Genomic DNA, 443,568 nt, shown 5'->3' on the forward strand with positions numbered 1-443,568 from the left:
ACCTTCTGGTCGGTCGGCTGGCCGTCGTCGTCGACGTCGTACACCGCGGTGCGGATCGCCCGGGCGATGACGCGTGAGGCGCGGACGAGCCGCAGCTCGGCGTCATCGGGGACCGGGTCGAGGTAGTCGATCAGGTCATCGGCGGTGGCGTACGCCATGGCGACCTCCCCTCGGGTGCGCGGGCGGGCGGACCTCCGACGCCCACCCGCGCACGCTCACTGGCCCGGGCTGGGCTTGCGGGCGGCGGCCGGCTTGTCGGTCTTCGCCTCCTGCTGGCCGCCGGACTCCTCGATCTTGTAGTCGTGCCGCTCGAAGTACGCCCGCGACGTCTCCGGCAGGTCGTCGACGCTGGCCCGGCCCTTCACGAAGGAGACGCCGGCGACCTCGCCGGTGTAGTCCTCGTTCGGCGCGGTGATGTTGACGCTCACGTGATGACTCCTCTTGTCCGTAGGGCCGCGAGCAGGGTGTTGAAGTCGGCCACCAGCTCGTCCACGTCGGTGGCGGTGGAGTCGGCGACCGTTTCCGCGGCGCCGGCCATCAGGCGGTCGCCGCTGCTGAGGTCGGCGAGGACGTCGTCGAGCGGCTGCGGCCCGTCGTCGGTGGCGACGGTGATGGCGGGGGCGGCCGCGACGTTGCGCACCTCACCGTCGGGTGTGTCGTTCACTGGACCTTGATGTTGCGGAGGACGGCCGCCGCCTTCGTCGACTTGAGCGCGACGGCGACGGGGCCGAGCTCGACCTCGCCGGTCTTGACCGCGCCCGCGCTGTTGAAGTCCGGCAGCCACTGGCGCACCAGCTGGCCGCCGACGGTGGACACGCCGTGGAACCCGTCGAGGCCGACCCTGAAGGCGTACAGGTCGGTCAGGCCCGTGGTGGACGAGCCGCCGACGGTCCTCGTGCTGATCGGGATGATCGGGTTGTTGGACCCGGCCTTGTTGCCGGGGTCGGCGAAGATGATTCCGCCGTAGGTCTCCCGCTCGATCGGGCGGCCGCCGGCGCCGATCAGCCCGTCGATCGGGTCGCGGGTGTACATCCCGGAGCGGCGGGCGATCGCACGGACCTTGGCCAGGGCCTTGGTGTTGCCGAGGATGACGGTCGGGGTGCCGTCCATGATCGACAGGAACTCGTCGAGGACGTCGAGCGCCGCGAAGGCGGTGTCGTTGCCGCTGGCGATGGACGTCCAGTCGGTCGTCTTGGCGGCGTTGAACTCGGTGGAGCTGCCCGTGAGGGCCTTGTCCAGGCCGTCGAAGGCGTTCGCGTCGCTCGCGGTGTCACCGTTGATCACGGTGTCCTGGAACAGCGTCTGCGCCGCCTTGATCTTCTGCGTCATGTTCAGCGACACGGTGCCGGACGCGGCCGGGCCGATCTGCGCGATCACGCGGTCCACCTGGAACGACCCACCGAGGACGGCCAGGTCCACGGTGTAGCGCTGGGTGGTGACGTTCTGCGGCGTGTACTCGGTGTTGAGCTGGCGGAACGCGGCGGTCGGCTGGGTGACCAGGCGCCGGTACCCGTAGGTGAGGGTGGCGCCGCCCCCGGCCGGGTTGACGGCGTCATCGAAGATCAGCGCGTCGAGGACGGCGCTGCCCTTGCGGAACTCGTCGATGACGGCCACGTCGATGTCGTCGACGGCGTTGTTCTTGGCCTCGGCCAGGGACACAGCCATGGCGGTTTCCTACCTTCCGAGTCGGGCCGCGATGGCGGCCTCCAGAGAGTTGGGTCTGGGCGGTGGAGGTGTGGTGCCCATGGGCGCCCCGGAGGCCGGCGGAGGTGCCGGGGTCGGGGCTGCGGACTGCTGGGCGGCCATCCACGGGTTCGCCTGCAAGATCTCGTTGATCTTCGCGGCGAGCTGCGTGTTGAAGTCCGGCGCGGCCGGGTCGAGCTCGGCGGCCGCGGCCTGGAACGGCAGCGACTGCAGCAGCGCGTGCCCGTTCACGCCGAGCGTGGGCGCGGCCGCGAACGCGTGCTGTGCGACCACCGCGGTGCGCGCGGCGACCCGCCGGTTGGCGTTCTCCTGTCGGAGGTCGGCGATCTCCTTCTGCGCCCACTGGGGGAGGCGGGAGACGTCCCGGGTGCCGTCGTCGGCCGGTGGTGCGGCCTGCGCGGGCGGCTGGGGGATCGGGGGGACCGGGGGCGGCGGTGTCCAGGACGGAGGTGCGGGCGCCTGGCTCGCGGGATCGGTGGACTGCGGCGCGGCCGTGGGAGCGGGCGTGGTCGCGGGCGCCTGGCCCTGCGGTGCCTGCTGCTGGCTCGGGTCGGACGCCGGCGCGGCGGGCGCCGGTGCGCCTTCGCCGGATCCGCCTGCCATGAGGCGGATGGGGCCTCGGCTGGTGTAGCCGATGATCGCCCCGGGCGTCGTCGACGGGATGAACAGGGACATGCGGACCCTCCAGGGGACTCGCGGGGGTGGTCGCTCGGCGCCTGGCCGAGCTGGGGTGGTGCTGGGGCTCGCACCAGGCGAGCCCATTTCGGTGATGCAGGACGCCACATTTCGGGCGTCCCTCCGGACGGAACCGGACGATTTGGAACGGTGCGCGGCGTAGTGTCCGGCGCATGCCTCCGACTCAGCAGCCGCAGCAGTGGCCACCGCAGCAGCCGTACGCCGCCCCGCCGCCTCAGCAGTGGGGGCCGCCACCCGTGCCGCCGCGGCCGCCGGCGAAGAAGACCAGCCCGCTGACGGTGGTGATCGTCGTCGCGGCCGTGCTCGTCCTGGCCGTCATCGCCACCGTGGCGAAGGTGGCCACCGAGGACGCGCCGGCGCCGAAGGCGAGCGCGACGGCGGCCGCGGTGCCCTCACCGGACGCTGAGCAGCGCGCCGCCTACCTGGCCGCGCTCGAGCGGATCGATCCGGGCCTGGTGGCCAACGAGGACCGCGCGATCCGCCGAGCGTCACGGGTGTGCGAGCGGATCCACAACCCGGCCGGCGGCATGAGCTTGGAGCGGTACACGGTCGAGGAGTTGTCCGGCGGGAACGCGTCGATCACCACGGCGCAGGCCCGTCAGGTCATCAAGGCCGTCAAGGCGTGGTGCCCAGCTCCATGACCTGCTCGGCGAGGCGGTGGAACTCGTCCTCGGCCTCGACGGGCGGGTTCACGTCGAGGTAGTGCTGCTGATAGTCCGAGCCTTCCTTGCGACCCTCCGGGCGGAATGCCGCCTGGTCGAGGTGCCTGCGTTCCCAGTCGGTGTGCAGGTCGGCGAGCTCGGCCAGGCGGGCGATCCGCTCGGCCGAGGGCCTCGTCGGTTTCACCGGAGCCATTTCACTCCCTGCCAGTCCGAGCCCAGCATGTACGCCTTGCCGAGCCAGCTGGTCGCGCCGTCGGTGCGGCCGACTTGGCTCATCTCGTACGGCGTGGGGTACCGCTCGCTGCCGAACGGTTCCTCCCTCGCCCTGCGCAGGATATCCCGGGCGGCCGCCGCGGCAGGGTCGTTACGGTGCTCGTCGAGGAACTCCTCGAAGCCCTCGAACATCGCCTCGGCCGTCTCCTCGTCCGCCCAGTCGAAGCCGTGCCGGGCCCAGGTGTAGCCGCCGACGTCGATGTCGGCGTGCACCTGGATCCGCTCGACGCCGGACTGGCGATACCAGCGTTCGAGGTAGGCGTTGAACTCGCTGGCGAAGCCCTGGCCCCTGACGCTCTTGTGGAGGGTCAGGAGCGAGTGCTCGACCCACAGGGTGCCGGTCTCGCCGTCGCGGAAGAACACCCGCTCGACGGCGCCCACCTCGCGGCCGGCGGCGTCCTTGATGGCGGAGGAGATGATGACCGAGTCGTCGCCGAGCCGCCGCAGCATCCCCATGCCTTCGGGCTCGACGCGTAGACCGGCGTGCTCAGTGCGGAAGACCTTGTAGAACGCCTCTTGTACCCGGGCCCGCTCCTCGGCCGACACGTTGCGGGTGTCGGTGGGGATGAGGTCGCCGATGCGCGGCCGGTTGGCCTCGCGCCGGGCCCGCTCCTCTGCCGCCTTGCGGGCGCGGGCGACTGCGGCCTCGGCGTCGCGTCGCGCCTTGGCTGCCGCCTCCTCGGCTTCGCGTCGGGCTCGCGCTGCGTCCTCGGCCGCGCGCTGCTGCGCGGCCAGGTCGTCAAGCGAGGCCTGCCCAGACGCGGCGCGCGGCCGCGCCGGGGGCTGCTCCGGCACGGACGCGGCCGCGGACCGGGGGGCTGGCCCGCCGTCGAGGGTGGGCTGCACCGGGGGCTGCAGGTCGCCGACGGGTCCGCCGGGCGGGCCGCCGGCCTTCGGCAGGTTGCCGGCGCCGATCTGCTCGCGATACCTGAGCCGCTTGAGCTTGGGGTTCTCGGCCAGGTGGGCGCGTAGCTTGGCCTGCGCCGCCCTGACCTTCCGGTTGGCTTCCTTCTTCGCCTCGGGGGTGAGCGCGCCCTCGGCTTGTTCTTTCGCGGCGCGGATCTCCCGCTCGAGGGCGCGTTGCTTCTGCCTCGCCTTGTCGCCCTCCGGGTCCTCCGTGTTCGTCGGAATCTTCGTGATCCCGGCCTGGTAGGCGGACACGCTGTGCCTGCAGTTGGGGTGCTGGAACCCGGCGGCCCGGGCCTCGTCGAGCGTGGCCACGACGTCGACTTCGACCATGACGCCGTCGCGGGTGGCGTGCTCCACCTGCACCTTGCCGACCTGGCCGCCGAGGGACAGGATCTTGCCCTCGTACGGCCGGCACTTCGAGCACTCCTGCGGAGCGTTGGACACGATGACCAGGTCCATGCCGATGCTCTGCAGCCGGTCGGTCTGCCCCTGGACGGCGGCGCGCTGGATGTTGGTGCGGCCGAGCATCTCCACATAGGAGGAGAGCCGCCAGACGCGGCCGGCCCGGTCCGTGAAGTTGACGATCCCGCGGTCGATCAGCCGCTGCCACGCGGCTTGTGACGCCTCACGCCTGGTGTACGCACCGGACGCGATGCGGGCGGCCGTGCCCGCCTGCACCGCGCGGTACGCGTCCACAGGAGCCCGCAAGATGTTGCCGTCCACCCGGCCGAGGTCGCGGTGCAGCGCCGCGGCGATGTTCTCGATCACCGCGGCGTTGGGCAGCTGCTCGGCGATCGCCTGCCGGGACGCCTGGCCGATGCCGGAGCGGGGGAACCACCTCTCGGGGAGGTCGGCCAGCGCGGCGCCCTGGCCGTGGCGGTAGGCGTCGGCGACGGCCTGTCGGATCACCTTCGCCCGGGTCGCCTGCAGGGCGGCGAGGATCGTCTGCGCCGAGCGGCGCAGCGCCTGGACGGCGTCGAGCTTCGCCTCCTGGAACGGCGACGGCAGCGGCGGATCCTGCCGGAGGCGCTGGGCGACGGATTTGACGAGCGCGGTCTCGACCTCGCGGTAGAGGTCGGCGATGGTGCTGGTGATCTGGTCGACGAGGTCCTGGTCGACGGCCACGACGACCCCCTCGAACTATAAAGCGAGAGTTTATAGTTGGCCCCTGACCAGGCATTACTCCCCGGGCGGGCCGTCCTGCCCGTCGGCCGGCGGCGCGTTCGGATCCTCAGCCGGATCCGGGCGCAGCGCGAACGGGTCGGGGACCGGCTGCGGCCGCTGATCGGCGATCCGCGCCACCTCGGCCATGATTTCCGTCTCGTCCCAGTCCTGGTGCAGCAGGCGGACGAGCGTCTCGTCCGAGGCGGCCTCGGCCTGCCGCATGAGGTTCGCGGTCTGGGCGAGCTGCATGAGGTCCGGCGAGACACTGTCGCCGAACACGATGGTCGGCCGCTCCGGCACGATCTTCGACCCGAACAGCTTGTTGTCGAGCTGCAGCAGCGTCTCGACGGAGCTGGCCAGCTCGGGCGCCGTGTACAAGGCTTTCTTTCCGCGGGTGACGAGGCTGCGGCGTTCTTTCGCGGCGACCTCGGTCGCGGTGATCGCCACGTCGCCGCTCAGCCCGAAGGACTGCGCCGAGTAGCCGGTCGCGCGGAGGATGGCGGAGAGGAGCTCGGCTTGGGTGTCGCGGTGCTCTTGCACGCGGATCGCGAACTGCGTGGCCGTGATGTTGATGCCCTCGCCCGGCAGCGCGCTGTCGATCGCCTCGTACACCTCGCGGTCGAGGCTGAACGCCCCGCCCTGGCCCGGGCCGAGGTTCTGCACGTACTCCTTCGGGACGACCAGCCGGCCCTTGCCGATACGAATGTCGCGCATCCATGACGACCAGGTCTCGTCGACGGCGTCCATGAGGCCGAGCACGGCGCCGGTGAAGTCGGACCGGCCGAGCGGCGCGCCGGCGGGCACCCTGCGCCAGTCCCGGTTGGGCCTCATGTTCGGGATGTAGTTCGCCGTCGCCTGCTTGAGGCCGGTCTCGATCGCGGGCTGCAGTCGCTCGGTCTCCGGGTGCGCGGTGAGTGGCAGTTGGTCGCCGAGCTCGCCCGGGTTGCCCCGGTACAAGCCGTTGTAGATCCACCCGGGTTCGTGGCGTTCGAGGTGCAGCAGGCACTTGCCCTTGTCGTCCTGCTCGATGATCCGCCAGAACGTGACGGCCCACAGTCGGCCCCACCGCCACTCGGGCACGGCGGCGTCGGCGTGCACCGTGCCGAGCCAGGGCCGTTCGGCGATGTCGCGGTCCCACACGGTCCGCAGGTAGTAGCCGCCGAGTGCCGCGCCGACCTCCGCGCCCTCCAACAGGGTGGCTTGGAGGCCTTCCTCGACGAGCTCCTCGATCCGCTTCTGCGTCTCGGGGTTCTCGACGGTCATGGTCGGAGGCTCGGAGAAGAGCAGGTCCGACGACATGGTGGCGAGGTCGCTCGCGATCGGCACGTGCAGCTTCGTGCGGCGCTCACCCTCGGGGGTGGGCTGCCCCCACCAGAACCGGGCGGCCGCGCCGAGCAGGCCGCCGCGGTACTGCGAGGGCCGGTTCGCGGGGCGGGTCTTGTCGGCCTGGCTGCGGTAGATCGTGGTGAGCTGGTCGGCGTCGCCGCGATACCAGGCGTCGAGGACCTCGTATTGGGCGTAGATGTCGGCGAGCGGTTTGGGCGGCCAGTTGCCGCCGCTGGGCAGCGGCATCAGTCCTCCTACCTGCGACGATGCGGACTACTAACATTTCGGCGAGCCATTCCCGGACAATTGAAGGGTCCAGTAATTCGAGCCGAGAAAGGCTTCCGGAAATGCTCAAGTTCGAAATTCTGTGGAGGTCGCCCCGCCGACGGGAGACGGTCGAGGCGGAGCGTGTGGTGCCTGAGCGCGGGTTCCACGTCTTCTACGTCGGCAACGACGTCGTGAAGAGCGTCCGCAGCGCCCTGGTCGAGGGCGTCACGCGTCTGCCGTAGCGCTCCCGCTGTTCTCCGGCTCGCTGTCGCCGGCGGTGTCCTCGACGGCGGCGGCGAGCTGGTGGAACAGCTCGGCGACGAGGGGGCGGGCGTTCGCGCGCAGGCTCTCGATGTCGACGGCGGCGAGGCTGTGCATCGGGCCGTCACCGACCTGGCCGTAGATCGTGAGGATCGCCTTAGCCATCAGAGCGGGTTGCCGTCCTCGTCGATCTCGTCGGCGTGCGCGATCAGCCACAACGGCGAGTAAGACCCCGTCTCGTACAGGTGCGGCGATTCCCCGAGCGCGTAGAACGCGCCGGACTGGCCGTGCCAGCCGACCTGACGGAGATCGAGCCGCCACCTACGTCCATCGGGCGAGGTGTTGATAACGGTCTTGGTCTCCCCAGGCTCAGACTGGCGCCGGTACGGGCGACGGTCCTCGGGCTTGGGCATGAAGGTCTCCCGGAAGGGGTCGAGGGTTGGGCACGAGAAGCCGACTTCCCGCAAGCTACTGACGAGTCAGGCGGCGGTGAGCTCGGGTTCGGCGAGCTGTCCGTGCCAGATCGCCCGGGTGGTGCGGATGCCGTACCTGAGGGCGTCGGCGCCGTGGTCGTTGACCTTGATCGGCTTGTCCTCGCCTTTCTCGGCCGAGGCGGGATCCCACGCGTACGAGGGGATCTCGGCGATCAGCTCGGGGCACTGGTCGGACACGAGGAGCCGGCCGGTGGCGAACAGTGAGGCGACGTCGCGGATGCCGTCGACGACCTCGTTGTCGGCGAGCACGGACGACCAGCCGTCGCGGTGCAGCTGCACGCGGAAGCTCGCGGCCGAGGGGTCGATGACGGTGTACGCGGGCCGGATGCCGAGGCCTTCGGCCCACGCGCGGACCTGCGCGGAGTACTCGGCGTCTGTGAGCGATCGGCGCTGTTTCTTGGAGTCCCAGCGCCACTCGTGCGCCACGTACAGCCGCCTGTCCACGCCGAGGCCGATCAGCAGGGCGTGGAACGGGTTCGTGGTGCCGTAGTCCATGCTCATGACGATCCACCGGGTGATGCCGGGCAGCTCGTCGACGACGTGCCGCGCGGGATCCCACGATTCGTAGATCACGCCTTCGGCGAGGACCCACTCGCCGAGGATCAGCCGGCGGTGCCAGAGTCCGGTGAACTCGGCGGACACCGCGGCGACGTACTCGGCGGTGAGGTTGGGGTTGTCGGCCAGCTGGAACGAGAAGCGGTGGAGGTTGAGCCGGTCGTCGCCGTGGTGGCGGTGGAGCTGGCCGTCGCGGTCGAGGTGGAGCGCGGCCCGGTCGAGGTAGTTCTTCTTGAGCCAGTGCTGTGGGCCGTCGGGGTTCGTGGTGGCAAACAGCTGCGCGCCCGGGATGGAGAGCCGGGTGAGCAGCATGACCCAGAACGACTCGGGCATCGTCGAGGCCTCGTCGACGTACGCCCCGACCAGGCTGAGACCTCGGATCTTGTCTGAGCTGCCCTCGTTGTAGGCGCCGGCGATGTACACCTTGCGGCCGAGGAGGTGGAGCTCTCCGGCGCCGGCGGCCAGGCGGCACCGCTGCTTGCCGAGCATCTCGATCAGGGGGTCGATGATGTTCCGCTTGAGGGTGCGCTCGGTCTTGCCGACCATGAGCAGCGGCCCGGGCGGCGCGGTGCGGACGAACTTGAGCCACCGCATGAGGCTGCTGATCGTCTTCGACGAGCGGACCGAGCCGTCCCAGATGTTCAGGCGCGCGGTGGACAGCTCGAACGAGGCGCGCTGCTTGCCGACGAGCGGGTTGATGATCACTGCCCTGTGATCCCTCTCAACCAGGCGTCGACGGCGGCCAGGCCTTCGGGGTCGCGGTCCATGTCGACGAGGGCGCGGTGCTTGTCGACGAGGATGCCGTAGGAGACGGCGGCGTCGCGGGCGGAGGCCTCGGGGAGCGCGGCGAGCGCGCGGCGGAGCGCGGCCCGGGCGGCGGCGAGTGACTCGGCGGCCAGGGTGGCGCGTTCGCTGGCGGCGTCGGCTTGGGCGGCCTCGGTCGCGCGTTTCGTGGCTGACCGGTCAAAGGCGTGGGTCAGCCCGGCGGCTCTGGCGATGTTGGTGACGGTGCCGGCGCTGACGCCGTGCTCGCGGGCGATGACGTTGCGGGCGTGGCCGGCCTTGATGTCGTCGAGGATGGCGGCGCGCTTGTCGGGGTCGAGGGGGCGCGGCACATGCTCACCCCCTGGACATGACGAAGCCCCGCGCGGTGGCGGGGCTCTGACCTGCGGGCATAGGTGTCTCCGCAGGGTTTCAGCGTGACAGGTTCGGATGATCTTCGCAAATGTGCTGGTCAGGGGCGGTTTCGGGGACTGCGGGCGGCCCGCGCGGGGGCGGGCCGGTGGTCAGCGGCGGGGGTCGGTGACGCCGTTGTTCTCGATGGCGAACTCGACGGCGTCGGTGGTGAGCTCCTTGGCGTCCCAGAGGTCGATGACGAGGTCGTTCATGCCGTCCTGGCGGGCCATCTCCCAGAGGTGCTCGATGAGGTCGTAGGCGCGGGCGGGGTTGTCGATGGCGTTGACGATCTGGGCGGTGAGCTGCTCGCGGGTCATGGTGTCCTCCCTGGTCTCGGTGGCTAGCCACCACGCTAGCACGCCCATCGACAGGTGGCAAGCCACCGTGGGAGGATGGGCCCATGCCCAACGTGCACCGCCTCCCCGCGAAGGCCTTCCGCCCCCAGCCCGACGAGCACGCGCAGGCGATGGCCCTGCTCAGGGAGCGCGGCCTGACCATGGACGCGCTGCTGCAGGCCTGCCAGCGCGCCCTCATCGCCGACCCTGACGGCGCGCTCGCCGCCCTCGCCCCGCACTGGCCGGGCAAGGGCGACGAGGACGCGGCCGAGTAGGTCACCGCCGCGCCCGGATGGTCCGGCAGGACCCGTGCGCGCACTCGGCGCACGCGGGCCCGGCCGGGATGGGCAGCACGCCGGCCGCCAGGTCGAGCACGTCGCCGACGCGGTACAGCGGCCGCCCGCGCGCGTCGCGGCCGCGGGCGAGCAGGCACCCGCGGTGTGCCCACTGCCGGATCCGCTCGGGCGTGACGGGCCTGCCGAGGTTGGTCACGGCCCGGGCGATCTCCGTCGCGGTCCCCAGGACGGCCTCAGCCTCGCCGAGGAGCCACTGGCGGCGCTGGTGCACCCGGTAGGTCGCCCCGCACGCCCTGCAGGTCACCTGAGCCGCGCCGGGGGGCGCGTACAGGTCGGCGCCGCAGGGCGCGCCGTGGTGTTCGCCGGCGCACGGGCCGACGTACACGTGGTCGCCGGGCGGCCAGACGACGGCCTCGGCGTTGACGATCGCCGCGGTGAGCTCATCGACGGCGTCGGGGCCTTCGGGCATGTGCCGGAGGGTCTCGGCGCGGCTGGCGAGCCAGCCGGCCATGGCGGGCAGCGTGTCGGCCGGTGGGTTGCGCGCCGTGATGAGCCTGCAGGAGCCGTGCAGACACCCGGTGCGGCAGGTCGGGCCGATCGGGCGCAGGTCGCCCTCCAGGACGCGCACCCACCCGACGAGCGTGCTGCGCAGCACGTACAGCGCCTCAGAGGCGGCGTAGCCGTACGGCAAGGGCTGCTCGGCGCCGCCGCGGCCGCCGCCCCCGCCGAGCTTGGCCTGTCGGGCGAGCGCGGTGTCGAGCTCGTCAGCGAGGCCTCCGCCGGTGAGGCGGACGAGGTGCTCGTGCAGGCCGGAGGCGCAGCCGGGGCAGACGTAGGCGTTGTCGGGGACGGGGCGGCCGCAGCAGCCGCAGCGGACGAGGACGGCCATGGTCAAGCCTCACCGTCCGCGGCGGGGGCGCGGCGGCCGAGGGCCTGCTCGACGAGTGCGCGGCCGCGCCGGTTGGTGTCGCCGTTGTCGCGCTCACCGAGCGGGGGCACCGGCGGCACGGGCTTGGCCGCGGGCGTCGACGGCGGCAGGTAGTCGCGGGGCCGTTCCCGGAGGGCCCGGGTGATGTAGGCGATGGGCTTGTCGACGTCGCGGCCGTCGAGGAGCTGCCGGCGGACGCGGGCCGCCCATTCGGGCGGCACGGTCCGGCCGGTCAGGTCCTGCAGGAGGTCGGTGATCTTCTGGTCGATCCGCTGGGTCTGGTCGTCGTCGTCGTCTTCGTGCGCGGTGCGGCGCGTAGACGACGACTTAGACACAGACTCAGACATAGACACAGACATAGACACCGACGGACTTTGGTCGGATTCCGCCTGGATTCCGTCCGGAGTCGGGTCGGATTCCGCCCGGACAATTCCGGGCCTGGCCTGCGGCTTCGCGCTTCTCTCAGCGGTTTTTGCGTTCTTGGCGCGGTCTCTGCGCTTGCGTTCCCGCTCGCGTTCTTGGTCGGCCTCAACGCGTGCTCTGGTCAGGTTGCGAGGGCTCCACTGGTGGAATTTGTAGCCTCCCCGGCAGCGCTTCCACAGCCCGCGGCGCACCAGCTCGTCGGCTGCCTCCTCCGGCGTCCTGGACAGCAACGCGAGCACGTGATCGGCGATGAAGCCGTCAGACAGCTTCGCCGCGGAGTACGAGCCAGCGCGCACCCAGAGCGCCGTGGCGGCATCGGACATCCCGATGGCCTTGGGGTGGTCGTAGAAGTCGGGGTCAACCTGGAACCTGACGGGCATCTATGTGTTCCGTTTCCCAGTTGGTCAGGCGGTGTGTGAGCAAGGTGGAGGCCCCGCCCGGCGCGGGTCTGGTCGGCCGGGCGGGGCTCGGGGTCGTCTACGTGTGGTCGTGGCTCCTACTCGTGCCGGGGGAGGGCCTGCCGGGCGGCGAGGTATTCGTCTGTGGGCGGGCGGCCGGAGCTGTAGTTGGGGTGGCGCCAGGCGCCGATCACGTCGCCGGGCCGGGAGTTGGCCTCGGCCGCGACCTTGGGGAAGAGGGTGAGGATCCGCGGCCAGGGCCAGCCCTGGTGTTCGAGGTGGCGGAGGACCTGGAGGATGTCGCCTTGCCGCCAGTCGGGGCGGGTGTGGGACAGCAGGCTCAGCAGCTCGTTGGTCGCGCGGCGCGGCTCACTCGGCATCGGACGGTTCCCCCTTCCACTGGTGGTCGGTGCAGGCGCTCCAGAACGCGCGCACGTCCGTGGCGGTGCCGTGGCTGGCCCGGGCGCCGTTGCCGAAGGTGCACTTCGGGTAGCCCCAGGCGTTGTTCTGCCGTAAGGCGCAGTTGCCGCAGCGGCGGCCGGGCGCCTGCCGGTCGTTGTACGGCGCGGCCTCCGGGTGTAGACGCAGCGGCCGGGTGAGCACGACGGTCAGCGGGTGACGGCCGGCGGCGAGGAGTGCCGCCTGCCGTTTCGTCCGGCGCACGCCCTCCGACTCCTTCGGGGCGGGCGGCGCGGCCGGCTGCTCGACGTCGAACAGGGCGGGCAGCTCACCCATCGGTGTTCCCGAGCGCGGCGGTGAGCGCGGCCGCGAGCTCCTCGGCGATCGCCGCGTCCTCCCGCCGGCGCTTCTCGTCCAGCTCCCGCAGCCCGACCGCGCCGAGCAGCGCGTAAGCGTGCGCCTCCTCCTCGAGGGCCAGGCGCACCATCACGGGCATGCCCGGGTTCGCGGCCAGCACGAGAGCGAGCTCCCGCGGGAGATCCTCGCTGTCGATCACGCGCTGCTCGTCGACGCCGTTGACGAGCAGCCGCCAGTAGCGGTCGTCGTTCACGGTCGGGATGATCTGCAGGTCCGCGTAGTAGAGCGCGTCGCTGACGACGCCCGCGTTGACGCCGGCCCCGTCCAGGGCGTTGCGGGTGGCGTCGTGCAGCTGCTGCAGGGTGGTGATCGGCATCAGTCGTCCCCCTCCGCCACCATCTGCGGCAGCAGGTTGAGCTGCCGCTTGGCGTCCTCGGCCGAGTGGATCTCGTCGAGGGTGCCGCGCGCCGTCCTCAGCTGATACATCGCCCGCTGGGCGCGGCGCAGGTGGTCCTCCTGGTCGCGCGTGGCGATCTCCAGCCCCGTGATCCGCAGGTACGCGGCCGGGGCCGCCTCGACGTCGGGGGTGACGTCGACGCGCTTCACGCTGGTGAGCTCGACGATCGCGACGACGTTGTTGCCGAGCTTGCCGAGGCGGGCCTCGTACGGCTCCAGCAGGCGCCTGATGGCCTTCGTCAGCTTGCTGTCGAGCTTGATGTCCGGCATCAGTCGCCGTCCTTTCCGGTTGTCTGCGGCCAGGTGTGGCCAAGCTGGTCGTCGTGGTCGCCGTCGTGGCCGCGCTCGCGCTCGCACCAGCTGGCGCCCTTCGGGCCGGCCTCGTCCGCGCAGGGCTGGACGATGCCGTGCTCACGGAAGGCCGCGACGATGGAGGGGTCGTGGTCGAACTCGCCGAGGCTCTCGCCTTCGGTGTCCCAGCCGCGCCCCTGCAGGGCCTTGATGAGGGCGCTGCAGACGCGGCGCTTGATCTCCGGGGCGGCGCCCGCGTTGATCAGCGCTCGCGCGACGGGGTCGAAGACGTCTCCGGCGGATGCCCAGCCCATCAGAGGGTCACCGCCCCTTCCGTGATGTCGTTGATGCGCTGCATGAGGCGGGTGTTGGTCTCCTGCGTGCGGAGCATCTCCTCCCGCTCGCCGAACGGCGTGCCGTCGCGCAGCTGTCGGGTCAGAGACGCGATGCGGGCCTCGTACCGCTCGGCCTGCTCCTTCAACGCCCGGTCAGCCTGCGCCAGGTCCTCACGCAAGAGGCCGGCGTGCTGGTGGAGCTGGTCGATCAGCACCTGGCAGCCGCAGGGGTCTTCGTCCTCGTCCGCCGTCGCGTCCACCAGCGGGGCGGCCTCCGCCCACTGCCACGGCCATTTCATGAGACTCTCCAGATCTGGATTACGGCGCCCGGCCGGTCGAGGGCGAGCGGGTGCCCGGGGTAGAACTTGCGGACTCGGCCGTCGACGACCTGCGAGTCGTCGGCCCATACGGAGGCCTGCGTCAGCGCGTCGCCGATCGCGCGGCCGTGGTGGTCCCAGTCGCCGGAACTCCTGGTGACTGGGAGGGCCCGGGGCGAGGCGAGCGGCGGCAGGGTGACGGTCATCAGGACCACGTACGCGCCCTTGAGGTGCCCGTGGTCCTTACGAGGCACCCCACAGGTCACGCACGGCCCGGAGCGGCCCTTGCGCTCCCTGGTGGGCGGCTGGTGCTCGTGCGTGCCGAGGACCTCCATCGCGGCGTCCCGGATCGCGTTGCGCCACGGCCGCAGCTGCTTGTCGTTGGCGTAGTAGCCGCGGCCGGCAGGGTTGTAGGAGATCCGCCCCTGCCCGGCTGGTGTGCCGTACGCGGTGATCGTGACGAGCGGGGCCCCGGAGGGCGCGGGGTAGGCCGCGCCCTCCGAGGTCACGAGGTCGAGCTGCCTCACGTGCCGCTCCCGCCCGGGATGACCGTGAGGGGCGGCCGGTCGGCCGGCTCGGTCACGCCGAGCTGCTCCATGAAGCCGTGGAGCTCGGCCGCAGCCATGCGGTAGTTGCCCGCGTGGCCGATCCGGTTCCAGGAGGTGGCCAGGCCGAGCGCCCCGATCCGGAGGCGGGTGGCGTAGTCGAGCGCAGCGCTGCGCTCGTTCACCGCCTCGGCGACCTGGGTAAGCAGGTCGGCGATGGTGCGGGACCTCGCGCCGATCTCGGCCGCCTGGTCGGCGATGATCCGGCGGAGGTCCTCAACCTCGGCGTGGTGGTCGAGGAGCAGCTGCGCGCGGGACTTACCGAAGAAGCCCATCAGAACGGCACCTCGCTTCCGATGGGGAAGAGCGGCAGCGGTCGACGCGGGCCCGTCTGCTGGGTGATGATGACGACGCTGTTGCCGTAGCCGAAGTGCAGGCGGCGGGCGATCTGGCAGCCGGTGCACTTGCACTGCAAGCGCTCGTCCCAGCGGCCGTCGGCGCTTTCGACCCACGTGGCGTGGCCGGTCAGCATCTCCTCGAACGCCCGGCGCACCTCGTCCAGCTCGGCCCGGTACTCGGCGCGCTCCTCGGCGAAGCCTGCTTCGCGGCAGTCGCAGGCGGTGCGGTGGTCGACGCACGCGGCGTACCGGGGGTCGAGGCTGTTCTTCGGCAGCGGTACCGCGAGCGGGATCTCCACCAGGTTGCGGTACGGCCCGAACCTGACGACGTGCCGGAGTGCGATCTCGGTGGACGTCATTGGCCCTCGCCGCCCTTCACCCCAGCGACCTCGCGCCACGCCTTCCAGTCCTCGATCGGTAGGCCGCCGACGCTCACGTCGTCGCCAACGTGTTCGTGGTCGTTGAGTGCGGTCGCGGCGGCCAGGGCGAGCGTCGCGCGCACCTGAGCGGCAGCAAGCAGGTAACGTTCCTGAGTGCTGCCGATCCTCTCGCGAGCCGCGCTTTCCAGCAGCGCCTCAGCCTGGGCGTAGTTCTCCGGGCCGGTCACCGGTCCTCGCTCTCCGGGTCGTCGACGACCTCCGCGTCCACCGGCTCGTCGCCGTCGGGCGCGTCCTCGTCGGCCTCCGGATCCACCGCGGCGTCGCGGATATCCGCCAGCAACTCGCCGAGCCGCACATCCGGATCCGGGCCCGCGTTGATCACCCGCTCCAACGTGTCGATCAGCACGGCCGCCTCGTCCTTCGTCAGGTCGCCGGACGAGTTGAGCTCGCGGTTGACGATCGTCGACGACGCGCGCAACCGGTCGGCGCGGTCGCTCCAGCCGATCTGGTTGAACAGGGCGTGGATCTTCCGCGACTGCGGCCGCGTCAACGGCTCCGGCGCGGCCGCCGGCGGCCGCTGCGGCTCCTCGGCCTCCGGCGCCGACGGCATGCCGGGCAGCGTGTCCTCGAACCCGGGCTCGCCCGGCAGCGGCGGCTCCGGCACCTGCGCGCGCGGCGCCTCCCTCGCCTCGGCCGGGGACACCGCGGTGACGCCCTCCGCCGCGGGCTCCGGCTCGGGAGCGGGCGGCGGGGTGGCGGCCGCCGTTCGGCGCCGCGCCGTACGCCGCTTCGTCGGCTGCTGCTCGGCCGCCTCGTCGACCACGCCCGCGTAGTCGCCGGCGTCGTCCTCCGCCTCTTCCGTGACGGCCATACCAGCGACCACGTCGGGAAAGACGATGTCGCACAGTTCGCCAGTCGCACGGGCCTGGAGCATCCGGCGCGGGTACTTCTGCCAGGTGTTCTTGCCTGCCAGCCCGGCCCGCTTGGCGTCGTCCATGGTCCACTCGACGGTCGTCCACGCCTGCTCGCCGCGGCGGCGCCCCCTGACCCGGCAGCGGGTGATGGTGTTCTCCTCGTAGACCAGGTCATGACCGGCGGCGAGGACGCGGGCGCGCATCAGCTTCGCCGACATGGTCGGCCTGCCCTCGACGACGTACATGTGCTGCAGCGACGTCATGGGCCCGATGCCGACCTCACGACCGGCCAGAATGGCGGCCGCGGTCGCGGCGTAGTTGCCGCGCAGCCCCTTGGGGACGAAGTCGGTGTCGTGGATAGTTTCGGCCAGTCGGACGATGTCGGTGATGACGTCCTTCCAGCCGTCGACGACGTCGCGCTGGGGAGCGACGGTGCCGGCCTCGCGCACGGCGATCTCGCTGCTGGTCACGCTGCAACCTCCGAAGGGGGCAGAAGGGCGTCGCCCTTGTAGTCGCGGCACTCCTTCGAGGCCTGGGCGACCTGGGCGATGTACAGGAACTGGCGGAACACCTCAGGTCCCGCCTCGAAGGGGTAGAGGTCGTATCCGTCGGCGCGGAGCCACACCACGCCAACCTCGTCGACCTCCGGCATGGGGATCTGGCGGCCCTCGTCGTCGAGATAGAAGTCGGCGAACCGGTAGGCGCTGAGCTGGAACGCCATGTCCCCGTACGGGCCCTTGGCGTTGGTCTTCCAGTCCAGGAGCCAGCGCTTCCCATCGGCCAGGTCAGCGACCAGGTCCGGCGACCCGCCGTACCGGTAGCGCCGGGAGAAGATGGGCCGCTCGACGAGCACCTGCTCCGCCTGCCACTCGTCCAGGAAGCGGACGCAGGACTCGACGTGACCGGCGAGCTCGTCGGGCACGTCGACCTCTTCGCCGCGGGTGAGAGCCTCGGCGAGCTTGTGCACGCGGGTGCCGCGCACGCCCGCCGCGTCGCGGACGGCGGTGTGCGCCTTCGCGAGGCGCTTGAGCCGCTCGGACGGGGTGAGGCCGGCGATCTCGTCCCAGTTGTCGACGGCGTGCGCCGCGACGGTGTCGGCCGCCCAGTTGATCAGCCCGGACTTGGGGAAGCCGTCGCCGATCAGCGTGGTGACGCCGGGGATCTTCTCGCCGTCGAGGAGGTAGGAGTGTCCGCGGCCGTGGTTGCGCCGCTTGGTCTCGCCGCTCACAGGGCCCTCAGTCCCTCGACGACCCGCAGGAGGACGCCGGTGTCGACGCCGGACGGCTGCCGGTAGCCGGTGGGGGCGGCGTGCCGCGGGGCCGGGATCGGCTCGACGCGCAGGTTGGCGATCCGGGCGTTGGCGGCCGCCCGGGCGGCGCGCTGCGCAGCGGTCGGCGGCTCGTACGCGTGGCCCGGGCGGGCGGGCACCCAGAACAGCGAGTGGGTGCTCTCGACGTGGCCGCACCAGCGGCAGCCGTCCAGCAGCCGCCGCACTCCGTCGGGCCAGCGGATCAGCGAACGCCTCAGGCCGGTGCGAGGGTCGATCGTCAGGTAGCTCACCGCCACCTCCTCGGCTGGTCGCGCCACACCGCGCTGGTGTCGGTGGCCTTGCGGAGGACGGTGGTGCGGTACCAGCACGGCGCGCCGTCGCCGAAGTCGACGTGCACGATGGGCGCGCCGCTGCGGAGGACGGCGTGCGCGGCCTGGGCACCGTTGAGCAACTCGGCGGCGATCGGGTCGCGCGGCGGGCAGGCCACGATGGTTCCGGTGCGCCGCGTGCTGCTGTGCTGCACCTTGAGGTTTAGCGGCCAGAGGTTGGCCAGGTGGAGGATCAACGGTCTCCTTCTTCGAGAATCAGAGCGATCTGGCGGCGGGCGACCGTGATCCGGTCGGCGTCGGTGTCGCCGGTGCGCAGGTCACCGAGCCAGGAGGTGTGCTCGGCGATGGTGGGGTCGGCGGCCGCGGCCTGCTCGGCGCGGGCGGCCCGGGCGGTGCGGGAGAACGCGAGGGTGAGCAGGTGCGGGAGCTGGCGGCCGGCCATCAGTCCTCCAGGGGGTGGCGGGACTCGCCGGTCTCGACCGGGTCCTCGACGCCGAGCGCGTCGGGCGTCAGGACGCGGGCGGTGCGCCGGGCCCGCTCGGCGTCGATGCGGGCGGCCCGCTGGAGCGCGTCGTCGCGCAGCTCGCTCACGAGCGCGGCGCGGGCGCGGCGCAGCTCGGCGATCGTCGCGTCGATGTGCGCCACGGTGTCGTGCCCGATGGCGACGTACGGGCGGGCGCCAACGCTGGACCGGGAGATCCACAGGCAGTTGTCGCGGAGGGCGAGGTTCAGCTTCACCACGGCGGCGGTGAGGGTGTCGTGGACGCTCACGCGTTCTCACCGCAGGTCTGTGCGGTGCGGTGGTCGGCTAGCCACTCGCAGCGCGCCATGTCGAGGTACGCGGCGAGCTCGGAGCGCGGGGGAGGCACCAGGAGCTCCTCGTAGGAGAGAATGGGCATGCGAGTTGTCCCTTCGGGGATTTGGCCCCCGCAGCCGCCGGAATCGGCTGCCGGGGGCTTCTTTCTTCTTCAGGAGAGGCCGAGCATTTTCCGCAGGTCGGCGGTGGGGATCATGATCAGCTTGCCGACGCGGATGTTCGGGATGTCGCCGGTGTGCACGGCCTTGTAGGCGGCAGCCCGGGACAGGCCGAAGATGCGACCCATCTCGGGGACCGTGAGCATGGGCTGGACCTCGGGGTCAGGCACCGGCATGCGGGGCTGGCGAGTCTTCTGGCGAGTGCGCGTGGCGGTGGCCATTTCGGGGGTCACTTTCTGTTCGTGGGGGCGGGCTCGCGGAGGAGCGCGCCGAGTTCGACGTGCAGCTCGCCGGCGAGGCGCTCGGCGAGGGTCAGAGACGGGCTCTTGACCTCGCGCTCGACCTTGGACAGGTAGGGCGCGGTGACGCCGACCCTCTTGGAGAGCGCGGCGATGGTCAGCCGTTGGGCGCGCCGGATCGCACGGATCGCGCGGCCGTTCTGGGTGACCGTAATCACGGGTGGCACGGAGACAAACTAGGACTGGAGTCATATCTAGTCAACTTGAGTCCCTCGTGTTAGGACTCATTTAGAGCGGTTCTGACTGGCATCGCCAAAGGGGTAAGGCGCGTGTAACCTGCGGAGATATCGAGTCACAATGAGTCTTGACGGAGTCCTAATGAGTCCGCGACGATCGCGGCATCGTCAAGCTGTACGTACGGGCCTACCTGTACACACAGGCGCGACGGGCGAGGGAGAGAACCATGTCTGGGTCCGCAGACGACTGGAAGCGCCTGGGAGAGCAGCTAGTCGCCAGGCGGGTTGAGCTCAACTCTGACTGGAGCAACCGCAGCAAGTTCACGCACGACACCGGCGTGGATTACCGGGTTGTCTACGACCTGGAGAGGGCCAAGCGGACGAATTTCTCCGGAGCGATGATCCGGCGCCTGGAGAAGGCGTATCAGCTACGCGCCGGCGCGATCCCAGCGATCCTCGGCGGGGACGACATCGCGCTGTGGGGGAACGAAGTAAACGAGCGCAGGGCGCGCGAGGCCCGCGAGCAGCTGCACACGCGCTCAGTCATGGAGGGCGAGTTCGAGGTGTTCCTGGCGGAGGCGAAGGACGCGATCCGACACCTCCCCCCGGAGCAACGCGAGGAGGCGGAGCGTACGACGATCCGGTTGCTGCGGGGAATGCTGCGCGACATGGGGGCCAACATCTAGCGACCGCGTAGCGACGTTCGAAGATCGTAATGTCTTCGTTGCCTCGGTCTTTTGTTCGAGATGTTGACCCTGTGATGTTGTCGGGGCCAGTATGCGATTTCCAGGATGCCCGGTTTGGGGTAGGTGCGCATTGGCTGTCGAGAACATGCACGATCGACTCAGGGTGGCAGTGGCCGAGAGCAGCGAGTTGCCTGAACCGGAACGCTTCGCCTGGGGGCGGGCCGGGGACTTCCTGGCCATCGTGCATGCGCCGGGCTATGACCGGCGGATCATCGCAGCCGTGGCGGCCGCCGAGTTCGATCCGGCTGACTTCGCGTGCATCCGCGAGGCGCTCGGCCTGGGGCCGGCGCCCGCTCCTGTTGACCTCGTTCGCGCGTCCCTCGACGGTCTCAACTGACCCTGGATCGCTCCAAGAGTGGGGACGCGCCGACACTCAAGATCGACGGTGCCCCCACGTGGGGGCACGGCGCGTAACTTCTAGTTCCATCTGGTCTCGTTGCGTCTTGTTGCGTCTACGCATGCCCAGCTACGATGCCCATCCACCCAGATCAGCATGGGGATAGAGGTCGGGTTCAAATCCCACCTCCACCGCTCGACGAAAGAGTCGCCGACCTGGTTTCCGCAGGTCGGCGGCTCTTCTCGTATACGGGGGGCTCAGCCCTGCAGCTCCAGCACCCGGGCGTGCAGCACGGAACGCTGGTGCAGCGCGGCACGCAGGGCGCGGTGCAGGCCGTCCTCCAGGTACAGCTCGCCCTTCCACTGCACCACGTGCGGGAACAGGTCGCCGTAGAAGGTCGAGTCCTTGGCGAGCAACGAGTGCAGGTCCAGCACCGCCTTCGTGGTGACCAGCGTGTCGAGCCGGACCTGCCGGGGCGGGATCTGCGCCCACTCCCGTGACGACAATCCGTGTTCGGGGTAGGGCCGTCCGTCACCGACCAACTTAAAGATCACGGTACGTAGTTTAGGAGACGACGCAAAGGTTCGCGCCCGAGCCTCTGCCGGGGGTCTCAGACGCTCCCGGAGAAGGTGTCGCAGCGTGCCGGGTCGCCCGACGAGTAGCCGTTCGTGAACCACTTCATCCGCTGGGCGGAGGTGCCGTGGGTGAACGCGTCCGGGTTGACCCTGCCCTGGGCCTGCTCCTGGATGTGGTCGTCCCCGACCGCCGAGGCGGCGTCGAGCGCCTCCTGGATGTCGGCGTCGGTGAACGGCTTGGCGTAGAAGCCGGTGTCCACCGCGTTCTTGGCCCACACGCCCGCGTAGCAGTCGGCCTGGAGTTCGAGCCGCACCGAGCCGCTCTGCGCGCCCTGGTCCTGGCCGACGCGGTTCATCGTGCCGAGCAGGTCCTGCGCGTGGTGGCCGTACTCGTGGGCGATCACGTACGCCTGGGCGAACGGGCCGCCCTTGGCCCCGAACCGCGACTGCAGCTCGTCGAAGAACGACAGGTCCAGGTAGACGTGCTTGTCATTGGGGCAGTAGAAGGGGCCGACGGAGGAGTCCGCGGCCCCGCAGCCGGTCTGCACCCCGCCGGAGAACAGGGTGGTCTTCGCGCCGGTGTACCCCTGGATCTGCTCGCTCCAGTACTTCTGGATGCTGTTGACGACGCCCACGACCCGGCACTTCTCCGACTGGTCGGCGTCGGCGCCGGTCTTGCACTGCGCGCTCAGGTCGCTGGTCGGCTGCAGGCCGGCGGGTTCGTCGCCGCCGCCCGTGATGTTGCCGGGGTTGACACCGAAGATCAGGGCCACGATGAGGGCGATGATGCCGGCGGCTCCGCCGCCGATGGCCAGACCTCCGCCGCGGAACCCGCCTCCACCGCCGACGTCCTCTACCTGTGAGGGGTCGAGTTGCGCTCGGTCATCGAAATCCATCTGCGACGCTCCCGATGGCGTTGCCGTCACTGCGTTGCGTTGTTCGCCGGCCCTACTGCCCCGGAGGGCGGTGATCATGCCTGAAGGTCCGCCATGCCGGATCTGTCTTGCCCTGATCTTCGCGTTTTGCCGGGTTAGGATCATCGCGTGCCTCGGAACGCCTTACCCCGGCTGGTGCCGCCGATGCCGGGCGGGCGGGGGTGGCTCGGACCGCTGGCCGTGGCCGCTTTCGGGGGGTTCCTCCGGTTCGATCGTCTCGATGTGCCGCACGCGCTCGTCTTCGACGAGCTCTACTACGCCAAGGACGCCTACTCCCTGATCAGGTTCGGCGTCGAACGGCAGTTCGCCGACGGCGCCGACCAGGTGTTCGCGCGGGGCGGCACGGACGTGTTCAAGACGTGCGGGACGGTCGAGGAGTGTGCCGCCTACGTCGCCCACCCCCCGCTCGGCAAGTGGCTGATCGGGGCGGGAGAGTGGCTTTTCGGCCTCACGCCCTTCGGGTGGCGGTGCGTCGCCGCGCTCGCGGGCACGCTCAGCGTGCTGGTCCTGGCGCGGACCGCCCGCCGGATGACCCGCTCGACCCTCCTGGGCTGCCTCGCCGGTCTGCTGCTGGCCCTGGACGGCCTGCACCTCGTGCTGTCGCGCTCCGCGCTGCTCGACGTCTTCCTCACGTTCTGGGTGCTCGCGGGCTTCGCCTGCCTGGTCGCCGACCGCGACGCGGCCCGCACGCGCCTCACGGAGTGGTATCGCACCTCCGCTCTGAACGGGCCCGCTCCCCGGCTCGGCCCGCGGCCCTGGCGGCTGGCGGCCGGGCTGTGCCTGGGCGCGGCGACGGCGAGCAAGTGGACCGGCCTGCTGTTCGTCGTGGTGTTCGGGATCATGACGCTCGTCTGGGACTGCGGGGCCAGGCGCGCCGTCGGCCTGCGGCGGCCGTACCGGCAGGCGGTTCGCCTCGACTGGCCGCTGGGCCTCGCCTGGCTCGGCGCCGTACCGCCCGTCGTGTACGCCGCGTCGTTCGCCGGATGGTTCGCTTCGGCCGGCGGGTGGGGCCGCAACTGGGACCGCGCGACCTCGAACGGCTGGGCCTACTTCGTCTTCGACTCGCTTCGCTCGCTGGTGGACTACCAGAGCCAGGTGTTCGGCTTCCACCAGGGGCTGAGCACGCCCCACGACTACCAGTCGGACCCGTGGGGGTGGCCGCTGCTGCTGCGGCCCGTCGCGTTCTTCTACCAGTCGCCCCGCGGCACGTGCGGCGCGTCCTCCTGCTCGCAGGCGATCCTCGGGACCGGCACCCCCGTGATCTGGTACGGCGGGCTGCTCGCGCTGCTCGCGACGCTGGCGTGGTATCTGAGGACCCGCGACTGGCGGGCCGGCGCCGTCCTGCTCGCCTACGCGGCGGGATGGCTGCCATGGTTCTACTTCGCGCTGGCCGACGACCGCACGATGTACCTGTTCTACGCGCTCCCTGCGGTGCCGTTCATGATCCTCGCGATCGTGCTGGCGTGCGGGCTCGTCCTCGGGCCGCCGGGCGCGCCTGCCGCGCGGCGGTCCACGGGGGCGGCGGTGGTGGGCGCGTTCACGCTGCTCGCGCTGGTGAACTTCTGGTGGCTGTCGCCCGTGCTCACCGCCGTGCCCGTGCCGTACGACGTCTGGCTGAGCCGGATGCTGCTGCGCAGCTGGATCTGATCGTTAGTTGTAGACGACGAAGTCGGGATAGACGTGGACGCCGGGCCTGCCCCCGATCTCCGCCACCGCGTCGCGGATCCGCCGCAGGTGCTCGACCGTCATCTGGAGCGGCGGCTCGTCCGGCTGGTAGGTGGTGCGGATCGGGTAGTCCTCGCCCGGCACGCCGGTCATCTCGATGTGGCAGCCGAGAACGTGGGTGACGGGCCGGGCCTCGGCGAACCTCACCAGGCGGTCGATGGTCCGTCCGAACGCCGGCCAGTCCTCGACGTACAGCCGGCCGGGGTAGACGGTGTCACCGGTCAGGAGCAGGCCGGTGGGCCGGTCGTAGAAGGTCACCGCCGACCTGTGGTGCCCGGGGCTCGCCAGCACGTCCAGAACGCGGCCGCCCAGGTCGACGGTCCCGGGAACGTCGAGATCGTCGCCGAGCCCGAAGAACTCGCGCACGTGCTCCGCGGCGGGATCGACGATCACCGTGTCCGGGCGGTCGCGGAACTGGCCGTCGCCCGCGATGTGGTCGCCGTGGCCGTGCGTGTGGGCGACGAGGAGCCCGTAGCCCTCGCGGGGATGATCGGCCAGCCAGCGGTCCACGATCTCGTCCACCGTCCGGCGCAGCGGGAAGTACGCGGGTGACGCCGTCGCGCCGGTGTCGAGCAGCAGGGCCCGGGAGTTCCCGAACATCAGGAACATGAAGGGCGCCTCGTAGTTGATCGCCTTGTTCTGGCGCATGACGTACGTGTGCTCGTCGTATCGGTGCACCTGGATGTCGGGGTCGGCGTTGTGCTTGGCCGACTCCGAGCCGTGGATCCACTTGACGTCGAGGTCGCCCGCGCTCGGGATCTCCGGGAAGTCGATCTGTTCCATCCGGCCCACCCTGCTGTCCCCGGCCGCCGGCTGTCCAGCCGATACGGCTAGAGGCGGGTCGCGGCCCGGACCAGCCCGGCGATGGCTTGCGACCGGCTGCGCGGCGGCCATGCGATCACCGTCGTCACCGCCGGAGCGTCCAGCACGGGCACGGCGGCGAGGTCGCGGCGCAGATGAGCCCGGCACGACTCCGGCAGGACCGCCGAGGCCCGGCCGAGCGCGATCAACTGCAGAAGCTGCGCGTGGTCGCGAACCTCCGGACCGGGGCCGTCCGGGTAGGTGCCGTCGGTGCGGGGCCAGCGCGGCGTGGGCAGGCCGGACAGCGCGGTGACGTCGGCCATCCGCAGGTGGGCCCGGCTGGCGAGGGGGTGCGCCGCGGGCAGCACCACGACCTGCCCCTCCGCGCACAGCTCCTCGACGTCGAACCCGGCCGTCGAGTCGAACGGCCGGTGCAGCAGACCCACGTCGGCCCGCCCGTCGCGCAGCAGCCGCTCCTGCTCGCCGGGCCCGCACAGGAGCACGTCGACGGCGACCGCGCCGGGCTCGGCGGCGTACGCGTCGAGCAGGTTCGGCAGCAGATCGCCGGAGGCCCCGGCCTTCGTGACGAGGACCAGGCCGGGCCGGCCGTTCGCGGTGAGGGCGGCGCGGCGGGTGCGGCGCTCGGCGGCCTCCACCGCGTCGAGGGCCGCACGGCCCTCGCGCAGCAGCACCGACCCGGCCTCGGTCAGCGTGACGGTGCGGCTCGTGCGTTCCAGCAACGTCACCCCGAGCCGCCGTTCGAGCTGCCCGATCGCCCGCGACAGCGGCGGCTGCGCGATCCCGAGCCGCTGCGCGGCCCGCCCGAAGTGCAGTTCCTCGGCGACGGCGACGAAGTACCGCAGCTCACGCGTCTCCATGCCGTCACGGTACTCGCCGGGAGCGGGGGATTGATACCTGGGAGGTATCGATGCTCACCCAAACGGTGTTGGAAGTCCGGCAGTGGACGCGGACAGGATGAGACGCATGAGCGAAGGGACGATCGCGCTGGTGACCGGCGCGAACAAGGGGATCGGATACGAGATCGCGGCCGGCCTGGGCGCCCTCGGCTGGAGCGTCGGCGTCGGCGCCCGGGACGAGGAGCGCAGGGAAGCCGCGGTGGAGAAGCTGCGCGCGGCCGGTGCCGACGCGTTCGGCGTGCCGCTCGACGTGACGGACGACGCGAGCGTGGCCGCCGCCGCCGGGCTGATCGAGGAGCGCGCGGGGCGCCTGGACGTGCTCGTCAACAACGCCGGGATAACCGGCGGCGTGGCACAGATGCCCACCACGGCCGATCTCGAGACGGTGCGGGCGGCCGTGGAGACCAACGTGATCGGCGTCATCCGCGTCACCAACGCGATGCTGCCGTTGCTGCGCCGCTCGGCGTCGCCCCGGATCGTGAACATGTCCAGCACCGTCGGCTCACTCACACGGCAGACCACTCCCGGCGATGGGACGGGCCCGATCGCCGTCGCTTACGCGCCGTCGAAGACATTTCTCAACGCCGTCACCGTGCAGTACGCCAAGGAGTTGCGCGACACGAACATCCTGATCAACGCCGGCTGCCCCGGTTTCTGCGCGACCGACCTCAACGGCTTCCGCGGCGTCCGTACGCCCGAGCAAGGCGCGGCGGTCGCGATCCGGCTTGCGACCCTGCCGGACGACGGCCCGACCGGTGGGTTCTTCGACGACGCCGGGGTGGTGCCCTGGTGATGACACACGCGCCGGCCACGACCGGTACCGGCCGATGAGATCCAGACGCACGAAGGGCCCGGCTGGATGGACCGGGCCCTTCGTGTTCTTGCTGCTCAACCAAGCGCGGAGGATAGGAGATTCGAACTCCTGAGGGGTTGCCCCCAACACGCTTTCCAAGCGTGCGCCCTAGGCCAACTAGGCGAATCCTCCGTCGGACAGCTTAGCCCACTTTCCGTCGTGGTTTCGACTGTTGTCTCGACGGCCCGCGCACACCCGTCGATTGGCTAGACTGTCCAGCGGACCCCTCGCGCGGCGTCATCCTGTGAACCTCCCCAGGGCCGGAAGGCAGCAAGGATAAACGGGCTCTGGCGGGTGTGCGAGGGGTCTCTCAGTTAGCGGGTACGCCGGCCGGGTCGACCCTCCGAGGAGGCGGCATGAGTCTTGCGCTGTACCGCAAGTACAGACCCGGGACATTCGCCGAGGTCAAGGGGCAGGAGCACGTCACCGACCCGTTGCGCCAGGCGTTGCGCAGCGGCCGGATCCACCACGCCTACCTCTTCAGCGGCCCGCGCGGCTGCGGCAAGACCTCCAGCGCCCGCATCCTCGCCCGGTCCCTCAACTGTGAGAAGGGCCCGACGCCCGACCCCTGCGGGGAGTGCGAATCCTGCGTCGCGCTGGCCCCCACCGGGCCGGGCCACCTCGACGTCATCGAGATCGACGCGGCGTCGCACGGCGGCGTGGACGACGCGCGCGACCTGCGTGAGCGGGCCTTCTTCGCCCCCGTCTCGGCGCGCTACAAGATCTACATCATCGACGAGGCCCACATGGTCACCCGTGAGGGCTTCAACGCGCTGCTGAAGCTGGTGGAGGAGCCGCCGCCGCACCTCAAGTTCGTCTTCGCCACCACCGAGCCGGAGAAGGTCATCGGGACGATCAAGTCCCGTACCCACCACTACCCCTTCCGGCTGATGCCGCCCGCGACCCTGCGCCGGCTCATGGAGGAGATCCTCGACTCCGAGTCCGTGCCCTACGAGCCGGCCGCGTTACCGCTGGTCGTACGGGCGGGCGCGGGATCGGCCCGGGACACGCTGTCGATCCTCGACCAGCTCCTCGCGGGCGCCGACGAGTCCGGCATCACCTACCAGCGGGCGGTGTCCCTGCTCGGCTACACCGACGGCGACCTGCTGGACGAGGTGGTCGACGCGTTCGCCAAGCGGGACGGCGCGGCCGTGTTCCAGGCCGTGCACCGGGTGATCGAGGGTGGCCACGACCCGCGCCGCTTCGCCACGGACCTGCTCGAACGCTTCCGTGACCTGGTGATCCTCTCCAACGTCCCCGAGGCCGCGGGCAGCGGCCTGCTCGACCGGCCGGCCGACGAACTGGAGCGTCTGCAGGCGCAGGCGGCGTCGATGGGCCCCGCCGAGCTGACCCGGGCGGCCGAGGTGTTCAACGCCGGTCTGACCGAGATGCGCGGCGCGACCTCCCCTCGCCTGCTGCTGGAATTGATGTGCGCCCGCGTGCTGCTGCCCGGGGCCGACCAGGGCGAGGCCGCGCTGCTGACCCGGCTCGAACGGCTGGAGCGCGGCGTCGCGGCCGGGACGTACGCCGCCGCGCCGCAGGCTCCCGCCGTTCCCCAGCCCGCACCGCCGCCCGCGCCCGTCGCCGCGGCCCCGGCTCCGCAGGTTCAGGCGTCCCCCGCCGCCCCCGCCGCTCAGGCCGCCCCTGCGGCCGAACGGAGCGCCGACGACTGGCCCACCCCCGTACGGCCCGGCTCCGGGGCGGCGCCGCCGCCTCCGCAGGCGCAGCAGGCCCAGGCGCCCGCCGCGGGCGGAGGGCCGGTGCAGCAGGCCTGGCCGCAGGTGCTCGAAGCGATCAAGAACCGCCAGCGGGTGGCCTGGATGATCCTCAACGCCCAGGGCAGGCTGCTCGGTGTCGAGGGCAACGTCGTGACCGTCGGCTTCGAGAAGCCGGGCGACGTGCAGGGCTTCCTCAAGGGCAAGCGCGACGATGTGGTGGCCGCCGCGCTCGGCGACGTGCTCGGCGGCACCTGGCGCGTCGAGGTCGTCGTCGGCGGCTCGGGTCCCGGCCCGGCCGGCCCCGTCACCCGCGGGCCGTCCGGCCCGCAGACGCCCACGCCGCCTCCCACGCCCACGGCTCCGCCTGCCGCGCCTGCCACGCCCGCCGCGTCGGCTCCTACGGCGATGCCGCCCACAGGGGCCACGCCCGCCCCTGCCCCGGCCGCTCCCCAGGCCGCCCCGGCTCCGGAGCGGAAGGCGCCCGCGCCCGCGGTGTCGTCCGGCGGGACGACCGACGAGACCTGGCCAGACGCGCCGTCCGACGACGACGACGCGCCGTCCCCGGCCCCGCGATCAGCGCCGAGCCCCGGCCTGGCCGCCGCGCGCTCGGCGGCCCGGGCCGCCGCTCAAACGGGCCCCCGGCAGGCCTGGCCGGAGACGGTGCCCGGCCGTAAGGGCGGGGCCTCCCGCCCGGACGACGACGTGGACCCGCTCAGCGACGACGCGGACGTCGGCGAACTGTCCGGCATGGCCCTCATCCAGCGTGAGCTGGGCGGCCGCATCATCGAGGAAATCGATCATTCCTGAGCGCCTTCCCCGCCCGAGGGACGGCCGCCGCATGGACGGAGACTGGTGGGGTAACCGGTGTCCGTCCGCCCGCGACCCGGCGCGGAACACACACACCGCGCCGGTGCGGAAACCGGGGCGGACGCCGTAGGCTCGGTCGCGACGAACATGTCGCTGGACGCTGAGGAGCGCAACCATCGTGAATCCAGGGGATGTCAACCTCCAGCAGTTGCTGGAGCAGGCTCAGCTGATGCAGCAGCAGCTCGTCACCGCGCAGCAGGAGCTCAGCGACGCCGAGGTCGAGGGCAGTGCCGGGGGCGGCCTGGTCGTCGCCACCGTGAACGGCAGCGGCGAGCTTCTCGAGCTCGAGATCAGCCCGCTGGCCATCGACGCGAGCGACCCGGAGGAGACCGCGCAGACGATCGCGGACCTCGTGCTCGCCGCCGTGCGGGACGCCGTACGCGCCGCCGGGGAGCTGCAGCAGGAGAAGCTGGGCCCGCTCGCGCAGGGACTCGGGGGCGGCCTCGGCGGCCAGCTGCCGGGGTTCTAGAGCATGTACGAAGGGGTCGTCCAGAACCTGATCGACGAGCTCGGGCTGCTGCCCGGCGTCGGTCCCAAGAGCGCGCAGCGGATCGCGTTCCACCTCCTCGCGGCCGACCCGGCCGACGTCAAGCGGCTCGCGCACGCCCTTCTCGAAGTGAAGGAGAAGGTGCGCTTCTGCCGAGTCTGCGGGAACGTGGCCGAGGAGGAGGAGTGCCGGATCTGCCGGGACCAGCGGCGTGATCCGCACGTCATCTGCGTGGTCGAGGAGTCGAAGGACGTGGTGGCGATCGAGCGGACCCGTGAGTTCCGCGGTCGCTACCACGTGCTCGGCGGGGCGATCAGCCCGATCGACGGCATCGGCCCGGACGACCTGAAGATCCGCGAGCTGATGACCCGGCTGGCCGACGGCCAGGTGACCGAGCTGATCCTCGCGACCGACCCGAACCTCGAGGGCGAGGCGACGGCCACCTACCTGGCCAGGCTCGTCAAGCCCCTGGGATTGAAAGTGACCCGACTGGCCAGCGGTCTGCCTGTGGGCGGTGATCTCGAGTACGCCGACGAGGTCACCTTGGGCCGCGCTTTTGAAGGACGGAGGCTGCTGGATGTCTGACGAGTGGAACGACCTGGCCGCACGCGTCGCCGGACACGCGCAGAACTTCATCGACGGCCTCACCCGCCTGGCCGGCGGTGAGGGCGGCGACGCCACGCTGCCGCTGCTCCTGGTGGAGGTGGCCCAGGTCAGCCTCGCGGGCACCCAGCTCGGGGCCGCCCAGGACGTGATCCTGCAGGGCAACGTCGAGCCCGCGCTGAGCGACGACCCCGACATCGACCCCCTCCGTACGGCTCTCGCCGCCCGGCTCGGCCCGGTGGACGACTACGCCGAGGTGTTCGACCCCTACAAGGACACCGTGGTCACCCCCTACCGGCTGTCGGACGACCTCACGGCGGTGGCGGCCGACCTCATCCACGGGCTGCGGCACTACCGGGCGGGCCGCCCGCTCGAGGCGCTGTGGTGGTGGCAGTACTCCTACTTCAACACCTGGGGCAACCACGCGGGCGCGGCGCTGCGGGCCCTGCAGGCGCTGGTCGCGCACACCCGGCTCGACGTGGTCGAAGAGGGCACGGCGGTCTGATCAGGAAGGCGCCGCGTCCACATGCTGGTCGTGTCCGGTCTCGCTTTGGGGCGCCCAAGTACACTGTGAGCTCCACGTCCTGATTCGTTGGAGATTCCAGTGGCGCTCGTTGTGCAAAAGTACGGTGGTTCCTCCGTAGCCGACGCGTCCTGCATCAAGCGGGTCGCCCAGCGGATCGTGGCGACGAAAAAAGCGGGCAACGACGTCGTGGTGGTGGTCTCCGCGATGGGCGACACCACCGACGAGCTGCTCGACCTTGCCCAGCAGGTGTCGCCGCTGCCGCCCGGCCGCGAGCTCGACATGCTGCTGACCTCGGGTGAGCGGATCTCGATGGCGCTGCTCGCGATGGCGATCGCCAACCTCGGTCACGAGGCGCGCAGCTTCACCGGCTCGCAGGCCGGTGTCATCACCGACTCGACGCACGGCAAGGCGCGCATCATCGACGTGACGCCCAGCCGCATCCAGGAGGCCGTCGACTCGGGTCAGATCGCGATCGTGGCCGGCTTCCAGGGCGTCTCCCAGGACAGCAAGGACATCACGACGCTGGGCCGGGGTGGTTCCGACACCACGGCAGTCGCTCTCGCGGCGGCGCTCGGCGCGGACGTCTGCGAGATCTACACCGACGTGGACGGCATCTACACCGCCGATCCCCGCATCGTCCGCAACGCGCGGCAGATCCCGCGGATCTCCTACGAGGAGGCGATGGAGATGGCGGCGTGCGGGGCGAAGATCCTGCACCTGCGCTGCGTGGAGTACGCCCGCAGGTTCGACCTGCCCATCCACGTCAGAAGCTCGTTCAGCACGAGGGAAGGCACCTGGGTCGTCTCCGACCCCTACAGCGAAGGAACCGAAGTGGAGCAGCCCATCATCTCCGGGGTCGCGCACGACCGGAGCGAGGCCAAGATCACTGTGGTCGGGGTGCCCGACAAGGTCGGAGAGGCCGCCGCCATCTTCCGCACGCTGGCCGACGCCGAGATCAACATCGACATGATCGTGCAGAACGTGTCGGCGGCGGCGACCGGGCGTACCGACATCTCGTTCACGCTCCCGGCCAACGACAGCCAGACGGCCCTCACGGCGCTGAAGAAGATCCAGAACCAGGTCGCCTTCGAGTCGCTGCTGTACGACGACCAGATCGGCAAGGTCTCCCTGGTCGGCGCGGGCATGCGCTCCCACCCGGGCGTCACCGCCAAGTTCTTCGGCGCGCTGGCCGACGCCGGGGTGAACATCGAGATGATCTCGACCTCGGAGATCCGCATCTCCGTCGTCGTGGGACAGAACGAGGTGGACACCGCGGTCGCCGCCGCCCACCGCGCGTTCGACCTCGACGCCGACCAGGTCGAGGCCGTTGTGTACGGAGGTACCGGACGATGAGCCGCAAGCCCACCCTCGCCGTCGTCGGCGCGACCGGTGCCGTCGGCACCGTCATGCTCGAGATCCTGACCAACCGCCGCGACCTGTCCGACGTGTACGGCGAGATCCGGCTGATCGCCTCGCCGCGCTCGGCGGGCAAGGTGCTGAGCGTGCGCGGCGAGGATGTCGTCGTCCAGGCGCTGTCGCCGGAGGCGTTCGACGGCGTCGACATCGCGATGTTCGACGTGCCGGACGAGATCTCCGCCGAGTGGGCGCCGATCGCCGCCGAGCGCGGCGCGGTGGCCGTGGACAACTCCGGCGCCTTCCGGATGGACCCGGACGTGCCGCTCGTGGTGCCCGAGTGCAACCCCGAGCAGGCCCGCAACCGGCCGAAGGGGATCATCTCGAACCCCAACTGCACCACCCTGTCGATGATGGCCGCCATGGGCGCCCTGCACCGCGAGTGGGGCCTGCGCGAGCTGATCGTCGCCTCCTACCAGGCGGTGTCCGGCGCCGGGGTGGCCGGGCCCGAGCGGCTGTACGCCGAGATCGAGGCCGTCGCCGGCGACCGGGCGATGGGCACCGTGGCGGGCGACGTGCGCAAGGCCGTGCCCGACCTGGCCGACTCGCCGTTCCCGGCCCCGCTGGTGCTCAACGTGGTGCCGCTGGCCGGCTCGCTCAAGGACGGCGGCTGGACCTCGGAGGAGCTGAAGGTCCGCAACGAGTCGCGCAAGATCCTCGGTATCCCCGACCTGAAGGTCTCGGCGACCTGCGTCCGCGTCCCGGTGGTGACCACCCACTCGCTGGCCGTCCACGCGACGTTCGAGCGGGAGGTCACGGTCGAGGGCGCCCGGGCGATCCTGGACGCCGCGCCGACCGTCGTGGTGCTCGACGACCCCGCGAACGGTGTGTTCCCCACGCCGGCGGACGTCGTGGGGACCGACCCGACCTACGTCGGCCGGATCCGCCAGGCGCTCGACTTCCCGAACACGCTCGACCTGTTCCTGTGCGGCGACAACCTGCGCAAGGGCGCCGCGCTCAACACCGCCGAGATCGCCGCGCTGGTCGCCACCGAGTTCGCGTAGGCCCGTCAGGCGGTAAGGCTTCACCTGAACAGCACGTCCCAGTGGGTGGGCTCGTCCGCCCACACGTCGTCACCCCGCGCATCGGACCCGGACGGCAGGTCCGGGTCCGACGGCGGCGGGCGATACAACGCGGCTCCGTCCCCGCGCGTGCGCCAGTAGCGGTAGGTCCGGGTGATGTACGCGTCGAGGCACCGGTTGTGCGCGAGGTCCACCTTGTAGCCGTTGCCGTGGCTGTAACGGCCGCCGGCGTGCCCGGTCTCGGTGCCGCCGGTGATCGTCACCGGGCAGCCGCTGTCCCGCCGCAGGTCGATGGTGCGCATCAGCGTGCCATACCGGATGGCCTCCAGCGACGTGCAGTACCGGTGGCGGCGGTCGGCGCAGTCGCCGGTCGACTGCTGGCGCACCCCGGCGTCCAGCAGCAGGCCGGCCGCCTGCGCGTGGCCGATCCGCTCGTCCGCCGCCGTGGTGTCCCAGGTCTTCACCGTGGCGATGAACGTGCCGGCCAGCAGCGGCGGGAGGGAGACCTCCCCGCTCGCCTCGACGCGCGGGGTGTCCGGTGTGCCCTGGGCGGCCGTGGGCGGCGGTGACGGCGGTGGGACGGGGTCCCTGTGGTTCTGCGTGGGCAGGGAGATCAGGACGGCGGTGCCGATGCCGGCCAGCCCCCGCCATGACGGGCGGACGTCCAAGTGCCTCGTTTCCTCAGTCGACGACGGGGGCTGAGGTCTTCAATGCCACACGCGGAGGCCGCTCGGCGCGCTGCCACGAGGCGGTTTGCCGCGACCCGTGGATCATCTTGTCGGTTCATGACCAGATGAGGGCCTGAGCCGTACAGTGACGAGCGTGGCCGAGAAGACACGGGAGCTGATCGTCGAGACGGCCCTCCGGCTGTTCAGGGAGCGGGGGTACGAATCGACCACGATGCGCGCCATCGCCGCCGAGGCGGGCGTGTCGGTGGGCAACGCCTACTACTACTTCAGGTCCAAAGAGCAGCTGGTCCAGGCGTACTACGACCGGGCGCAGGCGACGCACGAGGCGGCCTGCCGTGAGGTGTTCGCCGCCGAGCGGTCGTTCGCCGGGCGGCTCGGGGGAGTGCTGCGGGAGTGGGTGCGGATCTCCGAGCCCTACCACGAGTTCGCGGTGAAGTTCTTCAAGCACGCGGCGGAGCCCAGCAACCCCCTGAGCCCGTTCAGCGCCGAGTCGGCGCCCGCCCGCGAGTCGGCCGTCGCGCTCTACCGGGAGGTGGTCGAGGGATCGGCCGGACGCATGGACGACGAACTGCGCGAGGAGCTTCCCGAACTGCTGTGGCTGCTGTGGATGGGGGTCGTGTTGTTCTGGGTCCACGACAACTCGCCCGGCTGCGCGCGCACCTACCGGCTGATCGACCGGGTCGTCCCGCTCGTCGACCGGCTGGTCGGCCTGTCGCATCTGCCCGGTATCAAGGGCGTGGCCAGGGAGGTCATCGAGGTGGTCCACGAACTTCGGGCGTGACCGCGAATCCATACCGTCCGGTTGGTATGGTCAGGTCGAGACCTTGGAAGGGGTGGCCGTGGACCGCTGGGGCATGACGATTCCGTTCTTCGGGCAGACGCCGGTCGAGTCGAAGGAGCTCATCACCGAGTTGCCCGCACTGGGCTACACCGACGCGTGGTCGGCCGAGGTGGGCGGCACGGACGGGTTCGTCCCGCTGGCCCTGGCGGCCGAGTGGGCGCCGTCCCTGCGCCTGGGCACCGCGATCGTCCCCGTCTACACCCGCGGCCCGGCCCTGCTGGCCATGTCGGCGGCCACGCTGGCGGACCTCGCCCCGGGCAGGTTCGTGCTGGGCATCGGCGCGTCGTCCCCGGTCATCGTGGGCAACTGGAACGCCGGCGAGTTCGACAAGCCGTACGCGCGGGTCCGCGACACCCTGCGCTTCCTGCGGGCGGCGCTGGCCGGGGAGAAGGTCACCGAGAGCTACGAGACCTTCGCCGTCAAGGGCTTCCGGCTGGAGAAGGCCCCCGGGACGCCACCGAGGATCGTGCTCGCCGCGCTGCGGCCCGGGATGCTCCGCCTGGCCGCCCGTGAGGCCGACGGAGCGATCACCAATTGGCTGTCCCCCGAGGACGTATGGAAGGTCCGGGGCGAGCTGGGGCCGGAGACCGAGCTGACCGCGCGGCTGTTCGTCGTGGTGACCGAGGACGCCGTCAAGGCGCGCGAGATCGGCCGCAGGCTGCTGGCCGCCTACCTCACCGTGCCGGTGTACGCGGCGTTCCACGAGTGGCTGGGCCGGGGGGAGCTGCTGCGGCCCATGCAGGAGGCGTGGGCGGCCGGGGACCGGAAGGCCGCGCTGAAGGCGATCCCCGACGAGGTCGTGGACGATCTCGTCGTGCACGGCGACGCCGCGGCCTGCCGGGCCCGGGTGCGGGAGTACGTGGCCGCCGGGCTGGACACGCCCGTGCTGGCCCCGCTGCCGGGCGGCGACCTGCCGCTCGCCGACACCGTAAGGGCGCTCGCGCCCGGCGCCTGACGCCCCACCGTGAGAGCCTGACGGAACGGGGCGGCGCCGCCGAACGTTAACCAGAAGGCAAAGCGGGCAGAGGTGTCCACCTGGAGGTGTCCTCATGGTGAAGGCAGGACGTGCGGCGGCCACCTGGCGCGCCTACCGCGATGTCTCCAAGCCCGGCTCGCCGGGATTCGGGGCTCGGCTGCGGGCCGTGCCCCGGATGCTCCGCGCCGCGGTTAAGGGCGACTACCCCGGCCTGACCAAGGGCAAGCTCGCCATGCTCGGCATGGCCGTGGCCTACATCGTGTCGCCCATCGACGTGGTCCCCGACTTCCTCCTCGGCGTGGGCGTGGTCGACGACTTCGGCGTGTTCCTGTGGCTGGCGACCGCGCTGCTCGGCGAGAGCGGCCAGTTCGTCGAATGGGAGAGGGACCCGCGGGCGACCGCGAAGTGATCAATTAGCGCAAATCCTACCTAATCTGTAGGGTAATGCTCAAACATCGCCAACGGTGCTGATCTTAGCGAAACGAGCGTTACCGCCATGTCTCCCGCCCTGTCTCCACGTGCCTCCGCAGCCACGATCGAAGCCGCCCGTGCCGGATGGGACGTGTGGCGGGCGGAGCGGCTGGCCTCCGTGCGGGCTCCGCGGGGCAACCTGGCTCTCGTGGAGACCCGGTGGCCGGCCCCGGGCGAGGAGACGTCTCCGGAGGAGGCCCTCGCCGGCCGGCCGCCGAGCGTCACGGCGACGCGGATCGAGCGGGCCCACATCGCGACCGGCGAGCCCGAGCACGGCATCCGGTTGTGGGACGCGGACGCGCCCGCCATCCGCCACTTCGAGACCATCGACGTCTTCCCGTTCGCTCCCGAGTGGGTGATCGAGGCCGTCTTCACGCCGGTGTCCGACGCGCGCCTGCTGCCCTTCGAGCACGTCCGGGACGCCGGCGGCACCCGTGACCACGTCGTTCCCGGCGACATCACCTTCACGCTCGACGGCACGCCGTACAACCTGGCCGCCTTCGACGACGGGGGAACGCTGCTCCTGGTCGTGGGCGACCGCACCAACGGCTCGGCGACGTACGGCGGCGGGCGGTTCCTGACGGTGGAGCCCGAGCCCGGCGGCCGCGTCGTCCTGGACTTCAACCGCGCCTTCGCGCCGCCGTGCGCCTTCTCGCCCTCCTTCAACTGTCCGCTGCCCCCGCCGCGGAACCGGCTGGACGCGCCCGTCGAGGCGGGGGAGAAGCTTCCCGTCTTCCGCGACGGCTTCCGGCCGTACTGACTTCCTTCTGATCCCCCCTCCCTCCCCCCGCCTCACCTATTGCACCAACCAGGTGGCCGCATGGCCGCCGACCAGGAGAAACAGTGAACAGCAAGACGACGTCGCTGATCGGCGCCGCCCTCGTCCTCGCGCTCGCCCTCGCCGGGTGCGGGTCGGGCTCCTCCGGCTCCGCGGGGTCCTCCGGCTCCACGGGCGGCGCCGGGGCGACGGCGGCGTACGACCCGGAGGCGACGATCGAGATCGGGTCGCTCTACGAGCCGCAGAACCTCGACAACACGGCCGGGGGCGGACAGGGCACGACGGAGGCGTTCAACGGCAACGTCTACGAGGGACTGTTCAGGCTCACCGACGACGGCAAGGTCGAGAGCCTGCTGGCGAAGGACCACACGGTCAGCAAGGACGGCCTCACGTACACGTTCACGCTGAGGAGCGGCGTGAAGTTCCACTCGGGCAAGCCGCTCACCTCGGCCGACGTCAAGTACAGCATCGAGAAGGTCACCGGCCCCGACTCCCAGTCGGCCCGCAAGAGCAGCCTCAGTGTGATCAAGAGCATCGACACGCCGGACGACTCCACGGTCACGGTGAAGCTCTCCAGCAAGTCGATCTCGCTTGTCTACAACCTCAGCTACGTGTGGATCGTCAACTCCCAGGCCAAGAGCCTGACGACCACGGAGGACGGCACCGGTCCCTACACGCTGGGGACGTGGAAGCGCGGCTCCTCGCTCACCCTTGAGCGCTTCCCCGGCTACTGGGGCACCCCGGCGACCAACAAGCAGGTCGTGTTCCACTACTTCACCGACGCGAGCGCGCTGAACAACGCCCTGCTGACCAAGGCGGTCGACGTCGTGACCAGCGAGCAGAGCCCCGACGCGCTGGCGAACTTCGAGAGCAACGGGGACTACAAGGTCAACGACGGCCAGTCGACGACCAAGCTGCTGCTGGCGTTCAACGACCGCAAGGCGCCGTTCGACAAGGTGCTCGTCCGCAAGGCGATCACCTCCGCGATCGACAACAAGAAGCTGCTCAGCTCGATCTGGGGCAAGTACGGCACGCTGATCGGCTCGATGGTGCCGCCCACCGACCCCTGGTATGAGGACCTCACCACGGTCAACCCGTACGACCCCGACCTGGCGAAGAAGGAGCTCGCCGAGGCGGGCTACGGGAACGGTTTCTCCTTCACGCTCGACACGCCGAACTACGACCCCCACCCGACCGTCGCGACGTTCGTGAAGTCGGAACTGGCGAAGGTCGGGATCACCGTGAACATCAACGTGATCACGGCGGACGAGTGGTACACCAAGGTCTACAAGAACCGCGACTTCGCGGCGACGCTGCAGGAGCACGTCAACGACCGCGACGTGGTCTGGTACGGCAACCCCGACTTCTACTGGGGATACGACAACCCGCAGGTCGCCAAGTGGGTCGAGCAGGCCGAGCAGTCCGACACGGCCGACGGGCAGACGGCCCTGCTCAAGAAGGTCAACCAGCAGATCGCCGCCGACGCGGCCAGCGACTGGCTCTACCTCTACCCGCAGATCGTCGTGGCGTCCTCGTCGCTGTCGGGCTATCCGTTGAACGGCCTGAACTCCCAGTTCTACGCGTACGGCATCAAGAAGAGCGGCGGGCGGGGCTGACGCCCGCGTCCGTGACGTCCTCATGACCGTCTATCTGCTGCGCCGGACGGCGTTCCTCGTCGTCTCGCTGTTCCTGGCCGCCGTGGTGCTGTTCCTGCTGCTGCGCCTGCTTCCGGGCGATCCCGCCAACGCGCTGCTGTCGGTCGGGGCGAGCCCGGAGCAGGTCGAGGCCGCCCGTCACCAGATCGGGACGGATCAGCCGCTGCCCGTGCAGTTCGTCTCGTGGCTCGGCGAGATGTCGAGGCTGGACCTCGGCAGCTCGTTCGTCAGCACGCTTCCCGTGGGCCCCGAGATCGCCGCCCGCCTCGTCGTGACGGTTCCGCTGACCCTGCTCGCCTTCCTCCTGGCCGTCGTGATCGCCGTACCGGTCGGTTTCGTCGCGGCCTACAAAGCGGGCACCTGGTATGGCTCGGTGCTCAGCGCGCTGTCGCAACTCGGCATCGCGGTGCCCGTCTTCTGGGTCGGCATGCTGCTGATCACGGTGTTCTCGCTCCACCTCGGCGTGCTGCCGGCCGGGGGGTTCCCCCAGGACGACTGGGCGAGCCCGGGCGACGCGCTCACCTCGCTGACGCTGCCGGTCGTCACGATCGCCCTCGTCATGTCGGCCTCCCTGATCCGCTACGTCCGGTCGGCCACCCTCGACGTGCTGGGCAGCGACTACCTGCGTACGGCGCGGGCACTGGGCTCGTCGTTCATCGGGGCGATGTGGCGGCACGGCCTGCGCAACGCGGTGGTCCCGGTCGTCTCGATCCTGGGCATCGAGCTCGCCACCACCTTTCTCGGCGCGGTCGTGGTGGAGAGCGTGTTCGCGCTGCCCGGGCTCGGCGGCATGCTCGTCAAGGGCTTCGCGCAGCACGACTACCCGGTCATCCAGGGGATCCTGGTGGTGAGCACGTTCGCCGTGCTGCTCATCGGTTTCGCGGCCGACCTCGTCCAGCGGCTCATCGATCCGCGGCTGCGCCGCTCGCTCGCCGGGAACCTCTCCGGGGACAGGGCATGAGCGCGCCCGGTCGCCGCGTTCCGCGGTCGGCGACGCTGGTCGCCGGCTGCGTCCTCGCCGGTCTCGTCCTCGCCGTGGCCGTCCTGTCGTTCTTCTGGCTGCCCTATCCGCCGGACGACACCTCGGGCGACCGGCTGATGCCCCCGGGCCTGCCTCACCTGCTCGGGACCGACAAGCTCGGCAGGGACCTGCTCACCCAGCTCATGATCGGCGCGAGGGTCGCCCTGGAGGCGGGAGCGGGGTCGGTGCTGATCGGCGGACTCCTGGGCCTCGCGGGCGGCCTCGCCGCCGGCTTCGCCACCCGCTGGCTCGACGACACGGTCTCGGCCCTCCTGGACATCCTCATCGCCTTCCCGACCGTGCTCCTGGCCATGCTCGTGACCGCCGCGCGAGAGGCGTCGCTCGGTTCGGCGGTCATCGCGATCGGGTTGGCGATGTCGGCGATCGTGGCCCGGCTCACCCGGGTGCTGGTCAAGCGCGTCCTGGCCCAGGACTTCATCACGGCCTCGCGCACCTCGGGGACGTCCTGGCCCAGGATCGTCGTCGAACACGTGCTGCCGAACATCTGGCCGACGCTGTCGGTCAACCTCGCGCTGCAGTTCGGGCTGGCCGTCCTGGCGGAGGCGAGCCTGTCCTATCTCGGCCTGGGCGCACCGCCCCCGAACGCCTCCTGGGGGCGGATGCTCCAGGAGGCCCAGGCGAGCGTGTTCATCGCCCCGGCAGGGGTGATCGCCCCTGGCGTCCTGCTCGTCGTCCTCGTCGTCGGCGTCAACCTCATCGCCGACGGCGTGCGCGACGTGGCCGACCCGACCCGGAGGAGGACCAGGTGACCGGGGATCGGGCGACCCTTCTCGCCGTGGCAGGGCTTCACGTGCGCAGCCCCGAGGGCCGCGACCTCGTCTCGGACGTGTCGTTCATGCTCGACGCGGGCGAGCGGCTGGGCCTGATCGGAGAATCGGGGTCGGGCAAGTCCATGACCGCCCTGGCGATCATGGGTCTCACGCCTCCCGGGATGACCGTCTCGGGCAGCGTCGTGTTCGACGCGCCCAGTCTTGGCCGCACCGAGGTCGTGGGGGCAGGGGAGCGGCGGCTCACCTCGCTGCGCGGCCGGGCGACGAGCACGGTCTTCCAGGAGCCGCTCACCGCCCTCGACCCGCTCATGCGAGTGGGCCGTCAGGTGGCCGAGCCGCTCCGGCGCAGGAAGGGGCTGCGCGGGCGGGCCCTGGACGCGGCGGTGACGGCCGCGCTCGAGGAGGTGCGGCTGACCGATCCCGAGCGGATCGCCCGGGCCTACCCCCACGAGATCTCCGGCGGCCAGCGTCAGCGGGTGGCGATCGCCATGGCCCTCGCCTGCGGCCCCGCTCTGCTCATCGCGGACGAGCCCACGACGGCCCTCGACGTCACCGTGCAGGCCGACGTCCTCGCGCTGCTCGACGGCCTGGTGAAGGAACGGGGGATGGCACTGCTGTTCATCAGCCACGACCTGGCGGTCGTCTCGCGGATCGCCGAGCGCGTCATCGTCCTGAAGAACGGAGTGGCGGTGGAGTCCGGGAGCGTCGACGAGGTCGTCAACGCGCCGCGCCACCCGTACACGAGGGATCTGGTGGGCAGCGCGCGGCGGCTCGACGGCGCACTCGACTGGAGGACGCCATGACCCGGCCCATTCTGGAGGTGCGGGACGCCGGCTTCGCCTACGGCCGCTCGGCCCCCGTGCTCACGGACGTCTCCGTCGCCGTCACTCCCGGACGCAGCCTCGCGCTGGTGGGAGAGTCGGGCGCGGGCAAGACCACGCTGCTGCGCCTGCTGCTCGGGCTGGCCAGGCCGACGAGCGGACAGGTCCTCTACGAGGGGAGGGATCTCACGCCGCGTGACCGGGCCCTGATGCGGGAATTCCGGCGCAGCGTGCAGACGGTGTTCCAGGACCCGTACTCCTCGCTCGACCCCCGGCAGCGGGTCGGCAGGATCGTCTCCGAACCCCTCCGGTCGCTGGGTCTCCGACAGGAGATGACCGCCCGGGTCACCGCGGCCCTGGACGCGGTCGGACTGCCCGAGGACGCCGCGAGCCGCTATCCGCAGGAGTTCTCGGGAGGGCAGCGGCAGCGCATCGCCATCGCACGGGCGATCGTGTGCGAGCCCCGCGTGCTGCTCGCGGACGAGCCGGTCAGCGCGCTCGACGTCTCCACCCGCGTACGCGTCGTCGACCTGCTGCACGAGCTCCGGGAGACCCGCGCGCTGACGGTCGTGATGGTGTCGCACGACCTGGCCGTGGTGGCCGCCCTCTGCCAGGAGGTGGCCGTGCTTGAACGCGGCCGGATCGTCGAGCGGGGGGACACCGCCCAGGTGCTCGGCGCTCCCCGCCACGCCTACACGCGACGGCTGATCGACAGCGTCCCCCGGCTGCCCCCGCCCGCCGCCAACGGCCACCCGAGCATCGAGGCACCCGGTCACTGAGGACGAGCAGCATCCTTGTGCAGCATGGCGGCGAACCCGTCGAGATGGCGGGCCAGGCTGTACTCGAACAGTCCGTCCACGTCCGTCACCGTCTCCTCCGCGATGGCGGTCAGCAGCGGGAACCGCCCGGTGCCGAGGAGCGCGTCGGCTCGCTCCTGCTGGGCCAGCCACCACCGGTCGAGCGTCACACCGGTCTCCTGTTCGGCTTCGGCTTCCTGCGCCATGGACAGCGCGGCGGAGACGACCAGCGCGTGCAGGGTGAGTGCCTCGCGGATCCGGGTCGTCATGGGCAGCCCGAGTCCGTCGAGGGCGCGCAGTGTCCACTCCGTGTGCTCCATCATGTTGGGCGCCAGCAGCGGGCGGGTGAACGAGACCGCCCTGGGCAGCCAGAGGTGCCTGCGGCACAGCTCCCACTGTAGGCGGGAGACCAGTTCGAGCTTGGCCCGCCAGCCGTCCGGCCCTGGGGCGGGCAGTTCCGCCTCACCGAACACCTCGTCGGTCATCTGCATGACCAGCTCGTCCTTGCCCGCCACATGCCGGTACAGCGACATCGGGCCGACGCCCATCTCGGCCGCGATCCGGCGCATGGAGACGGCGTCGAGCCCCTCTCTGTCGGCGATCGCGATGGCGGTGCGGAGAGTGTGCTTGCGGTTCAGCGCCTGCTTGGGGATGCCCGCGCCCGCCTGCCGCTGCCGCGCGCCCGGCTGCTGTGGCGCGGCCGGTTGCCCGCGGCCGGCGGTGACCACCGCGCCGGCGCCGACCTTCGTCTCTACCAGCCCTTCGTCGCGAAGGGCCGCCATCACCTTCGTCGCGGTCGCGACCGCCACGCCCCAACGCCCGGCGATCTGGCGGATGGAGGGCATGCGTTCGCCGGGACGCAGCTCGCCGGTCAGGATCCGGGTCCGGATCTCGGTGGCGATCTGCTGATAGGGCGGGATCGTGGGCGGCACGAGAGCAGAGTGTACTAGTTCACTTTCGATGCCGTCCAGTACACTTCCTTCGGCCATGGCGCCATTTCGTAAGTCACTCTCGATACGCTGTACGCATGACAGCTGATACGGCGTACGCAACCGTGCGGCGGGCCGGTGACGAGGGCGCCCGGGCAGTGCTGGACGTCCTGACCGAGGCGTTCATGAACGATCCCCTCGTCCGCTGGCTCTTCCCCGCGGCAGGCGACCGCGGCCGCCTCCAAAGGCACTACTACCGCCCCTTGCTCGCCCACCCCGCCGCCGAGGCGTACCTGGCCGGCGACCACGAGGGCGCCTCGGTGTGGCTGACGCTGACCGCCGGGGAGCGGGCGCTCACCGAGAACTCGTTCGAGCCGAGAGTCTTCGGCGACAGCGGCCTGCGGCTGCGGGCCCTGGGGGAGGCGCTGGACCCCCGGCACCCCCGCGAGCCGCACCTCTACCTGCCCTGCATCGGCGTGCTCGGCGGGCGGCAGGGCGCCGGGTTCGGTTCGGCGATGCTGCGGCACCGCCTGGAGCGGGCGGACGCTGACGGAGTCCCCGCGTACCTGGAGGCGAGCTCGGCCCGCAGTCGCGCCCTCTACCTGCGGCACGGTTTCGCAGATCTCGGCGAGCCGGTACGCGTGGCCGACGGCCCGCTCCTGTGGCCGATGTGGCGTCAACCAGCACAAGAAGGAGACAACCGATGACCCGTGAAGCACAGCCGACCCTGGTCTTCATCCACGGCACCCACTCCTCGTCGTACCTGGCCTCCGGCCTGATCACCGAGCTCACCCTGCGCGGACACCGCGCCGTGGCCGTCGACCTCCCCGGACACGGCGACGAGGCGTTCTACCCCCGCGCCTACCAGGCCCCGCAGGATCTGCAGGCCCTGGCCACCGAGCCGTCCCCGCTCGCCAAGCTCACCATCGACGACTACGTCGAACGCGTTGTGGACGTGGTGCGCAGCGCCCGCCGCCACGGCCCCGTGATCCTGGCCGGCGCCAGCCAGGGCGGTGTGGTGGTGAGCAGGGTCGGCAACGCGATCCCCGACCTGCTCGACCGCGTGATCTACACCGCCGCGTACTGCTGCGTGGACCTGCCCAACCTGAGCGCCTACCTCTCCACCGAGGAGAACGCCGACAGCCTGCTCCCGAAGGTGACCGCCGCGATGGCCGGCGACCCTGCGGTCCTGGGGGTGGCCCGGCTCAACTGGCGCACGGCCGATCCGGCGATCATCGACGGCATCAGGGAGTGCCTGGCCGGCGACTTCACCGACGAGGCCATGACCCGGCTGCTCAACACGTTCCAGCCGGACGAACCCGTCAGCATCCCTATGGCCGACGCCCGGGGCGAAGCACACACCTGGGGCCGGATCCCCCGCACCTACATCCGCTTCACACAGGACCGGCTGATCCCGCCGGCCCTGCAGGACCGCTTCATCGCCGAGGCCGACCGCCTCACCCCCGACAACCCGACCGACGTACGCAGCGTCGCCGCCCCTCACGTCGGCCCGTTCGACCGGCCCGAACTGGTGGACATCCTCGTCGAACTCCTGACGCCCTGACCCTGTCGTAACTCCGGGCAGACCCTAGAGCTGCTCCTGCCGCAGCCAGGCCCGCGAGGGCAGGGGGTGGCCGAACAGGCGGGCGGCGTTGCCGTACGAGACCCTGGCGATGTCGGCGGGCGGCAGGCTGCCGAGGTTGCGGGCCACCGCGCGCTGGGTGTCGGGCCAGGTGGACTCCGCGCGCGGGTAGCCGGACTCCAGCAGCACGCGCTCCATGCCCACGGCGAGCCGCACCGAGCTCAGCGCGCTGTCGTCGAGCGTGCCGAAGAAGAAGTTGCGCCGCAGCACCTCGCTGGGCTTGAGGCCGCCCTCCCAGGAGGACTCGCCGGCGACCGGGTGATCGAGCGCGTAGTCGGCCCGCTCGGCCAGCATCGGCAGCCACCCCACGCCACCCTCCACGATGAGGATGCGCAGCTTGGGGAATCGCAGTGCCACGCCCGACCACAGCCAGTCGGCGCAGGCGAACATCGCGCTCGCCGGGATCAGCGTGGTGATCGCCTCGACCGGGGTGTCGGGCGAGGGCACCGGTGCCCAGGAGGACGCCCCGGTGTGCAGGCAGACGACCGTCCCGGTCTCCTCGCAGGCGGCGAAGAACGGATCCCAGTGACGGCTGTGGATGGACGGCAGTCGCAGCCGGGTGGGGAACTCGGGGAACACGACGGCCTTGAAACCGCGTGACGCGTTGGCCCTGATCTCCTTCGCCGCGATCTCGGGGTCGGGGAGCCAGGGAAGCTGGAGTGCGATCATGCGCTCGGGGTAGGTGCCGGCCCACACGTCGACGTGCCAGTCGTTCCAGGCCTGTACGAGCGCGAGCCCGAGGTCCTGGTCGCGGGTGCGGCCGAACGCCACCCCCGCCTGGCTCGCCAGCATGCCGGGGAAGCACAGGGCCGCCCAGATCCCGGCGCGGTCCATGTCGCCGATCCGGTCCTCGATGTCGTAGCAGCCCGGCCGCATGTTCTCGAAACGGACGGGGTCGAGCGTCCACTGCTCCTTGGGCAGGCCCGCGCCCACGTCCAGCCCGGCGCAGGGATAGGTGGCGCCGCCGTACCGCCACACCTGGTGGCCCGAGTCGGTCTCCACGACCTTGGGCGCGAGGTCCTTGTACTTCTCAGGAAGGCGGTCCTCGAAGAGGTCGGCCGGCTCGATCAGGTGATCATCGACCGAGATGATCACGTAGTCCCGCCGCCTCGGCTCTGGGTCGGGATGCAGCGGCGTAGTCACGGTAGTAAACGGTAGAGCCAAGGGATAACACCGTACAAGCTGCGAGGTCTCCGGTTGGTATCCGTGCGCTCACCTTGCGGCGCGTACGGTCACGCCATGTGACGCCTGTTCCGCCCGGAGGTCGCGGGCCTCCCGGCGCACCAGCAGCACCCAGCCGCCCACCGCGATCCCGATGAACAGCCACCACTGCACGGCGTACGCCAGGTTGAGTCCGCCCCCGGCGCCCACGTCGGGCGGGGGAAGGAGTTCGGGTGCGGCCCCGCCCTGCGGCTGCTGCGCGGTGAGCTCCACGAAACCGCCGAAGACCGCGTACGGCAGGCCCTTCGCGATCTCGGGTGTGTTGATCAGCAGAATCTGACCGGACGGCAGCCCGGCTCGGTTCCTGATGCCGGTGTTGTCCTGCGTCTCGGCCGGGCGGAGCCGTCCGGTGACCGCCACCTCCCCCGTGGGCGGTGCGGGCACCTGCGGCGGCGTGTCCGCGGTCGCCCCGGCCGGGACCCAGCCCCGGTTCACCAGCACGGCGCCCTGCGGCGTGACGAGCGGGGTGACCACGTAGAACCCGAAGCGGCTGTTGAGGGTGCGCCTGCGCACCACGAGCTCGTGGGAGGGGTCGTACCGTCCGGCGGCGGTGACGAGGCGATACCTGTCCCTCTCCGGCACGGAACCGCCGGTTCTGTCCAGCCGGTCGAGCGGCACGGGCGCGGCGGCGAGGTTGGCGGTGATCCTCGCGCTGTCGGCCGACCGCTCCTCGAACCGCCCCCACTGCCACTTCCCCAGGAAGAAGAAGGCGGGGATCAGCACGAGCACGAGCAGGTGCAGCCCGAGCCAGCGGCGCGAGAGGAGGAACCGGTACACGTGACCAGCCTAGGCAGCGTGGTGAGTGCCCTCACCTCCGGGCGGAGCACGGAAAATGAACACAGGTCAGGCCGGGGTGCTGAGGCGGGCGCCGGGGCCGGGGCGGGGGGTCACCTCGCGCGGGCCGCCGACCTCGTGGCCCTCCTCGCACACCAGGTGCAGCGCGACGGGCGCGCCGCAGTCGCGGTGGGTCACCACGACCGGCGGCCCCTCGGGATCGGCCAGATAGCGGTCCCCCCAGTGCATGAGCGAGATCATGATCGGGTAGAGGTCGAGGCCCTTCTGGGTGAGCCGGTACTCGTCGCGCTGACGCTGGCCGGGCTCCTGGTAGGGCACCTTGCGCAGCAGGCCCTCGTCGACGAGCCGGGACAGCCGCGCGCTCAGCACCTGCCGGGGCGCGCCGGTGCGCGTCTGAAGGTCGGCGAACCGCCGGACGCCGTTGAACGCCTCCCGGAGGACCAGGAACGTCCACTTCTCGCCGAGCACGGCGAGGGTTCGCTCGATGGAGCAGTTGTCCACCCGGTAACGCCGCATGTCGCGCATCGTAACCACAACCTCCTCCCCGCATCTAAGTCTACTTGACAGACTCAGCGCGCTCGGGAGAGGCTGAGTCCATGTTGGGAACTCAGGTGAGGCCCATTGTGGACGTCCGTGCGGCACGTCCGGGCGACGACGAGGAGCGGGTGCGGCTCTTCCTGGAGGGCCTGTCGCAGGCGACGCTGACGAACCGCTTCTTCGTCGGCCAGGGCCGGCCGAGCGCGAGCCTGATCCGCGCGATGGTCGCGCGCGACGACCGGCGGGACGCGCTGCTCGCGCTGCACGGCGACGCCGTGATCGGGCACGCCATGAGCCACCTGGTGGAGGGCGAGGTGGAGATCGCGGTCGTGGTGGACGACCGGTGGCAGAACCTCGGCGTGGGGTCGCGGCTCGTGCGCACCCTCCTGCGGCGGGCGTCCGTACGCGGCGCGGTCGTCGTCGGCATGGACGTCATGACGGAGAACCGGCGGGTTCTGTCCATGGTGCGCAGGGCCTGGCCCTCTGCCACAATCGACACGCAGGGCACATCCGTCGAGATCAAAGCCGACCTCCCATTTGCAGAACAAGGTTCTGTTGGTTCACCATTGACTATGTGAAGAACGCGAAGAGCGGGCGAGACGGCAGGGCCAGGATCATCGAGGGCGCCCTGCGCAGGTTCAGCCAGAGCGGGGTGTCGGCCACCACCCTGGCCAGCCTTCGGCAGGAGAGCGGCGTCAGCGTCGGCAGCTTCTATCACCACTTCACGAGCAAGGAACACGTCTTCGGCGTGCTCTACGCCGAGATCCTGGACCTGTACCAGGACGCCTTCGTCAGTGAGCTCGTCCGCCACGAGGACGCCCGCGCCGGCATCGAGGCCATCGTCGCGATACACATGGCCTGGTGCGGCGAGCACCCCGAGCGCGCCCGCCTGCTGATCAGCGAGCGCCCGCCCCGGCGCAACGAGCCCGGCGGGCCGGAGGTCGCCGAGTCGAGGCGCGAGTTCTTCCGGCAGGTCTCCGACTGGTGGCGGCCGCACATGAAGGACGGCGTGCTCCGCCCCGTCCCCGCCACCATGTGCTACGTGTTGTGGCTCGGCCCGGCGCAGGAGATGTGCCGCCTGTGGTTCAGCGGCGCCCACCAGCCCACCCAGGAGGAGATCCGCGAGCTGGGCGAGGCCGCCTGGAACAGCCTGAAGATGCCGTAGATTCGATCTGTGGACGCCCCTTCTGACCTGGTCCGGCGGCTTCGCGGGAGATTCGTGGAGACCGGATACACGATCGACGGCGTGCGTGAGCGGCTGGGCGATATGGCCGCCTCCGCCCTGGCGCGTGAGGAGATCGTGCCCGCGCTGCGCGCCACCAGGGACGCCGACCCCCTCGCCGCGCTGATCCGCCTGTGGTGGCTGGGCGCCCCGGTCAGCATGGCCGCCGCCGACCTCCCGCTGCAGGAGCTCATCGAGGCCGGGCTGCTGGTGCGCCTGGGCGACTCCGTGCAGGCCACCGTGCACCTCCAGCCCTGGGACACCGGAACGGGCGACCCGGCGTACGTGGTGTCCGACCGCAAGGTGCGGCCCGGCGACCCCTCCCTGCGGCCCGACCACGTGGTGGGAGCGGGCGGCGCCTCGGCCAACCTCGCCCAGCTCGGCTGGACCGCGCCGGTCGGCCGGGCGCTCGACCTCGGCACGGGCTGCGGCGTGCAGGTGCTGCACCTGGCGCCCAGGGCGGAGCACGTCGTCGCGACCGACGTGAACCGCAGGGCGCTGCGGCTGGCCCGCCTCAGCTGGGGCCTTTCCGGCGTGACCGGCGTCGAGGCGCGCGAGGGCTCGACGTACGACCCGGTGGACGGCGAGCGGTTCGACCTCGTGGTGTCCAACCCGCCGTTCGTCATCGCGCCCGAGGCCAGGTACACCTACCGGGAGGCCGGGCGGCGCGGCGACGAGTTCTGCCGCGACCTCGTACGGCGCACGCCTCGGCACCTCGCCCAGGGCGGCCAGGCGCGCTTCCTCGCCAACTGGCTGCACGTCAAGGGCGAGGACTGGCAGGACAGGGTGGGCGGCTGGCTCGCGGAGACCGGCTGCGACGGCTGGGCCGTGCAGCGCGACGTGCAGGACCCGGCCGAGTACGTCGAGCTGTGGCTGCGGGACTCCGCGGAACACGGCACGTCGGCCTACCGGGAGCGTTACGACGAGTGGCTCGGCTGGTTCGAGTCGATGGACGTGACCGGCGTCGGCTTCGGCTGGATCGCCCTGCACGACTCCGGCTCGCTGAGCCCGCTCGTGCGGGTGGAGGAGATGACGCAGCCGGTCGAGCCGCCGTCCGGCGCGCTGGTCGGGGAGGTCCTGCGCGCGGCGCGCACCGCCCACGAACTGTCCGACGAGGACCTGCTCGACGCGCGCCTGAAGGTGGCCGAGGGCGTCGTGGAGGAGCGCGTCGGCCCTCCCGGCGCCGACGATCCCTCCCGCATCGTCCTGCGGCAGACCCGGGGCGCGCGCCGTACGGTCGCCGTGGGGACGGTGGAGGCGGCCCTGGCCGGGGTGTGCGACGGCGACCTGCCCACGCGCCCGCTGCTCGCCGCGATCGCCGAGCTGACCGGCGAGGACCCGGCCGCGGTGCTCCGTGAGGCCCCCGCGGCGCTGCGCCCGCTGATCGCCGAGGGCTTTCTCGACGTCACAACCACGGTTGCCACGGTTGCAAGTCTCCGTTGATCGGAGTTTGAACGTCGCGGGCGACAGTGGTCCTGCGCGGGCTTCGGGGGGGTTCGAAGCCCGAGCGGAAGCCCGGCCGGTCGTCAACGTGAGGCGGCGTGTCGTCACGAGGCGCACCGGAAGGATCCGGGCCCCTGCGCGCCCCAGTGGCGACGGGCGGCCGGCCGGGCGGTCGACGCCCTGCATGAGATGGGACCACGAGTCAGAATCGGTGATCGATGTGATCAACCACGTCCGGATGAGCCGGCTCGACGACGACCTACGTCTCGACCTGTTCGCGCAGGAGCGCACGGATGTCGTCGGCCTCGGGAGAGCCGAGCCGGGTGAAGATGTCGAGGGCCTTGACCAGGGCCTCCCTGCCCCGGCCGGTCTGCCCGAGGCCCGCGAGGGCCTTGCCGAGGGCGGCGAGTGACTGCGCCTCGCCGTACGGGTGGGTGATCTCCCGGCTCACGGTCAGCGCCTGCTCGGCGTGCCGGGCGGCCTCGGCGAACCGCCCGGCGGCGATGAAGGTGGCGGCGAGCCGGTAGCAGACCCGCTGCTCCCAGACCCGCTGGTTGCTCGCACGGAAGAAGGCCAGGCACTCGGCGTGGTGGACGACGGCCTCGTTGAGCCGCCCGACGTGCGACAGCACGTTGCCGAGGTGGTAGCGGGCGCGGGCCATCCCGGCGCCGCTGCCGATCTCGGAGAAGACCGCCAGCCCGCGCTCGGCCGCGGCGATGGCGTCGTCCGGCCGCCCGAGGCCCAGGTGGTCGCGGGCGGAGTAGCACGACGCCAGTGCCTCGCCCGCGGGGTTGCCCGTCTCCCGGTGGACCGCCGTGGCCCGGTCGAACCATTCGAGCGCCTCGGTGTGGCGGCGTCGGCGGCCGGCGACGACCGCCAGCGCGTTGCACGTCTCGCCCAGCACGATGTGGTCGCCGGTCTCCTCGCCCAGCGTCCGCGCGGCGAGGAAGTGGGCCTCGGCCTCGGCCAGCCGGTTCGCGCCGAACAACACCCGGCCCAGGACGTAGCGGCAGCGCAACTCGCCGCGCCGCTCGCCGGCCCGGTGTGTCGCCGTCAGCAGGGTCGAGGTGCGGTGCTCGAACTCGCGCTGGTTGGTGCCCGACTCCAGCAGCGGCTCCAAAGCCAGCAGCAGGTCGGCCGCCGCGAGCAGGTCCCCGCCCGACTCGCACGCCTGGGCCACGGCCCCGAACATGTCCTCGGCCTCCGCCGACAGCCACGCCACGGCCTCGTCGGCGGAGGAGAAGGAATGGCCGCGCACGCCCAGGTCGGTGAGGTTGTCGGCGATGGCGCTGCCCTCGTACGCCAGCCGGTGGGCCGCGCCCGCCGACGCCAGGTAGAAGCCCAGCAGCCGCCGCAGGGCGAGCGCGCGGGCCGCGGGCTCCTCGGCGTCCTCCGCCTGCCGCCGGGCGAACAGCTTGAGCAGGTCGTGGAAGCGGTAGCGGCCCGGCGCGGGCGCCTCCAGCAGGCTGGCGTCGACCAGCGACTCGATCACGTCCTCGGCCTCGGCCGGGGTGAGGTCGAGCACGGCCGCCGCCGCGAAGACCGAGATGCCCGAGCCCGCCGGCAGTGACAGCAGCCGGAACGCCCGCGCCTGCCGGGCGTCGAGCTGGCCGTACCCGAGGGCGAACGTCGCCGAGACCGCCAGGTTGCCGATCTTCATCTCGTCGAGGCGGCGGCGCTCGTCGGCGAGCCGGGGGACGAGCGAGGCCACCGTCCAGGACGGGCGGGAGGCGAGCCTGGCCGCGACGATCCGCACGGCCAGCGGCAGGAAGCCGCAGGCGGCGACCACGTCCATGGCTGCGGCCCGTTCGGCCGCCACCCTCTCGGGGCCCGCGACCGCCGCGAGCAGCGACAGCGCCTCCTCGGGCTCCATCACGTCGAGGTCGACGAGCCGGGCCGCGGGCAGGTCGGCCAGCTTGCCCCGGCTGGTGATGATCGCGGCGCAGCCGGCCGAGCCGGGCAGCAGGTGCTCGACCTGCTCGGCGTCGCGGGCGTTGTCGAGCAGCACCAGCATCCTGCGCTCGGCCAGCAGCGAACGGAACAGCGCGGAGCGCTCGGCCAGGCCGTCGGGGATCACGTCCATCGGGATGCCGAGGGCGCGCAGGAACGCGACCAGCGCCGTCTCAGGCGCGGTGGGCTCGGCGCCGTATCCCCGCAGGTCGGCGTAGAGCTGGCCGTCGGGGAACAGGTCCTCGGCGAGGTGGGCCACGTGGACGGCCAGGGTCGTCTTGCCCACGCCGCCGATGCCCGACATCGCCGCGACCGGCACGCCCTCTCCCGCCCCTTCTCCCCGCAGCAGCGCGAGCAGCCTCTGCACCAGGCCGGTACGTCCGGTGAAGTCGGATACGGCCGCCGGGAGCTGCGCCGGTCTCGGCATCTCGATCGCGGGGCCGGTCTCGGCCGTCGCGGCGTCATCGTGGACGTCCGGAGGCGAGAGCCGTACGGGAGGGGGTGCGGGGGCGAGAGAGAGGTCGGCGGCGAGGATGCGCCGGTGGAGGTCGGCCAGCTCGGCCCCGGGCTCGATGCCGAGCTCCTCCACGAGCGCCTGCCGGGTCTCGGTGAAGACCGACAGGGCCTCGGCCTGCCTGCCGCAGCGGTAGTAGGCCAGCATGAGCTGGGCGCGCAACCGCTCGCGCAGCGGGTGTTCGGCGGCGAGCGCGACCAGCTCGGAGACGATCTCCGCGTGCCGGCCCAGCTCCAGGTCGAGCTCTATGAGTGTCTCGACCGCGCTCATCCGGCGCTCGGCCAGCCGGTCGCGCTGGTGCTCGGCGTACGGGCCGACGGCGCCGGCCAGCGGCTCGCCCGACCACAGGCGCAGAGCCCCGCGCAGCCGCCGGGCGGCCTCCCCGGCCCGGCCCGTACGGCGGTCGGACTCGGCGGCGGCGCACTCGCGCTCGAAGACGGCGAGGTCGAAGCGGGCGGGGTCGAGCCGCAGCGCGTACCCCCTGCCCACGGAAGTCAGCAGCCGCGGCGGGGTCCTCGGGGAACGGTCCGGCTCCAGGACGGTGCGCAGGCGGGAGACATAGGTGCGCAGCGCGCCGAGCGCGCGCGGGGGCGCGTCCTCGCCCCACACGCCGTCGATCATCTCGTCCGGCGTGACCGCGTGCCCCTCCCGCAGCAGGAGCATCGCGAGAATGGAGCGTTGCAAGGGCGTGCCGAGGTCGAGCTCGGCGCCGTCACGCCATGCCAGGACGGGTCCCAGCACGGCGAAGCGCAGGCCGTCGGCGGCGGCGTGATCAGGCATGTGACCTGTCTCCCAATGGCAAGATTTCCGACCAAATGATAGATCGTGTCGCGCGGCGGCAGTAGGACCGAGCACGCTGGTTCAGCGTGCGTTCAGGTGCTTGAAAGCAGCCTGCAAACCACGGTGAGAGCGCTGAAAGCAGGTTGCAGGCGGGTGGGCCTATCACTGAGGTGCAACCCCGAGAGCACCCCGCATCGGGGGATCGTCCTCGAACAGGAGAACCGAAATGCGACGCTCCATCACCCTCGGTCTCGCCGCAGCCACCGCCGTCGCCGCCCTCGGGCTGCCGGCCCTCGCGACCGCCGCCAACGCCGCCCCCACCTCCACCGCCTCCACCGCCTCCGCCCCCCACCACCACGACTGGGACTACGACGGCTGGTGGGGCACCTACTGGTCGTCCAACCACCTCGCCAAGGCCAAGGGCTACGTCGACGTGAACTACGACGACGAGGAGTCGAACCGGGTCCACATCACCGGCAAGCTCTGGGACAACGACCACCGCACCTACGGCCAGGGCGGCAAGTGCGCGTACATCCAGTTCCGCGTGTCGTCCTGGGACGACAGCGAGGACGACTGGTCCTCCAGCGTCAAGTGGTACAAGTACTGCGGCGCCGGCGGCTACAAGCAGATCAACTTCTGGCGCTACGACGTCGCCCAGGTGCAGGCGAAGGTCTGCCAGATCGGTCAGTACAGCAGCTTCCCCGTCAAGTGCGGCTCCTGGCACGACATCTACAACGCCTACGAGGACGACTTCGGCTACGACGTCTGATGACCGTCCCCCCTTCAGCACCCCATCGCATGACGCGGCCCGTCCCTTCCGGGACGGGCCGCTCTTCTCTGTGGGTCTCTACGGGCTGATCACGCTGCTTCCGATGCCGCTTCCAGGAGACCCAGCCTCACGCGGAGACGATCGCGTACGGCGGGCCATTCGGGACTCAGAATCGAGTAGTACGCGGTATCTCGGACCGTGTCGTCGGCGCCTCGGCTGTCCGCTCGTCGCACACCGTCGAGGTGCGCGCCGAGGGCCTCGATGGCGACCCGGGATCGGGTGTTGCGTACGTCTGCCTTGAGGGTGATCCGGTGAACCTGCCAGGTCTCGAAGGCCAGGGAGAGCATCAGATACTTGCTCTCCCGGTTGACACCGGTGCCCTGGGCCGACGCGGCGAGCCAGGTGTACCCGATGTCCGCGACGGACGGGACCTCGCCCACCGCGCCCTTCGTACCCGGTGGCCAGGGCATCGGGCCCTGCCAGTACTCCAGGTTCATCAGACGGGTGGCACCGACCACGCGGTCGGTGTGCAGCCACCGGATGGCGAAGGGCAGCGTGCGGCCCTCCGCCTGCTCAGCCAAGGCGGCCTCCACATAGGAGGCCATCTCATCCCGGCCAGCGGGAACGCGAGTGAAGGCGTACGTCGAACGGTCTTCACTCGCCGCGGCGACGAGGTCGTCGAGCACCGCGAGGCTGAGCGGTTCCAGGCGCACGGAGCGCCCGGACAGGGTGACAAAAGCGGGCATGAGCACATGATGAGGGCTGCTGACCACGGCTGATACCAAATGACACGAGACATCTTGGCGGGGGATGGGTTAAGGGGTGTACCTGGAGGAGAAATCGCAGGTCAGAGCCTTGATCTGGGTCTCGTGTGACGGGCGGCCAGGGTAAAGATTTGGCCAAAGACCCACGATGCCCGGCGAACCGTTCGGCGGAGGGCGGCGGGGACGTCCGCGGGCGCGCCGAACCAGGTCTCCAGGGCGTCCGCGACCCCTTCGGCATCGGGGTCGTGCGGGTCCCCCGCCCAGGCGACGATGCCGTCCGGGCGTACGAGAAGCGCGCCGGGAGCGTGCGGGTCGCGTATCGCCGTCGTGACGGTGGTGACCCGGTCTCCGTAGCCGTCCACGGCCGTGCCGCCGAGTCTGGATCCGCTCTGGCGGACGAGCAGGCCCCGTCCATGGTGGAGGTGATCGGCGAGCCGTGAGCCGTCCTCGAACTCGTAGTCGGGCGCACTGCGTCCCACCAGGGGGTGCCCGCTGTCACCGGGCATGTCGTACCGCTGCCAGACGCCCGAGATCTTCTTCACGAAGTAGGTGGTGCCGGTGACCGTCTCGATCAGGTCGGCGACCACCGACCGCGCCGCCCGCGCGTGGGCGTCGGGACGCATCAGGGCGATCTGGGCGCGCGTCCAGTCGAGCACCCACGCGCCGATCGGGTGCCGCTCCCGCGTGTAGGTGTCGAGAAGCCCTTCCGGAGCCTGCCCTCGGACGACGGCCGCGAGCTTCCAGCCGAGGTTCACGGCGTCGCCCAGCCCCAGGTTCAGGCCCTGGCCGCCGAAGGGCGAGTGGACGTGCGCGGCGTCGCCGGCCAGCAGCACCCGGCCGAGCCGGTAGGTCGCCGCCTGCCGGGCGTTGTCCGTGAACCGGGTGGCCGTCCTGATCTCCTTGACGACCACGTCGGCGCCCGTGACATACCTGACCGAGTCCTGCAGTTCCTCCGGGGTCACCGGCGCGGTCCTGTCGGCCCCGCTGCGTGCGACGCCGTCGAAGCGCGCGACGAGGACGCGGCCCGGCACCGGCCCGTGGGAGTAGACCCCCGTGGGCGTGGCCTGCCAGCCCACGCCCAGGTGTTCGGTGCCCTCCATCTCCGCGACGGCCTGGTAGGCGGTGATCTCCGGGTCCGTCCCGGGGAAATCGAAGCCGGCCAGTTTGCGTACCGTGCTCCTGCCTCCGTCGCAGCCCACCAGCCAGCGGCCCTGCACCGGGCCGTCGGTCGTGGTAACCGTGACCCGCTCGCCGTCGTCGGCGAAGCCGGTCACCTCCACACCGCGCCGCACCTCGACTCCCAGCTCGGCCGCGCGTACGGCGAGGATCTCTTCGAGCTGCTGCTGCGACACCAGGCCGATCTCGGCGGCCGGTCCACGGCCGGACAGGTCCGGGTCGTCGGCGTCCAGCCGTTCGGCGCTCAGCATCATCCCGGCGAAGTGGCCGGCGAACCTGGGCGGGATTCGGCGTGGCCCTTCGGCCGGGGTCCGCCCACGCATGAAGGCGGCCATCAGTTCCAGCGTCCGGTCGTGGGCCTCCTTGAGCGCGGGCAGCAGGCCGCGCCGGTAGAGCGCCTCCACGCTGGGCGTGTTCAGCGCTCCCGCCTTGATCGTCTGGTCGATCTCGGTCAGCCGTTCGAGCACCACGACCGACGCCCCGCCCAGTCGCAGTTCGCAGGCCAGCATCAGGCCGACCGGCCCTCCGCCGGCCACGACGACGTCGTACGACATTCGCCCTCCCCGTAGTTACTGTTGCTATAAACTTACTGTCGCTAAAAGTTTTTAGCAACTAGAGTGAGGTAGGTGACGGAGACCTTGGGGCTGCGGGAGCGGAAGAAGCGGCAGACGCGCTCGCTCATCTCGGACGTGGCCTCGGGCCTGTTCATCCAGCGCGGGTTCGACAACGTCACGGTCGCCGAGGTCGCCGAGGCGGCCGGAGTCTCGACCAAGACCGTCTTCAACTACTTTCCCCGCAAGGAGGACCTGTTCCTCGATCGCTTCCCCGAGGCGGTCGAACTGGTCACCCGGGCCGTACGGGGACGCGCCGAGGGGGAGAGCCCTCTCGCCGCGCTGCGCCGGCTGTTCCTCGGCCTGCTGGAAGAAGGTCATCCGCTCGGCGGCATCAGCCCGAGATATCAGGTGTTCTGGCAGGTGGTCCTGGACTCGCCCGCGCTCAGGGCCCGGGTGAGGGAACTGGTCGAGGAGTTCGAGGGCGTGCTCGCCGCCCTGTTCGCCGAGGCGGCCGGAGCCGGCCCCGCCGAGCCGGCCCCGAAGCTCGCCGCCGCCCTGGTGGTCGCCGCCTATCGCGCCGTTTACCTCACCAGCGTCGGCAGGATCCGCGCCGGTGATCCCGGGCAGGACGTGCTCGCCGACCACATCGCCCTGCTCGACCGCGCTTTGGAAGCCGTCGAACGCGCCGTCGCCGCCTTCTGAGTGGCCGCCGACGCTATTGCCCCCTTTTCCGGGTTGACCTGCTGCTCCAACTATTCGCTTCCGGCGGCTTGCTGGGGGTGGTGAGGGCTGAAAGAATTCATACAGGTTTTCGAATTCGTCGAGGGGGTGTCATGGATCTGTTCGACTCGGATTCTGACCACCCTCGTCGTTCGAATAGCTCTGACGACTGGTGGGACCGGTTGACCTCCGGTTCGCCGTTGTGGTCGGCTGAGGGTTCGCTCGCCCGGGAGCATTTTCCGATCAGCGACCCTGAGCCGCCGCAGCGGGCGGACCAGGACACGAGTGACGCCCCGACCGGTGCCGACAGCGCAGACAGCCCGGGTGTGGATGCCGCCGGTGTGGGTGATCGCCGAGCGCGGTCGTCGTGGGTGCTGGTGGGTTCTGTTCGTGAGTCGGCGCAGGCGTTGGCGCTGGCGCCGCTTCCTGATGATGCGGACGTCTGTCTTGCCGAGGCCGAGGATTTGATGTTCGCGCGGGATCGGATCACCTCCGCGTTGGCGGATCGGGTGGGGCGGGTGCATCGGGCGGGGCAGGCCAGGCAGCATGGGCATGCCTCCACCCGCAGCTGGTTGCGTACCGCCGGGGGGATGAGCGTGCCCGGTGCGGGTCGCCTGCTGACCTTGGCCGTGGAGTTGGCGCGTCTGCCCCGGGTGCGGGAGCGGTTCGCCGCCGGGCAGTTGGCGGCGGGGGTGGTGGAGGCGATCTGCGCCGCCACCGCGCAGTTGACCGACGAGCAGGCCGACGTGGCCGAGCCGATTTTGCTGGAACTGGCGGACAAGGCGGGCCCGGCGGAGGTGGCCAAGGCCGGCCGCTACCTGCGCGCCGTGCTGGACCCTGATGGTGAGGACCGTGATGAGCAGGCCGACTACGGGCGGCGTTTCCTGAGGGTCCGCCCGACCGGGGGCGGCGGGCTGGAAGGGGAGTTCTACCTGCCCCGCGAGGCGGCAGCCCGGCTGCGCAGCCTGTTGGACGCCTACGCCAAGCCGAAGGCTGAGGGGGATGACCGGCCGCCGCGGGTGCGCAACGCGGATGCGTTCATCGCGTTCCTGGAGCAGAAGATCGCCACCGAGCTCCTGGTCCTGGTCAACGCCGAATCCCTCCCCACCGACCCTGTCACCGGCCACCCCGACCACCCGGAAGACACCGGCCCCAGCGACACCGGCCCCAGCGACACAGAGCCCAGCGACGCCGAAGACACGGGCGACTGCGCCCCCAGCGACACCGGAAGCGCCGACGCCGCCTGCGATGTGAGCACCGGCTCTGCTGAGGGCGACGACGCCGCGCCCGCAGAGGGCGAGGACTGCGACCGTGGTGCGGGCCAAACGGAAGCGACGGACGCCAGCCGCGCGTCAGCATGGCTCGCGCGCGGCGGCAGCGGGCAGTCGCACACAGCGCATCCGCGCTCAGAGCATCCGGATCCCCCTCCCGAGGATCCACCTGGACATCACGCCCGCGCCGGGCATCAGCCTGCGGGGGACTGCCGGCATGCGCAGGGCACACCTGAGGACCACGGCGACGTGCACGGTGGCCAGTGCCGCCATGAGCCGGACTGCGATGAGCAGGGCCGGGCTCAGCAGGACGCGGCGGATGGCCGGGGCACCTGCGGGTGCGGCGGTAGAGCGCGGTGCTCGGCCGGAGCGCCGGGGACATCGGGAACGGTGCCGGGCGAGCGGGGACCGGAGCCGGGGAGGCCACCGGGAACAGCGCCAGGGACGACGCCAGGGACGAGGCCAGGGACGAGGCCAGGGACGACGCCAGGAGCGCTGCCCGGGACAGCACCAGGGCCGTTGCTGGGGACGGCGCCGGGGCTGTTGCTGGCGACCGGGCAGATGCTGCCCGTCTCCGGCGTGCACCGGATGGCCCGCACCTCCACCCTGGTGCGTCTGGTGATGGACGCCGACGGGCAGGTGCTGGACATGGGCCGCAAGGTCCGCCTGGCCACCCCCGCCCAACGACGGGCCGTCTTCGCCCGCTACGCCACCTGCTGGATCGACGGCTGCCCCCTGCCCGCCACCATGTGCCAGATCGACCACGCCGACAACTGGAGCACCGGCGGGCTGACCGACCTGAAGCTGCTCGGCCCGGCCTGCCAGTTCCACAACCGCGACCGCTACCGCCACCCCGACCGCTACACCCGCCACAAGGTGGGCACCGACCGCTGGGCCTTTACCTACCACTCGGCTCACACCAGGCGATTGCGGATCTAAGGGAGTATGCGCCGACACGCCGCACGACCGGGATGGCGGCGGCCTGTGACATGGCTGATCTGTGGCATGGCTGCTCTGTGCTGTGGCAGTGAGGATGACTCGGAGTAAGTTGCTGTGATCGAATCCGGGTGAGGAGGCTGGCGATGTCACGGTTCATCGGGAAGTTCGCGGTGGTCACCGGTGCGGCGCGGGGGATCGGTGCGGCGATCGCACGTCGGCTGGCCGCGGAGGGCGCGGCGGTGGCCTGCGTGGACCTCACCTCGGAGCGGTGTGCCTCGATCGTGGACGAGATCACCGTCACCGGGGGCAGGGCGGTCGCGTTCGGCTGCGACGTCTCCGACAGCGCTCAGGTCGAGGCGCTGGTGTCGGGGGTGATAGCCGAGTTCGGACGGATCGACGTGCTGGTGAACAACGCCGGGCTGACCCGCGACAACCTGCTGTTCCGTATGTCTGAGGAAGACTGGGACAAGGTCGTCGACGTGAACCTCAAGAGCGTCTTCCTCATGAGCCAGGCCGTCCAGAAGCACATGGTGGAGCAGCGGTCGGGAGCGATCGTCAACCTGTCGAGCCGGTCGGCGCTGGGAAACCGGGGGCAGGCCAACTACTCGGCGGCCAAGGCGGGCATCCAGGGGCTCACCGCGACCATGGCGATCGAACTGGGCCCCTTCGGAGTCCGGGTGAACGCGGTCGCGCCCGGGTACGTCGCGACGCCGATGACGGAGGCGACGGCGGTGCGACTGGGAGTGACCCCGGAGGAGCACCAGGCCACGATGGCGCAGGCCGTGCCGTTGCGGCGGGTCGGCCAGCCGACCGAGATCGCGTCAGTGGTGGCGTTCTTCGCCTCCGACGACGCGTCGTACGTCACCGGCCAGACGCTCTACGTCAACGGCGGCTCTCGATAGGGACGCGGCCGCAAGCATGAGGATCGGGGTCTTCCTCGTCGCGGCGGGCTTCCCGGGCATGGCGCCCGGGGACGTGCTGCGCGGCACGGTGGAGGCGATCGAGGCCGCCGAACGGGCCGGGTTCGACGACGCCTGGATCGCCGAGCACCACTTCATGTCGTACGGCGTCTGCCCGTCGGCGCTGACGCTGGCGGCCGTGGCACTGGGCCGGACCTCGCGGATCACGGTGGGGACGGCGGTCAGCGTGCTGTCCGCCCAGCATCCGGTCGCGCTGGCGGAGCAGGCGGCGATCCTCCATCACGTGTCGGACGGCAGGTTCCGGCTCGGTGTGGGCCGTGGGGGTCCGTGGCTGGAACTGGAGGTCTTCGGCACCGGGACGGCGAGATATGAGCGGGGCTTCCCCGAATCGCTCGACCTGCTGTGCGCGGCACTGGCCGGTGAGTCGGCCGGTGAGTCGGTGGCGGCGGACGGCGAGTTCTTCCGCTTCCGGGAGGTCACGATGGTTCCGCAGGCCCGGATGTCGCCGGTCGTCGCCTGCACGTCGGACGGCACGGTCAGGCTCGCCGCCGAACGGGGGCTGCCCATGCTCCTCGGCATGCACGTCGGCGACGAGGAGAAGGCGGAGACGATCGCCGCCTACGAGGCGTACGCGGCGGGCCCGGCGGTGCACATCGGCGCCGCGCTCGCTCACGTGGCGGACACCACCGAGCAGGCCGTGCGGGAGATGCGGGATTCGCTGCCGCGCTGGCTCGGGCCGGGACTGGCCGGGTATGTCCCCGTGGACGGCCGGCCACCACCGCGGCGGAACATACCGGAGTACGTGGACCTGCTGTGCCGGATCCATCCGGTGGGCTCGGCGGAGCACTGCGTGGAGAAGATCACCACCACGGCGGCGCAAACCGGGCTGCGACACCTCATCCTGATGGTCGAGGGAGCCGGAGACCGTGTTCGGACGCTGGAGAACATCGCCCGCCTCGGCGCGGAGGTGCTGCCAGCCGTGCGGCGAGGGCTGGGGGCGGCGTGAACCGGAGCGCCGCCCCCAGCCGAAGAAACCGGCCCGATCAAGCCGACATGGTCAGCAGTCGACCAGTTCCGGGCTCTGGTTCAGGATCTGCGCGCGAGGCGTGACGAACTCCCGGTAGGCCTCGGTGGCCTCCGGGCGGAACACGGCGACGCGGTGGCAGTTCTGGAAGGCCAGCCGTACGCCGAAGTGCCTTTCGAGGGCGCCGCGCATCGCGTCGCTGGCCAGGCAGCGCAGCAACTGACCGCGAGCGGCTTCGTCGGGCGGCGGCACCTGGTTGTCGGCGAAGTCGGCGCCGGACCGGTCCCGCCGCTCGACCAGCGCGGTGATCGTCGTCCAGGCATACGGCAGCGAGTCGCGGACGCAGGCGACGAAGGCCGCGTCGTCCACCTCACCGGCGCGGGCCTGGTCGAGCAGGTCGTTGGACACTGACAGCGACATGGGCTTGTTCTCCTCTCGGCGTCTGCTCAGAGAGCGGGGACGCAGTTGACAGTAGATCGAACGCGCCGGGCCTCCATCTGGCGCGGAGGCGACACGTTCATGGGGCGGCGACGGCCGGGCCGTACACGAAGCCGGGGTCGATCTGCGCGACCAGGTCCCGTCCCGTCGCCCGGTTGGCCCACGCACGGGCGTTCCTGATGTGGAACTCGGCCGCCTGCCTGCCGAACTTCGGCCAGTCCTTGGGCTGCGTGTCGAGCCGGTCGAGCATGGTGGCGAGGGCCAGGTGGCCGGCGGGCTCCAGGTCGTCGAGCGTGAACGGCCGGCCCTGCTCCATGCCGCGGATGGCGGGGGAGTGGCCGAACCAGGTCAGCAGGTCGTCTCCGACGTGCTCGCGGAGGAAGTCGACGTCCTCCGGCGAGTGGACCTTGTTGCCCACGACCGCGATCTCGACGTCGAACCCGGCGGCGTGGTCGCGGTACTGCCGGTAGACGCTCACGCCCTGGCGGGTCGGCTCCGCGACCAGGAAGGTGAGGTCGAAGCGGGTGAACAACCCGGAGGCGAAGGAATCCGCCCCGGCGGTCATGTCCACCACGACGTACTCGCCGGGGCCGTCGACCAGATGGTTGAGATAGAGCTCCACCGCGCCGAGCTTGGAGTGGTAGCAGGCGACGCCGAGGTCGTCCTCCTCGAACGGGCCGGTGACCATGAGCGAGACGCCCTCGACATGCCGGGAAGGGAAGAACGGGTCGTCCAGCCGGATCAGCCGCGAGCCGCGCCCGGGCGGGGTCGTCTTGACCATGGACGCCGCGTCGCGGATCAGTGGATTGTCGCCGCGCAGGTAGTCCTTGATCTCGGTCAGCATCCCGCCAAGCGGTGGCGGGTGCTCGGCCGCGTCTGCATCCGCATCCGCATCCGCAGCCAGGCCCAGGGCCAGGCCGAGGTGCTGGTTGATGTCGGCGTCGATGGCGACGACCGGCCCCCGCCGCGTCGCGTACCTCGCGAACAGCGAAGACAGCGTGGTCTTGCCGCTTCCGCCCTTGCCGACGAACGCCACTCGCATGAAGGCCCCCCGATCCAAATGAACAGGTCAAAATGAAAACCGTTGTCACTTTCACTTGTGCGTCATCATGACACACTCGAGGAGAGCGCGGGCGGATTTCAGGCCGCGGCGGGCGTCGGGACGATCGACGGCGGCTGGAAGAGCGAGAGCACCTTGACGAGCGTGGGCCGCAATGTGTCCCAGTCGGCGGCGGGGGCGGTCCAGGTGAGCACGCTCGTCGTCGTGCCGGTGGAGATCACCCGGCGATACTGGTGATACTCCACTCCCTTGGCCAGGTGGTCCCGCGCCGACGCCTTGCGCGGGGTCCAGGTGAACTCCCAGTCGGCGGACGGGCCGTGCTCGCCGGTCACGGCCCTGAGGCGAAGCTTGCGATAGGTCTTGGCGACCGGACGGAGGATCTCCTCCGCCTCGCCAAGCGCCGCCAGGGGATCGGTGCCGCGCTGCGCGGTCACCTCGACCGTGAACGCCGCCCCACCGTCTCGCGAGCGCCACGAGGTCGAGTAAGGCCTCTCCTCGCGGGTCCAGTCGCGGGGCACCCCGGCCCGCCATCCGGCGTCGGACGTGTGCCACTTCAGCTTCAGCCGCCGGGCGGACGCCGACGGGGAGACCGGGACCGGCGTCGCCGGAGAGGTGACCGCCTCGGCCGAGGTCCCGGCCGAGGTCCCGGCCGAGGCCCGGCTTTCCCCTCCGGACCGCAGCACCGCCCAACCCCCCAGAACACAGGCGACCAACACGGCCGCCGCGATCCCAGTAATGAGACGAGCACGGCCGGGGCCCCGGCGTACGGGCCGAGGCGGGGCGGGCGGCTCGATCTCGGCGAGCAGGCGATCGGCGGTCTCCGCGTCGATCCGCCGCCTGGGCTCCCGGGCCAGCAGCCCGGTGAGCACCGCGCGCAGTTCCCCGGGCACATCCTCCAGCGGCCCCGCGCTCGTGGGCGGTTCGCCGGTGACGGCCAGGTGGAGGGTGGCGCCCAGCGACCACAGGTCGGCGGCGACCGTGCGCGGCCCGCCGGCGGCCCGTTCCGGGGCGAGGTACGTCTCGGTGCCACGGCCGGCGGAAGGGCTGCCGGTCCCGGGCGTGCGGGCGAACGCCGGATCGGTGGCCGGCACCGACACGCCGAAGTCGGCGAGCAGCACCCGCCCGTCGTGCGCGAGGAGCACGTTGGCGGGCCGGACGTCGCCGTGCCGTACGCCGGCGGCGTGGGCGTGCGTGAGCGCGGACAGCACCGTGCGGGCGATCCGCGCGGCCTCGGCCGGAGGCAGCGGTCCGTCGCCGGAGACCACCCCGTCGAGCGAGCGCGAGGGGACCAGCTCCGTCACGATGTACGGGGTGTCGCCATCCTCGGCGACGTCGTAGACGGCGGCGATGTGCGGGTGGCGCAGCCGCTCGGCCTGGCGGGCCTCACGGGAGATCTGCTGGACGAGCCGCAGCCGCGCGGTCTCGCCCAGGTCCGGGGGCAGCAGGACCTCGCGGATCGCGACGGGCCGGTCGAGCAGCGTGTCGCGGCCCTCCCACACCAGCCCGGTGCGACCGTGGCCGAGGGCGCGGACCAGCCGGTATCGCCTGACGATGAGCTGCCCAGCAGTACCCATCCCGCCTGCCTCTACGCCACGGCACGTTCCACCTGAATGTGGAGTCTTCCACAAGTACCGGGATCAGAGGGGCGGAAGTGAACCGGTCGCGATGTGGGCGAGCGTGACCTCGGTGAGCGTCGCCTGCTCGTGGTCGCGCAGCGCCGTCCAGACGTCGCCGAGCGGCTCGGCGACCCCGTGGAACCCCTCGCTGTCCTGGGGCGCCCCCTCCATGATGAGGACGACGTCGGCGAGCGTGATCTGCTCGGCGGGCCGCGCGAGCCAGTAGCCGCCGTCAGGCCCGCGCTGGCTGTGGATGAGGCCGGCCCGCCGCATCTGCAGCAGGATGTTGTCGAGGAACCGCCGGGGAATGCGCTGGGCGGCCGCGATCCGCTCGGCCGGGACCGGCCCCGGCGCCGCCGCGGCCAGTTCGGCGGCGGCGCGCAGGGCGTACTGGGTCCGTACGGAAAGCCGCATGTTCTCACACTGCGTCTGTCACAGCGCGAGGGCCAGGGATCGGGCGCCGGGCGCGGGCCTGACATGCACGACGTCGCCCGGCCCGAACCCGAGCCGGTCGGCCTGTTCCCGCGTCACCTGGACCCACGCCTCGTGCCCGCCGATCTCCACTTCCACGCGCACCTCGAAGCCGAGCCGTACGACGCGGGAGACCACGGCGGGCGAGCCGCCCTCGACGGGATCCGGGCTGATCTCGATGTCGTGCGGGCGGACCAGACTGCCGCCGATCTCGGTGACCGGGCCCAGGAAGCGCATCACGAACGGGTTGGCCGGGTTGTCGTACACCTCGCCGGGGCTGCCGGCCTGCACGACCTCGCCCCCGGCCAGCACCACGATCGTGTCGGCGACCTCGATGGCCTCCTCCTGGTCGTGGGTGACGAACACGGTGGTGACGTGGACCTCGTCGTGCAGCCTGCGCAGCCACGTCCGCAGCTCCTTGCGCACCTGCGCGTCGAGGGCGCCGAACGGCTCGTCCAGCAGCAGCACCTGGGGCTCCACCGCGAGGGCCCGGGCCAGGGCCATGCGCTGGCGCTGGCCGCCCGACAGCTGGGACGGGTAGCGGTCGGCCAGTTTCTCCAGGTGGACCAGCTCCAGCAGCTCCATGACGCGTTTGCGGATCTCGTCCTTGGGCCGCTTGCGGATCTCCAGCCCGAAGGCCACGTTGCGGAAGACCGTGAGGTGCTTGAAGGCGGCGTAGTGCTGGAACACGAAGCCGACGTTGCGCCGCTGCGGGGACAGCCGGGTGGCGTCGACGCCGGAGATACGGACCGTGCCGGTGTCGGGCTGCTCCAGGCCGGCGATCACCCGCAGCAGCGTCGACTTCCCCCCGCCGCTCGGGCCGAGCAGGGCGGTGAGCGACCCTGCGGCGACGTCCAGCGACACGTCGTGCAGGACGGGCGTCGTCCCGAACGACTTGTTCACGTCGCGTACCTCAATTGCCATCAGACCGATCCTTCGGGCGCAGGAGCTTGGTGAGCAGCAGGGTGACCACGGCGATCAGGGCGAGGGCCGTCGCGGCGGCGAACGCGGCCGGCTGGTCGAAGTTCTGGAACCGCTCCTCGACGAACAGCGTCAGCGTCTGGGTCTGGTCCACGAGGCGGCCGGAGACCACCGCGACCGCGCCGTACTCGCCGAGCGAACGGGCCAGGCAGAGGACGACGCCGTAGCCGAGGGCCCAGCGGATGCCGGGGAGCGTGATGCGGACGAACGTCTGGAGGCGGCTCGCGCCCAGCGTGTGCGCGGCCTGCTCCTGCTCGTCGCCGAGCTCCTCCAGGACCGGCACGACGGCCCGCACGACGAGCGGCAGCGACACGAACACCGTGGCCAGCACCATGCCGGGGGTGGAGAAGATCACCTGGACTCCCCAGCTCTCCAGCAGGCCGCCGAAGGGGGAGAACCGACCGTACACGAGGATGAGCGCGAGCCCGACGACGACCGGCGAGACGGCCATCGGCAGGTCGATGAACGCGCCCAGCAGCCGCTTGCCCGGGAACTGGTGCCGGACGAGCAGGAGCGCGGCGCCGACCCCGAAGACCGTGTTGGCCAGGACCGCCCAGCCGGCGACCGTCAGCGTGACCTTGAAGGCGTGCAGCGCCGACGGGGAGGTCAGGGCCTCGGCGAACGGCCCGAGCCCGTCTCCGAAGGTCCGCCAGACGATCAGCCCCACCGGCAGCACCAGCAGGAACAGGACGTAGACGACGGCGACCACGCGTAGGACGTGCCTAGCCACGGCGGCTCCCCCAGCGCTGCAGGACGTCGAGCGTGATCAGCGCGACCAGGGCCACCACGAGCAGGACCGTCGAGATCGCTGCCGCGCCGGTGGTGTTGTCGCCCTCGATCTGGCTGAAGATGTTCACCGCCGCGACCTGCGTCTTGAACGGAAGGTTGCCCGAGATGAGCACGGTCGAGCCGAACTCGGCGATCGCCCGGGTGAAGGCGAGGGCGGTGCCGGACAGCATCGCGGGGATCAGGTTCGGCAGGATGACCCGGCGGAAGGTCTGCAACGGCCCCGCGCCGAGGGAGGCCGCCGCCTGCTCCATCTCCGTGTCGAGCTCCAGCAGGACCGGCTGCACCGTACGGACGACGAACGGCAGCGTGACGAACAGCAGTGCCAGCACGACTCCGGCCCTGCTGTAGGCCAGGTTGACCCCGAGCGGGGACTGTGGGCCGTACAACGCGAGCAGGACGAGACCGGCGACGATGGTCGGCAGCGCGAACGGCAGGTCGATGATCGTGTCGAGGACCGCCCGGCCGGGGAAGCGGTCGCGGACCAGCACCCAGGCGATGACCGTCCCGATGACCAGGTTGACCAGGGCGACGAGCACCGAGGCGCCGACGGTCAGGGTGAGCGCCGACCAGGCGTCGGGGGTGGTGACCGAGCGCCAGAAATACCCGGGCCCCTCGTCGGCCGAGCGCCAGACGACGGCGGCCAGGGGGATCAGCACGATCAGGCTCAGGTACAGCACCGCGGTGCCGAGGCCGGCGGCGGTGCCGCCGGCCGGGCGTCGGACAGGGCGTACGGTGATCGTGGTCACTTTTCGGTCGCCACACCGAGCTTGCGTTCGATCTCCGCGACCTTGCCGGTCTTCGAGTCGAAGAAGTCAGTCGTGATCTTGTCCCAGCCGCCGAGGTCCTGGATCGTGAACAGCTGCGGCGGGGTGGGCCAGTTGAAGCCGGTCACGCCGTCGGCGACCGGGCGGTAGCCGTTCTTGGCGAAGATGGTCTGGGCCTCGACCGAGTAGAGGTACTTCAGGAAGGCCGCGGCCTCCTCGGGGTGGGCGCTGTTCTTCGTCACGGCCACCGGGTTCTCGATGAGGAGCGTCGAGTCCGGAACCGTGTAGTCGATCTCCTGGTTGTTCTGCTGAGCGAAGATCGCCTCGTTCTCGTACGTGAGGATCGCGTCGCCCTTGCCGCCGGTGAAGGTCTGCAGCGACTTGCGGCCGCTGTCGTCCTGGACCGGCACGTTCTTGAGCAGCGCGTCCAGATAGGCGAGCCCGGCGGTCTGGTCGGCGCCCTTGTTCGACTTGGCGCCGTAGCCCGCGAGCAGGTTCCAGCGGGCGCCGCCGGAGGTGAACGGGTTGGGCGTGATGACCTCGACTCCGGGCTTGACGAGGTCGTCCCAGGTCTTGATGCCCTTCGGGTTGCCCTTGCGGGTGCCGATGACGACGACGGACTTGGTGAGGATCCCCTTGGTGGGACCGGTGTTCCAGTCCGGCGCGACGAGGCCGGCCTTCACGAGCCGGGTGATGTCGGTCTCCAGGGAGAACTCGACGATGTCCGCCTTAAGCCCGTTCGCCACGGCGCGGCTCTGGTCGCCGGACGCGCCGAACGACTGGGTGAAGGTGATGTTCTTGCCCTCGGGCGTCTTCTGGAACGCCTTGATGACGTCCTCGAACGCCGCCTGGGGGGTGGAGTAGGCGACCAGCGCCAACTGAACCTTGCCTCCGCCGCCGTTGCCCCCGCTGGCGTTGTCGTCTCCCCCGCAGGCGGTGACCAGGGTGGTCGTCGCCATGACGGCGGCTGCGATGGCCCCGAGCCTGCGCACTCTCATGCCTGTCCTCTATTCCTACCAAGTCAGTCGGTTTAGTCGATATTAAAGACCGTTCCACGATTCCCGTCAACCCCGATGGGTTTGCTGGGTTTGTTGCCGGAGTGACAAACCCGCTTCCAGTGATTGTTGTGAAATTTCCAGACAGGACGTGTCGACAAGTGCTAGGAACGTTCGCTATTGGGATACGGACCCAAGGCTCACCGAGGAAGGAACTTCATGCGCGACCCGGTCACCGAGGACGCCTACGAGCAGGACGACTCGTTCATCCGGCCGTACATCAGCGGCGAAGGCCAGTACGGCGGGGAGGGAGACCGGTTCTGGTCGGAGGAGCACGACGAGCAGGTTCTCGGCGCCACGCCGGGCGACCAGGGCGACGTGCTGTCGGAGGACTGGCGGCCGGACCAGCCCGCGCAGACCCCCGCCGACCACGCCGAGCAGGCTGACTACGCCGCTGGACGCACCGCTCGGCTCCGCTCCGAAGACCTGACGAGCGACGGGGACCTGACGAGCGACGGGGACCTGATGAGCGACGGCGACACCGATCCGCGCGGCTTCCTCGGCTCGGGCTGGCGCAGCGCCCCCGACCCGGACGAGGACGAGAACGAGGGTTCGCGGCGCGGCGGGATGCTGCTGCGGACCGGGCTGATCGCCGTCGGGGTTCTGGGGGCGATCTGGGCGCTGGCACTGTGGGTCGGGCAGCCCTCCGGAGCGGAGTGCGAGGGCGGGGCGGGCTGCGCCGCCGCGACGGCACCGGTCTCGCCGGCCTCCGACGGCGACGCCGCGGCCGGGGAGCCCACCGACGCGCCCACAGACGCAGTGCCCACAGACGCAGTGCCCACAGACGCAGTGCCCACCGACGCCGTGCCGAGCGACGCCCCCACCGACGCCCCCAGGGCCGAACCCACACGCACCCAGCCCGGCGCGTCCGGGACCTCGGCGCCGGTCGCGTCGTCCGCGCCCACACACACGGCCCGGTCCCGCGCGCAGGACCCCGCCCCCCGGACCACCGCCTCCCCGCGCCCGTCGCGGTCCCGGGTGCCGATCGACACGCAGGAGCAGGCTTCCGCCGGCGAGCACGCCGACGAGCGGGCCGGTGGAACGGCCTCGGGGACGGACACGGCGTCCGAGGAGCAGGCGGCCACGGCCCCCCAGACGGCCGCGCCCGCCCCCACCCAGGAGACGCCGCGCCGTGGCGGCGGCCTGTTCGGCTGGCTGTTCTAGAAGCCGGCTGTTCTGGAACTCGCGACTCAGGAAGCCGTGCAGCTGTCCTGAGTGGCGTCGAAGCCCTCCACGTCGTCGAGCGTCCTGGGGGGCTTCATTCCGTTCCAGTCGGCCCCGATCCCCAGCACGAGGGTCTGGGTGGTGGCCGTGCGCACCAGGCGGGAGCGCGCCTTCTTGAGCTCGCGATACAGCCGGGACGCCCGGCTCTCGCCGTTCTCCGAGTACGCGATGACGGTCTTGGCGTACGGCTTGGGCGCCTGCTCGACCTTGACGATGTGGTAGCCGCGCTGCTCCAGTTCGGCGGCCACCTGGGTGCCGAGCCCCTGCTGCCCGCTGCCGTTGCGCACCAGGATGTGGATCTGCGACTTGGGGATCTTCTGCTCGCCGCTCTTGACGTTCTTGGCGATCTGGTCGGCGGCGACCATCCTGAACAACCGCTGGGCCTGCGGCTGCACCCACTCGACCCGGCCGGGGTTCGTGACCGAGTAACGCCAGGGGGTGGTGACGAAGCGGATCTGCCCGGCCGTCAGGCCTTGCGCGCTCATCGCGAGGTCCTTCATCACGCCGATCGTGAGGTCGGGGTCGGTGGTGATCGACTTGGTCACCGCGTCGAGGAACCCGAACAGCGTCGCGGGGTTGGTCAGTGTCTCGCCGCTCATGGCCTTCTTGGCCATCGAGGCCAGGAACATCTGCTGGCGCTGGATCCGGCCGATGTCGGAGCCGTCGCCGAGCGAGTAGCGGGCACGGACGTATCCGAGCGCCTGCTCGCCCTTGAGGATCTGCCTGCCCGCTGGCAGGTCGAGCAGCGCCTTCTTGTCGTGGACGGCCTGCGGCAGACAGACCTGCACGCCGTCCAGCGCGTTCACCATCGCCTTGAAGCCGGTGAAGTCGACCTTCATGAAGTGGTCGATGCGGATGTCGGTGAGTCCCTCGATCGTCTTCCAGGTGCAGGCGATGCCGCCGGAGTTGAACGACTCGTTGATCATTCCCACGTGCGGACGCTGGCCCGGCAGGTTGCCCTTGGCCGGGCAGGAGGGGAGGCGGACGAGTGAGTCGCGCGGGAAGCTGATCAGCACCGCGCCGTCCCGGTTCGGGGAGATGTGCGCCACGATGATCGTGTCGGTGCGCTCGCCGGGGAACTTGCCGTATTTGGCGTTGGCGCCGTTGCGCTGGTCCGAGCCCACGATCAACACGTTGAGCGCCTTGCTGATCTTCTGTGGGCGTGCCTCGCCCCCGAGATCCTTCTGGGTCACCGCCTCGTGCTTGACGTTGCCGCTCAGCTTGACGTACCCGCCGACGGCGAACGTGGCGGCACCCGTGAGCACGCCCAGCGCTCCCGACAGCGTGACCCACAGCCATGCCCGCCACTTGGGCGGCGTCCGGGGCGGCGGCGCCTGGAGGTCCTCCGCCGGGGGCGCGGGGCGGACGTCGACGTGACCCACTGTCGTGCTCCTGAGGGTCGGACCAGGCGTTTCTCACCTGGTCGAAAGCCAGTAGCGGCAAACGGGGCCAAGTGTAGCGATCTCTCCTGAACGTCACCTTTCAAACGCCAAAGGCACTGCTTGGTAAGGACTCTGCAAGCGCCGATCAAGCCCGTCCGCCTATCCCTGTGACGTGCGAGAAATGCGGAGGGTTCAGAGCAATGTCGCGTAACGTCTTCGTCGTCGGCGCCAGCGCCGGCATCGTCCTGTTGTTCGCCGGGATCTACGGGATGGGCTCGATCTCCACCATGTCGTGGGGGTTGCCCGCCTTCATCGTCGGGATGTTCCTGCTGATCGGCGACGTCGTCATCCTGGCCACCAGGCTGGTCGGCGGCGGCGGCCCGTCCGGCGGCGTCTTCGGCCAGATGAAGAGCTTCCTGGGGACCGGCAACCAGGACCTCGTCGGCACCGGCCTGCCGGCCACCGCCCTGGTCGCGGGCATGCGGGACACGGGCACCATGGTGAACGACCAGGTCGTCGTCGCCTTCGACCTGCGGGTGCAGCCCGCCTCCGGCGCGCCGTACGTGGTCGCGCACCGGCAGATCCTCCCGCGGCTGTTGATGGGCGCCGTCCTGCCCGGCCGGACGGTCCAGGTGTGGACCGACCCCGCGGACCCGCAGCGTCTGGTGATCGACTGGTCCGCGCTCCCCTCCCAGGCCTGAGGTCTAGACGGGCGGCGCCGTGCTGCCGCGGGTGGTCAGGCGAGGGGCCTCGTCCTCCAGCGGACTGGCCTCCACGCCGTCGATCAGCGCGAGCAGCCGCTGCGCCGCGTGCCCGCCGTACGCGGGGATGTCGCGGGTGAGCACGGTCAGCGGCGGGCGGACGACCTGGCAGAGCGGGGAGTCGTCCCAGGCGACGACGGACAGGTCGGCCGGCACGTCGAGCCGCATCTCCTGGGCGACGGACAGGCCGGCCACGGCCATGATGTCGTTGTCGAAGACGATCGCCGTGGGCCGCTCGGGTGAGCTGAGCAGCCGCCGCGTGGCCCGCGCCCCCTCCTCGCCGGTGTAGTCGGTGTGCACGATCGGGCAGGCGTCCAGTCCGAGACCGGCGCAGACGTCGCCGAACGCCCGGTCGCGGATCGCGGTGTGCGACAGCCGGGGCAGTCCGGCGACGCGGGCGATCCGCCGATGCCCGAGCGCGACGAGATACTCCACCGTCTCGCGCACGGCCGCGCTGTCGTCGGCCCAGACCGGCACGAGCGATCCGGCGGCCGAGGGGTGCCCGAGCACGACGACGGGCATGCCCATCTCCTCCACCTGCGGCACGCGGGGGTCGTCGAGGTGGAGGTCGACGAGGATCGCGCCGTCCACCCGGCCCTCCCCCCACCAGCGGCGGTAGACGCCCATCTCGGCCTCGTGGTCGCCGACCACCTGGAGCAGCAGCGCGTACGAGCGGGCGGACAGCTCCGCCTCGATGCCGCTGATCAGCTCCATGAAGAACGGCTCGACGCCGAGGAACCGGGCGGGCCGGCACAGGGCGAGGCCCACGGCGTGCGCGCGGGCGCCGTTGAGCGCCCTGGCGGCGATGTTCGGCCGCCACCCGATCTCGTTCGCGATGGCCAGGATGCGGGCCCTGGTGGCTTCGGACACCCCCGGCTGGCCGTTCAGGGCGTACGAGACCGCGCCCTTGGAGACCCCCGCCTGGCGTGCGATGTCCGCGATGGTCGGTCTTCTCACGTGTCCCCTCGGCTGAACCGGTCCAGTGAACCTCACCTTACTACCGTTACTTTGCCTACATCTTCCCCTATTGACACCAGCGACATCCGGATTTTACGGTCTCGGTACTTATCCGGTTCAGCACCCAAGGCGCAGCGAGGCGATCGGTGCGGACCGCTGTTCATCGGGGCCTGGCAGGAGTGCGGACCCCGCGCGGTGTCGCGTGGGGGAAGGAGAGTCACCATGCGAAACCGAAAGCGGTTTCTTATACCGGTGCTGGCAGCCGGCCTGTTAAGCGCGGCCTGCTCGGGAGGCGGGGGTTCGTCCACGCCGACCGGCCCGGCCGGAGACGGCGCGGCGGGAGGCGGCGCGGCCGCCCCGGCGGGCGGCAGCGGCGGGGCATTCCCCCGCAACGAGACCCTCTACACCAGCGGCACCCAGTGGGGGCCGCCCGCGAACTGGAACCCGCTGCGCGAGTGGGACTTCGCCACCGGCACCAAGGGCCTGGTCTACGAGACGCTGTTCATGTACGACCCGAACACCGACAAGTTCACGCCCTGGCTGGCCGAGAGCGGCGACTGGACCGGTGACCTGGAGTACACGCTCAAGCTCCGCAAGGACGTCACCTGGTCGGACGGCAAACCGTTCACGGCGGACGACGTGATCTTCACGTTCGAGCTCGGCAAGATGGAGACCGTCCCCTACCACCCGCTGTGGGACTGGATGAAGAACGCCGAGAAGGTCGACGACTACACGATCAAGTTCACCTTCGCCACGGCGAACTACCAGGAGTGGGCCAACCACCTCTACAGCCGGGCCATCGTCCCCAAGCACCTGTGGGAGGGGCGGTCCGAGGACGAGGTGATGAACGGGGTCAACGAGAAGCCCGTCGGCACCGGCCCGTACGCCTACCAGTCCCACGACCAGGACCGCATGGTCTGGGTCAAGCGCGACGGCTGGTGGGCGACCAAGGCCCTCGGCAAGGACGTCAAGCCCAAGTACATCGTCGACATCGTCAACTCCAGCAACGAGGTCGCGATGGGCCTGCTGCTGCAGAAGGGCCTCGACCTCAGCACCAACTTCCTGCCGGGCATCGCCAACCTGGTCAAGGGCAACTTCGGCATCGAGACCTACTACGACCAGGCGCCGTACATGCTGTCGGCGAACACCACCTGGATGTGGTTCAACACCGCCAAGAAGCCGATGGACGACAAGGAGTTCCGCAAGGCGGTCGCCTACTCCATCGACACCAAGAAGATCGTCGAGGGCGTCTACGGCAACCTGGTCAAGGCGTCCGACCCGACCGGCATGCTGCCGCAGTGGGACAAGTACGTCGACAAGAACGTCACCTCCACGCTCGGCTTCTCCTACAACCCGGACAAGGCCAAGCAGCTGCTCGCCGACGCCGGCTACAAGGACCGCAACGGCGACGGGCTGGTGGAGTCGCCGAGCGGTGCCAAGATCTCGCTGAAGCTGATCGTGCCCGCCGGGTGGACCGACTGGATGGAGGCGGCCCGGGTCATCAGCTCCAGCGCCAAGGCCGCCGGAATCGACATCGAGGCCGACTTCCCCGACTACAACGCGCTCGTCGACGTGCGTAACCAGGGCAAGTACGACCTTGTCCTCAACAACGACAAGCAGCTGGCGAACACCCCCTGGCTGTACTACGACTACCTGTTCCGCCTGCCGGTGCAGAAGCTGCAGACCACGACGAACTTCGGCCGGTACGAGAACAAGCGGGCGTGGGAGCTCACGCAGCAGCTCGACCAGGTCAAGCCCGAGGACGTCGAGGGCATGAAGAAGATCACCTCGGAGCTGCAGAAGATCCAGCTCGAGGACGTGCCGTTCATCCCGCTCTGGTACAACGGCCTGTGGTCCCAGACCACCAACTCGGTCTGGAAGAACTGGCCCAGCAGTGCGCCGAACGCGCCGAAGTACCCGCCGACGGTGTGGCGTAACTGGCTGGAGATGGGCGGCACGCTCATGCTCACCGAACTCCAGCCGGCCTCCGGAGGCTGATCTTCTCGCGCCCCCCTGTCACTGCCACTGTCACCCGAGCGGGGCAGGGGGGCGCCGTTCCGCGACCGGGAGGTCGAATTGCGCCGCTATTTCGGCAGAAAGCTTCTCATCTACGGCCTGACGTTCTTCGTGGCCGTGACCATCAACTGGATGATCCCGCGGTTCATGCCGGGCGACCCCGTGCAGAGCATGCTCTCACGCGCCAACGTCGCACAGCCGGCGGCCGTCGAGGCCATGCGGGCGCACTACACCGCGATGTTCGGCTTCGACCTGCCGCTGTGGCAGCAGTACCTCAACTTCTGGGGCTCGCTGCTGAAGGGCGACCTCGGCATCAGCATCTGGCTGTTCCCGACGCCGGTGTCCGACGTGATCATCCGGGCGGTCCCGTACACGCTGGGCCTGCTGATCCCGTCCATCCTGCTGAGCTGGTTCGCGGGCAACCGGTTCGGCGCCTTCGCCGCGCGGCGCAAGTGGCTCGACAACAGCGTGCTCCCCATCGGCTACGTGCTGACCGCCACGCCGTACATGTGGCTGGCGATCCTGCTGGCCTGGGCGCTCGGCATCGTCGCGGGCGTGTTCCCGGTCGCCGGGGCCTACGGCTTCGACATGCAGCCGTCCATGTCGTGGGAGTTCCTCGGCAGCCTCGCCCAGCACTGGTTCCTCCCGTTCGCCTCGCTGTTCCTGGTCGCGTTCGGCGGCTGGGCAATCGGCATGCGCAACATGATCATCTATGAGCTTGAGGCGGACTACGTCAACTACCTGCGGGCGCTCGGCGCGCCGATGCGGCTGGTGCGGCGCTACGCCTTCAGGAACGCGATCCTGCCCCAGGTGACCGGCCTGGCCCTGCAACTCGGCGTGCTCGTGGCGGGCGCACTGGTCACCGAAATCGTCTTCAGTTATCCCGGGCTGGGGCACCTGATCCTCCAGGCCATCCAGAACCAGGACTTCTTCCTGCTGCAGGGCACCTTCCTGTTCATCGTCATCGGCGTGCTGATCGCCAACTTCGTCATCGACATCGCGTACGTCCTGGTGGACCCGCGCACCAGGACCGGGATGGGAGGAGCGGCGTGAGCGAGGTCCTGCCCCAGCCGCCGACGGCGCGCCGCGAGGCCCTGCACTTCGCGCTGCGCAACCGCAAGCTGGTCGTCGGCACGGTCATCGTCGGCGTGTTCCTCGTGGCCGGCCTGGCCGGGCCGCTGCTGTTCGACCACGGGCCGAACGACTACGTCGGGCCGCCCATGGCGCCGCCGTCCGGGGAGTTCTGGTTCGGCACCACGACGTTCGGCCAGGACGTCTTCGCCCAGTTCGTGTACGGACTGCGCTCGACGTTCCTCGTGGGCGTGCTCGGCGGCGTGCTGGCGGCGGTCGTCGGCATGGTCGTGGGGTTCGTCGCGGGCTACCGCGGCGGGTGGGTCGACGAACTGCTCAACATGCTCACCAACATCGTGCTCGTGCTGCCCGCGCTGGTGGTGCTGCTGATCGTCAACGCCTACCTGGGTGTGCGCAGCATCGGCGTGCAGGCGCTGTTCATCGGGCTGACCTCGTGGCCGTGGGCCGCGCGGGCGATCAGGGCGCAGACATTCTCGCTGCGCTCGCGCGACTTCGTCGACCTCGCCCGGCTGAGCGGCGTGCGCACCCCGAAGATCATCTCTCGGGAGATCGCGCCGAACATGAGCTCGTACCTATTCCTGACGTTCATCCTGCTGTTCGGCAGCGCGATCCTGATCGCCGCCTCGCTCGACTTCATCGGCCTCGGACCCACCGAGGGGGTCTCCCTCGGCCTGATGCTCAACAACGCCGCACGGTGGAGCGCGCTCCAGCTCGGCCTGTGGTGGTGGTTCATCCCTCCGGGCGCCGGCATCACGGCGATCGTCGGCGCGCTCTACGTCATGAACGTCGGGCTGGACGAGGTGTTCAACCCGAAGCTGAGGGAGATGTGACGTGGCGCTGAATGTCACCGACCTCCGGGTCTACTACCGGACGCTGCGCGGCGAGGTGAAGGCGCTCGACGGCGTCACGTTCACCGTCGCGGACGGCGAGATCATGGGCCTGGCGGGGGAGTCGGGCTCGGGCAAGTCCACGCTCGCCAAGAGCCTGATCCGGCTGGACGGCCGCATGCGGCACGTCGGCGGCACGGTGGAGCTGGACGGCAGGACCATGCCGCTGTCGGACGACGGCGCGATGGACGAGTTCCGCTTCCGCGAGGTGTCGCTCATCCCGCAGTACTCGATGAGCGCGCTCAACCCGACCAGGAAGATCGGCAAGATGGTCGGCGAGTTGCTGGAGTCGCGCGGCGAGCGGCCGGAGAGGGCCGAGCTGGAGCGGCGGCTGGAGCTGGTCGGCCTGTCGAAGGATGTGCTCGACCGCTACCCGATCGAGCTGTCCGGCGGCATGAAGCAGCGGGTGGTCATGGTCGTCTCCACGCTGCTGAACCCCTCGCTGCTGATCGCCGACGAGGTCACCTCCGCGCTCGACGTGTCCAGCCAGAAGGCCGTGGCCACGACGCTGCTCGGGTTCCGCGACCACGGCCTGGTCACGAGCATGATGGTGGTCACCCACGACATCTCGCTCGTCTATCAGATCGCCGACACGATCATGGTGATGTACGCCGGGCGGCTGGCCGAGAAGGCCCCGGCCGAGGTGCTCGTCACCGCCCCGAGGCATCCGTACACCAAGCAGCTCATCTCCGCGCTGCCCGAGGTGGGGGTGCGCTACGAGGACCGCCGGCTGACGGGCATTCCCGGCAATCCGCCGTCCCTGCTCAAGCCGCCCGGGGGATGCCGGTTCCGGGACCGCTGCCCGCTCGCGTTCGACCAGTGCGCCGAGCAGCCGCCGTTCGCCGAGGTGGCCCCCGGCCACTTCGTCGCCTGCTGGAAGGCCGAATGATGCTCAAGCTGGACGGTGTGTCCAAGGTCTACCGCGTCGGCGCCTTCGGCGGGCGCGAGCTGAAGGCCGTCTCCGACGTCAGCTTCGAGGTCGGCGAGGGAGAGGTGGTCTCGCTCATCGGCGAGAGCGGCAGCGGCAAGAGCACGCTCGGCCGGATGATCCTGCGCCTCGCCTCGATCAGCGGCGGCACGATCACCCTGGACGGCAGGGACATCACCTCGATCAAGGACCGCAAGGAGTACTACCGGCAGGTGCAGGGCGTCTTCCAGGACCCCTTCAGCTGCTACAACCCCGTCTTCCGGGCCGACCGCGTCTTCACGATGATCAAGGAGCAGTACTTCTCCCAGGTCGGCGCGGACGAGTGGCGCAAGCGTGTGGATGGCGCGCTGGAGAGCGTGCGGCTCGACCCCGGCAACGTCCTCGGCAAGTATCCCCACCAGCTCAGCGGCGGCCAGCTCCAGCGCATGCTGATCGCCAGGGCCGTGCTCCTCGACATCCGGCTGCTGGTCGCCGACGAGATCATCAGCATGCTCGACGCGTCCACCCGCATCGACGTGCTCAACCTGCTCGCCGACCTGCGGGCGCGCGGCCTCGGCATCCTGTTCGTCACGCACGACCTGTCGCTCGGCAACTACGTCAGCGACCGGACGGTGGTGCTACGGCACGGGAAGATCGTGGAGATGGGCCGGACGGACCTCGTGTTCGGCAACCCGGCGCATCCCTACACGCGCTCGCTGCTGGCCTCGGTCCCCCGGCTGCACGCCAAGTGGACGGACGACGTGGTTGAGGACGTGCCCTGCGCTTACCACGAGGCGCCGCAGGAGAGCCGGACCCGCCCGGGGCTGGCCGAGGTCGAAGACGACCACCACGTGGCGTGCGCCGGTTGCGGGGCATCGGGGATCGAGGAGAAGAAGATTAAGGAGAAAGCGTGAGCTCGTACCGTCCCCTCCACGACGGGTGGACCGTCACCGCCGTGTCGTCGACCGGGCAGCTCCGGCCGGTGGTCGCGGGCCTGCCCGCGGCCGTTCCCGGTTGCGTCCACACCGACCTCCTCGCCGCCGGGCTGATCGAGGACCCCTACCAGGACGACAACGAGGACCAGCTGACCTGGATCGGGCGTACGGCGTGGTCGTACGAGACCGCTTTCACATGGGAGTTCGCGCAGGACGGCACCGACGACGACCGGGCGGACCTCGTCTGCGAGGGGCTCGACACTGCCGCCACACTCGTGCTCAACGGCATCGAGATCGGCACGACGGCCGACATGCACCGGTCATACCGCTTCCCCGTGCGGCACCTGCTGCGCGTGGGCGAGAACACGCTCAGGATCCTGTTCGACCCGCCGTACGGGTACGCGGAGGCGCAGAAGGCGGCCCTCGGCGACCGCCCCGGCGCGTACGCCGAGCCGTACCAGTTCATCAGGAAGATGGCCTGCAACTTCGGCTGGGACTGGGGGCCGACGCTGGTCACGGCCGGGATCTGGCGGCCCATCGGCATCGAGACCTGGAGCACCGCCCGGCTCGCCGAGGTGCGTCCGCTCGTCCACGGAGACGGCACGGTGGAAGTGCACGTCGCGGTGGAGAGGGCCACCGAGCGGCCGCTCACGCTCACCGCCTCGGCCGGGGGCGTGACCGAGACCGTCACCGTCGGCGCCGGGCAGCGCCGGGCCGTCGTCACGCTGACCGTGCCGGACCCCGACCTGTGGTGGCCGCGCGGGTACGGCGAGCAGCCGCTGTACGACCTGACCGTGAGCCTTGAGGGTCAGGAGTGGACCGGGCGGATCGGGTTCAGGTCGGTCGAGCTCGACCGCACGGGCGACGCGTTCACCTTCGTGATCAACGGGAAGCCGGTCTTCGTCAAGGGCTTCAACTGGATCCCCGACGACTGCTTCCCGAGCCGGATCACGCGGGAGCGGCTGGCCGAGCGGTTCGCCCAGGCGGCCGCCGCGGGCGCCAACTGCCTGCGGGTGTGGGGCGGCGGCATGTACGAGAGCGAGGACTTCTACGACCTCGCCGACGAGATGGGCCTGCTCGTCTGGCAGGACTTCCCGTTCGCCTGCGCGGCCTACCCGGAGGAGGGCCGCTTCGCGGCGGAGGTCGAGGCCGAGGCCCGCGAGCACGTCGCCCGTCTGGCCCACCGCGCGAGCCTCGTGCTGTGGTGCGGCAACAACGAGAACATCGAGGGCCACGCCGACTGGGGCTGGCAGGACACGCTGGAGGGCCGCAGCTGGGGCGGCGGCTTCTACTACGACCTGCTGCCCCGGGTCGTCGCCGAACTCGACCCGACCCGGCCGTACTGGCCGGGCAGCCCCTACTCCGGGGCCCCCGACCTGCCGCCGAACGACCCGTCCAAGGGCACGGTCCACATCTGGACGGTCTGGAACCACCAGGACTACACCCACTACGCGACCTACACGCCGAGGTTCGTGGCCGAGTTCGGCTTCCAGGGCCCGCCGACGTACGCGACGCTGCGCGCCGCGGTCTCCGACGACCCGCTGACGCCGGTCTCCCCCGGGGTGACCCACCACCAGAAGGCGATCGACGGCAACCTCAAGCTGCTGCGCGGGCTCGGCGAGCACCTGCCCCAGCCGGACGGGTTCGACGACTGGCACTACTACACCCAGGTTAACCAGGCCAGGGCGATGGCGTTCGGCATCGAGCGGTTCCGGGCGCTCGCGCCCCACTGCATGGGCACGATCGTGTGGCAGCTCAACGACTGCTGGCCGGTCACCTCCTGGGCCGCGGTGGACGGCGGCGGGCGGCGCAAGCCGCTGTGGTACGCGCTGCGCCGGGCGTACGCCGACCGGTTGCTGACCTTCCAGGGCGACGCGCTGGCGGTCGTCAACGACACCGGCGAGCCGTGGTCGGGGGAGCTCGCCGTCGACCGGCTCAGCCTGGCGGGGGAGATCCTGGCCAAGGAGCGCTTCGACGTGTCGGTCCCGGCGCGTGGCACGGCGTCCGTGGAGCTGCCCGAGGGGGTGGCGCGGGCCGGGAACCCGGCGGGCGAGGTGCTGGTGGCCACCCTCGGCGACGTACGCGCGCTGCGGTTCCCGGGCGAGGACCCGGCCATGGACTACCCGCCGACGGAGATGGACACGGTGGTCGAGGAGATCGAGGGCGGGCTGCGGGTGCGGGTGACCGCGCGGACGGTCGTGCGCGAGCTCGCGATCTTCCCCGACCGCCTCGACCCTCGCGCGACCGTGGACGACCAGCTCGTCACGCTGCTGCCGGGGGAGACCGCGGTCTTCCACGTCACGGGCGGTGATGTGGATCCCGGCGCGCTCGTCCGTCACCCGGTGCTCCGGTGCGTCAACGAACCCCGTTAGTCTCGGATCGCCCCCGCCTGACGCCCGAAGGACGCCTGTGGATCTGCTCGCCAATGTCATCAAGGACTACCCCTGGGGCTCCCGGACGGCCATCGCGGAGCTGACCGGGCGGCCCGCCTCGGGGCCGGAGGCCGAGATGTGGCTGGGCGCCCACCCGGCCGCGTCCTCCCGGCTGACCAGGGACGGGGCCGAGACCACGCTCGCCGACGCGGTCGCGGCCGACCCTGTGGGGACCCTCGGGGAGGCGGTCGCCGGCCGGTTCGGGGAGCGGCTGCCCTACCTGATGAAGCTGATCGCGGTGGACGCGCCCCTGTCGCTGCAGGTCCACCCCGACGCCGAGCAGGCCGCCGACGGCCACGCCCGGGGGGACGCGAACTACACCGACCCCTGGCACAAGCCGGAGCTGGTCTGCGCGCTCACGCCGTTCACCGGGCTGGCCGGGTTCCGGCCGCCCGAGCAGTCGGAGATGCTGGTCGAGCGGCTGCACGTGGACGCGCTGCGGCCGGTGGTCGCGGCGCTGCGCGACGGCGACGTGCTCGGCGCGCTGCGGGTGCTGCTGGAGTGGCCGGGCTCCCGGAGGGAGCTGGTCGGGTCCATGGTGTGGGCGGCCTCCGCCTGCCACACGCCCGACTACGCGCTGGTCGTACGGCTGGCCCGGCGTTATCCCGAGGACCCGGCCGTGCTGGCGCCGCTGCTGATGCGCCGTCACACGCTGGCCCCCGGCGAGGCGCTGTTCCTCGGGGCGGGGGTGCTGCACTGCTACCTCGACGGCTTCGCCGTGGAGATCATGGCCTGCTCCGACAACGTGCTGCGGGCGGGCCTGACCGGCAAGCACATCGACGTGGAGGAACTGCTGCGCATCACCGACGCCGCGGCGCAGCCCCTGCCGGTGGAGCCGGTCGGCGGCGCGTACGTGCCGCCGATCCCGGAGTTCCTGCTCCGCAGGATCGCGCCCGGCACGAACGAGGTGCTCCACGGAGCGGCGCCCAGGATCGTGCTGTGCACCGAAGGCGTCGTCGACGTGGTCACGGCCGGAGGCTCCGAGGTCAAGCTCCGCCCGGGTGAGTCGGTGTTCGCCGCCGCGTCCGAGGGACCCGTCGAGATCGGCGGGGACGGCGTCGCCTTCTGCGCCGAGCCCCACCTGTGACTCACTTAGCGTGATGTTTGTCCTACAGGGCGTGAAGTGAACGCGTCCCGCGGGTAGGAGCCCCTCATTGTCAAGCGCGGCCCGATGAGGGGGATCCATGGGGCGCTTCAGGGTTGCCGGCATCGCCGCGGCTTCGTTGGGGGTGGTCGCACTCTCCGCCTGCTCGGCGGGCGGGGGCAAGCACGTCACGCACGCGAGCCCGGCCGGTCACCAGCAGAACAACGCGGTCGCCGGGGCGGCGCTGCGCAAGTCCGAGACGGCCGCCGCCGCCCAGGCGAAGGCCAACGAGCTGGGGCAGGTCCCGGTGATCATGTATCACCGGATCGTCAAGAACCCGCCGCCGGGCGACGACCGCAGCCCGAAGGACTTCCGCGACGAGCTCGAGCGGCTCGCGGCGGAGGACTACGTGCCGGTCACCGCGGCCGAGTACGTCACCGGCAAGATCGACATTCCGGCGGGTAAGCACCCGGTGGTGCTGACCTTCGACGACTCCTCGCCCTCCCAGCTCACGCTCGACGGCATGGGCAATCCGGCGCCGGACTGCGCGATCGGCATCCTGATGGATGTCGCGAAGAAGCACCCGGGCTTCCGGCCGGTGGCGACCATGTACGTGATCAAGGACCTGTTCGGCAAGGCCCGCCAGGAGGAGCAGATCCAGGTCCTGCAGTGGCTCAAGGACCACAACTTCGACATCGGCAACCACACCCGCGACCACCTCAACCTGCTCGGCAAGCCGAAGGACCAGGTGGAGAACCAGATCGCGGCCGGGCAGACGCTGATCACCTCGCTGATCAAGACGCCGCCGGTCACGCTCGCCCTGCCGTACGGCAACCAGCCGCACGAGAAGAAGTGGGCGCTGCAGGGGGCGTCCGGCGGCACCCGCTACGACTACAAGGGCGTGTTCCTCGCGGGCTACACCCCGGCGCCGTCGCCGTACGCCAAGGACTTCGACCCCGTCGGCATCCCGCGGATCAGGTCGAAGGAGAAGGTCGGCGACTGCAAGAAGTTCTGCTCGATGGCGTGGCTCGACTGGCTCAAGGCCAACCCCACCGACCGCTACACCTCGGACGGCAACCCCAACACGGTCGCCTTCCCGAAGTTCAAGGCGGCCTTCGTCGCACCGTCGTTCACGTCCCGTGCGCTGCCGTACTGACGGGATGGATGACCGTGCGGGGGCGGCTACCCTGCCAGCATGGACGACGTCACCGCCCCCGGACGGCCGGGCGCCGCCGTGTCCGCTGAGCCGGACGCGGCCGCCCTGCGGGGTCTCACGCCGCGGCTGATCGGCCCGGAGATCATCGCGGTCTTCGCGGTCTCGCTCGGCGCCAGCGCCCTGCTGTCGCTCATCCGCCTCCTTGGCGCACTGACCGCGCCGAAGGACCTGGGCGACCAGCACGCGGTGCTCGTCGGCTCGCTGGCCCCCGGCCGCCCGTGGCTGGATCTCTCGCTGCACCTCGCGGGGATCGCGGTGAACGTGGCGCCGGTGGGGCTCGTCGCCTACCTGCTGGCCCGATCGGGCGAGTCCATGCGCACGATCGGGGCCGACTGGCGCGAGCCGGGCCGCGACACGCTGCGCGGAGCCCTGCTGGCGGCGGTGATCGGCGGCAGCGGGCTGGTGTTCTACCTGTTCGCCTTCCGGTCCGGGTTCAACCTGAACGTCGTGCCGGACAGCCTGCCGGACACCTGGTGGCGGATCCCGGTCCTGGTCGCCGAGGCCGCCCAGAACGGCGTGCTGGAGGAGGTGCTGGTCGCCGGTTATCTGCTGCACCGGCTGCGGCAGCGCGACTGGTCTCCGTGGCGCGCGGTGGGGGCGTCGGCCGTCCTGCGCGGCTCCTACCACCTCTACCAGGGCTTCGGCGGCTTCATCGGCAACATCGCGATGGGCGTGGTCTTCGGCCGGCTCTACCAGCGCTGGGGGCGGACCATGCCGCTGATCATCGCGCACACGCTGATCGACGTGGTCGCCTTCGTCGGGTACGGCGTGCTGCGCGGCCGTGTCTCCTGGCTGCCCTGATCTCCTGTCTAATCGGGCGGAATGCGTTCTCTCTGGCGCGCCTGATTGATTTGGGCGCGATCCCGGTGCATCGTTGACGGGCCGCCGCACGTCTGGATCCCCCCGGGCAAAACCGGCCTGTCCTGGCCGCATTTTTCATTCGGGGAATTCGCATGAGGCGTTTATCGACACGCATTCCATATCCGGCGCGCCGGCGCGCCGCTGTTGACCGCCGGCCCGGGGGGCGCACCCGCCCGCCCGGCCGTGGACGTCCGGTCAGCCTGCCGCATCGGTGCCGAGTGGGAGGCGGGGCCGCGAGCCGGAACTCCGCCGTGCCCGTCACCGCGAGTGCCGTGACCGCGCGTGCGGCCCTGCCCGTACGGCCCGCTCCCGGGCGCACAGGGTCGTGGGCGGCGGTCCCGCCGAGGCGGGAGACGGGCGTCTTATTACGACCGGTGCCGAGGGCGAGGTCCGACCCGTTATGTCCCGCACGCCGGGTGCCCGCAGGGGCGCCCGGCGTGTCTTTTTTCTGGAGCTCAGGCGAGGCAGCGCAGGGCGCCCCGGACGCGGGCGTCGAGAGGATGCTCGGCGGGCAGACGGCCGACCGTCGCGTCGACGAACTCCTCGGGGGTGAGGTCGGCGGTCAGGCCGTCGTCCACCTGCGCCTGCAACCGGCCGCAGGCGCGTTCGACCCGCGCCTTGGACCCCTGCTCCTCCAGCACGAACACGCCGACCCGGACCCGCCAGTCGAGGCGGTCGCCTGCCTCGTCCGCCGTCACGGGCGCCCCGACGTCGTCGGCGTGCGTGGCGTACTCCGAGTCGTAGTGGAAGGTCTGGAGACCGGCCGGGTAGGGGCCGGCCGACGTGTGGAGCGTGCCGTCGCGGCCCAGGGCGCGCATCCGCCTTCGGGTCTCCCTGTTCTTGGCCCGCCACTCGTCGAGCACCTGCTCCACCGGCAGGCCGTGCCGCTTGCGCACGCACCAGTCGTTGAAGCCGTCGAAGCCCCCGCGCACGCCCTCGTGTTCGAGCAGCTCGTAGAACCCGTCGATGTCGTCGTCCAGGCACGCGTGGTTGTACAACTCCTCGCCGGCCAGGTGTGCGAGCACGTCGCGCACCGTCCAGCCGTCGCACCGGGAGGGGCGGTTCCAGCCGTCCTCGTCGAGGGAGGAGAAGAAGCGGTCGAGCCGTGCCGCCTCGGTGTCGAAGATGTCGAAGGGGTCGAGCCCCGCCAGTTCGTCCCGTGCAGAGGTCATGCCTGAGCCGTACCCGGCGTCGCTCCGCCCTCACTTCGCGACGGTACGGCGGGCGGCATTGGGCGGTGTCAGGACATTTCTCTCATAAGGCGGACATTTAAACCTGTGGTGGTCTCAACAAAGCGCAGGGGAAGGGAAAGACCGGGTCTTAGGTCGTTTGTCCGGTGATCTGCGCGGAAACCCCGAGATCGGTAAGCACGGTGGTTGTTCGGTGGATGTTCCAGGGGGAAAACGAAATGGCAAAAAGCACGAGCGTCGCCGGGATCCTCGCGATCGGCGCCGTCCTCGCCGGTGGCGCCGTGATCGCGGGTGCTCCTCTCCTCGCGGCTCCGGCGGGGGCCGCCACGATGTCCGCGCAGCAGAGCCTCGTCGGGTTCGGCCATCCGCACTCCCGGGGCCAGCGCAACCGCCAGAAGAACGGGCACCGGCACAATCAGCGACTGCGGGAGCAGCAGCGCCAGCACCAGTTCCTGCTGCGTGACTTCACGCTGGTCCTCACGCCGTTCCAGAAGGGGATGACGGACGCGCGGGCGCTGCCGTACAACTGGCAGAACGACAGCACGTCTGCGCTGCAGTACGCCAACCAGGACCAGCTGGCCGCGCTGCAGGACGTGCCCGAGTCGGTCGAGATCAACCGCGACGGCCAGGAGGAGAACAGCAAGACGGCGGTCTCCCCGCGGGTGGAAGATGAAAAGCACGACGTGGACGTCAACGTGGACCGTAAGCAGGACATCAAGAAGGACGTCAAGAAGGACGAACCGGCGCCCCGGCCGCACGTCGATCCCGTCAAGCCGCCCGCCGACGTCACGCCCACGACCCCCACGTCGAAGCCCGAGCCGGCGCCGGTCGTGAAGCCGGTCGTGCAGCCGGTCGTGCAGCCGGTCGTCAAGCCGGTGGAGAAGCCGGTGGAGAAGCCGGTGGAGAAGCCGGTGGAGAAGCCGGTCGCGCAGCCGCCCGTCGAGAAGCCGGCGCCCGAGCCCGCGGCGTGCGCGCCCGCCTGTTCGCCCGGTCTCACCTTGCCCCTGACCCTCTCGCTCACGGCCAAGGTGTCCCTCGCGGCGGACGCGGGTGTGGGCGCGGCCGCGAAGCCGGACGCCGCGACCACCGGGATCTGCCTGCCGCTGGCCACGAGCTGAGCCGTCAGGCGTCCCTGCGGGCCAGCAGGACGGCGGCCACCCCGTACGGCACGGCCACGTAGGCGGCCATGACCGCGAGCGCGGCGAGCGGCGACAGCAGCGCGCCGCCGACCGACTGGGGGTTGCCCGTGCCGGCCAGCTGGCCCGCCAGGGCGCCCGGCAGGATCGAGCCGATGCGCTCGTCCCAGGGCGCCGGAAGGTTGTAGCCGACGATAGGGAGCACGTACCAGACCGCCACGAGGACGGCGATGGCGGCGACGGCGGAGCGCGTGATCGCGGTCAGGCACAGGCCGAGGAGTGCGAACATCGCGATGGATAGGCTCATCGCCAGGAAGAGCGGCATCTGCCCGCTCAGCGCCTCGGCCGACTGGCCGCGGATGGGCCGGTCGCCGATGACGAGCCGCCCGGCGGCATATGTCGCGAGCACGGCCGCGAGCCCCGTGCAGAAGGCGACGACCGCGACGACGCCGGTCTTGGCGGCCAGCACCCGCCCACGTGACGGCAGCACGGTGAACGTGGCGCGGATCATGCCGGTGCCGTACTCGCCGGAGAAGGCGAGGACGCCCAGCACGGCCAGGCACAGCGAGGCGAGCATGTGCGTCACCTCGGGCAGCGACGACACCTCGAGGTGATCGCGCTGATCGGGCGGCAGGTCCTCCCACAGGTGGACGGCGTACCAGGCCAGCAGGGCCATGAGACCGACGACGACGCCGATGACGCCGAGGACGACGGAGGTGGACCGGAGGGTGCGGAGCTTGAGCCACTCGGCGGCGAGAGCGTCGATCACCGGTCCGCCCCCTCTGCCGTGAGCCGCATGTAGGTCTCCTCAAGGGAGGCACCGCGCGGGGTGACCTCGTGGAGGGGGATCGCGTGCCGGGCCGCGAGGTCGCCGATCTCCGTCGGATCGAGGCCGCGCACCGACAGGCCCCCGCCGTCCTCGGCCGTGACCGTCCCGCCCGCGGCCGACAGTGCGGTGGCGAGATCGCCGGCGCGGCTGCTGCGGACGAACACGTCCCGTACGGCGGTCAGCTCCCGCATCGGGGTGTCCGCGATGAGCCGCCCACGGCCGATGACGACCAGGTGGTCCGCGGTGAGCTCCATCTCGCTCATCAGGTGGCTCGACAGCAGCACCGTGCGCCCCTCGGCGGCGAGGCCGCGGAGCAGTTCGCGGATCCAGCGCACGCCGTCAGGATCGAGGCCGTTGACCGGCTCGTCGAGCAGCAGCACCCCCGGGTCGCCGAGAAGCGCGGCGGCGATCCCGAGGCGCTGGCGCATACCGAGCGAGAAGCCCCCGATCCGCTTGCGGGCCACTCCGGCCAGGCCCACCTGCTCGATGACGGACACGACCCGGTCCCGGCCGATGCGGTTGGCGCGGGCCATCCAGCTCAGGTGGCCAAGGGGCGTACGCCCGCCCTGGACCGCCCCGGCGTCCAGGAGCGCGCCCACCTCCCGCATCGGGTGGCGGAGGCGGTCGTACCGGCCGCCGCTCACCAGCGCCTCGCCGCTCGCCGGGCGGTCCAGGCCGAGGATCATCCGCATGGTCGTGGACTTGCCCGCGCCGTTCGGCCCGAGGAACCCGGTCACGCGGCCTGGTTTCACGTGGAACGTCAGCCCGTCCACGGCGACCGTGCGCCCGAAGCGCTTGGTCAGCTCTCTGACTTCGATCATGTCCCGACGGTCTCGCGGGCCGCCCGGTCCCCGCGTCGGAGCGAAGTGCGATCTGCCGGACGCGCCTCAGACCATGGCATGACAGACCAGGGCAGGAGGCGAACGCGCACACGTATGGCTAGCGTGGGCGCGTGGACGATCCGGACGTGCGGCCGTTGTTCCCCCGGCCGCTGCGCCCCCGTGAGCTGGTCGCGCTCGACGTGCTGGCCGGAGTGGGTTACGCGTTCGTGCTGGTCGTCAACTCCCCAGGCGCGCACCATCCGGCGGCCTGGGCCCTGATCGCCACGATGACGCTGCCGCTCGCGGTCAGGCGGCGGTGGCCGCTGCCGGTCTTCTGCGTCGTCGCGGTCGCGTCCGTGGCGGCCATGACGCTCGGCGTCGCGCGGGAGCCGCTGGCCGCCGCGGCGTACGCGCTCTATCCGGTCGCGCTCACGACGCGGCGGCACCGGTGGGAGCCGACGGCGGCGATCGGCGCGCTGACCGTCGGGGCGCTGCTGCTGGCGGCGGTCGGCGGCGTGGCGGCCGAGCCGGAGGTCAGGCGCATCGTGGAGACCGTCGTGCTCGGCTCGCTCGCGCTGGGCGGGGCCTGGACGATCGGCCGGGCGGTGCGGGAGCGCCGGGCGTACGTCGCGCGCCGGGCCGAGCAGGCCGCCGAGCACGCCGTCACCGAGGAACGGCTGCGCATCGCCAGGGAGATGCACGACGTGGTCTCCCACACGCTCAGCCTCATCGGGGTCAAGGCCGGGGTCGCCGCGCACGTGGCCGACCGGCGGCCCGAGGAGGCGCTGGAGGCGCTGCGGGTCATCGAGACCACGAGCAGGCAGGCGCTGACCGAGATGCGGCACATGCTCGGCGTGCTGCGTACGGCCCCCGGAGCTGTCACCGGCGCGCTGTCCCCGGCGCCGGGCCTCACGGCGCTGCCGGACATCGCCGAGCGTGCGGCGGCCGCGGGCGTACGCGTGGACCTGGACGTGCGGGTGACGGACGGCCTGTCCCCGGCGCTGGAGCTGGCGGTCCACCGGATCGTCCAGGAGGCCGTCACCAACGTGGTCAGGCACGCGGCCCCGGCGGCCTGCCGGGTCCTGGTGGCCGACGAGGGGGGAGACGAGGGGGGAGACGAGGGAGCACAGGTGCGGATCGAGGTGACCGACGACGGGCCGGGCCGCCGGGTCCTGCCCGCCGGCCCGCCGGGGCACGGCCTGATCGGCATGCGCGAGCGCGTGACGGCGTACGGCGGGGTCTTCACGGCCGGTCCGCTGCCCGGCGGCGGGTTCCGCGTGCTCGCCCGCCTGCCGCTGGAAGGGAAGAGGACATGAACGGGCCAGAGCCGATCCGAGTGCTGCTCGCCGACGACCAGGAACTGCTGCGCGGCAGCCTGCGCCTGCTGGTCGACAGCACGCCGGGGCTGGTCGCGGTCGGCGAGGCGGGCACCGGGGCGCGTGCCGTCGAACTGGCCCGCGCCGAGCGTCCCGACGTCGTGCTGATGGACGTGCGGATGCCCGGCATGGACGGCATCGAGGCGACCCGACGCATCTGCGCCGAGCCATGCGGTACGAAGGTGCTGATCCTCACCACGTTCGACCTCGACGAGTACGTCTACGCGGGGCTGCGGGCCGGGGCGAGCGGGTTCCTGCTGAAGAACACGCCGCCCGCCGACCTGCTGGCGGCGATCCGTGTCATCGCCGCGGGCGAGGGGCTGCTGGCGCCGAGCGTGACACGGCGGCTGATCGTCGAGTTCGCCCGGACCGCCGCGGACCGGCCTCGATCCGGCCCCTTGCTCGACGGGCTGACCGGCCGCGAGCGGGAGGTGCTCACGCTCGTCGCGCGCGGCCTGTCCAACCTGGAGATCGCCGCGAACCTGCATGTGAGCACGGCCACTGTGAAGACCCACATCGGCCACCTGCTCGCCAAGCTCGGCGCGCGCGACCGGGCCCAGCTGGTCATCGCCGCCTACGAAGGGGGGCTCGTCTCCGTGGCACGGCCGCACCCGTGACAGGGTGGAGCCCGTGGAAGTCTTCGATGTGATCGTGATTGGCGCGGGTTCGACGGGCGAGGTCGCGGCGGGACGGTTGGCGGCGGCCGGCCTGAGCACCGTCATCGTGGAGGGCGAGCGGGCCGGAGGGGAGTGCTCCTACTGGGCTTGCATGCCGAGCAAGGCGCTCCTGCGGCCGGTGGACCTCGCGGGAGAGGTGGGCCGGGTCACGGGGCTGCGGCTGGAACGCACAGTCGAGGGCGGGCCGATCGACGCCGCCGCGGTGCTGGCCCGGCGTGACGCCGTGGTCTCGCACTACGACGACACGGGGCAGGTCCGGTGGCTCGACTCGGCGGGCGTGACGCTCGTACGCGGCACCGGACGGCTCGCCGGCCCCCGGCGGGTCGAGGTCACGACGGCCGACGGCGGCACCCGAACGCTCGTCGCGAACCACGCCGTCATGCTGGCCACCGGAAGCCGCCCGGTGATCCCGCCCGTGGCCGGTCTCGCCGCGGCCGAGCCGTGGACGAACCGCGAGGCGACCGGCGTGCGTGCCGTACCGGACCGGCTCGTGGTGATCGGCGGCGGCGTGGTGGCGTGCGAGATGGCCCAGGCCATGCGCGGGCTCGGCGCCCGGGAGGTCACGATGCTCGTCCGGGGCGGCGAGCTGCTGACGAGGCTGGAGCCCTTCGCCGGGGAGATGGTCGCGCGGTCCCTGGCGGACCAGGGGATCGACATCCGCACGCACGAGAGCGCGGAGAAGGTCGAGCGGCCGGAGCCGGGCGGCGAGGTCACGGTGCGGCTCGCGAGCGGGGGGACGGTCACGGCCGACGAGATCCTGGTCGCCGCCGGTCGCCGGTCCGCCACCGACGACCTCGGCCTGGCCTCGGCCGGGCTGCCGGAGTCGGGTCCGATAAAGGTGGACGAGAGCATGCGGGCCACCGGCGTGGCGGACGGCTGGCTCTACGCGGTGGGGGACGTCAACGGCCTCGCGCTCCTCACGCACATGGGCAAATACCAGGCGCGGGTGGCCGCGGACGTGATCGCCGCCCGTGCCCGGGGCGAGGCGGACGACCGGCCCGGGATGCGCGATCGCGCGGACCGCGCCGGGGCGCCGCAGGTGGTCTTCACCGATCCGCAGGTGTGCGCGGTGGGCCGCACCGAGGCGCAGGCCCGCGCCGAGGGCTTCGACGTGCGGGTCGTGGAGTACGAGATGCACCAGGTGGCCGGTGGCTACCTCCTCGGCGACGGCTATCGGGGCAAGGCCAAGGCGGTGGTCGACGAGCGCCGCCGGGTGCTGCTCGGCGTGACCTTCGTGGCCCCCGGGGCGGCCGAGCTGCTGCACGCCGCGACGATCGCGGTCACCTCCGGGGTGACTCTGGACGACCTGTGGCACGCCGTCCCGGCGTACCCGACCGTCAGCGAGGTGTGGCTGCGCCTGCTGGAGGCGTACGGGCTCTAGAAACCAATCACGGCGGGGTGGCGCGGGTCCTCGACGCGGACGGCCACGTCTGCGGCCCGCACCGGGCCGGTCTCGCGCTCGTACCGCTCGTAGGCGGGCAGCGTCCACCGCTCCTCGGGCGGCGTACGGCGGGCCAGCGCGGCGGCCGACATGGACAGATGGACGGTCAGGTCGAACGGCAGGCCGCGCCCGAGCAGCAGCGCGCCGTCGAGCAGCACCACCCCGCCCGGCTTCAGCGTCACGTAGTCCGCGCGGGTGGCCCGGTCGCGCACGCTGTCCCACAGCGAGGGCAGCACCCGGCCCGTACGGCCAGGTTCGAGCGGCCCGAGCACCTCGCGGGTGAGGCCCCCCACGTCCAGCCACTCGTCGTAGAACACGTCGGGGTCGGTGCGGCCGAACTCCAGCCGGAGCGAGGCCGGGCGCAGGAACCCGGCCGCGGGCACCCGCAGGACCTCCCGGCCGCGCAGGCGCAGCGGCTCCACCAGGTCGTCGGCCAGCCGTCCCGGTTCTGCGGCGGGGGCGCCGTCCACGGCGACACGCACCCACGCGTCGCGCGGCCGGTCGGCGATCAGGTCGGCGAGTTCCTCCACGAGCAGGGACGGGGAGACAGGACGGGCACGCACTCGTCCATCTTCGCCAACGGTCCCGAGTGAGCGGTGACCAAGGTCCTCTCCGGGTGGGGTCCGCCAGCCCTGGGTCCGTGATCCGGGCTGGGCCAGGCTTCAGACGTCCCTCATCAGCGTGTGGAGCCCCCATGGACGTCCTGGATCTGTCCCGGTGGCAGTTCGGCATCACGACCGTCTACCACTTCCTGTTCGTGCCGCTCACGATCGGCCTGTCGGTCCTCGTGGCCGGATTCCAAACGGCGTGGCACCGTACGGGCGATGCGGCCTATCTGCGGATGACGAGGTTCTGGGGCCGCCTCTTCCTGATCAACTTCGCGATGGGCGTGGTCACCGGCATCGTCCAGGAGTTCCAGTTCGGGATGAACTGGAGCGCCTACTCGCGGTTCGTCGGCGACGTGTTCGGTGCGCCGCTCGCCATGGAAGGGCTGATGGCCTTCTTCCTGGAGTCCACCTTCCTGGGCCTGTGGATATTCGGCTGGGACAAGCTGCCGCCGAAGGTCCACCTCGCGACCATCTGGCTGGCCGCGATCGGCACGAACATCTCCGCGTACTTCATCCTCGCCGCCAACTCCTGGATGCAGCACCCGGTCGGATATCGGCTCAACCCGCTCACCGGGCGCGCCGAGCTCACCGACATCTGGGCGGTGCTGACCAACTCGACCACCCTCGCGGCGTTTCCCCACGTCATCTTCGGCGCGTTCGTGACGGCCGGCGCGTTCGTCATCGGCGTGAGCGCCTGGCAGCTCGCGCGCAGGCGTGAGGTGGACCTGTTCCGCGCCTCGGCCCGCCCCGCCCTGGTCGTCACGCTCGTCGCGTCGGCCGGGGTGATGCTGAGCGGCCACTGGCAGGCGCAGATCATGACGGAGCAGCAGCCGATGAAGATGGCCGCCGCCGAGGCCCTGTGGGAGGACGAGACCTCCGCCGGCTTTTCGATCTTCGCGGTCGGCGACGTGGAGAACGGCCGCAACCACCTCAACATCCAGATCCCGTACGGCCTGAGCCTGCTGTCCACCAACACGCTGGACGGGAAGGTCGAGGGCATCAACGACATCCAGGCGAGGTACGAGAAGACGTACGGCCCCGGCGACTACCGGCCCGTCGTCGGCCTCGCGTACTGGTCGTTCCGCCTGATGATCGGCTTCGGCGCGCTGGCCGGGCTGCTGGCGCTGGCCGGGCTGTGGCTGACCCGCCGCCGCAGGCTGCCCGGCAACCCCTGGTTCTACCGGATCGGCGTGCTCGGCATCGGGCTGCCGTTCCTGGCCAACACGCTCGGGTGGGTCTTCACCGAGATGGGCCGCCAGCCGTGGACCGTGTTCGGCATCATGCGGACCGCCGCGGCCGTCTCGCCCGGCTCCGACGTGGGCGAGGTCGCCACCACCCTCGTCGGGTTCACGCTGGTCTACGCCGTGCTCGCGGTCATCGAGGTCCGCCTGCTGCTGAAGTTCATCCGCAAGGGGCCCGAGCCCGAGGACGCGGTCCGTCAGGACGAGCCCGCTCTCCCGGCCCTGTCGTACTGAAGGACGCATCCATGGAGCTCACCACCGTCTGGTTCCTGCTCATCGCCGTCCTGTGGACGGGCTACTTCGTGCTGGAGGGGTTCGACTTCGGCGTCGGCGTCCTGCTGCCGTTCCTCGGCCGCGACGAGGCGGAGCGCGGCACGCTCGTGCGCGCCATCGGCCCGGTCTGGGACGGCAACGAGGTCTGGCTGCTGGTCGCGGGCGGCGCCACGTTCGCCGCCTTCCCCGAGTGGTACGCCACCCTGTTCAGCGGCTTCTACCTGCCCTTGTTCCTGGTCCTGCTGGCCCTCATCGTGCGCGGGGTGGCGCTGGAGTATCGCTCGAAGAGCGACAGCACCCGGGGCTGGGACCGCGCGTTCTTCTGGGGCTCGCTCGGCCCGGCCTTCCTGTGGGGCGTGGCCTTCGCCAACATCGTGCGCGGGGTCCCGCTGGACGCCCGGCACGAGTACACCGGCGGCCTGCTCGACCTGCTCAACCCCTACGCGCTGCTCGGCGGCCTGGCCACGCTGGCGCTGTTCACCCTGCACGGCGCCGTGTTCACCGCGCTCAAGACCACCGGCGAGCTGCGGGAACGGGCCAGGACGGCGGCCCAATGGACCGGTCTGGCCGCCCTCGTGCTGGGCGGGTCGTTCCTGCTGGCCACGCAGCTCATGACCGGCACCGCGGGCACCTGGGCGAGCGTGGCGGTCGCCGCCGCCGGGATCGCCGGCGCGCTCGTCGCGACGCTGCGCGGCCGGGACGGCTGGGCCTTCGCGGCCAACGCGGCCGCCGTCGTCGCGGTCACCGTCACGCTCTTCGGCGGGCTGTGGCCTGACGTCATGCCCGCGCTCGACCCCGCCAACAGCCTGACCGTCCACAACGCGGCGTCCACGCCGTACACGCTGGGCGTCATGACCTGGGTCGCGGCGATCTTCACCCCGGTGGTCCTCGCCTACCAGGCATGGACCTACTGGGTGTTCCGCCGCCGCCTGACGGTCACCCGCTGACGCACGAACGCCCGCCTCGGGAAACGAGGCGGGCGTTCTTCGCGGGTGCTATCGGTTGAGGCGGTGTCATCGGTTGAGGCGACGGCCGGAGATCTGCTCGGGGGCCATCACGATGAAGTGGTCGCGGGTTCCGGGCACCCACGGCGTGAGCGGCAGCGCCGACAGGCGGGCGATCTCCTCCGGCTCCGAGACCGCGCGGGCGCGGCCCACCGCCGTCACCGACCAGCCCGTACGGAACGCCGCGTCGAAGTCGTCGGCCTCGAAGGCCACGATGGCGTTGCGCGCCGCGGCGGCGAGCTTGGAACCGGGGGCGGTGCGGATGACGATGTTCCCGTCGAGCAGGCAGAAGTTGACCGGCTGGACGGCGGGGAGGGCACGATCGGTGAAGACGATCCTGCCGATGGGGGCGGAGGCCAGCAGGTCCAGGCATTCCCCTCCGCTGAGGATCTCCAGGCCGGCCGAGTCGAGCTTCATGTCTGCAAGCCTGAGGGATCGAGCGCCACACGGGTTAGGGACGAAGGTCCCGTTGTCGACGTCGATCGGCCCCGGCTCAGTTGTCCTGTCCGGCCTTGAGACGGGCGGCGAGCGCGGCGGCCTGGGTGCGGCGCTGCATGTCGAGCTTGCTCAGCAGGTTGGACACGTAGTTCTTGACCGTCTTCTCGGCCAGGAACATCCGCTCGCCGATCTGCCGGTTGGTCAGGCCCTCGCCGATCAGCTCCAGGATCTGCCGCTCCTGGTCCGACAGCGCGGCCAGCGGGTCCTTCTTCGTGGCCTGGTCGCGCAGCCGGTGCAGCATGGCGGCGGTGGTCTGCGGGTCCAGCAGCGACTGGCCGCCGGCCACCGTGCGCACCGCGCCGACCAGGTCCGAGCCGTGGATCTGCTTGAGCACATAACCGGCCGCCCCGGCCATGACCGCGTTGAACAACGCCTCGTCGTCGGCGTAGGAGGTCAGCATCAGGCAGGCCAGACCGGGCACCTTCGAGCGGACCTCACGGCAGACGTCCACCCCGCTGCCGTCGGGCAGGCGCACGTCGAGCACCGCCACGTCGGGCCGCAGCGCGGGGATGCGGGCCACGGCCGACTCCGCCGTCCCCGCCTCGCCGACGACCTCGATGTCGTCCTCGGCGTCCAGCAACGCCGCCACCCCACGCCGTACGACCTCGTGATCGTCCACCAGGAACACCCGAATCATGACCTGGACGTTAGCCTCCCTTGGGCCCGCCGGAAAAGTGGCGAAGGTCCTCTGACCGCTCTCAATGGCGGGACAGGCGACGCAGGGCGCTCCTGATCCTGCCGCCGAACGGCGCGCGCCGCCGGGGCTGGGCGTCACGGGCGACCCGCAACTCCATGAGGGCCGTGGCCGCGTCCGGGCGCTTGGCGGGTGTGGGGTCGCGCATCCGCCGTACGAGGTCCATGACCTCGGGGGCGACGCCGCCGGCGTCCGGCTCGGCGTCCACTCCGGGCACGGGCAACTCGCCGGTCAGGAGCTGGAAGGCGATCACCCCGGCCGAGTACACGTCGGCGGCGGGGGTCATCCGGTCGGGGCGCGCCCGGCATTCGGGGGCCACGTAGTGGACGTCGAGGATGTTGGGCAGCTCGTTGGCCACGGTGTGCTTGCGCGTGCCGGGCTTGGCGTAGTCGAAGCCGGTCAGCATCGCGTTCCCGTCGTCGGTGACGAGCACGCAGGCGGGGGTGAGCGCCCGGTGGATGACGTTGTTGGCGTGGACGTGGGCGAGCCCGTCCAGCATGTCCTCCATGACGCCGAGCTTGGCGTCGATGCCTAGCTTCCGCCCGGTCAGGTGCAGGTGCAGGGCCTGCCCGTGGACGTCGTCGAGCACGAGCACGAACCGGCTCTCGTCGTCGATGGCGAAGAAGTCCCGCGAGCGTACGACGCAGGGATGCGGCGGGATCTTGGCGAGCGACTGGTAGGCGTTGGCGATCCGGCGCTGCTCTGCCACCCGCCGCCGCTGCTCGGCCATCGGGTCGGCGCGGTAGACCCGCAGCAGCACCGTGCCGCTGGTCGGGGCGGTCGCGTTGACGGCGCGATACTCGGTGACCCGGCTGTCGCCGCCGAGTTGCTCCTCCACCTCCCAGTTGCCGAAGCGCGGCGGCGCGGTCGAGCGGCGCACCGTGCCGTTCAGCGCCTCGAGGATCGCCGTCCGGTACGGCTCGGCGTCGCGGCTGCACCCGTGCCGCACCCGGGACGCGTCGCTGAGCATGGGAACGAGCCCGGCGATCGTGGTGACGTGCCGGGCGTCGCGGCCGCTGGGGTCGACGAGGACGGCTCCCGGGGCGGTCAGCACCACCACGTTGTCGACGTACAACCGCTCCAGCTCGCGGTGCTCCTCGATCAGCAGGCCCTTCAGCGCCCGCGCGGTGCCGCGCAGCTTGGCCACCGGCGAGCCGAACGCCTCCCGGTGCTGGGGGAACCACCGGGTGCCCGACACCTCGAACCGGCCCCGGGCTCCCTTCACGTCGATCACCACGAGGGAGTGGCCGGTGAGCACGACCACGTCCACCTCGAACAGGTCGGCCCCGCGCGGGATCTCGATGTTGTGCAGCAGCAGCCAGTCGTCAGGGGCGTCGTCCCGTAGGTGCGCGATGACCCTTCGCTCGGCGTCATTGACGGGGCGTCCGCCACCGACGATATGAGCCATCTCTGCTGCTCCGCCTCTCTGACCAGATTGAGAACTTAATCCTCCTAGGTAGCGGTATTCCCGCGCCACCACCGATTCCCCCGCATTGTCCCAGGGGAAATCTGGAACCCCATCTTCGGGCCCGCTCCAGCCGGGCCACCACGGAACGCGCGATCACCCGATTGCCAGGGATGGGGGGTATCGCGGTTTGTAGTGGCCGATGCCAGGAAACGGAGTGTTTCATGCGAGTTGTCGTGTTTGGCGCGAGCGGGAACGTCGGAACGAGCCTGCTCGCCGCCCTCGAGTCCGAGACGAGCGTGACCTCGATCGTCGGGGTGGCCAGGCGGATGCCGGGCTGGCGACCGGCGAAGACCGAATGGCGTAGGGCCGACGTCTTCAGGGACGACCTCGATCCGATCCTCGCCGGCGCCGACGCGGTCGTGCACCTGGCCTGGCTGTTCCAGCCCACGCACGACCCGGTCACCACCTGGAACTCCAACGTTCTCGGCAGCATGCGCGTGTTCGACGCCGTCGTCCGGGCCGGGGTCTCCGCCCTCGTCGTCTCGTCGTCCGTGGGGGCGTACTCGCCGGGGCCCAAGGACCCGCCCGTCGACGAGTCCTGGCCGACCCACGGCTGGCCGAACGCCGCGTACGGGCGGGAGAAGGCCTACGTCGAGCGCATGCTCGACATCTTCGAGCGCGACCACCCGGACGTCCGCGTGGTGCGGATGCGCCCGGGGTTCATCTTCAAGGAGGAGGCCGCGACCGAGCAGCGACGGCTGTTCGCCGGGCCGTTCCTGCCGCAGCGGCTGGTGCGGCCTGAGCTGATCCCGTTCGTGCCGGACATGCCGCGCCTGCGGTTCCAGGCGCTCCACTCGCGGGACGCCGGCGAGGCGTTCCGGCTGGCGCTCACCCACGACGTGCGGGGCGCGTTCAACATCGCCGCCGACCCCGTGATCGACCCCGCCGTGCTGGCGGACCTGCTCGGCGCGCGGCGGGTGCCGGTCCCGGCCGTGGTGGTCCGCACCGCGGTGTCCGCCGGCTGGCACCTGCGGCTGATCCCGGCCTCGCCCGGCCTGGTGGAGATGGTCCTGCAGGTTCCGATCATGGACACCACCCGCGCCCGCGAGGAGCTGGGCTGGCAGCCCCGGCACAGCGCGGTGGACGCCCTGCGCGCCGTGATCGAGGGCATGCGCCGCGGTGCGGGCATGGAGACCCCGCCGCTCGCGCCCGATTCGGGCCGGGAGCGGATCAAGGAGGTCACGACGGGCGTGGGCATGCGGCCGTAGGAGGCACCGGCGAGGGAGGCACGATGGCGCTGCTCGATCCCGACTGCGTACGGCGGCTGCTGGAGTCGGCCGACCCGGACGTCGCGCTGGTCTTCGTCCGGGGCGAGTGCCTCGTGCTGCCGCTGGACGAGATCGACGAGAGGCACCGCAAGCTCGTGGTGGTGCGCCGGGCGGACCTGCCCGAGGCCCACAGCGACGAGCCGGTGACGGAGGAGCGGGTGGAGGCGCTCACGCGGTGCCTCGAGAACGCCGTACGCGACCTCGGCGCCTGAATCCGCCACGGACTGTTGATGCGTGACGAGGGCGTCACGTTCGGTAACATCGTCTCGACATCCCCCACTCGGAAGCGGTCCCGGGCATCGTGCGGACCGCGGGCGGCCCGGATATGCCGCCCGATGCCGTCCTCAGAGACAAATGACGGCGTGTCGCGCGCTGACCCAAAATTCCGGAAAGCGCTGCGGACAAATCGGACAGTCAACTTCGCATCGCCGGACAAATCAGGATCAAAAGCTATCGCAAGCTGTGATCTGATCGTCACTCTTCGTACGGAACCCCGAATGTCGCTCGTATTCGTTGCGTGCACGGTGGGTCACCTGTGAACATCAGGGAAAGGTCCGGAATCCCTCCTACCGGGTCGGCGGCGCGACGGCGGCGGGGATTCCGCCCATGGCGCGCTTCTGACCGGCCGGGAACGGATTCCTGATCGGGCCGATCGACAGGTCCGAGACATCGATCTCGGCCAGCGCATATGGGGAGGGGGCCCCGATGACTGCTATCAGGCCCCGCGGGAGCGGGGGACGCCGTCAGGAAGGGCGGATTCACGACCCGGAATTCGGCTCGTGGATCGGCGAGGTGGCCAGAGCGGTCCGGGACGTGGTCGACAGCACACCCCGGACCATCCGCCTCTGCGCCCTGATCGCGGTTGCCGCCGCGTCATGGGCATTCCTCAGGTAGCCGTCCAGCAGCCATGAGGAGGTGGTCGCGGACCCAGGTTAAGGCGGCCGGAGAGCCGTGACGGCCCGGTTTACGGGATCGGGACGATAACCAGGGCCAACCCGGGGTCAACCCGGGCCGACCCGGGCGCTGCCTGGGTCCGCGACGGGCCACCGCTTGGTGACAGGGGGGCAGGCGATAGAGGCAGGTGTCCGCTCAGACCGAGTGGGCGCTGCGCCCGAGGGAGGCGGCGTCGTCCACAACGCCGTCGTCAACCTGCATGAACAGCCGGATCGTCGACTGACCGGGGATCCGGTCGATGGTCACCGAGTCGCACAGCTCGCCCATGAGCCACAGGCCGAAGCCGCGGTCGCCGCGGCCGCTGGGCCGCTCGCTCGGCACTGCGCCGGGCCGCAGGACGCCGACGTGGTCGGCGACGTCGACGGCGAGCACGCCGCCGTCGCAGGAGATCGCCAGCGTCCCGGCTCCCCCTCCGTGTTCGAGCACGTTGATGGCGGCCTCGTTGGCGGCGATGACGAGGTCGTCCAGTCGGGGGCCGGTGAGGCCCGCCTGCACGGCGTACCGCTGGATGTTCTCGCGGAGTTCCGCGAGATCATCCGTTATCGGCCACTGCCGGCGGTGATCCACCACCTGTCCTCCTCGCCGCCGTCTTTCCCGGCTGGGTCTGCCGCCCGATGTCTCCGAGGCTACCGTCTCGTTACCCGTTCCCTGCCTTCACCTGGGGGTCGACCGCGCACTGACCGTGTCGACGGCCTCCGCCAGGTCCGGCGCGACGGTGAAGGCGCTGATCAGTCCGGTGACTCTGAAGATCCTCGCCAGCCGGGCGTTCAGGCCCGCCAGCGTCACCGCGCCGTTCCGCTCCTGCATCAGCTTCCGTACGGACAGCAGGATCCGGATGCCCGTGGAGTCGCAGAAGTCCAGGCCGCCCAGGTCGAGGATGAGCTCGCGGTGCTCCTCACCGAGGGCCGTCTCGACGTCCTGGCACAGCCGCTCGGCGTTCGTGTAATCCAGGGCGCCGTCGAGCGCGACGACCAGCACATGGTCGGCGACGGGGGCGGACACGGGGGTCAGTACGACGGCGGCGGTCACGGAGCACACCTCGGCGGACGCTGCGGGGACGGTCGGGCGGTGGGGGGACAGGGCCTGGCCGGGGCCCCGGCCAGGTTCGCCAGTCTAGACCAGCGACGCCGCCCGGCAGGGGCGTACGGCCTGCGGAGAGGTTCTCCGCCACCGGTCGAGTTGGACGGTCAAGAAACGCCATATGTGGTTTTTCGCCCAATGGTCGGGGGGAATGGGGGACTGACCGACTGGACCCCTCCTGAAAAGACCGCTTATGCCAGACGTGACAAGGGAGGTCCAGTTCGACACCGTGCACGGACCCTCCCTCGTCGCGCAGGCAACCGTGAGTCCGGCGACGCTCACGCTCGGAGTCGAGGAGGAGTTCCTGCTCGCCGACCCGCGAACCGGGCGGGTCGTCCCGGCGGCGCGGGAGATCCGCGAGCGGGCGGCCGGGCCGGGGGCGGACCGGCTGGTGTTCGAACTGACGCAGTTCCAACTGGAGAGCAACACCGCCGTGCACACCACCCTGCGGGACCTGCACGGCGACCTGCTGGAGATGCGCCGCGCCGCCGTGGGCGCCGCCGCGAGCGCGGGGCTCGCGCTCGTCGCGTGCGGCACCGCGCTGGACGGCAACACGGGGGTGCCGCCCCTGTCGTCGTGCCCTCGCTACCAGGCCATGCTCCGCGAGTTCGGGGCGGTCATGGACGGCCAGGGGGTCTGCGGCTGCCACATCCACGTGGGCATCGAAGACCGCGACGAGGCGTTGCGGGTCAGCAACCACCTCCGGCCCTGGCTCCCGATCCTGCAGGCGCTCGCGGCCAACTCGCCGATCGCGGACGGCCGGGACACCGGCTACGCGAGCTGGCGCGCGCTGATGATGGGCAGGTGGCCGAGTGCGGAGCCGCCGCCGTTCTTCCGCTCGCCCGAGCACTACGAGAGCCTCGTCGCCGGCATGCTGGCCGGGGGGACGATTCTCGACCGGAAAATGATCTACTGGCTGGTCCGCCCGTCCGACCACGTGCCCACACTGGAGATCCGCGCGGCCGACGTGTGCCCGACGGCCGGGGAGACCGTGCTGCTCGCCGGACTGGTGCGGGGGCTGGCCGAGACGGCGCTGCGCGACGTGCGGGCCGGCGTGCCCGCCCCCGACGTCGAGGGCACCCTGCTTCGGGCGGCCTACTGGCGGGCCGCCCGTGACGGCGTGGACGGCGAGGCGCTCGACCTGCTGAGTGGGGGCGGCGCGCGGGTGCCCGCCTGGCGCCTGGTGGACCGCATGCTCGACCACGTGCGGCCGGTGCTGGAGGAGAACGGCGACTGGGAGTCGCTGACCCTCCAGCTCGACCGCGTACGGCACAGCGGATCGGGGGCGGCGCGTCAGCGGGCGGCGTACGCGCGGCGCGGCCGGCTGCGTGACGTGACGGAGCTGCTCACGGCGCAGACCGCGGTCTCCTGCTGGGCCTGACCGGGCGCTCCCGTCACGCTCCCGTCACTCGGCGACGACGCGCAGCGTCTTCAGGCTGGGATCGCTGACGTCGGGGATGTTCATGCCGCCTTCGAGCCCGGTTGTCAGATAGCTCAGCACCGGCTCGGTGATGCGCTCGCCCGGGCACAGGGCGGGCGCGCCAGGCGGGTAGGGCGTGACCATCTCGGCCACGATCCGGCCCACCGCCTGACCGGTGGGCACGATCTCGACCCGCCCGAAGAACGCGTCCCTGGGCAGCATCGCGATGTCCAGCTCCAGCTCCCCCGGCTCGGGCACGTCGATGGCGGCCGCGGGCGGCAGGCCGCGGGCCGACGACAGGGCGCGCAGCGCGTCGAGCAGCACGCCGGCCGTCTCCTCGCTGTCGGCGACGGTGAGCTCGGCGCTGACGCGGCGGTGGTCGCTCAGCGAGAGGTTGACGTGGCAGCGCTCGCGCACCCAGTCGGCGGCGTGGTAGCCGTCGACGCCGAGCCCCGACACGTCGACCACGATCTTCAGCGGGTCCGTGTCGAAGGCGCCGGTGTTCTCCTTGCTCAGCACCCACAGGCCGTGCATCTTGTCGATCTCCCTGCGGACCGACTCCGCGAGCTCCAGCGTGCGGTCGAGCAGGTCCTTGCCGTGCTCCACCATCTGCCTGCGCCAGCCGTCGAGCGCCGCGTAGATCAGAGTCGAGGGGCTGGTCGTGCCGAGCAGGTCCTCTCGGGCCTTGAGCACGGCCGGGTCCACCCGGTTGCCCTGGAGGTGGAACACCGAGCTCTGCTCCAGCCCGTTGCCCATCTTGTGGACGCTCGTCACGCACAGGTCGGCCCCGGCGTTCATGCCCCACGTGGGCAGGTCCTCGTGAAACGGCAGGTGGGCGCCCCAGGCCTCGTCCACGATGAACGTGCGGTCATGCCTGCGGCACACCTCGGTGATCGCCTCCAGGTCACCGCAGGTGCCGTAGTCCACCGGGCTGGCGACGATGACGCCCTTGGCATCGGGGGCCGCCCTGAACGCCTCCTCCACCGCCTCTGGAGTGGGCGGATACGACATGTGCAGATCGCCGTCCCAGTCCCCGTGCACCCAGACGGGCTGGACGCCGCTCAGGATCAGCGCCGAGATGACCGACTTGTGGGCGTTGCGGGCGACCAGCAGTTTCTCCCCGGGCCCGGCCACGGAGAGCATGGCGCTCTTGACCGACAGGGAGCTGCCACAGGTGGAGAAGAACGCCTGCTCGGCGTTGACCGCCTCCGCCATGAGCTGCTGCGCCTCTTCGAGCACGCCGTTGCGCTGCAACCGGTCGTCCAGCCCGTTCAGGACCATCACGTCGTCCCTGAAGACGTCCGTGCCCATGACTTCGAGGACCCGCGGGTCGACGCCTCGCCCCTGCTTGTGGCCCGGAGGTGTGAAGCTCAGGTCTCCCCGCCGGCGGTAGGCGGTGAGTGCCTCCAGCACGGGCGCGCGGGACTGGTCCATGTCCGTGTTCTCCCCTGAACGACGTGGGGCGGTTTCCCCTCGTCCGCGCGTACCCGGACCTGACCGGCACAAACGACGGCGGCGGGCGGTCAGAGGCCCCCGCCCTCGGAGAGAGGGCGGGGGCCGGTGGTCAAACGGTCAGACCGTGAACCTTCAGACCATGGACACGTCGTGCGAGGCCGTCAGCACCATCGCGGCGACGGCCTCGACGGGCGTGCCGTCGATGATGAACGTGTCGCGCAGCCGGGTCGCCTCAAGGACGATCTTCAAGATGCCGTGAACTCCGGTGAGCCGCATCAAACCGGCGGCCTTCTCGATGTCGTCCCGGGCGTCCAGCAGCGCTTCCAGGCCGCAGGAGTCGCAGAACCGCAGACCGGACGCATCCACCACGATCTTGATGCGACCCTGGCGGACAAGATTCCTGATCGCCCTCCGGAGCGTGTCCCCGCTGGCGATGTCGAGTTCACCTCGCAGCACGACCACGACGGCCGGCTGGTGATCGCTCACAGTAATCTCGAGCTGCTGCGTTGTCATATACGCGCCTTCATCCATATTTTTCGGGCGTACTGTCTTGAACGACGCTACCCGGCAGAGTGTCAGGTCCCGGTAATGCGCGACGGTCGATGGTATGCGAGTCAGTCCAGCAACCCCACCTGTACGCCAGAATGTGGCAAATAAGTAAAGAAGTCGGGCTTTGCGGCGATCTTTGGGGGTGTGTCCCGAACTTCCCGGGATCACGGGAAACCCCTGTCCCGTAGGGGCTTCCGGCCCGCTGGTGATCGCCGGAGGCGGGTGCCCGGACGCGGTGGCCGGTGCCGGCCGCCCGGTCTCGCGGGGGTGGAGACTGGACCTCTTCAAACATACCAGCTAGCTGGACAAAGCAGGTATGTCCCGCCTTTCTCGAAACATGCTTACTCTTCCCATTCCTTCTTGATGAACGCATTACCGACCATGCCGGGTCCGTGGCTCAACCCTGACCGCCCCATACGGAAGGTCATGTGAACACCAGGCGTCGGCGCTTGGCCCGTCCGCGCGCGGGTAGGGGGCCGGTTCCCGGAAGTACGGCGAACGGGAGGATCGGCATGGCGGACGAGATCAACGCGGGCAGGAACGCGGCGCGGGCACTGGCGGCCAGGACGCCCGGCTGGATGGTCTGGTACGGCGAGCACACCGGGAGCTTCTGGGCCGTCCCCCGGACCACGACGGCGATCGTGCCGCGCATGCTGGAGGCGCCGACGGCGGACGACCTGGAGAACGAGATCCGGCAGGCGGAGGGGCACCCCGCGCGGGAGCAGGCGCAGGAGAAGCCGGAGCCCGAAAAGTCGGAGAGGGCGCCGCAGCCGGCACCGGAGATCCCCCGTCACCGCCGCCCGGTCGCCGAGACCGAGGCGCCCCGGATCCCCGTACGACGCTGACCGTGCGCGTCGTCCGGGACGGTCCCCTCTTTTATAGTGACCGCTCATGACAACGGACCGATGGGCGCTGGGCGGCGATCTGAACGTCGCGAGGATCGGCTACGGCGCGATGAAGCTGACCGGCTGGCCGAAGGGCGAGCGGCCCGGCCGGGAGACGGCCCTGGCCGTCCTGCGGCGGGCCGTCGAGTGCGGCGTGAACCACATCGACACCGCGTACTACTACGCGCGGGACGGGGTGATGGCCAACGAGCTGATCCGGGAGGCGCTGCACCCCTATCCGGACGATCTGGTGATCGTGACGAAGGTGGGGGCGCTGGTCGAGGGCTCCGACGTGCGGCTGCCCGCGGCGGAGAAGACCGGCCTGACCTCCGACGGGCTGCGCCGCGGCATCGAGGCGAACCTGCGCTCGCTCGGCGTGGACCGGCTCGATGTGGTGAACCTGCGCATGGGCGACCTCGATCGCGTTCAGACGTCCCTGGCCGCGCCCCTGGAGACGCTGCTCGCGCTGCGGGAGGAGGGCCTGATTCGCCACCTGGGTGTCTCCAACGTCACCGCCGCCGAGTTCGCCGAGGCTCGCGCGATCGCCCCGATCGCCTGCGTGCAGAATCTCTACAACCTGTCCCGGCGCGACGACGACCCCCTGGTCGAGGCCTGCGCGCAGGCGGGCATCGCCTACGTCCCCTACTTCCCGGTCGGCGGCTTCCAGCCGATCACGGCCGCGCGCCTGGAGGCCGTGGCCGCCCGGCACGGCACGACCACGCCGCAGGTGGCCCTCGCCTGGCTGCTCGCCAGGTCGCCCAACATCCTGCCGATCCCCGGCACCGGCTCACTGGACCATCTGCAGGAGAACGTCGCCGCCGGCGCGCTGAAGCTGAGCGCTCAGGACATCGAGGAGCTCGGATAGGGCACGCGTCACACGGGCACGACGACGTATCCGCCGGGGTCGAGCCTGCCGCCGACCGGCTTGCCGGTGATCAGGTCGGTGCCGTGGACCGGCACGTGCTGCTCGTCCCCGGTGTGATTGAGGGCGAAGACCCGGTCCCGCTGCCGTACGACCTCGACGCCCGGGACGCCGCCGCCGGCCAGCCCGGCGTGAGCGAGGACGCGGGCGTAGCCGCGGTCGTCGAGCCGGGTCGAGACGTACCACGCCGTGCCGCCGCCGAGGCGGTGGCGCGTGACGGCGGGCCCGCCGCCGGGGTAGCGGGCGATCGCCTCGGCCCCGTCCAGGTGCACGATCTCGCTCCACACCGTCGCGCGGCCGTATTCCGGCAGTTCGACCGTCTCGGCGAGCGGGTGGAACTCCTCCACGCGGATGCCGAGGGTCTCACGCAACGCCCCCGGATAGCCGCCCAGCCTGATCCGGGTGTGCTCGTCGGCGATCCCGCTGAAGAACGACACGACGAGCGTGCCGCCGCCCTCCACGTACGCCCGGAGGCCGCGGGCGGCCTCGTCGGAGATCAGATAGAGGCTGGGCACGAGGACGGCCCGGTACGCCGACAGATCGTGCGACGGGTGGGCGAAGCAGGCGGCGACGCCCTGCCGCCAGAGCACCCGGTGGGCCTGCTCGGCGGCCGCGAGGTAGTCGATCTCGGCGGACGGCAGGCCGGGCCCCTGGACGGCCCACCACGCCTCCTCGTCCCACAGGATCGCGACCTCCGCCTCGACGACCGGTTCGTCGGGTGGCGTGGGAATCCGCTCCAGCGCCTCGCCCAGGTCGCACACCTCACGGAAGACGCGGGAGTCCGGACCGGTGTGCGGGAGCATGCCGGGATGCCACTGCTCGGCGCCGCCGCGGGAGGCACGCCACTGGAAGAACATGACCCCCTTCGAGCCCCGGGCGACGTGTTGCAGGCTGTGCCTGGCGATCTCGCCGGGCTCCTTGGGCGACATGCGCGGGCCCAGGACGTATCCCGTGGCCTGCTCCATGAGCAGCCAGGGCCGCCCGCCCGCCCACGAACGGACCAGGTCGGCGGCGAAGGCGGTCTGCTCGGCCGCCGCCATGCCCTGCCCAGAGGGATAGTGGTCGACGGCGACCAGGTCCACCTCGCGCGACCACTTCCAATGGTCGATCGACGCCCAGCCGGCCAGCACGTAGTTGGTGGTGACGGGCACCTCGGGGGTCAGTTCGCGTAACAGGTCGCGCTGCTCCCGGAAGTGGGCGAGCATCTCCTCGGAGACGAACCGGCGGAAGTCGAGCGCCTGCGCCGGGTTGGGGAGATACTGCGTCGCCCGGGGCGGAGTGATCTGCGCCCAGTCCGAGTAGTGCTGGCCCCAGAACGCGGTCGTCCAGGCGTCGTTGAGCGCGTCGAGGCCGCCGTGCCGCTCCCGCAGCCACGTCCGGAACGCCGCGCCGGCCTGGTCGCAGTGGCAGGGCGTGCCGTACTCGTTGTGCACGTGCCACATGGCCAGCGCGGGGTGGTCGCGGTAGCGCTCGCCGAGAGCGCGGGTGACCCGCAGCGACGCCTCCCGATACGCCGGGGCGCTCACGCAGTAGGTGTCGCGGCTGCCGTGCGTGAGCCGTACGCCGTCCCGGGTGACGGTCAGGGCGTCGGGGTGCGCCAGGGAGAACCACGGCGGGGGAGAGGCGGTCGGGACGGCCAGGTCCACCCGGATCCCGCCGTCGGCGAGCAGGTCGAGCACCCGGTCGAGCCAGCCGAAGGTGTAGCGGCCCTCGGACGGCTCCAGCCGCGACCAGGAGAAGACGCCGACGGTGACGAGGTTGACTCCGGCCCGGCGCATGAGCGCGACGTCCTCGGCCCAGACCTCCTCGGGCCACTGCTCCGGGTTGTGGTCCCCGCCGTACCAGAGCGGCATGCACGTGCCCTTCTTTTGGCTGGAAGCCAAACTAATTGGGCGAGATCAAGGAGTCAACGGCCCCGCCCCGCCAGGGTGGTCAGGAGGGTGTACGGCGACGCCCCGCCGGTGGGAGGCGCGGCGGGGCGTCGGTCTGGGGGAGGGGCGTCAGGGGCGAAGCGTCAGCCCTTGATGGCGCCGATGATGACGCCCTTGGTGAAGTGGCGCTGCACGAACGGGTAGATGATCAGGGCGGGCAGCACGGCGATGGCGACGATGGCCATCTTGATGGCCAGGGTCGGCGGCGCGACGTGGCCGAAGCCGCTGACGCCGGCGGTGGCCGTCGGCAGGGGGTTGGAGTCCACGACGTACTGCCGCAGGATCAGCGCGAGCGGCCACTTGCGGGTGTCGTCGATGAACAGCATGGCGTTGAACCACGCGTTCCAGTAGCCGACCGCGTAGAACAGGCCGATGACCGCCGTGACCGCCTTCGACAGCGGCAGCACGATCCGCCACAGGATGCGGAACTCCCCGGCGCCGTCGATGCGGGCGCTGTCGAGCAGCTCGTGCGGGATGTTCATGAAGAACGCCCGCAGCACGACGACGTTGAACGCCGACACGGCCGACGGCAGGATCAGCGACCAGTACGAGTCCTTCAGCCCGAGCGAGCTCACCATCAGGTAGGTCGGGATCAGGCCGGGGAAGAACACGAACATCAGCAGCACGCAGAACAGCAGCGGCCGGTGGAACAGCGTCCCCGGCCGCGACAGCGCGTACGCGCCGAGGACGCTCACGCCGAGGCTGACCACCGTGCCGGCGGCGGTGACGCCGGTGCTGACCAGCACCGCGCGGCTGACCACGCTGTCGGAGAAGATCTGGCGGTACGCGTCGAACGTGATGCCGTCCGGCATCAGCACCAGGCCGCCGACCCGGTTCACCGTCTCCGCCGACGACAGGCTCGTCAGCACGATCGTGTAGAGCGGCAGCAGTACGGCGAGCACGATGAGCACCAGCGCGCCGCCCTTGCCGGCGCGCCCGGCGAGCGATCCGGGCTCCTCCCAGGGTGCGAGTCCTGACACCTTCTTCTTGGTCATGATCGCGAATACACCCCCCGCTCGCCCAGGGCGTGTGCCACCCGGTTGGCCACCAGGATGAGCACCAGCCCGACCAGGCCCTTGAACAGGCCGGCCGCCGCGCCGTACCCGAGGTCGCCGGTGCGCAGGCCGGACCAGTAGACGAAGGTGTCGAAGACCTCCGACGCCTGGCTGCCGACCGCGCTGCGTTGCAGCATGAACTGCTCGAAGCCGACGTTGAGCGCGTCGCCGAGCCGCAGGATCAGCAGCAGCACGATGACCGGCCGCAGGCCCGGCAGCGTGATGTGCCACATCCGCCGCCACCGGCGGGCCCCGTCGACCGCGGCGGCCTCGTACAGGTTCTGGTCGATGGTGCTGAGCGCGGCGAGGAACACGATCGTGCCCCAGCCGGCGTCCTTCCAGACCGTCTCCGCGGTGACCAGCAGAATGAACGTGTCGGAGTTGGTCATCCAGTCGATGCCGGAGTGCCCGTGGTCGCGCAGGATCTGCGCGATGAGGCCGGCGCCGCCGAACATCTGCTGGAAGATCGCGACCACCAGCACCCACGAGAAGAAGTGGGGCAGGTAGATGACACCCTGGACGAAGGCCCGCAGGCGCCCGGAGATCACGCTGTTGAGCAGCAGTGCGAGCGCGATCGGCACCGGGAAGTAGAAGACGAGCTGGAACGCGGTGATGCCCAGCGTGTTCACCACCGCCCGGATGAACTGCGGGTCGCCGAACAGCTGGGCGAAGTTGGTGAAACCGATGATCGGGCTGCCCAGGATGCCGCCGCTGAACGGGTTGTAGTCCTGGAAGGCGATGACGTTGCCCAGCGCCGGGACCCACCAGAAGGCGGTGACCAGCACCAGCATCGGCGCGGCCATGACCAGCAGCGGCCAGTCCCGGCGCAGCCGGTCCCTGAAGGCGCGCTGTCGTGCGACGGCCGGTCCGGCCTGGGTCGCCCCGGGCCGGACCTCCGTCACGCTCCTCGTGTCCGTGTCGGCACTCACAGCCGCCCGTTCTCCCTGGCGACCTTCATGTAGAACTCGCGGGCCTCGTTGCCGCCCTGCTCCTGCCAGTCCTTGACGATCTTGGCCCACTCCGAGACCGGCCGCTTGCCGCGGAAGATCTCGTTCATCTTGTCCTCGGTCGGCTGGGTCAGACCGGCCATCTTGGACGGCTTCTCGACCCGGAGGCCGACGAACGGGTCGGCCTCCAGGTACTGCGAGGCCGTGGCCTGCCAGCCGTGGTACGCCTCGACGTAGCCGGGGTACTGGTTCTCGCTGATCGCGCCGGGCCGTCCGGACAGGAACATGTACGTCGGGGCGAACTCCTTGCGGCCGAGCGCGGTCTGCTGGACCTGCCCGTCCTTCAGCGTGAAGTGCTTGCCCTCGACGCCGTTGTTGACCAGGTCGTACTCCTGGGTGCCGTACGGCGCGGAGCACCAGTCGGCGATGCCGATCAGCTCGCGGGTGCGGGCGTCGCCGAGGCCCTTCTTGATGAAGCAGAACATGCCGGCGGGCTCGTTGCGCCACACGATGACCTTGCCGCCCTGGTGGGCCGGGTACGGGTCCACCGCCCGTACGTTGATCTTGGGGTTGGTGGGCAGGAAGCGGCCGAGCAACTCGTGGATCGCGCCGAGGCCGTCCTTGTACATGACGATCTGCCCGCTGCCGAAGGGCTCCTTGTGGTCGGCGAACTGGTTGGCCACGACGTCCGGGTGGACGTATCCGGCGTCGAACAGCTTCGTCATCAGCTCGATGGACTGCTGCCACTCCGGCGTCTCGTACTTGTAGATCAGCGTGCCGTCGGGCTGCTTGCGCCACTCGCGCGGAGCGCCGAACGCCCGCTGGAGCTCCTGGTCCATGCCGCCGAACGCCCAGCGCTTCTTCTTCGGGTTGGTCAGCTCCTTGCCCAGCGCGAGCAGGTCGTCGGCGCTCTTGGGCGCGGACAGGCCGAGCTCGTCGAGGATGTCCTGGCGGGCGATCGTGGCGAACGGATAGGGCGCGTTCTGCCACGGGATGCCCTGGAGCACGCCGCCGAACACGCCGTACGTCCACGCGGCGGTGTCGTAGTTGGCCAGCAGCGGGAACTCCTTGGCCTTGTCGCCCGCCAGGTAGGGCGACAGGTCGGCGAAGAGCTTGTTGGCCGCCTCGGTGAAGTGGGCGAGGGAGTCGATGTTCCAGCCCGGGATCTGGATCATGTCGGGGACGTCGCCGCTGGCGAGCAGGGTGTTCAGCTTGTCGACGTAGGTGTTGCCGTCGGAGATGTTGAACCGGACGACCCCGCCGAGCCGTTCGTTGACGGCGTCGTAGTAGGAGTTCTCGCCGAGCCCGGGAGGGACGGTGCCCCACAGCGGGGTCATCACCTTCACCTCCGTGCCGCTGGTGATCGGCTTGGTGGTGACGGCCTGGACCATCGTGCCCGGCCTGGTCAGGAAGCCGGGTTCGACGAATTCGGAGCCCGGCAGGTCGGGCGACAGGCCGGACACCTGGAACGGCACGCGGGTGGGCACGAGGCCCTTGAGCTTGTCGGCGGAGACGGCGGTGCCCTTGGACACTTCCTTCTTGGCCGCGCAACCGGCGAGGCCTGCGGCGGCGAACGCGCCGACGCCGACCATCCCGAGGAATCCGCGGCGGCTGGTCAGGGGGCCGCCGGGGGGTTGACTCATTGGTGCGATCCTTCCGGGAACGGATGGTGATTTAGTTCGTCCAGTAGCCAAACAAATTAACCGGTTAACGGGTCGGCGACAAGATTCCATGAAACGTTCATCGCGATTGCGGGATCGGGGCTCGACCGCCAAGGGCGATTCGGCGATGCTGCAGACAATCGGGCCGGCCGCCTTCGCCTCCTGAGGGCTCCTGAGGGCTTCTGGGGGCTTCTGAGGGCGCCGTCTCCCCGGACGTGAGGAGTGGCCGTGACCGGCGCGATGGCCGTGGACGAGGCGGGCAACGAGCTGACCGCGTTCCACCGGGTGGCGGAGCAGGCGATGTTCTCCAACGCCCCGACGCCGCTCGCGCTGGTCGCGGCCTGGCACCGGCACGCGCGCCTGGACCGGCTGCTCCTCGTCTTCAACCGCTTCCGCGACTGCTGGGAGCTGCCGGGCGGCCTGATCGATCCCGGGGAGACGCCCCGCCAGGCGGCCGTACGGGAACTGCGCGAGGAGTCCGGGCTGCGGGCCGGGGACCTCACCTTCGCCGGATACGCCCGGTTCGTGCTGGGGACCGAGCGGCGCACGGAGTACGCGGCCGTGTACGCCCTCCGGGTGCCCGGACCGCATGGCGGGTTCATGCCCAATGACGAGATCGGCGCGATCGGCTGGTGGGACGGCACGACACCGCTGCCGGGCCGGGTGCAGAACCTGGACGTCCTCCTGGGCCGGCTGGCCAGGGAAACGATTTCTGATTGCTATCGACTGGAATAGGACCGGTCCAAAATTGACACAGGTCCGCAAACGCGATTGACATTGTCCGTAATGCAACGAATCGGCGGCGATAGCGCGGGATTCAACTACCCGCCAGTACAATTTTCTCGCCCCACATCGCCACTGACCAGGGCTTATGCCGTAAATGGCGGTATCTGATGCCCAATATTTGATATTGCGGACGAATTTCCGAATGGGAGTGACATAATGCGTGGGAGCGCTCCCGCGCTTCCGGCTGCATTCTCCGCAGCGCCATCCGGCACGCCTGCCCGAAGGGCACGTTGGAAGGAAGGTGCCGCGTCTTCATGACGGCATTCGGCAAAAGTCCTCCGTCCCGGCCGCATCTCGACGGAAATGTTCCGGCGGACGTCGTCCGCGCCGGCTCCCGCCCCTGGGCGCCCCATCTGTGGTGGATGGCCCTGGCCGTCGGGGCGCTCGGCTTCGTCTTCGTGTGGCTGGCCACGCCGCACACCAGGGAGATCGGCTCCCCCTGGGAGCTGGTGGCCAAGCTGGTCGCGTTCGCCTGCCTGTGCGTGGCGATCGCGGTCTTCCCCTGGGTGTCGCCGAGGCTGAACTGGCTGCTCTACGTCCCGTTCGTCTTCTTCACCGGCTATCTCATCCCGCGGATCAGCTGGTTCTACTACGGCGACGGCGCGCGGGCCCAGGGCGACAGCTTCTACACGCACCTCTACCTGCTGCTCTATCCGGGGATCGTGCTCACGGTCGCCGCCGCCTACCGCATCGGCGGGGGCACCCCGGGCCGCTGCCTGAAGATCATGGTGAGCGGGATCCTCATCGTGTTCTCCGGCTTCCTCGACCTCATGTGGTTCGTCGTCAACCCGGTCGAGATCCCCGAGGTCATCGACGCGCCGCACATCAACCTGTTCACCGGGGGGCCGATCTCGTTCGGCGCGACGATCGTGTTCGCGCTCGTACACGTCCCGATCATCGTCGGGGTCAACCTGCTTCCCCTCGACCGCTGGATCGGCCGCCTGCTGGGCGCCGGTGCCGGTGACCGCTGATGAGCGTCGCCGTGAACATCTCCGTGAACATCTCCGTGGCCGCGCCCGCGTACAACGAGGCGGACACCATCGCGGCGGTGGTGCGCGAATGGCAGGACTACCTGGAGAACACCCCGGCCGTGGGCGACTGGGAGATCGTCGTCTGCGACGACGGGAGCGGTGACGCGACCGGCGAGATCCTGGCCGGCCTGCGGGCCCGGTGCCCGCGGCTCGTCGTCGTCACGTTCGAGCGCAACCGCGGCGCGGGTGCGGCCATCGCCGCCGCGATCGCCCACACCCGGCTCGACTGGGTGGTGTTGCTCGACTCCGACGGCCAGTTCCCGATCGCCAACCTCGACCGCGTCCTGCCGCGCGTCCAGGCCGGGGAGGCGCTGGCGTTCTCGGGTGCCCGGATCAGGAAGGCCGACGGCGTGGCCTACCGGTGGGGGTCGGCGGCCAGCGGCGCGGTCAGCAACCTGCTTCACCACACGCGTTATCGCGACTTCAACTCGATCTTCAAGGTGGTGCACGGCCCGCTCTTCCGGTCGCTGCCGCTGGAGTCGGCCGGGATGAACTGCTCGACCGAGATCACCGCGCGGGTCGCCGAGATGGGCCACGAGTGGGTGGAGGTCCCGATCGAGCACCGGGAGCGCGGCGGCGGCACGCGCGGCTGGCGCTACTTGCGCGGCGCCCGCGACCGGGCCCTGTTCGTCGCCTACCTCGGCTACCGCCACTGGCTGCTGCGCCGGGGCGTCCTGCGCCGGCCCGCTGCTCGTGAGGAGATCTCTCGTGAGGGGATCCGATGAACGTCGCGGTGACGATGTTCAGCGGCGGACGCGGGGCGGCCGGCATCGCGAGGGGCATGCTGGGCACCCCGGGCGTCGGCCTGTCGCTGGTCGTCAACGGCTACGACAACGGCCTGTCCACCGGCGCGCTGCGACGCTACCTGCCCGGGATGCTCGGGCCGTCGGACTTCCGCAAGAACCTCCTGCTCCACCTCGACCCCGCCGATCCGGCGCAGGCCGCGCTGGCGACCGTGCTCGAACACCGCCTGCCGGGCGGGACGTCGCCCGCGGGGCTCACCGCCGTCATCGAGGCGATCGCCGCGCGGCGCGGCCCGTTCGCCGCGCTGCCGGAGGCGGCCCGTGAGGCCGTCACGGCGGACCTGCGCGTGTTCGCCCGGCGGCTCGCCGCGTACCCGCACGGGCTCGACCTCGCCGACTGCGCGCTCGGCAATCTCGTGTTCGCGGGGGCCTACCTGCGGCTCGGCCGGGACTTCAACGCCGCCGTCGACGCCTGCGCCCGCACGTTCGGCTCGCCCGTACGGCTGCTCAACGTGACCAACGGGGAGAACGCCTACCTGGCCGCGCTCAGGCGGGACGGCAGCCTGCTGGCAGACGAGGCCGACATCGTCGCGCCGCAGGGCCCCGGAGTGATCACCGACCTGTTCCTGCTGCGCGAGCCGCTCGGCGCGCGGCGGCGGGCCGAACTGGAGGCGCTGCCGCCCGAGTGGACCAGGGAGGTCCTGGGCCGCGAGCGCGCCGAGGTGACGCCGAGCCGGCGGGCGCTGGAGGCGATCCGCGACGCCGACCTCATCGTCTACGGCCCGGGCACCCCCCACTCCTCGCTCCTGCCCAGCTATCTCACGCCCGGAGTGGCGGACGCCGTCGCGCGGAGCCGGGCGGCGGCCAAGGTGTTCGTCGTCAACACCCGCGACGACCACGACACCCGGGGGTTGAGCGCGCCCGACTTGGTGGACCGCACGCTGGCCCACCTCGGCGACCCCCGCAACGGCCGGCGGCTGGTGACCCATGTGCTGAGCCACCGTGCCGGTTCGGTACCCGACGCCCCGGCGGTGCCGTACGCCGTGCTCGACCGGGGCGAGTGGGCGGGTGCCCGCTGGGTCACCGCCGACCTGGAGCATCCTGTCGACTTGGGACACCCTGGCCGCCCGGGCGTGCACCACCCCGAGCGTACGGCAGAGGCCCTGCTCGCCATCAGGGACGAGGCGGCCTTGGTGCGGGCCCAATGACGGCGCTCCTGGCGGACGCGTGCGCCCGCCGCGTCTGGCTCTTCGACCTCGACGGCACGCTCGTGGACTCCTGTCCGGCCCACGAGGCGGCCTTCCGGCAGGCCATCGCCGAGGTCGCGCCCGATCGGCTCGCGTCCTTCCGGTACGCCGACCACGCGGGCGCGAGCACCCGCGAGGTGGCGGTGCGCCTGCTGGGCGACACAGGGGAGGCCGACCGGCTGACCCGGCTGAAGCAGCGGCTGTACCGCGAGCGGGCCGGCGCGGTGGCCGTGTTCCCCGGTGCGCGGCGGCTGCTCGGCCGCCTGGTCGCCGGGGGCCGCGACGCCTACCTCGTCACCAGCGGCAGCCGGGCGTCGGTCGCGCGGGTGCTCGCGGCCTGCTCCCTGGGCGCGTACTTCCGTGGCGTGCTCACCAGCGACGACGTCCCGGCGAGCAAGCCCGACCCGGCCTTCTACACGTACGCGTGCGAGCACTGGGGGCTCGATCCCGGCGCGGCCGTGGTGCTGGAGGACTCCGCGCACGGGGTGGCGTCGGCGGTCGGCGCGGGCCTGGCGACCCTGCACGTCCACGTCGCCGAGCCCGCTCCCGGGGCGGTGGCCGTACGCGACCTGGAACAGATCGTGTCTCTCCTGTTCGCGGAGGTGGGCGGTGCCGGCTGAACGGTTGTGCGCGGTGATCCCGGCGGCCGGGCGGGGGACCCGCCTGGGCCTCGGCATACCCAAGATCATGGTGGAGATCGCCGACGGCGTCACCGTGTGGCACGTGCTCCACCGGCGGCTGCGGCCGTACGTCGAGCACGTCCACGTCGTGATGTCCCCCGAGGGGGAGGGGCCGTTCCGCGCGCTGGCGGCGGAAGAGATCGCGACCGGCGCGGTCTCGGTGAGCGTGCAAGACAAGCCCACCGGCATGGGCGGTGCGATCTTCGGCGCCGCGCCGCACTGGGAGGCCTACGGTGCGATCCTCGTGGTCTGGGGCGACCAGGCGGGCCTGTCCCCGGTGACGGTCGATCGCGTCGTCCGGGCGCACGAGAAGGGGCTCACGCTCCCGCTGGTGTCGATGCCCGACCCGTACGTGGAGTACGAACTCGACGACGACGGGACGCTCGTGCGGGTGCGCCAGTCGCGCGAGGGCGACGAGTGCCGCCCCGGCGGGCTCAGCGACGTGGGCGTGTTCTGCCTGAGCACCTCCAGCCTGCGTGAGGAGTGGAGGCGCTACCTGGGCGAGGCGGCTCTCGGCGTACGCACCGGAGAGGTGAACTTCCTGCCGTTCCTGCCCTGTCTGTCGGCGGAGCGGAACTGGCCGCTGACGGTGGTGCCGGTGACCGACCCCGACGAGGCGCGCGGCGTCAACACGGCAGAAGACCTCGAGTTCGCCCGGCGGGCACACCTGCGGTGGGCGCGCTGACGGACCGGGCGGCCGGGCTCCTGGCCGCCCACCGCTGGGCCGCGGGGCCCACGCTGGTGAGCACCGTGGCCAGCGGCACGGCCGCCGCGACCACGCTCGTCATCGCACGAGGGGTGGGCGCCGCCGCGTTCGGCCACTTCACCGTGGTCCTGTCGATCGCGCTGATCGTCACCGTCGGCATGCTGACGAGCCTCAACTACGTCATGTTCCAGGAACTGCCGCGGGCCGAGCCGGGTGCGCGGCCCGCCCTGGTCACGACGGCGCTGCTGGCCACGCTCGTGATGGGCGCGGCGGTGTTCGCCGCCGGCCTGGCGGCCGCACCGCTGCTGACCGCCGCGCTCGGCGTGGACACCCGCACGCTCGCCTTCGCGCTGGCGCTGGCGCTGTCGATGACGCTCAACCAGCTCACCGAGAGCTTCCTGCGCGGGCTGAAGAGGTTCCGCCTCGTCGCCGGGCTCAAGCTCGCCGTGGCCGTCGTCTATATGGGCGCCGCCGCGTGCTGCCTGCTGGTCTTCGGCGTGCGGGACGCCGAGCCCTACCTGGTCGCGCTGATCGGCACCAACCTGGCCTTCGCCCTGGTCTCCGTCGCCGGGTTCGAGGTCGCGCCCCGGTCCTGGTCGTGGGCGCTGGCCCGCTCGCTCTACCGGCACGGCGCGTACGTCACCGTCATCGCCGCGCTCACGGCGGTGGTGTTCGGGGTGGACGTCATCTTCCTCAACCACTGGGCGCCCCGGGCCGACGTCGGCGTCTACTCCGTCTACAACGGCTTCCCCAAACGGTTGCTCGGCGTGGTGTTCACCGACGGCGTCGGCCTGGTGCTGCTGCCCACGCTGGCGACGTCGGACAAGCCCGCCGTGATGCGGCGGATCGCCCGGCTCGCCCCGGTGGTGTTCGGGGCGACCGTCGTGTTCTCGTTCGCGGCGAGCACGGTGTTCTTCCTGCTCATGGGGGGCGAGTATCCGTACTCGCTCGGCCTGATGGCGCTGTCGGCGCTCGGGATCGGCGCGCACACGGTCTTCAACCTCCAGCAGGTCGCCCTGACCATGGACGGGGTGCGGGGGGCGAAGGTGCTCATCGGCTGCCTGCTCGCCGGGACGCCGTTCGCGCTCGCCTGCCAGGCGGCGCTCATCGCCTGGCAGGGGCTGGCCGGCGGGCTGGTGGCCTTCGCCCTGAGCAACCTCATCCTCGTGGCCGTCGTGACGGCCGTCTCCGCCCGGCTCTACCGGCCGGCTGGCGCTTTGGAGGTGCGCGGGTGAGGATCGCCCACGTCATCAACCAGTTCCCGCCCAACATCACGGCGGGGCTCGGCCGGTATGCCGAGCTGATCGCGCCGCATCTGGCACGCGACCACGAGATGGCGGTCTTCACGCTGAACGACGGCCGTCTGCCGGTGCGGGAGCGGATCGGCGGTGTCACGGTGTGGCGGCCGCGCGGGCGCATCCTCGGCGCGATCGCGCGCCGCAGGCGGCTCAACCGCACGCGCGGCGTGGAGTTCCTCCTGCTCGCGCTGACCGTCGTGGTGAGCAACTGGCGTTACTTCCTGCTCCTGCGGCGGCTGCGTCCCGACCGGCGGCCCGACCTCGTCGCCGTCCACGACTCGACGAACTTCCTGTGCGGCCTGCTGTGCCACTACGTGCTGCGGCTCCCGGTCGTTTTTCACGTCCACACGACCGAGTACGGCGTCGCCCCGCAGCGGAGCATCGCCGACCCGCTCAACCTGTTCGCCGCGCTGGAGCGGTGGCTGGCACGGGTCTCCCGGCGGGTCGTGGTCGCGACGCCGGAGGTGCGCGAGCAACTGCTGGAGGCGGGCTGGGACCGCTCGCCGATCGACGTCGTCCGCCTCGGCGGCACGTACGAGCGGGTGGTCGCCGACCCCGCGTTCGACCGCGACAAGCTGCGCCTCGGCGCGGCGGACCTGCGCGCCCGGCTCGGCATCGCCGAGGAGGACCCGGTGCTGCTGTTCGTCGGCCGCCTCGAACGGCAGAAGGGGATCTACCCGCTGCTTGAGGCCATGCGCGCCATCGCGCCCGCCGTGCCGGGGCTGCGTCTGGTGCTCGTGGGGGAGGGCGACGAGGCGGGCGTCGCGCGGATCGTCGCCGAGACGGGGCTCGACGGCCGGGTGCTGACCTCGGGCGGTTTCGTGGACGGGCAGGCGCTGCTGGAGTACTACGCGATGGCCGACGCCTGCGTCTTCCCCTCGCTCTTCGAGCCGTTCGGGCTGGTGGCGACCGAGGCGATGGCCCTCGCCCGGCCGGTGATCCTGGGTGACGGCTTCTCCCGGATCTTCCTCGGCGACCCCGCGCGGCCCGCCGTACGGTTCGTGCGGGCGGGCGATCCCCGCGACATCGCCGACGGGGTGATCGAGGTCATGACCGATCCCGGGCTGCGCCGCACCCTGGCCGAGCGGGGCGAGCGGCTGGTGCGGGAGACGCTGAGCTGGAGCCGCGCCGCCGAGGAGACGCTCGCCGTGTACGCCGAGGTGCTCTCGGGGACGACGCGATGATCTCGCTGGTCGTGCCGTGCTACAACGCGGCCAGGACGCTGCGGCTGTGCCTGGAGTCGGCGCTGGCGCAGACGCGCGCGCCCGGCGAGATCGTCGTGGTCGACGACGCGAGCACCGACGGCTCGGCGGAGATCGCCGAGGAGCTGGGCTGCCGGGTCGTGCGCCTGCCGGAGAACCGGGGCGTGTCCGCCGCCAGGAACGCCGGGATCGACGCCACCACGGGCGATGTGATCTTCTTCCTCGACTCCGACGTGGCGCTGCGGCCCGACGCGGTCGCGAACGCGATGGAGATCCTGGACCACGATCCCGAGGTCGGCTGCGTCCACGGCGTCTACGACACCGTGCCGCTCATCGACGACGGGCCGGCCGAGTGGTATCGCATCCTGCACGCGGTGCACTGGCGCCGCCGCCACCTCGGGGAGGTCAACAGCGTCGTGTTCGCCCTCGCCGCCGTCCGCCGCGACGTGCTGCTCGCCGTGGGCAGGCTCGACGAGCGGCTGCGCGACTGCGAGGACGTCGAATACAGCAGCAGGCTCGCCGTACGCAGCCGGATCGTGCTGACCGACACGGTCGTGGGCCGTCACGACGACGGCAGCCGCCTGCTGCCGATCCTGACCGAGCAGTGGCGGCGGGCCCTGCCGCTGATCCCGCTCGCGCTGACCACCACCCGGCGCGGTGCGGCCAAGCCGGAGCACGCCAACAGCCCGGCGGGCATCCTCTCCTGCGGGCTCGCCCTCGCCGGCCTGGGGCTGGTGCTGCTGAGCCTGCCGTTCGGGCTGTTCCATCCCCTTCTGCTCGGGGCCCCCGCCGTGTTCGTCGCCGGATTCGTCCTCGCCGATCCGGAGCTGGTCGGGTTCGTCCGCCGGCAGCGGGGGCCGGTCTTCGCCGTCTATTTCATGGCCGTCCACCTGGTCGTCCACGTGGTGCTCGTCACCGGTTTGCTGGTCGGGTCGCTGCGCCTGCTCACCGGTGCGCGGGAGAGCCGCGCCGAGGCCGCGTGAGACGTCAGGCGCAGCCGACGCGCGCGGTGCTCAGGGCGATGTCGTCCACCCAGAGGTCGTACGCCGCGGGAGAGGGGTTCGGCTGGTAGAGCTGCCAGCCGATCTTGACGGTGTCGAAGCGGGGGAACACGAAGTCCACGTTGTCGCCGCCGTGGTCGCGGGTGGACACGGTGAGGTCGGGCTTGGCCACGCCGTCGAACCAGAGCGAGATCTTGTTGTCGGCGGGGTCCATCCGCCACTCGACGCACTGCCACACGTCCGCCCGCGACGGGGCCGACTCGCGCCAGTTGGTCCAGTCGCCGGTCGGGCCGCCGTCCGCGCCGACCCCCCACAGGTCTTTGCCCAGCGTGGGGACGTACTGGCCGCCGAGCGGCCGGACGATCTCCGGACCCGCACCGGTGGCCTCGACCAGCGTGTAGTGGGCCCAGTCGGGGGCGGTGGGGAACGCCTTGACGCGCAGCCGCAGGCGGCCGTAGAAGCCGTTGCCGGGCGGGGCGAAGTCGTCCACCTTGAGGAACGCCCGGCCGTTGCCCTCGGTGTGGACGTGCAGCATCTTCTGGCCGCGGGCGCCGCGCTCCACCGTGAGCGTCCCGTGCTTGGTGTCGACGCCCCATTTGAGGCTCGCGGCGCCGCCGACCGGCAGCGACTGGAAGTCCTCGCAGAACAGCGTGCCGCCCTTCGCGCAGGTTCCCGGCCCGTGTGACGCGGAGGCGGCCGACGTCGCCGTCAGCGGCAGCAGCAGGGCCAGGCAGGCCACGGGTAACAGTCGTCGCACGACACGCTCCTTTTCCCGATGACAACGGCAGAAGTAAGGTACGTCATTTGGGAGCGCTCCCATAGACGTGCGTGGAAGATCGATGAAAGGGATGGATCGCGCGGATAATCTACGTGTGAAAGGACCTTCCCGGCGATTATTTCTCCAGCTCGGCGGGCTCGCCGTGCTGGCCACGGCCTGTGCGCCCCGGGAGAAAGCCGATGCCGGGACCTTCACCCTGCTGCGCCGCCGATGGCGGGAGGTCACGCTCGGATACCCGGGGACGTTCGACCCGGAGCGGGAGCCGTACCGGACCCGGCTGGCGCGGCTGGGCGCGGAGGCGGCCCGGCACCGCGACGCGATGACGCCCACGCGCCGGTCGCTCTGGCCCGGCCTGCCCTTCCCCTCCCTCGACGCCACGCCGGCCCGGCTGCGGGCGATGGCCCGCGCGTACGCGCTGCCGGGCACCGGGCTGACCGCCGAGCCGGGCCTCGGCACGGCGGTCGCGGCGGGCATCGAGCACTACGTGGGGCAGGTGTACGCCGCGGACGCCGAGCAGACCGGCAACTGGTGGGACTGGCAGATCGGGACGCCCAGGGCGCTGCTCGACGCGGCCGTGCTGGCGGCTCCGCATCTGACCGACACCCAGGTCTCGGCGCTGTGCGAGGCGGTGGACCACTTCGTCCCGGAAAGCCGGCTGGACGACTACGTGGGCAACAGCACCGGGGCCAACCGGGTCGATCTGTGCACGGTGACGCTGCTGCGGGCGATCGCCGGCGCCGACCCCGGCCGTGCCGCGCTCGCGGCCTCCGCGCTCTCCCCGATGTTCCCGTACGTCACCGAAGGAGACGGCTTCTACCGCGACGGCTCGTTCATCCAGCACGGGTCCGTCCCCTACCAGGGCGGGTACGGCGCGGTGCTGCTGACCGGCCTCGCGACGCTGTTCGCGGTCCTGCGCGGCACGCCATGGGAGGTCACCGACCCGGCGGCGCGCACCGTCCTCGACGCCGTGGACCGGTCGTTCGCCCCCTTCGTCCACGACGGCGCGTGCATGGACCTCGTACGTGGACGGGGCATCGACAGGCGGCCGTACGGCGACCACAGGAGGGGCAGGGAGATCGCCGCGGCGGTCCTGCTGCTGGCCGAGACCGCTCCCGACGCCGAGCGGGCCCGCTGGCGGGCCATGGTCAAGGGCTGGGCCGTGCGCGACACCGCGAAGCCGATGCTCCGCACGGCCGAGGGGGTGGCCGGGGGTGCGGCCGAGGGAGGCGACCTGGCGTTCCACGCGCGCCTGTCGGCCGTGCTGGGCGACGCGACCGTCCCGGCCGCCGCCGAGCCCACCGGACACCGCCTGTTCCCGATGAGCGCCCGCGCCGTGCACCGAGGGCCCGGCTGGTGCGCGGCGGTCAGCATGGCCTCCTCCCGCGTCGCGCGCTACGAGTACGGCAACGGCGAGAACCTGCGCGGCTGGCACACCGGCTCCGGAATGCTCTACTGGTGGGCGACCGGGCAGGGTGACCAGTACTCCGACGCCTTCTGGCCCACCGTGGACCCTTACCGGCTGCCGGGCACGACGGTGTCCACCAAGCGGCTCACCGACGGCGCGGGCGGCGAGTGGGGCGACACCCGCCCGCCTGCCGAGTGGGTGGGCGGCGCGACCGACGGAACGTACGCCGCCGTGGGCCAGCACCTCTACGGCCTGGAGAGCACGCTGGAGGCGTACAAGTCGTGGTTCTTCCTCGACGACGCCGTGGTCTGCCTCGGCGCCGGCATCACCTGCGGGGACGGCGTGCCGGTCGAGACCGTCGTGGACAACCGCAGGACCGGCGCCCGGCTCACCGTGGACACCGGTTGGGCTCATCTGGACGGCCACGGCGGATACGTCGTGCCCGCCGGTCAGCCGCTGCGCACGCTGCGCGCGAACCGCACGGCCGCGGGGGTCACCCGGGCCTACGTGACACTGTGGCTCGACCACGGCGTGGACCCGGACGCGGCCGGTTACGTCTACCACCTCATGCCGGGGGCGGGCCCGGCCGAGACCGCCGCCCGCGCCGCCGATCCCGGCTGGGCCCGGGTGCTCGTCAACACCTCCGCCCAGCAGGGGATCGAGGTCCCGTCGCTGGGCGTCACCGCGGTCAACTTCTGGACGGGTGGACGGGCGGGCGGCCTGACGGCCTCCGATCCGTGCGCGGTCCTCGTGCGCGACCTCGGCGACGGCACGGCCACGGTGACGGTGGCCGACCCCCGGCGCGACCTCGACGGGCTGGCGGTGACGTGGGACCGCCCGGTGGCCGGGGTCACGCGCGGCCACCCGCTCCTGGACCGCGCGGAGACCGGCGCCCGGCTCACGCTCACGTTCGGCGAGTTGGCCGCGCGCGAGGGCGCCTCCTGCACGGTGACCGTGCGGCTCGGCGCTTCGACAGCCTGAGCGGGGCCGGGCATCATGAACGCCGTGTCCACCCTGCCCGATCACCCAGAAGACGCGCTGGACTGTGCCGATTTGGAAGACGCGCTGGAAGACGCGCTGGAGAAGTCGCTCGGACGCTTCCCGGTGGCCGAGCTGACGCGGAGCGTGCAGACGCTCATCCGGCAGTACCGGGAGGGCTTCGACCGGAGCGTGCCCGCGCTGAGCTCGGAGGTCGCGGTCGCCGCGTACGCCGGATATCGCATGCCGGCGACCTACAGCGCCGTGCGCGCGGCGCTGCGCCAGGTCGCCCTGCTGGCCCCCGGTTTCGCGCCGGAGACCCAGGTGGACGTGGGCGGCGGCACGGGCAGCGCGCTGTGGGCCGCGAGCGCGGTCTGGCCGACGCTGCGGACGGTCACCGTCCTGGAGCAGTCGCCCTCCGCCATCGCCTTCGGGCGGCGGCTGGCCGGTCGCGCCCCCGCCGCGGCCGTACGCGAGGCGCGCTGGCAGCAGGCGTTCGTCGACCGGAGCGCGCCCGCGCCGGAGGCCGATCTGGTCACGATGTCCTACGTGCTCGGCGAGCTGTCGCCCGCCGTCCAGGAGGAGGTCGTCGGGTCCGCGGCCCGGGACGCGGCCATGCTGGTGATCGTCGAGCCCGGCACGCCCGCCGGGTATGCCCGGATCGCGGCGGCCCGGCGGCTGCTGGCGGAGTCAGGCCTGCATGTGGTCGCCCCGTGCCCGCACGACGGCGAGTGCCCGATCCGCCCGGAGCGGGACTGGTGTCACTTCGCGGTCCGCCTCAACCGCACGGCGCTGCACCGGCGGGTCAAGGACGGCACGCTGAGCTTCGAGGACGAGAAGTTCTCCTACGTCGCGGCGTCGGCCCGGCCGTGGCCGCGCGCGCAGAGCCGGATCCTGCGCCATCCCCTCAAGCGCAAGGGGCTGGTGACGCTGCGCCTGTGCACGGCCGAGGACGGGCTGGCCGACCGCGCGGTCTCCAAGCGGCAGGGCGAGACCTACCGCGTGGCGCGTGATGTCGTCTGGGGCGACGCCTGGCCGCCGCCCGCCGACTAGTTCCCGAGGCCGGCGGGGCCTCCACACGAGTCCGGGAAAGGTACAGTTCAACGGTTTCGTAGGATAGGGCAAATCATCAACCGGCCAGGCGGGCCTCCAGGCCCCCGTCCGGTGAGACGGGAAGGAGCCCCGAGGTCAGCACCGTCGACGAAGCGCCCGGCAGGCCGCTGTGGCTCGCCTCCACCACGGAGGTGCGCCGTCTCACGGCCGTGCGCCGCTACGCCGCACTGGAGACTGCCTCCGGCACCGCGTTCGACCGGGTGGCCGCCCTGGCCGCGCGGATCTTCCACGCCCCCTTCGCCACCGTGACGATCGTCGGCGACGACACGGTCCGCGTCATCGCCGCGCACGGGCCGTCACCGCGTGGCGGGCTCGTCGAGAGCCTGTGCGCCGAGGCCGTACGGCACGGCGGCCCGTACGTCGTCGACGACACGCTGCTGCACCCGCAGGCGGCCGGCGACCCGGCGGTGCGCGGTGAGCCGGGAATCCGTTTCTACGCCGCAGCCCTGATCACGACGCCCGACGGCGAGGCCCTGGGCAGCGTCAACGTCATGGACGTGCGCCCCCGTGAGGCCGGCGAGGAGGAACTGGCCTGCCTGCGGGACCTGGCCGGCCTCGTCATGGACGAACTGGAGGTGCGGCTGGCCACGCACCGCACGGTCGAGGTCGAAAGGGAGCTGCGCGCGGGCGCCGAGCGGCTGGCCCGCACCCTGCAGCGCACCCTGCTTCCGCCGGCGCTGCCCCGGGTGCCCGGACTGTGCGCGGCCGCCGCCTACCACCCCGTCTCGGCCGACGAGGTGGGCGGCGACTTCTACGACCTGTTCCCCCTCGACGGCGACCGGTGGGGGTTCTTCCTCGGCGACGTCTGCGGCAAGGGCGCCGACGCCGCCGCGCTGACGTCACTGGTCCGCTACACCCTGCGCGCCGCGGCCGTCTACGACGCCGACCCGCACGCGGTGCTGGCCAACCTCGACGCGGTCCTGCAACAGGAGCACGGGGGCGGCGAGGCCCCCACGCCGTACTGCACGGCGGTCTTCGGCGTCCTGCAGCCCGACGGCGACGGGTTCGGCGTCACGCTCGCCACCGGGGGCCATCCCCCGGCGCTGGCGGTGCGGGCGAACGGCGCCGTCGAGCCCATCCACCCGGCCGGCGGGCAGCTGATCGGCATCCTGCGCAATCCCCAATTCGCCCAGGTGAGCGCGCGTCTGAACGCCGGTGACGCGCTGCTGCTCTACACCGACGGCCTCACCGAGGCGCGCACGCCGTCCGGCTCGATGCTCGACGAGGACGGGCTGACCGCGTATCTCGCCGCCGCCGGACCCACCAGCGCCGACGCCCTCCTGACAACCATGCACGACCTGATCACGGCCTTGGGCAAGGGAGTGTCAGACGACACCGCGATCCTCGCCCTGTCCGTCCCGCCCGCTACTCGAACGCCCGGGAGTCTCGGTGCAGCATGACAACGGTCTGACCGTCAGCCTCCAGCCGCACGCCTCCGGGCCGCGCCTGCTGGTCGTGGCCGGTGACCTGGACCACCACACCACTCCGCGCCTGCGGGCGGCTCTGGAGGAGGTCGAGTTCGGCCCGGGCGCCGACCTCGTGATCGACCTGTCCGGCCTGACCTTCTGCGACTCCACCGGCATCGCCACACTGGTCGCGGCCCACCAGCGCGCCGCCGACGCGGGCGCCGCCCTGCTCCTGGCCGGTCTGAACCCCGACATCGCCCGCGTTTTCCAGATCATGGGCCTGGACCGGTTGCTCTCCTTCTACGACAGCCCGGAAGAGGCCGTACGCGCGCTGAGTAAATGAGCAGGGGGCCGGTGAGGGGGGCTACAGGGGCGCGACGGCGACGGCGACCGCGATGTTCTGCCTGATGTCGCAGTTCCTGACCCGGCGGCAGAAACCGTCCGCCACGCTGGTCGCGCCGCCCGCGGTGCTGGCCGCGGTGTGCTGGTGACCCCGATTCCGCGTGGGGCTGTCCAGGTAGACGATGTTCCGGTTGCGGGTGCCGTTGCCGACGGAGGCCGGGCCGTCACCGTGCCCCCGCCCGGCCCGCGCGTTCGCGGGAGCGGTGAGGAGGACCTGCGCGGCCGCGGCCGCGACGAGGACGACGGCGAACAGCGGGAGACGCCGAGACGCGCCGCATGAATGAAGCATCCGCCACCGCCCGTCGCCCATGCGCCGCCCGCCCGTCACGGGGCGCGTTGGTCACACGGTAGCTTCCGCAGCGGTCCTGCCGATGTTCCCCGGCGCGCGTGTCCCGCCATGTTCCCGGCCGTTTTACGGCGCGTCAGCGTCCGTTGATCACGGTGCCGCTCGTCCTGGGGGAGCTCTGGTTCCGGCCCCAGAGGTTCTGGGAGCCTCTGCAGCCGGGGCGGCGCCGGCAGTTGGCGGCCTGGGTGTTCACCGACGCGTCCACTCCCGTGATGACCTGCTGAGCGCCCGTCATGTTCCGCTGGCTGCCGACGAGCAGGGAGTTCAGGTTGTTCTGGCCGTTGTTGATCACGTATCTGGAGTTGGCGCCGTTTCCGTCGCCGCCGCCCCATCCCCGGCTCGTCGCCGCGTCCGCGCTCACGGGGGAGATCGCGACGCCCGCGCTCGTGAACGTCAGCGCGGTCAGCGCCAGCAGTCGCGCCGCCGGGCCGATGAGCGCGTGTCGCCCCCTGTGACGAGCCATGTTCTCCTGCGCCTTCTCCGTCGTCCGTCAAGGAGATCCGCTCGCACGGACCTGCCGGGCATCTACCCTCGGGTGACGCGCTCGTCACGGCCGCTGAACGAGGATTAACTCCTCTCTGGTGATATGCCGGTCCTTTTCGCGTCCCGCCGGATTCGCGCATCAGAAAGGCGGACCATCTCGTTCTGCCGGTCTGAGGCCCGCACTCGCTGCGTCAGATCGCAGAAGCGGGACCAGCGGCGGCAGGCGATGCTCTGCGCGTTCGCCAGGCCGCTGACGCCGACCGTCCTCTGCTGGATGCCGGTCCCGCTTCTCGCACTGCCCACCGTTAGCTGGCTGACGTTGCGTATTCCGTTGCCCAGGCGGACGGTGGTGTTGTTGCCGTTACGGTCGCCGTTTCCGGCCGTACGGGCGACCGCCGCGCGCCCGGCGGCGGGCGGCGGAAACGCGGCGAGCGCCGCCGTCGCGATCGTGACCGCGGCCATGGCGAGACCGCCGCGCATCAGCGGTTCACCGCCGGGTGGTCCTGGCTCCGGTGTCCCTGGCTACGGTGTCCTGGGCGCGGATGTTCTGCGACAGCGCGCAGAGCCGGCCGTGCGGCCTGCACAGGCCGCCCTGCACGCTGCTGACCCCGCCCACTCCCGCCGAGTACTGGTGGAGGGCGCCGCGCAGGTGCGTGCTGCCCATCGCCACCAGATTCCGGTTGGCCGAGCCGTTGCCCACGCGTACGGCGGAGCGGTTTCCGTTGCCGTCTCCGGCCGCCGCGCCCGCGTTCACCGGCGCCGCCAGGGCCAGGGCCAGCGCGACAGCGAGCGTGACCGCCGTCGCGGCGGGGCGTCGCGGAAGGGAGCCAGGGAATCCCGTGCGGGTGTGGATGATCGGCATCGAAGTGCCTCTACCCCGCGCGCGGGCCCGCGCCCCGGCACCGGCGGAAACCGGGCCGGATCATTCCCCGCTCATAGAGCGGCCGCCCCTTGGATGAAGGGGCGGCCGGTCGCCGGTTATCGGCTGGTCACCTCGTACGTCCGCAGGTAGTCGAACGTCGCCGTGGCGCCCGCCGTGTTCATCGAGATCAGGCCGATCTTCACCGGCCCGGTGCGCGGGAGCGACCAGGTGCCGCCCCAGATCCAGTGGGTGCCGTCGGTGCTCGACGCCATCCGGACGTCGTGCTCGCCGTTCTCCTCGTCGTAGTGGTAGAGCAGCCGCAGCCAGGTGGTCTCCGCGGCCGGGCCGCCGAACATCGGCGCGTTGGCGACCGCGGTGGGCGGGGTGGTGCCCGGACGCGGGCCCTCCTTGCCGAACTCGGTCTGGTGCAGCACCGCGCCGTTGCCCTGGTTCAGAGGCAGGATCGAGTGGGTCAGCTTCAGCCACCGGTCGTCGTTCTCGTACAGCAGCAGACCGGCCTGCTGGTTGCCCTTCGTGCCGTCGAAGGTGAGCTTCGTCTCCACGGCGAAGTCGCCCTGCGGCGCGTCGCGGAGCAGGATCGACGCGGTGTTGTTGCCCAGGTACAGCTCGGCGTTCTGCGTCGGCCAGACCAGGGAGCCGTTCGACAGGGTGGCCGACGGGTTGCGGACCTTGGTCCAGCCGGTGGGCGAGCCGGTGCCGTCGAACTCGTCGGAGTACGCCGGGAGCTGCTTGCCCAGGACGGGGTCGGGCACCCGCTCGGTCACCGGCTGGTACAGCGGAGCGGCCCCCACGTTGTCGGCGTCGGCGGCGCCGCGCGTGGTCACGCCGATGGCGCCCGAGGTGGGCGCGCCGTCGGGCAGGGTCGTGGAGACCGTCGCCACCGGGTCCCCGAGCCGGTCGGCCGACACTGACACGACCAGGGCGTTCCCGCGCCGCTCGGCGGCCACGTTGTGCCAGGAGCCGTAGTCGAACGAGGCCGGCAGCGGGCTGGAGACTGTCGTCGTCTTCCCGTTCACCTTGGCCGTCACCACGAGCGCGCCCTGCTCCCTGTCGAGCCACGCGGTGATGTTCCTCGCGCCGTTCTCGCGGGTCACGAAGAGCCCGGCGGCGGTGCCGCCCTCGCCCAGCCGCAGGTCGGCCTCCACGCGGACGTCGCCCTCGACCGTGCGGTCGCTGAGCTCGCTGGTCACGCCCTTGCCGGTGAGGTAGCCGAGCGAGTCGGGGTCGGAAGCGAGCTTCCACGGCCCGGTCCACCCGTCCTTGCCCTCGTTGAACGTGCCGCCCACGGTCCACGTGGTGACCGGCGCCGGCTGCTCGCCGCTGGACGGCCCGGCCCCGGCCCGTACGACCGGCCAGCCGTCGATCCAGTCGAGCCGGTCGATCATCAGCGGCCGGCGGGCCAGGTTGCTGATCGTCGTGCCCCAGGTCGTCGTGACCGGCCCGAACTCGGGGGCCGACGACGGGATCGCGTGGTAGACCAGCCAGTCCTGCCCGCTGAGGTCGGTCTGGATGGCGTTGTGGCCCGGGCCGACCCAGCCGTTGCCGTTGGCCGCGAGGACGATGCCGTCCTTGCTGGTCAGATCCATCAGGTCGACGCCGGTCGGGGTGGTGAACGGCCCGAGCGGGTTGTCGGCGCGGCCGACCTTGACCGTGTAGCCGCTGAACGCGCCGTCGCAGCACCCGGCGTCGGAGTAGAAGAGGTAGTACTTGTCGTCGCGCCGGACGACGAAGCCGCCCTCCATGCGGCGCCCGCGGGCGATCTGCTTGACCTCGCCGGTGACCTCGGTCGCGTCGGCGTTCATCTTCGCGACGCAGATCGTGTCGTAACTGCCCCAGTAGAGGTAGTTGTCGCCGTTGACGTCGGTGTAGATGGCCTGGTCGATGTTGCCGGTCGGGCAGCCGCTGCCGCCCGCCGGGACGATCCGCCCGTGATCGGTCCAGGGGCCAGTCGGGCGGCTGCTCGTGGCCAGGCCCACGCCGCCCGTGGAGAGCGAGTACGTAAGGTGGTAGGCCCCGTTGATGTACCGGATGTCCGGCGCCCAGGGGCGGGCGCCGTTCGGCCACCACGAGGGGTGGTTGTCTCCGGTGTAGACGTCCCCGGCGTGCGTCCAGTGCACCATGTCGGGGGACGTGAGCATCGGCAGGATGTGCTCGTTCTTCCCGTCGATCGGGTTCGTGGTGCCGTAGGCGTACCAGAGGCCGTCTTTGCCGCGGATCATCGTGGGGTCGGGGAAGGTCTGCACCGCCCCGGCGCTCACGGGGTTGGTGTAGGTGGGTCCGGACGCCGCCTGCACTGTTGATGCCTGGGCAGGCAGCGCCGCCGGGACCACGGAGGACGCGAAGAGTAAGGCTCCGATCACCAGTTGTCTCACGGCGAGCACCGTAGACAGGTGAAATTTTTCCGTCGAGACGCCGTCAGAATCCGGTGTCTCACGGGCCTCAGAAGCCCCCGGCGGGTGCGGCAGGATGCCATGGAGCTTGTCGGGGAGGTGTCCGCGCTGGTCAGAGGTTTTCGTCAAGATCCTGAACAGATTTCCGGATTCTTTCTGTCGGATGGTTGACGTAAAAAACAGACGAACCTTAGGTTTCCAGCGTGTCAACGACCCCCAACGGCGTGCATGCCCTCGTGCGCCGCTCCCATGAGGAGCGGGTGCTGCGCGTGCTCCGCCAGAACGGCGCGCAGAGCCGCAACGAGATCGCGGCCCGGGTCGGCCTGTCACGCACCACGGTCTCCGAGATCACCAGCGATCTCCTCGGCCGCGGTGCCATCCGCGTCGTCGACACCGACGCCGTGGAGCGCGTGGGCAGCGGCCGGCCGGCCGAGCGGCTCGCGCTGGACCCCGCCTCCGGGCAGTACATGGGCGTCGACTTCGGCCACCGCCGCGTGAACGTCCTGGTGGCCGATGCCGCGCACGACATCATCGCGTCCGGGACCGCCCGTTACGAGGAGTCTGCGCAGTGGCCCGAGCGTCTCGACGCCGGGCTCGCGCTGATCGACCGGCTGAGCGCCGAGACCGGCGTCCACTACGGCGCGCTCCAGGCGATCGGGATCGGCGTGCCGGGGTGGGGCGACCGCTCACGGGCCGACGGCGTCGCGGACGTGTTCGCCCAGCGCTTCCACGCCGCGGTGACCGTGGACAACAACGTGCGCTTCGCCGGGCTGGCCGAGGCGCTGCACGCCCAGTCGGACACCGTACGCGACCTCATCTACCTGCGCCTGTCCGACGGGGTCGGCGGCGGGCTGGTGGTGGGCGGCCAGCTCGCGCGGGGCTCGAAGGGGTACGCCGGCGAGCTGGGGCACGTGACCGCCGTTCCCGGCGGCGCGCAGTGCCGCTGCGGCAAGCGCGGCTGCGTCGAGACCGTCGCGTCGGTCCCGGCGATCCTCGGGCGGTGCCGGCAGCTCGGCGTGCCCGTGGACACGCTGGACGACCTGAAGGCAGCGGTGGAGATCGCCCACCCGACCGTGGACCAGGTGCTCCGCGAGGCCGGCATGGAGGTCGGCCGGGTGCTCGGCACGGCGGCCATGACACTCAACCCGGACGAGATCGTGCTCGGCGGCGAGATCATCCAGATCGCTCCGGCCCTGCTGCGGCAGGTCGCGGACACGGTCACCTACGAGCTGTCGTGGTGGACCGACGCGGCGCCTGTGATCCGCCCCGCCCTGCTCTCGGACGACGGCGGCGCGCGCGGGGCCATCGCGGCCCTGTTCCACGAGTCCCCCCTGCTCGCCGGATACGAAGCGAACGTCACGACGGACGGAGGCCGATAGTGGCCGTGACCAGTGCGGGCGCCACGAGGGCCGACAACGCCCCCGCCCGGCCGCGCAAGAACCGGACCTTCCTGGTCCTCAACATCATCTCGATCGTGGCCGGAATCGCGATCTGGTGGGGGCTGTCCCTGGCCGGGCTCCAGTTCCCCACTCCGGTCGAGGTCGTCTCGGCCGCCTGGAAGATGATCCAGGACGGCACGCTGGTCACCGACGTCGGGGCCTCACTCGGGCGCGTGCTGGCCGGGTTCGCCCTCGGTTCGGTCGCGGCGGTGATCGTCGGCTTCGTCATGGGGTGGTACACCGTGGCCCGCGGCCTGTTCGAGCCGTGGATCCAGTTCTTCCGCACCATCCCGCCGCTGGCGATGCTGCCCCTGGTGCTCGTCCTGATGGGTATCGGGGAGAGCCCGAAGATCTTCGTCATCTTCCTGGCGGCGTTCCTGTCCTGCGTCATCTCCACCTACCAGGGCGTGGTGAACGTGGACAAGACGCTCATCAACGCCGCGCGGGTGCTCGGCGCGAGTGACGGGACCATCTTCGGCCGTGTCGTGGTGCCGGCCTCGACGCCGTTCATCCTCGTGGGCATGCGGGTCGGGCTCGGCTCGGCCTGGGGCACGCTGGTGGCCGCAGAACTCCTGGCCGCGCAGGCCGGGCTCGGCCACCGGATGCAGAGCGCGCAGCTCTACTACGACCTTCCGACGATCTTCGTCGGCATCATCGCGATCGGGATCCTCGGCCTGATCATGGACCGGCTGCTCATGATCGCCGGCAACAAGCTGACGGCCTGGCAGGAGAACCGATGAGCACTCCCAAGATCTCCGTTCGCGACGTCCAGAAGATCTTCCCGGTGGGGAAGGAGCCGTTCGTCGCGCTCGGCGGCGTCTCGCTGGACATCGCCGACAACGAGTTCGTGACGGTCGTCGGCCCCTCCGGCTGCGGCAAGAGCACGCTGCTCAACATCCTCGCCGGGCTGGAGCAGCCAACCGGCGGCACCGCGCTGGTGGACGGCAAGCCGGTCACCGGCCCCGGCCCCGAGCGCGGCGTCATCTTCCAGCAGTACGCGTTGTTCCCGTGGCTGACCGTCCGCGAGAACGTCGAGTTCGGCATGCGCACCGCGAAGGTCCCCAAGGCCGAACGGCGGGAGCGGGCCGAGCACTTCATCCGCCTGGTCGGCCTTGAGCAGTTCGCCGACGCGCTGCCCAAGACGCTGTCGGGCGGCATGAAGCAGCGCTGCGCGATCGCCCGCGCGTACGCGGTGAACCCGTCGATCCTGCTCATGGACGAGCCCTTCGGCGCCCTGGACGCGCTGACCCGGGTGCGGCTCCAGGAGCAGCTCCTGGACACCTGGAGCAAGGAGCGCCGGACGGTCATGTTCATCACCCACGACGTCGACGAGGCGGTGTTCCTCGCCAACCGGGTGGTCGTCATGGCCGCCAGGCCCGGCCGGATCGCCGAGATCATCGACGTCGACCTCCCCTACCCGCGCGACGAGGACATGAGGCTGAGCCCCGAGTTCGGGGCCCTGCGCAACCGCGTCTGGCACGCGGTGTACCACCAGCGGCAGATCAAGGAGCCCGCGAAATGAAGAAGACACTCCTGACCGCCGCGGCGGTCGTCGTGGCACTGTCGGCGGCGGCCTGCGGGTCGGACGACTCCGCCGGGTCGGGCGGCTCTGGCGGCGGCACGACCCACGTGAACTTCGGCTACATCGCCGACTTCAACGGCGCGAGCCTGCTCGCCGTGGCCGACAAGCAGGGCCTGTGGCAGAAGCACGGCCTCGACGCCAAGGTCAGCGTGTTCACCAACGGCCCGCTGCAGATCCAGGCGCTGGGCACCGGCGACCTCGACTTCGGCTACATCGGCCCCGGCGCCATGTGGCTGCCCGCCTCGGGCAAGGCCAAGGTCGTCGCGCTGAACACGCTCGGCAACGCCGACCGCGTCATCGCCCAGGCCGGCACCACCTCGCTTGAGGGCCTGAAGGGCAAGACGATCGGCGTGCCCGAGGGCACCTCCGGCGACATGATCCTCACCCTCGCGCTGAAGAAGGCCGGGCTGACCAAGGACGACGTGAAGATCGTCCCGATGGACGCGTCCACCATCGTGTCGGCGTTCACCTCCAAGCAGATCGACGCGGCGGGCTTCTGGTACCCGGCCATCTCCACGATCAAGAAGAGCGTCCCCGACCTGGTCGAGCTGGCCAAGAACGAGGACTTCTCCGACACCGTGTCGTTCCCGACCGCGTTCGTCGCCGGCAACGACGTCGTCGCCAAGGAGAAGGACAAGACCGAGAAGGTCATCGGAGTGCTGCGCGACGCCATCCAGTACCGCAGCGAGCACCTCGACGAGACCGTGGCCGCGACCGCCGAGATGCTCAAGCTGCCGGCCGACCAGGTCAAGGCCGACGCGGCCAACTCCAAGGTGCTGTCGCTCTCCGACCTGGACGGCTACACCAAGGACGGGACGATCGAGAAGTGGCTGAGCGGGATGGGTGACTACTTCGTCGGCGCGGGCAAGCTGCCCTCGGCCGTCGACCCGAAGACGTACTACACCGGCGATCTGTTCACGGGCGCGGCCAAGTGACGAGCCCAGTGAACGTCCTGTTCCTGATGACCGACCAGCACCGGGCCGACACCCTGGGGGCGTACGGGAACCGTCTCGCCGCCACCCCGGTGCTGGACGAGCTGGCCCGGACAGGGACGCGGTTCGATCGCTGGTACACCCCCACCGCGATCTGCACGCCGGCGCGGGCGAGCCTGCTCACCGGGCAGGCGCCGTTCCGGCACAAGCTGCTCGCCAACCACGAGAGGAACGTCGGCTACATCGAGGACCTGCCCGACGACCAGTGGGCCTTCTCCACGGCCCTGCGGGACGCCGGGTACAACTGCGGGCTCATCGGCAAGTGGCACGTCGGGCACCACCGGCGGGCGGCCGACTTCGGGTTCGACGGGCCGGACCTGCCGGGGTGGCACAACCCGGTGGACCACCCCGACTACCTGGACTATCTCAAGGCCAACGACCTGCCGCCCTACGAGATCCACGACCGCATCCGCGGGACGCTGCCGAACGGCGGGCCGGGCAACCTGCTCGCCGCGCGGCTGCGGCAGCCGGTCGAGGCGACGTTCGAGCACTACCTCGCCACCCGGGCGATCGAGATGCTGGAGCGGTACGCCGCCGAGCCGAAGCCGTTCTTCCTGCAGCTCAACTTCTTCGGCCCGCACCTGCCGTACATCGTGCCGGACGAGTACTTCGACATGTTCGACCCGGAGCTGGTCGAGCTGCCCAAGTCGATCGCGGAGACCTTCGCCGGAAAGCCGCCGGTGCAGGCCAACTACAGCGCGCACTGGACGTTCGACAGCATGCCGCTGGAGGTGACGCGCAAGCTCATCGCGGTCTACTGGGGCTACGTCGCGCTCATCGACATGGAGATCGGCCGGGTCATGGACGCCATGCGGCGCCTCGGCCTGAACGACGACACGGCCGTGTTCTTCACCTGTGACCACGGCGAGTTCACCGGCGCCCACCGGCTGCACGACAAGGGCCCGGCGATGTACGAGGACATCTACCGCACCCCCGGCCTGCTGCGGATCCCGGGCCAGGAGCCCGGGGTCGTCCGTACGGAGTTCGTCAGCCTGCTGGACTGCACGGCGACCATCCTGGAGCTGGCCGGGATCGACCCCGCCCCCGCGGTCGACTCGCGCAGCCTCGTCCCGCTCGCCTCCACCCACGAGGTGCCGTGGGAGCAGGACATCATCTGCGAGTTCCACGGGCACCACTTCCCGTACCCGCAGCGGATGATCAGGACAGACCGCTACAAGCTGGTCGTCAACCCCGACTCGACCAACGAGCTGTACGACCTGTTCACCGACCCGGACGAACTGCTCAACGTGTACGCCCACCCCGAGATGGCGGAGGTGCGCACCCGGCTGATGCGGCGGCTCTACCAGGTGTTGCGCGACCGTGGCGACAACTTCTACCACTGGATGACCTCGATGTACGACGTCGGCGACGTCTCCTACGACCCGACCCTGAGCGGACTGGACGAGGCGACCTACCGGTGAGCAGGCGTCCCAACATCGTCATGATCCTGACCGACGACCACGCGTCGCACGCGGTCAGCGCGTACGGCTCTGTCGTCAACCGGACACCGCGGATCGACGAGATCGCGGACCTCGGTGTCCGGTTCGACAACTGCTTCGCCACCAACGCGCTGTGCTCGCCGAGCCGGGCCAGCATCCTGACCGGGACGTACTCGCACGTGAACGGCGTCTCGACGCTGGTCACGCCGATCGACGCGGCGCAGCCGACGTTCGTGAGCCAGTTGAAGGCCGCCGGATACCGCACCGCGATCGTCGGCAAGTGGCACATGGGGGACGGCCCGGGGCATAACCCCCAGGGGTTCGACTACTGGGACGTGCTGATCGAGCAGGGGGAGTACTTCGACCCCTCGTTCCTGTCGGAGGAGGGCTTGAGGACCGTCCCCGGCTACGCCACCGACCTCATCACGGACATGGCGCTGAACTGGGCGGACTCGCTCGACGGCGACGATCCGTACTGTCTGCTGATCTACCACAAGGCGCCGCACCGCCCGTGGGAGCCGGACGACAAGCACGCGGGGATGTACACCGATCCCATCCCGGTGCCCGCGACGTTCGACGACGACTACGCGACGCGCTCGTCGTCGGCCCGGCGGGCCGCCATGCGGATCGCCGAGCACCTCAACGCCGAGGACCTCAAGCAGGACCCGCCCGAGGGGCTGTCGTACGAGGAACTGGCGCTGTGGAAGTACCAGCGCTACATGGAGGACTACCTGGCCGTCGTCGCGTCGGTGGACGACAACGTCGGCCGGGTGGTCGACTGGCTGCGCGACCGCGGGGACCTCGACGACACGCTGCTGATGTACTGCTCCGACCAGGGCTTCTTCCTGGGCGACCACGGCTGGTTCGACAAGCGGTTCATGTACGAGGAGTCGCTGCGGATGCCGCTCGTGCTGAGCTATCCGCGGCGCATCCCGGCGGGCCAGGCGCACACCGGGATCGTCACGAACGTCGACTTCGCACAGACCGTGCTGGACGCGGCCGGGGTGGCGCACCACCCCCGGATGCAGGGCCGCAGCTTCCTGGCCGACCTGACCGGCGAGCCGGGCCCGGCTCCCGCGGAGGGCATGTACTACCGCTACTGGGAGCACGACGACGTCTTCCACAAGGCGCCGGCCCACTACGGCTACCGGACGTCCCGCTATAAGATCATCTACTTCTACAACGACGGCATGGGCATCCCCGGCACGGGCGCGTTCACCTACCCCGGCGAGTGGGAGCTGTACGACCTGGAGGCCGACCCGGAGGAGCTGCGCAACGTCTACGACGACCCGGCCTACCGCGAGGTCCGCGAGGAGATGAAGGTCCGCATGTGGCACGCGCAGGCGGCCCTCGGCGACGAGCCGCACCCGAGCCAGCCGGTGCCCCAGGCGCTGGAAAACACGGGGGTCTGATGTCCTGCTGCACGCCCGCCACGCCGGGACAGCCCCTGGAGCCGGTGCGCTTCACGGCACACGGTGGCCATGGGATCGGTGGCCATGGGATCGGTGGCCACGGGATCGAGCAGGTGCGCCTGCCCGGCGGGGAGTTCCGGATGGGCGACGCCACCGGCGACGGCAACCCTGGCGACGGCGAGACGCCCGTCCACGCCGTCACGGTGGCGCCGTTCTCGATCGACGCCACGACCGTGACGGTCGCGGACTTCGCCGCCTTCGCCGACGCGACCGGCTACCGCACCGAGGCGGAGGAGTACGGCTTCTCCGCCGTCTTCCACCTGGCGATGCGCGCCCACCCCGACGACCTGATGGGGCCGGTGCCCGGCACCCCCTGGTGGGCGGGCGTGCGCGGCGCCGACTGGCGCCACCCCGCCGGGCGGCTGTCCGAGGCCGAGCCCGACCACCCGGTGGTCCACGTGAGCTGGAACGACGCGATGGCGTACTGCTCCTGGGCGGGCCGGCGGCTGCCCACGGAGGCCGAGTGGGAGTACGCCTCCCGGGGCGGCCTCGACGGCGCCCGCTACCCCTGGGGAGACGACCTGCCTCAGGACGAGTGGCGGGTGAACATCTGGCAGGGCGTGTTCCCCACGGAGAACACCCTGGACGACGGTTATCTCACGACCGCCCCGGCGCGTACGTTCGCGCCCAACGCGTACGGGCTGTGGCAGACGGTGGGGAACGTCTGGGAGTGGTGCGCGGACTGGTACGCGCCCGACTACTACGTCTACTCGCCCTCGGACAACCCGCGCGGTCCGCTGCGCGGCGGGGCCCGGGTGCTGCGCGGCGGCTCGTTCCTGTGCCACGACTCCTACTGCAACCGCTACCGCAACTCGGCGCGGTCGTCGAACACCCCCGACTCCTCCATGGCCAACGCCGGGTTCCGCACCGTCGCGCTCTGATTCCGCGGCTGGGATTCCGCGGCTGGGATTCCGCGGCTGGGATCCCACGGCTGGGATCCCGCGACCGGGGGTTCGTGAATCTTTCAGCGCCGCCCCGGCGGCCGGGCAGGTCGGGACCGGTGCTCTCCGGCGCTCCCTGGCCGCCGGTGATCTCCGATGCGATAGTGCGGGTGCCGCTCACCCTGTGGGCGTCTATCCCGGGAGGATCGCATGCGTACGGTTCGGGCTCTACTCGTCTCCGCGGCCCTGGCCGCCGGCCTGGTGTCGGTCGGCACGGCGCCGGCACACGCCGACAGCATCCGGTACGCCTACTACTACCAGTCGGACTGTTACAACGGCGGCAACCTCGGCATCCAGTGGGGTTGGTGGACATCCTTCCGCTGCGAATGGGGAACCGGCGGGGGCAACTTCTGGTTCCTCTACGCCTGACGCCCGGTGGACGCCCCGTACCCCCGAGTGCGGGGCGTCCACACGTTCCTGGAGGCGTCAGGGCAGGGTGGCGAGGAACGGCTTGACGGTCCTGGAGAAGCTCCAGTTGTTCGAGGCGTCCCAGTTGATCGACCAGGTCATCGCGCCCCGGATGTCCGGGTAGGTCCGTGACGGGACGAACGAGCCGCAGTTGGTGCGCCGCGCCAGGCAGTTGAGCGCGTTGGTGACCGCGCTCGGGGAGACGACGCCGCCGCCCGCCGCGCCGGGGCCCGCAGGCAGGCCGAGGGCGACCTGGTCGGGGCGCAGGCCGTTCTCCAGCTGGATGCAGGCCAGCGCGGTCATGAAGTCCACCGTCCCCTGGCTGTAGACCTTCTGGTCACAGCCGAGCATCGCGCCGGAGTTGTAGTACTGCATGTTGACGACGGTGAGGATGTCCTTGATGTTCAGCGCGAGCTTGAAATACTCCATGCCGGTCGACTGCATGTCGATGGTCTGCGGGGCCATCATGATGATCAGCCCGGAGCCCGCCTTCGCCCGCAGGTCGCGCAGCGCCTGGGCCATGTAGGTCGCGTTGAGGCCGTTCTCCAGGTCGATGTCGACGCCGTCGAACCCGTAGGTCTGCATGATCGAGTAGACCGAGTTCGCGAACGCCGTGGCCGCGCCCGAGCTGGCCACCTGCACGCGGCCCGCCTCGCCGCCGACGCTGAGGATGACCTTCTGACCGCGCTGCCTGAGCGCCTGCACGTCGGCCTTGAACTGGGCCTCGGTGTATCCGCCGAGAGCGGCGGACAGGCCGGAGTCGAGGGCGAACGTCACCTGGCCCGGCGTGGTGGTCGACTCGCCGAACGCGATCGCGACCACGTCGTAGTCCTGCGGCACCTGCGACAGCTTGAGCTCGACGGCGGGGTTGACGAAGTTGTGCCAGTAGCCGGTGAGGATGTGCTTGGGCAACCCCCCGCCTGAGGTGCACCCGGTGGTCGTGCCGGTGACGGCGGCGCTCGCCGCGGACTCGCCCGCGGAGTTGTACGCCCTGACCGTGTAGGTGTGGGTGGTGCAGGCGCCGAGCGAGCCGATCGTCGCGGTGGTGCCGGTGACCTGGGCCTGCTGGGTCGTGCCCTCGTAGACGCGGTAGCCGGTCACGGTGCCGCTGGAGGCGGTCCACGACAGCGAGATCGACGTGTCGGTGCCGCCGGTCACCGTGGGAGCGCCGGGCTGCCCGGGCGTACCCGTGCCGGTGGCGGTCGTGGCCGAGACGGCGGCGCTCGCCGCCGACACATTGCCCGCCGCGTCCCGCGCTTTGACCGTGTAGCCGTACGTCGTGCCCGAGGCCAGGCCGCCGTCGGTGTACGTCGTCCCCGTCACGGTGGTGACGAGCTGCGAGCCGCGGTAGACCTCGTAGCCGGTCACGCCGACGTTGTCGGTCGAGGCGTTCCACGCGAGCGACACGCTGCTCGACGTGGTGCCGGTCACCCGCAGGCCGGCCGGGACGCTGGGGGCCGTCGTGTCGCCGCTACTGGTCCCGACCGCCTTCCACAGCGCCGGGACGTTGGGCGGCTCCCATCCCGGCAGCGACGTGTGCCCCTGGACGCACTCGTAGTCGGTGCCGTTGTAGGTCACCCGTGCGCCTGTGGCGTAAGAGGTGTAGGGCGCCCAGGCCGCGTACGCGAGCGCCACAGTGGGCGCCGCCGACGCGGGGGCGGGGCCGGCCCCGACCCCTGCCAGGCAGAGGCCCAACGCGAGCAACAGCGCGCTGAGCAGCCGTTTCTTCATCAATGCCGTCCTTCCGGGGTGCCGATCGGCGTCCGCGAGGAGGCGTCGGGTGACACGACGGCCGGTCGCGTGGCCTTCCCTTCCTTAGGAAAGTTTCCTATTAGTTTTGCGCGAGCGTAGCCCCGGAAAGACGCGCGTACAAGACCCAAAAGCGGCGAGGTGGGGAAGGGAATGATGACTGCGGGATCAGCGACAAGGTCGGCGCGCTGCCCAAGCTGCTCCTGTTCGCGCGCTCGGGGTTCTCGGCCGCGCTGGTACGCCTCGCCGACAGACGGCCCGACGTGGAACTCGTCGATCTTGGCCGTCTGTACGGCGGAGCGTGAGGATCCTTCGCCGCTTCGCGGCCTACTTCCCGAAACCGGCGGTCAGGCCGCTGAGCAGCTGACGGCGGCCGACCGTGTAGAGGATCAGCATCGGCAGGATGGTCAGCACGACGGAGGCCAGCACGGCGGGCACGTTCACGCCGTACGGCCCTCCCTGGAACGCCGCCAGCGCCAGCGGGAGCGTGCGCTTGTCGGGGCTCTGGGTGAGGATCAGCGGCAGCAGGAACCCGTTCCAGACCTGCAGCGCGTTGTAGATCGACACCGTCACCACGGCCGGCCGGGTGAGCGGGAAGGCCAGGCCCCACAGCGTCTTCCACTCGGTCGCGCCGTCCATCCGCATCGACTCGAACAGTTCCTTGGGCACGTCCCTGATGAAGTTGGCCAGCACCAGCACCGACAGCGGAATCGCGAAGGCGACCGACGGCAGGATCAGCGCCGTCAGCGAGTCGTAGAGGTGCAGCTTGATGATCAGCAGGTAGACCGGAATGACGGTCGCCTGCAGCGGGATGGCCAGGCCCATGAGGAACAGCGAGTTCACGCCGCGGAGGAAGCGGCTGACGCCGCCGCTCCGGACGATCGCGTACGCCGCCATGAACGAGAACAGGACCGACGGGATGACCGTGCCGATGGCGACGAGGAGGCTGTTCAGGAAGTACAGCGGGAAGTCCATGTCGAGCACGAGCCGGTAGTTGTCCAGGGTCGGCTCGGTGGGCGGCAGCAGCGGGTTGGTGATGTAGTAGTTGGACTGCGTCTTGAAGCTGGTGATCACGATCCAGTAGATCGGAATGATCACCACGGCCAGCCACAGCCAGCCCACCAGCCCGCCCAGCCAGTTGGGGCGCTGGGAGGTCGATTTCGGCCGGCGGCGTCCGTGCGCCCCTGGCGCCGTGGCGCGCTGGGCTGCCCTCGAGGTGTGGGTCGCGGTCACAGTCAGGCCCCTTCCAGCTGGCTGGCGTTGGGGTTGCGGCCGCCCAGCCGGCGCAGCAGCAGCGCCAGGGCGAGGCCCACGATGACGAGGATGACACCGATCACACAGGCCGCTCCCATGAGGTTCGCCTGGAAACCGCGCTTGTACATGTCCAGGGCGAGCGCGCGGGTGGCGTCGCCGGGACCGCCCTCGGTGAGCACGAAGATCAGGTCGAAGAAGGTCAGGGAGCCGACGACCATCAGCGTGGAGGACGTGATGGCGGTGTACTTGAGCTGGGGCAGCGTGATGTTGAAGAACATGCGGACGCGCCCCGCGCCGTCCAGCTCGGCGGCCTCGTAGAGCGAACGCGGGATCTGCCGTACGCCACCCTGGTAGAGCAGCGCGTGGAACGGGATGAACTGCCAGGACACGATGAAGATCACAACGCCCATGGCGAGGCCGGGCTCGCCGAGCCAGTCCTGGTTGAGCAGGTCGATGTGCAGCCCGGCGCCGAGCCCGAAGTTCGGGTCGAGGAGCGCCTTGAAGGTGATCGCGATGGCGGCCGAGCTGAGCAGCAGCGGGATGAAGTACAGCACCGCGAGCAGTTCGCGGTAGCGCTGACGGCCCGCCAGGAACACCCCGATCAGGATGCTGGCCGGTGTCTGGACAGCCCAGGAGAGCGCCGTGATCAGGAACGTCACCCACAGCGCGTGCGGCAGGCCGGGGTCGGAGAGCACCTCCCGCCAGCTCTCGAGCCCGGTCAGCTTGATCTCGCCAAGCGTGTCCCAGGACGTGAAGCTGAGCAGCAGGACCCCGATCAGCGGAATCAGCGCGAAGGCCGCGAAGGCCACCAGCGCCGGCAGGGCAAGCCACGGCAGGACGCCGCCGCCGCGCGCCTTGGGCGCGGCGGCGGACGACGTCCTTCGTGCGGTAGTAGCGGACATGCTCACTTGCCGATGACCGCGTTCATGTTGGTCGCGAACTGCTGCGGCGAGATCGACAGCTGGAACAGCTTGGCGATGTTGTCCAGAAGCACCTCGGCCGCGGTCGGGCTGAGCGCCTGGTCCCACGACTGGGCGAAGACCTTGGCGTTGCTGGCGACGCCGTAGATGAAGTTCAGGAACTCGGCGTCCTTGGAGCCGGCGAACAGCTTGTCGGAGCCCTTGACGATCGGCACACCGCCGGTGCCGACCCAGTCCTTCTGCTCCTGGTCGTCGAGCAGGCCGGTGGCGAAGAACTTCTTGGCGATCTCCTTCTGCTCGTCCGTCGCCTTGGAGGAGATCGACAGGTACTGGCCGGGGTTGCCGACGGTGTCGCTCGGGTCGCCCTTGCCACCGTCGATCGGCGGGAAGTTCATCCAGCCGAGGCCGCCGCTGGAGACGATGTCGCCGCCCTGCGCCTGCTGGATGCCGTACGACCAGCTGCCGTGCAGCATCATCGCGGCCTTGCCGGTGTAGAGCAGCGCCTGGTCGGCGTTGGAGTCGGCGGTGATGGAGGAGAAGCCCTTGATGAACGCGTTGGCCTTGATGAGCTCCTGCATCTTGGTCAGGCCCTCGATGGACGCCGGGTTGCTCCAGGCGTCCTTCTCGCCGTCGAAGACGGCCTGGAACACCTCGGGGCCGGCGATGCGGTCGAAGAGGAACTCCAGCCACATCATGTTCGTCCAGCGCGACTGGCCGGCCAGGGAGAACGGCGCGATCCCCGCCGCGTTGAACTTCTTCACCAGGTCGAGGATGTCGCCGTACGACTGCGGCGGCTGCGCCCCGACCTTCTCGAAGACCTTCTTGTTGTAGAACAGGACGATCGGCTGCACGGTCTCGCACGGCATCGCGTAGATCTTGCCGTCGATCGTCGCGGCGCCGAAGGAGGAGGGGAACAGCCGGTCCTTCACGGCGGCGTTCTGGTCGAACCACGAGGTGAGGTCCTCGACCTGGCCGGCCTGCACGTAGCTGCGCAGGCCGCCGCCGCCCCAGCCCCAGATGATGGTGGGCGCCTGGTTCGCCCCGATCGCGGTCTTGATCTTCGTCTTGTACGCGTCGTTCTGGATGGTCGTCAGCTGGATCTGGCCGTTGGGGTTGGCCTTGTTGAACCGCTGGACGGCCGCGGTGCGGGGGGCCTCTCCGGGGGGGCCCTGAAGGAACCAGTAAGTGGCCTTGGCCCCTCCGCCGCCACCGCCGGTCGCGCCACCGCCGGCGCCCCCGCCTGAGGGGGCCGGGCCGGATGTGCCGCAGGCCGCTAACGCGGCACCGAGGGGGAGGCCCATGGAGAGGCTGAGGAAAGTGCGGCGGGATGATGTGCTGGACTCCACGCTGATCTCCGTACGTCGAACGCCGAGGCTGGCCGCGGCTCGTTGAAATCATCGGACGCGGTGGGGGCGACGTGGATCGGCACCCCGGTGCCATTCGTCCACTCCTTCTTGAGTCGGCTCGTTTCGAAACATTTCGACACAAGCCGCGTGGCACGCCAATTTAGATTTGCAGTACCTGACTGTCAAGAGCGCTCTCACGGCCCCTCCAGCTCAGCGTGAGGCGTGTGTAAAGTACCGACGAGCAGGCGTCTACCTGGTGATCTTGTCGGACCGAAAGATTGACGACAAAAGCGCCATAGAGGCCGAAATGTTTCGAAACTTTTTTGAGGAGAGCAGATGACGGCCCCAGATCGGACGCACGCCGCGGACGGGACGCTCCGGGCGTGGCAGGACCCGGCACTTCCCGTGGCCGACCGGGTCGAGGCCCTCCTCGCGGAGATGACCCTTGAGGAGAAGGTCGGCCAGCTCGGCAGCCGGTGGATCGGCAACGACATGCAGGCGCCGGAGGAGGTGGAGCCCGACGCGGCGCACAACGTGGCCCCCATGCAGGACGTCTTCGCCGCCTCGGGGACGGTGCCCATCGAGGAGGCCGTACGCCACGGGCTCGGCCACCTGACGCGGGTGTTCGGCAGCGCTCCCGTGACGGCGGTGGAGGGCGCGGCGGAGGTGGTGCGGCTGCAGCGCGAGGTGGTGAAGCACTCCCGGCTCGGCATCCCGGCGCTGGTCCACGAGGAGTGCCTGACCGGTTTCACCACCTACGGCGCGACCGTCTATCCGGCGGCCATCGCCTGGGGCGCGACCTTCGACCCCGAGCTGGTGGAGCGGATGGCCGCCGCCATCGGCAGGGACATGCGGGCCGTGGGCGCCCATCAGGGCCTGTCGCCGGTGCTCGACGTGGTGCGCGACTACCGCTGGGGCCGGGTCGAGGAGACCATGGGCGAGGATCCGTACCTCGTCGCGACGCTCGGCGCGGCCTATGTGCGCGGCCTGGAGAACGCCGGGGTCATCGCCACCCTCAAGCACTTCGCCGGTTACTCCGCGTCGCGGGCGGCCCGCAACCACGGCCCGGTGCCGATGGGCCGGCGCGAGCTGATGGACATGATCCTGCCGACGTTCGAGACCGCCATCGCCGAGGGCGGCGCGCGCTCGGTCATGAACTCCTACTCGGACGTGGACGGCGTGCCCGCCGCCGCCGACCCGTGGCTGCTGACCGAGGTGCTGCGCGGCGAGTGGGGGTTCACCGGGACGGTCGTGTCGGACTACTGGGCGATCGCGTTCCTCGCGAAGATGCACCAGGTCGCCGCGGACCACGAAGAGGCCGGGGTGCTCGCGCTGACCGCGGGCCTCGACGTGGAGCTGCCCGACACGCTCGGCTTCGGCCGGCACCTGGCGGAGCGGGTGCGGCGGGGCGAGCTGCCCGAGGAACTGGTGGACCGGGCCGCGCGCCGCCTGCTCACCCAGAAGGTGCAGCTCGGGCTGCTCGACCCGGACTGGACGCCGGAGCGGTCGGTGGCCGGCGCGGACGCCGTGGACCTCGACTCGCCGGCCAACCGGGCGCTGGCCCGGGAGCTGGCCGAGCGGTCGATCGTGCTGCTCGACGCGGGCGACGCGCTGCCGCTGCTCGGGGAGGAGCGCAGGGGACCGCGCCGGGTGGCCGTGGTCGGGCCCTGCGCCGACGACCCGCGCACGTTCATGGGCTGCTACGCCTTCCCCAACCACGTGCTGCCCCGCCACCCGGGTCTCGGGCTCGGCGTGGAGGCGCCCAGCCTGCTCGACGCGCTGCGGGCCGAGCTGCCGGACGCCGAGATCGTCCACGAGCGGGGCTGCGACTGGCGGGACGAGGACCGGTCCGGCTTCGCCGCCGCGCTCGCGGCCGCCCGCGACTCCGACCTGTGCGTGGCCGTCGTCGGCGACCTCGCCGGGCTGTTCGGGCAGGGCACCTCGGGTGAGGGCTGCGACGCCGAGGACCTGCGGCTGCCGGGGACGCAGGAGGACCTGCTGGTCGAGCTGGCCGCCACGGGCACGCCGGTCGTGGTGGTCGTGGTGTCCGGCCGGCCGTACGCGCTGGGGCGGGTGCGCGACCGGGCCGCCGCGCTCGTCCAGGCGTTCATGCCGGGCGAGGAGGGCGGGGCGGCCATCGCCGGCGTCCTGTCCGGCCGGGTGCAGCCCAGCGGGAAGCTGCCGGTGCAGATCCCGCGGACCCCGGGCGGGCAGCCGGGCACCTACCTGCAGCCGCCGCTGGGCTCCGACAGCCACGGCATCAGCAACCTCGACCCGACCCCGCTGTTCCCGTTCGGCTACGGCTCCTCCTACACCGCCTTCGAGGTCGGCGACCTGGAGATCGGCGAGGCCGAGGTGCCGACTGACGGGGAGTTCACCGTGTCGGTGCGCGTGCGCAACACCGGGGGCCGGGCGGGCGAGGAGGTCGTCCAGCTCTACCTGCACGACGTGCTGGCGCAGGTGACCAGGCCGGTTCGGCAGCTCGCCGGGTTCGCCCGGGTGCGGCTCGAGCCGGGCGAGAGCGCGCGGGCGACCTTCACCGTGCACGCGGACAGGACCGCCTTCACCGGCCGCGACCTGCGGCGGATCGTCGAGCCCGGAGACATCGAGGTGTTCGTCGGCACCTCCGCGTCGGACCTGCCGTGCCGGGGCCGCGTACGGCTGACCGGCCCGCTGCGCCACGTCGGCCGCGGCCGGCGGCTGGTCACCCCCGTGGAGGTGCGACCGGCGGCGGGCCCCGAGCAGGGAGGAACAGATGCCGCCAAGTCGTAGGCGGGCCACTCTCGCCACGGTCGCGGCGTCGGCGGGGGTGTCGGTCGCGACCGTGTCGAAGGTGCTCAACGGCCGCAGCGACGTCGCGCCTGAGACCCGTTCCCTGGTGCTGTCGCTGCTGGAGCAGCACGACTACGTCGCGCCGCCGCAGCGCCGCGGCGAGGTCGCGCCCGACACGATCGAGGTGGAGTTCGACGCGGACCTCAACGCGTACTCCACCGAGATCGTCCAGGGCGCGGTGCAGGCCGGCGCCGACCTCGACGTGGCCGTGGTGGTGAGCATCCGGCGCAACGCCGACCGCACGGGAGGGTGGGCGCGCGAACTGGTCGCGGCCGGGCGGCGGGCGTTGGTCGCCGTCACCGGCGAACTGACCTCCGGGCAGCTCACCGCCCTGGCCCGGGCGCGGCTGCCCCTGGTCGTGATCGACCCGCTGAACCTGCCGCGGGCCCGGGTGACCAGCGTCGGCTCGACGAACTTCGCCGGTGGCATGGCCGCGACGCAGCACCTGCTCGCGCTCGGGCACCGGAACGTCGCCTACCTCGGCGGCCCGGCCACCGCGGCCTGCAACCAGGCCCGGCTGCACGGCTACCGGGCCGCCATGGAGGCCGGGGAGGCTCCCGTCCTGCCCGGGTACGTGCGGACCGGACACTTCCACTACCACGACGGCGTGACGGGCGGGGCGGCCCTGCTCGACCTGCCCGAGGCGCCCACGGGGATCTTCGCGGGCTGCGACGACATCGCGCTCGGCGTGCTGGAGGCGGCCAGGGCGCGGGGGCTGCGCGTGCCCGAGGATCTCAGCATCGTGGGCTTCGACGACACGCAGATCGCCCGGATGGCCTCGCCGCCCCTGACCACCGTGCGGCAGCCGCTGCGGGAGATGGGCGCCGTCGCGGTGCGTACGGCGCTGCGCCTGGCGGCAGGGGAACAGGTCGAGTCGCACCACGTCGAACTCGCGACGGAGCTCGTGGTGCGCGGCTCGACCGCCCCCGCGGCGCACACCTGCGGGTGAGGCCCAAACCGCGTGATAGATGTGGTGTTGTGCGGGCTCGTACGGCCCCCGACGGCGGAGCGGGAAGCAATCGGCCGGGACGAACGTTGCACAGTGCAATAGACGCAGTGCAATAGACGCAGTGCAATAACCGCGGCGCAGTAGTCGCGTGAAAGTTGGTGGTCTCGATGACCGTCCAGGCAAAGGCACTGATCACGCTCCTGCCCTCCGACCAGGGTGGCCTGCCGCACGAACTGCCCTTCCGTACGCAATCGCTGGTGATCTGCGCCTGCGCCTACGCCGGAGAGGAGGGCAGGTGGCTCAGCCGGCCGTTCCAGGTGGCGATCACGGCGGACGACGAGGAGCCGCTGACCCCCGGAGACTGGCTGCACGTGGTGACCATCGCGACCACCGACGACGACGCGGTCGAGTATCTGCGCCCCGGGGAGCGCTTCCGCCTCTGGTGCGGTCACGACGTCGGCAGCGGGATCGTCTCCCGCCGCCTGATCTGACCGTCCGGCCGGTCCTGACCGCGGCCGTGTCCCGCCGGGGCGGGCCGCGCGCATAGGCTTGTGTCACGCCCGCTAGCTGCGGGAACGGGGGGCCTGCCCGCTTGGGGAGGCGAAAATGGCCGAACAACCACTACCACTCGCCGCGTACCAGCGGCTGCACACACACGACGTCGACGAGGCCCGTACGAGGGTGGGGGACGCCCTCGGCGACCACGGGCTGCGCCCGGTCGGCTCGGAGACCCGGCTCGACGTCCGCATGAACGGGATGGCGTTCGACGGAATCGGGCTGTACTCGCTCGGCTACGGCACGGAGGTGCTGATCACGCCACAGCCGTTGGACAGCTACCTGCTCGTCGAGATCCCGCTGACCGGCGCCGCCGAGGTGTCCCACGGCCGCGAACGGATCGTGTCGACGCCCGAGTTCGCCTCCGTACTGTCGCTGACGCGGCCCATGTCCATGCGGTGGGCCCCCGGGCACGCGTCGCTGATCGCCCGCTTCGACCGCGCCGCGCTCGAAGCCCACCTCGGCAAGCTCACGGGGCGCACGCCGCGCAGGCCGCTCGCCTTCTCCCTCGGCATGGACCTGACCCTGCCCCCCGCCCGGTCCTGGCTCTCGGTCGTCGACCTGCTCCGGCGGGAGGCGGAGACCGGCGGCGCCATGCTGGAGCAGCCCATCGCGCTCAGGCAACTGGAGGGGCTGCTGATGACGCAGTTGCTGCTGGCCCAGCCCAGCAACTACAGCGAGGCGCTGTGCGGCGGACAGCCCCGCGTCGCGCCCACGGCGGTGGAACGGGCCGTGGACCTGATCGAGGCGCGGGCGGCGGAACCGCTCACCGTGGAGCAGATCGCCGAGGCGGTGGGCGTCGGCGCGCGGGCGCTTCAGGACGGGTTCCGGCGCCAGCTGGAGACGACGCCCATGAGCTACCTGAGGGAGGTGCGTCTCGATCGGGTGCGTGCCGAACTCACGGTCGGGAATCCGGCCGCCACCACGGTCACCGACGTCGCCTACCGCTGGGGGTTCGTCCATCTGGGGCGGTTCGCCCTCGCCTACCGCCGGCGTTTCGGGCAGTCCCCGTCGGAGACCCTTCGCCGCTGAGCGCGGGCGTGCGGCTGCGGCGTACGGCTCTTAATGGGCCGGCAGGTCCGCCCACCACGTGGTGGTGCCGCAGGGACGGCTCAGGGAGCCGTGCCGGATGGCGAGGGCGTCGACGACGGTGGCGCCGCGCCCGCTTTCGTCCGGGGACGTCCCGGTTCCCGGCCACACCGGTGCGGCTCCGGCGTCGGTGACCTCGACCCGGATGATGTGATGATCTTCCTCCGGGCAGAGGAGGAGCCGGAGCTCGGCCGGCGGCAGGGCGTGGAGTACGGCGTTGGTCACCATCTCGGAGATCACCAGCACGGCCTCCTGCGCGGCGGTCCCGGTCGTTCCCCAGGCCGCCAGCACGCCGAGCGCACGGTGCCGTACGCCGCTGACCGCCTGCGGAGAGTGCGGCACCGGACACGTGTATACGGAAACGATCGCCTCGGCCGTGCAGACGTCGGCGCGGTCCATGGTCTGCGAGTTCATCGTCTCGTGCTCCTTGGTCACCAGCGGGCGGGACTCCCGTGGAGAAGCGCCCCCGACGTTCCGTACGCGGCGCGTCATGCGGTCGGTAAGAGCGTCACTTATCGCAGACTAGGCACGCCGCGCGACCGCCCGCTATCCCCAAGGCGAGGGCGGGTATCCGCATAACGAACCATTACCCGGACGCCCGTGCGGGTCGGCGAATCCATGGGCGGAACGAGCGAGCCCTCACCCCGGCGAGCCGTCACCATTCAAGGAAACAGACCTATGCTTTACCCGCTATGGCGCGAGTTCTGGTACTTGGCCACATCGGCGCGGAGGCTCGTCCCTCATGGGCGCCGTGGGGCGCTTCGCGGTCCGTCTGGCGGCAGGACGCTTCGACGAGTGCGTGGCAGGCGCTCGCCCCGGTGTGGGAGCGGATCCCGCAGGAGGTCCAAGAGCTGTACGCCCGGGCTCTCGTGGCGGCCGGCCGTCTGGAGGAGGCCAGGGCCGTGTGGCCGGCGGCCCTCCCGCGCCGTGACCTCACCTGGGCGGGCATGATGGCGGCACGGTCGGCGACCGCGATCGGGTTGGCGGACCGCGAGGCGGCCGAGGAGTGCTACCGCCTGCTCCTCCCCGCGGAGGGGGAGATGGCCGGGCTGAGCACCGCGTCGGTCACCTTCGGTCCGGTGGCCACCGCGCTCGGCGACCTCGCCGTCTTCCTGGGCAGGCCCGAGGCCGCGGCGGGACACTACGGCCTGGCGGCGGAGGTCGCCCGGCAGGTCGGCTCTCCCCACTGGGGAGAAGGCGGCGCGTGACGCGCTCGCGAGCCTGTGATCAGCGAGGACGCCGGGGCGTGGGAACGGGCTGCCCGCGTCGCGCGGCCTCCCGTTCTAGTCGCGGTGCCAGGGCGCGAGCGGTCCGCATCATCTTCCGCACCTGCCCGAGACGGCCGCCGCTGAGGCTGAAGTCCGCGAGGGCGCGCTCGACCCGCACGTGGACCCCGTCGGGCACGGGCGTGGCCTCGCCGACCAGCACGACGTTCTCCTGGCCGCCCATCTCGGCGTCGTGGGTGTGGAAGGTCATGCAGGCGCGTCCACGTGCCAGGACGCCGGGCGGCCCGGTCCGTACGAGGAAGCCGTCGTCCACGCGGGTCGCGCCCAGCGAACGCAGCGGCAGGGGCCAGCCGTCCTCGCCGATCACGGTCAGCACGGGATCACCGAGGCGGACGGCATGGTCGGCACGCGGGCGCCAGTCGGCGGGCGGCTCCAGCCATGCCGGAGCGCCGGCTCCCGTAGGGGCGGGGTCCGACGGCGGCGCGGTCACGTCCCGCGCCGCCTCCCACCGCAGGGGAGGCGCGTCGAGCCGCCCGTCCGGCCACCACAGCACGCGCAGCGGGGTGACCTCGATCCATATCCTCGCCCAGTACCAGGCCTGGCGTCGCACGAGGAACCACGGCTGCCGGGCGACCGCCTGCGGATACTTCGCCAGCGTCCGCCGCAGATAGAGATCGGTGTTGGCCTGCAGATCCGCGTCCCTCACGGTGGCCAGGCCCTGGACGAGCACGACCGGAGGGCCGGAGACGGGCGACCCCGTGGGGTCGGAGAACAGCAGGGCGACCCGGGGGTCGCGTCTGGCCCGTTCGGCCTTGGACGGATAGGTCAGGCCCGTCGAGACGTCGACCGTACGGCCGTCCTCGGCGACGTAGGGCCCCACCGGCCAGGTGATCGGCGTCCCGGTGCGGGTGAGCGAGGCGTATTCGCACGTCAGTGCGTGTTCGAGAACCGGCAGGACCTCGGCGGGCCAGGTGGTGCGCCCGGCCGTGCCGGACGCGGGCGACAAGGACATCCCATGCTCCCTCGCTGCGGAAAGCCGGAGAATTCCGAGGTCTGTCCGCGGAATTCCTTACGCCGGTGAATCTAGGCGGCCCGGCTTAGGCGGCACTTGGGACGGACTTATGCACGGGAAAGACACGCCGACGGCGGGGATCAGCGGGCGGACGGGGCGTTCATCCGCTGACGCCGGAGCTGCTCGGCGAACTCCCTGGCCATCGCGAGCTGCTCGCGCAGTCTGTCGGCGCGTTCCGCGACCGCCTTCTCGAACAGTTGCAGCCGGGCGAGCAGGCCGGGGTCGTCGTCACCGCGGGCCAGCCGGTCGGTGATCTCCAGCAGGTCGCGCATCTCCTCCAGGGTGAACCCCAGCGGCTTCATCCGCCTGATCAGCGCCAGGCGCTGCACGTCCTCTTCGCTGTAGAGCCGGAAACCCCCCTGCGTGCGGGCGGGCACGACCAGGCCGACCTCCTCGTAGTGGCGGATCGTGCGCAGGGACAGCCCGAGCCGCTCGGCGACCTCGCCGATCTGCACCAGACCTTCAGGCATCGCTCCGCTCACCTTTCCTACCCCCGCGGTCACCGCTCCCGTGCGGGTACCGTTGCCACTCATGGCCCACCCTCACGTAAAGGTAGGGTTTCGCAGAACAGCTCCCTGGAACTCTTCGGTGACGATACCTCTCGTCCGGGAGTCCGGCTGGAAGGGAGGACAAGCATAAGGCCCTGGGCTCGCCCTGGTGGAGTCCGGCGGCGACGCCGCTTCCCACCGCGACGGCGCGCCCGGCGAAAGGGAAGGGCCAGGCGGGCCGTGCGGTGGCTTGACGCCTGCGATGGGCGAGCACGCGGCGAAGCGGAGTCCCACCACAAGCGGGGCAACTCTACTCTCACGGAAGGTTAGAGAGCAACAACCGGTGGCGGCCAGGGTGCGAGTGCTCCCGATCAGTAGGTGCTGGGCCCCGGTTCCTCGACGTTCCACGTCACCGTGCCGTCCGGCTGGACGCATCGCCGGCGGACCCGGGTGACCAGCTGGGTCGGCAGCTGGAGCGCCGCCACCCAGGATCCGTTCCTGCTCCGCTCGAAACAGACGTTGTCGCCGTTGACGACGACGCGGTCGGCGGTGAGGGTGCGCTGAAACCCGCTGTACATCCTGACGCGGTAGATGGACATCGTCCTCCCTCTCCACGTGCGGTCTCTCGTGTGGCCGGGCCCACCGCGGCGGAATCTCCCCTGCGGGCGGGCCCTGAGCGGCTGGGCCCCTGGCCTCCCGGCGGTCACGACGCGGGGCGCGGGGGTGTCGCGGGACGGCTGCGCGTCGGCCGGGAGAACCACGTGACCAGGATCACCCTACTCTGACGTCAGAGTAGACGGATCCCCGGCCCGGTGACCGGGGTCGGCGCACGCATCCGGGCTGGTCACCGTCTACGACAGGTGAACGAGGCCCGTGCGGGACGTGACGGTCTGTCCGCCGCCACGTCCCGCGCGGGCCCCATCGCGCACTCTCCCGCTTGCGCGTACCCCCGGAATCCGGTCTCATGCACGGACGCGTATGCGGGTGTGGCCGGTCAGCTCGTCAGCAGACCGATGCCGAGGGTCAGCACGCCCGCCGCCAGGCAGAGCGCGCCGATCCAGAGCAGGATGATCAGCCGGTTCGGCCGGGTCACGCCCCGGCCGAGGGACGACAGGAAGAACCCGGCGGACATCAGCGCGGCGGCGGCCGGCACGCCGAGCCGGGCGGCCCACAGGGCGGCGCCGTCGAGACCGGTGGCGTCGACGAAGAGGAGGCACACCAGCCCGAGGGTGACCAGCACCCCCGCGTGTGCGTGCCCGGCACGGGCGAACGTCTGCTGGAAGGGCGTCATCGGCACCTCGCCACGGACGATCCTGGTGAGGAACCACCCGCCGAACTCGATGGTCACGATGGTCAGCAGAACGGCGCCGGCGATCACCTGGGTCGGCTGGCTGAGCTGCAGGGGGGTCATTGGGCACTCCTGTGAGGACGTTGGTATGGCGGGGGCGGTGGTGGGTGGACGTCAGCGACGGGTGTCCAGGGCGGCCTCGGGAAGGCCGAGTGTCCGTGCGAGATCCGCCAACTCGGCCTCGAACAGCTCGCCCGCCTCGTCACCGATCACGCGCGGGAGGCCGAGCGACTCCAGGCAGACCATTCCGTACAGCCTCGTCCAGCAGCGGGTGAAGGCGACCGCGGCGGTGGTGGAGGGCATCGTGATCTCCAGCATTCGGACGAGCCGCTCGGCCAGCGGCTCGATCCGCGGCCCGCGGGGCCAGGGAGTCGGGGAGGCGCCGCCGTAGTCCCGCCAGACTTCGGCGAAGATCTCTCCGAACAGCTTCCCCACCTGGCCTCGTGCACGGCCGACCGCCTGGTTCTCCTCCTCCGGCGGGGACACGACCAGGGAGAGGTGGAACTCCCGGGGGTGCTCGACCCCCCAGCGCCGCAACGCCCTGCTGGCGACGACGAGCCTGCCCGCCGTCTCCGCCTCGTCCACCTCGCCGACCCTGGCGGCGATGAACTCGGTGAGCTCGTCCAGGATCGCCACGATCACCGCGTCGAGGAGGGTGCGGTGGCTGTCGAAGTAGCGGTAGACCCCGGGCGGGGTCATCCCCATCTCCCGGGCGACCGCTCGGATCGTCAGCGCTTCTACGCCCTGGGTCGTCAGGATCTCGCGGCTCACCAAGATGAGCTCGCGCAACGTCGCGTCACGCACCCTCTGGCGTCGTGAAGGACCGGCCGTCGTGGACCCCTCCATAGGTCTGCCTCCCATCTTGTATGTTGTCACATGTTAACTGTAGCGTCTTGCGTTAGCTATAGCGTTCGTGCGACGCTGAAGTTACCTGCATTCGCGCGGTCATCGCCCGTCCGACCTTGGAGGCTCCCTTGAACATCGACTCCGGCACCGCGCTGCGCTCCAGGCCCGCCGGAGCCCCGGTCGCCGCGCCTCGGGTCGGCACCGCCGAACGCGACCGTGCCGTCGAACTGCTCGGTGACGCGTTCAGCGCCGGCTACCTGTCGAAAGAGGAGTTCGACGAGCGCCTCGACGTGGCCGCGCGAGCGCGTCACCGCACCGAGCTCGACGCCCTCCTCGCCGACCTGCCGGCCAAGCTGCGCACGTCGAAGGACCGGGCGCTGCGCCGGGCCCGCAAGGCGAGGGCGGCCAGGCTCGGCGTGCGCATCCACGCCGGCGTCTACGCCGGCACGTCACTTCTCCTGGTGGGCGTCTGGCTCGCCGTCGGGCGGGCGACGGACTTCTGGTATCCGTGGCCGATCTGGCCCATCCTGGGCTGGGGTGCCGGAGTGCTGGGCCACGCCGTACCCGTGACCCTGGCGGTCCGCGCCCGCGAGCGCCGGGAGACACTTAAATCAATTGCTTGACTTACCGCATCGATTCCGGTGCGGTGGTGAGGGTGACCGGTAAGTTACGAGCCGAACGGGTCAGCGTGACCCGCGAGCGGATTCTGTCGGCGGCGGAGCGGCTGTTCGCCGAACACGGCGTGTTCGCCGTGTCCAACCGCCAGGTCAGCGAGGCCGCGGGGCAGGGCAACAACGCCGCGGTCGGCTACCACTTCGGCACCAAGGCGGATCTCGTACGCGCGATCGCCCGCAGGCACGCCGAGTCGGTCGACCGGATACGCGAGCGGATGCTGGCCGACATCGGCGACTCCGCCGACGTACGCGACTGGGTGGCCTGCCTGGTCCGCCCGGTCACCGAGCATCTGGCCGCTCAGGGCAACCCGACCTGGTACGCCCGCTTCATCGCCCAGGTGGTGACCGACCCCTCGCTGCGTGCGATCATCGCCGAGGAGACGCACGCCTCGCTGCGACAGGCGCTGGACGGGTTCATCCGCTGCCTGCCCGAACTGCCCGCCGAAGTCCGGGCGGAGCGCAGCGACATGGCGCGGCAGCTGATCACGCACGTGTGCGCCGAACGTGAACGCGCCCTCGCCGAAGGCGCCCCTACGCCCAGGTCCAGTTGGCACGGCACGGCGACCGGGCTGATCGACGCGCTCGTCGGGCTGTGGCTGGCGCCTGTCTCCCAGGACCCGTGAGGTTCACCCCGCCGGACGCATGTCCGCCTCGTCCTCACCGCGGCCGAGGACGCCGAGCAGCCACCGCCCGGCCGCGGCCAGCCGGGCCCGGACCCCGTCGCGGAGCAGCAGCCAGGCGACCCAGCCGGCGGCGAGCACGGCCCAGTACGAGATCAGCCGGTAGAGCGCGACGACGGCCGCCGCCATGCTGCCGGTGACACCCGCTCCGACGAACGTGGCGGCCATGCCGAGCTCGGCGACGCCGAGCCCGCCGGGGACGACCGCGAGCGTCGCCGCGATCTTGCCCGCCACGTAGCCGAGCAGCACGGTGTGCGGCCCCAGCCCGACCCCCGCCGCCGCGCACACGGCGGCCAGGCAGGCCAGGTCGAGAAGCCAGTTGGCCAGCGCGAGGACGGCGAGGACCAGCCGGTCCCTGCCGGTCGGCCTGATCGCCTCCCTGGCCGCGAGGATCCGGCGGGAGGCGCCGGAACGACGGCCGCCGGCCCGCCGGCGCAGCCGTGCCAGCGCGAAGACGGCCGCTGCGACGGCGGCCAGCGCGATCAGCGCAGGGCCCCGGGTCGCGTCGCCGCCCAGCAGCGCGACCAGCCCCAGCACGGTGAAGGTGGCGGTCGAGTAGACGGCGCTGAGCACGAGCGTCGCGACCGACAGCGGCTTGGACGCGCCGAGCCGGCCGAACTCACGGATGGTGAAGGCGACCGAGAGCACCGGTCCGGCGGGCAGGGAGCTGGACACGGCGTTGCGCGCGTACGCGACGGCCACCGAGCGCGGACGGGTGAGCGTGATGCCGCCGCTCCTGAGCAGGCGGCGCAGCAGCCCCGCGAAGAGTCTCATCGAGAGGCCCTCGGCGATCACGGCGACGGCCAGCCAGCCCAGGTTCACCCTCTGGACCGAAGCCCAGACCGCGTCCGGGTCGGGGATCCTGTCCCTGAGGGCGAACAGCGCCACTCCGGCCACGCCGACGGCGGCGGCGCTTCGGAGCCGGCGCGCCGTTCTCGCGCGAGCGACGGAGGCAGGGGACATGCGCGGGTTCTCCGGTGCGCGTCGGGGCGTGCTGCGCCTTTAAATCAAGCGACTGACTTAGGTTAGCATCGTGGTTTTTCCCGGCGCGGAGAGGATCCCCGGCAGTCGGGCGGCCTCGCCGCGTACGGGTCTGCGGTCATCGGATCGGTGGCCATCGGATCTGTGGTCATCGGATCTGTGGTCATCGTGGCCCTCTTCCGCATGGCCTCAGCGGTATCGGCCGGCGCCCCCGGTGAACGGCTGCGCCGGTGGAGATGCCGGGCCGGAACGGGAGGGTGCCGGTAACGCGTCGGATGCCGAGGGCGAAGGCGACCCAGCGCGCCCACCGCACCGCCGAGTAGTCCTACAGCGAGAAGGATTGCCAGCCTGGCCATGTCGGCGGGGGAGAACGTCAGAGTTCCGGCGTCGTTCACCAGGAATCCGGTGAGGAACAGCCACGCCATGGCGGCCGTGGCCGTCGCGCTGATCACGCTCCGGCCTCGTATCGCGTAAACGGCTACGGTGATGGCCGTCGCCGCCATCCGATCCGCGATATCGGAAAAGGCCAACGCGGCGACGGCGCAGGAAAGGGTTGCCGTCACGAATCCGCCCACCAAGAGGAATTCAAGCGGGGTGGGGTGTGCGATATAAAACCTCATTCGTTATCGACGTCCCCTCGCCTCGTGAGAAGGTGCCGAAGACGAATTCCCACTTACCTCATCCCTTCAGCCTGTCCAGATCCAGGTTGAGCTCCAGCACGTTCACGCCGGGCTCGCCCATGAAGCCGAGCGCCCTGCCGGTGGTGTGCCGCGCGATGAGGGCCCGTATCGTGTCCAGGCCGAGGCCGCGCTCCCTGGCGACCCGGGGCGCCTGCAACTCGGCGTACGCGACCGAGATGTGCGGGTCGAGGCCGGATCCGCTGGCCGTGACGGCGTCGGCGGGCACCGGCACGTCCGTCACGTTCCCCCGGTCCGGGACGGTGCGGCCGGCCGAGTAGTCGTCTCCGGGCTTGCCGCACTCGACCTGCACTCCTTGATAGACCGGGATGAACGGCGTGGCGGGGCAGGCCTGGTTGACGCTGACCACCCGGGTGGGCGTGCCGACCACGGGAAAGACTTTCAGCACCGCGCCGACCCCGTCGCCGGTGCAGTACGGCCGGGCGCCGCTGACGCCCTCCAGCTCGCCGACCGCCTTGGAACGGGCGCACACCTGGGTGAGCAGGCTCTGCTTGCCGGTGTCGGGGTTCCCCTCGTCGTCCTTGGCGCCCGGCACCGGGAGAGTGTCGAGGACGTCTTCCGGGCCGAGGTTGCTCGCGCCCGAGGCCAGCGGGTCGTAGCCGCCCGCGGAGGGGCGGCTCTGGAAGTACTTCCTGATCGGGTTGCCGTCCTTGTCGGTGAAGCTCTGGCCGATGAGGGCGCTGCCCACATCCGTGCCGCCCTTCCGCACCGGTTCCTTCTGCACCGGTTCCTTCTGCACTAGGGAGCCGTTGGCGTTGCCGTTGAAAATGGCCTGGGCGACACCGGTGACCAACAGCGGATAGATCGCGCCGGTCACCAGGGTGAGCACGAGAAGTGCGCGCAGCGCCGCGAGGTGCCGGCGGATCCAGCTTGGCAGGCGTTCCATTTACGACATCCCCGGGAGGAACTGGACCAGCAGGTCGATGAGCTTGATGCCGAGGAACGGGACGACGATCCCGCCCAGGCCGTAGATGTAGAGGTTGCGGGACAGCAGCGTGGACGCGCTGGAGGGGCGATACCGGACGCCGCGCAGGGCGAGCGGGATGAGTGCGACGATGACCAGGGCGTTGAAGATCACCGCGGACAGGATGGCCGACTGCGGGCTGTGCAGCCGCATCACGTTCAGCGCGTCCAGACCCGGATAGACCACCGCGAACATGGCGGGGATGATCGCGAAATACTTCGCGATGTCGTTGGCGATGGAGAACGTGGTCAGCGCCCCACGCGTGATCAGCAACTGCTTGCCGATCTCGACGATCTCGATGAGCTTGGTCGGGTTGGAGTCGAGGTCGACCATGTTCCCGGCCTCCTTGGCCGCCGAGGTGCCGGTGTTCATCGCCACCCCCACGTCGGCCTGCGCCAGCGCCGGAGCGTCGTTGGTGCCGTCCCCGGTCATCGCGACCAGCCGCCCGCCCTCCTGCTCCTTCCTGATGAGCGCCAGCTTGTCCTCCGGGGTGGCCTCCGCGAGGAAGTCGTCCACGCCCGCCTCGCCGGCGATGGCCTTGGCGGTCATCGGGTTGTCCCCGGTGATCATCACGGTGCGGATGCCCATCCGGCGCATCTCGTCGAACCGCTCCCGCATGCCCGCTTTGACGACGTCCTTGAGGTGGATGACACCGAGGACACGGGCAGTGCCGCCGTCGGCGACCTCACCCACCACCAGCGGGGTGCCGCCGGAGGCGGAGATGCCGTCGACCAGCTGCCCGACGTGCGCGGTGGGATGGCCGCCGTTGTCGCGCACCCACTTCATCACGGCGGTCGCGGCGCCCTTGCGGACCCGGCGCCCGTCGACGTCGACGCCGGACATGCGGGTCTGCGCGGTGAACGGAACCCAGTCGGCGTGCGTCAGCTCGCCCGGCTGGCGTTCGCGCAGGCCGTAGGCGTTCTTGGCGTAGACGACGATCGAACGGCCCTCGGGGGTCTCGTCCGCCAGGCTGGCCAGCTGCGCCGCCCGCGCCAGTTCCATCGCGGGCACCCCGGGCACCGGGAGGAACTCGGCCGCCTGCCGGTTGCCCAACGTGATCGTGCCGGTCTTGTCGAGCAGCAGCGTGCTGACGTCACCGGCGGCCTCCACCGCCCGCCCGCTCATCGCCAGCACGTTGCGCTGGACCAGGCGGTCCATGCCGGCGATGCCGATGGCCGACAGCAACGCCCCGATCGTCGTCGGAATCAGGCAGACCAGCAGCGAGATCAGCACGATGCCGGTGACGCCGTGCCCGTTCAGGGCCAGGGAGTCGGGGATGCCGGGGTTGCTGGCCTTGGAGTAGATCGCGAGCGGCTGCATGGTCACCGTGGCGATCAGGAAGATGATCGTCAGTGCGGCCAGCAGGATGTTGAGGGCGATCTCGTTGGGCGTCTTCTGCCGGTCCGCCCCCTCCACCAGGGCGATCATCCGGTCGATGAAGCTCTCACCGGGCTTCTGCGTGATCCGCACCACGATCCGGTCCGACAGCACCTTCGTGCCGCCCGTGACCGCCGACCGGTCCCCGCCGGACTCGCGGATCACGGGGGCGGACTCGCCGGTGATCGCCGACTCGTCCACGCTGGCGATGCCCTCGACCACGTCGCCGTCGCCCGGGATGACCTCCCCGGCCTCGACCACCACGACGTCGCCCTGCCGGAGTTCGGGGGCACCCACCGTCTCCCACCGGCCGGGATCGCCTGGGTCCGGCAGCCGCCGCGCCGTGGTGTCGCGCTTGGCCGCCCGCAGCGTGGCGGCCTGGGCCTTGCCGCGCCCCTCGGCCACGGCCTCGGCCAGGTTGGCGAACAGCACGGTCAGCCACAGCCACACGACGATCGCCCAGGCGAAGACCGAGGGATCGACGACCGCGAGCACGGTGGTGAACGCCGCGCCGATCTCGACGATGAACATGACCGGGTTGCGCCACAACGTGGCCGGGTTCAGCTTGCGCAGCGCGTCAGGCAGGGAGGTGAGGAGCTGCTTCGGGTCGAGCAGGCCGCCGCCCACCTTGCCGCCCTTCTCGGGAGCGGGCGCCTTGCCCGGCGCTTGCGGCGCTTGGAGCACTGTCATCACTGGATTCCTTCTGCGAGCGGGCCGAGCGCCAGAGCGGGGAGGAAGGTCAGCGCCACCAGGATGATCGTCACGCCGACGACCATGCCGACGAACTGCGGGCGGTGGGTGGGGAGCGTGCCCGCCGAGGCCGGTACGGGGGCCTGCCTGGCCAGCGAGCCGGCGAGGCCGAGCACGAAGACGATCGGCAGGAAGCGGCCGAAGGCCATGCACAGCCCGAGCGCGGTGTCGTACCAGGGGGTGTTGACGGTGATGCCGGCGAACGCCGACCCGTTGTTGTTGGAGGCGCTGGTGAACGCGTAGAGCACTTCCGACAGGCCGTGCGGCCCGGAGTTGAGCATGCTCGCGCGCTGCTCGGGCGAGCCCATGGCCAGGGCGGTGCCCACGAGCACGAGCGCCGGGGTGGTCAGGAAGTAGAGCGAGGCCAGCTTGATCTCGCGTGCGCCGATCTTCTTGCCCAGATACTCCGGCGTACGGCCCACCATCAGGCCGGCGACGAAGACCGTGATCAGCGCCAGCACGAGCATGCCGTACAGGCCGGAACCGACCCCGCCGGGCGCGACCTCGCCCAGCATCATGTTGAACATCGTCATCATGCCGCCCAGCGGGGTGTAGGAGTCGTGGAAGGAGTTCACGGCCCCGGTCGAGGTCAGCGTGGTGGCGGTGGCGAAGGTGGCGGAGTCGGACAGTCCCAGCCGGACCTCCTTGCCCTCCATCGCCGCGCCCACCGCCTGCGGGACGGTCGCGTGCCCGGCGATCTCGAACGTGTTGGTCAGCGTGACACTGACCAGCGCCAGCACGGCCATGACGGCGACGATCGCGTAGCCCTGGCGCACCTGGCCGACGATCCGGCCGAAGGTGCGGGGCAGTGCGAACGGGATCAGCAGGATCAGGAAGATCTCCAGCCAGTTCGTCCAGGAGGCCGCGTTCTCGAAGGGATGAGCGGAGTTGGCGTTGTAGAAGCCGCCGCCGTTGGTGCCGAGCAGCTTGATGACCTCCTGGCTGGCCACCGGCCCGCCGGTGATGCTCTGCGTGCCTCCGGCGAGGGTGGTGACCTCGTGGGCGCTGGAGAAGTTCTGGATCAGGCCACCGGCCACCAGGATCAGCGCGCCGATGAACGCGATCGGCAGCAGGATGCGCACCGTGCCGCGGACCAGGTCCACCCAGAAGTTGCCGAGGTTCTCGGTCTGCTTGCGGGCGAAGCCCCGCACCAGCGCGATCGCGACGGCCATGCCCACCGCGGCCGACACGAAGTTCTGCACCGCCAGGCCGGCCATCTGCACCAGGTGGCCCATCGTGGACTCACCCGAGTACGCCTGCCAGTTGGTGTTGGTGACGAAACTGACCGCCGTGTTCCAGGCGATGTGGTCGGTCACCCCGGGAAAGCCGAGGCTCAGCAGCAGTTTGTCCTGCAGGCGCTGGAAGGCGTAGAGGAACAGGATGGAGACGGCCGAGAACGCGAGCACGCTGCCGGCGTAGACGCTCCACCGCTGCTCGGCGTCCGGCCGGGCTCCGATGAGACGGTAGATCACTCGTTCGAAGGCCAGGTGCCGCGTGCCGCTGTAGACGCGGTACATGTAGTCGCCGAGCGGCCGGTGCGTCAGCACCAGGGCGACGACGAGGGATCCGATGAACAGGATTCCGGCCGTGGTCGGCGACATCAGAAACGCTCCGGGAACAGCAGGGCCGCGATCATGAAGACCGCCAGGCCGACGGCCACGATCAGCCCCACGGCGTTGACAGCGCTCACAGGCGCTCCACCGCCTTCACCACGAGCCCGCAGATCGCGAATATCGCGACCGTCAGGGCGACGAAGATGACGTCAGCCATCTCACTTCCTCAAATCCGGATGCTTGCCTGGCCGCCGGACAGACGGCCATGAACCAGCAAAACCCCAGATTTAAGAAGCTTTGACGTTCTTGATGCCTTTCATACGCCGCCCGCCGGAACAATTACGCCGTCTCTACGCGGCTGGTTCGGGCGCGCACGTCTGCTCTCCCCGGCGGTGCGGAACGAAGAGGGCCGCGCCGTCGCGCGAAGGAAGCGACCGGGATCGCGGCGACCCATCAACATCACGTCAGCTTTCCACGGCCCGGCGTCGGAATTCCGTAGCGACGGGTTCCCGCTGGTCGCCCGGGTTCTAACGTCGCCTTCGTAGAGCCCTTTGAAAGGCGCGAAATGCTCGAAAAACCGTTATATGTGCCGGTTCGCCGCAGCACGTTCTCTCTGGCGCTACGCCTGTTCCGGACGGCCGCGGGCAAGCGGACGGCCGTGGCCTTCACCTCGCCGTTCCGGCTGGCGAGGGCGCTGGGCGGCGACCAGGACTGGATCCGCCTGAGTGAGCCCGCGCTGCGGGGCATGATCAACGACCTCAATGTGATCGGGATCGTGATCGACCCCGCAGGCGCGACGAACCGGCCGATCTCCAGGACCGCGTGATGTGCGTTCTCCAGCAGAACCTCGCCGACCAAGATGATCGATTCGTGGAGCCGCAGACGGCCGGGAACCCGTTACCCGAGACGGTGCCGTCCCGGAGCAGTGACCGCACGACCTCTCCGCGAGCGGCGGACGTCAACCGGGCGTCAGATTCGGCGGGACCGCCGTAGGAATGGCGTCAGGATCGACCGCCCACGGGCCGGCCCCTGCTTAGCGTGTTGTGTGTCCCATTTTCGGGCTGTTTGCCCGTTCAGGGCGGCAGGGCCGTTCAGAAGGCGGTGTGCTGTGAAATCCATCGACGACGTCGACCGGTCGCTGCTCCAGGCGCTGACGCGCGACGGGCGCGCTCCGGTGCGGGCCCTCGCCCGCGACCTTGCGCTCGGCGACAACACGGTCTCCATCCGGCTGCGCAGGCTGCGTGACAGCGGCGCGCTGGCCGCCGTCCGCGCCGAGGTGGACCCGGCGGCGTTCGGCCGCCCGATCCAGGCCGTCGTACGCCTCCGGCTGCGCCGCGATGTGACGTGCGGAGCCTACGAGCAGCGGCTGCGTGAGATGCCCGCGGTGTTGTGCGCGCTGGTCCTGCTCGGCGACGCCGACATCGAGGTACGAGTGGCCTGCCGGAGCATGGACGACCTCGAACTGGCGGTGGCGACGCTTCGCGACGCGGGCGCCGACACCACCTGCACCCAGATCGTGACCCGTACGGTCACCGGACTCGGCCAGGCGCTCCTGGCGGAGAAGAGAACGAAATGAGCCTGCTGATCACCCCTCCGCGTACGACGGAGACGGCCGACGGCCCCTGGCCGGCGACCGCGCGCTTCGGCGCCGAGGGCCATGCGACGGTCGGCGGCGTCGACCTGATGAAGGTGGCCGGGCGCTTCGGCACCCCGGCGTACGTCATGGACGAGACGGACGTGCGCCTGCGCTGCCGCGCCTACCGCTCCGCGCTGCCCAGGGCCGAGATCGCGTACGCCGCCAAGGCGTTCTGGTGCCGCGCCATGGCCGCCTGGGTGCGGTCCGAGGGGCTCGCCCTCGACGTGTGCTCGGCCGGCGAGCTGGCCGTGGCGAGGGCCGCCGGTTTCCCGGCGGACAAGATCATCCTCCACGGCAACGCCAAGACCCCGGCGGAGCTGCGCGCCGCGGTGGACGAGCGCGTCGGCCGCATCGTCGTCGACGACCTCGCCGAGATCAACCGCCTCGCCGCGCTCGTTCCCGCCGGGATGCGGCAGAAGGTGCTGGTGCGGGTGATTCCCGACATCGAGGCCGGGGCGCACGCCGCCATCCGCACGGGCGGCGAGGACCACAAGTTCGGGCTGTCGATCGCGGCCGGTGTGGCGAGGGAGGCGGTGAATCGGATCCTCCGCCAGCCGCGCCTGGAGCTGGTCGGCCTGCACTGCCACCTGGGGTCCCAGATCGCCGCCGCCGAGCCGTACGAGCGGAGCGCCCATGTGCTGGTGGAGCAGCTCGCGCGGATCCGCGACGCGCACGGAGTGACGCTGCCCCAGCTCGACCTCGGCGGCGGTCACGCGATCGCGTACACGAGCGGGCAGACCGGCCTGACTCCCTCCCAGCTCAGCTCACTGGCCGCGACCGTCGAGAGGCGCTGTGCCGGCATTGGCCTGCCGGCGCCGCGGCTGACCGTCGAACCCGGACGGGCCATCGCCGGGCCCGCCGGCGTGACGCTCTATCGGGTGATCGCCGTCAAGAAGGGGCTGCGCCGTACGTACGTCGCGGTCGACGGAGGCATGAGCGACAACCCCCGGCCCGCGATGTACGGCTCGCGGTACGAGATGCGCATGATCGGCCGGGCGACGCGCGAGGGCGAGCGCGACTTCACCGTGGTCGGCCACCACTGCGAAAGCGGGGACACCCTGGCCGAGGATGTCGCGCTCCCCGCCGACATCCGCCCCGGAGACGTGCTCGCCGTCGCCGCCACCGGTGCCTACAACCACTCGATGGCCTCCACCTACAACATGACCGGGCGCCCGCCGGTCGTCGCCGTCAGCCGGGGCAAGGCCCGGCTGGTCGTCCGCCGCGAGGGCCTCGACGACCTGCTGCGCCGCGACGTCGGCCTCTGAGAACTCGCGGGGAAGATCGTGCACGTCTCGTCGGCAGGGCGCGTCCTGACGGCCGCACTCCTGGTGATCGTCGCCTGCGCGACCAGCGCGATCGTCAGCTCCCTTCTGATCCGCGGCGCTGACGCCTACGCCGACGGCCATCGACGGGTGACAGCACAGGTCGTACGGGTGCTCAGGACCCCCGTCGTCGGGGCCCGGTCCGCTCCGCTGCCCGCCGCCGTGGTGGAGGCCGTCTGGACCGGCCGGGACGGCCGTCCCCACACGGGCAGGACGGTGGCGGCCTCCGGGCATCAGGCAGGGGACCGGCTGGCTCTCTGGGTCGGCGCGGGGGAAGAGTTGACCCCCGGCCCCTCGCCGACCGCCATGGTCGTCCTGGTCGCCCTGCTGGCAGGACTGACCGTGTCCGGCGGCCTCTGGACCGCCGGTCACCTCGTGCGGACGGGACGCCGTGTGTGGACCGCGCGGCGCGCCATGGCCGGATGGGAAGGCGAATGGCGGACCATCACCGCCAGAGGGCGCTGACACCCGCGACGGTCACAGCCATCCCCCTCTTGAACACATCATCATGAGGGTCGCTGGGCGCCAAGGACGCTGGACAGGAACGCGCGGGTGCGCTCGTGCGCCGGGGCGGCGAGAAGCTCGCGGGGACGGCCCTCTTCGACGACCACGCCGTCGGCGAAGAAGGTCAGCCGGTCGCCGACCTCGCGGGCGAAGGCGATCTCGTGGGTCACCACGATCATCGTCATCCCCTCGGCAGCCAGGCCCTTCATGACCTCGAGCACCTCGTCCACCAGCTCGGGGTCGAGGGCGGAGGTCGGTTCGTCGAACAGCATCAGCGCCGGGTTCATCGCCAGCGCCCGGGCGATGGCCACCCGCTGCTGCTGGCCGCCGGAGAGCTGGTGGGGCCGCTTGTGCGCGTGGTCGGCCAGGCCCACGCGGTCCAGGTGCTCCATCGCCAGCGTTCGCGCCCGATCCGGCGGCGTGTCCAGTACGTGGACGGGGCCGCAGGCGACGTTCTCCAGCGCGCTCTGGTGGGCGAACAGGTTGAATCGCTGGAACACCATGCCGATGTTCCTGCGGAAGGCGGCGAACTGCTTGGGCGTCCAGGGGTGATACCTGCCGTCCCGCAGAGTGTGGCCGACCTCCTCCCCGAGCACGCGCAGGCTGCCGCCCAGCACCGGTTCCAGGCCGTTGAGGCACCGCAGGAACGTGGACTTGCCCGAGCCCGACGGCCCGATGACGCAGCTCACCTCGCCGGAGGCCACGGTGAAGTCCACCCCGTTGAGCACCTGCACGCCGCCGTAGCCCATCCGGACGTCCGACGCCACCACCACGGGGGCGGCGCCGGCGCTCATGCGGCCACCTTCGGCAGGACCCGGGCCGCGACCCCGCCGCCGCGCACCAGCCGTACGGCGTCGGAGCCGAAGCGGCGCTCCAGCCGCCCCTGCAGGAAGGTCGCCACGGCAGTCATGATCATGTACCAGACGCTCGCCACGATCAGCAGCTCCATGATCCGGTTGTTCGCCTTGTAGATCTGGCTGGCGTTGGTCATCAGGTCGTGCCCGGCGACGACGTACACCAGGGAGGTGGTCTTCAGCATGGAGATGAACTCGTTGCCGGTCGGCGGGATGATGATGCGCAGCGCCTGCGGCAGCACGATGACCCGCATCCGCTTGGCCGGCGTCATGCCCAGCGCGTACGCCGCCTCGGTCTGGCCCCGGTCCACCGCCTGGATCCCGGCGCGCACGGTCTCGGCGAAGTACGCCGCCAGGTTCAACCCCAGCCCCAGCATGGCCGAGGTGAAGCCGGTCATCACCTGGTTGGTGTCCCACTTGAGGCCGATCATCGTGAACGGGATCTTGAGCACCAGCTCGGGGAACAGGAACGCCAGGTTGTACCAGAAGATGAGCTGCACCAGCACCGGCGTGCCGCGGAAGAACCAGATGTAGAACGTGGCCAGCCCGCTCAGCACCGGGTTGTGCGCCAGGCGCATGACCGCGACCAGGACGCCGAGCACCAGCCCAAGGGCCGTCGCCAGCACGGAGATCTCGATGGTGACCCAGACCCCGGACAGGATCCGCTCGTTGAACAGGTACTCGGCGACCTTGCCCCAGTCGAGGCGCGGGTTGACCACCACCAGGTAGACCAGCCAGCCGGCGACCGCGAGCGCGACGGCCGCGGCGAGCCAGCGGCCCCAGTGCAGGGTGCGCGCGACGGGGACCGGCGCGCCGGACCCGTCGGCGATCGGTTCGGTGCGCACGTCACTTACCGCCGTTGACCACGGCCGACTCGACGGCCAGCGGGTCCAGGTTCCACGCCTTGAGCAGCCCGCCGTACTCCCCGCTCTTGATGAGGGAGTCGAGCGCGCCCTTGACGGAGTCGATGAGCTCCTTGTTGTCCGGCTTCATCCCGATCCCCCAGGGGCTCGCGGTCCCGTCGAGGCTGATCGCCTCCATGTCGAGCTTGGGGTCGGCCGCCTTGTACGCGGCGACCACGTAGTCGGTGACGCTCGCCTGCGCGCGGCCGTTGCCCACCTGGAGCATGGCTTCCGTGTCGCCGGGGAACTTCAGGATGTCCACGGCGGGCTTGCCGTCCTTCTTGCAGGCGGCGTCATAGCTCTCGGCCAGCTCCATCGAGGAGCCGTTGTCGACGACGGAGACCGTCTTGCCGCACACGTCCCCGGGCCCGGTGATGCCCGCCGGGTTGCCCTTCTTGACCAGCAGCGCGGCGCCGGCCTGCACGTAGTCGACGAACGTGACCTGGCCCTGCCGTTCCGGCGTGTCGCTCATCGAGGAGATGACGAAGTCGTAGCGGCCGGTGAGCACACCGGGGATCTGCGAGTTGAACTCCTCGTCGGTGATGGTCACCTTGACGCCGAGCTTCCTCGCGATGGCGCGCGCCAGGGCGGGGTCGAAGCCGATCGGCGTCTTGCCGTCGCTCGCGTACAGCTCCATGGGCGGGTAGCCGATCGAGGAGACGACCTTGAGGCCGCCGGACTTCAGGCTCGCCGGCGCCTTGGCCGCGAGCTCCTGGTCGGGGGTGATGGCGTTGATGACGTCGGCCGCCTTCTCCTCGGCGGGGGCCTGGTCGAGGACGACGGCCGGCGCCGAGGCCGCCGTGCCGGAGTCGTCGGCGTCGAGGGACTGGGCGCCGCAGGCGGCGGTCGCGGTGAGCAGCCCGCCGACGGCGAGCATGGTGAGGATCCGGGTGTTCAAAGGGGGGTGCTCCTTCAGATTCGCCGCCAGCGGACCTCGCCGCCGACGACGGTGGTCAGAACCTTGGTGCGCAGCACCGCCTCGGGCGACTCCAGGTAGGGGTCGGTGTCCACCGCGATGAAATCGGCGAGTCTGCCGGGCGCGAGGACGCCCTTGCGCTCCTCCTCGCCCGCGGCGTAGGCCGCGCCCAGGGTGTGGGCGGTGACGGCCTCGGCCATGCTCAGCCGCTGCTCCGGCTGCCACCCGCCGGCGGGGGTGCCGTCGGTCCGGGTGCGGGTCACCGCGGCGTACAGCGCGGCGAAGGGGTTGGGGTGCTCGACGGGGGCGTCGGAGCCGAAGGCCAGCGCCACGCCGACGTTCAGCATGCTCCGCCAGGCGTAGGAGGCCAGCTCGTGGCCGGCCAGCAGGTGGTCCACCAGGTCGATGTCGCTCGTGCAGTGCACGGGCTGCATCGAGGCGACGATGCCCAGCCGCGCCATCCGCGCCAGGTCGCCGGGCCGCAGGTGCTGGGCGTGCTCGATGCGGTGCCGCAGGCCCGGCGTGGCGCCGATCGCCTCGTACGCGTTGATGACCAGGTGGTTGGCCCGGTCGCCGATCGCGTGCGTCGCCACGGCGATGCCGGCTCCCGCCGCCCGGGAGAACAGCGCGACCAGCTCCTCGTACGGCGTGACCGCGATGCCGGTGTTGCCGTGGTCGCCGGCGAAGGACTCGCTCATGTGGCAGGTGTGCGAGCCCAGCGCCCCGTCGCTGAAGATCTTCACAGGGCCGGTGCGGAACCAGTCGTCGCCCTGCCCGGTGCGGCGGCCCTCGGCGATCGCCGCCTCCAGGTGGACCATCGGGATCGCCTTGTGGACGCGCAGCTTCAGCTCGCCCGCGTCGCGCAGCTCCAGGTAGGCGGCCCGGCAGTCCTCACCGTCGATGTCGTGCACGCTGGTCAGGCCGAGCGCGAGCAGCTCGTCCTGCCCCGCGCGGAGCAGGTCGCGCAGGTCGGGGGAGACCATGAGGTCGCGCAGCGGGTATGAGGCCGCCTCGCGGAGGATGCCGGTCGGCTCCCCGCTCGCGTCCCTGACGATGTCGCCGCCCACGGGGTCCGGCGTGGCCGCGTCGATGCCGGCCAGCCGCAGCGCGGCCGAGTTGGCCCACACGGTGTGGCCGTCCACGCTGGGCAGCGCGACCGGCAGGTCGGGGCAGACCGAGTCGAGGGCGTACCGGTCCGGCTGGGCGGGCGGATCCCAGGTGTTGCTGTTCCATCGGCCGCCGAACAGCCAGGCGCCCGGCCGCAGCCGCGCCGCGTGCGCGGCCACCATGGCGAGGGCCTCGTCCAGGGACCGCACGTCGCGCAGGTCCACCGCGCCGAGACTCTGGGCGTACTGCGCGGTGTGGATGTGCGCGTCGTAGAGGCCGGGGAGCACCGCCGCGCCGTCCAGGTCGATCAGCTCCGCTCCCGGACCCGCGGCCTCGCGCACCTCCGCCTCCGTGCCGACGGCGAGCAGCGTCTCGCCGTCCACGGCCATGGCCTGGGCGGGCGGGGTGCCGCCGGCTCCCGTGTGGATGGCGGCGTTGCGGTACACGCGAATGCTCATGTGACTCTCAAAGGGATTCGGGGAACGGTGGTCCATCACTGTAGGTGTGGCGAAAAAAAGGCGGAAGCGCTATAAACACGACATTCAGCAGCCCTGAGAGCAAGGAGCGCTAATGCTCAAGCCGGAACACCTGCGCACTTTGCGTGAGGTGATCCAGCTCGGCTCCTTCGCCGCCGCGGCGAACCGGCTGGGATACACCTCATCGGCCGTCTCCCAGCAGATGGCCGCGCTGGAACGGCAGATCGGCGTGCGGCTGTTCGAGCGGTCCGCGCACAGCGTGCTGCCCACCGGCGCCGCCGAGGTGCTGGCCAGGCACGCCGCGACCGTGCTCAACGACATGGAACGCATGATCGCCACCGTCCAGGCCGTGCACCGAAACAGCGAGCGGCGGATCCACCTGGGCATCTTCCCCAGCTTCGCCGACGTGCTGACCGGCGTGCTCGGGCGGATGGATGACAGGGACCGGGCCGGCGTCAGGGTCACCGTCGGTGAGTCCTCCCAGCTCATCCCGCGTCTCGGCGCCGGAGGCGAGATGGACGCGGCGATCGTCTACCAGGTGGGGAACTCCGGCCTCTCGTGGCCGTCGGCGCTGGGCCGCCGCTGGATCGCCGAGGACCGCTACAAGGTCGTCCTTCCCGCCCGGTGGGGCGACCTGGCGCCGTACCGGGCCGAGCAGCTCGTCGACCTGCCGTGGATCACACACCACCCGGGCAGCAGCGACGCCTCCTTCTTCGAGGGCGTGTTCGCCCGCTGGAGCCTGCACCCCCGGGTGGCCGGCCACTCCGACGACTTCAAGATCACGCTGGCGATGATCGAGGCGGGGATGGGCGCCGCGCTCATCCCCGACCTCGCGCTGCGCGGGCACGGTTCGGGCGTCGTGGTCGCCGACGTGCCCTGGCTGAACACCAGTCGCAGCATCTTCGCCCTCGCCCGCCCCGAGCGGGAGACCGCCCGTCTGCTGTCCCTGCTGGACGCGCTGGCGGTCTGACCGTACGGCACGGCCACTCCGGAACGGGCGTCCGCGCGGGGCTCGACGCGGAACAGGGGATCTGTCACTATTTGCCGGATTATGGGCGCGGCCGGTGACGACCCGCCGCGCCGTCCCCATCGGACGGCTCCCGGAGCAGGCGCGAGGAGGTCCCCGACCATGGAACGCGAGGCGGCGCTCATCGGATCCGCCGAGGCGGTCGCGGAACGCGAGGCGGCGATCGCCCGGTCCGCCGAGGCGATCCGCCGGCACAGCGGGCACGCCATCCTCATCGAGGCCGGTGCCGAGCCGGTGATCGAGCGGCTCGCCGGCCACGAGCGCCCCGCCCCCGGCGTCCCGCCGGAGCTGTGGGCCTGGACGTTCGTCGTCAAGGACATGATCGACGTCGCCGGGCTCCCCACGACCCGCGGCTCCGCCCTGTACGGGAGCGAGGAGGCGCTGACCACCGCCCCCTGCGTCGAGGCGCTGGAACGCGCGGGGGCACTGCTGGTCGGCAAGGCGAACCAGCACGAGTTCGCCTGGGGCGTCACCAGCGAGAATCCGCACTGGGGCGACGTGCGCAACCCGCGCCACCCACACCTGTCTCCCGGCGGGTCGAGCGGCGGCACGGCCGCCGCGCTCGCCGCGGGCATCGCCCGGTTCGGCCTCGGCACCGACACCGGCGGCTCCGTACGGATTCCGGCGGCCTGCTGCGGCGTGGTCGGCCTGCGCCCCGGAGCCGGCGCCGTCCCGTCCGAGGGCGTTGCGCCGCTCGCCCCCATGTTCGACGTCGTCGGCCCCATGTCCACCTCGGTCGCCGACTGCGCCCGCGTGTGGCGGGTGCTCTCCGGCGAGGCGGTCGAGCCGCCGGACTCGCTGTCGGGGCTGGTCGTCGGCGTCGCCGAGGGGTGCGCGCAGGCCGGGGAGTTCGCCGACCTCGGCGCAGAGGTCCGCGAGATCGCCCTGCCGTACGACATCCTCCCGCCGTACTGGACGATCGTGGGCGCGCAGGCCCGCCGCACGCACGAGGCCACCTATCCGGGGGCGGCCGAGAGCTACAGCGAGGGGGTGCGGCGGAAGCTGGACGGCGCCGCGGGGATCGGCCACCGGGAGTACCGCCGGGCGGTCGAGGAGCTCGCCGCGGTCCGGGCCCGGTTCTCCGCGGAGATGTCCGGGGTCGATCTCCTGATCACGCCGACGCTCGGCGGCCCCGCGCCCCGGTTCGGGTGCGACGAGGTCGCCGTACGCGGCGAGGTCGGCCGCCTCACCGCCGTCGTGTCGGCGCTCGGCCTGCCCGCGCTGGCGGTCGGCGACCTGCAGGTGGTGGGACGCCGCGAGGCGGACGTCCTGCGCGCCGGGCTCTGCCGGGAGGCGCGGGGCGGCGGCGTCCCCGAGCCCCGCTGACCCTTCAGGCGTGCCGCGGCAGGATCCACGGGTCCACCGGGACGACGGCCGTGCAGCGGCCGAGCCGGTCGAGGACCCGGCCGTACAGCTTGGTCTGCCGCAGCACGATCTGCCGGTCGGCGACGCTGACGTGGGGGAACCGCTCCTCCAGGCGGACCACCAGCGGGTGCAGGTCCGAGACCCCGTGCAGGCCCACGGTGAGGAGCATGTTGCGGGTGCCCGCGAGCGCCGCGCAGGTGCGCGTCTCCGGCCAGCCGAGCAGCGCCCGGCCCGTCTCCTCCAGCCGGCCGTCCGGCATCCGCAGCCACAAGATCGCCGAGGAGTGCCAGCCCGCCTGCGAGCGCGCGAGATCGCAGCGGAAGTCGATGTCACCCGTCGCGACCAGCCGCGACAGCCTGCGCTGCACCGTGCGCTCGGACGCGCCGACGGTCCGGGCCAGCTCGGAGTAACCGGCCCGGCCGTCCGTGAGCAGGGCCTTGAACAGCAGGCGATCGAGTGCGTCCATCCGCCTCGTCGACTCCGGCGGGCCGGGCCGCCGTGCCAGCGCGGCCGCCGCACGAGGGGGCAGCACGCGCAGCCGCCAGCGGCACGAGGCCTCGAAGACGCGCGTCGCGACGTGGGTGCGCACCTTCGCCACGCCCGGCACCCGCGGCAGGTCCGTGAGCAGGTAATCCGCCAGAGCCGGCATCGACGCGGCCACGGCGATCACGAACAGGTCGTGGCCCGCGGCGACGTGCTGCACGGTGATGAGGTGCCCGGCCGTGGCGAGCCGGTCCGCCACCTCGACCGCGGCTCCGGCCTCGCAGTCGATCTCCAGGAACGCCATGCTCATCGCGTGCATCTGGCGCTGCCCGAGGGCGACGGTGGTCCACGCCTCGCCCGAGGCGTTCAGCCGCTGCCAGCGCCGCGCGGCCGTCACCGGATCGGCGCCGATCGCCGCCCCGATGTCCACCCAGCTCGCGCGCGGGTTGATCTGGAGCGCGTCGATCAGTTCGAGGTCGGCCTCCGACAACAACCGAGACGGCTCTGTGCCGGAATCCTGCACAATCACCCCTTCGATGGCTGTTTGCTGCGTTTGCAAGCCGAAATCACCTTATAGATCGATCCTTGTGCGGGCAGCCGTCCCGGCTCGCCTCGGCCGTACGTACGGCTATTGCGCCGAAGCCTCCGCGACCGTGCGGGAACCCGTGGCGCTCGGGGAGAGGACGAATCGCGATGACTCGGTTCTGCGGCACCCGGCGGGTCGGCCGCCCGGCTGGAGGCGGCCGGTGAGCGGACCCCGACTGGTCGGCGTCCTGGGCGGCATGGGACCGGCGGCGACGGTCGACTTCTACGGCAAGCTCGTGGAGGAGACGCCGGCGACCTGCGACCAGGGGCACGTGCCCGTCGTCATCTGGGGCGACCCCCGCGTCCCCGACCGCTCCCTGAGCCTGGTCGGCGACGGTGAGGACCCGACCCCCTACCTGCGACGCGGCATCGAGGGCCTGAAACGGGCCGGGTGCCAGGTGCTCGCCGTGCCGTGCAACACCGCCCACGCGTTCGTCCCCCGCCTCGCGGACGAGGCCGGGCTGGAGCTGGCCAGCATCATCGAGGTCACCGCCGACGCTCTCGCCGCCGACGGCGTACGCGCGGCGGGCGTGCTCGCCACGTCGGGCACCCTGCGCGCGGGCCTGTACGCGGAGGCGCTGCGGCGTCGCGGTGTCGCGGTGATCGAGCCGGGCGAGGCCGACCAGCGGCGGGTCATGGCCGCCATCGGCGCGGTCAAGAGCGGCGCCGCGGGGACGGCCCACCGGCAGGCGCTCGAGGAGGTCTCCCGCTCTCTCGCGGACCGCGGCGCTGAGCGGGTCGTCGCCGCGTGCACCGAGATCGTCCTGGCCCTGGACGGCTCCCGCGTCCCTGTCCCCGTCGTCGATCCCGCCCGCCTGCTGGCCCGCCGGGTCGCCGAGCTGGCGCTCGGCTGAGGCCGCCCGCTCCGGGCCCCCGGCCGCCGCGGCCGTTCGTACGCGGCGACTCGCAGATGGGGCTCGGATCGACATGCCGGCCCCGGAAACGACTTGTGGAGGCTCGGGGTCATCCCCAGCCTCCACATGTGCGAAAGATCTGTGTCCGAGGGGGGACTTGAACCCCCATGCCCATCACTGGGCACTAGCACCTCAAGCTAGCGCGTCTGCCTATTCCGCCACCCGGACGTGGTGCCTCACGCGGGATCGTCATCCCGCGTCGGCTGATACAGATTAGCACTCTCTCGGCCCTGCTTCATACCGGGATTCGGCCCCTGCGCGGCTCGCGCAAGCCCGGGGGTGAACGTCACGCCTGTACGGCGGCAGGATGGAGGCGCGAGCCGTACGACGGTAGAAGGGGGGCCCGCCGACGGGCCCGCCCGGCAGGAGGAGGCGTAATGACCCCACGCTACGGGGAGGACGAGGTCGCGGAGCTGTGCCGCGATCTGATCCGCATCGACTCGGTCAACGCTGGGGACAACGCGGGGCCCGGGGAACGTGAGGCCGCGGAGTACGTGGCGGGCAAGTTGTCGGAGGTCGGCCTGGAGCCGCGGATCCTCGAGTCCGACCCCGGGCGGGCGAACGTGGTCGCCCGCGTCGAGGGCACCGACCCGAGCAGGGACGCCCTGGTCCTCCACGGTCATCTGGACGTCGTGCCGTTCGACGCCGCCGACTGGACCCACCACCCGCTGAGCGGTGAGATCGCCGACGGCTGCGTCTGGGGCCGCGGGGCGGTCGACATGAAGGACATGGACGCGATGATCCTCGCCGTGGTGCGGCGGCGGCTGAGCGAGGGGCGCAGGCCGCCCAGGGACGTCGTCCTCGTCTTCACCGCGGACGAGGAGGCCGGGGGCCACTACGGCGCCCAGTGGCTGGCCGAGCGGCATCCGGAGGTCTTCGAGGGCTGCACCGAGGCCATCGGCGAGGTCGGCGGCTTCAGCGTGACCACCGACAAGGGCCGGCTGTACCTGATCGAGGCGGCGGAGAAGGGCATCGCCTGGATGCGCCTGACGGCCAAGGGCAGGGCCGGGCACGGCTCGATGCTCAACGACGACAACGCCGTGACCGAGCTCGCCGAGGCGGTCGGCCGGCTCGGCCGCCACAAGTGGCCGGTGCGGCTCACGCCCACCGTGCAGGCGTTCTTCGAGGAGGTCTTCGGCACGGAGGTCAAGGCGGAGGACGCGGAGGCGGCGGTGGCCACCCTCGGGTCGCTCGCCCGGATGATCGGGGCCACTCTCCGCAACACGACCAACCCGACCATGCTCCAGGCCGGTTACAAGGCGAACGTCATCCCCCAGATCGCGAGCGCGCACGTGGACGGCAGGTTCCTGCCGGGGTACGAGGACGAGTTCTTCCAGACCGTGGACGAGCTGCTGGGGCCCAACGTGACCCGGGAGTTCGTCTACCACGACGTGGCGGTCGAGACCCCCTTCAAGGGCCCGCTGGTCACGGCGATGGCCGACGCGCTGCAGGAGGAGGACCCGGGCTCGCGGGCCGTGCCGTACACGCTCAGCGGAGGCACCGACCTCAAGGCGTTCAGCCGTCTCGGCATCAGCGGCTACGGCTTCGCGCCGCTGCGGCTTCCCGAAGACTTGGACTTCTCCGGGATGTTCCATGGCGTCGACGAGCGAGTTCCGGTTGATTCGCTCCGGTTTGGCGTCCGGGTCCTTGACCGTTTCCTCGGATACTGCTGAGAAAGCTCTTGCGATCACATGCCGTGCCGCTACAGTAACTCTCCGTTGGGGGTTGGATCCGCACCGGGTGGACCCAGCGGACTGTGGACTCAGCGGTTTGGGGAGGTCGCGTGACGCGCACGTCGCAGGAGCAGCGGAGGGCGAGTTCGCCCGCCGCCGTTCCCGGCGTGCGCGTCACGTCTCCCGGCTCTGCGGAGCGGGGCCGGATGGCGCGGTTCGCGGCCGGCTCCCGTCTGGGCCGCCTGCTGGTCATCGGCGGGCTGATCGCCGCCGGATGGCTGCTCGGCGTGATCTTCGGTGTCTTCGGCACGGCGACGTCCGTGGCCGGGACCGCACCCTCACATGACGTCGCCGGGTCGGTTCTTCCCGACCGTTTCTCAGGTCCGGACCTCGGCCTGCCGCCCACGCCGGGCGCGGTCGAGTCCCACGGGAAGAGCACCGACGGTTTCCCCACGGCGGCGGACGACGTCTCGGTGAACGCCGAGGCGATGGCGGGGCGCACGGTCGACGGGCTCACCAGCCAGTCAAAGCCTCTGCTCCCTCCGCCCTCCACTGCGGACCACGCGCCCGCAGACCAGGGCCTGGTCCCGCAGTCGAGCGGTGGAAACATCCTGTTCGGGGATGTCGCGCGGGATGTGTTCGAACCGCGCTTCACCAAGCTGCCCGCCCCACTGGCGGCGGTTGTTCCCCCGGTGGTCCGCACAGCGGCGGACGACCCGTCTTTCTCTCCTGACTGATCCCGCCTTCGTGCCGGTCCCCGTCGTACGGCGACCGGTGCCATCGCCTGCCCTCACTCGTGGTGCCCGGGCGGCAGGCTCCCGCGGGTGACGCGGAATTTCCCATCCTCGTGACCGTCCACGGCTCCGCTGTGCTCATGCGGCCTGGACATGCGTCGCGAGCTGTCAGGTAACCCCCTAGAAGAACCACTAGGAGCATTCATCATGCGAACGTGGGCGAAGGGCTCCGCCTCCGCGGCTTTTCTGGCCGCCGGCGTCATGGCCCTTGGCAGCGGTACGGCTTTCGCCGACACCGACGGCAGCCACTCGGTGCTCGGCGGCAACCAGGTCGACATCCCGGTGACCCTGCCGATCGACATCAGCGGCAACGCGGTGGCGGTCATCGGCGAATCCCGGGCCTCCTCCCTGGGCGGCGCGACCGCGCAGGGCGCGGGCGTGGGCGCCGGACAGAACAGGACCTCCGGCGAGGGCAGCATCCTCGGCGGCAACCAGGTGGTCGCGCCGATCAACGCCCCGATCGACGCCTGCGGCAACGCGGTGTCCGTCATCGGCCGGTCCGACGCGGGCTGCCGGGGCGGCGCGGCGGTCAAGGGCTCGGGACGGCGCGGGAACGCGGGCGGCAACCGCACCAGCGGGGCGCACAGCATCGGGGGCGGCAACCAGGTCGTCGCGCCGATCACCGCGCCGATCAACCTGTGCGGCAACTCGATCGCCGTCTTCGGCGACGCCACCGCCGGGTGCCGTGGCGGCGCCTTCGTCGGAGGCGGCTATGACGGCGTCCGCGCCGGCGGCAACCGCACCAGCGGCCGCGGCTCGATCCTGGGCGGCAACCAGGTGGTCGCCCCGATCACCGTGCCGATCAACGTCTGCGGCAACTCCGTCGCGGTCATCGGTAAGGCGTTCTCGGGCTGCCGCGGCGGTTCGTCCGTGGGCGGCTCCGGCGGGCACGGCGGCCACGGCGGCCACGGCCACGGCGGCCACGGCCACGGGGGTCACGGCGGGTACGGCGGTCACCACGGAGGCGGTCACTGGCACCGTCCCGGCTCGACCGGCCACGACACCGACGGCCGCTACTCGGTCGGCAGCGGCACCCAGGTGGTCGCGCCGATCACCACGCCGGCCAACGTGTGCGGCAACGGTTCGGGCAGCTGCCACGGCGGCTCCACGCCCGGTCACGGTGGCTACGGCGGTCACGGTGGCTACGGCGGTCACGGTGGGCACGGTGGGCACGGTGGGCACGGCGGCCACGGCGGCTGGTCCGGCGGTTGGTCCGGTGCGGGCGGCAACCGCACCAGCGGGGTGCACAGCGTCGGCGGCGGCAACCAGGTGGTCGCTCCGATCAACGCGCCGATCAACGTCTGCGGCAACGCCATCGCGATCGTCGGCGACGCCTTCGCTGGCTGCCGCGGCGGCGCGACCGTGATCGGCGGCTGGAGCAAGCACGGCGGCCGCTGGGGCGCCGGCGGGAACGTCACGTCCGGCCACGGCTCGATCCTCGGGGGCAACCAGGTGGTCGCCCCGATCAACGCGCCGATCAACGTCTGCGGCAACGCGGTGAGCGTCATCGGCCGGTCCCACGCGGGCTGCCAGGGCGGCGCCTCGGTCCTTGGCGGCGGTGCCGGCGCGGGCGGCAACATCACCTCGGGCAGGCACGGGATCCTCGCGGGCAACCAGATCGTCGTCCCGATCAACGCGCCGATCAACGTCTGCGGCAACTCGGTCGCCGTGCTCGGCGACGCCGCCGCGGGCTGCCTGGGCGGTGCCCAGGTGGGCGGCGGCTGGAAGGGGCACGGCTACTGGGCCCACCCCGAGCACAAGGCCGCCCGCGGCGCGGTCATGCCCGCGATGCCGGGCGCGTCGGTGCTGTCGGGCAAGCACACCGTGCAGCCGATGAGCGCCGCCGCCACCCCCTCCGCTCCGGTCGTCGGCGACCTGCCGAACATGCTCGGCCTGCCGGAGACGCCGAGCCTGCCCGCCGGCCCCGCCGTGAATGGCAAGAAGGGCGGCAGCACCCCCGCGGCCGTCTCCAAGGCCGGGGGAACGCTCGACGACGCGACTCGGTCGCTGACCACCAACCAGACGCTGGAGGACGCGACCGCCTCGCTGCCCGTCGGCGACACGGCGCGCAACCTGCCCACCGGCGACCTCGGGAAGAGCGCCGACGTGCTGCCGCTGGGCAAGCTGAGCCCCCTCAAGCTGATGAGCGCCGAGCAGCCCGTCGGCCTGACCGGGATGAACCCGGCGTCGTTCCTCGCCCTGGCCCTCGGCGCCATGTTCGCCGCTTCGGCGAGCCTGTTCGCCGTCACCCGCCGCTTCCGGTTCGGTCGCAAGTAGCCGTACGGCCGCGTGTGACGGCACGGGAACACCTCCGGCGGCGACGGCCGTGCGGAAGTGATCCGGCGGCGCGCGGCTGACGGAGGCGAGGGATATCACTCGCCCGCGCCAGGGAGTGTCTGACAGATGCTGCCCGGCGCGGGCGACCAGGACGCCCCCCCACCGCCAGTGGGAGGCACGAACGCTTTGCCCGTTCCGGGGGCGCGGCCCGGGGCGGGCAAAGCCCTTTTGTCCGGTACTGTTTCGAGACGGATTGGAGCACTTACGGTCATGGCACCGACGGCATTGCGGATGGGCAAAGCCCTTTTGACCGTGGCGTCCGCGCCTCCGGGGCTCACATGGTCCGGGCGGCCCGTATGATCTTCCGACGCAGCCGCACGCGCCTGCTGCCGTCGGGATAAAGGCGTAGCCGCTCCAGTTCCCAGTCTCCGTGCTCGGCATGCTCCGTGAGCATCTGCCTCGCCACCTCACGAGGGGTGCCCCGAGGGAGATACAGGTCCAGATAGGAGTAGTCGAGCACAGCCATTGGTCTCCGGGGCGTGCTAGGGAACTCGATGGGCTCTATTCTGCGTCTCCGTGGATAACAGCGCCAGACGGGTTACATTCCCGGACATAACCGGGTAGCCCGAGGGGGAGGAACGTGCGGCGGCAGGTACCTTCAAAGCGGCGCCTCGTCGGCGCCCGATGGGGGTAAGAAGCCCCCGGCCCGGACGACGAGGGTGTCATGAGCCGGGAGTACGAAGCCCGGCAGTACGGGGAATGACAGCGGACAGCGAGGTAGGAAGCAGCGTGCCAGCCAACAACGGCAACGCCGGCGGAACCCGCCTGGTGATCGTGGAATCGCCCGCGAAGGCGAAGACGATCGCCGGGTACCTCGGGCGCGGCTACATCGTAGAGTCGAGCATCGGCCACATTCGTGATCTTCCGGAGAAGGCCGATGACATCCCGGAGAAGTACAAGAGCGAGGCCTGGGCCCGCCTCGGGGTGAACGTCGACCACGAGTTCGAGCCGCTCTATGTCGTGAACCCGGACAAGAAGTCACAGGTGTCCAAGCTCAAGCAGCTTCTCAAGGAAGCAGACGAGCTCTACCTCGCCACCGACGAGGACCGGGAGGGCGAGGCGATCGCCTGGCACCTGCGCGAGGTGCTCAAGCCCAAGATCCCGGTGCACCGCATGGTGTTCCACGAGATCACCCCGCACGCCATCAGGGACGCGGTCTCCAACCCCCGTGACCTCAACCTCCGCCTGGTCGACGCCCAGGAGACCCGGCGCATCCTCGACCGCCTGTACGGCTACGAGGTCAGCCCGGTCCTGTGGAAGAAGGTCAAGCCGCGGCTTTCCGCCGGCCGTGTCCAGTCGGTCGCCACCAGGCTGGTGGTGGAGCGCGAGCGGGAGCGCATGGCGTTCACCGCCGCCAACTACTGGGATCTGCAGGCGCTGTTCGACACCGGCCGGGCGGGCGACGACCCCCGGACGTTCTCCGCCACGCTGACCGGTGTGGACGGCAGGCGCGTGGCCCAGGGCCGCGACTTCGCCTCCACCGGCAGGCTGAAGGGCTCCGACGTCCTCCACCTCGACGAGGCCGCCGCGACGGCCCTCGCCGGCCGCCTGGAGGGCGTGTCCTACGCGGTGCGGTCGGTCGAGCGCAAGCCGTACACGCGCAAGCCGTACGCGCCGTTCCGGACGACGACGCTGCAGCAGGAGGCGAGCCGCAAGCTGGGCTTCTCCGCCAAGTACACGATGCAGGTGGCCCAGCGGCTGTACGAGAACGGCTACATCACCTACATGCGTACCGACAGCATCACGCTGTCGGAGACCGCCGTCGCCGCCGCCCGCAGCCAGGCGATCAAGCTGTACGGCTCGGCGTACGTGCCGGACAAGCCGCGCGTCTACACCAGCAAGGTGAAGAACGCCCAGGAGGCGCACGAGGCGATCCGGCCGTCCGGTGAGGAGTTCAGGACGCCGGGCGAGACCGGCCTGTCCGGGGACATGTTCCGGCTGTACGAGCTGATCTGGCAGCGCACGGTCGCCTCCCAGATGAAGGACGCGGTCGGCGAGTCGGTGTCGATCAAGGTCGGCGGCACGTCCAGCACCGGGGAGAACGTCGAGTTCAGCGCCACCGGCCGGACGATCACCTTCCACGGCTTCCTCAAGGCGTACGTGGAGGGCGCGGACGACCCCTCGACCGACCGGGACGACTCGGAGAAGCGCCTGCCCACGCTGACCGAGGGCGACCGGCTCACGGCGGCCGAGCTGACCGCGCTCGGGCACTCGACCAAGCCGCCCGCGCGCTACACCGAGGCGTCGCTGGTCAAGGAGCTGGAGGACCGGGAGATCGGGCGGCCGTCGACGTACGCGTCGATCATCGGAACGATCCTCGACCGGGGCTACGTGTTCAAGAAGGGCACCGCCCTGGTGCCGTCGTTCCTCGCGTTCGCCGTGGTCAACCTGCTCGAACAGCACTTCGGCAACCTGGTCGACTACGACTTCACGGCCGAGATGGAGAAGGTCCTCGACGACATCGCCAACGACCGCGCCGAGCGGGTGCCCGAGCTGCGCCGGTTCTACTTCGGCGGCGGGGACGGCGACGAGGGCCTGAAGGAGATGGTCACCGACCTCGGCGAGATCGACGCCAAGGAGATCAGCTCGTTCCCGATCAAGGGAACGGACATCGTGATCAGGGTTGGCCGCTACGGGCCCTACCTCGACCGCGGCGGCGCCCGGGTGAACATCCCCGAGGACATGGCGCCCGACGATCTGACCGCCGAGAAGGCCGAGGAGCTGTTCTCGCGCCCGAGCGGCGACCGCGAGCTGGGCGTCGACCCGGCGACCGGCCGGACGATCGTGGCCAAGGACGGCCGTTTCGGCCCGTACGTCACGGAGATCCTGCCCGAGGAGCCGGCGCCGGCCGACGGCAAGAAGCGGACGAAGAAGGCCGACGCGCCCAAGCCGCGGACCAGCTCGCTGTTCAAGTCGATGTCCCTCGACACGATCACCTTGGAGCAGGCGCTGATGCTGCTCCAGCTGCCCAGGGTCGTCGGCGAGCTCGACGGCGAGGAGGTGACCGCGCAGAACGGCAGGTTCGGGCCGTACATCAAGAAGGGCACCGACTCGCGCTCGCTGGGCTCGGAGGATGACCTGCTCACGGTCACGATCGAGCAGGCCAAGGAGCTGTTCGCGCAGCCGAAGGCCCGCGGACGCGGCCGTGCCGCCGCCGCGCCGCCCCTTCGTGAGCTGGGCGAGGACCCGAACTCCAAGAAGCCGATCGTGGTGAAGGAGGGCCGCTTCGGCCCGTACGTCACCGACGGGGAGACCAACGCGTCGCTGCGCAAGGGCGACACGGTCGAGGACATCACGCTGGAGCGGGCGGCGGAGCTGCTGGTCGAGCGGCGGGAGCGGGCGCCCGCCCCCAAGCGCACGACCACCCGGACCAGGACCGCCGCGAAGAAGCCCGCCGCGAAGTCCTGACCCCCGGTCCCGGCGGACGGCGGCCTCGCCGGGGCGCGGTGGCATGTTCGGGCGCGGCTTCGCACGGCGTCGCCGCGCCTGTGGACACCCGGCCGGGCTGTGGACAACGGGCGCGGCCGTCGGTGTGAGCTCGTAGCATCGTCGTCAGCCGGCCCTTGATCGCTAGCCGGTCGAGGGGAGTTCTCGTGGGGTTCGTCGGCATGATTGTGACGGCCGTGGTCGTCGTGCACCTCTATTTGTGGTGGCGGCTGGTCAGGGCGTCGACGACGCCGCGATCGCGTCCGCGCCGGGTGCTGACGTGGGCGCTCGTGATCCTGGCCGTCCTGATGGTGGTGACCTTCGCCGGGAGCCGGCTCGGCCTCGGCATGGACGTCGAGCGGGTCGTGGCCTGGCCCGGCTACCTGTGGCTGGCCGTGATGTTCTACCTGTTCGTGTTCGGCCTGGTCATGGAGGTGCCCCGGGCGGTCGCGACGTTCGTCGTGTCCAGACGCCGCCGTACGGCCGAAACCGCGGCTCCGGCCGACCCGGCCGAGGGGGAGGCGGCGCCGGTGGACGAGGTGGTCCTCGCCGGCGCGGCGGCCGGGGGAGGCTCCGCCGCTCACGGCACGGCCACGACCGGCAGGCCGGCGGCGGAAGGGGCCGCGGCGGACGCGCCGGCGATCGACCGGCGGCTGTTCATCTCCCGCACGGCCTCCGTGGTCGTGGCCGCGGGGGCGCTCGCGACCGTGGGCTACGGCGTGAGCCGGGCCCTGGGCGATCCGGTGATCGAGCGGGTGCCGATCCGCCTGCCCCGGCTCGACCCCCGGATGAGCGGGCTGCGCATCGCGGTCGTCAGCGACATCCATCTCGGCCCGCTGAGCGGCCGGGGCCACACCGAACGGATCGTCCGGATGATCAACGGCCTGGAGGCCGACGCGGTGACGATCGTGGGCGACCTGGTGGACGGCACGGTCGCCGAGCTCGGTCGTCTCGCCATGCCCCTCAGGTCCCTCGAATCCCGCTACGGCGCGTATTTCGTGACCGGCAACCACGAGTACTACACCGCCGCGGGCCCGCAGGAATGGATCGAGGAGTTGCGCTCGCTGGGCGTCCGGCCGCTGCGCAACGAGCGGGTCGAGATCCGGCACGCGGGAGCCGTACTGGACCTCGCGGGCGTCAACGACCTCAACGGCGTGCCGTCGGGCGACGGCCCGGACTTCGACAAGGCGCTCGGGAGTCGCGACGCGAACCGGCCCGTCGTGCTCATGGCCCACCAGCCCGTCCAGGTGACGCAGGCCGCCGCGCACGGCGTCGATCTCCAGCTGTCCGGGCACACCCACGGCGGGCAGATGGCGCCGTTCAACCTGCTCGTGCCGCTGCAGCAGCCTGTGGTGGCGGGGCTGGCGAGCGTGCCGCGCACGGGCGGCGGCGACACCCAGGTCTACGTGACGCGGGGCGCGGGCTTCTGGGGGCCGCCGGTCCGGGTGGGCGCGCCGCCCGAGATCACCCTCATCGAGCTGCGCACCTGACCGTGCCCGGTTCGCGGGAGCGGAACCGGGCAGAGCATTGGTGCCATCTCGCAGCGAGGACGAGGCGGACGTAATACCCTCAGGCGACGGGCAGGCCCCAGCGGCCCGCTCGACCGTCTCCCAAGCCCAGCGAGCACCTGGATACGCTGACATCATGAGCACCACTGGCCGGGCCGCCGCGCGCCGCAAGCAGCCGCACGTGCTGGCGAACGCGCCGTTCCGCAGGCTCTGGACGGCGATGGCGACGTGCAGCCTCGGCGACTGGCTCAACATCATCGCGCTGACCGCCCTGGCCGGTAACCTGACCGCGCGGTCCGGCTTCCAGGCGCAGAGCCTCGCCATCGGCGGCGTCTTCGTCGCCAAGATGCTGCCCGCGATCCTGCTCGGCCCGCTCGCGGGAGCGGCGGCCGACCGGTTCGACCGCAGGCTGACGATGGTCGTCGCCGACCTCGCCAGGTTCGCGGTGGTGCTGTCGATCCCACTGGTCGGCAGCTACCAGTGGGTGATCATCGCGACGTTCCTGGTCGAGTGCGTGAACCTGTTCTGGGTGCCCGCCAAGGACGCCACCGTGCCCAACCTCGTGCCCAAGGATCGGCTCGAGGAGGCCAACCAGCTCAACCTTCTCGTCACGTACGGCACCGCCCCTGTGGCCGCGGCCCTGTTCGCGATCCTGTCGGGCGTGGTCACGACGATCTCGGCGGCCGCCCCGTCGTTCGACGTCGCGGCCACCAGCGTGGCGCTGTACCTCAACGCGCTGGCCTACCTCGCCTCCGCCGTGATGGTCTTCACGCTCCGGGCCATCCCGAAGAACCACGTCAGGCACGTGTCCGCGCCCTCGGTGCTCCGGCAGATCACCGAAGGCTGGCGGTTCGTCGGCGGCAACCGCATCGTGCGCGGCCTGATCATCGGCATGCTCGGCGCGTTCGCCGCCGGGGGCGCCGTCGTCGGCGTCGCCAAGGCGTACGTGCAGGCCCTGGGCGGCGGTGACGCGGGGTACGGCGCGGTGTTCTGCGCCGTCTTCCTCGGCATGGCGTTCGGCATGTTCTTCGGCCTGCGACTGCTGAAGGGCCTGTCCAGGCGGCGGCTGTTCGGGTTGTCGATCGTGCTCGCGGGGCTGACGCTGGCCGCCGTCTCGCTCATCCAGAACCTGGTGGTCGTCGTCGTGCTGACCGTGGTGCTGGGCGCCTGCGCCGGCATCGCCTGGATCATCGGCTACACGGTGATCGGTCTGGAGGTGGAGGACGGGCTGCGCGGCCGTACGTTCTCCTTCCTGCAGTCGCTGGCCCGGGTGGTGCTGCTGCTGGTCGTGGCGGTGGCCTCCACGCTGGCCGCGCTGTTCGGCACGCACGCCCTCCAGATCGCCGGGATCAGCTACCGCTTCGACGGCACGAACATCGTGCTGCTCCTGGGGGCGCTGCTGGCGATCGCCGTCGGGGTGGTCGCGCTGCGGCACATGGACGACCGGCCGGGTGTCCCGATCGCGGTCGACCTGCTGACCGCCCTGCGCGGGCGGCGGTTCGTGCCGGAGGAGGCGGCGGACCCCGATCGCGGGCTGTTCATCGCCTTCGAGGGCGGCGAGGGCTCGGGCAAGACCACCCAGTCGCGGCTGCTCGCGATCTGGCTGCGCGACCAGGGCTTCGACGTCGTGCAGACCCGCGAGCCGGGCTCGACCAAGGTCGGCATGCGGTTGCGGGCGATCCTGCTCGACGCCGCCCACCAGGGCCTGTCCCCACGGGCCGAGGCCATGCTGTACGCCGCCGACCGGGCCGAGCACGTGGAGAAGGTCATCAGGCCCGCGCTGCGGCGCGGCTCGACGGTGATCTCCGACAGGTACGTGGACTCGTCGCTGGCCTACCAGGGCGCCGGGCGGTCGCTCGACCAGGAGGACGTCGCCAAGATCAACAGGTGGGCGACGGGCGGGCTCGTCCCCGACCTGACCGTGCTCATCGACGTGCCGCCCGCGGTCGGGCTGCAGCGGATGGCCTCGCCCGCCGACCGCATCGAGGCCGAGCCGCTGGAGTTCCACGAGCGGGTGCGGCGGGAGTTCCGGGCGCTGGCGGCGGCCGACCCCGACCGCTATCTCGTGGTGGACGGCACGCTGGACCAGCGGGAGGTGACGCGCCTGATCCAGGACCGGGTGCGGGAGATCCTGCCCGACCCGGTGCCGCAGGAGGCCGAGGAGGCCACCGGCACGATGCCCGCCATCCGCGACTTCGGGTAGCCGTATGACTGTCTTCGGGGATCTCATCGGGCAGGACCGGGCGATCGACGTGATGCGGCGGGCGGCGTCGGCCGCCGCGGAGGTCGTCGCCGGAGGTCGCGGCGCGGGCATGACCCACGCCTGGCTGTTCACCGGGCCGGCCCTGCGGTCCGCGGCCGCCACGGCGTTCGCGGCCTCGCTGCTCTGTTCCGACCAGGGCTGCGGCCACTGTGACAACTGCCACCAGGTCGAGGTCGGCTCGCATCCGGACGTCACGTTCGTACGGCCCGAGGGCCTGTCGTACAGCGTGCGGCAGACACGCGAACTCGTGCTCAAGGCGGCGGGGGCGCCCACGCTCGGCCGCTGGCGGATCGTGCTGTTCGAGGGCGCCGACCGGGTGACGGAGGCGGCGGCCAACGCGCTGCTCAAGGCCATCGAGGAGCCGCCGCCGCGGACGGTGTGGCTGCTGTGCGCGCCCTCCCCTGACGACATGATCATCACGATCCGCTCGCGCTGCCGGGTCGTGACGCTGGGCACGCCCTCCACCGAGGCGGTCGCGAACGTGCTGGTGACCCGCGACGGGGTGCCCCACGACGTGGCGCTCGACGCCGCGCGGGCGGCCCAGGGGGACATCGGCCGGGCGCGGCGGCTCGCGCTGGACGAGGAGGCGCGGCGCAGGCGCGACGACGTGCTGTCGATCCCCCGGGCGCTGACCGGTGTGGCGGAGTGCATCACCGCCGCCGAGCGGCTGGTGAAGACCTCCAGCGAGGACGCCGACGCGGCCACGACCGTGCTGAACGAGGCCGAGACCGCCGAGCTGCGCAAGGTCTACGGCGAGGGCTCGTCCGGTAAGGGGCTTAACAAGGGCCTCGTGCGGGGCGGCGCGGGGGCGCTCAAGGAACTCGAGACCATGCAGAAGTCGCGGGCGACCCGCATCAAGCGCGACTCCCTCGATCTCGCGCTGCTCGAACTCGTGGCGTTCTACCGCGACGTGCTGTCCGTCCAGTTCGGGGCCTCGGTCGAGCTGTCCAACGAGGACCGCAGGCACGAGGTGGAGGCCGTCGCGCGCGCGTCCACTCCCGAGCAGACGCTCCGCCGTACGGATGCGATCATGAAGTGCCGGGAGCGGCTGGCGGCCAACGTCAACCCGCAGATCGCGGTCGAGGCCATGACCCTCGCCCTCCGCTCGCCCGCGTAGGACGCCAAGCAACCCTGGCGGGCGTACGGCGTCTCTGGTACATGAAGGCCGAAACGCTCGATCTCGATCAGCAATCCGGGGGGCCCGTGAGCGTCCCGCCCCTGTCGGCGGGCGCCGACGACACGGTCAGCGGGCTCTACGCCGAGCACGCCCTCGGCCTCACCCGGCTGGCCCTGATCATGGTCGGTGACCGGGAGAGCGCCGAGGACGTGGTGCAGGAGGCGTTCCTGGGCCTGCACCGGCGCTTCGACGGCCTTCGCGACCGGGACAAGGCGCTCGTCTACGTGCGCGCCGCGGTGCTGAACAACGCCCGCTCCGTGCTGCGCAGGCGGCGGCTGCCGTCCTGGTTCGCCGGCACGTACGACCCGCCCGTCTGGTCGGCCGAGTCGGCCGCGATGCTCGGCGCGGAGCGGCGGGAGGTCATGGAGGCACTCCACCGCCTGCCCCGGCGCCAGCGGGAGGCCCTGGTCCTGCGCTACTACGCCGAGCTGTCCGAAGAGGAGACGGCCCGGGTCATGAAGATCAGCCGGGGCACCGTCAAGTCCACCACCTCCCGGGCGCTCGACGCGCTCGGCCGCCTCCTGGGAGAGACCCGATGAACGACGACGTCATCCGCCGGTTGCAGGACGCCGCCCACGCGGTGGGGGAGACGGTCGAGGCCGTCCCGCCGTTCGATCCCGCCGCCGCCCCCGCTCGCCGCCATACGCGTGTGGGCGCCGCGCGGGGCAGGACCTGGCTGATTCCGGTCGCGGCGGCGGCCGCCGTGACGGTCGCGGTCACGGGTGGGGTGGCCGTCGCGCGCCACGGCGGCGGGACCATGGACACGGCCGCCGGCACGACGGCGGGCCCCGCCGCCGAGCCGACTTTCCTCGTGCAGATCCGCTCCGGCGACATGGCGGTCAGGAGTGTCGCCGACGGCCACGTGACGGCCAGGGTGCCGGGGCCGGAGGGCGAGCGGTTCACCCAGGTGCAGGCCGTCCGGGACAACCGGCTCTTCTACGCCGTGGCCCAGCAGGACGGGTGCCGGTCGCGCTTCTACCGGTTCAGCCTCAGCGACAGCGGGGAGGTCGGCGCCATCGGCGAGCTCCCGTTCACGCCGCCGGAGGGCACCGCCGTCACCTCGCTCGCGGTGAACGGGGACGGCTCCACGCTGGCCTACGGGCTGTCTTCCTGTACGCCGGGCGGCAAGGGCGCGTCCCTGATCGTCACGAATACGGCGACCGGTGACAGCCGTACCTGGACGTCCGCACACACGTCCGCCCTCGAGGACATCTCGATGAGTGATGACGGGCGCACCCTGGTGTTCCGCCGGGCGGGCGTGGTCTGGGGGACGTCGGCGGAGGCCACGCCGGAGGCGATCACGGAGCAGACGGGCCCGCCGGAAGTCCCCGCGGAGCGGGAAGTCACCGCGAAGCCGGAAGTCACCGCGGAGCCGGGAGTCCCTGCGGAGCCGGAAGTCTCGCCGGAGGCGCCTCCGGGGTCCGCCCCCACCCTGGAATCGGCTCTCCCGCAGGACGACGGCGGCGTCCTGCCGGAGTCGCGCGTGACCCCGGCGGAACCGGGGACGGCGCCGTTCCCGGTTGCTTCGGCGGATCCGGAGGTGGGGCCCGCACCGCGAGAGCAGCCCGTGGCGGCGTCGGCCGAGCCCTCCGCTCCGCCGCTCCCCAAGGGGTGGACATGCCTGATACCGGCCAGGACGGTGGAGAACCCGGCCTCGGGCACGACGCATCCCTCAGGCGTACCTGCGACGGCGGTCGCCTGGGAGTGCTCGATCTCCCACACTGTGTGGGTGCTCGACACCGGCACCTCCGGCGGCGGCCTCGACGACGCGCGTGCGATCACGCTCGGGGAATCGTCCGTCCCGACGACGAGCGGGATCAACGACATCGTCCTCACCCCCGACGGCGGACGCGTCGTGGCCACGCTGGGCTGGAGCAAGCTGGCACAGGTGCAGGGGGTGACCAAGCTCGCGGGGGCTGTCGACGAGGTCGTGGCGTACGACGTCGGAACCGGGCGGGCCGTGCGGACCCTCTATCGCCGTGAGGACGGACGGCCTCCCTTCGAGCGTGTCGACGTGGACGGCACCGGGCGGTTCGTCCTGGTGGTCGGGCCGGACGAGACGGGACAGGTGACCGAATCCGGATATCGCACGCTGTTCAAGGACGGCGGCGGCGTCGCGTGGACGGCGGCCTGGTAAGCGGATGTTCCGGCGGGCCGGGTCTCCCGGCCCGCCGGAGGTTGTCCACAGGCGATGATTGCCGGTGCCGTACGGCACGTATGGTGGGTTCGAACGCCTGAGGCGTTTGGGGCGCGACAGCCGTGCAGGACCGAGGAGGGCCGGCTCTTGGGAATGATGATGGCCGTGAGCTTCACTCGCTACGGGCGGCTCTACTATCTCGATCCGGGCGGCCACTCTCCCAAGGTGGGCGACAAGGTCCTCGTGCCGACGGATTCGGGCCCGGAGGTCGCCGAGTGCGTGTGGGCGCCGCAGTACGTGAGCGAGGACGTCGAGGGGCTGCCCGTCTGCCAGGGCGTCGCGGCCGAGGAGCACCTGGCCCGCGACGAGACCAACCGCCGCCGCAGGGCGGAGGCCCGCAGCGTGTCCAAGCGCCTGATCAAACGGCACGAGCTTCCGATGAAGGTGGTCGGCGTCGACTACCTGGACGCCGACAACGTCTACACCGTGTACTTCTCCGCACCCCACCGGGTCGACTTCCGCGCGCTCGTGCGCGACCTGGCCCGCAACCTGCGTGCCCGGGTCGAGCTGCGGCAGATCGGCCCGCGCGACGAGGCCAGGCTCCAGGGCGGCATCGGCCCCTGCGGACGCGACCTGTGCTGCGCGACGTTCCTCAAGGACTTCGAGCCCGTCTCGGTGCGGATGGCCAAGGACCAGGACCTCCCGGTCAACCCGCTCAGGATCGCGGGCGCCTGCGGCCGGCTGATGTGCTGCCTGAAGTACGAGCACCCGCTCTACCAGGAGTTCCGGGCGTCGGCGCCGCGCACGGGCCTCGCGGTGGACACCCCGCAGGGCCCGGGCACGGTGGTGGGGCACAACGTGCCGTCCGACTCGGTCATCGTCCGCCTCAACGAGGGCGGCCGCCGCTGCGCCTGTTCCAAGGCCAGCGTCTGCGCCCCCCGAAAGCAACATGACGCGATGTACGGCGACGCGCAGGCAGTGGCCGTGAGCGATCCCGAAGGGTAGGCGTGGTTTCGCTCGCACGGGTCGTGCCGCTTTCCGGCGGATCTGGGGGATCCGGCAGTCCATGCCGCAGAGACGAGTCCATTCGGCGGCTCGCGCCAAGGGCGTGAACCGGCAACAGGTCTGGCCGCCGAATACGGCGTAATACCCTGCGATGGTGAACACCCAGCGCCGCCTGGCGGCATGGCTGAAGACGAAGTCGCCGGATGACCGGCGGCTGATCCTCGCCCGGGTCGGGTTCACCTCCGACGACGAGATAACTCCGCAGGACCTCGCCCGGCTGCTGCTCCAGCCGCGTGCGGCGCTCTCGCTCGCGCGGTTCTGCACCCTGCCTCAGCACCAGGCGCTGTCGGCCGTCGCGTGGCTGGCGGCGCAGCGGCACGGGCCGCTGCTCAACCTCTGGCATGACGGGGACCCGGCCACAAGGGCCGTGCCTCGCGCCGACGTGCTCGATCTGCTGGCCGGGAGCGATCCCGCCCTGCGCGCGCACGCCGCCGCCACTCTGGACGCGCTCGCCGACACGGCGCTGGTGCTTCCGCCGCACGACGACCAAGTGATCGTGTCCACGGGCGTCCACGCGCACCTCGCCGAGGCAGCGGGGCTGGGCCGCCCGGCGGCCGAGCTCATCAGGCTCCACTTCAACGCTCCGGAGGTCCACGCGATCGCCGAGACCCTGGGATTCCCGAAGGCCAGGGCTCGGGAGGGCGCCGAGCAGAACGTGCTCGGCCTGCTCACCGATCACGAGCGGGTGCGGGCCCTGCTCGCGCAGGCCCCCGCGGACGCCCGGGAGTGGCTGCTCGACATCATCGGGCACGGATCGCAGGTGCTCACCCACGCCTACCAGGCTCGCGGCGGCTTCGGCTACCAGCAGGCCCCGAAGTACGCCTTCCGACCCGGAGGTTCCGGCGACCCGAACACCGACTGGCTGGCCGCGCATGGGCTCCTGCTGCCCGCCGGGCAGTACGACACGGCCGAGGTGCCGATCGAGGTCGCCGTGGCCGCCCTCGGCGAGCTGCGCGTCCCGTTCGCCCCGGAGCCGCCGCAGCCCCCGGCCGGCCTGCCCGACGCAGCCGGGGCCGACGGTTCCGCCCAGGCGGCCGCCACCGCCGCGCTCGCCCAGATCGAGCGCGTGCTCGCCGCGTGCGCCGACCAGCCTCCAGTCCTGCGCAAGGCCGGCGGACTGGCGGTCCGCGACACCAAGCGGATCGCCAAGGCGGCCGGCGTGGCCGAGGACGTCGCCCGGCTCTGGCTCGACCTGACCACGCAGGCCGGACTGCTCGGCCTGCATGCGGAGCCGGTGCCGCGGCCCAAGGGCCATCGCGGGAAGCTGCCGGAGCCGGTCGTGAGCCTGCTGCCCAAGACGGAGTACGACGACTGGCTGAAGCGGTCTCCCGTCGAGCGGCTGGTGACGATCATCGCCACCTGGGCGACCATACCGGCCGTCTACACGTACTGGCCGGAGGAGGCCGGGACGCCGGTCGCCCTCACCGAGCCCGACGATCCGAACGCGGTCGGCATCAGATATGCCGTGTTCGAGGCGCTCGCCGCGCTTCCCCCGGGCAAGGGCGTCTCCGCCGCCTGCCTGCCGTACGTGACGGAGCGGGCGGCCTGGCACCGCTCGCACCACTTCGCCGAGTCGGGGGCGGACGACGATCTGGTCGGAGCCGTCATGCGTGAGGCCGAGCTGCTCGGCCTGGTCGCCGGGGGCGCCCTCACCGGCGTCGGTCGTGTCGTACGCGACCTGCTGCCCACTGGTGAGGCGTGGACGTCGCCGGAGCCCGCGCTGACCGCCGCCCTGGCGGCCCTGCTCCCGCCCGCGCAGGCCACCGCGTTCTTCCAGGCAGACCTGACGGCGGTGGTCCGCGGGATGCCCGGCCCGGAGCTCGCCGAACTGCTCGACGACGTCGCCGACCGCGAGTCGGAGGGGCACGCCGTGGTCTGGCGCTTCACCGCTTCGACCGTGCGCCGCGCCTTCGATCGGGGGCACGAGGCCGGCGCCCTGCTCGCGCGGCTCGCCGAGGCGGCCGAGGCGCCCCTGCCGCAACCGCTGGAATACCTGATCAAGGACACCGCCCGTACGCATGGGCGCGTCCGGGTGGTGCGCTCCGGGTGCTGCATCCGTTCCGACGACGAAGCGCTCGTCGAGGAACTCGCCCGCTCTCAGACGCTGCGCACGCTGGGTCTGCGCAAGATCGCTCCGACTGTGCTGATCAGCGTGGCGGGCGAGGAGGAGACCCTGACCCGGCTGCGCGCCGCCGGCTACACCCCGGCACTGGAGTCCGAGACCGGGGCGGCGATCATCGAGAGAGCCGCCCGGCGGCGCGCGTGACGTACGGCCGGCCGGTTCCCGCCGGAGCATGAAACCCGCGCCTTCGGAGAGCTAACGCACGGGCACGTCGTCGAACGTGCCGAAGGGGCCGGCGTCGAAGGTCACGCTGGTGACACCCGGCGGCGGCGCCGGGACGTAGAAGAAGCCGCGGTTGCCCGTGCCCGGCTTGACGTTGAACGTCGCCCAGCCCGGGTCCACATAGTCGTCGGGGCCCCGCGGGTCGTCCGGTCCCATCCGTACGGCGCGATAGACGGTGCGTGAGGCGGGATCGACGACAGAGAAGGCGGTGTACCAGCCGCCGATGTAGGCGATGTCCCCTCCGTATCCCGTCCCCGCGCCGAGGTTCCCCGGGCCGAGGTTGACGATGTCGAACACCGCGACGAGGTAGGCGCCGTCGCGGTAGAAGGGCTTCACGTCCATGCGGAGCCGCTGCCCGGACGGCTGCCTGGTGTAGGTCCGGCTGGCGACGGGCTCGCCGTCGTCCGCGTGGAACGGGGCCGGCCGTCCCCCGACTGCGGTGGTCTCTGCGGCATGGGTCTCGGCGGCTCCCGAGGCCGTGGAGCCGCCGGTCCGTTGCTTGATCTGGTAGGAGATCTCGACGCGCCGGTTCTTGGCACGCGCCTTCTCGTCGTCCGCCCCGCCCTCCCGAGCGACGGGCTCGGTCTCGCCCTTGCCCGTCGCGCGGTAGCGGTACGCCCCGCCGAGGCGTGCCTGCAGCTCCTTGCGTACGGCCTCCGCGCGCCGCAGGGACAGGGCCATGTTGTACGCGTGCGTCCCCTTGCCGTCGGTGTGGCCCTCGATGAGGATCGGGGGCTTGCCCGGATCGGCCTTCTCCCGGGTCTCCTTCGCGACGTCGTCGAGCACGGCTCTGGCCCGTGCCGTGAGCCGGTCCGAGTCGAAGGCGAACAGCACGTCGGTGCGCAGGCCCACGGTCTCGTCGCCGCCGCTCGCGGTGGTCGTCTTCTCCGCGCCCTCGGTGATGCCGTACAGGTCCTGGACGCTGCTGGTGATCTGCCCGGCCGGTTCCCGCACCGGCCAGGACACCGTGGTGCCCGGCGCCGGTGTGCTGCCGGGGGCGGGCGTCGGCGACAGGGGGTCGCCGGAACCGGTCCCGTCCACCACGGGCACGCCGGTGAACTCGCCCGCCGTTCCCGCCGTGATCGCGGTGACCGTACGGACGTCCGCCGGGATCGGCGGGTAGTACACGACGGTCTCGTAGCGCACGCCGGGCTGGTAGTAGCCGGGTTTGCTGCCCAGCGTCCCCACCCGGTCGCTCAGGGGGTGATAGACCTTGCCGCCGACCGGATCGATGAGAGGGATGCGGTAGCTGGTGAGGTCTCCGGCCGCCGTCCCGAACGAGTTCCCGGTGTGGCGCGCCTCGTCCTCCAGCGAGGTGACCGTGAAACGGAGGACGGACCGATCGCCCAACCGCTCCACCCCGCGCATCTCCACCCGCGCGTGCAGGGGGCCGGTGGGACCGAACCACCCCTCCTTGGCCAGAGACGTCACCTCCTCCGCCGGTGAGATCCCCGCGGAGGCGACGGACGGCGAGGGCCGCGTCGGCGAGGCGCCCTGGGAGGAGACCGCCCCGGGCCCGCCGAGCACCCCGCATCCGGACACCGTCAGGAACGCGGCCATGGTCACTGGAAGGGTCAGCTCGCGTGAGCGCCACCGGTAAGCCATGTGCCGGAATTGTACGGATGAGAGAGGGCGGCCCGGAGTGGTAACCGATTCCGGGGGTCCGCGCCTTTCAGCCCGTCTTCGGGCAGACGGTGCCGTTCTTGGGAGCGCGCAGGGCGAGCAGGTAGTCGTCGACCGCGTTGTCCACACACGTGGAGCCGCTGCGGTAGGCCGTGTGCCCGTCGCCGTCGTACCCGAGGAGCACGCCCGAGGTCAGCTCCGAGGCGAGCCCCTGAGCCCACTCGTACGGCGTGGCGGGGTCGCGCAGGGTGCCGACGACGAGGATCGGCGGCGCGCCGGTGGCCTTGAGCGGCTTGTCGGTGCCGACGGACTTCGCGGGCCAGTAGGCGCAGGGCAGCGAACCCCACATCACGAACGGCCCGAAGTGCGGCGCCGCCTTGGCGGCCTCGCCCGCGGCCTGCCGGTACGCGTCGAGCCCCTTGGGGAACGGGTGGTCCACACAGTTGACGGCCATGTTCGCCTCGGTCTGGTTCGAGTACGAGCCGTCGGACCGCCGGTCGACCAGCAGGTCGGCCATCTGGAGCAACTCCGTCCCGTTGCCCTCGTTGATCGCCTTGCTCAGAGCCTCCCGCAGCCGGGGCCAGGCCGCGCGCTCGTACAGCGGGGTGGCGATGCCGATCACCGTCCACGCCTCGTTGATCACCCGGCCGTCGCCGAGGTCGTTCTTCAGCGGCTGCCGGTCGGCCTTCGCCAGCAGGTCGCTGATCTCCTTCATCGCGCCGTCCACCGTACGGCTCTTGAAGGGGCAGGAGTGGTTGAGGAAGCAGTCCTCGACGAAGGCCTTCAGCGCGACCTCGAAGCCCTTCGCCTGCACCTCGTTGGACTTCAGCGACGGCACGGCCGGGTCCACCGCGCCGTCGAGCACGAGTGCCCGCACGCGCTTGGGGAACAGGTCGGCGTACATCGCGCCCAGGTAGGTGCCGTACGACTTGCCGAGATAGGTGAGACCGGGGTCGCCGAGGACGCCGCGCAGGACGTCCATGTCCCTGGCCGCGTCGGCCGTGCCGACGTGGGGGAGCAGCCGGGCCGACTTGGCTCCGCAGCTGTCGGCGAACTGCTTGGACACCTTGTCGAGCGCCGTGACCTCCGCCGGCGTGTCCGGGCTCGAGTCCATCCCGATGTACGCGTCGAGCTGGGAGGCCGTCATGCACGTGACGGGGGTCGACTCGCCCACGCCACGCGGGTCGAACCCCACGATGTCGTACTGGGCGCGCACCTTGTCGCTCACCACGGATCGGGCCGCCCGGGCGTATTGGATGCCCGAACCTCCGGGCCCGCCGGGGTTGATGAGCAGGGAGCCGGCGCGCTTGCCGGTGGCCGGCAGGCGGATCACGCTGAGCTGGATGCGCTCGCCGGAGGGCTTCGTGTAGTCGAGGGGCACCTCGATCTTGGCGCACTGGAAGCCGTCGCCGCACGTGCGCCACGTGGGCCGCTGCGCGTAGAACGGGCGCAGCTCGGCTGTGGGCGCATCGACCGCCGGCTGTGCCTTCGCGCCTGTGCTCGGCTGCTCGGAGGGGGCCGGGGCGTGGCTGGAACACGCCGTGAACGGCAGCAGCGCGGCCAGCGCCGCGACCGCCATTCGCCGGCTCGGACCGCCGCCGTACCGCGTACGAAGCGGTGTGACCTTCACTTTCTGCCCGGCCGATCGCATAACCCGTCGTTTCCCCTGCCGTCGCCTGCGTGACGAGGACCAGCATGCCGCCTGGCGAGGGCGGGCGGCGACCTCCCGGCAACGGTCGCGAAGGATGAGGTCAAATGTCTGGCGGCTCGGGGGCGCCGTCAGGCGAGACGGGGCGCTTTTCCTGTGACAGATGCGCCTGGTATGGCCTGTTTCTGCTGGTCATCGGGTAAAGGCAGGCCCTCTGGGCGGCTGGGGAAGTTTTACCGATCTCCGTGGAAGGCGCCGGGCTCCCGGAGCGCGCTCGGAGGGCCGCGGCGCTCCCGGCGGCGACGGGTGCACGAGAACCACGACGACCCTGTAGACTGTGCGAAGCCGTTCGCGGCATGCCGCCTTAGCTCAGTCGGCCAGAGCACTTCACTCGTAATGAAGGGGTCAAGGGTTCGATTCCCTTAGGCGGCTCCATTTTTCAGAGGCCCTCCCGGATCGCCGGCGAGGGCCTTTGCGTGTCTGTCTGCGCGACTGCCGTTCCCCGCAGGTAACTTGTCGTGCTCGATTCCCGGTTGCCTACGGCTGACCTCCGTTTTTAGGGTGGGTGGCCGTGATCAACGGAACGGTGGAACCGGGTTTCGAGCAGGTACGGGACGTTTTCGCCGATGTGCTGAAGCGGCAGGCTGGAGGAGCGGGGGCGGCGGTCGCCGCCCAGCTGGACGGCCGATGGATCGTCGACCTGTGGGGCGGGCCCGGCTGGTCACGCGACAGCATCGTCATGCCGTACTCCGTAACCAAACCGTTCGCGGCGGTCTGTGCGTTGCTCCTCGTGGATCGGGGCGTGCTGGAGTTGGACGCCCCGATGCAGCGCTACTGGCCCGAGTTCACCGCGCCGGCGACCGTACGACATGTCCTGTCGCACCAGGCCGGCGTGGTGGCACTGGACCAGCCGGTACCCACCGAGACCTTCTACGACTGGGACCGGCTGTGCGCGCTTCTTGCCGCGCAGGAGCCGTTGTGGGAGCCGGGCACCGCGCACGGCGAGTCGGCGTTGTTCTACGGGCATCTGGTCGGCGAACTGGTCCGGCGCACCGACGGGCGGACGCTCGGCCGCTTTCTCGCTGAGGAGGTCTGCGGCCCGCACGAGCTGGACTTTCACATCGGCCTCGGCCCCGCTGAACAGGCACGGGCGATCGAGCTGACCGGCTTGACCCCGGCCTACCGGGCTGCCGCGCTGGACGGCAAGCCCGACCTCTACCACCGGGCGATCGGCAATCCGCTCGGTGCCCAGGACCCGGCCGTGGTCAACTCCGCCGCCTGGCGGGCCGCCGAGATCCCCGCTGTCAACGGCCACGGCACCGCCCGTGCAGCCGCCGGCTTCTACTCCACGTTGCCGCGGCTGCTGTCAGCCGACCTGCTCGCCGAGGCCACCACCGCCCAATGCTCGGGGATGGACGCGGTTTTCGGGGCACAGGCGACCTGGGGGCTGGGCTTCGGCATCGACGGTGACGACTACGGTATGGGCGGCCTGGGCGGCAACTACGCCGGAGCCGCGGGCTACACCTTCGCCTTCCTCACCGGCCATGCCGGCGATTTCGATCGCGCCACTGACCTGGAGAACGCGCTGCGCGCCGTTCTCGGGCTCGGCCCGATTCCCGTCTAGACCGGGTGCGGCGGCGGAAGACGGGCCCTCAGCTCAGCGCCTGCATCAGGAGCGCGCCGATCCTCGCCTCGACGTCGGCGGTCATCTCGGTAATGGCGTACGAGGCCGGCCACATGGCGCCTTCGTCGAGGTTCGCCTCGTCGCTGAAGCCGAGGGTCGCGTACCGGGCCTTGAACTTCGCCGCAGACTGGAAGAAGCAGATCATCTTGCCGTCGCGGTAGTACGCGGGCATCCCATACCACAGCTTCGGCGTGAGGGCGGGCGCGCTGGCCTTGATCACGGTGTGCAACCGCTCGGCGATCACCCGGTCGGACTCCGACATCTCGGCGATCTTCGCGAGCACCTCGCTCTCCGTGTCGGCCTTGGCGCCCCGCCGAGCTTTCGTCTTCAGCTCCTTGGCGCGCTCCTTCATCGCGTCGCGCTCCTCTTCGGTGAAACCGTCGTACTTCTGGCCCTCGGGGGTGGCGGTCTTCGGCGTGGTCGTCATGACGACTTCCTCTCTCTGCGGTTTATGGCTTCGGGCGGTGCTGGTCGGGGATGGTGTCACCACTTGCCCGCCTGCTGGCGGGTCGGCACGTTGAGCCGGTTGAAGGCGTTGGAGATTGCGATGTTGAGCAACAGTGCGGCCAGCTCCTTCTGGTCGAAGTGCTTGGCGGCCATGTCCCATACCTGGTCCGGCACCGGGTCCGGCTGGTCGGCGAGCCGGGTCACGGCCTCGGTAAGGGCCAGTGCGGCGCGCTCCTCGTCGCTGAACCACGGCGTCTCCCGCCACGCGGCGACGGCGTGCACCTGGTCTGCGGTCACGCCGTGCCGCTGGGCCTGGTGGACGCCCCCGGCCACACACGGGCCGCAGCCGTTGATCTGGCTGGCCCGCAGGTGGCTCAGCGCCAGCAGCTTGCCGTCCACTCCGGCACCCGCGATGGCCTTGTTGACCGCCATCAGGGCCTCCATCGCCTCGGGAATCAAAGCCGCCGGGTTCGGCATGCGCTCGGTCGACATCGCTGCTCCTTCGTCGCGGGTGTTTCCGACAGGAGTAATGGGACCATCGGCGGGCCCGGGCCCGCCTGGTCCGTGGGACACCGTGGGACACGGAAAACCCGGTTGAGCAGCGCGAACGCATCGCCGATCCGTCTCCGCGGGCCGGGACGGGTACGGTGTTGCACGTGTCCAGCCCCCAGGAACGACTGGTGGCTCAGCTCGCCCGGATCAAGGAGCTGAGCGGGCTCAGCCTGCGCGCCCTCGCCCGCGAGACGGGTCTGAGCAGCTCGTCGCTGTCCCGATATCTGACCGGCCGGCTCGTTCCGCCGTGGGAGGCCGTCGTGGCGCTGTGCCGGGCCGTGGGACGCGATCCCCGGCCACTGCGCGCGCTGTGGGCCGAGGCGGCCAAGGCCGGCGCGGAGCCCGTCCGGCGCCGCAACGATCTGCCGGCCGACCTGTTCGACTTCACCGGCAGGGAAGCGGAGTCCGCGCTGGTCGCAGAGCTGCTGGGCGCTACCGGCGCGGCCGCGATCGACGGCATGGCGGGCGTGGGCAAGACCAGCCTGGCCGTGCATGTGGCCCATCGGCTCGCCCCTACGTATCCGGACGGCGGGCTCTATCTCGACCTGCAGGGCTTCACCCCGGGTCAGGAGCCACTGGAGCCGCACGCCGCGCTGGGCCGGCTGCTCGGCGCGTTGGACGTCACGCAGCCCCCGGCCGGCACCGCCGAACGCGCGGCGCTCTGGCGGTCGGAGCTGTCACGCCGGCGGGTTCTCGTCGTGCTCGACAACGCGGTCGACGCGGAGCAGGTGCGCCCGCTGCTCCCCGGCGCGGGGAAGTCCGCGGTCCTGGTCACCAGCCGCAACCGTCTGGTCAGCCTGGACGGAGTGCCGCCGGTGTCTCTGGAGCCGCTGGCCGACGACGACGCGGTTTACCTGTTCGGCCGGGCGGCCGGGCTCGCGCTCACCGAAGAGGAATCGGTCAGCCAGGTGCTGCGGCAGTGCGGCGGGCTTCCGCTGGCGCTGCGGATGGCGGGCGCGCGGCTTCGCCACCGCCCGGGCTGGACGGTGGCGGTGCTGGCCGAGCGGTTGCGCGCCACCCCCAGCCGCTTCGACTCCGTCTTCGGCATGTCGCTGCAGCAACTCGACTCGGTCCAGCGCCGCATGTTCCGGCTGCTGGGCGTGCTGCCGGGCGCCGACTTCGACGCGGCGGTGGCGGGCGCGCTCAGCGACATGCCGCCCGATCGGGTCGGCGCCGCGCTGGAGGAGCTGATCGACGCCCACCTGGTCGAGGAGCCCTCGCCCGGGCGGTATCGGATGCACGATCTGATCCGGCAGTACGCGGCGGACATCGCCGCCGACGAGGAGCCGCGGGCCGAAGCCGCCCTGCGCCGGGTCCTGCGGCACTATCTGGCGCAGGCCGTCGCCCACGATCGGACGCTGCCCTCGCCGCAGCGCACGGAGCCCTCGCCGGGAGATCCGGCGAAGGCCATGGCCTGGTTCGACCTCGAGTACGTCAACCTGGTGGCCTGCTTCGACGCCGCCGTGCGGCTCGGCGTGGACGAGGTAGTGGCCGAGCTGCCGCAGGCCATGCGGGTCTGGTTCTTCCGGCACCGCGGAACCGACGACCAGGCACGCCTGCTCGAAGCCGCCGCGGCCGCCGCGGCACGTCTCGGCCGGGACAGGCAGCGGGCTTCGCTGCTCGCCGACCTCGGCTTCGCCCGTTCCGCCGCCGGACGCCTCACCGAGGCGCTCTCCACCTATGAACTGGCCGAGCGGTCAGGGCCGGACGACGACGTCGCAGCCGCTCTGGCGCTGCGCATCGGCTTCGTGTGCCGGGATCTCGGTGACCTCGAAGCGGCACAGGCGCACTTCCGGCGGGCACGCGAGCTGTTCGAGAAGCTCGGGCGCCATATGGGGCAGTCCCAGGCGCTGGCCTTCGATGGATGGGTGACACTTCACCTCGGGCGGCGCAGTGAAGCCGTCGAACTCGCCCGGGCATCCGTCGCCCTGGCAGACGGGCCCGCACAGATCACCGGGCTGGTCACCCTCGGTCTCGCGCTGGCACCGGACGACCCGGCGGAGTCACTGCGAACGCTGCATGACGCGTTGAAGCTGTCCGAGCAGAACAACCTTCAACACAACCAGGCGTGGTGCCACAACTATCTCGGTGTCGCGCTGCGGATCACGGGTTCACCCGAGAAGGCGCTCGAACACCACCGGCGGGCCTTCGAGCTGCTGGAACCGCTGGCCGAGGTGCAGCTGGAGATCGACTTCCTGCACACCTACGCCGAGACGTGCCGCGCGGCGGGCCGCTATGACGAGGCGCTGGCGCTGCTCGACCGGACCATCGATCTCGCGCGTGAGCTGGGCCGGTCGCACGACGAGAAGCTCGCCCGCGCGGCGCGGGAGATCGTGCGCGCCGCCTGTTGAGCCATCCCCGCCGTCCGTACGCTTCGCTGGATCGCCGGCTATGCCCTCGTTAATCGCTTGTCGGCCGCCATGCGTGTCGCCGATGATGCGGCCATCGCGCATGCTGACGGCACAACGGATCGGGAAACACCATGGACGTCACCAATCGCCGTGAGCTCGCCCGCAGGGCGCTCGACGGCTATGGGAGCGGTCCTGCCGCGCCGGTTCTGGCGATGGACCGCGCCCTGGCGAAGGCCGGCAACGCCGTGACCTTGGTGCTCGTCGAGGGCCCCAGCGACCAGATCGCACTGGAAACGGCCGCGGTGGGCCGCGGCCGGGATCTCGAGGCGGAGCGGGTCGTGATTGTGCCGATCGGCGGGGCGCACGCGATCGGCCGCTTCCTGACGACGTTGGGCCCTCCGGACAGCCGGGTGCGTCTTGCCGGTCTGTATGACCTGCATGAGGAGGAGATATTCCGGCGTGCGATGGTCGCGAACCAGGTCGGCTCACCCCGCACGCGCGGTGACATGGAGCACCTCGGGTTCTACGTCTGCGTGAACGATCTGGAGGACGAGCTGATCCGCGCCGTGGGCACTGCAGGGGTCGAAGCGCTCTTCGACTCGCAAGGCGACCTCGGATCGTTCCGTTCGTTGCAGAGCCAGCCCGTCTGGCGCGGCCGGGATCTTGAAGCGCAGATGCGGCGGTTTCTGGGCAGTGGCGCGCGCCGCAAGCTCCGCTACGCACGGCTGCTCGTCGAGGCGGCAGGCGGCAGGGACGCCCTGCCTCGGCCGCTCGACGCGCTGCTCACCGCCGTTTGAGGCAGCAGCAGGCGAGTCCGCCCAATTTCGCGGGTGACGAGTGATCGGTAAGGTTCCGCCCAGTCGGACGAAAGGGTCATCGTGCCGCGGGGGAGCCGGTTGTCGTCATACGCCGTTCCGGCCTGGTTGGCCGCGGTAGCCCTGGCCGCCGTTCCGAGTTGGGAAGTGTGGCGGGAGCGGTGGGAACTGGGGAACGGCGAAGGATCCTTCGAGATTCAGGGGTGCGTAGGTGTCCTGGGCGGCGACGAATGGCCGCTTTCCGTGCTGCGCGACGACCTGTCGAGGGTGGTGGAGACCGCTGAGGGCTGGGCGGTTCCCGCTCTGGCCGTGCTCCTGGGACTTCTGGCGTACGTACGTGACACAGGCCGAGAGGTCGTCGGCCGGCGGGTGGCCGGGCTCCTCGTCGTGACCGCCGTCGTCGAGCCCCTCGTCCCGATGTACAGCGAGCCGGGGGGCTGCCTGGAGACGATCCCACTGCTCAGCGCCGACTGGTTCCGTGCGGTGCTCAGCGGTTGGGGGTCGAACCAGGTGTGCCTCCTGCTGGCGGCGGCACTGGTGTACGTCGCGTCGCGGACGGCGACCCGGGAAGAACCGGTTGCCGCTGGGACCGGGACGACATGGCGTCGCCTGGTGGCGGCTCTGATCGACTACCTGGTCGTCGTCGCTGCTCTCCGCGTCGTCGTGGAACCGGCCTGGTCTCTGATCGATGCGGGCGTCTGGTTCTCCTGGTTCGGCCAGGGGGTGCTGGGACGGCTCGACGATGTGCTCGACGGCAGCGTGAAGTCAGAAGAGCTGCTCGCCCTGTCCACGTTGCTCCTCTATTTCTGGGCGCAGCACACCTTGTGGGGGCGGACGCTCGGCAAGCGGCTGCTGCGCGTACGCGTCGTCGACACGCGGACGGGTGAACGGCTGGGAGCGGGCGCGACGGCCCTCCGCACGCTGGCCTTCCCCTTCCTCGCCTTCGTTCCCGGCATCGGGCTGGTGCTCCTGCTCGCCTGCGGGCTGTGGGCGTTCTTGGACGCCGACGGGCAGGTCCTGCACGACCGGCTGCTGGGCGCGGCGGTCGTACGTCACCCGTCACACCAGAGGCGGTCCTCGTGCCCCTGATCTCCCGTAGCGACTGCGAGGTGGACGTCCACGACGGGACGTTCTTCATCGTCGATGTGTCGTTCTCCTGGGACCCCTGCGACCCGTCCGATCGCGGCGGCCTCAGGCGTTCGGCCGAGGACGACCTCGTGAGCCTCACGCTCGAAGTGTGGGACGACGAGCCGGGGGATCAGCGCGAGGCGTGGGCGGACGTCGTCACCTGCGTCTTCCGCTCGGAGACCGGAGAGATCTGCGCGGCGGAGCTGTACACGGACGTGCAGGACGGGTTCCTGCTCCTCGGCGAGCCGGAGCGGCTGTGGAACGTCCGGGTGTACACGCGGGCGGATGACGGGGCGGATCCACGGGAGCAGTTCCTGGTCCAGTTCTGGCCGCGGGGCGCCTGGACATAGATCCAGATCTTCCCTGCGCAGAGTCGGGAGAGAACAAGATCCGGCCAACTGTTGGCACGGCCGCACGTGTCATCCCGCACCTGTCCTCCCCGTCGCACGAGTCTTCCCTGCGGTGCCAGCGCCGGTCGTGCGGCCTGGTGAATCGCCACGACGAGAGGACCTTCATGATGAGGCACATCCGCGGGATGTGTTACCCCGTCGCCGCCCTGGTGGCGGTGGTTGTCCCCCTGGCGCTGTCCGGAGCGGTCCCGGCCGACGCCGCGCCCGCCCGCACCGAGGTCGCGGCCACGGCGGCGCAGCGGGCGGCGGCGCCGAATCCCGCATCGTGTCCTGAGCAGGTGGCGCTGGTCAACGGCGGTTTCGAGAAGCCCGTCGTCGCCGGGACGTGGGCTGCGTTCCCCGACGCCTCGCAGAACAACCCGAACGCGGTGCCGGGCTGGCGGACGACCGCCACCGATCACATGATCGAGGTCTGGAGCCCCCGGATGAACGTTCCGGCGCTCGAGGGCGCGCAGTTCGCGGAGCTGAACGCCAACCAGGTCTCGACCCTCTACCAGGACCGTCCGACCACTCCGGGCCAGAAGCTGTACTGGCGGCTGTCCCACCGCGGGCGTCTCGGCACCGACCAGATGGCGCTGGACATCGGCGCCCCCTCGGGCCCGGCCCAGCAGGGGACGATGTCCGACGGCAACGGGAAGTGGGGCACCTATTACGGCACCTACACCGTGCCCGCCGGCCAGACGACGACCAGGTTCGCCTTCCGCTCCATTTCCGCTGCCGGAGGCAACGCGTCGGTCGGCAACTTCCTCGACGACGTCTTCTTCGGCACCCCGCCGTGCGTCGTCCTCACCAAGTCCGCCAGCCCGCAGGGGCCGGTGAACGTCGGCGCCGAGATCACCTACCGGCTGACCGCCGTCAACAAGGGCGGCGACGTGGCGCAGAACGTCAGGCTCACCGACAAGGTCCCGGCCGGGACCACGTACGTGCCCGGCTCGCTCCGCGTCGTGGGCGGCCCCAACAGCGGCGCCATGACCGACCAGGCCGGTGACGACCAGGCCGAGTTCGACGCCGCCACCGGTGCGATCTCCTTCAGGCTGGGAGACGGCGCCACGGGCACGGCAGGGGGCCGGCTGGCCAACGACACCACCCTGCCGGACGGCACCACCGTGGAGTTCCGAGTCAAGGTCGGCAGGTCGGTCGCGGGCAAGCAGGTCGTCAACAGCGGCTCGGTCGCCTACGAGAACCGGCTCGGCCCCGAGCCCGAGCCGCTGACCTCCACCAGCGGTGACGCCGTCACCGAGGTCAACCCGGCCGTCGACCTGAGCGTGGTCAAGTCCGCGGACAAGACCGAGGTCACCGTGGGCGAGACCGTCATCTACCGCGTCACGGTCGCCAACGCCGGGCCCAACGACGCCACCGGCGTCGCCGTCAAGGACGCCCTGCCGGCCAACCTGGCCTTCCTGTCCGCCACGCCCTCGACCGGCACGTACGCCGGTGGAACGTGGACCGTGGGAACGCTGGCCAGCGGCGCGACGGCCACACTGATCGTCCGCGCGAAGGCCACCGCGGTCGGAGAGACGGTCAACACCGCCACCGTCGGCGGCAAGGAGCTCGACCTCGACCCGGCCAACGACAGCGACGCGGTCAAGGTCTGCGTCCAGCGCGAGCCGTTCTGCCCGTACTGCACGCCCGGGAGCAAGCAGGGCACCGGGAAGTGACCCGCTGAAACCGGGAGCCGCCCTGCCGTGACCCGCGCCACGGCAGGGCGGCGGCCGCCGGGACTACCGTTGCGCCGCAGAAGACGCGCCGCGACGGAGAGGATTCCCATGGCAGGCCGCACCCTTCTGGACGAGCTGTACGAGGCCGAGCGGCGGCTGCAGAACGCGCAGCTCGCCGGTGACGTGGAGGAGCTCGATCGGCTGCTCGACGAGCGGCTCGTCTTCACGGGACCGCCGGACGGCCGGCTGCACACGGAGGCCAAGCAGCTCGATCTCCACAACCACCGCTCGCGTACGCAGGTGATGACGAAGGTGGCCGAGGAGGACCTCACCGCCGTCGTCTCGGGGACGACCGGAGTCACGTGCTTCCTCGGCACCCTCGAAGGCGCCTTCGCGGGTGAGCCGTTCGCCGGTCGGCTGCGCTACACACGCACATGGGTGCACACCGACGAGTACGGCTGGCGCGTCCTGGCCGCCCACGCTGGCGAGGCGTGATCACAAGGCCCTTCCGGACACCCCGGAGGGGCCTTCACGCGTATCGGGCCGGAAACACGCGAGCAGCGGATCGGCGGGGGTGCGCGTTCACACTGCATGGATCGTGAATCCCTACGGCTGACGGCGCTCGCGCCGCCCGCGCCGCCTCCGGAGGCCGATCTGGCGGGCCTGTACCGCGCGCACCGGGTCGGCCTGGTGCGGCTCGCGGTGCTGCTCGTCGGCGACCTGGAGACGGCGGAGGACGTGGTGCAGGACGTCTTCGCCCGGCTGCACGGCCGACGGCGGCCCCCGGAGCTGACGCTCGCCTATCTGCGGACCTGTGTGCTCAACGGGTCGCGGTCGGTGCTGCGCCGCCGTGCGGTCATGCTGCGCCGGACGCAGCGGGTCACCGACCTCGCCGACTCGGCGGAGACCGCCGTCCTCATCGGCGAGTCCCGCAGGCAGGTGCTGCTGGCGCTGGCCCGGCTGCCCCGGCGGCAGCGGGAGGCGCTGGTGCTGCGTTACTACCTCGACCTGACGGACTCCGAGATCGCCCTGGTCATGGGGGTGGGGCAGAGCACCGTCAGATCCACGACCGCAAGGGCCTTGGCCAGACTCCTTCGCGAACTGGGAGAGGACGCATGAGCACCATCGAGGATCGGCTCCGTGACGCCATGGCGGCCCGCGCGCGTACGGTGCCGGACGACGGCCTCGACCACGCGCTGCCCGCGCCACGTCACACCCGGCCGCGCAGCCTCGCGATCGCCGCCGCGGCCCTCGCGGTGGCCGGCACGATCGTGGGCGTTGCACGGCTCGCGGAGCCGTCTCCGGACCCCCGGGGGGTCGGCGTCGCGGCGGCCTCGTCCGGCTGGGTGGACGTCTCGGCCTTCCTCTGTACGGACTCCTCACCCTTCGAGGGCTGCAAGGGCGGCGCGGCCACCGCCAAGGAGAAGGAGAACATCGAGCGGGCTCTCCGGGTCCGCCGTGACGTGCAGACCATCGTGTTCGAGGACCAGCGGACGGCGTTCGAGAACTTCCGCAGATCGGAGAAGGACCCGAGGCTGCTGGAGGGGGTCAGGGCCGAGGACATGTCGGAGTCCTTCCGCATCAAAGTCGCTCCCGGCGCCGATCCCCTGGCCGTGGTCAGGGCGGTGAAGGACCTGCCTGGAGTGTCCACCGTGGTCGACGAGACGTGCTCGAGAGACGAGTTCGCCCGGTCGGCTCAGATCTCCGGGCAGTGCGACTTCCGGGGCAGGGGACGTTGAGCGCGCCTGGACACGCGGAAGGGGCACGGGCGGGAACGCCCGTGCCCCTCATGGCCCTACTGGATGTCAGGACCTCGCTTCCCGCCGACTCACGGGTCGCAGTCCTCGCTGGAGGACCGCATCATGGGCCGGCTGTAGCTGGTGACCTGCTGTGACTCGGTGACGTACCGCGTCTGGGTGACCGGGCGCTGGTAGGTCATCATGCGCGTGTAGCTGACCGGACGGCTCTCCGAGACGAAGTGCGTGGACTTCACCTCGTGAGACTCCGGCACCATCCGGGTGTAGCTGACCGGACGGCTTTCCGTGACGAAGCGCGTCTCTGTGACCGGGCGCTGGAAGGTCTCCTGGCGGGTGACCGGCCGGCTCTCGGTGACGTACCGCGTCTCTGTGACCGGGCGCTGGAAGGTCTCCCGGTGGGTGACCGGCCGGCTCTCGGTGACGTAGCTCACCACGGGACGCTTGTAGGTGACGTACCGCGTCACCGGACGCGACTCGGTGACGTACCGCGTCTGGGTGACCGGGCGCTGGAAGGTCACCTCGTGGGTGACCGGCCGGCTCTCGGTGACCATGCGCGTGTAGGACACGGGGCGCTGGTAGGACACCTCGCGCGTTTCGGTGACCGGACGCATCCGGGTGACCGTACGCGTCTCGGTGACCGGGCGCTGGAAGGTGACCTGCCGAGTGAACGTGACCGGACGGCTCTCGGTCACCATACGCGTCTGCGTGACCGGGCGCTGGTAGGTGATCGTCCGCGTGTAGCTGATCGGACGGCTGTACGACGAGCGCTCGCGAAGGAGCGACGACTCGCTCAGCGAGGGCCGTGAGTGGTGGTAGGCGAGGTTGCTCCCGGACTGGCCGCCCGACTCCTCGCTCGATCCGCTCGACTCCTCGCTCGATGAACTCTCCTGGGCGCTCTCCGGCGCGTACCCGCTCTCCTCCTCGTACGCGCGACCGCTCTCCTGAGCCGCCTCCTCCGACTGTTCGCCGAGGCTGGTGCCCGGCTCCTCGGCCCGCGGCGCGCTGAGCGCGGCGGCGAGGCCGGTCGGGTGGGCGGCGGTGGAGGCCGATGCGATGGCCGGCCAAAGCGTGACGGCGGACAGGACTGCCGGACCCAGCAGTAATGAGAATCGAGTGCCGTGCATAGAGATACTCCTCTCCGATCAGCGATCGGGTGTATCTCAATCGTTGGCACACGCCGCCGGAGCCCGTCCAGGCGAGTTGACCCCTCCCGGGCCGTTCGGTGTCGCATTTCATGTATACCGATGGGCGTGCCTGCCAATGAAGGCGTGGATGACCGGGCTCCGTTTTGCCTCCGCATTCCGGGGACAATGTGCTTCGAATCATTGCCGAGACGTTTACAAATTCGGCATTGCGTGTTTTCCGGGAAATGCGCAGGCTCAGCGGTGCGCGATGACGGCGTATCGCTCGTCGTGAACGGGCTTGCCCCACAGCACGGGATCGGTCAGCGGCTCCACCCGCACGCTCGCGGCGTACGGCCGCAGCACCTCGACGAGGGGGTCGGCGCTCACCCCGCCGAGCCAGGGCAGGGAGCGGGCGCCCGGCACGTATGGCGGGCCGTCCCCGGAGGCCCGCCAGTTGCCCTCGATGAGGATCAGCCGGCCGTGCGGGCGCAGCAGGCTTATCCAGGTGCGCAACGCGCGTTCCGGTGCGGGCAGGGTCCACAGCAGGTGCCGGGCCAGGACGACGTCGAAGGAGGTTCCGGCGGCGGCCGGCGGGCCGCTCGCGTCGCCGGTGAGGACGGGCGCGGTGAAGCCCGCGGCGGCGAGCTTGCGCCGGGCCGCCTCGGCCATCCTGGGGGACAGGTCCACACCGACCGGCCGGTGTCCCTGCTCGGCCAGCAGCAGCGTCAGCGAGCCGGTGCCGCAGCCCAGGTCGAGGACGTCGGCGGGAGGCCGCGGCATCCAGGACCGCAGGCGTCTCGCCCAGGCCGCGCGGACCCGGAGGTCGTGAAGCCCGTGGTCGGCTTCGTCGTCGAAGGTGTCTGCCTCCGCGTCCCAGTAGGAGGCGATCGACTGGGGATCCAGATCGGGCACGGACGCATCTTGTCACCCGTCGCCGACAAAAGTGGATGCAAAGGGTAAGACGGGTGATATCCACAGGGGTCAGGCGGTCTGCCGGGGGTGAACGGTTCACCACCGAGAGGCCCAGGAGACCTGAGAGACCTGAGAGACCCACGAGAACCGAGAAACCCAGGAGAGACGCCAGGACCCCGGCAGGAGGATCTCCTGCCGGGGTCCCGCACGTGTGGTGCCGGTGCCGGGTCGCCTCTCGGCGAAAGGCACAACGCGGCTCCAGCCGAACGGTAATCCGCGAAGGCAAATTAGGTGAGGCCCGGGGACACCTGCACACCGGCCACGCTTCATCCAACCACGTGTCCGCACTCGTTGTTCCCGGGCCACGCCATCTTTTTCCGAGTCGATCTCCGGAGCCCGGCGCTCGACCGCGGAGGAAGACGGTCCTTCAGGACATGCGGGGGAAAAGGTGTTGCCCGCCTCCGCCGTGCTCGGGGAGCCTCCCTCCTGTGGAACGAGTGATTCTGGCCGGGGCGGACGGCGTCCCGGCCGTCAGTTATGTCGAGGACGAGCGGTACGGACTGCCGTGCGCCGACCTGATCGAGGTCGTGGGCCCGGGCGCGATCGACGCGATCATGGCGAAGCTGCCGGGCTGGGCGGTGGCGGGGCCGGTGGACCTGGGCGAGGCGCTCGTGGCGCGCGGCGCCCGGGTGATGCGGCACGCCCACGAGATGACCTGTGAGCCGCGTACGGCGCCGCCGGCCGAGACCGGCGCCCCCGACGGTTACCGGTTCGTTCCCTGCGACCGCTCGGCGGAGGAGGTGTTCGCGGCGTGGCGGGCGGCCTATCCGCCCGGCCACCCGGACCACCGGAGCGTGGACGACGCCGCCGCGCTGGGCGACGTCCTCACCCCGCTGCTGAAGGGACAGGTGACCGGCGAGATCCTGCCCTGCAGCCTGCTCGCCGTGGACCGGGACGGCGTGGTGGCCGGCGGCGTGGTGGTCACTCTCTTCCACGGCAGGCCCTGGGTGGTCGAGGTCTTCCGCCACCCCGCCCGCACGCCCTCCGGCCTCGGCACGCGCATGCTGGCCGCCGTACGGGACAGGGCGGTGGCCGACGGATGGGAGCGGCTGGGGCTGGTCGTGTCCGAGGGCAACCCGGCCAGACGGGTATACGAACGGCTCGGGTTCACCCTGGTGGGCAGCTCGATGACCGTGGTCGTTCCGGGCTGACAGTCACAGGGACGAGACGAACTCCTTCAACTCCCGCTCGTAACGCCCGGGGTCGGCGTTCCAGGAGCCCGTGTGCCCGCCTCCGCTCGTCCGCACGAGCCTGACGATGTCGGGGCGGGCCTCGGCGAACCGCAGCGCCGGGCCGATCGGCACGGTCGCGTCGCCGTCGTCCACGAAGACCAGCGTGGGGACCCTGAACTCGCGGGCGTGCCGCAGGTGGTCGACGTCGTCGAACGACACGCCGGTGCGCCGCCGGATGACCCATTCGCCCACCGACACGAGGAAGCCGGGCACACCCATCTGCTCGGCCCCGAGGGCGATCGGCGCCCGCCAGTCGATGACCGGGCTGTCGAGGATCATGGCCTTGATCGGCTCGCCGGGCAGGTTGCGTACGGCCATCGGCACGATGCCCCCGCCCATCGACCAGCCGTACAGGACGATCCCGGTCGCGCCCTGCCGTCTCGCGTACGTGATGGCCGCCGCCACGTCCTGCCACTCGGTGGCGCCGAGGTGGAACTTGCCGTCCGGGCTCGCCGGGGCGTCCTCGTCGTTGCGGTAGGTGATGCCCAGCACCGGCATCCCCAGGTTGTGGAAAACCGGCAGCACGCGCAGGGCCTCCGCAGGGCCGCCGTTGCGGCCGTGCACGGCGATCACCCAGGTCGTCGAGGTGCCCTCGGTCCGCCAGCCGGGGAAGTCGCCGAGCGGAGAGGGGACCTTCACGTCCGTGTACGGCACGCCGGCGGCGGCCGGGGTCGCGTGGCCCCACATCCAGCGGTCGAGGTAGGCGCGCACCCCGGGACGCAACTCGCCGTGGACGACCTCGGTGACCTTCCTGGTCACCGTGCCGGCCCCGGTCGCGATCACCTGTCCCACCAGTGCGTTGCCGTCCGCCCAGGTCAGGCCGTACGTGCCGGGGGCGGCCGTGTCGGCGGCGCCCTTGATCGTGACCTGGTCGCCGCTGACGGCCGTCACCTGCAGGGGATAGCCGGAGGTGTGGACGGGATCGATCACCAGGCCGGAGTAGTACCAGCCCGCCCCGCCGACGGCGGCCACCGCGAGCACCACGACGACGGCGAGCGTCCACAGCAGGCGGCGCCGCCATCGTGTCCTCCAGCGCATGGCCCAGAATCTACTGGGCCTTTTTCAATTGGTTAAGTGCGGATGACGCCTTTCGTGCGCATGAGGAACTCGCCGAGGTAGGCGTCGTGCGGAACCCACGGCGGCATCATGTACGTGGGGGTGTCCCCCAGGTAGACGTTCCTGATCGACGGGTCCTCCACCAGGCGGTCGACCAATCCGGCGTCCTCCGTGATCGCGGTTAGCACGAGCGTGTTCCGCAGCGGCTCGATGTCGTCCGCCCGGCTCCAGGGCGCGAACCACACACAGGGGAACGACAGCTCGATGCCCGTTTGGGGCGCGTCCGGCCGGTCCACCCGGAAGACGGCCGGCCGCAGCACCCCGCAGCCGTCGCCCAGGTCGTCCACCACGCCGTCGCCGCCGAGCACCGGCGTCGCGCCGTTCACGTGGTCGAGCAGGTACTTCTCGATCGCGTGCGCGTCCGCGACCGGCTGGACGGGCAGCACCGCGCCGTCGTCCTCCGGCGGCAGGCTCGGGATCCCCGAGAGTCGTTCCGCGACGGCCTCGGCCACCGGCGCGGGATCGCCCTCCACGAAGACGGCGGTGGTGTTCACGCAGGCCGTCCCCCCGAAGGCGCTCACCGACTCCACGATCGTGCCGACGTGCGACTCCCAGTCGTGCCCGGTGAGCAGGATCTTGGACCGTCCCGGGCCCTGCGGCAGCACCCTGACGTCGTTGCCGTACTTGTTCACGACCTCCTCGCCGCCGTACACCATGGCGAGGTCCGCGTCGCGGATGATGTCGTCGGCCACCGCGTAGTCGGTCGGCAGGAGCACCACGTGGTCGTCGCCGAACCCCGACTCCCGCAGCGCCGTGATCAGGCGGTGCGGGGTGAAGGGCTCGCGCCGCGAGGGGCGCACCGCGACCCGGTAGCCGAGCGCCAGGGCCTCCAGCCACAGCGTGTGCACGCCCGGGTGGTTGCCCGCGGCGTGCACGGCGAAGACGTCGCCGCGCCGCGTCCAGACCGCCTGGCCGTTGCGGGTGAGCGGGTCGCGCCAGTCGTCCACCGCGCCCTCGGGACGGGCGTACCGGGTCGTGCGGTACGCCTCGGCGGCGCGCCGTCCGATGCCCGAGGTCGCCGAGCGGACCACCGTGATCGGCATCCCCGAGACGCGGCTGACGATGTGGTGGTACTCCTCCGCCGGAATGCCGTCCACCACCCCGGTCGCGAACAGCCGTCCCGCGCGGGCGAGGGCCGTCGCCCGCTCGTGGGCCGGCAGGGTCCGCGCCTCCCGCAGGGCCGACATCGTCCGCTGGACGAACAGCCGCGGCACCAGGCTCAGCTCGGCGACCGGCGTCCCGGTCAGCTCCGTGATCGTCTGCCGGCTGCGGCTGTGGTAGGGCCCGCCCGCGCCCAGCGCGTCGAGCCGGATCAGCTCGTCCATCAGTACACCCCCTCGATGACCGGTTCGTTGTCGAAGGTGGGGAGCGGGCCGACGTCCGCGACGGAGTCGCCCATCTGCCCCGGCGGCGGCGCCACGCGGGTGGCCAGGTCGCGTTCGAGATTGTTGGGCAGCAGGAAGCTCTTGCTGACGTGGTGCATCACCACCTGGCCGCGGTCGCCGTACCTGACGACCTCCCCGGTGTCCTGGTCCACCACGGAGAACGTGACGTAGGGCGAGAACGTGTCGAAGACGACGAGGTCCTCCTCAGGCGGCGCGAGGCGCTCGGCCAGCCCGCCGAGGATCATCGTGCTGCCGTACGTGCCGTACAGCTTGACGTTCGGGAAGACCTCGGTGCGGAGCAGGTAGCGGGTGTCGGGGTCCATGTGCGCGCCGCCCCAGCTGATCGCGGCGATCTTCGAGTTGATCAGATCGACGAGCGCGTTCCTGCGGGCCAGCCGGGTCAGCAGCGGCGGCGTGGTCACCAGGACCCGCACGTCCTGGGTCTCCAGGATGTAGGTGCTCTGGTCGATCAGGTGCTCGGCGTAGCGCTCGGCCTCGTCGGCGCGGCCCTCGGCGATGCACCTCTTCACCCACCGGGGGTCCATGTCGACCGTGAACCGGATGCCGCCCCGCCGCGCGGCCTGCCAGCGGACCAGCTCGCCGAAGACGTGCGGCCCGGTCGGCCCGAGCGACAGCCAGTGGCCGCTCTCGGGATAGCCCCTCGCCTGCAGGTCCTGCTCGGTCCGGTGCATCAGCCGGTCCAACCAGTCCCGCAGCAGCACGACGCGCTTGGGCGGCCCGGTCGTGCCGCCGCTCTCGTACACGCCGATCACGTCCGCGTCCGGGCCGTACCCCCGGGGGATGAGGTCCTCCACCCGGACGTCGCGAAGCTCGTTGGCCACGTTGGGGAACCGGCGCAGGTCCTCGAAGCTGCGCACGTCCTCACGCGGGTCGAAGCCGAGCGTCTTCGCCCGTTCCAGCCAGTACGGCGAGCCGGTCTCGGGGCTGAAGTGCCACCGCATGGCGGCCTCGATGAACTCCGGTCCCTCCGGGACCTGGTCGAGCGGGCAGTCGAGGATCGGATCAGTTGCCATATCCCGTCCCTTTGACTTGGAAATCCCCTAAAAAGCCAGGCTATTTCCGGGTGATTCGCCACCAGGTCAAGAGATTCCGGGACTGTGGAAAGGATCGGGCACCAGATGTCAGGGCCAGACGTCAGGGCCACATTGCGAACCGTCAGCAGGGCACCTTGACGTGGGAGGGATGGGGTGCGAGAGAGGGCAGGGCCTGCGCCACGTCCACCCCGAGGACGGCCCTGGAGTCGATCACCGCTCCCTCCGGCGTGCGCGTCGTCACCTTCCTCGGCTTCCTGTCCCGTTCGAGTTCCCGGCGCAGCGTCTCGGCGTCCATGCCTTTGGACACCCCGTCCCGGACGATGCGGTCGATCTCCGCGTCGGTCAGGGGCGGGAATGTGGACGATCTCGTCCTGTCGCGGGTCGCCACCGTACGCTCGCCCAGGTAGCGGTAGGTGCTCTTGTCGAAGATGAGCTCGGTTTGGGTGTAGTCCTCCTTCATCGTGACCCCGACGCCGTGCCTGCCCGCCGCGTCCACGGCGTCCGGCACCATGGTGATCCCGTCGACTCCGGCGGCGATCCGGAACAGCGCCGCAGTGAGAGAGGGACGGAAGACGCTCTCGCGGACGAAGGTCCCGACGGCTCTCCAGAACCGCAGATGCTCCGGCACGGCCGTGTATCTGGCCGCCTGGGTCTCGATCCGCCACCAGGCCGCCGGACACGTCGGCGGGATGGACGCCGCTGCGGACGTACGCCCGATAGAGGGTGATCTCGCTGCGGCGGCGCTTGCCGATGACGTTGGAGGCGATGCCGTACAGCCACGGACGGGCGTCGGCGTGCCGGACGTCGTAGCGATGCCGGCTCTGGAACGCGGCGAGGAACGTCTCGGACACCACGTCCTCGGCGCCGTCCGGCCCCAGGCGCCGGGCGGCGTACCGGTGCAGGGAGGGCGCGTGCCGGTCGAAGAGCACGGCGAAGACCTCCGGCTCCCGCAACGACCGCTGGATCAGCGTCATGTCTGCGGCGTCAACGGCCGTTGCGGATTCCGGCATGAACGGTGGACCCCTTCATCAGTCGCCTTTCGCGAGGGCGGGTACGGTCGCCCGTTATTACCGGCCGCCTCCGGAATGGTTCACGATGGCGATGTCCCGGTTCGCAGGCCCGTCGTGACGGCGGAAAAATGACGTGCCCGGTGTGGTGGGCGGCAGGTAGCCTCTCCGGGAAATCCGGAAGGGGCGTCAAGTGGGTCATGTCGAGGTCGGGCATCTGACGCATGTGCTGCCGGACGGCAGGATGCTCCTGAACGACGTCTCGTTCCGGGTGGGGGAGGGCGTCAAGGCGGCCCTGGTCGGCCCGAACGGCGCGGGCAAGACGACCCTGCTCCGGATGATCGCGGGCGATCTCCAGCCGGTCGAGGGCACGGTGGCCCATTCGGGCGGTCTCGGCGTGATGCGGCAGTTCGTCGGCAACATCCGTGACGGCCGTACGGTCCAGGACCTGCTGCTCAGCGTCGCGCCGGAACGGGTCAGGACGGCGGCCGAGCGGCTGCACGCCACCGAGCTCGTGATGATGGAGCGGGACGACGAGAAGACCCAGATGCGGTACGCCCAGGCGATCACCGACTACACCGACGCCGGGGGCTATGACATCGAGGTGCTCTGGGACGCCTGCGCGATGGCCGCCCTCGGCGCGCCGTACGACAGGGTGAAGTATCGCGAGGTCGCCACGCTGTCCGGCGGCGAGCAGAAGAGGCTGGTGCTGGAGGCGCTGCTGCGCGGGCCCGACCAGGTGTTGCTGCTCGACGAGCCCGACAACTACCTCGACGTGCCGGGCAAGGTGTGGCTGGAGACGGCGCTGCGCGAGACGCCCAAGACCGTGCTGCTGGTCTCCCACGACCGCCAGCTGCTCGCCAACGCCGCCGACCGGATCGTCACGGTCGAGTCCGGCAACGTCTGGATCCACGGCGGCGGCTTCGCGACGTACGCCGAGGCGCGGCGGGAGCGCAACGAGCGGCTCGACGAGCTGCGCAGGCGCTGGGACGAGGAGCACGTCAAGCTCAAGCGCCTGGTGGTCATGCTCAGGCAGAAGGCCACCTACAACGACGGCATGGCCGCGGCCTACCACGCGGCGCAGACCCGGCTGCGCCGGTTCGAGGAGGCCGGGCCGCCGGAGCTCGCGCCGAAGGACCAGGTCATCAGCATGCGGTTGCGCGGCGGGCGCACCGGCAAGCGGGCGGTGATGTGTGAGGGCCTGGAGCTGACCGGCCTCATGAAGCCCTTCGACCTGGAGGTCTGGTACGGCGAGCGGGTCGCCGTCCTCGGCTCGAACGGCTCCGGCAAGTCGCACTTCCTGCGGTTGCTCGCGGGGGAGGGCGTACGGCACACCGGAACGGTCAGACTCGGCGCGCGGGTCGCCCCCGGGCACTTCGCCCAGACCCACGCCCGGCCAGAACTGCTCAGCCGCACGCCCTGCGAGATCGTCATGACCGAGCACGCCCGGCTGAAGAACGAGGCGATGAAGGCCCTGGCCCGCTACGAACTCGCCGGCCGGGTCGCCGAGCAGCGGTTCGAGACGCTGTCGGGCGGCCAGCAGGCCCGCCTGCAGATCCTGCTGCTCGAACTGTCGGGCGCCACGCTGCTGCTGCTCGACGAGCCGACCGACAACCTCGACCTGGCCAGCGCCGAGGCCCTGCAGCAGGGCCTGGACGCCTTCGAGGGCACCGTGGTGGCGGTGACGCACGACCGCTGGTTCGCCGCCGACTTCGACCGCTACCTGGTCTTCGGCTCAGACGGGCGGGTGTACGAGTCGCCCGAGCCGGTCTGGGACGAGACACGCGTGGTCCGCCCGCGATAGACGGCCGGTAAAGATACCGGCGGGAGCGCGCGTGTCCCGGGGGCGGCGTCCCATTCAGCGGTTATGACGGCTAAGTGACGCGACGTTGCCACATGACCGTCGCACTCGCCCTCGCCGCATTGGCGATGGCGTCGTGCGCGAGGGGAAACAATCAGGAGGGCCCGCAACCGCTGGCCCTGAAGGAGCAGGTGTCCTCGATCGTGCGCTCGGGGGCCGGATACGCGGTGACCTGGGCGGGGGTGCTGAGCAACCCCAACCGCTGGCATTTCGGGGAGAACGCCGTCGCCGTGATCACGGCCGTGGACGCCGCCGGCAAGGAGGTCGTCCACCTGGAACAGCCGCTGGACGCGGTGCCGCCCGGCCGCCCGCTGGCGTTCGGCGGCCAGGTCGCGAGCGCCGCCCAGCCGGTCCGCGTGAAGATCGACTATCGTCCCGCCTCGTGGCGGTCCATCCCGCGCGTCCCGTCGGCGTTCCTCAAGTTCCCGATCTCGGACGTCCGCACGGACAAGCTGTCGAACGGGTCCTACCTCGTCACCGGCTACGTGCTCGACCCGTTCCGCAAGCCCGCCGGCGCCCTCGCGGTCACGGCTCTGCTGCGTGACGCCGCGGGCAAGCTCGTCGGCGGGGCCACGTCGTACGTGGACGACGTGCGGCCGGGGGCCAAGCGCAGGTTCGTCATCACCGTCGATGGCGTGCGCGGGGCGGTCGGTGCGACCGACGTGCAGGCCACGACCTGGGGCTCGACCGCCAAGACGTACGAGGATCTGGCCCAGGCAGGGGCCGTTCCGCTGCACACGGTCGCGCCGACGACGGAGCCGTTCGCCAAGGACCGCGGGTATCCGCCGCCCAACGACCGGCGCCAGTGAGCGGCCCACTGCCGATCTTGACAGGGCGGGCGGGCTACCGTAGCGGGATGGCCACCCCCAGGATCGTGCTGTTCGGAGCCACCGGCTTCACCGGCAGGCTCACCGCCGAGGCGCTCGCCGCACGCGGGGCCCGGCCGCTGTTGGCCGGGCGGGACCAGACGCGGCTCACCGCCCTCGCCGACGCGCTGGGCGGTGACCTGCCCACGGCGGTCGCCGACGTCGGCCGCCCCGAGTCCGTACGCCGGATCGTCGGGCCGGGCGACGTGCTGATCTCGACCGTCGGCCCGTTCGTCCGGTGGGGGGAGGCCGCGGTCGCCGCCGCGACCGAGGCGGGCGCGGTCTACCTCGACACCACCGGAGAGCCCACGTTCATCAAGCGGACCTTCCAGCGGTACGGCCCCGCCGCGGCGGCCAGGGGCGCGGCACTGATCACCGCCTTCGGGTACGACTACGTGCCCGGCAACCTCGCCGCGGCCCTGGCCCTGCGCAAGGCCGGGCCGGGGGCCGTCCGCGTGGACGTCGGCTACTTCGTGGACGGCGGCATGGCGCGTCGCGCGAGTGCCGGGACCCGCGCCTCGGCGCTGGGAATGGTCCTCGAACCGATGTACGGCTTCCGCGAGGGGCGCATCGTCCCCGAGCACGGCCGCACCCGCAAGTTCCTCGTGGACGGCCGCGTGCGGCACGGCCTGTCCATCGGCGCCTCTGAGCACTTCACGCTGCCGCCCGCGCATCCCGGCCTGCGCGAGGTGAACGTCTACCTCGGCTGGCTGGGCGGGCTGACCAGGGTCGCGGGCGTGCTGGCCAAGGCGACCCCCGCCATCGCCGCGCTGCCGGGGATCCGGCGGGCGACCGAGGCGCTGGCCGACCGGGTGCTCCGTACGGGCGGGGGCGGCGCGCCGGCCGGGGCGGGCGTGTCGTCGATCATCGTCGCCGAGGCGTACGACGCGGAAGGCCGCCGCCTTGCCTCCGTCCACCTCGCTGGAGGCGACCCGTACGAGTTCACGGCCGGCGTGCTGGCCTGGGCGGCGACGACGGCGCTGGCCGAGGGTGTGCACGGCACCGGTGCCCTGGGGCCTGTCGACGCCTTCGGTCTCGACGCGCTCACGCGGGGCTGCGCCGAGGTGGGAATGGCCGTACGGGATTGACGGCGTCCGTCCGGCGTCTTGCACGGCGTCCTCTATGCGGGCCGGATTTTTCCCGATTAGTCGCGCAATAAAGTGGCGAATTCCGGCAAATCAACGGGACGGCGGAGTGTAAAACCCGACGATGTAGGTACGTGACTTCACCTGAATGGGTGGAGCGGGGAGTTACTAAGCATTTACGCTCCGTTATATGAATGATGGCGTCCTGGTCGAGGCGTTGCGAGCCCGGGATCCGGGAGCGCTGGCCGCCCTTTATGACATGTATGCGGGCAATCTCTATCGGTACTGCCGCACGTTGCTGGCCGGGCCCGACGCCGCCCAGGTCGCGCTGCGCGACACGCTGATCGCCGCGGAGGCCCTCGTCGGCTCGCTGGCCGACCCGGACAGGTTCCGTCCCTGGCTGTACGCCCTCGCCCGCGGCGAGTGCATGCGCCGCCGCACGCCGGGAGAGGAGGACGGGCCGGAGACCGGGCCGGTTCCCGTCGCGACCGTGCCCTTCCCCGGCGTCACGGCCGGAGGCGCCGACGCCGACCTGCGCCTCGTCGCGAGCAGCGCCGTGGGGGCGCTGTCGGCCGAGGACCGGGAGGTGCTCGAACTGGCGGCCCGGCACGGGATGACCGCCGGCCAGGACCTGGCCGCGGTGCTCGGCACGGGCGAGCGGTACGCCGAGGCGCTCCTCGACGCGGCCACGGAACGCCTTCGCGAGACGGTGACCGTCGAGCTCCTGGCCAGGCGTGCCACCCACGACTGCGAGCGGGCGTCCGCCATCCTCGCGGGGTTCACCGGCGAGCTCACCCCGCAGGCGCGGGCACAGCTCACCCGGCACCTCGCGCGGTGCGAGACCTGCGGGCGCCAGCGCGTCCGGCAGATCTCCCCGGCCAAGGTGTTCGGCCTGCTCCCCCAGGTCGCCCTGCCGGAGACGCTGCGGGTGCGGGTGCTCAGCAGCTTCATCGACCCCGAACTCGTCCCCTATCGGCGGTACGTCGCCAAGCGCGTGGGCGGGCTCAACGCCGCGGGCTTCCCGAGGGCCGGCCGCCGCGAGGGCAGGCTGGCGCAGGCGGTGGCGGGTGCCGTGGCCGCCCTGGCGGCGGTGGCGACGATCGCGCTCGTGTTCGCCCAGTTCGCCGGGGACCTGCGCGAGCAGGCCGCCGACACGTTCGCGCCGCCCCGGCTCCCCGCGGCCGAGGCTCCGGCCGTCCCGTCCGACGGCACCGCCTCTCCGGAGGGGTCGTCCGACGAGGCTGACGAGGCCGACGGGGTCGCCGGACGCTCGCCCGTGCCCCCGGTCTCCCGGGATCTGGCCGAGCCGGTCGTGCCCGTGGTTCCCGCGAGGCCGGTCGTCCTGCCGCGCCCGGCGCCCCTGCCCGCTCCCGTGCCGCCCTCCGCCGGCCGGCCGCACCATCCCGCGCCGCACGGAAAGCCGTCCGGGCACCCCACCGGCGCGCCGTCCCCGCAGGGTCCGGGCGCATCGCCGTCCGGCCCGACGCCCTCGCCCACCGTCATCCCCAGCACCCCCGGAACCCCTGGAACCCCCGGCACGGAGCCGGGCGAGGAGCCCGGCTCCGGCGGCCCCGGCTCCGGGGGCCCCGGTTCCGGTGGGCCCGGTTCTGGTGGACCTGGCTCCGGCGGCCCCCGCCCGGGGTGGCCGCCCCGCGGAGGGCCGCCGCCGGCGCACTGGCCGGAACACCGTCCGCCCTGGCGTGACCACCAGCACCATCCCCGTCCCCACCGGGAGTGCCCGCCGACTTCCGCGCCCTCCCGTGGGCCCTCCCGCGGGCCCTCCGGCGGCCACGGCGAGCCCCCGGCCGTACCTCCCGGGCGCGGCGGACACGGCGGCAGGCACGAGGCGCAGGGCGACGGAGGCGGCGGGCGGGCACATGGCGGCTCCGCCGGTGGCCCGCCGTGGCACGCCCGGTCCGGCGGCTCGGGCTGGGAGGGCCCGCGCCGCGACGGTCCGGGTCCGGACCGCCCCGGCCGGGACGGCTCGCTGCCGGGCGTCCCTGGTGGAACCCGGGACGGCGGCTCCGAACGCGGGGCGGAGCGTCGCGGCACTTCCGGCGATCCCGCGGCCGGAAGCCCCGGAGGACCCGGAGGCGCCTTCCCTGCCTAAACGGGACGACCTACCACATAGGTTGATTACTGGGCGTAGCTTAGATGTGTACGGAGAGTAGTCGCCGGGAAGTGAGGGGAGTGGAGCAGGGAAGGGGAAGGAATTGCCACTCCTCAGAGCATCGGGGCTGGTCGCCGGGCTCGGGTCAAGTCTCGTCCTGACCTTCGGAGCCCCGGCGGGAGCCGATCCGAAGCCGTCCGCCAAGGACGTCGCCAAGGCGCGCCAGCAGGTGCAGGAGCGCGTACGGGAACTTGGCAAGGCCGAGGCCGACCTCGCGGTCGCGCAGGCCCGCAAGGAGACGCTGAACACCGAGGCCGAGCGGCTCGTGGAGGCGTACAACGGGCAGCTCGTCCAGCTTGAGCAGGCGCGTGCCGCGTACGAGCAGTCGGCGCGGCGGGTCAGTCAGGCGTCCGACCAGGTCGCCCGGCTGCGCGGCGAGGTGGCGGCGAGGGTGGCCGAGGGGTACAGCGGGGTGCGGCTGTCACCGTCCGCCGCGGCCATGCTCGGCGGTCTCGGCGACGTGCACGGCTTCCTGCGAAGAGCCAGCATGCTGACGCAACTCGGCGACGAACAGGCCGCCTCGCTGCAACGGCTGAATGACGCGCAACAGGTCTTCGAGATCCTCCGAGAACAGGCGGCCCGTGCCTACTCCGAGCAGTCGCACAGCGCCGACGAGGTGCGGCAGGCGAAGGACACGGCACAGCGGGCCGTCGAGGAACAGCTCGAACAGACCAAACAGATCGAGCAGGAGAAAGCGGAGATCTCCAAACGGCTGGAGGCCGCCCGCGACCGCGTCGACGAGCTGAAACAGGCGAGGAGCAAAGCCAGGCAGGCGGCCCTCCCCGCACGCAGAAGTCTGGCGGTGCCGGCCTGGGCGGGGCGGCTCGGGTCGGGACCCGGCGAGATGGCCGCCCAATGGGCGCTCAAACAGATCGGCAAGCCGTACGTGTGGGCCGCCGCAGGCCCGTCGGGATTCGACTGCTCGGGGCTGACGATGCGCGCCTGGCAGCGGGCCGGGGTGTCACTCGATCACTGGACCGGCACGCAGTGGACCTCGGGACGGCACGTCCCGGTGAAGGAACTGCGCACCGGCGATCTCATCTTCTACGGCCAGTTGAGCCGGAATCCCGGCACCATCCATCATGTGGGCATCTACATCGGGCGCGGCATGATGGTCCACGCCCCCCAGACGGGGGACGTGGTGCGCATCTCGCCTATCTGGCGCCACGATCTGGTCGGCGCCACCCGGCCAGGGTAGGTCGGGTCCCTTGGATCTTTTTGCCTACTGCGGTAGCCCAGGCGGCGCCTCGCTACAGCAAGATCCGCGGGACACTCCCCGACTCAGTGCTCCTCGCCGTGGTGCTCGGTGTCATGGTGCTCGGTGTCGTGGTGCTCGGTCTCCTGGAAGCGCTCGATGCTGGCGACGATCTCGGCCTCGGCCTCGGTACGGCCGACCCAGTTGGCGCCCTCGACCGACTTGCCGGGCTCCAGGTCCTTGTAGACCTCGAAGAAGTGCTGGATCTCCAGCCGGTCGAACTCGGCGACGTGGTGGATGTCGCGGATGTGCTCCATCCGCGGATCGGTCGCCGGAACGCACAGGACCTTGTCGTCGCCGCCCTTCTCGTCGGTCATCCGGAACATGCCGACCGCCCGGCAGCGGATCAGGCAACCGGGAAAAGTCGGCTCCTGTAGCAGGACCAGCGCGTCGAGCGGGTCTCCGTCCTCGCCGAGCGTGTTCTCGATGAACCCGTAGTCGGCGGGGTACTGGGTAGACGTGAAAAGCAGGCGGTCCAGACGTATGCGGCCGGTCTTGTGGTCAACCTCGTACTTGTTCCGTTGTCCCTTGGGGATCTCAACGACAACGTCGAACTCCACTCGTTCCTCCGCATGAGTCCCCGGTCTCCCGGGCTGGCGTTAATGTCTCGTAGGCGTGGTCAAGGTCGGCGCGAAATGAGGGTGTAGTGGTGCGACGTGAGCGGTGGATGGTGGTGGCCACCCTCGCCCTGCTGCAGATCTTCGTCGTCCTCGCGGGCACTTACTTGGTCACCCATGACGCCGACAGGACCCCGGCTCCGGTCGCGTCTCCGAAGCCGACCCCGATCCCCCTGGTGACCGCGGGTCCGGTTCTGGCCGCGGCGGGGGACGGGGCTCTCCCCGCCAAGGGTACTTTGACCACCCGGCTCACCGCTGCGATGGGTGACCCCGCCCTCGGTGGCAGCGTGGCCGGGATCGTGCTCGACGCAGCGACGGGAACGCCGATATTCGACGGTCGCTCGGGCACTCCCATCACCCCGGCCTCGACCACCAAGGTCGTCACCGCGCTGACGGTGCTGGCCACGGTGGGGCCGGACGCCCGCCTGGCCACCCGGGTCGTGCGGGGGGCCTCCGCCAATTCGATCGTCCTCGTCGGCGGCGGCGACCCGACCCTGGCCGGCCCGCGGACGAGCGCCGCCGAGCAGGAGGAGATCTACCCGCGGCCCGCGTCGCTCGCCCGGCTCGCATCGAGTACGGCCAGGGCGCTCAAGGCGGCGAAGATCACCTCGGTGGACCTGTCGTACGACGCCTCCCTGTTCGACGGGCCGAGGACGGCGCCGGGCTGGAAGCCGACGTACATCCCGGAGGGCAGCGTGGCCCCGGTGGCCGCGCTCATGATGGACGAGGGCCGGGCGGCCAACGGCGCCCGCTACCCGGACCCGGCGCAGGCCACCGCCGACGCGTTCGCCACGCTGCTCAGGAAGAACGGCATCAAGGTGGGCAAGGGGGTCGACTCGGCCAAGGCGGCGCCCACCGCGCAGGAGCTGGCCCGGGTGGAGTCCGGCCCGATCTACGCGCTCGTGGAGCGGATGCTCACCCACAGCGACAACGACCTCGCCGAGGCGCTCGCCCGCCAGTCCGCCATCAAGGAGGGCCTCCCGCACACCTTCCAGGGCGTGCCCACGGCGGTCGGGCGCGTGCTCACCCGCCTCGGCGTGGCCGACGGGGTGGAGGTCCACGACGGTAGCGGGCTTTCCACCAAGAACCGGATCACGCCGACGGCCCTCGCCCACATCCTGGCCGTGGCGGCGTCCTCCGCCCATCCGGAGCTGCACTCGCTGATCAGCGGCCTGCCGGTCGCGCATTTCACCGGGACTCTGCACAACCGTTACGGGAAGTCCGATTCGAAGGCCGGCGCCGGATTGGTACGCGCGAAGACGGGCACTCTGAACGGGGTGAACACCCTGGCGGGCATCGCGTACACATCCGACGGCCGGTTGCTGACCTTCGCGTTCATGGCCGACCAGGTGGCCAACCCGCCGGAGGCGATCGCCGCCCTCGACAAAATGGCCACGATCGTCTCCCAGAGCTAGCCATCCCCTCGCGCCTGTATGCGCGGCGAGAAGTCGGAGAACGTACGGTGGTGGGTATGCAGGTGATCGACTGGGATCTGGCCGTCGCGACCGGGGTGCGCCTTGTGCGGCCCGGCCCTCAGGTGAGCCGCGAGGAGGCCAGGCAGGCGGTCCTCGAACTGCGGCGGCTGTCGCGGGACGCCGAGGGGCACGTGCGGGATTTCACCCGCATCGACTCGGCGGCGCCCGAGGCGGCGACCGTGGTCGACCGTCCCGGGTGGATCCGCGCCAACGTGGACGGCTTCCGCGTGGTGCTCGAGCCGCTGACGCAGAAGATGTCGAACATGCCGGCGGTCGTCGGCGCGGTCGGCTCGCGCATCACCGGGCTCGAGGTCGGCGCGGTGCTGGCCTTCCTCGCCTCCCGGGTGCTCGGGCAGTATGAGCTGTTCCTGCCGCCCGACCCCTCGGGCAACGCCCCGACCGGCCGCCTGACGCTGGTGGCGCCCAACATCGTGCACGCCGAGCGCGAGCTGGGCGTCGATCCCCGCGACTTCCGCCTGTGGGTGTGCCTGCACGAGGAGACCCACCGGGTGCAGTTCACCGGCGTCCCCTGGCTCCGGGAGTACGTCCGCAGCCAGATGACCGAGTTCCTCCTCGCGTCCGAGATGGACCTGGCGACCCTGCTGGAGCGCCTGCGCGCCGCCTCCGACGCCGTGGCCGACGCCTTCAGGGGCGGCGAGGGCAACCTCATCGAGGCCATCCAGACGCCCGAGCAGAAGGCCGTGCTCGATCGCGTGACGGCCGTGATGACGCTGGTGGAGGGGCACGGCGACTACGTCATGGACGCGGTGGGCCCGTCCGTCGTGCCGTCGGTCGCCGAGATCCGCGCCAAGTTCCAGCGCCGCCGCGAGGGCGGCTCGCGCTTCGACCAGCTCGTCCGCCGGCTGCTCGGCATCGAGCTGAAGATGAAGCAGTACGCCGAGGGCTCCCACTTCGTCCGCACGGTCGTGGACGAGGCCGGCATGGAGTCGTTCAACAAGGTCTGGACCTCGCCGGAGACCCTGCCCGACCGCGGGGAGATCGCCGACCCGCACGCCTGGATGTCCCGCGTCCTGACCTCCGCCTGATTCCCGCCCACCTGCTCGGGCCCGTCGGACGCGCGTTTCCCCATGCCCGGCGTGGGCGGCCAGAATGGCCGCATGGGCCCGCATCCCGCCGTCGCCGACGTCCGCCGCGCCGTACGGCTGTCGCTCGCGGACCTCGCCGCCCCTCGGGGGGCGCGGGAGTCGCGCGGCGCGCTCGTCCTCGTGGCCTGCAGCGGCGGCGCCGACTCGCTGGCGCTGGCGGCGGCCACCGGCTTCGCGGCCCCGCGCCTGGGGCTGCGCGCCGGGCTGCTGACCGTCGACCACGGCTTGCAAGAGGGCTCGGCCGACCGGGCCCGCGACGTCGTACGGCTCGCGTCCACGCTCGGTCTCGATCCGGCTGAGGCGCTGACCGTCACGGTCGGCACGGCCGGCGGCCCCGAGGCCGCGGCGCGGGAGGCCCGCTACGCCGCGCTGTCCGCGGCGGCCGACCGGCTGGGCGCCGCCGCGGTCCTGCTCGGCCACACCCGCGACGACCAGGCGGAGACCGTGCTGCTGCGCCTGGCCCGCGGCAGCGGCACGCGGTCCCTGTCCGGCATGGCGGAGGCCTCCGGGATCTACCGCCGCCCCCTGCTGGGGCTCGGCCGGGTGCGGACCAGGCAGGCGTGTGACGCCCTCGGCCTGCGGCCCTGGGACGACCCGCACAACGACGATCCGGCGTACACCAGGGTCCGGGTGCGGCGCGACGCCCTCCCGGCGCTGGAGGCGGCGCTGGGGCCGGGGATCGCCGAGGCGCTGGCCCGTACGGCGCGGCTGTGCCGGGACGACGCCGACGCCCTGGACGCGTGGGCGGACGCCGTCCACGCGAAGTCGCGCGGCCCCGGCGGGGAGCTGGACGTGGCCGTGCTGTCGGACGTGCCGGGGGCGGTGCGGCGACGGGTCATCCAGCGGGCGGCCGTGGAGGCCGGGGCGCACGCCGCCGCGCTCGCGGCGGTGCACATCGAGGCGGTCGAGCGGCTGGTGACCGGCTGGCACGGGCAGAAGGGCGTGGACCTACCCGGGGGGGTGGGGGTGGTGAGGCGCTGTGGCACGCTTGTCTTCGCCGTGGACAATCTCTCGCTCGCGTAAGGAAAACCCCAGGTGAACGCAGCCGACATGGGCAAGGACCTCTCCAAAGTCCTCATCTCGGAGCAGGAGCTGCAGGAGAAGATCAGAGAACTGGCGGGCCAGATCGACGCCGACTACGCCGGCAGGGAACTGTTGATCGTCGGTGTGCTCAAGGGAGCGGTCATGGTCATGGCCGACCTCGCCCGCGCGCTGCACGTGCCCGTGCAGATGGACTGGATGGCCGTTTCCTCGTACGGCGCGGGGACCATATCGTCCGGCGTCGTGCGGGTGCTGAAGGACCTCGACACCGACATCGCCGGCCGGCACGTGCTCGTGGTCGAGGACATCATCGACTCCGGGCTGACCCTCTCGTGGCTGATGAACAACCTGAAGTCGCGCAATCCGGCGTCCGTGGAGATCTGCACCCTGCTGCGCAAACCGGACGCGGTGAAGGTCGAGTTGGACGTCCGTTACGTCGGTTTTGACATCCCCAACGAGTTCGTCATCGGGTACGGGCTCGATTACGCGGAGCGGTATCGCAACCTGCCGTTCATCGGGACTCTTGCGCCTCATGTGTACGGAGGGGAGTAAGCCCTTAGCGAAGTGACCCTCGAATCGTGCGTTATTGGGCTCCAGGTCCGGGAACACGGGGTTGGCTGACGTACGTTGGAAAGGCAAAGCCGGAGCCGCTCGGGCAGTTACCCGACGCGGCTGCCGGGTGTACCTTCGGATATCCGTGGGAGGCCGGTCGGCCGGCCCACGGTAGCCAGAAGGAGCGGTAAGGGATGCCGCGACCCCGGGATCTCCCGGGGCAGGCCTTGGTCAGGAAGGGACGGGCCCGCCGGGGTTCCGCAACGGATGGATCTCAAGCGATTTACACGTGGCCCACTGCTGTGGATCCTGGGCATCGTATTGCTTCTCCTGCTCGTCACCACGATGTTCGGCGGAGACGGCAACTACACCACCGCTGACACCTCGACGGTCGTCCAGCAGATCCAGCAGGGCAATGTCAAGAACGCGGTGGTCGTCGACAAGGACCAGCGTGTCGAGCTGACGCTGAACAAGCCGATCGACGTCAACGGCAAGCAGGGGGTCAGCCGCATCCAGGCTCCCTGGGTCGAGGGCCAGGGTGTCCAGCTCACGCAGGCGCTCGACCAGGCCAAGCCCTCCGGGGGCTGGACCGTCGAGGTGCCGAAGGAGAACTTCCTCGTCAGCCTGCTGGTCAGCTTCCTGCCGATCATCATCATCGTCCTGATCTTCCTGTTCATCATGAACCAGATGCAGGGCGGCGGCTCCCGGGTCATGAACTTCGGCAAGTCGCGGGCGAAGCTGATCACCAAGGACACCCCGAAGACGACCTTCGCCGACGTCGCGGGGGCCGACGAGGCGATCGAGGAGCTCCAGGAGATCAAGGAGTTCCTCCAGGCCCCGGCCAAGTTCCAGGCCATCGGCGCCAAGATCCCCAAGGGTGTGCTGCTGTACGGCCCGCCCGGCACCGGCAAGACCCTGCTCGCCCGCGCCGTCGCGGGTGAGGCGGGCGTGCCGTTCTACTCGATCTCCGGTTCCGACTTCGTCGAGATGTTCGTCGGCGTCGGCGCCTCCCGCGTCCGCGACCTGTTCGAGCAGGCCAAGGCGAACGCCCCGGCGATCATCTTCATCGACGAGATCGACGCCGTCGGCCGGCACCGCGGCGCGGGCCTCGGCGGCGGCCACGACGAGCGCGAGCAGACGCTGAACCAGCTCCTCGTCGAGATGGACGGCTTCGACGTCAAGGGCGGCGTGATCCTCATCGCCGCGACCAACCGCCCCGACATCCTCGACCCCGCCCTGCTGCGTCCCGGCCGTTTCGACCGCCAGGTCGTCATCGACCGGCCCGACCTGGAGGGCCGCAAGGGCATCCTGCGGGTCCACGGCCGCGGCAAGCCGTTCGCGCAGGACGTGGACCTCGACGTGATCGCCCGCAGGACTCCCGGCTTCACCGGCGCCGACCTCGCGAACGTGATCAACGAGGCGGCTCTGCTGACCGCCCGTCAGGACCAGAAGCTCATCACGATGTCGACTCTCGAGGAGTCGATCGACCGCGTGATGGCCGGTCCCGAGCGCAAGTCCCGGGTCATGTCGGACCAGGAGAAGAAGATCATCGCCTACCACGAGGGCGGTCACGCCCTGGTGGCCCACGCGCTGCCCAACTCCGACCCGGTCCACAAGATCACGATCCTGTCGCGTGGCCGCGCCCTCGGTTACACGATGACGCTGCCGATGGAGGACAAGTTCCTCGCGACCCGGTCCGAGATGATGGACCAGCTCGCCATGCTCCTCGGCGGCCGCACCGCGGAGGAGCTCGTCTTCCACGAGCCCACCACCGGCGCGTCCAACGACATCGAGAAGGCGACCTCCATCGCCCGCCGGATGACCACCGAGTACGGCATGAGCGAGCGGCTCGGCGCCCGGAAGTTCGGCAGCGGCAACGGCGAGGTCTTCCTGGGCCGTGAGATGGGCCACGAGCGCGACTACTCCGAGCAGATCGCCTCGGCGATCGACGAGGAGGTCCGCCGCCTCATCGAGAGCGCGCACGACCAGGCGTGGGAGATCCTCGTCCAGTACCGCGACGTGCTCGACAACCTCGTGCTCGAACTGATGGAGAAGGAGACGCTCTCCCGGGAGCAGGTCCTCGAGATCTTCTCGCCCGTCGTGCCCAAGGAGAAGCGTCCCTCCTACGCCGGATACGGCAAGCGTCTGCCGTCCGACCGTCCTCCGGTCATCACGCCCAAGGAGCGCGCGAACGGCAACGGCTCGGCGCTGCCCGCCGGCGGCACCGGCTCCACCCCGTGGGTCAACGACCAGTCGGCGCAGCGGGACGAGGCCTGATCGTGGCGGAGCCCAACGTGGCGGGTCCGCCTCCTGGCTTCGACCACGACCGGATCGAGAAGGCGGTCCGGGAGATCCTGTTCGCGATCGGGGAGGACCCCGATCGCGACGGGCTCCGGGACACCCCGGCCCGTGTGGCCCGCGCGTTCGCGGAGCAGTTCGCCGGCTTGGGCCAGCGGCCCGAGGACGCGCTGACCACCATGTTCGACGCGGACCACGACGAGATGGTGCTCGTCAAGGACATCGAGGTGATGTCCACCTGCGAGCACCATCTGCTCCCGTTCCACGGTGTGGCCCACATCGGCTACACCCCGAACGACAAGGGACGCATCACCGGCCTGTCCAAGCTGGCCAGGCTGGTGGACGTCTACGCCCGCAGGCCGCAGGTCCAGGAGCGGATGACCTCCCAGATCGCCGACGGCCTGATGCAGGTGCTGGAGCCGCGCGGGGTGATCGTGGTCATCGAGGCCGAGCACATGTGCATGACCATGCGCGGCGTGCGCAAGCCCGGCGCCAAGACGATCACGTCGGCCGTCCGGGGTGACTTCCGTTCCAGCGAGGCGACCAGGGCCGAGGCCATGTCGCTGATCCTGCGCGGCTGAGCGCGGGCGACGGCCGATTGGGACGCCGCTCCTGCCCGACGGGCACCGAGTCTCGGGGCACTAGTCTTGACCCCATGACCGCAGCGAGTGTGCCCGGTATGCCCGAGGCCGGGCGCTGCTTGGTCATGGGCGTGGTCAACGTGACCCCCGACTCCTTCTCCGACGGCGGGCAGTGGTTCGACGTCGACGTCGCGATCAGGCACGGCCTCGACCTGGTGGCCGAGGGCGCCGACATCGTCGACGTGGGCGGCGAGTCCACCCGCCCGGGCGCGGCGCGGGTCTCCCTGGAGGAGGAGCTGCGCCGTGTCGAGCCGGTGATCCGCGCGCTCACCCAGGAGGGCGTGACGGTCAGCGTCGACACCATGCGCGCGGAGGTGGCCGAGGTGGCCGTCGCGGCCGGGGCGAAGCTCGTCAACGACGTGAGCGGCGGACTGGCCGACCCGGCGATGCCGCGGGTGGTTGCCGCGACCGGCGTGCCGTACGTGGTGATGCACTGGCGCGGGCACAGCCGCGACATGGACAGCCGGGCCATCTACAGCGACGTCGTGACCGAGGTGGCGGAGGAGCTGCGCAAGCGGGTCGACTCCGTGCTGGCCGAGGGCGTGCGGGAGGAGCAGATCGTGCTCGACCCCGGCCTCGGGTTCTCCAAGAACGCCGAGCACAACTGGGCCCTGCTGGCCGGCATCGGCGAGCTGAACCGCCTCGGGCACCCGTTGCTGATCGGAGCGTCGAGGAAACGCTTCCTCGGCCGCCTGCTGCCGGGGCCGGACGGCGAGCCCCGGCCGTTCGACGGCAGCGACGACGCCACGCTCGCCGTCACCGCGCTCGCGGCGCGGGCCGGCGCGTGGTGCGTGCGGGTGCATCGGGTGCGGGCGAACGCCGACGCGGTGCGTGTGGCCGCCGCGTGGAGGGCAGCAGCCGTACGACACGCTGACGAGGGCCGGTGACGACATGCCGACAGGGACGCCGATGAAGGACATCGAGGAGCTCAACCAGGCGTTCTACAACGCCATCGAGAGCGGCGACCTCGACAAGATGTCGGAGATCTGGATCGAGGACGTCCCGGGACGTCCGGCGATGTGCGTCCACCCCGGCTGGCCCATGCTGAGCGGGCGGTCGGAGGTGCTGCGCTCGTGGGCGCTCATCATGGCCAACACGCCGTACATCCAGTTCGTGCTGACCGACGTGCAGACGACCGTGATCGGGGACGTAGCCGTGGTCACCTGCGCGGAGAACATCCTCACGGCCGCCGACACCGACGAGCCGGGCTTCGCGGCCGGCCGGGTGGTCGCCTCAAGCACCTACGTGCGGACCGGGACCGGGTGGCGGCTGTGGCTCTACCACGGCTCACCGGTCCTGCAGAGCGACGACGACGAGGAGGATCAGGAGCAGTGACGGCGCGGCCTGCGACCAGTCGTGACACCGTGCGATTGACGGGTCTGCGGGCCCGCGGCAGGCACGGTTGCCTGCCCGCCGAGCGCGAGCTGGGCCAGGAGTTCGTGGTCGACGTGGCCCTGTGGTTGGACACCGCCCCGGCGGCTGCGGCCGACGACCTGACCCTCACGGTGGACTACGGGGCACTGGCGGCGGAGCTCGTCCGCATCGTGGAGGGCGAGCCGGTCAACCTCATCGAGACCCTCGCCGAGCGGCTCGCGGCGGCCTGCCTGGCCCACGAGCTGGTCGAGGAGGCGGAGGTCAGTGTGCACAAACCGGCGGCACCCATCCCGCTGCCGTTCGGCGACGTGGTGGTGACGATCAGAAGGGGCCGCGAATGAGGGTCGTGATCGCGCTCGGCAGCAACCTCGGCCGCCGCATCGACAACCTCCAAGGAGCCGTCGACTCGCTGTTCGACGCCCCCGGGCTCACGTTCGTGGCGGTGTCGCCGGTCTACGAGACCGATCCGGTCGGCGGCCCCGAGCAAGGCCCCTATCTCAACGCGGTCGTGATCGCCGAGAGCATGCTCGACCCCCGCACGCTGCTCGACCGCGCGCAGAGCGTCGAGAACGCGTTCGGCCGCGAGCGCAGGGAGCGGTGGGGCCCCCGCACGCTCGACGTGGACCTCATCGCGGTCGGGAGTCTCATGTCGGACGACCCCGAGCTCACGCTCCCGCACCCCCGGGCGCACGAGCGGGCGTTCGTGCTGGTCCCGTGGGCGCAGGCCGATCCTGCGGCGGTGCTGCCCGGGCGCGGGTCGGTGGCGGCCCTGCTGGCCGACATGGACCAGAGCGGGGTGCGGCTGCGGCCCGACCTCGTGCTCGAACCCCCGGTCTGATCGACGAGGAGTCCCCGCGTGAAGCCCAGCAATCCCGGCGTGCTCGTCGGTCTGGTGGTCGTGTTCGCCCTGCTCACCTGGGGGCTGCTGCGGCAGTTCTACTCCATGGTGCCGACCCTGCCGTGGACCGCGATCCCCACCACCCTGCTGCTGGCCGTCGGCGAGGTCTACACGGGCTGGCTGACCCGGGCGAGGATCCTGCGCCGCCCGCACACCAAGCCCGTCGAGCCGCTGGCCGTCGCCCGCCTGGCGGCGCTGGCCAAGGCCACGGCGTACGCCGGGGCGGCGTTCGGCGGCGTCTTCGCCGGGTTCGTGGTGCGCGTGCTCGACCTGCTCGACCTGGAGAAGCCCCGCCAGGACGCGCTCGTCGGAGGCGGGTCGTTCGTGGCCTGCGTGATCCTGATCTGCGCGGCGCTGTTCCTCGAGCACTGCTGCCGGGTGCCCGGCAAGCCTTCCGGGGAGACGTGACCGCTACTTGTCGATGTCGCCGACCACGAAGAACATCGAGCCGAGGATGGCGATCATGTCGGCGACCAGGTTGCCCGGCAGTATCTCCCGCAGCACCTGGATGTTGTTGTAGGAGGCGCTGCGCAGCTTGAGCCGCCACGGCGTCTTCTCGCCCCGCGACACGAGGTAGTAGCCGTTCAGGCCGAGCGGGTTCTCCGTCCAGGCGTACGTGTGGCCTTCTGGCGCCTTCAGCACCTTCGGCAGCCGCTGGTTGATCGGTCCCGGCGGCAGATGCCGCAGGCGCTCGACGCAGGCGTCGGCCAGGTCGAGGGAGACCTTGACCTGTTCGAGCAGCACCTGGAACCGGGCCTGGCAGTCTCCGGCCGACCGGGTCACGACCTTCACCGGCAGCTCGCCGTAGGCGAGGTAGGGCTCGTCGCGCCGCAGGTCGAAGTCGACGCCCGAGGCCCGCGCGATCGGGCCGCTCACGCCGTACTGCATGATCGTCTCGCGGTCGAGCACGCCGACGCCGCGGGTGCGGGCCAGGAAGATCTCGTTGCCGGCGATCAGTTCCTCGATGTCGGGCAGCCGCCGCCGCACGGCCGCGACGGCGGCGGTGACGCGGTCGAGCCAGCCCAGGGGCAGCTCCTCCTTCAGCCCGCCCACCCGGTTGAACATGTAGTGCATGCGGCCGCCGGAGATCTCCTCCATGACGTGCTGCAGGGTCTCGCGCTCCCGGAAGGCGTAGAAGACCGGAGTGATCGCGCCGAGCTCCAGGGGATAGCTGCCGAGGAACATCAGGTGGCTGAGCACGCGGTTGAGCTCGGCCAGCAGCGTCCTGGCCCACACCGCCCTGGGCGGGGGCTGCATGCCCAGCATGCGCTCGACCGCGAGCACGACGCCCAGCTCGTTGGCGAACGCCGACAGCCAGTCGTGCCGGTTGGCGAGCACGATGATCTGCCGGTAGTCGCGCACCTCGAACAGCTTCTCCGCGCCGCGGTGCATGTAGCCGACGATCGGCTCGGCGGCCGTGATGCGCTCGCCGTCGAGGACGAGCCGCAGCCGCAGCACGCCGTGGGTGGACGGATGCTGCGGGCCGATGTTGAGGATCATGTCCTCGGTGGCCAGCTCCCTCGCCTGCACGGCGTCGGCTCCCGCGCCGATCCCCACGATGCGTTCCCGGCGCACGCCCTCCTGCTCGCTCGTCATGCCTTCCATGCTTTCACGCTCATTACCTAGGAGCGAAGACGGCGAAGGCTCCGCCTGTAGAGGCACTCGGGGCCCGCTTGGACCTGGTCGTCGACTTCGGCGATCGGACGCTGCGCCTGCCTGTGAGCGAGAAGCCGACGGATGCCGCTTGAGCGGGACCTCTCGGACGAGACCCCCAACCTGAGTCTCCGTCTTCAGGTTGTGGCGATTTCGCGGAGCGCCTCGACGAGGCGGTCGACGTGTTCGGTGGTCGTGCCGATGCCGATCGAGGCGCGCACGGCGCTGAACGTGCCGTCCGCGCAGCCGCCGTCCTCCCCACCGCCGAGGAGGTGGCGGACGAACGGGTGGGCGCAGAACTTGCCGTCCCTGACGCCGATGCCCCACTCGGCCGACAGCGCCTCGGCGACCTCGCGGGCCGGACGGCCCTCGACCGTGAACGACACGATGCCGACGCGCGGCTGGTCCTGACCCCACAGCGACAGCTCGCGTACGCCGGGGATCGTGGCGAGCCCGGCGCGCAGGCGGGCGAGCAGGCGCTCCTCCTCCCGCACCAGCGCGGTCCAGCCGGTCGCGGTCAGCGCGTCGCAGGCGGCGGCGAGCGCGATCGCGCCGAGCACGTTGGGGGTGCCCGCCTCGTGCCGCGTCTCGGGGTCGTCGCTCCACTCGGTGGTCTCGCCCACCGCCTGTACGGCTCCGCCGCCGCGCAGGTACGGATCGGCGTCGGCGAGCCAGTCGGGGCGGCCCACGAGCACCCCGGCGCCGAACGGGGCGTAGAGCTTGTGCCCGGAGAAGGCCACGTAGTCGAGGTCGAGCGCGGCGAGGTTGAGCCCGCGGTGGGGGACGAACTGGGCCGCGTCCACGGCGATCCGCGCGCCGTGCCGGTGGGCGATGTGGGCCAGCCCGGCGATCGGCCACAGCTCGCCCGTGACGTTGGAGGCGGCGGTCACGACGAGCAGGGCCGGGCCCTCGATCGCGGCCAGCGCCTCGTCGGCCGCCCGGAGCGCCTCGCCGGGGAAGGCGGGCGGCGCGAGCCGTACGGTGTTCGGCCAGGGCAGCAGCGAGGCGTGGTGCTCGGTCTCGAACACCACCACGGTGGTGCCCTCGGGGAGGCTGCGGGCCAGCAGGTTCATGGCGTCGGTCGTGTTGCGCACGAAGACCAGCGCGTCGCCGGGGCGGGCGCCGACGAAGGCCCGCACGGTGTGCCTGGCCTGCTCATACCTGGCCGTCGTGAGCTGCGAGGCGTAGCCCGCGCCCCGGTGGACGCTGGAGTAGGCCGGCAGCGCCGCCGCGACGGCGGCGTTCACCGGCTCGAGACAGGGCGCGCTCGCCGCGTAGTCGAGGTTCGCGTACGGCACGAGCCGGCCGCCCTTGACGGGCACCTCCAGGTCGGCGCCGACGACGGCGGGAAGCCGCGGCGCGATGTCCTCGGTGGAGCGGCGGACGGCCTGCTGGACGAAAGTGAGTGCGGACAACGCCAAGCCTCCTCGGGATCGGGGACCCCGGCCATGGCGTAGGGAGGCGGAGCCCGCGCTTGCCCGGCACACTTCGTGCCGGACCCGGTCCTCACCCGGGGCACCCCGCCGCGAGCGCGAGGGTTGCCGGCCAGCAAGCCGGGGCTTGACGCTGGCACTCATGACCTGGACGGCACTATAACCCGACCCCGCCCCCCGGCCGCAAGTGCGGGCGACCCACGCGGATTCAGTCGTTGTCGACCGTGACGCCCAGGATGTGGGCGAACATCGGCGCGAGTTCCATCAGCTGGACGCCGCTGATGGTCGCGCCGCGCAGCGCGTCGTAGCCGTCGGAGATGCCCAGGGACACGGCGCCCCGCAGGTCGACCCGGAACATGCGCGCCTTGTCGAACCGCACCCGTTCCAGCGTGGAGCCGGGGAAGGTGACGCCGGTCAGCGTGGCGCCCGCGAAATCCACGTCGCGCAGCGTGCACTCGACGAACGAGACCTCCCGCAGGTCGGCCGCGCGGAGGTTGACCGAGTCGAGCTTGCACCGGTGGAAGGTCACATGGCTCATCTCGGCGCCGGGCAGCGCCGTGCCGGCCGGGGCGCTCATGATGATCTCCGCGTCCGCCCAGGCGGACTCGGTGAGGTCGCCGCCCACCCAGCGCACGCCGTTGAGCCACACGTCCGAGAAACGGGCGCGCCGATAGCGGCCGCCGACGAACGTCACCGAGGTGAAGGCCGATTCGATGAACCGGGCGTTGGAGGCCTCGGCGTCCTCGAACTCCTGCCCGTCGAACAGGACCGTGTCGTAGTCGCCGCCCTGAGCGAGCCGCCCGTCGAACGGTTCGAGGTGATCGGCGTAGGGCAATTCGCCGAGCTCGCGGGGTTCTCTGCGGTGCTGTTCGCGGCGCTTCGGCATCGCACCAACCTATGCCATGAAGGACCCGCACGCCCGTACTCCCAGGCGAGGTCTTTCATCCGTATTGTTGTCCATTGTGAAGTTTGATCCCTGGAATGCCGAGTTCATCGCGTACCCCTACGACGCCTACCGTGACCTGCGCGACAACGAGCCGGTCAGCTTCTTCGAGCCGACGGGGCAGTGGCTGATCGCCCGCCACGCGGATGTGAACGCGCTGCTGCGCGACCGGCGCCTCGGCCGGTCCTATCTGCACGTGGCGACGCACGAGGCGTTCGGCCGCGAGCCCGAGCCGGAGTTCCAGGAACCGTTCTGGCGGGTGGTGCGGGCCGGGATGCTCGACGTCGAGCCGCCGATCCACACGCGGCTGCGCCGCCTGGTGTCCAAGGCGTTCACGCCACGCATGGTCGAGTCGCTGCGTCCCCGCGTACGGAAGATCGCGACCGAGCTGACCGAGGGGCTGGTCGAGCGCGGCGGCGGCGATCTGCTGGCCGAGGTGGCCGAGCCGCTGCCGGTCACCGTGATCGCCGAGATGCTGGGCGTGCCCGAGGCCGACCGAGACCTCCTGCGCCCCTGGTCGGCCGACATCTGCGGGATGTACGAGCTGAACCCCTCGCTGGAGGCCCAGCACACGGCCGTACGCGCGGCGACGGAGTTCGCCGAATACCTGCGCGGGCTGGCCAGGGCGCGCAGGGAGCGGCCGGGCGACGACATGATCTCGGCGCTGGCCCAGGTGGTGGACGACGGGGACCGGCTGACCGAGGACGAGCTGATCGGCACCTGTGTGCTGCTGCTCAACGCCGGGCACGAGGCCACGGTCAACGCCACCGGCAGCGGGTGGTGGGCGCTGTTCCGCAACCCGGGTGAGCTGGAGCGGCTGCGCGCCGACCCCGGCCTGATGCCGACGGCGGTCGAGGAACTGCTGCGCTACGACACCCCGGCGCAGATGTTCGAGCGGTGGGTGCTGGAGGACATCGAGGTCGGCGGGGTGACGATCCCCCAGGGCGTGGAGATCGCGCTGCTGTTCGGCTCGGCGAACCGGGACCCCGAGGTCTTCGCCGACCCGGACCGTCTCGACCTCGGCCGGGCGGACAACCCGCACATCTCGTTCGGCGCCGGCATCCATTTCTGCCTCGGCGCGCCGCTCGCGCGGGTCGAGATGGCGGAGTCGTTCGGCGTCCTGCTGCGGCTGGCGCCCAAGCTGGAGCTCGCCGAGGAGCCTGCCTGGAAGCCCAGCTACATCATGCGCGGCCTGGAATCGCTCAAGGTCACCGTCTGACGACCTGGCTGAGCCAGCCGAAGCCGCCGAGACCGGCCGGGTCGATCAGCTCCGCCTCCTGGGAGGCCCGGCCGAGCGCGCGTACGTACCCGGCGGGATCGGCGGACGCGAGCGCGAGCGGCGGCCGGGCGCCGGTGACCCCCAGGTCCCGCAGCGCCTCCCGCTGCGTGGTGAGCGTGGTCGCCTCCGCCCCCACCCGCTCGCCGGCCGCCGCGCAGGCGTCCAGCGCGACGTGGGCGGTGATGTCGCACGACCCGTCCGGTGTGGCCGGCACCACCGAGCCGTCGCGATATCCGGTGACCGTGCCGAGCGGGGGCCGCCGCCCGGCCTGATGGGCGTAGTCCACGGCGACCGCCGTGCCGCGCGCCAGCCGCGTGATCAGCGAGGCCCACGCCTCGTCGCGGGGGCGGCCGATCTCGGCGCGTTCCCCCGGTGAGCGCAGCGGCCACCAGCGTTCCAGCCAGGCCAGATCCTCGGGGCCGGGAGCGGGCCCGAGCCGTTCGTCGCCGGTCGAGGTGTCCACGAGCACCAGGCGCGGGCCGTCCGGCGTCATCTCGGCGACGTCGAGCGGCACGTTGTCCAGCCACTCGTTGGCGATCACCAGGCCGGTGATCCCGCACGGCGCCTCCGGCTCCCAGGCGACGCGGGGGTCGAGATCGCCGGGCCGGGGGGACAGGTCGACGGCGGTGACGCGCAGCCGCGCCGCGAGGTCCGGCGGCGCGGCGGCCAGCACCCGGGCGGCCAGCAGGCCGTTGCCGCTGCCCATGTCCACGAGATCGACCGGATCGGGCCGCCCGAGGGTGGTGTGGACCTGCCGGAGCAGGCACAGCACCGCCTCGGCGAAGACCGGCGAGGCATGCACCGACGTGCGGAAATGCCGGTCGGGGCGCTCCCGCAGATAGAAGCCCTCCGCGCCGTAGAGCGCCCGTCGCATGGCCTCCCGCCAGGTGACCTCCACAGCGCCCCACGTTACCGACACGCCGATGGCGTGACGAAAAGTAGTCACTTTCGTACTTATGGCTCAACATAGGGCCGTGAGAAACGGGACAAAATCCGACCGTTGGGCCACGCCCGGGCCGGCGGAAGCGCCGCCGCTACGCTGAAGCGAGGGGAGGCGTCATGGACACTAGTGACCGCCCGGCGCGGCTCGCCGTGGGAGTGCTCGGCGCGGGACGGGTTGGTTCCGTGCTCGGAGCCGCGCTCATGCTCGCGGGTCATCGGGTGGTGGCGGCCAGCGGCGTGTCCGACGCGTCGGCGCGGCGGGCCGCCGACCGCCTCGGCATGAAGCTCAGCAGGCCGGACGAGGTGATCGCCCGGTCCGAGCTCGTGCTGCTGACCGTGCCGGACGACGTGCTGCCCGGCCTCGTCTCCGGCCTCGCCGCCACCGGCGCCGACCTGCGCGGCAAGCTGCTCGTGCACGCCAGCGGCGCGTACGGCCTGGGCGTGCTCGATCCCGCGGCCGAGGCGGGGGCGCTGCCGCTCGCGCTGCACCCCGTGATGACGTTCACCGGCAGGAGCGACGACCTGACCCGGCTCAACGGCTGCTCGTTCGGCGTCACGGCGCCCGACCTGCTGCGGCCGGTGGCCGAGGCGCTGGTGATCGAGATGGGCGGCGAGCCGGTGTGGATCGCCGATCACGATCGCCCGCTCTACCACGCCGCCCTGGCCGGCGCCGCGAACCACATGGTGACGCTCGTCGCCGAGTCTCAGGAGCTGCTCGCGAAGATCGGCGTGGAGCATCCGGGCCGGATGCTCGGCCCGCTGCTGAGCGCGGCACTCGACAACGTGCTGCGCCTGGGCATCAGCGGGCTCACCGGGCCCGTGGTGCGCGGCGACGCGGGCACCGTGCGCAAGCACGTGGACGCGCTCATCCTGGCCGCCCCCGAGGCCGCGGACGCGTACGTCGCCCTCGCGAGGCTCACCGCCGACCGGGCGCTCGCGGCGGGCCTGCTCAAGCCGGAGGCGGCCGAACGCCTGCTGGACGCCCTGGGAGGGAACATATGGACCTGACCGTCGCCGCCGACCGCGCCGTCCTCGACAAGGCGAGGGACGCGCTCGGCCCCGGGAGGATCGCCCTGGTCCCCACGATGGGCGCGCTCCACGAGGGTCACCGGTCGCTGATGCGGCTGGCGCGCGAGCACGCCGACCACGTGGTGGTGAGCGTGTTCGTCAATCCCCTGCAGTTCGGCCCCAGCGAGGACTTCTCCCGCTATCCCCGTACGTTCGACGCCGACCTCCGGGTGTGCGAGGAGGAGGGCGTGGGCGTGGTCTTCGCGCCCTCGGCCGAGGACATGTACCTGCCGGACCGCCAGGTGGAGGTTTCGGCCGGCGGCATGGGCGGGGTGGTCGAGGGCGCCTTCCGGCCCGGCCACTTCGACGGCGTGCTGACCGTGGTGCTCAAGCTGTTCAACCTGGTGCGGCCGGACGTCGCGGTCTTCGGGCAGAAGGACGCCCAGCAGCTCGCGCTGATCCGGCGGATGGTGGCCGACCTCGACGTCCCGGTGTCGGTCGTCGGAGCCCCGACCGTGCGGGAGCCCGACGGCCTCGCGCTGTCGAGCCGCAACAGGTATCTGTCCGAGGCCGACCGCCGCACCGCGCTCGCGCTGTCGCGGGCGCTGCGGGCCGGCGCGGCGCGAGGCCAGGCAGCAGGGCCGGCCGGAATCCTCGACGCCGCGCGGGCCGTGCTGGAGGAGGCGGCACGCTTCGACCCGCCGCTGCTGCTCGACTACCTGATCCTGGCCGACCCCGCGACGTTCGCGCCGGTCGGCGACGACCACCGGGGCGAGGCGATCCTGGCCGTGGCCGCCAAGGTGGGCACCACCCGCCTGATCGACAACATGGTCCTGACGCTGTAGGGGGCGCAGCGGCTCAGGCTGCCCCGGCCCGCAGTGTGAACCAGAAGGTGGGGAACGGGTTCGTCCCGGGTGTGACGTCGACAAGCTCCCAGCCGGCGAACCTGGCACGCAGCTCGTCGGCGGTGACGCCGGAGAACGTGTCGTCGAGCGTTCCGGGGCCGTAGCCGAACATCAGCAGCCGTGCGCCGGGAGCGGCGCGGCGGGTGAGCCCGGCGGCGTAGGCGTCGCGGCGGTGCGGCGGGATGCCGCAGTAGCAGCTCAGGTCGAAGAACAGGTCGTAGGGGCCGGGCGCGTCCAGCTCGTCGAGCCGGGTGGCGTCCCCGTGCAGCAGCCGTACGGCCACTCCCGCCGCGTCGACCTTCTCGCGGGCCTGCTCGATCGCGCGGTCGATCATGTCGACGGCCGCGACCTCCCAGCCGTGCCGGGCCAGATAGACGGCGTTGGTTCCGGTGCCGCAGCCGAGCTCCAGAGCGCGGCCGGGCGGCAGCGCATCGTGCCCCTCGATCAGGGCGACCAACTCGGGCGGCGTCACGCCGGTGTCCCACGGCGGCTTGCCGGCGAGGTAGTACCTCTCCAGTTCTCGGCGTACGGCCTCCTCGTCCGCGTCCGGGCCCTGAGCAGTGTTCGCCTTGTCCATGATCCGCTCCAAGTTCTTAGAGTTAAACTCTAGTGACGAACTCTAGAGATATACTCGTGCCATGGACACCGTCAAGAGGCCGGACAAACGGGCCGGGCGCTCACGCCGCACCCGGGAGAAGGTCATCCAGGCGGCGCGGGAGCTGTTCGTCGCGCAGGGCTATGGGGCGACGAGCCTGCAGGAGGTCGCCGACCGGGCGGGCGTGGCCGTTCAGACGGTCTACTTCGTCTTCGGCAACAAGCGCACGCTGTTCAAGGACGTCGTCGACACGTCCATCGCCGGGGACGCCGAACCGGTGGCCACCATGGACCGTGAATGGTTCCGCGCCGCGTGCGCCGCGCCCACCGCGGCCGACCAGCTGCGCGCGCACGTTCAGGGCGCCGCCGAGATCCTCGGCCGGGTCGCCCCGATCATGCCGCTCATCGAGTCGGCCGCGGCCACCGACCCGCAGATCGCCGCGCAATGGCCCGACGGCCCCGATCCGCGCTACATCGTGCAGCACGCCGCGGCCCAGGCGCTGGCCGGCAAACCCGGCGCCCGGCCCGACGTCTCCGTCGAGATGGCCGCGGACCTGCTGTTCTGCCTGCTCAGCCCGCAGCTGTACCTGCTCTTCGTCCAGGACCGCGGCTGGTCGACGGACCGATGGGAGGAATGGGCCTACGCCACTCTGGCCACCCAGCTCTGCACCGGCCATGCGGCGGGCGCGGGTGGCCCGGACGGCCGTGGCCAGGGGGACCGTTTATAGGAGGGGCCGGGGCGTCACCATCACCCGGGGGGCGTTATCGTCATTGTGACGAAAGGGGATCCCCTCATGGTGGCGCTCGCACGCAGACTCACCGCCCCCGCACCCGGCTGGACCGTCGAGGCCGACACAGTCGTGATCGGGTCCGGCATCGCCGGCCTCACCGTGGCGCTGCGCCACGTCGAACTCGACCCCCGGGCGCGCGTGCTCGTGGTCACCAAGGACGTGCTGTCGGCCGGGTCCACCCGCTGGGCCCAGGGCGGCATCGCCGCCGTTCTCGACCCTGAGGACACCCCCGACGAGCACCTGAGGGACACGCTCGTCGCCGGGGTCGGCCTGTGCGACGAGGAGGCCGTACGCGTCCTGGTCACCGAGGGCCCCGACGCGCTGAAGCGGCTGATGAGCCACGGCGCAGAGTTCGACCGCGGCACCGACGGCGAGCTGCAGCTCACCCGTGAGGGCGGCCACCGCCGCAACCGCATCGTGCACGCGGGCGGCGACGCCACCGGCGCCGAGGTGCAGCGGGCCCTGGCCGAGGCGGTGCTGGCCGAGCCCCGCATCGAGGTCATCGAGCACGCCCTCGCCCTCGACCTCCTCCTCGACGCCGAGGGCCGCGCCTGCGGGGTCACGCTCCACGTGATGGGGGAGGGCGCCCGCGACGGCGTCGGCGCCGTACGGGCCGGGGCCGTGGTGCTGGCCAGCGGCGGCATGGGCCAGGTCTACGCGGCCACCACCAACCCGGTCGTGTCCACCGGGGACGGTGTGGCGCTGGCCCTGCGGGCGGGCGCGGTGGTCAGGGACATCGAGTTCGTGCAGTTCCACCCCACGGTCCTGTGGCTGGGAGAGGGCTCCACCGGCCAGCAGCCTCTCGTCTCCGAGGCGGTGCGCGGCGAGGGCGCCGTGCTGATCGACTCGAACAACGAGCGCTTCATGCGGGGCGTGCACGAGCTGGCCGACCTCGCGCCCCGCGACGTGGTCGCCAAGGCGATCATGCGCCAGATGGCGCGGACCGGCGCCGACCACGTCTACCTCGACGCCACCCACTTCGGCGAGGAGAAGTGGCGCTCCAGGTTCCCCACGATCCTCGCCGTCTGCCGCGAGCACGGCATCGACCCCGTCACCGAGCCCATCCCCGTCGCCCCTGCCGCCCACTACGCGAGCGGCGGCGTGCGCACCGACCTGTACGGCAGGACCAGCGTGCCCGGCCTGTACGCCTGCGGAGAGGCGGCCTGCACGGGCGTGCACGGCGCCAACCGGCTGGCCTCCAACTCCCTTCTGGAAGGGCTCGTCTACGGCGAGCGCATCGCCGCCGATCTGGCCGCCCGCGACCTCACCCCGTGCGAGCCCGCCCCGGCCGACGACCGGCCCGAGGGCCTGGTGGACCCGCGTACGCGGCCGAGGATCCAGAGCCACATGAGCCGGGGCGCCGGGGTGCTGCGCAGCGACCGGAGCCTCGCGCAGGTCGCTCGCGCGCTCTCTGACGCCCGCTGGACGCCGGTCGAGGTCGAGCCCTGCACGGAGTCGTGGGAGGCGACCAACCTCCTCACGGTGGCCTCCGCGCTGGTCGCCGCGGCGGCCGTGCGCGAGGAGACCCGCGGCTCGCACTGGCGGGAGGACCACCCCGACCGCGACGACGCCCGCTGGCGGGCGCACATCGACATCGCCCTGACGGCGGAGGGACTGACCTTGACGTACACGCCACACGAGGAACCGCGGACCGAGCTGGAGAAGGCCGGCCTCGACCCGGACGCCGTGCTGCGGCTCGTCCGGGCCGCGCTGGAGGAGGACCTGGCCGGGGGGCAGGACGTGACCTCGGTCGCCACCATCCCCGCCGGCCAGCGGGCCGTGGCCGACGTGGTCGCCCGGAAGGAGGGCGTGCTCGCCGGCCTGGCCGTGGCCGAGGCCGTCTTCCGCCAGGCCGCCGGGCCGGTAGAAGTCGAGCGGCAGGCCGTCGACGGCGACCGCGTGCGCCCCGGCGACGTGGTCATGACCGTGCGGGGCGCCACTCGGGACCTGCTGACGATGGAGCGCACCGCGCTCAACTTCCTCACCCACCTGTCCGGCGTCGCCACCCAGACCCGCCGCTGGGTGGACGCCGTCGAGGGCACCGGCGCCCGCATCCGCGACAGCCGCAAGACCCTGCCCGGTCTGCGGGCCCTGGAGAAGTATGCCGTCCGGGCCGGCGGCGGGGTCAACCATCGGATGGGCCTGCACGACGCCGCCCTGATCAAGGACAACCACGTCGTCGCCGCCGGAGGCGTCGCCGAGGCGTTCCGGGCCGTACGGCAGGCCTTCCCCGGCCTGCCGATCGAGGTCGAGGTGGACCGGATCGACCAGATCGAGCCGGTTCTGGCCGAGGGCGCCGACGAGATCCTGCTCGACAACTTCACCGTGGACCAGCTCGCCGAGGCCGTACGGCTGGTGGCCGGGCGGGCGCGGCTGGAGTCGAGCGGCGGGCTGACCCTGGACGCGGCCCGCGCGGTGGCCGAGACCGGGGTCGACTACCTGGCCGTCGGCGCTCTCACGCACTCGGCCCCGGCACTCGACCTTGGCCTAGATCTTCGTGATGCATAATCAGGGAATGCTGCTCACCATCGACGTCAGCAACACCCACACGGTGCTGGGCCTGTTCGAGGGTGAAGAGGTGATCGAGCACTGGCGGATCGCCACCGACCCCCGCCGTACGGCGGACGAGATCGCGGTGGTGCTCCAGGGTCTCCTGGGGCAGTCGCCGCTGCTCAAGGACGCCGATATCAGCGGAATCGCGATCTGCTCCACGGTCCCGTCGGTGCTCAACGAGATGCGGGAGATGTCCCGGCGCTACTACGGCGACGTCACGGCGGTGGTCGTCGAGCCGGGCGTGCGCACCGGCGTACCGGTCCGGATGGACAACCCCAAGGAGGTCGGCAGCGACCGCATCGTGAACGCGCTCGCCGCCACCACCCTGTACGGCGGGCCGTGCGTGATCGTGGACTTCGGCACGGCCACCTCGTTCGACGCCGTCTCGGCCCGGGGCGAGTACGTCGGCGCGGTGACCGCCCCCGGCCTGGAGATCTCGGTGGACGCGCTGGCCACGGCAGGGGCCCAGCTCCACAAGGTGGAGCTGGTCCGGCCGCGGTCGGTGATCGCCAAGAACACCGTGGAGGCGCTCCAGTCGGGCATCATCTACGGCTTCGCGGGCCTGGTCGACGGCATCGTGGACCGCATGACGGCCGAGCTGGCCTCCGATCCCGACGACGTCACCGTGGTCGCCACGGGCACAGGTGCGCCGCTCGTCATCGGAGAGGCCCGTACGATCGACGTGCACGAGCCCTGGCTCACGCTGATCGGCCTGCGGCTGGTCTACGCCCGGAACGCGTCCTGACGACTCCCTCGCGTACGGGACCATAGAAGGCAGGATCCCGTTCAGAGAGGACTGACGTGATGGACGCCGACTGGGTGGCGCGTTTCGCCGATGAGGTCATCGCCGAGGCTGAACGGCGCGCACCGGGCAAACCCGTCGTCTGCGCGTCAGGCCTCAGCCCGTCCGGCCCGATCCACCTGGGCAACCTGCGCGAGGTCATGACCCCGCACCTGGTGGCCGACGAGATCAGGCGGCGCGGGTACGAGTGCGTGCACATCATCTCGTGGGACGACTTCGACCGCTTCCGCAAGGTTCCCGTGGGCATCGACCCCGCGTGGAACGAGCACATCGGCAAGCCGCTGACCTCGGTCCCGGCCCCGCCCGGCAGCGAATACCCGAACTGGGCCGAGCACTTCAAGGCGCCGATGATCGCCGCGCTCAACGACCTCGGCGTGGAGTTCCAGGGCATCAGCCAGACGCAGATGTACACCTCCGGGGCGTACCGGGAGCAGGTGCTGCTCGCGATGCGCGAGCGGCGGGGGATCGACGCGATCCTCGACCAGTACCGCACCAAGAAGGCGAAGGCCAAGGAGGTCGCGGACGCCGACGAGGCCGCCGCCCTCGAGGGCTCGGGGGCCGCGAGCGAGGACGACGGCTCCGGCGCCGGGGGCTACTACCCCTACAAGCCCTACTGCTCGGTCTGCGACCGCGACCTGACCACGGTCACGTCGTACGACGACGAGACCACCGCGATGTCCTACACCTGCGTGTGCGGCCACGGTGAGACCGTCCTGCTGTCCGAGCACACCCGGGGCAAGCTGGTGTGGAAGGTCGACTGGCCGATGCGCTGGGCCTACGAGGGCGTGGTCTTCGAGCCGTCGGGTGTGGACCACAGCTCGCCGGGCTCGTCGTTCGTCGTCGGCGGCCAGATCGTCCGCGAGGTGTTCGGCGCCCCGCAGCCGATCGGGCCGATGTACGCCTTCGTCGGCATCAGCGGCATGGCCAAGATGAGCAGCTCCAAGGGTGGCGTGCCGACCCCGGCCGACGCTCTGTCGATCATGGAGCCCGCGCTGCTGCGCTGGCTGTACGCCCGCCGCCGCCCCAACCAGTCGTTCAAGGTCTCCTTCGACCAGGAGATCCAGCGGATGTACGACGAGTGGGACACGCTGACCAAGAAGGTGCAGGACGGCACGGCGCTGCCGGCCGACCAGTCGGCCTACCGCCGCGCGTCGACCACGGCCTCCCGGGCCCTGCCGGAGACGCCGCGGCGGCTGCCCTACCGGACGCTCGCCTCGGTCGTGGACATCGCCACCGGGCACGAGGAGCAGACGCTGCGCATCCTGCGCGCGTTCGACCCGGAGATCGCCGGGCTGGACGAGCTGCGGCCGCGGCTCGACCGCGCCCAGCACTGGGTGAACACCTACGTGCCCGCGGAGGACCGCACGCAGGTGCGCGAGACGCCCGACAAGGAACTGCTCGACACGCTCGGCGAGCAGGATCGGGAGTCGCTGCGCCTGCTGGCGGAGGGCCTCGACGAGCACTGGTCGCTCGACGGGCTGACCACGCTCGTCTACGGCGTGCCGAAGGTGCAGGCCGGGCTCGACATGGACGCCAAGGCGGCCACGCCCGAGCTGAAGTCGGCCCAGCGCGCGTTCTTCGCCCTGCTCTACCGGCTGCTCGTCGGCCGCGACACCGGCCCGCGGCTGCCCACGCTGCTGCTGGCCGTGGGCCGCGACCGGGTGCGCGAGCTGCTCGGTCGTGGCTGATCTCGCTGTCTCCTGACCTCCTGGGCGCGGGCCGGACGGCATGGCCGTCCGGCCCGCGGCCCGTGCGTCACGGCAGCAGGACCAGGCGGCCGCGCAGGCCGCCCCTCCGCAGGCGTTCGTGCGCCTCGGCCGCCCGCTCCAGCGAGTAGGTGCCGATGGGCACTCAGACGGCGGCCGGGCGGCGCGAGGAGGCGCGTCAGCGATACAACGCGTGCGTCGCGACGCTGCCCGTCGCGGAAGCTGCTCGACACCCTCAGCGACAAGTGGGTGAGCCTGGCGCTCACGGCGCTCGCCCACGGCCCTCTCCGCTAAAGAGAACTGGCGAGGACGATCGCCGGTGTCAGCCAGAAGATGCTCACGCAGACGCTGCGGAGGATGGAGCGCGACGGCCTGGTCTCCCGCACGATCACCCCCTCGGTGCCGGTCCGGGTCGACTACCGGCTCACGCGCCTGGGCGAGGACCTGATGCCGCTGCTGGAAGCGATCAAGCGCTGGGCGGAGGTCCACATGGAGGACGTCGAGGCGGCCCGCGAGGCGTACGACCGGCGTCCCGACTCCTAACCTTGACGACCTTCATGGCAGGCGTTTACCTTCCCTGAAGGGTGGGCCGACGAAGCATCGTCGTGGGGGAGGGCGGACGATGGGTGTTCCCGAGGTCGTCTACCGAGGTGACAATCTCGCCTCGGACCTTGAGCGTGCCGGTCTCACCGAAGAGGATCTGCTTCTCCTCGCGGAGCTGGCCAAGGGCGTGACCGCCGACCGGGTGGGCCGCAGTCTCGACGTCAGCGGGCGCACCGTGCGGCGCCGGCTGCGGTGCATCTGCGACCGGATCGGCGTCGCGACCGCGATCGAGGCCGTCGCCTGGGCGGCACGCCGCCGCCTCATCTGACCGCGCTCCGCCCTCGCCCCTCTATGGAGGAAGGGCTCAGTCGGCGACGCGCACCGCTCCCGCGAACGGCCGCCCGGCGATCTTCGCGATGTGGATGACGTCTCCCGTGCGCGGCGCGTGGATCATGTAGCCACCGCCGATGTAGATGCCCACGTGGTGCAGGTCGGAGTAGAAGAAGACCAGGTCGCCGGGGCGGAGCTGGTCGCGGGAGATGTGCGTGCCGGCCGTCCACTGGTCGCCCGTGTAGTGGGGCAGGCTGATGCCGACGGACTGGTAGGCCGCCATGACCAGGCCCGAGCAGTCGAAGGAGCCGGGCCCCTCGGCGCCCCACACGTACGGCTTGAGCTGCTGCCTGAGGGCCCAGCGCGCCGCCTGGGAGGCCTTGCCGTCGCCCACGATGGGGAACGCCATCCTGCTGCGCGTCTCGGTGCCGACCGTCTGGGAGACCTGCCGGTAGAGACTGCTCTCGGTCGTCTTGATCAGCTTGGTGATCTTGTCGCGCCGCGAGTCGAGGCCGCTGAGGAGCTTCTTGACCTCGGCCTGCCGCGCGGAGGCGCTCTCCCTGGCCCGTGCGGCGGCGTCCATGGCCTTGGTGACCTCGGCGACCTCCTGGCTCTCCTGCAGCTCCAGCGCGTACGTCGTGGAGGCCTGGTCCAGGTACCGCCGCGGGTCGGCGTCGCTGTCGATGAGCACGAGCGCGTTGCCGAGCCCGTTGGTCATGTAGGAGTGCTGCGCGAAGGCGCTCGCCTTCTGCCGGCGGACCTCCAGCTCCGCCTCGCTCTTGGCGAGGTTCTTCTTGGCGAGGTCGGCGGACCGCTCTGCCGCCTTCAGACGCACCCGCTCGCCGTTGTACTGCTCGGTGAGGGTCTCGATCTCGGTGTAGAGGCTCTCGACCTGCGCGGTGAGCTCCTTGAGGCTCGGCTTGGGGTCGGCGGTGGCGCGGACCACCGGGGCGCCGACCGTGATCGCGGTGAGTGCGACGCCGACGAACGCCAAGCGGCGGATGGCACCCGGACCGGCCGTGCCGGATCCGGACCGTCGGCGGCGGGCGTGCCTGCCCGCCGGCCGTCCTCCACGCATGCGCAACCGAGCTCCTCTCCCACGTGCGCCCCGCGGCGGGCCGTCGTCGAGACGGGCCGTACGGCGGAGCACTTCTGAGCGCCTACCGGGTTAGCTGACGGGTTCGGGCCGGAGTAGCCCTACCTTGGTGGATTCACCCCTTGACGATCTGAGATCGAACCGATCCTGATCCTGCAGTTGGGTCCCCGGCTCCCCTTCGCACTCGGTGCTTCGAAGATTCGGCGCCCGGTCGCCGTGAGCGCTCACGATGACCGGCATCGTCGCTGGACGATAGTGCACGGCGAGTTCTTGCTCAACCAGAACTCCGAAACCCGTCTACGTTTGACAACCAAACGATCACAGTCGGGTCACGAGCTCAGTAGTGATACGTCCGCGTTCACCTGGGTATAGGGCGATCTGGGGCTTTGGAAGTGCCGCTGGGACTGTTGAAAAAAGTGGGACGAACCGGAACGGCCGTCTCAGGGTGCGGCCCTGCATCCGTCCGTATCCTGGCGGCTACGGAGGGTCAGGCCTCATGTCGGGTATGGCGTTTGGGAATGACCGTTATCCGTGGGGAGACGCTCCGCGCCCGGCCGCGTGGGATCGGCCGCGGTCCGGCTAGGCTGGCCGTCCATGGAGCAGGTCGCCGCGCAGACATCCAGCGGATCGGGTGCCACGGCCGTGACGGTGCGCCGGGCCAGGACGCCGGACGTCCGGGCGATCCGGAGCCTCGTCGACGCGTATTCGGGCGTAGGTCCCCGCCTGCTCAAGAAGAGCACGGTCACGCTGTACGAGGACGTCCAGGAGTTCTGGGTGGCCGAGACGGACGGGCAGATCGTCGGCTGCGGCGCGCTCCACGTGCTGTGGGAGGACCTGGCCGAGATCAGGACCGTCGCGGTGGACCCCGCGGCACGCCGCGGGGGCATCGGCCATCGGATCGTCGCCGCGCTCATCGAGACCGCCAACGACCTCGGCGTGCGGAGGGTCTTCTGCCTCACGTTCGCGGTGGAATTCTTCGCCCGGCACGGCTTCAGGCCCATCCAGGGCACCCCGGTCTCTCCTGAGGTGTACGCGGAACTGCTCGCGTCGTACGACGAGGGCGTCGCCGAGTTTCTCGACCTGGAGCACGTCAAGCCGAACACGCTGGGGAACACCCGGATGTTGCTGCACCTCGACCGTCGTTGATCACCTTTGATGGGCATTGATCACTGATCTTGACGACAATTGTCGTCTGCTGCAAAGGTGACTGTTGATACACCTGTCGCTACTTTTGGCAATATCAGCGTGTGCTACAGACGTGCGGCGCATGCGTCTTCGAAACGAGGTGACACGGTGAGCACCGGACAGCCGCCGTACCCCCAGGACGAGTCGGACGGAACGCCACCGCCGTCATCGAACCCCGGGTACAGCACGGACAGACAGCCCCAGGACTACGACCCCGACGTCACGGTCGTCAGCTATCGCCACTCCGGGCAGCACACGGGTCCGCAGCAGCCGCCCGGCTACGACCCCGCCCAGGGCGGCTACGGCCAGCAGCAGGGCTATGGCGCCCAGCAGGGCCAGCAGCAGCAGTACGGCCAGCAGGGGTACGGCCAGACCGGCCCGCAGCAGGGCTACGGACAGGAGGCCGCCCAGCAGCAGGGCTACGGGCAGCAGCAGTACGGCCAGCAAGGTCATGGCCAGACCGGCCCACAGCAGGGTTATGGCCAGCAGGGTTATGGCCAGACCGGCCCACAGCAGGGTTATGGCCAGCAGGCTTATGGCCAGACCGGTCCGCAGCAGGGCTACGGCCAGCAGTACGGGCAGCAGGGCTACGGCGCCCAGCAGGGCCAGCAGCAGCAGTACGGCCAGCCGTCCCAGGGCGGCTACGGCCAGCAGGCCGCCCCACAGGACTACGGCCAGCAGCAGGGCTATGGCGCCCAGCAGGGCCAGCAGCAGCAGTACGGCCAGCAGGGTCAGGGCGCCCAGCAGGGCCAGCAGCAGGGCTACGGCCAGCAGCCCGGTTACGGCCAGCAGGCCTATGGTCAGCAGCAGGGCTATGGCCAGCAGCAGTACGGCCAGCAGCAGGGCTACGGGCAGCAGCAGCAGTACGGCCAGCAGGGTCAGGGCGCCCAGCAGGGCCAGCAGCAGGGCTACGGCCAGCAGCCCGGTTACGGCCAGCAGGCCTATGGTCAGCCCGCCTTCGGCCAGCCGTACCCGGCCGCGGGGCCGATTCCGCCCGGCGCCCCGGCTCCGCTCGCGGAATGGTGGCAGCGTCTCGTCGCCCGCATCATCGACGGCGTGATCATCGGTATCCCCTTCAGCATCATCATGCTCGTGATCAGGGGAATCGTTGTGACCAACGCGAGCATCGACATAACGACCGGGGTTTACAACCCCGGAAGCGGTGCCTTCCTGGCGTCACTGCTCACGGCGATCCTGGGCGGACTCGTCATGGTCGCCTACGAATTCCTCATGCTGCGGGCGCAAGGGCAGACGCTCGGCAAGAAAATCATGGGCATCAAGGTCGTTCCGGTCGGCGGCACTCTCGACGCGGGCGGGCTTCCCCAGGACGTGGCGGTCAAGCGCGCCGGCGTGCTCTTCGCTTTCGAGTTCCTGCAGTGGATTCCCGTTATCAGCTACCTCGCGAGCATCGCCTCCCTTCTGAACGTGCTGTGGCTGCTGTGGGACAAGCCGTTGCAACAGGCGCTGCATGACAAGGTCGCCAACACCGTGGTGGTGAAGGTCAAGTAACGACGACAGACGGGGCCGATGGAACGGACCATCGGCCCCGTTTTTCTATGGGCCGCTATGGCTCCGTCCGCACCGCCCGCTCACCCGGCTGTGACGGAAAAACCTTGCGGGGCCGCCCGGGCATGCCATGCTTGGGTTCACCGTCCCGAGAGGTGCCCAATGACCGCGAGACCGCCCCCGGCGCCAATCCTTAAGACTCGCCCTCGCCGCCTGTCCGGGTCATATCCGCCCACGGGCGGCTTAAGGAACCGTCAGGGGCGCTTATGGGGCCGTATGGAGCCGCACAGGCCCTTATGGCGCTCCCGGAAGCCCACCCGCTCTACCCGGCCGCAGGCGGCGTCCGCGGAATGCGGGGATCGTTTGGCCGTGGGAAACTCTGACGCCACGGCCGCCCGGGCCGTCCACGTGATTGTGCCCCCGCTCCTTTTTTTGATCTTCAGAGCTCCGGCCCGTCGATCTTGACGGAACCGGCCAGTCCTCTCTTTTTACGAGGCTTCCGGGCTGTGGTGATCTGCTTGCGCGTATATCCCGCAAGGCGTGCGCGCCGTACGAGAAGGCTGCCGGGCCCCTTGTGAAGATCCGGCCGCCGCGACACGGGCTCCTCGTTTCCCCGAGCTCTTCAACGGCCGTACGTCCCGGTCAGGCCTTTTCCACAGGGCGTGTTTGCCGCTTCACACTTGTCCGTCCGTGCCGGTTCGTCCTGGTCGGCAAGCCGCTCACCTGCGGCTACGGCATGGGCCGCAGGGAACTCCGGGGCGTGCGGCCCGGTCGCCGGCCGTTGGCCGGAAGCGCGCAAGCGGCCGAAACGGCGGGACGGCCCAGGATCGGTGACCGCCGGGGTCGGCATTCTGGGTACGATTTCGAGTGCATCCGGTAAGGCCGCTGGAGAGACGAGGGATTACCCCGGCCCTCCAGGGGCACCCCGGAAGGCGCGCCTGGTCCCTCCCGGCGCTATGGTCGTATCAGGGCGCCCGGCCCGGCAAGAGGCCGGCGGCCTTGCCACGTCCTCGGAATTTCCTCGGGTGCACCTAATGACACCCCCGGCACGAGCGAGGCAGAATGACAGAGGTATTGTCCGCCTTGATACCTTCCGTGGTCGTCGCCGGCGCGGTCGTCTACGGCATCGTAAAGTTGGTACGTTCCGACGCTGCGGGCCTCCACACGGCACGGGAGCCACGCGAGAAGTCACCGGACTCAGAGGTTCCTGAGAATCCGCAATCATGAATTGTCAGCCGGGGGAAACCGGGTATATGTTTGGCTGACGAATCAAACTATGGGCTGCGAAAGGATTGCCGGATGGCCAAGCACACGCAGGTGATTCTCATCGACGATCTCGATGGCGGCGAGGCCAATGAGACGGTCACCTTCGCGATTGACGGCACGTCTTATGAGATTGACCTGAGCGACGGCAACGCGAAGCGGCTTCGCGAGGCCCTGTCGCCTTTCGTCGGCGGCGCGCGGCGCGCGGACAGCGGGCAGGCCCGTGGGCGCCGTCGTGGTGCGGGCGGTGGAGGCCAGCGAGCCATGACCCGCGAGAAGAGCGCGGAGATCCGCGCCTGGGCGAAGGCTCACGGACACCCCGTGAGCGAGCGCGGCCGCATTGCCGCCTCGATCGTCCAAGCGTACGAGGACGCGCACTAAGGTCGTGTCCCTTAGATCTTCCGCCTACTGCGGTCGGCCAGGCGGCGCTTCGCTCCGTTGCCGTCGTTGCCAATAGCTCCGCTATTGGCTCCTCCTCGGCCTTGCGATGCGCCCACCTGGACGATCCTCGCTACGGCAAGATCTGCGGGACACTCCTTAACTCCAACCTTGATCGCGCGGTTATGGTGGTCGTCGGAGGACCTGACGATCGCATAACCGCGCGATTGTGTTTGTGCTCCCTTAAAACCTCGTTCGCTTGCGGCGTATCGGGAACATGTCACCCCCAGCAGGGGGTTGGATAGAGCATGAACGCCCTGCGCTTGGGGAACCCTTCTGCCAAGGAGAGCGGGTCGCTGGGTCGGGGCTACCATGCGGAACGACGGGCCGGATCTCCCGTGCTCGCCTGACCGCTCTGTGAGGAGCGACGAGATGTTCGAGAGGTTCACCGACCGTGCGCGGCGGGTTGTCGTCCTGGCCCAGGAAGAGGCCCGGATGCTCAACCACAACTACATCGGTACTGAGCACATTCTTCTTGGCTTGATCCATGAGGGTGAGGGTGTGGCGGCCAAGGCTCTGGAGAGCCTTGGGATCAGTCTCGAGGGGGTGCGCCAGCAGGTCGAGGAGATCATCGGCCAGGGGCAGTCGGCGCCGTCGGGACACATCCCCTTCACGCCGCGGGCCAAGAAGGTTCTTGAGCTGTCGCTGCGCGAGGCGTTGCAGCTCGGGCACAACTACATCGGCACCGAGCACATTCTTCTGGGGTTGATCCGGGAGGGTGAGGGTGTCGCGGCGCAGGTGCTGGTGAAGCTGGGCGCCGATCTGAACAGGGTGCGTCAGCAGGTCATTCAGTTGCTGCACGGCTATCAGGGCAAGGAGCCGGCGGCGGCGGGCGGGCCGCAGGAGTCGGCGCCGTCGACCTCGCTTGTGCTGGATCAGTTCGGGCGCAACCTGACCCAGGCGGCGCGGGAGGGCAAGCTCGACCCGGTGATCGGCCGGGACAAGGAGATCGAGCGGGTCATGCAGGTCCTGTCCAGGAGGACCAAGAACAACCCGGTGCTGGTGGGTGAGCCCGGTGTGGGCAAGACCGCCGTGGTGGAGGGGCTGTCGCAGAAGATCGTCAAGGGTGAGGTGCCCGAGACGCTGAAGGACAAGCAGCTCTACACCCTGGACCTGGGTGCGCTGGTGGCCGGTTCCCGCTACCGCGGTGACTTCGAAGAGCGCCTGAAGAAGGTGCTCAAGGAGATCCGCACCCGCGGCGACATCATTCTGTTCATCGACGAGCTGCACACGCTGGTCGGCGCGGGCGCCGCCGAGGGCGCCATCGACGCCGCCAGCATCCTCAAGCCGATGCTGGCCCGCGGTGAGCTTCAGACCATCGGTGCCACCACGCTCGACGAGTACCGCAAGCACCTGGAGAAGGACGCGGCGCTGGAGCGGCGGTTCCAGCCGATCCAGGTGGCCGAGCCGTCGCTGTCGCACACGATCGAGATCCTCAAGGGTCTGCGGGACCGTTACGAGGCGCATCACCGGGTGTCGATCACCGATGGCGCGCTGGTGGCGGCCGCGACGTTGGCGGATCGGTATATCAGTGACCGGTTCCTGCCGGACAAGGCGATCGACCTGATCGACGAGGCCGGGTCGCGGATGCGGATTCGCCGGATGACGGCGCCGCCGGACCTGCGCGAGTACGACGAGAAGATCGCGAATGTGCGGCGGGAGAAGGAGTCCGCGATCGACGCGCAGGACTTCGAGAAGGCCGCGGCGTTGCGGGATCAGGAAAAGCAGCTGCAGCTCAAGCGGGAGCGGCGGGAGAAGGAGTGGAAGGCCGGCGACATGGATGTCGTGGCCGAGGTGACCGAGGAGCTCATCGCCGAGGTCCTGGCCACCGCCACCGGCATCCCGGTGTTCAAGCTGACCGAGGAGGAGTCGCAGCGGCTGCTCCGGATGGAAGACGAGCTGCACAAGCGGATCATCGGTCAGGACGACGCGATCAAGGGTCTGTCCCGGTCGATCCGGCGGACCAGGGCCGGTCTGAAGGACCCGCGCCGTCCGGGTGGGTCGTTCATCTTCGCCGGCCCGTCGGGTGTGGGTAAGACCGAGCTGTCCAAGGCGCTGGCGGAGTTCCTGTTCGGGGACGAAGACGCGCTGATCATGCTGGACATGTCGGAGTTCATGGAGAAGCACACCGTCTCGCGGCTGTTCGGCTCCCCGCCCGGTTACGTCGGGTACGAAGAGGGCGGCCAGCTGACCGAGAAGGTGCGGCGCAAGCCGTTCTCTGTGGTCCTGTTCGACGAGATCGAGAAGGCCCACCCCGACATCTTCAACAGCCTGCTGCAGATCCTGGAGGACGGTCGCCTGACCGACGCCCAGGGCCGGGTGGTGGACTTCAAGAACACCGTCATCATCATGACGACCAACCTCGGCACCCGCGACATCTCCAAGGGCATCGGGGTCGGGTTCGCCCGCGCCAACGACACCGAGTCGAACTACGACCGGATGAAGTCGAAGGTCCAGGAGGAGCTCAAGCAGCACTTCCGGCCGGAGTTCCTCAACCGCGTCGACGACATCGTGGTCTTCCACCAGCTCACGCCCAAGGAGATCATCCAGATCGTGGACCTGATGCTCGCCCAGGTGGCCGAGCGGCTCAAGGACCGCGACATGGGCCTGGAGCTGACCCAGGCCGCCAAGCAGCTGCTGGCCGACCGTGGGTACGACCCGGTGATGGGCGCCCGTCCGCTGCGGCGCACGATCCAGCGGGAGCTGGAGGACACGCTGTCGGAGAAGATCCTCTACGGCGAGCTGCGGCCCGGCCAGGTCGTCAAGATCGACATCGAGGGCGAGGGCGACAACGCCACGTTCGTCTTCGCCGGCGAGGCGAAGAGCCCGGCGGTCCCGGACTCGGCGGCCTCCATCGCGGAGGCGGTCCAGCGCTGATCCGCCTGCGATAACCCGTTCCACCCGAGGGGCGCTCCGTGAGGGGCGCCTCTCGGCGTTTTCCGCCGTACCTCGGTCACGGTGCGGTCACCTTCGGGCCGAGAAGGCGAGAACCGGTATCACGCCACCGAACGTAGTACTACACTTTGTAGAGTCCGCTCGCGGTCTGCCATGAGCGCGTGCGGGCGGGATGTCATCCCTGCGGCGTACCAGACAATCCGCTGCGGGGCGGACGCGTAGGGCCGGGCGCACGAGGGAAGCTCGGTCCACCCGGGAGAGATCCCGGCGGTAGGAGGACCGGAGTCCCATGCGGTCGGGACACGCCCTGTGGGCGAAATGGCGGTCCGGAAGTGCACAAGCCTTGGAGGCACCTGATGCGCCTGTTGCACGACGACGGGACGCTGGTTCACCTGGCCTACAACGCGGGCGTACATCCCGCCGAGGATCTGGAGAACCTGATCGCCCACCTCACGCGTTACGCCGTGCCGGTGCGCAGGAAGCTGGGCGTCGAACGGCTGGGCGTCGGCCTGTGGCTCGCCCCTGCCGTGGCGGACCACCTCATCGCCGATCGCATCGAGCTCGTACGGCTGCGCCGGTCGCTGGAGGAACGCGGCCTGGAGTGCGTCAGCCTGAACGGCACCGGTGGACGCAACCAGGAGGTTCCCGGACCCGACTGGGCCAAGCCCGAGCGCTACCGCTACACCATGGCGCTGGCGAAGATCCTCGCGTTCCTGCTGCCGGACGACGTGGAGTCGGGCAGCATCTCCACGATCCCGATCGGCTGGCGCCGCGACTGGCCCGCCGACCTGCACGCCATCGCCTCCCGCCGGCTCGAACGGCTGTCGCGTGAGCTGCGCGGCCTCTACAGCGTCACGGGCAAGACGGTCAGGGTCGGCTTCGAGCCCTGGCCTGGCTGTGTGCTGGAGACCACCGAGCAGGCCCTTGAGCGGGTCTGCGACATCGACTCCGATCACCTCGGCGTCTGCCTGGACGCCTGCCACCTGTCCTGCGGCGCCGAGGAGCCCGACGCGGCGCTGCGCGGGCTGGCCCTCGCCGGGGCTCCCGTGGTCAAGCTCAGCCACGTGCACAACCACAGCCAGGAGATCCCCAGCACCCAGCCGGTGATCGCCGACACGCTCACCGCGATCCTGTCCGGGGCGGTGAACGGCACCGCGCACGTCGAGGTGGAGGCCCACGACCTGACCTCCCCCAAGGCGAAGGGTCCCGCCGCCCTGGTGGCGAAGCTCGCCGACGAGCTCGACTGGACCCGCCGCAACCTCACCGCGCTCGGCCTCAAGCTCGCCGCCTGACAGACGCCCCCAGCGGCGTCAGGAAGGCAACTGGTAGGTGCCGTCGGGGAGTACCTCGGCCAGGCCGTCGTCCAGGAGGCCGTCCAGTGCGCGCTCGCGCTGCACATGGTCGGCCCAGACGGCGTCCAGCGCCTCCTTGGGGACCGGCCCGTGCGCCTCGCGGAGCACGGCGAGCAGGCGCCCGCGGCACTGCCGGTCGGTCCCCGCGTACGTCTGACCCTGCCGTGCCGGGCCGTCGTGGGCCGGACGCCCGGCCAGCCGCCAGGCGCACTGCGCGGTGACCGGGCAGCGCTCACAGCGGGGGGCTCTGGCCGTGCACACCAGCGCGCCCAACTCCATCACGGCCACGGCCCAGCGGGGCGCGCCCACCGGGGGCACCAGCGACTCCGCCAGCCGCCGCTCGGCCGCCGTGGTCGCCTTCGGCGGGTACTCCTCGCCGCGCACCGCCCGAGCCAGCACCCGCCGGACGTTGGTGTCCAGCACCGCGTGGCTGCCGCCGTACGCGAAGCTGGCCACGGCCGCCGCCGTGTAGTCGCCGATCCCGGGCAGGGCCCGCAGCTCGTCGTACGTGGACGGCACGCGGCCATCATGGTCGGCCGTGATGGCCCGCGCGCACGCGTGGAGGTTGAGCGCCCTGCGCGGGTAGCCGAGCCGCCCCCAGTGGCGTACGGCCTCGCCGGGGGACTCCTTCGCGAGCGCCTCAGGGGTGGGCCAGCGCTCCATCCACTCGGTCCAGACGGGCAGCACCCGGGCGACGGGCGTCTGCTGGAGCATGATCTCGCTCACCAGGATGCCCCAGGGGGTCGCGTCGGGACGCCGCCAGGGCAGGTCGCGGTTGTGCTCGGCGTACCAGTCGAGGATGGGCTCACGCAGGGAGGCGGACACTCCCCGACTGTACCGAGCGAGCCGGAGGGGCGCGCCGCCGAGCGTACGGCGCCCGATTGCGCAAAGACCCGGCGAGGCTGCGATCTGGGAAAGGGCAAGGTTCAGCGAGCCGTTACCTCTGACCCGCCAGGGCTCTCCATACTGTCCGTATGGATCCGGACACTTTCCGTGGTGACGTGGGCGTCGAGGGGGCGGACGTCTACTGGCGCCGCCGGGTGTCGGTGCTCACGGGGATGCTCGTCGTGGTGGCGGTCGTGGCATGGGCGTGCAGCAGCGCCTCCGGGCGGCCGGACGAGACCGCCGCCGCCGTCAAGGCGACGCCCTCCGACCGGCTGGTCGTCTCGCTGCCCGCCGGCCTGGCTCCTCCGAAGACGCCCGCCGCCTCCGGCGTCGTTCTGGGGCAGCCGTCGCCGTCCGCCTCCGCGGGCGTCTCGCCCTCGCCCGGCAAGCCGCGGCGCCCCGGCGACCCCTGCGACGAGAAGGACCTCGTGCTCGCACTGCAGTCCGGCCAGGAAGTGTACGGCAAGGGTGTCACGCCGACCTTCCTGCTGACGGTCGTGAGCACGGGCAAGGTCGAATGCACGGTGGACGTCGGGCCGCGCACGCTGGAGATGCGGGTGCTGTCGGGTGGCGAGCGCGTGTGGTCGACGGCCGACTGCGTGGCGGGCGACGGCGTGGACAGGCAGTTGCTGGAGCGCGGCATCCCCTACGTGCGCTCGATCCGGTGGGATCGCCACCGCTCGGGGAGCACGTGCGCCGGCAAGCGGTCGCCCGCCGACGCCGGCACGTACGTCGCGACCGCGCACTCGGGCGGCCTGAAGAGTCCGAAGATCGTCTTCCATCTGCGCTGAACGGCGTGCGCCGTCGGTCAGAGATAGCGCTCCAGGATGGACGACTCGGCGAGCCGGGACAGGCCCTCGCGGACGCTGCGCGCCCGGGTCTCGCCCACGCCGCCGACGGCCTGGAGATCGTCGGTGCTGGCCGCCAGCAGCTTCTGCAGGCCGCCGAAGTGGCTCACGAGCCGGTCGACGATCGCCCCGGGCAGGCGGGGGACCTTGGTGAGCAGCCGGAAGCCGCGCGGGCTGACCGGCGTGTCGAGCGCGTCGCCGCCGTGGTGACCGAGGATCTGGGCCACCTTCGACAGGTCGAGCAGGTCGCCGGAGGACAGCTCGTCCAGCTCCCGCATGGCGTCGGCGTCCCCGTACGGCCGTGCGCCGAGCGAGCCGGGCGCGTAGTCGCGGATGATCTGCACGCGGTCGGTCTCCACGCCCGCGAACAGCTCGTCGAGCTGGAGGGACAGCAGCCGCCCGTCGGTGCCGAGCTCGACGACGTATCCCTCGATCTCGCGGGCGATTCGGCGGACCATTTCCAGGCGCTGGACGACGACGGCCACGTCGCGGACCGTGACGAGGTCCTCGATCTCCAGGGCCGACAGGTTGCCGGAGACCTCGTCGAGCCGCTTCTTGTAGCGTTCGAGCGTCGCCAGGGCCTGGTTGGCCTTGGAGAGGATCGCGGCCGACTCCTCCAGGACGTAGCGGATGCCGTCGAGGTAGAGCGCGATGATCCGCATCGACTTGCTGATCGCGATGACCGGGAGCGAGGTCTGCTTGGCCACCCGCTGCGCCGTGCGGTGCCGGGTGCCGGACTCGTCGGTGGGGATGGCCGGGTCGGGCACGAGGTGCACGGCGGCCCGCACGATCCTGAGGTGGGCCGTGTCGAGCACGATCGCGCCGTCCATCTTGGCCAGCTCGCGCAGGCGGGTCGCGGAGAACTCGACGTCGAGCGTGAACCCGCCGGTGCAGATGTCCTCGACCGTGCGGTCGTACCCGAGGACGATCAGGCCCCCCGTGTGGCCGCGCAGGATGCGCTCCAGCCCGTCACGCAGCGCCGTCCCCGGGGCGAGCGAGGCGAGCACGGCCCTTCTGCGGTCGTCGATCGCCTTGTCGTTGTCCAGCACATACACCCCAGTGGGCTCGCCCGGTCGTTATCCGTCAGATCGTCTTCCTACCGATCCCTTGTCGCGGCGAGATCCGCGAGGCGCTCCGCGGACGCCCTGTGAAGCCCCTCGGGGGCGCGGGGGCGAGGCCACGGCCGACGGGGCAGGCAACAGAGTTTACCGGCGTGACGCCATGCTCACCTGTCTCACGACCGATCACCTCGCCGACCTCATGAGGTTGAGCGCGTCCCACACGTTCTCCACCTCCGTGACCTCGAAGCCCGGCGCGAACGGCGTCGTGCGGCCGGTCGGCGAGCGCAGCGCCACCAGGCGGCCGCGGCTCGCCGACGCCTCCAGGCGCGGGCCTTCCTCCTCCAGCGAGCCGGTGGGCACCAGCGCCCTGGTGAAGCCGAGCCGGGCCGCCTCGGCCAGCCGCCGCCGCACATCCCGCACGGGCCGCAGTTCGCCGGCCAGGCCGACCTCGCCCAGCGCGACGAGTCCGGAGGGCAGGGCCTGGTCGCCGGCCGCGCTGACGACCGACAGCATCAGCGCGAGGTCGACGGCGGGGTCGGTCAGGCGGATCCCGCCCACGGTGGCCGTGAAGACGTCGCACTTGCCGATCTTGGCGTTGAGCCGCCGCTCCATGACGGCGAGCACCATCGCCACCCGGTAGGAGTCGAGTCCGGAGGACGTGCGGCGAGGCTGGGGAGCCTCGGTCGGGCCGACCAGGGCCTGCAACTCGGCCGGGATCGGCCGGGTGCCCTCGATGGTCACGGTGACGCAGGTGCCCGGCACCGGCTCGGGATGGCGGGAGACGAACAGCCCGCTGGGGTCGGTGATCCCGGTGATGCCCCGCTCGTGCAGGTCGAAGCAGCCCACCTCGTCGATCGGGCCGAACCGGTTCTTCACCGCGCGCACCAGGCGCAGCCGCGAGTTGCGGTCGCCCTCGAAGTGGAGCACGACGTCCACCAGGTGTTCCAGCACCCGGGGCCCGGCGATCGTGCCGTCCTTGGTCACGTGGCCGACGAGCACCGTGGACATGGCCCGCTCCTTGGCGAGGCGGACCAGGTTGCCGGCGACCTCCCTGACCTGGGTGACGCCGCCGGGCACCCCGGTCGCGTCGGCCGAGCCGATCGTTTGGACCGAGTCGACGATGAGCAGGCTCGGCTGCACCTTCTCGACGTGCGCCACCAGGGCGGACAGGTCGGTCTCCGCGGCCAGGTAGAGCCTGTCCTCGATCGCGCCGATGCGGTCGGCGCGCATGCGCACCTGGGCGGTGGACTCCTCGCCGGTCACGTAGAGGACGGTCTCGCCCTGCGCGGTGCGGGCGGCGGCCTCAAGCAGCAGCGTCGACTTCCCGATGCCCGGCTCTCCCGCCAGGAGCACGACCGCGCCCGGGACGAGGCCGCCGCCGAGCACGCGGTCGAGTTCGGGGACTCCGGTCGTCCGCGAGCTGGCGACCTCGGCCTTCACCTGGCCGATCGGGACGGCGGGGGCGGAGACCGCGCCCGGCTTGACCACGTGGACGCCCTGCCGGGCCCCGGCCTCCTCGACCGTGCCCCACGCCTGGCACTCCCCGCACCTGCCGACCCACTTGACCGTGGTCCAGCCGCACTCGCCGCACCGGTACGCCGGTTTCGCTGCCTTGCTCACGTGCGGGAGGTTACCGGTCGCCGCCGACAATCCCTTCTAGCTTTCCGGCTTCTCCGGCACGTAGAAGGCGGTGGTGCCGGCGACCGCGGTGGTCACCACGTCGTCCGGCGCGCCGGAGGCCCGGTATGCCTCGCCCCACAGGTCGCTGCTGAGCCTCATGAGCTCCCGTGCCTCCTCCGACTGCTCCCACGCCGAGGGGTCGTCGAGCATCTCGCCGCGCAGGTGCAGCCCGAGCCCGAGCAGCGCCAGGTCCCAGCCGACGCCCGTGGCCCCCGGCCCGAACTGGTCCCAGAACTCCGGCGGCACCACGGCGACGTGCTCCAGCTCGAACGAGGTGCGGCCGTCGCCCTCCGTGCTCAGCCGCACCTCGACCTCGCTGAAGCCGGGGTTCTCGCCGAACAGCCAGCTCACCCGCAGCAGCCGGGGCGGCTCGCACCGCAGGATCTCCCCGCCCGCGTTGCCCTGGAGCTGGTAGTGCCCGCCGAGCTTCAGTTCGCCGCTCACCGGAAGGAACCAGCGGCTGATCCGCTCGGGGTCGGTGCAGGCGTCCCACACGTCTTCGATCTCGGCGTCGTAGGCGCGCCGCAGCAGCACCGTGCGGGCCTCGCCTTCCGGCAGGTCGCGCGTGCCGACCGCGCGGTGGGCTTGGTTGATGTGGTCGATGAAGTCGCTCATGGCCGCTCTTCCTCGTCGTCCGTCGTGGGCTGCGTGATGGCAGCGTCATGGGCATCGCCGCCGCCGTGCCGCCGTCCGAGCCGCCGCTCCCGTCTGCCCCGCGCCAGTTCGGTGTCGAGCGAGTCGAGCCGCTGCTCCGAGAAGCCGCGGAACCGCTCCAGCCAGATGTCGATCTCCCGCAGAGGCGCCGGTTCCACGGCGTACAGCCGCCGCGTGCCCTCGGCCCGTACGGACGCCAGCCCGGACTCGCGGAGCACCCGCAGGTGCTGGGAGATGGCCGGCTGTGAGATCCCGAACTCGGCGTGGATGACCGAGGTGAGCGCGCCCGACGTCTGCTCGCCTTGGGAGAGCAGTTCCAGGATCCGGCGTCGCACCGGATCCCCCAGCGCGTCGAATGCGTGCACGCGCCCACTATGCCGAGGGCCGCTTATAAAAGTCAACGCTTATATAAGCAGCCCTCGGCGTCGGAGGGGGCTAGAAATGGCCGGCGAGGTCGGCGAGCAGCAGGCGCTTGGGCTTGGCGCCCACGACCTGGCGGACGATCTCGCCGTCCCGGTAGAGGTTCAGCGTGGGGAAGCCCATCACGCCGTAGCGGCGGGCGATCTCCGGGTGGTCGTCGGCGTTGAGCTTGGCGACCGTGAGACGGTCGCCGTACTCGGCCGCGATCTCCTCCAGGATCGGGGCGATCATCTTGCACGGCGGGCACCAGTCGGTCCAGAAGTCCACCAGCACCGGCTTGCCGCTGCGCAGCACCTGCTCGTCGAAGTTCTCCGCGGTCAGCGTGATCATGACTCTCCTCGTCGTGTCAGCAGGCAGCCGGGGCAGGCCTCGGCGAACTGGGCGGCCACCTCCGAACGGCGGGCCAGCAGGTCGCGGATCTGCCGGTCGATCTCGGCGAGCTTGCGCCGGTAGACGGCGACCGACTCGGGGCAGGAGCCTCCGGACGGGTGCCCGGAGCGCAGGCAGTCCACGAACGGGCGGGCGTCCTCCAGCGTGAAGCCGACCGACATCAGTTCGCGGATCTCGGTGACGATCCGGACGTCCGACTCGTCGTACTCGCGATATCCGTTCGCCGATCGGCGCGACCGGATGAGCCCCCGCTGCTCGTAGTAGCGCAGCGCCCGGGTGCTCACTCCCGCGCGCCGGGCCAGCTCGCCGATCCGCATCGGCCCCTCCTCGGCTGTCCTGGGCACGACGGTAAAGGTTGACGCCGGTGACAAGGTCAAGCCCGGGGCTCAGAATTCCCGCCATCTCAGGACGTTGGGGTAGGCAAGCTCCAGGCCCTCGACCTCCCGCAGCGCCTCGCCGGCCACCTCGGGCGTGAACTCGATGCGCAGCACCGCCTCCAGGTCGGCCCTGGAACGGAACGTCATCCGCAGGTCCAGCTCCTCGCGCCGCCAGCCATGCCGCGACCAGAAGCGTTCCACGGCCTCGGGGGAGTACGACGGCAGCGACCGGCGGAACCAGCGGCCGAACGCCCCGCGCGAGGCGTCCACGTCGACCACGAAGGCCGTGCCGCCCCGCCGCAGCACCCGCCCCAGCTCGCGCAGCCCCGGTTCGCAGCCGGGCCCGAAGAAGTACGCCCAGCGTGCGATCGCCACGTCGGCCGACGCGTCGGGGAGGGGCAGCGCCTGCGCGGTGCCCGTACGCACCGAGACGCTGGGCAGCGACGCGCAGCGGGCCGCGGCCTGGGCGGCCAGGCCGCCGTGCGGCTCGACGCCCACGACCCGCCCGGCGGACGCGGCGAGCGCGGGCAGGTGGAAGCCGTTGCCGCAGCCGATCTCGACCACGGTCGCGCCGTCCCAGGGCCGTACGGCCCGCATCGCCGCCTCGGCCGCGCCCGCGGGTCCCACGGCGAGGTTCTCCAGCTCGTAGATCTGGGGAGTGTTCCAGATGTTCGGACTGGGTACGGCCCCGCTCACGATCCGTGCCATGCGCCCCACATTAGTTCGCGACCTTGGGTAGTTGATTGTGGCGAAGCGGCGTACGGCGCGGGTGCGGCTTAGTCTGGATCCGTGAACGGGCGCAGGGAGCGAACGGACGGCCACGGCCACGGGACTGGAACGTGCCCGGGGGCCGCCAGGGGAGGCTGGCCTCATGAGTGACATCCGCGTGCCCAGCGGCAAGGTGGCGCTGTCGACGGCGTCGGTGTACCCGGAGCGTACGCCGGACGCCTTCGAACTGGCCGCCCGGCTTGGGTACGACGGCGTAGAGATCATGGTGGGACAGGACCCGGTCAGTCAGGACGTGGAGGTCCTCCAACGGCTGCGCGACCACTATGAGATCCCGATCCTGGCCGTGCACGCGCCCTGCCTGCTGGTGACCCAGCGAGTTTGGGGCCGCGACCCGTGGCTGAAGCTGCGCAGGGCCCGCGAGGCGGCCGAGCGGCTGGGCGCGCAGACCGTCGTCGTCCACCCGCCCTTCCGCTGGCAGCGCGACTACGCCAGGGAGTTCGAGAAGGGCCTGGCCAGGATGCGCGAGGAGACCGACGTCGTCTTCGCGGTGGAGAACATGTTCCCGCTGCGGGCCAGGGGCAACGAGGTCGTGCCGTACGCGCCGGACTGGAACCCCATCGACTACGACTTCCCCGACGTGACGCTCGACCTGTCCCATACGGCGGTGTCGGGGTCCGACGCGATGGAGATGGCGACCAAGCTGGGCGAGCGGCTGGCCCACCTGCACCTGGCGGACGGGTTGGGCACCACCAACAAGGACGAGCACCTGGTGCCCGGCCGGGGGTCGCAGCCCTGCGGGCCGATCCTGGAACGCCTGGCCGGCAACGGTTACCGGGGCCTGATCGTCCTGGAGATCAACACGCGCAAGGCCACCAGCCGCACCGAGCGGATCGAGGACCTGACGGAGGCGCTCGCCTTCGCCAGGCTCCACTACGCCGCCTCGTCCACGGCCTCATGAACGAGCGGCTCGCGGACAGCCATCGGGTCTTCGACCGCGTCTCCCAGGAGTACGACGCGGCGAGGCCGCACTACCCGGAGGCCCTCTACCTCGCGCTGGAGACCCTGTCGGGGGTCCGGCTCGCCGGGGCGACCGTGATCGACGTCGGAGCGGGCACGGGCATCTCGACCCGGGGCCTGCTCGACCGCGGCGCCCGGGTCGTCGCCGTGGACCGCGGCGAGCGGATGCTGGCCCGCCTGCGCGCGCGCACGGCCTGCCCGGCCCTGCTCGCCGACGGGAACGACCTGCCCTTCCGCGCGGGCGCGGCCGACCTGGTGACGTACGCCCAGTCGTGGCACTGGCTCGACCCGGCGCTGTCGGTGGCCGAGGCCGTACGGGTTACAGGGGACGGCGGTGTGACCGGGGACGGCGGCGCGGTCGCGGGCTGGTGGAACACCGTGGACCCCGGCAAGGCGGACTGGCTGGCGGCCAACCAGGTGCGGCTCGCCGAGTCGTGCCCCGGCTACATCGGGCCCGTGCTGCCCGGATGGAGCATGCCGCCGATCGCCGCGGCCATGTCCGACGCGGGCCTCGCCGTGGCGGAGACCTGGGTCGACTGGACCAGGTCGGTGCGGCTGGAGGACTTCCTGACCGACCTGCACTCCCACTCGTACATGGCGAGGATGGAGAGCGACGTGGTGACGGAATTGCTCGCCAGGGAGCGCGCCGAGCTCGGCCGGGTCTTCCCCGACGGGCGGCTGACCGTCCCCATGCGCGTGTATCTTGCGGTGGGCCGCAGGGGCTGAGCTGGAGCGGGGAGCGACGTGACGACGGAGGTGCCGGAGGTCTCGGGCGGCAGGCGGCCACCGGGGCGGCGGCCCGGCCGGCGTCCGGGTGCGGCGGACACCCGCGGCGAGATCCTGGCCGCGGCGCGCAGGGTCTTCGCGGAGAAGGGGTTCGACAAGGCGACGATCCGCGGCATCGCCAGGGAGGCCGGTGTCGATCCTGCTCTCGTCCACCACTACTTCGACAGCAAGGAGGGGATGTTCGTCGCGGCCATGCGGCTGCCGATGGACCCCTCTGCGGCGCTTCCCCTCATCCTGTCCGGGCCGCGTGAGGAGGTCGGCGAGCGCATCGTCCGCTTCATCCTGACGATGACGGCGGACCCGGCGGCCAGGGAGCCGCTGCTGGGGCTCGTGCGGACGGCGATGGTGAACGAGCAGGCCGTCGGCATGATCCGGGAGTTCTTCACGGCGGCCATCCTCGGCCGGGTGGCCGAGGCGCTGGACGTTCCGCCGCTGCGGATGCAGGCAGCCTTCGCGCAGTTGTTCGGCGTGGTGATGACGCGGTACATCCTCAGGTTCGAACCGATGGCCTCCGCCGACGTCGAGGAGATCGTCGCGCTGCTCGGCCCTACCGTGCAGCACTACCTGGCCGGATAGATTACGGGCGGCCCCTCTCATACCCTCTTGTAGAGCTTTGTTCTAGTATCGTGCCATCGGCGGGAAACGCAGTGACAGGCGCCACTCGCCGAGCGTGACGCAGGATAAGTTACTCGCCGGTACTATTCGGGAAGCGTAGGCGTTATCCACAGGGCGGGACCCGACCGCCCACGTGAGGGCGCCGCGCCCCTACGCTGGCCGCCGACGTTCGATTTGGGAGGGACTCGTGCTCTGGGTAGCGATTGTGGGCCTCGTCGCGACCGCCGTGGCGGTCGCGTTGGCGGGCCGTCGCGTGCTGTTCCTCTATCGGCTCGCCCGCAGCGGCCAGCCGGCCCCGGAGCGTATCGAGTACGCCAGGGAACATGTGGGCGCCGAGGTCAAGGCCCAGTTGGTCGAGGTGTTCGGTCAGCGCAAGCTGCTGAAGTGGACGCCGTCGGGCACCGCGCACTTCTTCGTCATGTGGGCGTTCTTCATCCTGGCCACGGTCTACCTGGAGGCCTACGGCGCGCTCATCCAGGGCGCCATAACCGGTAAGCCGGATTTCCACATCCCGCTGATCGGGACCTGGCCGGTGCTGGGCTTCCTGCAGGACTTCATCGCGGTCGCGGCCCTGATCGGCCTGATCGCCTTCGCCGCCATCCGGATCAAGAACTCGCCCAAGAAGCTGGGCCGCGGCTCCCGCTTCTCGGGTTCGCACCTGGGCGGGGCCTGGTTCACGCTGTTCATGATCTTCAACGTGATCTGGACGATGTTCCTGTTCCGCGGGGCGGCCGTCAACACCGGCAACCTCCCCTATGAGTCGGGGGCGTTCGCCTCGGACGCGGTCGCGAAGATCCTGCCCGACAGCGAGGTGCTGGAGGCCGTCGGCCTGCTGCTGCACATCGGCGTCATGCTGGTGTTCCTGGTCTTCGTGGTGAACTCCAAGCACCTGCACATCTTCACCGCGCCGTTGAACGTGTTGTTCTCCCGCCGCCCCGACGGGCTGGGCCCGGCCCAGCCGATGCGCAGCGGCGGCACGGTGCTGGACTTCGAGGAGGCCGACCCCGAGGTCGACGTGTTCGGCCGCGGCAAGATCCAGGAAACGAGTTGGAAGGGCTTCCTGGACTTCTACACCTGCACCGAGTGCGGCCGCTGCCAGTCCCAGTGCCCGGCGTGGAACACCGACAAGCCGCTGTCGCCCAAGATGCTCATCCTCGACCAGCGTGACCACGCCTTCGCCGTGGCGCCGTACCTGCTGGCCGGGGAGAAGGACAAGGAGAGCTTCCCGCAGGATGTGCTGGCCCTGCTGGACAAGCCGCTGGTCGGCGAGGACGGGGTCATCCACCCCGACGTGTTGTGGTCGTGCACCAACTGCGGCGCCTGTGTGGAGCAGTGCCCGGTCGACATCGAGCACATCGACCACATTCTCGACATGCGCCGCTACCAGGTGATGATCGAGTCGTCGTTCCCGTCCGAGGCCGGGGTGATGCTCAAGAACCTGGAGAACAAGGGCAACCCGTGGGGCATGTCGGAGATGAAGCGCGCCGAGTGGATCGAGGAGCTCGATTTCGAGGTCCCCATTGTGGACTCGACAATGCCCGAGGATGTGGAGTACCTGTTCTGGGTCGGCTGCGCCGGCGCGCTGGAGGACCGGGCCAAGAAGACCACCAAGGCGGTGGCCGAACTGCTGCACATCGCCGGGGTGAAGTTCGGTGTGCTCGGCCCGATGGAGGCCTGCACCGGTGACCCGGCCCGCCGCCTGGGCATGGAGTTCCTGTTCAACATGCTCGCCCAGCAGAACATCGAGACGCTGAATGAGGCCGGGGTCAAGAAGATCGTGGCGACCTGCCCGCACTGCTTCAACACCCTGGCCAATGAGTATCCGCAGCTGGGGGGCACCTATGAGGTCGTGCACCACACCCAGCTGCTGGCGCACCTGGTCGAGGAGGGCAGGCTCACCCCGATCAACCCGATCGAGGAGAAGATCACCTACCACGACCCGTGCTTCCTCGGCCGGCACAACAAGGTCTACGCCCAGCCGCGCGACATCATGGCCAAGGTGCCCGGCGTCCAGGCCCAGGAGATGCACCGCTGCAAGGAACGCGGATTCTGCTGCGGCGCCGGCGGCGCGCGCATGTGGATGGAAGAGCGCATCGGAAAGCGCATCAACACCGAGCGCGTGGACGAGGCGCTGACCACCGATCCCGACACCGTCTCCACCGCCTGCCCGTTCTGCCTCGTGATGCTCGGCGACGCGATCAACGAGAAGAAGAACGCCGGTCAGGCCAAGGAGTCGCTGGAGGTCGTGGACGTCGCCCAGCTCCTCATCAAATCCATCAAGCAGGGGTAAAGCAATCTTTGCCGGGATCGTGAACTATTTGTGGAAATCACTCGTCAAGGCGATGGAATGAACCGTGTTTCACGGAAGAGTGACAAAGGCTTTCTCCACATAACAGGAAAATCACGGTAACCTCAACGTTGGCTCAATCGACGGGGAGGGGGCTGGACGGTGGGTGTGGTCGTCATCGACGCGGAGGTCACCCTGGCGGACGTCCTCTCCCTGCGCCTGGCCATCGCCGAGCCGCTGGCGGACGGCACCCGCCTGGTCCTGCGGAAACGGGGCGCGGGTGAGGAACGGCGGGTGACGCTCGGCGCCTCCGGCGGGCGTACGAGGGACGCCAGCATCGCGGTCTCCCTCGCGCCTCTCGACCTCGCCCCCGGCCGCTGGGACGCCTACCTCGAACAGGACGGTGCCCGCGCCCGCATTCAAAGCGCCGACCCCGGATTCTCGCTCGACCGCCTCGACGCGTACGCGCTGGGCCGGCGGACGCTGGCCTACCGGGCCTACCGCACCCGCAACGGATTCCTGGCCCTGAAGATCGATCCGGCGGAGCCGGTCGCCGACGTTCGTGCGCTGTGGTTCCGCGAGGGGCGCTTCGAGGTGACCGGGCTGCTGGCCTACACCGGCCTGGACGACGACGACCAGCACCGCCACGCCACGCTCGCGCTGCGCCACGGCGATCCGGCCGCGACCGTACGGGTCGCCGCCACCGTCCAGGGGGTCCGGTTCCACGCCGCGCTCTCGCTGTGCGACGTGCTGGCAGCCACCCCCGACTCACAGGGCTCCTGGGAGCCCTACCTGGAGGTGGACGGCGTCGACCGCGCGCTGCCGCTGGGCGCCAGGCTCGACGACGTCGAGGGCAAACGCCGCCGCGTCCACTATCCCCACGCGCTGGTGGACGGCGTGCCGATCCGGCCCAGCTTCACTCCCGGCGACGAGCTGCTGCTGGAGGTGGGAGCGTGAGGATCGCGTTCCTGCTCCCCTCGGCGTACGGCATGCGCGGCGACGTGCGGGCGATGCTGAACCTCGCAGGAGGGCTGGCCTCGCGGCACGAGGTGGAGGTCGTGAGCGTCCGGCGCACCAGGGAGACGCCGTTCTTCCCGGTCGACCGCCAGGTGACGCTGCGCTGGCTCGTGGACGCCCGGCCCGGTGTCCATCACCTGCTGCCCCGGGGACAGGTGCGCACCGAGGTGGCGCTCTGGCGGATGCTGCGCGGCCTGAGCGCCGACGTCCTGGTCACCACCCGGCCGACGCTGAGCGTGCAGGCCGCCAGGTATGCCCCGCGCGACGTCGTCCGCATCGCACGGGAGTGGAGCAGGCCGTCGGTGCCCGGCCCGGTGCGCCGGTTCTACCCCCGCCTCGACGCCGTGGTGGCGAGCACCGCCGGCCGGCGGGACGAGTGGGTGCGGCTGCTCGACGACGACCTGTCGGTCCACGTCATCCCCGACGCCCTGCCCGGGGCGCCCTGGCCGCGCTCCCGCATGGACAACCGGATCGTCAGCGCGGGGGGCAGGCTGGTGCCCGGCAAGTCGTACGACCAGCTCGTGCGCGCCTTTGCGATCGTCGCCGACAAGCGGCCCGACTGGCGGCTGCGGTTGTACGGCGGGGGCCCGGAGGAGCGGCGGCTGCGCGCCCTCGTCCGCGACCTCGACCTGCACAACCACGTGTACTTCATGGGCACCACCCCCGACCTGCCCGGCGAGTTCGCCAAGGCGTCCATCGTCGCGGTGCCGTCGCGGCACGAGGTGCTGGGCATGACCGTCATCGAGGCGCTGAGCTGCGGCGTGCCGGTCGTGGGCTTCGCCGCATCCCGCGGGCCCGCCGAGTTCCTCCGCCCGGGCCGCGACAGCGTGCTGGTCCAGGAGGGGGAGGGCGGCGACGCCGAGTCGCTCGCCTGCGCGCTGCTCACCCTCGTCGACGACGAACGCCGCCGCATGAAGCTGGCGGCCGGGGCGCTGGAGACCGCGTCCGCCCACGCCGCGCCGGCCGTCGCGGTCCGCTGGGAGGAGCTCATGTACGGCCTGCGCTCCCGCCCCTGACCCGTCACGTCCGTCAGTGGGTCACAACCGGATCACAAGGGTCTGTCGTGATGCTGAGATCCCGTAGAAACGGTGATCGTGGAGCTCGGAAGGGAAACAGCATGACGAACACGACTATGCGTCTGGGACGTTCGGCGATGGTGGCGGCCCTCGCCGTGGGCGCCGCACTGGGCGGTGCCACGTCCGCGAGCGCGGCGGAGAGAACAGCGGGTAGCGCGTCCGCGAGCGCGGCCGTGCGGCTGGGGCCGTACGGCTACGGTGACGTGAAGCTGGGGATGAGCGCCAAGCAGGCCCAGAAGACCGGCAAGATCGTCAAAAAGCTCGCCGGTGAGGGCTGCTCGGGCTGGGACCTGAAGGCGCACCCGACCGCCAAGGACAGGGTCGGCCTGTTCATCTCGAAGAAGCTCGGCGTGGCGGCGATCTTCGCGTTCAAGGGGGCCAGGACTCCGGAGGGCGTCGGAATCGGCTCCACCATGAAGCAGCTGAAGAAGGCCTACCCTCACCTCGAGACGCCCGCCGGCGGTTTCCCCATCGCCGCGGTCCCCGGCAACGGCAAGGCTTCCTACTACTTCCTGCTGCGCCACGGCAAGGTGTACGAGCTGGCCCTGACCCTCAAGAACCAGGACTGTTTCAACTAGACGCACGACGGCGGCCGGTTGACTCAGTCGCCGGGCTCGCTGAGGTGTGCGGCGGCGGCGCTGACGGAGTCGTGGGTCGGCAGCTCCGTGTCGAGGCCGGTGATCCTGAGCATCCGGGCGAAGCGCCCGTGGGCGCCGCTGAGCGCCAGGCGCCCGCCGGCCGCCCTGACGGCGGTCAGGGCTCCCATGAGGACGCTCAGCCCGGTCGAGTCGCAGAACTTGAGCCCCTCGGCGTCGAGCACGATCCGGGGCGGTGTGCGCAGCCCGACGGCCTCGGCCAGGCAGGCGCGCAGCGAGTGGGCGGAGCCCAGGTCCAGGTCGCCGAACATCCGGATGACGACGACGTCCTCGTCCAGAACAGTGAGCATGGAGAAGGTGTCGGGCTGTCCGTGCCTTCCCGGTTCCACTCGTGCTCGCCCCTGCTCACCTGGCCCTGCCGTCCGGCCGTCGCCTCACAACCCGCCGGAGCTGTCCGTCAATGATTGCACATGGCAAATGATGCCCGGGCCAGACCGTCAGGCTCGTTCCCTGCGGACGAGCAGCATGGCGGCGTCGTCAGGGACGGGCCCGCCGACGTGCGCGACCAGGTCGCGTTCCAGCAGGTCGAGGGCGCCCTGCGGATCGCCGGCCCGCAGCAGGCGGGGCGCCCGGTCCTCCAGGGGGTAGAAGGCTCCGTCCAGGTCACGCGCCTCGATCACGCCGTCGGTGTAGAAGAGAATCTGGTCGCCCCCGCGGAACGCGCACCCGTACGGCTCTGGGCCGTTGGGGGCGAGCGCGACCATGCCGAGCGGCGGCGCCTCCTCGCGGGGTTCGAGCCGGTGGACACAGCCGTCGTCCGTGAGCAGCAGAGGCGGCGGGTGGCCGTAGTTGAGCAGGGAGATCTCGTCCTCGCGCACCTCCGCGAGTATGGCGGTGACGAACTTCTCCCCGCCGAGCCGCCACGCGAGGTGGTCCTCCAGGTATCGGCCGACACCGGCGAGCGCCGTCTCGTCGTAGGCGGCCTCCCGGAAGGCGCCGACCACCGAGGCCGCCGTCTCCACCGCGTCCAGGCCCTTTCCCTGCACGTCGCCGACGATCAGCCGGACGCCGCCCGGCCCCCTGGCGATGTCGTACAGGTCTCCGCCGATGCGGGCGTCCACGGCGGCGGACGTGTAGGACAAGGCGATGAGCAGGTCGCCCGCGCGGCGGGGCACCGGGTGCAGCAGCACGCGCTGGACCGCCTCGGCGACGAGGCGGACGTTCGCCAGCTTGCGCTCGCCCTCGGCCCGGAGCCGGCACGCCAGCATGGCGGCCGCGGTGACCCCGACGATCGCGACCAGCGTGACGGTGTTCTGCGGGCGGCAGAGCAGGCGGTCGTGGTAGGCCACCGGCACGGACAGGACGAGCGCGACCAGCCCGGCCAGCGCCGTGTGGCGCTCACCGCCCGTCACCGCGGCCAGCGCGGGCCCGAGGGTCAGCAACGGCAGCAGGCCCAGGGACGGCCCGGCGAGCATGTCGAGCACCACCACTGCCGCCATGGCGGCGAGCGGCAGCGTACGGAGGACAGCCTGGGTTCCCATCCGCGACTCCAGCGCCGCTATGAGCCGGTCCAGGCATGCATTCCCGGGATCACCTGCCCTACCCGCCGTATCGGGACGGCGACGCTGAATACCGGTTACGGGTATCGTTGAAGGATGCACGGCTACAGCGGGGACAAGCAGGCCTACCTCACCCGCCTGCGCCGGATCGAGGGACAGATCCGGGGTCTGCAGCGGATGGTGGACGAGGAAGCCTACTGCATCGACATCCTCACCCAGGTCTCGGCGGCCACCCGCGCCCTCCAGGCGGTGGCACTCGGCCTGCTGGAGGACCACATCGCCCACTGCGTCGCCGATGCCGTCAAGAGCGGAGGCCCGGAGGCCGCAGAGAAGGTGAAGGAGGCCTCGGCGGCCATCGCCCGGCTCGTCAGGTCGTGACCGTCTGCTCGTGACGGCCTGGCAGTGACGGCCTGTCGGTGATCGCCCGTCCGGGCGGCCGGACGGATCACCCCGGTTGAGCAACCGTCCCGGGCTCACCAGATGCCCGGGACGGTCCGTGCTCTCAGTGCCTTCAGCGGCTCGCCGAAGTCCGCAATCCGAGCGCGTTGTCGAGCTCTTCCAAGGTCAGTCGGTTTTCCGTGATGTTCACGGCCTCCAGCACCTCGGCGTAGAGCGCGATCTCGTCCAACGCGACACGGTCGTGGACCCGAGAGTCCAGGTCGTCGTGCCCCACCGCGTCGTCCTTCCTTCCGCAGCCCACACCCATCACGAGGTTACGTCCGGGTACCCTGCCGCGACATGGCCCATCGTGACCATTCCGACTCGCACCCCTCGTCCCTCCGGGACCATTTCCCCGATACCGAGATCACAATTCGATGAAAAAGACGATGATGGGGGGAAGGGATTGCTAAAGCGGAGGTAAGGACGAAATATCCGAATTGGAAGTTTCGAACAGCCAGCCGCCGGACTCCTCCAGATCGGGCTTGCGCTCCGCCGTCTCCTGCGGGCGCGGGTCGTCCCGCTGATGGATCAGGCACTTGACGACCGCGGAGCACACCGCGAAGCCCTCGGGCGGCGCGGGCGTGCCGGTCAGGGCGCACCAGGCCAGGCCGGTCGCGTACGCGGAGCCGAGCAGGGCGGCGGCCGTCTCCCGGTCGGGCGGGACCAGCCCCGGCGGCAGCTCACCGCCGGCCGGCCAGCAGCCCCGCAGCGGATGGGTGGGCTCGGCGATCGCGAGATAGAGGGCCTGCCGGAGTTCGTCGTCCATCCAGGGATAGAGCGCGCTGACCACCTGCGCGGTGCGCGAGCTGCCCGGCGCCGCCCAGGCGGGCTCGGACACGCCGCACACGCCCGCCACGTCGGCGGCGAGCAGCGAGGCCGCCACGGCCCGCGGATCCATCCCGCGTGCGGTCGTGTAGCCCAGGGCCTCGACCAGGTCGTACAGGGTGTGCCGGAAGTGCTCGCCGGGCGCCCATTCGGGGAGCGTGGCGGGAACGAGGTGCGGCGGGCAGCGTGACAGCCAGGCCTGCCGTACGGCGCCGCCGGGCATGGCGTGCTGGTCCAGCCAGGGGCTGCCGAGCAGCGGCTCGGCCATCGCGATCAGCGCGTCGGCGCGCGGCCGGAACCGGGGGTCGGCGCGCAGCACGGTGGCGGTCTCGGCCATCAGCCCGGCCAGGCGCAGGCCCGCCTCCCGCGCGCCGGAGCGCATCCGCTCGGCGTACAGGGCCACGAGCGCGTCGAGCGAGCCCATGGGCAGCCAGCGCACCCAGTCGTCCCCGGGCAGGGGCCGGGCCAGGAACTCGCCGAACATCGACAGCATGACCTCGTTGCCGTCGAAGGCGGGCGCGTAGGCGCACCACACGATCGTGCCCCACACGGCGGCCACCGTGGCGGCCACGTCGCGGGCGAAGACCTGCTGGTAGACGCTGCCGCCGAGGGGGAAGTCCTCCCGGCGCAGCCCGCGGTGGGCGAGCAGCAGCGCGCGGAGCCGTTCGGTGATCTCGTGCGGGACGTCCGGGCCGACGAACGCCTGGGTGGACCCGCGGTCGTACGCGAAGTCCGGGCCCGCGGGGACCAGCGCGGGCGGGATCGCCACGCCCGGCGGACTCGGCCGTGCGCCGGAGCGTACGGCCGGATGCAGCGGGGGCGCCGACAGGTGCCAGCGGCCGTCGACGCGGTCCAGGCGATACCAGCGGGCGTGCGCGCCGAACAGCCACCGGGCGCCGTCCGGGGTCACGAGCGCCCGCTGGGCCAGGGTGTGCGCCCGGGTGACCGGGGGAAGCAGCGTCCACCGGGGGTCGCCGACGACGGCGCGCACGTCGCGCTCCATCATCGTGAACCCGTCCCAGTACACGCGGCAGTGACTCCTCCGTCCTCCGGAGAGGACGGCTTCTCGCTTATCCCGGTTGAGGCAGCCCCTCGCTGGATCCGATGGTAGCTCGCCGGTCCCGGAGGCGGCGGGAGCGCGTGCGGTGGAGGCATGGTGCGCCGGAGACCGTTGGTGAAAGTTTCACGCGTCGGGAGGTGTTGAGCAGCACATATACGTATTTCTCGGGATTGCGGCGTATTCCGGGGGCGTCGACCACTTGGCATGGGCTGCCGTGGCGTATTCCATAGGTGCTCGTGACGGAGATCCAGCAGGCCGGGGCCGCCCGGGAGCAGAGTGCGGACGAGGCGTCGGAGAAGATGGCGCCCGTGGACAGCTCTGGCGGCACGGCGACCGGCGAGCAGACGGGGCCGCACTCGGGCCGGAACCGCTGGGCGGTGTGGTGGCTCGGCCAGCCGGCCGACCGCACGGCCCTGCTGATCTGGTTCTTCTGGCAGGTCGCCTCGTACATCTACCTGATCCTCGCGGCGCCGGGTCGTACGGAGGACGCGATCCTCGACCGGTTCAACCGGTATGACTCCTACAACTTCATGGACATCGCGAAGTACGGCTACGACGGCCGGCCGGACGACCCGGACGCGCCGCGGCTCGTCGCGTTCTTCCCGGGCCTGCCGCTGCTGCTGCGCGCCCTGCACGTGTTCATCCCGGACCTGAGGCTCGCCCTCGTCCTGATCTCTCTCGTCGCGAGCGCCGTCGTGGCGGTGGCGCTGTCGCGGCTGAGCGAGTCGTATCGGGAGGGCAGCGGCCGCTGGACCGTGCTGGCGTTCTTCCTCAGCCCGTTCGCCGTGTTCCTGATGGCCGGCTATACGGAGGGGCTGTTCCTCGCGCTGGCCATCCCCGCGTGGCTGCTGGCGCGCCGGGGCCGGTGGGAGTACGCCGCCGTCTGCGCCGCCTTCGCGTCGTCCATCCGCATCTCCGGGCTCTTCCTCGCCCTCGGCCTGGTCGTGCAGTTCCTCGTCTCGCGCGACGGGCTGCGTGCTCCGAAGGGATGGCGGAACGCGCCGTGGCTGGTGCTGCCGGGCGTGCCGGTGCTGGCCTACATGATCTACCTCTGGAACCGCACGGGCGACCTGATGGCCTGGAAGGCGGCGGAGGCGCAGTACTGGGGCCGTTATCCCGAGGCACCCTGGAACGTGTTCATCGACACCTGGCACAGGTCGCTCAACGAGCCTGTCCTGGCGACGTCGTATCGCGAGGAGATCCTGTCGGCGATCGTGCTGGTCCTGCTGATCATCGCGCGGCTGGTCCGGCGCAACTGGCCCGACGTCGCCTATCTGGCGCCGCAGGCGGTGGCGCTGCTGGCGATGTCGTCGTTCTACATGTCCGTGGGCCGGGCGTCGCTGCTGTGGTGGCCGCTCTACATCTCCATCGGCGTCGTCGGCAGCCGAAGGCCCTGGGTCATGATGGCCTACCTCGCGGTCGCCGCGCCGGTGTGGGCAATCAATGTCGGGAATTTCACCACAGGCGCCTGGATTGGTTGATCCACCCTGACTAGCTTCTCCAGATATGGGGGCATTTGTCGCAGGAGTGGCGATTGTTGCGCTTGTGGTGGCCGGTCTTCCATCGGCGGCCGACACCTACCGGGTGAACGTCCTCACCTTCAACGTCTGCGCGGCGGGCAACAGCGCCGGCACCTGCGTACGCGACCTGACGCCCCAGCACCGCAGAACCTGGGCGGGACAGGTCTCCGCGCTGATCCGGTCGAGGGACGTGGACGTCGCCTCGTTCACCGAGATGTGCTACGCCCAGGTGGGCCTGCTCCGGCGCGAACTGCCCGGCTATCGCCTGGTCTGGTACGGCTACGCCAAGGGCGGCGGGCCGGGCCGCGAGGACCGGTGCCGCACGTTGTGGAGCGACCTCACTCCGGACACGGCACCGCCGGACGGCAAGACCTTCGGCATGGCGCTGGCGCTGAAGAACGGCGCCGAGGGCCCGCCGCTGCGGCGGCTGCTGCGCGCCGACCACGCCCCGGCCGTACCCGGTGAGACGATCCACCCGCGCGGCCTGCTGTGCGCCACGGGCCCGGTCGGCCCGCGCCGCTCGGTCTGTTGCGTGACCCACATCTCCGACACCGAGACCCCGCGGCAGGTCACCGGGCTGGTGGCGACGTACGCCGGCGGCGCGCCGGTGATCCTCACCGGCGACTTCAACCGCGAGCCCGGCCACGACCAGCTCACCGACGTGTACGGCATGGGTCTTGGCGACGGCGGCTACACCGAGGCCGACGCCGAGCCGTGCGGGGTCGCGCGCCGCGGCGGCGAGCCCACCACACGCGGCGGCCGGAAGATCGACTACATCTTCGCGACCGAGGCCGACTACCGTCCGGGCGGAGCCGAGGTCATCAGGACCGACCCGGAGCTGTCGGACCACCTGGCGCTGGCCGGCACGCTCATCGGGACCGAACCGAGGCCGCGGCGTGACGGCGGGCCTTGGCGAGGTAGTTGTCCGGCGTACGCGCGAAGGAGGCGCGGTCGTCGTCGGTGAGCTCACGGACGACCTTCCCCGGCACGCCCGCGACCAGCACGCCCGCCGGGATGCGGCGGCCGGGCGGCACGACGGCCCCGGCGGCGATCAGCGAGCCGGCTCCGACGATCGCTCCGCCGAGCACGACCGCCCCGATGCCCACGAGCGCACCGGTCTCGACGTGCGCGCCGTGCACCATCGCCCGATGGCCGAGGCTGACCCTGTCCTCCAGGATCGCGGGCTCGCCGGGGTCGGCGTGCAGGCAGCACAGGTCCTGGATGTTGACCTCGTCGCCGACCTCGATCCGCTCGTCGTCGCCGCGCAGCACCGATCCGTACCAGACGTTCGCGCCGCGTCCGAGCCGCACCCTTCCGACGACCACCGCCCCCGGGGCCACCCATGCCTCGGGATGGATGATCGGCGTGGCGTCGTCGTCCAGGTCGGCGATGTACGGCATGGGTCCATGATCCCATGAGCCACGCCCCGGGCTCGGTGCGGCCTCCGGTTTCGCTGACCGCCTGAGGCGTTCAGGTTGCGATGTGCGACGGATAGCAGGAAAGTCGTGTCCTGGCTGCGTTACCGTCGTTATCTCCAACCCCAGGGTTTCTCATGACGAATCAGACCGACAACTTCCCCGACCTGATGAGTGACGACTCCTTCGAAGTCGTGATGCGTGGGTACAGCCGCAGGCAGGTCCACGACTACATAGTCCGGACCCGCAACCAGATCCGGGACCTGGAGGAACGGCTCGCACGCACGATCGACCAGGCGGAGCAGATCCGCCTGGAACTGGCCGAGGCGCGGCGAAGGATGGCGGAGTCGCCGCAGAACCCCGACGAGCTGGGGGAGCGGCTGAGCCAGATACTCAAGCTGGCGCAGGAGGAGGCGGCGGCCAACAAGGAGGCGTCCGAGGCGGAGGCCAGGAGGCTGCGCGAGACCTCGGCGGCCGAGGCCGAACGGCTGGTGACGTCGGCGCGTGAGCAGGCCGACGCGATCAGGGCCGCCGCCCAGGAGGAGGCCGAGCGCCGCGTCGCCGACGCCACCTCCACCGCGGAGCGGCTGCTGGCGCAGGCGGGCGCGGACGCGGAGGAGACGCTGGGCACGGCCCGCGCGGAGGCGGAGGAGACCCTGCGCTCCGCCCGCGCCGAGGGGGAGCGGCAGCTCACCGCCGCCCGGACGGAGGCGGAGCGGCTGCTCGTCGAGGCGCGCGGGCAGGCCGAGGCCATGCTGGCGGCGGCGCAGCAGCGGGTGAACGCGCTGGACGAGCACACCGGCCGTCGGGTCGCCTACCTCACCGACACCCACACGGAGGTCGTGCGCCGGCTCAACGAGATCGGCTCGGTGCTCGGCGACCTGATGCACCGCGAGGCCGGGGCCGGCCCGCTGATCGACGAGGCCGCCGTGCTGCCGCCCGCGCCGCAGGTGCACGCCATCGCCGCGGGCGCGCCGGATCAGGGGCACGAGCCGGTCGAGGACCCGCGGCAGGCCCTGGAGGCCGCGCCGTCCGGGCACGAGGCGCACTTGGCCGCCGACGCGTCCGGCGAGTACGAGGCCGCCGGCCAGGGGCGGATGGACGGCGACGAGGACGACGCGGTCCTGATCGTGGACGACGGACGCCACGAGAACGGTCACGACGTGACGCCGTCGCCCGAGGACACCGACGTCAACCTCGGCCGTGTGCGGCGTTCGACGCCGGACGGTGAGTCGGTCGCCGGCAAGTGAGCCGGCAGGTGAGCCCGGCCACTCGCGGACACCGGGACTGGTAGCGGAAGCCCCCGCCCCCGATCGGGTCGGGGGCTTCCGCGCTCATGGGTCGGCGGCGCGGGCCTCCTGTTCGCGCAACAGCTCACGCAGTCCGTCGGGCTCGTCGGCGTCGATGGTCATCGCGCATCCCGCCGCCCGCTGCGCCGAGGTGAGCAGGTGGTGCCGGGTCGCCCACCACCGGCCCGCGTCACTCCGCCAGATCGTCCACTCCGGAAACTCCCGGGCGATCTCGGCGAGGCGTCGGTCCAAGGACATCCGTACACCTTCCCTCGCCGTAGGCCCGGTGTTCTTGACGGCTCCTCCTCAAGGTGCGGGACATCTCTAGAGAAATCAATGATCGGGATGGTCAGGTCAACGTTGCCTCTTGACCTAGGCGTCGAAGTCGTACTGGAGTACATACGACGCCGCGTCGAGGATCATCTCGTTGACCTCGACCGGCACGCCCCCTTCAGTGAAGGCCACCCGGGTGACGGAGATCACCGGCGTGCCGGCGGGAAGGCTCAGCGACTCGGCCTCCCCGGGCAGCGGCATCCGCGCCCGCACCTCCTCGCTGAAGTGGACGGGAGGCCGGCCGAGCTCGCCCAGCCGGGCGTACACCCCGCCGGGACCGGTGTCGGGCAGGACGACCGCCGTGCCCTCCACGAGATCGGCGGGAAAGTGGGAGGCCGCGAGCTGCACCGGACGGCCGTCCACCGAGTAGCGACGCCGGCGCACCCACACCTCGCCCGTGCCGAGCACGCGGGCGACCTGCTCGCTCGCGGGCTCGCGCAGGATGGTCACCTCGTCCACGACGTACGACCGGCCCCGGGTGTCGGAGTCCCAGATGGCCAGGCCCTGGGCCCACTGCTGACGGGAGAGGCGGCGGGACCCGTGGCGGCGGATGGGGCGGAACAGCCGTACGTAGACGCCCGATCCCCGCTTCGGCACGGCCAGCCCTTCGTTGATCAGCACGGCGAGCGCCTGCCGTGCCGTGGCCCGTGCGACGCCGTGCTCCTTCATGAGCGCGTTTTCGCCCGGTAGCCGATCGCCATCACCGAGCACTCCGGACAGGATCTGATCGCGCAGCCGGTCGGCGATGCGGCGATAGATCGGGGACTCGTGATGCACCGACGGGGATTCCGTCACGTTTGATCACCCTCTGTCACCAACGGGGGTTTGGCGTCTCCAGAGAACTTGCCCCGTCTTGTCCACGATCGCACAGAGTCTTGGGTGCGTCTTGTGCTTACTTTGCGCTGATCGTGCCGGTGTGGCGATCTCTGGGGGTTATAGCCGTCCGCTACGGTGGAACGGTCCCTTCCGGTATTGCCGGTGCCGGGAACGCTCTGTCATCACGACCACGGCAAGATCGGATATTTCGGTACATAATGCGGTGACGAAGGAGTTGCCGATGGTTCTCAGCCGTGCCGAATGCCAGGACCTCGACGCCAAGGACCCGCTCGGGGAGTTCCGGGACGAGTTCTCGCTGCCTCCCGGGGTCGTCTACCTGCTGGGCAACTCGCTCGGCGCGCTACCCAGGCGTACGCCTGAACGGGTGGCCCACACGGTCGAGACCGAGTGGGGGGTGCATCTCGGGGCGAGCTGGAACACGGCCGGCTGGTGGGACATGCCGCAGAGCACCGGTGACCGCATCGCGCCCCTGATCGGCGCACGCCCCGGCGACGTGCTGGCCGGCGACTCCACCTCGGTGAACATCTTCAAGGTGGTCACGGCCGCCCTTCCGCTGCGGCCCGGCCGCCGTGTGATCGTCTCCGACCTCGACAACTTCCCCACGGACCGGTACGTCGTGGAGGGCGCCGCCCGGGCGCTCGGCTCGTACGAGATCCGGGACATCGGCGAGGCCGGCCGTTCACTGGAGGACGCCCTCGGCGAGGACGTCGCGCTCGTGCTGCTGTCGCACGTGGACTACCGGACCGGGGCCGCCAGGGACATGGCGGCGGTGACGGAGCTGGTCCGGGCGGCCGGCGCGCTCATGGTCTGGGACCTGTGCCACAGCGCCGGTGCGCTGCCCGTGCGGGTGGGCGAGGCGGACTTCGCCGTCGGCTGCACCTACAAGTACCTGAACGGCGGGCCCGGCGCCCCCGCCTACCTGTACGTCGCGCCGCGCCACCAGGACGCCGTCCACAACGTGCTGTCGGGCTGGCACGGCCACGCCGCGCCCTTCGACTTCGAACCGCACTACCGCCCCGCCCCCGGTGTGCGCCGCTTCGCCACGGGCAGCCCGCCGATCCTGTCGTACGCCGCGCTGAACGCGTCCCTCGACATCTGGGAGCGGGTGGACCTGGACGAGGTCAGAGCCAAGAGCGTGGCCCTGACCTCGCTGTTCATCGACCTGCTCGACGATCTCGTCGACCCGGGGCTCGGGCTCGCCCTGGCCACCCCGCGCGACCCGGAGCGGCGGGGAAGCCAGGTCAGCTACCTTCACCCGCAGGGTTACCCCGTGGTGCGCGCGCTCGCGGACCGGGGGGTGATGGGCGACTACCGCGAGCCGGACTTCGTCCGTTTCGGCTTCGCCCCGCTGTACCTGCGCTACGTCGACGTGTACGACGCGGCGACGGCGCTGGCCGAGGTGCTCGGCGAGGAGCTGTGGCGGGACGAGCGCTACGCGCGGCGGCTCACCGTCACCTGACGTGCGTCAACGGCGGCGGCGGGCCAGCCCGGCGACGATGTCGCCGGCCAGTGCCACGCAGCGGTCGCAGATGCGCCCGCCCTCGCCGTGGACCATGTGGACGCGCGGGCCCGGCGGCCTGCGGCAGAAGGAGCAGGCGGCGTCGCGCTTCATGCGGCGGTTGACCAGGTGCCGGTGGGCGAAGGCGGGCGTGAAGCGCCTGCGCGTGCTCCGCCTGATGTATCCGAACCGCTCACCGATGGCGGTCCAGGACGCGCCGGCCTCGCGGGCCCGGCACACCGCGAGATCGAGCAGGACGTCCGCCTCGCCACCCAGTTCGGGAATCAGGGTGATCGCGGCGGACAGGATTTCCAGGGGGTTTTCGGGGTCGGATGCGCGCGAGCGGGCCCGCTCGAGTAACTCAGATGCCTCCATGGCGGACACCATAGGCCGCCGTACAAAGACGATCAAGCGCGCACGCGACCACTGTGCGTAGGCTGGGCCTGGTGAGAATGCCTGAGGTGCGGGCGCGCGAGCTGTTCGCGGACGCCCGGGTGGCCCGCCTCGCGACCGCCGGAGCCGGGGGCGCCCCGCGGCTCGTCCCGGTCACCTTCGCCCTGGTGGTTGGTGATGAGGTGGTGCGCGGCGACGACGAGGGCACCGTGGTGACGGCGGTGGACCACAAGCCGAAGGCCACCACCGACCTGCGGCGGCTGCGCGACATCCGCGACAATCCCCGCGTCTGCCTGCTGGCCGACCACTACGAGGACGACTGGGAACGGCTGTGGTGGGTGCGCGCCGACGGGCACGCCCGCGTCGTGGAGGGCGGCGACGAGCGTGAGCGGGCCGTGGCATGGCTGGTGCGCAAGTATGCCCAGTATCGCGAGCGTCCCCCGGCCGGGCCCGCGATCCTGATCCGGGTCGACCGCTGGTCGGGCTGGTCGTCCGGCGAGATGTAGGCCCGGAAAGGCGTGGTCAGGCGGGCGGGAAGGGGTCGTCTCCCCGGGCGATCGCGTCGAGCATGCGGGCCGTGAACGCCTGCGCCGCGCGGTGGATGCCGGGACCGAAGCTGACCCTGGCCACGCCGAGGGCCGCGAGGTCGCGGATGGCCGGCGCGCCGGGCCGGGACAGCACGTTGATCGGGCCGCCGATCTCCCGGGCGAGCGCGCCGATCACCTCGGGGTCGCTCGCGAGGATCGGGTAGACGCAGTCGGCGCCGGCCTTGAGGTAGCGGCCGCCCCGGTCGAGCGCCTCCGCGAGCCTCTCACCGGGGTTGCCCGAGCCGTGGATGAAGGTGTCCACGCGGGCGTTGATCACGAGGTCGGTCCCGGCCTCGGCCGCCGCCGCCCGTACGGCGGCCAGGAAGTCCGCCTGCTCACCGGGGTCGATCATCGCCCCGGACGCCGGGTCGGAGTCCTCCAGGTTGCAGCCCACGGCGCCCGCGGCGGCGAGCCGTTCGACGAGTTCGGCGGGCTCCAGGCCGTAGCCGCGCTCGATGTCGGCGGTGACGGGAACGGCCACGGCCCGGGTGATGCGGGCCACGGCAGCGAACATCTCGTCCACGGGCGTGTCCTGCCCGTCCTCGTAGCCCAGGGCGGCGGCGACGGACTGGCTGCCGGTGGCGACGGCGGGGAATCCCGCCGCCTCGACGGCGCGCGCCGACGCGGCGTCCCAGACGTTGGGCAGCACGACGGGGTCGCCGGGCACGTGGAGCGCCCGCAGGGCCGCGGCCTTCTCGCAGATCGCCGCCTTCTCGTGGCTCGTCGTCTTCTCGTGGCTCGTCGTCTTCCCGGGGGTCTCAGCCATGAGGCCACCCTAGAGAGCCCGGCCGGGGAGCACGCCATCGATTTTTCGTGATGCGCCCGAAGTGAGGGGAGATCGCAAGGGCTTTGAGGGGGCGAGTCCGGTGACGTGGCCGACCTGCTGTTGGATACGCTCGCGGAACCGGCCCCCCGATCCCCCGAGCAGCCTCGTCAGGAGAGTTTCATGAGCGACATCGACACTGCCGCCGACCAGGCCGGGGCGGACAGCCGTCCCCGAGTGGACTTCTACTTCGACCCCGTCTGCCCGTTCGCCTGGGTCACGTCGCGGTGGATCCTGGAGGTCGAGAAGCAGCGCGACATCGACCTGCGCTTCCGGCTGATGAGCCTTTCCGTGCTGAACGAGAACAAGAAGGACGCGTCCGACTTCTACCGCGAGGCGGTGCCCAGGTGGCGCGGCCCGGTCCGGGTGTGCATCGCCGCCGCGCAGGACCACGGCGAGGCCGTGCTGCGCGACCTGTACACCGCGATGGGCACCCGCATCCACAACCAGAACAACAAGGACTACGGGGTCGTGGCCAAGGAGGCGCTCGCCGAGGTCGGGCTGCCGGTCGAACTGGCCGACGCCGCCGGCACCGACGAGTACGACGAGGCCCTGCGCCGGATGCACCACGAGGGCATGGATCCGGTCGGCGACGAGGTGGGCACGCCCACGATCCACATCGACGGCGTGGCGTTCTTCGGCCCGGTGATGACCCGCATCCCGCGGGGCGAGGAGGCCGCTCGCATCTTCGACGGCGCCGTCGCCATGGCGAAGTTCCCGTACTTCTACGAGATCAAGCGCAGCCGCGACACCGACCCCGAATTCGACTGAGCGGCGCCTCTCACCTCGGCGGCTCCTCCGGGGGCCGCCGGGGCGCCGCCTTGCCCGTGCTCCTGAACAGCGAACGCATGGTCGCCAGCGCGGGGGACCTGTCGTCGGACCGCCTGGCCAGGCTGATCGTCCGGTGCAGGCCCGGCGGGGCGAGCCGCCGTACGCTGAGGGGGTTTTCCGCCAGCTCGGCCACGGTCCTCGGCACGAGGGCGAGGCCCATGCCCCCGCTGGCCAGGGCGCACGACATGCCGTAGTTGCCCGTCTCGTACGCCACGACGGGCGGAGGCAGCCCCTCGCGGCGGAACAGCGCCTCGAGCGCGTCCCGGTTGGCCAGCCCGCGCGAGCCGCTGATCAGCGGCCGGCCGGCGAGCTCCGGCCACGGCAGCGGCTCGGCCGGGTCGGTGAGCGCGTGGCCGGGGGCGGCCACCAGCACCAGCTCCTCCACCAGCAGCGCCTCGACGGTGACGCCCGAGGGCAGCGCGGGGGCCGGCTGGTGTTCGTAGGTGTGCGTGAGCACGAGATCCGCCTCGCCCGCCGCCAGTGCGGGCAGCCCGGACGGCGGTTCGTACTCCCTCACATTCACCTCCACGGCGGGGTGAGCCCGCCGGAACGCCGCGAGGACCGGCGGTAACAGGTGGATGCCGGCGGTCGTGAACGTGCCGATCGTGATGTGGCCGCCGGACAGGCCGGCGAGCGCGGCCAGGCCGTGCCGGGCCCGCTCCAGCTCGTCGAGAACCCGCCGGGCGTGCTCCACCAGCAGCTCGCCCGCCGCCGTGAGCGTGGCGCCGCGGCGGTGCCGGATCACGAGTACGGCTCCCGCCTCCCGTTCCAGCTTGGCGATCTGCTGCGACAGCGCGGGAGGCGTGTAACCGAGGCGGGCGGCCGCCCGGGTGATCGAACCGGCCTCGGCGACCGCCACCAGCGCCGCGAGGCGCGTCACATCCTGCATGAAGCAATGCTTAACACCGCCTCGCCAAATATGACATACCTCACGAAGGCTCCGCTCCCGCATCCTCGACTCACGACCCGATGCGAACTTGGAGGAGCGGATGACCACAACACGATCGACCCGGCCGTTCGAGGTGTGCGTGATCGGAGCGGGGCCGCGCGGGATGTCGGTGATCGAGCGGCTGTGCGCCAACGCACGGAGGCTGCCGCCGCGGGCACGCGTCCTGCTGCACGTCGTGGATCCGTACCCGCCGGGTGCGGGGCAGGTGTGGCGCACCGACCAGCCGGGCCAGCTCCTCATGAACACCGTCGCCTCGCAGGTCACGCTCTTCACCGATCCCAGCGTCGACATCCGGGGGCCGCTGGAGACGGGCCCCAGCCTGTACGAGTGGGCGCGGCAGCTGGTGCTCTTCGCGGACGGCGTGCTTTCGCCGGACGGCGCGCTGTTCCCGGACGGCGTCTCGGAGGACGTGCTCGCCGAGGCGCGGCGGCTCGGGCCCGACACCTACCCCACCCGGGCCTTCTACGGCCGCTACCTGCGCTGGGTGTTCGAGCGGGTGGTCGCGCGGGCGCCCCGGCAGGTGGAGGTGCGGGTGCACGCCACGCGGGCGACCTCGCTCGACGACGTGCCCGGCACCGGCGCGCAGCGGGTGACGCTTGAGGACGGCACCGTGCTCGGCTCGCTCGACGCGGTGGTCCTGGCCCAGGGACACCTGCCGGTCGAGCCCTCGGACGCCGAGCTGGAGGCGGCCGCGTACGCCGCCGCCCACGGCCTGCTCCACGTGCCGCCCGCCAACCCCGCCGACGCCGACCTCAGCGGAGTGCAGCCGGGGGAGGCGGTGCTGCTGCGCGGGCTCGGGCTCAACTTCTTCGACCACATGGCCCTGCTGACGCTCGGGCGCGGCGGCCGGTTCGAGCGCGGTGAGGCGGGCCGCCTCGTCTACCGGCCCTCCGGCCGCGAGCCCCGCCTGTACGCCGGATCGCGCCGGGGCATCCCCTACCAGTCCCGGGGGGAGAACCAGAAGGGCGTCGAAGGCAGGCACGAGCCGCTGGTGCTCACGCCGAGCAGGATCGAGTCGCTGGCCGCGCGCTCGGCCGCCCGCGGCGGGCTCGACTTCCGCGCCGACCTATGGCCGCTGATCGCCAAGGAGGTGGAGACGGTCTACTACGCCACCCTCCTGGCGCGGCGGGACTGCGAGTGCGTCGCCGGGCGCTTCCGCACCGCCTACCTCGCCCACCCGTGGGGCGACCCCGCGGAGGCCATGGTGCTGGACGCCTTCGGCATCGGCCCGGCGGTGCGGTGGGACTGGGAGCGCGTGGCCGAGCCGCACCGGGGGATCGGCTTCACCGGCCAGGGCGACTTCCACGAGTGGCTGACCGCCTATCTGCGCACCGACCTGGCGCAGGCCCAAGAAGGCAATGTGAGCGGTCCGCTGAAGGCCGCCCTCGACGTGCTGCGCGACCTGCGCAACGAGGTCAGGCAGGTGGTCGACCACGGCGGGCTCACCGGGCGCTCGCACCGCGACGACCTCGACCGGTGGTACACGCCGCTCAACGCGTTCCTGTCCATCGGGCCGCCGGCCGAGCGGGTCGAGCAGATGATCGCGCTCATCGAGGCGGGCGTGCTGACCGTCGTGGGTCCCGACATGCGGGTGCACGCTCGCGACGGCGCCTTCGAGGCCGAGTCGGCCGCCGTGCCGGGCTCCGCCGTACGGGCCAGGGTGCTCGTCGAGGCGCGCCTGCCCGAGATCGACCTGCGGCGCACGGCCGACCCGCTGCTGCGCCACCTGCTCGGCACCGGCCAGTGCCGGGCGTACGTGATCGGCGGGCGGCGTGGGGAGGACGGCCACGAGACGGGCGGCCTCGCGGTCACCCGCCGGCCCTACCGGCTCCTGGACGCGGCCGGGCGGGCCCACCCGCGCCGGTTCGCGTACGGCGTGCCCACCGAGTCGGTCCACTGGGTGACCGCCGCGGGCGTGCGGCCGGGGGTGAACTCCGTGATCCTGGGCGACTCCGACGCCATCGCCCGCAGCGTGCTCGCGCTGACGCCCGCGCGGGCCCTCACGCGCCGCCGCCGTGTCGCCCGCGTGCCCGCCGGCCCGCGTACGGCTCTCGCCTGCGGCGCGACGCGGGCGGGCGTCCGATGAACGCGGGCGGCGACCTCGATCTGGGCCTGCTGTCCCCGGTCCGGGTGGGCACGGCGGCGGAGCGGGCGACCGGCGACGGCGCGTGGCTGCGCGCGATGCTCGACGCGGAGGCCGCCCTGGTCCGCGCGCAGGCCCGGCTGGGAGTGGTCCCGATGGAGGCCGCGGAGACGATCGGCAAGGTGGCGGAGGCGGGCGCCCTCGACCTGGCGGCCCTGGCCCTGCGCGCCCGCGAGGCGGCCAACCCCGTCGTGGCGCTGGTCGAGGACCTGACGGCCGCCGTGGCGGTGGTGGACCCGGCCGCGGCCGAGTACGTGCACCGCGGCTCCACGAGCCAGGACATCATGGACACGGCCGCCATGCTGGTGGCCGCCCGGACCCTCGACCTGATCACCGCCGACCTGGACCGGGCCGCGACCGCGCTCGCGGGGCTCGCGGCGCGGCACCGCGACACGCTGATGCCGGGCCGCACGCTGACCCAGCAGGCGGTGCCCACCACGTTCGGCCTGAAGGCGGCCGGGTGGCTGCACGCCGTACGCGAGGCCGCGGCGCGGCTGCGGCGGGTGCGCGCGGAGCTGCCGGCCGAGCTCGGCGGCGCGGCCGGCACGCTGGCGGGCTACGTGGAGTACGCGCGGATCGCCGGGGTGCCCGACCCCGAGGCGTACCCGGAACGGCTGATCGCCGCGTTCGCCGCCGAGGTGGGGCTGGCCGAGCCGGTGGTCCCCTGGCACGTCCTGCGGATCCCGATCGCCGACCTCGCCGGGGCGCTGGCCCTCGCCTCGGGGGTGCTCGGGAAGATCGCCGTCGACGTGCAGTCACTGTCGCGCACCGAGGTGGCCGAGGTCGTGGAGCCGGCCGCCCCCGGCCGGGGCGTGTCGTCGGCGATGCCGCACAAGCGCAACCCGGTCCTCGCCACGCTCGTCCGGTCGGCGGCGATCCAGGTGCCCGCGCTCGCCGCGAGTCTCCACCAGTGCCTGCTCGCCGAGGACGAACGGCCCGCGGGTGCCTGGCACGCCGAGTGGCAGCCGCTGCGCGAGTGCCTGCGGCTGGTCGGCGGGGCCGCCGCGGTGACGGCCGAACTGACCGAGGGACTGGTCGCCTTCCCCGAGCGCATGCGGGCCAACCTCGCGCTCACCGGCAGCCTGACCGTCACGGAACGGGCGGCCGCCGTGCTCGCGCCCGTCCTGGGGAAGGGCACCGCCAAGCGGCTGCTCGGGGAGGCGTCCGCGGTCGCCGCCGCGTCCGGGCGCCCCGTGGCCGAGGCGCTGGAGGAACTCCTGCCCGTGCCCGAGGGGCTGGACCTGGCCCGGCTGTTCGACCCCGCCGAGTACACGGGGGCCGCCGGAGCGCTCGTCGACCGCGTTCTACGCTGCTGCCAAGACGAGTGAGGAGGTCCCGTGACCGGTCGCGTCCTTCCCTTCGGGCCGTCGAGCCCGATCATCCAGGCCCCCATGGCGGGCGGCGGATCCACCCCGGCTCTGGCGGCGGCGGTGTCCGGGGCTGGCGGCCTCGGGTTCCTCGCGGCGGGCTACCGTACGGCGCAGGACGTGCGCCGGGAGATCGCGGCGGTGCGCGAGCGGACGGACCGGTCGTTCGGTGTGAACGTGTTCGTCCCCGGTTTCCTCGTCCCCGGTTCCGAGGTCGCCCGGCAGGAGCCGGGTGACGCCGCGGCGGTGGCCCGCTACCGCGACGAGCTCGCTCCCCTGGCCGAGCGGTACGGCGTGACGCTGCCGGAGGCGCCCGCCTGGGACGACGACGAGTGGGACGCCAAGATCGATCTCCTGGTGGACGAACGGGTGCCGGTGGCCGGGTTCACCTTCGGCTGCCCGCCGCCCGAGGTGACGGCCCGCCTCCACGACGCCGGTGCCGTGATTATGATCATGGTGAACACCCCGTGGGAGGCGGTCGCGGCGGCCGAGGCCGGGGCCGACGCCGTGATCGTCCAGGGCCCCGGCGCGGGCGGGCACCAGGCGGCCTTCCTTCCCCCGCCGCCCTCCTGGAAGGCGCCCGACGACCTGCCGGAACTGGTGGCCCTCGTGCGGGAGGCGACCGCCGTGCCGCTCGTGGCCGCCGGGGGGATCATGGACGGCGCGGACGTCGCCGCCGTCCTCGCCGCGGGCGCGGTCGCGGCGCAACTGGGCACCGCGTTCCTGTGCACCCCGGAGAGCGGGGCACACCCCGTGCACAAGGCCGCCCTCGCCGATCCCCGGTTCACCGGAACCGCGTTCACCCGGGCCTTCTCCGGACGTACGGCACGCGGCCTGGCCAACCGGTTCATGGCGGAACACGAGGCGTCGGCGCCCGCGTGCTACCCACAGGTGCACCACCTGACGAAGGGACTGCGCCGCGCGGCGGCGGAGCACGGCGACCCCGAGGCGATGGCCCTGTGGTGTGGCCGGGGATACCGCCGCTGCCGCGACCTCCCCGCCGCCGCACTCGTCGAGGCCCTCATGGAGGAACTCGCAGCCGCCCGCGCCTGACCGCGTTCACACGGATCTTTCGCGGGAGCAGCTCACGGGCCAGGCTGCGGGTCATGGAACGCACCGCCGCCTTGCCGGCCGCGTACGCGCTGAGCATCGGCAGCCCCAGCACGTTCGCGACCGAGGTGGTGAGCACCACGCCGCTGCCCTCCGCCATCAGCGGGGCGACGATTCTTGACCTCCAGGTCAAGAATCGGAGCGTGCGCTACGGGACATGCTCCAGGAGCGCGTTGGTTCAAGGTCGGAAGAAGGGCGGGGCGACACGCGGGCTTAATGGGCGGGTAACCCGGAAATGCGACGGTGAAGAGGCCGGCGGAGGGCGCAGGCGCTTGTTTTCGCCTCTGAACTAAGATGACCGTGTCGCGACGGGGAGGGTGGTCATGGCGAGGCCTCAGCGCAGGACGGTACGGGACATCCGCAGAGGCAACCGGGCCGTGTTGCTGCGCGCGCTCTACTTCTCCGGCCCGACCAGCCGCAACGACCTCACCGCGCGCACCGGCCTGAGCGCCGCCACGGTCAGCACGATGACCGCCGACCTGCTGGGCGAGAACATCGTCGTGGAGGCGGGCCAGGTGGAGTCCGACGGAGGCCGGCCCCGCGTGCTGCTGCGGGTCAACCCCGAGTACGGCTTCGCGGTGGGCGTCGACGTGGCCGAGACGCACGTCCGGGTCGGATTGTTCGACCTGGAGATGACCGAGCGGGCCAAGGTGGACTACATGCTGCGGCCGGCCCGCCACGACCCCGAGCTGGTCGCCCGGCACATCCTCGCGGGAGTCGAGGTCGTGCTGTCGGACGCGGGCGTGTCCCCCGAGCAGGTGCTCGGCATCGGCGTGGGGGTTCCCGGCATCGTCGAGCCGGGAGCCGACGGCGTCATCCACGCCAAGACCTTCGGCTGGGACGGCGTTCCGCTTGGAGCGCTCCTGCGCCGCGGCACCTCGCTCCCGCTGTACGTGGACAACGGCGCCAAGACGATGGGCCAGGCCGAGTTGTGGTTCGGCTCGGGCCGGGGCGCCTCGGACGCGGTCATCGTGCTGCTCGGCGTGGGGGTGGGCGCGACCATCGTGGCCGACGGCACCACGTTCCGCGGGGTCAGCAGCAGCGCGGGCGAGTGGGGCCACACGAAGATCGTGGCGGGCGGGCGGCCCTGCCGTTGCGGCGGACACGGCTGCCTGGAGGCGTACGTCGGGATCGAGGCCATCCTCGACCGGGCGGGCGTCACCTCGCGGGGCGACTGGGAGGAGGACCTCGCCGGCGTGCTGGCGTCGAAGTCCCCGGTGGTCGAGGAGACCGTCACCTATCTGGGCGTCGGCCTGGCCAACCTGGTCAACCTGATCAACCCCGAGAAGATCGTGATCGGCGGCTGGGTGGGGGTCCAGCTCGGCGAGAGCCTGCTGCCCGGCATCCGCCGCGCCACCGCGGCCAACTCGCTGGCCGAGCCGTACGCCGCGACGTCGATCGTCCTGGGCCGCCTCGGTCCCGACGCGGTCGCGCTGGGGGCCGCCACGCTCGTCCTGGAGGAGTTCCTGAACGCGCCCCAGGTGGCCCGCATCACCGCCGCCGGCTGACGGTACGGCCGGGGACCGGCCACGCGTTCTCCGGAAAGACCCCGCACGCGACCGATGGCGACAGACGTCCTCGGCATTGTTCTCCCTGCTCAGGTGGAGACCGATTCGCGCCCGCGGGCCGCACGCCGAGGCGCCCCGGCGACGGCGCCGCGTGCATGGGGAGGGAGCGGCGGCCGGCAGGGGATGGCCCGGCGGGCGGCGAATCGGTCGGGTCCAACACTGGGAGAGCGCTCTCCCGGAGAGTATCACCACTGTTACAGAAACAGTCAATAGATATTTCTGAGCGTGAACTAAGTCTTGACATAAGCGGATTGGCGGGCGCACGCTCATGCCGCTGGACCTCTCTCATCCCCCGAACCCTCGCCCGAGGGGCTCCGCACCAAGGAGACGTGCATGCCTCCCTCCTCCCCGCCCCACCTCGCACGCCGGCGGCGCAGACGATCCCGCCTGGTCGCCGCCGGGCTCGTCGCGCTGTCGACCTTCGCGGCCGTGACCGGTGTCGTCCCCTCCTCCTACAGCGCCGCGGCGGCGGCCTGCGGCACGGCCAACGTCGCACAGGGCAGGCCGTCGTCGGCCTCCTCCACGGAGAACGCCGGATCGCCGGCGTCGGCCGCGTTCGACGGCGACACCTCCACTCGCTGGTCGAGCGCGTTCAGCGACCCGCAGTGGATCCAGGTGGATCTGGGCAGCTCGCAGCAGATCTGCCGGGTCGTGCTCAACTGGGAGGCCGCCCGCGCCCAGACGTTCAAGATCCAGGTCTCGGCCGACGGCTCCGCCTGGTCGGACGCGACCGCCACGCTGAACGGCGCGAGCGGAACCCAGTCCCTCGACCTGACGGCCACCGGCCGCTATGTCCGGATGTACGGGCTCACCCGCGCCACGGCGTACGGCTACTCGCTCTGGGAGTTCGCCGTCAACGTCGCCTCGGGCGGCGGGACCACCTGTGGCACCGCGAACGTCGCGCAGGGCAAGCCGTCGTCGGCCTCCTCGACCGAGAACGCCGGATCGCCGGCGTCGGCCGCGTTCGACGGCGACACCGGCACCCGGTGGTCGAGCGCGTTCAGCGACCCGCAGTGGATCCAGGTGGATCTGGGCAGCTCTCAGCAGATCTGCAAGGTGATCCTGAACTGGGAGGCCGCCTACGCCAAGACCTTCAAGATCCAGGTGTCGGCCGACGGCTCCGCCTGGTCGGACGCGACCGCCACGCTGAACGGCGTGAGTGGCACCCAGTCGCTGGACGTGTCGGCTACGGGCCGCTATGTCCGGATGTACGGCCTGACCAGGGCCACGGCGTACGGCTACTCGCTCTGGGAGTTCGCCGTCAACACCACCGGCGGCGGTGACGACGGCGGCCCCAATCTCCCGGGCGGCGGCGACCTCGGGCCGAACGTGAGGGTCTTCGACCCCTCCATGTCGAGCGCGAGCATCCAGAGCACGCTCGACACCATCTTCAAGCAGCAGGAGTCGAACCAGTTCGGCAGCCAGCGCTACGCGCTGCTGTTCAAGCCGGGCACCTACAGCGGCCTCAACGCCCAGATCGGCTTCTACACCTCGATCTCCGGTCTCGGCCAGTCGCCCGACAACGTCACGATCAACGGTGACATCACCGTCGACGCCGGGTGGTTCAACGGCAACGCCACCCAGAACTTCTGGCGGTCGGCGGAGAACCTGGCCGTCGTGCCGGTCAACGGCACCGACCGGTGGGCCGTGGCCCAGGCCGCGCCGTTCCGGCGGATCCACGTGCGCGGCGGGCTGAACCTCGCCCCCAACGGGTACGGCTGGGCCAGCGGCGGCTACATCGCCGACAGCAAGATCGACGGCACGGTCGGCCCGTACTCCCAGCAGCAGTGGTTCACCCGCGACAGCAACATCGGCGGCTGGACCAACGGCGTCTGGAACATGGTGTTCTCCGGCGTCGTCGGCGCTCCGGCGCAGAGCTTCCCGAACCCGCCGTACACGACCCTCGCGCAGAGCCCTGTCACCCGGGAGAAGCCGTACCTGTACGTGGACTCGGGCGGCGCCTACCGCGTCTTCGTCCCGTCGCTGCGGACGAACTCCAGCGGCGCGAGCTGGGCGAACGGCGCGACTCCCGGCACGTCGATCCCGCTGACGCAGTTCTACGTCGCCAAGCCGTCCGACAGCGCCGCCACGCTCAACCAGGCGCTGAGCCAGGGCCTGAACCTGCTGTTCACGCCCGGCGTCTACCACCTCAACCAGACGCTGAACGTGACCCGGCCGGACACGGTGGTCCTCGGGCTCGGCTACGCCACGCTGATCCCGGACAACGGGGTCGTCGCGATGAGCGTCGCGGACGTCGACGGCGTGAAGATCGGCGGCCTGCTCTTCGACGCCGGCACGGTCAACTCGCCGGTGCTGCTGCGGGTCGGCCCCGACGGATCCTCCGCGGGCCACGCCGCCAACCCCACCTCGATCCAGGACGTGTTCTTCCGGATCGGCGGCGCGGGCCCCGGCTCGGCAACCACCAGCCTGGTCGTGAACAGCAACAACACGATCATCGACCACATCTGGGCGTGGCGGGCCGACCACGGCGCGGGCGTGGGCTGGAACTCCAACCCCGCCGACACCGGCCTGATCGTCAACGGCAACAACGTGACGGCGTACGGCCTGTTCGTCGAGCACTACAAGAAGTACGAGGTGATCTGGAACGGCCAGGGCGGCAAGACGATCTTCTTCCAGAACGAGCTGCCCTACGACCCGCCGAACCAGGCGTCCTGGATGAACGGCTCGACCCGGGGCTACGCCGCCTACAAGGTGGCCGACGGCGTGACCAGCCACGAGGCCTGGGGCATGGGCAGCTACTGCAACTTCAGCACCGACCCCTCGATCGTGGCCGAGCGCGGCTTCGAGGCCCCCAACAGATCCGGGGTGAAGTTCCACGACCTGCTCACGGTGTCGCTGGGCGGCGTGGGCACGATCGCCCACGTCATCAACGACACGGGCGGCCCGGCCCAGGGCACGGCCACCGTCCCGGTCAACGTGGTCAGCTACCCCTGACCCGCAACAAGGCGCGGCGGGAGGCTCATCGCCTCCCGCCGCGCCTCGCGTGCCGTGAAAGAAGCCGCGGTGTCACATCCGGGCGCCGGCGGGCTCGAGCGTGTGGATCCGCACGGCGTGCCGTACGCGCATTTCGAGTTCGTCCAGCTCGGCCGCGGTGGGCGCGTCGATGAGGAACGTCACGGCGCGGTCGTCGGAGCTGTGCAGCGGCCCGAGCTCGGCGCCCTGGTCCTTGAGCACGAGCACGGCGCGCAGGGTGGGCGGGTCGTCAGGTGCGCCGGGCTCGATCTCGGGCCACAGGCCGCCCTCGCCCACCCAGGCCGGTGAGATCCCCGGCCAGTCCACCGTCACGTCGCCGAGCCGTCCGGGCTCGTGCTCCAGGTAGACCTGCCGGGCGTACCGCCGCGGCGCGGGGTAGACGGCGGGCTCGCCGAGGGCGATGCGGATGATCTCCGGCTCCATCGGGGCGCCGGTCGCGAGCGAGTAGAGGATTGACAGGCCGTCTCCGGGGGTGCGCGCGGCCACCTCCATCAGGTAGGTCCGGCCCGCGCCGTCCACCCGCCACTCGGCGTGCGCGATGCCGTTCGCGAAGGCCAGCTGTTCGAGCATGCGCCGGTTGGCGTCGAGGATGATCCCGTTCACGTCCTCCAGCTCGTTCGGGACCGAGTGGGACAGCTCGACGAAGGTGCGGGTGCCCGACTCGGTCGTCTCCTTGCGGGTCACCGAGGCGAAGACGATCCGGCCGTCCTGCACCAGGCTCTCCACGGAGAACTCCTGGCCCGCCACCTTCTCCTCCACCAGCACCGTCTCGTGCGGCAGGTACGCGTCGAGCTGGGCGCGCAGCTCGGCCGCGTCGCGCACGGTCTCCACACCGGAGCTGGAGTGCCGGCTTGCGGGCTTGACCACTGCGGGGAACGACACGCCGGCGGCGGAGAACGTCGCACGCGCGGCCGGGGGGACGACCGCCGAGGCCGGGCTGAACTCCGGCAGGTACCACCGCTGGAGGTACTTGCTGCGGCAGGCGCGGGTGGCCCGCAGGCCGGGGGAGGGCAACCCCAGGGCGTCGGCGAGCAGACCGGTCGGCTCGACCAGCGTCTCGCCGACCGCGTAGACGCCGGCGATGTCGTAGCGATCCCGCCAGGCCCGTACGCCGGAGATCACGCCCGCGGTGAACGAGTTGTCCGTGTTGACGTCGCCGTCGGTGAAGGCGATCTCCTCGATGACCGAGGCCGGGTGCGTGGGATCGCGCATCTGGGCCAGCGCCTGCTCCCGCCAGGACGCCGGCGTGACCACGAGGATCCGCAGCCCCCGGCGGGACAGTTCGCGCAGATAAAGAGGGGCCCGGCAGATCACCAGGAATGATCCGGTAAGTACGAATGCTCGAGGTTTCACTTTCGTCACCGCCGTTTCTCGCACGTGCTCACAGGCACTTCGGAACGGACATTAGTTCCGCCATTTTCGGACGGTCAATGAAATTTCCCGATCATTCGGGATGGGTTGTTACCCGATAGGGGTGAACCGGGGTCGTCGGCAGCCCTTACCGCGGGGCGCCTCGGGGGCGCCTCGGGGACACCGAGAAGTCCGAGGTCATCCCGGATTGTCCGGCTGCGCTGTGGGGCCGTTAGGGGTTGTGAGAAATGTGCGCCAGATCGAATCCTGAATTAGCCCGACAGGGCCGGAACATCCGCGCACCCCGATTGGAGGGCTGTTCACATGGCTGGCAACGGCGCCGGAGAAGACGGTCTGGAGACGCTGCGGGCTTCGCTCGACCGTATCGACGAGTCGCTGCTCGACACGCTGCGCAGGCGCATCGAGTGCTGCGTGGAAATCGCACATTTCAAGCGCGATCACAATGTCCCGATGATGCAGCCCCACCGCATCGGCATCGTGCAGCGGCGGGCCGCCCGATACGCGCAGGACCACGGAATCGACCCCGACTTCCTGCGCCGCCTCTACGAACTCGTCATCGCGGAGACCTGCAGGGTCGAGGACCTGGTGATCGGCGATGTCGCCGCTCGGTGAACGCGGCGCCGGCGGCTCACCCGGCTATTCCGACACGGCTTGGAGGAACCCCGGAATGAGAACGATCCTGATCGACAATTACGACTCGTTCACCTACAACCTCTACCAGCTCCTGGGCGAGGTGAACGGGCAGCCCCCGGTCGTGGTGCGCAACGACGCCGACTGGTCCCAGGTGCCGATCCACGAGTTCGACAGCGTCGTGATCTCCCCGGGTCCGGGCCGGCCCGAGCGGGCCCGCGACTTCGGGGTGAGCGCGCGGGCCATCCGCGAGAGCGGGCTGCCCGTGCTCGGCGTCTGCCTCGGCCACCAGGGCATCTGCCACCTGTTCGGCGGGACCGTCACCCACGCGCCGCAGCCGATGCACGGCCGCGTCTCGCCGGTGCGCCACACCGGCGCCGACATCTTCGCCGGCCTGCCCTCGCCGTTCTCGGTCGTGCGCTACCACTCGCTGGCCGCCACCGACCTGCCGGACGAGCTGGAGGCCGTGGCCTGGACCGACGACGGCGTGGTCATGGGGGTCCGGCACCGCACCGAGCCCATCTGGGGCGTCCAGTTCCACCCTGAGTCGATCAGCAGCGAGCACGGCCGCGAGCTGCTGGCCAACTTCCGCGACCTCGCGCTGGCCCACCGCCGCGCCAGGGAGGAGAAGGCCGCCGCCGCCCGCTCGCCCTACCGGGTGCACGTGCGCATGCTGCCGCTGCTGCCGGACGCGGAGAGCGCCTACCGGGAGCTGTTCGCGGGCAAGGAGCACGGCTTCTGGCTCGACAGCAGCTCGGTGATCGAGGGGCTGTCTCGGTTCTCGTTCATGGGTGACGGCTCCGGGCCGCTCGCCGAGTACGTCACCTACCGGGTGGCGGAGGGAGCGGTGACCGTCCGACGCTCGGACGGACTCGGGCAGCAGGTCGTGCAGCGGATCGAGCAGCCGTTCTTCGAGTACCTGGACGAGCGGCTGCGTGAGCGCGCCGTGCCGGCGCCCGAGGGCCTGCCGTTCGACTTCAACCTCGGGTACGTCGGCTACCTGGGCTACGAGCTCAAGGCGGAGGCGGGTGGCCAGGCCGCGTACCAGGCCGAGGAGCCCGACGCGGCGCTGCTGTTCGCCGACCGGATGCTCGTGCTCGACGACGTGGAGGGCGTCTGCTACCTGCTCGCGTTGACGACGAACGAGGACGGCGCCCCGGCCGCCGGCGACGCGCTCGCCTGGCTGGACGAGACCACGGCGCGGCTGTTCTCCCTGCCGAGGCATGAGCCGGCCGAGCAGGTCGCGTTCGCGGGGGTCGGCATGACCGACCCGGCGATCGCCGACGCGGTGGAGATGCGGCACGACAAGCAGGGCTACCTCAGCCGGATCGGCGAGTGCCTGGAGGAGATCTACCACGGCGAGTCCTACGAGATCTGCCTCACCAACGCCGTCACCGTCCGCGCCGAGATCGACCCGCTGCGGACCTACAGCCACCTGCGGAAGATCAGCCCGGTGCCGTACGGCGCGCTGCTCGACTTCCCCGACGTCGCGGTGCTCAGCGCCTCGCCCGAGCGGTTCATGACGATCGGTCCCGACCGGGTCGCCGAGTCCAAGCCGATCAAGGGCACCCGGCCGCGCGGCGCGACGCCCGAGGAGGACGAGGCGCTCCGCCACGACCTGCTCAGCCGCGAGAAGGACCGCGCCGAGAACCTCATGATCGTCGACTTGATCCGCAACGACCTGAACACGGTCTGCGAGGTCGGGTCGGTGCACGTGCCCCGGCTGTTCCACGTCGAGACGTACGCGCCGGTGCACCAGCTCGTCTCCACCATCCGCGGCACGCTGCGCCCGGAGGAGTCGGTGGTGAGCTGTGTGCGGGCCGCCTTCCCCGGCGGGTCGATGACGGGCGCACCCAAGATCCGCACGATGGAGATCATCGACCGTCTGGAGGAGGGCCCGCGCGGCGCCTACTCCGGCGGGCTCGGCTGGTTCTCCCTGAGCGGGGCCACCGACCTCAGCATCATCATCCGCACCCTCGTCGCCACCCGGGACCGGGTCAGCTTCGGGGTCGGCGGCGCGATCGTGGCCCTGTCGGACCCCGAGGAGGAGTTCGAGGAGACGGTCGTCAAGTCCCGTGCCATGATCACCGCGGTGCTGGCCACCGCGGCCCAGACCGTGGGGGCCTGACGATGACTCGCGGGGACCACACGACGGACCTGCTGCGGCGCTGCGTCGTCGTCGGCGGCGCGGGCGCCGTGGGCCGCCTGTTCGCCGAGCACCTGCTGGGGTCGGGCGCCGAGGTGCTCGTCGTCGACCCCGGCGCAGCGGACGGCAGGCCGGCCAAGGAAACACAGGCCGGCGAGGCGAGGTTCCTGCGAGGCGACATCACGGACATCGGGCCCGATCTCGCCGAAGAGATCGGGCGGGCCGACCTGGTCCTGCTCGCGGTGCCGGAGCAGGTGGCGCTCGCGGCGGTGAAGCAGGTGGCCGCCGCGATGCGGCCGGGCGCGCTACTCGCCGACACGCTCTCGGTCAAGGGCCCGATCGCCGATGCGATCCTGGCGCACGCCGGGGACGTCGAGGCGGCCGGTCTCAACCCGATGTTCGCCCCGTCGCTCGGCTTCGCGGGACGGCCGGTCGCCGCCGTAGTGGTACACGACGGTCCCCGCGCGAGGGCGCTGCTGCGGCTGGTCGAGAGCTGGGGCGGCCGTGCCGTACGGCTCGGCGCGCACGAGCACGACCGGCTGGCCGCGGCGACGCAGGCGCTCACCCACGCGGCGGTGCTGTCGTTCGGGTTGGCGCTGGCCCGCCTCGGCGTCGGCGTCGCAGAACTGGCCGCCGTCGCCCCGCCGCCGCACGCCACGATGCTCGCGCTGCTGGCCCGGATCGCCTCGGGCACCCCGGAGGTCTACTGGGACGTCCAGTCGGCCAACCCGCAGGCCGCCGCCGCCCGCGAGGCGCTGGCCGAAGGCATACGCACGCTCGCCGGCCTCCTGGACGGCCGGGCGGACGGGGAGGCGGAGTTCGCGGCGGCCCTGGGCGGGCTGCGCGACCTCCTCGGCCCCGATCTCGACTTCTACCGCGACACCTGCGCCGAGATGTTCGGCGCACTGCCTCCCTTTGAGCACCCCCAGCCCCCCTACGAGCCCAGCCCCCCTACGAGCACGTCACCTCCCGTCACGACCGAAAGGTGAAATCGATGACCATCTCCCACGAGACCGTCCTCACGCCGGAGCAGCGCGCCAGGTTCGCCGCGGACCCGGACCTCGGCGGCGGCAACCTGCTGACGAAGGCCATCGAGGCCAACCCGCACCCGGAGCTGCCGTTCATCCACCTGGGCAGACCGCTGACCAACACCAAGGGTGAGCAGCAGACCGAGTTCAGCCTGCTCGAGCTGGACGAGCTGGCCCAGAGCTGGTCGGTGTGGTACCTGCGCCAGGGTGTGCGGCCCCGCGACCGCGTGGCCATCTACCTGGAGGACTCCTTCGCCTACTCCCTGCACTTCTACGCGCTGTCCCAGATCGGCGCGGTGGCGGTGCTGGTCAACAGCAAGGCGTCGCGGTACATCGCCACCGAGCTGTGCCGCCAGACCAACCCGGTCGGCATGTACACCGACATCGCCCACCTGGAGATCCTCGGCGAGGAGTTCCACCTGCTGCCCGGCCTGCGGTGGACGCAGGTGGCCGAGGAGCTGCCCGCGCCCCCGCCCGCCGTCTTGCCGCAGGAGGCCCGCTTCCGCCACGTCGGCGAGGACCCGGTCTCGATCCTGCACTCCTCCGGCACCACCGGGCGGCCCAAGCCGGTCATCCAGACCCACCGCTCGTGCGTGGCCGGGCCGCGCTTCCGCCTCGTGGACCACCACGAGCAGCCGGGCGCCGTGATGATGACCGCGCTGCCGCAGTCGCACCTCGGCTGCATCGCCTACACGACGTACGCCATGCTGGGCGGCACGCCCATCGTGCCCTGGTTCGACACCAGCGGCCCCGAGCTGGCCGAGGCCGTCGAGAAGTACCGCCCGACGACCGTCATGGCCTTCGGCCACGCGTACGCCGAGCTGGCGGGCGCGGACCTGCCGGCCGGGGCGATCGACTCGGTCAACGTCTGGATCTCCATCGGCGACGCGGTCCACGAGAAGCACATCAAGGGAATTCTGGCCAAGCGCGACCCGTCGCTGCCGCCGGCCGCGTTCTTCGACCGCCTCGGCACCACCGAGCTGGGCTGGGGCGTGCTGCTGAAGGTCCGCACGCTGGCCGACGAGCGCAACGACCGGTGCGTGGGCAAGCCGGTCGGCGTCGCCGAGGTCGCCGTGCTGCGCAGGGACGGCACGATCGCCGACGTCAACGAGGTCGGGCTGCTCGGCGCGAAGGGCCCGGCGATCACCGCCGGATACTGGAGCGACTCCGACACCACCTACCGCAGCAAGCTGTCGGGCTACTGGCTGACCGGCGACATGGCGTACCGCGACGACGCGGGCAACTACTTCCAGGTCGACCGGGCGGTGGACGCGATCGAGACCCCGAGCGGCACCGGCTACTCGGTCTTCATGGAGGAGCTGCTGCTCAACGACCTGCCCGAGGTCCTCGACTGCGCCGTCGTGGCGGGCATCCACCGCGGCCGCACCGTCCCGGTGGCGGTCGTGACGTCCAGCGCCGCCAGGCCGGACGCGCAGAAGCTGCTCAACGAGGCGAACGAGAAGCTGAAGGCCGCCGGTCACCCCGAGCTGACCATGCTGGAGGTCGCGCGCAACGAGGAGGACTTCCCGGTCGGCGTCACCGGCAAGGTCCTCAAGCGCCGGCTGCGGGAGAAGTACAGCTCGCTGTCCACCTACATCCGCGAGAACGGCGGCAAGACGCTCGGCACGATCCTCAACGACGTCTTCGTCTGATCCCGTCCGTCCGGCGCACCGAGTCCCCCGATCCGCATGCGGATCAAAGGCGATCCGCACCTGATCCGCGCCGCCGGGCCGGAGGTTCCCCCCCAAGGCCCGGCCCGGCGGCGCACACGCAGAAGACGCTGCCGCCCCGACACCACGAAGACCCGACCACACGGATGTGGAGGAGATTCCCATGACTGACGCCGAGCTGTTGCTGGTGTTCGACTCGACGATCGATCCGTCCGGCATCGCCGGATGGGCCCAGCACTTCGACTCCACGGGCACCACGGCCACGACGTACCGGCTGGGCGGGGCGGCCGTGATGGTGGCGCAGGGGCCCGGCACCCTGCTGCCCCTCCCGGACGACCTGCCCCGGCCACGGCAGACGGCACGGGCGAGCGGCGGCTTCCGGCTCGGCCGGCGCGAGCTGTTCCCCTCGGGCACGGCCGTGACCATCGGCTCCGCCGTGATCGGGGACGGGGACATCGCCGTCTTCGCCGGACCCTGCGCGGTCGAGAACCCCGGGCAGATGATGTCCACGGCCAGGGCCGTCGCCCGGCACGGCTCGGTCGGCCTGCGCGGCGGCGCGTTCAAGCCGCGCACCACGCCGTACTCCTTCCAGGGCCTCAAGTGGGCGGGCCTGGACCTGCTGGCGCAGGCCAGGGAGGAGACCGGCCTGCCGATCCTCACCGAGGTGGTCGACCCCCGGCACGTGGACCGGATGGCCGAGGTGATCGACGGCTTCCAGATCGGCACCCGCAACATGCAGAACTTCGAGCTGCTGACCGAGGTGGGCCGCAGCGGCATGCCGGCCGTGCTCAAGCGCGGCTTCGGCTGCACGGTCGACGAGCTGCTGACCGCAGCCGAGTACCTCCTCGCCGAGGGCAACAACCAGGTCGTGCTGTGCGAGCGGGGGATCAGGACGTTCGAGGGGGCCACCCGCTTCACCCTCGATCTGTCGGCAGTGGCGCTGCTCAAGCGGCGCACCCACCTGCCGGTGATGGTCGACCCCAGCCACTCGCTCGGGATCCCCGAGCTCATCGAGCCGCTCACGCTGGCCGCCGTGGCGGCGGGCGCGGACGCCCTGCTGGTCGACGTGCACGTCCAGCCCGAGCAGGCGCTGTGCGACGGCAAGCAGGCGCTGCTCCCCGAGGACTTCGCCCGGCTGATGAGCCGGCTGGAGATGCTCGCGCTCGGCCTCGGCCGCCGGATGGCCCCGGCCCCGGCCGCCGACTACTCCGAGATCCACGACGCCCTCACCTCCGACGTCGTCTAGTCCGGCCCGGCTGCGTACGAGTGCCGGTCAGGGAGGTGGAGCGATGCGCGCGGCGACGAGCACGCGCCAGGCGGACGCCGACAGCGGCGTCGGTGCCGTCGACACTCACTGCCCGTACTGCGCGCTGCAGTGCGGCATGACCCTCAGCCCGGCGGGCCGCGCCTCGGTGCGGGTGCGGCCCCGCGACCCGTCCGCGGGCGGACTGTGCCAGAAGGGCTGGACCTCCGCGGCCCTGCTCGGCTCGCCGGCCCGGCTGACCACGCCGCTCGTCCGGGACGGCGGGACCCTGCGCCCGGCGAACTGGGACGAGGCCCTCGGCCTGGTCGCCCGAAAGATCAAGGAGATCGTCGCGGAGCGCGGGCCGGACGCCGTCGCGGTCTTCGGCGGCGGCGGGCTCACCAACGAGAAGGCGTATCTGCTCGGCAAGTTCGCCCGGGTGGCGCTCGGCACCTCCCAGGTCGACTACAACGGCAGGTTCTGCATGTCGTCGGCGGCGGCCGCGGCGCACCGCGCCTTCGGCCTCGACCGGGGGCTGCCGTTCCCCCTGGCCGACCTGGACGGCGCGGACGCTGTGCTGCTCGCCGGGGCCAACCCGGCCGAGACGATGCCGCCGTTCCTGTCACACCTGCGCCGCGCCATGGACGCCGGGGGACTGATCGTGGTCGATCCCCGGCGCACCCCCACGGCCGAGCGTGCGGCGCTGCACCTCGCGCCGGCCCCGGGCACCGACCTCGCGCTGGCGCTCGGCATCCTCCACGCCGCCGTGGCCGACGGCCGTCTCGACCACGGGTACGTCGGCGACCGCACGACGGGCTTCGATGAGGCCTGGCGGGTGGCCGCCGCCTGGTGGCCCGAGCGGGTCGAGCGGGTGACCGGCGTCGCCGCCGCCGACCAGCGCAGGGCCGCCGCGATCCTCGCCGAGGCCGCGAGCGCCTACGTGCTGACCGCCAGGGGGGCGGAGCAGCACGCCACGGGCGTGGACACGGTCGGGGCCTGGATCAACCTGGCGCTCGCGCTGGGCCTGCCCGGCCGCCGTGGCTCGGGCTGGGGCTGCCTGACCGGGCAGGGCAACGGGCAGGGCGGGCGCGAGCACGGACAGAAGGCCGACCAGCTGCCCGGCTACCGGCGGATCGACGACCCGGCGGCCCGCGCGCACGTGGCGCGGGTGTGGGGGATCGAGCCGTCCGCGCTGCCCGGCCCCGGACGGTCGGCGTTCGAACTGCTCGACGCGCTCGGCACCGCCGACGGCCCCTCCGCTCTGCTGGTCTTCGGCAGCAATCCGGTCGTGTCCGCGCCGCATTCGAGCCGGGTGGGCGATCGGCTGGCCGCGCTCGACCTCCTCGTGGTCGCCGACATCGTGCTGTCGGAGACCGCCGGGGCCGCCGACGTGGTGCTGCCGATCACGCAGTGGGCCGAGGAGGACGGCACGCTGACCAACCTCGAAGGGCGCGTGCTGCTGCGCCGCCGCGCGCTGACCCCGCCGCCCGGGGTGCGCACCGACCTGGAGGTCCTGCACGACCTGGCCGTACGGCTCGGGCAGCCGTCCGAGCGCTTCCCCGCCGACCCCGAGACGGTCTTCACCGAACTGCGGGCGGCATCGGAGGGCGGCCCCGCCGACTACTCGGGCGTGACCTGGGACCGGCTCCGGGCCGGGGAGCGGCTCCACTGGCCTGTTCCGGTTGGGCCTGCTTCGATTGGGCCTGTTCCGGTTGGGCCCGTCCCCCGGCAGCCGGGGCATCCGGGCACGCCGCGGCTGTTTCTGGACCGGTTCGCCCATCCCGACGGGCGGGCCAGGTTCGTCGCCGTGGACCACAAGGGGCCGGCCGAGCCGCCGGACGAGGAGTTCCCCCTGTACGCGATCACCGGGCGGGTGCTCCAGCACTACCAGTCGGGCGCGCAGACCCGCCGGGTGGAGGAACTGCGCGCGGTCGTGCCCGAGGTGTACGTCGAGGTGCACCCGGACACCGCGCGGCGGGCCGGGCTGGACGACGGTGCGGCGGCGGCGGTCGTCGGCAGGCGCGGGCGGGTTCTCGCGAAGGTGCGCTGCGTGCCGTCGATGCGGCCCGACGTGGTCTTCCTGCCGTTCCACTTCCCGGGCGCCCAGCGCGCCAACCTCGTGACGAATCCGGCGCTCGATCCCGTCAGCCGGATGCCCGAATTCAAGGTCTGCGCCGTACGGCTGTCGCCGGCGGCGGAACGGGAGGACGGGTGAACACCAGGGTCGTGATCGCCGGCTACGGCATGGCCGGCGCCCGGCTGGCGGAGGAGATCCGCCGCCGGGACCCGGCGGGGGAGCGCGTCGCGATCGTCGCGATCGGGGACGAGCCGCACCTGCCGTACAACCGGGTCCTGCTGTCGAACGTGCTGGCGGGCGCGATGCCCGCCGAGTCGGTGCGGCTGCAGGAGGAGGGCTGGGCCGCCGCGCACGGCGTCGAGGTGCTGCGGGGCCGTGAGGTCGTCTCGATCGACCGCGCCGGGCGCGGCGTCGAGCTCGACGACGGCACGCGGGTCGGCTACGACGTGCTCGTGCTGGCCACCGGCGCCCGCGCGTGGGTGCCGCCCGTGGAGGGGCTGACCGACGACGAGGGCGGGCTCGTCCCCGGCGTGGCGACCTTCCGCACGCTGGACGACTGCGTCGCGATCACGGCCGGAGCGCGCGGCGGCGTGGACGTGGCCGTGCTCGGTGGCGGCCTGCTCGGACTGGAGGCGGCCAGGGGCCTGGCGACGCGCGGCAACATGGTCACCGTCGTCCACCCGGGCGGCCACCTGATGGAGCGCCAGCTCGACCGCGGCGCGGGCCACGTGCTCGCCCGGGTCCTGCGCGGCCTCGGCGTGCGGGTGCTGCTGAACTCGCGGGCGGCCCGCTATCTGCCCGGCGACGGGCTGAAGCTGGACGACGGCCGGCTGGTCCCCGCCGACCTCGTCGTCGTGGCGGCGGGGGTGCGCCCGCAGACCGCCCAGGCGTCGGCCGCCGGGCTCGCCGTCGACGGCGGCGTGCTGGTGGACGACGACCTGCGCACGAGCGACCCGCTGATCCACGCGATCGGCGACTGCGCCCGGCACCCCGGCACGGTGCCCGGCCTGGTGCAGCCCGCCTGGGAGCAGGCCGCCGCGCTGGCCGCGCTGCTCACCGGCACGCGGTCGCCGTATCGCGGCACGAAGGTGGTGACCAGGCTCAAGGCGAGCGGGGTGGACCTGGCCGCGCTCGGCGACGTGCACGCCGCGCCGGACGACCCGCGCGCCGAGGTGCTGTGGCTGAGCGAGCCGACCCGGGGCCGCTACGCCAAGCTCGTCGTCCGCGACGAGCGGGTCGCGGGGGCCATCGCGCTCGGCGTGCCCGACGCCGCCGCCACGATCACCCAGTTCTACGACCGCGGCCTGCCCGTGCCGCCCGACCGGCTCGCGCTGCTGCTCGGCCGGGCCATGCCGTACGGCGAGGGCGGGACCCCCGGCGGCGGGAACGCGGCGGCGCTGCCCGGGACGAGCGTGGTGTGCCGTTGCAACACGGTCAGCAAGGACAAGCTGGTCGCCGCGTGGCGGTCCGGGGCACGCGACCTGACCGCGCTCGCCTCGGCCACCCGGGCGACCACGGGCTGCGGCACCTGCACCGACACGGTGTGCGGCATCGCCCGCTCGCTCGCCCAGGCGGAGAAGGCAGAAGCCGCGGGGACGGCGCATGCCCAGTCCTGAGACCCCGACGCCGAACACGCTGACGAGGAGACCCGCATGAGCGAGACGAGGGCGGCTGCCCGGCGCGGCCGCGGCTGGATCGAGCACTGGAATCCGGAGGACGAGCAGTTCTGGGAGACCACCGGCCGCCGGGTGGCCCGGCGCAACCTGATCCTGTCGGTCTTCACCGAGCACCTGGGCTTCGCGATCTGGGTGCTGTGGTCGGTGGTGGTGCTGAGCCTGCCGGCCGCCGGGCTGCCGATGAGCGTGTCGGAGTCGTTCTGGCTCGTCTCCGTGCCCAACCTGGTGGGGGCGGCGATCCGGATCCCGTACACGTTCGCGGTGCCGCGCTTCGGCGGACGGGTGTGGACGACGATCTCGGCGGCGCTGCTGCTGGTGCCGTCCTCGCTGCTGGCGTTCGTCGTGCCGAGCGGCTGGCTGGCCGCGCAGGACCACGACACGAGGTTCTGGGTCCTGCTCGCCTGCGCCGCCGTGGCGGGCGTCGGCGGCGGCAACTTCTCCTCCTCGATGGCGAACATCTCGTTCTTCTATCCCGAGCGGCGCAAGGGCTTCGCGCTCGGGCTCAACGCGGCGGGCGGCAACCTCGGCGTCGCGGTCGTCCAGCTCCTGGTGCCGCTGGTGGTCGTCGCCGGCGTGCCTGTGGCGGCGTCGGGCACGCGGGTCCACCTCGCGTACGCCGGCCTGATCTGGATGCCGTTCATCGTGGTCGCCGGGGTCGGCGCCTGGCTGTTCATGGACAGCCTCGCCGAGGCCAAGGCCGATCCCCGGTCGTACGCCGCGGCGCTGCGGCACGGGCAGACCTGGATCGTGTCGCTGCTCTACATCGGCACGTTCGGCTCGTTCATCGGGTTCTCCTTCGCGCTGCCGCTGGTGACCAGGACGACGTTCCCCGAGTTCCTCGCCCAGCACCCGTTCGTGCGCGACTACCTCGCCGGGCTCGGCTTCGTCGGGGCGCTGGCCGGGTCGGTCGCCCGGCCGCTCGGGGGCCGGCTGTCCGACCGGTACGGCGGGGCCAGGGTCACGCTGACCGTCTTCGCCGGGATGGTCGTGGCGACCGTCGCGGCGGCGGCCGGGGTGATCCGCCACGACTTCGGCCTGTTCTTCTGCGCCTACCTTGTCGTCTTCGCCTGTTCCGGCGTGGGCAACGGCTCGACGTACCGGATGATCCCGGTGATCTTCGGTGAGCTGGGGCGCAGGGAGGCCGCCAGGCGGGGCCTCGACCCGGCGCTGACCGCGACGGACTACAAGCGCAGGGCCGCGGCCGTGATCGGCATCGCCGGGGCGATCGGCGCGTTCGGCGGGTTCCTGATCCAGCAGGTGTTCCGCCTGGCGAGTCTCGACGCGGCGAGCGCGATGAAGGGCGTGACCGGCGCCGCCGCGGCCCGCGTCGCCCAGGAGCACGCGGGATGGTCGCTGCCCGCCCTGTGGATCTTCGTCGGCTCCTACGTGCTGCTCGCCGGGCTCACGTGGTGGGTCTACCTGCGGCGCGGACTGAGCCGTGCGCCGAGCTTCGCCTACGCCCGGGTGTGAATTTTCGTAGCACCCCGGCGTAACCAAAGTTGTAGGCCGTCTGCCCCTTCCGTCATTCGGCCTGGTCATTAGGGTGCGCGGCCGTTGTGGGGCCCTGTGCCCGTGCCTAACGTGCTGGTCAGAGGGCCTGCGAAACGGCTCGTACGGGATCTGGAGGGATTTCGATGGCACGTCGCATCCGCCTGAGCAAGCCGACCAGGAAGCCCCAGTCGAACTCGCCCGATCTCCGTACGCCGTCGGGCCGCGAGCTGCCCTACTGACCGACCCGCTCAAAGCACACAGCCGCTTCCAGCAGACAGAAGGGAGGGACCCGGTGAGCGACCTCGTCATGGTCATGCCCTACCGGGCGTTCGTCATCAAGGCCCGAGAGGAGGGGCACCGGATCTGCGCGGTCTGGGATCCCACCCTGCAGACGCCGGACTACCTGGCCGGCATCGCCGACCTCGCCGACGCCCTCGTGCTCGCCGACTTCGCCGATCCCGTCGCGTTCGACCGGGCCGTACGGCAGGCCGTGCGCGACTTCGGCGCCGACCTCGTCTACCACATCGGGGCCGAGGAGAGCATGCTCCCCACCTACCGCATCGCGGAGGAACTCGGCAAGGCGGTCAACCCCGCACGCTCGATCGAGCTGCTCAACGACAAGCTCCAGTTACGCCGGCTGCTCGCCGAGCACGATCTCTCGCCGGTGCGGTTCGCGCACGCGGCGCGCTGGCAGGACGTGCCCGCCCTGCTCGACGGCTTCGACCTGCCCGTGGTCGTCAAGCCGACCGAGCTGGCCGGCAGCCGGGGCGTCTACCTGCTGCGCGAGCCCGGGCAGGTCGCCGAATGGGGCGCGCTGCTCGACTCGTACGGCTACCGCGGCCCGGTCCTGGTGGAGGAGTACCTGCGCGGCCCCGAATACAGCGTGGAGTCGCTCAGCGACCACGGCCGCCACCAGGTGGTGGGCGTCACGCGCAAGGTGCTCGGCCCGCCGCCGCTGTTCGTCGAGGCCGGGCACGTGCACCCCGCGCAGGCCGGGCCCGACACGGCGGCGATGGCCGAGCTGACGATCGAGATGCTGCGGCTGACCGGCTACCAGACCGGCCCGGCCCACACCGAGATCATCTGGACCGCCGCCGGCCCCCGGATCGTCGAGTCGCAGGCGCGGCTCGGCGGCGACCAGATCCCGCGCCTGGTGCAGCTCGCCACCGGGCTCGACATCGAGCGGGCCGTCTTCGGGATCCTCGACGGCAGGCCGCCGGGCCCAGTGGAGCGCCGGGCGGTCGCCCACATCTCGTACTTCAGCCTGACCCCGGGCGAGGTCCGCGCCGTCTCCGGCGTGGAGGAGGCCAGGGCGCTCGACTATGTGGACATGCTGGAGTTCCCCTTCCGGCCGGGCGACCGGATTCCGGAGACGGTGGACTGGCGCACCCGGCACGGCTTCGTCGTCGTGACCGGGGAGACCGAGGAGCAGGCCGTCGCGCGGGCGCGGCACGTCCACTCGCTCGTACAGGTCGAAGTGGGCGAGCCCGTCGCGGCCGGGGCGGGCGTGACGTCATGAACCTGGCGGCGCTCCACCCGAACCTGCGGGTCCGCATCGCGGTCGGCTTCCTGCAGCGCCTGCTCGACTCGATGGTCATGTCGTTCATGGCCATCTACCTCGCCTTCGAGTACGGCGTGGCGGTCGCGGGCGTGCTGGTCGTGACCGTCATGGTGCTCGGCGTCGTGGGCACGCTGGCGGGCGGGCACATGTCCGACGCCCGCGGGCGTCGGCGCACGCTGCTGCTGGGCGAGACCGGCGTCTGCCTGACGTTCGCGCTCATGGCGGTGGCCGACTCGCCCGCCTGGCACAGCCCGGCGATCGTCTACTGCGGCTACCTCGTCAACAAGTTCGCCGCGAGCTTCGCCATGCCGGCGAACGACGCGATGATCCTCGACGTCACGACCCCCGAGAGCCGCAAGCTCGTCTACACGATCAACTACTGGTCCATCAACCTCGCACTGGCCTTCGGCGCGCTGCTCGGCGGCTTCCTCTACAACGGTCACTTCACACTTCTGCTGACCCTGGCCGCCTCGGGCACGGTCGCGATCGCCGCGGCCACGTACTTCCTGATCGCCGAGACCAAGCCGGAGGAGACCGAGCCGCGGGAGACCGGCGCGGCGGCCGAGCCGCGCGGGTCGATCCTGCGGGACTTCGCCTCCGGCTACCGGCTGGTGCTCCAGGACCGCGCCTTCGGCCGGCTGCTGGTGGCCGCCACCCTGTTCATGTCCATCGAGCTGCAGTTGATCAACTACATCGGCGTACGGCTGGCCAGGGACCTGCCGGCGCAGGACCTGCTGTCGATCGGCTCGTGGTCGGTCCGCGTGGACGGCGTGGAGATGCTCGGCATCCTCCGCGCGGAGAACACCGTGCTGGTCGTGGCGCTCGCGCTCGTCGCCCACCTGGTGCTGCGCCGGGTGCCCGACCGGGTCCGGATGTACGCCGGGGCGGGGCTGTTCACCGCCGGATACATGGTGCTGGCCGTCAGCGACACCGGCTGGGTCCTGCTCGTGGCCGCGCTGGTGCTCACCGTGGGTGAGCTGATGGACGTGCCGGTGCGGCAGGCGCTGCTCGCCGACATGGTCCCGGTCGCGTCCCGCACCCGCTACATGGCGGTCTACAACCTCAACATCCGGGTGGCCCTGGTCGTCGCGTCGCTGTGCATCACCATCGGCTCGGTCCTGCCTCCGTGGGGCATGGCCGCGCTGTACGGCGTCTTCGGCCTCGTGATCATCTGGCAGTACCATGCGATCCTCACCCCCTCCGCCGCCCGCGCCGAACTCGCGCGGGCGTGACCAGGGAGAGACCCGATGAACCTGACCACGCAAGTGATGGGCACCAGGCAAGAGATCGGCACGGTCCTGCGGGGCGCGGAGCTGGAGTATGAACGGCACGGCGACTGCTGGGTGAGCCGGGTGGTCGGCCCGCACATCGGCGCGCGGCACGCCGCCGTCGACGCGGTCCGCATCCCCGCGGGCCGCCAGTGGTCGCCGCCCGGCGCGGCGGCGGCCGAACAGGTCGCGGTCGTGCTGGCCGGCGCGGGCGTCGGCACCGTCGGCTACGAGATCAGCCGGATGCGCGCCGCCTCGGCGTTGTACTCGCCCATCGGCAGTACGTACTCCCTGTCGGCCGGCGACCGGGAGATGACCGTCTACATCTGGAGCGCCGTGCCGTCCGAGGGCGGCACGGCCCGCACCCGCCCGGCCCAATTCCGCTCGCTGTGGAACGGCGAGACCTGGCTGACCCCGCCTGCCGCGAACGTCCTGTTCCGGCCGGGAGCCGGCTGTGACGGGCTCTGCCTGCGCTGCGGGATCATGCAGCCGGGGGAGACGCTCGGCGTCCGACCGCACGAGGAGAACGAGGCGGTGTACTTCGTCTTCGAGGGCGAGGGGCAGTTCTACCTGCACGACCGGTGGGTGGACCTGGGGCCGGGCGACGGCGTCTTCGCGTCGCCGGGCATCCGGCAGGGCGCCCGCAACCCCTACTCGGGCCGCCTCGCCAGCCGCTTCGTCGTGTTCGGTGGTTCCGTGGCCGGAATTCCCTCATACCTGGCCGATGATTTGCCAGATTTGTAGCGCGAACGGTCGTAGCGGTAGGGAAAAATAGGGGTGGAAAATCCGCCTCGCGCAATCTGAGTGGTATCGGGTGCATCCTCGCGTTTCTCGTACCTCCATTACTTCCAGCGGTGTCCACGTGAATGACGAAGCGATATCGAAACCCTTCAAACGGTCACGGCCACGCCGGTCGAGGGCGGCGTCATGCGGCGCGTGAGCCTCGGCGGGCAGGGCCTCGTCTCCGCGAGCCTCGGGCTCGGCTGCACCGCGCTGACCGGCGCGTACGGCCCGGTCGACCCCGATGAGGCGATGCGGGTCGTCCGGCGCGCGCTCGACGGCGGCGTGTCGCTGATCGACCTGATCGACGCCGACGGCGAGGCCGAGCGCCTGGTCGGCAAGGCCGTCGCCCACCGGCGCGACGAGGCCCTGATCGCGGCCGCCCCCGGTTCGGCCCAATGGGAGGCGCGAGGCTGCGTGTCCCGTCCAGAGGACCTCGGCCGCGCCTGCGACGCGTCGCTGGCCCGCCTGGGGGTCGAGCGGATCGACCTGTTCGTGGTGGATCCCTGCGCCACCGGCGCGCCGATCGAGGAGACGATGGGCGTGGCCGGCCGTCTCCAGGACGCCGGGAAGATCGCGCACATCGGCATTCGAGGGCTGGACGGGGACCGGTTGCGGCGCGCGCACGCGGCGCGGCCCGTCGCCGCCGTCGCGGTGGAGTACTCCCTGTGGCAGCGCCGGGCGGAGCGGGAGCTGCTGCCGGTGACGCGCGAGCTGGGCATGGGCGTCATCGCCGGCAGACCGCTCGGCCGGGGCTTCCTGACCGGCCGGATCACCTCGCCGGTCCAGCTCGGTCCGGGGGACGTGCGCCGCCTGGACCCGCGTTTCTCGCCGGAGAGCCTGGAAGCCGAGCTGCTGCGGCTGCGCGACGCCCAGCGGGTGGCGGCCGAGATGGACGTCGGCATGGGACGGCTGGCCATCGCCTGGCTGCTGGCGCGGGGCGACGACATCGTGCCGGTGCCGAGCACGCGCGACCTGGTCCACCTGGAGATGAACCTCACCGCGGCCGGCATCCTGCTGCCCGAGCCGGTCAAGGCCCGCCTCGCTAGGACGTTTCCTCTGGAGGAGGGCTGAGGCTCAGGGGAACGAGCGCTGCCCCCGCATGCCGGGGGTGTTCGGGCGGGGGCGGGGCGCCGGCTGGTCGCGGCGCGGCGAGATGAGCGAGGCGGCCAGCGCCTTGTTGACCGCGTCGATCCGGGAGACCGCGCCGAGCTTGGTGAAGATGTTGTGCAGGTGCCGCTTGATCGTCGCCTCGGTGAGCGTGAGCCGGGTGGCGATCTGGTAGTTGCTCAGCGCCTGGGCGGCGAGTTCGAGGATCTCCCGCTCCCTGTCGGTCAGCACCACCTTCGACCCGCCCCCCTGCACCTGGGCGAAGGAGTCGCGCGAGACGGCGAGCACGAGGCGGTCGGGCTCGTCCCTGACGCTCCTGACGGCCGAGACCAGCTCCTGGCGGTGCACGCTCTTGAGCAGGTAGCCGCGGATGCCCGCCGCCAGCAGGCGGCTCAGCAGCTGCGGGCCGTCGTACATGCTGAGGATGATGATCTGCGACCCGGGCGAGATCTCGCGCATGCGGGCCACGGTCTGCGTGGCGTCGTCGCCGGGGATCTCGACGTCGAGGAGGACCACGTCGGGCCGCTCCCGCTCGACCAGGGCCACCGCCCCGTCGGAGTCGCCCGCCTCGCCGACGACCTCGAAGTCGTCCTGGGCCTCCAGGATCTCGCGCAGGCCCTCCCGGAACAGCGCGTGGTCGTCGATGACGGCAATACTGATCATTTTGTCCGATTCGCTCATTCTGCCCCCTCGCCTGGCGGCTCGGGGTTCGGTCGTGCCGAAGGCGCGCAACCAGGCACCCCGCGACTCGCACTGTGTTCCCTGATTCGCTCGCTGCGCTCAATCATGCGGTAAGCCCCGAGAAGGGCACGTACAGTTCGACGTGCGTGCCGTTGCCTGGCCTGCTCGTGATGGTGGTCGTCCCTCCGATGATCGCGGCGCGTTCCTGCATCGACAGCAGGCCCACCCCGTCCGACCGCCTGCCTCCTTCGGCGAAGCCCAGGCCGTCGTCGTCCACAGACGCCCGCAGCTCGTGCGGGGCGAAGTCGACCCGGATCAGCACCTTGTTGGGGCTGCCGTGGTTGAGCGCGTTCCTGGTCGCCTCACGCAGGATGAGGAAGGACTCGTCGCGCACGGTGGGAGAGGCCCACGTCTCGTCCCCGCTGACCCGCAGCCGGATGTCCACCTCGTCCATGTCCACGGTCTCGAGGTAGTACAGCAGGGCCTTCTCCAGGCTGTTGAGCGGCTCCTGCGGGTGCAGTTCGCTGGTGACCGCGCGCAGGTTCTGCATGGTCTCCAGGATGGCCTGCTGGGCCGTCTCCACCTTGGCGGTCGCCGTCGCGGGCTTGTTCGCCCGGTGCAGGTCGTACAGCTCCAGTTGCCGGTGGGCGACGCTGAGGCCGTGCCCGAGCCGGTCGTGCAGTTCGCGGGCGATCCGGCGGCGCTCCTCGACCTGGGCCTCGTGGACCTTGTCGAGCAGGAAGCTGGAGTAGCTGGCCGAGGCCTCCCTGATCCGTGTCGTGATGCTGCGCTCCAGCCCCAGCACGACCAGCGTGAGCAGCCGCATCGACTCGGCGTCGCCGGGCATGCGCTCCAGCAGGCAGGTCACGACCGCCTGGAACCACACCGACGCCGCGCGGAGCGACTCGTCCGGGTGAACCCCGCTCGCCGCCCTGGTCGCCCCCACCTCCCACGCGATGATCTTGTGGGAGTCGCCCACCCTGATGCTGCCGGCCCGCAGCGTCTCCGCGACGTCGTCGAGGATCTGCTCCGCGTTCGCCAGCGCCTGCCGCAGGGCGGTCGGGTCGCGGCTGATCGGGCTGTTCAGTGCCGCCAGGTTCCGTGCGTACGCTTCCAGAATCTCGGAGCGATGCGCTTCGAGGAAACCCTCGAAGTCCGGGACCGCCGGTCCCAGTTCTCCATCTCCCGCCAATGGACCCTCCGAGAGGAAGCGGACGAGTGCCTCCATCCTGGACTAAGCCGCACGCCCAGACAATAAGAATTGTGACACCAGCGGGAGAAGAACAGCCAAATGCACAGCGTATTGCGTCGTCATGAACGCCCGGTAGGGCAGGCGGCGGCGCGCCCGGGACCCCCGGGAAAGCGGAGTAAGAGTGACGACGACGAGCAGCGAGGCGCCGGTGAGCATGGCGGCCGGCGCCATGCCGAGCGGCACCCGCAATAGCAGCGCGACCGCGCAGAAAGCGAGCGCGACGGAGGCGGCGACCGCCGACAGCAGCAGCCTGACCGGCCATTCTCCGCGGCTCACCGCGAACGTCACGCGCCCGGCGGAGCGGTCGCCCGCGATGTCGGGCAGGTCCTTCGCCGGCGTGCCGACCAGGCCCATCCACAGCGAGGCCGCGACGGCGAACGCGGGCAGCGCGATCACCTCGTGCCCGGCGGGGCCGGTCCCGCCCGAGACGTAGCCCGCGCAGTAGGAGAGCAGGCCGGACAGGCCGCCGACCACCACCGTGGCGCTGGACCACTTCTTCAACTGGAAGGGCGGCGCCGAGTAGAGGTAGCCCAGCACGAGCACCGTCGTGACCAGCCAGATCATCGCGCCGCCGAGCAGCAGCGCGCCGATCTGGGCGGCCGCGGCGGCGGCCCAGGCGAAGACCCGGGCCAGGCCGGGGTCGAGGTCGCCGCGGGCGATCGGCCGGCGCGAGCCGTTCACGCGGTCCTCCCGCACGTCCGATACGCCGTTGAACAGGTAGACGAAGAAGATCGCGGACTGCCACACCAGGGCCCCCGCCACCAGGCGGAACGGGTCCGCGGGGGCGAGCCCGGCGCTCAGGGCCGCGCCGGCGGCGAACCGCAGGAAGAAGATGACGAGAACGGACGGGCGCGCCTCGGTCACGCACATTCCGAAGATTCGGAAAGGCGAAATCGAAATGGCTGGGAATGCTGCTCTGCTGATCGACATGACCCGGAGTATGTGTCCGATTCAGGGGGGCGTTAAGAGGGCCGCCCGGGAGGTTGTACCGGGACTACAACTTTCGATACCCCTACCGATCGTACGGGTGATGCCGGGCGCACTCTAGTTGCTTCTCCCTTGCCCCTTGACCAGGGCGCTTGTAGCTTCAGCAACGTGCCGGTCAGCGAATCACCCGCAATTAGGACGGCCTTCCGGAAGGGAGCCGACGCGATTCGCGGACAGCTTTAAGGAAAACGGTCGGTCGCGAATTCGGTGGCACGGTCGCCGATGAGAAAGGAATTCCTCATGAGCAGCTCTCCTTCCCGTTACTCGGCCTTCACCCCCGTCCGCCTGGCGGACAGGCGCTGGCCGGACCGGACGATCGAGGCCGCCCCGCGATGGCTGTCCACCGACCTGCGCGACGGCAACCAGTCGCTGGTCAACCCGATGAGCCCGGAGCGCAAGCTGGCGATGTTCGACCTGCTCGTACGGATGGGCTACAAGGAGATCGAGGTCGGGTTCCCGGTGGCGAGCCAGGACGACCACGACTTCGTCCGCATGCTCATCGAGCAGGACCGGATCCCCGACGACGTACGGATCTCGGTCCTGGTCCAGGCGCGGGACGAGCTGATCCGGCGGACCGTGGAGAGCCTGGCCGGCGCTCCCCGGGCCAACATCCACCTCTACAACGCGACGGCCCCGCTCTTCCGCCGGGTGGTCTTCGGCATGACCCGCGACGAGTGCAGGGACCTCGCCGTCGAGGGCACGCGACTGATGATGAAGTACGCCGAGGCGACCCTGGGCGACTGCGACCTGGGGTTCCAGTATTCGCCCGAGCTGTTCAACGAGACCGAGCCCGAGTTCGCGCTCGAGGTCTGCGAGGCGGTCATGGACGTGTGGCAGCCGGAGGCGGGCCGGGAGATCATCCTCAACTTCCCGACCACGGTGGAGCGGTCGCTCCCGCACGTCTTCGCCGACCAGATCGAGTGGCTCGACCGCAACCTGTCCCACCGCGAGCACGTCTGCCTGTCGATCCACCCGCACAACGACCGGGGCACCGGCGTGGCCGCCTCCGAGCTGGCGCTGCTGGCCGGCGCCCAGCGGATCGAGGGCTGCTTGTTCGGCAACGGCGAGCGGGCCGGCAACGTCTGCCTGGTCACGCTCGGCCTGAACATGTACACCCACGGTGTCGACCCCGGCATCGACTTCTCCGACATCACCGAGATCCGGCGCACTGTCGAGTACTGCAACGAGATGCAGGTCGGCCCCCGCCACCCGTACGGCGGCGACCTCGTCTACACGGCCTTCTCCGGCTCCCACCAGGACGCCATCAAGAAGGGCTTCGACGCGCTGGCCGTGGAGGCCGGCGAGGCGGGCGTCGGCGTGGACGACCTGCCGTGGCGCATGCCGTACCTGCCGATCGACCCCAAGGACGTCGGCCGCACGTACGAGGCGGTGGTGCGCATCAACAGCCAGTCGGGCAAGGGCGGCGTGGCCTACATCCTGAGCGCCTGGCACGGGCTGAACCTGCCCAAGGGCCTGCAGGTGGAGTTCGCCCGCATCGTGCAGGGCCACGCGGACGGCTCGGGCGGGGAGATCACCCCGGCCGTCGTCCGTGACCTGTTCGACGAGGAGTACCTGTCGCGGACCGAGATCACCGTCCCGCTCGGGCTCGGCGGCCGGCCGCTGCAGACCACGTTGCACGTCGACGGCGCGCGCTTCGACGTCGCCGGGCCGCGGGCGGACGCCATCCGCACCCTGGGCGCCCGGCTGGCGTTCTGGAACGTGGACGTGCAGACGGTCCACCGCACCGGCGTGGAGGCCGCGGACGGGAGCGCGGAGGACCGGGAGGTCGCGGTCTACGCCGAGTGCGTGATCGGCGGGCGGCAGGTCTGGGGGGTGGGCCTCGACCACGACGTGGTCACCGCGTCCTTCGCGGCCGTCCGCTCGGCGCTGGCCCGCGCGGGCGAAACGGACGCGGAAGGCGCGGGGGAGCGGGCCGGCGAGAGCGTTTCCGTGCCAATGACGCTGGTCGCCTGAACGCTGCTCAACACAGAAGCTTTACAAAAGTCACGGTAATTGTGAACCCGGCCGGCGCGGCCGAGGAACGAACGGAATTCGGGAGGCTCATTATGGCCCTGGTGGAGCGGGAAGAGGTGTTGGCCTCCCTTGAGGACATGCTGGCCGACGCCGTCACCGGCAGAGGAAAGATCGCTATCGTCGGCGGGCCCGTCGCGACGGGGAAGACCGCCCTGCTGAACACTCTGGTCGAGGACGCGCTCGAGCACGGCGCGCTGCCGCTGACCGCGACCTGCTCGCAGGCGGAGTCGGGACTGGCGCTGGCCGTGCTGTCGCAGATCCTGCACAACGCGCCGCTCACTCCCGACGAGGAGGAGCGCACCCGCAACCTGCTGCACGAAGGCGCCCGCTGCGCCATGTCGGCCGACCCGCTGGCCGACTACGTCGACCAGGTGGACGCCCACATCGTGCACGCCCTGTGCATGGTGTTGCTCGAACTCGCCGAGCGGCACCCGCTCATGATCGTGGTGGACGACATCCAGCACGCCGACCGCGCCTCGCAGCTCTGCCTGGCCTACCTCGCCCGCAGGCTGCGCTTCGCCCACATCCTGGCGATCTTCAGCCAGTCCGAGGAGGCGTGGAACGCCCCCACGCTGTTCCAGACCGAACTGCTGCGCCAGCCGCACTGCCGCCGTCTCCCGCTGTCGGCCCTGTCCCGCGAGGGCGTCGAGATCATGGCCGCCGACATCGTGGGCGACGACGTCGCCCGGCGGTTCGCCTCGGACTGGCACGCGGTCAGCGGCGGCAACCCGCTGCTCGTGGGCGCGCTCATCGAGGATCACCTCGCCGCGGCCGAGAGCGAACCGGAGGCGGAGCCGGACGAGATCGTCGCGGGCGACGCCTACCGGCAGGCGGTGCAGTCGTGCCTGCGTCGCGGCCACCCGCTCGCGGCCCGCGTCGCGCGGGGCCTGGCGGTCGCCAGCGACCCCGGCCACCTCGACCGGCTGCTCGACCTCGACGCCGGCACCGTCGTCCAGGCGCTCAACGCACTGCACAACGCCGGGCTGGTCGGCGCCGACCTGAACCTGCGCCACCCCCAGGCGCGCGCCGCCGTGCTCGTCGATCTGGACCGGCACGAGCGGACGGACCTGCACCGCAGGGCCGCCGAACTGGCGTACGGCCAGGGCGCCCCGGCCGCCGTGATCGCCGAGCACCTGCTGGCCGCCTCGCACAACGGGGGCCCGTGGGCCGTACCGATCCTGGAGGAGGCGGCCCGGCAGGCGCTCAGCGAGGGACGGGTCGAGCCCGCCGTCGACTACCTGCGACTGGCCGACGGCGCGTGCACCGACGACCAGCGCCGGGCCACCATCAAGACGACGCTGGTGCGGGCGGAGTGGCGGCTCAACCCGAGCGCCCCGGCGGCCCACCTCGACGAGCTCACCGACGCCATGCACCGCGGCCACCTGCGCGGCTCCGACGCGGTCGTGCTGGCCAAGGCGCTGCTGTGGCACGGCCGTTTCGACGACGCCCGCGACGTGCTCGACCACCTGGGCAGGATCGGCTCGATCATGGACGCGGAGACCGTGGCCGAGATCCGCGCCGTCCGGCCGTGGCTGCGCTGCTCCTACACGCCGTTCCTGGCGCACATCCCGAGGGTCACCGACATGAGCACGCAGGCGCCGCCGTCCGCGCCGGTCATCGGCCGGCTGGAGGCCGCCACCGCGCTCGCGTCGGTGCTGACCAAGGGCCCGCACCCGCAGACGCTGGCCGACGTCGAGCGCATCCTGCGCGGCTCCCGCCTGGACGACATGTCGATGGACGCCGTCGAGTGCGCCCTGCTCGCGCTGATCTACGGCGAGCGGCCCGACCTGGCGGCGCCCTGGTGCGACCTGTTCTTCGAGGAGGCCGCCAGCCGGCGTGCCCCCAGCAGGCAGGCCCGCCTCGCGGCGCTGCGCGCCGAGATCAGCCTGCGGCAGGGCGACCTGGAGGGCGCGGAGAGCCTCGCCCAGATGGCCGTACGGCTCATCCCGCCGACGAGCTGGGGGGTCGCGGTCGGCAGTCCGCTCTCGGTGCTGCTGACGGCGGTGACCGCGATGGGCCGGCTGGACGAGGCCGTGCAGCTGGTGAACCAGCCGGTGCCCGAGGCCATGCTCCAGACCCGATACGGCCTGCACTACCTGAACGCGCGGGGCCGCTATCACCTGGCGACGGGCGACCTCGGCATGGCGCTGCGCGACTTCCAGACCTGTGGCGAGCTGATGGGCTCCTGGAGCCTCGACTCGCCCGGACTGGTCTCCTGGCGGACGGGCGCGGCCGAGGCGCTGATCGGCATGGGCCGCGCGGAGCGGGCCCGGCCGCTGCTGGACGAGCACGTCGCCCGCTGCGCCCCCGGCCCGGTGCGCGCCCGCGGGACCGGCCTGCGGCTGACGGCCGCCGCGAGCGAGCCCCGGCAGCGTCCCCCGCTGCTGCGCCGCGCCGCCGACATGCTCCAGGCGAGCGGCGACCAGTACGAGCTGGCACGGGCCCTGGTCGACCTGGCCGACGCCTACCAGGCGGTGGGAGAGCTGCGCCGCGCCCGTACGGTCGCCAGGCAGGCCCAGCGGATCGCGGAGGAGTGCGAGGCCGTCCCGCTGGTCAACGCGCTCACCCAGGGCGGTCAGGGGCAGCCGGCCGAGCCGCCGCGCACGGAGAGCGGCCCGGGGACGCTGAGCGAAGCCGAGCGCCGGGTGGCCTCGCTCGCCGCGGTCGGATACACCAACCGCGAGATCGCCGACAAGCTGTACATCACGGTCAGCACGGTCGAGCAGCACCTGACCAGGATCTACCGCAAGCTCAACGTCACCCGCCGTTCCGACCTGCCCGCCAGCCTCGAATTCAGCACCTCTGCCTGAGACGGTTCCCTGACCCGCCGGCCGGCCGGACCCCCCCGGCCGGCCATTCCCCTGACTGGAAGGTGAACGCGAATGGCTCGGACGAGCGTCACATCCGGCGTCACCCCTACCGACGCCGCGCCGACGGGCCGCCTCACGGCGGCGCAGGGCGCGGCCATGTACGTCGGCGCGGTGCTCGGCACGGGCGTCATCGCCCTGCCCGCGCTCGCGGCCCAGGCGGCCGGGCCTGCGTCACTGCTGGCCTGGCTCGGCCTGGTCGTGCTGTCCGCCCCGCTCGCCGCGGCGTTCGCCGCGCTCGGCGCCCGCCACCCCGACTCCGGCGGTGTGTCGACCTACGCCCGCCTCGCCTTCGGGGACCGGGCCGCGGTCGTCGTCGGCTGGTGCTTCTACTTCGCGATACCGCCGAGCGCCGCCGCCGCGGCGCTGTTCGGCGGCGAGTACGTCGCCGCGGCGGTGGGCGGCGGGACCGGCACCGCGACGTTGACGGCGGCGGGGCTGATGGCGGTCGTGACCGTGTCGAACGCCTCCGGTCTGCGGGTGACCGGCCGGGTCCAGCTCGGGCTGGCCGGGCTGCTCGTCGCGTTGCTCGTCGTCGCCGTCGCGCTGTCGCTCCCGCACGCCGATGTGGCCAACCTGCGGCCGTTCGCCCCGCACGGCTGGACCGCCATCGCCCCGGCGGCGGCCCTGCTGGTGTGGAGCTTCGCCGGCTGGGAGGCGATCACGCACCTCGCCGCCGACTTCCGCAGGCCCGCCAGGGATCTGCCCAGGGCCGCCGCGGCCGCCGTCGTGCTGGTCGGCGTGCTGTACCTGTCGGTCGCCTTCGCCACCGTCGCCGTCCTCGGCCCGGCCGCCGGACGCGCGCGGGCGCCGCTCGGCGACCTGCTGGCCCTCGGTCTCGGCGGCAACGCCCGGCTGCTCGCCGCCGTCGCCGCACTGCTGCTGACGCTCGGCGCGATGAACGCGTACTGGGCCGGGGCGGCCAAGCTCGGCGCGGCCCTCGGCCGCGACGGCGCCCTGCCCGGCTGGCTGTCCCGCGGCAGCGTCGCCGGGGAGGTGCCCCGGCGCAGCCTCGCTGTCGTCGCCGTGCTGTCCTTCCTGGCCCTCGCCGTCGTGTACGCGGCGGGGACGGGCATCCGTCCTCTGGTGCTGATGACCAACGGGTCGTTCGTGGTGGTCTACGCGATCGGCGTGGCGGCGGCCATCCGGCTGCTGCCGCGCGGCCGGGCCAGGGCCGCCGCCCTGCTCGCGCTCGTGGCGGTCGTCCTGCTGGTCGCCGCGTCGGGGGTCTACCTCGTCTGGCCGCTGCTGGTCGGCGGTGCCGCCCTCGCGTACGCGCGGTTCACCCGCCGGGAGGCGGCCGTGCCTGTGGAAAATTGACGAAAGTGAATGGTCACGGGCGACTTTCCGCGACTGCCCGCCGTGCCGTCCGGTCCCTAGTTTCGAGGGGCCGGACGGACCGGCAGGACGCAGCGCGGAGGGCAACCGGTGGGCAACGAGATCGAGGACGTCCCGGACATCAGCGCCGAGTGGTACCGGGAGGTCACCGCGTTCGCCCAGCACACACCCGCATGGGTGCGCGGCGCGGCGGAGATCGCGACGGACGCCGTCCCCGCGATCCTCTTCGCGTTCCTCGTCTTCGGCTGGTGGCGGGCGCGGCGAGGGGACGACCGCAGGATGGCGCTCGCCCTGCTCGCACCGGTCGCGGTGGTGACGGCCTACCTCGCGAGTGAGGGCGTCAAGAGCGTCCTGCGGCTGCGCCGCCCCTGCTGGGACCTGGCGGTGGCCACGGTGGCGCCCTGCCCGCCGTACGGCGACTGGTCGCTGCCGAGCAACCACGCGACCTTCGCCGCGGCGGCGGCCGTCGCACTGGTCGCCCTGTGGCGCGGCATGGCGCTGGTGGCGCCGGTGCTCGCGCTGCTGGAGGCGTTCTCCAGGGTCTTCGTCGGCGTCCACTACCCCCACGACGTGGCGGCGGGGCTGCTGCTCGGCGCGCTGATCGCGCCGCTGGTCCTGCTGGCCCCGCGGAACCCGGCGACCGCCCTGGTCTCCGCGATGCGGCGGCGCCCGGCGCTGGCGGTCGTGCTGACTACCGCCCGCCCGCCAGTCCCGCCTCGTGCGCGATGATCGCCGCCCGCACCCGGTTGGGCACGCCGAGCTTGCTCATGATCGTGCTCACGTAGGTCTTGACGCTGCCCTCGGCGAGGTGCAGGCGCGTGGCGATGCCCGCGTTCGACATGCCCTCGCCGACCAGGGCGAGCACCTCGCGCTCCCGGTCGGTCAGCGCCGCGACGCGCTCGCGGGCCGCGGCCGAGCGCGACAGCCGGTCGCCGGCGAGTCCCCGGATGACCCGTGCGGCCACCGGCGGCGACAGGTACGCCCCGCCCAGGACGGCGTCCACCAGCTCACGCCCGTCGGCGGCCTCGGCTACCACGTCGATGCCCTGGTCCGCCGCCAGGATCGCCCGCACCCCGGCCCGGATGACCGGTTCGTCGTCGGCCAGGACCACCCGGATCGCATTCCGCCCGGCGCCGGCTCTCGGGGAGGCCGGCGGCGACCTCCCAGGGCGCCGATCCGCAGCGCGACCAGGCTCAGGTCGTGACCGAGCAGGTCGTGCATCTCCCTCGCGATGGCCGCCCGCTCCCGCAGCCTCGCCTGCTCGGCGAGCATGCGCCGCTCGCGCTCCAGATGCCCGGCGCGTTCCCAGCCCGCCCTGGTCAGGGCCAGGCTCTGGTGCCTCGCGTGGCCCGCGAGCCACGGGACGAGTCCGAACAGCGCGATGCCCGTGACGGCGACGAACCACGCGCCCAGATCCCACTGCGCCGCGAGAAGCCACCGTGCGAGCGGGACGACGACGGCGGCGGCGACCGCGGCGGCCGGCAGGCCGATCAGGGCGGGCCGGGCCCGGGTCATGCGCGCCCCGGCCAGGTAGCTCATCACGGCCAGGGCAAGGAAGAAGACGGTGGGGCCGCCCCGCACGGCCACCGAGCCCGCCCACAGCGCGGCCGTCACGAGCATCGCCCCCAGCGGCCGGGACCGGGCGAGCGCGACCGCGATGCCGACCGCCGTCAGCCCTGCGATCACCTCGGGCCAGGTGTACCTGTCGTCCAGGATGTTCGTGAGAGCCGCCCACAGCGCCGGCAGGCCGAGAACGGCCCAGAGCAGGACGTCCTTGAGGTATGCCGCTTTCCTCCCCACTCAGGCAACGGTATCCGCAGGTCGCGGGACCCTGACGAATCCGTGCAGGGTCCGGGCGCTGGCGTGGCCGGACAGAGACATCAGCATCGGCGCGGACCAGCCGTCCTCGCCAAGGTGGGCCAGGCGCGAGTGGCGCAGGCGGTGCAGCGTGTAGCCGCCGCTTTCCGGGTCGAGGTCCCCGGTGGCCCGTTTGAACAGATACTCCGCCCGCTCGTACGACAGCCGGCCCCGGCCCGTGTGCGGGCACAGGTCGGCCGCCGCCGGCATGCGGCCCGGCCCCGGTCTGCGGTCGGCGAGGAACAGCGGGCCCCGGCGGCGGTCCCCGACGAGGAGGGGCACAAGCGCGGCCGTGCCGGACTGCCAGCGCAGCCAGTGCCCCCTGGCCTTCACCTCGCCGCGCATGCCGGGCAGGTCGAGGTCCTCCACGTTGAGCGAGAGCGCCCATTCGGCCGGGGCCGCGCTCTCGTACAGCAGCAGCCACAGCGTGCGCTCGCGCAGCGGGATCTCCGGCCGCTTCCACAGGCTCTCCAGCCGCGACCGGTCGATGGGGCGGGTGCGGGCGCGGGGTTCGGGCCGCCGGTCGAGCGGAGCGGCGAGGCCGGCGGCGGCCCAGCCGCGTCCGGCCGCCCACGAGGCGAACGACCGCAGCGCCGCGCGATGCCGGTTCCAGGTCGCGCCCGCCGCCGTGCCCCACGCCATGGCGAAGACCTCGGCGACCGTGCGGGCCGTCACGTCCCGCAGCGGGACGTCCTCGCCGAGGTGCCGGCACAGCCGCGACAGGGTCTGGTTGTAGGAGCGAATCGTGTCGGCGCTCAGTTCGGGCCGGGCGAGGAAGAGCCCCATGGCCCCGCCGAGCGTGACGGCCCCATCCGCCGGTTCGGCCTCGGTGGCCTCCCTCTCGGCGCACATCGCGGCGCGTCGCAGCAGCACAGCCCGTTCCGCGCTGTTGCGGGTGAGGGAGGCCGCGCGTTCGAACTCCGCCCGGGCCTCGTCGTGCCGGCCGAGCCGGGCCAGCAGATCCCCGCGTACGGCGGGCAGCAGGTGGTAGCCCCTGAGCGCCGGTTCGCCGGTCAGCGTGTCCACCAGCGTGAGACCGGCACGCGGCCCGTGGGCCATGGCGAGCGCGACCGCGCGGTTGAGCTGGACGACGGGCGTGGGCAGCACCTTGACGAGGGCCTCGTAGAGCGCCGCGATCTGCGGCCAGTCGGTCTCCTCCGGCGTGGCGGCCCGCGCGTGGCAGGCCGCGATGGCCGCCTGCAGGACGTACGGGCCGAGGGGGCCGCCGGCCTGCCGCGCCCGCAGCAGCGCCGCGTAGCCGCGCCGGATGAGCAGCGGGTCCCAGCGCCCCCGGTTCTGCTCGTGCAGCACGACGGGCTCCCCCGACGGGCCGGTGCGCGCGGCCGACCGCGACTGCTGCAGCTCCATCAGCGCGACCAGGCCGTGCACCTCGGCCTCGTCCGGGGTCAGTTCGGCCAGGACGCGGCCCAGGCGCAGCGCCTCCAGGCAGAGGGACGGGCGCATCAGGTCGTCGCCCGCCGTCGCCGCGTATCCCTCGTTGAACACGAGATAGATCACTTCGAGCACCGACGACAGCCGGGCCGCCCGTTCCGGCCCCGACGGGACCTCGAAGGGGACGTGCGCGTCGGCGAGCGCCCGCTTGGCCCGCACGATCCGCTGCGCGACGGCGCTCTCGGAGACGAGGAAGGCCCGCGCGATCTCGTCGGTCCGCAGGCCGCCGATCAGCCGCAGCGTGAGCGCGACCCTGGCCTCGGTGGACAGCACCGGGTGACAGGAGACGAACATCAGCCGGAGGACGTCGTCGCCGACCTCCCCGTCGAGCGCGTCCACCACGTCGTCCACGTCACGTTCGCCGTCGTCGGGGCGGGTGGTGAGGTCGTGGGCGAGCTGCTCCTGCCCGCGGTCCCGCCGCTCCTCCCGGCGCAGGTGGTCGACGGCGCGGCGCTTGGCGATGGCCATGAGCCAGGCGCCCGGATTATCCGGGACGCCCGTCTCGGGCCACTGCTCCAGCGCGGCGAGGACCGCGTCCTGCGCCAGTTCCTCCGCCAGGCCGACGTCGCCGACCATCCGGACGAGGCCGGCGACGATCCTCGCGGACTCCATCTTCCAGACCGCGTCGACGACGCGATGGGCGTCCAGGGACGTCATTCGACCGATGACAGCATCGGCCCGCCCGCCGCGCAACCCGGCGCGTACGTCACCGAAGGCGCCTGCGGGCCGGACACCTGCCGGATCACGCCGTCAGCGCGGGCCGGTCCCGGGGGCGTCTTCGGGGCCGAACACCTGCTGGATCGCGCTCTCACCGTCGCCGACGATCTTCCAGAAGCGGCGGGCCATCTCCAGCGCCTCCTCGCGGGACCGCGCCTCGATCAGGGCGAAGCTGACGATCGCCTCCTTGGCCTCAGTGAAGGGGCCGTCGGTCACGGTGATCTCACCGCCGGAGGAGATCATCCGCACGCCGCCGGGCTCCAGCCCGCCGGTGGCCAGCAGCACGCCCGCCCGGGTCATCTCCTCGATGAAGGCGCCCATCTCGGCCATCATCGCCGCGTCCGGCGTCCGGGAGCCGCCCTTGGTGGTCATCAGGAACCGCATCGTCGTTCTCCTTCTTTCTGATCCTGTGGCCGGCCGGGCCGTTCGCCGGTCCCCGCCGTCACCTACACGTCGTCGGGGTCGAGCCGGAATCGACCGGCTCCGATCCTGACACGTCGTGACCTGGGCCTCTGCCGGGATGTGACAGGGAATGCGCATGTGACAGGGAATGCGCGCTCGCGGCTGACGCCGCAGGTGAGCGGGGGTGAGCCCACGGGCGGACGGCACAGGTGGGCACGGGGGTCGAATCACGCGGCCGCCGTTCGACGCGTAAGCGAGGCCGGACACCGCACCGGCCGGGACCACCGAAGAAGGGAACGGCCATGACCGTCACGCAGGACACGACCCAGCTCACCGCGCAGCCGACCGCCCAGCCCGCGCCGGGCTCGACGGGCTCCACGGCATCGACGGCATCGACGCGTGTGCTGCTCACCTGCGCCGTGCTCACCACGCCCTTCTTCGGGATCGTCTCGCTGACGCAGGCGTTCACCCGGGAGGGGTTCGACCTGCTCCGTCACCCGCTGAGCATGCTCAGCACCGGCGACCTCGGGTGGCTGCAGATCGGCAACTTCTGGATCACCGCCGTCCTGGCGGTCGCCGGGGCGATCGGACTGCGCAGGGTCATGCGCGGCACCCCCGGAGGGACGTGGGCGCCGAGGCTGCTGCTCGTCGAGGGCGCCGGACTCGCGGCGGCGGGGGTCTTCACCATGGACCCGGGGGACGGCTTCCCCGCGGGCACCCCACTGGGCGCCCCGGCCGGGATGAGCTGGCACGCGATGCTGCACATGGCGTCCGGCTCGGTGGCCTTCACCGCGCTCATCGCGGCCTGCTTCGTGCTCGGCCGTCACTTCGCCCGTGCGGGGCGGGGCGGGCACGCGGTCGCCTCGCGTCTCGGCGGCCTGGCGCTCCTGCTGGGCAACGGATGGGCCATGTCCGGCGGGCGGGCCGGCTCCCTCACCCTGTGCGTCGGCGTGCTGGTCGCCATGGCCTGGGTCTCGGTGGTCGCCGCGGCCAAGCGCGCGGACCTCACCCCGCGACGCTGACCGCCTCCGCCCAGCGCCTCGTCTTCACCCGGAACGGCTCGCCCGCCTCCCGATGCGGGAGGTGGGCTTTCGCCGTACATGGGTGCCGCGCGGGCAGAGCTCCTGATGCCCCGTTAATCATTGGGAGCTCTGCGAGGTCTGGTGATACGTTCTGCGTCGCTGTGCGTCGCTGCGACCTGAGGAGGTGAGACCGATCAACGCTGTGACAGGTCGGGGCTCCCTCCTTCGCATGGCCTAGGGAGCGCCCGCAGAAGGCATCCCGAAAGGCATGAAACGCTTTGCGCTTCATCTCCCAGACGTCGTCGGACGGCGTCACCGAACGGCTGTTCACCCTCGGCGAGAGTCCCGGTGTGCTGTGGACGCCGGAAGACGCCGTAGGGGCTCGTCCTCTGATCCTGATGGGTCACGGCGGCGGGCAGCACAAGAAGGCCCCGGGCATCGTGACCCGCGCGCGCCGCTTCGTCACCGAGGGCGGTTTCGCGGTGGTCGCGGTCGATGCGCCCAACCACGGCGATCGGCCGAAAACCGAGGAGTTCGCCCGGATCGCGGCCGAGTTGCGGGCCGGCATGGTCGCGGGTGAGGGCATCGCCCCGAAGCTCGTCGCCATGCACACGTTCCTGGCCGGCCAAGCCGTCCCGGAATGGCAGGCGGTCCTGACCGAGGTGCAGGAACTCGACTTCGTCGGCGTCGGCCCTGTGGGCTACTGCGGCATGTCGATGGGCTGCGGACTCGGCGTCCCCTTCGTCGCCGCGGAACCCCGGGTCCGCGCGGCGGTGCTGGGCCTGCTCGGCGTGGACGGGCTGGCCGAGACCGCCGCCCGGGTCACCGTCCCGGTGCAGTTCCTGCTCCAGTGGGACGACGACCAGGTGCCGCGGGCCCAGGGCCTGGCGCTGTTCGACGCTCTGGGGTCGGCTGACAAGACGCTGCACGCCAACCCCGGCAAGCATGGGGAGATCCCCGGGTTCGAGATCGGAAGCTCGCTGCGGTTCTTCACACGGCACCTCCGTTAGGGCCGCCGCCTCGTGATTCGCGACGCGCCGGTCGGGCTTCGTTCCCGGCCGGCGCGTTCGCATCAGGCTGTCCGGCATCGCCGAGGGCTACGGCCAGGATCACCCGCAGGGCAGCTCCGCGTTCACGGTGGTCGGGCCGCCGGGCGGGCTGTCCACGCGGAACCGGCCGTCCAGCGCGGCGACCCTGCGGGCCAGCCCGGACAGGCCGCCCCCGCCGGGGTCCGCGCCGCCCCGGCCGTCGTCGCGCACCCGTACGGCGATGACGTCCTCGTCCTCCAGGATCTCCACCCGCACCTGACCCGCCGCCGCGTGCTTGGCGGCGTTGGCCACGGCCTCGCGTACGACGAAGTAGACGGCCGTCTCCACCTCGGTGGGCGGGCGCGCGGTCAGGCCGTACGCGACGGTGACGGGCATCCCGGCTCTCTCGGCGACGGCGGCCAGGGCCTCGCGCAGCCCGAGCGCGTCGAGCTCGGCCGGGTAGACGCGCCACGCGACCTCGCGCAGCTCGCGCAGGGCCTCCTGGGCCTCCTCGTGGGCCTGCTGGAGCAGGTCGTCGCGTAGCTGCGGGGTGCGCCCACGCCGGGCCCGCCCGATCAGCACGGCGAGCGCCACCAGCCGCTGCTGCACGCCGTCGTGCAGGTCGCGCTCGATTCTGCGCCGCTCCTGGTCCACCGCGCTCACGATGCCGGCGCGGGTCCTGGCCAGCTCGTCGATGCGGCGCTCCAGCAGCTCCGTGGGGCTGGGGCCGAGGAAGCGGCGGGCGATCCGCAGTTCCAGGGCGGCGACGCCCTGGATGCCCATGATGTCGAGGAAGAGCAGCACCACCCCGGCCACCCCGATGTAGGCGAGCATGCCGGGAGTGGGCGGGATGCCGTCGGGGTTCTCCCCGTGGGCCCAGCCCCACACCAGCTGCACTCCCGAGCTCACCCCCAGCCACAGCAGGAAGAGCACGAGGCCGCCGAGCAGGCCGACCGGCCACCGGGCCGCGAGATACCCGGCCAGCCGGCCGGTCCCGGTGGCGAGGTCGAATCCGCCGAGCAGGCCGAGCCTGCGGATCTCCACCTCGGTCAGCCGTACGGCCACGGCCCGCAGCACCCGTTCCCCGGCCCGTCGCGCACCGGGGTGCGGCAGGCAGAGCAGGGCGACCGGCGCGGCCACCAGCAGGCAGGCCAGTTCGACGACCGCCGTCAGCGTGCCGACGACGAGCGCCGCGAGGATCCTGAGGGCGCGTGCGACGTTCATCGGCTCCTTCGCGGCGGTTCGCGCCGCGCGGGACGGCAGGCGGATTCGCCCGGGGAGCGGCTGGTCAACGGGCATGGCGTCCCTGGCCGCGCCGTTCCCGCAGCCGTACGGCCACGAACCGGACGGCGACGAGCACGACGGCCGCCACGACCACCTTGGACACGATGCCCATGTACTCCTCGACGAGGTGCCAGTTCTCGCCGAGCAGGTAACCCGCCAGCACGAACACGGTGTTCCAGATCAGGCTGCCGAGCGTGGTGAACAGGAGGAAGGTGCCGATCGGCATGCGTTCCACACCGGCGGGGACCGATATCAGGCTGCGAAAAATCGGGATCATGCGCCCGAAGAACACCGTCTTCACACCATGCCGGGCGAACCACGCCTCCGCCTTCTCGATGTCGGCGATCTTGACCAGCGGCAGACGTGCCGCGATGGCCACCGTACGCTCCCGGCCGAGCAGCGCGCCCACCCAGTACAGCGCGAGCGCCCCCACGACGGAGCCCGCGGTCGTCCACAGGAGGGCGGCGGCCAGGCTCATGTCCCCACGCGAGGCGGTGAACCCTGCGAGTGGCAGGATGACCTCGCTGGGCAGCGGCGGGAACAGGTTCTCCAGGGCGATGGCGACGCCGGCGCCCGGCGCGCCCAGGCGTTCGGTGAGCTCCATCGCCCACCCGGCGATCCCTCCGACTTCTGCGATATCCATGCGGCTGACGCTAGAAGCCGGGCAGTTCGATCACCATGAGGGGCGCCGCCGGGCTCCCTCCGGCGCGCGCCACCCCAGGGGTGCGGAAAACCGCAGACCGCATGGTTGTCCACAGGCTGTGGATATTCGGCTCGGCTTCAGGCCGCATCCGGACCCGCCACCGACTTCAGAGGTCGTCCTTCGGCGTCTGGGCCAGCACCTGGTCGGCGGTCGCCGTCACCACCGCCGCGGCCGCCGATATGTCCCTGACCTGCTCCGGGGGAAGGGCCCGCAGCACCTTCTCCAGCCCTTCCAAATCCGCCTGGTAGGCGGCCGCCATCGCCGCCTGGGCCTTGGCTGTGCGCCCTGCCTGCTCCACCGCCTTGCCGAGTGCCCGGCCGGCGCGGTCGACGGCCCTGGCCGCCTCGATCGCCGCTTTCTCAAGATTTCTCGCCCACTCGGGCGGCTGGTCGTTCATCGCTGTCCTCTGGTGAGGGGTGGTCCCGCGGGCATGGATCGCCCACGAAGAGTGCCGGATCAGCCACTTAATGCCCTCCCTGCGAGCTCTACACCCGGCGGGGCCCAAGCTCTCAGAGATCTCCCAGACAACGTGAGAGGGCCCCCGCGCGCTGCGGCGCGCGGGGGCCCCGGATCATGCCCCGGATCATGCCCCGGATCAGGCTTCGGATCGGGCTTCGGGCCAGGCTTCGGGCTAGGCTTCGGGCCAGGCTATGGACCGTGCCGGAAGAGGTCAGCCGCAGTGCTCGAACGGGCTGTCGTAACTGGACGAGCCCGCCTTGCCGCCCCACTTCACGCATTTGTCCGCTGCGGACGCCCGTACCGGCCCGGCGTAGTAGCCGTAGCTGCCGGAGTCGGTCGTCCGGGTCTTGCCCTGGACCTCCAGGTAGGCGCTGGTCGCGGTGGCCGTGCCCAGCGACGTCTTCTTCAGCGTCACGACGCAGTTGTAGCCGTTGCCGGAGTTGTAGAGCAGATAGACGGTGCCCGCCGTGCCGAGGGCGGCCGAGTCGATCACCGAGTAGCCGCTGCCGCACACCTGCTCCGGCGTGTACGGGTTCCCCGTCCCGCCGTCGCCCGTGACGTACTGCATGTACTTGTTCCAGTCCCAGTAGGGCCCGGGGTCGGTGTGGTCGGACCCGGGGACCTGGTAGTGCCCCACGATGTGGGACCGGTCCTTGGGGATGCCGTAGCGCGCGGCGATGGACCGGACGAGGGCGGCCGAGGAGCGGTACATCGCGTCGGTGAACCAGGACGCGTCGTCCACGTATCCCTCGTGCTCGATGCCGATGGAATGGTGGTTGTAGTCGGAGTTGCCCGCGTGCCAGGCCCGGTCCTTCTCCCGCACCATCTGCGTGATCGCGCCGTCGGAGGACCGTACGACGTAGTGCGCGGAGACCTGCGCGGCGGGGTTCTGGAACCAGGAGATCGTCCCCGCGTACGAGCCCTGGGTGACGTGGATGACGATGCGGTCGATCGAGTCGCTCGCCGGCCGGTCGGACACCGCGTAGTTGGCGGTGCTGGCCGGCACCCACGTCGCACCCGGGTAGTCCACGGCCGCCGCGGCGAGCGTGCGGTTCTCCGGCTGGTCGAGCTCGCGGGCGCCCGCGAGGGCTCCCCGGTCCGGATTCACCGGGCGGGCGGCCACGGTGATCGTCTCGCCCGCCGGCGTACGCGCGGTGAACCCGGCCGACAGCAGGTCGTAGACGGCGTCCGCGTACAGCCGGGCGACCTCGGGCGCGCTCGCCCCGCCGTAGCGCGCGACGGCGGTGTACCAGCGACCCGCGTCGGCGCGGGCGGCGGTGTCCAGGCCCAGGGCGTCGGCCCTGGCCCGCAGGACGGCCGCCGCGCCCGCCACGTTGGCCGCGTCGCCGGTCTTGAGCGAGGCGACCGGCGCCCCGGTGAGCCGTGCCGCCTCCTCCAGGGTGTGCAGGGTGGGATTGCTGACCAGGTGCGCCACGCCGTACCCGCCGCTCGCGCTCGGCCTGCCGCCGTGGCCGTCGAGGTGGGTCTCGGCGTAGGCGAGCGCGACGAGCAGGTCGCGGGGGACGCCGTGGGCCGCCGCCGCCCGCGTGAAGGCGGTGGCGAGCGGGCCCTCGGCGGCCGAGGCCGGCCCGGCCGGGACGAGCCCGGCCAGGCACAGCAGGCACATCACGACGCCGACGGCGGTCAGGGCCGTACGTCGGGACACGCGGACGATCAGGGGTTCGGTCATGGGGGTCAGCCGCAGTGCTCGAAGGGGCTGTCGTAGCTGGACGAGCCCGCCTTGCCGCCCCACTTGACGCAGGTGCCGGCGGCCGAGGCGCGGACCGGCCCGGCGTAGTAGCCGTAGTTGCCGGAGTCGGTCGTCCGGCTCTTGCCCTGGACCTCCAGGTAGGCGCTGGTCGCGGTGGCCGTGCCCAGCGACGTCTTCTTCATCGTGACGACGCAGTTGTAGCCGTTGCCGGAGTTGTAGAGCAGATAGACGGTGCCCGCCGTGCCGAGGGCGGCCGAGTCGATGACCGAGTAGCCGCTGCCGCAGACCTCCTGCGGGGTGTACGGGTTGGACGAACCGCCGCCGCCGCAGTTGTGCGAGGTCACGGTCTGCACGGGGTAGCCGAAGGTGACCCCGTTGAACACCGCCTTCTGGATGTTGGCGGGGTAGGACGTGTCGCTGGTGCGCACCTCGTAGTGCAGGTGCGGGGCGATGTTGTTGCCCGGCTTGCTGGTGTTGCCGACCTCGCCGATCTTCTGGCCCTGGGTGACGTGCGCCCCCTCGCTCACCGACCGGACGCGCAGGTGGGCGTAGTAGGTGAACCAGCCGCCGCCGTGGTCGATCTTCACGAGGTTGCCGAAGCCGTTGGTCGAGCCCTGGTGGGCCGAGGTGACCACCGTGCCGGCCGCCGCCGCCACGACCGTGTCACCGAGGTCCGCGTCGGCCGTGCTGCCACGGTTGAAGTCGATCTCGTACGACTGGTGGGCGCTGCTGGCGTTGGAGTTGCCGGTCCACACCTGGCCGCAGGGGAACGGCATCTGGAAGTCCGGGCGAGGACCCGCCGCGGAGGCCGCCGGGGCGGTGGCGGCGCTGAACGCGAGGCCGAGGACCACCGCGAGGCCCGCCGTGACAAGCGATTTGAGTCTCATGACCAAAAAGAGTCGGAATCTAGCGCACAAAAATCATCAAGAGTCGGTACAAAGGGTGGGCGAGTCATGGCGAACCGGTCCTTCGACAGGGGGAGCAACGCGGTCATGACAGTCGAAAAGCCCACGTTCAGCGTGCTCGGTCCGCTGGAGGTCCGCCTGCCGGGCACGGCACCACGGCTCGGCGGCCCGAAACCCCGCATGCTCCTGGCCACCCTTCTCCTCCACGCCAACCACACGGTCGGCGGCGACGAGCTCGCCGAGGTGCTGTGGCCGGACCACCGGCCGCGCTCGACCGCGGCCAACCTCCGCACGTACGCGAGCGCCCTGCGCGCGGAGCTCGGGCAGGCCCCGGCCCGCATCCGGGCCCTCGGGGCGGGATACGCGATCGAGCTGCCGCCACACGAGCTCGACCTGCTGCTGTTCGAGGAGCGGGTGACCGCCGCGCGGGAGTGCCGGGCGCGGGGCCGGCCGGACGAGGCGGCGGAACTGCTGGCACGGGCGCTGGCGCTGTGGCAGGGCGTCCCGCTGGCCGACCTGCCCGGCAGCCCGCTGTGGGACCGCCGGCTCGAACGGCTCGCGCAGGCGCGGCTGCGCGCCGCCGAGGACCTGGTCGAGCTGCTCATGGCGGCAGGAGAGTACGGCGAGGCGGTCGGGGAGCTGCGCGCCCTGCTCGCCGACCACCCCTTCCGCGAGGACCTGTGGCGCAGGCTCATACTGGCCCTGCACTGGTCGGGACGGCAGGGCGAGGCGCTGCACGCCTTCGGCACGATCCGCGAGCACCTCGTGACCGAACTCGGCATCGAGCCGGGCCCCGAGCTGCGCCGGGCGCACGAGGCCGTGCTCGCCGGGGAGCCGCCTCCGCCGCCATCCGCCTCGCATGGTCTCCGCACCGATCCCGTACTCCCCACCGCTTCCGGTTCTCCCGCAGAGCCCGCTCTCCCGGCCGCGCCGGTCTCCGACAGGGCCCCGGTCGTGCCGCGTCAGCTGCCGCCGGACCTGGTGGACTTCACCGGGCGGGCCGCCGAGGCGGCGGCGCTGACCCGGGCGCTCGTCCCCGGCGGGGTCGCCGTCGTCACCGGGCCGCCGGGCGTCGGGAAGACCGCGCTCGCGGTGCGCTGCGCGCACGCCGTCCGTGAGGCGTACCCCCACGGCCAGCTCTACTTGTCGCTGGGCGGCACCGCGCAGCCCAACGACGCCGCGAAGCCCAACAACACCGCGCAGCCCAACGACACCGCTCCGTCGGGCGGTGCCGCCGGGTCGCCGGTCGAGCCGGGGGAGCTGCTGGCCGAGGCGCTGCGCGCACTGGGCGCGGCGGAGCCGCTGCCGCCGACCGTCCACGAGCGCGCCGCGCTCTACCGCACGCTGCTCGCAGAGCGGCCGATGCTCGTCGTGCTCGACGACGCGGCGGGCGCCGCGCAGGTGCGGCCGCTGCTGCCGGGTGGCGGCAGCGCCGTCGTCGTGACGGGCAGGCGCCGCATCACCGAGCTGCCCGGCGCCGCGCGGATCGACCTGGACGTCCTGCCGCAGGCCGAGGCGCTGCGGCTGCTGACGGCGATCGTCGGCGCGGAGCGGCTGGAGCGGGAGCCGGAGGACGCCGCCGCCATCGTGCGGGCCTGCGGCCGGCTGCCGCTCGCGATCCGGGTGGCCGGGGCCCGGCTGGCCGCCCGCCCCGGCTGGTCGCCTGCCGTGCTGCGGCGGCGGCTCGACGACGAGACGGCCAGGCTCGCCGAGCTGCGCGCCGGCGACCTGGAGGTGCGGGAGTCCTTCGACCGCAGCTACCGCCTGCTGCCGGACGACGCCGCGCGTACCTTCCGCGCGCTCGGCCTGCTCGGCACCCGGCCGCTGCCCGGCTGGGTGGTCGACGCCGTGCTCGACCGGCACCGCAGCGACGACGTGACCGACGTGCTGGTCGACGCGAACCTGCTGCGTCCGGTGGGGACCGACCCCCTCGGGCAGCCCCGCTACCGGCTGCCCGATCTGCTGCGCGTCGACGCGAGGGACAAGGCGGGCGAGGTGGACATGCCGGCGCTGGCACGCGTGGTCGCGGGCTGGACGGCCGCCGCCGAACACGCCACGGCCCGGCTGCCCACCACGGTCTTCCGCCTGACCTCGCCCGCCGCCCGGCGCTGGCGGCTGCCCGAGGACGCCCTGCGCCGGGTCGCCGCCGACCCGGTCTCCTGGTTCGGCGCCGAGCACGAGACCCTGGTCGAGGCCGTACGGCTGGCCGCGGACGCGGGGCTGGCGGGCGCCGCCTGGGGCCTGGCGGCAACGCTCGTGCCGTACTTCGACCTGCGCTGTCACCTCGGCGCCTGGGAGGAGACCCATCGCGTCGCCCTGGAGGCGGCCCGCGCCGCCGGAGACCGGGCGGGCGAGGCCGCGATGCTGCGGGGGCTCGGCCAGGTGGCCCTCTATCGGGACAGGTACGCCCAGGCGGCCGGCATGTTCCGCAGCTCCCGGCTGATCTTCCGTACGCTCGGGGACGTCAGGGGCGAGGCCGTGTCGGTCTGCGGGCTGGGCGCGGTGGGCCAGTTCCGGGGCGACCAGGCCGCCGCGTCCCGGCACTTCCGCAGGGCCCTCGGGATGTTCGTGTCGCTGGACGACCGGTCGGGCGAGGCGTACGCGCGGCAGGCGCTCGGGCGCACCTGCCTGAGCGCGGGCGACCTGACCGGCGCCGCCGACTGGCTCGGCGGCGCGCTGCGCATGGCGCGGGAGCTCGGCGACGCCCACCGGGAGGGCTGCGTGTCGCTCCAGATCGGCCGCCTGCACGACCTCGCGGGGGAGACCGGTCGGGCGATGCGCGCCCAGGGCCGGGCGCTGACGATATTCGAGGGCTTCGGCGACCGGCACTGCGCGGCGTACGCGATGCAGGGCCTGGGCGGGCTCCAGGCGGCCAGGGGCGACTGGCGGCACGGCTCGGCCCGGCTGGAGAGCTCACTGGCGATCTTCCGGCAGCTCGGCGACCGGAGCGGGGAGGCGGCCACGCGGCGGCTGCTCGGTGAGCTGCACCGCTCGGCCGGGCGTCGCGCGCTCGCCCGCGGCTACCTCCACGCGGTCACGTCCCGGCAGGTGGTGGAAGACACGGCGATTTCTCATGATTAGACGGTCACGACCGGGGCATCAGAGGCGTCGTGGGTGGTGGATGGCTCTCCCGCTGGCCGGTGATCCGGCAGCTCAAGGGAGAGGATGGCAGAGGGCAGGCGGCGCGCTCGGCGCGTACGGACGCCTTGCGGCCCCGGGTCGAGGGAGCCGAGACGGTCGCGCGTTCCGTCTGCCCCTACTGCGCCGTGGGCTGCGGCCAGCTCGTCTACGTCAAGGACGGCAGGGTCACCCAGATCGAGGGCGACCCCGACTCGCCGATCTCCCGCGGGCGGCTCTGCCCGAAGGGCTCGGCCAGCAAGCAGCTCGTCACCCACCCCGGCCGCCAGACGAAGGTCCTCTACCGCAGGCCGTACGGCACCGAGTGGGAGCCGCTCGACCTCGAGACCGCGATGGACATGATCGCCGACCGGGTCGTGCGGACCCGGCGCGAGACCTGGCAGCAGACGCACGAGGGGCAAGAGGTCAGGAGGACTCTGGGCATCGCCAGCCTGGGCGGGGCGACGCTCGACAACGAAGAGAACTACCTGATGAAGAAGCTCTACACCGCCCTCGGCGCGATCCAGGTCGAGAACCAGGCACGCATATGACACTCCTCCACCGTCCCCGGTCTGGGGACCAGCTTCGGGCGTGGCGGCGCGACCCAGTATCAGCAGGACCTGGCCAACGCTGACTGCATCGTCATCCAGGGCTCCAACATGGCCGAGTGCCATCCGGTGGGGTACCAGTGGGTGATGGAGGCGCGTGCGCGCGGCGCGAAGGTCTTCCACATCGACCCGCGCTTCAGTCGCACCAGCGCGACCGTGGACAGGTATCTCGCGATCCGCGCCGGCACCGACATCGTGCTGCTCGGCGCGCTGATCAACTACGTGCTGTCGAACGGGCTCGACTTCCGCGAGTACGTCCTCGCGTACACGAACGCCTCGACCCTGGTGAACAAGGACTTCCGCGACACCGAGGACCTCGACGGCCTGTTCTCCGGCTACGACGAGGAGACCGGCAGGTACGACCCGTCGAGCTGGGCGTACGAGGGCGACGTGCCCGAGGAGGAGGAACTGACCGAGGGCGGCAAGCGCCACGCCGAGGCGGCGGGGTCCGACTCCTACGGCGCGCGCGGCGCGGGCGCCAGCGCGACGCCGCCCGAGGACCCGACGCTGAGCGACCCGCGGTGCGTCTACCGGATACTCAAGCGGCACTACTCCCGCTACACGCCGGAGATGGTCGAGGAGCTGTGCGGCATCCCGCCGGAGCGGTTCCAGGAGCTGGCCGAGGCGATCACCGCCAACTCGGGCCGGGAGCGGACCACGGCGTGGGTGTACTCGGTGGGCTGGACGCAGCACTCGGTCGGCGTGCAGTACATCAGGGCCGCCGCGATCCTGCAGCTTCTGCTGGGCAACATGGGTCGGCCGGGCGGCGGCATCATGGCGCTGCGCGGGCACGCGAGCATCCAGGGCTCCACGGACATCCCGACGCTGTTCAACCTGCTGCCGGGATACATCGCGATGCCGCACGCCTACCGGCACGACGGCCTCGACGACTACCTGAGGCGGGAGGGCGCAGACACCGGCTGGTGGGGCAACCGGCGGGCGTACGTCGTCAGCCTGCTCAAGGCGTGGTGGGGCGACGCGGCGACGGAGGACAACGACTACCGCTTCGACTACCTGCCGCGCCTGACCGGCGACCACGGCCACTACGCGACCGTGATGGGCCAGATCGACGGGACGGTCAAGGGTTACTTCGTCGTGGGAGAGAACCCGGCGGTCGGCTCGGCCAACGGCAAGGCGCAGCGGCTTGGCCTGGCGAACCTCGACTGGCTGGTGGTCCGCGACCTCGTACCGGTCGAGACCGCGACGTTCTGGAAGGACGCGCCGGAGATCGAGACGGGCGAGCTGCGGACCGAGGAGATCGGGACCGAGGTCTTCTTCGTGCCGGCCGCGAGCCACGTGGAGAAGGAGGGCACCTTCACCAACACCCAGCGGCTGCTGCAGTGGCGGGAGAAGGCCCTCGACCCGCCGGACGACTGCCGCAGTGACCTGTGGTTCTTCTACCACCTCGGCAAGCGGATCAGGCAGCGGCTCGGCGACGACGAGATCGACCGGCCGGTCATGGAGCTGACCTGGGACTACCCGGAGATCGGCGAGCAGCGCGATCCCGACGCCGAGGCCGTGCTGCGCGAGATCAACGGCACCGGCCCGGGCGGCCGCCTGCTGGCGTCGCTGCGCGAGCTCAAGCCCGACGGCTCGACGAGCTGCGGCTGCTGGATCTACTGCGGGGTGTACGCCGACGGGGTCAACATGGCGGCCCGGCGCAAGCCGCACACCGAGCAGGGGCCTGTCGCGCTCGAATGGGGCTGGGCCTGGCCGGCGAACCGGCGCATCCTCTACAACCGCGCCTCGGCCGACCCCCAGGGCCGCCCGTGGAGCGAGCGGAAGAAGTACGTCTACTGGGATGCGGAGAAGGGCCGGTGGGTCGGCCCCGACGTGCCGGACTTCGAGGAGGACAAGGCGCCCGGCTACGTGCCGCCGGAGGGGGCCAAGGCGCAGGACGCGCTGGCCGGGACCGACCCGTTCATCATGCAGTCGGACGGCAGGGGCTGGCTGTACGTCCCGTCCGGACTGTCCGACGGGCCGCTGCCCACCCACTACGAGCCGCACGAGTCGCCGGTGCGAAACGCGTTGTACGGCCGGCAGGCCAACCCGGCCCGCCGGACCATCGACCGCCCGGAGAACCCGTACAACCCTGCGCTGTCGCCCCGGTTCCCGTACGTCTACACCACGAGCAGGCTCACCGAGCACCACACGTCGGGCGCCATGAGCAGGCCCCTGCCCTACCTCGCGGAGCTGCAGCCTGAGGCGTTCTGCGAGGTGTCCCCGCGGATGGCGGAGGAGCTCGGACTGGAGAACGGCGAGTGGGCGACGATCGTCACCGCGCGGACCGCGATCGAGCTGCGCGTGCTCGTGACCGGCAGGGTGCGCCCGCTGCGGCTGAACGGCCGGACCGTCCACCAGGTGATCATGCCGTACCACTGGGGGTACAGCAGCGGCGGGGTGGTCACCGGGGACGTCGTCAACGACCTGCCGTCGATCGTGCTCGACCCGAACGTCTACATCCAGGAGAGCAAGGCCGGCACCTGCGACGTCCTGCCGGGCCGCCGCCCGCGCGGCAGGGGGCTGCTCGACCTGATCGAGAGGTACCGCGATGGCTGAGCGGATGGGCTTCTTCACCGACACGACCGTCTGCATCGGCTGCAAGGCCTGCGAGGTGGCCTGCAAGGAGTGGAACGACGTGCCCGACGACGGGTTCGTGTTCCGGGCCACCTCCTACGACAACACCGGCGCGCTCGGTGCGAGCACCTGGCGGCATGTGGCGTTCGTCGAGCAGGACGGCCGGTGGCTGATGTCGTCGGACGTGTGCAAGCACTGCACCCACGCCGCCTGCCTCGACGTCTGCCCCACCGGTGCGCTGTTCCGCACCGAGTTCGACACCGTCGTCGTCCAGCCCGACGTCTGCAACGGCTGCGGCTACTGCGTCCCCGCCTGCCCGTACGGCGTGATCGACCGCAGGGAGGACGACGGCCGGGCGTGGAAGTGCACGCTCTGCTACGACCGGCTGCGCGGCGGCATGGAGCCCGCCTGCGCCAAGGCGTGCCCGACGAAGTCCATCCAGTTCGGGCCACTCGACGAGCTGCGGCAGCGGGCCGAGGAGCGGGTCGAGCGGCTGCACGCCGAGGGCGAGACCGAGGCCCGGCTCTACGGCGCGAACCCGGACAACGGGGTGGGCGGCACGGGCGCGTTCTTCCTCCTGCTGGACGAGCCGGAGACGTACGGCCTGCCGCCGGATCCCGTGGTGACCACCCGCGACCTGCCCGCGATGTGGGGCTGGGCGGGCGGCGCCGCGCTCGCCCTGGCCGCCGGCGTCGCCGCCTGCTTCCTGGGACGACGCTGATGCGCGGGCCACAGCGGCGGGCGCCGGACCGGCGAGCTGCCCGCGGTTTCGCAGGCGTGACCGGGATGTGCACGAACACCATGAACGCAGTTGCGGGGAGGGCCTGATGCCGAGGCGCCAGGACGAGATGGTGCCGGACGCCGAGTTCCGGTCCTACTACGGCCAGCCGGTCATCAAGCAGCCCATCTGGCACGAACCTCACATGCCGGCGTACCTCTATCTGGGCGGGATGTCCGGCGCTGCGGGCGCGATGGCGGCGGTCGCCCGCCTGACCGGGCACGAACGGCTGGAACTGGCCGCCCGGATGACGGCCTTCGCCGGGGCGAGCGCCGGTGCGGCCTTCCTCGTGGCCGAGCTGGGCCGTCCCATGCGTTTCCTCAACATGCTGCGGGTCTTCAAGCTCACCTCGCCGATGAGCGTCGGCTCCTGGACGCTGGCCGCCCACAGCGGGCTGACCGGCGTCGCGGCGGGCTCCGCGGTGACCGGTCTGCTGCCCCTCGCCGGCGACGCCGCGTCGGTCGCGAGCGGCCTGAGCGGTGTGGCGATGGCCACCTACACGGCCGTCCTGCTGGCCGACACCGCCGTCCCCGCCTGGCACGAGGGGTTGCGCGAGCTGCCGTTCCTGTTCTCCGGGAGCGCCCTCGCCTCGGCGGGAGCGGCCGTCATGCTGACCACGCCCCGGGCGCAGGCGGGGCCCGCCCGCGCCGCGGCGGCGGCGGGCGCCGTGGCCGAGGTCGTCGCCGGCGGGCTGATGGAGCGCCGCCTCGGTTTCGTCGGCGAGCCGTACCGAAAGGGCAGGGCGGGCAGGCTCATGCGGGCCTCCCGCGTGCTCACCCTCGGCGGCGGCCTGCTCGCCACGGTCGCCGGGCGCAGCCGGGCCCTCACCGCGCTGTCCGGGCTCGCGATCACGGCTGGAGCCCTGTGCACCCGGTTCGGCGTGCTGGAGGCGGGCCGTGCGTCGGCCAAGGATCCCAAGTACACCGTCGTGCCGCAGCGCGCCCGCCTCGACGCCGGCCGCCCCGCCTCCGTCCCCGGCCGCTAGTGCCGGTCACCCTGCGCCGGTGACGGCTCGGCGCGGGTCGCGCGGTCGAACAGCTCGACGAGTTCGTTCGCGCAGACGTCGGGATCGAGGCCGTCGACGACCCGCTCGGCCATCGTGTCGATGGACGCGCGCAGAGCCGCCCCCATCACGGTGCAGTCGAACGTCCGGAAAACCCCCGTACGCTGCCCGTCCGCGAACAGGGTCACCAGCCTGGCTATCGCGGCGTCCCGCTCCTGGCCTCCGACGGGGACCTGGTTGAGGGCGATCTGCTGCACTGCGCGCACGTGTCCGGGATGGCGGGCGACGAAGGCGATGTTCGACCTGATGAACGCCTCCAGTTGGGCGCGGGCTCCGCGCGTGGCCTGCAGCGCCGGGCGCATGAAGGCCGCGGCGTCGGCGACGACCTGGTGGACGACAGCCTCGAACAGCCGGTCCTTGCTGGAGAAGTGGTAGGTGATGAGTCTCTTGCTGCTGAGCCCGGCATGTTCGCAGATGGCCTCGAACGTGGTCTCCGCGTAGCCGCGCTCGGCGAGCACGGCGATCGCGGCCGAGGCGATCTGAGCCTTGCGTGCCTCGGTGGCCGCCTGCCGGGTCCCAGAGCTTCTCATGTCACCTCAGCTTGCCACCCTTGGGATACGCCTCACGCACGGCACGTCGGTTGACGATCAGTGCGACAGCGGCGACCAGGACACCGACCACTCCTTGCTCCGCCTTCATCCACATCGGATAGCCGCTGTCGGGTGCGAGCAGGATGAGCAAGATTCCGATGGGGGCGGCGATGCTGACGAAGCGGATGCGTACGTACGCGGATCGCCTGCCTCGCGCGGCCTGCCCGGTCAGGGCGACGAGCCAGACGGATGCCGCGGCCACGGCGGCCCCGCGCACCCACACCACCCAGGTGCCGCCGATGACGGCGGCCACGCCGAGTGCGGCGATCGAGATGACGAGGACGGCGATGAAGAGCGCCCGCACGGGAGTCCAGACCGAGTTCTTATCCATGCGGATAAAATTATCCGCATGGATAAGAACGTGCAACCCTCATGCCGGCCCGGGCCCGGGCCGGTCAGCGTGACGTGGGAAAGGCGGCGCGCAGCCGGGATCCGTTGATGACGAAAGCCGCCGCGGCGATGGCGAGGGCGCAGGCGGCCTGCATCATGACGAACCACGCCGGGAGCATGCCGGGGATCAGGTCGATGCCGACGATCGCGAGCGGCATGACAACCGAGATGCCGCGCATGCGGAGATAGGCCGATCGTCTTCCCCACGCTGCGAGGACGGTCAACCAGTAGGCCACCGCGGCGCTCGCGCACAGCCCGGCCGACCGGCCCCACATGAACGAGGTCACCGTGTGATCGGTGATCGCGAGGATGGCGACCGTGACGAGGGCCGCGACGCTGAGCGCGCCGTAGGCCGCGACGAGGATCTTCGCCGTGCCGAAGGCTCGCCGGGTGCGCGCGTGGTCGAGGTGGGCGGCTTCGGTCGTGGTGCGCTCGACGGTTTCCATGTCTGCTTCTTCCCTCGTGTCGTTTTGCCTGCTGACGACGCTAGGGAGCCCATGGGTGGTGCGGTATGGGTCTGGACGTACGGAGGGGTGGGGCCAGACCTACTCCGGAGCCGATCCGGTGGGACCGGGCTCCGTGTGGTGCAAAAGTGAATACACCAAGCCGTACCGGCCGGATCGGCGCATCGCAGGACACCTCGGGAACGGGGTCATGAAGCGCGAAGGAAGGATCATGCGACAGCTGGTGTCGTGGGTGGCGAGTGCCGCCGTGGGGTTCGTGCGAGCGTGCGTCGTGGTGGTCGTCAGCATGCTGGTCCCGGCCGTGTGGGCCGCCGCCGTGGGGCTGTGGATCTGGTGGTGGGGCGGCAGTCCATGGCCGGGGATAGCGCCGCTCCTGTGGGCGTGTATCGGCACGCTCGCCCTGTCCCGCCCGGTGTGCCGAATGGTCCGCTCCATCGTCGCGAAGTGGACGGGCACCGTCATCCCCGCCGGATATCGGCAGGCCGCGCCGGTGGTGCGCATGTCGACCGGCTACTGGTGGAACGGCTACTCCTACGAACGCACCAGCCGGGACGCTCGCCAGGATCAGAGGATGCGGCTCTGGTGGAGCGACCCCGCCACCTGGCGCGACCTGCGGTTCGCGGTGATCGCACCCGCCACCATGGGGGTCATCGCGGCCATCCCACCGGCCGGGGTCGCGGCGGCGGTCGCCGGGTTCAGCCACCCGGCGCTCGCCATGCGTCTCATCGGGGTGATCGGCGTGGCCGTGGCGATCGGCGCCTCTCCGTACGCCTGGCGGCCGGTCGAGCCGGTGGCCGTCCGCTTCCTGCGGCCGTCGCCTGCGATGACGCTGGCGGACCGGGTGGATGAGCTGACGGCCCAGCGCGCGGACACGACGGTCGCGCAGGCCGCCGAGATCCGCCGCATCGAACGGGACCTGCACGACGGAGCGCAGGCGCGCATGGTCGCGCTCGGGATGTCCCTGGCGACCGTGGAGAGGCTGATGGAAAACGACCCCGACCGGGCCAAGGCGCTGCTGCGGGAGGCGCGAGCCGGGGCCGCCACGTCCCTGACCGAGCTCCGCGACCTGGTCAGGGGCATCAGCCCGCCGGTGCTGACCGAGCGGGGGCTCGTCGACGCCGTTCGCGCTCTCGCCCTGGACAGCCCCCTCGAAGCCGCTGTCAGCGCCGACCTTCGGCTACGCCTGGACCCGCCCGTCGAGTCCGCCCTGTACTTCGGAGTCGCCGAACTGCTCACCAACGCGGCCAAGCACGCCCGTGCGACCCAGGCACGGATCTCCATCGCCGGTGACGGCGCCGGCGTCGTCGTCGATGTCGAGGACGACGGCGGGGGTGGGGCTGGGGTGCGAGCCGGCGGTGGACTCGACGGCCTACGCCGCCGCCTCGCGGTCTTCGACGGCACCCTGGAGATCACCAGCCCGGCAGGCGGTCCGACCCGCGTGAGAATGGTTGTGCCATGCGAATCGTCGTAGCCGAAGACCTCTACCTCCTGCGCGACGGGATGGTCCGCCTCCTGGAGGCGTACGGACACCAGGTGGTGGCGACGGCGACCACCGGACCCGAGACGCTCGACGCGCTGCTGAAACAGCGGCCGGATGTCGCGATCATCGACGTCCGCATGCCGCCGACCCAGTCGGACGAGGGCCTGCGGGCGGCTCTCGACGCCCGTCGCCGACTGCCCGGACTGCCGATCCTGATCCTTTCCCAGCACGTCGAACAGCTGTACGCCCGCGAACTCCTGGCCGACGGCGCCGGCGGCATCGGCTATTTCCTCAAGGAGAGCGTGTTCGACGCCGATCAGTTCATCGACGCTCTGGAACGGGTGGCCGGTGGCGGGACCGCCATGGACCCGGCCGTCATCGCCAAACTGCTGTCCAGCGGGTCGTCGAACCGGCGACTCGAACGGCTCACGGAACGCGAACACTCCGTGCTCGGCCTCATGGCCGAAGGGCTGTCCAACCAGGCCGTCGGCCAGCGGCTCTTCCTCAGTGAGAGCGCCATCAGCAAGTACACGACCTCCATTTTCGGCAAGCTGGGCATCACCGACGACGGCAACAACAACCGCCGGGTCCTCGCCGTCCTCACCTACCTGAACAAACCCTGACCTGCTCCTCTAAGCCGGTCGGGGGCGGGCGTTGCGGAGGCGGATGCCGCTCCAGCCCAGGGAACTGGTGGTCACCGCGTCCCAGAACGGCCAGAGGTTGTCCAGCAGCCTGAGCTGGATGCCGGCCTCCTCGTGCAGCCGCAGCAGGTTTCCGACGGGTTCGGGCGGCCCGAGGGGTTCGACGGGTTCGGTGGCGACCACCGCGTTCGGCACCGGCTCACCGAACGGGGCGAACCTCTCCGCCGGGAGCCGGTAGGCGTACAGCCGCACGGTCAGGAAGGCGTCGAGCCAGCCGTACTCGATGGCGTGGACCCGCTCGCCGCAGCCCGGCCCGATGATCCGGTCGCGGTCGGCGTCCGCGGAGTCCGGCGTCGTCCAGGCCATGGCCCGCGGACACTGGCGGGGAAACCAGTAGTCGGGGCAGCGCTCGGCCGTCACCGCCCAGACGTACGCCGTCGTCTCCCGAGCGGTGGCCGCCACGTGCGGAACGAATCGGGTGATCTCCGAGTCCTCGGAGAAGTGCAGAACCTCACCGGGCTCAGGTCGCATGCCCCGTGTCTACCACCCCGGAGCCCGCGGCCCGGGCTCGCGAGCGTGGACGGCGCACGCGGGTCCAAGACGGGTGTCAGGCGAGCCGGATCGCGGCGGCCTCGGCCGGGACGAGCTCGCCGACGACGGGCGCGCCGGGGATCTCGCCGGCGACCAGCAGGCCGCCCGAGGTCTGGGCGTCGGCCAGCAGGAGCAGGTCCTCCTCCGCGTACCGGCCCGGGTCGAGGTGGGGCTGCACCCATGCCAGGTTGCGGCGGGTGCCGCCGCTGACGTATCCGTCGCGCACCGCCTGCCGTGCGCCCTCCAGGTAGGGCACGGCCGCCACGTCGACCACCGCCGTGACGCCGCTCGCCCTGGTCAGCTTGTACAGGTGGCCGAGCAGGCCGAATCCGGTCACGTCGGTCGCGCACCTGGCCCCGGCCGCCAGCGCCGCCCGGGAGGCGTCCCGGTTGAGCGTCGTCATCACCTCGATCGCCTGCGGGAACACCTCGCCGGTCGCCTTGTGCCTGGTGTTGAGCACGCCCACGCCGAGCGGTTTGGTGAGGGAGATCGGCGTTCCCGCGCGGCCCGCGTCGATGCGCAGCAGCCGGTCAGGGTCGGCCAGGCCGGTGACCGCCATGCCGTACTTCGGCTCGGGGTCGTCCACGCTGTGACCGCCCGCGACGTGGCAGCCCGCCGCCCGCGCCACGTCCAGGCCCCCACGCAGCACCTCCCTGGCGAGGTCCATGGACAGCGTCTCCCTGGGCCAGCCCAGCAGGTTCACCGCCACGACCGGCTCGCCGCCCACCGCGTACACGTCGGAGATCGCGTTGGCGGCCGCGATCCGCCCCCAGTCGTACGGGTCGTCCACGACGGGGGTGAAGAAGTCCGCGGTGGCGACGACCGCCCGGCCGCCCTCGATCCTGACCACGGCCGCGTCGTCGCCGTCGTCCAGTCCGATGAGCAGTTCGTTCGCGTACGCCGACGGGTTCGGGGCCACGAGCCCGGCCACGATGCTCTCCAGCTCACCCGGGGGGATCTTGCAGGCGCAGCCGCCCCCGTGGGCCTGCTGGGTCAGCCGGATTCCGGCCCGCTCCGCCGTCTCGGTCATACCGCCCCCGTTTCGAGTCGTTCGTCCGCCACGCCGTCATCACGGGGGCACCGCCCGGGTCCCTACCCGGTTCCGGCTAGGTTTCTCCCTGGAGGTGTGTGGGCGCCTGGTGGCCCCCGCGGTCTTCAAAACCGACGAGGCCGAGGTCCTCGGCCTGGCGGGTTCGATTCCCGTCCACCTCCGCTCCGCAGTCATGGCCGTGGTGGATCTGCCTGAGGGTGCGTGGTGGATCTGCCGCGCTCACACAGGTGGGCGCGGAGAACCTCGTGGACGCCCTCCGTGCGACAGGCATGCGCTTACCCTGCTCAGGATCGACGTTCCTCTCCTACGCACGTCGCCATCGCATCTGCTGACGACGACGGCGGCTCGGCTCGAGGCCGGAGTTCGCCGTGGAGATGCTGCGCGACCGGCTCGGCGTCGACATGCCCGACGGGCTTCCGGTCCAGGCGGCGAGCAACGACTTGAACGCCCCCCCGGTCTATCGATCTGCGACCCGATGTCGTGATGGGAGGCACTCATGGAGTTCGCTGTTTGGCCGGTCTACAGCCCGTTCGCGAAGATGCACTACGGCAAGGGCCTCCAAGCCGGTCGAGCGGAGGGCGAGGCCAGGGCGGTGCTGACCATCCTGGATGCTCGGGACATCCCGGTGGCCGAGGACGACCGAGCGTTCATCATGGAGTGCACGGATCTGGAGCGGCTTGACGAGTGGGCGCGGCGGGCCGTCACCGCGACCTCCGCCGCCGACCTGTTCGCCGGAGAGTTCTGACCGACCCGCCGGTGAGGACCGGCGGACGGGCCAATCGGAGGCTTACCTGCCGGAGGGGCGGGGGAGTAGGGCCGGGCCGGGGCGCCAGTCGCCGAGGTAGTTCCCGGGGGTGTGCTCGGCGGCCTGCTCGGGGGTGAGCTGTGGCCGGTTCTCGGGGACGGGGATCGCGGCGCCCCGGCCGATGTTGTGGAACTCGCCGAACCGCGCGTCCTGCCAGTGATACCCGGAGGTCATGTCCACGTACGGCGTGGCCGCGTCGATCGAGGAGCCCATCCAGGTCTCGCGTACAACCAGCGACGGGAGGGCGGTCGGGTCGCTGCTGGGCCGCCAGGGCCGGGCCAGGCCGAAGGACGCGTCGGCCGCGGTCCCGTTGATCACGCATCGCACCGCCAGATAGCCGCGCGGGTTGGCGGCGGCCGTGCTCGGCGCGAACACGAAGCCGTACGGACGGAACGTCACGTCCCTGGCCAGGGTGCTCAGCTCGCACCGCTCGAAGACGGCGGTGGCGCGGCCGAAGACGAAGTCGACGTCCCCCTCGACGTGGCACTCCCGGTAGTACTGCCGGGCGAAGAAGGCCAGGGCGCGGGTGTCGGCATACAACGTGTCCTGGTGGCCGAGGAAGCGGCACCTCTCGAAGTACGACCGGTCGCCCATGACCTTGGCCGCGACCGCCTGGGTGCCGGTGATGTCCGGGTGGTCGGCCCGCAGCCAGTCGTTGGCGAACGTGACGTGCGCGGCGGTGAAGCCGTCGGCCTGGATCGTGGTGGTGGCGCTGCCGCTGGTGCCGTACGTGCCGCCTTCGGGCTTGGGCGTGCCGGCCGCGTTGTCGTAGACGATCACCACGTCGCGCGCGTCGCCGGTCGCCCCCAGGAAGCACAGACCGGTCTTGGCCTGCGGCACGAGGACGGTCTCCCGGTAGGTCCCGGCCGCGATCACCAGGGTCCAGCCCTCGGCAGGGGCGTCCGGGGTCGCGTCGACGGCGGCCTGGACGGTGGTGTGGTCCCCGCGTCTCCGGGCGTCGACGTAGAGCGTGCGGTCGTTCAGCCGGTGCCGGGGCGAGCCGTACCGGCCGAAGGGGAGCACGTGGGCGGCGCGTGCGGGCGACGCGACCGCGAGGCCGAGGATCGCGGCGGCCGCGCCAACCAGCGCCTGCCGCCGGCCGATCAGGGGGGTCAGGGACGACATGACGGCTCCTCTGGTCACATATGTGAATAGATTCCTCAAATGCGAACAGAAGCACCGTAAGATCCGCTTCCGGCCCTGTCAATGACGGTCGGAAACGACTGGGACGGCAGTCATAAGACGACCTCAAGTGATCACCAAGTCGGATCGCACAGCATGGCCGTCTTTCATGAGCAACGACTTCCGTGAACAACGAAAGGGAACCCCGATGAGATGGACGGCGACGCTGCTGAGCGCCACGCTGCTCGGCAGCCTGCTGACCGGCCCTCCGGTGCTCGCGGCCTCTGTTTCCATGACGGCCCCCACCTCCAAGTCGGCCGCCGCCAGGTCGGCCCCTGTCATCACGACGGCCGTGGCCAGGGTCAAGGCGAGCCCGGCCACGAGATCCGGCGCCTGCCCCACCACTGTGGGCTTCTCCGCCGTGGTGGCGGCCAAGGGCAAGGGAACCGTGCGCTACCGCTGGGTACGCGGCGACGGGAGCAAGGGCGCCATCAGGAGCTTCCGCGTCAACGGCGCGCGCAAGGTGGTCGTGCGGGACCGGCAGACGTTCGACCGCAGCACCTCCGGCTGGCAGGCCGTGGAGATCCTGGGCAAGAAGGGACTGTCGGCCAAGGGCCGCTTCAGCGTCGGGTGCACCGGCACCACCGTGATCTGGGACACCGCTCACCCGCTGCCCGCCGAGCCCGCCAAGCCGCTGGTCGCCGCGGCCGCGGTCAGCGCGAGCCCGGCGAGCTACAGCGGCGCCTGCCCCACGACGGTGACGTTCACGGGCACCATCCAGGTGTCGCGTACGCCCGCCAAGGTCTACTACCGGTGGATCGACAGCGGCACGGGGGAGGGCCGGCTCGAGTCGCTCTTCTTCGCGGCCGGCGGCCCGCGCAGCCGGCAGGTCACGCTCCCGCTGGCCGTGGGCAGCTCCACTGCGGGCTGGAAGGCCATCCGCATCGTCAACTCCGGCGGTCGCGACTCCGGACGGGCCGCGTACTCGGTGACGTGCGCGACCACGCCGCCCACCTCGCCGAGCCCGTCGCCTTCGTCCAGCCCGTCGCCTTCGTCCAGCCCGTCGACGAGTCCGAGTCCTTCGACGAGTCCGACGACGCCGCCCGTGCAGACGCCGGTCCCCCGGATCGCCGACCTCACACCGGGTGACTACGAGGGCAGCTGCCTCGAACCGGTCGCGTACCAGGCCACCGGCCAGATCTCGCTTCCGGCGGGCGCGGCTCAGAGGGTCAAATACTGGTGGAGCCTCGACGGCTCCAGGTGGCAGGAGCAGTTCGCCGACTTCCCCGCCGGCGATCAGCCCCGTGCGCAGAACGTGTCCGCGACCTGGAGCCTTGACTCCACCCGGAGCGGCTCACACACCCTCGCGCTGCAGGCCGAAGGCGGCCCTGCCCAGCCGGCCCAGCGTACGTTCGCCTTCACGTGCGTGGCCGAGGGCGGCGACGCCAACCTGACCTTCGAGTACATGCTGACGTCCCAGTTCACCGGTCAGTGCGACGGCTCGTTCGGCATGCATGGCGACGCGTTGGTGATGACGGACCGCGACGCGGAGGTCAAGTATCGACTGGTCGTAGACGGCAAGCCGGGCGTGATCAGGACGGCGCAGCTCAAGCCCGGCGTACGGAGCAAGATCGGCGACTTCTGGTATAGCAACGCCAGGTCCAGTGGCTCCGGCGTCGTCCGCCTGGAGATCCTGAATCACAACAAGCCCGTCAAGCAGGCGCCGTACAGCTGGACGTGCGTGGAGCCGGACCCCTCGCCGGGCACGGTCCAGATCACCGAGATCGTGCCACTCGGCTACTACGGCGACTGCGTCGCCGCCCCGTACACGTCGGCCATGGGAGAGTTCAAGGCCGCCCCGGGAACGGAGATCACCTACCGCTGGGTGGTCGACGGCGTGAACCAGCAGACCGTCACCCACACGATCTCGTCAGGCGGCGTGGGGGGCATTCAGGCCTCCTACTGGCAACGGGAGGCGAGGACCGACGGCACGGTCAAGCTTGAGGTCCTGAACCACAACAAGCCGACGGCGCAGGTCACCTACCCCGTCCGCTGCCAGAGCTGACGAACGACCAGGTGAGTGCACGGCCCGGCCTCGCGGGCCGGGCCGTGCGCCACCGCTGTAATTTGAAGTGTGGATCCACGGAGGCGGGTGCCGCGCACCGACGCCGTGCTGGCCGATCCGCGGCTGGTCGCCGCCATCGAGCGGCTCGGCCGTCCGGCGGTCAAGGACGCGGTCGCGTGCGCGCAGCAGCGGGTGCGGCAGGGCGAGATCGAACCGGAGGACGTCGCGGACGTCGCGCTGGCGGCGCTGCCGCGTCACGCCACGACCCTCCGTCCTGTGATCAACATGACCGGCGTGCTGCTCCACACGAACCTGGGCCGTGCGCCGCTGTCCCCGGCCGCCGTCGAGGCGGTGACGGTGGCGGCGGGGGCGACCGACGTGGAGTTCGACCTGGTTACGGGGGCGCGGGCGCGCCGGGGACGTGGCGCGGTCGAGGCGCTCGCCCGGGCCGTGCCCGACGCCGGGGGCGTCCACGTGGTCAACAACAACGCCGCCGCCCTCGTGCTGGCCGCCACCGCGCTCGCCGCCGGGCGGGAGATCGTGATCAGCAGGGGTGAGCTGGTCGAGATCGGCGACGGTTTCCGCATTCCCGACCTGCTCGTGTCCACCGGCGCGCGGCTGCGCGAAGTGGGCACGACCAACCGCACCGCCCTGGCCGACTACCGGGACGTGATCGGGCCGCAGACGGGGTTCGTGCTGAAGGTCCACCCGTCGAACTTCCGGGTCGAGGGCTTCACCGGCTCGGTCGAGGTGTCCGAGCTGACCGGGCTGGGCGTGCCCGTGGTCGTCGACATCGGCTCCGGGCTGCTCGACCGCGATCCGCTCCTGCCCGAGGAGCCCGACGCCGCGAGCGTGCTGCGGGCCGGCGCCGACCTGGTCACCGCGAGCGGCGACAAGCTGCTCGGCGGCCCGCAGGCGGGCCTGCTGCTCGGCCGCCGCGACCTCGTCGAACGGCTCAGGCGTCACCCGCTCGCGCGTGCCCTGCGCGTGGACAAGCTGACGCTGGCCGCGATCGAGGCAACGCTGCGGGGCCCGGAGTCCCCCGTACGGCAGGCTCTCCACGCCGACCCGATCATTCTCGGCGAGCGCGCCGAGGCGCTGGTCAAGGCGCTGTGCCAGGCGGGCGTGGACGCGGCGGCCGTGCCTGCGGAGGCGACCGTGGGTGGGGGCGGCGCCCCCGGCGTGCGGCTGCCGAGTGTGGCGGTGAGCCTGCCGGAACGGCTGGCCGTACCGCTGCGGCGGGGCGAGCCGCCGGTCGTCGGCCGGGTCGAGGGGGGCCGCCTGCTGCTCGACCTGCGTGCCGTGCCGCAGGACCGGGACGGCGAGGTCCTGGCGGCCGTTTTGAAGGCGGCCGGCTGATGCACGTCGTGGCCACGGCCGGACACGTCGACCACGGGAAGTCGACCCTGGTGCGGGCGCTGACCGGTATGGAGCCCGACCGGCTGGCGGAGGAGCGGCGGCGCGGGCTCACGATCGAGCTGGGCTACGCCTGGACGACGCTGCCCTCCGGGGAGCGGGTCGCGTTCGTCGACGTGCCCGGGCACGAGCGGTTCCTCGGCACGATGCTCGCCGGTGTCGGCCCGGTGCCCGCCGTGATGTTCGTCGTCGCCGCCGACGAGGGGTGGATGCCCCAGTCGGAGGAGCACCTGCTCGCGCTGCGCACCCTCGGCGTACGGCACGGCCTGCTCGCCGTCACCCGTGCCGACCTGGCCGACCCCGCGCCCGCGCTGCGGGACGCACGCGACCGGCTGGCGGAGGCCGGGCTGGGCGAAGTGGAGGCCCTGGCCGTGAGCGGGCGCACCGGCGAGGGACTGGACGCGCTGCGCGCCGCCCTCGACCGGCTGGTGGCGGCGCTGCCCGCGCCCGATCCGCAGGCCCCCGTGCGGCTGTGGATCGACCGGGCGTTCAGCGTGCGCGGCAGCGGGACCGTCGTGACCGGCACGCTGCCCGCCGGCCGCGTCGAGGTGGGCGACGAGCTGGAACTGGACGGCGAGCCGGTGCGGGTGCGCGGCCTGGAGTCGCTGAAGGAGCACGTCGAGTCGGTCGCCGGAGTCGCGAGGGTGGCGCTCAACCTGCGCGGGCGGGTCGCGCCGCAACGCGGGCACGCTCTCGTCACGCCCGGCGCCTGGACGACGACGGACCTGGCCGACGTGCGCGTGACCATGGCGGAAGGCGCCCGCGGACCGCTTCCCACCCGGCTCACCGCCCACATCGGCTCGGCGTCGGTGCCGTGCGAGGTGCGCCCGCTCGGCCCGGAGGCGGCCCGGCTGCGCCTGGTCCGGCCGCTTCCCCTGCACCTGGGAGACGCGCTGCTGCTGCGGGATCCGGGCCGGGGGCAGGGCGAGCTGCGGGTGCTCGCGCGGGCGACCGTGCTCGACGTGCGGCCCCCGGAGCTGCGCCGCCGGGGGGCGGCCAGGGAGCGCGCCAAGGCGCTGGCGGACGCGTCGGCGGACGCGGCGTCCCTCCTGCGTACGCACCTGCTGCTGCGCGACGGCGAGCTGGTCGCGATGGGCTGCCCGCCCGAGGGACGGCCGGTGGCCGCCGGCTGGCATGCCGACCCCGACCACTGGTCGGAGCTGTCCACTCGGCTCCCCGAGGTCGTACGGCGGTACGCGGCCGATCATCCCTTGGAGCCGGGGATGCCGGTGGAGGCCGCCCGCCACGAGCTGGGCCTGCCCGACCGCCGGCTCGTGACGGCGCTCGTACGGCCGCCGCTGACGGTGGCCGACGGGCGGATCACCACGACGGGCCGCGTCGTGGCCGGGGCGGCCGGACTGCCCGCTACCGTCGCCCGGGCGGTGCGGGCCCTGCTGGACGACCTGGCCAAGGCCCCGTTCCAGGCGCCGGAGGCCGGGCGGCTGGCCGCGCTGGGGCTCGGGCCGCGCGAGCTCGCCGCCGCCGTACGCGCCGGGGTGCTGGTGCGTGTGGCCGAGGGCGTCGTACTCGCGCCGGGCGCCGACGCACGCGCGGCGGCGGTGCTGGCCCGGCTGCCGCAGCCGTTCACGGTCAGCCAGGCCAGGAGCGCGCTCGGCACCAGCCGCAGGGTCGCGGTGCCGCTGCTGGAGCACCTCGACCGCAAGGGCCTCACCGAGCGGGTGGACGAGGTCCACCGCCGGTCGATGTGAGGAGACGTCGCGCTTGCCGGCGACGGGGTTGCGACGGCGGCGATGTCGACGGTTCGCGCCGAGTCGTAGGCGCCGGCGAGGAACCGCCTGTAGTCGGGCGTGACGGCGGCGGGAGGCTGTGGCGGCGCGGGCGCGACCAGCGTCAGACCGGTCTGCCGCCCAGCCGGTGGCGGGACGGGCACAGCGGCCGTCGATCCGTCAGGCCCTGAGCTCGCCGCCGAGCGGGGAGGCGGGATAGCCCGGCACCCCGCCGCGTACCCTCCACGGCTCGTGGATCAGGTCGCCGGGCAGTGACGCGAGCTCGGGGACGTAGCGCCGCACGTACTCCCCCTCAGGGTCGAACCTCTTCGCCTGCCTCAGCGGGTTGAGCGTGCGGTAGGGCCGGGTGTCGTTGCCCGTCCCCGCGACCCACTGCCAGTTGCCGCAGTTGTTCGGCATGTCGCCGTCGAGCAGCCACTCGGCGAAGTGCTCCAGCCCGGCCCGCCAGTCGATCCCGAGCCGTTTGGTCAGGTAGGAGCCGGTGATCAGGCGCACCCGGTTGTGCATCCAACCCTCGGCGCGAAGCTGGCGCATGCCCGCGTCCACGATCGGGACTCCCGTGACGCCCTCCCGCCAGGCGGCCTCCGCCTCCTCGTCGCGCCGCCACTCCACGTCCCTCGGCCGGTAGTCGCGCCGGCCCATCTCCGGGAAGGCGGCGACGACCTGGTAGTGGAAGTCGCGCCAGCACAGCTGCCTGACGTACTCCCCGCCGCCGGGCTGTTCACAGGCGCGGTCCACCACCTCCGACGGCGACACGCAGCCGAAGTGGAGGTAGGCGCTCAGCATCGAGGTGCGCTCCGCCATCCGGTCGCGGGTCTCGGCGTAGGCGGCCAGGCCGCCGCCCACCCACCGCTCCAGCCGCCGCCGCGCCTCGCTCTCCCCGCCCCGCACGATCCCGTACGGCTCGGGGGCCGCCTCGGGCAGGACGCCCGGATCGATCCCGGGCGGCAGGCACAGGTGGTGGGGCGCGCCGAGGACCGGCCGTCTCACGGTGGCTGACCAGGCCCGCCAGTATGGCGAGAAGACCCGGTAGTGGCTCGCGTTTCCTTCAGGGGATGCGGACGGTCTCAGCGCGCCGGGGGGCACCACGGTCACGCCGGGGAAGAGGCGGAACTCCAGCCGGTGGGCCCGGCACTCCTCCGCCAGGCGCCGCTCCCGCCGCCGGGCCAGCGGGCTGACGTCCTCGCTCGCCCAGATCGCCGACGCGCCCGCCTCACCGGCCGCCCGTACGGCGTGCGCCACCGGGTCGCCGTGCCGTACGACGAGGTCCGCGCCGAGCGCGCGCAGGGACGACCGCAGGTCGTGGAGGGACGCGTGGAGGAAGTCGCGGCGGTGCCGGGCCCCGATCGCCGGATCGAACACGAACAACGGAACGACGTGCCGGGCCACGGCGCACGCCTCGGACAGCGCCGGGTGATCATGAATTCGCAGGTCCCGGTTGAACAGGACGACGACGGTCTCCACGCGTACCTCTTCGCCGTGGATCACGCCGATGGTTGCGGCTCCCGAGTAAATCGCGAGATCGTTTCGTCGTGCGGTGAGGGCTGCTTCACGCCGAGACTGGGCGTGCGCGTGCTGTAATGCCGAAAAAGCATGGAACGCTGGTTATTCCCCGGAAATATGAAGGCTATTCACATCGGATGTGGCGATCGGATGACCGGCGAAAGGCGGGCGCGGAAACCCTCCCGTCGCCGGATGCGCTCGATGTGTGAAAACAGAATGAAAGGCCAGGTCATCCGACTGCTGAAGCGATGGGAGCGGGTATGGTCCGCAACTTCTCCAGACAAGTCGGGAGACGATAACGGCGCCGAGACTGGGCCCCTTTCGGATGACCATATCGGTGTTATTTGCGGCTTATCCTCAACTCAGGATTTCTCTGGTTCTTTTCCTTCCCAACACAACGCAGTCAGTCTAAGATCTCGTTCTATGTATCGGTATGCATCAAGATTTCCTGTTAGGCAAGTGCGAAGCCTAAGTCGCAGTGATGCTCCGGCCGAACATGACGCTGTCGTCGTCCTCACTCCGATCCGGTGCGCATGAATCCGCCCGCCGGGGATGTGACGCTCGACCCCGGCCGGGGGATGGCATGGGTGGACGAGCACGGCGCCCACCTCGTCGACTACGCCTCCGGTCACCTGGAGTCCGCCCCCATGCTCGCGGCGGTGATCGCCGCGCTGGAGTCGTGCGCCGCCCGCGAACGGCCTGGGAACGTTTCAGACCGGGCCTGGCTGCTGTCCGCGCTGCGCCGCGAGGTCGCCACCGGCCCGGGGCGGGGATTCCTGCCCGGACCAGGTCCCGGCGGGCCCGACCACCTCGCGGTGCGGCGCGCGTGGCGCCTGGCGGACCCCCTGGGCGCGGAGACGCTGCTCCTGCTCTACCGCCACGAACTCCCGCTGCGGGATCTCGTGTACGTGCTCGCCCTGCCGCTGAAGGAGGCCGGCAGGCTCATCGCGCGTACTCAGGACGTGGTGGAGATCCTCGTGAGCGGGCTGGACGGCCTCGCCCGGGGCAGGCCGATCTGCCCGGAGATCGCTCCGCTGACCGCCGCCGTCTTTCCGGACGAGCACGGCGAGGCGGCCGACTTCGGCGCCGCCCGTACGGCGCTGCTCCGGCACATCGTGACGTGCGTGGTGTGCAAGCGGCCCATCAACATCCGATACACCGTTCCGCAGATCCTCTCCCGCCCCCCGGTCGCCGACCTCACGCCCGGGACCAGGCAGCGACTTCTGGACGCCTTGAACAGGGCCAGGCCCGCTCTGGCGGAGCGGACGGCGCATCGGCCTCCCTCGTCGTTCGGCCTGCCGCTCTCCGCACCCGTGGCCACCGCGCCCGCTCCGGCCGTCCCGCCGTCGCCCAGGCTTCCGGAGACGCCGGCCGTGTCTCATGAGGAGTCCCGTCCGCCGTCCCGGGAGGGCCGGGAGGACACGAGACCCGGCCCCCTGGTCCCGCCCGCGCAGCCGGAAACGCCGCGTCCTGGCGGCACCGCGTCCGGTGCCGGGCCCGAACCGCCGGAGCGCCCGGTGCGGGCCTTCTCCCAGGAGGACACCCAGCCGAGCCTGCCGTTGCCGCCGGGGATGTCGAAGTCACGCGGCGCGCAGCGGCCCAACCCGTTCCCCGGGTCGCAGGGCGCGACCGGATCATCCCGATCGCCGCAGGCGGGGTCGCCCGGACCTGTCGGATCGGCCGGTTACTTCGGCGCGGCCGGGGCGGCGCGGGGAGCGCATCCGGCTTCAGGAGAGGGCACCGCACCGCCGCCGGGGCAGGACACGCCTCTCTACAACGCGCTGCTCTCGCAGATCAGGGCCAGGGAGGCTTTGGCGCACGCCGCCGAGGCGGTGCCCGCCCCCGCCCATGTCACCGATGTCGCCGACACGGCCGGGGAGGTGCACCTCACCCACAGGCCGCTCGCCGGTGCGCTTGCGCAGATCAGGATCGTCGAAGTCCTGGCCCGGGTCGGCTCGCTGCTTCGGGCGACCGCCTTGAGGATCGTCATCGTCATCGTCGCGGGGGCGGCGGGGACCGTGACGGGAATCAACCTCCTCGCTCCTGCCTCCCAACCCCATAAGGGGTCGCTGGAGGCGAGCGTCGCGCAGGCTTCCGCCAATCCGCCGGGAACGGGGACGGGGACGAACCCCTCGGCGGCCGGTGAAACGGACGGCACGGCGACAGACGGTGCGGTGACAGACGGTGCGGTGACAGGGGGCACGGCGACAGGGGGCACGGCGACAGACGGTGCGGTGGCGGGCGGGGCCACGGCGGGCGGTACGGCGACGGGTACGGCCTCGGGTACGCCGCGGTCCACGGTGACCGCGACCGCCGCGGCCGGGGGCGCCGGACAGGGCGGACAGGGCGGACAGGGCGCCGCGCAGCCGAACGGACAGAGCACCGCGGCCGGGGGCGCCGCGCAGCCCGGCGGGCAGGACGGCGCTTCGGACACCCCCGCATCCCCCGGCGTCTTCCTGATGGGGGCCTGGGGCGTGCAGGCGCCGTCCGCCATCACACTCGACGCGTTCGGGAGGGGCACCCTCACTCTCTCGACCACCTCCGGAAAACCCGTGAAATGGCGGATATCGGCTCCCGGCCTGGTGGTCGAGCCGTCCAGTGGAACGCTCAAGCCCGGGCACACCGACGTGCTCACCGTGCGCGCGTTGCGCGTCCGCTACTGGTGCGGGGTCCCCTCGCCCGTGACGGCGCCGCTCGAACTGCACGCCCCGAAGGGCAAACGCACCGCCACCGTGCGATGGAGCACCTGCTGACCGCCCCCTTTTCCTCCTGTCCTCGGTGAAAGGACCCGCCCATGACCGAGATCCACACTCCGGTGCCCACTCCTGCCGAGCAGTTCCCGGAGAGCGTGCCTCTCACGGCCGAACATCTGTTGACCAACCGCCGTATGGAACCCACCGGTGGCTGGCGGCGGCTGGTCTACCAGCTCTCCGGCGGCCGGATCATCCCGTCGGAGTCGGCGTCGGAGCTGGAACGGCGCACGCTGATCGCCCAGGCGCAGACGCCTGTCGCCAGCGGTCACCACAGGATCGCGGTCATGAGTCTCAAAGGCGGGGTGGGGAAGACCACGACGACGGCGGCGCTGGGCAACACGCTGGCCTCGCTGCGCGGCGACCGGGTGATCGCCATCGACGCCAACCCCGACCGGGGGACGCTCGGCATCAAGGTGAAGTCGGAGACCGCGGCGACCATCAGGACCCTGCTGGCCGAGGCGCCGCACATCGTCCGGTATGCCGACGCCCGCGCGTTCACCTCGCAGTCGTCCGCCCGGCTGGAGGTGCTCGCGTCCGACACCGACCCGGCCGTCAGCGAGGCGTTCAACGCCGAGGACTACCGCACGGTCGCCAATCTGATCGAGCGCTACTACTCGATCTGCATCACCGACTGCGGCACCGGGCTCCTCCACGGCGCCATGGGCGCGACGCTGGAGCTCGCCGACCAGATCGTGCTGGTCACCATGGTCGCGGTGGACGGCGCGAGCTCGGCCGCCGCGACCCTCGACTGGCTCACCGCCCACGGCCACGGCCACCTCGTCAAGAACGCCATCGTCGTGCTGAACGCGGTCGAGCCGAAGTCACACGTGGACGTCGACCTGCTCGAACGCCACTTCGCCGGACGCTGCCGCACGGTGGTGCGGGTGCCGTTCGACCCGCACCTGAAGGAGGGCGCGGAGGTCGACCTGGCCCGGCTGCGGCCCACCACCCGCGGCGCGTACCTGCGCCTCGCCGCGGCCGCCGGGCAGGCGTTCTCGCAGCGGCCGGACCGGAGCAAGTAGTGGGACCGGTCATCCCCGATCCGGCGCTCGACTGGGACCTGGGACCGCCGCGGCGGTGGGATCCCCGGCACCTGGTCGTCGCCATCGCGGGGATCGTCACCGTCATCGCCGTCGCGGTGATCGTGCTGCAGACCCGGCACACCGAGGCGCCGTCCACGCCGGCGCGCGTCGCGGCGCCGTCCGTCGCTCTGGCGGCGCCCACCGGTCACGAGGGCGACGGAGGCTACCCCGTCGGCTTCCCCCACACCGAGATCGGGGCGGCGTCCGCGGCGGCCGCCGCCCTGGAGGCCGCCTGGACGCTCGACGTCGGCCAGGCGGAACAGGCGGCCGCGCTGTACGCCCCGCCGGACCAGCGTGAGGCGGCGCGCGAGGGTGCTCGCGACGCCGTACGCGGCTGGCGGGAGACCCTCGGCCTTCCCCCGGAAGGCGAACTCCCCGCCGGGGCGGCCCTTCGGACGCAGACGATCGGCGTCCAGTGGAAGGTCCGTTCCGAGGACCAGGTGCAGGTCTCCGTCCTGGTGCAGGTGACGGCGACCACGGGCGCCGGTGCCACCGGCCCCGTCTACTCCAGCCCCTACGCCATGAGCCTGCTGATGGCGTGGAAACCCGATATGCGCGGTGCGGACAAGGGCGACTGGGTGAACATCCCCGACCCGACGCCTCCGTCCGTTCCCGCAGCCGCTCTCCCAGGGACGTCCGAGTTCGCCGCGGCGGGCTGGAAGTCCCTCATCGGTCCCCGGCCCACTCCCTAGATCGAGGAAGAGCCCTCAATGACCCCCCGAATGTCCTCCCGGCGCGCCACCCTGGTCTCCGGCCTGCTCCTGGCCGCGGTATCCGCCACCGGCGGCGTCATCGTCGCGCAGCCCTGGGCCGCCGTGGCCGAGCCCGGCCGGGACGCCCCCCCACCTGTAGAAGGCGCCGCCTCCCTGGCCGCGCCCACCTCCGACGACCCCGCGGACACCTCGTCGTCCTCGTCGGATTCGTCGTCGAATTCGGCGCCGGATTCCTCGTCGGGCGGCTCCGGCGGCGCGGGTGACAGCGCGCGTGACGACGCCGCGAACGCCCCGGATGTCTCCGGCTCCTCCCGCGACGCGGGAGGTTCGCCGGGTGCGGCCCACGACTCCTCCGGCGCCTCCCGTCACTCCTCGCGCGGTTCCGAAGGCGCGTCGGGTGCGGCGCGGGACTCGTCCCGTGGTCCGGGCGATTCGTCCCGCTCGGTGCGCGCCGACTCCTCCGACGCCACCGCGAACGAACCCGACGCCACCGCGAACGAACCCGACGCCACCGCGAACGCACCGCGCGATTCCGGGAGCGCAGCGGACGACGCCGCGCCTGACAGACGGGCGGCGGACAAGGCCGGCTCCGGTTCCTCCGGAGGCTCGTCCGATACGGCCCGTGACTCCGCCGACAGCTCCGCCGGCTCGGCCGGGAGGTCACACGAGTCCGCTGGATCCTCCTCCGGGTCGTCCGGCGACGCCCCGGGCAGCAGGTCGGGCGGCACCTCCACCCGCGACCGGACGGCCCACGAGTCGCGCGATCCGGATCGCGATGGCCGGAGCGGCGTCACGGGCGACCGGACGGCTCGTGACACCCGTGATCACACCCGCCGCGGGTCCGGCCAGACCAGCGCCGACCGGCCGGTCGGCACCTCTCGCCACACCGGCAACGGCCGCGTCGAGGGCTCTGCCCCACCGCCGACCGCTCCGTCGCCGTACACGCCCGGTGGCACGGCGACGCCGCCGGTGTCCTCGCCGTCGGCTCCACAGGGACCCGTCCCCACCGCGACCAGCGGTCCCATGACGAAGGCCCTGGCCGCGCCAAGCGGGCAGAGCAAGCCGGAGCCGACGGCCGGCGGCGCCGCAACCGCGACTCCCGGCCAGACCGCTCAGGGCGCGCCGGCGCCCACCGCGAGCAGCGCGCCCACCGCGACGGCTCCCGCACCTGCCGAAAGCGGCTCCACCGCGCCCACCGCGAGCAGCGCGCCCACCGCGACCGCGACGCCGCAGGGCAGCCCGAACGCGACCGTCTCGGTGAGCGTCTCGCCCAGCCCGGACTCCACGGCGAGCAGCCAGCCGAGCCCCACGGCCACGGAGAAGCCGACAGACAAACCCACAGACAAACCCACAGACAAACCCACAGACAAACCCACAGACAAACCCACAGACAAACCCACAGACAAACCCACTGCCAAGCCGACGGAGAAGCCGACGGCCAAGCCCACCGCGAAGCCGAAGCCCACGGCCAAACCGGCGCCGGACGACAAGCCGACGCACAAGCCGACGCAGCAGCCTCCGGAGCCCAAGCCGAGCGCGACCGTCACCTCGACCGCGCTTCCCGCCGGCACCCCGCCCGCCGTCCCCCAGACGGGCGGCACGGCGACGCCGACGCGGACGGCCCTTCCGCCCGTGACGCCCACGACTCCTACGGCCGTGCCGACGCTTCCGGGCAGCCCGACGTGGGGGATCCCCGCGCCGTCGCTCACCGGCCGGTCCGCGGCGGTGCCGCCTGCCGCGGGCGGACAGCCGCCGACCGCGCCGATCGCGATCCCGGGATACCTGCCGCTGCCGCCGCTGGTCGCCCACGCGCACCATCGGTGCGGGGACGACGGCACGGGCGGCTGCTGGAGCCTCGCGCCATGGCGGAGCCGTACGTCCGGGCACTCCGACGAGTTCCTGGGCGGCGAGCAGACGAGCGGCACGGCGACGCCGCGGTGGGCCTTCGCCCCGCCGAGCGTGAAGCCGGGCCTGCCCAGCCCGTCGGGCGTCCCGGGCGCGTTCAGCGCGCCGTTCGCCGGGTTCGCGCTCGCGGCGGACGAACCGGACGCGGGCCGGGCCGGATGCTGGGCCTTCAGCCCTTCCGCCCACTGCGCGAGATGGTACTGACCGTACGCCGCTGACCACGTGTTATGCCGTCACCGTCCCGGGCAGGCTGCACCGCATGGAGCACATGGCGGAGGACCCGGCCACGGTGACGGCGGTCACGGTGACGCCCTGCGAGGACGGCCCGCTGCTGGTGCGCGGGCCGTTCACGCTCATGACGCAGGACGGGCGGCGCATCGATCCGGGCAGGGCCACGGTGGCGCTGTGCCGCTGCGGCCGGTCCTCGACCAAGCCGTTCTGCGACGGCTCTCACAAGGCGGTCGGCTTCCGCGCGACGAGCGAGCCCGACCCGCTCGCCTGACAGAAGAAAGCCCCGACCGCCGGTCCACTGCCTCGTCCAAGAGCAAAGGGGCGCGCGCCTACCCGGCCCCGAGCGCCCGGCGACGGAGCCGGCGCATCGAGTGCGCGGCGACCCGCAGGCGCCGCCCCCCGTACGGCACGCCGCCGAGCGCGAACCTGGCGGCCAGGGCCGCCCAGCTGCAGGTGGCGCGTTCGAGCACCCAGACCGGCGCGAACAGGCCGGCGGTGGCGGGGAAGACCCGGCGGCCACCGGCGCGGCGGCGTCCGATCTCCGCCAGGCCCACCGCCACGGCCGCGCCCGCCGCGACCAACTCCGGCCGGCGTCGCCACAGAGCCGCGCCGACGCAGGGGAGGACGGCGAGGAAGACCGCCATCCGCGCCGGCTGCGCCAGGTCGTCGTACGCCTGCCGCACCCGCTGCGACCAGAACCGGCGTGCGTCGGGCGGCAGGCGCCGCACGTACAGGTCGAGCGGGCGGACCTCCCGGCCGCCGTGGGCGCGGACCGTGCGGATCAGTTCCAGGTTCTCGAACAGCACGTCACCGTCGTAGCCGCCCATCTTCTCGAACGTCGAGCGGCGTACGCCGAAGGTGCCCGGATAGTCCGCCCCGAGGCCGCGGTTGAGCAGGGTGCGGGCGCTGTCCCAGCGGGCGTGCCAGGGGAGCGGGTGGAAGTGGTTCTGCGGGCGGACGAGGTCGGCGTGGCCCAGCAGGGCGCGGACCCGGGCGAGCGCGTCCGCGTCGTAGCGCACGTCGTCGTCGGCGATGACCACGTGCTCGCTCCGGGCGCGGCGCATGCCGGTGAGCACGCCCGCCACCTTGCCGTTCGCGACCGTCAGGTCGTCGTCGGGCCGCACGTGCTCGGCGATGCCGCGCCACAGGCGCGCGTGCCGTTCGAACAGCGGCGACGGCGAGCCGTCGACCACCACGATCCGGGCGTGCCGGGCCAGGCCGCGCAGGTAGCCGGTCAGCTCCGCCAGCCCGGCGTCGTCGCGCCAGCGCAGCGGCAGCACGTAGTCGATCTCCACTGTGGTACGGCGTGATTCGGGTGGGCGGCGGCAGAGCGTGGTCATCGGGTCGTCACCTCGGCGTCCGCCTCCCACAGGGAGGTGCGCCCCTCCCGCCAGCGGCCCAGCAGGTGCTCCGCGAAGAGCCGGTCGAGGGTCAGCGCGCAGGCGGCGCCGTACAGGATGTCCCCGGTCAGGCCGGGATGTTCGGCGGCGAACGCGCCGCACAGGTCGTGCGCGGCGATCTGCTCGTGCACGGCGTCGGCCTGCACGTGCTCGTCGTAGTAGCGGCGCGCGCCGGCGTCGCCGCCCAGCCGCCGCAGGCCCTGGCTGTAGCGGCGGTTGGGAAGCGACGAGGTCATCTCGAACGCCGCGAGGTGCCCGAGGAGCGCGCCCCGGCGGCGGCGGTGCAGCCCGAACAGCGACATGACGTTGCTGATCGCGAGCGTCACACCGGGGGCGCTGCCCAGGTAGGCGCCATAGGAGTCGTCGAGGCCGAGCCCCCGCATGGTCGCGCGGAACAGCTCGGCGTGCATGCGCTCCGGCCTGCCCCCGCCGTACTCGTCGGACTGGATCTCCACCAGCGCGGCCTTCGGCCGCCCGAGCAGGCGCGGGATGCCCCAGGTGTGGGGGTCGGCCTCCTTGAGCTGGTAGATCGACCGATGGATCACGAACTCGCGGAACCGCCTGGCGTCGGCTCTGCCGCGCAGGTACGCCGACAGCGAGGGGCCGTCGTCGGCCGCCACCAGCGCCGCCAGGGCCCGGGGCACCTCCTGCGGCGGCGGAGCGGGCGGGCGGGGCACACGCCGGGCCAGCCACCGCTCGAACCACCTCTCCAGGCGCTCCCGCAGCGCCAGCACCGCCGGGTTCCACTCCCACCGGTCGTCGACGCCGTCGAAGCCCTGGTAGTGCAGCTCGTAACAGACGAACAGCGCGAGCTGGGAATCCTCCTCGACACCGTACGCGTCGGCGGGCGGTGGGCCGAAAGCGTGCGGCGGCCGGGACAGCTCCGCGAAGAGCCGGTCGGTGAGCGGGCCTCGGGGCGCGGGCAACTGCATCAGCTCTCCAGCAGGCGGTAGACGGACACGTGGGCGCGGCTGTCGTCGGTGAAGGGGAGGCCGGACCAGTCGGCCCAGCGGTGCTCCCGCTCCATCCCGGCGAGGCGGGCCATGAGGTCCAGCTCGCACGGCCAGGCGTAGCGGTGGTTGGCCGGCAGCAACCGCAGGCCGCCCGCGGTCATCCGCAGTCTCGTGGTGTGCATGAACTGCTCGGCCGGGCTCAGCCGGGCGGCCTCGACGACGACCTCGTCGTCGCCGAGCGACAGCAGCCGCAGCGACGTCCGATCCCGGAAGGCCGCGGGATCCGGCACCCACGCCTCGATCACGAAGCGCCCCCCGGGCCGCAGATGGGCCGCGGCGTTGTGGAAGCACCGCACCTGGGCGTCCTGGGAGGGCAGCGCGAAGACGGTGTTGAAGGCCAGCAGGACGAGCGCGAACCGCCCCTCGACCCGCACCTCCGAGAAGTCGCCCACGGTCACCGGGATCCGTTCGCCGCCGGGCTTGTCCCGGAGGACCGCCACCATGTCGGGCGACCCGTCGACACCCGCCACGGCCAGGCCGCGGGCGGCGAGGGGGAGCGCCAGCCTGCCGGTGCCGATCCCGAACTCCAGGACGGGCCCTCCCTCGGCCAGCCGGAAGACGCGCTCGACCGCCGGGCCGGTGGGCAGGTGCTCCACCATCTCGTCGTAGATGTCTGCGATCGCCCGCCCGTAGGCGGACGCATCGAACTCCCCCATACGTTCCCCCCCCCCAACACGACCGGCACGTGCCATGGGGCTGCCGGTCGGCCCGTCACGTCCCCAGGTCGCATACACGCGCGGTCACGGCCCGTCGGTGGGCAGCAGCGTGCCGAGGGGCCCCAGGTCGAGGTTGAGGTCGGACGGTGAGACGTCGAACCGCTCGCACAACTCGGTCATGGCCTCCTCCAGGCGCATCAGCGTCAGGCCGAGCGTCTCGACCTGCTCGTCGGACAGGTCGCCCTGGTCCATCCGCCGGATGGCCTGCCGTTCCACGAGCTGGCGCACCAGTTCGACGAGCGTCAGCACGAGACGGCTCAGGTCGCGCCGGACCGCGTCCGGGTCGGTGTTCAGCCGCCAGGGACTTCCCCTCCCGGTTTCCGCGCTCCGCTCCCACTGGTCCGCGCCGCCCGCCTCGGGCTCCACGCCCATCCGCCACGGCCCCGCCGCGGTGTCCCACGGAGCGCTCCTGGCCTCACCACCGGTCATCCTCACCCTCCCTCCTGCCGCCGCCGGGATCGTCCGTCCGCCGCCCGCCCTCCGCGTACGGCTCGCCGAGTGGGGCGAACGGCTCGGTGCCGCGTACGGAGCCGAGCAGCGCCCGCAGGGAGATGTGGACGAGGTCGATGTCGGCGATCGACAGCACGATGTCGCCGGTGATCACCACGCCGCCCGCGAGCAGCCGGTCGAGCAGGTCGACGAGCGCCACGCGCTCGGGCGGCAGGCGGCCGTCGGCCGCGAGGGCGGCGCCCCGCGTGCGCTCCGGCACGTACGCCGGGGTCCCGCCGGCCGTCATCGCACGCCCCCGGCCCGGTCCGCCCCGAGGTCGATCGAGGTGAAGGAGTAGGGCGCCCACGGGCCGGTGAGCTCGACGTCCAGGAACCGGTCGCGGTAGCCGCCGAGCACCGCGGCGAACGCCTCCTCGCGGGCCGGATCCACCAGGTAGGCGCCGTTGAGCACCATCGACTCGCTCCGCCCGGACAGCTGGGGGTCCTGCGGGCGGTGGCGGCGGCTCGCCACGGCGAGCTGTCCCAGTTCGGCGTGCAGGCGCTCGGCCCGCTCGGCCGCCGCCCGCCACAGGTCCTCCCTGCCGCGCAGGCTCTCCTTCTTCCGGCGCAGGTACGCCATGCCGGGGCTGCCGCCACCGGCCTCGGCGGTGGCCGCAGGCGCGGGGGAGGGAGGCGGCGTGTCCCGGCGCAGGTAGGCCTTGACGCCCCACTCCCGCCGTCCCGTGACATGCGACAGGATCTCCGCGAAGTCGTCGTGGCGGCGGTCGAGGAGGTCGCGGACCTGCTCCTCGCCGGTGTAGACGGTCACGAGGCGCACGGGGGCGGCCGGCCCGGCCGCCGCCAGCGCCTCGACGACCCGATGATGGGCGCGGGCGACTCCCTCCACCCAGTCGAGGTCCTCCAGCGAGCGGCGCAGTGGTTCCTCCCCGAACCGGTCGAGGGGCACGTCGCTGACGTGGGCCACGAGCCCGCCGTGGGACACGGGCCGCACCGCGCCGTCCATGACGCCGCGCAGGTCACGAGGGGGCTCGCCGCCGGACGTCACCGCGTACAGGTAGACCCCCTGGCCGGGACCGCCCACGGCGGGGTGGTTCTCACTCACGGCGGGGTGTTTCTCACTCACGGCCGGGCTCCGATCCGCCGGGCCGGCCGAGCCGCCGGGCGCGAGCCTCGGCCTGGCGGTCGCCCCGCCGCTCACCCGGTCGCTCGTCCGCGCGCTCGCCCGGTTCGAGTTCCGTCCGCTCCTCCCAGGCGAGCAGGCGCTCCTCGACCGCGTTCAGGCGGTCGCGGAGCCGGCGGTTCTCCTCGACCAGTTCGCGGTCCTTGCCGCTCAGCCACGGGTCGCGCTCCCACCAGTCGATGCCGATCTCTCGCGCGGTGTCGACCGAGGCGATGACCAGCCGCAGCTTGATGGTCAGCAGCTCGATCTCCAGCAGGTTCACCCGGATGTCGCCGGCGATCACGATGCCCCGGTCGAGCACGCGTTCCAGGATGTCGCCCAGGTTGGTCGACTCCCGGCCCATGACGGGCGGCGGCGCGTAAGACTCGCGCAGGACGGGACGCGAGCGGGGATCGGTCATAGCCCACCGCCGTAGGCGCCGGAGCCGCGCCGATAGGTCCGGGTGCGCCGGTAGGACATGAGGTTCCCCTCGTCGTCCACCTGGCATTCGTAGATCGACAGCATGTCGCTGGTGGACGGGATCCTGCGGTCCTCGACGACCTCGACGTCCACCAGCCAGCCGTTCTCCACGGGTTCCACCGACGTGACCCCCTCCGTGTCCTTGGAGGTCAGGTCCGCGATGTAGCGCAGGCCGAGCCGGCCGGCCGACACCGCGTTCAGCGCGGCCCGGCGCCGGCGCGGCTCGGCACCGCGTTCGTCTTCGCCTTCGGACTCGTCGTACGGCCCGTCCTCCTCGACGGGCATGCCCGAGGGGGCCCGCCGCCCGTGCGGCGCGGCGTCCTCGTCGTAACGGACTCTCCGCCGGGGAGGCATGGGATCACCCCCTCCGCGGGCCGCTCATGAGCCTGAGGATCTCTTCCACGGCCTGGGCCTCCTCCTCTTCGGAGATCTGGCCCGAGCGTCTGGCCTCCTCGATGGCCTCCAGCCGCCGCCGGACCGCCGCCGGATCCCTCAGCTCATGCTCGACCTGCTGCTGGATCAGCTCGCCCAGCCGGATGACGCCGTGGATCGGGGCGAGCGGCCAGGTGAACAGCATGCTGATCAGTCCCACGGCAGCCTCCCCTCATGAGTCAGGTGGTGACGAAGTCGTACGGCGCCATCGGCCCGAGCAGCCGGACCTCGACCCGGTCTCCCCACTCGGAGCGCAACTCCCCGACGGCGCGTTCGAAGTCGGCCTGGCGGTCGTTCTCCACGAGGAACGCGACGTGCGCGGCGTCCCGCTCGTGGCTGGGGTCCCGGATCACGGCGCCGTCGGTGAAGGGCTCGAAGCGTTCGACGACCGCCTGCGTGTCGGCCTCGCGTTTCGCGGCGATGATCTGCGTGATCAGCTCGCCGAGGCGGATCCGTTCGTTGCGTGTCACCTCTTCCGGCAACTGCCTGATCCGTTCGCGCAACTGCCTGGCCTCGGCGTTCTCCGTCAGCACCTCGACCAGCACCGGTTGCTCGGCGTACCGCGCCTTGAGGACGAACTGGGCACGCCCCTCGATCTGCTTCAGGGCGGCCGCGAACGAGTCGTGATGCGGGGCCAGCAGCTCCTCCACGACCGCCTCCGGCGTGGTCATCACGGCGCCGAACCGCAGGGGAAGCACGGGGACCTCGGCCGCGGCCTCGTCGAGCAGCTGCTCGTGGGCCACCAGGTCCTGGGCGCGGCCGAGGGGGCGGTCCACGTCGACGTCGCTCACCAGGGCGGCGATCTCACCATGCCTGATGATCTTGATCTGGCTGGGGGGATCGCCCACCCCGATGGCGTCCTCGCTGATCTCCACGTCCTCCGGGAGGATGCCGTAGACGTAGCACGCGGTGTTGCGCTGCGGGGCCTCGGCCCGGTCGCCCGCCCCGGACTGCCTGATGGAGCCCGACATCTCAGTCCTCCTCCCGTCGACGCCTGCGGGTACGCGGGGCGGGTTCCTCCTCCGCGTAGTTCGCCAAGATGTCCTGCAGCTTCTCTCCGGCCGCCTCCAGCACGCCCTGGGCCACGCCCTTGGACTTGCCGTGGGCGATGCTCTGGGGGGCGCTCGACAGGAGATCGGGCAGCCCCTGCTGCTGGGATGCCAGGTCCAGCCGGTTCACCGCCTCCGCGAATCGGAGATAGGTGTCGACGCTCGCGACGACGACGCGCACGTCGATGGTCAGAATCTCGATGCCGACCAGTGAGACCCGCACGTAGGCATCGATCACGAGGCCCTTGTCCAGGATCGTGTCAATGACGTCTGCCAGGCCCGATCCCGACGACCGGCCCGGCAATCCGCCGCCACCCGTCGGTGGAACGGCTACCGTCATATGTTTCCCCTCCTCGGTTCCGTGTCGTGTTTCCGATCACTCGCCCCGCCCGCCGCCATCCCGGCGTACGGGCGGCTGCTCCACTTGTCGCTGTTGGTGCCTCCTATTCCGGGGGGCGGCGGCGCCGGACCAGGGGGCGGCGGCGCACCGGCCGCTCCTCCCCCGCCCCTGCGTGGGCCTCGCCCGTCTCCTCGGTCTCCTCGCCCCTGCGGGCCTGTTCGCCTTCGCCTCGCTCGGTCTCCGCCCCGCGCCGCCGGACCGGTGCCCGCGTGCCGCGCTCCTCGGGCTCGGCGGCACGCGTCCGGGTGGCCGGCGGCCTGGTGCGGCCGCCCGCCTGGGCGCCCGCGTAGGCGGGCCTGCGCGCCCGCTCGGGCTCCTCCTCCTCCTCTTCTTCTTCCTCTTCCTCGTACGGCTCTTCTTCGGCGCCCTCTTCTTCGGCGCCTTCTTCTTCCGGGGCCTCTTCCTCGGGCTCCTCGAACTCCTCGGCTTCCTCGCGTTCCTCGGGGGCCTCCTCGCCCCGCTCGCGCTCCTCGCGCAGCGCCGTCTCGTGGTCCTTGACGACCTCGCTGTCGCGGATCTCGCCCCGCCAGCCCTCGATCTCCTCGGGACGCAGCAGGGAGTTGGTCATGACGTGCCGTTTGAAGTGCTTGAACTCAAGCCGGACCCGGCGGCCCTGGGCCCGCCACAGGTTGCCGACACGCTCGAAGAAGCCCTGCGGGTGATACTCGACGACGAGCAGGACCCGGGTCAGTTCGGGCGTGATCTCGTGGAAGGTCACCGAGCCGTCCGGGAAGCCCTTCGGCCCCTGCGACCGCCAGATGATCCTGCTGTCGGGGATCTGCTCGACGATCGTCGACTCCCACGTGCGGTGGGACCAGAAGACCTGCGCCTTCCACCCGAGCTTCTCGTCGGACTTCTGCTCGACGGTCTCGACCTTCTTCATGAAGCTCGGGAAGTCCTCGAACTGCGTCCACTGGTTGTAGACCAGGCGGAGCGGCGCGCCGATGTCGAGCGATTCGATGATGTTGGTGACCTTGAGCTTCTTGCCCTTGCGGCCCTTGCCTCCGCCGCCGCCCCTGCCGAACAGGCCCTTGATCTTCTCCTTGCCGTACGCCATGAGGGCCGCGCGTACGGGGTGGCCGCCTCCACCGTCCTCGGTGAGAGCGTGGGTGAGAGCGCCGAGCAGGCCGCCTCCGCTCGTCGCGCCGAACCGGTCGGCCACCGTCTTGAGCACTTCCCGGGCGTCCCGGCCGCGGGTGAGGCCGCCGAGCAGCCCCCTGAGCGCCTCTCGTCCGCCGCCCTCCTTCCCCGTGAGTGCGCTGAACAGCCCGGAGCCGCCGTGCTCCACGTAGTCGGTGAGACGGCCGGCCAGACCGTCGATCTTCTCGGCGACCCGGGACAACGCGCGCTCGGCGACGGCCGTGGCGAGGTTCTGGAACTCCTGCCCGAGCCGTTGCGTGGGCAGTGCCCCTTCGTCCGGCGCCCGTGTGGTGGCCTGCGCCCGATCTCGCGTTTGTTCGGTCATCGGTCTCACCTCCTCCGCATGATGGGACGGGTGGGACGGATCCGGGGCCGGCGCCGCTCCTCGGGTTCGGGCTCCTCTGCCTCCTCCTCGTACGGCTCCTCGTACTCCTCTTCCTCCTCGTAGGCCTCTTCGGGCTCAGGCTCGCGCTGCGGCGGACGGCGGCGGGGCACCCGGCGGCGGCCCTCCTCCGTCGGCCGCTCCTTCTCCTCTTCCTCTTCCTCCTCCGCCGCGGCCCGGCCCCGGCCCTTGGGCTGCCGGAGCGCCTCGGCGCGTTCGTGCAGCTTGTCGCTCAGGTTGTCGATCTGACGGCTGGTGGCGCGCATGGCCGCTGCCTTGCCGATGTCGAGCAGGTCGCCGCGCACGCGCTCGGTGATCTTGCCCAGGTCAGGGACGTTGCCGCCGAGGATCTTGGGAACCTGTTCGAGGAGGGCGCCCGCGGCTCCCTCACCCTTGAGGCGGGCGGCGAGGATGGCCAGCGCGAGCACCAGCGCCAGGCGCAGCTTGTGGTGCCGGCCGAGGTAATAGCCCGCGATGACAGCCAGGGCCACCTTCAGTCCGTCTTTCATGATCGCGCCTCCTACTGACCGCCCCGAAGCGCCGTTCCGGACATCCGCCCGTCTCGCCGTGCGGCGCTGCGATCTGACTGAACGGTATGAATGCCCTAGACAGGCACATAAAAACTCGATCCAGTACATACCGGGCAGTTTTGGTCGGACTTGATCCCTGTCTTAGGGCCATCCGCCCTGACCCTCGCCGCGCTCGCCGGTCTTGGTGTGTTGGAGGGGTTCCGATGACCCAACCTCGCCCCACCTCCGATGATTACTGTGTGCAAACCGGGTATCACGGGCGTGTATCGGCGGTAAGCGGTACCTACCGCGCGCTCGAAGCGGGGGAGTCACATGACCGAGACCAGAACGACGACCGCGACCGTCGAGCAGGCGCCCGGGCGGTCCCCTGGAACGCACGGCGGCGCCGGCCTGGTGACGGAGCGGGGCCGCACCACGATCGCCGACGAGGTGGTCGCGAAGATCGCCGGCATGGCGGCCCGCGAGATCGACGGAGTTTACGACTTCGGCACCGGCACGGCCCGCGCGTTCGGCGCGATCAGGGGGGCGCTCGGCGGGGAGGACGGTGTCACCCGGGGCATGTCGGTCGAGGTCGGCGAGCGGCAGGCCGCCGTGGACATCCACCTCATCGTCGAGTACGGCGTCGCGATCCCCGACCTCGCGCAGGCGGTGCGGAGCCATGTGATCCGCGCGGTGGAGCGCATGTGCGGGCTGGAGGTCACCGAGGTCAACATCGCGGTCGACGACGTCCACCTGCCGAGGCAGCAGGAGCCGCAGGAGTCGCAGGCGCCCGCGGACGGGGAGCCGCGGGTCCAATGAGCGCAGTTCCGGAGAGCGCGGGGGCGGAACACGGCCGCCGGCGGGTCCCGGTGCCCGAGCCTGCCGGGCGCGGCTCCCCGGAAGGCCCGCCGCCGGAGCGGAACGCCGGAGCGGAGGAAGCGGAACGCGAGGTCTCCGCCCGCCGGATAGCGGACCGCGTGCTGTCGTGTCCCGACGTCGCCGACCTGTCCCGTGGACCGTTCGGCGTGGTCGCGACGTACCTGCCCGGTGGTCTCGTCCCGGGCGTCGCCATACGGGACGACGCGATCGAGATCGACATCGTCGCCCGATACGGCAGGCCGCTGCCGGAGGTCGCCGACCTGGTCCGTGACGCGATCGGCGACCTGGCGGCCGGCCGAAGGGTGGACGTGACGATCGCCGACGTGGTCAGAGACGACGGCGAAAGGAAGGAATGATCATGGAAGGCTATCCGCTCTGGGGCCTCGTGGGGCTGCTGTTCGGCACGGTGCTTGGGGTGGTCGGGGCCTTCGGCGGCCTCGCCGCGTTCATCATCGTCCTGGTCCTCGGCATCGTCGGGTTCTTCGTCGGCCTGGTGCTCGAAGGCGGCGTACACCTGCCGCAGATGCACCCGAGACGACAATGAGCGTGCCCGCGGCGCACGGGACGACGACGATCTCGGAGCGCGCCTTCGCGAGGATCGCCGAGAAACTGGCGAGCGAGGACGAGCACGTGACCGGCCTGCCCCACGTGTCGGCGTCGGTGTGCGGGGCGGTCGCCGCGGTCCACTGCGATCTGGCCGTGCGTTACCCGGCGCCGGTGCCGCGGCTGGCCGCGAAGATCCGCGAGCACGTCCGGCGGCGGCTGCGTGAGCTGACCGGCATCGCCGTGGAGAACGTGGACATCGAGGTCGTGGAGCTTGTGCCCGAGCGGAGGGGTGGCGATGAGCGAAGGCCGAGGCCCATCTGAAAGGGGGCAGCGCTTCGTCCCGATGCGGGGGTCCGGGGGTGGGGCGGCCCGCCGGTCCTTCCGGCCCAGCCGGGGGCTGCCGGCCGTGGTCGCCGCGCTGGCGCTGCTGGCGATCGGAGGCCTCACCGCCGTCCACGTGGTCTCCGCGCTGCTGGGGCTCCCCGTCAAGATCGTGCCATACGAAGGGTGGGCCCGCTGGGCGACCACCGCGGCCTGGGACGACGGCCGAGCCCTCGCGGTGGCCTCCGCGCTGGCCCTGATCGGACTGGTGCTGATACTGATCGCGGCCGTCCCCGGCCGGGGGCGGATGATCGCGCTGCGCACCGGGGACCCCGACCTGGTGGTCGGCCTGCCGCGCCGTGCGCTGGCGCGGGCGCTGAGAGCCAGGGCGAACCAGGTGGACGGCGTGCGCGCGGCCGGAGTGCGGTTGCGCGGCTGGCAGGCGAACGTGTCGGTCCGGACGGACCTGCGCGACACGACGGCGCTCCAGGAGCGCGTGCGGGCGGCCGTCGGGGACGAACTGGCCCGGCTCGCCCCCGCCCGCCGTGTCTCGCTGCACCTGCGCGTGCACGGGCCGTCATAGGCGAAGGAGGCAGGACCGTGAAGACGAGATCGGGCAAGGGCAACCGGGCGGGCCTGGCGTTGTTCGGCCTGGTCCTGCTGGCCGCGGGCGGCCTCGCGCTCGCGCGGGCGCTGGGCGCCTTCGGCGGCGCCGCGGTGCGGGGGCCGGTGGTGGACGCGGGGGCCAGGAGTCTCGCGGCGACGACGCCGTGGTTCTGGCCGGTCGTGGCCGCCATCGGATTCGTGATCGGGCTCATCGGGCTGGCCTGGCTTCTGGCGCTGCTGCGGATCGACCGGCCGCGGCGGCTGCGCCTGGAGTCGGACACGTCAGGGGTCACCGAGGTCGACACGCATCCCGCGAGCGCGGCCCTGGCCGAGCAGGTCAGCGCCTATCCGGACGTTCGCAGGGCGCACGCCGTGCTGCGCGGTTCGTCCGACGACCCGCACCTCGACCTCGGCGTCTCCGCCGTGGAACCGGCCGACCTCGGGGCACTGGTCACCCGGTTGCACGATGAGGCCGTCCCGAACCTGCGCACCACGCTCGGCCTGAGCCGCCTCCCGGCGATGGTCCGGCTCAACATCACCGGCGGCCGCCGGACCCGCGAGGTCCACTGAACCCCCAACACCGGGCCCGCAACACCGGGCCCGCAGCGGAGGGCGGCCCACCTGGTGTGCCGCCCTCCGCGGTCGTCACAGACCGTCGTTCTTGGTGCTACAACTCACGAGGAAGGAGCCCTGGCCCAGGCCCTGATAGGGGGAGGAGAGCTCCACCTTGAAGGAGCCGTTCTCCGACAGGCTCGTGCCGTACCTGGTGGTGATGGTCTTCTCCTGTGCCCCGGTCGAGGTGAAGGCGGTGCTTCCGGCGCCGAGGTACACCCACTGGTTGCGGGTCTGGTTGCTCTTGCGATACCAGCGGTAGTCGACGGTGGCAGGGCCGTCGGCCACGGCGAGCTTCGCGGTGAGCGTGAGCTCGGCGGGCCGGCCGGGCCCGCACACCTCGTTCTCGTCGGTGCGCTGCTTGCTGATGTCGGACACCGTCGGCTTGACGCAGACCGTGTCGAATGAGGCGGCCTGGGTGTCGGCGACGCCGGCCGGCTCGACGATCCTGAGGCGCATCGTGCCCTTGAGGCTGGTCGTGCGGACGAAGCCGTTGACGACCGTCTTGGTGCCGGGCGCGTCGAACGTCACGGAGACGGGGTTGGGACCGGGCCAGGGCTGGTTCTCCTGGTTGATCCAGAGGTACTTCACGGTCGTCGGCGCGGAGACCGTGATCTTCGCTGACAACACGTGCTTAAGACCGGACTCCGTCTCGTTGCACGGGCCGGTGTAGGCGGCCGGGGTGACCTGCATCTGTGAGGCGATCACCCCCGGGTCGACGCAGACGGTGTCGAACGTGGCGGCCTCGGTCTCCGCACCACCGAGCTCGTCGGCGAGCTTCAAGCGCATCGTGCCCTTGAGGCTGGTCGTGCGGAAGAAGACGTTGCTGACCGTTTTGCTGCCGGGCGCGTCGAAGGTCACCGAACCCGGGGTCCAGAAACCGTAGTCGGCCATCCACGAATAGTTGACGGTCATGGGCTTGGTGACCGTGATGGTCGCCGAGACCGTGTGCTCCAGGCCGTACGGCCCCACCTTGCACGAGCCGGTGTAGGTGGAGGGAGTGACCTTCATCCCCGACGCGGTGACGTACGGGTTCGCGGGGGCGCTGGGCGTCGGGGTCGCCGTGACCGCCGCCTGTGCGGTCGCCTGCTGCACGGGCACGGCGAGCAGCAGCCCCGCCAGCAGCACACCGGCGATCCCGAGCCTTCGGAGGAACGCTGGACGTCTCACATGACACCTCGTGTGTGATCGGAAGGCGCCCATGGTCTCCGGCCAGAATGGGAGCCAACTTGCGGATCACTGCAACGAGTGGCCGGACAGGACCTCGGCGAGGACGGCGGCCTGGCTGTGCTCGACGTCCCTGGTCGCGGTGAGCAGGGTCAGCGGCCCGCTCTCCATGAGGCGGCGCAGCCGGTCGAGGGCGGCGCGCCGCTCGGGATCGTCCAGCTCAGCGAGGTAGCGGCTGCGGAACTCGCCGAACCTCTCGGGGACGTGGCCATACCAGGTGCGCAGGGCGCCGGACGGCGCCACGTCCTTGAGCCATTCGTCCAGGTGAGCGGCTTCCTTGGTGAGGCCGCGCGGCCACACCCGGTCGACCAGCACCCGTGTCCCGTCCCCGGGCGCGGGCTCCTCGTACACGCGGCGGACCGTGACGGACATCGCCCTCACCTCCTCCTGCAGCCATACTCCCCAGCGGGCGGATGCGCACGCCGGTGTCCGGCAGCCGGACAAGGTGTGTAACTGAAAGTTTCACTTTCCGTAAGGGCGTTGTCGCTGGTCGGGATTTCGTTCAAGTCGTCGACCAATTCGGTCCATGTCGCCCACCTCGGCCCGATGTCTATGGTCCGGGACATGAGGATGCGAATGATCACGGCGGGTCTCGCCATGCTCGGCTCGGTCGCCGCGTCGCTCGTCGTCGGTCAGGCGGCGCACGCGGACACGGCGATCTGCGAGAAGTACGGCTCGACCACAATCCAGGGCAAGTACGTCGTCATGAACAACAACTGGGGCGATGACACGCAGCAGTGCATCAACGTCACCAGCACCGGGTTCTCGGTGACGCAGGCGTCCCACAACAAGGCGCAGAACGGCGCCCCCGGCGCCTACCCCGCGGTCTACGCCGGCTGTCACTACGCCAACTGCTCCAGCGGCAGCGGTCTCCCCCTGCAGGTGAGCAACAGTCAGTTCAACACCGTCCAGACCAGCGTCAGCATGACGTACCCCGGCTCGGGCGTGTACGACGCGGCGTACGACATCTGGTTCGACCCGACCGCGCGCAAGGACGGCCAGAACACCGGCGCCGAGCTGATGGTCTGGCTGAACCACACCGGCTCCATCCAGCCGGTCGGCTCGAAGGTCGGCACGGTCAACCTCGCCGGCGCCACCTGGGACGTCTGGTACGGCAACAGCGGCTGGAACGTCGTCTCCTACGTCCGCACCTCGCCGACGAACTCGCTCAGCTTCGCGGTGAGGACCTTCTTCGACGACATGGTGAGCCGGGGCTACGGCCAGCGGTCGTGGTACCTGACCAGCGTTCAGGCCGGGTTCGAGCCCTGGGTGGGCGGCACCGGGCTGGCGGTGAACAACTTCTCCTACAGCATCGGCGGCACGGTTCCCACCGACCCGTCGCCGAGCCCGACCGCGTCGCACAGCCCCACGCCCCCGCCGAGCGGCAACGGCGCCTGCCGGGTGAGCTACAGCAAGAACGAGTGGCCCGGCGGCTTCACCGGCAACGTCACCGTCACCAACACCTCCTCCAGCCCGGTGAACGGCTGGACCGTCGGCTTCTCCTTCCCGAACGGCCAGAAGCTCACCGGCTACTGGAGCGCCGACGTCACCCAGAGCGGGTCGTCGGTGACCGCGAAGAACCTGTCGTACAACGGCTCGATCCCGGCCGGCGGCAACGTCTCGTTCGGCTTCCAGGGCACCTGGAACGGCTCGAACGGCAACCCCACCGGCTTCACGCTGAACGGCACCCCCTGCTCGTCCTGAACACCGTGAAAAAGCGCCGCCGGAGGGATGTCCCTCCGGCGGCGCCGTCACATCGTCAGGGGTTGATGTTGATCGTGAAGGTGGACGTGGTGTTCTTGATGTCCTGGTAGTTGTCGCTGAGCTTCAGGTTGTTGAAGGTCACCGATCCGACCGCCGGCCCCTGGCCCGATTCCGGCAGCTCGTTCGCCCAGAGGGCGAAGCCCGACTTGGCGTCGAACTCGTCGCCGCTCTTGTGCGCGCCGGAGATCGAGATGTTGGTGAGGACGGTGTCCTTGATCGGATTGACCGGCTGACCGCCGAGGTACTGGGTCTGGAACATGATTCCCGAGTACGTCGGGTCCACGATGTCCACGTTGCTGATCCGGATGCCCTGGAACACCTTCGAGGCGGAGAACAGCCAGATCGCCGGGAAGGTCTGCTGGCCCCAGAAGTGGCCGCCCGCACGGACGATCGAGATGTTGTCGAACACCGTGGGCGGGCTCGCGCCGAAGCCGTTCATCGGGTAGCCGAAGTCGAGCGAGCTGATCGTGATGCCGGAGTAGGTCAGCGTGTCCGCGATGTAGATGTTCTTGAACGTGTTCGCGTACCCGCCGTAGACGGCGATGCCGGCCGCGCGCCACGGCAGGATCGCGGTCAGGTTCTCGTAGACGTTGTTCTTCTCGTCGGCGCCTCCCGCGTCGATGGCCGAGAACAGCGCGAAGCTGTCGTCGCCGGTCGACCTCGCCTCGTTGTTGGAGACCAGGTTGTCCGTGCTGCCGTTGGTCATGTTGACGCCGTCGGCGAACGTGTCACGGATCCGCGAGTTCTTGATCGTGATGTTGTCGGTGTTGGCGCCCCAGTACATGCAGACCTGGTGCTCGACCCAGATGTTGTCGATCGTCATGTTGGCGACGTTCTGCCAGTCGAACACCTTGCCCGGCCCGTCGATGCGGCTGGTGTAGTTGCCGAAGTAGGCGAACCCGGAGAACGTCGAGCCGTTGGCCGACGACTCCGCCCGGAAGCCGATGTCGGTGTTCTCCTGCGTCGTGGGCGCGTAGAACCGGGTGAACCACGGCCCGGCGCCGACGACCTTGACCGCCTTGCCGTACACCTGGAACTTGTTCGACGTCTGGTAGTCGCCCGGCGGCAGGTAGACGCCGACCAGCTTGCCGGTCGTGTCCATCCGCACCTTGTCGAGCGCGTTCTGGACGTCCTGGTGGGTGAACCCGGTCGGGACGGCGTACGTCGCGGGGTCGGGGTTGGGGATCGCCGACACCTGCTCCAGGTTCACGAAGTCGATCGCGTACGCGGAGGTGTTGGCGGCGTCCTTCTGCAGCCGGATCTTGCTGCCCTTCGGGACGGTCGTCCCGAGCAGGACGTTGGCCTCGTCGTAGATGTGCCGCGGGGCGCCCGCGCCCGGCGAGTTGCCCGGGCCCGCCTCCGGGCCGTACAGCCACGCGTACTTCGAGGTCAGGTTGATCGCCTTGAGGAAGCTGCCGTTGACGTAGACGTTCAGCGTGGCGTCGGTGCCGCCGCCGCCCGCCGCGTCGGGGATGGAGAAGCGGGTGACCAGGGTGTTCGTGTCGGCCCTGGTCGTCCACTCCACGTAGCTGCCGGTGGTGGTGAGCCGCACGGCCTTGCGGCCGGACGCCTCACCGGCCAGGTCGCCGATGGTCCGGTTCGGGCCGACGACCGTCGCCCCGCCGCCGGTCACGCCGTCCTCGGCCTCGTACATGTCGTACGGCATGTTCGCGCCGCGGCCGACGAAGAACGGCAGCGTGGAGGTGTTGTTGGCCTGCTTGACCGGCAGCTCGTTGGTGTCGGCGGCGAGCACCGTCTTCACCGTGTACCGGCCGTTGGCGGCCGTCCACGTGCCCAGGTTGACCGGGCTCGTCGTGGCCCCGGCCGCGATCGCACCGCTGTAGGAGCCGGTCAGCGTCTTGACGACGGTGCCGGAGTCATTGGCGATCGTGAGCGTGATGCCGTGGGCGCCGCCCGCCGAGGCGACCGTGCCCTGGTTCTTGATCGCCACGGTGAACGTCACCGTGCTGCCGTTCGCCGGGTTGCCGGGCGACCAGCTCACCGGGGATGCCACCAGGTCGGAGCTGTCGACCGGCCTCACGACCAGCGGGGAGGAGGCGGTGAAGGAGTTGTTGGTCTCGTTCTGCTCGATCACCGCGTTCGACTCGTCGACCTTGGCGCTCAGCGGGTAGCTGCCCGCGTCGCGCTGGCCGATGTTCGCCGTCACGGTGGCCGAGGCACCGGCCGCGAGGGCGCCGACCGCGGCGGTGCCCACCTTGGTCCCGCCCAGGTAGAAGTTGACGTTGGTGGCGCCGGAGCCGAGGTTGCCCGCGTTGCGCACCGTCGCCGACAGCGTTACGGCGTCGGTCTCGACCGGGGACGCGGGGGAGGCGGACAGGGAGGTGATGGTCAGGTCGGGGTTGGGCGCCGGGGAGCCGATGACCTGGAACTCGGCGACCTGCCCGGCCGGAGCGCCGGAGTTGGCGGTGAACTTGAGCTGCACGTCGGCGACCGTTGCGGAGCCCGGGCCGGAGATCGGGATCGTCACCGTGTTGCCGCTCGCGGGGTTGAAGGTGTAGGTCGCCGCGTTGGTCAGGTTGGTGAACCCGGACGCGCTCTGCTCGCGGCCCAGCACCTGGATCGTCTGCGTACGGGTCGACCAGGCGGCGTCGGGGTTGAGCTTGACCACGACCGAGCTGACGACCGCGTTGGCCCCGAGCTGGACGGTCAGCGTCTGCGGATAGGAGCCGCCCGCGCCCTCCCAGTAGGTCGCCACGTCGTTGTCGTTCGCGTTCGTCGCGACGTACGTGAACGTCGAGGAGGAGGCCGTGATCGGCTTGCCGACGGCCATGTTCGAGCCGCCGCCCGAGCCGTTGCGGGTGACGGTGTTGCTGTTGATCGACTCGTTGCCGGCCGCGTCCTTGGCCCGCACGTAGTACGACACGGTCGCGCTCGTGGGCTGCGTGTCGGTGTAGGTCGTGACATTTCCGGCCACGCTGCCGCGCAGCACGTTGTTCGCGTAGACGTCGTATCCGGTGACGTCGACGTTGTCGGTGGAGGCCGTCCAGGTGAGCTTGATCTGCCCCGGCGTGGTCTCGGTGTAGGCGAGGTTGCCGGGAGCGGTCGGGGCCTGGGTGTCGCCGGTCGAGCCCTTGCGGGTGACCGTGTTGCTGTTCGCCGACTCGTTGCCGGCCGCGTCCTTGGCCCGCACGTAGTAGGAGACGGTCGCGTCGGCCGGCTGGGTGTCGGTGTAGGTCAGGACGTTCCCTGCGACGCTGGTGCGCAGCACCCCGTTGGCGTAGACGTCGTATCCGGTGACCTCGACGTTGTCCGTGGAGGCCGACCAGGTGAGCCTGATCTGGTTGGCGCCGGGCTCGGTGTAGGCCAGGTTCGACGGCGCGGTCGGGGCCTGGGTGTCACCGGTGGGCGCCGGGCCGTACACCTCGAACTCGGAGACCTGCCCGGCCGGCCAGGCGGTGTTGGCGGTGACGGTCACCCTGACGTACCGGACGTTCGCGGTGGAGAAGCCGATCGTGACCGTGTTGCCGCTCGCGGGGTCGAAGGTGCGTCCCGCGGAGGCGGCGAGGGTGGAGAAGTTCGTGCCGTCGGTGCCGCCCTGCACGGCCAGCGTCTGGGTGCGGGCCTCCCAGGTGGGCGGGAGCTTCAGCACCACCTTGTTGACCGCGGTCGAGGCGCCGAGGTCCACCTGGAGCCACTGGGGGAAGGCGTTGTTGGAGCTCTCCCAGTAGGTGGCCTGGTTGCCGTCGTTGGCGTTGCCCGCGCCGTACACGTCGGCGTGCGCGCTCTCCTTCATGGTCTTGCCGAGCGCGAGGTTGCCGGAGGCCGTGGCGGCGCCGTACACCTCGATCTCGGACAGCTGCGCCGCGGGCCAGGCGGTGTTGGCGGTGATGTTGATCCGGACATACCGGGTCGTGGTCGCGGTGAAGCCGATCGTCACCGCGTTGCCCGAGCCGGGGGCGAAGGAGCGCCCCGCCGAGCTCGCGATCGTGTTGAAGGAGGACCCGTCGGTGCTGCCCTGCACCGACAGCGTCTGGGTGCGGGCCTCCCAGGCGGGCGGGAGCTTGAGCACGACCTGGTCGATGCTCGTCGCGCTGCCGAGGTCCACCTGCGCCCACTGCGGGAAGGCGTTGTTGGAGCTCTCCCAGTAGGTGCCCTGGTTGCCGTCGTTGAGGTTGCCCGCGACGTACGGGCTGTTGCTGCTGCTCGCGGTCACGGTGCGGCCGGCGGCGAGGTTGGGGCCGCCGGCGGCGGAGGCGGGGGAGAGGGGCGCGGCCACGGCGAGCAGGCAGGCCGCGGCCACCACAGCGATCAAGCGCAATAACGGGACATGCGTTTTCGACATTTGCGTTCCTCTGTCCGGCAGGAACCGACCGGCGGGTCGTCCGATCCGCGGTCGTGGGGGGATTTCGGAGATCGGGGCTGGACGGGGTCGCGGCGGCGACCGGTTGCCCACTGCCGTGGCCGACATCACCTCAGGTCCTTTCATGCGAAAGGTGACGGTGGCGGGGCGCACGGACGCAGTGCTTCCTGCCGGAACTTGCGGAGAGCCGCAAAGTCTCGATTTAGAGCTGCAAATTTCTTACATTAGGTTGCCCAGATGTTACATAGGGCCCACCGCGCCGTCAATGGGTCAGAAAAGTCGGATGGAAGGTGACAGGTCTGTCCCGTCCCCGAGCCGGGCCCACCTGGGGATACTTCAGTTGGGCGCCGGTCCGGAACCGGTCCTGCGCCCGCCCGCGGGTCCCCCAACTCGCGAAAGGAACCCGGCAGAGGAGCCCTCATGTTTCTGCCCCCCAGGCGCTCGCTCGCGGCGTTGGCCGTGCCGCTGGCGAGCCTGATCGCGGCCCCGGCCGCGGCGACACCCGCCCCGTTGAAGGCGGCCGCTCACGCGGCCCCGCGCGTGGCGACCCTGGTCGACGTGCGCGCCTCGCACCAGCCCGGACTCGACCGGGTCGTCTTCGAGTTCCGCGGGCCGCTCCCGGCGCGGCGCAACGCCGGCTACGTGCCCCGGCTGATCGCCGACGGCTCGGGCAACACGGTCCCGGTGGCCGGCGACGCGATCCTCGGGCTGCGCTTCGGCGGCGCGACCGGCCACGACAAGAACGGGGACCCCACCTACGGGCCCGCCCGCGAGACCTTCGCGCTGCCCGGCGTGATCCAGGTCGTCAACGCGGGCGACTTCGAGGCGGAGCTCACGTTCGGCATCGGCCTGACCAGGAAGGCGCCCTACCGCGTCTACACCCTCACGCACCCGAGCCGGGTGGTCGTGGACATCAAGACGCCCTACCGGACCGTGCCGGTGCGGACGTACTTCCTCGATTCCCGGGCGTACGCGGCGGGGCGGCGGCCGTACACGGCGGCGGTGTCACGGCCGGTGACACCGCCGTCCACCGCGCGCGGCGCGCTCCAGCGGCTGTTCGCCGGGCCGACGCAGGCGGAGTACGCCAAGGGGCTGCGCTTCGTCGCCTCGGGGGCCACCGGCGTCCGTTCGGTCGTCGTCCGTGACGGCGTCGCCCATGTGCGGCTCACCGGTTCCCTCGGCAGCGGTGGGTCGGCTTTCACGGTCGCCGACGAGATCACGCCCACGCTCAAGCGGCTTCCCGGAATCCGCTGGGTGAAGATCTACGACGCCCACGACCGCACCGAACGCCCGAAGGGGCAATCCGACTCCGTGCCGGAGAGCCTGGAACCGTGACGGCGGGAGGGCCGGGGCGCCCGGCCCTCCTCCTTCGTCCGCGACCACCGGGGTCAGTGCCCCTGGACGGAGAGGTGGACCTTGGAGAAGTCGCGCGCGGCCAGATGGTCCTTACGGATACCCCAGATCAGCCACGCGCCGTCGCCCCAGATCATCCCGGCCCTGGTGTCCTCGGCTACCTGCAGGAGCGTGACCCACTGCCGCGCCTCTTCCTGGAAGGCCGGATCGCCGTACCAGCCGGTGCCGGCGGCATGCGCCGCCACGGCCTCGATCGGGCTCTGGAGCCCGTCCGAGTAGCCGCCCACCTGGTGCGGCGGCCCGTCCCTTCCTCCGTCTTCGAACAGCGTGAGCTGCTGGTCGAAGGTCTCGCCGGTGTCCTCGTCCAGCACGTGGTGCCACACCCTCTCCTCGGCCTCCTCAAGGCTCCCGAAGACATCCACGAGAGCGGGATGGTCCCGCTCCGGCCAGCTCGGCTCGGTGACCGCGGCGAGCGGGAGCTCGGCGTACACCGTGGCGTGGTCGTCGGGCGCGGGCCGCTCGGCGACGGCGATTCCGTGCGGCACGTAGATCACCTGCGACTGCCTCGCGTCGGTCGTGGCGAAAAACAGCAGCGTGCCGGTGCCGGGCAGGGCGATGTCCACCTCGTAGCGTGCCAGCTCCCCGCAGTCGAGCTCGGCCAGGAACGACATCGGCCTGCACCCGTCGGCGAGGGACGGCCACGCCATGTCGTCCGGCAGCTTCGGGAGGCCCCCGAGCCGTCCGACCACGATCTCCCCGTCCTCGGCGGCCGACAGTCTTATCGCGGGCCGTAGCAGCCCGATCAGTCGCTCCGCGCTCTCCGCCGGCAACTCCTCGCGCGCGAACTCCGCGAAGTCGATCATCCAGTCCTTCATGCCGGCCATCATGCTTCCCGGGTATGACAGACCCGCCGCCGTTGACGGACCGGTCACCGCGGTTGCGACCAAGTACCTGTTCCCTCGGTTGGGCGCGGTACGACGCGAAGTTCGACGGCCGAGTGTCTCTTTACGGCCTCTCTCGTTGAAACTTTCGGAATAGGCCGTATTTGTTGTCAACCCTGCCCTGGCGTTTCCGCTGGTAATCCTTGGATTTGCCGTCCGGCATTGACCCGAGACGGGCCAGTTCGTAAGGTACGTCAACAGAAAGTTAGGGGATTGTTTCGAAAGTTTCGGCTTGTGGAACATTCCCGGCTCGTGCATCTGGACGTCCGACCCCGTACCCCCGACCGGAGGACCTTCCTCATGCTGCACAGATTCGCCGCGGCCCTCGCCGCGGCCGGGCTCGTCACCGCGCTCGCGGCGGCCCCCGCCTCCGCCCACCCCGACCGGCACCACGACAAGACCCTGGGTGAGCTGGCCGGCGCCTCGCATCGCTACCTCGGCTCGGCCACCGACAACCCCGAGTTCTCCGACGCGGCGTACCTCAAGATCCTCGGCAGCGAGTTCAACTCCACCACGGCGGGCAACGCGCTCAAGTGGTACGCCACCGAGCCGCAGCAGGGGGTGTTCGACTTCACCCAGGGTGACCAGGTGCTCGACTTCGCCCGCAAGCACCACATGTCCTTCCGGGCGCACACGCTGGTGTGGCACAGCCAGCTCCCCGACTGGCTGAACAACGGCACCTTCACCGCCGATCAGCTCCGGGCGATCCTCAAGAACCACATCGTGACCGAGGCGCGCCACTACCGGGGCAAGGTCTACTCGTGGGACGTCGTCAACGAGGCGTTCAACGAGGACGGCACCTACCGGGACACGATCTTCTACCGGACGCTCGGCCCCGGCTACATCGCCGACGCGCTGCGCTGGGCGCGCCAGGCCGACCCGCACGCCAAGCTCTACCTGAACGACTACAACATCGAGGCCGTCGGGCCCAAGAGCGACGCGTACTACAACCTGGTGAAGCAGCTCAAGGCCCAGGGCGTGCCGATCGACGGCGTCGGCTTCCAGGGGCACCTCGCGCTGCAGTACGGCTATCCGGACACGCTCCAGCAGAACCTGCAGCGCTTCGCCGACCTCGGCGTGGACGTCGCGATCACCGAGCTGGACATCCGCATGTACGTGCCGGCCGACGAGGCCAAGCTCGCGACCCAGGCCGACTGGTACGCCAGGGTGACCAAGGCCTGCCTCGCCGTCCGCCGCTGTGTCGGCATCACGATTTGGGACTACACCGACAAGTACTCCTGGATCCCCGCCTTCTTCGATGGTGAGGGCGCGGCCCTGCCGTACGACGAGAACCTCCAGCCCAAGCCGGCCTACTACGCGATCCGCGACGCCCTGCGCGGAGCCGGAAGGCACTGACCCTCCCCATGACGGTGCCCGCGCCCGCCAGGGGCGCGGGCACCGTTCCGCCGTTCTGCAAACCCGGCCACCGAGACTGAGCCGGTGCTATCGCTCTGCCGCTTTCAAGGCATCCTCGATGCTCTGCCCGCTCTGAAAGCGGACGGGGCGCAGCGCGCCGGACAACTTACGTAGGTCCTGAACGGCGTAACGGTTGACGGCCAAGGCGTCAGGAGCCGCAGCGACCGCGAGCCGTTCGGCGGCCTCCACGTCACCGGCGAGGGCATGGGCGCGCGCCAGGCATGTCCCGAACCAGGCACGGTCACGCCGATACGCCTCGGGCAGGGTCGCCAGTCCGCGGTCGAGGAATCGCACCGCGCGCGGGCCGTCGCCGAGGGCCAGTTCGGCCATTCCACGTTGCATGTCGAACCAGCCGTCGTCGTAGAAGTACATCCAGGGCGGCTCGTTCTCCGGATGTTCGCCCGCTGCCCGGATCAGTTTCTCGGCCTCTCCGAGCAGTCGCCGCGCGGGCCCGGCTTCGCCCATCTCGGCGTGGCCGCGGGCCGCCATCTGGGCCGCCATGCCCTGCACACCAAGGGTCGTCCTCCCGTCGTGCCAGCGCGCGGCCTCGGCCAGCCGTACGCACCGGAGTGCGTCGCCGATGCTCCAGGCCAGATGGGCGCGCATGTTGAGCGTGGTGGCGGCCAGAGCCGCGTCGCCCGCCTCCAGCGCCCAGCCGTGCGAGCGGTCGTACCAGGCGAGTGCGGCGGCATGGTCGCCGGAGTCCTGGCACATCCAGGCGATGAACTGGGCGTACTGCCCGAGCATGGCGACCACGCGGTCGGCGAGCGGGCCCGGAGCCCCTTGTGCGAGCACAGTGATCGCGTCGAGTTGGGCGCGTACGACCGGCAGCAGCGGACCGCTCCCCAAGGTGTCCTCGACGCGGCGGTGTTCGCCCAGGCAGCGTTCGAGCCACTCGATCGTGGTGGCATCCACGCGCTGCGGATGTTCGATGGCCTTCGTGATGCGCTCATACAGGTCCGGGTCTGGCGCACTGGTGAGGGAGGGAACAGGTCGCCGGTCCGAGCCGAACAGAGCGGTTTCGGTGGTGCCGAAGGCTCGGGCATACAGCATGCGGTAGGGGTCGTGGGGCTCGTTGTGCCCAGCCTCGTATGCCTTGATGCGGCGGATGATGGTCTCGCGGGAGGGCAGGCGGTTGCGGGTCTCCTCGTCGGCGGCCTCGACGAGCTTGCGGGCCATCTCTTTCTGGCTCCACAGCCGGTCGCGTCGTTCGGCACGGAGCCGTACGGCCCATGCGGGAAGTTCGGTGATCATGCGTTCACCTCTCCGCCAGACGTGGGGGCGTCCTGAGCACCCCCAGTGTCCCCTGATCGCATCTGTGATGCCGGGGTTACCGAGTGTTGTCATTGCTGGTGTGCGAGGTGAACAAGCGGGGTCCGCAGGCGCGGGAACGCCGTACGGACCCCTTGGCCAGGAATCGAGGTCCTGACCCATGGCAAACCATAAAGCCGTTGTCCCCGCCCCGGTGTGCGATGCCACGAGACGGGCCCCGAGGTCCGAGGAGTGCATCTCGGGGGCCGCTCATCATTGCAGGTGAATGAGTTCAAGAAAGAGCCGAGCTAATTAGAGCCGCTGAACAGCGGTCTGATGTAACGGCTCGCCTTTGATGGGAGTCTAGGTATTTCGGTGAACGGGACGTACGATGGGCCGGTCGATTGACATGATGGTCTGTAACACGTGGACTCGGTTGTCTGGAGGGTTGCATGACGCTTCGCCTGCGGCTTATCGTCCCGATTTCCCTGGCGGCCGGGCTGATGCTGTCCGCCTGTAGCGAACCGGAACCGACCGCAGCCGAAGCCGGCCAGATCCTCAAGAATCATATCGACCAAACCGTTAAGCATGCTTTTGGTACGGACATCGAGGTAACTGATCCCGGAGGTAAGGACATTCCCTGCGGTAACGGTGACTTCAAACGCAGGTACGCAGTGAAGGCAAGAGCGCGAGTTGGATCTGGAGATCCTGAGGGGATAACCCTCGCGTTGGTAGGCACGTTAGACGCCATTGCTGATTACAATTTGGTCAAGGCTGGTATGACTCCGACGTATCAGCAGGCCGTGAGTGACCAATATCATACACGGATTGTGCTTTCCTCACCGAGTAAGGGCAGGATAGAGGTGCGAGGTGAGACGGAGTGCCTGCCGTCGAAGTGAGGCGGAGAATCACTCGTATGGTGATGGACCCCGGGTTTCTGCGACTTTCCTTGCCCCCGCGAAGCGCTCCTCAAGAGATGCCTGCACTTCGCCGAGTCGGGTTTTGTTCGTCCCGCCGGAGCCGTTGGCGATGAGCCAGTTGTCGAAGTTGCGCACGGCCTCCTTGTTCTTGGCGATCTCGGAGAAGGGCAGCAGCGTGCCGTCGGCTCCGGTGATCGGCGCCTTGGAGAAGCGCGGGTCGTTCGGCGGGACCTTGGCCTTGAAGCCGTTGGACATCAAGATGTTCGCCAGCCAAGTCTCCCGCGCCATCCAGGCGGCGCGATCCTTCTCGTCCAGCCCACTCACTCGACTCTTGTCCGGGGTGATCCCCGGTTCCACCATGAGTGGCGAGAAGCTGGACACCCCCAGCCACAAAATCTGCCCAGTCATGCCCGAAATTGCCAGCCCGACGACGCCGAGACCGACGCCGTACGCGAACATCTCTGCCTTGACCCGGGCCTGGTCCTCGGCATCGAGCTTTCCCTGCACCTCCCGCTCGGTGGCGAACTGCATGCCGGCGACGTAGCCGAGCGCGCGCATCGCCCGTTCGAGGTGGTCGGTGCTTTTGCCGTTGTCCATTTTCGCGGCGGCGTTGACGATCCTGTCGGTGAGGTTGCCCATCCCTTGTTCGAAGGGCTTGATGTGTGCGGCTGAATCCGCGAACGTCTTGACGAACTCGTAGGTGTCCTTCGGACTGAGGCGAAACGCAGGGTGCAGGCCGGGCACGATTGTCTTGACCGGCCCGAAGGCGCTGGGCTGGGTGCGGTTGGCATCACTGAGGTTGGCCCCCTCGGTGAACTCGGTGGCGTAGGAGCCCGCGATCTCGGCCATGGACACCTGCATCGGTCTGAGGACACCGAGCTTGGGCATCTCCCGGATCACATCGAAGGCAAACCTCGCGGCCTCGGTCGAATGAGCCCCGTCCTTCTCGTCGTACGCTCCGGATGCGGTGGCCAGGACCCGGCCGAAGGCGTCGGCGACGTCGTTACCCGAGGCGACGGATTTGCTGTAGTCCAGGAACCGCTTCATCTTCTCGGCCTGGGTGAGCTTGACCCCGTCGCCGCCCATCTGGGCGAAGGCGGCGCGGGCGGCCTTGCCGTCCCCGACGAGGACCTCCAGGGCGAGGGCGACGGTGTCGGGGGAGTAGCCGTACGTCCTGGTCTCGTCCAGGCCGGCACCGGTCCGGTCCTGCCTGGGGTTCTTCACGAAGTCGTCCAGTGCGAGAGCGCGGGCGGCTGCCACGCGGACGTTCGTCGGGGCTTTCGCCCCGGCCAGCAGAGCGAGCCGGTTCCATGCGGTCTCGCTACTGCCGGGCTTGCTCAGCAACTCGGCCTTCACCTTCTCCATCGCCGGGATGCGGCCGGGGGCACGTAGCGCGGCGCCAAGGGCGGCGCTGAAGGCGGCGAGATCCTGCTTGGCCGTCGGGCTGCCGGTGTTCATGAGCAGGTTGGGCAGCGCGTCGCGCACCTTTGGGGGCAGGGTGGCGAAGAACGCCGCAGCGGCGGCGGGGTCCTTGGCCAGTGCGGCGACTTCCTTGATGTGCTGGTGGGCGAGTTCGCCCTTGGTTTCGACACTGGTGCCAGGGGTGGCGAGGATGTCGGTGCCGTACATGAGGCCCAGGCCGCGGCCGGCCGCGAAGCTGTCCAGCGCGTCGGGCAGCCGGGCGAAGGTGTGGTCGCCGGTCCCGTTCAGCGCCTTGATCAGCTCGGCCCGCTCCGACAGCTTGGGGGCCTGGCCTCTCCCCCAGTCGGCGATGGCGGCGATCTGCGCGAGGGGCGTGGTGCTCACTCCGTTCGCCCGGAAGAGCCCCTCGAAGTCGGTGGAGAAGGAGGTGAGCCGGTCGGATGCCTGGCGCAGGTCGGCAGCCATGGCGTTCATGGCCGCCGGGTCGATGCCGCAGAAGTCGCCGCTGGGGGATGTCATCGCGTCCTTCCTCCCGTGGCTGCCGGGGTCAGGGGCGTCCGGTCAGCTGATGACGGATGAGCTCGGCCTGGGAACGGGTCACCGTCGCCGGATGCCGGTGCAGCTCCTCCTCGATCGCGTAGGTCATCTGCCGTACGAGCTGCGCCAGGCGGTGATGCCGGTCGGCGACCTCGGTAGTCCATTTCGTGGCGGTCGGTCCCGTCCAGACCTTGCCCGACTGCATCGACGCGTAGACGCGCTGGTATGCCTGCCCGACCTCCTGAGACCGGTTGTGCACCTCTTTAAGGAGTTCCACCAGTTGTGCGTGGCGAGGGTTGGGAACCATCTCTTCCGCCACGCCGCCCCCTGCTGCCGCCCGCCGCTCGCCCCCGAGTCGCATTTGATGTCAAAGGTAGACATCGCCCTATAGCATCGGCAACCCCGAAATCGCGATGCATTTCGAGAGTGAGCCGTTTCCGGATTGGCTGACGCTTTTCTGTCTCGAAGGCGAAAACGTCCTCCCGGGTGGGAACTTATCCCCGCCTCGCTCACGTCGCCAGTGGGAACAATCAACTACTTGGAGCAACAACCGGCACTCGCACCCGCCCCCCGCCTGCGGCCTTTTCGGCCGTGTCGACCGCGTGAGCGCCTGGCTACGCACGTATTTCCGCCCGGTAATCGGCCCGTAACGAACCGTGGTGATCGTCGTGGGCAATGAGGTCACGCACACGCGGGAGGAAAGCGGTATGGCGTCCATCTTCGATCAGATCGGCGGTTCGGGCGCGGTCGCGGCCGTGGTCGACGAGTTCTACACGCGGGTCGTCGCCGACCCGATGCTGCGGGGCTACTTCGCGGACGTCGACATGGCCAAGCTCAAGGCGCACCAGCGCAGCTTCGTCGCCGCCGCGCTCGGCGGCCCGCAGGAATACCGGGGCAAGTCGATGGACGAGGCGCACGCCGGGCTCGCCATCACGGCGGAGGAGTTCGACCAGGTGGTCTTCCACCTGGCCGGGGCGTTGGAGTCGTGCGGCGTCGACGCCGAGACGATCGGCTCCATCGCCGGGGCCCTCGCACCGCTGAAGGAGCAGGTCGTGCAGAGCGCCGTCGCGGCCTGAACAATCGCCGTCCGCTGGGCCGGGCCGCGCGGAAGCGGGTGATGGCGGCCTGGTCGCCGTACCGGCGGGCGCGCCGGATCCGTCCACCCGGTGAGACGACCCTTGACCCTTAACCGGTTCACGGATGAACTGGCCGGTGATGGAATCGCGATTTGAGGACGTCGCCGCCCTGGGCGTGGACCCCGCGAGGGCCCGGGTCTACGCGGAGGGCTGGCAGTCGTGGAGCGTCACAGCCGCCCTTCCCCTGACGGAGACGCCCTATCGGGTGACCCTGCCGAACTCGCTGGTCATCGACTGCCACTACGGCTCGGCCCCGGACGAGGGCGTGTTCCGGGGCGAGGGACTGCTGGCGATCGACCCCGGGGATGGCGGGCCGGTTCATGTCTACGGCGCCGTGAACGCCGAGAGCGTCGCGTCCCGGGTGCCCGTCATCGAGGCGAGGCCGCGCGGCGGCCAGGTCGTGATCACGTCGGACGCACCCGTGAGCCGCATGGAGCACCAGGGCGGGCTGGAGGCGGCGCTGGCCCGCTGGGGCACCGCCTTCGCCGAGCGGGCCGGTGTGCGCCCGCGCCCCTCACCCACGGTGTGGTGCTCGTGGTACCAGTACTTCTCCGAGGTGACCCAGGAGGACATCGCCGAGAACCTCACGGCCATGGACGACCTGGCGGTCTCCGCGGACGTCGTGCAGATCGACGACGGCTACCAGGCCGCGCCGGGCGACTGGCTGACGTCCTCGGGCCGGTTCGACGACCTGCCCGGGTTGGTCCGGCGCATCCGCGAGCACGGACGGCGGGCCGGGATCTGGATCGCCCCCATGGTCGTCGCCCGCAAGAGCGCGCTCTTCGCCGCGCACCCGGAGTGGCTGGTGACCGATCCCGCGACCGGCGACCCGGTCTTCGCGGGCGACGTCCTCGGCGACTCCTGCGCCGCTCTCGACCTCACCCACCCCGGCGCGGCCGAATACCTGGCGGAGACGCTGCGGACCATGCGCGGCTGGGGCGTCGACTACTTCAAAATCGACTTCGTGTACGCGGGGGCGCTGGAGGGCCGCCGCCACGAGGACGTGACCGGTGTGGAGGCCTACCGCCACGGCCTGCGGCTCATCCGCGAGGCCATCGGTCCCGAGGCGTACCTGCTGGGGTGCGGCGCGCCGATCCTGCCCTCGGTCGGCATGGTCGACGCGATGCGGGTGGGCCCGGACATCGCGGCGTACTGGCAGAACCCGAGCGGACACCCGTCCGAGCCCAGCCAGGCCAACGCCACCAGGAACACCGTCGCCCGGGCGTGGCAGCACGGCAGGTTCTGGATCAACGACCCCGACTGCCTCATGCTCCGCCCGGAGGTCGAACGGCGGGAGGACTGGGCGCGCACCGTCGAGCGGTACGGCGGCCTGCGGGCCTCCAGCGACCGGCTGCGCGGCCTGGACGCGTGGGGGCTGGAGACCACCCGCCGCCTGCTCACCCCCGCCGGCCCCACCCCGCTCGTCTGACCCCCATCCCGCTCGTCTGACCGCGCCCCGGGGCTGCGAGCGCGGCTTCAGGGGACGAGCCTCAGCTCGGGGCGGTGGGCGGGCAGGCCGATCAGCTCGCGTACGCGCGCCATGGGCCAGGCGAGCTCCCGGGCCAGCGCGGGCACGGTCAGCCCGGTCTCGGCCGCCGCCATCTCGAAGGCCTGGGCGAGCAGGACCGGCTGCTCGCCGGGGTAGCCCGACACCGGCTCGGTGGCGAAGCCCGGCTGCCCGCGCAGCGCGGCGAGCCGCTGGTAGGCGCGCCCCGCCGCGGAGTCGGACAGCAGCCCGACCTCCCGGCACCGGTAGAGCAGGGAGTCGACCGACACGCCCCAGACACGGCGCAGCTCCGCCAGCCGCCGCAGGTCCGCACGGGTGGGCAGGCTGGGCAGGATGCTGCCGCGCGGCGTGAGGAACTCCGCGGCGAAGGAATCGGCCTCGCGTTCCTGCTGGCTGTCCCCGGCCGCGGCGTCCCCGTGCAACACCAGGTGCCCCAGCTCGTGGGCGGCGGTGAAGCGGTGCCGGTAGACGTCGTCGAAGCGGTTGGGCGTCAGGACGACGATGGGCCGGGGCAGGCTGGAGGTGGAGAAGGCGTCCACCGTGACCGCGTCCTCGTCGGCCTGGGGGAAGACGACGACGATCCCCCGGGCCTCCATGTGCCGCACCAGGTGGCTGATCGGCCCGGTGCCGAGCCCCCAGTGGGCCCGCAGCGCGCGGGCCGCGCCCGCGGGATCGCGGGGCAGGGCGCTGCCCGAGTGCACCTCGCCCCCGGCGAAGCCGGGCAGGTCCACGAAGGGGAGCCGCACCCGCTTCTCCAACGCGTACGTCAGCTCCCAGACCTGCTCGACGAAGGCCACGGCCTTGGCGCGCTGGTAGGCCCGGGTGGAGCGCAGGCTGCGGAAGTGCGCCATCGAGCCGTCCAGCTTGCCGTGCGGGCGGCCCGGCAGGAAGAAGGCCGCGGGAACCGCGAGCACCTCGGCGAGGAGCGGGACCAGATCGGGACGCGGCCGGGTGACCCCGGCCTCGTACTGGCCGACCGCTGCGGGTGACACGCCGATGCGCTCGGCCACCTCCTTCTTCGTCAGCGCCGCCAGGCGCCGCGCCTGGGTGAGGCGGGTTCCGTCGAAGGCGTCCGCCACGGCCTGCGGGCTGGGTGCTGGGTTGCTGGATTCGGGGGGAACGGTCTCCTCGACCAGGCGCAGCCGGTCATCGTCCTTCATCGGCGTCGGCGTCCGGTGCGTACGGCGCCTCACTCATCGGAGGCAGGGCGGTCGCGGGCTCGTACTGCGGGCGGGGGTTGAGCGCCGGAGCCGGCATCGCGCCCCGGGCGAACGCGGACGCCTCCCCGACGGGGGCCACCACCCCGGGCAGCCCGGCCACGGGCATCTGCCCGGCGAGCGGGATCGGCTCGCAGTGGTGCCAGCGCAGGCTGCCGGTGCGGTCGAGCAGCTCGGCCTCGCCCCACCACACGTCGAGCAGGCCGGCCCTGGCGTTGCACGCGTACGCGATGAGCACGAGGCGGGTGCCCTCGGGCAGCCGGGTGAGCGCGCGGTCGGCCGGAGTCGCGGGCTCCGGCAGGGCGGCCTCGACGCCGCCGAGCGTGAGCTGCTCGGCCCAGGGCTGTGGGCCGAACCTGGTGAACAGCGCCTGCACCAGCCCGGACGGCCTGCCGTCGCCGATCCTGGCGTTGACCACGCTGACCGAGCGGTCCTTGGCGTAGCGGAAGGGGAACAGCAGGTTGCCGCCGAGCACGACGAGCTCGTGCTGGGAGCCCGGCGGCTTGACGGTCTCGACGCCGGGCATGTCCGCGAACGTGCTGGCCAGGGCCTCGAACTTGCGGGACATGAGTGTGAAGCCGAACGGGTGGAGGAGCTCGGTCCGTGCGGTCTTCTGGGCGTCCTGGGCGTTCTCGAGCGCGAGCGCCAGCGCCTCGGCCACTCCCTGGCGGATCTGCTCGGCGCGCGGGCCGAACGTGTCCAGAGCCCAAGTCGACAGCATCGCCACCTCCGGTGTGCTTCGCGCAGTGCTGTTTCGTCCAGTGCTGCTTCGTCCAGTGGCCGTCGGACACCGGGGGCACTTTACTTTCCAACATCATAGTCCCGCAGGCGCTTCACACGTCACGTAGGTCACAGCTCTTTTTGACCGTCAGAGACAGGCCGGGGCGGAGCGGGCTCCTTATGGTGAGGTATGGGGGAGATCCTGGTCGGCACGGCGTCGTGGACCGACAAGACGCTGCTGGAGTCGGGGTGGTATCCGCCCGGCGTCACGACGCCCGAGGAACGCCTGCGCCACTACGCGAGTAGGTTCCCGCTGGTGGAGGTCGACTCCACCTACTACGCGCCGCCCGCCGAGGCCACCGTGCGGCTGTGGGCCGAGCGCACGCCGCCGGACTTCACGTTCGACGTCAAGGCGTTCTCGCTGCTCACGCGGCATCCGACCCGGCCGGCCGCGCTGCCGAAGGACCTGCGGCCGAGCGGCGGCGGCAAGAACCTGTACGCCCGCGACCTCGACCCCCGGATCGTCGAGCAGGTCTGGGAGCGGTTCCTCGGCGCCCTGCTGCCGCTGCGGGAGGCGGGCAAGCTCGGGGCGGTGCTCTTCCAGTTCCCCCGGTGGTTCCCGATCGGCCGGGCGAACAAGCACTACATCCTGGAGTGCAAGCGGCGCTGCGAGCCGCTGCGGATCTCCGTGGAGTTCCGCAACCACACGTGGATGAGCGAGGAGAACCAGGCCGAGACCCTCGATTTCCTCCGCTCGTACGCCATTCCGTACGTGTGCGTGGACATGCCGCAGGGCTACCCGGACTCGGTCCCGCCCGTCGTCGCGGCCACGTCCGACCTGGAGGTCGTGCGGTTCCACGGGCACAGCGACAAATGGACCAGCCACGACATCCACGAGCGCTTCGGCTACCGCTACTCCCTTGAGGAGCTGAAGCGGTGGGCGCCGAGGCTGCGCGAACTCGGCGGCCAGGCGTCCACGACCCACGTGCTGATGAACAACTGCTACCGCGACTACGCTCAGACCAACGCCCGCCAGCTCGCCGGCGTGCTCGCGGGCCTGCCGGACTGCGACGTCCGCCCCCGGCCGGGCGGGGACCGGACACACGAGGAGAGGACCTGATGACGGACCTGCCGAAGATCAGCGCTCCGGCCACGCGGGCACTCGCGGGCGCCGGCTACACCCGCCTGGAGCACCTCGCGCAGGCGACCGAGGCCGAACTCCTCGCGCTGCACGGCATGGGGCCGAAGGCGATGTCCGTGCTCCGCCAGGCTCTGGAGGAGCGCGGCCTGTCCTTCCGCGACGGCTGAGAGCTCAGCCGAACGCATAGTAGGAGTCCACGGCCGCCTGGCCGGTGTAGTTGGGGCCCGCCCGGTCGTCGGCGCCGAGGTAGGCACAGGGCAGGTCGATCTCCCTGCGGCCACGGCAGCTCACCCGCCTGGTCCTGGCGTCGTAGACGAGGCCGCTCGCCCGCAGCGCCGCCGTCAGCCGCCGTCCTGCGGGCGCCCCGTCCGCACGCCGTACGCTCCGCACGTCGAAGTTGGCGGCGAACAGGCCCTCGTCGGTCAGCCAGGAGGCGGCCCGGGCGATCACGCCCAGCTTGTCGCCGACGTAGTGCAGCCCGTGGACGCAGGTGATCAGGTCGAAGGCCGCGCCGGGCGCCCACGAGGTCACCGACGCCGTGACCAGCCGCAGCCGCAGGCCGGCAGGCGGACCGGCGAAGTAGCCGACCAGGTCCACGCCGACGATCTCCGCCCGGTCTCCCAGTGCGTGTGCGGCCTCGAACAGCGCGTTCGCCGTGCCGCAGCACAGGTCGAGCCACCGGACGACCCGATCGGCGCCGCGCAGGAGGGCGAGGACGTCGACGCCGAGTTCGCGCCGGTAGGCCGGCAGGCGGCGTTCGCGGTTCATGTCGCTGTTGGCCACGACCGAGGACCGCTCCAGGGCGTCGTCGTCCAGAAGCCGTAGATCACGATGGTCCATCCCCGTTTCCTAGCATTCCTACGGCCCCGGCGGGGAGGCCGCGCACCAGGCGCGATGCTGCCGACGCCCTATTTCGCCTAAAGTCACCTGAATGGCAGCAAACCGCACCCGGCTGGCATGGCTCGACGCCTTACGCGGGATCGCCGCTCCGGCCGTGGCGCTGCACCACTCGGCCTGGACCTTCGTCCCGGCCGTCTGGGGGGAGGTGGACCGCAGGGTCGACGTCGGCACCTGGGGCGTCTTCGTGTTCTTCCTGGTCAGCGGGTACATCATCCCGGCCTCGCTGGAACGGCGGGGCGACCTGCGGGCCTTCTGGACCGGCCGGGCCTTCCGGCTCCTCCCGCTGCTGCTGGCCGCGCTCGCCCTCGCGCTGCTCCTCGCGTACGCCGGCGTGTTCGCGACGTCGCCGGGCCTCGACCGCCGGCCGCCGCCGCTCGTCGCGCTGGCGAACCTCACGATGCTGCAGGAACTCCTCGGCGTCCCCTCGGTGATCAACGTGATGTGGACGCTCTCCTACGAGATGGCGTTCTACCTGATGACGGTGGGGCTGTTCGCCGTACGGCAGGCGCACAGGTCGGCGCCGATCGCCGTGGTCCTGGCGCTGGCGGCTGTGCCGCTCGGGCTGCTCTTGCCGCGCGCGACGATCAACGGCGGCGCGGACCTGGTCGCCGCGCTCATGGGCGTCGCGGTGGTCCTGGCCATCGTCGTGACCGTGGCCGCGAACGGGCGCCTCAGGACGGCGGCCGCGGTGATCGGCGGCCTGCTCGGCCTGGCGCTGGTGATCCTGGGCAGCCGGATCGGGGCGGGGCAGGGCCTGGTCATCGCGGCCGTGATGTTCGCCGGGACCGCCGTGTATCGCGCCGAGCAGGGCACGATCCGGCCGGTCTGGGCCGTCGCCGCCCTGCTGACGGTCCTCGTCTGCGGCGTCCTGGTGGCCCGCGAGCCCGCCTGGGCCTCGGCGGTCCTGCTGGCGGCGGGCTTCTTCGCGCTCGCGTTCGGGCTGCGGCGCCGTACGTTCCCGCGATGGCTCGCCCACCTCGGGGTGATCAGCTTCTCCTTGTATCTGCTGCACCCGCTCCTGCTGCGGGTCGTCCCGAACCTCCCGGTGTTCTTCCTCGTCCTGCTGGTCCTCGGTCACGTGGCGTACCGGTTCGTGGAGGCCCCCGGACAGCGCCTCGGCCGCCGCCTTCTCGGCTCCCGGGGAAAAATCGCGCCAACTTCGACCGGCGGCCGTGTGGGCGGCGCGCCCGTGGGGGACCAGCGGCTCTGACGTCGGTACGCAGGAGGGGACAGGTCATGAGCGAGGACCAGGAACTCCACGACCTGCACAGTCAGGGCCATGAGGCGGGCGTCGAGGGCAGCTCCAAGATGACCGCCGAGCAGCTTCGTGAGGCGCTGGCCAAGGTAGGCAAGGACGAGGACACGCAGTCGGCCAAGGCAGAGGCCAAGAGCGACCAGTGACCGCCACCCGAGCCGCCGGCTCCCCCGGGGAAGTGACTCGATGCTCCTAGACGACCTCGAGGTTGGCCATCATGCCCATGTCCTCGTGTTCGGCGTTGTGGCAGTGGAAGAGGTAACGGCCCTGGTAGCCGTCGAAACGGGTGATGATCTCCGCCCCTTCGCCCGGCCGTAGCGAAATGGTGTCCTTGAGGCCGGCGTCATGCGGCAGCGGCGGCCTGCCGCCGCGCGAGAGCACCCGGAAGCCGACCAGATGCAGGTGGACCGGATGGTGAACGTCGGCGACCAGCCGCCACACCTCGACATCACCGAGATTGACGGTGACATCGGAGCGGGCGGGATCGAACGGCAGTCCGCCGATCAGCCATCCGTGATCACCCCGCATGCGCCCCGCGCGGAAGGAGAACTCGCGCACCCTGACGGCGTCCGACCGGCGCCAGGCCGGTAGGTCGTTCGAGAGGGCGCGCGGGATACGGCTGGCGTCAGTGGCGTTGCGTGCGACCAGAAAGGCCATCACGTCGCGGGTACGGCCAGAGCCCAGCCGGTTGACGACTCTGACGCGGCTGCCGACCGGGACGCCCGAGAAGTCGACGACCACGTCGTAACGCTCGGCGGGCGCGATCGGCAGCAGCCTGTGGGTGACCGGCGTGGCGAGCAGCCCCTGGTCGGCGCCGATCTGGACGAGATCGAGCCGGCGTCCGTCGTCGGTGACCGCTTCGAGTTCGTAATGCCGGGCGTTCGAGGCGTTCAGGATGCGCAGCCGATACCGGGCCGCGTCGACCTCGTGCACGGGCCACGGTGCGCCGTTGACCAGGATCACGTCGCCGAGGACGCCGGCGAGATAGGGCTCGCGAACGCCAGGCCGTTCTCGCAGGGTGGCGTCGAGGGCGGGATAGTCGAGGCCGCCGTCGGCGGCGAACGCACGGTCGGCGATCACGAGAGGCAGCTCGCGCGGCCCCGCGGGCAGGCCGAGCGAGTCCTCGGCGTCGTCGCGGACGATCTGCAGCCCGGCCAGGCCCCGCCAGATCGCGGGGGCGGTGAAGTCCATCCGGTGGTCGTGATACCACAGCAGCGTCGGCCGCTGGTCCAGCGGGAAGGTGTAGTCCCGCGTCAGCTCGGTCACCACGGCCCGCGGATCGTGCATGCCATGCATCCCATGCCCCAGGTGCGGACCGGCTTCCTGCCAGATCTCGGGTACGACGAGGTCGGTCGGGTATCCGTCGGAGGCCGCCGGGGTCCGTCCGCCGTGCAGGTGCACGACGGTCGGCACGGGCAGCTCGTTGCGGTGCGTAACGGTGACCGGCCGGCCGCGGCGCGACTCGATCGTCGGCCCGGGGAAGGTGCCCTCATAGGTCCACAGCGGCGTTCTGACGCCGGGCAGGATCTCCGCGCTCGCCTCGCGCTGAGTGATCTCGTAACGGTCGGCACCGCCCGAGGTGCTGACCGGCTTCAGCACGGCGGGAATCGGCAGCGGCACCTGGAAGGGCGGCGGCAGTGGTATGGCGCTGCGCAGCTGGGCGCCGGTGATCGACGGCCGGCGGGCCAGCGCGGCCGAGGCCGACAGCCCGGTGGCCGCCATCAGCCCGAGTGCCCCGCCGATGCCCAGCATCCGCCGCCTGGTCATGCCGCGGCCCTCGTCGTGCTCACGCATCGCGGGACTCCCGCCGCAGGAGGGGTTGGCGCCAGACGGCGATGAACTGCACGACGAGCGCGGCGACCGTCATCACGCCCAGGGGGATGTGCAGCCAGAGCGCGCCGTCCAGTCCTGCGAAGTACTGCACCGTCTCGGCCGTCACCACCGCCACCGTTGCCAGGAACGGCCAGGCCTGACGCAGCCGCACCCAGACCGTGATCGCCGCGATCACCTGCAGGTAGCCGATGGAGGTGACCACGTCGGCGCCGACCGCGTGCCAGCGCAGGCTGTCGAAGTCGCCGGTCAGATACATCCCGGCGAACACCGGCTGGCCGGCGATCGCCGCCATGTGCGCGCTGACGACGGCCCGGAAAACCCACCCAGCCGGCCTTGTCCGATGCACGGCGGCGGATCCCAGACTGCTGGTGACCATGCGGGATCCTCCTCACTTTGATCTCTCTGTGTGAACGCCCACGACGCTATGACTGAGGAGCTATCTTGTCTAAGATCAATATTGCTATGATGTTATGCGTCCGGAGGCATGGTGGAGCTGAACTCGCTCAAGCAGTTCCTGGTGGTGGCGCGACTTGAGCACCTGAGCCGGGCAGCCGACGAGCTTCACATCGCCCAGCCCTCGCTGAGCCGCACCATCGCCCGGTTGGAGAGTGAACTGGGCACGCCGCTGTTCGACCGGACCGGCCGGCTCCGGCTCAACGACGCGGGCAAGCTCTTCCGCGATCACGTCGAACGTTCCCTCGGCGAGCTCGAGGCCGGACGACGCGCCGTCGCCGAGGCCACCAGCGAGGGCATCGGCACCGTGAGACTGGCGTCGGAAACCTTCCTCACCCTCACCGGCCCGCTGGCGGCCTACAAGCGAGCCCATCCCTCCATCGAGATCGAGCTCCACTGGTCACCGGCCGAGGACATGGCCCGCCGTCTGCGGGCCCAGGACGTCGACCTGTGTGTCGCCTCGCAGCCGATCAACGCCGAAGGCCTGGAGTCGACGCAGTTGTTCGAGGAGGCTGTGGGGGTGGGCATGCCACTCGATCACCCGCTCGCGGGCCGCACGTCCGTGAGCATCGACGAGCTCGCCGACCAGCCCTTCGTCACCGCCCGCAGGGGACACTGGCTACGCCGGCTGCTCGACCGGCTCTTCGTCGCACGAGGCCTCACACCGAAGATCGTCTGCGAAATCGACGAGCTCGCCGCCATCGCGGCGCTGATCAGCGCAGGACTCGGCATCGGTCTCGTCCCCGCCTTCGCCCGCCGCGGCGCCACGCGTGTCCCCGCCGTCTGGATCGCCGTCGACAGCCCCGACTGCCGTCGCGGGGTCACCCTGCACTGGGGTGCGGAAAGCCACCTGTCCACCGCCGCCCGCCTGATGCGCACCACGATCACCGGCTGGGACTGGACCACCGGCGAACCCCAAGAGGAACGCTGACGAGCGGCGCGAGTCAGCCTGTCGTCCACGGGCGGAGCTTGTCGGGGTTGCGTACGGCCCAGATGTGCGTGATCCGGTCGCCCGCGACCTCGAACGCGTACACCGATACGGTGACGCCGTCCTGCTGAGCGATCAGGCCGGGCTGGCCGTTGACCGTACGCTCCGAGATCGTCAAACTGCGGAGCCTGTCCTGGAGCTGGACCAGGGAGCGCACGATCTGCTCGGCGCCTTCGATCGGGTGGAGCGCGGCGCCGGCGAGTCCGCCGCCGTCGCCGGTCGCCGTGGCGTCGGGGGCGAGAAGGCCGATGAGGGCGTCGATGTCCTTGGCTTCCCACGCCTGCTTGAAGTCCCTCACGATGCCGGCGCGCCGGGCCGCCGGGGTCGCAGGGGCCTGTGAGTCGCGGATGCGGCGGCGGGCCGAGGAGGCCAGCTGGCGGCACGCCGCCGGGGTGCGGCCGACGATCTCGGCCACCTCGGCGAAGGAGTAGCGGAAGACGTCGTGCAGGACGAACGCGACGCGCTCGGCCGGGGTCATCGAGTCGAGCACGACGAGGAAGGCCATGCTGACCGACTCATCCAGGGTGACTCGATCGGCCGGATCGACCGTGGCACCGCCCGGCCGCCCGTCGATCCACTCCGCGGGTTCGGGCAGCGGCTCGGGGATCCATTCGCCCACGTAGCGCTCCCGCCGGGCCCGCGCCGAGCCGAGCAGGTCGAGGCAGATGCGGCTGGCGACCGTCGTCAGCCAGCCGCCGGGGGACTCGACGGCCTCCTGCCGCTCCCGCGACATGGCGTACCAGCGGGCGTAGGTCTCCTGCACGACGTCCTCGGCGTCGGCCAGGGAGCCGAGAAGCCGGTAGGCGAGATTGATCAGCCGGCGCCGCTCGCTCATGATCACACTCAGGCTTGGGTCGAGCCGGCCGTGTCCCGGCCCGGATGGGTTGGTCATGGTGTCGCCGGCTCCCTTGGTCGCATCCGTCCTCACTCGGTCCGACGAGACATCCCGCCCAACTGTGAGGTCCCGGCGTCGCCTCACATTCCGAGGGGGTGTGTCGTCGTACTGCTCGGAGGGGCGCGCCTTCCGAGAAAGCTCAAGCGAGAAACGAAAGGAGACCGATGAGCGACCTTGAGAGCATCGCCGACCGCATCGAGATCGAGGCGCTGCGCGGCGAGCTCCCATGCCGAGATGATGCGATGATCAAGATCGGAATCATACTCGGCAGCACCCGCCCCGGCCGCAGAGGCGAACAGGTCGCCACGTGGGTCTACGAGATGGCCACGCGCCGCACGGACGCCGAGTTCGAGGTGATCGACCTGCGTGACCACCCGTTGCCGCATCTGGACGAGCCGACGCCGGCACCGATGTCATCGGGCCGGTATCAGCACGAGCACACCAGGGCCTGGGCGGACGCCGTCGCCCCGTTCGACGGGTTCGTGATGGTCACTCCCGAGTACAACCACTCAACGTCCGGAGTGCTCAAGAACGCCATCGACTACCTGTACGCGGAGTGGAACAACAAGGCGGTCGGGTTCGTCTCCTACGGCGGCGTGGGCGGCGCCCGTGCGGTCGAGCAGCTGCGGCTGATCTGCGGGGCACTGCAGATGGCCGATGTGACCCCGCAGGTCACCCTGTCACTGCTGACCGAGTTCGAGAACTACACCGTCTTCAAGCCGGGCGCCCACAGCGTCAGCGCCCTGGACACGCTGCTGGACCAGGTCGTCGCCTGGAGCGGCGCCCTCGCGCCGCTGCGCGCCGCTTCCCCGGTCACCGTCGCCTGAACCTCCGCAGGCCGCCCCCTCCCGGGTGCTGTTTTCGTACCAGTGAGAAACCGAGATTCCACACCGGATGAAAGGAATGGCAGCGATGCCTACGCAATGCGAGGAAGACGAAGCCAAGATCAGGCAGCAGGTCGGCAAGATTGTCGAAGGAATTCGAGCCAAGGATCTCGAAGGCCTGAAGCGGATCTACGCAACGGACGTCGTGTCCTTCGACGTCGAGCCGCCACTGCAGCATGTGGGGATAGACGCGAAGATGAAGAACTGGGTGAACGCGTTCACGTTCTTCCAGGATGTGGATTACGAGGTGCGCGACCTGACCCTGACCGTGGGCGACACGGTGGCGTTCGGCCACTGCTTCGGCCGGCTCAGCGGCACGCTGAAGAACGGGACGGCGACGAGCGGTATGTGGGTCCGCGGCACTTTCTGCTTCCGGAAGATCGACGGCAATTGGTTGATCGCGCACGACCAGGCTTCCGTGCCGCTCGACATGTCGAGCGGCAGGGGGGTGACCGACCTCGAGCCCTGACGAATGGCAGAAGTCCGGGACGCCGCGGGCGCGCTGCCCGTTGATGCCACGGATCTGGTCGCGCAGGCCGGGGGCGTGGCGGTGCTGCCGCCGGTAAACGCATACCAGCGGGCGCTCTCACTCCACCTTGATGCGGCGACCTCCGGGAACGTGAGGTCGCCGCATCGACCGGCCTGCAGGCGCCGGCCAGGGCCGAGCTTCAAGGACTTCCCCGGCCGGCCGTGGATGACGACGCGGGGAGACGTGGAGGGGGCCGGAACCGATCCTGCGCAGCTCCGGATCCTCCGGAGGCCGGTCAGCCGGCGTCGGAGAGCGCGTCCAGGCGGGCCGTCTCCTCGGCCGTGAGGCGCAGCGCGGCGGCGGCCACGTTCTCGGTCAGGTGATCGGGGTTGCCGGTGCCCGGGATGGCCAGCACGTGCGGCCCCTGCTGGAGCGTCCAGGCCAGTCGCACCTGTGCCGGAGTGACCCCGTGCGCGCGGGCCACGGCGCGCACCTCCTCCTGGTCCGTGCCGCTCGCCCCCGACTCGCGGCCCTCGCCGGCGATCGCGAAGAACGGCACGAAGGCGACGCCCTGCTCGCCGCAGGTGCGCAGGAGCCCCCGACTGCGGGTGGCGCCGACGCCGTAGCGGTTCTGCACGCCCACCACCGGCGCGATCGCCTGGGCCTGCGCGAGATGCGCGGGCCGTACGTTGGAGATCCCGAGGTGCCGGATGAGACCGGCCTCGCGCAACTCGGCGAGCGCGCCGAAATGCTCGGCGATCGAGTCGAGCCCCGACTGGCGCAGGTAGACCAGGTCGAGGTGGTCACGGCCGAGCTGGCGCAGGTTCTCCTCGACCTGGCCGCGCAGCTGGTCGGGCCGGGCGAACGGCAGCCACTCGCCGGCCGGATCCCGTCCCGGGCCCACCTTGGTGGCGATGACCAGGTCGTCCGGGTAGGGCGCGAGCGCCCGGTTGATCAGCTCGTTGGCCGAGCGCAGCCGTGAGAAGTAGAACGCCGCCGTGTCGATGTGGTTCACGCCGAGGTCGACGGCGCGCCGCAGCACCGCGATCGACCGCCCGCGGTCGCTCGGCGTGCCGAGGTCGAATGCGGCGCTGCCCGTCAGGCGCATCGCGCCGAACCCCATCCGGTTGACCGTGAGGTCGCCGAGCCTCCAGGTCCCCGCCGCCCCCGCGCTGATCGTTCCCGTACTCATCGTTCCAGGATGCCTGTCACAGGCCCATGGTGTCGGCGAGCGCGTCCATGCCGGCGGCGAGCAGGATGGCCCCGCTGTGGCCCATGCCGGCGAACTGCCCCTGGACCTCCAGGCTCACCACGCCCTGGAGCTGGGCCCAGGCCATGACCGTCCCGGCCAGAGCGGTCGCCGGATCCCCCTCCGGGGTGAACGCCCGCACCCACTCGGCGACCGCCGGGGTCTCCTCCACCCACCGCCGCATCTGCTCCCGCAGCGGTTCGGTCCCCGGGCGGCAGCGCCCCCCGGCGAACACCGGAAGGAAGGGCCCGAGCACGTTCCGGGCCCGCATCACGCTCTCCGGGGGAGCCTGGTAGCCGGGCGAGGGCGTGCCGGCCAGCAACTGGAACAGGTGCGGGTTGGCCACCGCCCATCCGTGGAAGGCCCGGGCCAGCGCGTGCAGCCGCTCCCGCGGCGTGCCCTCGCCGGCGGCGTCCCGTACGGCCGCGGCGACCTCGCCGAAACCCTCAAGGATCAGCTCGGTCAGCAGGTCGTCGCGGCTGCGGAAGTACTTGTAGATCGCCGGGCCCGTGACGCCGAGCTGTTTCGCCACCGCGTTCAGGCTCAGCGCCGCCGCCCCGCCGTTGCCGATCTGGACGAGGGCGATCTGCTTGATCTCCGAACGGACCTGGTCCCGATAGCGCTGTCGCGGCGTTGACATCCTCTCATTATGGTGAGCACCTCTTATCGGCGTCTCCCGTCGCCCGGGACCAGGCGCGGCACGGCGGCCCCGACGGCCTGGACGGCCCGCGCCGCGATCAGCGCGGTGGGTGCACAGGGCCGTGCGCGAAAAAGGGCCGGACTTCCGGGGAATGGAAGTCCGGCCCTGAGCGGTGCCGGGTGACCGGCGGTCTTTCAGTGCTGGTTGTTCAGGGGGTGTAGATCTCCTGCACCTTGACGATCGTGCCGCGATAGACGGTGATGAGCGCCGGACGATGGCCGGCCTTCATCCGGGAGAGCAGCACGTTGCGGGAGCACCGCTTCGACCCGAGGCTGTCGTTCTTCGCCGTCACCGTGGTGCCCTTGCACCCGGTGGCGCTGTAGAACACGACGTTCTTCGCCACGGGAGAGGCGTAGGCAGTGACGTCACCCTCGGGCGGGCCCTCGAAGTACCCCTCCGTGTGGCCGGTCTTGTCCTTCACCCACTTGATCGGCTCGTATTCCGCCACCCCGGACCGGTAATACGTGACCCAGCCCCGCAGGATGCCGTCGTGCCGCGGCGAAATGTGCTTCGTGAAGTCATGGTGGGGGTCGCTCTGGAACGACGTGCCGAAGACCTTGGGGTTGGCGAACTTCGGCATGGCGGCGGCGTCGGCGGGGAGCGCCGCGGCGGAGAGCAACGCGGCGGCCGCGGCGGCGGGGACAACAACGCGGAGCGAGGTCGTGAGCTTCATGTCCTGTTGGACTCCGGGCCCAGCGGAAAGGTTCGCGCGGTCCGGACGAATCCCCGCGTGGGACGGTCCTCGCCCGCCCGCCGCCGGTAGAGCGATGCCTCAGCGGGCCTCGGGCTCGTCCCGTCGCGCGGCGTCCGCTCCGGCCCTCAGCCGGGCGTTCTCCTCTTCGAGCGCGCGCAGCCGCGCCTCGGCGTCAGGAGCGACGACGGGTGCCGTACGGGCCCGGGCGGTCGGGGCGTCGTCCTCGTCGCCGAGCTTGCCGGTCTCCCTCTTGAGGATCCGCAGCGACTGCCCGACGGCCTTCGCGGTGTCCGGCAGCTTCTTCGCGCCGAAGAGCAGCACGAGCACCACCAACACGATCATCCAGTGAACAGGGCTCAGCGAACCCATGGCGGGGTTCTCCTCTGGTCGTCGTTTTCCTGCTCACAGGGTATGCCATCGCATCCGCGGGCCGGAATAGCAGGCGTCCGGTCAGACGGCGGGCCGCAGCGCGAGCCGGACGCCGATGTGGGCGTGGGTGGCCAGCAGCCAGGTCGGCGCTCACCCACACCGAGGCGGTGGACCCGGCGAAGATCTGCGTCACCATCGTGACCGGGAACCAGAACCCGGCGAGCAGCGGCAGCCAGCGCAGGGCGCCGCGGTAGCGGCCGGTGACGGCCACGGCGATGCCCAGGACCAGCATGCCGAGCATGCTTCGGGTCCCCCGGCGACTGGCGGGTCGCGATGGCCCTCACCCCGGCCGCGCTCGTGCTGAGCCTTCTGGTGTCACTCGCGGCCTTCGTCCGCCGCTTTCGCGGGTCGTCCGGCGCGCGCCGCGCACAGTTGCGCTGGATGCTGCTCGCGGCCCTGCTCAACGGCGTGCTGATCTTCGTGCCCGCCGTGGTCGAGGGGGTGCCGCAGGACCTCACGTTCGTCGTCTCCCTGGCCGCGCTCGCCGCCGCCGTCCTGGTGGCCGTCGGCCGATACCGGCTGTACGACATCGACCCCGTGCTCGGCTGGACCCTCCTCTACGGCGGCCTGGCGGTCGCCGTCGTCGCGATCGACGTCCCCGTCTTCGTGGGGCTGGGCGCGCTCATCGACGAGCCGGTCGCGGCCGTGCTCGCCGCCGCCGCGGTCGCCGTCGTCTACGCGCCGCTGCGCGAGCGGGTCCGCCGCTGGGTGGGCCGCGTCCTCGCCGGGCGGGCGGAGCCGTACGACGTGGTCTCGGCCCTGGCCCGGCGGCTGGAGGAGTCGGTGAGCCCGGAGGAACTGCTGCTCACCGTGGCCCGGGCGGTGTCCACGGCACTGCGCTCGCCGTACGTGCGGGTGGAACTCGACCGCGCCGACGGCCGCACTCTCGTGGTCGAGCACGGCGCCCGGCGCGACGACGTCATCGTCCTTCCCTTCGCCTACCGCGCGGCCCCGATCGGCCGCCTCGTCCTCGTCCCGCGCGCGGGCGCGCCGCTCGCCGACGCCGACCAGCGGCTGCTCGCCGACGTCGTACGGCGGGCCGCGGCGGCCGTACGGGCCACGGCCCTGGCCGAGGAGCTTCAGCACAGCAGGGAACGCCTGGTGACGGGCGTCGAGGAGGAACGCCGCAGGCTGCGCAGGGACCTCCACGACGGGCTGGGGCCCACCCTCGACCTTCCACAACCTGCGCCCGCCTGCCCTGGACCAGTTCGGCCTGGCGGGGGCGCTGCGGCAGGAGGCCACGCGGTTCCGGGAGGGCGGGCTGACCGTACGCGTGGACACCGCGGGCGACCTGGCCGTGCTGCCTGCCGCGAGCGAGGTGGCGGCCTACCGGATCGTCTGTGAGGCTCTGGTCAACGCCGCGCGGCACGCGGACGCCGGCACCTGCGAGGTCCGCCTGACGGCGACCGGAAGCGAACTGGAGGTCGAGGTGCTCGACGACGGGAGAGGCGTCCGGCCGGGAGCCCTGATCGGCGTGGGCCTGGTCGGCATGCGGGAGCGGGCGGAAGAGCTCGGCGGAAGCTGTTCCGTCACCTCCCGTGACGGCGGCGGGACCCGCGTCCACGCCGTCCTCCCCGCGGAGGCGACGCGATGACCGACGGCCCGCTCCCGGCCGACGGCCCGGTGTCCGGCGGCGTGCCAGTGCCAGGCGGCCCGATGTCCGATGGCGGCGTGGTTCCTACCGTGCTGCTCGCCGACGACCACCCCGTCTACCGCAACGGCCTGCGGATGATGCTCGCCTCCACGGGTGAGGTCGAGGTGGTCGGCACCGCGGCCGACGGCGAGGAGGCCGTCGCGCAGGCGGTCGAACTGCGCCCCCGCGTCGTGGTCATGGACCTGCAGATGCCGCGACTGGACGGCGTCACCGCCACCCAGCGCATCGTGGAGGCCTGCCCGGAGACCCACGTCCTCGTGCTGACCATGCACGAGGACGACGAGAGCGTCTTCGCCGCCATGCTGGCCGGAGCCCGCGGCTACCTGCTCAAGGGCGCCGACCAGACGGAGATCCTGCGCGCCATCGCGGCCGTCGCCGGCGGCGAGGTCATCTTCGGGCCCGCGCTGGCCGGGCGGGTGACCCGCTACTTCAGCCGGCTCGCCGCCGTCCGGCCGCGGGAGCAGGAGCCGTTCCCGCAGCTCACCGCGCGGGAACGAGAGATCCTCGACCTCATCGCGGCCGGCCTGTCCAACACCCGGATCGCCGAGCGCCTGTCGCTGTCGCCCAAGACGGTGCGCAACAACGTGTCCAACGTCTTCGCGAAGCTGCAGGTCGCGGACCGGGCCCAGGCGATCGTACGAGCCCGTGAGGCCGGCTTCGGCCGCTGACCCGTGTCGTGTTCGTCGCGGCGGGCACTGGAGATCACCACCGGCATTCGGCCGCGCCCATGAAGCGACATGAAGCGACACGGAACGACATGGAACGACGGCCGCGGAGAGGTGAAACCCGGAGGGAGGACGCGCGGAATCACCCGCCTGCTGAAGCGGCCGGTCCCCCCCCTGCGACTGTGATGGTGCGACTGTGATGGGCAAGATCTTGGTCGGTACGGCCTCCTGGACGGACAAGTCGCTGCTCGCCTCGGGCTGGTATCCGCCCGAGGCGTCCACACCCGAGGCCAGGCTCGGCTACTACGCGGGCCGGTTCTCCCTGGTGGAGGTGGACGCCACCTACTACAACCCGCCGGCCCGGCGTACGGCCGAGCTGTGGCGTGACCGCACACCGAAGGACTTCACCTTCAACGTGAAGGCGTTCTCCCTGCTCACCGGGCATCCGACCCGGCCGGCCGCGCTCTACAGGGACCTGCGGGCCGTGCTGGGGGAGCCCAAACGGACGCTCTACCGGCGCGACCTCCCCCCGGAGGTCGTCGAGGAGGTGTGGCGCCGGTTCCTCGGCGCGCTGGAGCCGTTGCACGAGTCGGGGAAACTCGGCGCGGTGCTGTTCCAGTTCCCGCAGTGGTTCCCGCCGGGCGGCGCGAACCGCCGCTACATCCTCGAATGCCGCGACCGCTGCCTGCCGATGCGCGTGTGCGTCGAGTTCCGCAACGCGGCCTGGATGGACGAGGCCACCCGGAGGGACACTCTCGACTTCCTGACCGCCAACGACGTGCCGTACGTCGGAGTGGACATGCCGCAGGGGCATCCCTCGTCGGTTCCGCCGGTGCTCGCGGCCACCTCCGACCTCGCCGTCGTCCGCCTGCACGGTCATTCGGAGAAGTGGACGAGCCGCGTCATCGAGGAGCGGTTCGGCTACCTCTACTCCGAGGAGGAGCTCCGGCGCTGGGCCGGCCGGATCGCGGACGTGGCGGCCCGTACGGCGACCACACACGTGCTGACCAACAACTGCTGCGCCGACAACTCCCAGCGCAACGCCGCACGCCTGGCCGAACTGCTCGAAGAGCGAGGCGCCGACGTCGCCAGGCCCGCGGGTGGAAGCCGCCCCCTGAAGAATGGGCGCTATGAACATGAAGCCGGTCAACGTGAGTGAAGCCCTGGCATCGTTCGACGACGTCTACAGCCCGCGGATCGTGGCGCGGATGAACGACTACGACGTCAGGATCGCCCATGCCAAGGGGGAGCACGTCTGGCACGTCCACGACGACACCGACGAATTCTTCCTCGTCCTCGACGGCCGGTTCGACATCGCGTTGCGCGATGCCGGCGGACGGGAGACCACGGTCGTGCTCCACAAGGGCGACACGTTCGTCGTGCCCAGGGGCACCGAGCACAAGCCGTCGTCGCCCGGCGGGTCGATTCTCATGTTCGAGCCGTCGGGAACCGTGACGACCGGGGATCGCCACGAAGGAGAGATTCCAGACAACGTGGACAGCACGACAGGTCATCAACTGACGTGACCGGCTCGCTGCCGAGGCGGCGTTTCCGGCTTCCCGGGTGACGCTGACCGGGCCCTGGACACACGCGGAGACCGCCGTACGGGAGCCGCTTGGGGCGCCGAAGGCCGCCGATTCTCGGGGACAGGCCGATGCGGGCCGCCCGGACAGGTTCCGGACGGCCCGCGAGGAGCGTCAGGCCGGGTTCAGGTACCAGATCTGGTCACCTGCGACGATGCCGAGGCTGCCGTCGGTGTTGCCGGTGATCGTCTGCTGCTCCAAAGTGGTGCCGCCGCCGGGCGGGCTGTCGAGCACCTTCGCGCTGAAGCGGTTGACCAGATAGAACGTGCCGTCGGCGACCCGCCGCAACGTCCATTGCTGGCTGGTCGCGGTGCCGCAGGTCGCCTGCTTGATCTGCACGCCGTTCGTGGTGGCGGCCGAGACCAGGTCCAGGCACTTGGCGCTGTTGACGTTCACCAGGTTCCAGTACGACCCGGTGGCCTGCAGCCGCCACTGCTGGCTGGTCGCCCCCGACGGCGAATTGTGGGTGACCAGCGCGCCGGAGGCGGTCGAGCCGCCGACCGGCTCGGCGTTGTCGCGGCTGCCCAGGCCCTGCAGGTAGTAGACGCTGTTGTTGACCGGGGCGATGCCGGTGACCTGGTTGAACACCCACTGCTGGTTGGTGGCGCCGGTGTAGGTCTCCTGGGTGACGGGGGAGGGATAGGTGCCAGTCGCGGTCAGCGCCAGGCCCGACAGCCAGTCGAAGATGGCGTACGTGTTGGTGCCGACGGGCAGGTAGGCGAAGCGCATGCCGTCCTGGCCGTTGCAGATGTACTGCAGCAGCGTCGTGCCGGGGGTGGTGCCGCTGTAGGAGCTGTCGGCGCACAGGCGGCTGCCGACGTTGATGAACTGCAGCCCGGTCGTGTAGCCCATCAGCCACTTCTGGCTGGGAGTGTCGACGCGGGCGCGCTGGCTCAGCTCGGTCAGCGCCCCGGTGGACGCGCCGATGGGCTCCAGCGCCCCTCCCGTTGCCACGTTGGTGATGACGTAGGTGTTGCCGACCTTGGGATGGGGGTCGCTGTCGGCCGTGCTCCCGGCGATGAGGTAGGCGCTGTTGGCGGTGTTCCAGTGCGTGGCCAGGTAGCTGCCGGCGGCCGGGGCGGCGTTGTAGTAGTCGTCCCGGTTGCAGTCGGGCAGACGGTAGTCGTTCCACTGGAGGCAGTTCCACGACGGGGTGCCGCCGTAGCACATGAGGTCCCACTGGTCGAGGCAGTGCCAGCTGCCGTCGGAGTGCGCGGCGCTCATCTGTACGGCGCCGAAGGTGTGCCCGAGTTCGTGGGCGATGGCGTTGGCGCCGAAACAGCCGGGGATGGCGTCCACCCGGGCGTAGGCCAGGCCGTTGTTGAGATTGGCGGCCCCGGTGGTCAGGTCGTCGCCCTTGATCTCGCCCATGCCGCAGATCGCGGTGGCCTCGGTGAGCATGAGGTAGTGCCGGTCGGTGCTGGTGTAGCCGAGGGCCTTCACGGCGTTGACGCCCGAGTCGAAGTCGGCCAGCGAACCGGCAGGGACCACGAGGTTGCGCACGACGGGAGCGCAGCCGCCGGACACCGATGCGGTCACGTAGCGGATGTGCCGGCTGCGGCTGGAGGTCGCGGCGGCGTCGTTGAACTGGTCGTCCGCGTCGGCCAGCCAGGCCCGGAACATGGGCAGCAGCTGCGCGTAGCGGTCGGGCATCGACGACTCGCGTACGTACAGCACCTCCACCCGCTTGCCGCTGGTGCCGTCGCCGTCGCAGGCCACCAGCTGCGGGGTCGCCTGCGCCTTGGTCGCCGAGGCGGACGGAAGCGCGGCCGGGCCGGCCCGAACACCGACCTTGGCGCCGGGGAAGACGTCAGACGCGACGCGGGAGGGGCCGTCGTCCGGCGGCGCGGCGGCCGACACCCGCGAGGGTAAGACGATCAGGACGGCCGCGAGCGCCCACATTGCCGCCAGGGAGAGGGTTCGCCTGAGCTGCATTCCGATGAACTCCCATCGGTACGGATACGCCCTCGTGGGGGCGATTCACCGAAATGATCACATCGGCTGGGCGGACTTTTCGATCTTTGTAAGATTTCTCTCATAACGTTGACAAGCATGGTCAATTCACCGACCCGGTGATCGGTGCGGATTTTCGGTTACGTCATTTCCGCTGCTTCGGCGAGGCGGCGGAAGGATTTCCGGGGATCGCGTGCCGTGGGAGAAGAAGATGCGTGGGAGAAGAGCGTGTCCAGGGTCGAGGGAGACGGCCGGTGTCAGCCCCCGGTACTGCCGGAGAACTTTCGGGTGTGCGGGAAGCCAGGGGGTCCCGTCCAGAACCGTCGAATTCACGGCTCCACCGATTGTGTTTCGGCCAGCTCAATAGCTAGGCACGGTTCAATAGCTGGACCGGCTCCGAGCCGCCCGGGAAAAACCAGGAGAATCGCCGGTGACGAACCCGGCCGGCCTGAGAGACTCGGGTTATGGACACGGCCGCCGGGCGGGCTCTCGCGTTCGCGGGAACGGGATTGGGACTCCTCGCCGGGTGCGGCGCGATGATCCGGGGTCTGTTCGATGACGGGCCCGTCTTGGTGCGCGTCGGGTTCTTCGCCTTCGGCGCACTGCTCTTCCTCCACCTCGTACGCGGCCTGATGCGGGAATGGCGACGGCGCGGGCCGGCGGCTTCCGCTCCGGGGGAGGCGGGCGAGGAGTGAGGTTGTCCACGACCCCGTGCCTCATGCTCTGAGTCCGGGCGCTCAATGGCGCTCAGCTGTCATGAAACTTTCGCGATAGGGCTAAAAATTTCTGTTTGCCGATGGCGGTCGTCCTGTCGCGAGCGGCCCTGTTGCCCTCCTCTCAGATGCGGTGATCACCCCGTCTGATTTGGGCCTTGCGATGGCTGCAATATTTCGGTGAGTCTCTGAAAATATTCGCCTCCCACTCGGTCTGTGGTTCTCTCCGGGCTGTGACAGGTCCGGGACCCTCAGGAGGAAGGACGCACTGCCTTGATAGGTCTCAAGGTCTCGGCGGCAGCACTGGCGAGCCCGGTGCAGGCCGGGCTCACACTCTCCATCGGTGCCGGTCGGCCCACCCGCGGGGGCGCCCGATGATCGGCCACGTCACTTCCGGCGGCAGGAGCCGCACCCCGGGCGTCCGCCGCGCGCTCGTCGTCGGCGCCGTCGCGGCGCTTTCGCTGGGTCTCGCGGTGTTCGAGATCCCCGGCGCGAATGCCGGCGTTGGCGCGCTCGTCGCGACCGGAGCGGTGAACGCGGCGGCGGCCGCCGCCGGCGTCGAGGACGAGGGCGCCGACTGCGCGGTGTCCGACCTGGGAACTTTGACGTCCAACTCCAGGCTTCCCGATCCCTTCAAGAAGATCAACGGGCAGCGCATCACCTCCAAGTCGGAGTGGCGATGCCGCCGCGAAGAGATCAAGAAACTGGCCGAACGGTATGTCTACGGCGAGAAGCACGGCAAGCCGGCCGGCGTCACCGGGACGGTCTCGAGAACCGGCATCACGGTCAACGTGTCGGACAGCGGCAGGAGCTCCAGTTTCTCGGCGAGCGTGGATCTGCCGAGCGGCGCCGGGCCGTTCCCGGCCGTCATCGTCTACGGAGGATTCGGCGCCGACACGGCCACCATCAAGGCGAGCGGTGCCGCCGTCATCAGCTACGACCCCTATACGGTCGGCAAGGAGGGCACGGCCCGCAACAACAAGCAGGGCGCCTACTACAGCATCTACGGCTCTTCGAGCAGCACCGGGCTGCTCGCCGCCTGGGCCTGGGGCGTGAGCCGCATCATCGACGTCATCGAGCAGTCGGGCGGCAGCATCCTCAAGGCGGACGCGACCGGCGTCACGGGCTGCTCGCGGTTCGGCAAGGGCGCCTTCGCGGCCGGGATGTTCGATCAGCGCATCGCGTTGACCATGCCGATCGAGTCCGGCAGCGCCGGCGTACCCATCCTCCGCGGCGTCGCCCAGGAGTCCGGCGCCCAGCCGTTGAGCAGCGCCTACTCCGAGCAGCCGTGGCTGGGGGACGCGTTCAGCTCCTTCACCGGCAACCCCAGTCAGCTACCGGTCGACACCCACGAGATGGTGGGCATGATCGCCCCGCGCGGGTTGTTCATCATGGAGAACCCCCACGTCGACTGGCTGGGCGCCCAGTCGGGCAGCGTGGCCGCGCTGGCCGGAGCCGAGATCTACAAGGCGCTCGGCGCGGGAGACAACATCAGCTACTGGTCCGACGTACAGGACGGCACCCACTGCGCCACCCGGTCCGAATGGCGCACCCCGCTGCAGCAGAACATCCAGAAGTTCCTGCTGAAGACGGGCAACGCCGCCGCCGTGTTCCGGATCTCGTCCAAGAAGTCCGGCAACCTGTCGCAGTGGAGGGACTGGACGACCCCGGTCCTGACCGACTCCAGCCCGTCTCCCAGCCCGAGCCCGAGCAGCTCGCCCAGCCCCAGCCCCTCGCCGAGCCCGTCACCCAGTCCCTCACCCAGCGGAAGCCCGAACACCAGCCCGAGCCCGCCGGTCAGCCCGAGCCCCTCGCCGTCAGGCGGAGTCTCCGGGGCGTGCTCGGCGACGTTCCAGGTGGTCAACTCCTGGTCCGGCGGCTGGCAGGGTGAGGTCACGGTCCGTGCGGGGAACTCCGCCGTCAACGGCTGGACCGTGAACTGGACCTGGCCCGTTTCGCAGACCATCACCCAGATATGGGGAGGCGTACGGTCGGGCTCCGGCTCGAACGTGACGGTGCGCAACGAGTCGTGGAACGGCTCGGTCGCGGCCAACGGGAGCACGACCTTCGGCTTCATCGCCGGAGGGTCCCCGGCCACCCCGGCGGCCACCTGCACCAGCCCGTGACCCCATGGTCACGAGCGACTGAACCCTGATGGCAGGGCCCGCGGCAGTTGCGCCGCGGGCCCTCGGCATGTCTGGGCCGGACACGATGGGCTCATGACCCCCGTCCGGATCGTCGTCGGGGAAGACGTCGCTGATCCTGGTCCGGGCCGATACGGATCAGCCGTGGCGGATCAACGATGCCGGAGTCGGCCGACTAGCGGGGCGCCGCCTTTGTCAGTGACCGAAAAGCATGACCAGGCCGACGATGACGAAGTGGATGAGCACCGCGAACACCAGGACGCTGGCGAATATCCACTTGGCAGGGCCGTGCTCGAAGTGCTTGCTGTCCTTCATCGGCGGGCGCTTGGCGACGCGGTCGGCGATGCGCTCTTCGAGGCTCTTCCTACGGGCCATGACACTTCCTGTGTTCTCGGCGCTGCTTAGTGCACTAACAGTTAGTGTACTAATCAAGTAGCATGGCGGTGGAGGTGCACATGAGTGACATTGGCGACATCGCCGACCCGCTGGCCCTGGAGAACCAGGTCTGCTTCGCCCTGGCGGTCGCCTCACGGTCGGTCATCGGGCTCTACCGGCCCCTGCTCGAACCGATGGGCCTGACCCACCCGCAATATCTGGTGATGCTGGCCCTGTGGCAGCACGCACCGTTGTCGGTCAAGGACCTCAGCCGGCTGCTGCAGTTGGAGCCGGCCACCCTGTCGCCGTTGCTCAAGCGCCTGGAGGCCGCCGGCCTCGTCGAGCGCCGCCGCGCCAGCGACGACGAGCGTTCCCTGGCGGTCGTGCTGACCGGCGAGGGACGCGCACTGCGTCAGCAGGCCGAGAAGGTCCCCGTGGCGATCGTCGAGCGGCTGGGAATGGAGCTGGCCGAACTGCAGAGTCTGCACCGGGCGCTGACCCGCGTGATCGGCGCCGCCAACGGCGCTCACCTCGCCGGACAGCGATAGCGGTGCGCCCCGGGTCTCAACCCTGAGGTATGACCCGCTCTCCTTCACCCACGGGCTCCTCGAATCCAGCCAGGTAGGACCGCAGGAGATCCTCGGACACCGTGACGCGGTTCGGCCCACGCAGGTCGTTGCGCGCCGCGAGCCGCCGGCGCAGGGTCTCCGGGTTCGCTTTCAGGTAGACGAGCTCCCACGGGTACCCGTGACTCTCGATCAGGGACTTGTACCGGTCGCGTGTCGCGCGCTGCCAGAAGCTGTAGCCCAGGACCACCCGCCGGCCTGCCCGCATCAGGCGCACAAGCTCCTGCCGTAAGGCCTCCTCGGCATGGGCCTGATGATCGGCGTACTCCTTCGGGTCGAGGTGGGCGCCATCGCGCCCGAGCCGGGTCCAGACGGCCTCATCGACGGACAGCCGGACGTAGCCGCGCCGCTCCAGCTCCAGCGCGTAGGTCGTCTTGCCCGAACCCGCGATGCCGCACATCATCACGACGCGCCGCTCCGTCTCGTCCTGGAGGGGAGTGGCGGCACGGCCCGGTCCGAGGTCGCCAGGAATGCCTGCCATATACCGACCGTACGTCGCCAGGCTCGGCGGCACTCGCGCCCGCGGCTCGCGGAGGTCACCGTCAGCCGCCCGCCGGTGCGGCCGTCTTCGGAAGCCTCGGCACGGCGACTCGCTCGGCGCCACAGAGCGGGCGACGAAGGACTGTGGGACGGCCCTTCCGTCGCTCCCCATTGGTCACCGGTCACGCACCGAAGCCGTTGCGGCGGGGGATCTCACAAGGCGACGACCTTGCCGGTGAGACGGGCCTGTTCTGCGGCCCACACCACGCGGTGGGTCATCAGGCTCTCGTCCGCGTCCGACCGCAGCAGGCCGGCGTCGCCCGAGGCCACGGCGGCGAGGAAGGCGTCCGTGAGGCCCTCGTCGCCGCCCCCGTGCCCGTCGGCCGCCGACGGGCCCTGCACCTCGGACGTCGCCTCGTCGGCGCCCACGGTGATCGTCTCCTCGGCGCCGGTGCGGAAGTCGACCACTCGCAAGGTGCCGCCGTCGCCGTCGATGTAGCCATGCGTCCCGGACAACCGCGTACGCCGGTGCTCCATGGGAGTGAACGCGCTCATCGTGAACGAGCACGTCGCGCCGTCGTCGAACTCCATCAGGACCTCCTGATGATCCACGACATCGTTGTCGCACGCGTACACGCACCGCCCGTACGGTCCCGTGCGCAGCGCTTCCAGCACGTCCGCCTCGGTGCGCCCCGGCGTGACCGCCGACAGCGGCCAGAACTCGCTCGACGGATCCCCCAGGCACCCCAGGTAGAGCCGCGGCGCCGAGTATGGGCACGACGGCTCGATCGGGCAGTCGAGGCATCTGTCGGCGGCCCCGGCGGGCCGGTCCTCGGGGCGGAAGTGCGAAAGCGAGCCGAACGACGAGACGCGGGCCGGCGGCCGGCCGAAGAGGTGGACGAGCCAGTCGATGTCGTGGCACGCCTTGGTCAGCAGCATCGGCGCGGAGGTGTCCTGCCGCCGCCAGTGCCCGCGGACGAACGAGTGCGCCTGGTGCCACCACCCCACGGGTTCCAGATGCTGGACGTTGACGAGCCGTCCGATTCGCCCGTCCTCCAGCAGCCCGCGCATCGCCCGCGTGTAAGACGTGTACCTCAGCACATGGCAGACGGCGAGCATGATGCCGTTTCGCCTGGCCGCGGCGGCGATCCTGGTCGCCTCCTGCTCGCTCGTGGACATCGGCTTCTCCAGGAGAATGTGGTAACCGAGGTCCGCCAGCGCCACCGCGGGGTCGGCGTGCATCTGGTCGTGCGTGGCGACGACCGCCGCGTCGGCGATCCGGCCGCCCGCCGCCAGGTCCTTCCAGTCGGCGTGCGCCCGATCGGGCGAGATCCCGAACTCCTCGACGAAGACGGCACGCCGGAGGGGGTCGGGATCGGCCACCGCCACCACGCGGCCGGCCCCCGTGTGATGCGCGCGGCGCGCGTAGGTCAGCCCGCGCAGGCCTCCGCCGACGACGGCTAGAGTCACCTCAGTCATGGAACCTTCCCCGAATCAATATCATGGAGAGCATCATTATTCGTCCCGGGAAAGTCGACGGCAAGGGGGGCTCGATGGCCGGGGAACCGAGCGGCGGTGACCTGTCACGGCTCAGGCAGCTCAACTCGCTTGCCGTGATCAAGGCGCTGCAGGGCGGGACGTCGCTCACGCTCACCGAGGTGGCCAAGCGCACCGGGCTGTCGCGCGCCTCCACCGAGGACGTGGTCCGTGAGCTGCTGCAGAAGGGCTGGGTCACCGAGGCGGATCCCACCGCGGGCGGCGTGGGCCGCCCGGCCAGGCGCTACCGGTTCAGGGCGGAGGCGGGGCGGGTGCTCGGCGTCGACATCGGCGGACACAACATCCGCGCGGTCGTCGCCGACCTGGACGGCACCGTGCAGAACACCGCCCGCGTCCCCGTCACGCCAGAGATGGGCCGGGCCGAGCGCCTGGAGGCGGTCGACCACGCGGTGACCGAGTGCCTGGAGACGGCTGGTCTGACCGGCGGCGACGTCTGGGCCTCGGGCGTCGGCACCACCGGCCTGGTGGACGGCGTCGGCAAGGTGGTGCTCTCGGAGGCGCTGCCCGAGTGGACCGGAGTCGACCTCGCCGCCCACGTGCGCCGGCTCGCCTCCGGCCCCGTGCTGGTCGAGAACGACAGCAGGCTCGCCGCGCTCGCGGAGTGCTGGCGCGGCGCGGCCCGCTACGCCAAGGACATGGTGTTCCTGCTGGCCGGCCTGCGTACGGGCGCGGGCCTGGTCATCGACGGCAAGCTGCACAAGGGGTTCGCCAACGCCTCGGGCGAGATCGGCGCGCTGCCGGTGCTCGGCTGGATCCGCGCGCAGGAGCACCTGAGCGCCGCCAGCGGTGAGGCGGGCGACGTGTTCGCCGCGGCCAGGGCCGGCGACAGGGCCGCGGCCGCGGCCGTGCGCCGCTACGTCAGGGACCTCGCGCTCGGCACGTCCGCGCTGGTCCTGGCGCTGGACCCGCAGATGGTCGTGGTCGGCGGCGGCTTCTCGCGCTCGGCCGACGTGCTCATCGAGCCGCTCAGGCGCGAGCTCGACCGCTGGTGCATCCGTACGCCGGAGGTGCGCATGTCGGCGCTCGGCGAGGAGGGCGTGGTGCTCGGCGCCGTACGGCTGGCCCTCGACGACGTCGAGGACCGCGTGCTCGACGGCCGCACTCCGCTCTTGAGCCAACCGTAAGCTCGTGAGCCATCTGTAACACAGCCACTCTTGAACAAAATTTCACTGGACTCCATCATTACTCCCACGTTCTAGGAGAGGACCGGGAGATGTGGAAGTGGGCACGAGGCGGTGCCGCGCTGCTCTGCGCGGCACTGCTCGCCTCCGCGTGCGGGGGCGGTGAGCAGGCCGGCTCCGGCGCGCAGTCGCAGGAGAAGGTGACGCTGTCCTACGGAGTCTGGGACGCCACCCAGCAGAGCGCGATGCAGGAGCTGGCGGCGGAGTTCACCAGGACGCATCCGAACGTCGCCGTCGACGTCCAGCTCACGCCGTGGGCCGATTACTGGACGAAGCTCAAGGCCGCGGCGAGCGGCGGGGCGGCGCCCGACGTCTTCTGGATGAACGGCCCCAACTTCCAGCTCTACGCCTCCAACGGCGTGATCAAGCCGATCGAGGAGCAGGCCGACACGTCGGTCTATCCCAAGGCGCTGGTCGACCTCTACACCTATGACGGCAAGCTGTACGGCCTGCCGAAGGACATGGACACGGTCGGCGTCTGGTACAACAAGACGCTCTTCGACGCCGCCAAGGTGAAATACCCGGCCGACGACTGGACCTGGGCCGACTTCAAGGAGGCGGCGGCCAAGCTCACCGACCCGGACAAGGGCGTCTACGCCATCGGGGCCGAGCTCACGAGTTTCCAGGAATACCAGTACAACACCATCTATCAGGCCGGCGGCTACGTGATCTCCCCGGACGGCAGGAAGTCCGGCTACGACGACCCCAAGACCATCGAGGGCCTGAAGTTCTGGACCGACCTGATCGCCGCCAAGCAGTCGCCCGACCTGAAGACCATGACCGACACGGCCCCCCTCCAGCTCTTCGAGGCCGGCAAACTGGCCATGTACTGGGGCGGCTCCTGGGACGTGGCCGAGTTCACCAAGAACGACTACACCAAGGACAAGGTGGACGTCGCCCCGCTGCCGAAGGGTGAGAAGCAGGCCACGATCATCCACGGCGTCGCCAACGTGATGTCGGCCAAGACCGAGCACCCGGCGCAGGCGTGGGAGTTCGTCAAGTTCCTCGGCTCCAAGCCGGCCGCCGACATCCTCGGCAAGAAGGGCCCGATCCCCGCCTACAACGGCACCCAGAGCGCCTGGGTGAGCGCGCACCCCGAGCTGAAGCTGCAGGTCTTCCTCGACGCCGTCGCGTACGCGGTGCCGTACCCCGTCTCCAAGAACACCGCCGCCTGGCAGGAGGCGGAGCTCACTAACCTCACCAAGGCGTGGACCGGCGAGGTGCCGATCGAGAAGGCGGCCGCGGACCTGGCGGCCGGGATGAACGACCTACTGGCCAAGGAGTGACGTGACCACCACCGCCGGATCGCGGGCCGTCCGGGCGGCTCGCGTGGAGAAGGCGCGGCGGCCCCGCGCCGAGGCGCTCTGGGGGTATGCGTTCATCGCCCCCACCGGGCTCGGCCTGGCGATCTTCTACCTGTGGCCCGTCCTGCAGACCGCCTACTTCTCCTTCACGGAGTGGGGGGCGTTCGGCGGGCACACCTGGACGGGGCTCGACAACTACACCCGGCTCCTCGGAGACCCCGAGGTGGGGCGGGCGGTGCTCAACACGCTCATGTACACCGCCCTCGGCCTGGTCGGGATCCCGCTCGCGATCGTGTTCGCGGCGCTGCTCAACCGGCCGGGGCTGCGGGGCGTGAGCGTGTACCGCACCGCGTTCTTCCTGCCCGTGGTCACCATGCCGGTCGCGGTCGCGATGCTCTGGCGCTGGCTCTACAACGGCGACTACGGCCTGGTCAACCAGGTGCTCGCGACGGTGGGCATCGACGGGCCCAACTGGATAGCCGATCCGGCCACGGCCATGTACGCGCTGGTCGTCGTGGGCGTCTGGAGCAGCATCGGCTACAACCTGATCATCTTCCTGGCCGGCATGCAGGCCATCCCGAAGGAGCTGTACGAGGCGGCCTCCCTCGACGGGGCAGGGCGTGTCAGGCAGTTCTTCTCGATCACGCTGCCGATGCTGTCGCCGACCGCGTTCTTCGTCTCGATCGTCTCGGTGATCGGCTCGCTGCAGCTGTTCGACCTCGTCTTCGTGATGACCGGGTCGGGCCAGTCGGCGCGGGCCAACCCGGCGTACGGGCGGCTCCAGACCGTGGTGCAGCTCTTCTACGAGCGGGCCTTCGTCACCAACGACCGCGGCTACGCGGCCGCCATCGTGATCGCGCTGCTCGTGCTCATCGCGGGGCTGACGATCCTGCAGTTCCGGCTCCAGCGGAGGTGGGTGCACTATGTCTGAGCACCGCGCGTCTGAGCACCGCGCGTCTGAGCACCGCGCTTTCGGCGTGCACGGTGCTTTCGGCGTGCATGCTGTGCTCGTCGCGGCGTCGCTCGCGATGGTGGCCCCGTTCGTGTGGCAGGTCGTCACCTCGCTCAAGACGCTCAGCAGCGCCACCCGGGTGCCGCCGTCGTTCCTGCCGGAAGGCCACTGGGACAACTACGCCAAGGTCTTCGACCTGCTGCCGTTCGGCGACCAGTTCGTCAACACGGTCATCATGGCGGCGGGCCGGGTCGCCGGGCAGGTGCTGTTCTGCTCGATGGCCGCCTACGCCTTCGCCCGGCTGCGCTTCCCCGGAAAGAACGTGTTGTTCGGGGTGTTCCTGTCGGTCCTCATGGTGCCGCCGCAGCTCTTCGTGATCCCGCAGTATCAGATCATGTCCTCGCTCGGGTGGCTCAACAGCCTCCAGGCGATCGCCGTGCCCGGGTTGTTCAGCGCGTTCGGGGTGTTCCTGCTGCGGCAGTTCTTCCTCGGGCTGCCGCGCGAGCTGGAGGAGGCGGCCCGGCTCGACGGCGCAGGCCCGGTCCGGATCTACTGGTCGATCATGCTGCCGCTGGCCAGGCCGGGGCTGGTGGCGCTGTCCGTGCTGGTGCTCCTGTGGGCGTGGAACGACCTGTTCTGGCCGCTGGTGGTCAACACCGACCCGGAGAAAATGACGTTGTCGGCGGGGCTGGCCTCGCTGCAGGGCCAGTATCAGACCGATTATCCGGTCCTCATGGCCGGCTCCCTGATCGCCTCGCTTCCCGTGATCGCCGTCTTCGTGTTCCTGCAACGACAGTTCATCCAGGGGATCGCCCACACCGGCAGCAAAGGCTGACCCAATGGCCCCGGTCGCGGAGCGCGCGGCCACCCCTGAGGCGGCCGCGCGCTCTCCGCTCACATTGGGCCGGTGCCGACGATCCTTCCGTCCGCCGCGAGCAGCCGGAACGGCGCCGCCCGGTCGAGCGCGTCAAGGGCGACCGCGCGGCGGTCGAACGCACGGACGCCCAGCCCGAACGCGGCGAGCCGCAGGTGCAGGGCGCCGTCGTACGGCACGCTCATGACCGTGACGGCCTTCGGCGGGTGAGGCGCCACCGGCGGACGGTAGCCGGGATGGACGTCGTCATCCTGGCCGGTCCCGTGCTCGTGGTCGCGCAGCGACGCTTCGAGCTCGTCCCATCCCGCCGGGACCAGAAAGCGGGCCACGTGGTCCAGCAACCGGTCGAGGGTCGGCGCGACGCGGGCACCTCCGGTGCTGCCGGACGCCAGCCACCCCTGCGGGACGGGACGGACCAGCACCCCCTTGCACACGGCGCCGGCGAACCGGGCGATGGCCCACCGGCGCCGGTGCCCGGAAACGAGGGGCCCGGCCCAGTCGGCGGGCGGACCTCCACAGGCGCCGCACATCCGGGTGCCTCCCTCCTGCTCGCGCCCCCTCGCCGTGACGGTTACGCCCGGGGGCTGCGGGCCTTGAAGTCGTCCGCGATGGCGTCGAACGTGGACCACCGGACGCCCTCGTGCTTGTTGATGTGCTCGATGAGGCGCTCCAGCATGAGCAGGACCTGCGGGCGGCCCGAGACGTCCGGGTGAATCGTCATGGTGAAGACGGCGTACTCCGACTCGCGGTAGACCCAGTCGAACTGGTCGCGCCACATCTCCTCGATGTCGCGAGGGTTGACGAAGCCGTGGCTGTTCGGGCTGGTCTTGATGAACATCATCGGAGGCAGGTCGTCGAGGTACCAGCTCGCCGGGATCTCGACGAGGTCGGTCTCCTGCCCGCGCACGAGCGGCTTCATCCACTCGCGGGCGTCCTTGTCGTAGTCGATCTTCGACCAGGTGTCGCCGACGCGCACGTAGTACGGCTCGAAGTCGCGGTGCATGAGCGAGTGGTCGTACTTGATGCCGCGTTCGAGCAGCAGCTCGTTGGTGACCGGCGAGAACTCCCACCACGGCGCGACGTAGCCCGTGGGGCGCCGGCCGGTGCGCGTCTCGATGAGGTCGATGCAGTAGTCGAGGATGGTGGACTCCTGCTCGCGGCTCATCGCGATCGGGTTCTCGTGGCTGTATCCGTGCACGCCGATCTCGTGCCCGGCGGCCACGACCTGGTCGAACTGCTCGGGAAAGGTCTCGATGGAGTGACCCGGCCAGAACCAGGTCGACGGCAGGTCGTACTTCTTCAGCAGGGCGTTGAGCCGCGGGACGCCCACCTCGCCGGCGAACAGGCCGCGCGAGATGTCGTCCGGGGAGTCCTCACCACCGTAGGAGCCGAGCCAGCCGCCGACGGCGTCGACGTCGATCCCGAACGCTACGAAGATTTCCTTGGCCACAGCGCATCCTCTCTTCAGGGTTGGTATGGACGGGTCAGACATAGGCGGCGAGGGTCTGCCGCGTGACGGAGACACCCTCGGAGAGCAGCAGCGCCAGCAGCAGCCTCGCCTGGTAGAGGGGCAGCCCGCCGACGCTCAGCGCCCCGGCGCGTACGAGGTCCACCCCGCCGCCGTTGCCGTACGTGGGCAGGACGGGCCCCTCGGCCACCCGCGTGGACAGCCCCACGACCGTTCCCGCGGACACCGCCTCGTAAATCCACTCCAGCAGGGCGTGGTTGGCGTTGCCGACGCCGGTCCCGGCGAGCACGACCGCCCGCGCCCCGGCGCGTACGGCGGCACGGGCGAGTGCGGCGTCGGCGCCGGGGTGGACCGTCACGACGTCCACCCGGGTGTCGTCGAAGCGGGGACCGGGCAGGTCCAGCGGCGCCGTGCGCACGGGCCGCGCCGTGATGTGGACCCCGGACGCGTCCACCCGGCCGATGGGACCGCCGTCCAGGGTCCTGAACGGCTGGGCGGCGACGGTGTGGTGCTTGCGGGTGCCCCGGGCGGCGAAGATCCGCCCGGCGAAGGAGATGAGCGCACCGCACCCGCGCGCCCGGGGGGAGGCGGCGACGGCGACGGCCTCCCGGAGGTTGCGCGGCCCGTCGCTGTCGGGCTGGTCGGCCGCCCGCTGCGCGCCGGTGAGAACGACGGGCTTGTCACTGTCGTGGACGAGGTCCAGGAGGAAGGCCGTCTCCTCCATGGTGTCGGTGCCGTGGGTCACCACGACGCCGGTCACGTCGTCCCTGGCGATCTCCGCCGCGACGGCCTCCGCGATAAGGCGTAGCTCGCGGTGGCCGAGCAGGTAGGAACCGAGGTTGAGCAGGTCGCGGCCCTCGACCTCGACGTCCCCGTAGCCGGTGGAGCCGAGCAGCTGCGCGGCGGTCCTGCGCGCCACGGCCGCGCCGCCGGGCTCGCTGCTTGAGGCGATGGTGCCGCCGGTCGCGATGACGACGACGCGTGCCATCCGAGACTCACCTTCCGTGCCGATGGTTCCGCTGCTCGCCGGGACGCCGCTCACGGCATGACATCTGCTCGCCGGGACGCCGCTCACGGCATGACATCTGCTCACCGGGACGCCGCTCACGGCATGACGTCGCCGCAGTTGGGGCCCAGAGTCTGGCCGACGTAGATGTCGCCGCCGGGCGAGCCGGCCAGGAGCAGCGCGGTCGGCGCGACCTCCTCGGGGCGGCCGAACCTGCCGAGCGGCAGCTCCGCGGCCTTGCTCCGCTTCCACTCCTCCGACAGTCCGTCGATGAGCGGCGTCACGATCGGGCCGGGGGCGATGGCGTTGACGAGCACGCCCTTCGGCGCGAGTTCGAGGGCGAGGGCCTTCGTCAGGCCGATCACGCCCGACTTGGCGGCGACGTAGTGGGCGAGGTTCGTGCCGCCCTTGATCCCGAGCTGGGAGGCGATGTTGATGATGCGGCCCCGGCCCGCAGCCACCATGTACGGCGCGGCGTAGCGGGCGGCGAGGAAGACCCCGCGCAGGTCCACCGCGATGGTCCGGTCGAAGCGCTCCGGGGTCATCTCGAGAAAGGGAACCTCGTCGAGGATGCCGGCGGCGTTGACCAGCACGTCGATCCGGCCGTGCCGTTCCACCACCTCGGCCATGGCGCGCTCGACCGCGGCGGCGTCGGTGATGTCGGTGATGTGGCCCGTGACCGTGCCGAGGCCCAGCAGTTCCCCGGGGACGGGCTTGACGTCGAGCAGGGCGAGCCGGGCGCCTTCGGCGGCGAACAGCCGGGCCGTCGCGGCCCCGATGCCGCTCGACGCTCCGGTGATGACGGCGACCTGGCCGTCGAGCACTCCCATGTCCGTCCTCCCTCAGCTCGGCCAGCGGACGGTGAGCCCGCCGTCCACGACGACGCTCTGCCCGGTCACGTACGCGGCGTCGTCCGAGGTGAGGAACCGGATCACCCGGGCCGCCTCGTCGACCGTGCCCACCCGCCCGGCCGGGATGATCTTTCCTGCCTCCCGCAGGCCCTGCGGCCCGAGCGAGTTGACCTCGTCGAGCGACTGCGGGCTCTCGATCAGCCCGGGGATCACCGCGTTGACGCGGATCCCGCGCGGTGCCAGCTCGACGGCCAGGGAACGGCACAGACCGAGCACGCCGGCCTTGGCCGCCGCGTAGTGGCTGTGCTCCTCCCACCCGTACACGCCGCCGGCGATCGAGGAGGTGGCGACCAGCGCGCCGCCGTGCTCCATCCGCGCCGCGCAGGAGCGGAAGATGCGCAGGACGCCGCCGAGGTCGACCGAGAGCATGTCGTCCCACGCGCCGTCGGTCATCTCCTCGAGCGGCTGGCGGCGCAGCACGCCCGCGGCGGCCACGGCGATGTCGAGGCGGCCGAAGGCGTCCACCGCCGCCTGGGCGAAGCGCTCGGTCTGCTCGTACGACCGGACGTCGAGCTCCACGGCCGCGCAGCGCCCGCCCACGGCCTCGACGGCGGCGACCGTCTCGCCGGCGTCGTGCGGGTCTCCGGGGTAGTAGCCGACGACCGAGTGCGCCCCCGCCCGGGCGTAGGCGACGGCCAGGGCCCGGCCGATGCCGCTGGCCCCTCCCGAGATGACCGCGACCTTGCCTTCGAGCCCGTCGTCCCTGGTCATGCGAGAACCTCCTTCTTCTCTGCCGCGTGGTCGCCGAACCGGTTGGTGGTGTTCGTGCCGAGCATCAGGAGGCCCGAGATCAGCATGAACACGGAGCCGGCGGTGATCGCGGCGACGGTCATGGACAGCCCGGTCGCGAGGAGCACGCTGAGCAGCGCCGATCCGGCGATGCCGCCCAGCGGCGCCATGACGTGCGCCACGTTGGCTCCCGTTCCCCGTACGTGTGCGGGGAACGACTCGCCCATGTAGAACAACATCGCGGCGTAGGGGCCGTTGAGGAAGAAAAGCGTCAGCGCGTAGAGCGCGATGGTGAGCCCCTGCCCGGTGGGCAGGAGGAGCATGAGGAGGCTGACGATGCCGCCGATGGTCCACCCGAGCGTGATCGTCAGCTTCCGCCCGATCCGGTCGCCGATCCAGCCGTGGAAGAGGTATCCGGCGAATCCGGCGATGTTGGACAGGACGAGGACGATGAGCGCGCTCTCGAACGAGACGCCCTTCGCCTCGACCAGGACCGTGGTGCCGAGGACGGAGAAGACCTGGATGCCCATCCAGTTGGTGAGCCACGCGAGCGACAGGCTGATGGTGTGCCGCCGCAGACCGGGGGCGAGGACGTCCTTGAGCGCGCCGCTCGTCCTGCCGTCCACCAGCTCGGTGACGTCGTGTTCCTCGGCGAGCAGGCGCGCCCCGGCGTGATCGCCCTGCTCCTGGCGGCGCTTGACCTCCTTCATCGCGAGGAACGTCGGCGACTCGGGCAGCCTGAGCGCGAGCAGGATGATCGGGATGGAGAAGACGAGGGCGAAGAGGAAGGACCACCGCCATCCGGCGAGCGGCAGGAGCACCGCCGTGATGCCCGCCGACAGCAGGGCGCCCACCGGCCACCCCGCCTGCACCAGGCTGAAGACGAAGCCCCGGTTCTTCACCTTCTTGAACATCTCGTTGAGGTAGACGGCGTTGACCACCTCTTCGGAGAGCGACAGGCCGGTGAACGCCCGGATCACGACCACGCTCACGGCCCCGATCGCGAGTCCGGTGAGCCCCGAGGCGAGCGCGCCGCCGGTCATCAGCAGGACCAGGGCCTTCTTCCGGCCCATCTTGTCCAGGACCGGGCCGACGATGAGGGAGACGACGAACACGCCGACCGTGGCGAAGGTGTTGACCATCGTCGACTGGCTCGTGGACCAGCCGAAATGCTCGCCGATCTTGGGCAGGAGGGTGCCGAAGAGGGTGTAGTCGTACACGGAGGCGACCCAGGCGAGGAAGGCGATGACGCTGACGTAGGCGACCGAACGCTTCGTCACCGGCCGGTTCCAGGGTTCGTGCGCGGGCGCTTTCAGGGACGCGCCCGGCGCTCCCTGCGATGGGACAGCTCCCATTTGGGGGACTCCTCCTACTTGGTGCGCTGCAACGCACACAAAGGTTTGTGTAGCGCTACACAAAGGTTTGTGTAAGGGGCGGGGTAAGAGGCGTGACCTTTTCGCGTGCGATGTGACGGGGCCGGCGCTTGTAGCGCGACCGTTACGTATGCGTTCACGACGTCACGCCGGCCGGCGGCGGAGTTGTCGATCCACTCACTCGGCCGGGTGGGCCGCACAGGACCGCACCGGAGTGCGTTGGACCGCACTGGACTGCCTTGGGGGATCGGTGCGCCCCGGGTCGTTACCCAAACCTTTGTGTAACCTGCAGGCAGGTTAAAGTCGGGCATCCGGCCATGTCAAGGGTCACATGGGCGGGCCGGACCCGCCAGGACCGGTGGACCCGGAGGCCTCCGACGACACCGTCGACTCGCGGACGACGAGCGTGGGCGGCAGGCGCAGCGGTTCGACCTCGGCGCCCTCGAGCAGGTCGAGCAGCATCTGCAGCCCCAGCCGTCCGATCTCGTGCATCGGCGACCGTACGGTGGTCAGCGGGGTGGGCAGCTCGGCCGCCAGCGCCGTGTCGTTGTAACCGACCAGCGCGACGTCGTCGGGGATGGACAGCTTCCTGTCGCGCAGGGCGCCCATCACGCCGATCGCCGCGAAGTCGTTGGCGGCGAAGATCGCGTCCGGCAGTGGGCGGCCGTCGAGGATCCGCTCCGCCGCCTCCCGTCCGCCCTGCGCGTCGAAGCGGCCATGGAGGATGCGGTGCGGCGGGACGTCCACGCCCGCCTCGCGAAGCGCGTCGACGGCTCCCTGGGTCCGGTCGAGACCGGTCGAGGCGTACGGCTCACCGGCCAGGATCGCGACGTCGCGGCGTCCGATGGACACGAGGTGCTCGCCCACCAGCCTGCCGCCGAGATGGTCGTCGCAGGTCACGGACGGATAGTCGCGGGCACGCCGGGAGACGAGGACGAACTTCATGCCGCGCTCCGCGACCCCCTGCAGGAACTCGCCGTCGACCTGCGCGTCACCGAAGATCATGCCCTCGACCCGGCGCGACAGCAGCGTCTCGGTCGCATGCGCTCGCTTCTGCGGATCGTCGAGAGAGTTGGTGACGAAGGTGGCGAAGCCCTTCTCCGTGGCCGCCTCGTCGATCCCCTCGTAGATCGTGGCGAGGACGTAGTCCTGAAGCCTCGGCACGATCACGCCGATCAGCCGGGAGCGCCGCGTCCGTAACCCGACCGCCTGCGGGTTGGGCGTGTACCCGTGCGAGGCCGCCGCGGCGCGGACACGCTCGATCGTCTCCATGGACGCCCAGCGGCGCGCCTCCGCCTCGGAGGTCGAGTTCAGCACCCGGGAGACCGTCGAGGGGGTGACGCCCGTCTCCTCGGCGATCATCTGGAGCGTGGCGTGGGGCGTCCGCCTGCCCATCAGCACTCCCTGCACCCGCGATCCCTTGTCAACCCGCGACCATACACGCGCGGGACCACGCCCCATTCTCCCGCCTCGAAGCCGATGTGGGAGAACCTCGCCTGCGCCCACGTCGATTACTCCCCGTAGCCGGGGTGGCGGAAAATCGCTCGCTCTCTCCGTACACGCTGCGGCAGCATGGCCACGGCGATGTCGGCGTTCGGGAGGGCTGATGGCTGTGCTCGGGGCGATCGAGGACGCTGATGACGGCCCATCCGTGCGGCGATCGGCGGTTCTGCTGGCGCTGCGCTACTACTGCGGTGAGCTGAGGCGCCAGTGGCGGGTCGCGGTGCCCGCGCTGACGTTGCCGGCCCTGGGGAACATCTGCCTGTTCTACCTGGCGCCGCTGGCGGTGGCCGGGCTCGTGGGGCATCTGTCCGGCGGCGGGGACGGCACCATCGACGCGCTGCTGCCGTACGTGCTCACCTTCGGCGCGTTGCTGCTGACGGGCGAGGCGCTGTGGCGGGTGGGGCTGCACTTCCTGAACCGCACCGACGCCCGGGGCATCGAGCGACTCGGCGTGGTGGGCATGGACGAGTTGCTGGCCAAGGACACCGCTTTCTTCCATGACAACTTCGCCGGCTCGTTGACCAAGCGGGTGATCGGGTTCTCCTCCAGGTTCGAGGAGTTCGCCGACACGCTCACCTTCTCGATCGTGGCCAAGGTGATCCCCCTGGCCTTCGCCTCGGTGGTGCTGTGGCGATATCACCCGCTGCTGGTCCTCGTCCTCGTGGGCCTCATCATCGTCACCGGCGTTCTCGTCGCCCCGCTCATCCGCCGTCGCCAGGCCCTGGTCGACGAACGCGAGGCCGCCAGAGTGCTGGTGTCGGGCCACGTCGCCGACGTGCTGACCAATATGGAGTCGGTCCGCGCGTTCGCCGCCGAGGATCGCGAAGCCGCCGAATATCGGGTGCGGATCGCCGAGCAGCGCAGGTTGTCCCTCCGTTCCTGGGACTACGGCAACCTCCGGGTGGACACCGTCGTCGCCCCGCTGTCGGTGCTCACCAGCGCCGTGGGCCTGCTCCTCGCCGTGGCGCTCCGCGGCGGTCTCGGTGTGGAGGCCATCGTGGTGACGTTCACCTACTACACGAACACGATCAGCATCATGTTCGAGTTCAACCAGATCTACCGGCGCATCGAGAGCGTGCTCACCGAGGCGGCCCAGTTCACCGAGCTGCTCCTCGTGCCGCCGACCGTGGTGGATCCCGTCGATCCGCAGCCACTGCGCCCGGCCGACGCGGGCGTCCGCTTCGAACGGGTGAGGTTCGGGTACGCGGATGGCCCGCCCCTGTTCGACGACCTGGACCTCGACATCCCCAGCGGCACCAAGATCGGGCTGGTCGGCCAGTCCGGCGGCGGCAAGAGCACGCTCACCCGGCTGTTGCTGCGTCTCATGGACGTGAACGGAGGCAGGATCCTGATCGGCGGTCAGGACATCGCCCGGCTGCGTCAAGCCGACCTGCGCAGCCTGATCGCCTACGTTCCTCAGGAACCCGCCATGTTCCACCGGTCCGTGCGCGACAACCTCGCGTTCGCCCGGCCGGGCGCCACCGACGCCGAGATCCTCCGGGCCGCGCGGGCGGCACACGTCACGGAGTTCGTCGAGTCCCTGCCGGACGGGTTCGACACCCTGGTCGGCGAGCGTGGCGTCAAGCTCTCCGGCGGCCAGCGGCAACGCATCGCGCTCGCGCGGGCCATCCTGCGCGACGCCCCCATCCTGCTGCTGGACGAGGCGACCAGCGCCCTGGACTCAGAAAGCGAGATCCTCGTCCAGGAAGCCTTGTGGCGCCTGATGCAGGACCGGACCGCACTCGTGGTCGCGCACCGCCTGAGCACCGTCGTCCGCATGGACCGGCTTGTCGTGCTCAACCGGGGACACATCGTGGAGCAGGGCACCCACGGCGAATTGCTGCAGGCAGAAGGCCCGTACGCCCGGCTCTGGCACCACCAGTCCGGAGGCTTCCTCATCGAGGACAGCGCCCCCGACGCGCTCCACCGTTGACCGGCACCCGGGTCCGGAACGCACACGACCTGAGCTCGGCTGAGCCTCGCACGGTGCGGTGACTCTCATCGGCTCGTCGTGTCACGCCTTTCAGGGGTTTCTGGACCTTGCTCGGCGGTGTGGTCGGAGACGGATCCGAGCTTGTCGGGGTTGCTGACCACGTAGATGTCGCGCACCTGCTCCCCGCCTGCGTCGAGGTCGAGCACCATCACGGCGAGGGGCGCGTCCTCCGCGAAGATCACCACGGAGGGGTCGCCGTTGACCTGGCGGTGCCGGACGTCCACGCCGCCGCGCGCGTTGGCCACGACCACCCGGGCGACCTTGTCGCGGCCACGGATCGGACGCGGCCCGCCCGCCGCCGACTTGCCACCGCCGTCGGGCCACAGGACGACGTCCGGCGCGAGCATCTCCATCAGCGCGGGCAGGTCACCGCCGAACGCCGCCTCGACGAAGCGCTCGGTCACCTCCCGGTGCGTACGCCGATCGACCCGGGCGCGCGGACGCCGCGCCTGTACGTGTTCGCGCGCCCGGTGGGCGATCTGCCGGATCGCGGTCGGGCTGCGGTCCAGCATGGCGGCGATCTCGGTGTGCTGGTAGGCGAACACCTCGTGCAGGACGAACACGGCCCGCTCCAGCGGGGTGAGCGTCTCCAGGATCACCAGCAGCGCGATCGACACCGACTCCGCGCGTACGGCGGGCTCGGCGGCGTCGGGACCGGTGATCAGAGGTTCCGGCAGCCACGGGCCCAGGTAGGTCTCCTTGCGCCTGCGCAACGCGCTCTGGTGGGCGAGGGCCTGGTTGACCGCGACACGCACCAGGTACGCGCGGGGGTTGTCGATGCCGGCCACATCTCGTGCCGCCCACGCCAGCCAGGTCTCCTGAAGCACGTCCTCGGTGTCGCCGACCGTGCCGAGCATGTTGTAGACGATGGAGAACAACAACTCGCGGTGGCCGGCGAACGCCTCGGAGGCGTCGGCCGCGGGGATCTCACGCATCATGGGACTCCTTGCCGTTACGGATACTCCTCAAGAGCCCGTTGAGCACGAGAGTGTGACCTCGGCCGGGAAAACCACGGTGTCAGGCTGCCCGATCAGCGTGTCGCGTGCAGCACGAGGGCGGGATCGAGCGCCAGCGTGGCGACCGCCAGGCCGAGGAACACGATCGCCAGGTAGAACTGGGGTGAGAAGTCGCCGACGCGCAGATGGGTGTACAGGGCGCAGACGAAGTAGAGGACGAGGCCCGCGGCGGCGGCCGTGCCCACGAGGGGCACGCCCAGTAGCCCGAGCGCGAGTCCCAGCGCGCCCAGGGCCTTCAGCGCGCCGATCGGCCAGACCAGCCACGACTCCGGCACGCCGGCTCGGGCGAGCGCGGGGCCGAGGGTACGCATGATCGGCGCGAACCGGGTCATGGCCGCGAATCCGGAGAAGGTGTTGAAGGCGATGGTCACCAGAGCGGTGACGACGTAGGCGGTCGGCATCGAGGGCTCATCCGTTCCGGAAGGCGGCGATGTGGTCGGCCACCCAGTCGGCGTACGTCCGTGCGGGACGGCCGAGGACCTTGTCGACCTCACCTGTCGCGGGATGCTGGTCGCGGCCGGCGTAGTGGTCGTAGCGGGCCATCAAGGCGCGCACGAACGGTTCCGGCAGCCCGTTGCCGATCAGGTGTGCAGCGACGGCCCGCGGCGGGAGTTCCTCGAAGCGCAGGGGCCTGCCGAGCGCGGCGGCGATCACGGCCACCATCTCCTCGTGCGACAGCGACTCCGGTCCGGTGAGCTCCAGCCGGCGGCCCGCCAGTTCGTCGGTGAGCAGTGCGCGGGCCGCGACCTCGGCCAGATCCCGCTCGTCGAGCACGGACTCCCGGAAGCCCGCGTGCACGTAGCGCACGACGTCTCCGGCGCGGATCTGGGCGCCCCACGCCCGCAGGGTGTTGCCGGCGAAGCTGCCGGCGCGCAGGCTGGTCCAGGCCAGGCCGCTGGCGACGGCCGCTTCCTCGGCCTCCTTGTTCCGGTCTCCCCGCCGGCGGGACGGCTGCAGGTCGAACGGGTCGTCGATGTTCATCGCCGACAGGGCCACCACTTTGCGCACGCCCCGCTCGGCGGCCAGGGAGAGGAGCCGGTCGGCGGAGTCGCCGAAGGTGCGCGAATGCAGGAAGACCGCCTCGACGCCGGCGAAGTGTCCGGCCGTGGTGTCGGGCCGGGCCGGGTCGCCCTGGACGACCTCCACGCCGTACGGCAGGGCAGCGTCGCGCGGGGAGCGGCTCACGGCGCGTACGCGGGCGCCTTCGGCGACGAGCCGCTGGACGACGAGACGGCCGACGGCGCCGGTGGCTCCGGTGATGAGGATCATGGGTTTCGCTTTCATGTGGTCAGCGAGGATCAGGCCCGTGTCGTGGGCAGGAAGTGACGGGCGTGCTCGGCGGCCCACTGGGCGAACGTGCGCGGTGGACGGCCGACGACCTGCTCCACCTGGTCGGTCAGCCTGGTGGCGTACTCGTTGGGCGTGCCGTACATCCGCAGCAGGCTCTCCACCAGGTCCGCCTCGTCGGCTCCCGCGGCCTCGGCGAACGCGCGGAAGAGGGACAGCGGCGGACGCCGGCCCGGCACGCTCCACTCGCGGCGCACCTGGTCAGGGGTGAGCTCCTCGAACCGCAGGTCGTGGCCGGTCGCCTCGGCGATGATCGCGACCATCCGCCGCGCGGTCAGCACCTCGGGGCCGGTGAGGTGGTAGGACCTGCCGCCGTGACCGTCCTGCGTCAGCACGGCCGCCGCGACGGCGCCGATGTCGTATTCGTCGACCGGCGGGCTCTGGCGATCGCCGTACGGCTCACGCACCCGGCCGGTGGTCCGCAGCGACTCGCCCCAGTCGTTCAGGAAGTTGGCCATGAACTGCATCGGCCGCAGGAAGGTCCACTCCAGGCCACTGGCCCTGACGGCGGGCTCCAGCGTGCCCTCCTGCCAGCCGCCCAGGACGGTGGCCTTGCCGACCCCGGCCCGTTCCGCGAGATCGACGATGTCGCGTCCGTTGGTGAGAGGCCGGTAGCCGACGCCGAAATTGATCAGGTGGACGGCGGTGACGCCGTCGAAGGCCGCCTCCAGGCCGGCGGCGTCGGTGAGGTCACCCGCCGCCGCCTCGACACCGTACGGCAGGACGGCGCGGCCGGGGTCGCGGGTCAGCGCCCGCACCTTCCGGCCGCGTTCGAGAAGATGGCGGACGACCTGCCGGCCGACGGTGCCGGTGGCTCCGGTGACGAGAATGGTCATGCCGAGTGCTCCTTGTCGCCGTGGGTCACGCCGTCCCGCCCGCTGTGCGCGTGCGGGGACGGTCACGCCTCCTAAGAGGACCGGCGGGGAGCGAGTGTGACGTCGCGCGCGGATTCACCACATCGGCCTGAACACGCTTCGAGTTCGGCCTGCGACGCCTGCCGGACGGGATGGCGACGCGTCTCGGACCGAGAAACCGGACAGCCCGTACTGCGGGCCGAACCGATGGCTCGGCCCGTCAGAGCACCACCTGTATCTCGGTCGGGCCGGCGTATGGCGGCCCGGACCGCTGCTCGGCGTCATCGGCGGGCAGGCCGGACGACGACAGGGCGGTCAGGATCGCGGCGAGTTCGGCGCGGGTGTGGATGCCGAGCTTGCGGTAGATCCGGGCCAGGTGGGTGTCGACTGTCCGCTTGCTGATGGACAGAGCGATGGCCACCTCCAGGTTGCTCATGCCCTGCAGCACCAGGTCGGTGACGCGGCGCTCGCCGGTCGTCAGCGGGTGCTCGCCGTCCTGCCGCACGCGAGGGCTGCGCGCGCCGGTGGCCGTCAGGTGCTTGTCGGCCAGACCGGCGAGCCGTACGGCGCCGCAGTCGTTGGCCAGGCGGAGCCCGGCGGCCAGGGTGTCGCGGGCCTTCTGGTCGTCGCCGGTCTGCAGCAGCGCGATGCCCAGCCTGACCAGCGCCCGGGTGTACTCCAGCCGGCTGGCCCTGTTGTGCAGCAGATCCACGGCCTCGTGCAGCATCTTGAGCCGGGTGGTTCCCTCGTACGCCACGCTTCCGGCGCTGAGGGCACGAGCGATCGTCGTCGGCGAGCCCCAGGCGTGCGCGAGTTCCAGTTCCCGCTCTGCCACGATCCGCGCCGCCGCCTGCTCGCCGAACAGCATGTACGCCAGGACCGCGTTGGTCCCCCAGGGCACGCAGGCCGGGTTGGCGATGCCGGACGAGGTGAGTCGCCGCCCGCACTCCAGCAGGACCCGCAGGCCGTCGCGCGCCCTGCCCCGGGCGAGGTGCAGCCGACCCAGGCAATCCATGGCATAACCGGAGATCAGCGGATGCCAGTCCCCGTACGGGTCGACCGACGCGAGCAGCGACTCGGCGACGTCCAGCTCGCCCAGCTCGACGTGGGCACGCGCGGAGGCGGCCACTGCGGCGACGCGAAACCCGTCGGCGTGCGCGTCCGACGCGTACCTGATCGCCTCCTTGGCGTCGTGCAGCGAGCCGTTCAGGCTGCCGAGCTGATAGCGCACCTCGGAGCGGACCAGCAGCGACAGGACCAGCCGGGTGCCGGAGCCGGCTGCGCGGGCCTCGGTGACCACGCGTTCGGACCAGTACGACGCCTCGTCGGTCCGGTCGCTCCAGATGAGCGGGAGCATCGCCCCGAGCGGCACCACGCCCTTGCCGTTGAAACAGCGCCGGGCCAGCGTGAGAGTTCTGCTCATGTTGCGCCCGCGTGCGCTCGTGACCAGGGCGAGCGAGCTGAGGAACTCCCGCGCGGCCGAGGTGACGGGCGCGTGCGGCGACCCCCCGAGTTTTCGCAGCGCGCGCGGCACCGTCGCCGACGGTCCGGACAACAGGATCTGCGCGACGAGGATGAGCAGCAGGCTCGTCGCGACGGCCGGGGTCGCCTCCGTAGCGATCTGGAGGGCGTCGGCGAAGATGTCGCCCGCCTCGGCGGAGTTGACGGTCACCACGACGTCGGCGAACGGGGCGATCGCAGGGAGGTTGCCCGGTGACGCGCGCACCCGGCCGGAGACCGTGCGCAGGTGCCGCAGACACGCGGGCAGGTCGCGGTGCATCTCCACGGCGCCGAGCTCGGCGGTGACCTTGAGGACGGCGTCGGCGTCGCCGGACTCGGCGAGCGCGCGGTGCAGATAGCGGGTCGCGCGCTCCCAGGAGTGCCCGGCCGCCGCCTCCCCGGCGGCCTCGCGCAGGACTGTCACGGACCACGGGTCGCCGGTCGCGCCGGCCGACATCAGATGCCGGGCGGACCGGTTCACCGGGGCACCGAGGCGGTAGAGCAGGGACGCCGCCCTGCGGTGGAGGTTCTCGCGGTCGGCGGGGTCCATCCCGGCCAGGATCGTGTGCTGGACGTGCGGGTGGGCGAAGCAGTCGGGCGGCTTGCCGACGAGCAGGCCGGTGCGGCGTAGCGTCTCGCCCGCCTCCTCGGCCACGAGCTGGCCGAACCCCGAGAGCATGGCGGCGACCTCCAGCCCGTCGTCAGGGGCGACGATGGCCAGGCTCCGCAGCAGGTTCAGGCTCGCGGGGTCGCGGTCGGCGAGCCAGCCGGCGACCGTCTCGGTCATCGACGCGGCCCCGATCTTCAGCACCTGCGACAGCTCGGCCTCACCCGGTCGCACGCTCGCTGCGGCCAGCCGGTCGGCGTGCTGGTGCAGCAACAGCGGGTTCCCCTGGGCGAGCCGGTGGCAGGCGTCGGCCACACCGGCGTCGACGGGTCCGCCCAGCGCCGTCTCCAGCAGCCGCCGGGCGCAGGTGGGGCAGAGCGGGGCCGGCCGGAGCACGTGGGCGTACGGCAGGGCGTCGATGTCCCGGATGATGTCGCGGCCGGCGGGATCGTCGGACCCGACGGTGAGGACCATGAGGATCGGCAGGCCGTCAAGCCGGCGGGCGATGTAGGAACACCACTGGACCGACTGGGGGTCGGCGCAGTGGACGTCGTCGACGGCGATGATCAGCGGCTGCGCGCGGGTCATGGAGCGCGTCGCCCCGTACAGGCTCTGCAGCAGGTCCGGCGCGACGAGCCCGGCGGACGGCGGGCCGAACCCGCTCCCCGGGAGCGTCAGCGCGGCGGGCTCGACGGACGGCCGGTGGGCGGCGCCGCCCATCAGCGGGTCGAACAGTTGGCGGACCACGCCGAACGGGAAGTCGCGCTCCGCAGGATGGCCGCGCGCCATGAGCGCGGCGCCGACATCAGGCAGGCCCGTCAGTGCAGCCTGCAGCAGGGTGGTCTTGCCGACCCCCCTGGAACCGACGATCACGATCACGGCCGGCCGCCCCGCCGACAGGCCTGAAAGTGCCCCCCGAATCGTATTCAGCTCGAAGTCACGGTGCAGCACCGGCTGCCCTGAGGACATCGCTCCCCCGCGGGATGCGCTACGTCTGTTACGAGGATCATGCCGCGTACAACTGGCCGCTTGTCAATACCCGATTTGCCACGAAAGGGACTTACCGGGTCTTAAGTGGACAGATTGTCGAAGTTTCATGTATGGAGGGCGCTCGCCCGCATGAACTGCGTAGATCTTGACCGAAACGGGGGATCGGGACGGTCCGGGAAGTACGCACTTCACGTACGTATCCGTATGCTGTACACGAAAATACCCACTGAATGCGTACGCCAGAATTGCGTCTTTACATCCCTCCGGCTCCGGTGAAACGTTGCGATCAATGACAATTTGAGTATTGCGGGGGGAGCCATGGACCGCCCACGCCTCAAGGCGCATTTCACGGCCCAGGTGGTCGACGGATCGAAGGTGTTCCTCTTAGCCGAAGGCCAGCACTATCTCGTTCAGGGCGAAGCGGCCGTCAAGGTCCTGCCTTACCTGGACGGACGTCACACGATCGCCGACATCGCACAGGCGCTGACCGGGGAGCTGCCGCTTGCCCAGGTCCTCCTCGCGATCCGTAAATTCGCGGCGTTCGGCCACCTGGCGAACGGACGGCCCGACTGGCCGGACCACACTCTCGCTTATTGGGACGCACAGGGCGTCGATCCGGCGAACGCTCAAGAGGCCCTGTCTCGCACCGAATTCACCGTCGTCGCCGGCGACGGCGTGGACCCGGGGCCGGTCGTCGCGCAACTCGGCGCCCACGGCCTGCGCGTCCGCACGGCGAGCGTGGACGAGGAGGCCGCGGCACCCGGCGGCGCCCTGTCCGTGGTCGTCGTCAACGACTACCTCGACCCGGCGCTGGCCCGGCTCAACGCCGCCTATCTCGCGGCCGACCATCCGTACGCACTGGTCAAGCCGGTCGGCGTGATGCTGTGGATCGGCCCGGTGATCCAGCCGGGGCGCACCGGCTGCTGGGCCTGCCTCTCGCAGCGGCTCAGCGGAAACAGGCAGGTCGAGCGGTATCTCGCCGGCAAGCACGGGGGCGGCGCGGCGCACCACGCGGCGAAGGAAGCGGTCCCGGCGGGGGCGGCCGTGGCCGGCGGGCTGCTCGCGGTGGAGCTGGCCCGGACGGCGGCGACGGGCGCCCCGTCCCGGCTCGAAGCCAAGATGACCACGATCGACCTGCGGACGCTGGGCGCCATGGAGCACACCCTGGTACGCCTGCCGCAGTGCCCGGCCTGTGGCGACCCGTCGCTGATCACCGAGCGCAGTCCCAAGGTGGTGCTGTCGTCGCGCGACGCGCGGCACGTCACCGACGGCGGCTACCGCATCGAGCCGCCGACGCGTACGTACGCGCGGTTGGAGAAGCACATCAGCCCGCTCATCGGTGCGGTGACCCGGCTCCACACGTTCGCCGAGCAGGACAACGGCGTCACCTACAGCTTCACCGCGGGCCACAACTTCGCCATGATCGGCGACAACATGGATCTGCTCCGCCGCAACCTGCGCGGACAGAGCGGAGGCAAGGGCCGCACCGAGATCCAGGCCAGGGTCAGCGCGCTGTGCGAGGCCATCGAGCGCTACTCGGGCGTGTGGCGCGGCGAGGAGCCGGTCCGGAAGGCGGCGTACGACGACCTCGACACCGCCGCGGCCATCCACCCCGAGTCCCTGCTGCACTTCTCCGAGGCCCAGTACGCCGGCCGGGAGAAGTGGAACGCCGACCCGAGCCACCGGCTGCACCTGGTGCCCGAGCGGTTCCGCACCGACCTGCCGATCGACTGGTCGGCGGCCTGGTCGCTCACCGACGAGCGCGAGCGGCTGGTCCCCTCCGGCTACGCCTGGTACGGCCATCCCGACCTGGACCGGCACTTCTACTGCGTCGGCGACTCCAACGGGAACGCGTCGGGCAATTCGATGGAAGAGGCGATCCTGCAGGGCTTCTGCGAGCTCGTCGAACGCGACGCGGTCGCCCTGTGGTGGTACAACCGGGCCCGGCGCCCGGCCTTCGACCTGGACTCGCTGCGCGACCCCTATGTCGACACCCTGCGCGAGTTCTACGCGGGGATGGGGCGGAGCATCTGGCTGCTCGACATCACAAGCGACCTCGGCATCCCGGCCTTCGTCGGGGTCTCGCACCGGATCGACCACCCGGTCGAGGACATCATCGTCGGCTTCGGTGCCCACCTCGATCCGCGGATCGCGGCCATCAGGACGCTCACCGAGGTCAACCAGTTCCTGCCGTCGGTGGAGCGGCGCGACGAGCAGGGCAACACCGTCTACCTGGACGACGACATCGCCACGCTGGCCTGGTGGAAGCAGACCCGGCTGGCGGACGAGCCGTGGCTGGTCCCCGATCCGGCGCTCGGCTCGCGCTCGCTCGCCGACCATCCCCGCTCCGGCGGCGACGACCTGGCCGCGGACGTCGAAACCTGCGTCGCACGGGCCAGGGCGTGCGGAATCGAGGTCGTCGTCCTCGACCAGACCCGCCCCGACCTGGAGCTCAACGTGGTGCGGGTGATCGCGCCCGGCATGCGGCACTTCTGGCGGCGCCTCGGGCCGGGACGTCTCTACGACGTGCCGGTCGCGCTCGGCTGGGTGCCGGAGCCGGCCGCCGAGAAGGCCCTCAACCCCACGAGCGTCTTCTTCTAGCCGGATTGCGGAGGTACACGGTGACTCACACGGCTTCCGGAGCCGCGGCCCCGGCTCATGACCGCCCGGCGGACGGGCTCCGGCTCCGGCGCGACGCCGAGCTCTCGGAGGCCGACGGCCGGCTGGGGGTGAGCGGGCCTGCGGGCACGCTTCGGCTGCGCGACCTTCCGCCCGGCGCGAAGGCGGCGCTGTCGGCGCTGGCCACCGCCGATGTGGCGGAGGCGGATCTCACGGCGACGGTCGTCGCGGGCGACGGCTTGGCGGGGCTGCTGCGGTGGAACATGCTGCTGCGCCAACTGGCGAAGAACGGCCTGCTGGAGTACGCCGCGGACGGCGTCCGGCTGCGCCCCGTCGGCACCGGCCCGGTGGAGCCCGCCGCGCCCCTCGACCCGGACACCAGGGTGCGGCTGTCGCGCTTCGCCGTCGCCACCGCCGAGGACGGCGTGCTGACCGTGCGCTCCCCGCGGCACCCCGGTGTTGTCGAGCTGGGCCCGGACGCCGCTGGGCTCCTCGGCGCGCTGGCCGACTGGACCACCCCGGCCGAGCTGCCCGGGGCCGGGCGGGCGCTGCGGTTCTTCGCCGGGGCCGGCCTGCTCACCCGCACCGGGGAGGAGGACGATCGCTCGCACGCCCAGTGGTCCCCCCGCGACCTGTGGCTGCACGCGCACAGCCGGGGCCCTCGGGTCACCGGGCGGTACGGCGGGTCGTACCCGCTGGGTTCCCGGTTCGAGCCGGAGCCCGCATCTCCTCCGGCGTTCGCCGGCCCCCGGATTCCGCTGCCGCGGCCCGACCTGGAGCTGGTCGCCAAGGCCGACCCGCCCCTCACCGAAGCCCTGGAACGCCGTCGCTCCGTGCGCGAGCACGACCCGGCCGAGCCGATCACGGCCAGGGAGCTCGGCGAGCTGCTGTACCGGTCGATGCGGCGGCGCGAGGTCTTCACCGGGGAGGACGGGCAGCAGCTCGCCGACCGGCCGTACCCGTCCGGGGGGTCCATCCACGAGCTGGAGGTCTACCCGCTGGTGGTCTCCTGCCAGGGCGTCGAGCCGGGTCTGTGGCACTACGACACGGCCGGCCACGCGCTGGAGCGAGTGGCCGAGCCCGGCCCGGCGACCCGGATCCTGGTGGACCGGGCCAGGGCGGCGGCGGTGATGGAGGCCGACCCGCAGGTGCTGCTCGTGGTCAGCGCGCGGTTCGGCCGGGTGATGTGGAAGTACGAGACGATCGCCTACTCCCTTGTGCTCAAGCACGTGGGCGTGCTCTACCAGACGCTCTACCTCGTCGGCACGGCCATGGGCCTCGCGGTGTGCGGCCTCGGCGGGGGAGACGCCGCCGACTTCGCCACGGCGAGCGGGCTTGACTACCTCACCGAGGGAAGCGTCGGCGAGCTCGTTGTCGGCAGCAGGCGGTGACGCATGAGATTCCGGTTCAAGGCACTGCAGCGGATGCGGGAGCCCGACGAGCTCGACTCGCCGACTCTGCTGGCCTCCCCGCGTGGCTGGATCGCCACGTTCGTGGTGCTCATCGTCGTCGCGGGCGTCACCGTGTGGGCCTTCGTCGGCCGGCTGCCGATCAGCGTGTCCGCCACCGGCCTGCTCACCCATCCCGGCGGTACCGCCCCGATGCAGAGCCCGTACTCGGGGATGGTCCGCAAGCTGTTCGTCCACCCCGATGACACGGTCACACAGGGCCAGCTCGTGGCCGAGATCAACCCCGTGAGCGGTGCGCCGCACTGGGTCACCAGTCCGTTCACCGGGCACGTGGTGGCCGCGGCGGTCGACGACGGGCACATGGTCACCGTCGGCGAGAACCTGCTGACCGTGGAGCGCACCGACGCCCCGGACGACCGGCTGGTGGCGATGCTGTTCGTGCCGGCCGACCAGACGCTGGGCATCGTCCCCGGCCGGGCGGTCAACCTCGCGGTCTCCACGGCGCCGCCGGGGTCGTTCGGGCTGCTGCACGGCCGGGTCGCGTCGGTCAGCACGTACCCGCTGGTGATCGAGGAGATATCCGACCTGGTCGGCGGGGAGGCGGCGGCGCGGGCGTACCTGAAGGGCACCCCGCCCCGGTTGGTGATCGTCGACCTGGACCGGGATCCGCATACGGCGTCCGGATACGCCTGGTCCACGAAGGCGGGGCCGCCGGTGCGGCTCCAGTCACAGGTGAACGTCACGGGCTCGATCGACCTGGGCAGTCAGACGCTCTTCGACCTGCTTCTCGGACGCTGAGGCGCCGGCATGGCACGGATGAGCGCGGCCCGGCAGCGATCACGGATCGGACGTTCGCACGGTGCGATGAGCACGATCAAGGAGAACCTCCTCCGGAGGAGACAACAATGAGCCAGGCAACGGCAATGCCGCCCCGGTCTCCCGAGCCTCCGGGGTCCGCCGACGCGCCGGCGCCGCGGCGCCCGGCCGCACGGGGTGGCCTTCGGCAGCGCTGGTGGCGGTGGCGCAGCAGCACGCCGACTGTGATTCAGATGGAGGCGGTGGAGTGCGGCGCCGCCGCTCTCGCGATGGTCCTCGCGTACTACGGGAAGTTCGTCCCTCTGGAGGAGCTGCGGTCGGCCTGCGGTGTCTCCCGTGACGGGGCCAAGGCCTCCAGCGTCATCGCCGCGGCCCGCCGCTACGGCCTGATCGCCAGAGGCTTCCAGATGGAGGCCGAGGACCTGGCGACCGTCGCCAAGCCGGCCATCATCTTCTGGGCGTTCCAGCACTTCATGGTGGTGGAGGGGGTGCGCACCCGGTTCGGCAGGAAGGCCGTAGCGGTCAACGATCCGGCCGGCGGCCCCCGCATGATCGACTGGGCCGACTTCGACTCCGGATTCACCGGGGTGGTGCTGACGTTCGAGCCCGGCCCCGACTTCACGCCCAGCGGCCGCCCCACCCGCGTCGGCCAGGCGCTGCTGTCGCGGCGGATGCCGTCGGGCCGGGCCCTGCCGCTGGTCCTGCTCGCCAGCCTGCTGCTGGTGGTGCCGGGCATCGTCGGGCCGGCGTTCAGCCGGGTCTACATCGACCGGATCCTGTCCGGCCGCGAACCCGGCTACCTGCTGCCGCTGCTGCTGGCGATGGGCGTGACGGCGCTCGCGGTGTTCGTGCTCACCTCGGTGCAGCGGCACTACCTGCTCAGGCTGGAGATCCGGCTCGGCCTGGTGAGCTCGGCCCGGTTCTTCCGGCATCTGCTGCGGCTGCCGGTGGAGTTCTTCCTGCAGCGCCGCCCGGCCGAGGTCGCCAAGCGGGTCCAGGCCAACGACACGGTCGCCGAGATCCTCTCCCGTGACCTGGCGATCACCGTCGTCAACCTGGTGCTCGTGCTGTTCTACGCCGCCGTTCTGATCCGCTACGACCTGCTGCTCGGCCTGGTCGGGGTAGCCATGGCGCTGCTTAACATCCTCGTGCTGCGGCACGTCTCCCGGGCACGCACGGACGCGGCGGCGGCGCTCCGCGCCGACCTCGGCAACCTCACCTCCACGACCTTCAACACCCTCCAGCTGATCGAGACCGTCAAGGCGACCGGCGCCGAGCCGACCGCGTTTCAGCGCTGGGCCGGGTTCCTGGCCAAGGTCATCAGCGCCAAGCAACGGC

430 protein-coding genes, 4 tRNA genes, 1 other RNA gene, 2 pseudogenes and 2 riboswitches (1 of these 439 only partly in view) are annotated in these 443,568 nt (G+C 71.3%); of the genes and pseudogenes, 232 read left to right on the forward strand and 205 right to left on the reverse strand.

Going from position 1 to position 443,568, the window contains the following annotated elements; translation table 11 throughout:
- Window positions 1-215: 215 nt before the first annotated feature.
- Genes ACQEVJ_RS00005 through ACQEVJ_RS00020 form a run of 4 tightly spaced genes read right to left on the reverse strand, consistent with a single transcriptional unit; the run spans window position 216 to window position 2,379 of the window.
- The gene (locus tag ACQEVJ_RS00005; protein ID WP_433095790.1) at window positions 216-428 is read right to left on the reverse strand and encodes a hypothetical protein; all 213 of its coding nucleotides are present in this window, start codon (window positions 426-428) and stop codon (window positions 216-218) included.
- Window positions 425-664 carry a head fiber protein gene (locus ACQEVJ_RS00010; protein WP_433095792.1) on the reverse strand — a complete coding sequence of 80 codons (240 nt, stop codon included), beginning with the start codon at window positions 662-664 and terminating at the stop codon, window positions 425-427. The genes ACQEVJ_RS00005 and ACQEVJ_RS00010 overlap by 4 nt, the downstream gene beginning before the upstream one ends.
- The gene (locus tag ACQEVJ_RS00015) at window positions 661-1,665 is read right to left on the reverse strand and encodes a major capsid protein (protein WP_433095794.1); all 1,005 of its coding nucleotides are present in this window, start codon (window positions 1,663-1,665) and stop codon (window positions 661-663) included. Before ACQEVJ_RS00015 ends, ACQEVJ_RS00010 begins: the two co-directional genes overlap by 4 nt.
- Window positions 1,666-1,674: 9 nt before the next feature.
- A complete protein-coding gene (locus ACQEVJ_RS00020) occupies window positions 1,675-2,379 on the reverse strand; it encodes a hypothetical protein (protein ID WP_433095796.1) in 705 nt (234 codons plus the stop codon).
- Between the two features lie 173 nt (window positions 2,380-2,552).
- Between ACQEVJ_RS00020 and ACQEVJ_RS00025 the strand changes: the two genes are divergently transcribed.
- Window positions 2,553-3,041: a DUF732 domain-containing protein gene (locus ACQEVJ_RS00025; protein WP_433095798.1), complete on the forward strand. Its 489-nt coding sequence runs from the start codon at window positions 2,553-2,555 to the stop codon at window positions 3,039-3,041.
- Here the strand turns inward: ACQEVJ_RS00025 and ACQEVJ_RS00030 are convergent.
- The 3 genes from ACQEVJ_RS00030 to ACQEVJ_RS00040 are packed head-to-tail and all read right to left on the reverse strand — an operon-like array spanning window position 3,016 to window position 6,980.
- Window positions 3,016-3,246 (reverse strand): hypothetical protein, encoded by a 231-nt coding sequence (locus ACQEVJ_RS00030; protein WP_433095800.1) that lies wholly within the window; start codon window positions 3,244-3,246, stop codon window positions 3,016-3,018. The genes ACQEVJ_RS00025 and ACQEVJ_RS00030 overlap by 26 nt on opposite strands.
- Entirely contained in the window at window positions 3,243-5,369 is a 2,127-nt protein-coding gene (locus tag ACQEVJ_RS00035; protein ID WP_433095802.1) for a phage minor capsid protein, read from the reverse strand. Before ACQEVJ_RS00035 ends, ACQEVJ_RS00030 begins: the two co-directional genes overlap by 4 nt.
- A gap of 54 nt (window positions 5,370-5,423) precedes the next feature.
- On the reverse strand, window positions 5,424-6,980 hold the full coding sequence (locus ACQEVJ_RS00040) for a hypothetical protein (protein ID WP_433095804.1): 1,557 nt from the start codon (window positions 6,978-6,980) through the stop codon (window positions 5,424-5,426).
- 101 nt (window positions 6,981-7,081) lie between these two features.
- Between ACQEVJ_RS00040 and ACQEVJ_RS00045 the strand changes: the two genes are divergently transcribed.
- Window positions 7,082-7,243 carry a hypothetical protein gene (locus ACQEVJ_RS00045; RefSeq protein WP_433095806.1) on the forward strand — a complete coding sequence of 54 codons (162 nt, stop codon included), beginning with the start codon at window positions 7,082-7,084 and terminating at the stop codon, window positions 7,241-7,243.
- Here ACQEVJ_RS00045 and ACQEVJ_RS00050 read toward each other — a convergent pair.
- From ACQEVJ_RS00050 to ACQEVJ_RS00070, 5 genes are all read right to left on the reverse strand, one after another.
- Window positions 7,227-7,427: a hypothetical protein gene (locus tag ACQEVJ_RS00050; RefSeq protein WP_433095808.1), complete on the reverse strand. Its 201-nt coding sequence runs from the start codon at window positions 7,425-7,427 to the stop codon at window positions 7,227-7,229. The two genes, ACQEVJ_RS00045 and ACQEVJ_RS00050, sit on opposite strands and share 17 nt — an antisense overlap.
- Window positions 7,427-7,675 (reverse strand): hypothetical protein, encoded by a 249-nt coding sequence (locus ACQEVJ_RS00055; protein WP_433095810.1) that lies wholly within the window; start codon window positions 7,673-7,675, stop codon window positions 7,427-7,429. The genes ACQEVJ_RS00050 and ACQEVJ_RS00055 overlap by 1 nt, the downstream gene beginning before the upstream one ends.
- Before the next feature lie 66 nt (window positions 7,676-7,741).
- Window positions 7,742-9,016: a PBSX family phage terminase large subunit gene (locus ACQEVJ_RS00060; protein ID WP_433095812.1), complete on the reverse strand. Its 1,275-nt coding sequence runs from the start codon at window positions 9,014-9,016 to the stop codon at window positions 7,742-7,744.
- Entirely contained in the window at window positions 9,013-9,426 is a 414-nt protein-coding gene (locus ACQEVJ_RS00065; protein ID WP_433095814.1) for a hypothetical protein, read from the reverse strand. The genes ACQEVJ_RS00060 and ACQEVJ_RS00065 overlap by 4 nt, the downstream gene beginning before the upstream one ends.
- A gap of 171 nt (window positions 9,427-9,597) precedes the next feature.
- Window positions 9,598-9,804: a hypothetical protein gene (locus ACQEVJ_RS00070; RefSeq protein WP_433095816.1), complete on the reverse strand. Its 207-nt coding sequence runs from the start codon at window positions 9,802-9,804 to the stop codon at window positions 9,598-9,600.
- 83 nt (window positions 9,805-9,887) lie between these two features.
- On the opposite strand from ACQEVJ_RS00070, the gene ACQEVJ_RS00075 reads away from it, so the two are divergent.
- Window positions 9,888-10,097, forward strand: coding sequence for a hypothetical protein (locus ACQEVJ_RS00075; RefSeq protein WP_433095818.1), 210 nt, complete (start codon window positions 9,888-9,890; stop codon window positions 10,095-10,097).
- A gap of 1 nt (window position 10,098) precedes the next feature.
- Here the strand turns inward: ACQEVJ_RS00075 and ACQEVJ_RS00080 are convergent, their stop codons facing one another.
- The 21 genes from ACQEVJ_RS00080 to ACQEVJ_RS00180 form a co-directional block, all read right to left on the reverse strand.
- On the reverse strand, window positions 10,099-11,007 hold the full coding sequence (locus tag ACQEVJ_RS00080) for a hypothetical protein (protein ID WP_433095819.1): 909 nt from the start codon (window positions 11,005-11,007) through the stop codon (window positions 10,099-10,101).
- 2 nt (window positions 11,008-11,009) lie between these two features.
- Window positions 11,010-11,393 (reverse strand): hypothetical protein, encoded by a 384-nt coding sequence (locus tag ACQEVJ_RS00085; protein ID WP_433095821.1) that lies wholly within the window; start codon window positions 11,391-11,393, stop codon window positions 11,010-11,012.
- Window positions 11,394-11,965: 572 nt separating this feature from the next.
- Window positions 11,966-12,247 carry a hypothetical protein gene (locus ACQEVJ_RS00090; RefSeq protein WP_433095823.1) on the reverse strand — a complete coding sequence of 94 codons (282 nt, stop codon included), beginning with the start codon at window positions 12,245-12,247 and terminating at the stop codon, window positions 11,966-11,968.
- Window positions 12,237-12,602 carry a hypothetical protein gene (locus ACQEVJ_RS00095; RefSeq protein WP_433095825.1) on the reverse strand — a complete coding sequence of 122 codons (366 nt, stop codon included), beginning with the start codon at window positions 12,600-12,602 and terminating at the stop codon, window positions 12,237-12,239. Before ACQEVJ_RS00095 ends, ACQEVJ_RS00090 begins: the two co-directional genes overlap by 11 nt.
- Window positions 12,595-12,999, reverse strand: coding sequence for a hypothetical protein (locus tag ACQEVJ_RS00100; RefSeq protein WP_433095827.1), 405 nt, complete (start codon window positions 12,997-12,999; stop codon window positions 12,595-12,597). The genes ACQEVJ_RS00095 and ACQEVJ_RS00100 overlap by 8 nt, the downstream gene beginning before the upstream one ends.
- Complete coding sequence (locus ACQEVJ_RS00105; RefSeq protein WP_433095829.1) at window positions 12,999-13,349, reverse strand: hypothetical protein; 351 nt, start codon at window positions 13,347-13,349, stop codon at window positions 12,999-13,001. The genes ACQEVJ_RS00100 and ACQEVJ_RS00105 overlap by 1 nt, the downstream gene beginning before the upstream one ends.
- Window positions 13,349-13,684, reverse strand: coding sequence for a hypothetical protein (locus tag ACQEVJ_RS00110; RefSeq protein ID WP_433095831.1), 336 nt, complete (start codon window positions 13,682-13,684; stop codon window positions 13,349-13,351). The genes ACQEVJ_RS00105 and ACQEVJ_RS00110 overlap by 1 nt, the downstream gene beginning before the upstream one ends.
- Entirely contained in the window at window positions 13,684-14,004 is a 321-nt protein-coding gene (locus tag ACQEVJ_RS00115) for a hypothetical protein (protein WP_433095833.1), read from the reverse strand. Before ACQEVJ_RS00115 ends, ACQEVJ_RS00110 begins: the two co-directional genes overlap by 1 nt.
- Window positions 14,001-14,549, reverse strand: a complete 549-nt coding sequence (locus ACQEVJ_RS00120; RefSeq protein ID WP_433095835.1) for a RusA family crossover junction endodeoxyribonuclease — start codon at window positions 14,547-14,549, stop codon at window positions 14,001-14,003. The genes ACQEVJ_RS00115 and ACQEVJ_RS00120 overlap by 4 nt, the downstream gene beginning before the upstream one ends.
- Entirely contained in the window at window positions 14,546-14,902 is a 357-nt protein-coding gene (locus tag ACQEVJ_RS00125; RefSeq protein WP_433095837.1) for a hypothetical protein, read from the reverse strand. Before ACQEVJ_RS00125 ends, ACQEVJ_RS00120 begins: the two co-directional genes overlap by 4 nt.
- A complete protein-coding gene (locus tag ACQEVJ_RS00130; RefSeq protein WP_433095839.1) occupies window positions 14,902-15,324 on the reverse strand; it encodes a hypothetical protein in 423 nt (140 codons plus the stop codon). Before ACQEVJ_RS00130 ends, ACQEVJ_RS00125 begins: the two co-directional genes overlap by 1 nt.
- Window positions 15,321-15,572 (reverse strand): hypothetical protein, encoded by a 252-nt coding sequence (locus tag ACQEVJ_RS00135; protein ID WP_433095841.1) that lies wholly within the window; start codon window positions 15,570-15,572, stop codon window positions 15,321-15,323. Before ACQEVJ_RS00135 ends, ACQEVJ_RS00130 begins: the two co-directional genes overlap by 4 nt.
- Window positions 15,569-16,729 carry a hypothetical protein gene (locus ACQEVJ_RS00140; RefSeq protein WP_433095843.1) on the reverse strand — a complete coding sequence of 387 codons (1,161 nt, stop codon included), beginning with the start codon at window positions 16,727-16,729 and terminating at the stop codon, window positions 15,569-15,571. The genes ACQEVJ_RS00135 and ACQEVJ_RS00140 overlap by 4 nt, the downstream gene beginning before the upstream one ends.
- The gene (locus tag ACQEVJ_RS00145) at window positions 16,726-17,487 is read right to left on the reverse strand and encodes a hypothetical protein (RefSeq protein ID WP_433095845.1); all 762 of its coding nucleotides are present in this window, start codon (window positions 17,485-17,487) and stop codon (window positions 16,726-16,728) included. The genes ACQEVJ_RS00140 and ACQEVJ_RS00145 overlap by 4 nt, the downstream gene beginning before the upstream one ends.
- Window positions 17,484-17,819, reverse strand: a complete 336-nt coding sequence (locus tag ACQEVJ_RS00150) for a hypothetical protein (protein WP_433095847.1) — start codon at window positions 17,817-17,819, stop codon at window positions 17,484-17,486. Before ACQEVJ_RS00150 ends, ACQEVJ_RS00145 begins: the two co-directional genes overlap by 4 nt.
- Window positions 17,816-18,094, reverse strand: a complete 279-nt coding sequence (locus tag ACQEVJ_RS00155) for a hypothetical protein (protein WP_433095849.1) — start codon at window positions 18,092-18,094, stop codon at window positions 17,816-17,818. Before ACQEVJ_RS00155 ends, ACQEVJ_RS00150 begins: the two co-directional genes overlap by 4 nt.
- Window positions 18,091-18,300 (reverse strand): hypothetical protein, encoded by a 210-nt coding sequence (locus ACQEVJ_RS00160; RefSeq protein WP_433095851.1) that lies wholly within the window; start codon window positions 18,298-18,300, stop codon window positions 18,091-18,093. The genes ACQEVJ_RS00155 and ACQEVJ_RS00160 overlap by 4 nt, the downstream gene beginning before the upstream one ends.
- Entirely contained in the window at window positions 18,300-18,629 is a 330-nt protein-coding gene (locus ACQEVJ_RS00165; protein WP_433095853.1) for a hypothetical protein, read from the reverse strand. Before ACQEVJ_RS00165 ends, ACQEVJ_RS00160 begins: the two co-directional genes overlap by 1 nt.
- The gene (locus tag ACQEVJ_RS00170) at window positions 18,626-18,757 is read right to left on the reverse strand and encodes a hypothetical protein (RefSeq protein WP_433095855.1); all 132 of its coding nucleotides are present in this window, start codon (window positions 18,755-18,757) and stop codon (window positions 18,626-18,628) included. Before ACQEVJ_RS00170 ends, ACQEVJ_RS00165 begins: the two co-directional genes overlap by 4 nt.
- 69 nt (window positions 18,758-18,826) lie before the next feature.
- Window positions 18,827-19,009, reverse strand: a complete 183-nt coding sequence (locus ACQEVJ_RS00175) for a helix-turn-helix domain-containing protein (RefSeq protein ID WP_433095857.1) — start codon at window positions 19,007-19,009, stop codon at window positions 18,827-18,829.
- 53 nt (window positions 19,010-19,062) lie between these two features.
- Complete coding sequence (locus ACQEVJ_RS00180; protein WP_433095859.1) at window positions 19,063-19,299, reverse strand: helix-turn-helix domain-containing protein; 237 nt, start codon at window positions 19,297-19,299, stop codon at window positions 19,063-19,065.
- Between the two features lie 236 nt (window positions 19,300-19,535).
- On the opposite strand from ACQEVJ_RS00180, the gene ACQEVJ_RS00185 reads away from it, so the two are divergent.
- Window positions 19,536-19,994: a hypothetical protein gene (locus tag ACQEVJ_RS00185; RefSeq protein WP_433095861.1), complete on the forward strand. Its 459-nt coding sequence runs from the start codon at window positions 19,536-19,538 to the stop codon at window positions 19,992-19,994.
- A 130-nt stretch (window positions 19,995-20,124) separates the two neighbouring features.
- A complete protein-coding gene (locus ACQEVJ_RS00190; protein WP_433095863.1) occupies window positions 20,125-20,391 on the forward strand; it encodes a hypothetical protein in 267 nt (88 codons plus the stop codon).
- A 257-nt stretch (window positions 20,392-20,648) separates the two neighbouring features.
- Here the strand turns inward: ACQEVJ_RS00190 and ACQEVJ_RS00195 are convergent, their stop codons facing one another.
- Together ACQEVJ_RS00195 and ypfJ are read right to left on the reverse strand one after the other, a co-directional pair.
- Entirely contained in the window at window positions 20,649-20,945 is a 297-nt protein-coding gene (locus tag ACQEVJ_RS00195) for a type II toxin-antitoxin system VapB family antitoxin (RefSeq protein ID WP_433095865.1), read from the reverse strand.
- Between the two features lie 56 nt (window positions 20,946-21,001).
- On the reverse strand, window positions 21,002-21,862 hold the full coding sequence (gene ypfJ / locus ACQEVJ_RS00200) for a KPN_02809 family neutral zinc metallopeptidase (protein WP_433095867.1): 861 nt from the start codon (window positions 21,860-21,862) through the stop codon (window positions 21,002-21,004).
- A 183-nt stretch (window positions 21,863-22,045) separates the two neighbouring features.
- Between ypfJ and ACQEVJ_RS00205 the strand changes: the two genes are divergently transcribed.
- The gene (locus ACQEVJ_RS00205; RefSeq protein WP_433112489.1) at window positions 22,046-23,548 is read left to right on the forward strand and encodes a dolichyl-phosphate-mannose--protein mannosyltransferase; all 1,503 of its coding nucleotides are present in this window, start codon (window positions 22,046-22,048) and stop codon (window positions 23,546-23,548) included.
- A 3-nt stretch (window positions 23,549-23,551) separates the two neighbouring features.
- Here ACQEVJ_RS00205 and ACQEVJ_RS00210 read toward each other — a convergent pair whose 3' ends face one another.
- Together ACQEVJ_RS00210 and ACQEVJ_RS00215 are read right to left on the reverse strand one after the other, a co-directional pair.
- The gene (locus ACQEVJ_RS00210; protein ID WP_433095869.1) at window positions 23,552-24,409 is read right to left on the reverse strand and encodes an MBL fold metallo-hydrolase; all 858 of its coding nucleotides are present in this window, start codon (window positions 24,407-24,409) and stop codon (window positions 23,552-23,554) included.
- A 47-nt stretch (window positions 24,410-24,456) separates the two neighbouring features.
- The gene (locus ACQEVJ_RS00215) at window positions 24,457-25,305 is read right to left on the reverse strand and encodes a LysR family transcriptional regulator (RefSeq protein ID WP_433095871.1); all 849 of its coding nucleotides are present in this window, start codon (window positions 25,303-25,305) and stop codon (window positions 24,457-24,459) included.
- A 106-nt stretch (window positions 25,306-25,411) separates the two neighbouring features.
- Between ACQEVJ_RS00215 and ACQEVJ_RS00220 the strand changes: the two genes are divergently transcribed.
- A complete protein-coding gene (locus tag ACQEVJ_RS00220) occupies window positions 25,412-26,137 on the forward strand; it encodes an SDR family oxidoreductase (RefSeq protein ID WP_433095873.1) in 726 nt (241 codons plus the stop codon).
- Window positions 26,138-26,243: 106 nt separating this feature from the next.
- Here ACQEVJ_RS00220 and ACQEVJ_RS00225 read toward each other — a convergent pair.
- Window positions 26,244-26,329 (reverse strand) — tRNA-Ser (locus tag ACQEVJ_RS00225).
- 86 nt (window positions 26,330-26,415) lie between these two features.
- Between ACQEVJ_RS00225 and ffs the strand changes: the two genes are divergently transcribed.
- From ffs to ACQEVJ_RS00260, 7 genes are all read left to right on the forward strand, one after another.
- An RNA gene (gene ffs / locus ACQEVJ_RS00230) (signal recognition particle sRNA small type) lies at window positions 26,416-26,511 on the forward strand.
- Between the two features lie 42 nt (window positions 26,512-26,553).
- The gene (locus ACQEVJ_RS00235) at window positions 26,554-28,722 is read left to right on the forward strand and encodes a DNA polymerase III subunit gamma and tau (RefSeq protein ID WP_433095875.1); all 2,169 of its coding nucleotides are present in this window, start codon (window positions 26,554-26,556) and stop codon (window positions 28,720-28,722) included.
- Window positions 28,723-28,900: 178 nt separating this feature from the next.
- Complete coding sequence (locus ACQEVJ_RS00240; RefSeq protein ID WP_079320096.1) at window positions 28,901-29,251, forward strand: YbaB/EbfC family nucleoid-associated protein; 351 nt, start codon at window positions 28,901-28,903, stop codon at window positions 29,249-29,251.
- 3 nt (window positions 29,252-29,254) lie between these two features.
- The gene (recR, locus tag ACQEVJ_RS00245; protein WP_357042049.1) at window positions 29,255-29,854 is read left to right on the forward strand and encodes a recombination mediator RecR; all 600 of its coding nucleotides are present in this window, start codon (window positions 29,255-29,257) and stop codon (window positions 29,852-29,854) included.
- Window positions 29,847-30,377, forward strand: a complete 531-nt coding sequence (locus ACQEVJ_RS00250) for a DUF5063 domain-containing protein (protein ID WP_346223673.1) — start codon at window positions 29,847-29,849, stop codon at window positions 30,375-30,377. The genes recR and ACQEVJ_RS00250 overlap by 8 nt, the downstream gene beginning before the upstream one ends.
- Before the next feature lie 99 nt (window positions 30,378-30,476).
- Window positions 30,477-31,751: an aspartate kinase gene (locus ACQEVJ_RS00255; protein WP_433095878.1), complete on the forward strand. Its 1,275-nt coding sequence runs from the start codon at window positions 30,477-30,479 to the stop codon at window positions 31,749-31,751.
- Window positions 31,748-32,815, forward strand: a complete 1,068-nt coding sequence (locus tag ACQEVJ_RS00260) for an aspartate-semialdehyde dehydrogenase (RefSeq protein WP_433095880.1) — start codon at window positions 31,748-31,750, stop codon at window positions 32,813-32,815. Before ACQEVJ_RS00255 ends, ACQEVJ_RS00260 begins: the two co-directional genes overlap by 4 nt.
- A 20-nt stretch (window positions 32,816-32,835) precedes the next feature.
- On the opposite strand, the gene ACQEVJ_RS00265 is transcribed toward ACQEVJ_RS00260, so the two are convergent.
- Window positions 32,836-33,501, reverse strand: a complete 666-nt coding sequence (locus ACQEVJ_RS00265) for a hypothetical protein (RefSeq protein ID WP_433095882.1) — start codon at window positions 33,499-33,501, stop codon at window positions 32,836-32,838.
- Between the two features lie 154 nt (window positions 33,502-33,655).
- Between ACQEVJ_RS00265 and ACQEVJ_RS00270 the strand changes: the two genes are divergently transcribed.
- The 9 genes from ACQEVJ_RS00270 to ACQEVJ_RS00310 all read left to right on the forward strand — a co-directional run bounded on the left by ACQEVJ_RS00270 (window position 33,656) and on the right by ACQEVJ_RS00310 (window position 41,655).
- Complete coding sequence (locus ACQEVJ_RS00270; protein WP_433095884.1) at window positions 33,656-34,303, forward strand: TetR family transcriptional regulator; 648 nt, start codon at window positions 33,656-33,658, stop codon at window positions 34,301-34,303.
- Between the two features lie 73 nt (window positions 34,304-34,376).
- The gene (locus tag ACQEVJ_RS00275; RefSeq protein WP_433095886.1) at window positions 34,377-35,318 is read left to right on the forward strand and encodes an LLM class F420-dependent oxidoreductase; all 942 of its coding nucleotides are present in this window, start codon (window positions 34,377-34,379) and stop codon (window positions 35,316-35,318) included.
- A gap of 94 nt (window positions 35,319-35,412) precedes the next feature.
- A complete protein-coding gene (locus tag ACQEVJ_RS00280; RefSeq protein WP_433095888.1) occupies window positions 35,413-35,748 on the forward strand; it encodes a YkvA family protein in 336 nt (111 codons plus the stop codon).
- A gap of 87 nt (window positions 35,749-35,835) precedes the next feature.
- A complete protein-coding gene (locus ACQEVJ_RS00285) occupies window positions 35,836-36,570 on the forward strand; it encodes a DUF1684 domain-containing protein (protein WP_433095890.1) in 735 nt (244 codons plus the stop codon).
- Window positions 36,571-36,653: 83 nt separating this feature from the next.
- Window positions 36,654-38,204: an ABC transporter substrate-binding protein gene (locus tag ACQEVJ_RS00290; protein WP_433095892.1), complete on the forward strand. Its 1,551-nt coding sequence runs from the start codon at window positions 36,654-36,656 to the stop codon at window positions 38,202-38,204.
- Window positions 38,205-38,226: 22 nt separating this feature from the next.
- Window positions 38,227-39,204 (forward strand): ABC transporter permease, encoded by a 978-nt coding sequence (locus ACQEVJ_RS00295; RefSeq protein ID WP_433095894.1) that lies wholly within the window; start codon window positions 38,227-38,229, stop codon window positions 39,202-39,204.
- The gene (locus ACQEVJ_RS00300) at window positions 39,201-40,034 is read left to right on the forward strand and encodes an ABC transporter permease (RefSeq protein ID WP_433095896.1); all 834 of its coding nucleotides are present in this window, start codon (window positions 39,201-39,203) and stop codon (window positions 40,032-40,034) included. The genes ACQEVJ_RS00295 and ACQEVJ_RS00300 overlap by 4 nt, the downstream gene beginning before the upstream one ends.
- Entirely contained in the window at window positions 40,031-40,858 is an 828-nt protein-coding gene (locus ACQEVJ_RS00305) for an ABC transporter ATP-binding protein (protein ID WP_433095898.1), read from the forward strand. Before ACQEVJ_RS00300 ends, ACQEVJ_RS00305 begins: the two co-directional genes overlap by 4 nt.
- On the forward strand, window positions 40,855-41,655 hold the full coding sequence (locus ACQEVJ_RS00310; protein WP_433095900.1) for an ABC transporter ATP-binding protein: 801 nt from the start codon (window positions 40,855-40,857) through the stop codon (window positions 41,653-41,655). Before ACQEVJ_RS00305 ends, ACQEVJ_RS00310 begins: the two co-directional genes overlap by 4 nt.
- On the opposite strand, the gene ACQEVJ_RS00315 is transcribed toward ACQEVJ_RS00310, so the two are convergent.
- Window positions 41,649-42,605: a TetR/AcrR family transcriptional regulator C-terminal domain-containing protein gene (locus ACQEVJ_RS00315; protein WP_433095902.1), complete on the reverse strand. Its 957-nt coding sequence runs from the start codon at window positions 42,603-42,605 to the stop codon at window positions 41,649-41,651. The genes ACQEVJ_RS00310 and ACQEVJ_RS00315 overlap by 7 nt on opposite strands.
- Before the next feature lie 95 nt (window positions 42,606-42,700).
- Between ACQEVJ_RS00315 and ACQEVJ_RS00320 the strand changes: the two genes are divergently transcribed.
- Both ACQEVJ_RS00320 and ACQEVJ_RS00325 read left to right on the forward strand, forming a co-directional pair.
- The gene (locus tag ACQEVJ_RS00320; protein ID WP_433095904.1) at window positions 42,701-43,309 is read left to right on the forward strand and encodes a GNAT family N-acetyltransferase; all 609 of its coding nucleotides are present in this window, start codon (window positions 42,701-42,703) and stop codon (window positions 43,307-43,309) included.
- Window positions 43,306-44,166 (forward strand): alpha/beta hydrolase, encoded by an 861-nt coding sequence (locus ACQEVJ_RS00325; RefSeq protein WP_433095906.1) that lies wholly within the window; start codon window positions 43,306-43,308, stop codon window positions 44,164-44,166. The genes ACQEVJ_RS00320 and ACQEVJ_RS00325 overlap by 4 nt, the downstream gene beginning before the upstream one ends.
- A gap of 24 nt (window positions 44,167-44,190) precedes the next feature.
- Here ACQEVJ_RS00325 and ACQEVJ_RS00330 read toward each other — a convergent pair whose 3' ends face one another.
- The 3 genes from ACQEVJ_RS00330 to ACQEVJ_RS00340 form a co-directional block, all read right to left on the reverse strand.
- The gene (locus ACQEVJ_RS00330) at window positions 44,191-45,387 is read right to left on the reverse strand and encodes an amidohydrolase family protein (protein WP_433095908.1); all 1,197 of its coding nucleotides are present in this window, start codon (window positions 45,385-45,387) and stop codon (window positions 44,191-44,193) included.
- A gap of 69 nt (window positions 45,388-45,456) precedes the next feature.
- A complete protein-coding gene (locus ACQEVJ_RS00335) occupies window positions 45,457-46,242 on the reverse strand; it encodes an SURF1 family cytochrome oxidase biogenesis protein (RefSeq protein ID WP_433095910.1) in 786 nt (261 codons plus the stop codon).
- 66 nt (window positions 46,243-46,308) lie between these two features.
- Window positions 46,309-46,776 carry a winged helix-turn-helix transcriptional regulator gene (locus tag ACQEVJ_RS00340; RefSeq protein WP_433095912.1) on the reverse strand — a complete coding sequence of 156 codons (468 nt, stop codon included), beginning with the start codon at window positions 46,774-46,776 and terminating at the stop codon, window positions 46,309-46,311.
- Between the two features lie 95 nt (window positions 46,777-46,871).
- Between ACQEVJ_RS00340 and ACQEVJ_RS00345 the strand changes: the two genes are divergently transcribed.
- Genes ACQEVJ_RS00345 through ACQEVJ_RS00355 form a run of 3 tightly spaced genes read left to right on the forward strand, consistent with a single transcriptional unit; the run spans window position 46,872 to window position 49,462 of the window.
- On the forward strand, window positions 46,872-47,375 hold the full coding sequence (locus tag ACQEVJ_RS00345) for a GNAT family N-acetyltransferase (RefSeq protein ID WP_433095914.1): 504 nt from the start codon (window positions 46,872-46,874) through the stop codon (window positions 47,373-47,375).
- Window positions 47,372-47,962: a TetR/AcrR family transcriptional regulator gene (locus tag ACQEVJ_RS00350; RefSeq protein WP_433095916.1), complete on the forward strand. Its 591-nt coding sequence runs from the start codon at window positions 47,372-47,374 to the stop codon at window positions 47,960-47,962. The genes ACQEVJ_RS00345 and ACQEVJ_RS00350 overlap by 4 nt, the downstream gene beginning before the upstream one ends.
- Window positions 47,963-49,462 carry a DUF7059 domain-containing protein gene (locus ACQEVJ_RS00355; RefSeq protein WP_433112492.1) on the forward strand — a complete coding sequence of 500 codons (1,500 nt, stop codon included), beginning with the start codon at window positions 47,963-47,965 and terminating at the stop codon, window positions 49,460-49,462. It abuts the gene before it with no gap.
- A gap of 259 nt (window positions 49,463-49,721) precedes the next feature.
- Here ACQEVJ_RS00355 and ACQEVJ_RS00360 read toward each other — a convergent pair whose 3' ends face one another.
- Entirely contained in the window at window positions 49,722-52,706 is a 2,985-nt protein-coding gene (locus ACQEVJ_RS00360; protein ID WP_433095918.1) for an AfsR/SARP family transcriptional regulator, read from the reverse strand.
- Between the two features lie 226 nt (window positions 52,707-52,932).
- Between ACQEVJ_RS00360 and ACQEVJ_RS00365 the strand changes: the two genes are divergently transcribed.
- Window positions 52,933-53,475, forward strand: a complete 543-nt coding sequence (locus ACQEVJ_RS00365; protein WP_433095920.1) for a hypothetical protein — start codon at window positions 52,933-52,935, stop codon at window positions 53,473-53,475.
- An 89-nt stretch (window positions 53,476-53,564) separates the two neighbouring features.
- Here ACQEVJ_RS00365 and ACQEVJ_RS00370 read toward each other — a convergent pair whose 3' ends face one another.
- Entirely contained in the window at window positions 53,565-54,221 is a 657-nt protein-coding gene (locus ACQEVJ_RS00370) for a GNAT family N-acetyltransferase (protein ID WP_433095922.1), read from the reverse strand.
- A 101-nt stretch (window positions 54,222-54,322) separates the two neighbouring features.
- On the reverse strand, window positions 54,323-55,969 hold the full coding sequence (locus tag ACQEVJ_RS00375; protein ID WP_433095924.1) for an FAD-dependent oxidoreductase: 1,647 nt from the start codon (window positions 55,967-55,969) through the stop codon (window positions 54,323-54,325).
- A gap of 72 nt (window positions 55,970-56,041) precedes the next feature.
- Between ACQEVJ_RS00375 and ACQEVJ_RS00380 the strand changes: the two genes are divergently transcribed.
- From ACQEVJ_RS00380 to ACQEVJ_RS00395, 4 genes are all read left to right on the forward strand, one after another.
- Window positions 56,042-56,671 (forward strand): TetR/AcrR family transcriptional regulator, encoded by a 630-nt coding sequence (locus ACQEVJ_RS00380; protein WP_433095926.1) that lies wholly within the window; start codon window positions 56,042-56,044, stop codon window positions 56,669-56,671.
- 131 nt (window positions 56,672-56,802) lie between these two features.
- Entirely contained in the window at window positions 56,803-58,899 is a 2,097-nt protein-coding gene (locus ACQEVJ_RS00385) for a DUF222 domain-containing protein (RefSeq protein ID WP_433095928.1), read from the forward strand.
- Window positions 58,900-59,042: 143 nt separating this feature from the next.
- Entirely contained in the window at window positions 59,043-59,801 is a 759-nt protein-coding gene (locus tag ACQEVJ_RS00390) for a glucose 1-dehydrogenase (protein WP_433095930.1), read from the forward strand.
- A gap of 16 nt (window positions 59,802-59,817) precedes the next feature.
- Entirely contained in the window at window positions 59,818-60,825 is a 1,008-nt protein-coding gene (locus tag ACQEVJ_RS00395; RefSeq protein ID WP_433095932.1) for an LLM class flavin-dependent oxidoreductase, read from the forward strand.
- Window positions 60,826-60,876: 51 nt separating this feature from the next.
- On the opposite strand, the gene ACQEVJ_RS00400 is transcribed toward ACQEVJ_RS00395, so the two are convergent.
- From ACQEVJ_RS00400 to ACQEVJ_RS00435, 8 genes are all read right to left on the reverse strand, one after another.
- Window positions 60,877-61,263, reverse strand: coding sequence for an SCO5389 family protein (locus ACQEVJ_RS00400; protein WP_433095934.1), 387 nt, complete (start codon window positions 61,261-61,263; stop codon window positions 60,877-60,879).
- Window positions 61,264-61,360: 97 nt separating this feature from the next.
- Window positions 61,361-62,323, reverse strand: a complete 963-nt coding sequence (locus ACQEVJ_RS00405; RefSeq protein WP_433095936.1) for an ATP-binding protein — start codon at window positions 62,321-62,323, stop codon at window positions 61,361-61,363.
- Window positions 62,324-62,421: 98 nt separating this feature from the next.
- Complete coding sequence (locus tag ACQEVJ_RS00410; RefSeq protein ID WP_433095938.1) at window positions 62,422-63,915, reverse strand: serine/threonine-protein kinase; 1,494 nt, start codon at window positions 63,913-63,915, stop codon at window positions 62,422-62,424.
- A gap of 63 nt (window positions 63,916-63,978) precedes the next feature.
- Window positions 63,979-64,371 (reverse strand): RrF2 family transcriptional regulator, encoded by a 393-nt coding sequence (locus ACQEVJ_RS00415; RefSeq protein ID WP_139575537.1) that lies wholly within the window; start codon window positions 64,369-64,371, stop codon window positions 63,979-63,981.
- Window positions 64,372-64,389: 18 nt separating this feature from the next.
- Window positions 64,390-65,352, reverse strand: a complete 963-nt coding sequence (locus ACQEVJ_RS00420; RefSeq protein ID WP_433095941.1) for a sulfate/molybdate ABC transporter ATP-binding protein — start codon at window positions 65,350-65,352, stop codon at window positions 64,390-64,392.
- Window positions 65,342-66,139, reverse strand: coding sequence for a sulfate ABC transporter permease (locus ACQEVJ_RS00425; protein ID WP_433095943.1), 798 nt, complete (start codon window positions 66,137-66,139; stop codon window positions 65,342-65,344). The genes ACQEVJ_RS00420 and ACQEVJ_RS00425 overlap by 11 nt, the downstream gene beginning before the upstream one ends.
- Complete coding sequence (gene cysT / locus ACQEVJ_RS00430) at window positions 66,132-66,944, reverse strand: sulfate ABC transporter permease subunit CysT (RefSeq protein WP_433095945.1); 813 nt, start codon at window positions 66,942-66,944, stop codon at window positions 66,132-66,134. Before cysT ends, ACQEVJ_RS00425 begins: the two co-directional genes overlap by 8 nt.
- Window positions 66,941-67,960, reverse strand: coding sequence for a sulfate ABC transporter substrate-binding protein (locus ACQEVJ_RS00435; RefSeq protein WP_433095947.1), 1,020 nt, complete (start codon window positions 67,958-67,960; stop codon window positions 66,941-66,943). Before ACQEVJ_RS00435 ends, cysT begins: the two co-directional genes overlap by 4 nt.
- A gap of 216 nt (window positions 67,961-68,176) precedes the next feature.
- On the opposite strand from ACQEVJ_RS00435, the gene ACQEVJ_RS00440 reads away from it, so the two are divergent.
- Window positions 68,177-69,181, forward strand: coding sequence for a hypothetical protein (locus ACQEVJ_RS00440; protein WP_433095949.1), 1,005 nt, complete (start codon window positions 68,177-68,179; stop codon window positions 69,179-69,181).
- 26 nt (window positions 69,182-69,207) lie between these two features.
- Here ACQEVJ_RS00440 and ACQEVJ_RS00445 read toward each other — a convergent pair whose 3' ends face one another.
- Window positions 69,208-70,623, reverse strand: a complete 1,416-nt coding sequence (locus ACQEVJ_RS00445) for an LCP family protein (protein ID WP_433095951.1) — start codon at window positions 70,621-70,623, stop codon at window positions 69,208-69,210.
- 200 nt (window positions 70,624-70,823) lie between these two features.
- Here ACQEVJ_RS00445 and ACQEVJ_RS00450 point away from each other — a divergent pair, with 200 nt between their 5' ends.
- Window positions 70,824-71,324 (forward strand): hypothetical protein, encoded by a 501-nt coding sequence (locus tag ACQEVJ_RS00450; protein WP_433095953.1) that lies wholly within the window; start codon window positions 70,824-70,826, stop codon window positions 71,322-71,324.
- A 3-nt stretch (window positions 71,325-71,327) separates the two neighbouring features.
- On the opposite strand, the gene ACQEVJ_RS00455 is transcribed toward ACQEVJ_RS00450, so the two are convergent.
- Complete coding sequence (locus ACQEVJ_RS00455) at window positions 71,328-72,341, reverse strand: LacI family DNA-binding transcriptional regulator (RefSeq protein WP_433095955.1); 1,014 nt, start codon at window positions 72,339-72,341, stop codon at window positions 71,328-71,330.
- A gap of 252 nt (window positions 72,342-72,593) precedes the next feature.
- On the opposite strand from ACQEVJ_RS00455, the gene ACQEVJ_RS00460 reads away from it, so the two are divergent.
- From ACQEVJ_RS00460 to ACQEVJ_RS00500, 9 genes are all read left to right on the forward strand, one after another.
- Window positions 72,594-74,339 carry an ABC transporter substrate-binding protein gene (locus ACQEVJ_RS00460; protein ID WP_433095957.1) on the forward strand — a complete coding sequence of 582 codons (1,746 nt, stop codon included), beginning with the start codon at window positions 72,594-72,596 and terminating at the stop codon, window positions 74,337-74,339.
- Between the two features lie 78 nt (window positions 74,340-74,417).
- Window positions 74,418-75,410, forward strand: coding sequence for an ABC transporter permease (locus tag ACQEVJ_RS00465; protein ID WP_433095959.1), 993 nt, complete (start codon window positions 74,418-74,420; stop codon window positions 75,408-75,410).
- Window positions 75,407-76,279 carry an ABC transporter permease gene (locus ACQEVJ_RS00470; RefSeq protein ID WP_433095961.1) on the forward strand — a complete coding sequence of 291 codons (873 nt, stop codon included), beginning with the start codon at window positions 75,407-75,409 and terminating at the stop codon, window positions 76,277-76,279. Before ACQEVJ_RS00465 ends, ACQEVJ_RS00470 begins: the two co-directional genes overlap by 4 nt.
- Before the next feature lies 1 nt (window position 76,280).
- The gene (locus ACQEVJ_RS00475) at window positions 76,281-77,225 is read left to right on the forward strand and encodes an ABC transporter ATP-binding protein (protein WP_433095963.1); all 945 of its coding nucleotides are present in this window, start codon (window positions 76,281-76,283) and stop codon (window positions 77,223-77,225) included.
- Entirely contained in the window at window positions 77,225-78,157 is a 933-nt protein-coding gene (locus tag ACQEVJ_RS00480; protein WP_433112495.1) for an ABC transporter ATP-binding protein, read from the forward strand. The genes ACQEVJ_RS00475 and ACQEVJ_RS00480 overlap by 1 nt, the downstream gene beginning before the upstream one ends.
- Window positions 78,154-80,550, forward strand: a complete 2,397-nt coding sequence (locus tag ACQEVJ_RS00485; RefSeq protein WP_433095965.1) for a glycosyl hydrolase 2 galactose-binding domain-containing protein — start codon at window positions 78,154-78,156, stop codon at window positions 80,548-80,550. Before ACQEVJ_RS00480 ends, ACQEVJ_RS00485 begins: the two co-directional genes overlap by 4 nt.
- A 37-nt stretch (window positions 80,551-80,587) precedes the next feature.
- Window positions 80,588-81,697 (forward strand): mannose-6-phosphate isomerase, class I, encoded by a 1,110-nt coding sequence (manA, locus tag ACQEVJ_RS00490; protein WP_433095967.1) that lies wholly within the window; start codon window positions 80,588-80,590, stop codon window positions 81,695-81,697.
- A gap of 97 nt (window positions 81,698-81,794) precedes the next feature.
- The gene (locus ACQEVJ_RS00495) at window positions 81,795-82,850 is read left to right on the forward strand and encodes a polysaccharide deacetylase family protein (RefSeq protein WP_433095969.1); all 1,056 of its coding nucleotides are present in this window, start codon (window positions 81,795-81,797) and stop codon (window positions 82,848-82,850) included.
- A gap of 39 nt (window positions 82,851-82,889) precedes the next feature.
- Window positions 82,890-83,711, forward strand: coding sequence for a CPBP family intramembrane glutamic endopeptidase (locus ACQEVJ_RS00500; protein ID WP_433095971.1), 822 nt, complete (start codon window positions 82,890-82,892; stop codon window positions 83,709-83,711).
- Between the two features lie 515 nt (window positions 83,712-84,226).
- Here ACQEVJ_RS00500 and ACQEVJ_RS00505 read toward each other — a convergent pair.
- Window positions 84,227-84,943: a maleylpyruvate isomerase family mycothiol-dependent enzyme gene (locus ACQEVJ_RS00505; protein ID WP_433095973.1), complete on the reverse strand. Its 717-nt coding sequence runs from the start codon at window positions 84,941-84,943 to the stop codon at window positions 84,227-84,229.
- A 236-nt stretch (window positions 84,944-85,179) separates the two neighbouring features.
- Here ACQEVJ_RS00505 and ACQEVJ_RS00510 point away from each other — a divergent pair, with 236 nt between their 5' ends.
- The gene (locus ACQEVJ_RS00510) at window positions 85,180-86,079 is read left to right on the forward strand and encodes a hypothetical protein (RefSeq protein ID WP_433095975.1); all 900 of its coding nucleotides are present in this window, start codon (window positions 85,180-85,182) and stop codon (window positions 86,077-86,079) included.
- Between the two features lie 4 nt (window positions 86,080-86,083).
- On the opposite strand, the gene ACQEVJ_RS00515 is transcribed toward ACQEVJ_RS00510, so the two are convergent.
- Both ACQEVJ_RS00515 and ACQEVJ_RS00520 read right to left on the reverse strand, forming a co-directional pair.
- Window positions 86,084-86,866, reverse strand: coding sequence for an ABC transporter permease (locus ACQEVJ_RS00515; protein WP_433095977.1), 783 nt, complete (start codon window positions 86,864-86,866; stop codon window positions 86,084-86,086).
- Window positions 86,863-87,747 (reverse strand): ABC transporter ATP-binding protein, encoded by an 885-nt coding sequence (locus ACQEVJ_RS00520; RefSeq protein ID WP_433095979.1) that lies wholly within the window; start codon window positions 87,745-87,747, stop codon window positions 86,863-86,865. Before ACQEVJ_RS00520 ends, ACQEVJ_RS00515 begins: the two co-directional genes overlap by 4 nt.
- A gap of 131 nt (window positions 87,748-87,878) precedes the next feature.
- Between ACQEVJ_RS00520 and ACQEVJ_RS00525 the strand changes: the two genes are divergently transcribed.
- The 3 genes from ACQEVJ_RS00525 to ACQEVJ_RS00535 are packed head-to-tail and all read left to right on the forward strand — an operon-like array spanning window position 87,879 to window position 91,181.
- On the forward strand, window positions 87,879-89,063 hold the full coding sequence (locus ACQEVJ_RS00525; RefSeq protein WP_433095981.1) for a sensor histidine kinase: 1,185 nt from the start codon (window positions 87,879-87,881) through the stop codon (window positions 89,061-89,063).
- Window positions 89,060-89,740, forward strand: coding sequence for a response regulator (locus ACQEVJ_RS00530; protein WP_433095983.1), 681 nt, complete (start codon window positions 89,060-89,062; stop codon window positions 89,738-89,740). Before ACQEVJ_RS00525 ends, ACQEVJ_RS00530 begins: the two co-directional genes overlap by 4 nt.
- Before the next feature lie 13 nt (window positions 89,741-89,753).
- Window positions 89,754-91,181 carry a dihydrolipoyl dehydrogenase family protein gene (locus ACQEVJ_RS00535; protein WP_433095985.1) on the forward strand — a complete coding sequence of 476 codons (1,428 nt, stop codon included), beginning with the start codon at window positions 89,754-89,756 and terminating at the stop codon, window positions 91,179-91,181.
- Here the strand turns inward: ACQEVJ_RS00535 and ACQEVJ_RS00540 are convergent.
- Window positions 91,178-91,804 (reverse strand): uridine kinase, encoded by a 627-nt coding sequence (locus tag ACQEVJ_RS00540; RefSeq protein WP_433095987.1) that lies wholly within the window; start codon window positions 91,802-91,804, stop codon window positions 91,178-91,180. The genes ACQEVJ_RS00535 and ACQEVJ_RS00540 overlap by 4 nt on opposite strands.
- A 131-nt stretch (window positions 91,805-91,935) precedes the next feature.
- Here ACQEVJ_RS00540 and ACQEVJ_RS00545 point away from each other — a divergent pair, with 131 nt between their 5' ends.
- Together ACQEVJ_RS00545 and cydB are read left to right on the forward strand one after the other, a co-directional pair.
- Window positions 91,936-93,324, forward strand: coding sequence for a cytochrome ubiquinol oxidase subunit I (locus ACQEVJ_RS00545; protein ID WP_433095989.1), 1,389 nt, complete (start codon window positions 91,936-91,938; stop codon window positions 93,322-93,324).
- Between the two features lie 11 nt (window positions 93,325-93,335).
- Window positions 93,336-94,310, forward strand: coding sequence for a cytochrome d ubiquinol oxidase subunit II (gene cydB, locus ACQEVJ_RS00550; protein ID WP_433095991.1), 975 nt, complete (start codon window positions 93,336-93,338; stop codon window positions 94,308-94,310).
- 66 nt (window positions 94,311-94,376) lie between these two features.
- Here cydB and ACQEVJ_RS00555 read toward each other — a convergent pair whose 3' ends face one another.
- The 3 genes from ACQEVJ_RS00555 to mads6 form a co-directional block, all read right to left on the reverse strand.
- The gene (locus tag ACQEVJ_RS00555) at window positions 94,377-94,784 is read right to left on the reverse strand and encodes a pyridoxamine 5'-phosphate oxidase family protein (protein ID WP_433095993.1); all 408 of its coding nucleotides are present in this window, start codon (window positions 94,782-94,784) and stop codon (window positions 94,377-94,379) included.
- A 76-nt stretch (window positions 94,785-94,860) separates the two neighbouring features.
- Window positions 94,861-95,502, reverse strand: coding sequence for a response regulator transcription factor (locus ACQEVJ_RS00560; protein ID WP_433095995.1), 642 nt, complete (start codon window positions 95,500-95,502; stop codon window positions 94,861-94,863).
- A 61-nt stretch (window positions 95,503-95,563) separates the two neighbouring features.
- A complete protein-coding gene (gene mads6, locus ACQEVJ_RS00565) occupies window positions 95,564-96,967 on the reverse strand; it encodes a methylation-associated defense system protein kinase MAD6 (RefSeq protein WP_433095997.1) in 1,404 nt (467 codons plus the stop codon).
- Between the two features lie 221 nt (window positions 96,968-97,188).
- On the opposite strand from mads6, the gene ACQEVJ_RS00570 reads away from it, so the two are divergent.
- Both ACQEVJ_RS00570 and ACQEVJ_RS00575 read left to right on the forward strand, forming a co-directional pair.
- Window positions 97,189-98,235, forward strand: a complete 1,047-nt coding sequence (locus ACQEVJ_RS00570; protein ID WP_433095999.1) for an NAD-dependent epimerase/dehydratase family protein — start codon at window positions 97,189-97,191, stop codon at window positions 98,233-98,235.
- 23 nt (window positions 98,236-98,258) lie between these two features.
- Window positions 98,259-98,507 (forward strand): hypothetical protein, encoded by a 249-nt coding sequence (locus ACQEVJ_RS00575; protein WP_433096001.1) that lies wholly within the window; start codon window positions 98,259-98,261, stop codon window positions 98,505-98,507.
- Between the two features lie 877 nt (window positions 98,508-99,384).
- Here the strand turns inward: ACQEVJ_RS00575 and ACQEVJ_RS00580 are convergent.
- Both ACQEVJ_RS00580 and ACQEVJ_RS00585 read right to left on the reverse strand, forming a co-directional pair.
- Window positions 99,385-99,819 (reverse strand): ATP-binding protein, encoded by a 435-nt coding sequence (locus tag ACQEVJ_RS00580; RefSeq protein WP_433096003.1) that lies wholly within the window; start codon window positions 99,817-99,819, stop codon window positions 99,385-99,387.
- Window positions 99,820-99,903: 84 nt separating this feature from the next.
- Window positions 99,904-100,278, reverse strand: coding sequence for an STAS domain-containing protein (locus ACQEVJ_RS00585; protein WP_433096005.1), 375 nt, complete (start codon window positions 100,276-100,278; stop codon window positions 99,904-99,906).
- Window positions 100,279-100,531: 253 nt separating this feature from the next.
- On the opposite strand from ACQEVJ_RS00585, the gene ACQEVJ_RS00590 reads away from it, so the two are divergent.
- Window positions 100,532-101,710 (forward strand): carboxylate-amine ligase, encoded by a 1,179-nt coding sequence (locus ACQEVJ_RS00590; protein ID WP_433096007.1) that lies wholly within the window; start codon window positions 100,532-100,534, stop codon window positions 101,708-101,710.
- A gap of 24 nt (window positions 101,711-101,734) precedes the next feature.
- Here the strand turns inward: ACQEVJ_RS00590 and ACQEVJ_RS00595 are convergent, their stop codons facing one another.
- Window positions 101,735-103,183, reverse strand: coding sequence for an aminotransferase class I/II-fold pyridoxal phosphate-dependent enzyme (locus tag ACQEVJ_RS00595; protein WP_433096009.1), 1,449 nt, complete (start codon window positions 103,181-103,183; stop codon window positions 101,735-101,737).
- A 153-nt stretch (window positions 103,184-103,336) separates the two neighbouring features.
- Window positions 103,337-103,717 (reverse strand): STAS domain-containing protein, encoded by a 381-nt coding sequence (locus tag ACQEVJ_RS00600; protein WP_433096011.1) that lies wholly within the window; start codon window positions 103,715-103,717, stop codon window positions 103,337-103,339.
- Window positions 103,718-104,265: 548 nt separating this feature from the next.
- Between ACQEVJ_RS00600 and ACQEVJ_RS00605 the strand changes: the two genes are divergently transcribed.
- Both ACQEVJ_RS00605 and ACQEVJ_RS00610 read left to right on the forward strand, forming a co-directional pair.
- Window positions 104,266-104,598, forward strand: a complete 333-nt coding sequence (locus tag ACQEVJ_RS00605) for a hypothetical protein (protein ID WP_433096013.1) — start codon at window positions 104,266-104,268, stop codon at window positions 104,596-104,598.
- Between the two features lie 46 nt (window positions 104,599-104,644).
- Window positions 104,645-105,502, forward strand: a complete 858-nt coding sequence (locus tag ACQEVJ_RS00610; protein WP_433096015.1) for an oxidoreductase — start codon at window positions 104,645-104,647, stop codon at window positions 105,500-105,502.
- An 8-nt stretch (window positions 105,503-105,510) separates the two neighbouring features.
- On the opposite strand, the gene ACQEVJ_RS00615 is transcribed toward ACQEVJ_RS00610, so the two are convergent.
- The 4 genes from ACQEVJ_RS00615 to ACQEVJ_RS00630 all read right to left on the reverse strand — a co-directional run bounded on the left by ACQEVJ_RS00615 (window position 105,511) and on the right by ACQEVJ_RS00630 (window position 111,135).
- Window positions 105,511-107,412: a beta-galactosidase gene (locus tag ACQEVJ_RS00615; protein ID WP_433096017.1), complete on the reverse strand. Its 1,902-nt coding sequence runs from the start codon at window positions 107,410-107,412 to the stop codon at window positions 105,511-105,513.
- 161 nt (window positions 107,413-107,573) lie between these two features.
- Window positions 107,574-108,485, reverse strand: a complete 912-nt coding sequence (locus ACQEVJ_RS00620) for a carbohydrate ABC transporter permease (protein WP_433096019.1) — start codon at window positions 108,483-108,485, stop codon at window positions 107,574-107,576.
- A complete protein-coding gene (locus ACQEVJ_RS00625; RefSeq protein WP_433096021.1) occupies window positions 108,482-109,474 on the reverse strand; it encodes an ABC transporter permease in 993 nt (330 codons plus the stop codon). Before ACQEVJ_RS00625 ends, ACQEVJ_RS00620 begins: the two co-directional genes overlap by 4 nt.
- Entirely contained in the window at window positions 109,471-111,135 is a 1,665-nt protein-coding gene (locus ACQEVJ_RS00630) for an extracellular solute-binding protein (RefSeq protein WP_433096023.1), read from the reverse strand. The genes ACQEVJ_RS00625 and ACQEVJ_RS00630 overlap by 4 nt, the downstream gene beginning before the upstream one ends.
- A 246-nt stretch (window positions 111,136-111,381) precedes the next feature.
- On the opposite strand from ACQEVJ_RS00630, the gene ACQEVJ_RS00635 reads away from it, so the two are divergent.
- The 9 genes from ACQEVJ_RS00635 to ACQEVJ_RS00675 all read left to right on the forward strand — a co-directional run bounded on the left by ACQEVJ_RS00635 (window position 111,382) and on the right by ACQEVJ_RS00675 (window position 119,829).
- Window positions 111,382-111,888 carry an NUDIX hydrolase gene (locus ACQEVJ_RS00635; RefSeq protein WP_433096025.1) on the forward strand — a complete coding sequence of 169 codons (507 nt, stop codon included), beginning with the start codon at window positions 111,382-111,384 and terminating at the stop codon, window positions 111,886-111,888.
- 305 nt (window positions 111,889-112,193) lie between these two features.
- Entirely contained in the window at window positions 112,194-112,910 is a 717-nt protein-coding gene (locus ACQEVJ_RS00640; RefSeq protein WP_433096027.1) for a hypothetical protein, read from the forward strand.
- Entirely contained in the window at window positions 112,910-113,695 is a 786-nt protein-coding gene (locus tag ACQEVJ_RS00645; protein WP_433096029.1) for a glycosyltransferase family 2 protein, read from the forward strand. The genes ACQEVJ_RS00640 and ACQEVJ_RS00645 overlap by 1 nt, the downstream gene beginning before the upstream one ends.
- Window positions 113,692-114,921 (forward strand): 2-phospho-L-lactate transferase CofD family protein, encoded by a 1,230-nt coding sequence (locus ACQEVJ_RS00650; RefSeq protein ID WP_433096031.1) that lies wholly within the window; start codon window positions 113,692-113,694, stop codon window positions 114,919-114,921. Before ACQEVJ_RS00645 ends, ACQEVJ_RS00650 begins: the two co-directional genes overlap by 4 nt.
- Window positions 114,918-115,580, forward strand: coding sequence for an HAD family hydrolase (locus ACQEVJ_RS00655; RefSeq protein WP_433096033.1), 663 nt, complete (start codon window positions 114,918-114,920; stop codon window positions 115,578-115,580). Before ACQEVJ_RS00650 ends, ACQEVJ_RS00655 begins: the two co-directional genes overlap by 4 nt.
- Window positions 115,570-116,325, forward strand: a complete 756-nt coding sequence (locus tag ACQEVJ_RS00660) for a nucleotidyltransferase family protein (protein WP_433096035.1) — start codon at window positions 115,570-115,572, stop codon at window positions 116,323-116,325. The genes ACQEVJ_RS00655 and ACQEVJ_RS00660 overlap by 11 nt, the downstream gene beginning before the upstream one ends.
- Window positions 116,313-117,581 (forward strand): lipopolysaccharide biosynthesis protein, encoded by a 1,269-nt coding sequence (locus tag ACQEVJ_RS00665; protein WP_433096037.1) that lies wholly within the window; start codon window positions 116,313-116,315, stop codon window positions 117,579-117,581. The genes ACQEVJ_RS00660 and ACQEVJ_RS00665 overlap by 13 nt, the downstream gene beginning before the upstream one ends.
- Window positions 117,578-118,828, forward strand: coding sequence for a glycosyltransferase family 4 protein (locus tag ACQEVJ_RS00670; RefSeq protein WP_433096039.1), 1,251 nt, complete (start codon window positions 117,578-117,580; stop codon window positions 118,826-118,828). The genes ACQEVJ_RS00665 and ACQEVJ_RS00670 overlap by 4 nt, the downstream gene beginning before the upstream one ends.
- Complete coding sequence (locus ACQEVJ_RS00675) at window positions 118,825-119,829, forward strand: glycosyltransferase family 2 protein (RefSeq protein ID WP_433096041.1); 1,005 nt, start codon at window positions 118,825-118,827, stop codon at window positions 119,827-119,829. The genes ACQEVJ_RS00670 and ACQEVJ_RS00675 overlap by 4 nt, the downstream gene beginning before the upstream one ends.
- 4 nt (window positions 119,830-119,833) lie before the next feature.
- On the opposite strand, the gene ACQEVJ_RS00680 is transcribed toward ACQEVJ_RS00675, so the two are convergent.
- The gene (locus ACQEVJ_RS00680; protein ID WP_433096043.1) at window positions 119,834-120,604 is read right to left on the reverse strand and encodes a hypothetical protein; all 771 of its coding nucleotides are present in this window, start codon (window positions 120,602-120,604) and stop codon (window positions 119,834-119,836) included.
- A gap of 115 nt (window positions 120,605-120,719) precedes the next feature.
- Between ACQEVJ_RS00680 and ACQEVJ_RS00685 the strand changes: the two genes are divergently transcribed.
- The 4 genes from ACQEVJ_RS00685 (at window position 120,720) to ACQEVJ_RS00700 (ending at window position 125,870) form a co-directional block, all read left to right on the forward strand.
- Window positions 120,720-123,011 (forward strand): polysaccharide lyase 8 family protein, encoded by a 2,292-nt coding sequence (locus tag ACQEVJ_RS00685; RefSeq protein ID WP_433096045.1) that lies wholly within the window; start codon window positions 120,720-120,722, stop codon window positions 123,009-123,011.
- A gap of 24 nt (window positions 123,012-123,035) precedes the next feature.
- Complete coding sequence (locus ACQEVJ_RS00690) at window positions 123,036-124,061, forward strand: small ribosomal subunit Rsm22 family protein (protein ID WP_433096047.1); 1,026 nt, start codon at window positions 123,036-123,038, stop codon at window positions 124,059-124,061.
- A 191-nt stretch (window positions 124,062-124,252) separates the two neighbouring features.
- A complete protein-coding gene (locus ACQEVJ_RS00695; protein ID WP_433096049.1) occupies window positions 124,253-125,521 on the forward strand; it encodes a PP2C family protein-serine/threonine phosphatase in 1,269 nt (422 codons plus the stop codon).
- Entirely contained in the window at window positions 125,511-125,870 is a 360-nt protein-coding gene (locus ACQEVJ_RS00700) for an STAS domain-containing protein (protein ID WP_433096051.1), read from the forward strand. Before ACQEVJ_RS00695 ends, ACQEVJ_RS00700 begins: the two co-directional genes overlap by 11 nt.
- Window positions 125,871-125,891: 21 nt before the next feature.
- Here the strand turns inward: ACQEVJ_RS00700 and ACQEVJ_RS00705 are convergent, their stop codons facing one another.
- The 5 genes from ACQEVJ_RS00705 to ACQEVJ_RS00725 all read right to left on the reverse strand — a co-directional run bounded on the left by ACQEVJ_RS00705 (window position 125,892) and on the right by ACQEVJ_RS00725 (window position 130,013).
- Window positions 125,892-126,218, reverse strand: a complete 327-nt coding sequence (locus ACQEVJ_RS00705; RefSeq protein WP_433096053.1) for a hypothetical protein — start codon at window positions 126,216-126,218, stop codon at window positions 125,892-125,894.
- A gap of 133 nt (window positions 126,219-126,351) precedes the next feature.
- Window positions 126,352-126,738 (reverse strand): hypothetical protein, encoded by a 387-nt coding sequence (locus ACQEVJ_RS00710; RefSeq protein WP_433096055.1) that lies wholly within the window; start codon window positions 126,736-126,738, stop codon window positions 126,352-126,354.
- Between the two features lie 104 nt (window positions 126,739-126,842).
- Window positions 126,843-127,238, reverse strand: coding sequence for a hypothetical protein (locus ACQEVJ_RS00715; protein WP_433096057.1), 396 nt, complete (start codon window positions 127,236-127,238; stop codon window positions 126,843-126,845).
- A gap of 7 nt (window positions 127,239-127,245) precedes the next feature.
- Complete coding sequence (locus tag ACQEVJ_RS00720) at window positions 127,246-127,620, reverse strand: hypothetical protein (protein WP_433096059.1); 375 nt, start codon at window positions 127,618-127,620, stop codon at window positions 127,246-127,248.
- Window positions 127,621-127,736: 116 nt separating this feature from the next.
- Window positions 127,737-130,013, reverse strand: coding sequence for a family 43 glycosylhydrolase (locus ACQEVJ_RS00725; RefSeq protein WP_433096061.1), 2,277 nt, complete (start codon window positions 130,011-130,013; stop codon window positions 127,737-127,739).
- Between the two features lie 221 nt (window positions 130,014-130,234).
- Between ACQEVJ_RS00725 and ACQEVJ_RS00730 the strand changes: the two genes are divergently transcribed.
- The 8 genes from ACQEVJ_RS00730 (at window position 130,235) to ACQEVJ_RS00765 (ending at window position 138,265) form a co-directional block, all read left to right on the forward strand.
- Complete coding sequence (locus ACQEVJ_RS00730) at window positions 130,235-131,410, forward strand: ROK family transcriptional regulator (protein ID WP_433096063.1); 1,176 nt, start codon at window positions 130,235-130,237, stop codon at window positions 131,408-131,410.
- On the forward strand, window positions 131,410-132,210 hold the full coding sequence (locus ACQEVJ_RS00735; protein ID WP_433096065.1) for an ABC transporter permease: 801 nt from the start codon (window positions 131,410-131,412) through the stop codon (window positions 132,208-132,210). The genes ACQEVJ_RS00730 and ACQEVJ_RS00735 overlap by 1 nt, the downstream gene beginning before the upstream one ends.
- Entirely contained in the window at window positions 132,207-132,992 is a 786-nt protein-coding gene (locus ACQEVJ_RS00740) for an ABC transporter ATP-binding protein (protein WP_433096067.1), read from the forward strand. Before ACQEVJ_RS00735 ends, ACQEVJ_RS00740 begins: the two co-directional genes overlap by 4 nt.
- On the forward strand, window positions 132,989-133,987 hold the full coding sequence (locus ACQEVJ_RS00745; protein WP_433096069.1) for an aliphatic sulfonate ABC transporter substrate-binding protein: 999 nt from the start codon (window positions 132,989-132,991) through the stop codon (window positions 133,985-133,987). The genes ACQEVJ_RS00740 and ACQEVJ_RS00745 overlap by 4 nt, the downstream gene beginning before the upstream one ends.
- Window positions 133,984-135,465 (forward strand): sulfatase-like hydrolase/transferase, encoded by a 1,482-nt coding sequence (locus tag ACQEVJ_RS00750; RefSeq protein ID WP_433096071.1) that lies wholly within the window; start codon window positions 133,984-133,986, stop codon window positions 135,463-135,465. Before ACQEVJ_RS00745 ends, ACQEVJ_RS00750 begins: the two co-directional genes overlap by 4 nt.
- Window positions 135,462-136,895, forward strand: coding sequence for a sulfatase family protein (locus ACQEVJ_RS00755; protein WP_433096073.1), 1,434 nt, complete (start codon window positions 135,462-135,464; stop codon window positions 136,893-136,895). Before ACQEVJ_RS00750 ends, ACQEVJ_RS00755 begins: the two co-directional genes overlap by 4 nt.
- Window positions 136,895-137,836, forward strand: coding sequence for a formylglycine-generating enzyme family protein (locus tag ACQEVJ_RS00760; RefSeq protein ID WP_433096075.1), 942 nt, complete (start codon window positions 136,895-136,897; stop codon window positions 137,834-137,836). The genes ACQEVJ_RS00755 and ACQEVJ_RS00760 overlap by 1 nt, the downstream gene beginning before the upstream one ends.
- Before the next feature lie 210 nt (window positions 137,837-138,046).
- Window positions 138,047-138,265: a hypothetical protein gene (locus ACQEVJ_RS00765; RefSeq protein ID WP_433096077.1), complete on the forward strand. Its 219-nt coding sequence runs from the start codon at window positions 138,047-138,049 to the stop codon at window positions 138,263-138,265.
- Window positions 138,266-138,322: 57 nt separating this feature from the next.
- Here the strand turns inward: ACQEVJ_RS00765 and ACQEVJ_RS00770 are convergent, their stop codons facing one another.
- The 4 genes from ACQEVJ_RS00770 to ACQEVJ_RS00785 form a co-directional block, all read right to left on the reverse strand.
- A complete protein-coding gene (locus ACQEVJ_RS00770; RefSeq protein ID WP_433096079.1) occupies window positions 138,323-140,035 on the reverse strand; it encodes a fibronectin type III domain-containing protein in 1,713 nt (570 codons plus the stop codon).
- 345 nt (window positions 140,036-140,380) lie between these two features.
- Window positions 140,381-141,286: a carbohydrate ABC transporter permease gene (locus ACQEVJ_RS00775; RefSeq protein ID WP_433096081.1), complete on the reverse strand. Its 906-nt coding sequence runs from the start codon at window positions 141,284-141,286 to the stop codon at window positions 140,381-140,383.
- A 2-nt stretch (window positions 141,287-141,288) separates the two neighbouring features.
- On the reverse strand, window positions 141,289-142,209 hold the full coding sequence (locus ACQEVJ_RS00780; RefSeq protein WP_433096083.1) for a carbohydrate ABC transporter permease: 921 nt from the start codon (window positions 142,207-142,209) through the stop codon (window positions 141,289-141,291).
- A 2-nt stretch (window positions 142,210-142,211) separates the two neighbouring features.
- Complete coding sequence (locus ACQEVJ_RS00785) at window positions 142,212-143,573, reverse strand: extracellular solute-binding protein (protein WP_433096085.1); 1,362 nt, start codon at window positions 143,571-143,573, stop codon at window positions 142,212-142,214.
- Between the two features lie 336 nt (window positions 143,574-143,909).
- Here ACQEVJ_RS00785 and ACQEVJ_RS00790 point away from each other — a divergent pair, with 336 nt between their 5' ends.
- The 4 genes from ACQEVJ_RS00790 to ACQEVJ_RS00805 all read left to right on the forward strand — a co-directional run bounded on the left by ACQEVJ_RS00790 (window position 143,910) and on the right by ACQEVJ_RS00805 (window position 148,941).
- A complete protein-coding gene (locus ACQEVJ_RS00790; protein WP_433096087.1) occupies window positions 143,910-146,345 on the forward strand; it encodes a glycoside hydrolase family 3 N-terminal domain-containing protein in 2,436 nt (811 codons plus the stop codon).
- Entirely contained in the window at window positions 146,329-147,354 is a 1,026-nt protein-coding gene (locus tag ACQEVJ_RS00795; protein WP_433096089.1) for a LacI family DNA-binding transcriptional regulator, read from the forward strand. The genes ACQEVJ_RS00790 and ACQEVJ_RS00795 overlap by 17 nt, the downstream gene beginning before the upstream one ends.
- 167 nt (window positions 147,355-147,521) lie before the next feature.
- A complete protein-coding gene (locus ACQEVJ_RS00800; protein WP_433096091.1) occupies window positions 147,522-147,845 on the forward strand; it encodes a hypothetical protein in 324 nt (107 codons plus the stop codon).
- A gap of 115 nt (window positions 147,846-147,960) precedes the next feature.
- On the forward strand, window positions 147,961-148,941 hold the full coding sequence (locus ACQEVJ_RS00805) for an AraC family transcriptional regulator (protein ID WP_433096093.1): 981 nt from the start codon (window positions 147,961-147,963) through the stop codon (window positions 148,939-148,941).
- 30 nt (window positions 148,942-148,971) lie between these two features.
- On the opposite strand, the gene ACQEVJ_RS00810 is transcribed toward ACQEVJ_RS00805, so the two are convergent.
- Window positions 148,972-149,412: an ATP-binding protein gene (locus ACQEVJ_RS00810; protein WP_433096095.1), complete on the reverse strand. Its 441-nt coding sequence runs from the start codon at window positions 149,410-149,412 to the stop codon at window positions 148,972-148,974.
- Window positions 149,413-149,690: 278 nt separating this feature from the next.
- Here ACQEVJ_RS00810 and ACQEVJ_RS00815 point away from each other — a divergent pair, with 278 nt between their 5' ends.
- Window positions 149,691-150,206: a hypothetical protein gene (locus ACQEVJ_RS00815; protein ID WP_433096097.1), complete on the forward strand. Its 516-nt coding sequence runs from the start codon at window positions 149,691-149,693 to the stop codon at window positions 150,204-150,206.
- Between the two features lie 19 nt (window positions 150,207-150,225).
- Here ACQEVJ_RS00815 and ACQEVJ_RS00820 read toward each other — a convergent pair whose 3' ends face one another.
- The 5 genes from ACQEVJ_RS00820 to ACQEVJ_RS00840 form a co-directional block, all read right to left on the reverse strand.
- The gene (locus ACQEVJ_RS00820) at window positions 150,226-151,236 is read right to left on the reverse strand and encodes a hypothetical protein (RefSeq protein WP_433096099.1); all 1,011 of its coding nucleotides are present in this window, start codon (window positions 151,234-151,236) and stop codon (window positions 150,226-150,228) included.
- Window positions 151,237-151,376: 140 nt separating this feature from the next.
- Window positions 151,377-151,766: a MerR family transcriptional regulator gene (locus ACQEVJ_RS00825; RefSeq protein WP_433096101.1), complete on the reverse strand. Its 390-nt coding sequence runs from the start codon at window positions 151,764-151,766 to the stop codon at window positions 151,377-151,379.
- A 389-nt stretch (window positions 151,767-152,155) separates the two neighbouring features.
- Window positions 152,156-152,383 (reverse strand): hypothetical protein, encoded by a 228-nt coding sequence (locus tag ACQEVJ_RS00830; protein WP_433096103.1) that lies wholly within the window; start codon window positions 152,381-152,383, stop codon window positions 152,156-152,158.
- A 395-nt stretch (window positions 152,384-152,778) separates the two neighbouring features.
- The gene (locus ACQEVJ_RS00835) at window positions 152,779-153,195 is read right to left on the reverse strand and encodes a hypothetical protein (protein ID WP_433096105.1); all 417 of its coding nucleotides are present in this window, start codon (window positions 153,193-153,195) and stop codon (window positions 152,779-152,781) included.
- 51 nt (window positions 153,196-153,246) lie between these two features.
- Complete coding sequence (locus ACQEVJ_RS00840; RefSeq protein ID WP_433096107.1) at window positions 153,247-153,936, reverse strand: TetR/AcrR family transcriptional regulator; 690 nt, start codon at window positions 153,934-153,936, stop codon at window positions 153,247-153,249.
- Window positions 153,937-154,106: 170 nt separating this feature from the next.
- Between ACQEVJ_RS00840 and ACQEVJ_RS00845 the strand changes: the two genes are divergently transcribed.
- Both ACQEVJ_RS00845 and ACQEVJ_RS00850 read left to right on the forward strand, forming a co-directional pair.
- Complete coding sequence (locus tag ACQEVJ_RS00845) at window positions 154,107-154,601, forward strand: DUF1707 domain-containing protein (protein ID WP_433096109.1); 495 nt, start codon at window positions 154,107-154,109, stop codon at window positions 154,599-154,601.
- A 32-nt stretch (window positions 154,602-154,633) separates the two neighbouring features.
- Complete coding sequence (locus tag ACQEVJ_RS00850) at window positions 154,634-155,275, forward strand: TetR/AcrR family transcriptional regulator (RefSeq protein ID WP_433096111.1); 642 nt, start codon at window positions 154,634-154,636, stop codon at window positions 155,273-155,275.
- Between the two features lie 3 nt (window positions 155,276-155,278).
- Here the strand turns inward: ACQEVJ_RS00850 and ACQEVJ_RS00855 are convergent, their stop codons facing one another.
- From ACQEVJ_RS00855 to kdpF, 5 genes are all read right to left on the reverse strand, one after another.
- Complete coding sequence (locus tag ACQEVJ_RS00855) at window positions 155,279-156,295, reverse strand: lysylphosphatidylglycerol synthase transmembrane domain-containing protein (RefSeq protein ID WP_433096113.1); 1,017 nt, start codon at window positions 156,293-156,295, stop codon at window positions 155,279-155,281.
- A gap of 696 nt (window positions 156,296-156,991) precedes the next feature.
- On the reverse strand, window positions 156,992-157,897 hold the full coding sequence (locus ACQEVJ_RS00860; protein WP_433096115.1) for a potassium-transporting ATPase subunit C: 906 nt from the start codon (window positions 157,895-157,897) through the stop codon (window positions 156,992-156,994).
- Window positions 157,898-160,042, reverse strand: coding sequence for a potassium-transporting ATPase subunit KdpB (kdpB, locus tag ACQEVJ_RS00865; protein ID WP_433096117.1), 2,145 nt, complete (start codon window positions 160,040-160,042; stop codon window positions 157,898-157,900).
- The gene (gene kdpA, locus ACQEVJ_RS00870; RefSeq protein ID WP_433096119.1) at window positions 160,042-161,703 is read right to left on the reverse strand and encodes a potassium-transporting ATPase subunit KdpA; all 1,662 of its coding nucleotides are present in this window, start codon (window positions 161,701-161,703) and stop codon (window positions 160,042-160,044) included. Before kdpA ends, kdpB begins: the two co-directional genes overlap by 1 nt.
- On the reverse strand, window positions 161,703-161,792 hold the full coding sequence (gene kdpF, locus ACQEVJ_RS00875; RefSeq protein WP_433096121.1) for a K(+)-transporting ATPase subunit F: 90 nt from the start codon (window positions 161,790-161,792) through the stop codon (window positions 161,703-161,705). The genes kdpA and kdpF overlap by 1 nt, the downstream gene beginning before the upstream one ends.
- 428 nt (window positions 161,793-162,220) lie before the next feature.
- Between kdpF and ACQEVJ_RS00880 the strand changes: the two genes are divergently transcribed.
- From ACQEVJ_RS00880 to ACQEVJ_RS00895, 4 genes are all read left to right on the forward strand, one after another.
- Entirely contained in the window at window positions 162,221-162,481 is a 261-nt protein-coding gene (locus ACQEVJ_RS00880; protein ID WP_433096123.1) for an SAV_915 family protein, read from the forward strand.
- A 282-nt stretch (window positions 162,482-162,763) separates the two neighbouring features.
- Complete coding sequence (locus ACQEVJ_RS00885) at window positions 162,764-163,231, forward strand: Lrp/AsnC family transcriptional regulator (RefSeq protein ID WP_433096125.1); 468 nt, start codon at window positions 162,764-162,766, stop codon at window positions 163,229-163,231.
- A complete protein-coding gene (gene lysA, locus ACQEVJ_RS00890) occupies window positions 163,228-164,556 on the forward strand; it encodes a diaminopimelate decarboxylase (RefSeq protein WP_433096127.1) in 1,329 nt (442 codons plus the stop codon). The genes ACQEVJ_RS00885 and lysA overlap by 4 nt, the downstream gene beginning before the upstream one ends.
- 18 nt (window positions 164,557-164,574) lie before the next feature.
- Entirely contained in the window at window positions 164,575-165,078 is a 504-nt protein-coding gene (locus ACQEVJ_RS00895; RefSeq protein ID WP_433096129.1) for a hypothetical protein, read from the forward strand.
- Window positions 165,079-165,119: 41 nt separating this feature from the next.
- Here ACQEVJ_RS00895 and ACQEVJ_RS00900 read toward each other — a convergent pair whose 3' ends face one another.
- Genes ACQEVJ_RS00900 through ACQEVJ_RS00915 form a run of 4 tightly spaced genes read right to left on the reverse strand, consistent with a single transcriptional unit; the run spans window position 165,120 to window position 169,354 of the window.
- A complete protein-coding gene (locus ACQEVJ_RS00900) occupies window positions 165,120-165,911 on the reverse strand; it encodes an amino acid ABC transporter ATP-binding protein (RefSeq protein WP_433096131.1) in 792 nt (263 codons plus the stop codon).
- Window positions 165,908-166,816, reverse strand: coding sequence for an amino acid ABC transporter permease (locus ACQEVJ_RS00905; RefSeq protein ID WP_433096133.1), 909 nt, complete (start codon window positions 166,814-166,816; stop codon window positions 165,908-165,910). Before ACQEVJ_RS00905 ends, ACQEVJ_RS00900 begins: the two co-directional genes overlap by 4 nt.
- Before the next feature lies 1 nt (window position 166,817).
- Window positions 166,818-167,771 (reverse strand): ABC transporter substrate-binding protein, encoded by a 954-nt coding sequence (locus ACQEVJ_RS00910; RefSeq protein ID WP_433096135.1) that lies wholly within the window; start codon window positions 167,769-167,771, stop codon window positions 166,818-166,820.
- 14 nt (window positions 167,772-167,785) lie between these two features.
- The gene (locus ACQEVJ_RS00915) at window positions 167,786-169,354 is read right to left on the reverse strand and encodes an amidohydrolase (RefSeq protein ID WP_433096137.1); all 1,569 of its coding nucleotides are present in this window, start codon (window positions 169,352-169,354) and stop codon (window positions 167,786-167,788) included.
- Window positions 169,355-169,466: 112 nt separating this feature from the next.
- Here ACQEVJ_RS00915 and ACQEVJ_RS00920 point away from each other — a divergent pair, with 112 nt between their 5' ends.
- Complete coding sequence (locus ACQEVJ_RS00920) at window positions 169,467-170,342, forward strand: LysR family transcriptional regulator (RefSeq protein WP_433096139.1); 876 nt, start codon at window positions 169,467-169,469, stop codon at window positions 170,340-170,342.
- A 159-nt stretch (window positions 170,343-170,501) separates the two neighbouring features.
- A complete protein-coding gene (locus ACQEVJ_RS00925) occupies window positions 170,502-171,725 on the forward strand; it encodes an amidase (RefSeq protein WP_433096141.1) in 1,224 nt (407 codons plus the stop codon).
- Between the two features lie 4 nt (window positions 171,726-171,729).
- On the opposite strand, the gene ACQEVJ_RS00930 is transcribed toward ACQEVJ_RS00925, so the two are convergent.
- Complete coding sequence (locus tag ACQEVJ_RS00930) at window positions 171,730-172,737, reverse strand: Lrp/AsnC family transcriptional regulator (protein ID WP_433096143.1); 1,008 nt, start codon at window positions 172,735-172,737, stop codon at window positions 171,730-171,732.
- A 256-nt stretch (window positions 172,738-172,993) separates the two neighbouring features.
- Between ACQEVJ_RS00930 and ACQEVJ_RS00935 the strand changes: the two genes are divergently transcribed.
- A complete protein-coding gene (locus ACQEVJ_RS00935; RefSeq protein ID WP_433096145.1) occupies window positions 172,994-173,686 on the forward strand; it encodes an aspartate/glutamate racemase family protein in 693 nt (230 codons plus the stop codon).
- 142 nt (window positions 173,687-173,828) lie between these two features.
- Here the strand turns inward: ACQEVJ_RS00935 and ACQEVJ_RS00940 are convergent.
- Window positions 173,829-173,914 (reverse strand) — tRNA-Leu (locus tag ACQEVJ_RS00940).
- A 209-nt stretch (window positions 173,915-174,123) separates the two neighbouring features.
- Here ACQEVJ_RS00940 and ACQEVJ_RS00945 point away from each other — a divergent pair.
- The 3 genes from ACQEVJ_RS00945 to ACQEVJ_RS00955 all read left to right on the forward strand — a co-directional run bounded on the left by ACQEVJ_RS00945 (window position 174,124) and on the right by ACQEVJ_RS00955 (window position 178,490).
- Complete coding sequence (locus ACQEVJ_RS00945; protein ID WP_433096147.1) at window positions 174,124-175,419, forward strand: M20/M25/M40 family metallo-hydrolase; 1,296 nt, start codon at window positions 174,124-174,126, stop codon at window positions 175,417-175,419.
- 110 nt (window positions 175,420-175,529) lie between these two features.
- Window positions 175,530-176,156 (forward strand): hypothetical protein, encoded by a 627-nt coding sequence (locus tag ACQEVJ_RS00950; protein WP_433096149.1) that lies wholly within the window; start codon window positions 175,530-175,532, stop codon window positions 176,154-176,156.
- A gap of 204 nt (window positions 176,157-176,360) precedes the next feature.
- Entirely contained in the window at window positions 176,361-178,490 is a 2,130-nt protein-coding gene (locus ACQEVJ_RS00955) for a chaplin family protein (RefSeq protein WP_433096151.1), read from the forward strand.
- A 334-nt stretch (window positions 178,491-178,824) separates the two neighbouring features.
- Here ACQEVJ_RS00955 and ACQEVJ_RS00960 read toward each other — a convergent pair whose 3' ends face one another.
- Entirely contained in the window at window positions 178,825-179,010 is a 186-nt protein-coding gene (locus ACQEVJ_RS00960; RefSeq protein ID WP_079320786.1) for a DUF5703 family protein, read from the reverse strand.
- A gap of 239 nt (window positions 179,011-179,249) precedes the next feature.
- On the opposite strand from ACQEVJ_RS00960, the gene topA reads away from it, so the two are divergent.
- From topA to ACQEVJ_RS01000, 8 genes are all read left to right on the forward strand, one after another.
- Complete coding sequence (gene topA / locus ACQEVJ_RS00965) at window positions 179,250-181,958, forward strand: type I DNA topoisomerase (RefSeq protein WP_433096153.1); 2,709 nt, start codon at window positions 179,250-179,252, stop codon at window positions 181,956-181,958.
- A gap of 185 nt (window positions 181,959-182,143) precedes the next feature.
- Complete coding sequence (locus tag ACQEVJ_RS00970; RefSeq protein WP_433096155.1) at window positions 182,144-183,466, forward strand: metallophosphoesterase; 1,323 nt, start codon at window positions 182,144-182,146, stop codon at window positions 183,464-183,466.
- Between the two features lie 154 nt (window positions 183,467-183,620).
- Window positions 183,621-185,687, forward strand: coding sequence for a dTMP kinase (gene tmk / locus ACQEVJ_RS00975; RefSeq protein WP_433096157.1), 2,067 nt, complete (start codon window positions 183,621-183,623; stop codon window positions 185,685-185,687).
- A gap of 4 nt (window positions 185,688-185,691) precedes the next feature.
- Window positions 185,692-186,864 carry a DNA polymerase III subunit delta' gene (locus ACQEVJ_RS00980; protein WP_433096159.1) on the forward strand — a complete coding sequence of 391 codons (1,173 nt, stop codon included), beginning with the start codon at window positions 185,692-185,694 and terminating at the stop codon, window positions 186,862-186,864.
- Between the two features lie 86 nt (window positions 186,865-186,950).
- Window positions 186,951-187,463 (forward strand): SigE family RNA polymerase sigma factor, encoded by a 513-nt coding sequence (locus ACQEVJ_RS00985; protein WP_433096161.1) that lies wholly within the window; start codon window positions 186,951-186,953, stop codon window positions 187,461-187,463.
- Complete coding sequence (locus tag ACQEVJ_RS00990) at window positions 187,460-189,061, forward strand: hypothetical protein (protein ID WP_433096163.1); 1,602 nt, start codon at window positions 187,460-187,462, stop codon at window positions 189,059-189,061. The genes ACQEVJ_RS00985 and ACQEVJ_RS00990 overlap by 4 nt, the downstream gene beginning before the upstream one ends.
- Before the next feature lie 153 nt (window positions 189,062-189,214).
- Window positions 189,215-190,066, forward strand: a complete 852-nt coding sequence (locus ACQEVJ_RS00995; protein WP_433112499.1) for a PSP1 domain-containing protein — start codon at window positions 189,215-189,217, stop codon at window positions 190,064-190,066.
- A 151-nt stretch (window positions 190,067-190,217) separates the two neighbouring features.
- On the forward strand, window positions 190,218-192,392 hold the full coding sequence (locus tag ACQEVJ_RS01000) for a helicase-associated domain-containing protein (RefSeq protein WP_433096165.1): 2,175 nt from the start codon (window positions 190,218-190,220) through the stop codon (window positions 192,390-192,392).
- 51 nt (window positions 192,393-192,443) lie between these two features.
- Here ACQEVJ_RS01000 and ACQEVJ_RS01005 read toward each other — a convergent pair whose 3' ends face one another.
- Both ACQEVJ_RS01005 and ACQEVJ_RS01010 read right to left on the reverse strand, forming a co-directional pair.
- Entirely contained in the window at window positions 192,444-194,075 is a 1,632-nt protein-coding gene (locus tag ACQEVJ_RS01005) for an OmpA family protein (protein WP_433096167.1), read from the reverse strand.
- A gap of 67 nt (window positions 194,076-194,142) precedes the next feature.
- Entirely contained in the window at window positions 194,143-195,672 is a 1,530-nt protein-coding gene (locus tag ACQEVJ_RS01010; protein WP_433096169.1) for an alpha/beta hydrolase, read from the reverse strand.
- A gap of 427 nt (window positions 195,673-196,099) precedes the next feature.
- Here ACQEVJ_RS01010 and ACQEVJ_RS01015 point away from each other — a divergent pair.
- Both ACQEVJ_RS01015 and ACQEVJ_RS01020 read left to right on the forward strand, forming a co-directional pair.
- Window positions 196,100-196,176, forward strand: a tRNA-Thr gene (locus ACQEVJ_RS01015).
- Window positions 196,177-196,312: 136 nt separating this feature from the next.
- A complete protein-coding gene (locus tag ACQEVJ_RS01020; protein WP_433096171.1) occupies window positions 196,313-197,365 on the forward strand; it encodes a serine hydrolase domain-containing protein in 1,053 nt (350 codons plus the stop codon).
- 28 nt (window positions 197,366-197,393) lie between these two features.
- On the opposite strand, the gene ACQEVJ_RS01025 is transcribed toward ACQEVJ_RS01020, so the two are convergent.
- The gene (locus tag ACQEVJ_RS01025) at window positions 197,394-197,852 is read right to left on the reverse strand and encodes an iron chaperone (protein WP_433096173.1); all 459 of its coding nucleotides are present in this window, start codon (window positions 197,850-197,852) and stop codon (window positions 197,394-197,396) included.
- A gap of 56 nt (window positions 197,853-197,908) precedes the next feature.
- Window positions 197,909-198,364 carry a carboxymuconolactone decarboxylase family protein gene (locus ACQEVJ_RS01030; protein ID WP_433096175.1) on the reverse strand — a complete coding sequence of 152 codons (456 nt, stop codon included), beginning with the start codon at window positions 198,362-198,364 and terminating at the stop codon, window positions 197,909-197,911.
- Between the two features lie 164 nt (window positions 198,365-198,528).
- Between ACQEVJ_RS01030 and ACQEVJ_RS01035 the strand changes: the two genes are divergently transcribed.
- The 8 genes from ACQEVJ_RS01035 (at window position 198,529) to ACQEVJ_RS01070 (ending at window position 206,525) form a co-directional block, all read left to right on the forward strand.
- A complete protein-coding gene (locus ACQEVJ_RS01035; RefSeq protein ID WP_433096177.1) occupies window positions 198,529-200,775 on the forward strand; it encodes an ATP-binding protein in 2,247 nt (748 codons plus the stop codon).
- Between the two features lie 131 nt (window positions 200,776-200,906).
- Window positions 200,907-201,572: a TOPRIM nucleotidyl transferase/hydrolase domain-containing protein gene (locus tag ACQEVJ_RS01040; RefSeq protein ID WP_433096179.1), complete on the forward strand. Its 666-nt coding sequence runs from the start codon at window positions 200,907-200,909 to the stop codon at window positions 201,570-201,572.
- Window positions 201,573-201,833: 261 nt separating this feature from the next.
- On the forward strand, window positions 201,834-202,679 hold the full coding sequence (locus ACQEVJ_RS01045; RefSeq protein WP_433096181.1) for an RDD family protein: 846 nt from the start codon (window positions 201,834-201,836) through the stop codon (window positions 202,677-202,679).
- Window positions 202,670-203,068: a hypothetical protein gene (locus ACQEVJ_RS01050; RefSeq protein WP_433096183.1), complete on the forward strand. Its 399-nt coding sequence runs from the start codon at window positions 202,670-202,672 to the stop codon at window positions 203,066-203,068. Before ACQEVJ_RS01045 ends, ACQEVJ_RS01050 begins: the two co-directional genes overlap by 10 nt.
- Window positions 203,069-203,232: 164 nt before the next feature.
- Window positions 203,233-204,786: a DUF7507 domain-containing protein gene (locus tag ACQEVJ_RS01055; protein WP_433096185.1), complete on the forward strand. Its 1,554-nt coding sequence runs from the start codon at window positions 203,233-203,235 to the stop codon at window positions 204,784-204,786.
- A 108-nt stretch (window positions 204,787-204,894) separates the two neighbouring features.
- Entirely contained in the window at window positions 204,895-205,281 is a 387-nt protein-coding gene (locus ACQEVJ_RS01060) for a nuclear transport factor 2 family protein (protein ID WP_433096187.1), read from the forward strand.
- A gap of 96 nt (window positions 205,282-205,377) precedes the next feature.
- Window positions 205,378-205,905 carry a sigma-70 family RNA polymerase sigma factor gene (locus ACQEVJ_RS01065; RefSeq protein ID WP_433096189.1) on the forward strand — a complete coding sequence of 176 codons (528 nt, stop codon included), beginning with the start codon at window positions 205,378-205,380 and terminating at the stop codon, window positions 205,903-205,905.
- Window positions 205,902-206,525 carry a permease-like cell division protein FtsX gene (locus ACQEVJ_RS01070; protein WP_433096191.1) on the forward strand — a complete coding sequence of 208 codons (624 nt, stop codon included), beginning with the start codon at window positions 205,902-205,904 and terminating at the stop codon, window positions 206,523-206,525. The genes ACQEVJ_RS01065 and ACQEVJ_RS01070 overlap by 4 nt, the downstream gene beginning before the upstream one ends.
- Window positions 206,526-206,614: 89 nt before the next feature.
- Here ACQEVJ_RS01070 and ACQEVJ_RS01075 read toward each other — a convergent pair whose 3' ends face one another.
- Both ACQEVJ_RS01075 and ACQEVJ_RS01080 read right to left on the reverse strand, forming a co-directional pair.
- A complete protein-coding gene (locus tag ACQEVJ_RS01075) occupies window positions 206,615-207,667 on the reverse strand; it encodes a hypothetical protein (RefSeq protein WP_433096193.1) in 1,053 nt (350 codons plus the stop codon).
- Window positions 207,668-207,922: 255 nt separating this feature from the next.
- A complete protein-coding gene (locus ACQEVJ_RS01080; RefSeq protein ID WP_433096195.1) occupies window positions 207,923-208,579 on the reverse strand; it encodes a class I SAM-dependent methyltransferase in 657 nt (218 codons plus the stop codon).
- Window positions 208,580-209,067: 488 nt separating this feature from the next.
- On the opposite strand from ACQEVJ_RS01080, the gene ACQEVJ_RS01085 reads away from it, so the two are divergent.
- On the forward strand, window positions 209,068-209,790 hold the full coding sequence (locus tag ACQEVJ_RS01085) for a GNAT family N-acetyltransferase (RefSeq protein ID WP_433096197.1): 723 nt from the start codon (window positions 209,068-209,070) through the stop codon (window positions 209,788-209,790).
- Window positions 209,791-209,793: 3 nt separating this feature from the next.
- Here the strand turns inward: ACQEVJ_RS01085 and ACQEVJ_RS01090 are convergent, their stop codons facing one another.
- From ACQEVJ_RS01090 to ACQEVJ_RS01110, 5 genes and pseudogenes are all read right to left on the reverse strand, one after another.
- The gene (locus tag ACQEVJ_RS01090) at window positions 209,794-210,909 is read right to left on the reverse strand and encodes an alpha/beta hydrolase family protein (protein WP_433096199.1); all 1,116 of its coding nucleotides are present in this window, start codon (window positions 210,907-210,909) and stop codon (window positions 209,794-209,796) included.
- 32 nt (window positions 210,910-210,941) lie between these two features.
- Window positions 210,942-212,312, reverse strand: coding sequence for an aldehyde dehydrogenase family protein (locus ACQEVJ_RS01095; protein WP_433096201.1), 1,371 nt, complete (start codon window positions 212,310-212,312; stop codon window positions 210,942-210,944).
- Complete coding sequence (locus ACQEVJ_RS01100) at window positions 212,312-213,406, reverse strand: phenazine antibiotic biosynthesis protein (protein WP_433096203.1); 1,095 nt, start codon at window positions 213,404-213,406, stop codon at window positions 212,312-212,314. The genes ACQEVJ_RS01095 and ACQEVJ_RS01100 overlap by 1 nt, the downstream gene beginning before the upstream one ends.
- A gap of 142 nt (window positions 213,407-213,548) precedes the next feature.
- Window positions 213,549-214,055: a hypothetical protein gene (locus ACQEVJ_RS01105; protein ID WP_433096205.1), complete on the reverse strand. Its 507-nt coding sequence runs from the start codon at window positions 214,053-214,055 to the stop codon at window positions 213,549-213,551.
- A gap of 163 nt (window positions 214,056-214,218) precedes the next feature.
- Window positions 214,219-214,437: pseudogene (locus tag ACQEVJ_RS01110) on the reverse strand (RNA polymerase sigma factor); the annotation flags it as partial.
- Between the two features lie 190 nt (window positions 214,438-214,627).
- Between ACQEVJ_RS01110 and ACQEVJ_RS01115 the strand changes: the two are divergent.
- The 5 genes from ACQEVJ_RS01115 (at window position 214,628) to ACQEVJ_RS01135 (ending at window position 221,614) form a co-directional block, all read left to right on the forward strand.
- On the forward strand, window positions 214,628-216,238 hold the full coding sequence (locus tag ACQEVJ_RS01115; RefSeq protein ID WP_433096207.1) for an ABC-F family ATP-binding cassette domain-containing protein: 1,611 nt from the start codon (window positions 214,628-214,630) through the stop codon (window positions 216,236-216,238).
- Between the two features lie 92 nt (window positions 216,239-216,330).
- Entirely contained in the window at window positions 216,331-217,104 is a 774-nt protein-coding gene (locus ACQEVJ_RS01120; RefSeq protein ID WP_433096209.1) for an FxLYD domain-containing protein, read from the forward strand.
- A 47-nt stretch (window positions 217,105-217,151) separates the two neighbouring features.
- A complete protein-coding gene (locus ACQEVJ_RS01125; RefSeq protein ID WP_433096211.1) occupies window positions 217,152-218,249 on the forward strand; it encodes a saccharopine dehydrogenase NADP-binding domain-containing protein in 1,098 nt (365 codons plus the stop codon).
- Window positions 218,250-218,436: 187 nt separating this feature from the next.
- Entirely contained in the window at window positions 218,437-220,356 is a 1,920-nt protein-coding gene (locus tag ACQEVJ_RS01130; protein ID WP_433096213.1) for a hypothetical protein, read from the forward strand.
- A 103-nt stretch (window positions 220,357-220,459) separates the two neighbouring features.
- On the forward strand, window positions 220,460-221,614 hold the full coding sequence (locus ACQEVJ_RS01135) for an NlpC/P60 family protein (protein WP_433096215.1): 1,155 nt from the start codon (window positions 220,460-220,462) through the stop codon (window positions 221,612-221,614).
- A gap of 83 nt (window positions 221,615-221,697) precedes the next feature.
- On the opposite strand, the gene ACQEVJ_RS01140 is transcribed toward ACQEVJ_RS01135, so the two are convergent.
- On the reverse strand, window positions 221,698-222,231 hold the full coding sequence (locus ACQEVJ_RS01140; RefSeq protein WP_433096217.1) for an inorganic diphosphatase: 534 nt from the start codon (window positions 222,229-222,231) through the stop codon (window positions 221,698-221,700).
- Between the two features lie 86 nt (window positions 222,232-222,317).
- Here ACQEVJ_RS01140 and dacB point away from each other — a divergent pair, with 86 nt between their 5' ends.
- The 11 genes from dacB (at window position 222,318) to ACQEVJ_RS01195 (ending at window position 232,081) form a co-directional block, all read left to right on the forward strand.
- Window positions 222,318-223,703: a D-alanyl-D-alanine carboxypeptidase/D-alanyl-D-alanine endopeptidase gene (gene dacB / locus ACQEVJ_RS01145; protein WP_433096219.1), complete on the forward strand. Its 1,386-nt coding sequence runs from the start codon at window positions 222,318-222,320 to the stop codon at window positions 223,701-223,703.
- Between the two features lie 56 nt (window positions 223,704-223,759).
- Complete coding sequence (locus tag ACQEVJ_RS01150; protein WP_433096221.1) at window positions 223,760-224,809, forward strand: zinc-dependent metalloprotease; 1,050 nt, start codon at window positions 223,760-223,762, stop codon at window positions 224,807-224,809.
- Between the two features lie 72 nt (window positions 224,810-224,881).
- Window positions 224,882-225,892 carry a tRNA lysidine(34) synthetase TilS gene (tilS, locus tag ACQEVJ_RS01155; protein ID WP_433096223.1) on the forward strand — a complete coding sequence of 337 codons (1,011 nt, stop codon included), beginning with the start codon at window positions 224,882-224,884 and terminating at the stop codon, window positions 225,890-225,892.
- Window positions 225,893-225,919: 27 nt separating this feature from the next.
- Entirely contained in the window at window positions 225,920-226,462 is a 543-nt protein-coding gene (gene hpt / locus ACQEVJ_RS01160) for a hypoxanthine phosphoribosyltransferase (RefSeq protein WP_433112502.1), read from the forward strand.
- A gap of 267 nt (window positions 226,463-226,729) precedes the next feature.
- On the forward strand, window positions 226,730-228,739 hold the full coding sequence (gene ftsH / locus ACQEVJ_RS01165) for an ATP-dependent zinc metalloprotease FtsH (protein WP_433096225.1): 2,010 nt from the start codon (window positions 226,730-226,732) through the stop codon (window positions 228,737-228,739).
- A 2-nt stretch (window positions 228,740-228,741) separates the two neighbouring features.
- Window positions 228,742-229,341 (forward strand): GTP cyclohydrolase I FolE, encoded by a 600-nt coding sequence (gene folE, locus ACQEVJ_RS01170; RefSeq protein ID WP_433096227.1) that lies wholly within the window; start codon window positions 228,742-228,744, stop codon window positions 229,339-229,341.
- Between the two features lie 74 nt (window positions 229,342-229,415).
- Complete coding sequence (gene folP, locus ACQEVJ_RS01175) at window positions 229,416-230,288, forward strand: dihydropteroate synthase (protein WP_433096229.1); 873 nt, start codon at window positions 229,416-229,418, stop codon at window positions 230,286-230,288.
- Between the two features lie 4 nt (window positions 230,289-230,292).
- Window positions 230,293-230,736, forward strand: a complete 444-nt coding sequence (locus ACQEVJ_RS01180) for a nuclear transport factor 2 family protein (RefSeq protein WP_433096231.1) — start codon at window positions 230,293-230,295, stop codon at window positions 230,734-230,736.
- A gap of 29 nt (window positions 230,737-230,765) precedes the next feature.
- Window positions 230,766-231,116, forward strand: coding sequence for a dihydroneopterin aldolase (gene folB, locus ACQEVJ_RS01185; RefSeq protein WP_433096233.1), 351 nt, complete (start codon window positions 230,766-230,768; stop codon window positions 231,114-231,116).
- A complete protein-coding gene (gene folK / locus ACQEVJ_RS01190; RefSeq protein WP_433096235.1) occupies window positions 231,113-231,613 on the forward strand; it encodes a 2-amino-4-hydroxy-6-hydroxymethyldihydropteridine diphosphokinase in 501 nt (166 codons plus the stop codon). The genes folB and folK overlap by 4 nt, the downstream gene beginning before the upstream one ends.
- 18 nt (window positions 231,614-231,631) lie before the next feature.
- Window positions 231,632-232,081: a DUF3180 domain-containing protein gene (locus tag ACQEVJ_RS01195; protein WP_433096237.1), complete on the forward strand. Its 450-nt coding sequence runs from the start codon at window positions 231,632-231,634 to the stop codon at window positions 232,079-232,081.
- Between the two features lie 3 nt (window positions 232,082-232,084).
- On the opposite strand, the gene ACQEVJ_RS01200 is transcribed toward ACQEVJ_RS01195, so the two are convergent.
- The 3 genes from ACQEVJ_RS01200 to ACQEVJ_RS01210 form a co-directional block, all read right to left on the reverse strand.
- Window positions 232,085-233,269: an NADH-quinone oxidoreductase subunit D gene (locus tag ACQEVJ_RS01200; RefSeq protein ID WP_433096239.1), complete on the reverse strand. Its 1,185-nt coding sequence runs from the start codon at window positions 233,267-233,269 to the stop codon at window positions 232,085-232,087.
- Between the two features lie 194 nt (window positions 233,270-233,463).
- A complete protein-coding gene (locus ACQEVJ_RS01205) occupies window positions 233,464-234,690 on the reverse strand; it encodes an aminotransferase class V-fold PLP-dependent enzyme (RefSeq protein ID WP_433112505.1) in 1,227 nt (408 codons plus the stop codon).
- Between the two features lie 101 nt (window positions 234,691-234,791).
- A riboswitch (SAM riboswitch) is annotated at window positions 234,792-234,907 on the reverse strand.
- A gap of 60 nt (window positions 234,908-234,967) precedes the next feature.
- Window positions 234,968-235,645: a pentapeptide repeat-containing protein gene (locus tag ACQEVJ_RS01210; protein WP_433096241.1), complete on the reverse strand. Its 678-nt coding sequence runs from the start codon at window positions 235,643-235,645 to the stop codon at window positions 234,968-234,970.
- Window positions 235,646-235,721: 76 nt separating this feature from the next.
- Between ACQEVJ_RS01210 and ACQEVJ_RS01215 the strand changes: the two genes are divergently transcribed.
- Window positions 235,722-236,921 (forward strand): cytochrome P450, encoded by a 1,200-nt coding sequence (locus ACQEVJ_RS01215; protein WP_433096244.1) that lies wholly within the window; start codon window positions 235,722-235,724, stop codon window positions 236,919-236,921.
- Here ACQEVJ_RS01215 and ACQEVJ_RS01220 read toward each other — a convergent pair.
- Window positions 236,911-237,927: an SAM-dependent methyltransferase gene (locus ACQEVJ_RS01220; protein ID WP_433096246.1), complete on the reverse strand. Its 1,017-nt coding sequence runs from the start codon at window positions 237,925-237,927 to the stop codon at window positions 236,911-236,913. The two genes, ACQEVJ_RS01215 and ACQEVJ_RS01220, sit on opposite strands and share 11 nt — an antisense overlap.
- A 113-nt stretch (window positions 237,928-238,040) precedes the next feature.
- Between ACQEVJ_RS01220 and ACQEVJ_RS01225 the strand changes: the two genes are divergently transcribed.
- Together ACQEVJ_RS01225 and panC are read left to right on the forward strand one after the other, a co-directional pair.
- Window positions 238,041-238,931 (forward strand): Rossmann-like and DUF2520 domain-containing protein, encoded by an 891-nt coding sequence (locus ACQEVJ_RS01225; protein WP_433096248.1) that lies wholly within the window; start codon window positions 238,041-238,043, stop codon window positions 238,929-238,931.
- A complete protein-coding gene (gene panC / locus ACQEVJ_RS01230) occupies window positions 238,922-239,776 on the forward strand; it encodes a pantoate--beta-alanine ligase (RefSeq protein WP_433096250.1) in 855 nt (284 codons plus the stop codon). The genes ACQEVJ_RS01225 and panC overlap by 10 nt, the downstream gene beginning before the upstream one ends.
- Window positions 239,777-239,789: 13 nt before the next feature.
- On the opposite strand, the gene ACQEVJ_RS01235 is transcribed toward panC, so the two are convergent.
- Window positions 239,790-240,413, reverse strand: a complete 624-nt coding sequence (locus ACQEVJ_RS01235; RefSeq protein WP_433096252.1) for a class I SAM-dependent methyltransferase — start codon at window positions 240,411-240,413, stop codon at window positions 239,790-239,792.
- Window positions 240,414-240,474: 61 nt separating this feature from the next.
- Here ACQEVJ_RS01235 and ACQEVJ_RS01240 point away from each other — a divergent pair, with 61 nt between their 5' ends.
- The 6 genes from ACQEVJ_RS01240 to ACQEVJ_RS01265 all read left to right on the forward strand — a co-directional run bounded on the left by ACQEVJ_RS01240 (window position 240,475) and on the right by ACQEVJ_RS01265 (window position 247,153).
- A complete protein-coding gene (locus ACQEVJ_RS01240) occupies window positions 240,475-241,158 on the forward strand; it encodes a TetR/AcrR family transcriptional regulator (RefSeq protein ID WP_433096254.1) in 684 nt (227 codons plus the stop codon).
- Between the two features lie 66 nt (window positions 241,159-241,224).
- Entirely contained in the window at window positions 241,225-243,729 is a 2,505-nt protein-coding gene (locus tag ACQEVJ_RS01245; RefSeq protein WP_433096256.1) for an L-aspartate oxidase, read from the forward strand.
- A 7-nt stretch (window positions 243,730-243,736) separates the two neighbouring features.
- The gene (locus ACQEVJ_RS01250; protein WP_079319601.1) at window positions 243,737-244,519 is read left to right on the forward strand and encodes a type III pantothenate kinase; all 783 of its coding nucleotides are present in this window, start codon (window positions 243,737-243,739) and stop codon (window positions 244,517-244,519) included.
- Window positions 244,520-244,578: 59 nt separating this feature from the next.
- Window positions 244,579-246,264 (forward strand): lysine--tRNA ligase, encoded by a 1,686-nt coding sequence (lysS, locus tag ACQEVJ_RS01255; RefSeq protein ID WP_433096259.1) that lies wholly within the window; start codon window positions 244,579-244,581, stop codon window positions 246,262-246,264.
- Window positions 246,265-246,615: 351 nt separating this feature from the next.
- Window positions 246,616-246,825, forward strand: a complete 210-nt coding sequence (locus ACQEVJ_RS01260) for a winged helix-turn-helix transcriptional regulator (protein ID WP_433096261.1) — start codon at window positions 246,616-246,618, stop codon at window positions 246,823-246,825.
- A 79-nt stretch (window positions 246,826-246,904) separates the two neighbouring features.
- On the forward strand, window positions 246,905-247,153 hold the full coding sequence (locus ACQEVJ_RS01265; RefSeq protein WP_179155467.1) for a LuxR C-terminal-related transcriptional regulator: 249 nt from the start codon (window positions 246,905-246,907) through the stop codon (window positions 247,151-247,153).
- A 36-nt stretch (window positions 247,154-247,189) separates the two neighbouring features.
- Here the strand turns inward: ACQEVJ_RS01265 and ACQEVJ_RS01270 are convergent, their stop codons facing one another.
- Entirely contained in the window at window positions 247,190-248,233 is a 1,044-nt protein-coding gene (locus tag ACQEVJ_RS01270; RefSeq protein ID WP_433096263.1) for an NlpC/P60 family protein, read from the reverse strand.
- Between the two features lie 64 nt (window positions 248,234-248,297).
- Window positions 248,298-248,451: riboswitch (cyclic di-AMP (ydaO/yuaA leader) on the reverse strand.
- Window positions 248,452-248,845: 394 nt separating this feature from the next.
- Here ACQEVJ_RS01270 and ACQEVJ_RS01275 point away from each other — a divergent pair.
- The 5 genes from ACQEVJ_RS01275 (at window position 248,846) to ACQEVJ_RS01295 (ending at window position 256,830) form a co-directional block, all read left to right on the forward strand.
- Window positions 248,846-249,397 carry an amino-acid N-acetyltransferase gene (locus ACQEVJ_RS01275; protein ID WP_433096265.1) on the forward strand — a complete coding sequence of 184 codons (552 nt, stop codon included), beginning with the start codon at window positions 248,846-248,848 and terminating at the stop codon, window positions 249,395-249,397.
- A gap of 147 nt (window positions 249,398-249,544) precedes the next feature.
- Entirely contained in the window at window positions 249,545-250,945 is a 1,401-nt protein-coding gene (locus ACQEVJ_RS01280; protein ID WP_433096267.1) for an RDD family protein, read from the forward strand.
- A gap of 1,296 nt (window positions 250,946-252,241) precedes the next feature.
- Window positions 252,242-252,586: a histone-like nucleoid-structuring protein Lsr2 gene (locus ACQEVJ_RS01285; protein WP_433096269.1), complete on the forward strand. Its 345-nt coding sequence runs from the start codon at window positions 252,242-252,244 to the stop codon at window positions 252,584-252,586.
- A 429-nt stretch (window positions 252,587-253,015) separates the two neighbouring features.
- A complete protein-coding gene (locus tag ACQEVJ_RS01290) occupies window positions 253,016-255,520 on the forward strand; it encodes an ATP-dependent Clp protease ATP-binding subunit (RefSeq protein ID WP_433096271.1) in 2,505 nt (834 codons plus the stop codon).
- 374 nt (window positions 255,521-255,894) lie between these two features.
- The gene (locus tag ACQEVJ_RS01295; protein WP_433096273.1) at window positions 255,895-256,830 is read left to right on the forward strand and encodes a TIM barrel protein; all 936 of its coding nucleotides are present in this window, start codon (window positions 255,895-255,897) and stop codon (window positions 256,828-256,830) included.
- Between the two features lie 18 nt (window positions 256,831-256,848).
- On the opposite strand, the gene ACQEVJ_RS01300 is transcribed toward ACQEVJ_RS01295, so the two are convergent.
- Entirely contained in the window at window positions 256,849-257,715 is an 867-nt protein-coding gene (locus ACQEVJ_RS01300; RefSeq protein ID WP_433096275.1) for an A/G-specific adenine glycosylase, read from the reverse strand.
- A gap of 149 nt (window positions 257,716-257,864) precedes the next feature.
- Between ACQEVJ_RS01300 and ACQEVJ_RS01305 the strand changes: the two genes are divergently transcribed.
- Entirely contained in the window at window positions 257,865-258,566 is a 702-nt protein-coding gene (locus tag ACQEVJ_RS01305) for a hypothetical protein (protein ID WP_433096277.1), read from the forward strand.
- A gap of 17 nt (window positions 258,567-258,583) precedes the next feature.
- Here ACQEVJ_RS01305 and disA read toward each other — a convergent pair whose 3' ends face one another.
- The 7 genes from disA to ACQEVJ_RS01340 all read right to left on the reverse strand — a co-directional run bounded on the left by disA (window position 258,584) and on the right by ACQEVJ_RS01340 (window position 263,913).
- Window positions 258,584-259,672, reverse strand: a complete 1,089-nt coding sequence (gene disA / locus ACQEVJ_RS01310; protein ID WP_433096279.1) for a DNA integrity scanning diadenylate cyclase DisA — start codon at window positions 259,670-259,672, stop codon at window positions 258,584-258,586.
- Window positions 259,673-259,867: 195 nt separating this feature from the next.
- Window positions 259,868-261,304, reverse strand: coding sequence for a DNA repair protein RadA (radA, locus tag ACQEVJ_RS01315; protein ID WP_433096281.1), 1,437 nt, complete (start codon window positions 261,302-261,304; stop codon window positions 259,868-259,870).
- A 36-nt stretch (window positions 261,305-261,340) separates the two neighbouring features.
- The gene (locus ACQEVJ_RS01320) at window positions 261,341-261,979 is read right to left on the reverse strand and encodes an SRPBCC family protein (protein WP_433096283.1); all 639 of its coding nucleotides are present in this window, start codon (window positions 261,977-261,979) and stop codon (window positions 261,341-261,343) included.
- Window positions 261,976-262,383, reverse strand: coding sequence for an ArsR/SmtB family transcription factor (locus ACQEVJ_RS01325; RefSeq protein WP_433096285.1), 408 nt, complete (start codon window positions 262,381-262,383; stop codon window positions 261,976-261,978). Before ACQEVJ_RS01325 ends, ACQEVJ_RS01320 begins: the two co-directional genes overlap by 4 nt.
- A gap of 70 nt (window positions 262,384-262,453) precedes the next feature.
- Window positions 262,454-262,768 (reverse strand): thioredoxin, encoded by a 315-nt coding sequence (gene trxA, locus ACQEVJ_RS01330; RefSeq protein WP_433096287.1) that lies wholly within the window; start codon window positions 262,766-262,768, stop codon window positions 262,454-262,456.
- Window positions 262,765-263,172, reverse strand: coding sequence for a MerR family transcriptional regulator (locus tag ACQEVJ_RS01335; RefSeq protein WP_433096289.1), 408 nt, complete (start codon window positions 263,170-263,172; stop codon window positions 262,765-262,767). The genes trxA and ACQEVJ_RS01335 overlap by 4 nt, the downstream gene beginning before the upstream one ends.
- Window positions 263,173-263,214: 42 nt before the next feature.
- Window positions 263,215-263,913, reverse strand: a complete 699-nt coding sequence (locus ACQEVJ_RS01340) for a class I SAM-dependent methyltransferase (protein WP_433096291.1) — start codon at window positions 263,911-263,913, stop codon at window positions 263,215-263,217.
- A 163-nt stretch (window positions 263,914-264,076) separates the two neighbouring features.
- Here ACQEVJ_RS01340 and ACQEVJ_RS01345 point away from each other — a divergent pair, with 163 nt between their 5' ends.
- The 7 genes from ACQEVJ_RS01345 (at window position 264,077) to ACQEVJ_RS01375 (ending at window position 271,310) form a co-directional block, all read left to right on the forward strand.
- Entirely contained in the window at window positions 264,077-264,892 is an 816-nt protein-coding gene (locus ACQEVJ_RS01345; protein ID WP_433096293.1) for a sugar phosphate isomerase/epimerase family protein, read from the forward strand.
- Window positions 264,889-265,677, forward strand: a complete 789-nt coding sequence (locus tag ACQEVJ_RS01350; RefSeq protein WP_433096295.1) for a class I SAM-dependent methyltransferase — start codon at window positions 264,889-264,891, stop codon at window positions 265,675-265,677. Before ACQEVJ_RS01345 ends, ACQEVJ_RS01350 begins: the two co-directional genes overlap by 4 nt.
- A gap of 18 nt (window positions 265,678-265,695) precedes the next feature.
- Entirely contained in the window at window positions 265,696-266,313 is a 618-nt protein-coding gene (locus ACQEVJ_RS01355) for a TetR family transcriptional regulator (RefSeq protein ID WP_433096297.1), read from the forward strand.
- 226 nt (window positions 266,314-266,539) lie between these two features.
- Window positions 266,540-268,642 (forward strand): (Fe-S)-binding protein, encoded by a 2,103-nt coding sequence (locus ACQEVJ_RS01360; protein WP_433096299.1) that lies wholly within the window; start codon window positions 266,540-266,542, stop codon window positions 268,640-268,642.
- A gap of 159 nt (window positions 268,643-268,801) precedes the next feature.
- Window positions 268,802-269,596, forward strand: coding sequence for a hypothetical protein (locus ACQEVJ_RS01365; protein WP_433096301.1), 795 nt, complete (start codon window positions 268,802-268,804; stop codon window positions 269,594-269,596).
- The gene (locus ACQEVJ_RS01370; RefSeq protein ID WP_433096303.1) at window positions 269,593-270,672 is read left to right on the forward strand and encodes a glycosyltransferase; all 1,080 of its coding nucleotides are present in this window, start codon (window positions 269,593-269,595) and stop codon (window positions 270,670-270,672) included. Before ACQEVJ_RS01365 ends, ACQEVJ_RS01370 begins: the two co-directional genes overlap by 4 nt.
- Before the next feature lie 101 nt (window positions 270,673-270,773).
- On the forward strand, window positions 270,774-271,310 hold the full coding sequence (locus ACQEVJ_RS01375) for a hypothetical protein (protein ID WP_433096305.1): 537 nt from the start codon (window positions 270,774-270,776) through the stop codon (window positions 271,308-271,310).
- A gap of 23 nt (window positions 271,311-271,333) precedes the next feature.
- Here the strand turns inward: ACQEVJ_RS01375 and ACQEVJ_RS01380 are convergent, their stop codons facing one another.
- Together ACQEVJ_RS01380 and ACQEVJ_RS01385 are read right to left on the reverse strand one after the other, a co-directional pair.
- Window positions 271,334-271,678 carry an anti-sigma factor antagonist gene (locus ACQEVJ_RS01380; protein ID WP_433096307.1) on the reverse strand — a complete coding sequence of 115 codons (345 nt, stop codon included), beginning with the start codon at window positions 271,676-271,678 and terminating at the stop codon, window positions 271,334-271,336.
- 147 nt (window positions 271,679-271,825) lie between these two features.
- Window positions 271,826-272,869 (reverse strand): PP2C family protein-serine/threonine phosphatase, encoded by a 1,044-nt coding sequence (locus ACQEVJ_RS01385; RefSeq protein ID WP_433096309.1) that lies wholly within the window; start codon window positions 272,867-272,869, stop codon window positions 271,826-271,828.
- Window positions 272,870-272,983: 114 nt separating this feature from the next.
- Here ACQEVJ_RS01385 and ACQEVJ_RS01390 point away from each other — a divergent pair, with 114 nt between their 5' ends.
- Complete coding sequence (locus tag ACQEVJ_RS01390; protein WP_433096311.1) at window positions 272,984-273,265, forward strand: metal-sensitive transcriptional regulator; 282 nt, start codon at window positions 272,984-272,986, stop codon at window positions 273,263-273,265.
- 133 nt (window positions 273,266-273,398) lie between these two features.
- Here ACQEVJ_RS01390 and ACQEVJ_RS01395 read toward each other — a convergent pair whose 3' ends face one another.
- Window positions 273,399-273,560: a hypothetical protein gene (locus ACQEVJ_RS01395; protein ID WP_167538777.1), complete on the reverse strand. Its 162-nt coding sequence runs from the start codon at window positions 273,558-273,560 to the stop codon at window positions 273,399-273,401.
- Between the two features lie 174 nt (window positions 273,561-273,734).
- A complete protein-coding gene (locus tag ACQEVJ_RS01400) occupies window positions 273,735-275,180 on the reverse strand; it encodes a hypothetical protein (RefSeq protein WP_433096313.1) in 1,446 nt (481 codons plus the stop codon).
- Window positions 275,181-275,449: 269 nt separating this feature from the next.
- Here ACQEVJ_RS01400 and ACQEVJ_RS01405 point away from each other — a divergent pair, with 269 nt between their 5' ends.
- Window positions 275,450-276,694 carry a mannosyltransferase family protein gene (locus tag ACQEVJ_RS01405; protein WP_433096315.1) on the forward strand — a complete coding sequence of 415 codons (1,245 nt, stop codon included), beginning with the start codon at window positions 275,450-275,452 and terminating at the stop codon, window positions 276,692-276,694.
- A gap of 67 nt (window positions 276,695-276,761) precedes the next feature.
- The gene (locus ACQEVJ_RS01410; protein ID WP_433096317.1) at window positions 276,762-277,697 is read left to right on the forward strand and encodes an endonuclease/exonuclease/phosphatase family protein; all 936 of its coding nucleotides are present in this window, start codon (window positions 276,762-276,764) and stop codon (window positions 277,695-277,697) included.
- Here ACQEVJ_RS01410 and ACQEVJ_RS01415 read toward each other — a convergent pair.
- Window positions 277,603-278,133 (reverse strand): gamma carbonic anhydrase family protein, encoded by a 531-nt coding sequence (locus ACQEVJ_RS01415; RefSeq protein ID WP_433096319.1) that lies wholly within the window; start codon window positions 278,131-278,133, stop codon window positions 277,603-277,605. The genes ACQEVJ_RS01410 and ACQEVJ_RS01415 overlap by 95 nt on opposite strands.
- A 152-nt stretch (window positions 278,134-278,285) precedes the next feature.
- Here ACQEVJ_RS01415 and ACQEVJ_RS01420 point away from each other — a divergent pair, with 152 nt between their 5' ends.
- Window positions 278,286-279,398: a hypothetical protein gene (locus tag ACQEVJ_RS01420; protein WP_433096321.1), complete on the forward strand. Its 1,113-nt coding sequence runs from the start codon at window positions 278,286-278,288 to the stop codon at window positions 279,396-279,398.
- Window positions 279,399-279,482: 84 nt separating this feature from the next.
- On the opposite strand, the gene ACQEVJ_RS01425 is transcribed toward ACQEVJ_RS01420, so the two are convergent.
- Together ACQEVJ_RS01425 and ACQEVJ_RS01430 are read right to left on the reverse strand one after the other, a co-directional pair.
- A complete protein-coding gene (locus ACQEVJ_RS01425; RefSeq protein WP_433096323.1) occupies window positions 279,483-279,695 on the reverse strand; it encodes a hypothetical protein in 213 nt (70 codons plus the stop codon).
- 114 nt (window positions 279,696-279,809) lie between these two features.
- Window positions 279,810-280,565 carry a GntR family transcriptional regulator gene (locus ACQEVJ_RS01430; RefSeq protein ID WP_433096325.1) on the reverse strand — a complete coding sequence of 252 codons (756 nt, stop codon included), beginning with the start codon at window positions 280,563-280,565 and terminating at the stop codon, window positions 279,810-279,812.
- Window positions 280,566-280,827: 262 nt separating this feature from the next.
- Here ACQEVJ_RS01430 and kynU point away from each other — a divergent pair, with 262 nt between their 5' ends.
- Complete coding sequence (gene kynU, locus ACQEVJ_RS01435; RefSeq protein ID WP_433096327.1) at window positions 280,828-282,066, forward strand: kynureninase; 1,239 nt, start codon at window positions 280,828-280,830, stop codon at window positions 282,064-282,066.
- A 6-nt stretch (window positions 282,067-282,072) separates the two neighbouring features.
- Here the strand turns inward: kynU and ACQEVJ_RS01440 are convergent, their stop codons facing one another.
- Window positions 282,073-282,480, reverse strand: coding sequence for a ClpX C4-type zinc finger protein (locus ACQEVJ_RS01440; protein ID WP_433096329.1), 408 nt, complete (start codon window positions 282,478-282,480; stop codon window positions 282,073-282,075).
- A 77-nt stretch (window positions 282,481-282,557) separates the two neighbouring features.
- Here ACQEVJ_RS01440 and ACQEVJ_RS01445 point away from each other — a divergent pair, with 77 nt between their 5' ends.
- Window positions 282,558-283,004 (forward strand): TIGR03668 family PPOX class F420-dependent oxidoreductase, encoded by a 447-nt coding sequence (locus tag ACQEVJ_RS01445; protein WP_433112508.1) that lies wholly within the window; start codon window positions 282,558-282,560, stop codon window positions 283,002-283,004.
- 16 nt (window positions 283,005-283,020) lie between these two features.
- Here the strand turns inward: ACQEVJ_RS01445 and ACQEVJ_RS01450 are convergent, their stop codons facing one another.
- Entirely contained in the window at window positions 283,021-283,851 is an 831-nt protein-coding gene (locus ACQEVJ_RS01450; protein WP_433096331.1) for an isocitrate lyase/PEP mutase family protein, read from the reverse strand.
- A 180-nt stretch (window positions 283,852-284,031) separates the two neighbouring features.
- Between ACQEVJ_RS01450 and ACQEVJ_RS01455 the strand changes: the two genes are divergently transcribed.
- Entirely contained in the window at window positions 284,032-284,679 is a 648-nt protein-coding gene (locus ACQEVJ_RS01455) for a mycothiol-dependent nitroreductase Rv2466c family protein (protein WP_433096333.1), read from the forward strand.
- A gap of 10 nt (window positions 284,680-284,689) precedes the next feature.
- Here ACQEVJ_RS01455 and ACQEVJ_RS01460 read toward each other — a convergent pair whose 3' ends face one another.
- A complete protein-coding gene (locus tag ACQEVJ_RS01460) occupies window positions 284,690-285,628 on the reverse strand; it encodes a LysR family transcriptional regulator (RefSeq protein ID WP_433096335.1) in 939 nt (312 codons plus the stop codon).
- A gap of 100 nt (window positions 285,629-285,728) precedes the next feature.
- On the opposite strand from ACQEVJ_RS01460, the gene ACQEVJ_RS01465 reads away from it, so the two are divergent.
- The 3 genes from ACQEVJ_RS01465 to ACQEVJ_RS01475 all read left to right on the forward strand — a co-directional run bounded on the left by ACQEVJ_RS01465 (window position 285,729) and on the right by ACQEVJ_RS01475 (window position 290,251).
- Window positions 285,729-287,774, forward strand: coding sequence for an FAD/NAD(P)-binding protein (locus ACQEVJ_RS01465; protein WP_433096337.1), 2,046 nt, complete (start codon window positions 285,729-285,731; stop codon window positions 287,772-287,774).
- Window positions 287,771-289,159 carry a 3-carboxy-cis,cis-muconate cycloisomerase gene (gene pcaB, locus ACQEVJ_RS01470; RefSeq protein WP_433096339.1) on the forward strand — a complete coding sequence of 463 codons (1,389 nt, stop codon included), beginning with the start codon at window positions 287,771-287,773 and terminating at the stop codon, window positions 289,157-289,159. The genes ACQEVJ_RS01465 and pcaB overlap by 4 nt, the downstream gene beginning before the upstream one ends.
- A 63-nt stretch (window positions 289,160-289,222) precedes the next feature.
- On the forward strand, window positions 289,223-290,251 hold the full coding sequence (locus ACQEVJ_RS01475; RefSeq protein ID WP_433112511.1) for a nitronate monooxygenase: 1,029 nt from the start codon (window positions 289,223-289,225) through the stop codon (window positions 290,249-290,251).
- Here the strand turns inward: ACQEVJ_RS01475 and ACQEVJ_RS01480 are convergent.
- The gene (locus ACQEVJ_RS01480) at window positions 290,220-290,441 is read right to left on the reverse strand and encodes an SDR family oxidoreductase (protein ID WP_433096341.1); all 222 of its coding nucleotides are present in this window, start codon (window positions 290,439-290,441) and stop codon (window positions 290,220-290,222) included. The genes ACQEVJ_RS01475 and ACQEVJ_RS01480 overlap by 32 nt on opposite strands.
- Window positions 290,442-290,631: 190 nt before the next feature.
- On the opposite strand from ACQEVJ_RS01480, the gene ACQEVJ_RS01485 reads away from it, so the two are divergent.
- Both ACQEVJ_RS01485 and ACQEVJ_RS01490 read left to right on the forward strand, forming a co-directional pair.
- Window positions 290,632-291,816 (forward strand): ROK family protein, encoded by a 1,185-nt coding sequence (locus ACQEVJ_RS01485; RefSeq protein WP_433096343.1) that lies wholly within the window; start codon window positions 290,632-290,634, stop codon window positions 291,814-291,816.
- A gap of 393 nt (window positions 291,817-292,209) precedes the next feature.
- Window positions 292,210-294,831, forward strand: a complete 2,622-nt coding sequence (locus tag ACQEVJ_RS01490; RefSeq protein ID WP_433096345.1) for a discoidin domain-containing protein — start codon at window positions 292,210-292,212, stop codon at window positions 294,829-294,831.
- 72 nt (window positions 294,832-294,903) lie between these two features.
- Here ACQEVJ_RS01490 and ACQEVJ_RS01495 read toward each other — a convergent pair whose 3' ends face one another.
- The gene (locus ACQEVJ_RS01495) at window positions 294,904-296,184 is read right to left on the reverse strand and encodes an ATP-grasp domain-containing protein (protein ID WP_433096347.1); all 1,281 of its coding nucleotides are present in this window, start codon (window positions 296,182-296,184) and stop codon (window positions 294,904-294,906) included.
- A gap of 360 nt (window positions 296,185-296,544) precedes the next feature.
- Between ACQEVJ_RS01495 and ACQEVJ_RS01500 the strand changes: the two genes are divergently transcribed.
- The 12 genes from ACQEVJ_RS01500 to ACQEVJ_RS01555 all read left to right on the forward strand — a co-directional run bounded on the left by ACQEVJ_RS01500 (window position 296,545) and on the right by ACQEVJ_RS01555 (window position 312,885).
- Complete coding sequence (locus ACQEVJ_RS01500) at window positions 296,545-296,853, forward strand: chorismate mutase family protein (protein ID WP_433096349.1); 309 nt, start codon at window positions 296,545-296,547, stop codon at window positions 296,851-296,853.
- A 55-nt stretch (window positions 296,854-296,908) separates the two neighbouring features.
- Window positions 296,909-298,999 (forward strand): aminodeoxychorismate synthase component I, encoded by a 2,091-nt coding sequence (gene pabB, locus ACQEVJ_RS01505; protein ID WP_433096351.1) that lies wholly within the window; start codon window positions 296,909-296,911, stop codon window positions 298,997-298,999.
- Window positions 299,000-299,001: 2 nt separating this feature from the next.
- Window positions 299,002-300,006, forward strand: coding sequence for a prephenate dehydrogenase/arogenate dehydrogenase family protein (locus tag ACQEVJ_RS01510; RefSeq protein WP_433096353.1), 1,005 nt, complete (start codon window positions 299,002-299,004; stop codon window positions 300,004-300,006).
- A 5-nt stretch (window positions 300,007-300,011) separates the two neighbouring features.
- Entirely contained in the window at window positions 300,012-301,697 is a 1,686-nt protein-coding gene (locus tag ACQEVJ_RS01515; RefSeq protein WP_433096355.1) for a class I adenylate-forming enzyme family protein, read from the forward strand.
- 181 nt (window positions 301,698-301,878) lie between these two features.
- A complete protein-coding gene (aroF, locus tag ACQEVJ_RS01520; protein ID WP_433096357.1) occupies window positions 301,879-302,961 on the forward strand; it encodes a 3-deoxy-7-phosphoheptulonate synthase in 1,083 nt (360 codons plus the stop codon).
- A gap of 43 nt (window positions 302,962-303,004) precedes the next feature.
- Complete coding sequence (locus ACQEVJ_RS01525; protein WP_433096359.1) at window positions 303,005-305,173, forward strand: molybdopterin oxidoreductase family protein; 2,169 nt, start codon at window positions 303,005-303,007, stop codon at window positions 305,171-305,173.
- Window positions 305,170-306,651 (forward strand): FAD-dependent oxidoreductase, encoded by a 1,482-nt coding sequence (locus ACQEVJ_RS01530; protein ID WP_433096361.1) that lies wholly within the window; start codon window positions 305,170-305,172, stop codon window positions 306,649-306,651. Before ACQEVJ_RS01525 ends, ACQEVJ_RS01530 begins: the two co-directional genes overlap by 4 nt.
- 36 nt (window positions 306,652-306,687) lie before the next feature.
- A complete protein-coding gene (locus ACQEVJ_RS01535) occupies window positions 306,688-308,181 on the forward strand; it encodes an MFS transporter (protein WP_433096363.1) in 1,494 nt (497 codons plus the stop codon).
- Between the two features lie 313 nt (window positions 308,182-308,494).
- Window positions 308,495-309,721 carry an ATP-grasp domain-containing protein gene (locus ACQEVJ_RS01540; RefSeq protein ID WP_433096365.1) on the forward strand — a complete coding sequence of 409 codons (1,227 nt, stop codon included), beginning with the start codon at window positions 308,495-308,497 and terminating at the stop codon, window positions 309,719-309,721.
- The gene (locus tag ACQEVJ_RS01545; protein ID WP_433096367.1) at window positions 309,718-310,995 is read left to right on the forward strand and encodes an MFS transporter; all 1,278 of its coding nucleotides are present in this window, start codon (window positions 309,718-309,720) and stop codon (window positions 310,993-310,995) included. Before ACQEVJ_RS01540 ends, ACQEVJ_RS01545 begins: the two co-directional genes overlap by 4 nt.
- 15 nt (window positions 310,996-311,010) lie before the next feature.
- A complete protein-coding gene (locus tag ACQEVJ_RS01550) occupies window positions 311,011-311,775 on the forward strand; it encodes a cupin domain-containing protein (protein WP_433096369.1) in 765 nt (254 codons plus the stop codon).
- A gap of 183 nt (window positions 311,776-311,958) precedes the next feature.
- Entirely contained in the window at window positions 311,959-312,885 is a 927-nt protein-coding gene (locus ACQEVJ_RS01555; protein WP_433096371.1) for an aldo/keto reductase, read from the forward strand.
- Between the two features lie 3 nt (window positions 312,886-312,888).
- Here ACQEVJ_RS01555 and ACQEVJ_RS01560 read toward each other — a convergent pair whose 3' ends face one another.
- The 3 genes from ACQEVJ_RS01560 to ACQEVJ_RS01570 all read right to left on the reverse strand — a co-directional run bounded on the left by ACQEVJ_RS01560 (window position 312,889) and on the right by ACQEVJ_RS01570 (window position 315,718).
- A complete protein-coding gene (locus ACQEVJ_RS01560; protein WP_433096373.1) occupies window positions 312,889-313,602 on the reverse strand; it encodes a response regulator transcription factor in 714 nt (237 codons plus the stop codon).
- 103 nt (window positions 313,603-313,705) lie between these two features.
- The gene (locus ACQEVJ_RS01565) at window positions 313,706-314,794 is read right to left on the reverse strand and encodes a sensor histidine kinase (protein ID WP_433096375.1); all 1,089 of its coding nucleotides are present in this window, start codon (window positions 314,792-314,794) and stop codon (window positions 313,706-313,708) included.
- A gap of 42 nt (window positions 314,795-314,836) precedes the next feature.
- Entirely contained in the window at window positions 314,837-315,718 is an 882-nt protein-coding gene (locus tag ACQEVJ_RS01570) for a UbiA family prenyltransferase (RefSeq protein ID WP_433096377.1), read from the reverse strand.
- Between the two features lie 363 nt (window positions 315,719-316,081).
- Here ACQEVJ_RS01570 and leuA point away from each other — a divergent pair, with 363 nt between their 5' ends.
- The 4 genes from leuA to ACQEVJ_RS01590 all read left to right on the forward strand — a co-directional run bounded on the left by leuA (window position 316,082) and on the right by ACQEVJ_RS01590 (window position 322,809).
- Window positions 316,082-317,815: a 2-isopropylmalate synthase gene (gene leuA / locus ACQEVJ_RS01575; RefSeq protein WP_433096379.1), complete on the forward strand. Its 1,734-nt coding sequence runs from the start codon at window positions 316,082-316,084 to the stop codon at window positions 317,813-317,815.
- A 92-nt stretch (window positions 317,816-317,907) separates the two neighbouring features.
- Window positions 317,908-320,685 (forward strand): helix-turn-helix transcriptional regulator, encoded by a 2,778-nt coding sequence (locus tag ACQEVJ_RS01580; protein ID WP_433096381.1) that lies wholly within the window; start codon window positions 317,908-317,910, stop codon window positions 320,683-320,685.
- 72 nt (window positions 320,686-320,757) lie between these two features.
- Entirely contained in the window at window positions 320,758-322,062 is a 1,305-nt protein-coding gene (locus ACQEVJ_RS01585; RefSeq protein ID WP_433096383.1) for an APC family permease, read from the forward strand.
- Between the two features lie 108 nt (window positions 322,063-322,170).
- Window positions 322,171-322,809, forward strand: a complete 639-nt coding sequence (locus tag ACQEVJ_RS01590) for a phosphatase PAP2 family protein (RefSeq protein ID WP_433096385.1) — start codon at window positions 322,171-322,173, stop codon at window positions 322,807-322,809.
- Here the strand turns inward: ACQEVJ_RS01590 and ACQEVJ_RS01595 are convergent.
- The 5 genes and pseudogenes from ACQEVJ_RS01595 to ACQEVJ_RS01615 all read right to left on the reverse strand — a co-directional run bounded on the left by ACQEVJ_RS01595 (window position 322,772) and on the right by ACQEVJ_RS01615 (window position 326,490).
- Window positions 322,772-323,152 (reverse strand): response regulator transcription factor, encoded by a 381-nt coding sequence (locus tag ACQEVJ_RS01595; RefSeq protein ID WP_433096387.1) that lies wholly within the window; start codon window positions 323,150-323,152, stop codon window positions 322,772-322,774. The genes ACQEVJ_RS01590 and ACQEVJ_RS01595 overlap by 38 nt on opposite strands.
- Window positions 323,110-323,880 (reverse strand): histidine kinase, encoded by a 771-nt coding sequence (locus ACQEVJ_RS01600; RefSeq protein ID WP_433096389.1) that lies wholly within the window; start codon window positions 323,878-323,880, stop codon window positions 323,110-323,112. The genes ACQEVJ_RS01595 and ACQEVJ_RS01600 overlap by 43 nt, the downstream gene beginning before the upstream one ends.
- Complete coding sequence (locus ACQEVJ_RS01605) at window positions 323,881-324,789, reverse strand: tyrosine-type recombinase/integrase (RefSeq protein ID WP_433112514.1); 909 nt, start codon at window positions 324,787-324,789, stop codon at window positions 323,881-323,883.
- Window positions 324,778-326,046: pseudogene (locus ACQEVJ_RS01610) on the reverse strand (RNA polymerase sigma factor); the annotation flags it as partial. The pseudogene ACQEVJ_RS01610 and the gene ACQEVJ_RS01605, both read right to left, overlap by 12 nt.
- Window positions 326,047-326,139: 93 nt before the next feature.
- On the reverse strand, window positions 326,140-326,490 hold the full coding sequence (locus tag ACQEVJ_RS01615; RefSeq protein ID WP_433096391.1) for a YciI family protein: 351 nt from the start codon (window positions 326,488-326,490) through the stop codon (window positions 326,140-326,142).
- A 320-nt stretch (window positions 326,491-326,810) separates the two neighbouring features.
- Here ACQEVJ_RS01615 and ACQEVJ_RS01620 point away from each other — a divergent pair, with 320 nt between their 5' ends.
- Together ACQEVJ_RS01620 and ACQEVJ_RS01625 are read left to right on the forward strand one after the other, a co-directional pair.
- Complete coding sequence (locus ACQEVJ_RS01620) at window positions 326,811-327,530, forward strand: DUF998 domain-containing protein (protein WP_433096393.1); 720 nt, start codon at window positions 326,811-326,813, stop codon at window positions 327,528-327,530.
- A gap of 278 nt (window positions 327,531-327,808) precedes the next feature.
- The gene (locus ACQEVJ_RS01625) at window positions 327,809-328,540 is read left to right on the forward strand and encodes a dienelactone hydrolase family protein (protein WP_433096395.1); all 732 of its coding nucleotides are present in this window, start codon (window positions 327,809-327,811) and stop codon (window positions 328,538-328,540) included.
- A gap of 99 nt (window positions 328,541-328,639) precedes the next feature.
- Here the strand turns inward: ACQEVJ_RS01625 and ACQEVJ_RS01630 are convergent, their stop codons facing one another.
- From ACQEVJ_RS01630 to ACQEVJ_RS01650, 5 genes are all read right to left on the reverse strand, one after another.
- Window positions 328,640-329,782 (reverse strand): sensor histidine kinase, encoded by a 1,143-nt coding sequence (locus tag ACQEVJ_RS01630; RefSeq protein WP_433096397.1) that lies wholly within the window; start codon window positions 329,780-329,782, stop codon window positions 328,640-328,642.
- 64 nt (window positions 329,783-329,846) lie between these two features.
- Window positions 329,847-330,485 (reverse strand): DedA family protein, encoded by a 639-nt coding sequence (locus tag ACQEVJ_RS01635; protein WP_433096399.1) that lies wholly within the window; start codon window positions 330,483-330,485, stop codon window positions 329,847-329,849.
- A gap of 166 nt (window positions 330,486-330,651) precedes the next feature.
- The gene (locus ACQEVJ_RS01640) at window positions 330,652-330,942 is read right to left on the reverse strand and encodes a hypothetical protein (RefSeq protein WP_433096401.1); all 291 of its coding nucleotides are present in this window, start codon (window positions 330,940-330,942) and stop codon (window positions 330,652-330,654) included.
- Between the two features lie 273 nt (window positions 330,943-331,215).
- Window positions 331,216-332,694 (reverse strand): N-acetylmuramoyl-L-alanine amidase, encoded by a 1,479-nt coding sequence (locus tag ACQEVJ_RS01645; RefSeq protein WP_433096403.1) that lies wholly within the window; start codon window positions 332,692-332,694, stop codon window positions 331,216-331,218.
- 5 nt (window positions 332,695-332,699) lie between these two features.
- A complete protein-coding gene (locus ACQEVJ_RS01650; RefSeq protein ID WP_433096405.1) occupies window positions 332,700-333,602 on the reverse strand; it encodes a M23 family metallopeptidase in 903 nt (300 codons plus the stop codon).
- A gap of 105 nt (window positions 333,603-333,707) precedes the next feature.
- On the opposite strand from ACQEVJ_RS01650, the gene ACQEVJ_RS01655 reads away from it, so the two are divergent.
- The 4 genes from ACQEVJ_RS01655 to nrfD all read left to right on the forward strand — a co-directional run bounded on the left by ACQEVJ_RS01655 (window position 333,708) and on the right by nrfD (window position 341,685).
- The gene (locus ACQEVJ_RS01655) at window positions 333,708-336,701 is read left to right on the forward strand and encodes an AfsR/SARP family transcriptional regulator (RefSeq protein WP_433096407.1); all 2,994 of its coding nucleotides are present in this window, start codon (window positions 333,708-333,710) and stop codon (window positions 336,699-336,701) included.
- 29 nt (window positions 336,702-336,730) lie between these two features.
- Window positions 336,731-339,904, forward strand: a complete 3,174-nt coding sequence (gene fdh, locus ACQEVJ_RS01660; protein ID WP_433096409.1) for a formate dehydrogenase — start codon at window positions 336,731-336,733, stop codon at window positions 339,902-339,904.
- A complete protein-coding gene (locus tag ACQEVJ_RS01665; protein ID WP_433096411.1) occupies window positions 339,897-340,643 on the forward strand; it encodes a 4Fe-4S dicluster domain-containing protein in 747 nt (248 codons plus the stop codon). Before fdh ends, ACQEVJ_RS01665 begins: the two co-directional genes overlap by 8 nt.
- Before the next feature lie 106 nt (window positions 340,644-340,749).
- Window positions 340,750-341,685: an NrfD/PsrC family molybdoenzyme membrane anchor subunit gene (gene nrfD / locus ACQEVJ_RS01670; RefSeq protein ID WP_433096413.1), complete on the forward strand. Its 936-nt coding sequence runs from the start codon at window positions 340,750-340,752 to the stop codon at window positions 341,683-341,685.
- On the opposite strand, the gene ACQEVJ_RS01675 is transcribed toward nrfD, so the two are convergent.
- From ACQEVJ_RS01675 to ACQEVJ_RS01685, 3 genes are all read right to left on the reverse strand, one after another.
- Entirely contained in the window at window positions 341,682-342,293 is a 612-nt protein-coding gene (locus ACQEVJ_RS01675) for a TetR/AcrR family transcriptional regulator (protein WP_433096414.1), read from the reverse strand. The genes nrfD and ACQEVJ_RS01675 overlap by 4 nt on opposite strands.
- Window position 342,294: 1 nt before the next feature.
- Window positions 342,295-342,684 (reverse strand): hypothetical protein, encoded by a 390-nt coding sequence (locus ACQEVJ_RS01680; protein WP_433096416.1) that lies wholly within the window; start codon window positions 342,682-342,684, stop codon window positions 342,295-342,297.
- 64 nt (window positions 342,685-342,748) lie between these two features.
- Window positions 342,749-343,189: a hypothetical protein gene (locus tag ACQEVJ_RS01685; protein WP_433096417.1), complete on the reverse strand. Its 441-nt coding sequence runs from the start codon at window positions 343,187-343,189 to the stop codon at window positions 342,749-342,751.
- Between the two features lie 229 nt (window positions 343,190-343,418).
- Between ACQEVJ_RS01685 and ACQEVJ_RS01690 the strand changes: the two genes are divergently transcribed.
- Both ACQEVJ_RS01690 and ACQEVJ_RS01695 read left to right on the forward strand, forming a co-directional pair.
- Window positions 343,419-344,678 carry a sensor histidine kinase gene (locus ACQEVJ_RS01690; protein WP_433096418.1) on the forward strand — a complete coding sequence of 420 codons (1,260 nt, stop codon included), beginning with the start codon at window positions 343,419-343,421 and terminating at the stop codon, window positions 344,676-344,678.
- Window positions 344,663-345,310, forward strand: a complete 648-nt coding sequence (locus ACQEVJ_RS01695; protein ID WP_433096420.1) for a response regulator transcription factor — start codon at window positions 344,663-344,665, stop codon at window positions 345,308-345,310. Before ACQEVJ_RS01690 ends, ACQEVJ_RS01695 begins: the two co-directional genes overlap by 16 nt.
- A 9-nt stretch (window positions 345,311-345,319) precedes the next feature.
- Here the strand turns inward: ACQEVJ_RS01695 and ACQEVJ_RS01700 are convergent, their stop codons facing one another.
- Entirely contained in the window at window positions 345,320-345,859 is a 540-nt protein-coding gene (locus ACQEVJ_RS01700) for a DUF6886 family protein (protein ID WP_433096422.1), read from the reverse strand.
- 76 nt (window positions 345,860-345,935) lie between these two features.
- Entirely contained in the window at window positions 345,936-346,949 is a 1,014-nt protein-coding gene (gene selD / locus ACQEVJ_RS01705; RefSeq protein ID WP_433096424.1) for a selenide, water dikinase SelD, read from the reverse strand.
- Window positions 346,950-347,039: 90 nt separating this feature from the next.
- On the opposite strand from selD, the gene ACQEVJ_RS01710 reads away from it, so the two are divergent.
- Together ACQEVJ_RS01710 and ACQEVJ_RS01715 are read left to right on the forward strand one after the other, a co-directional pair.
- Window positions 347,040-347,132 (forward strand) — tRNA-Sec (locus tag ACQEVJ_RS01710).
- Window positions 347,133-347,466: 334 nt separating this feature from the next.
- Window positions 347,467-347,715, forward strand: a complete 249-nt coding sequence (locus tag ACQEVJ_RS01715) for a hypothetical protein (RefSeq protein WP_433096426.1) — start codon at window positions 347,467-347,469, stop codon at window positions 347,713-347,715.
- A gap of 42 nt (window positions 347,716-347,757) precedes the next feature.
- On the opposite strand, the gene ACQEVJ_RS01720 is transcribed toward ACQEVJ_RS01715, so the two are convergent.
- Complete coding sequence (locus tag ACQEVJ_RS01720) at window positions 347,758-348,900, reverse strand: pectinesterase family protein (protein ID WP_433096428.1); 1,143 nt, start codon at window positions 348,898-348,900, stop codon at window positions 347,758-347,760.
- 205 nt (window positions 348,901-349,105) lie between these two features.
- Between ACQEVJ_RS01720 and ACQEVJ_RS01725 the strand changes: the two genes are divergently transcribed.
- From ACQEVJ_RS01725 to selB, 3 genes are all read left to right on the forward strand, one after another.
- On the forward strand, window positions 349,106-350,962 hold the full coding sequence (locus tag ACQEVJ_RS01725; protein ID WP_433096432.1) for a hypothetical protein: 1,857 nt from the start codon (window positions 349,106-349,108) through the stop codon (window positions 350,960-350,962).
- 69 nt (window positions 350,963-351,031) lie between these two features.
- Window positions 351,032-352,321: an L-seryl-tRNA(Sec) selenium transferase gene (selA, locus tag ACQEVJ_RS01730; RefSeq protein WP_433096434.1), complete on the forward strand. Its 1,290-nt coding sequence runs from the start codon at window positions 351,032-351,034 to the stop codon at window positions 352,319-352,321.
- Entirely contained in the window at window positions 352,321-354,087 is a 1,767-nt protein-coding gene (gene selB, locus ACQEVJ_RS01735) for a selenocysteine-specific translation elongation factor (protein ID WP_433096436.1), read from the forward strand. The genes selA and selB overlap by 1 nt, the downstream gene beginning before the upstream one ends.
- Before the next feature lie 198 nt (window positions 354,088-354,285).
- Here selB and ACQEVJ_RS01740 read toward each other — a convergent pair whose 3' ends face one another.
- Window positions 354,286-355,590: a cryptochrome/photolyase family protein gene (locus tag ACQEVJ_RS01740; protein WP_433096438.1), complete on the reverse strand. Its 1,305-nt coding sequence runs from the start codon at window positions 355,588-355,590 to the stop codon at window positions 354,286-354,288.
- A 572-nt stretch (window positions 355,591-356,162) separates the two neighbouring features.
- On the opposite strand from ACQEVJ_RS01740, the gene ACQEVJ_RS01745 reads away from it, so the two are divergent.
- The 3 genes from ACQEVJ_RS01745 to ACQEVJ_RS01755 are packed head-to-tail and all read left to right on the forward strand — an operon-like array spanning window position 356,163 to window position 360,156.
- Window positions 356,163-358,382, forward strand: a complete 2,220-nt coding sequence (locus ACQEVJ_RS01745) for a hypothetical protein (RefSeq protein ID WP_433096440.1) — start codon at window positions 356,163-356,165, stop codon at window positions 358,380-358,382.
- A 41-nt stretch (window positions 358,383-358,423) separates the two neighbouring features.
- Complete coding sequence (locus ACQEVJ_RS01750; RefSeq protein WP_433096442.1) at window positions 358,424-359,404, forward strand: MinD/ParA family ATP-binding protein; 981 nt, start codon at window positions 358,424-358,426, stop codon at window positions 359,402-359,404.
- Complete coding sequence (locus tag ACQEVJ_RS01755; protein ID WP_433096444.1) at window positions 359,404-360,156, forward strand: hypothetical protein; 753 nt, start codon at window positions 359,404-359,406, stop codon at window positions 360,154-360,156. The genes ACQEVJ_RS01750 and ACQEVJ_RS01755 overlap by 1 nt, the downstream gene beginning before the upstream one ends.
- A gap of 845 nt (window positions 360,157-361,001) precedes the next feature.
- On the opposite strand, the gene ACQEVJ_RS01760 is transcribed toward ACQEVJ_RS01755, so the two are convergent.
- Entirely contained in the window at window positions 361,002-361,202 is a 201-nt protein-coding gene (locus ACQEVJ_RS01760) for a hypothetical protein (protein ID WP_433096446.1), read from the reverse strand.
- A gap of 87 nt (window positions 361,203-361,289) precedes the next feature.
- Window positions 361,290-361,517 carry a hypothetical protein gene (locus ACQEVJ_RS01765; RefSeq protein ID WP_433096448.1) on the reverse strand — a complete coding sequence of 76 codons (228 nt, stop codon included), beginning with the start codon at window positions 361,515-361,517 and terminating at the stop codon, window positions 361,290-361,292.
- A 316-nt stretch (window positions 361,518-361,833) separates the two neighbouring features.
- Here ACQEVJ_RS01765 and ACQEVJ_RS01770 point away from each other — a divergent pair, with 316 nt between their 5' ends.
- Window positions 361,834-362,286: a hypothetical protein gene (locus tag ACQEVJ_RS01770; protein ID WP_433096450.1), complete on the forward strand. Its 453-nt coding sequence runs from the start codon at window positions 361,834-361,836 to the stop codon at window positions 362,284-362,286.
- A 55-nt stretch (window positions 362,287-362,341) separates the two neighbouring features.
- A complete protein-coding gene (locus ACQEVJ_RS01775; RefSeq protein ID WP_433096452.1) occupies window positions 362,342-362,584 on the forward strand; it encodes a CDGSH iron-sulfur domain-containing protein in 243 nt (80 codons plus the stop codon).
- A 58-nt stretch (window positions 362,585-362,642) separates the two neighbouring features.
- Here the strand turns inward: ACQEVJ_RS01775 and ACQEVJ_RS01780 are convergent, their stop codons facing one another.
- The 13 genes from ACQEVJ_RS01780 to ACQEVJ_RS01840 form a co-directional block, all read right to left on the reverse strand.
- Entirely contained in the window at window positions 362,643-363,653 is a 1,011-nt protein-coding gene (locus tag ACQEVJ_RS01780) for a glycosyltransferase (protein WP_433096454.1), read from the reverse strand.
- Complete coding sequence (locus tag ACQEVJ_RS01785; RefSeq protein ID WP_433096456.1) at window positions 363,650-364,645, reverse strand: iron-containing redox enzyme family protein; 996 nt, start codon at window positions 364,643-364,645, stop codon at window positions 363,650-363,652. The genes ACQEVJ_RS01780 and ACQEVJ_RS01785 overlap by 4 nt, the downstream gene beginning before the upstream one ends.
- On the reverse strand, window positions 364,645-365,382 hold the full coding sequence (locus tag ACQEVJ_RS01790) for a class I SAM-dependent DNA methyltransferase (RefSeq protein WP_433096458.1): 738 nt from the start codon (window positions 365,380-365,382) through the stop codon (window positions 364,645-364,647). Before ACQEVJ_RS01790 ends, ACQEVJ_RS01785 begins: the two co-directional genes overlap by 1 nt.
- Window positions 365,383-365,466: 84 nt before the next feature.
- Window positions 365,467-365,871, reverse strand: a complete 405-nt coding sequence (locus tag ACQEVJ_RS01795) for a gas vesicle protein K (protein ID WP_433096460.1) — start codon at window positions 365,869-365,871, stop codon at window positions 365,467-365,469.
- On the reverse strand, window positions 365,858-366,178 hold the full coding sequence (locus ACQEVJ_RS01800; protein WP_433096462.1) for a gas vesicle protein: 321 nt from the start codon (window positions 366,176-366,178) through the stop codon (window positions 365,858-365,860). Before ACQEVJ_RS01800 ends, ACQEVJ_RS01795 begins: the two co-directional genes overlap by 14 nt.
- Window positions 366,175-367,014, reverse strand: a complete 840-nt coding sequence (locus ACQEVJ_RS01805; RefSeq protein ID WP_433096464.1) for a GvpL/GvpF family gas vesicle protein — start codon at window positions 367,012-367,014, stop codon at window positions 366,175-366,177. The genes ACQEVJ_RS01800 and ACQEVJ_RS01805 overlap by 4 nt, the downstream gene beginning before the upstream one ends.
- Entirely contained in the window at window positions 367,007-367,471 is a 465-nt protein-coding gene (locus ACQEVJ_RS01810) for a gas vesicle protein (RefSeq protein ID WP_433096467.1), read from the reverse strand. The genes ACQEVJ_RS01805 and ACQEVJ_RS01810 overlap by 8 nt, the downstream gene beginning before the upstream one ends.
- Complete coding sequence (gene gvpO, locus ACQEVJ_RS01815) at window positions 367,468-367,884, reverse strand: gas vesicle protein GvpO (protein WP_433096469.1); 417 nt, start codon at window positions 367,882-367,884, stop codon at window positions 367,468-367,470. Before gvpO ends, ACQEVJ_RS01810 begins: the two co-directional genes overlap by 4 nt.
- 4 nt (window positions 367,885-367,888) lie before the next feature.
- Window positions 367,889-368,122, reverse strand: coding sequence for a gas vesicle protein GvpG (locus ACQEVJ_RS01820; protein WP_433096471.1), 234 nt, complete (start codon window positions 368,120-368,122; stop codon window positions 367,889-367,891).
- A 19-nt stretch (window positions 368,123-368,141) separates the two neighbouring features.
- Window positions 368,142-368,933 (reverse strand): GvpL/GvpF family gas vesicle protein, encoded by a 792-nt coding sequence (locus tag ACQEVJ_RS01825; protein ID WP_433096473.1) that lies wholly within the window; start codon window positions 368,931-368,933, stop codon window positions 368,142-368,144.
- Window position 368,934: 1 nt separating this feature from the next.
- On the reverse strand, window positions 368,935-369,351 hold the full coding sequence (gvpJ, locus tag ACQEVJ_RS01830; protein WP_433096475.1) for a gas vesicle protein GvpJ: 417 nt from the start codon (window positions 369,349-369,351) through the stop codon (window positions 368,935-368,937).
- A 103-nt stretch (window positions 369,352-369,454) separates the two neighbouring features.
- A complete protein-coding gene (locus ACQEVJ_RS01835; RefSeq protein WP_433096477.1) occupies window positions 369,455-370,876 on the reverse strand; it encodes an SRPBCC family protein in 1,422 nt (473 codons plus the stop codon).
- 5 nt (window positions 370,877-370,881) lie between these two features.
- Window positions 370,882-371,442, reverse strand: coding sequence for a hypothetical protein (locus tag ACQEVJ_RS01840; RefSeq protein ID WP_433096479.1), 561 nt, complete (start codon window positions 371,440-371,442; stop codon window positions 370,882-370,884).
- A 333-nt stretch (window positions 371,443-371,775) separates the two neighbouring features.
- Here ACQEVJ_RS01840 and ACQEVJ_RS01845 point away from each other — a divergent pair, with 333 nt between their 5' ends.
- From ACQEVJ_RS01845 to ACQEVJ_RS01870, 6 genes are read left to right on the forward strand one after another with little or no spacing between them, the layout of a single operon-like run.
- Entirely contained in the window at window positions 371,776-372,261 is a 486-nt protein-coding gene (locus ACQEVJ_RS01845; protein WP_433096481.1) for an Asp23/Gls24 family envelope stress response protein, read from the forward strand.
- Window positions 372,258-372,677 (forward strand): hypothetical protein, encoded by a 420-nt coding sequence (locus ACQEVJ_RS01850; RefSeq protein ID WP_433096483.1) that lies wholly within the window; start codon window positions 372,258-372,260, stop codon window positions 372,675-372,677. The genes ACQEVJ_RS01845 and ACQEVJ_RS01850 overlap by 4 nt, the downstream gene beginning before the upstream one ends.
- Window positions 372,678-372,679: 2 nt before the next feature.
- Window positions 372,680-372,865, forward strand: a complete 186-nt coding sequence (locus ACQEVJ_RS01855) for a hypothetical protein (protein WP_433096485.1) — start codon at window positions 372,680-372,682, stop codon at window positions 372,863-372,865.
- Window positions 372,862-373,188, forward strand: coding sequence for an Asp23/Gls24 family envelope stress response protein (locus ACQEVJ_RS01860; RefSeq protein ID WP_433096487.1), 327 nt, complete (start codon window positions 372,862-372,864; stop codon window positions 373,186-373,188). The genes ACQEVJ_RS01855 and ACQEVJ_RS01860 overlap by 4 nt, the downstream gene beginning before the upstream one ends.
- Entirely contained in the window at window positions 373,163-373,771 is a 609-nt protein-coding gene (locus tag ACQEVJ_RS01865; RefSeq protein ID WP_433096489.1) for a DUF6286 domain-containing protein, read from the forward strand. Before ACQEVJ_RS01860 ends, ACQEVJ_RS01865 begins: the two co-directional genes overlap by 26 nt.
- Window positions 373,772-373,788: 17 nt before the next feature.
- Window positions 373,789-374,364 (forward strand): alkaline shock response membrane anchor protein AmaP, encoded by a 576-nt coding sequence (locus ACQEVJ_RS01870; protein ID WP_433096491.1) that lies wholly within the window; start codon window positions 373,789-373,791, stop codon window positions 374,362-374,364.
- A 75-nt stretch (window positions 374,365-374,439) separates the two neighbouring features.
- On the opposite strand, the gene ACQEVJ_RS01875 is transcribed toward ACQEVJ_RS01870, so the two are convergent.
- Both ACQEVJ_RS01875 and ACQEVJ_RS01880 read right to left on the reverse strand, forming a co-directional pair.
- Window positions 374,440-375,576: a hypothetical protein gene (locus ACQEVJ_RS01875; protein ID WP_433096493.1), complete on the reverse strand. Its 1,137-nt coding sequence runs from the start codon at window positions 375,574-375,576 to the stop codon at window positions 374,440-374,442.
- 66 nt (window positions 375,577-375,642) lie between these two features.
- A complete protein-coding gene (locus ACQEVJ_RS01880; RefSeq protein ID WP_433096495.1) occupies window positions 375,643-376,005 on the reverse strand; it encodes a DUF488 domain-containing protein in 363 nt (120 codons plus the stop codon).
- Between the two features lie 192 nt (window positions 376,006-376,197).
- Between ACQEVJ_RS01880 and ACQEVJ_RS01885 the strand changes: the two genes are divergently transcribed.
- The gene (locus ACQEVJ_RS01885) at window positions 376,198-377,337 is read left to right on the forward strand and encodes a GH12 family glycosyl hydrolase domain-containing protein (RefSeq protein ID WP_433096497.1); all 1,140 of its coding nucleotides are present in this window, start codon (window positions 376,198-376,200) and stop codon (window positions 377,335-377,337) included.
- A gap of 55 nt (window positions 377,338-377,392) precedes the next feature.
- On the opposite strand, the gene ACQEVJ_RS01890 is transcribed toward ACQEVJ_RS01885, so the two are convergent.
- A complete protein-coding gene (locus ACQEVJ_RS01890; protein ID WP_433112517.1) occupies window positions 377,393-381,661 on the reverse strand; it encodes a discoidin domain-containing protein in 4,269 nt (1,422 codons plus the stop codon).
- 477 nt (window positions 381,662-382,138) lie between these two features.
- On the opposite strand from ACQEVJ_RS01890, the gene ACQEVJ_RS01895 reads away from it, so the two are divergent.
- On the forward strand, window positions 382,139-383,053 hold the full coding sequence (locus ACQEVJ_RS01895) for an AMIN-like domain-containing (lipo)protein (protein ID WP_433096499.1): 915 nt from the start codon (window positions 382,139-382,141) through the stop codon (window positions 383,051-383,053).
- Between the two features lie 53 nt (window positions 383,054-383,106).
- Here the strand turns inward: ACQEVJ_RS01895 and ACQEVJ_RS01900 are convergent, their stop codons facing one another.
- Window positions 383,107-383,946, reverse strand: coding sequence for a YwqG family protein (locus tag ACQEVJ_RS01900; RefSeq protein WP_433096501.1), 840 nt, complete (start codon window positions 383,944-383,946; stop codon window positions 383,107-383,109).
- Between the two features lie 366 nt (window positions 383,947-384,312).
- Here ACQEVJ_RS01900 and ACQEVJ_RS01905 point away from each other — a divergent pair, with 366 nt between their 5' ends.
- A complete protein-coding gene (locus tag ACQEVJ_RS01905) occupies window positions 384,313-385,368 on the forward strand; it encodes an endo-1,4-beta-xylanase (protein WP_433096503.1) in 1,056 nt (351 codons plus the stop codon).
- An 87-nt stretch (window positions 385,369-385,455) separates the two neighbouring features.
- On the opposite strand, the gene ACQEVJ_RS01910 is transcribed toward ACQEVJ_RS01905, so the two are convergent.
- Window positions 385,456-386,682, reverse strand: coding sequence for an XRE family transcriptional regulator (locus ACQEVJ_RS01910; RefSeq protein ID WP_433096505.1), 1,227 nt, complete (start codon window positions 386,680-386,682; stop codon window positions 385,456-385,458).
- Between the two features lie 449 nt (window positions 386,683-387,131).
- On the opposite strand from ACQEVJ_RS01910, the gene ACQEVJ_RS01915 reads away from it, so the two are divergent.
- Window positions 387,132-387,578 (forward strand): hypothetical protein, encoded by a 447-nt coding sequence (locus ACQEVJ_RS01915; RefSeq protein ID WP_433096507.1) that lies wholly within the window; start codon window positions 387,132-387,134, stop codon window positions 387,576-387,578.
- A 9-nt stretch (window positions 387,579-387,587) separates the two neighbouring features.
- Here the strand turns inward: ACQEVJ_RS01915 and ACQEVJ_RS01920 are convergent, their stop codons facing one another.
- Together ACQEVJ_RS01920 and ACQEVJ_RS01925 are read right to left on the reverse strand one after the other, a co-directional pair.
- Entirely contained in the window at window positions 387,588-389,540 is a 1,953-nt protein-coding gene (locus ACQEVJ_RS01920; protein WP_433096509.1) for a hypothetical protein, read from the reverse strand.
- Between the two features lie 28 nt (window positions 389,541-389,568).
- Complete coding sequence (locus tag ACQEVJ_RS01925; protein WP_433096511.1) at window positions 389,569-389,877, reverse strand: hypothetical protein; 309 nt, start codon at window positions 389,875-389,877, stop codon at window positions 389,569-389,571.
- A 388-nt stretch (window positions 389,878-390,265) separates the two neighbouring features.
- Between ACQEVJ_RS01925 and ACQEVJ_RS01930 the strand changes: the two genes are divergently transcribed.
- Together ACQEVJ_RS01930 and ACQEVJ_RS01935 are read left to right on the forward strand one after the other, a co-directional pair.
- The gene (locus ACQEVJ_RS01930; RefSeq protein ID WP_433096513.1) at window positions 390,266-390,634 is read left to right on the forward strand and encodes a group I truncated hemoglobin; all 369 of its coding nucleotides are present in this window, start codon (window positions 390,266-390,268) and stop codon (window positions 390,632-390,634) included.
- Window positions 390,635-390,773: 139 nt separating this feature from the next.
- Complete coding sequence (locus ACQEVJ_RS01935; protein WP_433096515.1) at window positions 390,774-392,123, forward strand: glycoside hydrolase family 36 protein; 1,350 nt, start codon at window positions 390,774-390,776, stop codon at window positions 392,121-392,123.
- Window positions 392,124-392,170: 47 nt separating this feature from the next.
- Here ACQEVJ_RS01935 and ACQEVJ_RS01940 read toward each other — a convergent pair whose 3' ends face one another.
- Window positions 392,171-393,361, reverse strand: a complete 1,191-nt coding sequence (locus tag ACQEVJ_RS01940; RefSeq protein WP_433096517.1) for a helix-turn-helix domain-containing protein — start codon at window positions 393,359-393,361, stop codon at window positions 392,171-392,173.
- The gene (locus ACQEVJ_RS01945) at window positions 393,348-394,139 is read right to left on the reverse strand and encodes a hypothetical protein (RefSeq protein ID WP_433096519.1); all 792 of its coding nucleotides are present in this window, start codon (window positions 394,137-394,139) and stop codon (window positions 393,348-393,350) included. The genes ACQEVJ_RS01940 and ACQEVJ_RS01945 overlap by 14 nt, the downstream gene beginning before the upstream one ends.
- A gap of 189 nt (window positions 394,140-394,328) precedes the next feature.
- Here ACQEVJ_RS01945 and ACQEVJ_RS01950 point away from each other — a divergent pair, with 189 nt between their 5' ends.
- Together ACQEVJ_RS01950 and ACQEVJ_RS01955 are read left to right on the forward strand one after the other, a co-directional pair.
- A complete protein-coding gene (locus ACQEVJ_RS01950) occupies window positions 394,329-395,258 on the forward strand; it encodes a DUF72 domain-containing protein (protein ID WP_433096521.1) in 930 nt (309 codons plus the stop codon).
- The gene (locus tag ACQEVJ_RS01955) at window positions 395,258-395,446 is read left to right on the forward strand and encodes a DNA-binding protein (RefSeq protein WP_433096523.1); all 189 of its coding nucleotides are present in this window, start codon (window positions 395,258-395,260) and stop codon (window positions 395,444-395,446) included. The genes ACQEVJ_RS01950 and ACQEVJ_RS01955 overlap by 1 nt, the downstream gene beginning before the upstream one ends.
- Window positions 395,447-395,450: 4 nt before the next feature.
- Here ACQEVJ_RS01955 and ACQEVJ_RS01960 read toward each other — a convergent pair whose 3' ends face one another.
- Window positions 395,451-396,119, reverse strand: coding sequence for a class I SAM-dependent methyltransferase (locus tag ACQEVJ_RS01960; protein WP_433096525.1), 669 nt, complete (start codon window positions 396,117-396,119; stop codon window positions 395,451-395,453).
- A 91-nt stretch (window positions 396,120-396,210) separates the two neighbouring features.
- On the opposite strand from ACQEVJ_RS01960, the gene ACQEVJ_RS01965 reads away from it, so the two are divergent.
- Complete coding sequence (locus tag ACQEVJ_RS01965) at window positions 396,211-397,389, forward strand: acyltransferase family protein (RefSeq protein WP_433096527.1); 1,179 nt, start codon at window positions 396,211-396,213, stop codon at window positions 397,387-397,389.
- A gap of 26 nt (window positions 397,390-397,415) precedes the next feature.
- Entirely contained in the window at window positions 397,416-397,580 is a 165-nt protein-coding gene (locus tag ACQEVJ_RS01970; RefSeq protein ID WP_433096529.1) for a hypothetical protein, read from the forward strand.
- A gap of 46 nt (window positions 397,581-397,626) precedes the next feature.
- Here the strand turns inward: ACQEVJ_RS01970 and ACQEVJ_RS01975 are convergent, their stop codons facing one another.
- On the reverse strand, window positions 397,627-399,228 hold the full coding sequence (locus ACQEVJ_RS01975; protein ID WP_433096531.1) for a multicopper oxidase family protein: 1,602 nt from the start codon (window positions 399,226-399,228) through the stop codon (window positions 397,627-397,629).
- Window positions 399,221-399,643: a hypothetical protein gene (locus ACQEVJ_RS01980; RefSeq protein WP_433096533.1), complete on the reverse strand. Its 423-nt coding sequence runs from the start codon at window positions 399,641-399,643 to the stop codon at window positions 399,221-399,223. Before ACQEVJ_RS01980 ends, ACQEVJ_RS01975 begins: the two co-directional genes overlap by 8 nt.
- 108 nt (window positions 399,644-399,751) lie before the next feature.
- On the opposite strand from ACQEVJ_RS01980, the gene ACQEVJ_RS01985 reads away from it, so the two are divergent.
- On the forward strand, window positions 399,752-400,651 hold the full coding sequence (locus tag ACQEVJ_RS01985) for a LysR family transcriptional regulator (protein ID WP_433096535.1): 900 nt from the start codon (window positions 399,752-399,754) through the stop codon (window positions 400,649-400,651).
- Window positions 400,652-400,664: 13 nt separating this feature from the next.
- Here the strand turns inward: ACQEVJ_RS01985 and sigJ (ACQEVJ_RS01990) are convergent, their stop codons facing one another.
- Window positions 400,665-401,600 (reverse strand): RNA polymerase sigma factor SigJ, encoded by a 936-nt coding sequence (sigJ, locus tag ACQEVJ_RS01990; RefSeq protein ID WP_433096537.1) that lies wholly within the window; start codon window positions 401,598-401,600, stop codon window positions 400,665-400,667.
- Between the two features lie 167 nt (window positions 401,601-401,767).
- Here sigJ (ACQEVJ_RS01990) and ACQEVJ_RS01995 point away from each other — a divergent pair, with 167 nt between their 5' ends.
- A complete protein-coding gene (locus ACQEVJ_RS01995) occupies window positions 401,768-402,430 on the forward strand; it encodes an NADPH-dependent FMN reductase (protein WP_433096539.1) in 663 nt (220 codons plus the stop codon).
- Between the two features lie 85 nt (window positions 402,431-402,515).
- Window positions 402,516-402,956 carry a YybH family protein gene (locus tag ACQEVJ_RS02000; protein WP_433096541.1) on the forward strand — a complete coding sequence of 147 codons (441 nt, stop codon included), beginning with the start codon at window positions 402,516-402,518 and terminating at the stop codon, window positions 402,954-402,956.
- A gap of 295 nt (window positions 402,957-403,251) precedes the next feature.
- Here ACQEVJ_RS02000 and ACQEVJ_RS02005 read toward each other — a convergent pair whose 3' ends face one another.
- The 4 genes from ACQEVJ_RS02005 to tatA all read right to left on the reverse strand — a co-directional run bounded on the left by ACQEVJ_RS02005 (window position 403,252) and on the right by tatA (window position 405,968).
- Window positions 403,252-404,148, reverse strand: coding sequence for an aldo/keto reductase (locus tag ACQEVJ_RS02005; protein WP_433096543.1), 897 nt, complete (start codon window positions 404,146-404,148; stop codon window positions 403,252-403,254).
- A 16-nt stretch (window positions 404,149-404,164) separates the two neighbouring features.
- Window positions 404,165-404,845, reverse strand: coding sequence for a TetR/AcrR family transcriptional regulator (locus ACQEVJ_RS02010; protein ID WP_433096545.1), 681 nt, complete (start codon window positions 404,843-404,845; stop codon window positions 404,165-404,167).
- 208 nt (window positions 404,846-405,053) lie between these two features.
- On the reverse strand, window positions 405,054-405,578 hold the full coding sequence (locus ACQEVJ_RS02015; protein WP_433096547.1) for a hypothetical protein: 525 nt from the start codon (window positions 405,576-405,578) through the stop codon (window positions 405,054-405,056).
- Window positions 405,579-405,677: 99 nt separating this feature from the next.
- On the reverse strand, window positions 405,678-405,968 hold the full coding sequence (gene tatA / locus ACQEVJ_RS02020) for a Sec-independent protein translocase subunit TatA (RefSeq protein WP_433096549.1): 291 nt from the start codon (window positions 405,966-405,968) through the stop codon (window positions 405,678-405,680).
- A 333-nt stretch (window positions 405,969-406,301) separates the two neighbouring features.
- Between tatA and ACQEVJ_RS02025 the strand changes: the two genes are divergently transcribed.
- From ACQEVJ_RS02025 to ACQEVJ_RS02045, 5 genes are all read left to right on the forward strand, one after another.
- Window positions 406,302-407,372, forward strand: coding sequence for a hypothetical protein (locus tag ACQEVJ_RS02025; protein ID WP_433096550.1), 1,071 nt, complete (start codon window positions 406,302-406,304; stop codon window positions 407,370-407,372).
- A complete protein-coding gene (locus tag ACQEVJ_RS02030) occupies window positions 407,302-407,622 on the forward strand; it encodes a sensor histidine kinase (protein WP_433096552.1) in 321 nt (106 codons plus the stop codon). Before ACQEVJ_RS02025 ends, ACQEVJ_RS02030 begins: the two co-directional genes overlap by 71 nt.
- A 62-nt stretch (window positions 407,623-407,684) precedes the next feature.
- Complete coding sequence (locus tag ACQEVJ_RS02035) at window positions 407,685-408,350, forward strand: response regulator (protein WP_433112520.1); 666 nt, start codon at window positions 407,685-407,687, stop codon at window positions 408,348-408,350.
- A gap of 196 nt (window positions 408,351-408,546) precedes the next feature.
- Window positions 408,547-409,506, forward strand: a complete 960-nt coding sequence (locus ACQEVJ_RS02040) for a DUF72 domain-containing protein (RefSeq protein ID WP_433096554.1) — start codon at window positions 408,547-408,549, stop codon at window positions 409,504-409,506.
- Complete coding sequence (locus ACQEVJ_RS02045; protein ID WP_433096556.1) at window positions 409,478-409,873, forward strand: cupin domain-containing protein; 396 nt, start codon at window positions 409,478-409,480, stop codon at window positions 409,871-409,873. Before ACQEVJ_RS02040 ends, ACQEVJ_RS02045 begins: the two co-directional genes overlap by 29 nt.
- A gap of 171 nt (window positions 409,874-410,044) precedes the next feature.
- On the opposite strand, the gene ACQEVJ_RS02050 is transcribed toward ACQEVJ_RS02045, so the two are convergent.
- On the reverse strand, window positions 410,045-411,865 hold the full coding sequence (locus tag ACQEVJ_RS02050) for an RICIN domain-containing protein (protein WP_433096558.1): 1,821 nt from the start codon (window positions 411,863-411,865) through the stop codon (window positions 410,045-410,047).
- 482 nt (window positions 411,866-412,347) lie between these two features.
- On the opposite strand from ACQEVJ_RS02050, the gene ACQEVJ_RS02055 reads away from it, so the two are divergent.
- Both ACQEVJ_RS02055 and ACQEVJ_RS02060 read left to right on the forward strand, forming a co-directional pair.
- Window positions 412,348-412,578, forward strand: coding sequence for a hypothetical protein (locus ACQEVJ_RS02055; RefSeq protein WP_433096560.1), 231 nt, complete (start codon window positions 412,348-412,350; stop codon window positions 412,576-412,578).
- A gap of 392 nt (window positions 412,579-412,970) precedes the next feature.
- Window positions 412,971-414,722, forward strand: coding sequence for a glucuronyl esterase domain-containing protein (locus ACQEVJ_RS02060; RefSeq protein ID WP_433096562.1), 1,752 nt, complete (start codon window positions 412,971-412,973; stop codon window positions 414,720-414,722).
- A gap of 213 nt (window positions 414,723-414,935) precedes the next feature.
- Here the strand turns inward: ACQEVJ_RS02060 and ACQEVJ_RS02065 are convergent, their stop codons facing one another.
- Window positions 414,936-415,115 carry a hypothetical protein gene (locus tag ACQEVJ_RS02065; protein ID WP_433096564.1) on the reverse strand — a complete coding sequence of 60 codons (180 nt, stop codon included), beginning with the start codon at window positions 415,113-415,115 and terminating at the stop codon, window positions 414,936-414,938.
- Between the two features lie 80 nt (window positions 415,116-415,195).
- Here ACQEVJ_RS02065 and ACQEVJ_RS02070 point away from each other — a divergent pair, with 80 nt between their 5' ends.
- Complete coding sequence (locus tag ACQEVJ_RS02070) at window positions 415,196-415,663, forward strand: MarR family winged helix-turn-helix transcriptional regulator (RefSeq protein WP_433096566.1); 468 nt, start codon at window positions 415,196-415,198, stop codon at window positions 415,661-415,663.
- A 16-nt stretch (window positions 415,664-415,679) separates the two neighbouring features.
- Here the strand turns inward: ACQEVJ_RS02070 and ACQEVJ_RS02075 are convergent, their stop codons facing one another.
- Both ACQEVJ_RS02075 and ACQEVJ_RS02080 read right to left on the reverse strand, forming a co-directional pair.
- Window positions 415,680-416,222: an AAA family ATPase gene (locus ACQEVJ_RS02075; protein WP_433096568.1), complete on the reverse strand. Its 543-nt coding sequence runs from the start codon at window positions 416,220-416,222 to the stop codon at window positions 415,680-415,682.
- 212 nt (window positions 416,223-416,434) lie between these two features.
- On the reverse strand, window positions 416,435-417,700 hold the full coding sequence (locus tag ACQEVJ_RS02080; RefSeq protein WP_433096570.1) for a Gfo/Idh/MocA family protein: 1,266 nt from the start codon (window positions 417,698-417,700) through the stop codon (window positions 416,435-416,437).
- A gap of 74 nt (window positions 417,701-417,774) precedes the next feature.
- On the opposite strand from ACQEVJ_RS02080, the gene ACQEVJ_RS02085 reads away from it, so the two are divergent.
- The 4 genes from ACQEVJ_RS02085 to ACQEVJ_RS02100 all read left to right on the forward strand — a co-directional run bounded on the left by ACQEVJ_RS02085 (window position 417,775) and on the right by ACQEVJ_RS02100 (window position 422,050).
- Window positions 417,775-418,902 carry an ROK family transcriptional regulator gene (locus tag ACQEVJ_RS02085; protein ID WP_433096572.1) on the forward strand — a complete coding sequence of 376 codons (1,128 nt, stop codon included), beginning with the start codon at window positions 417,775-417,777 and terminating at the stop codon, window positions 418,900-418,902.
- Window positions 418,903-418,991: 89 nt separating this feature from the next.
- A complete protein-coding gene (locus ACQEVJ_RS02090) occupies window positions 418,992-420,245 on the forward strand; it encodes an ABC transporter substrate-binding protein (RefSeq protein ID WP_433096574.1) in 1,254 nt (417 codons plus the stop codon).
- A 1-nt stretch (window position 420,246) separates the two neighbouring features.
- A complete protein-coding gene (locus tag ACQEVJ_RS02095; RefSeq protein ID WP_433096576.1) occupies window positions 420,247-421,194 on the forward strand; it encodes a carbohydrate ABC transporter permease in 948 nt (315 codons plus the stop codon).
- 64 nt (window positions 421,195-421,258) lie between these two features.
- The gene (locus tag ACQEVJ_RS02100; protein ID WP_433096578.1) at window positions 421,259-422,050 is read left to right on the forward strand and encodes a carbohydrate ABC transporter permease; all 792 of its coding nucleotides are present in this window, start codon (window positions 421,259-421,261) and stop codon (window positions 422,048-422,050) included.
- Between the two features lie 59 nt (window positions 422,051-422,109).
- On the opposite strand, the gene ACQEVJ_RS02105 is transcribed toward ACQEVJ_RS02100, so the two are convergent.
- The 7 genes from ACQEVJ_RS02105 to ACQEVJ_RS02135 all read right to left on the reverse strand — a co-directional run bounded on the left by ACQEVJ_RS02105 (window position 422,110) and on the right by ACQEVJ_RS02135 (window position 428,971).
- Complete coding sequence (locus ACQEVJ_RS02105; protein ID WP_433096580.1) at window positions 422,110-422,619, reverse strand: hypothetical protein; 510 nt, start codon at window positions 422,617-422,619, stop codon at window positions 422,110-422,112.
- Between the two features lie 41 nt (window positions 422,620-422,660).
- Window positions 422,661-423,539, reverse strand: a complete 879-nt coding sequence (locus ACQEVJ_RS02110; RefSeq protein ID WP_433096582.1) for a polysaccharide deacetylase family protein — start codon at window positions 423,537-423,539, stop codon at window positions 422,661-422,663.
- Between the two features lie 34 nt (window positions 423,540-423,573).
- Window positions 423,574-424,545, reverse strand: a complete 972-nt coding sequence (locus ACQEVJ_RS02115) for an asparaginase (protein ID WP_433096585.1) — start codon at window positions 424,543-424,545, stop codon at window positions 423,574-423,576.
- A gap of 116 nt (window positions 424,546-424,661) precedes the next feature.
- A complete protein-coding gene (locus tag ACQEVJ_RS02120; RefSeq protein WP_433096587.1) occupies window positions 424,662-425,393 on the reverse strand; it encodes an SDR family NAD(P)-dependent oxidoreductase in 732 nt (243 codons plus the stop codon).
- A gap of 12 nt (window positions 425,394-425,405) precedes the next feature.
- Window positions 425,406-426,185 carry an SDR family NAD(P)-dependent oxidoreductase gene (locus tag ACQEVJ_RS02125; RefSeq protein ID WP_433096589.1) on the reverse strand — a complete coding sequence of 260 codons (780 nt, stop codon included), beginning with the start codon at window positions 426,183-426,185 and terminating at the stop codon, window positions 425,406-425,408.
- On the reverse strand, window positions 426,182-427,483 hold the full coding sequence (locus tag ACQEVJ_RS02130; protein ID WP_433096591.1) for an MFS transporter: 1,302 nt from the start codon (window positions 427,481-427,483) through the stop codon (window positions 426,182-426,184). Before ACQEVJ_RS02130 ends, ACQEVJ_RS02125 begins: the two co-directional genes overlap by 4 nt.
- A gap of 420 nt (window positions 427,484-427,903) precedes the next feature.
- Complete coding sequence (locus ACQEVJ_RS02135) at window positions 427,904-428,971, reverse strand: LacI family DNA-binding transcriptional regulator (protein ID WP_433096593.1); 1,068 nt, start codon at window positions 428,969-428,971, stop codon at window positions 427,904-427,906.
- Window positions 428,972-429,182: 211 nt separating this feature from the next.
- Between ACQEVJ_RS02135 and ACQEVJ_RS02140 the strand changes: the two genes are divergently transcribed.
- Window positions 429,183-431,012, forward strand: coding sequence for an ABC transporter ATP-binding protein (locus tag ACQEVJ_RS02140; RefSeq protein WP_433096595.1), 1,830 nt, complete (start codon window positions 429,183-429,185; stop codon window positions 431,010-431,012).
- Window positions 431,013-431,077: 65 nt separating this feature from the next.
- Here the strand turns inward: ACQEVJ_RS02140 and sigJ (ACQEVJ_RS02145) are convergent, their stop codons facing one another.
- The 5 genes from sigJ (ACQEVJ_RS02145) to ACQEVJ_RS02165 form a co-directional block, all read right to left on the reverse strand.
- Window positions 431,078-432,010 carry an RNA polymerase sigma factor SigJ gene (gene sigJ / locus ACQEVJ_RS02145; protein WP_433096597.1) on the reverse strand — a complete coding sequence of 311 codons (933 nt, stop codon included), beginning with the start codon at window positions 432,008-432,010 and terminating at the stop codon, window positions 431,078-431,080.
- Between the two features lie 92 nt (window positions 432,011-432,102).
- On the reverse strand, window positions 432,103-432,489 hold the full coding sequence (locus ACQEVJ_RS02150; protein WP_433096599.1) for a DoxX family protein: 387 nt from the start codon (window positions 432,487-432,489) through the stop codon (window positions 432,103-432,105).
- 7 nt (window positions 432,490-432,496) lie between these two features.
- The gene (locus tag ACQEVJ_RS02155) at window positions 432,497-433,372 is read right to left on the reverse strand and encodes an NAD(P)H-binding protein (protein WP_433096601.1); all 876 of its coding nucleotides are present in this window, start codon (window positions 433,370-433,372) and stop codon (window positions 432,497-432,499) included.
- 14 nt (window positions 433,373-433,386) lie between these two features.
- The gene (locus tag ACQEVJ_RS02160; RefSeq protein ID WP_433096603.1) at window positions 433,387-434,271 is read right to left on the reverse strand and encodes an SDR family oxidoreductase; all 885 of its coding nucleotides are present in this window, start codon (window positions 434,269-434,271) and stop codon (window positions 433,387-433,389) included.
- Between the two features lie 238 nt (window positions 434,272-434,509).
- On the reverse strand, window positions 434,510-437,365 hold the full coding sequence (locus ACQEVJ_RS02165) for an AAA family ATPase (RefSeq protein ID WP_433096605.1): 2,856 nt from the start codon (window positions 437,363-437,365) through the stop codon (window positions 434,510-434,512).
- Between the two features lie 339 nt (window positions 437,366-437,704).
- Here ACQEVJ_RS02165 and ACQEVJ_RS02170 point away from each other — a divergent pair, with 339 nt between their 5' ends.
- From ACQEVJ_RS02170 to ACQEVJ_RS02185, 4 genes are all read left to right on the forward strand, one after another.
- Entirely contained in the window at window positions 437,705-439,987 is a 2,283-nt protein-coding gene (locus tag ACQEVJ_RS02170) for a TOMM precursor leader peptide-binding protein (protein WP_433096607.1), read from the forward strand.
- Between the two features lie 20 nt (window positions 439,988-440,007).
- Window positions 440,008-441,396 carry a SagB/ThcOx family dehydrogenase gene (locus ACQEVJ_RS02175; RefSeq protein ID WP_433096609.1) on the forward strand — a complete coding sequence of 463 codons (1,389 nt, stop codon included), beginning with the start codon at window positions 440,008-440,010 and terminating at the stop codon, window positions 441,394-441,396.
- Between the two features lie 3 nt (window positions 441,397-441,399).
- Entirely contained in the window at window positions 441,400-442,212 is an 813-nt protein-coding gene (locus tag ACQEVJ_RS02180; protein WP_433096611.1) for an HlyD family efflux transporter periplasmic adaptor subunit, read from the forward strand.
- Window positions 442,213-442,337: 125 nt separating this feature from the next.
- Window positions 442,338-443,568, forward strand: the 5' portion of a protein-coding gene (locus tag ACQEVJ_RS02185; RefSeq protein ID WP_433112523.1) for an NHLP family bacteriocin export ABC transporter peptidase/permease/ATPase subunit. It continues 1,034 nt past the right edge of the window; only the first 1,231 of its 2,265 coding nucleotides appear in the window; it begins with the start codon at window positions 442,338-442,340; the stop codon falls past the right edge of the window.

Source organism: Microbispora sp. CA-102843, from assembly GCF_050936215.1.
GTDB lineage: Bacteria > Actinomycetota > Actinomycetes > Streptosporangiales > Streptosporangiaceae > Microbispora.

Excerpts from the sequence above, each read along its gene's own strand:
- ACQEVJ_RS00500 (WP_433095971.1), top strand. The coding sequence starts at position 82,890 with ATGGACGACGTCACCGCCCCCGGACGGCCGGGCGCCGCCGTGTCCGCT.
- ACQEVJ_RS00385 (WP_433095928.1), top strand. The coding sequence starts at position 56,803 with ATGGATCTGTTCGACTCGGATTCTGACCACCCTCGTCGTTCGAATAGC.
- ACQEVJ_RS01275 (WP_433096265.1), top strand. The coding sequence starts at position 248,846 with ATGGAGCAGGTCGCCGCGCAGACATCCAGCGGATCGGGTGCCACGGCC.
- ACQEVJ_RS00790 (WP_433096087.1), top strand. The coding sequence starts at position 143,910 with ATGACGGCCCCAGATCGGACGCACGCCGCGGACGGGACGCTCCGGGCG.
- ACQEVJ_RS00220 (WP_433095873.1), top strand. The coding sequence starts at position 25,412 with ATGAGCGAAGGGACGATCGCGCTGGTGACCGGCGCGAACAAGGGGATC.
- ACQEVJ_RS01950 (WP_433096521.1), top strand. The coding sequence starts at position 394,329 with ATGGGGGAGATCCTGGTCGGCACGGCGTCGTGGACCGACAAGACGCTG.
- ACQEVJ_RS01695 (WP_433096420.1), top strand. The coding sequence starts at position 344,663 with ATGCGAATCGTCGTAGCCGAAGACCTCTACCTCCTGCGCGACGGGATG.
- ACQEVJ_RS00440 (WP_433095949.1), top strand. The coding sequence starts at position 68,177 with ATGCGCGACCCGGTCACCGAGGACGCCTACGAGCAGGACGACTCGTTC.
- ACQEVJ_RS00900 (WP_433096131.1), bottom strand. The coding sequence starts at position 165,911 with ATGAGCGCCGGCGCCGCCCCCGTGGTGGTGGCGTCGGACGTCCGGATG.
- ACQEVJ_RS01485 (WP_433096343.1), top strand. The coding sequence starts at position 290,632 with ATGGCGAGGCCTCAGCGCAGGACGGTACGGGACATCCGCAGAGGCAAC.
- aroF (WP_433096357.1), top strand. The coding sequence starts at position 301,879 with ATGACTGACGCCGAGCTGTTGCTGGTGTTCGACTCGACGATCGATCCG.
- ACQEVJ_RS00210 (WP_433095869.1), bottom strand. The coding sequence starts at position 24,409 with ATGGAACAGATCGACTTCCCGGAGATCCCGAGCGCGGGCGACCTCGAC.
- tatA (WP_433096549.1), bottom strand. The coding sequence starts at position 405,968 with ATGGGTTCGCTGAGCCCTGTTCACTGGATGATCGTGTTGGTGGTGCTC.
- ACQEVJ_RS01930 (WP_433096513.1), top strand. The coding sequence starts at position 390,266 with ATGGCGTCCATCTTCGATCAGATCGGCGGTTCGGGCGCGGTCGCGGCC.
- ACQEVJ_RS01900 (WP_433096501.1), bottom strand. The coding sequence starts at position 383,946 with ATGAAGGACTGGATGATCGACTTCGCGGAGTTCGCGCGCGAGGAGTTG.
- ACQEVJ_RS01920 (WP_433096509.1), bottom strand. The coding sequence starts at position 389,540 with ATGACATCCCCCAGCGGCGACTTCTGCGGCATCGACCCGGCGGCCATG.
- ACQEVJ_RS02155 (WP_433096601.1), bottom strand. The coding sequence starts at position 433,372 with ATGAAAGCGAAACCCATGATCCTCATCACCGGAGCCACCGGCGCCGTC.
- ACQEVJ_RS02005 (WP_433096543.1), bottom strand. The coding sequence starts at position 404,148 with ATGAGTACGGGAACGATCAGCGCGGGGGCGGCGGGGACCTGGAGGCTC.
- ACQEVJ_RS01935 (WP_433096515.1), top strand. The coding sequence starts at position 390,774 with ATGGAATCGCGATTTGAGGACGTCGCCGCCCTGGGCGTGGACCCCGCG.
- kynU (WP_433096327.1), top strand. The coding sequence starts at position 280,828 with ATGGTTCTCAGCCGTGCCGAATGCCAGGACCTCGACGCCAAGGACCCG.
- ACQEVJ_RS00280 (WP_433095888.1), top strand. The coding sequence starts at position 35,413 with ATGGTGAAGGCAGGACGTGCGGCGGCCACCTGGCGCGCCTACCGCGAT.
- ACQEVJ_RS00250 (WP_346223673.1), top strand. The coding sequence starts at position 29,847 with ATGTCTGACGAGTGGAACGACCTGGCCGCACGCGTCGCCGGACACGCG.
- ACQEVJ_RS01715 (WP_433096426.1), top strand. The coding sequence starts at position 347,467 with ATGGAGTTCGCTGTTTGGCCGGTCTACAGCCCGTTCGCGAAGATGCAC.
- ACQEVJ_RS00560 (WP_433095995.1), bottom strand. The coding sequence starts at position 95,502 with ATGATTCGGGTGTTCCTGGTGGACGATCACGAGGTCGTACGGCGTGGG.
- ACQEVJ_RS01640 (WP_433096401.1), bottom strand. The coding sequence starts at position 330,942 with ATGAACGACCAGCCGCCCGAGTGGGCGAGAAATCTTGAGAAAGCGGCG.
- ACQEVJ_RS00480 (WP_433112495.1), top strand. The coding sequence starts at position 77,225 with ATGCTCAAGCTGGACGGTGTGTCCAAGGTCTACCGCGTCGGCGCCTTC.
- ACQEVJ_RS00805 (WP_433096093.1), top strand. The coding sequence starts at position 147,961 with ATGGCCGAACAACCACTACCACTCGCCGCGTACCAGCGGCTGCACACA.
- ACQEVJ_RS01295 (WP_433096273.1), top strand. The coding sequence starts at position 255,895 with ATGCGCCTGTTGCACGACGACGGGACGCTGGTTCACCTGGCCTACAAC.
- ACQEVJ_RS00360 (WP_433095918.1), bottom strand. The coding sequence starts at position 52,706 with ATGCCTGATCACGCCGCCGCCGACGGCCTGCGCTTCGCCGTGCTGGGA.
- ACQEVJ_RS00435 (WP_433095947.1), bottom strand. The coding sequence starts at position 67,960 with ATGAGAGTGCGCAGGCTCGGGGCCATCGCAGCCGCCGTCATGGCGACG.
- ACQEVJ_RS01865 (WP_433096489.1), top strand. The coding sequence starts at position 373,163 with ATGAGCGAAGGCCGAGGCCCATCTGAAAGGGGGCAGCGCTTCGTCCCG.
- ACQEVJ_RS01005 (WP_433096167.1), bottom strand. The coding sequence starts at position 194,075 with ATGGCTTACCGGTGGCGCTCACGCGAGCTGACCCTTCCAGTGACCATG.
- ACQEVJ_RS00505 (WP_433095973.1), bottom strand. The coding sequence starts at position 84,943 with ATGACCTCTGCACGGGACGAACTGGCGGGGCTCGACCCCTTCGACATC.
- ACQEVJ_RS00570 (WP_433095999.1), top strand. The coding sequence starts at position 97,189 with ATGCGAGTTGTCGTGTTTGGCGCGAGCGGGAACGTCGGAACGAGCCTG.
- ACQEVJ_RS01895 (WP_433096499.1), top strand. The coding sequence starts at position 382,139 with ATGTTTCTGCCCCCCAGGCGCTCGCTCGCGGCGTTGGCCGTGCCGCTG.
- ACQEVJ_RS01885 (WP_433096497.1), top strand. The coding sequence starts at position 376,198 with ATGAGGATGCGAATGATCACGGCGGGTCTCGCCATGCTCGGCTCGGTC.
- ACQEVJ_RS01250 (WP_079319601.1), top strand. The coding sequence starts at position 243,737 with ATGCTGCTCACCATCGACGTCAGCAACACCCACACGGTGCTGGGCCTG.
- ACQEVJ_RS02140 (WP_433096595.1), top strand. The coding sequence starts at position 429,183 with ATGGCTGTGCTCGGGGCGATCGAGGACGCTGATGACGGCCCATCCGTG.
- cydB (WP_433095991.1), top strand. The coding sequence starts at position 93,336 with ATGGAGCTCACCACCGTCTGGTTCCTGCTCATCGCCGTCCTGTGGACG.
- ACQEVJ_RS00510 (WP_433095975.1), top strand. The coding sequence starts at position 85,180 with ATGGCAAAAAGCACGAGCGTCGCCGGGATCCTCGCGATCGGCGCCGTC.
- kdpB (WP_433096117.1), bottom strand. The coding sequence starts at position 160,042 with ATGACAGTGCTCCAAGCGCCGCAAGCGCCGGGCAAGGCGCCCGCTCCC.
- ACQEVJ_RS00810 (WP_433096095.1), bottom strand. The coding sequence starts at position 149,412 with ATGAACTCGCAGACCATGGACCGCGCCGACGTCTGCACGGCCGAGGCG.
- ACQEVJ_RS00770 (WP_433096079.1), bottom strand. The coding sequence starts at position 140,035 with ATGAAGAAACGGCTGCTCAGCGCGCTGTTGCTCGCGTTGGGCCTCTGC.
- ACQEVJ_RS02090 (WP_433096574.1), top strand. The coding sequence starts at position 418,992 with ATGTGGAAGTGGGCACGAGGCGGTGCCGCGCTGCTCTGCGCGGCACTG.
- ACQEVJ_RS01965 (WP_433096527.1), top strand. The coding sequence starts at position 396,211 with ATGGCAGCAAACCGCACCCGGCTGGCATGGCTCGACGCCTTACGCGGG.
- ACQEVJ_RS00630 (WP_433096023.1), bottom strand. The coding sequence starts at position 111,135 with ATGAGTCAACCCCCCGGCGGCCCCCTGACCAGCCGCCGCGGATTCCTC.
- lysA (WP_433096127.1), top strand. The coding sequence starts at position 163,228 with ATGAGCCTGCTGATCACCCCTCCGCGTACGACGGAGACGGCCGACGGC.
- ACQEVJ_RS00780 (WP_433096083.1), bottom strand. The coding sequence starts at position 142,209 with ATGTCCGCTACTACCGCACGAAGGACGTCGTCCGCCGCCGCGCCCAAG.
- ACQEVJ_RS00085 (WP_433095821.1), bottom strand. The coding sequence starts at position 11,393 with ATGTCTGAGTCTGTGTCTAAGTCGTCGTCTACGCGCCGCACCGCGCAC.
- ACQEVJ_RS01630 (WP_433096397.1), bottom strand. The coding sequence starts at position 329,782 with ATGAACGTCGCACGCGCCCTCAGGATCCTCGCGGCGCTCGTCGTCGGC.
- ACQEVJ_RS00620 (WP_433096019.1), bottom strand. The coding sequence starts at position 108,485 with ATGACCAAGAAGAAGGTGTCAGGACTCGCACCCTGGGAGGAGCCCGGA.
- ACQEVJ_RS02070 (WP_433096566.1), top strand. The coding sequence starts at position 415,196 with ATGAGTGACATTGGCGACATCGCCGACCCGCTGGCCCTGGAGAACCAG.
- ACQEVJ_RS01040 (WP_433096179.1), top strand. The coding sequence starts at position 200,907 with ATGGACGTCACCAATCGCCGTGAGCTCGCCCGCAGGGCGCTCGACGGC.
- ACQEVJ_RS00320 (WP_433095904.1), top strand. The coding sequence starts at position 42,701 with ATGACAGCTGATACGGCGTACGCAACCGTGCGGCGGGCCGGTGACGAG.
- ACQEVJ_RS02165 (WP_433096605.1), bottom strand. The coding sequence starts at position 437,365 with ATGTCCTCAGGGCAGCCGGTGCTGCACCGTGACTTCGAGCTGAATACG.
- selD (WP_433096424.1), bottom strand. The coding sequence starts at position 346,949 with ATGACCGAGACGGCGGAGCGGGCCGGAATCCGGCTGACCCAGCAGGCC.
- ACQEVJ_RS01440 (WP_433096329.1), bottom strand. The coding sequence starts at position 282,480 with ATGGAGGCATCTGAGTTACTCGAGCGGGCCCGCTCGCGCGCATCCGAC.
- ACQEVJ_RS01260 (WP_433096261.1), top strand. The coding sequence starts at position 246,616 with ATGCTCACGCAGACGCTGCGGAGGATGGAGCGCGACGGCCTGGTCTCC.
- ACQEVJ_RS01225 (WP_433096248.1), top strand. The coding sequence starts at position 238,041 with ATGGACACTAGTGACCGCCCGGCGCGGCTCGCCGTGGGAGTGCTCGGC.
- ACQEVJ_RS00285 (WP_433095890.1), top strand. The coding sequence starts at position 35,836 with ATGTCTCCCGCCCTGTCTCCACGTGCCTCCGCAGCCACGATCGAAGCC.
- selB (WP_433096436.1), top strand. The coding sequence starts at position 352,321 with ATGCACGTCGTGGCCACGGCCGGACACGTCGACCACGGGAAGTCGACC.
- ACQEVJ_RS00375 (WP_433095924.1), bottom strand. The coding sequence starts at position 55,969 with ATGTCGTACGACGTCGTCGTGGCCGGCGGAGGGCCGGTCGGCCTGATG.
- ACQEVJ_RS01000 (WP_433096165.1), top strand. The coding sequence starts at position 190,218 with ATGGTGAACACCCAGCGCCGCCTGGCGGCATGGCTGAAGACGAAGTCG.
- ACQEVJ_RS00040 (WP_433095804.1), bottom strand. The coding sequence starts at position 6,980 with ATGCCGCTGCCCAGCGGCGGCAACTGGCCGCCCAAACCGCTCGCCGAC.
- ACQEVJ_RS02065 (WP_433096564.1), bottom strand. The coding sequence starts at position 415,115 with ATGGCCCGTAGGAAGAGCCTCGAAGAGCGCATCGCCGACCGCGTCGCC.
- ACQEVJ_RS01475 (WP_433112511.1), top strand. The coding sequence starts at position 289,223 with ATGGCGGGCGGCGGATCCACCCCGGCTCTGGCGGCGGCGGTGTCCGGG.
- ACQEVJ_RS01055 (WP_433096185.1), top strand. The coding sequence starts at position 203,233 with ATGATGAGGCACATCCGCGGGATGTGTTACCCCGTCGCCGCCCTGGTG.
- kdpA (WP_433096119.1), bottom strand. The coding sequence starts at position 161,703 with ATGTCGCCGACCACGGCCGGAATCCTGTTCATCGGATCCCTCGTCGTC.
- ACQEVJ_RS02115 (WP_433096585.1), bottom strand. The coding sequence starts at position 424,545 with ATGGCACGCGTCGTCGTCATCGCGACCGGCGGCACCATCGCCTCAAGC.
- ACQEVJ_RS00090 (WP_433095823.1), bottom strand. The coding sequence starts at position 12,247 with ATGCCGAGTGAGCCGCGCCGCGCGACCAACGAGCTGCTGAGCCTGCTG.
- ACQEVJ_RS01340 (WP_433096291.1), bottom strand. The coding sequence starts at position 263,913 with ATGGCACGGATCGTGAGCGGGGCCGTACCCAGTCCGAACATCTGGAAC.
- ACQEVJ_RS00410 (WP_433095938.1), bottom strand. The coding sequence starts at position 63,915 with ATGGGTACTGCTGGGCAGCTCATCGTCAGGCGATACCGGCTGGTCCGC.
- ACQEVJ_RS00020 (WP_433095796.1), bottom strand. The coding sequence starts at position 2,379 with ATGTCCCTGTTCATCCCGTCGACGACGCCCGGGGCGATCATCGGCTAC.
- ACQEVJ_RS00825 (WP_433096101.1), bottom strand. The coding sequence starts at position 151,766 with ATGCCTGAAGGTCTGGTGCAGATCGGCGAGGTCGCCGAGCGGCTCGGG.
- ACQEVJ_RS01780 (WP_433096454.1), bottom strand. The coding sequence starts at position 363,653 with ATGACCACGCTCTGCCGCCGCCCACCCGAATCACGCCGTACCACAGTG.
- ACQEVJ_RS01840 (WP_433096479.1), bottom strand. The coding sequence starts at position 371,442 with ATGAAAGACGGACTGAAGGTGGCCCTGGCTGTCATCGCGGGCTATTAC.
- ACQEVJ_RS00390 (WP_433095930.1), top strand. The coding sequence starts at position 59,043 with ATGTCACGGTTCATCGGGAAGTTCGCGGTGGTCACCGGTGCGGCGCGG.
- ACQEVJ_RS01880 (WP_433096495.1), bottom strand. The coding sequence starts at position 376,005 with ATGTCCGTCACGGTCCGCCGCGTGTACGAGGAGCCCGCGCCCGGGGAC.
- ACQEVJ_RS01790 (WP_433096458.1), bottom strand. The coding sequence starts at position 365,382 with ATGGGGGAGTTCGATGCGTCCGCCTACGGGCGGGCGATCGCAGACATC.
- ACQEVJ_RS01725 (WP_433096432.1), top strand. The coding sequence starts at position 349,106 with ATGAGATGGACGGCGACGCTGCTGAGCGCCACGCTGCTCGGCAGCCTG.
- gvpJ (WP_433096475.1), bottom strand. The coding sequence starts at position 369,351 with ATGACGGTAGCCGTTCCACCGACGGGTGGCGGCGGATTGCCGGGCCGG.
- ACQEVJ_RS01905 (WP_433096503.1), top strand. The coding sequence starts at position 384,313 with ATGCTGCACAGATTCGCCGCGGCCCTCGCCGCGGCCGGGCTCGTCACC.
- ACQEVJ_RS01450 (WP_433096331.1), bottom strand. The coding sequence starts at position 283,851 with ATGGCTGAGACCCCCGGGAAGACGACGAGCCACGAGAAGACGACGAGC.
- ACQEVJ_RS02035 (WP_433112520.1), top strand. The coding sequence starts at position 407,685 with ATGTCCGATGGCGGCGTGGTTCCTACCGTGCTGCTCGCCGACGACCAC.
- ACQEVJ_RS01675 (WP_433096414.1), bottom strand. The coding sequence starts at position 342,293 with ATGAGAAGCTCTGGGACCCGGCAGGCGGCCACCGAGGCACGCAAGGCT.
- ACQEVJ_RS01420 (WP_433096321.1), top strand. The coding sequence starts at position 278,286 with ATGACGAATCAGACCGACAACTTCCCCGACCTGATGAGTGACGACTCC.
- gvpO (WP_433096469.1), bottom strand. The coding sequence starts at position 367,884 with ATGCCTCCCCGGCGGAGAGTCCGTTACGACGAGGACGCCGCGCCGCAC.
- ACQEVJ_RS01845 (WP_433096481.1), top strand. The coding sequence starts at position 371,776 with ATGACCGAGACCAGAACGACGACCGCGACCGTCGAGCAGGCGCCCGGG.
- ACQEVJ_RS01650 (WP_433096405.1), bottom strand. The coding sequence starts at position 333,602 with ATGAGACTCAAATCGCTTGTCACGGCGGGCCTCGCGGTGGTCCTCGGC.
- ACQEVJ_RS01320 (WP_433096283.1), bottom strand. The coding sequence starts at position 261,979 with ATGAGCGACTTCATCGACCACATCAACCAAGCCCACCGCGCGGTCGGC.
- ACQEVJ_RS00075 (WP_433095818.1), top strand. The coding sequence starts at position 9,888 with ATGCCCAACGTGCACCGCCTCCCCGCGAAGGCCTTCCGCCCCCAGCCC.
- ACQEVJ_RS00955 (WP_433096151.1), top strand. The coding sequence starts at position 176,361 with ATGCGAACGTGGGCGAAGGGCTCCGCCTCCGCGGCTTTTCTGGCCGCC.
- ACQEVJ_RS01510 (WP_433096353.1), top strand. The coding sequence starts at position 299,002 with ATGACTCGCGGGGACCACACGACGGACCTGCTGCGGCGCTGCGTCGTC.
- ACQEVJ_RS00815 (WP_433096097.1), top strand. The coding sequence starts at position 149,691 with ATGGCGCGAGTTCTGGTACTTGGCCACATCGGCGCGGAGGCTCGTCCC.
- ACQEVJ_RS01855 (WP_433096485.1), top strand. The coding sequence starts at position 372,680 with ATGGAAGGCTATCCGCTCTGGGGCCTCGTGGGGCTGCTGTTCGGCACG.
- ACQEVJ_RS00795 (WP_433096089.1), top strand. The coding sequence starts at position 146,329 with ATGCCGCCAAGTCGTAGGCGGGCCACTCTCGCCACGGTCGCGGCGTCG.
- mads6 (WP_433095997.1), bottom strand. The coding sequence starts at position 96,967 with ATGGCTCATATCGTCGGTGGCGGACGCCCCGTCAATGACGCCGAGCGA.
- ACQEVJ_RS01560 (WP_433096373.1), bottom strand. The coding sequence starts at position 313,602 with ATGAGCGAATCGGACAAAATGATCAGTATTGCCGTCATCGACGACCAC.
- ACQEVJ_RS00070 (WP_433095816.1), bottom strand. The coding sequence starts at position 9,804 with ATGACCCGCGAGCAGCTCACCGCCCAGATCGTCAACGCCATCGACAAC.
- ACQEVJ_RS00115 (WP_433095833.1), bottom strand. The coding sequence starts at position 14,004 with ATGAAATGGCCGTGGCAGTGGGCGGAGGCCGCCCCGCTGGTGGACGCG.
- ACQEVJ_RS02050 (WP_433096558.1), bottom strand. The coding sequence starts at position 411,865 with ATGCAGCTCAGGCGAACCCTCTCCCTGGCGGCAATGTGGGCGCTCGCG.
- ACQEVJ_RS01980 (WP_433096533.1), bottom strand. The coding sequence starts at position 399,643 with ATGGTCACCAGCAGTCTGGGATCCGCCGCCGTGCATCGGACAAGGCCG.
- ACQEVJ_RS01240 (WP_433096254.1), top strand. The coding sequence starts at position 240,475 with ATGGACACCGTCAAGAGGCCGGACAAACGGGCCGGGCGCTCACGCCGC.
- ACQEVJ_RS00945 (WP_433096147.1), top strand. The coding sequence starts at position 174,124 with ATGACCCCACGCTACGGGGAGGACGAGGTCGCGGAGCTGTGCCGCGAT.
- ACQEVJ_RS00720 (WP_433096059.1), bottom strand. The coding sequence starts at position 127,620 with ATGCCGATCATCCACACCCGCACGGGATTCCCTGGCTCCCTTCCGCGA.
- ACQEVJ_RS00015 (WP_433095794.1), bottom strand. The coding sequence starts at position 1,665 with ATGGCTGTGTCCCTGGCCGAGGCCAAGAACAACGCCGTCGACGACATC.
- ACQEVJ_RS01060 (WP_433096187.1), top strand. The coding sequence starts at position 204,895 with ATGGCAGGCCGCACCCTTCTGGACGAGCTGTACGAGGCCGAGCGGCGG.
- ACQEVJ_RS00835 (WP_433096105.1), bottom strand. The coding sequence starts at position 153,195 with ATGACCCCCCTGCAGCTCAGCCAGCCGACCCAGGTGATCGCCGGCGCC.
- sigJ (WP_433096537.1), bottom strand. The coding sequence starts at position 401,600 with ATGACCAACCCATCCGGGCCGGGACACGGCCGGCTCGACCCAAGCCTG.
- ACQEVJ_RS00215 (WP_433095871.1), bottom strand. The coding sequence starts at position 25,305 with ATGGAGACGCGTGAGCTGCGGTACTTCGTCGCCGTCGCCGAGGAACTG.
- ACQEVJ_RS01075 (WP_433096193.1), bottom strand. The coding sequence starts at position 207,667 with ATGCACGGCACTCGATTCTCATTACTGCTGGGTCCGGCAGTCCTGTCC.
- nrfD (WP_433096413.1), top strand. The coding sequence starts at position 340,750 with ATGCCGAGGCGCCAGGACGAGATGGTGCCGGACGCCGAGTTCCGGTCC.
- ACQEVJ_RS00300 (WP_433095896.1), top strand. The coding sequence starts at position 39,201 with ATGAGCGCGCCCGGTCGCCGCGTTCCGCGGTCGGCGACGCTGGTCGCC.
- ACQEVJ_RS00705 (WP_433096053.1), bottom strand. The coding sequence starts at position 126,218 with ATGCTTCATTCATGCGGCGCGTCTCGGCGTCTCCCGCTGTTCGCCGTC.
- ACQEVJ_RS01120 (WP_433096209.1), top strand. The coding sequence starts at position 216,331 with ATGACCGTCGCACTCGCCCTCGCCGCATTGGCGATGGCGTCGTGCGCG.
- tmk (WP_433096157.1), top strand. The coding sequence starts at position 183,621 with ATGAGCACCACTGGCCGGGCCGCCGCGCGCCGCAAGCAGCCGCACGTG.
- ACQEVJ_RS01995 (WP_433096539.1), top strand. The coding sequence starts at position 401,768 with ATGAGCGACCTTGAGAGCATCGCCGACCGCATCGAGATCGAGGCGCTG.
- ACQEVJ_RS01835 (WP_433096477.1), bottom strand. The coding sequence starts at position 370,876 with ATGACCGAACAAACGCGAGATCGGGCGCAGGCCACCACACGGGCGCCG.
- ACQEVJ_RS01345 (WP_433096293.1), top strand. The coding sequence starts at position 264,077 with ATGAGTGACATCCGCGTGCCCAGCGGCAAGGTGGCGCTGTCGACGGCG.
- ACQEVJ_RS00990 (WP_433096163.1), top strand. The coding sequence starts at position 187,460 with ATGAACGACGACGTCATCCGCCGGTTGCAGGACGCCGCCCACGCGGTG.
- ACQEVJ_RS01465 (WP_433096337.1), top strand. The coding sequence starts at position 285,729 with ATGACCACAACACGATCGACCCGGCCGTTCGAGGTGTGCGTGATCGGA.
- ACQEVJ_RS01745 (WP_433096440.1), top strand. The coding sequence starts at position 356,163 with ATGAATCCGCCCGCCGGGGATGTGACGCTCGACCCCGGCCGGGGGATG.
- ACQEVJ_RS02045 (WP_433096556.1), top strand. The coding sequence starts at position 409,478 with ATGAACATGAAGCCGGTCAACGTGAGTGAAGCCCTGGCATCGTTCGAC.
- ACQEVJ_RS01795 (WP_433096460.1), bottom strand. The coding sequence starts at position 365,871 with ATGACCGGTGGTGAGGCCAGGAGCGCTCCGTGGGACACCGCGGCGGGG.
- ACQEVJ_RS01285 (WP_433096269.1), top strand. The coding sequence starts at position 252,242 with ATGGCCAAGCACACGCAGGTGATTCTCATCGACGATCTCGATGGCGGC.
- ACQEVJ_RS00820 (WP_433096099.1), bottom strand. The coding sequence starts at position 151,236 with ATGTCCTTGTCGCCCGCGTCCGGCACGGCCGGGCGCACCACCTGGCCC.
- ACQEVJ_RS01580 (WP_433096381.1), top strand. The coding sequence starts at position 317,908 with ATGGCCCTGGTGGAGCGGGAAGAGGTGTTGGCCTCCCTTGAGGACATG.
- ACQEVJ_RS01700 (WP_433096422.1), bottom strand. The coding sequence starts at position 345,859 with ATGCGACCTGAGCCCGGTGAGGTTCTGCACTTCTCCGAGGACTCGGAG.
- ACQEVJ_RS01685 (WP_433096417.1), bottom strand. The coding sequence starts at position 343,189 with ATGGAAACCGTCGAGCGCACCACGACCGAAGCCGCCCACCTCGACCAC.
- ACQEVJ_RS01975 (WP_433096531.1), bottom strand. The coding sequence starts at position 399,228 with ATGCGTGAGCACGACGAGGGCCGCGGCATGACCAGGCGGCGGATGCTG.
- ACQEVJ_RS00710 (WP_433096055.1), bottom strand. The coding sequence starts at position 126,738 with ATGGCTCGTCACAGGGGGCGACACGCGCTCATCGGCCCGGCGGCGCGA.
- tilS (WP_433096223.1), top strand. The coding sequence starts at position 224,882 with ATGGGCCCGCATCCCGCCGTCGCCGACGTCCGCCGCGCCGTACGGCTG.
- ACQEVJ_RS02160 (WP_433096603.1), bottom strand. The coding sequence starts at position 434,271 with ATGACCATTCTCGTCACCGGAGCCACCGGCACCGTCGGCCGGCAGGTC.
- ACQEVJ_RS01760 (WP_433096446.1), bottom strand. The coding sequence starts at position 361,202 with ATGGGACCGCTGGTCGCGGTGGGGACGGGTCCCTGTGGAGCCGACGGC.
- ACQEVJ_RS01585 (WP_433096383.1), top strand. The coding sequence starts at position 320,758 with ATGGCTCGGACGAGCGTCACATCCGGCGTCACCCCTACCGACGCCGCG.
- ACQEVJ_RS01515 (WP_433096355.1), top strand. The coding sequence starts at position 300,012 with ATGACCATCTCCCACGAGACCGTCCTCACGCCGGAGCAGCGCGCCAGG.
- ACQEVJ_RS00235 (WP_433095875.1), top strand. The coding sequence starts at position 26,554 with ATGAGTCTTGCGCTGTACCGCAAGTACAGACCCGGGACATTCGCCGAG.
- ACQEVJ_RS00880 (WP_433096123.1), top strand. The coding sequence starts at position 162,221 with ATGCTCGAAAAACCGTTATATGTGCCGGTTCGCCGCAGCACGTTCTCT.
- ACQEVJ_RS00520 (WP_433095979.1), bottom strand. The coding sequence starts at position 87,747 with ATGATCGAAGTCAGAGAGCTGACCAAGCGCTTCGGGCGCACGGTCGCC.
- ACQEVJ_RS01915 (WP_433096507.1), top strand. The coding sequence starts at position 387,132 with ATGACGCTTCGCCTGCGGCTTATCGTCCCGATTTCCCTGGCGGCCGGG.
- ACQEVJ_RS01425 (WP_433096323.1), bottom strand. The coding sequence starts at position 279,695 with ATGTCCTTGGACCGACGCCTCGCCGAGATCGCCCGGGAGTTTCCGGAG.
- ACQEVJ_RS00105 (WP_433095829.1), bottom strand. The coding sequence starts at position 13,349 with ATGCCGGACATCAAGCTCGACAGCAAGCTGACGAAGGCCATCAGGCGC.
- ACQEVJ_RS01030 (WP_433096175.1), bottom strand. The coding sequence starts at position 198,364 with ATGTCGACCGAGCGCATGCCGAACCCGGCGGCTTTGATTCCCGAGGCG.
- ACQEVJ_RS01305 (WP_433096277.1), top strand. The coding sequence starts at position 257,865 with ATGGATCCGGACACTTTCCGTGGTGACGTGGGCGTCGAGGGGGCGGAC.
- ACQEVJ_RS02075 (WP_433096568.1), bottom strand. The coding sequence starts at position 416,222 with ATGGCAGGCATTCCTGGCGACCTCGGACCGGGCCGTGCCGCCACTCCC.
- lysS (WP_433096259.1), top strand. The coding sequence starts at position 244,579 with ATGGACGCCGACTGGGTGGCGCGTTTCGCCGATGAGGTCATCGCCGAG.
- ACQEVJ_RS01720 (WP_433096428.1), bottom strand. The coding sequence starts at position 348,900 with ATGTCGTCCCTGACCCCCCTGATCGGCCGGCGGCAGGCGCTGGTTGGC.
- ACQEVJ_RS01460 (WP_433096335.1), bottom strand. The coding sequence starts at position 285,628 with ATGCAGGATGTGACGCGCCTCGCGGCGCTGGTGGCGGTCGCCGAGGCC.
- ACQEVJ_RS01210 (WP_433096241.1), bottom strand. The coding sequence starts at position 235,645 with ATGCCGAAGCGCCGCGAACAGCACCGCAGAGAACCCCGCGAGCTCGGC.
- ACQEVJ_RS00295 (WP_433095894.1), top strand. The coding sequence starts at position 38,227 with ATGACCGTCTATCTGCTGCGCCGGACGGCGTTCCTCGTCGTCTCGCTG.
- ACQEVJ_RS00980 (WP_433096159.1), top strand. The coding sequence starts at position 185,692 with ATGACTGTCTTCGGGGATCTCATCGGGCAGGACCGGGCGATCGACGTG.
- ACQEVJ_RS01945 (WP_433096519.1), bottom strand. The coding sequence starts at position 394,139 with ATGCTGTCGACTTGGGCTCTGGACACGTTCGGCCCGCGCGCCGAGCAG.
- ACQEVJ_RS00745 (WP_433096069.1), top strand. The coding sequence starts at position 132,989 with ATGAAGAAGACACTCCTGACCGCCGCGGCGGTCGTCGTGGCACTGTCG.
- ACQEVJ_RS00740 (WP_433096067.1), top strand. The coding sequence starts at position 132,207 with ATGAGCACTCCCAAGATCTCCGTTCGCGACGTCCAGAAGATCTTCCCG.
- ACQEVJ_RS02040 (WP_433096554.1), top strand. The coding sequence starts at position 408,547 with ATGGGCAAGATCTTGGTCGGTACGGCCTCCTGGACGGACAAGTCGCTG.
- ACQEVJ_RS01390 (WP_433096311.1), top strand. The coding sequence starts at position 272,984 with ATGCACGGCTACAGCGGGGACAAGCAGGCCTACCTCACCCGCCTGCGC.
- trxA (WP_433096287.1), bottom strand. The coding sequence starts at position 262,768 with ATGATCACGCTGACCGCGGAGAACTTCGACGAGCAGGTGCTGCGCAGC.
- ACQEVJ_RS01270 (WP_433096263.1), bottom strand. The coding sequence starts at position 248,233 with ATGCGTGGAGGACGGCCGGCGGGCAGGCACGCCCGCCGCCGACGGTCC.
- ACQEVJ_RS00050 (WP_433095808.1), bottom strand. The coding sequence starts at position 7,427 with ATGGCTAAGGCGATCCTCACGATCTACGGCCAGGTCGGTGACGGCCCG.
- ACQEVJ_RS01810 (WP_433096467.1), bottom strand. The coding sequence starts at position 367,471 with ATGACCGATCCCCGCTCGCGTCCCGTCCTGCGCGAGTCTTACGCGCCG.
- ACQEVJ_RS00645 (WP_433096029.1), top strand. The coding sequence starts at position 112,910 with ATGAGCGTCGCCGTGAACATCTCCGTGAACATCTCCGTGGCCGCGCCC.
- ACQEVJ_RS01245 (WP_433096256.1), top strand. The coding sequence starts at position 241,225 with ATGGTGGCGCTCGCACGCAGACTCACCGCCCCCGCACCCGGCTGGACC.
- ACQEVJ_RS01550 (WP_433096369.1), top strand. The coding sequence starts at position 311,011 with ATGAACCTGACCACGCAAGTGATGGGCACCAGGCAAGAGATCGGCACG.
- ACQEVJ_RS00025 (WP_433095798.1), top strand. The coding sequence starts at position 2,553 with ATGCCTCCGACTCAGCAGCCGCAGCAGTGGCCACCGCAGCAGCCGTAC.
- ACQEVJ_RS01825 (WP_433096473.1), bottom strand. The coding sequence starts at position 368,933 with ATGTCGGGCTCCATCAGGCAGTCCGGGGCGGGCGACCGGGCCGAGGCC.
- ACQEVJ_RS00600 (WP_433096011.1), bottom strand. The coding sequence starts at position 103,717 with ATGACAACGCAGCAGCTCGAGATTACTGTGAGCGATCACCAGCCGGCC.
- ACQEVJ_RS01380 (WP_433096307.1), bottom strand. The coding sequence starts at position 271,678 with ATGCTCACTGTTCTGGACGAGGACGTCGTCGTCATCCGGATGTTCGGC.
- ACQEVJ_RS01960 (WP_433096525.1), bottom strand. The coding sequence starts at position 396,119 with ATGGACCATCGTGATCTACGGCTTCTGGACGACGACGCCCTGGAGCGG.
- ACQEVJ_RS00650 (WP_433096031.1), top strand. The coding sequence starts at position 113,692 with ATGAACGTCGCGGTGACGATGTTCAGCGGCGGACGCGGGGCGGCCGGC.
- ACQEVJ_RS01785 (WP_433096456.1), bottom strand. The coding sequence starts at position 364,645 with ATGCAGTTGCCCGCGCCCCGAGGCCCGCTCACCGACCGGCTCTTCGCG.
- ACQEVJ_RS01455 (WP_433096333.1), top strand. The coding sequence starts at position 284,032 with ATGAGCGACATCGACACTGCCGCCGACCAGGCCGGGGCGGACAGCCGT.
- ACQEVJ_RS00555 (WP_433095993.1), bottom strand. The coding sequence starts at position 94,784 with ATGAAGCTCGACTCGGCCGGCCTGGAGATCCTCAGCGGAGGGGAATGC.
- ACQEVJ_RS00855 (WP_433096113.1), bottom strand. The coding sequence starts at position 156,295 with ATGTCCCCTGCCTCCGTCGCTCGCGCGAGAACGGCGCGCCGGCTCCGA.
- ACQEVJ_RS00545 (WP_433095989.1), top strand. The coding sequence starts at position 91,936 with ATGGACGTCCTGGATCTGTCCCGGTGGCAGTTCGGCATCACGACCGTC.
- pcaB (WP_433096339.1), top strand. The coding sequence starts at position 287,771 with ATGAACGCGGGCGGCGACCTCGATCTGGGCCTGCTGTCCCCGGTCCGG.
- ACQEVJ_RS01860 (WP_433096487.1), top strand. The coding sequence starts at position 372,862 with ATGAGCGTGCCCGCGGCGCACGGGACGACGACGATCTCGGAGCGCGCC.
- ACQEVJ_RS01265 (WP_179155467.1), top strand. The coding sequence starts at position 246,905 with ATGGGTGTTCCCGAGGTCGTCTACCGAGGTGACAATCTCGCCTCGGAC.
- ACQEVJ_RS01290 (WP_433096271.1), top strand. The coding sequence starts at position 253,016 with ATGTTCGAGAGGTTCACCGACCGTGCGCGGCGGGTTGTCGTCCTGGCC.
- ACQEVJ_RS01445 (WP_433112508.1), top strand. The coding sequence starts at position 282,558 with ATGCCTGAGGTGCGGGCGCGCGAGCTGTTCGCGGACGCCCGGGTGGCC.
- ACQEVJ_RS01065 (WP_433096189.1), top strand. The coding sequence starts at position 205,378 with ATGGATCGTGAATCCCTACGGCTGACGGCGCTCGCGCCGCCCGCGCCG.
- ACQEVJ_RS00995 (WP_433112499.1), top strand. The coding sequence starts at position 189,215 with ATGATGATGGCCGTGAGCTTCACTCGCTACGGGCGGCTCTACTATCTC.
- ACQEVJ_RS01545 (WP_433096367.1), top strand. The coding sequence starts at position 309,718 with ATGAACCTGGCGGCGCTCCACCCGAACCTGCGGGTCCGCATCGCGGTC.
- ACQEVJ_RS00080 (WP_433095819.1), bottom strand. The coding sequence starts at position 11,007 with ATGGCCGTCCTCGTCCGCTGCGGCTGCTGCGGCCGCCCCGTCCCCGAC.
- ACQEVJ_RS01125 (WP_433096211.1), top strand. The coding sequence starts at position 217,152 with ATGGCCACCCCCAGGATCGTGCTGTTCGGAGCCACCGGCTTCACCGGC.
- ACQEVJ_RS00420 (WP_433095941.1), bottom strand. The coding sequence starts at position 65,352 with ATGGCAATTGAGGTACGCGACGTGAACAAGTCGTTCGGGACGACGCCC.
- ACQEVJ_RS00370 (WP_433095922.1), bottom strand. The coding sequence starts at position 54,221 with ATGCCCGCTTTTGTCACCCTGTCCGGGCGCTCCGTGCGCCTGGAACCG.
- recR (WP_357042049.1), top strand. The coding sequence starts at position 29,255 with ATGTACGAAGGGGTCGTCCAGAACCTGATCGACGAGCTCGGGCTGCTG.
- ACQEVJ_RS00340 (WP_433095912.1), bottom strand. The coding sequence starts at position 46,776 with ATGCGGCGTTACCGGGTGGACAACTGCTCCATCGAGCGAACCCTCGCC.
- ACQEVJ_RS00830 (WP_433096103.1), bottom strand. The coding sequence starts at position 152,383 with ATGTCCATCTACCGCGTCAGGATGTACAGCGGGTTTCAGCGCACCCTC.
- ACQEVJ_RS02170 (WP_433096607.1), top strand. The coding sequence starts at position 437,705 with ATGGACCGCCCACGCCTCAAGGCGCATTTCACGGCCCAGGTGGTCGAC.
- folK (WP_433096235.1), top strand. The coding sequence starts at position 231,113 with ATGAGGGTCGTGATCGCGCTCGGCAGCAACCTCGGCCGCCGCATCGAC.
- ACQEVJ_RS01665 (WP_433096411.1), top strand. The coding sequence starts at position 339,897 with ATGGCTGAGCGGATGGGCTTCTTCACCGACACGACCGTCTGCATCGGC.
- ACQEVJ_RS00405 (WP_433095936.1), bottom strand. The coding sequence starts at position 62,323 with ATGCGAGTGGCGTTCGTCGGCAAGGGCGGAAGCGGCAAGACCACGCTG.
- ACQEVJ_RS00160 (WP_433095851.1), bottom strand. The coding sequence starts at position 18,300 with ATGGCCGGCCGCCAGCTCCCGCACCTGCTCACCCTCGCGTTCTCCCGC.
- ACQEVJ_RS01525 (WP_433096359.1), top strand. The coding sequence starts at position 303,005 with ATGCGCGCGGCGACGAGCACGCGCCAGGCGGACGCCGACAGCGGCGTC.
- ACQEVJ_RS00495 (WP_433095969.1), top strand. The coding sequence starts at position 81,795 with ATGGGGCGCTTCAGGGTTGCCGGCATCGCCGCGGCTTCGTTGGGGGTG.
- ACQEVJ_RS01605 (WP_433112514.1), bottom strand. The coding sequence starts at position 324,789 with ATGTGCGCCGAGAGGGAGGCCACCGAGGCCGAACCGGCGGATGGGGCC.
- ACQEVJ_RS00055 (WP_433095810.1), bottom strand. The coding sequence starts at position 7,675 with ATGCCCAAGCCCGAGGACCGTCGCCCGTACCGGCGCCAGTCTGAGCCT.
- ACQEVJ_RS01955 (WP_433096523.1), top strand. The coding sequence starts at position 395,258 with ATGACGGACCTGCCGAAGATCAGCGCTCCGGCCACGCGGGCACTCGCG.
- ACQEVJ_RS02010 (WP_433096545.1), bottom strand. The coding sequence starts at position 404,845 with ATGTCAACGCCGCGACAGCGCTATCGGGACCAGGTCCGTTCGGAGATC.
- ACQEVJ_RS00045 (WP_433095806.1), top strand. The coding sequence starts at position 7,082 with ATGCTCAAGTTCGAAATTCTGTGGAGGTCGCCCCGCCGACGGGAGACG.
- ACQEVJ_RS01350 (WP_433096295.1), top strand. The coding sequence starts at position 264,889 with ATGAACGAGCGGCTCGCGGACAGCCATCGGGTCTTCGACCGCGTCTCC.
- ACQEVJ_RS00605 (WP_433096013.1), top strand. The coding sequence starts at position 104,266 with ATGGCGGACGAGATCAACGCGGGCAGGAACGCGGCGCGGGCACTGGCG.
- ACQEVJ_RS02125 (WP_433096589.1), bottom strand. The coding sequence starts at position 426,185 with ATGACCAGGGACGACGGGCTCGAAGGCAAGGTCGCGGTCATCTCGGGA.
- ACQEVJ_RS00415 (WP_139575537.1), bottom strand. The coding sequence starts at position 64,371 with ATGCGGCTTTCCGTACGGACCCAGTACGCCCTGCGCGCCGCCGCCGAA.
- ACQEVJ_RS01940 (WP_433096517.1), bottom strand. The coding sequence starts at position 393,361 with ATGAAGGACGATGACCGGCTGCGCCTGGTCGAGGAGACCGTTCCCCCC.
- ACQEVJ_RS00100 (WP_433095827.1), bottom strand. The coding sequence starts at position 12,999 with ATGCCGATCACCACCCTGCAGCAGCTGCACGACGCCACCCGCAACGCC.
- ACQEVJ_RS00130 (WP_433095839.1), bottom strand. The coding sequence starts at position 15,324 with ATGACGTCCACCGAGATCGCACTCCGGCACGTCGTCAGGTTCGGGCCG.
- leuA (WP_433096379.1), top strand. The coding sequence starts at position 316,082 with ATGAGCAGCTCTCCTTCCCGTTACTCGGCCTTCACCCCCGTCCGCCTG.
- ACQEVJ_RS01095 (WP_433096201.1), bottom strand. The coding sequence starts at position 212,312 with ATGGACGAGCTGATCCGGCTCGACGCGCTGGGCGCGGGCGGGCCCTAC.
- ACQEVJ_RS01070 (WP_433096191.1), top strand. The coding sequence starts at position 205,902 with ATGAGCACCATCGAGGATCGGCTCCGTGACGCCATGGCGGCCCGCGCG.
- ACQEVJ_RS01615 (WP_433096391.1), bottom strand. The coding sequence starts at position 326,490 with ATGCGGTTCCTGATGACCACCAAGGGCGGCTCCCGGACGCCGGACGCG.
- ACQEVJ_RS00400 (WP_433095934.1), bottom strand. The coding sequence starts at position 61,263 with ATGTCGCTGTCAGTGTCCAACGACCTGCTCGACCAGGCCCGCGCCGGT.
- ACQEVJ_RS00925 (WP_433096141.1), top strand. The coding sequence starts at position 170,502 with ATGGAACGCGAGGCGGCGCTCATCGGATCCGCCGAGGCGGTCGCGGAA.
- ACQEVJ_RS00860 (WP_433096115.1), bottom strand. The coding sequence starts at position 157,897 with ATGGAACGCCTGCCAAGCTGGATCCGCCGGCACCTCGCGGCGCTGCGC.
- ACQEVJ_RS01555 (WP_433096371.1), top strand. The coding sequence starts at position 311,959 with ATGCGGCGCGTGAGCCTCGGCGGGCAGGGCCTCGTCTCCGCGAGCCTC.
- ACQEVJ_RS02060 (WP_433096562.1), top strand. The coding sequence starts at position 412,971 with ATGATCGGCCACGTCACTTCCGGCGGCAGGAGCCGCACCCCGGGCGTC.
- ACQEVJ_RS01635 (WP_433096399.1), bottom strand. The coding sequence starts at position 330,485 with ATGGATATCGCAGAAGTCGGAGGGATCGCCGGGTGGGCGATGGAGCTC.
- ACQEVJ_RS00765 (WP_433096077.1), top strand. The coding sequence starts at position 138,047 with ATGCGTACGGTTCGGGCTCTACTCGTCTCCGCGGCCCTGGCCGCCGGC.
- ACQEVJ_RS01010 (WP_433096169.1), bottom strand. The coding sequence starts at position 195,672 with ATGGCGGTCGCGGCGCTGGCCGCGCTGCTGCCGTTCACGGCGTGTTCC.
- ACQEVJ_RS00655 (WP_433096033.1), top strand. The coding sequence starts at position 114,918 with ATGACGGCGCTCCTGGCGGACGCGTGCGCCCGCCGCGTCTGGCTCTTC.
- ACQEVJ_RS01775 (WP_433096452.1), top strand. The coding sequence starts at position 362,342 with ATGGAGCACATGGCGGAGGACCCGGCCACGGTGACGGCGGTCACGGTG.
- ACQEVJ_RS01645 (WP_433096403.1), bottom strand. The coding sequence starts at position 332,694 with ATGACCGAACCCCTGATCGTCCGCGTGTCCCGACGTACGGCCCTGACC.
- ACQEVJ_RS00275 (WP_433095886.1), top strand. The coding sequence starts at position 34,377 with ATGACGATTCCGTTCTTCGGGCAGACGCCGGTCGAGTCGAAGGAGCTC.
- ACQEVJ_RS00395 (WP_433095932.1), top strand. The coding sequence starts at position 59,818 with ATGAGGATCGGGGTCTTCCTCGTCGCGGCGGGCTTCCCGGGCATGGCG.
- ACQEVJ_RS02085 (WP_433096572.1), top strand. The coding sequence starts at position 417,775 with ATGGCCGGGGAACCGAGCGGCGGTGACCTGTCACGGCTCAGGCAGCTC.
- ACQEVJ_RS01690 (WP_433096418.1), top strand. The coding sequence starts at position 343,419 with ATGCGACAGCTGGTGTCGTGGGTGGCGAGTGCCGCCGTGGGGTTCGTG.
- ACQEVJ_RS00530 (WP_433095983.1), top strand. The coding sequence starts at position 89,060 with ATGAACGGGCCAGAGCCGATCCGAGTGCTGCTCGCCGACGACCAGGAA.
- ACQEVJ_RS01910 (WP_433096505.1), bottom strand. The coding sequence starts at position 386,682 with ATGATCACCGAACTTCCCGCATGGGCCGTACGGCTCCGTGCCGAACGA.
- ACQEVJ_RS01100 (WP_433096203.1), bottom strand. The coding sequence starts at position 213,406 with ATGGCAACTGATCCGATCCTCGACTGCCCGCTCGACCAGGTCCCGGAG.
- ACQEVJ_RS00185 (WP_433095861.1), top strand. The coding sequence starts at position 19,536 with ATGTCTGGGTCCGCAGACGACTGGAAGCGCCTGGGAGAGCAGCTAGTC.
- ACQEVJ_RS01680 (WP_433096416.1), bottom strand. The coding sequence starts at position 342,684 with ATGGATAAGAACTCGGTCTGGACTCCCGTGCGGGCGCTCTTCATCGCC.
- ACQEVJ_RS00615 (WP_433096017.1), bottom strand. The coding sequence starts at position 107,412 with ATGCCGCTCTGGTACGGCGGGGACCACAACCCGGAGCAGTGGCCCGAG.
- ACQEVJ_RS00610 (WP_433096015.1), top strand. The coding sequence starts at position 104,645 with ATGACAACGGACCGATGGGCGCTGGGCGGCGATCTGAACGTCGCGAGG.
- ACQEVJ_RS02000 (WP_433096541.1), top strand. The coding sequence starts at position 402,516 with ATGCCTACGCAATGCGAGGAAGACGAAGCCAAGATCAGGCAGCAGGTC.
- ACQEVJ_RS01970 (WP_433096529.1), top strand. The coding sequence starts at position 397,416 with ATGAGCGAGGACCAGGAACTCCACGACCTGCACAGTCAGGGCCATGAG.
- ACQEVJ_RS02080 (WP_433096570.1), bottom strand. The coding sequence starts at position 417,700 with ATGACTGAGGTGACTCTAGCCGTCGTCGGCGGAGGCCTGCGCGGGCTG.
- panC (WP_433096250.1), top strand. The coding sequence starts at position 238,922 with ATGGACCTGACCGTCGCCGCCGACCGCGCCGTCCTCGACAAGGCGAGG.
- ACQEVJ_RS01655 (WP_433096407.1), top strand. The coding sequence starts at position 333,708 with ATGACAGTCGAAAAGCCCACGTTCAGCGTGCTCGGTCCGCTGGAGGTC.
- ACQEVJ_RS01415 (WP_433096319.1), bottom strand. The coding sequence starts at position 278,133 with ATGCCGTACATCGCCGACCTGGACGACGACGCCACGCCGATCATCCAT.
- ACQEVJ_RS01620 (WP_433096393.1), top strand. The coding sequence starts at position 326,811 with ATGACCGTCACGCAGGACACGACCCAGCTCACCGCGCAGCCGACCGCC.
- ypfJ (WP_433095867.1), bottom strand. The coding sequence starts at position 21,862 with ATGGATTTCGATGACCGAGCGCAACTCGACCCCTCACAGGTAGAGGAC.
- ACQEVJ_RS02150 (WP_433096599.1), bottom strand. The coding sequence starts at position 432,489 with ATGCCGACCGCCTACGTCGTCACCGCTCTGGTGACCATCGCCTTCAAC.
- ACQEVJ_RS00675 (WP_433096041.1), top strand. The coding sequence starts at position 118,825 with ATGATCTCGCTGGTCGTGCCGTGCTACAACGCGGCCAGGACGCTGCGG.
- ACQEVJ_RS01200 (WP_433096239.1), bottom strand. The coding sequence starts at position 233,269 with ATGACGAGCGAGCAGGAGGGCGTGCGCCGGGAACGCATCGTGGGGATC.
- sigJ (WP_433096597.1), bottom strand. The coding sequence starts at position 432,010 with ATGATGCGTGAGATCCCCGCGGCCGACGCCTCCGAGGCGTTCGCCGGC.
- ACQEVJ_RS00175 (WP_433095857.1), bottom strand. The coding sequence starts at position 19,009 with ATGCCGGTGCCTGACCCCGAGGTCCAGCCCATGCTCACGGTCCCCGAG.
- ACQEVJ_RS01025 (WP_433096173.1), bottom strand. The coding sequence starts at position 197,852 with ATGACGACCACGCCGAAGACCGCCACCCCCGAGGGCCAGAAGTACGAC.
- ACQEVJ_RS00260 (WP_433095880.1), top strand. The coding sequence starts at position 31,748 with ATGAGCCGCAAGCCCACCCTCGCCGTCGTCGGCGCGACCGGTGCCGTC.
- ACQEVJ_RS01090 (WP_433096199.1), bottom strand. The coding sequence starts at position 210,909 with ATGCGCTGGAGGACACGATGGCGGCGCCGCCTGCTGTGGACGCTCGCC.
- ACQEVJ_RS00640 (WP_433096027.1), top strand. The coding sequence starts at position 112,194 with ATGACGGCATTCGGCAAAAGTCCTCCGTCCCGGCCGCATCTCGACGGA.
- ACQEVJ_RS02055 (WP_433096560.1), top strand. The coding sequence starts at position 412,348 with ATGGACACGGCCGCCGGGCGGGCTCTCGCGTTCGCGGGAACGGGATTG.
- pabB (WP_433096351.1), top strand. The coding sequence starts at position 296,909 with ATGAGAACGATCCTGATCGACAATTACGACTCGTTCACCTACAACCTC.
- ACQEVJ_RS02135 (WP_433096593.1), bottom strand. The coding sequence starts at position 428,971 with ATGGGCAGGCGGACGCCCCACGCCACGCTCCAGATGATCGCCGAGGAG.
- folP (WP_433096229.1), top strand. The coding sequence starts at position 229,416 with ATGACCGCAGCGAGTGTGCCCGGTATGCCCGAGGCCGGGCGCTGCTTG.
- ACQEVJ_RS00595 (WP_433096009.1), bottom strand. The coding sequence starts at position 103,183 with ATGGACCAGTCCCGCGCGCCCGTGCTGGAGGCACTCACCGCCTACCGC.
- ACQEVJ_RS01235 (WP_433096252.1), bottom strand. The coding sequence starts at position 240,413 with ATGGACAAGGCGAACACTGCTCAGGGCCCGGACGCGGACGAGGAGGCC.
- topA (WP_433096153.1), top strand. The coding sequence starts at position 179,250 with ATGACAGCGGACAGCGAGGTAGGAAGCAGCGTGCCAGCCAACAACGGC.
- ACQEVJ_RS01490 (WP_433096345.1), top strand. The coding sequence starts at position 292,210 with ATGCCTCCCTCCTCCCCGCCCCACCTCGCACGCCGGCGGCGCAGACGA.
- ACQEVJ_RS00095 (WP_433095825.1), bottom strand. The coding sequence starts at position 12,602 with ATGGGTGAGCTGCCCGCCCTGTTCGACGTCGAGCAGCCGGCCGCGCCG.
- ACQEVJ_RS00170 (WP_433095855.1), bottom strand. The coding sequence starts at position 18,757 with ATGCCCATTCTCTCCTACGAGGAGCTCCTGGTGCCTCCCCCGCGCTCC.
- ACQEVJ_RS00715 (WP_433096057.1), bottom strand. The coding sequence starts at position 127,238 with ATGCGCGGCGGTCTCGCCATGGCCGCGGTCACGATCGCGACGGCGGCG.
- ACQEVJ_RS01375 (WP_433096305.1), top strand. The coding sequence starts at position 270,774 with ATGACGAACACGACTATGCGTCTGGGACGTTCGGCGATGGTGGCGGCC.
- ACQEVJ_RS01385 (WP_433096309.1), bottom strand. The coding sequence starts at position 272,869 with ATGGGAACCCAGGCTGTCCTCCGTACGCTGCCGCTCGCCGCCATGGCG.
- ACQEVJ_RS00325 (WP_433095906.1), top strand. The coding sequence starts at position 43,306 with ATGACCCGTGAAGCACAGCCGACCCTGGTCTTCATCCACGGCACCCAC.
- ACQEVJ_RS02105 (WP_433096580.1), bottom strand. The coding sequence starts at position 422,619 with ATGTGCGGCGCCTGTGGAGGTCCGCCCGCCGACTGGGCCGGGCCCCTC.
- ACQEVJ_RS01130 (WP_433096213.1), top strand. The coding sequence starts at position 218,437 with ATGAATGATGGCGTCCTGGTCGAGGCGTTGCGAGCCCGGGATCCGGGA.
- ACQEVJ_RS00450 (WP_433095953.1), top strand. The coding sequence starts at position 70,824 with ATGTCGCGTAACGTCTTCGTCGTCGGCGCCAGCGCCGGCATCGTCCTG.
- ACQEVJ_RS01750 (WP_433096442.1), top strand. The coding sequence starts at position 358,424 with ATGACCGAGATCCACACTCCGGTGCCCACTCCTGCCGAGCAGTTCCCG.
- ACQEVJ_RS00760 (WP_433096075.1), top strand. The coding sequence starts at position 136,895 with ATGTCCTGCTGCACGCCCGCCACGCCGGGACAGCCCCTGGAGCCGGTG.
- ACQEVJ_RS01180 (WP_433096231.1), top strand. The coding sequence starts at position 230,293 with ATGCCGACAGGGACGCCGATGAAGGACATCGAGGAGCTCAACCAGGCG.
- ACQEVJ_RS01150 (WP_433096221.1), top strand. The coding sequence starts at position 223,760 with ATGCAGGTGATCGACTGGGATCTGGCCGTCGCGACCGGGGTGCGCCTT.
- ACQEVJ_RS00575 (WP_433096001.1), top strand. The coding sequence starts at position 98,259 with ATGGCGCTGCTCGATCCCGACTGCGTACGGCGGCTGCTGGAGTCGGCC.
- ACQEVJ_RS01985 (WP_433096535.1), top strand. The coding sequence starts at position 399,752 with ATGGTGGAGCTGAACTCGCTCAAGCAGTTCCTGGTGGTGGCGCGACTT.
- ACQEVJ_RS00800 (WP_433096091.1), top strand. The coding sequence starts at position 147,522 with ATGACCGTCCAGGCAAAGGCACTGATCACGCTCCTGCCCTCCGACCAG.
- ACQEVJ_RS02025 (WP_433096550.1), top strand. The coding sequence starts at position 406,302 with ATGGCCCTCACCCCGGCCGCGCTCGTGCTGAGCCTTCTGGTGTCACTC.
- ACQEVJ_RS02120 (WP_433096587.1), bottom strand. The coding sequence starts at position 425,393 with ATGGGAGTGCTCGACGGCCAGGTCGCCGTCATCACCGGAGCGTCGAGC.
- ACQEVJ_RS00915 (WP_433096137.1), bottom strand. The coding sequence starts at position 169,354 with ATGAGCATTCGCGTGTACCGCAACGCCGCCATCCACACGGGAGCCGGC.
- ACQEVJ_RS01500 (WP_433096349.1), top strand. The coding sequence starts at position 296,545 with ATGGCTGGCAACGGCGCCGGAGAAGACGGTCTGGAGACGCTGCGGGCT.
- hpt (WP_433112502.1), top strand. The coding sequence starts at position 225,920 with ATGGGCAAGGACCTCTCCAAAGTCCTCATCTCGGAGCAGGAGCTGCAG.
- ACQEVJ_RS02015 (WP_433096547.1), bottom strand. The coding sequence starts at position 405,578 with ATGAAGCTCACGACCTCGCTCCGCGTTGTTGTCCCCGCCGCCGCGGCC.
- ACQEVJ_RS02180 (WP_433096611.1), top strand. The coding sequence starts at position 441,400 with ATGAGATTCCGGTTCAAGGCACTGCAGCGGATGCGGGAGCCCGACGAG.
- ACQEVJ_RS01535 (WP_433096363.1), top strand. The coding sequence starts at position 306,688 with ATGAGCGAGACGAGGGCGGCTGCCCGGCGCGGCCGCGGCTGGATCGAG.
- ACQEVJ_RS00110 (WP_433095831.1), bottom strand. The coding sequence starts at position 13,684 with ATGGGCTGGGCATCCGCCGGAGACGTCTTCGACCCCGTCGCGCGAGCG.
- ACQEVJ_RS00125 (WP_433095837.1), bottom strand. The coding sequence starts at position 14,902 with ATGGGCTTCTTCGGTAAGTCCCGCGCGCAGCTGCTCCTCGACCACCAC.
- ACQEVJ_RS01800 (WP_433096462.1), bottom strand. The coding sequence starts at position 366,178 with ATGACGGCCGGCGGGACCCCGGCGTACGTGCCGGAGCGCACGCGGGGC.
- ACQEVJ_RS00310 (WP_433095900.1), top strand. The coding sequence starts at position 40,855 with ATGACCCGGCCCATTCTGGAGGTGCGGGACGCCGGCTTCGCCTACGGC.
- ACQEVJ_RS00920 (WP_433096139.1), top strand. The coding sequence starts at position 169,467 with ATGCTCAAGCCGGAACACCTGCGCACTTTGCGTGAGGTGATCCAGCTC.
- ftsH (WP_433096225.1), top strand. The coding sequence starts at position 226,730 with ATGGATCTCAAGCGATTTACACGTGGCCCACTGCTGTGGATCCTGGGC.
- ACQEVJ_RS01850 (WP_433096483.1), top strand. The coding sequence starts at position 372,258 with ATGAGCGCAGTTCCGGAGAGCGCGGGGGCGGAACACGGCCGCCGGCGG.
- ACQEVJ_RS00365 (WP_433095920.1), top strand. The coding sequence starts at position 52,933 with ATGCGACGCTCCATCACCCTCGGTCTCGCCGCAGCCACCGCCGTCGCC.
- ACQEVJ_RS00205 (WP_433112489.1), top strand. The coding sequence starts at position 22,046 with ATGCCGGGCGGGCGGGGGTGGCTCGGACCGCTGGCCGTGGCCGCTTTC.